Below are 330,964 nucleotides of genomic sequence, written 5' to 3'. Positions count from 1 at the left end.
GGTGGAGCGCTTAGAAGTGAGAATGCCGGTATGAGTAGCGAAAGACGGGTGAGAATCCCGTCCACCGTATGACTAAGGTTTCCTGAGGAAGGCTCGTCCGCTCAGGGTTAGTCGGGACCTAAGCCGAGGCCGATAGGCGTAGGCGATGGACAACAGGTTGATATTCCTGTACCACCTCCTCACCGTTTGAGAAATGGGGGGACGCAGTAGGATAGGGTAAGCGCGCCGTTGGTTGTGCGCGTCCAAGCAGTAAGGCGTGTGTGTAGGCAAATCCGCACACTGTAACGTTGAGCTGTGATGGCGAGTCCGTATGGACGAAGTTCCTGATTTCACACTGCCAAGAAAAGCCTCTATCGAGGTGAGAGGTGCCCGTACCGCAAACCGACACAGGTAGTCGAGGAGAGAATCCTAAGGTGTGCGAGAGAACTCTCGTTAAGGAACTCGGCAAAATGACCCCGTAACTTCGGGAGAAGGGGTGCTCTTGAGCGTGCAAGCGCATGAGAGCCGCAGTGAATAGGCCCAGGCGACTGTTTAGCAAAAACACAGGTCTCTGCAAAACCGTAAGGTGACGTATAGGGGCTGACGCCTGCCCGGTGCTGGAAGGTTAAGAGGAGTGGTTAGCGCAAGCGAAGCTGCGAATTGAAGCCCCAGTAAACGGCGGCCGTAACTATAACGGTCCTAAGGTAGCGAAATTCCTTGTCGGGTAAGTTCCGACCCGCACGAAAGGCGTAACGATCTGGGCACTGTCTCAACGAGAGACTCGGTGAAATTATAGTACCTGTGAAGATGCAGGTTACCCGCGACAGGACGGAAAGACCCCGTGGAGCTTTACTGTAGCCTGATATTGAATTTTGGTACAACTTGTACAGGATAGGTAGGAGCCAGAGATCTCGGAGCGCCAGCTTCGAAGGAGGCGTCGGTGGGATACTACCCTGGTTGTATTGAAATTCTAACCCATGCCCCTTAGCGGGGCAGGAGACAGTGTCAGGCGGACAGTTTGACTGGGGCGGTCGCCTCCTAAAAGGTAACGGAGGCGCCCAAAGGTTCCCTCAGAATGGTTGGAAATCATTCGTAGAGTGTAAAGGCACAAGGGAGCTTGACTGCGAGACCTACAAGTCGAGCAGGGTCGAAAGACGGGCTTAGTGATCCGGTGGTTCCGCATGGAAGGGCCATCGCTCAACGGATAAAAGCTACCCCGGGGATAACAGGCTTATCTCCCCCAAGAGTCCACATCGACGGGGAGGTTTGGCACCTCGATGTCGGCTCATCGCATCCTGGGGCTGTAGTCGGTCCCAAGGGTTGGGCTGTTCGCCCATTAAAGCGGTACGCGAGCTGGGTTCAGAACGTCGTGAGACAGTTCGGTCCCTATCCGTCGTGGGCGTAGGAAATTTGAGAGGAGCTGTCCTTAGTACGAGAGGACCGGGATGGACACACCGCTGGTGTACCAGTTGTCTTGCCAAAGGCATCGCTGGGTAGCTATGTGTGGACGGGATAAGTGCTGAAAGCATCTAAGCATGAAGCCCCCCTCAAGATGAGATTTCCCATTACGCAAGTAAGTAAGATCCCTCAAAGACGATGAGGTAGATAGGTTCGAGGTGGAAGTGTGGTGACACATGGAGCTGACGAATACTAATCGATCGAGGACTTAACCAAAACGTTTGAAACATTCAATGCACCGTTTATCCAGTTTTGAAAGAACAAATCTTTCAATTAAATACAAAGTCTAGTGATGATGGCAAAGAGGTCACACCCGTTCCCATACCGAACACGGAAGTTAAGCTCTTTAGCGCCGATGGTAGTTGGGGGCTTCCCCCTGTGAGAGTAGGACGTCGCTAGGCAATTATAAAGTCATGGATCTATTCCATGACTTTTTTTTATTTTGTGAACTATTCATAAAATGCTATAATATATTTAAGTGGATTTAAAGGAAAATTCTTTCACCTAGATACATTCTGGATTTAATAATGGAGGAATCAAAATGAGGCAGAACATTTTTTCTGCGATTTCGATCTCAAGTCTACTACTTATATTCTTTATGTTTGGCTATGATTCAACCAAATGGTATGGAAACTTTTTTACATTTCTCTATCGTGTAAATATGTTTATGCCGTTTATTTTAGGTGGTTTAGGCATCACCAGTGCCCTATTTGGCATCAAAGGATATCGTATGGTTCTTGTTGTCCTTCATTTGTTCCTACTGTTATTATTTTTTTGTATCTATTTAAAGGCATTTTATATTCTATGAGCATTCATCAAAACTGCGGAGAGAAATCTGCAGTTTTTTTCTATTTATTTAAGTTCTTACATACTTCTGTAAGCAACAAAAGGTATAATGAATTACAAATTGGTTGTGAATGAATATGTACAATGGAAAGGAAGAAAAAGTTGGGAAAAAAGCAAATTTGGTATGAGGTACTGGAAAACGAGTCAATCGAGGATTGCTTGGCAAGAATGCGGAAAGATGGCTTTATGGTCATAGGACGAAAAGAAGAGCCGCTTTTTCATATCGTAGATGGCGAGCCAGCTTATCTGCGTCAAAAAATTCAGTTTAAAGGTATACCTGCTCAAGATATCGAATGATTTTGACTAAAAACCGAACATTTTTTTTCGCCTAATAAAAAATGTTCGCATTTTTGGATTGACGATAAGACAATCCCTTGTTAAAATGTGAGAAGGAAAAACAAATAGATCCCACATATATGCTAGAGGATTGGCTCTAGTGTCTCTACCCGGCACCGTAAATGCTGGACTATGCGGGAAAGCACTTTTGGCGTATGGTGAGAAGGTCTTTGTACAGCTATGTACATGGAGACGATCTTGTCCGAATAATCCTCAAGTAAACTGCTTTCACGTGTACTGGTAGAGAGTAGTTTACTTGGGGATTTTCTTTGTAAATAAGAATTGCAGTAGCTATTTAAAATAGAGGCTAGCACAATAAATAATTGATCATTTTTCTATCGTTTAAAAGGAGCGACAATTTATGAATCCGAAAATCGGTGTCATTATGGGTAGTTCAAGTGACTGGGAAACAATGAAACATGCATGTGATATTTTAGATGAATTACAAGTACCGTACGAAAAGAAAGTTGTATCTGCACATCGTACACCTGATTTAATGTTTGAATATGCAGAGGCAGCTCGCGAGCGAGGAATACAAGTAATTATTGCTGGTGCAGGTGGTGCTGCACATTTGCCAGGAATGGTGGCAGCTAAAACAACATTACCTGTCATTGGTGTACCAGTTCAATCACGAGCACTTAATGGACTTGATTCACTATTATCCATCGTTCAAATGCCTGGTGGCGTACCTGTAGCTACTGTAGCGATTGGCAAAGCAGGAGCGACTAATGCAGGGTTACTTGCAGCTCAGATTTTGTCAACAACAGATGTGGAGCTTGCTAATAAATTAGATGCTAGACGTGAAGCAACAAAGCAGCAAGTATTAGAAAGTACAGGTGACTTAGTGTGACGAAGATTATTTATCCTGGACAAACGATAGGCATTATAGGCGGAGGACAACTTGGTCGAATGATGGCACTTGCTGCAAAAGAGTCAGGTTTTAAAGTGGCTGTTCTTGAACCAGCAATGGACTCACCTTGTGGGCAGGTAGCAGATATTCGCATTGTAGCTCCATATGATGATGAAGCTGCTTTAGAAGAACTTGCAGAAGTAAGTGATATTATCACATATGAATTTGAAAATATTGATTATGAAGGCTTAAAGCGTTTATCACAAATGGCTTATGTTCCTCAAGGAGCAGAGTTGGTACGTATTACACAAAACCGTATAACAGAGAAAGAAGCTATTGTGAAAGCTGGTTGCCCAGTAGCACCATATATTGTTGCAAAAACTTATGAAGAATTAGTAGCCAATATTGATTCGATTGGTTATCCTTGTATAGTCAAAACAGCAAGAGGTGGTTATGATGGCAAGGGACAGCAGCTTTTAAAATCAACTGAAGATTTGCCTTTAGCGAAAGAATTATTCACACATTCACAATGTATTGCAGAAGGGTTTGTTCCTTTCGTAAAGGAAGTATCGGTCATTGTTCAAAGAAATGGTCATGGTGAATCGTATTGTCAGCCAGTTGGAGAGAACATTCATGTTCATCATATTCTTCACGAGACAATAGTACCTGCTCGCATAACTGAAAGCACAGCTCAAGCTGCCGAACGAGAAGCTTTGAAAATTGCAGATTATTTACATTTAGTAGGAACGCTAGCAGTAGAAATGTTTGTATTAGAAGATGGTAGTATTGTTATCAATGAATTAGCACCAAGACCTCATAATTCTGGTCACTATTCAATTGAAGCATGTAATGTTTCACAATTCCATCAACATATTCGTGCTGTTTGTGGATGGCCGTTACGTAAGCCACAACTATGGGCACCGTCCATTATGGTCAATGTATTAGGGCAGCATGTCGTGCCACTCAGTAACTCAATTGCTAAATATCCTGAATGGTCCATACATCTTTATGGGAAAGCTGAAGCTAAGGTCAACCGTAAAATGGGCCATGTGACGATTATGACAAAAGACTTAGAAGCTACACTACAACAAATCGAAAGTTCTGGCATTTGGTCAGAATAGAAGGAGATACGCAATGATTGAACGTTACACAAGACCCGAAATGGGCGCAATTTGGACAGAACAAAATAAATACCAAGCTTGGCTAGAGGTTGAAATTTTAGCTTGTGAAGCATGGGCAGAGTTAGGGGATATCCCAAAAGAGGATGTTGCTAAAATTCGTGAAAATGCTTCATTTGATGTGAATCGTATATTAGAAATTGAACAAGAAACTCGTCATGACGTTGTAGCCTTTACTCGTGCTGTTTCTGAAACACTTGGAGAAGAGCGCAAATGGGTACATTATGGTTTAACTTCTACTGACGTAGTAGATACAGCACTTTCTTATTTAATCAAACAAGCAAATGATATTTTACGAAAAGATATCGTAAATTTCATTGATATTATTGCTGCTAAGGCAAAAGAACATAAACATACAGTTATGATGGGACGCACACATGGTGTTCATGCTGAACCAACAACTTTCGGTTTGAAACTTGGTTTATGGTACGAGGAAATGAAGCGTAACCTTGAACGTTTTGAAGCAGCTGCGAAAGTAATTGAAACAGGAAAATTGTCTGGGGCTGTTGGAACATATGCCAATATTGATCCTCGTGTTGAGCAATATGTTTGCGATAAATTAGGCCTTGCAGCATCACCGATTTCAACACAAACTTTACAGCGCGACCGCCATGCTCAGTATTTAGGTGCATTAGCTTTAATCGCTACTTCAATTGAAAAATTCGCAACAGAAATTCGTGGACTACAGAAATCTGAAACACGCGAAGTGGAGGAAGCTTTTGCAAAAGGTCAAAAAGGTTCGTCCGCAATGCCACATAAGCGTAATCCAATCGGTTCTGAAAACATGGTTGGTATGTCCCGTTTAATGCGAGGTTATATGGTGACTGCTTATGAAAATGTAGCTTTATGGCATGAGCGTGATATTTCACATTCATCTGCAGAGCGTGTTATTTTACCGGATGCAACAATTACTCTTAACTATATGCTAAATCGCTTCGGTAATATTGTGAAAAACTTAACAGTATTCCCTGAGAACATGAAACGTAATATGGATCGTACATTTGGTCTTATTTATTCTCAACGCATCTTACTAGCATTGATTGATAAAGGATTAGTACGAGAAGAAGCTTATGATACAGTACAACCTTTAGCAATGCAGGCTTGGGACGAGCAAGTTCAGTTCCGTACATTAGTCGATGGAAGTGAAAAAATCACATCTTATTTAACAAAAGAAGAGTTGGATGATTGTTTTGATTACAACTACCACTTACAGCATGTTGATATGATTTTTGAACGACTAGGACTTAACTAATATTTATTTAGCCATCTAATAATAAATGTTAGAGCCACCCGTAAAAGTTTCAGAGTTGAATCGTAGAGATACGGTTCAATTCTGAATATTATTACAAGCGTATCTCATAATATCAGGGGGAAAACGAAATGACTAAAGGTCAACTTTTGTATGAAGGTAAAGCAAAAAAATTGTTCACAACAGAGGAGCCAAATGTGCTACTTGTTGAGTACAAGGATAGTGCAACAGCATTCAATGGTGAAAAGAAAGAGGAAATTGAAGGTAAGGGCATTTTAAATAATCGCATTACTTCATTAATTTTCGAAAAATTACAAGCTAACGGAATTGCGTCACATTTCGTAAAACAATTATCCGATACACAACAACTTGTAAAAAAAGTAGAAATTATTCCGATTGAGGTAGTTGTTCGTAATATTGCTGCTGGAAGTTTAGCAAAGCGCCTAGGTCTTGAAGAGGGGACACCTTTAAAACGACCAATCGTTGAATTTTATTATAAAGACGATGATTTAGGCGACCCACTTATTACGACAGAACATATTGATGTTCTTGAACTTGCCACACCAACTGAAGTGACAGCTATTTATGATGGTGCATTAGCCGTTAACAAAGTGCTACAGCCGATCTTTGCAGATGTCAATGTGACATTGATTGATTTTAAATTAGAGTTTGGCCGTGATATGGATGGTCATGTATTATTGGCAGATGAAATTTCACCAGATACATGCCGACTTTGGGATGCAACAACGAAGCAAAAGTTAGACAAAGATGTTTTTCGTCGTGACCTTGGTAATTTAACTGAAGTTTATACTATTATACTTTCTAGACTCGGAGGCAAATAACAATGAAAAAAGTAAAAATCTATGTAACATTACGTGAGAGTATTCTTGATCCTCAAGGCTCTGCAGTACAAGGTTCTTTAGCTAAGATGGGCTACGGTGAAGTAGAAGATTTACGTATCGGTAAATATCTTGAACTATCAATTAAAGATTCAGAACGTGACATTGATACTCTAGTAAAAGAAATGTGTGAAAAGGTTTTAACGAACGTTGTAATTGAAGACTACCGTTACGAAGTCGAGGAGGCTATTTAATCATGAAATTCGCAGTACTCGTATTCCCTGGGTCAAACTGTGACATCGATATGTATCATGCGATTAAAGACGAGCTAGGTGAAGAAGTAGAATATGTATGGCATACAGCAACAGATCTAAGTGGTTTTGATGGTGTATTAGTACCTGGAGGATTCTCCTATGGGGATTATCTTCGTTGTGGTGCAATGGCTAATCAATCTAACATTATGACAGAAGTTAAGAAGGCAGCAGATGCTGGTAAACCTGTATTAGGTGTATGTAATGGCTTCCAAATCCTAACGGAAGCAGGTTTATTGCCAGGAGCTTTATTGCGCAATAAAAACTTAAAATTTATGTGCCGTACAGTGCAGCTTAAAGTTGAAAACAACAATACATTATTCACAAATCAATATGAGCAAGGTCAAATCATCAATATTCCAATCGCACATGGTGAAGGTAACTACTACTGTGACGAGGAAACTTTACAATCACTAAAAGATAATAATCAAATCGTATTCACATACTCAGGTGACAATCCAAACGGTTCTTTAGAAGATATCGCAGGGATTATAAACGAGCGCGGCAATGTATTAGGGATGATGCCACACCCAGAGCGAGCTGTTGATGCACTGGTGGGCGGCGCAGACGGTCTAGCAGTATTTAAATCAATCGTGAAGCAGTGGAGGGAAAATCATGTCAACAACTAAGTTTGAGCCAACAGCACAGCAGATTAAAGATGAGAAGCTATACGCTGGAATGGGGATGTCAGACGAAGAATTTGCAATGGTAGAAGGTATTTTAGGACGTCTACCTAATTGGACAGAGACAGGTCTTTTCTCAGTAATGTGGTCTGAACACTGCTCGTACAAAAATTCAAAGCCAGTACTACGTAAATTCCCTACTAAAGGGCCACAGGTACTACAAGGACCAGGTGAAGGTGCAGGTATTGTTGATATTGGTGACGAACAAGCAGTAGTGTTTAAAATGGAATCACATAACCATCCATCTGCAATAGAACCTTATCAAGGAGCTGCAACGGGTGTGGGTGGTATCATCCGTGACGTTTTCTCAATGGGTGCACGTCCAATTGCAATGTTAAACTCATTACGCTTTGGTGAATTAAAGTCAGCGCGTGGTAAATATCTATTTGAAGAAGTAGTAGCGGGAATCGCAGGATATGGTAACTGTATCGGAATCCCAACAGTAGGTGGCGAAATTCAATTTGATCCTTGCTATGAAGGTAATCCCCTAGTGAATGCTATGTGTGTCGGTTTAATTGATCATAAAGATATTCAACGAGGTATTGCTGCTGGTGTAGGTAATACAGTGATGTATGTTGGAGCGAAAACAGGCCGTGATGGTATTCATGGTGCAACATTCGCCTCTGAGGAATTAACTGAGGAATCAGAAAACCAACGTCCAGCGGTACAAGTTGGAGATCCATTTATGGAGAAGCTTTTACTTGAAGCTTGTTTAGAGGTTGTAAAATCGGATGCTCTAGTTGGTATTCAAGATATGGGTGCAGCTGGTCTTACTTCTTCTTCAGCAGAAATGGCTTCAAAGGCTGGTTCTGGTGTAGAAATGAACTTAGATTTAGTGCCTCAGCGTGAAACAGGAATGTCAGCGTATGAAATGATGTTGTCTGAGTCTCAAGAACGTATGCTTTTAGTTGTGAAAAAAGGTCGCGAAGATGAAATTAAAGCGATTTTCGATAAATATGATTTAGATGCTGTAGCAATTGGTCGTGTAACGGACGATAAAATGCTTCGTCTTTTACACAATGGACAAGTGGTGGCAGAGGTACCTGCTGATGCATTAGCAGAAGATGCACCTGTTTATCATAAACCATCTGCAGAACCTGCATACTATGCTCAGTTCCAAGCAATCGAAAACACTGAACCTGCTGTGACTGATTACAAAGAAACACTAATTGCTCTATTAAAAGCACCGACAATTGCTTCGAAAGAATGGGTATACGATCAGTACGATTATCAGGTTCGTACTTCAACTGTTGTTAAACCAGGCTCTGATGCGGCTGTTATTCGTGTACGTGGTACAAATAAAGGCTTAGCAATGACAACGGACTGTAACTCTCGCTACATTTATCTAGACCCAGAAGTGGGCGGTGCTATTGCAGTAGCTGAAGCAGCTCGTAATATTGTTGCAACTGGAGGTACGCCACTTGCAATTACAGACTGCTTAAACTTTGGTAATCCAGAGAAACCAGAAATCTTCTGGCAAATTGAAAAATCTGCAGATGGTATTTCGGCAGCTTGTACGGCATTAAATGCTCCAGTAATCGGAGGTAACGTTTCTCTTTATAATGAGCGTTCAGGCGAAGCGGTGTATCCAACGCCAACAATTGGTATGGTTGGTCTTATTGAAGACTTAGCACATGTAACGACACAGGATGTAAAGGCAGCAGGAGATCTTGTCTTTGTTATTGGTGAGACAAAAACAGAATTTGGTGGTTCAGAGCTTCAAAAACTTTTAAATAATGGTGTTATTTCAGGGAAAGCGCCAGCTATTGATTTAGAGGTTGAAGCGACACGTCAGCAAGCTTTATTAAAGGCGATTAAAGCAGGCCTTGTTCAATCTGCGCATGATGTAGCAGAGGGAGGTCTAGCTGTGGCGATTGCTGAAACAACATTTGGCGCTAACGGTCTTGGTGTGGATGTAACATTAACAGGCTCTGCAACAACTGCGCTATTCAGTGAGAGTCAATCTCGTTTTGTTGTCACAGTTAAAGAAGAAAATGCTGCAGCATTTGTAGAAATCATGAAAGATGCTCAAAAAATTGGTGTCGTAACAAACGATGCACTTGTGAAAATCAACGGGGACAAAGGTGTGCTTGTAGAAGGTACAGTGGAGGAATTCCGTTCTAATTGGAAAGGAGCAATCCCATGCTTGCTGAACTCAGAGGCTTAAACGAAGAATGTGGGGTGTTTGGTATTTGGGGTAACCCAAATCCAGCACACCTTAGCTATTACGGGCTTCATGCTCTTCAACACCGTGGACAAGAAGGCGCTGGAATTGTCGTTTCAGACGGACAGCATCTTCGCGCGGTGAAAGGCGAAGGACTAGTTAATGATGTTTTCAACGAAGATAAATTAAAAGCAGTGAACGGCAAAGCAGCTATTGCGCATGTTCGTTATACGACTGCTGGTGGTGGCGGTATCGAAAATGTACAGCCATTATTATTCCACTCCTCAACTGGTAGCCTTTCAATTGCCCATAACGGTAACTTAGTCAATGCGACACATTTAAAGCAATATCTAGAGCGACAAGGTAGCATTTTCCACTCTAGCTCTGATACAGAAGTGTTGGCGCATCTTATTAAGAAAAGTTCGCATTCACCATTCCGTGCGAAGGTGAAAAATGCCCTCTCTCTTTTAAAGGGTGCCTATTCTTTCTTAATTATGACAAAGGATGAAATGCTTGTTGCACGTGATCCACATGGTTTACGTCCACTATCTCTTGGAAAGCTAGGAGATGGCTGGGTGGTAGCTTCTGAAACTTGTGCATTCGATTTAATTGGTGCAGAATTTGTTCGTTCGGTAGAACCAGGTGAATTAATCATTATTAATGATGAGGGCGTAAAATCAGATCGTTTTGCTGATATGGATAAACGTTCGATGTGTGCGATGGAATATGTTTATTTAGCACGTCCTGATTCGGATATTGATGGTATTAACGTTCATATGGCACGAAAACGTATGGGTAAACAGCTTGCTCGTGAGTGTGCGCATATTGAAGCAGATGTTGTAACAGGTGTTCCTGATTCAAGTATTTCCGCAGCGATTGGTTTTGCAGAAGAAAGTGGAATCCCTTATGAATTAGGTCTTATTAAAAACCGTTATGTTGGTCGTACGTTTATTCAGCCGACACAGGAGCTACGTGAACGTGGTGTGAAAATGAAACTTTCACCTGTTGTTCAAGTCGTAAAAGGAAAAAAAGTAGTAATGGTTGATGATTCTATCGTTCGTGGTACAACATCTCGTCGCATTGTCAAAATGCTAAAAGATGCTGGCGCAGCGGAAGTTCATGTTGTGATTTCATCACCGCCGATGACAAACCCTTGTTATTATGGCATTGATACATCAACGCATGAAGAACTAATTGCTTCTAGTCATAATGTAGATGAAATTCGTGAAGCAATTGGTGCAGATTCTCTGACATTCCTTTCTGTTGAGGGGATGGTAGAAACAATTGCACGACCATACGAAGATGAAAACCGAGGACTTTGTCTTGCATGCTTTACAGGCAAATATCCAACAGAGATTTTCCCGGATACGATTTTGCCACATGAAAAAGAATTATTACGTTAAGAACAACATCGCAACAAATTAGTGTCTTACAGTCATTTCTATCTAGGAAACTTAGGCGACTTGGATGATAAGGAGGAACTCTGCGTGTCAAAGGCATATGAACAAGCAGGTGTAAATATTGAAGCGGGCTATGAAGCCGTAAAACGAATGAAGTCTCATGTTGAACGTACGAACCGTCTAGGTGTAATGGGGACATTTGGTGGTTTTGGTGGCATGTTTGACTTGTCAGAACTGAATCTTAAAGAACCTGTTCTTATTTCGGGGACAGATGGTGTTGGAACAAAGCTAAAGCTAGCCTTCATGGTAGACAAGCACGATACAATCGGTGTGGACTGTGTAGCAATGTGTGTAAATGATATTGTTGCTCAAGGAGCAGAACCGCTGTACTTTTTAGATTACGTAGCTCTTGGGAAAGCAGAGCCTGCAAAAATCGAACAAATTGTCAAAGGTGTTGCAGATGGCTGTGTGCAATCAGGTGCGGCTCTAATAGGTGGAGAAACTGCGGAAATGCCTGGTCTTTATGAAGAAGATGAATATGATCTAGCTGGCTTTGCAGTAGGCGCTTGTGAAAAGTCTGCTATCGTGACAGGTGAAGAAATCGTAGAAGGCGATGTACTTATTGGAATTGCATCAAGTGGTGTACATTCAAACGGTTATTCTTTAGTGCGTAAAATTGTCTTTGCAGATCATCAATATGCTGTGGATGCTATTGTAGAAGGCTATGAAGATCTAGGCCCAATCGGTGAGGCGCTTCTAGTGCCAACAAAGCTATATGCTAAACCTGTGCTAGCAGCTTTAAAGGCAGCAGATGTACATGGCTGTGCACATGTTACAGGTGGCGGTTTCTATGAAAATCTACCACGCATGATGCCAGAGGGACTAGCAACGGAAATCGACTTAGGTTCTTGGCCTGTATTACGTATCTTTGAATTCCTAAAAGATAAGGGTCAGCTAGAAGATAAGGATTTATATAATGTGTTTAACATGGGTATTGGCTTTGTAATAGCTGTGCCAGAAACTGAAGCTGATAAAGTAATCGCTGCAGTTGAAGCAAATGGTGAAAAGGCTTATACAATCGGACGTGTTATTAAAGGTGACGGAGTAGTATTTAATGGCTCACATGATGGGAGTTTAGCGTAATGACTGCACCAACAAAAATAGCCGTGTTCGCGTCAGGTAGCGGTAGCAATTTTCAAGCCATTCAAGAGGCCATTGAACGTGGTGAACTCCATGCAAAGGTTGCACTAGTGGTCACAGATAAGCCTGGAGCATTTGTAGTAACGCGTGCTGAAAACTTTGGGATTCCAGTGTTAGCATTGAATCCAAAAGAGTTTGTCTCAAAGTCAGCTTATGAGACAGCAATTATCGAAGCTTTACATGAGTGCGATGTGAAATGGATTGTGCTTGCTGGGTATATGCGTTTAATCAGTGACGTATTATTAGCAGCCTTTCCACAGCGAATTGTTAATATTCACCCGTCCCTATTGCCTGCCTTTCCTGGAAAGGACGCTATTGGACAAGCCATTAATCATGGTGTGAAAATAACAGGTGTCACAGTGCATTTTGTTGATGAAGGAATGGATACTGGACCAATTATCGCTCAGGCAGCGGTACCTGTCATTGAAGGAAATCGCGAGGCAACAGAAGCTGAAATTCATAAACAAGAGCATTTATTATATACAAAGGCATTACAGCAATTATTACAATAACTGAAGAAGGAGTTAGGTCGAGAATCCTACTCAACAAGTAAGACCTAACTCTATTAATCTATTGAAGCAAGTCAGTTCGTGGACAGCACGATAAAAATTAGGAGGATATTGTTGTGACAAAACGTGCATTAATCAGTGTTTCCAATAAAGATGGTATTTTAGAATTTGCAAAGGAATTAGTAGCATTAGGTTATGAAATTTTATCAACTGGCGGTACAAAAAAAATGTTACAGGATAATGCGGTAGCTGTAACAGCAGTAGATGAAGTAACGAAGTTTCCTGAAATTTTAGATGGTCGTGTAAAAACTTTAAATCCAATGATTCACGGTGGTCTATTAGGAAAGTTTGATGATGTCTCTCATCAAGCACAGATGAATGAGCATGGAATTGAACCAATTGAAATTGTTTGTGTGAATCTCTATCCGTTTGTTGAAACAATTTCAAAGCCTAATGTAACTTGGGATGATGCAATTGAAAACATTGATATCGGTGGTCCAACAATGTTACGTTCTGCTGCAAAAAACCATCAATATGTAACAGTAATCGTGGACAGCAATGACTATGCAACAGTATTAGAGGAACTTAAAGCAGACGGTGCCACAACAATTGAAACACGTCGTAAACTAGCTGCGAAAGTTTTCCGTCACACAGCCGCTTATGATTCTTATATTTCGAACTACCTGACTGAAGAAGAGTTCCCAGAGAGCTTAACGATGACATATGAATTAAAGCAAAATTTACGCTATGGCGAAAACCCTCACCAAAAAGCGGCCTTCTACCAAAAGCGTCTTGGCTCTGACTTTTCATTAGCTTATGCTACACAATTACATGGTAAAGAGTTATCCTACAATAATATTCAAGATGGTAATGCAGCATTGCAAATTGTAAAAGAATTTGAAATGCCAGCTGCTGTAGCGGTGAAACATATGAATCCATGTGGTGTTGGCACTGGTGTCACGTTAGAGGCAGCATTCGATAAAGCATATGAGGCCGATCCAACATCTATTTTTGGCGGTATTATCGCATTAAATATGGAAGTAGATGCAGCAACTGCTGAGAAGCTAAGTCATATTTTCCTAGAAATTATTATTGCACCTGCTTTCTCACAAGAAGCATTAGATATTTTAACGAAAAAGAAAAATATCCGCTTACTAACAATTCCTTTCGAGCAAGCGAAACAAGATTCATTCAATGTAGTATCAGTTGAGGGTGGCCTTCTTGTGCAGGAGCCAGATCGTTATGGCTTCGGCAATGCGGATATTAAAGTGATGACAGATCGTGAACCAACAGAGCAAGAATGGGAAGCATTGCAACTTGGTTGGTCTGTTGTCAAACATGTGAAATCCAATGCGATTGTTGTAACAGATTCCCAAATGACACTTGGGGTTGGCGCAGGTCAAATGAATCGTGTAGGTGCAGCTAAAATTGCCTTTGAACAAGCTGGAGAAAAAGCAAAAGGTGCCGCATTAGCATCAGACGCATTTTTCCCAATGAGCGATACTGTGGAGGCGGCGGCAGCTGCAGGGATTACAGCAATTATTCAACCAGGTGGTTCCATTAAAGATCAAGATTCCATTGATAAAGCAAATGAATACGGCATTGCGATGGTATTCACAGGTGTACGTCATTTTAAACATTAATTGTTGAATTGTATAGAAATCAAAACAGACCGAGATGTTGGTTCATCTCGGTCTTACTTACAAAGAGGAGGATTCTCTAAAATGAATGTATTAGTAATCGGAAGCGGTGGCCGTGAGCATGCAATCGCTAAACAATTTAGCATCTCTCCATCAGTGAAAAACGTATTCGTCGCGCCAGGAAATGATGGGATGCGAGGCGAAGTAGAAGTTGTTGCTATTGATACAATGGATTTCGCAGGTCTCGCTCAATTTGCCAAGGAAAATGATATTGCATTAACATTTGTTGGCCCAGAACAGCCGCTTGCTGAAGGCATTGTCGATTTCTTTACAGCTAGAGGTTTACGTATTTTTGGTCCTACAAAAGTTGCTGCTCAAATAGAAAGCAGTAAATCCTATGCGAAAGAAATTATGAATAAATACAATATTCCTACAGCAGCACATGAAACATTTACTGAAGCAGAAAAAGCAATAGCCTATATTAAAGAACAAGGAGCGCCTATTGTCATTAAGGCTGATGGTTTAGCGGCTGGTAAGGGAGTCGTTGTGGCAATGACAGAGGAAGAAGCGATTGAAGCTGTAGTGGATATGATTGGAAACCAACGTTTTGGTGAATCCTCTTCACGTGTTGTCGTTGAGGAATTTTTAGACGGTGAAGAATTCTCCTTTATGTCTTTTGTACACAAAGGACAAATTTATCCGATGGTTATTGCACAAGATCATAAACGAGCTTATGACGGTGATAAAGGACCAAACACAGGAGGTATGGGTGCTTATTCACCAGTACCACAAATCCCACAAGAGGTAGTAGATATTGCATTTCAAACTATTGTAGAACCAACTGTTAAAGGGATGGAGGCAGATGGTGCTTCCTTTACAGGTATTTTATACGCAGGGTTAATTTTAACGAAGAAAGGTCCTCAGGTCATAGAGTTTAATGCTCGTTTTGGTGATCCTGAAACGCAAGTTGTATTGCCACGTATGGTTTCAGATTTTGGTGCATTTATGATGGCGTTAATGGATGAACAGCCATTTGATTTACAATGGTCAGAAGAAGCAATGCTTGGTGTAGTCATTGCAGCAGAGGGTTACCCAGGAGACGTTGAAAAAGGTAAGGTATTACCGAATTTAGAGGCACTTTCGACATCACATGCAGTTTTCCATGCAGGTACAAAATTAGTAGACGGTCAATTCGTTGGTAACGGAGGACGTGTACTGTTAGTTGGTGCAAAAGCAGCTACTTTACAAGAAGCACAGGAAAAGGTTTATGAAGGTATTGCAACGGAAACATGGGATCACTTTTTCTTCCGTAAAGATATTGGCTGGCGTACATTTAAGTAATTATTATTTTCACTAAATATTTTTGAAACCTCTTGTTGTTTCAAAACGTAAGAGGTAAGAGCCGTCTCAATAATAGATTGGGACGGCTCCTTTGACTAAGAAGGATTTTGAGCTTTATTCGTTGAAGAATCGCTACTATTTGAGGAATTTTGAGTTGAAGTGCTGGTATCAGATTGTTTTGAAGCAGTAGCTTGTGAACCTGAAGAATTACCAGCTATAGCAGAGGAAAAATCCTTCATGAGCTTATCGATTTGTTCAGTAGACATAGAATTTTGCCCGCTGAACATACTTTGCATAGAGGTGTTCATGGCATTCTGCATATTGGAGCTTAAAACTGCTTTCGTTGGACAATATTTAAAAAGTCCCTCTGCCATTTTCATGGCACCTAATGCAATCATTAATCGACCTTTTGTACAATTAGGATTTCTAGAAACTTTAGCGATACCAAATGCGGTCAAACTCGTCCCCATGGCAAAACGACAAAATGCATTCTTTTCGCTTAAATTTGCTTGCTGCATCATCATACTTCCTCCTTTAGTCATTGTGGAAAAAATAAGCGAGGTGCACTTTGTTTTATGAAAGTGCTGTGTTACGATTGAAACAAGATGATTGCATAAAGCATAATTTTTATGAAAATATGCGATTATGCAGTAGTAGTATGTGATTTCAAGTTGGATTTACACAATGAAAAATTACGTAATTTAGGAAGGAGCGAATAGCATGGATCCAGTATGGAAAATAACAAAAATACGTCAACAATTAGCAGTAATTGATGGGAAAAAGGCACCAGATATCGTGCTGAAGAATGCACGTTATTTGCATAGTATGTTAAAACAATTCATAGTAGGGAACATTTGGATTTTGGGAGATCGCATTGTCTATGCTGGTGACAGAATGCCTCCTTTATTAGAAGGAACAGAAGTGGTGGATTGTACAGGAAAAACAATTGTACCTGGCTATATTGAGCCACATGTACACCCATTCCAGCTTTATCATCCACAGTCATTTGCAGATTTTTGTGGTCAGCTTGGGACAACAACTTTTATTTCGGATAATTTAAGCTTTGTTTTAAATTTAGAAAATAAGAAAGCGTTTTCAATTTTAGAGAGTTTGAAAAAGCTACCTTTTTCTTTTTATTGGTGGACTCGCTTTGACTCACAAACTGAATTGGAGCAAGAAGAAGAGGTTTTCTCTAATACTTCTATAGTAGAGTGGTTAGAGAGAAGTGATGTCTTACTTGGTGGAGAGTTGACAGGCTGGCCTAAGCTGTTGCATGGTGACGATCAAATGCTTTATCGTATGCAAATGGCTAAGGGACTGGGAAAAAAAATTGAAGGCCATTTCCCTGGAGCTTCAGAAAGAACATTGGCACGCATGAAACTGCTTGGTGCTGATGGTGATCATGAGGCAATGACAGTAGAAGAGGTAGAGCGTCGTATTATGCAGGGCTATGCTGTAACTTTACGTCATTCTTCCATACGACCAGATTTACCACATCTACTAAAAGGAATAGTAGAAAAAGAGCTTCCAATCTTTGATCATTTAATGATGACAACAGACGGTTCAACACCTTCATTCCATGAGGATGGTGTGATGGATAAATGCATTCAAGTAGCTTTAGATGCAGGAGTATCTCCTATTGATGCTTATCAAATGGCTTCCTATAATGTAGCACGTTATTACAATATGTCTAATTTACATGGTTTTATCGCAACAGGGCGATTTGCTTCACTCAATATTTTACAAGATGAATATCATCCTGTTCCAGAAAGTGTCTTATCAAAGGGTGTCTGGTTGAAGCGTGATGGGGATCGTGTGCATAGAATGGCGACAATTGATTATTCTGCCATCCCAGCTTTAGATTTAGATTTCTCATTAGATTCACAGGATTTCCAGTTTTCTATGCCGTTTGGGATTCAATTAGTTAATGATGTGATTACAAAGCCTTATAATTCTTTAATTACGAAAGAAGGGCAATTGGCAAATCATGATGAGTGCTATTTAATGCTCATTAACCGAAAAGGCAACTGGCATGTAAATACAATGATTAAAGGATTTGCAACAGATGTCCAAGGCTTTGCATCCTCTTATTCCAACACGGGTGACATATTGCTAATTGGAAAAAATAAAGACGATATGATTAAAGCCTTCGAAGAAATGAAGGCAATGAATGGTGGTATTGTTCTCGTTGAAAAAGGAGAAGTTATAGCGGATATCCCATTAACAATTGGTGGACTTTTATATGATGGAGATGTATTCACTTTAACGGAGAAAGAAAAGTCTTTAAAACAAGCTTTAGCAGATAGAGGCTATCAATTAGGAGATGCCATTTATACATTATTATTTTTACAATCTACTCATTTACCATATATTCGTATAACACCACAAGGAATTTTCGATGTGATGAAGAATAAGTTATTATTACCTGCTGTTATGCGCTAATTCATGAAAGTGTTTCAGTTGTTTAAACAATTACAAATATGTGTAATTGTTCAAAGGAGAGATATGCTTGTGTTCAAATCGAGAAAATTATGGATTGCTTTTGCATTTAGTGCTTTGGTGATCGGGGGATGTTCAAAGGATACGCCAAAAGTCAAAGAGAATGATGAACCAATTGTAGAGGAAGAAGCAGTAGTGGAGGAGCCTGTGCAACAACCAGCTTTTGTTGCACCACTTACTGGGGAGGCTGTACAAGAAGAAATTACACAGCGACCAATTATCGTAACCATTAATAATCATCCAGCGGCACGTCCACAATCAGGCTTAGCTGCGGCGGATATCATTTATGAAATGCTTGCAGAAGGTAATGTGACACGCTTTTTAGCAGTATACCAAAGTGAACTGCCTGAAAATATTGGGCCAGTTCGTAGTGCACGCTCTTATTTTATCGATATGGCCAAGGGATTTGATGCCTTTTATGTAGCACATGGCTATAGTCCAGAGGCGAAAACAATGCTTGATCATCGTATCGTCGACAATATCAACGGTATGGCTTATGATGGTATTCTGTTTAAACGTTCTAACGACCGCGTTGCCCCACATAATTCCTATATTACATCAGAAAACATTCTAAAGGGTGCTGAAATGGTAGGCGCTTCAATGAATTACAGTGAAAAAGTACTTCAGGCTTTTTATGAACCTGATGAACGTGGTAAAATAGGTATTGAAACAAGTCAAGTGGATATTTACTACGGAAATAATGAAGATTTCCATAACGCGTATGTGTATGAACATCAAACTAATCACTATGAACGACAATCGGCTAGCGTGGACACAAAAGATATGTTAACAGACGAAACAGTGTCATTGGCAAATGTTCTATTTTTCGAAATGGATCACCAAACAATTGATGATATTGGTCGCCAAGCAATTGATTTAACGTCTGGTGGAAATGCGTATGTATTTCAAAATGGCTATTTGAGGGAAGTCAAATGGGCTAATGTTAATGGAATACCAATGGCTGTAGAGCAAACAGGGGATCCTGTAAAGCTTGTACCAGGAAAGTCGTGGGTTCATTTCGTACCATCTTCGCCAGGGTTACAAGCAATGGTGAAAACGCAGCCTTAAAGGGAGGAAAATTGCATGCAAATCGAAAAAATTCGGGGGCATCAAACAGATCAATTATTTAAAGCAGTGTTAGAGTTGAAGGACATCGAGGAATGCTATAAGTTTTTTGATGATTTATGTACGATTAGTGAAATTCAATCGTTGGCACAACGCTTTGAGGTTGCACATTTATTACGATTAAAGAAAACCTACGAATCCATTAAAAAGGAAACAGGGGCAAGTACTGCAACTATTTCGCGCGTGCGTCGCTGCTTCGATTACGGGAATGATACATATGATGAAATGTTAGGTCGTTTGTATCCTGATGAAAAACCATTCCAAGCACCAAAAGAATAGTCAGAAAAAAGGCTGAGTAGAAGTTCTACTCGGTCTTTTTCATTTTTTTGTCGTGAATCATAAGCTATACTTGTAAACGAATAGATAGAAAATGATAGGTGGTAAACATAGATGGATTATTTAGAATGGAGACATGTGTTCAAGCTAGATCCAGCGAAGGACATTTCCGATGAAGCACTAGAAAAAATTTGCGAGTCTGGGACAGATGTTATTTTAGTTGGGGGAACAGATAATGTAACGTTGGATGGGGTATTAGATTTACTTGTTCGAGTACGTCGTTTTGAGGTGCCAATAGCCCTTGAAATTTCTACGATTGATGCGGTAACACCAGGTTACGACTATTATTTTATCCCAACGGTATTAAATAGTGATGATCCAAAGTGGATTAAAAATTTACATCACGAGGCTATTAAGGAATACGGCGATATTATGGTATGGGATGAATTAGTAGCGGAAGGATATTGTATTTTAAATCCTGATTGTAAAGTAGCCCACGTAACGGGGGCGAAAACAGATTTAACGATGGATGATGTGGTAGCTTATGCACGCATGGCAGAGAATTTCTTTAAACTGCCTGTTTTTTATTTAGAGTACAGTGGAATGTATGGGGATTTAGGGATAGTCAGTGCTGTGAAAAACGAACTGAAGCATACCAAGCTCTTTTATGGTGGTGGCATAACATCTGCAAAGCAAGCAGAGGAAATGGCACAGTTTGCAGATACGGTAGTAGTTGGAAATATTATTTACGAAGATTTAAAAGCTGCACTTGCGACTGTTAAGGCTGTTAAAAATACGTTATAATTTTAGAACAAATGTTTGTAAGGCGGTGCGAAATGGAACAGTTAACAAAAAATTTACTAGCAGGCATGAATCCTGAACAGGAAAGAGCAGTTAAAACAACTGAAGGACCATTACTCATTATGGCAGGTGCTGGGTCAGGAAAAACACGAGTTTTAACACATCGTATTGCTTACCTAGTGATTGAAAAGGAAGTATATCCTTCTAAAATTTTAGCGATTACATTTACAAATAAAGCAGCACGAGAAATGCGTGAACGTATTGATGGCATTCTTGGTAATGGTACGGGCGATAGTATGTGGGTATCTACTTTCCACTCTATGTGTGTAAGAATTTTACGTCGTAATATCGATCAACTAGGCATTTCCCGTAACTTCTCTATTTTAGATTCTACGGATCAGCTTTCAGTCATCAAAAATGTGATGAAGGAAGAAAATATTGACCCAAAACGTTTTGAGCCACGAGCAGTTTTAAATGCTATTAGTGCAGCAAAAAACGAGTGTATAGCAGCGGATGATTATGCAGGTCAAATGAACGATAAGAATCCTTATGAACAAACAGTTGCACGTGTCTATAAAGGCTATGAGAAAAGATTACGCCGCAACCAATCCCTTGATTTTGATGATTTGATTATGACGACGATTACGTTGTTTAAACGTGTACCAGAAGTGCTTGAATATTATCAAAATAAATTTCAATATATTCATGTCGATGAATATCAAGATACCAATAAATCTCAGTATTTACTTGTACAGTTACTAGCAAAGAAATTTAAAAATATTTGTGTTGTAGGTGATTCCGATCAGTCTATCTATCGTTGGCGTGGTGCAGATATTGGGAATATTCTATCCTTCGAAAAGGATTATCCAACTGCAAAGGTGATTATGCTAGAGCAAAATTATCGTTCAACTAAACGCATCCTACAGGCAGCTAATGACGTCATTCAAAATAATACAACACGTTACCCAAAAGAATTACGCACAGAAAATTCAGAAGGTGAAAAGATTGCGCTATATAAAGCTTATAACGAGCAAGAGGAAGCACAATTTGTTGTACAAACAATTCAACAGCTAATTGAAAAAGAAAATCGTTCATTTGATGACTTTGCTATTTTATATCGTACAAACGCTCAATCTCGCGTAATGGAGGAAGTACTTGTTAAGTCCAATATGGCCTATCAAATAGTAGGCGGAACAAAGTTCTATGATCGTAAAGAGATAAAGGACTTACTAGCATATTTACGACTTATTGCCAATAATGATGATGATTTATCACTAGCACGTATTATTAATGAGCCAAAGCGCAGTATAGGTGCAACTTCCTTTGAAAAAATGGCACGTTATGCAATAGATCAGGATCGTTCGATTTTTGACGCGATGAATGATCTTGTTTTCATGGGACTATCAGGGAAAGCAGCAAATTCGGCTGAGCAATTTTATGCCATGATTAAAGGCTTTACACAAATGCAGGAATATCTATCTGTCACTGAAATTGTGGAGCAAGTTATTGACAAATCGGGTTATCGAGCAATGTTACAAAACGAAAAAACAATTGAAGCAGAAAGCCGTTTAGAAAATATTGAAGAGTTTTTATCTGTCACAAAGGCTTTTGAAGAGCGCAGTGATGATAAAAGCTTAATTGCCTTTTTAACCGATTTAGCCCTTATAGCTGATATTGATGCACTCGACAAAGAGGATGCATCCAAGGGCAATATTATTTTAATGACGATGCATGCAGCTAAAGGCTTAGAGTTCCCAGTTGTCTTTATTATCGGTATGGAGGAAAACATCTTCCCACATTCCCGCTCACTTGACGATCAAGATGAAATGGAAGAGGAACGCCGCCTTATGTACGTAGGTGTGACCCGTGCTGAGGAACGTCTATATTTAACATGTGCCCAAAGCCGTACGATTTTTGGTCGTTCAAGCTTTAATAATGCCTCCCGATTTTTAGGTGAAATTTCTCAAGATATTACAGAGTCAATTTCTAAGGCAGGGACAACATCAACAGTACCATTTGCTACTAACAATCGTTCAACAGGTGGTCATCAAAAGCGTACACTTGGTGCTATTCAGCAAACACAACCTGCCACAGCACGTTTACAAGCAACGGGTGGAGATCAATTTGGATGGAAGGCTGGAGATAAGGCGATTCATAAAAAATGGGGAACAGGTATGGTTGTTAGTGTAAAAGGTGAAGGTGATAGTACAGAGCTCGATATCGCATTCCCACAACCAATTGGTATTAAACGATTACTTGCTCAATTTGCACCGATTGAAAAAGCGTAAGCGGAGGAACGTAAATGAACGAAATAGAACAGCGTATAGCGGAGTTAAATAAATTATTGCATGAATATGGTTATGCCTATTATGTTTTAGATAAACCTGTCGTAGCAGATAGTGTCTATGACCAGCTATTACAGGAACTGATTGCATTAGAAGAAGCGAACCCATCCCTTATTTACCCGGATTCTCCTACGCAGCGTGTTGGTGGAGCAGTGGTAGAGGGCTTTAAAAAAGTAACGCATGATTACCCGATGCTTAGTCTTTCAAATGCTTTTCATGAAGCGGATTTGCGAGAATTCGATCGTAAAGTGCGTCAGGCTATCGGAGATCAATTTTCTTATGTATGTGAGCTGAAAATAGATGGTTTGGCTATTTCATTAAAATATGAAAATGGCATGTTTGTACAAGGGGCTACAAGAGGAGATGGTGTGGTAGGAGAAGATATTACCGCCAATTTAAAGACCATCCGTGCGATTCCCCTTCGTTTAAAGGAACCCATTACGATTGAAGTACGTGGTGAGGCGTATATGCCGAAAAAATCCTTTGAAAACTTAAATGCCCAACGTGCTGACAATGGTGAGGAGTTGTTTGCTAATCCACGTAATGCGGCTGCTGGCTCATTACGTCAGTTAGACCCTAAAATTGCGGCCAGTCGCCAACTATCAACGTTTATCTATGCCATTGGCGGAGACGGTGAAGTATACGGTATCGACGGTCATGCTGAAATGCTTGATTATTTAGAAGGCTTAGGCTTCCCTTCCAATAAAGAACGCCAACGATGCTCTACTATTGAAGAGGTAATGGCCTTTATAGAACATTGGACAGAAAACCGTCCAAAATTGGCTTACGAGATTGACGGAATTGTTATTAAAGTTGACCGTTATGCTCAGCAAGATGAACTAGGTTATACAGCAAAGAGTCCACGCTGGGCGATTGCCTATAAATTTCCTGCAGAGGAAGTTGTTACTACGTTACTTGATATTGATTTAACAGTAGGTCGTACAGGTGTTGTTACTCCTACAGCGATTTTAACCCCCGTACAAGTAGCGGGGACGACGGTTCAGCGTGCTTCTTTACACAATGAGGATTTAATTCGAGATAAGGATATTCGTCTTGGAGATACAGTTATTATTCGAAAAGCTGGAGACATTATCCCTCAAGTTGTAGGTGTACTAATAGAACAACGTCCTGAGGATTCAGTCCCTTTTGTCATGCCAAAAAATTGCCCTGTTTGTGATAGTGAATTGATTCGTATTGAAGGCGAAGTTGCCCTGCGCTGTGTAAATCCTGCCTGCTTTGCTCAAATTGCAGAAAGCATAAAATATTTTGTTTCTCGGAACGCGATGAATATTGACGGTCTTGGGGATAAAGTAGTGGAGCAATTATTGCGTGCAGATTTAATACATGATGTTTCTGACTTGTATCATTTAACGGTGGAGCAACTTGTGGAATTGGAGCGTATGGGCGAAAAATCAGCAACTAATTTAGTAAATGCTATTCAAGAATCGAAGGAAAATTCGATGGAGCGTTTATTAATTGGACTAGGAATTCGTCATGTTGGTGAAAAAGCAGCCAAAATCGTATCAGAGGAATTTGGTTCAATGGAAGCGGTGATGGCTGCAACAGAGGAGCAGCTTGTGGCAATTTATGAAATTGGAGATAAAATGGCTTCATCGTTAGTGGAGTATTTCTCAAATGAAGATGCACGAGCAGTTATTGAGCGTCTTGCTGCTGCAGGCGTTAATATGACATACAAAGGTAAAAAAGTAGAAGTGGCGATTGGTGATAGTCCTTTTGCAGGTAAAACAATTGTCTTAACTGGTAAACTTGAGCAATTGACACGCAACGAAGCAAAAGCGAAAATAGAAGAGTTAGGTGGTACAGTCACGGGTAGTGTCAGCAAAAAAACAGATCTAGTGATCGCAGGTACGGATGCAGGCTCTAAACTAACAAAGGCTGAGCAATTGGGTATCGAAGTTTGGACTGAAGATAACTTAATTGAACAACTTAACCTCATCGAATAAGTGCATGATATCTTCCCTTTTATGAATAGGAAGCGATGTCGAGTGCACAACCGTTACATCAAGGCGTCGAGTAGTTTCGTCGACCTAAAATTGACTATTAGTAAAGGAGCACTAAATAATGAAGTCTTTTCGACTCATTCCAGCAATCGTAGCTGCTGCAATGCTAGTCGGCTGTGTGCCTTCTGACAAGAAGGAGACAGAGCTTACACAGGAAACGCAACAGAAAGAAAAAGCTGAAACAACAATTATCCCAAGCATACAAATTGATGAATCTTATTATAAGACGCTTATCCCTTATAAAGAGAGTGCAAGTAGAGGTCTAGTGGTATCTAATATTTATACGAAATATGATATGAAGGAAGTTGAATCAGGTTTAATGCGTTTATCTCAAAATGAGTTCGACACAGATAACTACTACTTCCAAGAAGGTCAATATTTAGCTGAAAGTACAGTAAGCTCTTGGCTTGCTCGTAGTTCACAAACAGAGGATGGATTAAATCCACCGACAACAGACACAATGACACCAGAGGAGCGAGCAACAAAGGCTCCAGTTTATTTATCTCATATTGTAGAGCAAAACTACTTAACAAAAACGAATGATAATAAAGTGAAACTAGGTGGGATTTCAATTGGTCTTGCCTTAAATTCTATCTATTATTATCAAAAAGAACAGTATGGCGAATATTACGAGAAACCAATTTCAGAGTCTACTCTTATTGAGCAAGGCAAAAAAATGGCTGCTGAAATCGTTTCCCGTTTACGTTCACGTGAAGAGTTAAAGGATGTACCGATTGTGGTCGGTTTGTTTAAGCAGCAAGCCCGTAATCAAATTATTCCAGGGACATACTTTAGCTATGGTGTAGCAAAAGCTGGACAGAACAGCATTGCTGATTGGGAAGGTATAGATGAAAATTACGTCTTGTTCCCAACAGATGATTCACAAGATGTATACCGAGATATCAACAATAACTTCAAGAACTTCAAACAAGATGTTGATAAATATTTTTCTAACTATACAAGTGTGATCGGTACTGGTTTCTATCGTAATAAACAAATTCAAAATCTTTCGATTGAAATTCCAATCCAATTTTTCGGTAAAGCAGAGATAATAGGATTTACGCAATATTTAACAGGGATTTTAATCAATCAATTTGATAATATTCATGTGGAAGTGAGTGTTACTTCAGTGAATGGTCCTGAGGCACTAATCATTAAAAAGGCCAATGACAAGGACCCTTACGTGCATGTCTATGATTAATATAGTCAGCCTTTGTGCTGACTATATTTTTTATGGTAATGGATTGAAATAGAGGAACACAACAGGATGATAGCGACAACACTTTGTTATAGTAGTGAAAGTTTCTATATTTTTAGTGAAAGTTGTGATTTTTAAAATGAAAAATGTTATGATTATTGGCATGGTTAACTTTATTCAACCCTATTGTTATCAATAAAAACAATGAATTGAACAAGTATTCGGAGGTGTGAAAAATGGCTAAATTAACAAAAGAAGAAGTAAAGCACGTGGCAAATTTAGCACGTCTTGCAATTACAGAAGAAGAAGCAGAGAAATTTGCTGAACAGCTTGGTAAAATTACAGACTTTGCGGAGCAGTTAAATGAACTGGATACAACAAATGTTGAACCAACAACGCACGTTTTACCATTAGTGAATGTAATGCGTGAAGATGTAGCAGTAAAAGGTTTAGACCGCGAAGTAATGATGTTAAACGTAAAAGAACAAGAAGATGGTCAAGTAAAAGTACCAGCTATCATGTAATACTAAAACATAGGAGGATTCCTCATGACGCTATTTGAACGTTCAGCTAAGGAGTTACAAGCAGAAATTAAAGCGGGTAACTTATCAATCGCTGACTTAACGAAAGAAGCATACGAGCGTATTGCAAAGCTTGATGGCGATGTACAAGCATTCCTTGCTTCAAACGAAGAAAAAGCAACTGCTCAAGCTGCTGAAATGGATAAAGTACCATTTGAAAAGCGTGGACCATTATTCGGTCTACCGATCGGTGTGAAAGACAACATCGTAACAGAAGGCTTAGAAACAACATGTGCCTCTAAAATTCTAGAAGGCTTTATGCCAATCTATGATGCAACTGTTGTCAACAAGCTACGTGAAGCTGGCATGATTACAGTTGGTAAATTAAACATGGATGAATTTGCAATGGGTTCTTCAAACGAAAACTCATACTATAAAACAACAAAAAATCCATGGAATTTAAACCACGTACCAGGAGGCTCTTCAGGTGCATCTGCAGCAGCTGTAGCAGCTGGTGAAGTACCATTCTCTCTTGGATCAGATACAGGTGGTTCAATCCGTCAACCTGCAGCTTACTGTGGTGTTGTAGGGATGAAACCTACATATGGTCGTGTATCTCGTTTTGGTCTCGTTGCATTCGCATCTTCTCTAGATCAAATTGGACCAATTACACGCAATGTTGAAGATAATGCGCTATTACTAGAAGCTATCGCTGGATTAGATCCAAATGATTCGACTTCCGCGAATGTTGAGGTGCCAAATTACGCTGCAGCTCTTACTGGTGATGTTAAGGGCTTACGTATCGCTGTGCCAAAAGAATTCCTTGGTGAAGGCGTTGGTGAAGCAGCTCGTCAATCAGTGCTTGCGGCATTAGAGGTATTAAAAGGCTTAGGCGCTACTGTAGAAGAGGTATCACTTCCTCACTCGAAATATGCACTAGCTGCGTACTATATCCTTTCTTCATCTGAAGCGTCTTCTAACTTATCTCGTTTCGATGGTATCCGCTATGGTTTCCGTGCAGAAAACGTAACAAATTTAATGGACCTTTATAAAGAAACGCGTGCACAAGGCTTTGGTGATGAAGTAAAACGACGTATCATGCTAGGTACTTACTCACTAAGTGCAGGTACGTATGATGCGTACTACAAAAAGGCACAACAAGCACGTACACTGATCAAAGCAGACTACGATAAAGTATTTGAAGACTTTGATGTTATCATTGGTCCAACAGCTCCAACACCAGCATTCAAGATTGGTGAAAATGTTGATGATCCAATGACAATGTATGCAAACGATATTTTAACAATCCCGATGAACTTAGCAGGTGTACCAGCGATTTCAATTCCTTGTGGCTTTGAAAACGATCTACCATTAGGTTTACAAATAATTGGTAAATATTTCGATGAAGCGACTATTTACCGTGTGGCTCATGCTTTTGAACAAGCAACTGAGTTCCATAAAGAAGTTCCTCAAATGTGGGAGGGAAAATAACATGAACTTTGAAACAGTCATTGGTTTAGAAGTACACGTTGAGTTGAAGACTAACTCAAAAATCTTCTCACCAGCACCAGCTCACTTTGGTGCTGAACCAAATACAAATACAACAGTAATCGATTTAGGCTATCCTGGGGTCCTACCAGTCCTGAACAAAAATGTAGTAGATTTCGCTATGCGTGCAGCACTTGCACTCAATATGGAAATCGAACAAGAAACAAAGTTTGACCGTAAAAACTACTTCTATCCAGATAATCCGAAAGCTTATCAAATTTCACAATTCGATAAACCAATCGGTAAAAATGGTTGGATTGATATTGAAGTAGACGGCTATACAAAACGTATCGGTATCACGCGTCTTCATATGGAAGAAGACGCTGGTAAGCTTTCACATGCTGGTGACCATTCACTAGTTGACTTTAACCGTCAAGGAACACCGCTTGTTGAAATCGTTTCTGAGCCAGATATTCGTACACCAAACGAAGCGTATGCATATCTCGAAAAATTAAAATCGATTATTCAATATACTGACGTATCTGATTGTAAGATGGAAGAAGGCTCATTACGTTGTGATGCCAATATTTCTATTCGTCCTTATGGTCAAGAAGAATTTGGTACAAAAACAGAGCTTAAAAACCTGAACTCCTTCAACTATGTTCGTCGTGGTTTAGAGCATGAAGAATTACGTCAAGCAGATGTATTATTATCTGGTGGCGTGATTGAGCAAGAAACACGTCGTTTTGATGAAAAAACAGGTAAAACAATTTTAATGCGTGTTAAAGAGGGAACAGATGATTACCGTTACTTCCCAGAGCCAGACTTAGTTCGTCTTTCAATTGATGATGCGTGGTTAGAGCGTGTGAAATCTGAAATTCCAGAGCTTCCAGATGCTCGTAAAAAACGCTATGTTGAAGAACTAGGCTTAACACCTTATGATGCTGGAGTTCTTGTTATCTCTAAAGAAATCTCAGACTTCTTTGAGGCAATGGTAGCAAATGGGGCAGATGCTAAGCTTTCTGCTAACTGGTTAATGGGTGATGTTTCTGCTTATTTAAACGCAGAGCAAAAAGATCTAAAAGATACTGCATTAACACCAGAAAACCTTGCTGAAATGGTAAAATTAATCACGGACGGTACAATTTCTTCTAAGATCGGTAAAAAAGTATTTGCTGAATTGGTAGAAAACGGTGGCTCTGCACAGGATATTGTGAAAGCAAAAGGCTTAGTGCAAATTTCCGATGAAGGTGCATTACTAGCAATCGTAACAGAAGTTTTAGATAACAATGCTCAATCTATCGAGGACTTCAAAAATGGTAAAGACCGTGCGATTGGCTTCTTAGTTGGTCAAATTATGAAGGCAACAAAAGGTCAAGCTAACCCACCAATGGTTAATAAATTATTACAACAAGAAATTGCCAAACGATAATACTCGTTGTAACATAATAGCCGAGAGAGCTTCATTGCTCCCTCGGCTATTACTATTCAAAAATGTAACAAATTTGCATTTTGTGAAACTTAATAGTTGTTTAAAAAGCGTATCCATAGCAAAATATAGAATAGACAGTAATAAGGGGGACGAGCCAATGAAAACAGAACAACAGTATTTTAATGAAGCTATATCAATACAGCAATATATGGAGAACATGACGACGTTAAAAGAAGAAAGCTTTCGTATTTATGATGGCTTTGAAGTACCAACAAACGATGGTTTTATTGCGTTATTAAAAGAAAAACAACCTAAAATTTTAACGATTACAGAGGATTGGTGCGGAGACGCAATGTTAAATAATCCAATTATTCGCCGTATTGCTGAAGCGGCAGGATTAGATATGCGTACCGTTTTCCGTGATGCTGATACAGAGCTAATTGATCGTTATTTAACAAACGGTGGTCGTGCAATTCCAATTTATCTATTATTAGATGATGCTGGAGAAGTGATTGGAAAATGGGGACCACGTGCACCTGAATTACAAGAGTTCGTCGTAACGAAACGAGCAAGCTTACCAGATAAAGAAGATCCAACCTTTGAAGAGGCTCAAAAGGCTCTGTATGCAGAAATTCGTGAGGAAAATATCTCCAATCAAACATATTGGATATATGTTTATGAGGACTTTAAGAAGCAAGTAACAGAAGCATTACAAAAATAACAAGAGCATTGCAACATTTCAACGTATAAATCGTTGAATGAAGTAGAATCTTATGAAGCAGGAAGGTATGTTATGAAACGAGCAAGAATCATTTATAATCCTACATCTGGACGCGAAGTGTTTAAGAAACATCTACCAGAGGTGTTGGAAAAACTAGAGGTAGCAGGCTATGAGACATCCTGTCACGCAACAACATGTGAAGGCGATGCAACGCTTGCAGCAAAAAATGCGGTAGAACGCGGTTTTGATATCATCATCGCAGTTGGTGGAGATGGCACATTAAATGAAGTTGTTTCAGGTGTAAGTCCATTTGAAAACCGTCCGAAAGTTGGTCTAATTCCAATGGGCACTACAAATGATTTTGCCCGTGCCGTGCATATCCCTCGAAATATTGAAGAGGCAGTAGACATTATTATTCAAGGCGACACATTGCCAGTGGATGTTGGTCTCTTAAATGGCGAACGCTATTTCATCAATATTGCTGCTGGCGGACGTATTACAGAGCTTACTTACGAAGTACCAAGCAAAATGAAAACAATGCTTGGTCAGCTAGCCTATTATGTAAAGGCAGTTGAGATGATTCCATCCATCAAAGCCTCACATATGCGCATTGAATATGATGGCGAAGTATTTGATGGCGACGCTATGATGTTCCTATGTGGGTTAACGAATTCAGTAGGCGGCTTTGAAAAACTAGCTCCTGATGCAAGCATTAATGATGGTTACTTTACTTTAATAGTGCTAAAGAAGGTAAGTCTTCCTGAATTTATTCAGCTAGCTGCCATGGCACTAAGAGGCGAACATTTAAATGATGATCGTGTCATCTACAAGAAAGCTAGTGTTGTCAAAGTGACTACAGAAAATGAGGTCCACCTTAACCTCGATGGCGAATATGGCGGAGACGCTCCTGCTACATTTGAAAACCTAAAGCGTCACATCGAAATCTTTGTTCCACTCGCAGATATTCGAGAGGAAGACCGTATTTAATGAACCCGAAAAGCTCATCCGATTTTATTGAGGATGAGCTTTATTTTGTATTTTTTGGTTGATTGCTTGAAGCGCTCTCAAAGGAGGTGAGGCCGCTCCAAATTAAAATTCCATCATTAGAATAAAACTGGCTAAATCCCATAAACTAAGCTTTAGAAGTAAGAATGTGAATGAAATTAGAAAAATGTTTGGCAAATGTGCGTATATTACTTGAACAAAATTTGAAACCTTAATAATAGACTGAAGTTTCGGTCCGTTATTAAGGTTTTTTTCGTTGGAATAGTGGAAAATGGGGGTATGGATAAGGGAAAGGAAGTGTTGCCTTTGTATAAGTCACAAGAAAAGAAGCTTATATGGCTAAGCTTTGGTGTTGCAATCATTATGCTACTTTCTATTCTTGGAAGAATATTTGGAAGTTAAGGGGGCAATGAGATGATTAATGAATCAGCGGTCTATTGGAGCCGAGCATTAACGGAGTTAACATTATCGTTCCATATTATTTATGCAACAATTGGTGTGGGTGTCCCGTTAATGATTATGATTGCTCAATGGACTGGGTATAAAAAGAATGATGAACATTATATCTTAATGGCAAGACGTTGGGCCCGTGGTTTTGTCATTACTGTAGCAGTCGGTGTGGTAACTGGAACCGCAATCGGCTTACAACTATCATTATTGTGGCCTAATTTTATGCAACTCGCTGGTCAAACAATTGCGTTACCACTTTTTATGGAAACGTTTGCATTTTTCTTTGAGGCGATATTCTTGGGCATCTATTTATATACTTGGGATCGCTTTGATAGTCAGAAAAAGCATATGCTTCTGTTAATCCCTGTTGCTGTCGGAGCATCCATGTCAGCAGTCTTTATCACAATCGTTAATGCTTTTATGAACGCACCAAGAGGATTTGATATCGTAGACGGAGAACTTGTTAATATTCAACCTTTTCTTGCAATGTTTAACCCCGCCATGCCAACGAAGGTTGCACATGTACTTGTGACAGCGTACATGACATCGGCTTTTGTGCTAGCAGCTATTGCAGGATTTAGAATGTTAAAAGGCTCGAAGCATGTATACCATAAAAAATCACTACTTTTACTAATGAAAATTGGCTTGATTTTCTCCATAGCAGCCGCTGTGATTGGAGATTTTTCAGGAAAATACTTAGCCGAATATCAACCCGAAAAACTAGCAGCAGCAGAATGGCATTTTGAAACAGAAGGTAAGGCGTCTCTTGTATTATTTGGTGTCTTAGATGGAGAAGAAGTTAAATATGCTATTAAAATTCCGTATGCTTTAAGCATTCTTGCACATTTTAATCCTAATGCAGAGGTAATCGGCTTAGATCAATTTGAGGAAGAGGATCTACCGCCACTCTATATTCACTATCTCTTTGATATCATGGTTTCCATTGGTATGTTTATGCTGCTAGTTTCATTACTTTATGTTGTAGGGAAAGCACGGGGCTGGCAGTTTATTCATTCAAGATGGTATAGATGGATTATCGTAGCGGGTGGACCACTATCAATTATCGCCATTGAAGCAGGTTGGTGGCTTGCCGAAGTTGGACGTCAACCATGGATACTTTATGGACTAATGCGTACACCTGAGGGAGCTACGACGAGCGACCATGTCGATTTAATGCTGCTTTTATTCGCAGGCGTCTATGCAGTATTAGCAGTGGGAAGTATTGTCGTATTGGTAAGAATGTTTAAAAAGAACCCAATCGAACGCGAGATTGAAGATCGCCACTCTGAAAAAGGCGGTGACATCCTATGACGTTAGAGATTTTAGGTATTTCAGTATTATGGATATTCCTATTTGGCTATGTCATTGTCGCATCAATCGATTTTGGTGCTGGCTTCTTTAATGCATACAGTCTACTTATTGGAAAAAATCATATTTTAACAAATATTATTAAACGTTATTTATCGCCTGTTTGGGAAGTTACCAATGTCTTTTTAGTATTCTTCTTTGTAGGAATCGTAGGATTTTTCCCGCAAACCGCTTTTTATTACGGAACGATTTTACTTGTGCCCGTTAGTATTTCGCTTGTACTATTGGCAATTCGAGGCTCCTATTATGCCTTTGAATCGTATGGTACACGAGGCCATATCGGATATACACTGACATATGGTGTAGCAGGTTTATTAATTCCCGCTTCTTTATCCGTTGTCTTTGCCATTGCTGGTGGAGGCTATGTTGATGTAATTGATGGGCAGCCTATGCTGAACTACTGGACTTTATATACAAGTCCATTTGCTTGGAGCATAGTGGTACTCAGTATCGCTGCTGTATTGTATATTTCAGCCGTATTTTTAACATGGTACGCGCATAAAGCAAATGATAGCGAAGCAACGAAACTGATGAGAAAATATGCTCTTGTGTGGGCAGCACCGCTAATGATTAGTGCGCTTGGCATTATGTATGAAATGAAATCCATCAACCCAGAGAGCTACAGTCATATGGTAAATTTATGGTGGATGTTTGCGATTTCAGCTGTCTTATTTATTGTCACAGTCGTACTCATTGCCATGCGTAAAAAGTACGGACTTGCAGTTGGGCTCCTGATTGCTCAATTTGCCGTAGCCTTCTTTGCTTATGGAATAGCTCAATATCCATACCTACTGTATCCGTATTTAACCATTTACGATAGCTTTACAAGCACACAAATGGCGATTGCTTTAGTTATCGCATTTATTTTAGGACTGTGTCTTCTTCTTCCTTCACTTTATTTATTGATGAAACTATTCTTATTCAATAAAAAATATGTGACAGGAAAAGAAGACAATCACGCATAGGAGGAAAGCACATATGCAAAGTTTTTTAATTTTTTATGCACCTTTTATTGTCGTCATACTTGGGATCTTGTGTGCATTTTGGTGGGCACCAAGGGATTATCATATTACAAAAGAGCAGGAAAAGAGTCGCGAATAGCGACTCTTTTTTCAAGTTAATTAGCAGAGACACGCAACAGCCAAGTCTTGTTCTTTTTTCATTCGCCAACACATGCTACAATAAGGAGATTGAAATGGAGGATGTACGAATGTCAGCACCCGTAAAAAAAAATGAACGACTTTCAGTTTATATAGAAGATCTAACGCATGATGGCAATGGTGTCGCAAAGGTTGAAGGTTATCCACTATTCATACAAGGCGCACTGCCAAACGAAACGGCCGAAATCCATGTGTTAAAAACATTAAAAAACTATGGCTTTGCAAAGGTAATAGATATTATCAAGCCATCTCCAGACCGTGTTGAAGCTCCATGTGATTACTTCAAGCAGTGTGGCGGCTGTCAATTACAGCATTTATCCTATGAGGGGCAGCTAAAATGGAAAGAAAATATGGTGCGCAATGTGATGCAGCGGATTGGTAAAATTCATGCACCTGTTCACCCAGTAAAAGGTATGAAAGAACCTTGGCACTACCGTAATAAAGCACAAATTCCTTTCTCTGAAAATGAAGCTGGACAAGCGATTGCAGGCTTTTATAAAACAAAAACGCATAGCATTGTGGATATGGATCGCTGTTTAATTCAAACAGGAGAAGCAGATGCTATTCTTGCAGGCTTGAAAAAGGAATTAGCAACGTTAGGTGTTCGCTCTTATAATGAGCATACACATGAAGGGATGTTGCGTCATGTCGTTATCCGTAAAGCACGAGCAACAGGCGAAGTCATGGTTGTCCTTGTAACGAAAAAGAAAAAGTTCCCACAAAAAGAGGCAGCTATTGCAGTAATCCAAAAGCTAGTGCCAAACGTTACATCAATTATGCAAAATGTGAATAGTGAGAAAACCAATGTTATTTTTGGTGATGACACAATCAACCTTTGGGGTAAAGACGTTATTATTGATACAATTGGTGACGTACGTTTTGAAATCTCTGCTCGCTCCTTCTATCAAGTCAATCCAGAGCAAACAGAGGTCCTCTACAAGCAAGCACTAGATTATGCTGACTTGCAGGGAGATGAACGTGTCATTGATGCGTATTGTGGAATTGGTACGATCTCTTTATTCCTTGCTCAAAAAGCAAAGGCTGTCATGGGCGTGGAAATTGTCCCACAAGCGATTGAAGATGCCAAACGCAACGCACTGCTTAATGGCTTTACAAATACTTATTTTGAAGCAGGCCCAGCAGAGGAAGTTATCCCAAGATGGTATAAAGAAGGCAAGGAAGCAGACGTACTAGTCGTCGATCCACCGCGCAAAGGCTGCGATGAAGCACTGCTAACTACGATACTAGAGCAACGACCAAAACGAGTGGTCTACGTATCCTGTAACCCAGCCACACTAGCACGTGATCTTCGCATTTTAGAGGATGGCGGCTATCAAACGCAGGAAATCCAGCCAGTGGATATGTTCCCGCATTCGACGCATTGTGAAGCCGTGGCATGGCTTAAGTTAAATGTGTAACACATTACTAAACTCATCTATACAATATAAAAATTACCGTTTTAGGACGGAATTTAGTTAAAATCAATAAAAACTCGGATTCGATCAAATACGAATCCGAGTTTTTTTCGATGTAATTTCTTCCATCTGAAACCTTCACTAATTGAGTCAATTCACATTGACAAAAACCATTCAGAACATCCCATCACTTATAAACTATATATAATTGTGTATCTCTAGTTTAATTGTTTTTTTCTCCAATATGACTTAAAAGAGACTCTGTCAATTCTCGTCTTATTTGCGTGATATGGTTTTCCATGAGTTGCTTAGCTTGGTTCGCATCTCCAGAAGCAATGGCTAAGTAAATTTTTTTATGTTCATCGATGGTTTCTTGCGTTCGTTCTGGATCTTCCAAGCGTTGTCTGCGGGTAGCTCGGATTGTGTCTTGCATATGCTCACTAAGGGTTTGAAATAATTGCAAAAATATAGAGTTATGTGAAGCGAGTACAATATTATGATGGAAACTTAGGTCTGCTTGAATTCCTAATTCTACATCATTTTTACCTTGATCCATCATGTCTAATGCTTTGCTTATTCGTTCTAAGTCTACAGAAGTAGCTCGTCGGGAAGCTAAAAAGGCACATTCTACTTCAAGTGCTTGGCGAAGCTCCAACATTTCATAAATTAATTTTTTTTCAGTATTTATAATTGTAGAGGAAAGCTCTTCACCTAAAGTATGGGATTCTACTGTTTTAATAAAGCTACCACTGCCTTGTTTAATTTCAATAAATCCCTTTATTTCAAGCTTTCGAAGTGCCTCTCTTACGGATGTCCGACTGACATTAAAACGACTCGCTAATTCTCTTTCTGTCGGGAGTTTATCCCCAGGCTGTAATTCACCATTTAAAAAATATTCCTTTATTTGATCAACGATTACCTGATACGCTTTTTTCTTTGGTTGAGGCATTACCTATCTCACCACCTTAAATACATAGTACTATAAACGCTTTAATCATACAGAAATACAGCATGTTTATCAATTTACGAAAAAAATTAATAGTTGATATTTTCTGAATATTTAGTACAATGTAAAAAGGTTGGACCAATTTTAAGAATACGGTGAATTGGTATGACATATAAATTTATCAATTAAACAATCCAAATACTATGAGAGCAAAAGGGGAAGGAAAAAATGATTATTACAAATGAAGAATTAGTGAGGGCCCTACGAAATGTTCTTCCAGAAATTGAAGTGACAATTAATCAAACGATTTTAGAACAGCATAGCAGTGATGAATCCTATCATAGTGCCTGTCTACCCGATATTGTGGTGTTTCCGACAAAGACAGAAGAAGTGAGTAAGATAATGAACATAGCAAATCAATACAAAGTACCAATAGTGCCATTTGGAAGAGGAACAAGCTTAGAAGGACATGTGATTCCTTATAATCATGGGATAACAATTGATTTTTCACTCATGAACAGAATAGTAGAAGTTAGAGAGAAGGACTTTCTTGTGAAAGTTCAACCAGGGGTGACACGTTCTCAATTGAATAAAGAGTTAAAGAAATATGGATTATTTTTCTCCGTAGACCCAGGAGCAGATGCGACAATTGGAGGAATGGCTGCAACAAATGCTAGTGGGACAACATCTGTTAAATATGGAACTATGCGCGATCAAGTTCGAGATTTAGAGGTTGTTCTGTCAGATGGAACCGTGATTCATACAGGGAATTTAGCAGAGAAATCTTCATCGGGCTATCATTTAAACGGTCTATTTGTTGGGTCAGAGGGAACACTTGGTTGTTTTACTGAGTTGACGTTAAGAGTTTATGGTATTCCTGAATGTGTCATGGCTGTTAGAGCGTCCTTCGAAACAGTGAATGATGCTGTGGAAGGAGTTGTGAGTATTCTACAAGCGGCAATTCCTATTGCAAGAGTTGAACTTGTAGATGAACCTTCAATGAAGCAAGTGAACTTGTATAGTCAAACAGCTTATGAGGAACAACCAACCTTATTTTTAGAGTTTGAGGGGAATGAGGCTGGCTTAAGGCAGGATGTAGAATTTATGAAAGAGATTGTAGCGGCTCATAATTGCAAAAATATTGAATTTGAGATGGATAATGCAGCCCGAAATCAGCTATGGGAAGCTCGCCATAATTTAGCTTATGCCTATGTCCATGGTCATCCAGGAAAAAAACTAATGGTAACCGATGTTTGCTTACCGATATCCGAGTTAGCAGGTGCTATTGAACATGCAAGAGAAGCACTTGATATGTTAGCGCTTACAGGTGGGGTTGTTGGACATGTTGGTGATGGCAATTTCCATGTACTATTAATGATTGATATGAATGATCCAAAGGAAATAAAGAAAGCTGATGAATTAAATGAGTTGATTGTGATGTATGCACTAGAACGAGGAGGAACTTGCACAGGAGAACATGGTGTGGGCATTGGTAAGCAGAAATATCAAGAGAAAGAACACGGTAAAGCACTTCTAGTGATGGAAAAGATTAAACAAGCACTTGACCCTGACACACTTTTCAATCCGAATAAAATATTGAAAATAAAAATATAGGGAGTGGAAATATGAAGATTTTAGAAACGATTAGTACCATTGCTGGTAAATACTTTGCTATATGGGTTATTTGTATTGCTGTTATTGCCTTTATAGCTCCAGAACCCTTTTTAATATTTGGGGGGTATATCACGATTTTGCTAGGCATTGTTATGTTTGGCATGGGTCTGACGCTAAAAGCAGTAGACTTTAAATTGGTTATAACGAATCCAGTACCAGTCATTATTGGTGTATGTGCTCAATATGTTATCATGCCACTTTCCGCTTTTTTAATTGCTTATATAATGAACTTGCCAGCAGAATTAGCTGCAGGGCTAGTCCTTCTTGGATCTGTACCAGGTGGAACTGCTTCAAACGTCATGGTGTATTTAGCTAAAGGAAATGTACCTTTGTCCATCACAATGACATCCTTTTCGACATTATTAGCTCCAATTGCCACACCATTCATCCTATTATTGCTTGCAGGTAAATGGATGCCAGTTGATCCCATAGCGATGTTTACTTCAATTATTCAAGTAATTATTATCCCTATTATCCTAGGGATTATTATCAGAAGAGTTGTTCCTCAAATCGTAGAAAAAAGTATTAATGTGATTCCTCTTATTTCAGTAGTTGCTATTATGATTATTGTATCTGCTGTTGTTGCTGGTAATGTCGATACCATCGCTTCGGCAGGCTCCATTATTTTTGCAGCTGTAGTGCTTCATAACGCATTCGGATTGTTATTTGGTTATATAACAGCTCGTGTATTAGGCCTCGATGAAAGCAATCGAAGAGCTATTTCAATTGAAGTTGGCATGCAGAACTCTGGTCTGGGTGTAGCGTTAGCTACTGCCCACTTCGGTCCCTTAGCGGCCCTACCTAGTGTACTTGGGGCTGTTTGGCATAATATTTCTGGTCCGATTCTCGCTACCTATTGGTCGAAAAAACCAGAGAAACCAGAGGTACAGTATAATAAACAGATGCAAGAAGATAACCGCAGAACTCAAATATAGAAAGTAAATATTTGAGTTCCACCCGATAGTAGTGCAGTCATATTATCTATTTTGTTTAAATCCACCTCACAAATGGATCCATTCGAAAAAATATAGAAATGAAAATTAGGTATAATAAAAGTAGATGAGGTAGAAACAATCTATACCATCTACTTTTTTGTTTGTTAAAATACCATTTAGGACTGATTTTCGTTAAAATAAACATTGTTGATTTTTGCATTAGCTAATGAGATAAATGTAACATTTGACTTTATAATTTTTAACTGAGAGCATGGAGTTTTATCCATAGTGAGAGGATTTGGAATTAACATGATAGATAATTTTTGGCGTGATTTACCACGACCATTTTTTGTATTGGCACCGATGGAAGATGTGACAGATGTTGTGTTTCGTCACGTTGTAAGTGAAGCAGGTCGACCAGATGTGTTTTTTACTGAGTTTACAAATTCGGATAGCTACTGTCATCCAGAGGGAAAGAAAAGTGTGCAAGGTCGTTTGCTCTTTACAGAAGATGAGCAGCCAATGGTGGCACATATTTGGGGAGATAATCCCGAGTATTTCCGTGAAATGAGTATTGGCATGGCTGAGCTGGGTTTTAAAGGCATTGATATTAACATGGGCTGCCCTGTACCGAATGTAGCATCAAGAGGGAAGGGGAGTGGCCTTATTCTCCGACCAGATGTGGCGGCAGAATTAATTCAAGCAGCAAAAGCGGGCGGACTGCCTGTTAGCGTGAAAACACGACTTGGCTACAAGGATGTAAATGAGTGGGAGGATTGGCTAACGCATATATTAAAACAGGATATTGCGAACCTTTCGATTCATCTACGAACAAGAAAGGAAATGAGCCTAGTAGATGCGCATTGGGAGCTTATTCCGGAAATCAAAAAACTACGTGACCGTATTGCACCTAATACGCTACTGACAATCAATGGAGATATTCCTGACCGTCAAACGGGACTCCAACTAGCTGAACAATACGGGATTGATGGCGTGATGATTGGACGAGGTATTTTTAAAAATCCTTTTGCTTTTGAAAAGGAGCCAAAAGAGCATAGCAGTAAAGAGTATCTTAATCTTTTAAGACTGCAGCTCGATCTTCAAGATCAATACGCGGAAGAACTACCACGTTCCATCACAGGGCTTCATCGCTTCTTCAAAATTTATGTCAAAGGATTCAGAGGAGCTGGTGAATTAAGAAGTCAATTGATGAACACAAAATCAACGGATGAAGTGCGTGTATTGCTAGACAACTTTGAATCAAACAATATTGAATGACAATGAAATGATGGAACCACTAATAAAGTCAAGTAAATAACAGTAGAAATAGGAGCAAAGATTTGAGGATGAGATTTCCCTTTCTTTGCTCCTTTCAATTTATCGCTATTGAGGTTTTGTCAGATGCTAGGGGGCTCTTGTTTTTATGTGTGAAAATAACAATATTGCCCCTGAATCATTTGTAGATTGGTAATCGAAAATAACATATTTTTGTAACGTAATTAAATTCTAAGAGTTATATAAGTGAAAGGGGTGAAAATAGGTGGACTTTGAGGAAATCTATCAGGAATACTTTAAAGAAGTTTATTTATATATCCTATCATTAAGTCACGATGAGCGCATAGCCGAGGAAATAACACAAGAAGCATTTTTTAAGGCATTAAAAGCAATAAAAAAATTTGATGGTTCTAAGGATATTCGAGCATGGCTTTTTACAATTGCGAAAAATACATATTTCTCACACTACAAAAGAAAGAAACGACAAGTAGATTCAGGTGCAGTAGAAGAATCAAGTATGGAAGTGCAAATTGTAAAGCATTTGATGAATGAAGAAGATGCCTTCATGGTTCATCAGTTTCTTCACTCGATGAATGAGCCATATAAGGAGGTCTTTTCATTACGTACTTTTGGAGAATTACCTTTTGAAAAGATAGGACGTCTTTTTGGAAAAAGTGCAGGGTGGGCAAGGGTTACCTTTTACAGAGCGAGAAAACAAATTATCGAGTATATGGAGGCGATGAATTATGAAAGAGATTAAATGCACAATTATTCAAGATGTTTTACCTCTGTATGTTGATGAGGTAGTTAGTGAAGATACAAAAGAAATGGTAGACGAACATTTACAGCATTGTGAAAAATGTCAAAAAGAATATGAAACCATGAAACAGGAACTTTATATCCCGGCAGAAAATAAGGCTTTTCAATTTAAAGAGATCAGTAAAAAATGGCGTAAGAAAAAAGTGATCATTTCCATTACTTCGGTTTTCATAACGGCACTTATTTTATTAGGGACCTATTTGTCTGTTTTCTATTATGAAACGGTTATTTCTTATTCGGAAGATTTGATCAAAATCGAAAGACAAAATGATCATCAGTTGGTTTCCCGATATTATGGCAAAAGCCGTGCAGGTGTTCACGGAACGTTTCCTATGGGAATTGAAATTGATGGAGAGAAAAAGATTGTGAGTTTTATTTATTATACAAAAACAGTAGCTGATTCGCCTTCGAGAAACCTGATTGATGATGAAAAGAGGCTTGGACAAGAAGATACCTTTGTTCTACCTGAAAGTGGAAATAACGATGCGGTATATTATGTGGAATTTGATTCAGAAGAGATGGTTCCTGGAGGAAAGGATTCTTGGGATTCAGTTTTAGAACGTGCAGTATTAATTTGGGAGAAATAATAATCTGATGGAAATCATATTTAGTTATTCCATTATCGGGTGCTTTTCCGTAATAAGGAAAAGTGTCATTCTTTATGAATAGGACCATATTGCTAAAGAAGACTCTTTAATGAAGAAGAAGAAAATTTCCTCGAGCAGATCATTGACAATAGTTGAAAGGCTATCTTGAATACAGAGACGAAGGTGTAAAATGAAACAAACCCGGGATTGGATTCCCGGGTTTGATTTTACTTATTGGCAATTATGACCAATTTACCTGTATCCAGTTCCTTTTCGAATTGAGCAGCTTCCGATTCACTTAATCCGACAGAAGCTAACTTGTTGCGGAGTTCATCTCCACGGGAATTCACCAGGTTCTTCAGAGAAGTCAGGAACCCTTGCTCGCTAATACCAGCTTCTTCAGTCCCGAGTGCTTCGTTAATATCATCTTCACGTTCTTCATAGTGCGCAAAGATGTAAATGTTATCTCGAAGATATCCTTGTGCTTCTAATTTCTCCACTTCTTGTTTCGCCTGTACTACGTTTTCTACTGTCAATTTGACTGTCATTATTGATCCCTCCTATATATGTTCACATTCAATCTATTCCACTAAATTGAATGGATAAAACATCTTTTTAGTTTTTAATTATGTTAGAGTGGCATTAACAACTAATGGAATACTAATGAACAACTAGAAAACATTGGGGGTTGTTATTCTAAATCTTTATTCCAAAGCTACGTCCAATTCTTTATAGAGTCGGGCTTTTTTGTTTGCATCAATAGAGGATTTAGAGAAACATCAGAGAATTGTATATAAGTACCATTATATGTAATGAAGAGCTTATAGGAGTTGTATGAAGATGATTGTGACAACTAGACCGTTAAAAATTAAATACAATAAATCAGCAAATACTTTTCAGGAGTTTATGCAAATTCATCACCACAAACATTCTCTTACGAAGGAAGTTGTTTTTCTACGATATATCGGTATACCTGATTCTGTAGATTTTTATAAAGATGAGATTCTAAAAATGGAGGAGTATTTCTCCAAGCAAAGCATTTTTTATTTACGGCTGCAGAAGCTTGAGGTCATTCGTAATAAGGAAGATGTAGATAGATTGACGGAAAGTTGGAGAAGGTGGCAGACTGCTGCTGAAAACAAGCAATTACTGTATAAGCTTTCTTTGTGTAGTAAATTAGCGAGTGATCAACTTGAATGGACAAAAAAGCTAAGCTTTACACAGATGATTCAACTATTTAAAGAAAATCAGCCTTATCCTAATGAAACGTTGTTAAAAAATTTTGCCGTTAAATTTTTGTATTGGATGGATTATTATTTACCACAAATTTTTTCTGAGGAAAATCCAACGTCCCCAAAAATTGTTTTTATAGGCGACATTACGCAGCATGAATTACTATTTTTATATTTCTTATCGTCACTGGGGTGCGATATTTGTTACATGAATCCCAAAGGAGATATTGCCAATTTGTACCCTATAATAGAAGCGTCATCTACCTTACATATGTGTCGTCATTTCTATGAAAAAGAAATAACATTGCCTATTAAAAGTACTTCAAGACAATTGAACATTCCTGCTCAAAAAACGAATGCGACAGAGGAGTGGAGCTATGAGCAATTAGCCTCCTTAGCCACATCTGTTGTGATGATAAAGACCTTCGGGGAAGATGACAAGGTTTTATGCTATGGCTCTGGTGTCATTCTCCACCAAGATGGATATATTTTAACAAACTTGCATGTTGTGGGTGGTGGAAAATATTATTCTGTGCTCTATGAAAATGATACCAATGAGTATATTACTCATCAATTTGTGAAATATCATGATATGCATGATTTGGCTATTTTGAAGGTAGACAGAAGAAGCCACCCTTTACCTGTTAAAATGGATGGACAATTAGTTCGAGGGCAAAAAATTGTGGCGATTGGCAGTCCGTTAGGATTGTTTAATTCGATTTCTGATGGAATTGTTTCTGGTTTTCGTGATATACGGCAAATGTCTATGATTCAATTTACAGCCGCTATATCAAATGGCAGTTCGGGGGGTGCTTTATTGGATATGCATGGGCGCTTGGTAGGTCTGATTACAGCAGGCTTCGATGATGGTCAAAACCTTAATTTGGCTGTACCTGCCAATTTAATTTATCAGTTTGCTCAAAACTTTATAGAATTACCGAGTTGAATTTCCACTATTCGACCATTGCTTTTTCTTTCTTAATCTTATAGAATGTAGAACGGTATAAATGAACGATATATAAATCCTTTAATACGGTCCAGAGAGGCTGAAAAGGGCTATGTGATATTTTTAAGCTAATATCTTTGCTTTGTCATGCCCTTTTGTCCTCTGTGACGGAAGGGCTTTTATTATTGTTCCATACTCCTCTTTTAAAGGAAGTCCTGTGAGGCTTCAAAAGAGAATGGACAAGACAGTTATAATCCATTCACTAAAAGAGATCGACAACTAGAAAATTGGAGGCTAACAAGAATGGATTATCGTAAAAAAACCGTGGTCGCTTCAGTGGCAGGGCTAACGTTAGAAGGAATGGATATTATGTTTATTTCCTTTGCTATGACAATGATTATTGCAGAATTTAATATTGATCTTGCAACAGGTGGATTGATTTCATCCATCACGAATATTGGGATGCTACTGGGTGGTATTGTTTTCGGTGTGTTAGCAGATAAATATGGTCGAGTAAAAGTATTTACGTATACGATTATTTTGTTTGCCATCGGAACGGCCTTAACAGGAGTAGCAACAAGTATTGAACAAGTTTATGTTTATAGATTTATCGCTGGTTTAGGTGCTGGCGGAGAATATGGTATTGGGATGGCGCTTGTGGCGGAGGCTTGGCCAAAGAATAAACAAGGCAGAGCATCCTCTTATGTCAGTGTAGGTGCACAATATGGAGTCATTTTAGCCGCTTTATTAAGTGCTATTATTTTACCAACTTTAGGGTGGCGTGCATTATTCTTTGTAGGATTACTACCAGTTATTTTTGCCTTTATCGTACGTAAAAATATTGATGAATCACCAGAATGGTTAGCAGCGCAGAAACAACAAAATAATAAGGAAGAGAACGGGAAATTAGCACAATTATTTGCTTCACCTCGTATCACCATGACAACACTCTCCCTAATTCTAATGGCTACTGTTCAAATTGCAGGCTATAATGGTCTAATGATTTGGCTACCTTCGATGTTACAGAAATCGCAAGGTTTATCGGTTTCAAGCTCAGCATTGTGGACCATTAGTACCGCAGTAGGCATGATCATTGGAATGCTAACGTTTGGCAGATTTATGGATCGTTTTGGTGCAAAGCGAACGTTCGGGATCTTTTTAGTAGCCTCTGCATGTGCTGTATTCCTTTACTCGTTTGCAACAGGTGCAGTAGCGATATTAGTAGGCGGTGCGGTTGTAGGATTCTTCTCTAATGGAATGTTTGCAGGGTATGGTGCATTAATTAGTAGCTTTTATCCAGTACAAATTCGCAGTACAGCAACAAACACCATTTTTAACTTTGGACGAGCTATAGGTGGGTTTTCACCAATCTTTGTCGGCTTTATTTTACAAAGCTACGATATGACTGTCGTGATGATTTACTTAGCAGCACTGTATTGTATTTCCTTTATCGTTATGCTAACGCTTAAGAGCTCAGGGAAGGAATTGCAAACAGCATAATTTTATAGAGCACGAAAGAACGAATTCCAATTATGTAAATGGGATTCGTTCTTTTCTTATTAGTATTTAATTATAATAAACCTTTTGAACGTTTTTCAGCGATTTCAACCAGGCGTTTTGTAATCTCTCCTCCAACGGAACCATTTGCACGAGAAGATGCTTCTGGTCCAAGCTGAACGCCAAACTCTTGTGCAATTTCATATTTCATTTGATTGACAGCCTCATGTACTCCAGGTACTAGAAGTTTATTTGAACTGCGGTTATTGTTAGCCATTGTTCTCACCTCCTTGACCTTAGAATGGTTGCGATGAAATTTTTCATACATTTAAAAAGTAGGAAATGCACACGCTATTTGCTAACAACAACAACTTGTGGAAAGCTAGCAATAATCAGCAAACTCTCTGTTATAATTAAGCCTGGCTCTTTACTATATAAGGTTAATTAAAGGAGGAACATATAATGACAAATAATGATATCTTAATTCGTTTACGCTATGCGTTCGATATAAAAAATGTAGATATGGTAGAAATTTTTAAACTTGGTGGCATGGATTATACAAAGGAAGAAGTATTAAATATGCTGATTAAGATTAATGATGAGGAAGAAGCGCCAAAGGAATACATCAAATGTAATAATAAAATGTTAGAGGCATTTTTAAATGGATTAATTACTTTTAAACGCGGGCCTCAGAAACCAAGGGAAGGACAGGCGGTTGGACCGTTACCTGTGTCAGGTAAAGAAAGCCCAAATAATATGCTACTAAAGAAAGTGAAAATTGCTTTAGCTTTAACAACCGAGGAGATGCTTGAGATTTTATATGACGGCGGTATTAAAGTCACAAAAGGTGAATTAGGTGCTATTTTAAGAAATCCAAGTCATCGTAATTATAAAGAGTGTGGCGATTCATTCGTACGAAATTTTTTAAGGGGCCTAACATATAAATATAGAGCATAATGCACAATGGATATCAATCATAAAGTGCCATTTTTTTCTTTAAAACTCGTTGACAATTTGTGACGAAATTGTGTACAATGAATTTATCACAAAATGTTCACAAAAAAGATGAAAAATGTTCACAAACAAAGGGGTGCTTGTATGATTTATTTTGACATCTTATTAGTAGCTATTGCATGTATTACAATGCCTTTTATTGTTGCAGTTATGTTAGATATTTTTTATGCAGAACGAAAAAAAGTGCGCTTTTCATTACGTCGTACTTCCGTATGGTATATCGCTATGTTTGCGTTATCCTTCATACCATCCGTATTACTTGTCACACAAAACGTATAATTTATTCAAACACTTAGGGGTAAGTGAATTGAAAGTTGACGGCTACAACGCTAATTGAGGTTGTAGCTGTTTTTATTTTGTCCCATAGATGAATAAAACCTTCATAATTAAGTAATTTATATAATTATTAATGAAGGAACAGCTAGTATAAAATATGTATGTTTTAAGTAGAGAGCATTGACTACTTTTACCTACTGTGTTAATTTTGGTAGGGAAATATAGGCAAATTTACTGAAAAGTAGAGACGCAAAGCTACAGGTCTAAGGCAATAAATGCTATGACGGCTGGGTTGCAAAAGAGTGCTAGTTGTATCATCTTCATTCTAGTTTTTGTTCTTTTATGCCTATTTCTTTTGAAATAGGCATTTTTTTTTGCAAGTAAAGTTCAAAGGAGGAAAAGGGGAAATGACGTTGTTAAAAAACACATCATTAAAAAATAAGCTTTTACTAACAGTCTCTATCGTTGTATTACTGCTTATCGCTATTATTACGACGCAAAGTATTAGTGAATTGAATAATCGGATGAATGTGGATTTGAAGCAAGAATTAAAAAGTGTTGGTTTATTAACAGCTATGAACTTAGACAGTGATGAAGTAAAAGATTTGCTGTCCGAAAAAGGGGAAACAAACGCAAAGTTTACAAAGATCCAAAAGCAACTTGATATGATTCAGGAACAGCAAGGTATTATGAGCTGGAGTTATATTTGGGATGTCAAGGATGAGGGTGGCGTCAATCCAATTGGTTATACCTCTAATCTAAATGAAGTCTATGAAGCTGGTGAAATTTTTACTGATTTAGCGGATGAACATGTAGAAACAGCAAAATTAGCTATTGAAAATAATAGTACAGAGGTAACTGATATTTTCGAGGATCCTTTTGGTTCTTGGAGAACGGTTTTTAGTCCTATTAAAGATGATAATGGCCAACTGATTGCCCTATTAGGGATTGATTACTCCGCTGATTATATCAATACGATTATTAAAACAAGTGTGATTAAGCAAATTGTCATTGCCATTATCGGCATTTTAATTTTATTAGTTTTAGTTTACATAATTATAGATCGACTATTAAAGCCACTGAAAAAAGTAGTGAACGTTGCCAATCAAGTGGCAAATGGTGAATTAATAGATGTTGATTTAGAGACATCGAAGGATGAGATTGGTAAATTATCTGAATCCATTCGTACAATGGTGGCTAATTTGCAACATATTATTTTAAACATACGCAATACATCCAATCACGTTTCTTCAGCAGCCAATCAATTAACGGTACATGCTGGTGAAACTTATAACAGCTCAACAAATATTGCACTAGACATGAATCAAATTACACAAAATGCTGAGGCCTCGATGACCATGACAGAGGAAACAGCTGCTGCTATGGAAGAAACGGCAACAGGTATTCAGCAAATTGCTGATTCTGCAAATGTAGCTGCGGAATCTTCTATTTCAGCATCACAGGCTTCTGAACGAGGCAATGAAGTTGTACAACAAGTTATTGCTCAAATGGAGTTAATTAATGATTCTGTTGAACAAATAGGGACAACCATTAATGGTCTACATGTTAATACGAAAAAAATAAGTGAAATTGTTAGCTTAATTACTGCTATTGCCGATCAAACAAATCTATTAGCATTAAATGCTGCCATCGAAGCGGCACGAGCAGGTGAACATGGAAAAGGCTTTGCCGTTGTTGCGGATGAGGTGAGACGCTTAGCAGAACAATCCTCTCAATCAGCAACAGAAATTTATAATTTAATTAGTTCTATTCAGTCTGATTCAAATGCTTCTATCACGGTTATGGAGAAAGGCAAAGAGGATGTTAAGGTAGGGATGGCATTTACCAATGAAGTAGGCGAAATCTTTAAAGAAATTCTTACTTCATCAGAAGAAGTAGCTAGCCAAATACGTGAAATTTCAGCAGCCTCACAACAAATTTCTGCATCCTCAGAGGAAGTGGCGGCATCTGTTAATAATATTAAACAATCTGCAGAGCAGTCAGCAGAATTCTCTTCAAATGTATCGAAATCTACACAAGAGCAATTATCTACCATGCAGGAAGTAAAGGATGCCTCTTCATCATTGGGCAAAACTGCAGAAGAGCTGCAAGGTCTTGTGGCAAAATTCAAATTGGAGAATGATCATAATGGACATTAATTTTACAGGAAAAAATGTTTTAATTACAGGCTCTAGTAAAGGAATTGGTAAAGCAATTGCATTAGGCTTTGCGCAACATGGAGCCAATATTTTAATTAATTATATTGGGGATGAGCAAGAGGCAGAAGCTGTACGTGCAGAAGCAGAAAAGTGGGGTGTGAAAGCTTTAATATTCCACGCAGATGTTGCTAACTCACAAGAAGTACAAGCGATGCATCAATTTATGGACGAGCATCTCGGGGATCTTGATATTCTTGTAAATAACGCTGGATTTGCACAGGGTTCCAGTATGACAGATTTAACGGATGAGCAGTGGGACCGCATGATTAAAGTTCATTTATATGGCTGTTTCTATAATTGCCGTGAAGCAGCTAAAAGAATGAAGGAACGTAATACAGGGAAAATCATCAATATTTCATCTGATATTGGTAGCTTGGGTTGTGAAGAATTCACACATTATTCAGCTGCGAAGGGTGCTATTAATGCATTTACAAAGGCTTTAGCAAGAGAATTAGCACCTTCTATACTTGTCAATGCAGTTGCTCCTAGTGGAACATTTACGGACATTCTACGAGAGTTTGGCGATAACTATGTGGAGGAAGAATCCGCAAAATATCCATTAAAACGTTTAGCGCAACCAGAGGAGATTGCGAAAAGTGTATTATTTTTAGCCTCTAATCATGCTGACTTCTATACAGGTCAAATATTAACGCCAAATGGTGGGGTCGTAATGAACGGTTAATGGAAAACGAAGGAGTAAATAATGTTAAATATTATTATCTTTTGCTTATACTTATTATTTATCTATTACATTGGCTATAAAGGCTATAAGCGTGTCAACACAGCCGAGGATTTAATTGTTGCTGGCTGGAGCATGCCTTTATCCGTTGTAACGGGTAGTTTAGTCGCTGCTTTATTAGCTGCTCCCTTCTTTTTTGCAGCGGTAGGCTCTGGCTATACAAGTGGTGGCTTTGAAGGTTCGGCAACAATGGGTGGTTTAGGGACTTGTATGATTCTTGGCGCACTCATTTGGACCAAGCCATTACGACGTTTAAAGGGCTGGACATTAGCAGATTACTACGGTTTACGCTATGGCAGTAAAAAGCTAGGAGCCTATACAGGGGTTGTTATGGCAATTGCTTTTGGTGTTTTTAATGCAGCGGCATTAACAGTTGGTGGAACTTATATTATTCAGCAATTGTTGCAAATTGATTTTATACCTGCGGCGCTTCTATTTGTATCGCTAACGGCTATTTATTCAGTTATTGGTGGTTTATGGGCAGTTGCCTATACTGAAATCGTACAAGGTGCGCTTGCAGTGGCAGGCATTTTGGGTATCACCATTTTTATTTTGTTTTACTATCCAGACGTTACATTTAATCCTGAGTGGTGGAATATCAGTACATTATTTGAGAAGGCAGGAGCAGAATTTTGGACTTTGTATCTTGTACTAGCACTTGGAGATATCCCAGCAGTTGACCTTGGGCAGCGGGTAGCTGCTGCGAAAAGTCCGCGAGTGGCACAACGAAGTATGATTATTGCTGGTATTATTGTCATTGCAATTAGCTGGATTCCAGGGATGCTAGGGGAAGCCTTTAAGTCTATTTATCCTGAGAGCACAAACCCAGAAACATTGATGCTTACCTTTGCACAAGGTTATTTTCCGCCTATATTAGCAGCTATTTTCTTAACAGCTATGGCAGCCATGGGGATGTCTACAGTAGCTGCATGTTATGTAGCGACTTCAGGGATTGTGACAAAGAATATTTATTTAGATTTTATTAATCGTAATCCTGATCCTAAGAAGCTATTAAGATTTTCACGATCTATTATTCTAGCTAGTGCTTTATTAGGTTTAGTGCTAGCTGTAAGCTTCCAAAAAGTAATTGATTTAGCTTATTTAGCTTGGGATATTATATTCGTAACAATATTCTGGCCAATCGTTTTAGGACCATTTTGGAAACGTGTCAGTACACCCGCAGTTTGGGCAAGTATTTCCGTTGGCTTAGTTTATTATATTGTGACATCACTAACATTCGTACCTAGTCTGACAATCCAATCAGAAGGCTTCATAGGCCTATTAAATGAATTATGGCAGGCTCCTGTATTTTCGGGTGTTGTTATAACTGGTATCACAATTGTCGTGGTGAGCTTACTCGTGCCGCCATCTGAGCATGTTCTTGAGATGCATAAAATAGAAAAAGATAAAACATTAGATGACGTAAGTAGTAAAGAAGAGCTAATTGGTCGTTAAAAGCAAAAGCACGGATTCATTGTAAAGTTCAATGAATTCGTGTTTTTTATTAGAATGAAAAGATAGAATCAAGAATACTATTGCTAGTACATCATCTGAATTTTTCTAGTGATTATCTTGATAAAGGCGGGAATTGAATGAAAAATATTTTCTTCATTTTATTAGGGATTGTCTATCTTTATCTAGCAAATGCTATTGAATTAGTCATTATTAAGCAACTATTTTTTTTAATTGGGCTCGCTTTAGTCGGTCTAGGGAGTATCCGTTATTTAAAAGAGCGTTATATGGCCATACAAACTTTGACAGCCATGACGGAAGCTAGTGAGGAGGAGATAATGGCTATTCCTCATACACAATGTACAGTTTCCCATGATGCTTTAAATGCTTTACTGTTAAATGAACAGACAAACATGCTTATTTTCGCCCGAAGAGAAGCTTTAGACGAAGAACTAAAAATTATAGAGGTTCCATTTAACAGAATATATGAGGTGGCCATCATGGAAGATGAAGTATTTACGGTTCGAACAAAGAATCATCTAATGAGTGGTTCCTTACTTGCTGAAGCAGATGAAATAGAAGAAGAGGAGGTAGAAGAAGATACAATTTCACAGCTATCGCTAAAGTTAGTTGTAGATCATTTATCAGAGCCTATTCAAGAATATATGTTCATGGATAATAGTGAAGATCCCATATCAAAAGAGGAGGATGACTATAAAGAAGCCATAGAGCTTTGTGAGAAATGGTTTCAAAAGATAAGTGTTATTATTAAACGTCATGAACTGGAACGAGTGCCAATAAGTCATTGGCAATAAGAGAGAAGGCTATCTCAAAATAGAAAAATTTGAGATAGCCATTGTTGTTTAGATGATTAAATTTTAAATTGCTGTAGCTGTGTATTTAATTCTTCGGCCATTCCAGCAAGCTGATTTGCACTTCTAGCGATTTCATCCATTGTAGCGGCGGTTTCCTCAACAGTTGCTGTTGTTTGCTCAACGCCAGCTGCGGATTCCTGTGAAATGGAGGCCATATCATCAATAGAAGCATTAATGGTTTCCGAATTTTGAGCCAGCTGATTTAAATTCGTTGAAATCGTTGAAATATTATCAATCATATCCCCAACAGCATCAGAAATTTTTTCAAATGTTTTATTTGTTTCATCGAGCTGAGTGGTTCCTCTTTTTACTTCCTCATAGCCAGTCTGAAGGGCAGATGTTACAGTGCCAGTTTCACCTTGAATACGCTGGACAATTGTTGCAATATCCGTGACAGAGAACTGTACTTGCTCAGCAAGCTTTCGGACTTCATCTGCCACAACAGCAAAGCCCTTGCCATGCTCACCTGCTCGTGCTGCTTCGATGGCTGCATTTAAGGCAAGTAAATTTGTTTGGTTTGAAATATCATCGATAACGGACACAAGCTTGGATATTTCAGCAGACTGTTCATTTAAATTTTCCACCTTTTTCACAGAGTCTAATACAATTTCATTTATTGTAGCCATTTGTTTGGTAGATTGAACCATTAAACTTTTCCCTGAAACCGTTAATTGTTGAACATGACTAGAATGTTCGCTTAATTCAATGCCCTCCTGTGTAGTTTCATGAATGCTACGCTTAAATGCTGTCATTGTTTCTGCCAAATCACCTGTGGTAGAAGCTTGTGTTTCTGTACCCGATGCAAGCTCTTGCATGGTTACTGTAATTTGCTCAGTACCTGCTTGTACCTCATTCGATGATTGAGCAAGTTCTTCACTACTAGCTGCTACTGTTTCAGAAACCGTGTAGATAGACTGGATCGTTTGTTTTAATTTTTCGTTCATGTCATTGGCTGCTACCATTAACGTTCCAATTTCATCTCGTGTTTTTACAGGTAGAGGCTCTAGTTGTAAATTTCCATCTGCTAATTCTTTCATTCGGTCGGCTACGACTGTAACAGGTTTAGAAATGGTACTTGCTGTGATAATAGCAATAAGAATACCCGCTATAGTTAGAATCAAGCTAAAGGCGATACCAATTGTTCGATTCTCAGAGCTAGTTGATACGACATCGTTACCGACATCTGTAATGGCTTTAGCGCGTTCATCTGCCAGTTTTTCGTAACCATATCGCACTTTCGTTACGAGTTCATGTGTATCCATTAAATTTTCTAAAGCTAATTCTTTATTGCCCTTTTGGTAGATATCAAATACCTCTGTATTGACAAGGGTACTCCAATCTCGGGCAATTGCTACAAGTTGATCGCGTTCATCTGATTTTTCATATTTGTCTAGAATAGCGTTATTTTCCTCAGCCATTTTGCGATACTCATTAAATGATTCTTTGTATTTTTCGTCACCTGTCAACACATAATTTAACGCTGCAGATAGGCGGACACTCATAGAGAGTGCTAAATTTTTACTTGCATCTAAAACAACTAAATCTTCTTTCACTAAATCTTTTGCTTGTTTTTCCATATTTGTATTGGAATTGTAAGTGTAGGTTGTAAAGCTAACTACTAAAACTAACAAAAGAATAAATGCACTTAAAATTCGAGTTTTAAGTGTTTTAAACTTGATAATGCCTTTCATTTTCCCATCCCTTTACTATCTCATTGAGAAATTTTTTCAACACAAGTATTATTTTATAACTAATTATGCGTATTAATAAGCCTTTCGGTAGAAATATTTAAAAATAGTTTCTTAGTACAATGATATAATTATTTTCCTTTTATTAATAGTTAAATATATATAGATGTCTAACGACTGATTTATATATTTATGTAGAATTTCCTATGTAGAAAGAAAATGCACCTGAAGCAACATGCTTCAAGTGCCATAAGTAAAGGATTCTCTATTGTTTTTGACTTTTCGCCTTGCGCTCCCACTGTAGAAGGGAAGGATAAGGGTCAAAAGCCCATTCGGTTCTTCCATTAAATTTATAAATACCATAATGAAGATGTGGAGGGAATTTGCCAGATGTACCTTCTTTTCCATATCCAGAGCTTCCAACATAGCCAAGAACAGTACCAGGTTTTACAATTGTACCTACTTCAATTTCCTTATGATAGCTACCAAGGTGGGCATAATAGTGGTAGGAATTATGATTGTCCCGAATACCAATACGCCAGCCACCAAATTGATTCCATCCTTTAACCTCCACTATTCCATAAGAGGTAGATAATACAGGCGTTCCATAGCTGGCAAAAATATCAGTTCCCTCATGAATACGGCGTCCACCCCAACCACGATTGGCGCCCCAAGTGCCCCTGTAACTGTAATCAGAGCGGATATTTAGCGGGAAGGTATGTGCATCAAGTTCTATAGTTTTAAAATGTCTGTACAATGTGGAGATGGTAAATATTTGATTGACTGCTTCTTCGCTTCCGTAATATTCCCATAATGCTAATTTAAAATCCTCATCTGTTGTTCCGAATTTCCCTAAATAACTAGCCATCGAAAAAATGACATCCTCATCATCCTTTGGACTAGCGATTCCATCATGATTACCGTCAAGGCCCATTCCTCCGAAATAGCTAATTGTCTCAGGAGAAGTGTCTTCCTTTACAGGATTTAATGCGCCTGACCAGTATTCATCAGAAAATTGAATAGCCAAATAGCCCTCTCGTTTAGGGATGTCTTTACGAACTGATTGTAGGTTTCTTTCATATTGATCGATAGCAGCTAAAAAATGCCATGGAATGAGTAATTCATCGAATTGTACATAATAGGACATACGCTGCTGTAAAATTTCTTCTTCTGTAAGATCCTCCTTTGCAAAAGAGACGGAAGGGTACAGCATAATCACTAAAAATAAACACGTGAAAAGAAATATAAAATGGCGATGCAATGATAGACCTCCTTTCTAACGTTAGAATAACCGAAATTTTTATCTTCATTCAGTAAGGTTCTATGTATGAAAACAGTTGATATCTCCGCTATTTTTTTGCAAAAAAAAATAGAAATAATAAGAAGAAACTTCATCAAAGAAAAAGTAATGGTATCATCATGCCATTAACTTCATACTATGTTATAAATCAAGCCCTGAATGGAGGGAAGGCTATTAACATTTTAGATAAAGTGAAAAACTATCGCGAAGAAGAAAACAGGCTGAAGTGGGAAGGGACATTTGCAGATTATTTAAACATCATTAGGGAAAGACCTGAAGTTGCTCAAACAGCCCATTCACGCGTCTACAATATGATAAAAAGTTCTGGTGTAGAGGAACGCGATGGGCAAAAAATGTACAAATTTTTCGGACAAGAAATTTTTGGGCTTGAAACAGCAATTGAAAGACTGGTGGAGGAATATTTCCATCCAGCAGCACGCAGGTTAGATGTTAGAAAACGTATTTTATTATTAATGGGACCAGTTAGTGGTGGTAAATCAACTATCGTTACCTTACTAAAACGCGGCTTAGAGCAATATTCGCGAACAGATGAAGGTGCAGTTTACGCAATTAAGGGATGTCCAATGCATGAAGATCCGCTCCATTTAATTCCACATCATTTGCGTAATGAGTTCTTTGAGGAATATGGGATTAGAATTGAAGGAAGTTTATCGCCTTTAAATACAATGCGTCTTGAAAAGGAATACGATGGACGCATTGAAAATGTAATGATTGAACGTATTACTTTTTCAGAAGATAAACGTGTGGGCATTGGGACATTTACTCCATCAGACCCTAAATCACAGGATATTGCAGATTTAACAGGAAGTATTGATTTTTCTACAATAGGTGAATTTGGCTCAGAGTCGGATCCTCGTGCTTACCGCTTTGATGGGGAGCTGAATAAGGCCAATAGAGGAATGATGGAATTCCAGGAGATGCTAAAACTAGATGAAAAATTCTTATGGAATTTATTATCGCTAACACAGGAAGGAAATTTCAAAGCAGGAAGATTTGCTTTAATTAGTGCAGATGAGTTAATCGTTGCCCATACAAATGAAACAGAGTATCGTTCATTTATTTCGAACAAAAAGAATGAGGCATTACATTCTCGAATTATCGTTATGCCAATTCCCTACAACCTCAAAGTTAGTCAGGAAGAGCATATTTATGAAAAGATGATAAAAGAGAGCGATATGTCCCATGTCCATATTGCACCGCATGCTTTAAAGGCCGCAGCAATCTTTTCGGTTCTTACTCGATTGGAAGTTCCGAAAAAACAAGGTGTGGATCTAATTAAAAAAATGCGCTTGTACGACGGAGAAAATGTGGAGGGATTTAATTCCGTTGACTTAGAGGAGCTGAAGAAAGAGTTCCCGAATGAAGGCATGAACGGTATTGATCCACGCTATATTATTAACCGTATTTCTTCCGCTATTATCCGCAAAGAGATACCATCTATAAATGCCTTAGACGTTTTACGAGCATTGAAGGATGGGCTAGATCAGCATGCATCTATTTCTCAAGAGGATCGTGAAAAATACATGAATTATATTGCGGTTGCTCGTAGAGAATATGATGAAATTGCTAAAAACGAAGTACAAAAGGCTTTTGTGTACTCCTATGAGGAATCGGCAAAAACATTGATGAACAACTACCTCGATAATGTAGAGGCATTTTGTAATAAAAATAAAATTTATGATCCACTTACTGGGGAAGAAATGAACCCAGATGAAAAATTAATGCGCTCGATTGAGGAGCAAATTGGCATTTCAGAAAATGCTAAAAAGGCATTCCGTGAAGAGATTCTCATTCGAATTTCAGCCTATGCACGAAAAGGTAAACGTTTTGATTACAATTCTCATGAAAGATTGCGAGAAGCCATTCAGAAGAAATTATTTGCAGATTTGAAAGATGTCGTGAAAATTACTACTTCTTCTAAGATGCCAGATGAATCGCAGCTGAAGAAGATTAATGAGGTTGTGGCAAGGCTTGTTGATGAACATGGCTATAATACAACATCAGCAAATGAGTTGTTACAGTATGTAGGAAGTTTGCTCAATCGATAACTTGATGTTCATTGTTCCAAGTCAGATAGGAGTGTCCCATTTTTAGGGCACTCCTTTTATTATCAGGAGGAGAGATTTATCAACAAAAAGCCCCAGAGGATGTCCGAGACTTTGAAGAGAAACTTTCGAGCATAATCGGAAAAAATCTGGACGCATTGAGGCGTGATTGATAGATTTACAATTGATTTTATGAAAAAAGTTCAAAAATTTGGCTCTCAAGCATAGTATAGAAAAAGCGAATTTGATAGATGGGTGAGGATAAAAATGACTGAACACAAAAATAAACGCTTTGTCATTTCTCAGGAAAATTGGTCCCTCCATCGTAAAGGGCACCAAGACCAACAACGCCATATGGAAAAAGTGAAAGATGCAATTAAAAATAATTTACCTGATTTAGTTAGCGAAGAAAGTATTGTGATGTCCAATGGTCGCGAGGTTATTAAGATACCAATTCGGTCACTTGATGAATATAAAATTCGATATAACTATGATAACTCTAAGCATGTAGGGCAGGGACAAGGGGATAGTAGTGTTGGAGATGTAGTAGCGCGCGATGGCAGTAAGGCCAATCAGGCTCCCGGTAAAGGTAAAGAAGCAGGTGACAAGCCTGGCCAAGATTATTATGAAGCGGAAGTCAGTATTGAGGAAATTCAAAATGTTTTATTTCATGAACTAGAGTTACCTAATTTACAGCAAAAAGAAAAGGCAGATATTAAAACAGAAAAAATAGAGTTTAATGATATTCGAAAAAAAGGACTCATGGGTAATGTCGATAAAAAGCGTACCATTTTGAATGCATTAAAGCGCAATGCGATGCATGGGAAAGCAGAAATAACGCCAATCCACAATGACGATTTACGTTTTAAAACATGGGATGAAGTGGAGAAACCAGAATCCAAAGCCGTAGTGCTCGCCATGATGGATACAAGTGGCTCAATGGGAGCATTTGAAAAATATTGTGCGAGAAGCTTCTTCTTTTGGATGACGAAGTTTTTACGGTCAAAATATGAAACAGTAGAAATTGAATTTATTGCTCATCATACTGAGGCAAAGGTTGTCACAGAAGAGGAGTTTTTTACAAAGGGCGAAAGTGGTGGAACCATTTGTTCTTCAGCTTATAAAAAGGCATTGGAATTAATTCAGGATAAATATCATCCGTCTCGCTACAATATTTATCCTGTCCATTTTTCAGATGGTGAAAATATATCGATGGACAATGAAAAGTGCTTGAAGCTAGTAGGAGAGTTAATGGATGTATCCAGCATGTTTGGCTATGGTGAGGTGAATCAGCATAACCGATTCTCAACGCTTATGTATACGTATAAAAAAATTGATGATCCTAAATTCAGATACCATATTTTGAGAAAAAAAGGCGATGTGTATGACGCTTTAAAGAGCTTTTTCAAGAAAAGTGAAGAGTAACATGGAAGTATCCTCAGCACCACGTTCAAAGGAGGGGGCGTAAAATGGACACAAAAGAGCTTCATCGTGCAATAGATGAAATTACCGAAATTGCCTCAAGCTTTGGCTTAGATTTTTATCCAATGCGTTATGAAATTTGTCCAGCAGATATTATTTATACATTTGGCGCCTACGGTATGCCCACGCGCTTTTCCCATTGGAGCTTTGGCAAACAATTTCATAAAATGAAGCTTCAATATGATTTAGGACTTAGTCAGATTTATGAGCTTGTCATTAATTCAAATCCTTGCTATGCATTTTTACTGGATACCAATACTTTAACCCAAAATAAATTGATTATTGCCCATGTTCTAGCACACTGCGATTTCTTCAAAAATAATATACGTTTTTCTAATACAAGAAGAGATATGGTAGAAAGTATGACCGCAACTGCGGAGCGAATAGCTGGCTATGAGAGAGAGTATGGCAAGGATGAGGTGGAGCAGTTTTTAGATGCTGTTTTAGCTATTCAAGAACATATTGATCCATCAATTTTAAGACCGAAGCTATCCTGGAGTGAAGAGGATGAGCTTGAGGAGGAAAAACCACCAACAAAATCACCGTATGATGATTTATGGAGTATAGAAGAAAAAGAAAAAGTTTATAAACCAATTCGACGCAGATTAAAGCAATTTCCTCCTCAGCCAGAAAAAGATCTGTTGTTATTCTTAGAGGAACATAGCCGTGAATTGGAAGACTGGCAACGAGATATATTAACAATGATGCGAGAGGAAATGCTTTATTTTTGGCCTCAATTAGAAACTAAAATAATGAACGAGGGCTGGGCCTCCTTCTGGCATCAACGAATCATGCGGGAGCTAAAGTTAACTACTGCTGAAACGATCGAATATGCCAAATTAAATGCGGGGGTTGTGCAGCCCTCCAAAACATCGATTAATCCATATTATCTTGGGATTAAAATTTTCGAGGATATTGAAAATCGCTATAATAATCCTACTGAGGAAATGAAACGGTTAGGTGTTTTGCCAAATACGGGACGTGAAAAGATTTTTGAGGTAAGAGAGGTAGAATCAGATATTTCCTTTATTCGAAACTATTTAACAAAGGATTTAGCGAAGCGTGAAGATTTGTACTTGTTCCAAAAGAAAGGGAATGAATACCGTATAACGGATAAGGATCACGAGATGGTTCGCGATCAACTCGTATCCATGCGTGTAAACGGCGGCTTCCCATATATTGTGGTGAAAAATGGTGATTATTTGCGGAATGGCGAGCTATATTTAGTTCATGGCTATGAAGGGATGGAGTTAGATCCACACTATTTAGAAAATGTATTACCTTATATTTACCAGCTATGGGGACGTCCTGTTCATTTAGAAACCTATGTGGATAAAAAGCCGATGCTCTATTCATATGACGGCACAAAAAATTATAAACGCAATGTATAATAAAAAAACTTCTATCTGTTGAGGGTACCATCAAGCAGATAGAAGTTTTTTCATCGCATTGAAAAACAAAACCATTAATAGTAGTTTTTAGAAAAGGTCAACAATCGGTTGCAAGCTACTAGCTTTCCTGTGGCAGAGCACAGAGCCTGTTCTTGCCAAAAGGACTTTTTTTGCGACTGATATGATCTTTTTGAAACCAATCTACTCGCCTTCTTCAGTTAATACATCAGTCTCTTCATTACTTTCACTATGGTTAGAGGATGAATGAATATCACTATCAATGACAAGACTATCTCGTACTTTAATGCCTTGTTGCCCACCAGCCTCGTCATTATGATTACCAGCAATACCGCTTCTTCCATTACCGTCAGCAAACTGTGAATTGACGTTGCGTGTATGACTACCGTTACTAGCGTTTTGTCCACCTTGGTTGGCATTTGTGCCTACATCATGATTGATTTGGCCTCCGCCTTCTGCACGCTGCTCAAAGTGAAAATCAGTATTTCCTATATTGAATGTAAAATTTATTGTTATATGATTTTTCCCTTGCTTGTTAGAGGATTCCTGCTCAGGTTCGTCAGGTCCATAAAATTTTTTAGAATTAAAACTAGACATCGTTTTTCCTCCCTTCCATTCCTATTACTATTAAGATATTAGCGCTTCTTGAACCCACCTGTACGTGTAGCCATGTTACCTAGAGAAAAGGTAGGAGTGGCCAGAGGGAAGCTCAACGATTTTTGCTATCTATCCAATAAATTTGTTAAAATGAATGAGATTTGATTATTTAGTGAATGGGAACGGAGAAGCAACATTGAGAACATTTAAAAAGGTTTATATAGAAATTACAAGCGTTTGTAATTTAGCATGCAGTTTTTGTCCACCTACAGCGCGTGCAAAGGGGCTTATTAAAGTCGAACAATTTAATAAAATATTAGATGAAATTCGTCCACATACAAAATATATTTATTTGCATGTGAAAGGAGAGCCATTACTACATCCAAGAATTGATCAGCTATTAGATGCTGCCCATGCAAAAGGATTCAAAGTCAATATTACAACGAATGGTACGCTAATCAAAAAGAATCGCGAGAAAATATTAGGAAAGCCAGCATTACGTCAAATTAATTTCTCGTTGCATAGCTTTGATGGGCATGAAGGCTCCGAAAATCGTGAAAAATATTTAGGAGATATTTTGGATTTTGTGCGAGATTCTAGGGAATACAATACGATTATTTCCTATCGTTTATGGAATCTACAACAGGATCATGTTTCAGATGTTGCAGCTCGTCGCAACCGCGAGACTTTAGAAATATTAGAAAATGAGTATCATCTTGATTATCGTATAGAAGAAAAAGTAGAACCTGGTAAAGGGGTAAAAATTGCCCCGCATGTGTATTTAAATCAAGATCATGAGTTTAGATGGCCAAGTCTCCTAGAGCCAGAGGATGAAGGCAAGGGCTTTTGTCATGCTCTGCGTAGTCAAGCAGCTATATTGGTGGATGGTACCGTTGTACCTTGCTGTTTGGATGGTGAAGGTGTCATTAATTTAGGGAATGTACATGAAAAATCCTTCTCCGACATTGTAGAAGGAGAGCGTGCCAATAAGATTGTTGAAGGCTTCTCAAGAAGAGAAGCTGTGGAAGAACTATGTAGAAAATGCGGCTATCGTCAAAAGTTTGGTATGTAGCTTCTAAAAAGTTACGTTGAAATAAAGAAGCAGCTCCAATGGTCATTGACCGTTAGAGCTGTTTTTCTTTGATTGAGAATCAATCGTATCTAAAAAATCCTTCGTTATACGAACTACATATTTTACCTCGTCTAAATTTCGTTCTCTTAATAATGAGCGATGAATGTCTAGCATGAGGTTTTTCTCCTCAATATCAGTAACGCCAGATAATTTTTGAAAATTAAATAGCTCCTCAGGGGTAATGTCTAATGCCTTCATGATTGTTTCCAAAGTACTTAAGGTAATATTAGATTGTCCATGCTCAATATTGGAAACTCTTCCTTTACTGAAACCCAACTTCCCTGTTCTTTCAGCCACTTCTTCTTGGCTAAGTCCTTTAGATAATCGAATAATCCGAAGTTGTTCACCTACTAGCTTTAAAAAATCTGACATATGATTCACCTCTATGTTAAAAGCTAGTGAAAAACAATGGAAATGACTATACTATTATAGTGGTATAATAGAGAAAAAGTTTCATTAAAATGGTACAATCTTTAGAGTAATACTTTTATCCAGACAAATGACCTAAATAAATAACTAGGCATGCGTTAATGAAGATTGAATTCAGGGTATTAATTGGGACAGAGGATTGGAGGGTTCATACATGGTGAAGCAGTTTTTTTTAGAAGAAATAGCAAAAGTCCAAATTGGTCATTTAATTGTGAACGATCAATATTTTACTAGGGAAGGTACTCCTTTTATCACCAAAGCAACACTCTTGAAATTAATGGTAGATGATGATGCTAGTCAAGTGCCAAAGATTGATCACACGGTTGATTCATTAAATTTGTCACTAGTACCTGCAAAAAGCATTCTTCTCAACAAATTAAATGTAAAGGAAACCATTATTTATCAATGTAAAAAAGCTGTGTGCATCGGTCATGATATCATTGCCATTATTCCAAATGAATCCATTGTTGTTAGTGACTATTTATTTCACTTTTTTAAATGGTATCAATTAAATAAAGAGAAGCGTCATATCCTTCGTTTAATAATCGAATTACCTCCTCTTGATATACAGCATAGAGCAGCTCAACTATTAAACGCTATTCAACATCTATTAATGAATAAAGATTCTTTAGTCACAGCGGTAGAAAAACTTCCACAGTATTTCGATAATGTGTCAAAACAAGTAAATCAGCATTCAAAAAACTTACATCATAGCTTTGACCAGCTCCAATCTTTATATGCGGATATGTTACATAAGATTTATAATGGAGATTTCTTAAATGATTCCTCCTTTCAAATGCTGAGCAATTAACATAAGTCGGTGCAAATGGATTGAGCAATCCTTGCACCGACTTGTTAAATTTCAATAATAATTGGTAAAATCATGGGCTTACGTTTTGTTTGGGTAAATAAATATTGTCCAACAGCTCTTTTAATTTCTCGGCGAAGGACATGTATTTGCTGTCTGCCCTCTTCTTGAAGCTCATTGACGATTTCTTTGGAAAGCACATTGACTTTAGTTAACAGTGCCTCGAAATCTTTAGCATAAACAAAACCACGTGAAATGGTATCGGGTTCTGAAATAAAACCACCGTCAGCTTTATTGAGTGTCAATACAATAACAAGCATTCCATCTTCTGAAAGTTGCTTGCGATCACGGAGGACAATTCCTTCGACCTCACCAATGCCAATCCCATCTACATAGGTATCCCCAGCTGGAATTTTCCGTGTTTGCCTTGCCTTTGAATCTTCAATATCAACAACATCCCCATTTTTCATAATAAATGTATGTCCCTTTTGAACGCCAATAGATTCTGCTAATAAACGATGTTGATGTAACATACGGTACTCACCATGAATAGGGATGAAGAATTTAGGCTTCATAAACGTCAGCATAAGTTTCAAGTCCTCTTGATGACCATGTCCTGATACATGCATACCTGTATGACTGGAAGAACCATAAATAACCTTAGCACCAAGCTGAAACAAATTGTCCACAATGCGAGAAACGCCCTTTTCATTACCAGGGATTGGTGAAGCGGCAAGAATGACTGTATCGTCTGGTAAAACTTTAATTTCACGATGATTACCATTTGCTATTCTTGCAAGTGCAGCTAGAGGCTCGCCTTGGCTACCTGTGCAGAGGACCACCACCTCTTCTGGTGGGAGGTATTTGACCTCTCGTGCATCAATTAACAGATCTTCTGGTACAAATAAATAACCTCGTTCAATTGCAACATCAACGACATTGACCATGCTACGCCCTACTAAAGCTAGCTTCCTATTGGTGGCAATTGCTGCATGTACGATTTGTTGAATACGATTAACATTTGAAGCAAAGGTAGAGATGATTACTTTTCGCTCAGCATGTAAAAAGGCTTCCTCAATATGATGCCCTACAAGTTGCTCTGAAGGTGTCAAACCTGGTCTTTCTGCATTTGTACTTTCCGAGATAAGAACTAGCACACCATTTGAACCGATTTCAGCCATTTTATGAATATCAGCAAATTGGTTGTTAACAGGCGTTAGGTCAAATTTAAAATCTCCAGTATGGACAACGTTTCCTTCTGGTGTGGCTAAAACGATTCCTAAACAATCGGGTATACTATGATTGGTTCTAAAGAAACTAACATCGATTTGTCCTAAATGTAGAGCTGAGTCTGCATGAATTTCAATTAAATCGGTTCCTCTTAAAAGTTTATGTTCCTTCAGCTTTAATTCAATAAGTCCAAGCGTGAATCGGGTAGCATACACAGGGACATTTAATTTTTTTAGTAAGTAAGGAATACCACCAATATGATCCTCATGACCATGCGTGACAATTAATGCCTTAATTTTCTCCTTATTATCAAGTAAATACGTAATATCTGGAATGATTAAATCAATTCCAAGCAGTGTTTCATCAGGAAATTTTGCTCCGCAATCAATAATAATTATGTCATCTGCATATTGTACTACATACATATTTTTACCAATTTCATTTATCCCACCTAGGGCGAATATGGATAATAGCTGTTTACTTGTTGACAACGTATTCCCTCCTATAGTTTTAAATAAAGCCTTCTAAATGCTTTTGCCATAGGTAGTATAGCTTTTAGCATTTCATCCTATACGAAATATACGACTAATTGTATAACGCAAAAATAGAATGGAGAGACAACAAAATCAAAGACAGCTCCGAGTAAATTTTTTAGTTATTTCTCTAAAATCAAGTTAAGAGGAGGTAAACCTTTGTCTAATTTTGTGCAACATGCTATTTTTGAGCATAGATTTTGGCTAGAAATTATGCAAAATCATGCTCAATTTATTCATGACGCTCTCTATTCCTCAGAAAAGGATGCTATTCAAAATGCCCATACGTATATTTATCAATTCTCGCAGCTACTTGCGTATATACCTTCGCTCGATGATTCAAATGCTGTATCTTTTTCAGTGTCCGTGGACGACAATGTTGAGCAATTTAAACAATTCAAGCTTCATCTACTTAGACACCAACTATTGGGGGATATTGGGATTCATTTAACGCCTACGTTTGTCAACCATATGGTCAATGAATTAGAGGAATACCAAAATGTGCTGAATTACTTGAAAAAAGGAGAAGCACCACCGATTTTCCATGAACTTCATCATCATTTAGTTTGGCTTTTAGATGCCTCTGGACATGCAGGCATTATTAATGATGATTTAGATGGTGTTGAGAAGCGTTTGAAGCAAAAGAGTCATGAGTTTGCTCAACACTTTGAACAATTTTACTTAAAGGCCGTAGAATTAACAGGCTATTTACGTACGAATATCGATTCCTTTCCAGCTTTAAAACGATTTAATAAAGATGTTGAGCTAGAAATGACATTATTTAAAACATTCTTAAGAGAATTAGAAGAAATGGAGCTAAGTGCAGAGGTGCTAGGTACATTTACAGCTCCGATGGCGGATCATATGTGGCGTGAAGAGCAATACTATTTAACAAAGCTTGCACAGGCTAGAGAACAAGATAATTAAATCTAAAGGCTATCTAAACTGACTAGATAGCCTTTTTAGTTAGGGATGAATCACTACCTCTGTACCTATTGGCACAATACTGGCTAGCTCTTCAACATCTCGATTTTGCATGCGGATACACCCATGTGAAACAGCATGCCCAATCGAGCTAGGATCATTTGTGCCATGAATTCCGTAATGTTCTTTAGAAAGACTCATCCACATCGTGCCAAAAGGACCGCCAGAGTTTGGCGCTTTATTGATGATAATAAAACTACCTACAGGTGTTTCGTGAAGCATGCGTCCGACTGCAATTGGGTATTGTTTTTGAAGGATATTGTTTTTATATAAACGGAGCCAGCGATTATTGGTGGATATCTCGATACGATAAGGAATTGCTTCAGGGTCGGGCAAGCCGGGGATGATAATTTGTTGACCCATGAAAAGATGGTCAGGCTGAATTCCTGGATTAGCAGCGATAATGGATGCCAAAGGTGTACGGTAATCTTGAGAAATTTGAGCAAGGGTTTCACCAGCTTTGACAGTATGAATCAATTATTATTCACTCCAATGCAAAGATTTATTGCTCTACTATATGCTTCAGATGTTTTAGGTAATGTTAGGAATGCAAAGTTTTTCAGTTTCTGGACAGAATAAACGGTGACATTGCAGGATTAAGGGGCATAAAGATGAAGGAATTTAAAATTACGTATTTTTTTGATGAGGTACATTATGTTCGAAGATTCATTTTTATTGAATCGCAACAAGAGGCAGAAAAATTAGTGAAAAATGAACGCGATCAATATATCTCCTTTACGGATAGTAGGGGAATATACCATGAACTGCACACAAAACATGTACGAGTTATTCAAATAGCTGAGTATCATCGAATAGATAAAAGTGCGAAAGAGAAAGACACATAATCTGTTCAGCATTACACACATTAAAGGTAAAGGAGTGTGACAGAATGGACATCGAAAAAATACCACATGAAAAGAAAATGTTCATGAATTTAAATAGTAAGGACAAGCCTGATATGGTTGAATCAGATACGATTAGTCTTTTCGATCTGCATGAGGATATGCAAACTGTAGATGCCATTCCAATAGAGGAACTCAATAAGCGTGTAAAAAGAGAAGGCGACGAATTAATTGAAATGCAGCCAGATGAATTATAGGAGGTAAAAATGATGAATCGTGAAAAAGACATCCAGTTTACATCTGCAGGTACAAATATTAACGAAGTGAAGCAAAAAAATGCAGATGCAGGATTATCCTATAATGAAGTGAAGGCCCTGTTAGCAAAAAGTGGTGGACGTGGAACGTCTATTTATAGCGACACTGACATTGAAGAAGTAAAACAAGATATACACAGGCATCAACAGTAAAAGTTTTGGGAGGAGCAAGGTATTGAGCGCTCTTCCCTTTTTATTTTACAATGGTGAAAAATAAAGGAGTTGTAAAAGCATGACAACTGGAGAAATGAAATGTCCATTATGCGGAGGCGAAAACCATTGTGGCGTGGCAAGAGGTGAAAAAGAGTGCTGGTGTATGACAGTTAGCATACCAGAAACCCTGTTAACTTCAGTTCAAAGAGAGCCAAATCTATGCATTTGTTCAACATGCATAGATACATATAAGAAAGAGCAAGTATAGTTTTTTACGATGATAAAGGTTGGTAAAAATTGAGCAATTGGTACAATTGTCTATCGCACAACAACCTAGCAGGCATACATTACTCTGAAAGGAGTGTGTCTAATGGCTAAACCAATTGAACTCAGTAATGTGACAAAGGCATATTTAGAGGAATATCAGCGAATCCTCAAAAAAATGATGCAGGGTATGACCTATGTAACCATTACTTGTAGTATCTCAGAAAATTTTATTAAGCAAATCATCCCTCATCAAGTTGCAGCAATCCAAATGTCTGAAAATGTTTTACGTTATACAACGAATATACCTGTGCAAAATCTCGCATTAGAAATCATTCGCACACATACAGAAATGGTTGAGAGTCTTGAAGCGATACAAAATCGATGTTGTGTCGTACAAAATTCAGAGTATGAATTATACGAGTATATGTGTGCTTACAAAGAAATTACAGAAGCTATGTTCAATGCAATGTGTGCTCCACCAGTCTCTAATAGCATTAATATCAATTATCTTCGGGAAATGATCGTCCATCATCAGGGTGGTATACGACTGGCACAAAATGTGCTTAGATTCTGCATCTGTCAAGAGTTAATTCCAATCCTACGTTGCATGATTCAAACGCTGTGTGAGCAACTAGAAGCCATGGAAAAGCTACTGGATAGCTTACAAAATTGCGATTGTGAGTGCTAGCACTAACGAGAAGTTTATATGGGAAGAAGGCGCTAAATCAATTGGGATTTTAGCGCTTTTTCTGCGTAAAGACAGTGTTTAACTAAGAAAATAAGAAATTGTCAATAAAGTGGACGAAAAAATAATAAAGTGTAAAGAATTAAATGAGAATCTATTTTTGTCATTCTATTGTTGGTAAAATATATATGTTTTATTAGTTGAAGGTAATGAAGAGAAATCTATAATTGGCTTTAAAATATTGGTAATTATATTTTACTTGAATACAACTAGGAGTGGGAGCTATGTTCAAAAGGAAGAAGATTAATCAAAGTTATGATTATTTTTCGGCTACGAAAAATTCAGACATCGAAACAAATGAACGTTTTAAAGAAAAATTGGATTTCCTTGCTTTATCTAGAATTAGAAGAGAATCTGTAGGGTTTTTACGTAAAATTTACGAGAATAATCGACAGCATATACTCGATAATTTTTATGCTCGTCTACTGGAAATTCCAGAGTTTAATCATGTCATCAATACACATTCGACAGTAGAGCGTTTAAAAGGATTGTTTGATACACATTTTATTAGCTTATTTGATGATGAATTAGATTTAGATTATGTCTTTAAGCGTCGTAAAATTGCGTATGTTCATGCAAGAATTGGTGTACTACCGAATTGGATGATTTCTGCCTATACACTGATTAATCAATTAATCATTCCGCTTATTGTCAAAGAACTATCTCGTGATGAAGAAAAAATGCTGGATGTTTTATTGTCTTACGATAGCTTAGTAACAATTGATCAACAAATTATTTTAGAGACCTATATTGAAATTCAAGCAGGATCCGTAGTAAATGGATTAGGTGAAATAATTACTTATAATACACAGTTAGATACCATTAAGGAACTGATTGAATTTCAGGAGATTCAACAACAGGAAATTGTAGCAGCAGATCAATTAATGCATGAGTTAGACGAAAGTATTGAAGAAATTGCCACATCAGTTGGTGATATTTCAGAGCAAACAAAGTATGCCTTTAAAAAATTAAATCAGGATTTGGAATCATTACAACAAGTATCATCTATTTTACAGACAACCGATGAAGGCCATAAATCAATGCAGGAAGATATTAGGCGTTTAGTTGAACGTGTAAATAGTGTAGCGAAATTAATGGAATTAATTAAAAAAATAGCAGATCAAACAAATTTGCTGGCTTTAAATGCATCAATAGAGGCCGCTCGTGCTGGAGAAGCAGGAAAAGGTTTTGCGGTTGTTGCAGAGGAAGTTCGGAAACTTGCTGATGATACAAGTACATCTGTCAAATCTATACATACAGATATACAGGAGCTACTTCATATTACCCATAATATTAGTTCATTGACGACTCAATTTTCCCAAGATTTACATCAAGGTGTTACAGATACCTTATATATATCACAGACGCTAGCTGAGCTAAATAAAAACTTACAGCAGCAGGGGGCGCGCTTTGAGGAAATAGCTACAACGACAAAGGTTCAGGCACAATCTGCTACTACTATTTCTGAACGTAACCATACTATTACAGAAAGCATGCAAAAAAGTAAGGTAATCGTTTTTGATATGGGCTCTGCCATTTATAAGTTAAGTAAAATGATTGATGGATACCGATCCACAACAATTTCTAAAAACTTTATTATTAGCCAAGAGGATATTATTGAATTAGCTATTACCGACCATCTATTGTGGAGATGGAAAATCTACAATTTGCTACTAGGCTTTGAAACGATGACGGAGCAGGATGTAGGGTCTCCAAAAGAATCACGCCTTGGCGAGTGGTATTACGGCACAGGAAAGAAACTGTTAGGTGATGAGCGTGTCTACGCAGAGTTAGAACAACCATTTATTTACGTGCATGATATAGCAAAAAAAGCAGTGCGTGAATACAATGTAGGCAATAAAACGGGCGCTGAAAAATACCTAAAAGAAATTACGGATGAATCGTATGCTGTAATTGAAAAGTTAAAAGAGTTAAAGGAAATTTTATTGAGCGGGAAAAAGCAATATATTCATTAAAAATTGGAAAGCAAGCTAGTCTACATACTAGCTTGCTCTTTTATAGATTAATAGGTGGAACACACATAAATGTCACTGTACGCTTTTGGCTATCATAAAGACACCATTCACGGTGATTGATAACAGAGCCTACATTCACACCATATTGTTTGTCTTGTAACGCAATTGGTTGCCCGTAGCGAATACGAATCGGCAGCTTTTTTTGTTGATGATAAAGACCTGATTCGTGACTATGCCCAAAGAAAAATAATGGTTTTTGAAAGGATGGGAAAGTCGGTTGCCAGCTTACATTCCACTTAAATTGATGTCCGTGCATAAGCGTGGCTCCATCAATCTCTATTGTCTCAGGTAAAGCTTTAAAACGTTCAATGCCAGTGACCTGAGTAATACGTTCTTCTTGATTGCCTCGAATAGAGGGGAAGGTTAGCAGTTTTTCAAATTCACTTTCTACTATGGCCGCCTTTTGCAAAGGTAAGCCAGATATGGTTTGTGCCTTTTTCTTACTAACAGTGCATTCATATAAATCCCCTAACCCAATGATTTTTGCTTCCTCTGCTGTTTGTTGAATATGAGCTAGAACAGCTTTAGTGTCTTCTATATTAGAATGTAAATCTCCTAAAAGTGCATAAAGCATTTAAACCCGGCCTTTCCTAATAATAATGGTACAAGTATCATACACCCAATAGAAATTGCTAGAAAAGTAAAATGTCTAAGAATATTTCGTTACTTCAGCTACATATTTTGAATGTGTGGAAAAATTGCCAAGAAATACATTGCCTGATAAAATATAATCGTAATTTTCAGAATTTTAAGAAGTTTAATAGTTTCCCATTCTTGTTTATTCAGTAATAATAAAATGAATGTATGGAGGGCTTATAATGACGAAGTTTATGACAGATATTCTTGAAGACTACGCAGGGCAGCAACCAAATGCAATTGCAACACTGTATGATGGAAAGGCATTAAGCTATCATGATTTTTACCAACGTGTAGAAAGATTTGCGGCTTACTTGCAGGAACAAGATTTTGAAAAAAATGATGTGATTGCCCTATATACGCTCAATTCAGATTTATTTTTAATCGCTTATTTAGGCGTCCAATTAGCTGGATTTATTGTAATGCCTATTAACACTAAATTAGCTGCTCCTGAGGTTGATTTTATTTTTAATCATTCACAAGCAAGGGGCTTAATTTTTGATGAAAGATTAACAGAGATATTAGAGGACGTCTCCTATTCATTCCAACATACAATCGGATTTCACGAAATGAAAAACATAATTGAATATGATAATCGTGTTAGAAAAATTGTGCAATTAGAGGCTGACGATACGGCAGTGGTCATGTATACATCAGGAACAACAGGTAAACCGAAAGGCGTCATGCTAACGCATCAGAATATCGTGGCTACAGCAGATATTTGGTCGTCTTCTATGAAAATGTCTAGCAAAGACAAAATGTTTATTTGTACGCCTTTGTTTCATTGTGCAGGTCTTCACGTATTTGCTATGCCTATGTTTTATCGTGGGGGAACAGTGGTCATTGAAGAAGCATTTTCACCAACTAAAACGTTAGCTCAAATTGTAGCGACTGAGGCAACAATTTTCTTTGGTGTTCCATCTATGTATACGATCATATTAAATACTCCAGGATTCAAGGAACATAGCTTTAATCATTTACGTTTATTATGTTACGGGGCTGCCCCGATGCCTTATGAGCTGGTAAAGCAAGTGAAAGAAGCATTTCCAAATGTAAAGGTTCAAAATCTTTATGGTCAAACTGAAAATTCACCTGCAGCTACCTCTCTGCTAGATACAGATGCATTGACGAAAATTGGCTCAGTGGGAAAACCATTAGCACAGACAGAGGTTTGTGTAGTTGATAGTGAAGGAAAGGTCGTACCAGCTGGAGAGGTGGGCGAAATTTGCGTAAGAGGGCCACAAGTAATGAAGGGCTATTTGCGCAATTCAGAGGAAACAGCAAGAGCGATTAGGGATGGCTGGCTGTACTCAGGCGATTTAGGTCGCTTTGATGAGGAAGGCTATTTATATATTGTAGATCGAAAAAAAGATATGATTATTCGTGGTGGAGAAAATATTTACCCAATCGAAATAGAAGAAGTTCTATATCAAATGCCAGAAATTTTAGAAGCTGCAGTGATTGGATTGCCACATGAAGTATATGGAGAAGTACCAAAAGCATTTGTGGTGTTAAAGGAGGGAAAGTCTCTTGATGAAAATTCGATACTATCCTATTGTCAAACACGACTTGCCAAATACAAAGTACCTTATGAAATTGAATTTTTAATAGAATTGCCACGAAATGCCTCTGGGAAGGTCCTAAAGCATACATTACGGCCGAAAGTGACAACGATTTAAGACAGTTCCATTATCCTTTGGCATAATTGCTATCCAGATTTTTGGGGTTTACGTCTTGGGTGTAACTCGCTATTAGTACAAAAAATAGTTACTAAATCAAGATAAAATAGGAACGGCTATGAAAGTATCGTATAATAGAGTCTACGACAAATTGAATAACAGAATGGCGAAGGGGCTGCTCTTCGCCTTAGAATAGGAGCGGAATTTGTCTTGTGGACGGGGTATAAACGCCTTTTACTTATTGGCATTTTGATTATTATGTTACTTTCAGGCTGTCAGCCATTTTCTCAGCAAGATGCTGAACAAAAAAATCAATTAACGGTTTTAACAGTAGAATTTAATAGCGGGGCACCTATTCCAAATCTCTTCCTTACGGTTACAGATGTACAAACAGGTGATGTAGTGGAAGAAGCGATTGGTTCAGAAGAGGGAGAGGCTATATTTTCGAAGCTAAAGGCAGGGAGAGAATATGCAATTGCGGCAACAACACTTGAAAATAGTACGACAAATAATGGGTATACAACAATCGAGAATTTCACTTACGATACAACAAAGCCCTATTATCGATTACAAACACACTTTTTAAGAGACGATCAGGAGTTAGATGTCCCTGTTGTCATGCAAAACCCTGAGCTGCCACATGGCTGTGAAATTACTTCACTTACAGCCGTATTAAATTATTTTGGGATGAATGTGTCAAAACTCGAAATGACTGACAAATACTTACCAAAGCAAGAAATACGAACAGTAGGCAATCAACGTTTTGGACCAAATCCCAATGAAGCTTTTGCAGGTAATCCTCGTGATAAAGCTCGTGGCATGTATGTTTTTGCTGCTCCAATTGTCAAAGCGGCTGAGGCAGTTATTACCGATAAACAAGCTAACCTACATGTCAAAAATATGAGTAACGCCTCGCAGGATGATATTTTACAGCTTGTGCGTGAAGGTATTCCTGTTGTGACATGGGTAACGCTAGATTTATCAAAGCCTAAACGAAAAGCAGAAAGAGGCTGGATTTATACAGGGGAAACGACTCCGCATGATGCTTTTATGAACTTACATGCAGTCGTCTTAACTGGACATTTAGGTGATAAGGTAGTCGTAATGGATCCTTTAAAAGGGTATGTTACTTACAATGTCGATCAATTTTTCAAAAGTTATCAGGAATTAGGCAAACAAGCTGTAGCTGTTCATAAATAAGCTATAAATCATTAGTATGTTACACTAATAAAAAAGTAAAAGTGAGTTGAGTAGAATGGCCATTGAGCACGTTTTTTTACCTGTTTTACTTGGAGATGAAATGAATGCTTATGGCATGGCTAGAGCATTTTATGAAGCCTATGGTGTGAAGCCACTGGCACTAAACCATACGAACATGGAAAAAATTCAACAAAGTGATTTATGGACTTTTCGTGAGATACCGCGACTTCATATCGAAGAAAGGTTTGTGACCGCCCTAAAAGCCATTGCGGAGGAGTTCCAAGACAAAAAATTACTGCTATTAGCCTGTGATGAATTTTATGTCAAAAGAATCGTAGAACACAAAGAGGAGTTAGCAGAGGATTTTCTAGTTCCTTATGTAGACGCCACACTTGCGCATCAACTTTTAACTCGTGAAAGCATGTATGAGCTATGTGCACAATTTGGTTTTCAATACCCTGCTACACATGTATGCACGGTGAATGATTATGAAGACTACAACATGCCTTTTGATTATCCAGTTGTCATTAAGCCCATGAATATGACAAAATATGCTACTTGTATTTTTCCTGGTAAGAAAAAAGTATATATTGCATATGATAAGGACGAAAAGGACAGTATACTACGTGCTATCTATAAAGAATCAGCTTATCGTGATGATCTGATGATTCAACAATATATACCAGGTGAAGACGCTAACATGCGTGTTGTTAATGCATATATAGGACAAGATGGGAAGGCAAAACTTCTTGCCGTAGGAAACCCTATTTTAGAAGAGCATTCTCCAGAAGGGATAGGACGTTATGTAGCGATTATGACAACCTATCATCAGGAATTAATGGATAATGTTAAGCTATTCCTTGAAGCGATACAATTCCAAGGCTTTGCCACATTTGATATGAAATATGATGATCGTGATGGTCAATATAAATTGTTGAGTATTGAATTACATAATGAACTTTCCAATTATTATGTGACGGCCAGTGGCTTTAATTTAATGCAGTATGTAGCGAACGATTATGTTCGAGGAAGTAAACAACAACTAACATATGTGAAGAACAAGCATCTTTGGACAATCGTACCGAATGGTGTATTGTTCAAATATGTTCAAAATGAACAACTAGTAATGGAAGCGAAAAGTTTAATTCGTCAAGGTATGGCTACAGATTCTATTTTTAATTATAAGGATATGAATGCAAAACGTTGGTTGAATGTTACGCTTGATAATTTAAGCTTTTATCGTAGCTATAAGAAATATTTTAATAACAAGGGTCTGTCTAACACATGAAAAAACACACTTTAGGTATTATTGGTGGCGTTGGTCCACTCGCAACAATGTTTATAGGAGAAATGATTGTAAGACGTACGAAGGCACAAAAAGATCAGGATCATTTACATACCATTATTGATAATGATACAAATATTCCTGACCGTACGGCTTTTATTTTAGATAATTCAAAGGAGAATCCAGTTCCAGTCATTATTGAGGATGCAAAAAAACTAGCTTCGGTAGGAGCAGACGTAATAGCTATCCCATGTAATACGGCACACACTTTTTATCAAGAAATTGAAGATGGTTCTCCTATACCTGTCTTGCATATGATTCGTGAAACAGCGAAGCGTGCTGCTGATTTAGGAGCAAAGCGAGTAGGTATTTTAGCAACAACAGGCACGTTAACATCACAGATGTATCAGGAGGCACTTGAGGAGTTTGGTATTACACCAGTTGTTCCAGATAATGAAATGAGATCCTATGTGATGTCGATTATTTATGATTACGTCAAGGCTGGGAAGGATGTTACGCTAGAAGATTGGCAACCGATAGAAGAGGCGATGCTAGCATTAAATTGTGATCGAATTGTATTAGGTTGTACTGAGCTTTCAGTTGTAAACAGAGATTTGAAGCTAAGTGACATTTATATTGATTCATTAATCGTTTTAGCTGAATGTGCCATTTTAGCATGTGGTTATGAATTAGTGGATTAATTGAAAAGAATCTGCTTGCTTTTCACGGGTAAGCTACAATTCTTGAAAGAGTTGTGGACAGGCTTACTTTTCCGTGTTGAGTGAAGCAGATTTTTTATGAAAGGAAGCAATGTTTTATTGAAACGATTAAATAATTGCTTCGTACATATAAAGTAGGAACCTACGGAGTGTGTTAAACTAGTGTCAAGTAGATAGAAGGTGGGAAATAACATGTCAGTCATTAATTTATTAAAAGAAGAACTACAAGCAAAATGGAACTTTGAAACACCCATGAAAATTCAAGATGAAATGATACCAGCTATGCTTGAAGGCAAAGATATTGTAGCGGAATCACCAACAGGATCAGGTAAAACGTTGGCATATGTCTTACCATTATTAAATAAAGTGAATGGGGCAAAAAAGCAAACACAAGGACTGATCGTCGCTCCCTCGCAAGAGCTCGCTATGCAAATCGTAGAAGTAATTCGTGAGTGGACAGCTGGAACAGACATTACTGTTCAACAGCTGATTGGTGGTGCCAATTCTGCTCGTCAAATTGAAAAGTTGAAGAAAAAGCCAACGATTGTTGTTGGCACACCTGGTCGTTTAAACGAATTAGCACGAGCAGGAAAATTAAAACTTAAAGAAGTCGAAACAGTTATTTTAGATGAATGTGATCAATTACTAAGTCGGGAATACCGTGTTGTTATCAAATCCTTTATCGAAGGTTCTGCCTATGGCCGACAAGTTGTTGTTGTATCGGCTACGATTACAGAGGAAATTGAATTAGTGGCAAGTCGTATGATGTTTGAGCCACTGCGTTTTAAAATTAAGCCTGAGGACATGTTAAAGGTTGGTAAAGTTGTCCATTCTTTTGTGAAGGTAGAAGAACGTGATAAAACGGATTTCCTGCGCCGACTTTCGCATACAGAGGGTTTAAGAGCGTTGGCTTTTGTTAATAATATCGATCAATTATTAATGAAGGAAACAAAACTACAATACCGTTCAGCACCGATTGTCACGCTCCATTCTGATATGAAGAAAGAAGAACGTAAAAAAGCGTTAGATGCATTCCGTAAAGGAGATGCACGTATTTTAATTGCAACAGATATTGCAGCTCGTGGTTTAGATATTGCTGGTTTAACACATGTTATTCATGTTGATGTCCCACGAACAATTGAACAGTATTTGCATCGTTCTGGTCGTACTGGGCGTGCTGGAGCAGATGGGGAAGTATTAACCTTATTATCTTATCGTGATGAAAAAACCTATAAAAAATGGACAAGGGAAATTCCAGGCAAGCCTGTGCAAAAAATATGGCATGATGGCGAGCTGATTGAAGGTAATTCTAAAACAATTGGACAGAAGCGAGGGAAATAGTATGACATTTGAAGAGAAATTACAGGCATATGCAGAGCTTGCAGTAAAAGTGGGTGTGAACATCCAACCAGGTCAGTACTTATTAGTCAATACATCTGTGGATGCTTTAGATTTTGCCCGTTTAGTTGTAAAAGAGGCTTATAAGGCTGGGGCAGGTCGTGTTCATGTAAACTTTTCCGATGATGAATTGGATCGTGCTTATTTTGAGCATGCTTCCGATGAGGAATTTAATCGCTTCCCTGAATGGGTTGTGAAAATGCGTGATGAACTGATTGAACGTAAAGGAGCTCTATTATGGATTGATGCAGCAGATCCTGATAAGCTAACAGGAATTCCTGCGGACAGACTAGCAACACATCAAAAAGTATCAGGGGCAGCATTAAAAAACTATCGCAATGCAGTCATGAAGGATTTAATTGCTTGGTCCATCGTAGCTGTTCCTTCAGCTAAATGGGCAGCAAAGGTTTTCCCACGATTAACAGAGGAGCAACAAGTACCTGCATTATGGGAAGCAATCTTTAAAACGGTTCATATTGGAGAAGGCAATGCAGTTGATAATTGGCGTCAGCATGTAGCTAATTTAGAATCTCGTGCACAGCTTTTAAATAATAAAAAGTATGCAAAGCTTCACTATACAGCTCCTGGTACAGATTTAACAATCGCTTTAGCACCACAACATAAATGGCTAACTGGTGGTAGTAAAACACCAGAAGATAATGTCTTTGTGGCCAATATGCCAACAGAAGAAGTTTATACACTTCCATTGAAACAAGGTGTAAACGGTTATGTTCGTAATACGAAGCCATTAGTCTATCAGGGCAATATCATCGATGGCTTTAAATTAACATTTGAAGAGGGCAAAATTATTAAGGCAGAGGCCGAAGTAGGACATGATTTATTACAAGAGCTTATTCAAGTAGATGAAGGCTCAAGCTATTTAGGTGAAGTAGCACTTGTCCCTCACGAATCACCCATTTCAGCGTCGGAGATTTTATATTTCAATACGCTGTTTGATGAAAATGCTTCAAACCATTTAGCTATTGGTGAGGCATATCCGACTTGCTTAGAGGGCGGTAGAGACCTAGAAAATGGTCAACTTGAAGCATTGGGTGCGAATATTTCTGTGACACACGAAGACTTCATGATTGGCAGTGGTGAAATGGACATTGATGGTATTTTACCAGACGGTACGGTTGAGCCAATTTTCCGCAAGGGTAGCTGGGCTTTTTAATTTTAGTCAAGAAAAGAGGGAAGCAGATGAAACGGTTATGTAGCTTGCTAGGTATGACAATATTATTCATGACAATTTGGGTTTCATCTGCTTTCGCTCAAACAGAAACCTATGTGGCTATTGGCGATTCCTTAGCAGCGGGTCAAACACCCTACAAAGAAATTGATGTAGGGTATAGTGATTTGATTGCCATGAAATTAAGTTCGATTGGTCAATTATCATTTTATACAAAAGAACTTGCTTTTCCTGGCTTTACTACGGCAGATGTATTAGAACGAATACGATCTGAGGAAGCGCAAAATTTATTAGCAAATGCGACACTTATTACAATTTCGGCAGGGGCTAATGATTTATTACGTCTTGTCCAGGTAAACCCAAATGCAGGGACCTTAGCTTTTTCACAGCTTCAGACAGATTACGCTTTAAATTTGGCTAGAAAAAATATGCTATCGATTTTGGATGAATTAGAAGAACGTGCGCCTAAAGCAAAAATCTATGTCATAGGGTATTATTTTGCTTATCCAACAGTTCATCCGACGCAAAAAGAAGGAACAAACGCCCAGCTAGTTAGATTAAATGCAATTTTACAACAACAAGCAGAGCAAGCTGGCGCAGCTTATATAAATGTCTATGATGCCTTTGGTTTGAATGCAACCAACTACTTACCAAATAGTGCCGATGTTCATCCAAATATTGAAGGCTATCGACAAATGGCTAACTCATTTTTACAGATTTATAGTGGGAGTGATGCTTTAAACATCTCTTCAGCAGAATTGCCAGAGCCAAATCCCAAATCATTTGAGGAAATCCTAAAGCAACAATCATCAGCGAAGCCTCGGAAGCAAAATGTGGCACAACATCAATCTCCTCGTATGACTTACGTAATTCAGGGATTCCCAGGATATAAGGCATTTATCAAATACATCTAAATAATCGATATCTAAGGCATCTTACCTATTAAGATGCTTTTTTCTATGAAAACCAATTTTGGCTAGAACTACTAAACCTTTAGTGTGCACTAGATGGGGAATAGTCATGCTAAAATATAGAGAAGACTAGGAGGTACTAGAATGAAAATATTTCATACAGCAGATTGGCATTTAGGAAAGCTTGTTCAAGGTGTCTATATGACAGAAGATCAACATTATATTCTTCAACAATTTATACAAGCGATAGATGAGGAAAAACCAGATGTAATTATCATCGCAGGTGATTTATATGACCGTTCGATGCCTCCTATTGAGGCAGTTAATTTACTAAATGATGTATTAGCGAAAATAGTATTAGAAAAGAAGATTCCTGTTCTAGCAGTGGCGGGAAATCATGATAGTGCAGGTCGTTTAAATTTTGGTAGTCGTTTAATGAGTGATAGTGGTTTATATATTAAGGGCCAATTTACAAAAAATCATGCACCTATTGTTTTGAATGATCAACATGGAGAAGTACATTTTCATTTAGTGCCCTATGCAGAGCCAGCAGCTATTCGCAACATCTTTGAAGATGAGTCAATCCGTTCTCATCAAGACGCCATGCGAAAAATTATTGAGCATATCACAGAAGACATGGACACAAGTAAGCGTCATGTTTTTGTTGGACATGCCTTTGTGACGAAGTATGGTGAGGAGGAAGCAAATACTAGTGATTCCGAGCGACCCCTTTCCATTGGAGGCTCAGATTGTGTGAATGCAGCTTTATTCAAACCTTTTCACTATACGGCGCTTGGGCACTTACATAAGGCACATTTTGTTTTAAACGAAACCATACGCTATGCAGGCTCTATCTTAAAATACTCGTTATCTGAGCATTTACATGAGAAAGGTTTTTTAATCATTGAATTAGACGAGCAAGGTAACACCACAGTAAGTAAAAGAAAGCTTGTGCCAAGAAGAGATCTACGAGTAATAGAAGGTCAATTAGAGGAGTTATTAACCCTCACACCAAGTGAGGATTATGTCTTTGTTAGATTGACGGATAAAATATCTGTGACTTCACCAATGGAACGCATTCGTAGTGTATTTCCGCACGCTATGCATGTGGAGCGGAAGGTACTAAGACAAGATATGCCACGTGAACTACAAGTAGTAGAAGCTGAAAAACTAGAAGATATTGATTTATTCCGTTCATTCTTCACCAATATTATTGGCATTCAGCCTGATGAAGATACGGAACGCCTATTCACAGAGATGTTACAGGAGTTATTAGATGAGGAGCGAGAGACTGTAAAATGAAGCCTTTAAAGTTAACAATTACAGCGTTTGGTCCCTATAAAGACACGGAAGTAATTGATTTTCAAGAGCTAGGGGAGCATCGATTGTTTGCCATTTCTGGAAAAACTGGTGCTGGTAAAACAACCATTTTCGATGCTATTTGCTATGCTCTTTACGGATCAGGTAGTGGGGAGGACCGGCAGGATACAGCTTTACTAAGAAGCGGCTTTGCACATGATGAAGTTTATACAGCTGTAGAACTCGTCTTTGAAATGCATGGAAAAGTCTATCAAATAGTACGACAGCCAGGTCATATTAAAGAAAAAAATAAAACGGTTACTGGAAAGAAAATAGAGCTAGCAGAAGTAAAAGAGGGAAAGCTGGATTATAGCATTGTAGAGAAACAGCAAACGCTTGAAGTCGATAAGAAATTGCAGGAAATTATAGGTCTCACAAAAGATCAATTTAGCCAGATTGTCATGCTACCTCAAGGTGAATTTAGAAAACTATTAACCTCTGATTCAACAAATAAAGAAGTAATTTTACGGAAAATCTTTAAAACTGATCGTTTCGGTGTCATGGCAAAAAAGCTTGATGCCAAGCGTAAAGAAGCAGAAAGTGATCTTGAACGTGCCAAACAATTAAAAGAACATTTACTTGGTCAAATTGTGGGCGCCTTACCACAACGTTCTTCCGCTTTATTCACATTGATTGCGGATAATACCGAAAATTTACATCAACTGACAGAGGCACTTGATGAGGAGCTTAGCTACTATAAGAAATGTGGAGAAGATGAACAGTCATACTATGAAGAAGCGTATAGCCTTCATCAAAAAGAGCAGGAATATTATCGCTTAGCAAAAACGCTAAATGAGCAATTTGATGAACAAGCTAATCGACAGCAACGGCTGCAAATGCTTTTACAACAGCAGGATGTATACCAAGCAAAGGAGAAGGAGATTGCTTTGGCAGAACAAGCAGAGCGACTTGTGCTCCTCGAACAACAATGCAAGGATTTACGTGCTGAACTGAATGTAAAAGAACTAGCTTTTCAACAAGCAAAAGTTACGCAACAGCAGTCACAAGAAAAGTTGCAAGAAGCACAAGAAAAATATGAGATAGAGCAGGCTAAAGAATCTGAACGACAGCAAATCTTACAGCAGGAAATGCAGATGCTAGCGCTTTTACCGAAATTTGAAGCCTATGAAAACAATATACAACAGCTGCAAATAGCGGAGCAATATGCTGAAAATGCAAAACGAGCAGTAAATGATAACATCAAACTTTTGGAAAATGAACAAAAGCAATTACAGCATTTTTCTCAATCAGTAGAAGGCTATGAAAAACAGGTTGAACCCTATGAAAGCTATTTAGAACAATTACCGAAACTACGGGAACAGGTTGCTTTAATCAAGCAAGCAGAGAAATATAAACATGTCGTAGAGTTAGCTAAGCAGGATGTAGTTGCTTCAGAAAGTCTCTATCAAGAAAGTAAAGAGGCTCTTCAACTTTTGCAGCAACGATGGCTGACGAGTCAAGCTAGTATTTTAGCAGAACAGCTGAAGGAAGGAGAACCCTGTCCTGTTTGTGGTAGTATGACACATCAGAAAGCACACAATGAGCAACTGGAAATTATTGAGCTTGCTCAAGTGGAAGCATTGAGAGCGAAGGCATCATCAGACGAGCGTAAGTATTTAGAGAAAGAGGCATTTTTAGCATCAGTGCAGCAGCTTCTTCAAGATACATGGCAACAACTTGAGGCGCAGCATATTAAACAAGAAGACCAACCACAGATCATCGCTACTTTACATGAAGTGGAACAAGAGATTGCAGCATTAAAAATTATTCAACATCAATTAGCTGATGTGCGATTAAAAATAAAGCATCAGCATGATCGAATAGAGCAGCTACGAAATAAGCATATGAAGCTAGAGCAATATTTAGCAGAGCAGATAAAAGAATGGACAAAATTACAAGCGGTTGTAGACGAACAACTTAAGCAGATGCCCCCTAATTTACCAACTTTACAGCAATTAAAGCAACAACTTAATGAAGTTAGTAAACAGAAAGAAGGGCTTCAAAAAAGTTGGCAAGTGAGTCAAGAAAATTTGCATGTAGCAAAGGAAGCAGCTAGCAATGCAACACTAACAGTAGAAATTGCCAAACAGTCCTTTGAGGAATTACAGCTTAAAATGAATGAAAAGCTTCAGCAATTTTCAGCAGATATGCAAGAAATAGGTTTCGAAAGCTATGAGGCTTATGCAACTGCTAAACGGAGTGCCATACAATTGGATGCACTTCGAAAAGCATGTAGCGACTATGCTTTACAAGTACACACGTTGCAAATTCAGATTACCGAAGGGGCTACATACCTTCAAGGAAAAGAGAAGCAAGATTTAGAGGCGATGGAAGCAAGAGTAGAACAGCATCGAGTTTCCTATGAGGAAGCATTTAAACGTTTACAACAGATCAATGGCTTTATACAAGCATGCCAAGGCTTTAGTGAAAAGGTGGAAGAAATAGCGAAAGAGCTTCATTTACTTGAACAAGAAGCAGGGCGAGTAAAGGAGCTCTATGGATTATTAAATGGACAAAACTCGAAAAAGCTATCCTTTGAGCGTTATATACAAATTAACTACTTAGATCAAATTACAGAAGCTGCCAATATACGTCTGTATCATTTATCAAACGGTCAATTTGAGCTTAGACGTTCAGATAGATTAGAAAAGCATGCGAAGCAAAGTGGCCTTGGTCTTGATGTTTATGATGCTTATACAGATCAATTACGAGATGTCAAAACTTTATCAGGTGGCGAAAAATTTAATGCTTCGTTGAGCCTTGCATTGGGGATGGCAGATGTGATTCAAAGCTACCAAGGTAATATTCATATTGAAACGATGTTTATTGATGAGGGCTTTGGCTCGCTCGATGAGGAATCACTAAATAAAGCAATCGATACATTAATTGATTTGCAGGATTCGGGTCGTATGATTGGCGTTATTTCGCATGTACCTGAATTGAAATCTGCAATGCCAGCAGTTTTACATGTAGAAAAAACATTGAATGGCCATAGTCAAACCCATTTTGAAGTGAAATAAAACGAAGGCGTATTTCCTCTAAAAGGAATACGCCTTCATTTTATTTTTTTCGAGTGGTGGTTGTAGGCGTTGTGCCCTTTTTTGCAGCCATTACTTTTTTTACGATAGGAATAACAATAGGTGCTAACTTAACGGCGGTTTTTACAACGTTTGATACTTTCATCCCAAAACAGCTCCTTTTACAATTACTACTACCTGTTTCACTTAAAAATAAAACATTAACGGATAACACGAACAGCCTGAATTATATTCCAAATCACAATACCTAGTGAGACGAGAGCATAGATGGCGAATGAAGCAAACCAAATAATCATCACCGTCTTGTTATTGGAGGTTGGATCTAAACTAAATGTAGAAAAAACAAAGACAATAAAGAATAGAATGCCAAAAACAAAAGGTATTAAATGAGAGACAAGTGCACGAATCGAATGGCTTTTTACATCACTGTCTTTTGTTACAAAATATACAATTAATGGAACGATAAAAGGGGCGAAGAAAATACTAAGATAACTAAAGGCAGCTAAAATTTTTTGATTCTCCATAGTTGTACCTCCTTTTTAAATATTTACGCATGAAAAACAGCAAAGTTTCAAAAAAATGATGTATGGAAGGTTGTAATCCTTTAATCCTTTGCGTACAATGAGAGTGTTCAAATAAATTCAGATGTAACGACCACAAGGGGAGCTGATGATGTCAGCTGAGACTGGGCACGTAATGCCTTGACTCTTCGAACCTGTAAGTTAACGCTTGCGTAGGGATGTGGATAGAAACCGACACTTGTACGATGTGAGGCTCTGTCCTGACATCGTTTTTTCGTCCTTAAAGGAAAAAAGGTGTCAGAAAGAGACATATCAGCGCTTTTCTATTCCTGCTCTTGTATCCTACATCGGAACAAAGGAGAGAATATGTATGGACAAAAAAAGACTATTAATGCTAGTGGAGATTGCGATTTTTGCAGCGATTGGTCTCGTACTGGATCAGGTTTCCTTTAAAGTATGGGCACAAGGCGGCTCAGTTAGTCTTGTTATGGTACCAATTATGTTAATAGCATTTCGCTGGGGCTTAATAGCTGGGCTAACAACTGGATTACTCGTAGGTGTAATGCAAACCATGTTTGGTGCTACGATTGTGCACTGGCTACAAGGATTCCTGGATTATGGAGTTGCTTTTACAGTTGTAGGATTAGCGGCGGTTGTACGTGGACCAGTGTTAGACGCTGCTAAACATATGAACAAAACAAAAATGGCACTTTATATAATCATAGGTACCGTTTTCGCAGGCCTCTTACGATACACAGCACATACAATTGCTGGTGCTGTATTTTTTGCCGAATATGCTGGTGACCAAAATGCATGGATCTATTCCATCATCTACAATGGTACATATATGCTACCAGCAACCATTTTAACGGCGGTCGTTGGTGTTCTTTTATTCACAGCCGCTCCACAATTAATGCAAAGAAAATTTTAATGCTAGTCCCTTCACATGAGTGGAGGGACTTTTTTGTCGTGAATAACTCTTTTAGCACTTTGCAAAGTAGGAAAGCATACAATATTTAAAGCGTTTATCGTTATACGCATAAAAAGTTATGTTATATTAAAGAATAGATATTAGATGAAAGGGACGTTATACATGATTGTAAAAACGCAAGAAGAGATTGAAGCTTTTAAAAAAATAGGACGCATTTGTGCTGAAATTCGCGAAGCAATGAAAGCTGCCACAAAACCAGGTGTTACAACACTTGAGCTTGATGAAATTGCTGGTCGCATGTTTGCAGAGGCAGGCGCTATTTCAGGACCAAAGGGAGAATATGATTTTCCAGGGTATACATGTATTAGCGTCAATGAAGAAGTAGCACATGGTATTCCAGGAAAGCGTGTTATTCAAGAGGGAGATATCGTAAATATTGATGTTTCAGGCTCTTTAAATGGCTATTTTGCTGACACAGGTATTTCATTTGTTGTGGGTGATGGCTATGAGGACAAAGAAAAGCTTTGCCGTGTTGCTAAAAGTGCCTTTGATCGAGCAATGACAAAGGTAAAGGCTGGATCTAAATTAAATCAAATTGGTAAAGCTGTTGAACGCGAGGCAAATGCTAATGGGTTAACTGTTATTATGAATTTAACAGGTCATGGCTTAGGTCAATCTTTACATGATGAACCAAACCATATTTTAAATTATTACGATGCATGGGATACTACTATTATGAAAGAAGGTATGGTCCTTGCGGTTGAGCCATTTATCTCAGCAAAGGCAGAGCATATCGTAGAAGCAGGTGATGGCTGGACATTCGTGACACCTGATAAATCACTTGTAGCTCAAATCGAACATTCAGTCATTGTAACAAAAGATAAACCAATTATCTTAACGTCATTAGACGAAGAATAAGATGTAATGAAAAATCCTGCTAACCAAATTATTTTTGGTTAGCAGGATTTTTTTTAATAAATAAAATGCCAACAAAGAGAACACCACATAAAAATAAAGCGGCTGTAGTGACAAGTAGCTCATCAAAACCATTATGTATGGCGATTCCAATATAAGCCCAAATAAAAACACTTGGATACATAACATCAAAGTGATGGAAACGGATATGTAGCGCAATGGCTCCACCTAAAGTAAGTAAAATCACTGCCCAAAGAGGTGTGCTAAGACCAAAGCCGTTCCAACCATAAGCCGTTAACGTAAAGCTTGTATTTGTGATAAAAATAAATGTCATCCATGCTAAATAAACAGAGAAAGGAATACGACCAAACAAGGATTTGTCCTGAAGAGGGTACGTATTATACAACATAAATAAATACAAGACTAAGAGTAATGTAATGCCAAGAGAAACAATAAATAACTCATGGTGCCAGACATATATCGTCAATGCTTGTAATATATTTATGCAGCTAAAAAGCGCAGACTGTTTCAAAGTTGTCTTTTTCATGTTCATAACTAACCAATAACCGAGTAAAAAATAAATGATAATCCAAATTACATGACTTACACTAACTGGTGCAAATACAACAGAAAAACGATTAGCGATTTCTAGCGAAGATTGACCGTTGATGTTCACGAAAAAGGATGAAAAGGTTAGGATGATTGAGACAAGATAAGAGATTGTCATCATGATAAACCGAGGCATGTTTTCCTCTCCCTTCGTGTTAGATTGTATAGGGAAAAGACAAATAAGTATAGTACTGTCACTTTTTTTATTATAACGGAAATTTCCAACAATGTATCGTGTTGTTTTACTATTAATACCTACAATTTACCATGTCTGATAGGCATCCACATATTTCTTTAGTACAATAAGAATAGTCAAATAAAAGGAGTGAAGTTTCATGACCCAAAATTTAAAAAATCTAGATCTAACTGTTGAACTAGACAAAAAGATGTATAAAAAGAAATTAAAAGTACTCCAATATGAAATGTTGAACGCACAACAATTTTTATTAAAAAACAAGATTGGCTTGATCTTGGTTTTCGAAGGAATGGATGCGGCTGGTAAAGGTGGCGCTATTAAACGATTAATCGAACGTGTCGATCCCCGCGGTTATGTTGTACATCCTATTTCTGCCCCTCAAGCTCATGAATTACGCTACAATTATTTACAACGATTTTGGAGAAAGTTGCCTCAGCATGGGCAAATCGCTATTTTTGATCGCTCGTGGTATGGCCGCGTATTAGTGGAACGCATCGAGGGATTCGCAACAAAAGATGAATGGTCTCGTGCTTATGAGGAAATTAATAATTTTGAGAAGATTTTAACTGCAGGAGATTACATAATTATTAAGTTCTGGCTTCATGTTTCAGATGAGGAGCAATTAAAACGCTTTAAAGAACGTGAACAAAACCCTTATAAATCTTGGAAGTTAACTGCCGAGGATTGGCGCAATCGAGATAAAACACCTCAGTATATTGAAGCAGCGAATGCAATGTTTGAAAAGACAGATAAAAAGGATGCACCATGGATCTTAGTCGCTGGAGATGACAAAAAGTATGCACGGGTTCAGGTGCTACAGGAAACTATTGCACACATTGAACGAGAGGCTCAAAGACGTGGTCTTCATTTAACAAATGTGTTAGACAATACACAACTAGAGGATGCTGATTCCTCCAGCTTAGAAATAGTAAATGAGAAAAAGAAAGAACAAAAAACTAAATAATTGAATTGTGCTGCTATGACAATAAGACATAAGCTGTTTTGGTTGTAGCAGCCTCTTTTTTTACATACAATGAAATATAAATAGGGTTTTGCAATTATGGCTTATAGCCAATGTAACAAAGAGAAATGGATTGATTTTTATTGGAAGGCTAGTGTGGAGAAATGGTGCTTAAAATTTGGAATCTATTAAGAAAAAAGGGTGGGAATGTGGTAACAATAAAGGGGGAAAAATGCTACATCCGCACATTCCAAGAAAAAGATGCACGAAGTTTAACGGGTCTCGTAAGCCGTAATAAATACTTTTGGTCTATATACGAGCCACTGCAAAGACCTGAATACTATACAGTCGATGCTCAATACAAAAAAATTCAAGAAAGTCTCTATTTAATGGAATCAAAGCGTGAATTTACTTTTGGTATTTTTGAGCATGGTACAAATAATCTAATAGGGCATATTGCACTTTATGCTGTCAAACGCTTACCGTACTCGAGTGCATTTGTTGGCTATGCGATGGATGAGATTTATGTTGGAAAGGGCATTGTCACAGAAGCTGTGAATATGGTGGTCCGATTTGCATTTGAACAAATTGGTTTACATCGTGTAGAGGCCTATGTATCGACACAAAATAATGCCTCCATGCGTGTATTAGAGAAGGCTGGATTCCAGCAGGAGGGTCTGCTAAGAAAGCTACTGTATATCAATGGTCATTGGGTAGATCACTATATGTACGCACGTTTAGAGGATGAATAGAATAATAAGTGCCTATCTTCTACATAGTGAGGATAGGCACTTGTTCTTTTATTAATGTATCAAAAAATAACTTTATTGCTTATTTCCATCTTCAATTAAATCTAGATGACCTGTATTTGGATCAATTATTAAACCATGAACAGGTACGTCTTTTACCATTAATGGATGATTACGAATTGTATCGACACTTTTCTTAACACTTGTTGCTACATCACCGAAACCTCGTAAAAATTCTTTCAAATCAAAACCAGAATATTCCAACATTTTGATTGTTTCTGGGTCGATGCCTCGTTGTACCATTTCGCTAAGCATGGCGTCAGGATCAACCGCACTCATACCACAGTCATAATGTCCAACAACATACACTTCATCAGCTTGTAGGCCGTAGACAGCAACTAATAAACTACGCATAACTGCACCGAAAGGATGGCTCACTAACGCACCAGCACTTTTCACTATTTTTACATCGCCATTACGCAAATTCATCGCTTTTGGTAAAAGCTCTACAAGACGAGTATCCATACAAGATAAAACAACAATACGTTTATCAGGATATTTCGTAGTGATGAATGGCTCATATTTTTTTTCTTGTACAAACTCTTTGTTAAATTCTAGAATATCTTGTAACATTGTCATGAATATTGCTCCCTTCCTTACAAAAAATATTGTAGAGCAAAATTTTCAATATGCAAACAATAAAGACTTTATTCAGATAATTTTTACAATAAAGGAGCAGTTTCATACGCTTTAGTAGATGAAATAAATAACTTGTAAGCTATAAAAAAACAGCTACCTATAATAGTAGCTGTTTTTTATACATTAAAATTTTTCGTTTGGCTTTGGATCTACAGTTACTGAAGACTTGCTATCTAAACCAACTTGTAGGTAGTGGATGAAGAATCCCGTTGAAATTAATAAAACTGCTGAAAAGCCAAGAACAGTTGTAATGAACATTATTAGAGCTCCTCTCTACTTAAATGATCTACTAAAATTCCCTAAAACAATTATACAATAGGTTACTAGGAAAATCTAAGGATAATTTATGACAACCTTAACATACTTAGCCTAGAATACTATTAGTAGGAATGGATTATTTAGAATGCCCAATTTCCATCACGGAATATTGGGTCTATTTGATCATCATGTGTTATTCCATCTATATTCATCTTGGTAGAGCCAATCATAAAGTCTACATGTGTTAAGCTTTGATTGAGACCATGCGCACTTAGTTCCTCAGAGGTCATTTCTTTGCCGCCCTCAATGCAAAAAGCATAGGCACTACCAATGGCAAAATGATTGGATGCATTTTCATCAAACAATGTATTGTAAAATAATAGGTCGGATTGTGAAATAGGTGATTGATGTGGTACTAATGCTATTTCACCAAGGTAATGAGCCCCTTCATCTGTTTCAATAAGAGAAGCTAAAATTTCTTGGCCTTGCTCCGCCTTGACGTCAATGATTCGACCATCTTTAAATGTTAATGTGAAATTATCTATAATATTGCCGCCATAGCTTAAAGGCTTAGTGCTTGATACATAACCATTAACACCTGTTTTTAACGGTGCTGTAAAAATCTCTTCAGTGGGCATATTGGCCATAAATGTTTGGCCTTGTGTACTTATACTACTACCCCCTGTCCACACATGGTGTGGAGGCAGCTCAATTGTTAGATCTGTGCCTGGTGCAGTATAGTGTAGTGACTTAAATTGCTTTGCATTTAAATAATCAGCTTTACTATGTAATTCCTGATCATGGGCATGCCAAGCTTCAACAGGATTTTCAACGTCTATACGTGTGGCTGCAAAGATAGCTTCCCATAATGCATTCATTTGCTGTTCTTCTGGAAGGTGAGGAAAGACCTTTGCTGCCCAAGCTTTAGATGGAGCAGCAATAACAGACCAGCTAAACTTATCTGCTTGTAACCATTGATAATAGTTGGCAAGTGCTTGGCCAGATGCTTTTTGGAATGCCATGATTCTATCACGTTCAATACCTTTTAATAAATCTGGATTTTGTGAGCTAATGCTTAAAAAAGCAGCGCCATGTTCAGCTAACCATTCACGTTCCTGCACTTTCCAAGGTGGGAAGAAATCAAATGAGTCTTTTGGTGCCCCCTCATAGCGAGCACGTACAAGTTCATCATCGGATATATCGACAAAAACTTGTTTTGCACCATTTTTATAGGCAATTTTAGTAATTATTTGTGCGAGTTTTAGGTTATCAGTCGAACAGCTTATATAAAGATACTGATCTTTTTGGATATTTACTCCTACTTTCACCGCTAACTCGGCATATTTTAGTAATTTTGTGTCAAACGATAATAACAAAATCATATCCCCTTTCAATTTAAGACAGTTAAGTGTAATATTCTTAATTCAATATAATCAAAAATGGTCGAAATGTGAATAAAAAGCATTAATTACATCGAAAAATATATGAAATACATTTATACTAGGAATATATATATTTAAAATATGGAAAAAAAGACGAAATAACATTAGATAGTAGATTTGGAGGTTCTAGAATGGATAAGTCGTCGATTATAGGGTTAATACTTGCTTTAGTAGCACTATTAACAGGGATGGTAATGAAGGGTGTAAGTTTATCTGCATTTTATAACCCTGCAGCTATCCTAATTATCATTTTTGGTACTATTTCCGCAGTAACAATTGCCTTTCCTATGCAGGAGTTAAAGCGAGTGCCGAAGCTATTTAAAATTCTTTTTAAAGAAACAAAATTAGCAAATGATATAGAGATTATTAAAATGTTTTCACAATGGGCTGACTTAGCTCGTCGCGAAGGGCTATTAGCACTTGAAAGTAAGGCCTCAGAGATTGAAGATCCATTTTTAAAAAATGGCCTTACATTAGCAATTGATGGTCAAAATGCTGACTACATACGTGATGTCTTAACAGAAGAAGTAGAAGCGATGGAAGAGCGACATACTAGTGGAGCAGCTATTTTTACACAAGCAGGTACATATGCACCTACTTTAGGGGTTCTTGGTGCAGTAGTAGGGTTAATCGCCGCATTGGCTGATATGAATGATATCGAAAAGCTAGGACATGCTATCTCAGCTGCCTTCATGGCTACATTACTCGGTATCTTTACAGGGTATGTTTTATGGCATCCATTTGCGAACAAGCTAAAACGTAAATCTGCTTTAGAGGTAAAACAAAAGAGAATGATGATTGAGGGTATCCTTTCAGTATTAGAAGGGGAGGCTCCACGTGTAATTGAACAGAAACTATCATCATACTTAACGATGGAAGAACGTCGTCAAATTTCTGGTGAAAGCGGGGCGGGTGGCCTTGGCAAAGAAAGCTAAGAAAAAAAAGCATGATGAACATATTGATGAATCCTGGTTAGTGCCATACGCAGATATTTTAACTTTGCTGCTAGCCGTGTTCATTATTTTATTTGCCTCAAGTTCAGTCGATCAAGAAAAGCTAGAAAGAATGTCGGCAGTTTTTAATCAAGTCTTTGATGGTGGAACTAGTTTTCTAGAGCAACCTGCACCAGTCCCTACTCCGAATGCGGATAGCGACCAAACGCCACAGCAAAACTCTGCCTATTTAAAGGATCAACAGGAGTTAGCTGAAATAAAAGATAGTGTGGATAATTTTATTGCAGTCAATGAAATGGAAGGTCAATTTGCCACAGAAATGACGGATGAAGGGTTGCTAGTGACAATCCGTGATAGTATTTTATTCGATCCAGGGCAGGCAACAGTTAAACCTGAGTATGTCCCTATTGCCAAAGAGCTATCAACTATGCTGGAATCTGATCCAGCTCGAAATATTGTCATCACAGGTCATACAGATAATGTGCCAGCAGGTCCGAATTTTACATCGAATTTTCAGTTATCTGTAATGCGTGCAACTAAATTTTTAGAACTGCTTATTGAAAGTAATGACAAATTAGATCCTACGCGCTTTAGTGCAAAAGGAAACGGTGAGTATCGTGCAATTGCACCAAATGACACAGCCGAAGGACGTGCGAAGAATCGTCGTGTGGAAGTATTAATTCAACCATTAGTTACTGAGGATGGTTCAGAAACTTAGAGTACACAGTAATAAAAAGCTATTAGCAGCAGACAAATGTCTTAGGCTAATAGCTTTTCATTTTACCTATTTACGCAAAGATCCTAATTCAGCAACAATCGCTTGCATTTCGCTTGGACTAAAAGTTTCTCTCTTCATAACCATTTCATATAGATACACTAAATCTTCATAATTTGCTTCATCGAAGTTTTCTGATTTCATTGCATCGACATTCACCATACGAAGCTTGTCCTTCATTTGATCAACCATATACACAACGTTTTCTTTAGATGGAACTGATAAATCCATTTTTTACCCTACCTTTCGTCATCCTCGCACATATCATTTCATTGAATAAAAAAAATGTCAACTCTGTATTTAGGCATTGCTTTAAAAATAGACGGTTATTGGGTAGAATAAGGGCAGAAGACTGTTTATTTATGAAATAATAGGGAATAGGCAACTATACAAGCAGGGGGTTTTATTATGGGTCAAAGTAAATTATTAGTATCTATTGTAGCAGGAGCAGCTGTAGGAGCAGCATTAAGTATGTTAGATCACGCTACACGAGAAAAAACAATTGCCTCAACAAAAAAGATGAAGGAAGCCATCTCATACTATGCTGCAAATCGAGAAGAATTGCAGGTTTTGGTAGAGGAAAAAGTACTAGCAGCAAAGGTGCTTTGTGAAAGTGTGTCAGATAATGTCAACACAATTGCTGAAAAGGTGGATGAATTTAAGGATTTACCTTCCACGATACAGGGAATGATTGAAGATACGAAATCAGCCTTTACTTTACCTCATAAGGAGTAAAGGTCGTTTTAGGAGGAAATGTATGGAAAAGAATAAAGCAACATTGCATAACGCTTTTGGGTTTGTAAAGTCGTTTGTCTCTCCAGAGGAGGGAGCGATTGATATTATGACATCCAAGGGTTTTATCCAAGATTTAATAGGTCGGCTCAAGCGAGTTGAAATATCTGCGCTTGCTGCACAATTGGCTTATTTCTTTTTACTATCGTTCTTCCCCTTACTTATTTTCTTGGTGACACTCCTACCATATCTTAACTTAGAAACAACTCAGGTTTATTCGTTTTTAGTGAATATCTTACCTGATGAAGTGTATAAGCTTATTGAAAATACACTGAATGAGATTTTAACAAATCGCAACAGTAGTTTACTATCGATTGGGGTTTTAGGTACAATTTGGTCTGCATCTAAAGGCATTAATGCACTGCTTCGTGCTTTAAATAAAGCCTATGATACAGAAGGGAGAGCAGGCATATTAGATAGGGGTTTATCACTAGTTTTTACAATCGCTCTCGTCATTGTTATTGCCGTTGCGCTCTTATTACCGGTCTTTGGTCAGCAAATTGGACATTTCCTATTCTCAATCGTCGGAATAGAGGAGCAATTTGAATCAGTTTGGCATAGATTAAGATGGTCAATCCCGCCATTATTGATTTTCATCGTATTAATGGGCATCTACTGGTTTGTGCCAAATACAAGTCCTCGTTTAAAAATAATGGGCGTATGGCCAGGAGCGTTATTTGCCACGCTTGCTTGGTTAGCAGTCACATATGGTTTCTCTTTTTATATTAATAATTTTGCAAATTATTCTGCTACATACGGTAGTATTGGTGGCGTCATTATTTTAATGCTCTGGTTATATTTTACGGGAATCATTTTAATCTTTGGTGGCGTATTAAATGCTACAATGCAGAAAAGAGCACTTCAAAAGGAAATTCGTCGATAAGGAAATGAATTCATTATAAAAAGCCTCGCTAAACTCCTAAAGAGTAGCGAGGCTTTTTTAACTTGATTTTAGCTGATTAAATGCATCAATTATTCAATAAAAGCCTCAACGGATGGCGCAGGAAGAGGAGCTTTTAAGCAAGCTGGACTCAATTATGCTGAGGCTTAATTGATGTTAAACATTTTTATTGAGCATACGTAAACCATTTAGAATAACTAGAATTGTACTACCTTCATGCCCGATTACGCCTAAAGGCAAGTCGACAACTTGTAAAAAGTTAGAGGCGATTAATAAGACAATAACCCCGATAGAAAAGAAAATATTTTGTTTCACAATACGTTGCATTTTACGTGATAAACGAACAGCATAGGCGATTTTTGATAAGTCATTTTTCATTAGCACGACATCCGCTGTTTCAAGCGCCACATCTGTACCTTCACCCATAGCGATGCCAGTAGTTGCGGTAGCCAATGCAGGGGCATCATTAATACCGTCGCCGACCATGCCAACAAATTGATGTTGTGTAAGTAGGCGTTTCATTTCAGTTACCTTCGTTTCTGGCAGACATTCTGCGACGTATTCAGTAACGCCAGCCTCCTTCGCGATAACTTTCGCTGTTTTTTCGTTGTCACCTGTAAGCATCACCACTTGAATACCAAGCTCTTTTAATAATGTAACAGCCTTTTTAGCTTCGGAGCGCACAGTATCCTTTAATGCTGTTAATGCAACAATACCATGTTGATCGCGAATGAAAATAACTGTTTTTCCCTCTTCTGTAAGTTTAGTTACAGCACTATTGGCAAAACTGTTAGCAAGTTGTACATCAACAAACTCTGGTTTGCCTACTTGATACTCCTTGTTTTGAATCGTTCCTTTAATACCCCAGCCAGGAATATCTTCAATTGTTGCTTGTGGCAGTATGTCGATTCCTTCAGCCTTAGCATAGGAGGTAATCGCTTGGGCAAGGGGATGATTGGATTGAGATTCAATTCCTGCAAGAATTGCTAGAGCCGTCTCACGTTCTACTCCATCACGGACAATAAAATCTGTAACAACTGGTTTTCCTTGCGTTAAAGTACCTGTTTTATCGACCGCCAATGCACGTAACACACTAAGATGCTCTAAATGTAAACCACCTTTAAATAGCACACCATTTTTTGCACCATTTGATATAGTAGCGAGTGTTGCAGGCATAATGGAGGCAACGAGTGCACAAGGTGAAGCAACCACTAATAACACCATTGCTCGGTAAAAGGTTGTTGTCCAGTCCCAGCCGAGTAAGAAGTGGGGAAGAACCATCATAATGGCAACACCAAGTAAAACAAATTTTACATAAGTCCCTTCAAACTTTTCGATGAATTGTTGAGAGGGAGATTTTTCACTTTGGGCACTTTGAACGAGCTGTATAATTTTTTGGAAAAGGGTCTCTGAATTCGCCTTTGTCATTTCCATAGTAATAGCACCATTTAAGTTGACTGTGCCTGCAAAAACTTCGTCTCCTTCGCTTTTTGAGATTGGCAGTGGCTCACCGCTAATAGCTGACTCATCAATAGAAGATTGGCCTTTAAAAATAATGCCGTCTGCTGGAATTCGTTCGCCCGGTTTAATCAATAAATGATCCCCGATTTGTAATGTGGAAACTGATACTTTCATAGGCTCAAATCCGCCACGCACTAACCAAGCTTCTTCTGGCTGTAAATTCATAAGTGCAGATATTTCGCGATGACTTTTATTCATCGCATAAGTTTCAAGTGCACCACTTACTGCAAAAATAAATATTAGGATGGCCCCCTCTGTCCAATAGCCAATTGCAGCTGAGCCAATTGCAGCTAATACCATCAACAGCTCAACATTTAGCTTTCGCTCTTCTATGGTTTCTTCAATGCCTTCTTTTGCTTTCGCGAAACCACCTACACAAAAGGCAATTAAATATAGTAGAACAGAAGCTGTTGTTTGTCCACTTGTGTCTAAACGCCATGCTAGTAAGATGAAAATTCCAGCCATTAATGCAGCAATTAATTCTGCATGTTCTTTTATTTTCTCAATTATGTTTATGTTTTCTCGATTAGAGTATTCCATCTTTATCCCTCCTGATAATGAAAATCAATATCAAAACCTTTATAAATTAGCGTTGTTTTGAGCTATTCAATTGAAAATGGATTTCAATTACCATCTCTTTTGTTTAGAATTATTATAACAAAGGAATTTATAAAAATAAAGTAGGAAGTTTGATGGAGATTTTTAAACAATTTGCGAAAGGATTGAAAAAGGCACAGTCTATTCACTAGGAATATTCTGTGCCTTACAAAATTGTGCAATAAAACGAGTTACTACTGCTACCTATTATTTAATTAGAAGACTCTTTCTGCATGCAAAGCTAGTTTTTCTAATGATGATTTATCCACATCTGCATGTAGTGAGTTACCATGTGAATCCATTGTTACAACTGCTGTAAATTTTTCAACATTTAAGTGCCACATAGCTTCAGGGATACCGAATTCCATTAAATCAACACCATCAACGCCTTTAATACAATCCGCATAGTATTGTGCTGCTCCACCGATTGCATTCAAGTAAACGCCACCATGCTCATTAAGCGCTTTTAATGTTTTTGGTCCCATTCCACCTTTACCAATAACAGCACGGATACCGAATTTTTTCATGATATCGCCTTGATAAGGCTCCTCACGAATTGAAGTAGTTGGACCAGCCGCTTTCACTGTCCAGTTGCCTTCTTCGTCTTTTGCCATTACAGGTCCACAGTGATAGATAACTTGTCCATTTAAATCAACTGGTGCATCGTGGCTCATTAAATGGTGGTGGATGGCGTCACGGCCAGTATACATACGACCAGTAATCGAAACGACATCTCCAACTTTTAATGAACGAATTTGTTCTTCAGTAATTGGCGCAGTAAGTTCTACTACATCTGTAGTTGTATCTTCTGTTGTAGCAGCAACTTCATTTTCTTTGAAGGTAATTTTTTCACCTTCTTGATAGTGCCAATTCAAAATTTCGCCAGTTTGAGGATCGATGTCCACAGCCATACGACGGTAAGCCCAACAATTATATGCTACTGATACATAGAAAGAGGCAGGAATACGGTGCATTACGCCAATTTTACAGCCTAATAATGTTGCTTCACCACCGAAGCCCATTGTACCGATACCAAATGTGTTAGCCGTTTTAACAACGTATTCTTCTAACTTAGCAAGATCTGCATTTGGATTTGTATCTTCAACATGGCGGAATAATTGCTCTTTTGCTAAATCATAGCCCGAAGAACGGTCTCCACCAATACCTACACCAATGAAACCAGCAGAACACCCTTGACCTTGTGCTTGGTATACAGAGTGTAAAATACATTTACGAATACCATCTAAGTCACGCCCTGCACGACCAAGACCTTCTAATTCACATGGTAGACTGTATTGAATGTTTTTATTTTCACAGCCGCCGCCTTTGAGAATTAACTTAATTGTAATGTAATCTTTTTCCCATTGTTCAAATTTCATTACTGGCAAACCATCACCAAGATTATTACCACTGTTTGCACCAGATAATGAATCCACCGCATTAGGACGTAATTTAGCATCTGCAGTTGTATCGCTGATTGCTTTTTTGATTGCAGCTTTAATTTCTAATTGGTTTACGCCAACAGGAGTATAAATTTTGAAAGTTGGTAGCCCTGTATCCTGACAAATTGGTGACACGTTATCTTCTGCCATAATAATATTATTTGCGATTGTGTCTAAGCTCATTGCTGCACGAGTACCAGCATTTTCAGCTTCTTTTGCTTTTTTAATAGCACGACGTACATCCTTAGGTAAATTCGTAGATGTTTCAGTAATTAAATCGTAAAGACTCTTCTCCAAATTTTGTAGATTCATTGGTATTGCCCCCCATAGAAAAATTGATTATTTCCACGTTACATTATACTCTTTTCAACTAATGAAAAAAAGAGTCCTTATCTGAGACTGCTAAATTAAAGCATATTTTAATAATATAGAAGGAGAGTATTGATTTTACAGAACATTTGTTCTAAAATAGAATAAATCCAATATTAGGAGGAACTTGCATGGCTGCTAAAACTTTACTTGAATTACCAGAAGCATTCGAGCAATATAGACCATTAATAGAGGGGACAATGAAGCCTGTTGTAATGGTTAATACGGAGATAAGCAAGACAACTTTATTTCAAAGTAAGTTTGCAGGAGATCCTTATTTCCCATTGGCGATGGAATATCCAAAAAACATGAAGGGACAACCGTTAAAGCTATTAGCTCAAATTAACTTTGCAGAGGTTCCTATGCATTTACCCAATTTCCCAGAAGAGGGAATATTGCAGTTTTATATTGATGGTTATGACGATGTTTTAGGAATGGATTTTGATAATGGACAAAAACAAGAAGGCTTTCGTGTAATATTTCATGAACAAGTTATGCAAGATGAAGCACAGCTTATACAAGACTTTTCTTTTATAGAAATAGATGATGAGGAATTATATTTTCCTGTCGAGCGTGAAATGGCATTATCCTTTACTACAGGCGTTGAGCCGATGTCGATTGATGATTTTAGAAGCAATGAAAAGTATGCTAGCATCTTAACAGCTTTGGAGGATGACGAAGCATTAGAAGACAGCTTCTATGATGCTATGACTGGTGATGGTTGTAAAATTGGAGGCTATCCATTCTTTACGCAAGAGGATCCTCGAGCATATGGAGATTATAAAGATTCAATCATTTTGCTGTTACAGATTGATAGTGTCGGCGACAATATTCTTTGGGGTGATTGTGGCGTTGGCAATTTCTTTATCACAGAGGAAGAGTTAATGAATAAAGATTTTAGCAAGGTACTTTATAATTGGGATTGCCATTAAAAAACAAGCGAGCACACGATGCTCGCTTGTTTTTTTATTCATTATTGTTCACGAGCATGAAATTGCTCCATTTTGTCCTCTAAATCATCCATCATTTGGATTAAGCGATCAATATCTTCTAACTCAGCTGTTTCAGGATCAAGGGCATCTAATACTTCTAAAAACATCTCCAGACGCTCTTTTAAATAGGTTACTTGTTGCTCTTTATTAGTGATTGGCTTTGACATTCGTACACCTCATTTCATCCCTTTCATCGTAGCCGATTTGAGCTTAAATTTCAATGTTTAGGGAAACACCTAGGACTAAGAGATTAATTTTAAAAAAACAATAGACAGAATATTTACAATATTAAGTATGTATGTTAAAGTTGTTTTAAGATAAAGTAAAGGAGCTGATTGAAAAAAGTCATCTGTAACGCTAACTCGAAAAGGAGGGAGTTTAAACAAGTAATCGGTAATATTCAAAAGCCGAAAATCGTGTTTATACAATTAAATGAGGATAAGTATTAGTTAAGCCTTAGCGTAAAATCACATGTGGTGAGCGCTAAGGCTTTTTGGTATGCTGTTCTTTGGAAGAATGACTAGATAGTGGAGGGAAAAATGACGTACTTCTCAGATTACAGCAAGAAAAGATTTACCATTTTAGTAATAATTGTATCCATATCAGGCTTTTCACAAGGGATGCTATTACCGCTTATTTCGATAATTTTTGAACGTGATGGGGTATCCTCTGCATTGAATGGCTTGAATGCAACAGGCTTATACATAGGAACATTATTGATTTCACCATTTATCGAGCAGCCCTTACGCAGGTGGGGCTATAAACCGATTATTTTAATTGGTGGAGCACTAGTTTTTGCGTCTTTACTTGCATTTCCTCTATGGAAAAGTGTGACCTTTTGGTTTGTCCTTCGTTTATTAATTGGCGTAGGCGATCATGCCTTGCATTATGCGACACAAACATGGATTACAAGTACAGCAGATCATAAAAGCTTAGGAAAGGGAATGGCCATCTATGGCTTATCATTTAGCATAGGTTTTGCTGTTGGACCACTTATGGTGAGGCTAATTGAAATTGCTGAGGCGCTACCGTTTATCGTATCTTCAATAATGTGCCTATTAGCATGGTCCTTTGTATTTCTCTTACAAAATGAAAAGCCTGAGCGTTTAACAGGTGACTTAAATGCCAGAGGGTGGCAACGGTACAAAATGGCTATTTTATTTGGGTGGATTGCCTTTTTAGGTCCATTTGTTTATGGCTTTCTGGAGTCTTCACTAAATGCCTTGTTTCCTGTCTATGCACTACGCAAGGGCTTTGAAGTCGGCATGATTCCTATCATTTTATCTGTTTTTACATTTGGTGGTATTTTAACGCAAGTGCCGCTTGGTGCACTAGGAGATAAAGTAGGGAGAAGGAATATTTTGATGATTGGGTCATTTGGTGGCGCAATTATTTTTGCGATTGCAAGTTTTTTAGAGCATTCACAATTCGCTGTGGCGGTCGCATTTTTCTTAACGGGTACGCTGGTTGGCTCGATGTTTTCTTTAGGAATTACATTTATGGCTGATTTGACACCAAAGGAGCTACTGCCTACGGGGAATTTACTATGCGGAATTGCTTTAAGTATTGGTAGCTTAACAGGTCCATTTTTAGGTGGAGTTTATTTAGAATATGTAAAAAATTATAGCTTCCTTTTACTTGTGGCTATGCTTTTGCTAGCCGTTGCAATCGTTTTATTTATATTTGGACGCCGCATGCATCAACAACCAACGATGGCAAAATAAAAAGAGCGGGGCTCATCTCCCGCTCAAAAAACAAAAAACGCCCAGCAAATCCGTGCTGTTATGGCGTTTTTTGCGTAACAAGGATGTTCCGTCCAAGTTACATAGGTTTGGCACCTAGAAAATTATTATACAGACATGTTCTAATGAAAGCAATAAAAAATAAAATGGGTATTTTTGGACATTATCTATCTTTCTATTTATAATAAAGGAACACTTGCTTAAAAAGGAGGTTTTTATCATGACAGAAATGAAAAAACTATCTATCCACCGTGCTTTAACAGAATTAAAAATGCTGACTCTACGAATTGAAGCAGCAACAAATGAGGTTAGCGCAGTCGTAGCTAATCGAAAAAGCAATCGTAAAATTAATGGTGTAGACATTCCTGAATATGAAAAACAAATGCAAGCATCCTATGATAAAGTGCTAGGTTTAATTTCCTATCGAAATAAAATAAAAGCACTAGTTGTGCAGTCCAATGCAAACACAAAGGTGTTGGTGGGCAAAGAGGAAATGACTGTAGCGGAGGCAATTGAACGGAAACAATCCATTCAATACGAAAAGAATTTGCTAGAAGTTATTCAGCATCAGCATCGTTCAGCTATCAATACGGTTGCCAAAGAAAATGATGCATTACCTGCAAAGCTGGAAACCTATTTAATTAACATATTGGGCAATAAAGATAAACAATCACCAGAGGAAGTTAAATTACATACCGAAACATTTATGAAAAGAAATGAGTTTGAAATCATTGATCCCCTAAATGTTAAACAACAAATTGAGAAATTGAGCAATCGGATTGAAGAATTTGAATCAGAGGTGGACGCTGTCTTATCAGAGTCGAATGCCACAACCTTTATTGAAGTACACGTTTAAAAAGATTTGCATGTCCTAGCGAAAATGGAAAACGAAAAGTCACTCGCGCTTCAAGGCATGTGTGCGAGTTAAAACGTAAAACATGCCTTACTCCAATGGTAACTTTCAACTAAACTGATTTGAAAGCTCAAAGGTAAAAGGTGAAAGTACAAAGCTTACGTTTTAAAGTTCTTTGGATAAAAGCTGAAAATTTAACATTTAATAATCATTTAAATCCTGGGTTATTGGTTAAGGTATCGACTTTTCTGGACCATCCATCATCCACCAGGCAGCTTGTGCTGTGCATTAGAAAAAGGACGTTTCTAAAAGAAACGTCCTTTTCATACTATTTGTTTTTTAAAACAAGTTTTGCAACGCATTCCACCTGAATAGACTGTTTTTGCAACATAGGAATGCACAGTTTAAAATGCCCAATCTATGATAATATTATCGTTAGAAACGATTATTTTATTGATTAGTTTGGCGACTATCAATCGTTTCTGATCCGTCTCCTCGTTATCCCAATCAAATGTGGCTAACTGGGAGACCGTTTTTTTTATTTCTTCAAAATTCTTGGGCGTATTTTCGTTTTCTAATTCAGTTATATGCTGAGTTACTTTTTCTTTTTCCTCATTTAAAGTCTCGATTTTTTTACTCATTATTTCTATAGGAACTTTGTTTAAACTGTATAAATCAATTAACTTAGAAATTTGGTTATCAATATTTTGAACTTCCGTTTTAAGTCTCTTTATTTTAATGGAAACATCACTTTTATCTCCAAGGCGATAATTTTCAACAACGCTTATGTTGATTTTTTTAATTTCATCAATTATATGCTGTTCAAGTATATCTTTTTGCTCGTGTGACTTTTTGCAATTTTCATCTCTAATCATATGAATGCGTGTTTTTTGTCTAGAGTAGCAAGAGTAATATCGTACATTTTCACCGTTTTTGAGTTTTCCACCTGTTCTACCAAACAGACGAGCGCCACAGTGACCACAATATAAAAGTCCAGTAAGTAAGTATTTCTTTCGAGAAGGGTCAGAGGTGCTAGCACGTTTCTTCATTAAATTTTGGGCTTGTTCATATTGCTCAAGCGTAATAATGGGTTTGTGTTCACCTTCGTAGAAGTCGTTCTTGTGCTTGATTTTACCTGCATAAATAGGATTAGTTAGAATGTTACGGACGGTGGTTTCTGTGTTGGTGACACCAGGGTACTTTTTAAGCACAAGATGAAAAATTTTATTAGTTCCATTTCCTCGAAGGTACTCTTCATATATCGTTTTTACGCATTCAGCTTCGTATTCATTTATAACAAGTTTACCGTCTATATAATCATAACCTTTAACGGTTTTTGATTTACCGCCACCGCCATGCCATTTACCTTCTTTTGCACGTTCCTCTTTACCCATCATAGTACGTTCCCTTATTTGCTCACGTTCTAATTGAGCAAACACTGATAAAATACCGATCATGGCTCGTCCAAAAGGAGTTGATGTGTCAAAAGATTCATTCATGCTAACAAAATCAACGGAATTTTTTAAGAATACATCTTCTATCAAGTACAAAGTGTCTTTTTGTGATCTACTTAATCTGTCGAGCTTATAAACCAACACAAGGTCAGTAGCGCCTAACTCAACTTGTTTAATCATTTCTTGTAAGGCAGGGCGATTCATATTAGATCCTGAATAAGCTGGATCAATAAAAGTTTTTACAACAGTATAATTTTTTGCTTTGGCATATGCACGCAAGCGTTCTTCCTGAGCGCCTACTGAATAGCCCTCTTTGGCTTGTTCTATAGTAGATACTCTGATGTAAAGAAATACTCTGATTGATGCTTTATCATCCACGAAAATCCTCCTAGATAATAGAAAAGAGCGAGACGTATGAGCCTGCTCTTTTTTGTAATTAATTTTTAGCGCTAAATATTAATTATAAATCTTGTGTGAAACGTATTGCTTTACCAATGATTCGAGCTGGATTATCTGGGCTAATTACGTAAGGCTCGTGTTTAGGGTTATCAGGCATTAAAAAAACGGTTTCACCTTGCCTTTTTACCCTTTTAAGAGTTGCCTCTGTATCACCATTAACCAGTACAGCAGCGATTTCTCCATTTTCAACCTCTGGCTGTTCCCTTATTAAAACGTAAGAACCATTAGGAATGGTTGGCTCCATGCTATCCCCTTTAGCTTGTAAGTATATGAGTTTTCCACTAGGTAAATTGTCAGGCGATTCATATCTATAGCCCAGTAAATTTTCTTCTGCTGTGATTGGATCACCGCAAGCTATTTTGCCTAAAATAGGGATTTTTATGGTTGCAGGAGATATTTCTATCAAATTAGTTGGCCGATCTAAGGTGTTAACTTTTCTTTTGTCATCCATAAGATCTCGCATAGTAATATTAAAATAGTCAGCTATTTTTTGTATTTTATCTATTCGAGGATATTTTTCACCTCGGGACCAATAAGATACTGAAGTTTCACTAACTCCTAAATGTTCTGCAAGAACCTTTTGGCTAACGTCACGACTGTTTAATAGTGCTTGTAAGTTATCTGCAAAAATTTCTCTTTGGGTTCGCAATATAGCACCTCCTTTCTATCAATATTATAAACTTTTAGTTATATTAGGTAAATACTTTTCTAACATTTTGTGAAAAAAATTAACTTTAAGTGTTGACTATTAACTTTAAGTTTATTATATTTGTGTTAATAGAATTGTGAGAGGAGTGAAAGTCAATGAAAAGATTTTCTTTAGCTGCACTTAGAGTCAATCGTAATATGACGCAACAAGATGTAGCAGATCGTCTTGGAGTATCTCGTCAAACAGTGGCACAATGGGAAAATAACTGTAATGCTAAGGAATTGGTTATTTATGCTTTAGCGAAGTTATACGATGTTGAATTAGACGAAATTCAAATTACTGCATAAATTTTTTTGACTGATAGTTAACTTTAAGTTAATTATCGGTCAGTACATAATCTAAGCGCTGTGGTACCGAGCCGATGACGGTATATGTATTCGAATTTATAGCTTATATGACGGTAGCAACGTTAAGAAATTTCTGGAAGGGGTGATGAAGGATGGATAGTGCTAAAAAAATTATTAATAGAGATAAAAACGGTAACGTCATCAAGGATTTATCCAAGGTGACGTTACCACAGGAACTAGAAATTAGTATTTTTAAAATTCTAAATCCTGATCTTCAAATTAAAGAAGTAAAATTTGTTTCCTAGTTTTTTGATAGAAAAGTGGAGGTTAAAAATTATGAAACTACAACCAGCGAGTGAAATGGCAAAAATAGCAGAAAAGAATTACGAAAAATTTAAACAAAACATTTTGGAAAGCGAAGGGTTTGAATCCTTGATAAACGGTATTGAAGAAACTGCTAATGAAGGGTGTAAAACACTTATATACAATGTTGATCCTTTATGTGATCCACGTACTAAGGGTTTTCTTAAATCGCTATTAATTGAAGCGGGTTATGGAGTTATCTCCTTAGATCAACACGCTATGCAAATTACATGGTGAAAAAAATTAAAGCAATGGAGGAAAGAGAATGTTAGAACAACTACAACACGCATACGAAAAATCATTACAAAACCTAGTATTTGTGGATTTTATGAATAAAAAAGTGATTTCAAGTGGTGGTCTTAGAGGTCTAGAAATAGAACTTTCAAAAGAAATAGCTTGCCGTAAGGACTTAATAACAGCGATTAATTATCACTTTAAAAATGGGGATTTTGATTTGGGGATAGGGCTGATTGATGCTCTTTCAAAAAGAGCCGATTACATCAAACGATTAGATGCTCAGGTTAAAGCGCACCGACGAAACAAATTATCCGAGATTGCTAGTCGGTTCGAGAAGATTTCAGTGGTGAGTCGCAATGCAAACCCAAGTTGAAGGCAAAAAAAAACTGCTTAATCGCTCCAACGATTAAACAGCATGTAAATCTTGAAAATTTGATCTCAATTACTAACTACTGGACATAGTTAGAAACCTTAAAACCTTTGCCGTACTTATGAGAGGTACGGCTTTATTTGACTATTGCCAAACACGTTAATGCTAGTATAGCAACCCTCATGGTAATTAGTCAATTAGCGTCCTTGTAATAGATATTAGGTTTACGACGATGCCTTAAACATGACAAGGATAATAGATTATTAACAACATGGGGAGAGAGATTCGCATGAAGAGAAAACACAACATTAAGCATGTACTAGCAGCATATGAGGATTCGTTTGCGATAGAGAAAAAGGATAGTAGAGAAGAACATATTGAGAGTTTACGTGCCAAGTCTTTAGCTGGGTATCGTGTGAAAACGATCAAGAGTGGAGAAATATTGGAAATTGAAGCCTACCCTTATTGGGAAGTACCACAGGGTTTACGTAAAAAGAAAAGTGAGAGTAGCCAAGCGCAAAAGAATCTGAATGATAAAAACACTAAGAAACATGTTACACGACTTATTAACGCAAATTTCAGAAATTATGTGGACATTTGGCTTACGTACACTTACCCACAAGGGAAAATGCCAGTAGATTTTGAGCAGGCAAAAAAAGATATGACCAATCTTATTAGACGGATGAGGGATTGGCTAAAAAAGCAGGAGCAGTACAAAGATTTTAAATTGAAGTATATCTATGTGACAGAGCATACACGAGACGGCAACAAGGTAAGGGCTCACCATCACATGGTTACAAATTTTCCTGATCGTGATATTGCTGAAAAGTTGTGGAATTGTGGGGGACGTACTCAGTCAAGACGATTGCAAAGTGATGATTTTGGTTTTGAGGGAATGGCTCGTTATATCACAAAAGAAAAAGGTAGCAAAACGATGAAACGTTATACACCATCTCGCAATCTAAAGCAACCAACTGTTACAGTAGCGGATAAAAAGTTGACTCGTAGACGTGCAGAGAAGATCGCTAAGGATGAAGTATCAGCACATGAAATTTTTGAAAAGTGGCACAAAGATTATCAATTCAAGGACATGCAAGTGAAGTTTTCTGATTTTGTTTCAGGGGCTTACTTGTATGTACGAATGAAGCGGATAGATAGCATAACTAAAGAAAGAAGGAAATTAGATGATGAAGACGATCAGCATTATTAATTTAAAAGGCGGGGTAGCTAAAACAATTTCGGCTATCAATATCGCTCACATATTAGTAAAGGTACATGGAAAAAAGGTGCTGCTTATTGATAATGACAAGCAGGGTAATACATCTAAATTTTTTGGGCTTTATGATCCTGATAGTGAGTATGGATTATCAGAGTTATTAACAGTAAGGGATATAGATGTGGATAACGTTATTCAGCAAACAGGCTATGAAGGGTTAGACATTATCACTGCCAACATGAGTTTATTACGTGCGAATAAAGAAATCTTGATGGATGTATCACGCCCACAGCAAACACGCCTACGTAAAAAACTAGAGTCAGTGAAAGATCGTTACGACTACGTAATTATTGACAATGCTCCAGATATCAACATGACAGTGGTAAATGCATTAGTAGCTTCAGATGATGTTTTAGTACCAATTAAGGTAGATCAATTTGCTTTTGATGGGTTGGAGCAGATTCTAGAGCAGATTGACCATGTAAGTGAGTTTAATAGCGACATTCATTTTGCAGGATGTTTTGTCACAATGTATCAGCGCAACAACGTGAATCAGCAAGGGGCAGAATTATTAGAACAGCAAGGTTACCCGATGTTTTCTACGCGAATTAGAAAAACAGTAAAGGTAGATGAAATGACGTTCACTGGAAAGCCGTTGTTAGAATATGCGAAGCGGTCAACAGCTTGTGTGGATTATGTAGCACTAGTAAATGAATATTTGAAATTGTAATTGTGATAGTTTCGGGCACATTTTTTCGAAAGGAGAACGCAAATGTCAAAATTCAATCTATCTCAGCTTATGAACACGGAATCAAAGAAGCAAAGTGTGGCTTTTAAGATTGAGCACATACAGTTAGAACGCATAAAGCCTTCACCAAAAAATAGTTACAGCGTAGATGATGTGTCAGAGCTTAAATCGAGTATTGAGCTGTTAGGACTTCAACAAAATCTAGTAGTGCGAATTAAAGATGATGGGGCATACGAGTTGATAAGTGGGCATAGACGCTTGAAAGCGATGCAGGAGTTACGTAGCGAAGGAAATAGTGATTTTGAAAAAGCCCCCTGTAAAATCATCAAATCAACTGATGACATACAAGCGGAATTACAGCTCATTTTAGCTAACTCAACGACTCGCGTATTAACAGATGCAGAAAAAACAAAACAGGCTGCACGGCTACATGAATTATTGCAAAAAATGCAAAGCGAGGGCTATCAACTGGAAGGGCGAAAACGTGAGATTGTAGCAAACCTTATGGGCGTATCATCTGCACAAGTGCAACGAATGGACAGTATTAACAAGAATCTAACACCTGAGCTAAAAGATGAATTTGTGAAAGAGAATATCAATATCACAACAGCTTACGAACTATCACGGTTGCCAGAAGAGGCACAAAAAGAAGCAGTGCAAGAGAGTGTGGAGCAAGGTAAACCATTAACGCCAGCAATAGCAAAAGCCAAACGACAGGAAATTATTGAGTCTGAACAAAAAGAAAAGCCAATGACGCATGAATTAGACAGCTACATTGAACAGTTTGAAGAAATTGTTAAAGGCTTGAAGACATTTATGTGTGGTTTTGACAATAGAAGCTTCCGAGTGGGCGACATTTTAAAAATAAATGAATTTGATCGTGATGAAATTCTGTACACAGGGAGATTTATTGAAGTGAAGGTTATTTACTTACAAAAAGGTGGAGAAAACGGTCTTCCAGAAGATTTTGTCATTATGAGTATTAAGAAAATCAGATAGGGGTGACTTATTTGATGCAAATGCATGAAGAAATATCAATGTATATCTGTAACGAACCACTAGTAATTAACATATGCGATAACATCTCTATTACTGGAAAAGAAGCGGTAGTAAAAGGTGGGTCTAAATGGCGTCGAGATGATAAGCAAAAGCGCGGTCTAAGTACCGTGCACTTGCTTAACTTATCAGGCAGAGTGGACGAAGAAATTTTATGGCTTGAACTGGACGAACAAGTTTTAGAAAAACATTTTCTTAAAATCTAAAATTATAGGAATTGCTTTTTAACATTCAAGGAGATGAAACGATATGAAGACACATTATTCAAGAAGTCACGCTAATAGAGGTGCAAAGCTAGAAATGCTCGTAGAAATGACAAATAACCAATATCGCAATGCTTGGTTAGCAGATATTAGAAAAGTGCCTACGCCAGTAAAAATCCTAAAAACTGAGGGAAACAAGGTATCAGGCCATCTTGATACAGCGACATGGGTTGACTATAACGGAATTTATGAAGGCCATTCAATTATTTTTGACGCAAAGGAAACTAAGCTTAAACGGTTCCCATTGAAAAACATCTCACTGCATCAATACCAGACGCTGAAATCGTGGCATAGACACCGAGCTGTAGCGTTTTTATTAGTGGCATTTTGGCTAGAAGGTAAAAATGAGCCTGAAATTTATGTGTTGCGCTTCGAGCAATTGGCAGAAGCATATGAAAATCAGGAAACTGGACGAGGTTCAAAGTCCATTTCACTAGACTTCTTTAGAGAAAATTGTATCCGTGTGAAATCAAGGAACGGATTTGTAATTGATTATTTAGCTGCACTCAACTTAGAAACAAAGGTAAAGGAAGGGTGATTACTTTGGGAAAAGCAAAAATGGGTGACGTCATTGAGTGGGAAGAGAAAAAAACTAATGTAACTCGCATGGGTATTGTCCGTAAGGTGTTAAGTAATTCAGTCATTGTAGATATTGATGGCACATATGACGTTACTGTAGTTTCACATAAGCGCTACAAAATAAAAAGTGAAGCGTAAGGAGTGTTAGGTGATGGTGGCTTCTCAACTGAGCATCTTCGATTGTGACATAAATATTCAGAGCAATGATTCTGTTTTTCAGCAACTCTTAAATTTGCAAGACGGACAATCATTTCAACTACAAGATTTGGATATTACTTGCGATTCGAAATTTTTCGTTGTCAAAAAAACAACGGAATTTGAAGAATTGTTTCATGACATACATTTTTGCTACAGATTTATAAATAACAATCTATTGAAAAAACAAGAAGCGGATAGGAAATAAAGGAGGTGCAGCATGTTAGAGAACATCAAAAAGAAAATGGTCAAGACTCGTAAAGAGCATGAATGCTTTGCTTGCTTAGAAGTCATCGAGAAAAGTACGAATGCCGTATATGTAACAGCAAAACAAGATGAAAAACACACCCGATTCCATTTGCATCAAGATTGCAATATAGCGATTAATAAAAATCAGTTGGTTATTTCTCATGGCTGCATTAAAGATATGCGCGTGACTGAAATGAAATGCTATATATGCTTGAAGGTTATACCTGAAGGCGTTAACATCACTGATGATCAAACAAGATCGCTTAAATTTTGTAGTGAGCCATGTAAAGAATTCGAGGGAAAAATACCGTTCTAAATACTAATTAATTTTGTTCAGAAGAAAGGGGTATGGTCATGAAAATTGAGGTAAACGGCCAATTTAAAAAGTTCTGGTTAGCTTATCCGCAACAGTGGGTTCCGTTCTATGGGCATGAAATAAAAATAGGGAAGTATAGATTTGGTGCTGGTAGCAACGAACAAGGTGTTATCGTTTTTGAAACAACAACAGGGAGTCGGGTATTAACATTACCGCACAACTTTCTCACTCATATTATGGCTGCTACAAGGGAAGGTACACTAGATTACTATGAAACTTTTGTTGCACCAATGCTAGTGAATGCAATTAAAAGAAATGACTTAGATAAGATGTTAGTAGAAATGAAAGAAAAAATTGCTACTTTTGGAATTGGTGAAATGCCACCAATCGAAATTGCAGATGACAGCATTATTAGAGAGCCGATAAGTGATGTTCTTAATTGAAAGATATTGTTCAGCAAAGGAGTGGCGCTATGGATAAGATAAAGTTTCGTGCAAAAATCATTGATGAGTCACATTTAAGTGCTGGAAAAATTGTTGATGTGGAATGGATTGACTTCAAAAACAAACAAATCACATTCAATAGCGTGGCATTTGAAATGGGATTTGGTGAGTTAGTTGAACATGCAAAAGAAAATCAATTTAAGCTCTTACAATATAGTGGCTATGAAGATATGAACGGTAAAGAGATTTATGACGGTCACATTATTCGTATATTCGATGATGTAGATTCGAACGATGGTTGGAATGAAGATGTAAGTATGCACATGGGTGCTTTTATGGCTGGAGATGAAAATTTTATCGGTAACGTGCATTTCAGATCAAGGATAATTGGCACTATTTTTGATTGAAAGATATTGATCAGTACCAGGAGGGATATGAATGGCTGTAGAAAACGTAATTGAGCTAACAAATATTAAAGCACATCTTATGTTCACTATTAACAATGAGCACAGTGAAGATGAAGTGTCAGTGGAAGTAGGATGTGCAGAGGATATTGAGAATACAATGCAACTATTTTTCAAAGAACGTTGGGAAGCGCTGTTTGGTGATCTTTATGACCGTTTGGAATTCGAGTGGGCGATATTTAACGGAATTTCGTTTGTAAATGATGATAATAACCGCATAGGTATGCAGATTTACGGTAATTACAAGCAGGGAAGTTGCTCACTAGATATTGATTCATTAGCAGATAAAAATGCTGAGAAATTAAAAAGGATTAGAGAAATAGCAATCGAGTAAATTAATTGCAATACGGTATTCGAAAGATTTTATACAGTAGGAGGAATTAATTTGGAACACGAAAAAACCTTAAAAATCACTGATTCATTAGTTGGTATGCTTGAGGATTATTCAAGAGAATTGGAAGAAGCGATTGAAAACAATCAACCAAGAGAACCCGAAATCAACGATGCTTATTTATTGGATGGATTATTAGAAGTACAAGAGGCTCTTCATGAAGATCTGATTTGTGAGGGTGCAACTTATGAAGCGTATACATTAATCACTGATAAACCAGTTACTTTATACAGCACGATGGAGTCAATAACGATGATAGGTGGTAGAAAGCTAAAGTTTAAAGTGATGAGTATCGTTGAAGTAAAACCTATGCCAGATGGACAAATGATGATTGAAATTTTAGGACAGGAATTGTAATAAGTATTTAGTTAATCGAAAGATTTTGTTTAGAAGGGTGGATGAAAATGTTCGCTATATTTTTAACATCAAATGACGAAAGACTAGATGAAATTTGTACAGTTAAGGTTGAAATGTTAAATGCAGATGGAAGTGTATTAGATTCTCAATATCATCAAAATAGCTCATTTAAAAGTGTTGGAGAATTAATTCATAATCGAAATAGGGATGGGGTTGAGATGTCCGTGTTGGATTACGGAGATGAACTTAGAGGTATCATTACACCACTCGGTGACTTAGTTACTCATAGTTATGTGATTACGAAATTCATTGATTAAACTATTACTTCAATTTTGGGTATGGGTATTAATCGAAAGAATTTGTGCAGCAAGAAAAAAGGTTAAATTCTTAATTACGGTAGTATTAGTCAATTTATATTCAAAAGATGCATTTGCCAGCGATGGATGATGAATTACTGAACGAAGCAATTGAAATTGTTCGTCATAGAAATGAATAATTCAAAAGTGAACATTGTTACGTTCAACGGAGTATTGACTATGTAAGTAAAGAAGAAATTGCCAGAAAAGATTGATAAAACCGTAGCAGAGATTAGTTGAAAAGAAAGAAACGAAAAAGGGTCACTAGGTTGGAAATGACCCTAAACAGAAGTTTTATATGAATTTTTTAGGATTAGCAACTTTGAGTGATGCAATCTCTCCGCAGTTTTTGCAAAAAGTCATAAGAATTGGTGAACCAAAAGCCATTTTTGAACCAATCGGTCTTATATTACCCGAACTACTATTACCACCAACTTGACCGCTTATAAAGGAATCCTTACCACAAGTCTTACAAACTAATTTATTATTTTCCATAATATCACCTCTTTATGTAATGTATGTAAATTATAGCATAAAAAACCTGATATATTTCACACGAATACAACAAACAACTGCACAATATGAGGAAATTACTTAGTAAATAAAAATAGAAAAGCCGCAACGTATTTACACGCTACAGCTCAGAATTGGTTATGCCCTTTGAGTATTCTCAAATGTATTATATCACAATTTACCACCAAATATGGTTCTTAGAGGAGTGAACATAAATGAACCAAGTAACAAGAGAGAAAATAAAAGAAATTCAAAATACAATTCTGCTTATTAATGTTGATGAAGGAGATAGACTGGATAAAGAGTCCAAGCGTAAAGCATTAGAAATGCTGAATGAAATAGCTGGCATCAAAGAAGACAGACGAATTTTTAACACTCGATTGTTATTAAGAAATTATCATAATTTCAAAAATCGTTGTGATGAACTAAAAGAAACAAATAAAGTGGAGACTGAAGAAGATCCATTCCTTGAAATTGCTGGTGAGTATCTATCTGTAGAGTCGCTTACTCGAAGTAGTGCAAGAACCATGAATATGATGAACTTTATTGATAAGATGCTTGATTTTTATAAAAATGATTGCGAGCGTCAGGGAAAAGAAGCGATGCGTAAATACAATACATTAATGCATTTCTATATCTATGAAGACAAAAAAACTTATGTAGAAATAGCAGAACTTCATGAATTAAATGAACGAACTGTTAGAAGGGATTTAAAAGAAGCGGTACATGCACTTGCAGTATTAATTTTTGGTATTGATGGACTGCGTATTCAGCTATAAGATGTCAAAAACGTGCCCTTTTTTATGTGTTTTAAATATAATATAGTGTATATGTAGAGTAATTGGATTTACTTTACATCAATAGTCTTCCAATTGATACAACTTAATAGACGTTTGCTAGGCGTCAACACTACATGAGCTACACCTAATAATGGGGTGTAGCTTTTTATTATCCTTCATATTTCAAATGGTGACATATCATTCCATTCGAATTATGATTAAATATAAAGGAGGTGAAAATTAATGTTATATACAATAGATATAGAAGACTTTAATCTGCTTTATAGGCTAGATGAAAATAATGTATTCATTGATGTTTCACACAGAGAAAACAAAGAGATTTTGCCAGGGGACAAGACTTTTGATAACTATCAGTCAGCTAAAATAAGTAAATTAAAATTAGGATTAACCATATTGGTTGAGGGCAAGGAAGTAAATTGCAATGAAGATTCCTATACGATGGGTGAACCATATGTGACAATCAATCTTCATAGAACAGATAAACCAAAGCAATTATACTTTACTAAAGAACAACTACAAAAAGTTTTGTATCTTGGGAACGATAACGAACATAATAGGTTAGTTATTGATTTTGATGGTTTTATACACTTGAATCCATTAAAGAAGAAATCTGAAGGGCTTTACGCAGTTAGTTATGAAGTGTTTGCTGCAGGGAATGGATATGTTGGCCAAACGTGGAGTGCTACAGAATTACAAGATTTATATGATTCTTTAATACAAGGTTGGCATAGACATTTACTTTATGGAGAGACTGTTTATGTAGATTGCAGTAATGGATCTAGTTCTGAAGATAATATTAAAGTAATTTTAGATATATTGAAATAAAGTAAACGGAGTCACATCTAACTAGGTGTGGCTTTTTTATTAGTATTATTATCAAAATTACATTACATACTTACTTTTCTAGTTCATTTACAATTGCAATTGTAGATGATAGGAGGTGAAAATTATGCAGAATCATTTGAGGGGTTCTTTTTCTGCTATAAATGAATATGTATCTGATAATCAAGAAGGAGTATTAGACACTAGAGTGGTAGTGTTGAAGAATGATAAAAGTTTATTAGATGATATATTCCGAGTTGCAATTACAAGGTCTAGCAATGAATATAAAGTCAGTATTCATTGGGAGGATAATGGAATAGAAAATTATAAAGCATTGGGGTTATATGGAGTTTATTGGGCTAGTTATGTCGATATGGAATATACATCAGGATGTTTAGAAATCTATAGTGATAACCTAACTATTCAAATATATTGATAAACAAAGTCACATCTAACAAGGTGTGGCTTTTTATTATGCAATTAACTATGAATTGTGGAGGGATGAACAATGATAGTTCTTATGTGTTATGAAAATAATAACCATTTATTTAAAGTGAAAAGTAATTGTATTGATGGAATCAGTTGTCCTATTTGTAAAGGTCCTGCAGGTCCTACTCAAGTAGATAAAAGTGACCTTAAAAAAATTCCGTTTTACGAGGAATTGAAACAATATCAGCACAAAGCAGAGTGCTTATCATGTGGACATAGTGAAACGATATTCTGTACTAAAAAGGAATACAGAGAAGTAAGTGTATGTCCAAAGTGTAACGGCGCATTGGTAGACGTGTGGAAGTTACACAAGTATCGGAACAACGTGAACAACCGAAATGAAAAGCCAAGTAAATCATTATCCATTTCAGTTGATATGAACATTGACAAAATGCAATTGAAGCTACGAGCAATCGCTAAACATACTGAAGCATTGGCTGATGAATTAGATAGTATCGACAATGGTATTGAGTGTCCTGTAACACGAGGTAGTTAGATGCTAAAGAGTTGTGCTTATTGTGGTGGTATTCATAAGCGCGGGCAACGGTGTGCATCTAAGCCAGTAGCCGCAAAGCAGACCACATACATTGATAGATTCAGATGGTCAAGGGCATGGAAGAATAAGCGAGCGCACATTGCTGATCGTGACAAACATCTATGCCAGGTATGTCTACGCAACTTATACAATACTCAGATGCAATATAACTTCACTGACTTAGAGGTGCATCACATAGAGCCTATAGCTAACGCATGGGACAAGAGGCTAGAGGATGACAACCTTATATCGTTGTGTCGTTATCATCATGAGCTGGCAGAGAAGGGATCAATACCTGCAAAAGAATTAAAAAATATTATTTTGGAGAGTACCCCCCAGGTATTCGGTGAAAAAATCTGAAATTCCTGTACACCGACTGCCCCCATTTGCTCTAAAAAAATTCCCTAAATGAAAATTTTTAAGGAGGTGAGGAAATTGGCTAGACCGTCAAAAAGTGTGAAAACAATGAGCAAGAATTTAACGAAAGAAGAAATCGCAATTCGTACTCAAACAGAAGACAAATTAAAAGGTGCTGCCGATGAAATCTTGCCTCCTACACACTTGAATGCAAGGCAAAAGAAAATTTTCAATTTCATCGTGAAGGAATTACAAGCAAGTGGGATTCTTGGGAATCTCGATATTTATATTCTAAGCACTTGTGCGGTAGCCATTGACCGAGTACAACAAATTGAACGAATCATTAACAGGGATATTGAAAGGCTTTTAGATCGTAACTTATTGAGTGCTAAAGATAAGTATTCAAAAGAGTTTTTCCGTTGCTGTAATGAATTAAGCCTGTCGCCACAAAGCCGAGCAAAGCTAGGTAATATTAATTTCCAAGTTCGAGTTGAAGAAGATGATCAACTGTTAAAAGTATTGCGTGGTGGTAAGAAATGATATACGAAAAGGCTGTAAAATACGCTGAAAGAGTTGTAAAAGGCAAAGAAATTACAACAAAAGAGGTCATTATCCAGTGTAATTGGTTTTTAAGAGACTTAGAAAAGCAATATGAAGATGAGTTTGATTACTATTTTGACATGGACGAAATAGAAAAAATCGAAGGACTATTGGAATTACTTAACTTTGCTACAGGTTTAGGCGTTGCAGGGAAAACAATATTAGAGGGCTCGGAAGGATTCCAGGCTTTTTTTCTTGTCAATATATTCGGTTGGCGCTTTAAAAACGATAAAGAAAAGTTTAGATACCGTGATATTACGCTGTTTATTCCTCGGAAGAATGCGAAGACATTCATTTGTGCCTTAATTATCATCATCTTAATGCTAACTGAGGATGATTATTCGGAGTTTTATTCTATTTGTTTGGACCGTGAGCTTGCAGGTGAAGTTAAAAAGGCTATGACTCAAATTATCATGGCCAGCCCAGGTGTTGCTAAATACTTTGTGATTCCAAAAACGTTAAGTGGAAAAATTGTATGTACTTTAACAAATAGTTTTTACCAGGCACGTACTGCAGAGGCGAATAGAAACAACTCGATCCGCCCAAGTGCTTTTATCGCTGATGAAGTGGGTGCATTTAAAGATTACAAAAATATAAATGCCATGAAATCGGGCCAATTAAACGTTAAAAACCCATTACGCTTTAAATTAACAACAGCCTATGCAGAAGATAAGTCAATCATGTTGGAAGAATTAGCGTACGCAAAGAAAGTATTTAATGGGTTTATTGAAGATGATCGCATGTTCGCGCTGCTTTATTATGCTGAGGACGAGCATTTATGGGACGATACAGGGCTATTACAAGCCAATCCGTTGAGAGTTGAGGAAAACTATAACGAGATACGAGACAGCCGTAAATCGGCCATAGAAAAGCCCTCAGAGCGCGAGGAATATCTTTGTAAACATATGAATCGCTTTTTACCTTCTAATAGTGGCGAAGCGTATGTAAATGTGGAAGACTTGCGGAAATGTAAAATAGATGATTTCGATTGGTCAGGGCGACAAGTTTGGGTAGGTTTAGACTTGGCCATGACGAATGATAACTGTTCATTCTCAATAGTGACAGAGGAAGACATGCAAATATATGCGGATTCTTACGCCTTTGTACCAACTGAGCGTATTCCTGATAAAAACCGCGTAGAGAAGATCAATTATTATGATCACATTAAGTCAGGTAAATGTTTTTCTTGTGGGGATATGACGGTGGATTACGGCTTTATTGAACAAAAGGTTCTGGAAATAGAAGAACAATTCAATGTCATTGTTATGGGTGTAGCGTATGACCGTTATAACTGCCTTTCTACAGCGCAGAAATTAGAAAAGGAAGGTTTAGTTACTGTAGAAGTGAAACAACATTCAAGCGTATTACATCCAGCTACAAAACTATTACGAGAGAAGATTATGAACAAAGAATTCCATTACACTGAAAATGAATTGCTAGAAGAAAACTTCCAAAATGCAAAAGTCACTGAGGATACTAACAAAAATATTTATGTTAATAAGAAAAAATCCACTGGCAAAGTTGATATGGTTGTAAGTCTAATCAATGCAATCTATTTACTGCAGCATGACGTCATCTTTAACCCTGATGCTGATTGGGGCGCACAAGTCATTTAAGGAGGTGAGATTGTGGGATTAATAAAAGAGTGGCGTGAATGGCGTGATTATAAACGTATTCAGGAGTTTCGCGAAAGTGGAATGGATGAATTGTTGCTGCAAGCAGGGTTAACGGATGCTGTTTTAACAAAGGAACAAGCGTTAAGTATACCTAGTGTTGGCACCTGTGTAGATTTAATTTCAGATATTATTGCAACTTTACCTATCAAATTGCACAAAGAAAGCAGTGGTAAAGTTGAAGAAATTGAAGAAGATAAACGTGTTTTTCTACTAAATGACGAGACACTTGATACGTTAGATGGCTTCCAGTTTAAAAAAGCTTTAGTAACTGATTATTTATTGGAAGGTGCAGGTTACGCATTTATCAACCGAAAAAGAAATAACGTTGAAAGTATTCACTATGTAGAAAATCGAAATGTATCTGTACTAGTTGGTGTTGATCCAATATTTAAAAGCTATGATATTTCCGTTAATGGAGTGAACTATCGTGAATTTGAATTTATAAAGATCGCTCGAAATTCAAAAGATGGTGTAACAGGCAACGGCATCATTAAGGATCACAATAAAATTTTATCAGTTGCTTACAATACGCTTGTTTTTGAGGAATCACTTGTTAAAACTGGCGGTAATAAAAAAGGTTTTTTAAAGTCATTGGGACGATTGTCAAAGGATGCGATTGCGGAATTAAAAACAGCCTGGAACAATTTATACAAGAACAATACAGAGAATATTGTTGTATTAAATAATGGCTTGGATTTCAAAGAGGCATCGAGTACATCGGTTGAAATGCAGATGAATGAAAATAAAAAGACCAATTCAAGTGAAATAAATAAACTTTTTAAAGTACCAGATAGCATTTTGGATGGCTCAGCCAACGAAGAAGTGTATAACAACTTTACTAAAAATTGCATATGGCCGATTATTCGAGCAATTGAAACGGCATTGAACAAAGACTTGCTTCTTCCATCGGAAAAAGAGCAGTCTTTTTATTTTGCATTCGATATGAAAGAGCTAGTCAAAGGTGATATTGAAAAGCGCTATAAAGCTTATGAAATCGCACTTAAAAATGGTTGGATGCAAATTGACGAGATTCGATATTTAGAAGATCATGAGCCACTTGGGCTAGATTTCATTAAATTAGGCTTGCAAGATGTCTTGTACGATCCAAAAACAAAGACAATTTACACACCTAACACAAATAAAACTGCTGATATTTCAGAGAATGGCCAAGTATCTGAGAAGGGAGGTGAAGAGATTGAGGATTGAAATTAGAGAAAATCAAGTGTTGCTAGATGGTTACGTGAATGCTGTTGAGCGTGAAAGTCGTATTTTACCTTCACCAAGAGGACGTTTTAAAGAAAAAATACGTGCTAAAACGTTTGAAAGAGCTTTGGATAAGGCTGAAAATGTTGATCTATTATTCAATCATGATAAAAACCGCAAGCTTGGATCATTACAAGAGGGGAACCTGCAGTTGTATGAGGATAACATCGGTTTACGTGCTATTGCTCATGTGTCTGATGAAGAAATCATTAAAAAGGCGAAAGACGGTAAGCTAAAAGGCTGGTCATTTGGTTTTGTCGATAACAAGCCATCGTGGGAAGACGGAGAAGATGGCATTCAGAAACGCACATTGGAGGACATCGAGTTATTAGAGGTGTCAATTTTAGATAAAACGCCAGCTTATGTTGCTACTTCAATTGAAGCTCGCGGAGAAGATCAGGCGATTTCAGAAATTCGCGGAGCAGATTTTAAAGCTGAGATTGAAGATCGCTCAGAAGAAACACGTTCTAAAAAAGATGTTGATTATTCATTGTATGAAAAACAAATTGAGCTTTTAAAGTTGAAAGGTGGAAACTAACATGAAAAAAGATATTAAGAAGTTTATTGAAACACGTTCTATGCCGTCACTGGTTGAACAGCGCAACAACTTATTAGATGAAATGGATAATTTACTAAAGGGTGCCAAAGAAGAAACACGCGCACTAACTGACCAAGAATCGACTCGATTTGATGAAATTAAAAGAGAAATTGCAGGACTTGATAAAACAATCGCTGCTTTGGATGAAGCACGTTCTTTGGACAAAAAACTACCTGCTAAACAAGCTGAACAACGTACGCAAGAAGAAGCTGAAACACGCGCTTTCGAAAATTACATTCGTGGTGTAGTCGAGGAACGAGCAGATGTTAATTTAACTGTAGGGGCAAACGGTGCCGTAATTCCTTCCAGTATTGCAAATAAGATCATTCAAAAGGTATATGATATTTCACCAATATATCAGTTAGCAACTCGTTATAACATTGCTGGATCATTAAGTATTCCTTACTATGATGAATCTGCAGGAACAATCGAAATGGCTTATGCTGATGAATTTGTTGAATTGGAATCTACAAGTGGACGATTCACTTCAATTGAGTTAAAAGGCTTCTTAGCAGGTGCATTAAGTAAAGTGTCTAAGTCACTCGTTAATAATTCACAATTCGATCTTGTTTCATTTGTTGTAGCGAAAATGGCTGAATCAATTGCAAAATGGATTGAAAACCAATTGTTAAACGGTACACCAAATAAGATTACGGGCCTTTCAACTGTAAAGCAATCTGTCACTGCTGCAGCTGCTACAGTATTAACAGCTGATGAATTGATTGATGTACAAGAAGAAGTACCTGATGCTTTCCAGGGCAATGCCATTTGGATCATGAATAAAACTACTCGTAAAGCCATTCGAAAATTGAAAGATGGACAAGGCAACTACCTACTGAACAAAGATGCCACAGCTCGTTGGGGCTATACTTTACTAGGGAAAGATGTCTATACATCGGATAATATGTCAGGCATGGAAGCTGGAAAAACAGCAATTTACTACGGTGACATGTCAGGCCTTGCAGTAAAACTTTCTGAGAATGTTTCGATTGAAATTCTACGTGAAAAATATGCTACTCAACATGCAATTGGTGTTGTTGGCTGGATTGAAATTGATTCAAAGGTTGAAAATGAACAAAAAATCTCTAAATTAGTTATGAAATCAGCGTAGGGGCTATACTCTACGCTACTTTTATTGGAGGTGACAGGATGAAAGTAAAAGCACTTGTAAGCTTTTCGGGTAGCGTCACGATGTCAAAAGGTGAAGTAAAAGTGCTACCAAAGAATGTGGCAGATGACTTGTTACAAGCTGGCCATGTAGAGGAAGTTGTCGTAAAAAAGCAGGTGAAAACAGATGCAGGTTAGTGCAATTACACCAGGAGAACTGGCAAAATATGCGCGAGAGGATGAAACTGATTCAGATGTCCTTTCAACTTTTACGCTTATCTTATCAGCTGTAAAAGCTTATATAAAAGGCTACACAGGTTTATCAGATGAACAACTAGACACCAAAGAAGATATTTCAATAGCTGTTTTTGTACTTTCAAATGAAATGTATGAAAATCGCATCTTCACAGTGAAGGATAATAACGTAAATAAGGTTGTTCAATCAATTTTAGATATGCACTCTATTAATTTACTTTGAGGTGAGAACATGAATCCTGGTGATTTAAAACACAGAATTGAAATCCTCACTAATCAAAAGACAAAAAATGAATTGAACGAAACTGTTTATGAATATCTACCTGATAAAAAAATATGGGCAGCGATCATTCCACAAACAGGCTCATTGCAAAAGCAAGTTGCTGACACGATTTTAACGAATGTCACGCATAAAATCATCGTGCGATATAACGCGGGCCGAGACATTACAAAAGATATGCGTATCTCGTATAAAGGGCATGAGTTTGAAATCAAATATATTCTCAATCCCTATTTTCGCAATGAGACACTTGAGATCTTTGTCCAGGAGGTGTTGAAGTGAGCATTCAAATGAACGGTTTAACTGATTTTCAAAGAGATTTATTTAATGTTGCCACTAGGGAAGTGCCAAAAGAGGCACCGAAATTGATGCGTAAAATTGGCTCAAAGGCAAGGTCAACTGTAGCTAAAAAATCTCGAAGTCTTGTAAAAAAGAAAACAGGAATGTATCACAAAAAGTGGAAACGAGGAAAAGTTTTTGTTGGTTATCATGGCGAACTTGTTGTCCGTGTTTATAATTCTTCACCACATGCACACTTAGTGGAAGATGGTCATTGGATGGTAGACCATGAGGGCAATAAAACAGGTGATTTTGTACCAGGTAAAAAACCAATGGACAAAGGTATGCGAGAATTTGAATCATCGGGTGACGTAGAGAAAGAGACAGTAAAATGGCTAGATGAATTGTTGAGGAAGAATAAATTATGATTACTTTTAAGCAAATCAAGGCGGCAATTAATGATAAATTACAGTCAAACTTTATTGATGTTGATGTTTTTAGTAAATCAGTTAATGAAGGATTTACACGGCCGTCTTTTAAAGTGGAATTAGATAATGTGAAGCGTGAGGGCTATTTAACACAAGTTGAAAAGTCTTGTACGGTTCGCATTTTTTATTTTCCTACAGATGAAAATGATAACGCGATTGAATTGTTAGATGTTCAAGAAGCATTAGCTGATTTATTCGATCTTAAATTTTCTGTAGATGATCGCCATTTGGATATAGTCGAACCTAATTTCGATGAAATAGATGGTGTGTTGCAGTTCGAATTTGATCTTCAATTCTTTGATGGCCGTGAACCTAGTTCGGGAATCAACATCGAAGATGAAATAAAAAATGGTAAAGATTTTTATGAAAAATATCCAATTGAGCTTATGGGCGAATTGGATGATGAGGAAGGGGATTAAAGAATGGGCCTACCACAAATTAATATTGAGTTTATTGGTAAAGCCGTTACAGCGATTAAGCGAAGCCAGCTCGGAATTGTTGCATTGGTTCTAAAAGATGATGTGCAAACAGCTGATACAGTAACGTACAAAAGCATTGAGGAAGTAAAAACTGATGCATGGTCTCCCGAAAACTTAGATTACATTCAGCTAGCGTTTATGGGTACACCTAGCAAAATCATTATTGAGCGTTTGCCAACAACGGCAATTGATTACAATACAGCATTAACACGCTTAAATAATAAACGATTCAATTACTTGGCCATTCCAGGTATTGAAGACAAGGACACAGCAACCATTGCAACTTGGATCAAAACAAAGCGTGACAATAATAAAAAAACGTTTAAGGCAGTTTTGCCAAATAACGAAGCAGATCATGAGGGAATTATTAATTTCACTACAACAGGAATTAAAGCTGGTGAAAAAGAGTACACGACTGCAGAATATACAGCACGAATTGCTGGCATCATGGCAGGGCTACCGTTTACTCGTTCATCTACTTATTACGAGTTAAACGAAGTTGATACGATCAATGAAATCGAAGATCCTGACAAGGCCGTTGATGATGGTGAATTAATCCTTATCAACGATGGTGAGAACATTAAAATCGGACGAGGTGTCAACAGTCTAACAACAACGACAGGGAAAAAGACCGAGGACTTTAAATCAATCCGAGTAATGGAAGTTCAGGATTTAATTAAAGACGATATTCGCACCGTATTTGATAAGAATTATATCGGTAAGCATAACAACATCTATGATAATCAGGTGTTATTTATCCGATCTATTAACGCTTATTATGACGGCTTAGAGGGTGAGGAAATTCTTGATCCAAACTTTGATAATAAAGCTGAAATAAATGTACAAAAACAACGTTTGGCCTGGGAATCAATCGGTGAGGACACTACTGATTGGGATGATCAAAAAGTAAAAGAAATGTCCTTTAAAAAGAACGTCTTTTTAGGTAGCAACATTAAGATTGTGGATGCAATCGAGGACTTAGATATGGATATTGCGATTTAAGGAGGATTGAAACATGAGTAAAAAAATAAAATCTAATCGCGTTATTAATGGATCATTTGGCAGCGCATGGATCAACAATGAAAAATGGCTTGATGTTGAAGAATTTGAGGCTAAAGTGACAATCGATTATGAAGATGTCAACATGGCCGAAGATTTGGCGACACATAAGAAAATGGTAGGTTGGACAGGCGAAGGGAATTTAAAGGTAAAGAAAGTGTATAGCCGAGGGGCGAATTTGTTAGCAGAAGCAGTTAAAAAAGGTGTTATTCCTGAGATAAATATTGTAGGTAAATTAGCTGATCCTGATGCGTTCGGAACAGAACGTATTGCTATTAATGAAGTTACATTTAGTGAATTTATGCTTATGCAATTTGCTCAAAAAACAATTGGCACAGAAGAATTACCATTTAGTTTTGCAGACTATGATCTTATTGATTCAATTACAGCCTAAAACGTACATCGGAGGGAAATGAATGAGTGAAACAACTAAAAAACGATTAACAGTTACAGATTTGATGAAAGAGAAAGAAAAATACCATGTGAAGGATGATGTTACAGAGGTTGTACTTGTAGAACGTTTAGGCGTTGAAGTAGTTTTGCGTAAACCTGAAAAATCCCTTTGTGTAGATACTATGAAAATGTCAAGAGATGAAAACAATGATACTGACGCTGACGAGTATATGGTATATAACACAATGGTAGAGCCGAATTTAAAAGATCCAGAATTAAAAAAGGCGTATGGTTGCACATTACCAACTGAAATCGTATCTAAAATCTTTGAACCAGGTGAAATTGCTTTACTATCTGAAATCGGCTTTGAACTTGCAGGATATAAAAAAAGCGGAGTTAAAGCTATAAAAAACTAATTGATAGTGATGATGATTTTTATTTTCTTCATCACTATATTCAACGCGGTTTTAAACCTGAATATCTTCTAAATCTTGAATATGATACTAAGTTAATAATGATGGCCAGCATAGAAAAATATTTAGAAGAAAAAGACGAGGAAATGAAAGCTAGAGCGCAAATGCTTTAGCTTTTTTTCTTGTGTGAAAAGGCGGTGAGAAATTGGCCAATAGAGTTATATCAGCAATTCTTACATTGCAGGATCGTGATTTTTCTAGCAACCTAAGACGTGCAAGTGACAGAGCTGACGACTTTGGACGAGGTATCACAAGAGTTGGTAATCAAATTCAACGCTTTGGACAAGGTGCAACAAGGATATTTAAAACTGTTGGAGCTGGCGCTGCTGCTTTGGGTGCTGCAGGTATTGCAGGGTTTGGGGCAAGTGTCGGTAAAACTATCTTGGACATGGGTAGCTCATTGGATATGTTGCAAGCCCAAACTGGCGCAACTGCAGAACAAATGGAAGTGTACGGAAGTGCCGCAAAAGAAGTATTCAGTAAAGGGTACGGCGAAAACATCGATGAAGTGACAAATGCTTTAGCGCGAGTAAAGCAAAATATGCACAACATCGATAATGGGGAACTTAGTAGAGTTACTTCCAACGCAATGTTATTGGCTAAAACGTTTGATTCTGATGTAAACGAAGTCACTCGAGGAACGAACAATATGATGGAAGCGTTCGGTATATCTGCCGATAAGGCAATGGATCTTTTTACTGCAGGTGGCCAACGAGGGCTTAATTTCAGTAATGAGATGTTTGACAATGTTGCGGAGTATTCTTCTCTATTTGGAACTATGGGGTATTCGGCAGAAGAATATTTCGGGATTATGGAGCGAGGCGCAAAAGCTGGTGTATACAATTTAGATTATGTAAACGATGTTATGAAAGAGTTTCAGATTCGGGTCAAAGATGGTTCAAAATCAACTGACGAAACATTTTCAGCTATGAGTAAATCAACATTTGATCTATGGGAATCTTTCAACCGAGGCGAGGCAACGGTAGCAGAAGTTGCGAGTGCTGTTACGAAAGAGCTTGAAGGTATGGACGACAAAGTTACGGCCAATCAATTAGCTGTTGCACTATTTGGTACAAAATTTGAAGATCTCGAAGCAAAAGGTGTTTATGCAATGCTCGGGGCCAAAGACGCCATGACGGATTTTGAGGGAGCTACAGATACCGCAGCCGCCAAAGTGGAAGGTAGCCTAAAAAATAGATTGATTTCCTCATGGCGTGAACTACAGGTCGGAATAGCTGATGTTGTAAATGGAGCTGGCGCACAGGAATTCTTGCAAGGTGTTGCTCAAAAAGCTGATGAATTGGTACCTAAGATTCAAGGTATCGTACAAAAAGCATTTGAGTTTGGAAATACAGTCCGCGAAAATTGGGGGCCAATTAAAGAGACTCTTATAGGTGTTGGAACAGCAGTTGGTGTTGTAGCTGTAGGAATGGGAACATTAAAAGTTATCACCACAGTAACAACTATGATCCAGGGCTTTAAAACAGCTATGGGGCTAGCTACAGCTGGACAATGGGCCATGAATGCTGCCATGCTTGCCAGTCCTTTGACTTGGGTAGTTGTCGGCATAGCCGCTGTAGTTGCTGCAGGTGTCTTATTGTATCGAAATTGGGATACAGTTAAGGCGAAAGCTGGCGAATTATGGGCCACGACTAAAGAAAAATTTGCTGGAATTAAATCAGCTGTATCTAATTTTGTACAACCTGCCATTGGGTGGTTTGAATCAATAGGCCAAAAATGGAATAGCTTTAAAAATTCCATTTCAAGTTTTAAAGTGCCAAAATGGGTTTCCTCAGTTGGTAGCACAATCGGAAAGGCTGCAGGTGCCGTCGGTAAATTCGTTTCAGGATCACACGCAGACGGTTTAAATCGTGTCCCTTATGATGGGTATATTGCAGAATTGCACAAAGACGAAATGGTTGTACCTGCCCGACAATCAGAAAAAATTCGTGCTGCAGGTGGATCAATCAATAATGTGGATCGAATGGTGCAACCAAAACGTCCGTACGGTGCGATAGGAAAAGCAGCTGAAATAGAAAGTAATTTTATATCGAAATCAAATAATGAAATGGCTATTCCAACACGACAATCTGAAAGGGTACGTAAAGTCGATGACTCAAACGGGAATTTCGAACAAATAGTACAGGCGAAACCTGTTACTGTAGCTGTACCTACACCTTTAGGAAGTACACCAGGGCCAACAACTTCAAATAATAATGGCGGTATACAAATAATTATTGAAAACTTAAATGCCAAAGGTATTACACCAATGGAAGTAATCAACGAATTAGTGCCACTACTAAAATTAAGGTTGGCGAATATGTAGGAGGTTGAATAGATGGATATTTTTCTAAGTACGATGGATCGTAAACAGATTATTCAACTTCCTATCGTGCCAGCTGAATTTAAAATACCTAGTCCTGTAAATAATGAAGTGTTCACAACAATTAATCAAGGTGACATTAAATTGCTCGGTCGTAGAGGATTGAAATCCCTTACGATTGATTCGTTTTTTCCTTCTAAGGTGTACCCATTTTCACGAAATACTTCATATTTTGGGTGGGAATATTACGAAATCATAGAGGGTTGGATTGACAAGCGAATGCCAATTAGATTAATCATGTCGAATACACCTATCAATATGCTAATGACAATCGAAAACTTTGAGGCTGGACTTCAAGACGGATCAGGCGATGTTTATTATTCACTGGCCCTATCAGAATTTAAAGAGATTATTTTAGAAACAAAGAAGGTGAAATGATGGCACATGAATTATGGCTAGTTAAAGGTGAAACCATGATGAATATTTCGCCTTTGCTTGGCACATTAACCTGGCGTAGCAACATGGAGGAATTAGGGGACGAAATTAATTTTAGTATCGCTTTTACTGATACAAATTACTTCCCTGTGAATCCATGTGATATTGGTGATATGGTGGCACTTTACAATAACGGCAAGGAAATTACACGCGCTATTATTGTGGACGAGCTGAAAAATGGAAGATCACCAATTGCATACGTTGCCTTTGATTATGCCTTTTATCTAAACAAATCCAATGCAGTTTATCAATTTAATAAACTATCTGCAGATGCTTGTATCAAGAAAATAGCGAAAGACTTCAATATTCAAATTGGTAAGATTGTATCTATTCCAAAAGCTATCGATCAAATATACAACGATAAAAAGGTAAGCGAAATTATCAAAGAAATATTAAAAATTGCAGAACAATCGTTAGGCGTGAAATATCTTATGGAAATGCGCCAGGGCAAACTATACATCGAAAAGCAAGGTGATGTAGTGGTAAAAGGCACGTTTCAATTGTTTGAAGGTGGTCCTAGTTACGACATTCATGCAGCCCTTATGAATCCATCTAAGAGACGTAGCATTAATGAAATGGCTAATACAATCCAAGTTGTTGGGAACAATGACAAAGTGGTTTTAACCAAGTCTGATAATAAAATGGCTGAAAAATATGGTCGTATTACTAAAGTGATAAAGCTAGATCAAAATGAAAAGAAAAGTGCTAAACAGGTAGCTGAAAATGAATTAAAGCAGTTATCAAAAGTGTCAGAAGAAAATAGCGTTGAATTGATGGGCCACGATGATTTTAGAGCAGGTCGTCTATTTGCACTCGAAGAACCAACCACAGGCATTAAAGGTACATTTTTAATTAAGGATGTATTGCACACGATTAGTAAAGGCATTCACACCATGAAGCCTACATTAGAGGTGAAGTAAAATGGATTCAATAACAACTTTAGCTAAGATACTTAAAGATAAAGAAAATCCTAAACCTGTATCAATGTCTACTGGAATTGTTATTTCACCACCGCCAAATGCTCAAATACGCTTAAATGATACAGTCATTCTTGGTAATAACCAATTAGTTTTTGCTGCTCATGTCTTGGAAGATTATGAACGTGAGATAGACTTGGAAGGTGACATTAAATTTTCTGATCCTTCTTTAGGAGAAACCACTTTCGAGGCTAAGAAAGTAAAATCCACAACAAAGGACACGCTCAAAGAGGGTGACGAAGTAATACTGTTACCAACTGCAGATGAACAGCTGTATTTTGTTGTAGGTAAGGCGGTGAGGTTCGAATAATGTTACCTAAGATCGCGCAACTAGAATTCGATACACAGGAAATCAAAACAGACTTGCCTCCACTGGGTAAGTCTTTTTTATATGACTTTGATAAAGGTGATTTCGTTTTACGTAATGGAAAGATGGTAGAGATTCATGGACTTGAAACATTGAAGCAATGGATCTTAAAAGTGCTTAAAACAGAGCGTTTTCGCTTTCGGATTTACAAAGATATTCCGTATGGTGTGACGTTAGAGGATCTGATAGGTTCTAGCCTACCACGCGCCTTTATTGAAGCAGAAATTAAACGCGAGGTTACAGCATCTCTAATGGAGCATACACACATTCAAGAAATTCAGGAATGGCAATTTAGCCATGATGGAAAATGGATGCGAATTAAATTTAGAGTCGTCACTGTAGAAGGAGCATTCGAAATGGACGAGCCAATAAAGAAGGTGGCAGCGTAGATGGAAGATGAAAAAATCATACATGATCGAATGATAGCTAATATTAGCGATGATTACGACAAGTCAAAAGGTGAATTTATTTATGACGTAACAAAGCCAGTGGCCGTTGAATTTGCCGAACAACAGAAAAAAATCGCAACGGTACAAGATAAGTTAGATGTTGAAAAATTAACAGGTGACGAGCTAACAAGGACAGTTTATCAGCGGACAGGCGTTAGCCGTAAACCTGCTACGCAAGCAACAACAACCGTCATTGTTTCGGGTACAGCTGGCACACTTGTTAAAGTTGGTGAATTAGTCGGTACAGATTCGATTTTATACACAGTCATTGAAGAAGCCGTTCTTAATGAAAGTGGGTTCGCACATGTTCGTATTCAATGTAATGAGTTTGGCCAAGTAGGAAACGTGCCAGCGAACACAATTACAAAGTTCCCTGTTTCAATCAATGGCCTTGTCAATGTCTATAATCCTGAGCCTGTTGTTGATGGCTACGATGAGGAAACAGATCGTGATTTACGTCAACGGTATTACAACAAGCTACGGTATCCAGGTAAGGCAGGCAACAAATTTCATTATCGTGAATGGGCTTTAAATGTTACAGGTGCAGGAGATGCAAAAGTATTCCCTCGTTATAATGGTCCTTTATCTATGAAGGTGGTTGTGATTGATGCGAATAAGATGCCTGCACCGATTGAACTAGTAGAAGATGTAAGAGAGCATATTGAAAATGAAATGCCGTTTGGTGTTGAGGATTTGCTTGTTATGTCTGCAATAGCACTGCTACTTAATTTATCAGTGGCCATTACAATGATACCTGGATATACAGAGGAAGTAGTCAAAGCAAATATTAAGAAGAATATTACAAAGCATTTAAAAGAAATAGCTTTTAAAACTTCATTTGTGAGCTACGCAAAGATTGGAGCGCTCATTATCGATAGTGAGGGCGTTTTAGATTATCAGAATCTATTAATTAATGGATCAACTGCTAACTTGGTTATTCCTGAGGATAGAGTGGTAGTAATGGGAGGAATCAACGAATGAATCACATGAGTGAATACTTAAAACATAAAGTGTTGATAGACAATTTAATAACAAATCAGGTATATGTAGCACTTTTTAATGAAACTACAGAAATTACTCAGCCTTCGTATGCTCGACAGCCAGTTTTATTTGCTACACCTGCTAATGGACAATCTTCTAATAATACAGACATACTTTTCCCAATAGCAGGAGAATCATGGGGGAATATCACTCATATAGGTATTTTTGATACACAAACGACAGGCAATTTACTTTTTAAATCAGCTGCAGAGTTCGTGAAAACAATCGAAATTTCATCTCAATATAAAATTCCGAAAAACTATTTAATTGTCCGTTTAAGGTAAAGGTAGGTGATGACATTTGCATGCCATTCCTAATCCAATATGGGAAGGTGTTACGTCCTATACGTGGGCCGACCTATCAGCGCACCGATGGGAATGTTTCCATTTAGCGTTATATGAGATTGAGACAGCAATTACTACAACAGGTGTAGTAATTCAATCAGCAAGTGATTTAAACCTAGTGATTACAGAGCAACAGGCTCAAGGCGTTTTAATTGTACAATCGCCTGTTATCATGCAGACAAGAACTGAAATGATTACAAGTATTGTTGTTTCCACAAAAGATTATTTTTCAGACATGATGAAGTATTTGCCTTTGTACGAACGCAAATCAAATGTATTTAGAATGCTCATCACAACAGACGATAGAGAGCTAAGGAATACAGAGCAACAGCTTGAAATTGTGAAGCGTAACATCTTTATCGATACAGCTATTGAAGCTTTGCCTATTTATGAACGTGATTTAGGTATTGAAAACCCTGCAGGATTAAATTATGCACAACGTCGTGAACAGGTGATCGCACGAAATATCGCCAGTTTTGAACAAACAACTGAGGAAACCATAAAACGTATAGCAGCTGCATTTAGTAATGGCGAAGTTGAAATAAACAAAACGAATGTGCCAGGGATTTATGAAATTAAATTCGTTGGCACAAAAGGTATCCCGAATAATATTGAAGGTTTAAAAGGGGCTATCGATATTGTAGCGCCTGCACATCTGCAATTTGACTATACGTTTACCTTCAATTCATGGGGAATGACTTCAAATAAAAAGTGGGGTGAAGTTAGTAGTATAACGTGGAACGAATTAAGAAATTGGGAGGGGGCTAGTTAATGAAATTTACACCTTTATTGAATTTGAAACTACCAGAATCCACAGACTTCGTGAACATTGAAGATATAAATGAAAATATGATTACGATTGACAACAATTTAGGTACTGCAGGTAAAGACATTAAGAATCATATGGATGATGCCATGCCACACAAATTCACTAATAACGGAAAGAACTATAAATATGGATTTAAAGCAAATACAGCGTTTGACGGCTTAGTATTTGTTTATCAGGAGGTGTAATAAATGCCAGAAATCATTTTACCAACTGCTGCAAAGCAGAATGATATTCAAACAAAAGTAACGGATGTACAAACCAAAGTTAACACGAATTTAGGTTCTAACGCTGATGCCTCCAGCGCAACAGGTAGCGTACATGCGAAGTTGAAAGACATTAAGACAGAGATAGTGACATCTGCAGACGCCATTTTCGGTATCTTGGACAAGAGTGTAGACGACTATACATTTATTAACACAACAAATCAGACGCTTCTGCAGACTGATAGTGTAGCTAGTACAACGGTATACACACCTTTAAAGAAACTAAAACTAGAAGTAATAACAGGGAAGGGTATTTTAGGTAACTTTTCTTTAAAATTTGAAGCGTATAATACTGCAGGAACCACAGGCGCGAAGGTGTCAACAACCTCTTATATGCGTTTAATTGTAGACGGACAAACATTGATAGAATTTGACAATCTTAATGGTAATTTAGGAACTTTATCAAATCCAACAGGTTTTACTTTAGCTGTTAAAACTAACTCAGAACAATTACTCGGAAATGAGTTCAACCAAGGTTATGTATATAAATTAACATCAACAGATGGGAGCAATACTCTTACATTATCTTTACCACTCCATATCAAATTCAATTCAAAAATTGAAATAGAAGCAGCTTTATCAGTTACAGGAATGAACGGTACTACAAACACTTCTGGACTTGCTAAATACTCTTACGCTGTCGCGCTGGAGGTGTAATTTATATGGCTCTTGAAATTTTACGTTCTTATGAACAAAACGGTCTATTTATAACTGAATATACCCCAAATGGCGTTGATGTGACTCATATTGAACGCAGACCGACTATTGTGCCACCTACAGGTTCTAATGTATCACCGCCAACAGTAGAAGAAATGCAGGCACAAACGCTTATCAATACAGAATACTTAATTGCCATGAATGAAATGGGCATCCAGGGAGGAAACGTATAATGAAGGTATATGACTTATGTAAATTTTTAATTGATCGCAACCGATACAGCTACGATGATATGTTGAAAAAGGTGAATGTCTTTTATGCCAACAATCAGCTGGCTGATGAAGAATATACGCAATTATTAACAGAAATGGACGCTCAACAAACGCAAGCATAGACTTAGCGTTATTTTTATTGTCTAAATGAATGGGTACGTTAAATTTTCTTAACCTTGTCGGAAACATATTGCTATACTTTATAACTGGAATTATGATGACGATAGGGGAAATAAGTATAAAGATCTACCGCTGACGGATCGCCGTATGCGATGAAAGTCGCCTGTACGGTGAAGGCTCGTTATAAAACCAATAGGTATAAGACGAGAATAGCATACCAACATCGTACCCAGCGCCTGTAATTGGAAATATCACGATAACACCGCTAGGGAATGGAAGCTATAAAATCTCAGGAAGCGCTGGAACGTTACCTGCAAACGCTGAAGAAGCACAAATTTTTACAACTTCTAATCGTGCCCCAGGTACTGTATTAGCATGGAAAGCTGTGAATCCTGATGGTTCATTTGAATTGACAATTAATACAAACTTAGCTGAAGTATGGATTTTTGGCGCTTATTTAGATCCAGGTTGGAAGTATAGTGATGAAGTAGAACTTACTATACCGCAATAAACGGAGTCTTTGTAGTAAGCTTTTGTGAAATGAGTTATGTAATCTGCAAACCTTACCTTATCATCGGATGAAGGTTCTGCTAAATTAATGCTAGTAAGATTAAAGGACGCGTCAATTCAGGCGTGTCCTTTTTTGGGCGTTACCTTCCCCAGATAATTGTGGAGGGCTATTTTTATACAACAAGACCTAAGCAATGCACTGTACCGAGCAGTGCTATTTTTATTGACGAGGTGATTCACATGGAGCAACGAATGGAAAGATTAGAAACTGATATGACAGATGTAAAAACACGTCTGGCTGTTGCTGAATCAAATATTAAAGAAATTCGCGAAGATATAGGTGGAATTAAAGACAACACAACTTGGATATTAAGATTGCTTATAGGCGGTCTTATAAGTGCAATATTTGCTTTTATTATTAAAGGGGGACTGATGTAATATGAAAATCAACTGGAAAGTACGTCTACAACATAAACAATTTTGGGTGTCATTAATCGCATTACTACTAGTGCTTGCTAATCAAATAGCAGGCATTTTTAATGTCGATATTACGATTTACAATGCACAAATTACAGCCATTTCAGAGACTGTTTTAAGCATTTTAGGATTGCTTGGTATTATTATCGACCCAACTACTGTTGGTACATCTGACAGTACCCAGGCGCTTAAATATGATGCACCTCGAAAGGAAGATGTGAAATGAGTACAAGCGTAACTCACACATGCCGAGATTTAAGCGAATTAACTGTAGCTGCTCAAACTGCATGTCGCCTATTGTTCCAGGAATGTTACAAAGCTGGAATCGTGGATATTTTTATAACAGAGACTTATCGCAGCCAAGCACGGCAAAATTATTTACATGAGCAAGGACGTACAAGGCTTTTTGATGATGCAGGAAATAAATTATATAAAGTTACATGGACTCTATTAAGTAATCACACATCACGTAGGGCGTGGGATATTGCCGTAGCTCCGCCTCGCGATCTATATGATAAATCTACATTGTCAAAGGTCGGTGCAATTGCCAAAAAGTTAGGGATCACATGGGGAGGGTATTGGCCTGCTGGACAATATGATGCCCCTCATTTCGAGGTTCCTACAACATGGAAAATACCTGCAGGTTATAAATTAGAAGGACAAGTAATTGTTCCATCCAACAGCAAATTAAAAGTACAACTATTTGTTGAAGATAAACCAAAAGAAAAGGATGATGATGTTATGAAATTTACAAATCCAACAACTGAAAATGCAGTACGTGATTACATTAAACAATCAGTTGATAAAAAACTGGTCGATAAATCTTGGTTGGAGAAATTCGATAATGGAAGCATGACAAGTGGTGATTTTGAAGGATTGAAGATTATCATTGCACAACGTAGTGCTTAACAGCAAATGCCCAGGCGCTCATTCAAAAGTGAGTACCTGGGCTTTTTTTGAGTTAAACATCTGCAATTTCAACACTTTCTATTGAGCTACCTTCAGTAACATCTACTACTACCAATTTAGAATTAACAATAATTAATGCAGCGCGGTCACTAAAGTGAACTGACCATTTATGACTACTTGAATCGTAGTAAGTTAATTCGTTCATTTGAGTTAAGATATTAAAATCTAAAGCCTCTAGCTCTAACTGTGACTGTAACCAATTCAACAAATTATCAGTTTGTTTTAATTCAGAAACTATTACTACTTCGCCATCCATACTAAGTCCCTCCTTGATTGTGTCTTATATCCCTAACAATTGCTTTTTCTTCGCATCAAATTCTTCCTGAGTGATTAATTCATCCTCTAATAGTTCCTTCAATTCACGGATCTCGTCAGCGACATCATACATATCCTTTTCCACTTTACCTGCAGGAGCAGAAGATGTTTTGGCCATTGATTTAAGGTTCTCAATAGCTGCTTTAATTTCTAAAGCAATATGAGCTGGCACATCATCAATGATAGCTACGTTTCCAGTAGATACGATTTCAATTTTTGAGTAAACAAGTTTATTTGAAATGTTAATGCTGCTAATCGATGCTAAAGGAATGCTTCTTTCATCGTTTGAAACAATGCCTTTGATTTCATGTAATAAAATACGTTGGTCAGTTACATAAAGCTGTTTGATGCCTTTAACGGATGCACATACAGCTAGTAGCGTTTCACCTTGTTCAGTCAGTCGATCATCAAACATTTGAATTTGTTTAGCCATTGCTTTCTTCTTACCAAAGCCAGCAAATTTAATTGTTTCTGCAATTGTATCCATGTCATGCACTCCTTACAGATATTTGTAATCTTATTTTATAGAAAATCCTACCAATATTACATAAAAAAACGAATAATCAGAACTAGTTATCCGTTTAATTTAATTTCAAAAATTTCGTTCATATCAGTGATCCCTAAGAAATTAATCACTTTTGCTACTTGTTCCCGATTAAAGGTTTTTCTTTGGTTATTCACCATTTCACTGATAACATTCTCCCTTAATCCAGTTCCTACGGCCACCTCTTTTTGGGTAATTCCCCTCTCAAATAGCACCATCTTCAATTTTAAGCGTACTTCCATAGATAAAATCCCCCTAATTAATAATAAATATTGCAAGTTAGGAATTTATTCTGAAATATCGACATAACAATGTATCAATATCACTTCTTGAATTAGTTCTCGATATAACACCTGATTTCCTTCTAGTGTACTTTTTAATCGAGAAGGTTGTCCTTATTAATGTATATGGGTTTGGAGCAGTTTATTTCGTTCCTGATCGATGCAACTCTTACTCCGTAAGATAACCGTGAAGTCTAGAAAGTTTAAAAGGGGGATCATGGATGCTTTTTGAATTAGTTACAAGTTCTATTTTTGGTGGAATTGCATTTCATGCGTTTATGAAGAAGAAGAATTTGTCTACAAATGAGAGTGGGAAAATTCAACGTATTATGTCACTGAGTGGACTAAATGTAAAAGATGGCAAAGACACACTGACTACACAATTGATAAAAAAGAAAAAGTATGAGTGGGGTTGGGAGTATAAGTACAAAATTCCATTGGGCCGTTGTTTTAATGACTATCTGTCTAAAGTAAATGTTTTAGAAGATGGTCTGAATAATAGACGAAAGCAGGTAAATTTCAATGATGTATTAGCATTGGACTGGAAAGGGGATGTGCTAAAAAACTTACAGCAATTATGGAAATCTAAATTAACAGAACAGAAAGAGATTGAGTTGAGTTTCGATGGATTATTAATTATAAGAGTTTACGATAATCCGATGCCGAAGAAGGTTGATTTTCACGCAGGAGAGAGCTGGAAAGTGCCTGTAGGAGTTGCTAGAACCTTAAATAGCTTTAGATACCATGACTTTGAAAAAGTGCCTCATATCATTCTAGGTGGTGCTACACGTTATGGTAAAAGCAATCTCATAAATTCGATAATTTGTAGCCTATTACATAGCAATTCAGGTGATGTTAAATTTTATCTTATTGATTTAAAGGGAGGAGTAGAGCTGTGTGACTATGAAAATATTAAGCAAACTGTATCAGTAGCATACGAACCAGAAGAAGCTTTAGAAACATTGCAACTAGCTTATAATCGTATGCGTTCTATTCAATCTGAATTAAAAAAAAGGGGAAAGAAGAGTGTGCAAGAAGCAGGGATGACATATCGCTATTTTATCATTGTGGATGAAGTAGGGGAATTAAACCCGTCAGAAGCGGTAACGAAAGAGGAAAAATTATTAAAGCAGCAATGTCAAACAATCATGAGCCAAATAGCAAGGATAGGAGCTGGATTGGGATTCAGACAAATTCTCGCAACTCAATATCCTACAGGAGACGTGATAAATAGGGCGTGTAAACAAAATTCAGATGCTAAGTTATCTTTTCGGGTTCAATCAGCAATAGCTTCCAGAGTTGTATTGGATACGGAAGGGGCAGAGTCACTTCCGCAAATTAAAGGTAGAGCAATTTACCAAACAGCAGATAAACGCGAAATACTACAAACGCCATTGATAACCCCAGATATTATAAATTCAATGATTCTTCCCAATTTGATAAATGAGGAGGAAAGCAATGAAAAAGAAACCATTATCCAGCAGAGAGGAACGGATATTGTTACTTTTACAGAAGTTTGATTTCTTAACAAGGGATCAAATAAATAAATGCCTCCGATTAGGATCAACACGAAATACAAATAGAGTGTTAAGCGATTTATCCAAGTATCTGCAATGCGTTAGAAATGGGTATCAAAGTATTTATTATTTAAGTCGTGAAGGTAGATTATATGTTGGTTGTGAAAAGATCAGAAAAAAGGGCAGCCATGTTGAACACACAGTAATGCGGAATGATATGTGGTTACATTATGGATGCCCTTCTGACTGGAAAAATGAATTAAAAATAGACAACAAAAAAACTGCTGTAATTGCTGATGCGATGTTTAATCAAGGTGGATTTTCTCATTTTCTTGAAGTGGATCACTTACAAACGATGCAAGAAAATCGTTTAAAGATAGCAAGGTACAAAGAGTTGATGCCTAACATTGCTTTGCAGTTGGGGCATTATCCTGTGTTAGTGTGGATGACCACAACTGAATTAAGGAAAAATCAATTAATAGAAGCTTGTAGTGGATTACCAAATTTTAAAATTTACACAATGGATGATATTCAATGAGGGAGGAATGTTAATGTTTAAAAAGGGTAGTAAAGCGAAGGTTGTTCCAACAAGTGAGTATACCGATTTTTCAGACCGATTTGCAGGTGATGAGAAGTATGCTACGTTAAGACATGTTGTAGTTGCTGGATCAGTACCCACTATTGCAGCAATTACAACAGGGTTATTTATGTATAACAATTTCAATGACTCATATACCTCTACGCTCCTTCCTGTTAATGTTCCAGTTCAGCAGCCTATTTTAGAGCCAGTGGCAGCACAAATACCTTCTGTAATACCTGTTAATGCCATTGCACAACCGACAGGTATCATTGCTGATAAATCCCTTGAAATGCTAGCTACAATTCTCGATCCAGTCGTCCAAGTATTAGTCGCAATTTCCTTCCCGATTGCAAGCGTGATTATGGTAGGAGCTTGCTTTTGGTTCATGATTGGAAATGGAGAAAAGGCATGGTCAATAATTATGAATGCAGGACTTGGATATGTATTAATACAAATGTCACCATTGTTCTTGGATATATTACGCACAATCGGTGAAGCGGTATAAAAAAGATGCAGCCTGTAAAATACAGACTACATCCCTTATAAGTCGCCAAACTATTTTTGATACTCAGGTTTTAAAACCATGTTGCAAATGCACTCAACCTGCGCCGTTTGTGCGAACATATCCACAGGCTGAATATACTCAACATGATAAAGCTTAGATAATTGTTGTAAGTCCTTTGCCAAAGTGGATGGGTTACAGGAGGTATAAACAAAACGTTTAGGTTTTAGTTTAAGGACTGTTCGAATAAATTCAGGTGCTAGTCCTGTACGTGGTGGATCTACCGTAATCACATCAGGAGTAAATCCTTCCTTGCGCCATTTTGCTAGGACACTTTCCGCTGTACCGACTGCATATTTCGTATGCTTGAAGCCATGGTTTCGAGCATTTTTACGAGCATCCTGAATGCTTTCAGGAATGACATCCATTCCACGAACTTCCTTCGCTTTATCCGCTAACCATAATCCAATTGTGCCAACGCCACAGTATGCATCAACCACTGTTTCTTTTCCCGTTAAAGCAGCAGCTTTTTTAATTTCATCATAAAGATGAACTGTTTGCGTTGGATTTAGTTGGAAGAAGGCGCGAGCGGATAAATCAAAAGCCAATTCACCAAGCTCTTCATGAATGGTTTCTTTGCCATCAAGTACAACAGTTTCATCACCGAAGATTAATGATGTTTTTTCACGGTTAATATTTTGCGCAATGGATACTATACTCGGATCAATTTTTTTAATACGTGTAATCAATTCAGCTAAATGAGGGATTTCTTTCCTTGTTGTGACAAGAACGACTTGTGTCTCCCCGGTACGAATACCTGTACGTACAACAATCGTACGCACTAAACCATCTAGCGTACGACCATCGTAAATAGTGATATTTAGCTTTTGCAAAATTTTTCGAGTGGCAACGGTGATTTTGGAAGTGATCGGATGTTGAACAAGGCAATCATTAATGTTTAACAGCTTATTACTTCCTTCAGCAAATAAACCTGCGTAAACACGCTTGCCTTCTTTACGTACTTGGAATTGGCTTTTATTACGATAATGCCAAGGATCATCCATGCCAAGTGTTTTTCGCACTTCAATTGTTTCGAGTAAAGGTTTGGCATAACGCTCTAATGCTTGTATAACTATGTCTCGCTTTTCTATTAGCTGTTTTTCATAGGTCATATGCTGAAGCTGGCAGCCGCCGCACTCATTGTACACTGGGCACGGTGCTTCCTGACGATGTTTTGAAGCTTTACGAATGGCTAAAATCTCTGCTTCAGCAAAATTACGTTGTGTTTTTGTTACTTGAGCTGTGATCTCTTCACCAGGAATGGCTCCTTTTACAAATATCACATTACGTTTATAAAAGCCTACACCTTCACCATTAATGCCTAGCCTTTTTATTGTTAGTGGGAATTTTTGTCCCACGGTCATTGTTGTTTGCTGCGTCAAACGTTCCACGTCCCTGCTCTATATTGTCATCTCCCCATTATAGCGAAGGAGCAGGCGATTGCAAAGCAACAGGGAAATCTTCGTATTCTAATACTAAATCATCAAGCGATAAGAACGTATAACCTTGCTTTTTAGCTTCTGCAATAAACATTGGTAATGCTTCGGCATTATCCTGTGCTACGGTATGCATTAAAATAACGGCACCAGGATGCAGTTGTTCCATAAGTGCATTATAAGCATAATCTGCCCCACGACGCTCATCCTTCATCCAATCCTTAAAGGCCACAGACCAGAAAATATGACGATAACCTTCAGCATTGCCCACCTCTAGCACTTTTGCATTAAAAATTCCTTCAGGTGGACGAGCGTATGTTGTACGATCGATGCCTGTCAATTCACGTAACTTGCCATCGAACTTTTGCCATTCTGCACGCATGCCATCTGGCGAAAGTCGAGCCATATTAGGGTGTCCATATGAGTGATTCCCAATAGTATGACCATCCTTCACCATACGTTTTACTAAATCGCTTGCACTGTCTAAGTAATGGCCTGTTAAAAAGAAAGTAGCAGGTACATTTTCTTTTTTCAATGTATCCAAAATACTTTCAGTAAAGCCGTTTTCATAGCCATTATCAAATGTTAAATAGGCAATTTTTTTATCTGCCTTCCCTTTATAAATCGCACCATATTTGTCGAGTAACTGATCGAGCTGTGCTCCTGCCTCTGCCTGCTCACCGTTTTTAGCACGTTTAAAACCCCAATGGTGTTCATCAGAACCAGCAGCAAAAAATGGATTAAAGCTAATTCCTGCGGCAATAATAAAAGTAGCAATTACCGCACCAACAATATGTTGTTTCCACATAAAAAACGCATCCTTTCTTTTTCATTAGAATGCGTAATTACTTAAAAAATTATCCAACTTAATTTTTTCTATTTTGAGCCTTTAACAAATTTTCAAGTGCTTGCTTTAAATAAGGGTATTTAAATATAAAATGTTGTTGTTCTAATAGGGTTGGTAGCACTTGTTGTCCTTCTAAAACAAGTATGCTTTGTTCACCGAGAGCTAAACGCATCGCAAAGCTAGGAACAGGCAGCCAATGACGTCTGCCCATGACTTCGGCAATCGTTTGACCAAATTCCTTCATTCTCATAGGATGCGGGGCTGTTATATTAAATGGTCCATGAATATTTTCATTTGTAATAGCAAAATAAATAGCACGTGCTACATCTTCAATATGTACCCATGAAAGCCATTGCTCCCCAGAGCCAATCGTTCCACCTATATGCATTTGATAGGGCAATAGCATGGGTGGAAGTGCGCCACTATTTCTACCTAAAATGACACCAAAGCGTGCAAGAGCCACACGAAAACCTAATGCTTCTGCTCGTTTCGCATGTCGCTCCCAATCGTGGACTGTAGTGCCTAAAAAATCAGTTGCGTAATTTGCAAAATCTTCATCATAGATGGCTTGTGTGGAAGTCGGGTATATACCAACTGCACTAGCATTGACAAGGACTTTTGGTTTTATCGTGAGCATGTCCATTATACGTATAATCTCTAGTGTGGCATTCATTCTGCTCCAATAGATAGCTTTCTTTTGCTTTTTTGTCCAACGACCATTATTTAATGAAACACCTGCTAAATTCACAAAGGCATCTACACCTTCAAAGATGGCCAAAGTTTGCTCCTGCTGATGTAGCCATTGAACATAGTGAACGCCATTTTCTAGTTTGGACTCATGACGCGTTAAGACAAAAATGTCATGTCCGTTGTCCTGCAATAGCTGTATAAGAGCTTTTCCAACAAAGCCAGTGCCACCTGCAATCACTATTTTCATAACAAGCACCTCTTTTCTCGAATAAAACGCTTACTAATAAGTTTATCATGTAAGCAAAAAGTAAACATCCTTAGGCATTAATTGCAGATCAGGAAGTTTACCCATGGAAGGAAGGGAATGCCCGCGAACAAAGGGAAATTAACCGTGCTAATTGTCAGATCCCCCATCAAGAAATGCTATAATGATAATAGTGAGGTGTTTGCTATGCGTATGATTACGAAAATTGCACGTCAAAAAAACAATCCTGAACGCTATAATATCTATTTAAATGAAGAGTATGCTTTTCCGGTTGATGAAGCCATTCTCATTCAATTTGGTTTAACAAAGGGAAAGGTGCTCGATGAATTCGAAATTCAAGAGATTGCCTATGAAGATGAGATACGTAAGGCATTTAATAAGGGGTTAAACTTCCTTTCATATCAAATGCGAAGTGAGCATGAGGTTAAGAAAAAACTGCTCAACTTAGAATTTGGAGAAGCTGTAGTGTTAGAGGCAATCCAAAAGTTAAAATCCTATGGCTTTATTAATGATGAAAACTATTCAAAGGCTCTTCTTGATACAAAGAAAGCTACTATGAAAAAAGGACCAAGAGCCATTAGACAAGACATGATCAAAAAAGGCATTGAGAAAAACTTGCAGGATGAGGTGCTTGCTACATATAGTTTTGAGGAACAAGTAAAACTGGCGAAGCAACTGGCAGAGAAAATTGTTCGAGCGGAGAGCAAGAAGACCCCAACACAGATTAAGACCAAAATTCAGGATTACTTATTAAGAAAAGGGTATGCTTTCTCGATTGTAGAAGAGGTGCTTAGCCAAGTTGAGATAGGGCAGGATGATGACAACTGGCAGCAGCTACTTGATGCTCAAGGCGAAAAAGTTTGGAAAAAGTACGTATCGAAGTATACTGGTTATGAGCTAAAAATGAAGGTTAAACAGGCGCTCTATCAAAAGGGTTTTCCTATAGAAGTAATAGATCGTTTTATAGAAGAGAAGGAGAATGAAGAATGAGTGAAAAAAATTATGCAGCTATGTCTGAACATGAATTGCGAGAGGAAATTGCTTTTCTAAAAGAGAAAGCTCGAAAGGCAGAACAGCTAGGGATTATCAATGAGTTTGCTGTTTATGAACGCAAAGCTTTAATGGCTGCGGCTTATTTAGTGGATCTTGATACAATCGTTCCAGGAGAAATGTATCGTATTGATGGTTCAGATAATGAGTTTTTCCAAGTAGATTATTTGAAGGGTCGCTTTGCTTGGGGTCATCGTTTAGGTGGAGACAAGTACCAAGAGGCACTACCAGTATCTATCCTTTCACCAGTAAAGGTGGGCAAATAAATGGATGAAAAAATTGAGAAACTAACACAAGAGTTACTTGCAAAGAATCCTCAGATGTCTGTTGGACGGGCACAGGTTTGGGTGGAGTTGTTATGGAGTGACTTTGAATCAACTGCCGCGAAAGCAGGGTATGATTATCGTGGGGCAGAGTATACAGAAAATCTTGTTCGTCAATTAATTGCAAGCTATGGTGATAAACTACATGCTTTTGCAGGGCGCAATCCGAAGTATATACATTTACTAGATGCTAGTGATGATATGGTACAATAATAAAAACCCTGACCAATATTGGTCAGGGTTTACTGCTTAATTACTCGCACCAATTTGTAGTTTTTTCTGGAGCTTATCTTCTGTAAAGATCCAGCCTGTGTAAGACGTAATAATGTCATTCGCATCATTTAAATGTGCTACGGCAACGAAAGGATAGCGATTGTCACTACGGTAACGCAAATCGATTAACCTTACTTCTATTAGGCCGTTTTCAAGCTCGGAAATCTCCCATCGATACATAGGAGAGAAAGACACAAATGCAGCTAAGTTAGGATCTTTCATTGCAGCATCTACAAGCGCAGTTTTAGGCAAAGGCTTAATTTCGAATTTATCGTAAATATTAACAGTCCTTCCATAAGCACGGCCAACATAATAATGAGTTTTGGACTTTGCTGCGATTCGCCAGTGGAAGAAGCGCATAGTAGGTGCTACAATGACATATTCTTCATCTTGAATAGTATGATGTACCGCGTTTTTTACTGCTTTTTGCACAGCAAAACGCAAAATATAGTAAATCACGATAACCACGTACATGATACTGAATGTCCATACTGGATTTGTGCCAAATGCCCATAACACAATACCTACACAATGTAAGGTAAAAATGATGGGATCGAAGGTATTAATGACACCTAACGCAACCCATTTTCGAGAGAAAGGTCGAATTGCTTGTGTACCATACGCGTTAAAAATATCGACAAAAACATGAAGTGCAACAGCTAAAAATGTCCAAAGCCATAAATGTAACACATTCACATCTTGCAAAATCAGTGATAAAACAATTGTAATTAAAATAGGCCATATAGCTACAGCTGGTAGTGAGTGTGTAATTCCACGATGATGTCTGATATAGATGGCGTTATTACGTAGTTTTAACACAGTGTCGACATCTGGAGCTTGTGAGCCAATAATTGTACCTGCCATTACTGCTGTAAAAGTCATTGAATGATTGGCTACTACAGGGTCAGCTAATGCAAGACCGCCAAGGGCAATACCCATAACGAAATGTGTACCTGAATCCAAAAATATCCACTCCTAGTATGCATTAAAATCGAGTACAATGTGCATACAACTTTATTTCGAACATAATAAAAGGTATATTGAAATATTCTGACACTCGTGCGAAAGCGACGATTATTGTCGATCTTCCACGAATATTCTTTTCTTCATTGTATACCCTTTTCATCATAAATTAAATCGTAAAAACAACGGAGGTCACTGTGAATTACCCATATGTAACAGAATTTCGACAATCATTAGTTGACTGGTTTAACACAGAGAAGCGTGATTTACCGTGGAGACACACAACAGATCCTTATAAAATTTGGGTATCTGAAGTGATGCTACAACAGACACGTGTCGACACAGTTATTCCTTATTACAATCGCTTTATGGAAAGTTTTCCAACATTAGATTTGCTTGCAGAAGCACCCCAAGAATACTTATTAAAGCATTGGGAAGGTCTTGGCTATTATTCTCGTGCTCGCAATTTACAAGCGGGTGCTCGTGAGGTTATAGAAAATTACGGTGGTATAGTACCTGACAATCGCCATGAAATATCTAAATTAAAAGGTGTTGGTCCCTATACTGCAGGTGCTATTTTAAGTATTGCCTATAATAAGCCTGAACATGCAGTTGACGGTAATGTTATGCGGGTTCTAAGTAGAGTGCTTGATATACATGAAGATATAGCTATTCCCAAAACGAAGAAAATTTTCGAAAGTGCGGTTGAGGAACTAATTGATCCTGATCATGCTTCATCGTTTAACCAGGGCTTAATGGAGCTGGGTGCACTTATTTGTACACCTACCTCTCCAAAATGTTTATTATGCCCAGTCAGAGAGTATTGCACAGCTTTTAATGAGGGAGAACCAGAAAAATTACCTGTCAAATCAAAAAAGATAAAAATGAAGCATCTCACATATGATGTTCTCGTATATGAAAATGACAAAGGACAATTTTTAATGCAACAACGTCCTGAGCAAGGCCTGCTAGCTAATCTATGGCAATTTCCAATGATTGATACAAGCCAATCTTCGGTAGAAAACTTTACAATGGAATATAAAGTAATTGTCCAAGCCAAACATGAATTACTTACATTTAAACATGTTTTTTCACATTTAACTTGGCATTTAAATAGCTATTATATAAAATGCGAATCGACTGAGCTAGGTGATTGGCTAAATCGTGAGCAAATAGAACTTTTACCGATGCCTGTGCCTATGCTAAAAATTTGGGATGAAGTAAAAAAGCAAACGGCAGGAAAATAAAACCTTCTTAAAATCATTGATACATGAGCATAAAAGTCATCACCTCCGTACACAATAACTAGCGTGGAGGTGAATGAATGATGAAAAAACAAAACAACCAAAATTTCCAACCGAATAAAAACATGCAACGTCAAAGTGAAGAGTTTGGTTATGAAACGGACGTAAATGAAGTGCAAAAGCAAAATGCGAAAGCAGAGCAAAAGAAAGCTCCAGCTTCTGGCCGTTTCTCAAAAACTAACCAAGATTTAGGTGAGTAACACTTTGTAACTGCATAATTGCATTTACCTCTAAGGGGCTGTCTTAAATCCGAAAAGATGAAAAAGACAGCCCCTTTCAAATTGTTTAGGTAAGTAAATCGTCAGCATAAAAGGAAATCCTCTATAGCATTAACTAAAAAATCCCATCAACGCTGACATTATAATAAAATTCGCTTATAATTGACTAAATTTTATACGAATTCAAAATAGCGTAGTGAAATTTGTGGTTTTCTAACTACACCTTTCGCGTACACATTGCTATAATATACTAGAGACTGCTAGATTTAGGTAGCATAGACGAAAAGGTGGGCTAACAAAATGGCATTACCGGTAGAAGGAGAAACGATACAAATACATAGTTATAAGCACAATGGCCGTATCCACCGTGTTTGGCAAGAAACGATGGTTTTAAAAGGAACGAAAAATATCGTAATCGGTGCGAATGAACGGACACTTGTGACAGAATCCGATGGTCGTACATGGCTAACGAGAGAGCCTTCGATTTGCTACTTCCATGCGGAACACTGGTTTAATATCATCTGTATGCTACGTGAAGACGGTGTGTATTATTATTGCAATCTAAGCTCACCATTTGTTTTCGATAATAATGCCATTAAATATATCGACTATGATTTAGATATTAAAGTTTTTCCTGACATGTCTTATACCCTTTTAGACGAGGATGAATATGAGCTCCATCGTAAGGAAATGTCTTATCCTGATGTCATAGATAAGATTTTAAAGCGCAATGTCGATAAATTAATAAGCTGGATTCAACAAAAAAGAGGACCATTTGCACCCGATTTCATCGATGTCTGGACAAATCGTTACAAGTTCCAGCTTGATATGCAGTCAGATGATCAATCATGACACCTATTAGTTTAACTAATAGGTGTTTTTTTATTGGAGGGGAACAGAGTGTTGTTAAGGCAAAGGTAAAATAGTCCGCTATAAAGTCATCATAACTGTATTTTAATCAAAATATTGCTATAATACATAGGGCATTCATCTTCGAATGTCTGTTTCTTTTGTAAGGATGTGATGATAAATTGGGAAGCATTAAGCGATATATGCGCTTTGTTAAACCCTATACATGGGAAATTATTTTAACGATTATCATTGGTATAGTAAAATTTGCTATTCCACTATTTATTCCACTGCTCATTAAGATTGTGCTAGACGATATTATTGCAGCAGATGACTTAACAGATGTAGAAAAAACAAAAGAACTATTTTATTGGCTAGGTGGCACTATTATTGTATTCTTTATTATCCGTCCACCTATTGAATATTATCGACAATATTTTGCACAACACGTAAGCAACAAGGTGCTATTTGATATTCGTAAGGAAATTTATGCACATTTACAGCGTTTAAGCTTAAGGTACTATGCCAATACACGAGCAGGAGATGTTATTTCAAGAGTAATTAATGATGTTGAACAAACAAAAACCTTTGTCATGACGGGTTTAATGAATGTTTGGTTAGATCTGGCGACAATTGTAATTGCGATTGCCATTATGCTAACCATGGATGTTAAGTTAACACTAGTAGCGTTAATCGCATTTCCATTTTATGCTTTCAGTGTGAAGTACTTTTTTGGCAAATTGAGAGATTTAACACGGAAACGATCTCAAGCTCTTGCAGGTGTACAAAGCTATCTACATGAACGTGTAGCTGGTATGAGCATTATTAAAAGCTTTACTTTAGAAAAGCATGAACAAAAATTGTTCGATTCAGCAAACGGTGAGTTTTTAGAAAAAGCGCTTGATCAAACAAAGTGGAATGCAAAATCATTTGCTGTCGTGAATACCATTACAGATGTAGCGCCATTACTAGTTATAGCCTATGCGGGCTATCAAGTAATAAATGGGTCACTTTCAGTTGGAACAATGGTTGCTTTTATTGCTTATATTGAACGTCTGTATGGCCCACTTCGTCGACTTGTTAGCTCGTCCACAACTTTAACGCAGTCAATCGCTTCAATGGATCGAATGTTCGATTTAATAGATGAGCCTTATGAAGTGAAGGATAAGGACTATGCTGGTGAACTCCCACGTGCAAATGGGCAGGTTCGCTTTCACAATGTATCCTTCCAATATGAAGAAACTGGCTCACCTATTATAGATGCTATCGATTTAACGATAAATCCTGGGGAGACTGTTGCCTTTGTAGGGATGAGTGGTGGTGGTAAGTCAACGATTATCAGTTTAATTCCTCGCTTTTATGATACAACAAGCGGGAAAGTGACCATTGATGGAAAAGATGTACGGGATGTTACTTTACATTCTTTACGATCTCAAATTGGTATTGTCCTGCAAGACAATATACTTTTTAGTGACTCTGTCAAAGAGAATATCTTAATGGGGAAACCAGATGCAACAGATGCACAGGTCATCGAAGCAGCGAAAGCGGCAAATGCCCATGACTTTATTATGAGTCTGCCTAATGGTTATGACACAAAGGTTGGGGAAAGAGGAGTAAAGCTCTCTGGCGGACAAAAACAACGAGTTGCCATTGCGCGTGTGTTTTTAAAAAATCCACCAATTTTAATCCTTGACGAGGCTACTTCTGCATTAGATCTAGAAAGTGAAGCACTGATTCAAGAATCATTAGACAAGCTTGCTCATGAACGAACAACTATTATTATTGCGCACCGTCTTTCTACAATTACCCATGCTGACAAGATATTCGTCATCGATCATGGTCAATTAATTGAAAGTGGAACACATGAACAGCTAATGGACAGTCAAGGGACATATTATAATTTATTCCAAGTACAGCATGTAGATTAAAATTTTCCGTAAAATACATGGTTTAAGAATTTTTTTCAAAAAAAGTCTTTCATTTATTCGAAAATGGAAGGCTATTTTTTTTTGAAAAATGTAAAAAATCATCTCTTTATAAGATTTTATTATTATCGAAGGCGATTATTGTAGAAATCTTATGTAATTTGCAGAATATTAATGATTGAAAGAGTAATGATTTTTAGTTAGAATTATCTGAAAATAAGGAATTTAACGAAAGTTATAGTATTCTATTAATATTATTATACATTTGAGTAAAATATAGGTAGGGTGGGGCGTTACACATGAGGAAAAAACTACTAGAAATAAAAGGTTTGAAAACAACCTTTTTCACAGATAATGGGCAAATTCCTGCTGTAGACGATATCGATTTTTCTGTCCATGAAGGAGAAATTTTAGGGATTGTAGGAGAATCGGGAAGTGGTAAAAGTGTTACGTCGCTGTCCATCATGGGATTAATTCCATCACCACCAGGTAAAATAACTGGTGGAGAAATTTTGCTAGATGGCAAAAATATTGCTAAATGTACGGACAAACAAATGCAAAAAATACGTGGTAAAGACATTGCAATGATTTTCCAAGAGCCGATGACTTCGCTAAACCCTTTGTTCACGATTGGTGATCAGTTAAAGGAAGCTATATTAATCCACAATCCAAAATGGTCAAAAAAGGAAGCGTTTGCAAGAGCGGTTGAAATTATGAAATTGGTAGGTCTACCACGTGCTGAGGAATTGCTAAAGGACTACCCACATCAGCTGTCTGGCGGTATGCGTCAACGTGTGATGATTGCTATGGCACTTGTCTGTGACCCTCAAGTATTGATTGCGGATGAGCCTACAACTGCATTGGATGTTACGATACAAGCCCAAATTTTACAGCTTATGAAAGACTTAAATAAACGATTGAATACAGCTGTGTTGTTAATTACACATGATCTGGGGGTTGTCGCGGAAACTTGTGAGCGAGTGATTGTTATGTATGCAGGACAAATAGTGGAAGAGGCGCCGATTCATGAAATTTTCACTAATCCTAAACATCCCTATACACAAGGACTCATTCAATCAGTACCTGACATGCGTTATAAAAAGGAAAATTTATACTCCATTCCTGGAAGTGTACCGAAACCAGGAAGTATTCAGGTAGGCTGTCGTTTTGCGGCACGCTGTGAATATGCAATGGAACGTTGTTTACAGGAAACACCACCTTTATTTGAAGCAGCAGAGAATCATAAATCGAGATGTTTTTTACTAGAGAAGCAGGAGGTGGAGCAACGTGTCGAAAGCGTTATTAAAGGTTGAGGGGTTAAAAAAATATTTTCCGATTCGAAAGGGAGTCCTTAATTCACATGCCGGGGATGTAAAGGCTGTAGATGATGTTTCCTTTGAAGTATTTGAAGGAGAAACATTAGGAATTGTTGGCGAATCAGGCTGTGGTAAATCCACAACGGGTCGCTTATTAATGCGTTTACTAGAACCAACTGGAGGTAAGATAGAATTCGCAGGTAAAATGATTTCAGAATTATCCAACAATGAAATGAGGAAGGCACGTAGAGATATTCAAATGATTTTTCAGGATCCCTATGCCTCACTAAATCCTCGCCATAACATTGGCAAAATTTTAGAGGAGCCCCTTATTGTTCATGGGATAGGTAATGCCAAAGAGCGAAAACAGAAAGTGTTGGAGCTACTTGAGATTGTTGGATTGAATGAGTATCATATCAAGCGCTATCCGCATCAATTTAGTGGAGGGCAAAGGCAACGTATCGGCATTGCTAGAGCCCTGATGACCAATCCACGCTTAATTATTGCGGACGAGCCAGTATCTGCACTTGATGTGTCCATTCAGGCACAGGTTTTGAATTTATTGCAAAAGCTGCAAAAGGATTTAAAGCTAACTTATATTTTTATTTCCCATGATTTAGGGGTTGTACGTCATATCAGTAATCGAGTTGGCGTTATGTATTTAGGTAAATTAGTTGAGCTGACAGCGAGTGAGGACTTATATGCTGAACCGCTTCATCCATATACACAAGCACTTTTATCTTCGGTTCCTGTTCCAGATCCTACGTTTGAACGGGAACAGATCATCATTTCTGGAGATATTCCAAGTGCATCAAACCCGCCAAGCGGTTGTACATTCCATACGAGATGTCCATTTAAAAAGGATCAGTGCTCACAGGTAGTGCCTAAAATGCAAGAAGTGAAACCAGGTCATTATGTTGCTTGCCATCTTTACGAGGCACTACAACATTAAATGATATAAAAACTCATAGGGGGAAATTCGATGAAGAAAAAGAAGTTTTGGACTTTAGGTGTAATGCTACTCCTTATTCTCTCGACAATCTTAGCAGCATGTGGCGGCTCAGATAACAAGGATACGGGTAGTAAAGATACTTCAACTGGTGGCGATACAGCTAGCAGTGGAGAACCAAAAATTTTAGTCTATGGTCGTGGTGGAGATTCTGTAGCACTTGACCCTGCTGTTGTTACAGACGGTGAATCCTTCACAGTGACAGCTAATATTTATGAAACACTTGTAAACTTTGGTGAACGAGATGTAACAATTCAACCAGGCTTAGCCAAATCATGGGAGGCATCAGAGGATGGTTTAACGTATACTTTCCAGCTACAAGAAGGTGTGAAATTCCATGATGGCACAGATTTCAATGCTGAGGCTGTTGTTAAGAATATTGAACGTTGGAAAACAGGTGCGGATAAACATCCTTACTTTAGTTCGCAATTTGTCGTTGGTGACAAGCAAGTAATTGAATCTGTAACTGCAGAGGGAGACTACACAGTTGTCTTTAAGTTAAGTCAACCTCAAGCACCATTTTTGAAAAATTTAGCAATGTCTCCATTTGCGATTGCTTCTCCAACAGCATTTGAAGCAGATGAAGAAGGTTTATCTGCAAATCCTGTAGGAACGGGTCCATTCAAGTTTGTTAGCTGGGTACGTAATGATTCAATCACAATTGAGAAAAACCCAGATTACTATATTGATGGCTATCCTAAATTAGATAAAGTAATTTATCGTTCTATTCCAGAAAACTCAGCACGTTTAAATGATTTATTAGCAGGCAATATTGATGTAGCTGATGGCTTAAGTCCTTCTGATAAAGGAACAATTGAAGGCGATGCAAATTTACAGTTAATCGAACGTCCATCTATGAACGTTGGTTACCTTGGTTTAACTGTTACACGTCCACCTTTTGATAATGTAAAAGTACGTCAAGCAGTCAACTATGCAATTGATAAACAAGCATTAGTGGATGCGTTTTATGAAGGGCTAGCTGAACCAGCGAAAAACCCAATGCCACCAGTAATTTCTGGTTATAACGATGAAGTGACAGGCTATACGTATGATCCTGAAAAAGCGAAAGCATTACTTGCTGAAGCAGGTTATGATGGCAAGGAAATTGAGCTATGGGCAATGCCAGTACCACGTCCATACATGCCAGACGGACAAAAAGTGGCTGAAGCGATTCAAAAGAACTTAGAAGACGTAGGTATTAAATCTAAAATTGTGTCATTTGAATGGGCTACGTATTTAGAAAAAGCTCAAAATGGTGAAGCGGATGCATTCCTACTTGGCTGGACAGGCGATAATGGGGATGCGGATAACTTCCTATACACGTTATTAGACGCCGATAATATTGGTTCTAATAACTATACGTTCTATGATAATCCAGAATTACACAAGATATTAACAGCTGCTCAAACTGAGATCGATGAAGACAAGCGTAATGAACTTTATAAGCAAGCTCAAGTAATTATTTCTGAGGATGCTCCATGGGTTCCACTTGCTCACTCTATTCCAATTTTAGCTGCTAACAAGAAAGTTACAAATTACATTGCGCATCCTACTGGCTCTGACCGTTTAGATGCAGTAGATATTCAATAGTAAATTTCATCATTTTTTAATTGAACAAAAAAATGTGAAGAATCTGCTTGCTTTTCTGCGGGTAAGCCGTGGAAATCTCGCAGATTCTTTTCAAGTAAAGATAATGATTATTTCCTGTATGAAAGAATTCAACTAAACATTCAAAACCGTTTAGTGAAGGCTCAACCTTTCAACAGTATATAAAGACTTCACAGTAGATTATGAAAATCATAGAGAGGTGATGAAAATGCTTCACTATATGGGGAGACGTTTACTTCAACTAATCCCAGTTTTGCTTGGAATGACTTTTATCGTCTTTATGTTGATACGAGCAATCCCTGGAAATCCAGCACAGGTTATTTTAGGACAACAGGCAACAAAAGAGGCGGTCGAGGCGTTAAACGCAAGTTTAGGATTAGATAAGCCGTGGTATACACAATATTTTAGTTACTTAGGGGGTATTTTTCAGGGAGATTTAGGAGTTTCCCTACGTACGAAACTACCTGTATCAGAAGAAATTTTCCCATACTTAGCAGCAACAGCCGAACTTGCATTATTTGCGATGATTATTGCGATCGTTATTGGTGTGAATGCTGGCATTATTTCTGCATGGTTCCAAAATTCTTGGTTTGATTATACAGCGATGATCATAGCGTTAATCGGTGTTTCTGTACCCGTGTTCTGGCTTGGATTGATGGAGCAATGGACATTTAGTAGTAAGCTTGGTTGGTTGCCTACATCTGGTCGAGAAGATGTGCGAAATCCAATTACCGCCATAACCCATTTTTATTTACTAGATACACTCATTCAAGGCCGCTTTGATCAATTCATCGAAGTCATAAAGCGATTAATATTACCAGGAGTAGCACTTGCAACGATTCCGATGGCTATCATTGCAAGAATCACAAGGTCCTCCATGCTGGAAGTTATGCGTTCAGATTATGTAAGGACGGCAAGAGCAAAAGGACAAAAAATGTTTATCGTTGTTTATAAGCATGCATTAAAGAATGCGGTTATTCCTGTGTTAACGGTAATTGGTCTACAAACTGGATTACTGCTAGGTGGTGCCATTCTAACAGAGACGATTTTTAGTTGGCCAGGAATTGGTCGTTATATTTATGATGCGATTGGCTTCAGGGATTATCCTGTTATTCAATCAGGTATTCTCATCGTTGCATTTATTTTCATCATGATTAACTTAATCGTGGATTTACTGTACACAGTAGTCGACCCACGGATTAAATACAAATAGAAGGGAGTTGCAATGATGACTGGAGCAATCGATATAAAAAAAGAAGTAGCACCAGCTCGAGAAAAGGCAGTAGGTCCATGGCTCGAAGGCTGGCGTAGTTTTAAAAAGAGTAAAGTATCCCTTGTGGGAGCAGGAATTGTTATATTTTTCATTTTACTGGCTGTCATTGGTCCGTTCATTGCACCGCAGGGCATCAATGAACAAGATTTAACGAAGCGCTTACTGGCACCATCCGCTGATCATTGGTTTGGAACGGATGATTTTGGACGGGATATTTTTTCGAGGATCATTCACGGTGCAAGGATATCGCTATGGGTAGGCTTTTTTTCTGTTATTTTGTCCGTGATAATTGGTAGTTTACTTGGCATCATTGCAGGTTATTATGGAAAATGGATCGATACGATAATTTCACGTATTTTTGATATTATGCTAGCTTTCCCTAGTATGCTACTAGCGATTGCAGTAGTATCAGTGCTGGGTCCATCTTTACAAAATGCATTAATCGCCATTGCTATTATTAACGTACCGAATTTTGGGCGCTTAATCCGTTCTAAAGTTTTAAGTGTCAAGGAAGAGGAATATATAGTAGCGGCAAAAGCAATTGGCATGCGTGATGCACGAATTCTATTTTCACATATTTTGCCGAATTCCATAACCCCAATAATTGTACAGGGAACACTAGCAATTGCGACAGCCATTATTGAAGCGGCAGCATTAGGTTTCCTTGGGCTAGGGGCTCAAGCTCCAGCACCAGAATGGGGCAAAATGTTAGCGGATGCACGGAAGTTTTTATTAAATGCTCCGTGGACGATGATTTTCCCTGGTTTAGCTATTATGTTAACAGTTTTAGGCTTTAATCTAATGGGGGATGGACTACGAGATGCACTTGATCCAAAAATGAAAAGTTAGTAATTAGGAACAATAGCCTTCTACAAGTTAGAAGGTTTTTTTAGCTGCGTGGACCAATGGATATAAAAGGAACATTTTTACTACAAAAACGTTCTATAGTATAGAAAAAGACATGAGGGGCTTTCAAAAATAAGAGAAAACACCTTTTCGGAGCCATTAATTGAATTTTTTGTCACGTTATTTTAGACTTAATTTAAGTAGAAATCTTTTAGCTTAGTAGATTATTGCTTACCATAAAATCTTTCGACTGAAATACATATTTTAGGAGGGTGTTAGAATTGGGGATTAATTTACAAAAAGGACAAAGAGTTGATTTAACAAAGGGTAACGCAGGATTAAATAAAATTAAAGTTGGTTTAGGGTGGGACCCTGTAGGCCAAGAGAAAAGTGGCGGCTTTTTAGGTGGTTTATTTTCTAGCAGAAATAGTGGCAGTGGCAGAAGTATCGACTGTGATGCTTCAGTATTAATGTTACAAGATGATAAGGTTGTAGCGGGTGACGATGTTGTTTATTTCGGGAAATTAACAAGTAGCTGCGGTTCTGTTCGACATTCAGGTGATAATTTGACAGGTGATGGCGATGGTGATGATGAGGTAATTACAATTGAACTATCGTCTGTACCTTCGCAATATAACAAGCTTGTGTTTGTTGTAAACATTTATGATGCGGCAGGTCGCAATCAACACTTCGGTATGATTCAAAATGCATATATTCGTGTATATGATGACAGGACAGGAAGCGAATTAATTCGCTATAATTTAACTGATAATTATTCGAATTTAACGACGTTAGTATGTGGAGAAATTTACCGTCATAATAACGAATGGAAATTTGCTGCGGTTGGTACGGGAACAAATGACATAAAGCTTGGCGACGTTGTTCGAAGATATCAATAAATAATTGACTAACTAGGAGGAATAAAAATTATGGGCATTTCACTACAAAAAGGTCAGAAGGTAGATTTAACTAAAACAAATCCAGGATTAACGAATGTTGTTGTAGGTTTAGGCTGGGATACAAATAAATATGATGGTGGTCATGATTTTGACTTAGACTCCTCTGTATTTTTACTTGCTGATACAGGTAAAGTTGCAGATCAAAATGATTTTATTTTCTATAACAACACTACAGGTGGCAATGGTTCAGTTGAGCATTCAGGCGATAATTTAACAGGTGTAGGCGAAGGTGACGATGAAGTGGTGAAAGTGGCATTAACTCAAGTACCTGCCCATGTTCAGCGACTAGCTTTCACAGTAACCATTCATGATGCAGAGTCTCGCAGTCAAAACTTCGGTATGGTGTCTAATGCCTATATTCGTATTATGAATGCTGCTTCCAACGAAGAAATTATTCGCTATGATTTAGGCGAGGATTTCAGTATCGAAACAGCTATTGTTGTAGGAGAATTATATCGTCATAACGGAGAATGGAAATTTAATGCGATTGGTGCAGGCTATCAAGGTGGCTTAGCTGCTTTATGTAATGATTATGGCTTAAGTGTAAACTAAAATTTCATCTTTGGACAGAAAGGGAGATTTTTGAATGGCTATACAATTAAGTAAAGGGCAACGTATTGATTTAACAAAGCAAGATCCAGGCTTAAATAGCATTGGCATTGGTTTAGGCTGGGATGTAAAGCAATTTGATGGTGGACAAGACTTTGACTTGGATGCATCTGTATTTTTACTAGATGCTTCAGGTAAATGTCGGAATGAACAGGACTTTATTTTCTATAATAATCTAGCGAGCCCAGACCAATCTGTTGTCCATACAGGAGATAATCGTACAGGTGCAGGGGATGGGGATGATGAAAAAATTCTTGTCAACTTAAAGCAAGTATCACCTCAAATTGAAAAAATTGTAGTGACGGTTACTATTTACGATGCTGAGGGACGTCATCAAAACTTCGGGCAAGTCTTAAATGCCTATGTACGATTGACGAACGAAGAGTCGGGGTCAGAGGTATTGCGCTACGATCTAGGTGAAGATTTCAGTATTGAAACGGCTGTAGTATTTTGTGAGCTTTACCGACATAATGGTGAGTGGAAATTTGCTGCAGTAGGTTCAGGTTACCAGGGTGGACTAGCTGCTTTAATCAATGCATATGGCCTACAGTAACTATGGGACATAGGGGCATGGTAAAGGAGCGGGTGTAGATGTATTAAATGAGATATTCAATACATATGCACAGTTTTAACACTAGCAGATGTAACAAGGGCTTATCGTAATGCACTGAAAATATGTGTTAGTATTTTGGGGCTACCATCCTTCGCATGAAATTTTCGTTATTATTTTAATAGCTAAATTCTTATTGACATTTGTGGTTTACAAGTTGAAAAAGAAAACAGCAGTGTAAACAAGGCACTGTATTAGTCTGTATGGAACAGGCTGATACAGTGCTTTTTTCACAAAAGGCATAGTTACTGGGGAGAGGATTAGATGCAACACTTTGCAACAGAAGCAGAGACGATTTTTTATAAGAAGCCACAGCCGTTTACAAAATGGGAAACGTCGGATATTTTGTCATATGCCTTAGGTGCGACTTTGTATATGCCAGCTTCCATGCCTACGATTGTGAGCTTGATCCGATCACAAAAATATAAGGAACTCACATCACTTGTCATTGATTTGGAGGATGCAGTTGGAGATGCAGAGTTAGTAGATTGTGAAGCTAAGCTGATAGAGGATATTAGTGAATTATATGCACTCTATCAGCAAAGACAGCTATTACTTCAGGAGCTCCCTTTACTTTTTGTTCGAGTACGTCATGTTGAGCAATTTCAAAAGCTAACAACTGTTTTAGGAAAAAAGCAGGAAATATTAACTGGCTATGTCTTTCCGAAATTTACAGCAGAACAGGGTGCTCGTTATTTCGAGTTGCTTGAACAAACCATTTTAGAAAATGATTTAATTTTATATGGTATGCCAATTTTAGAAAGTCGTGAGGTCCTATATAAGGAATCTCGCATGGAAGCGTTATTAGACATTAAAGCAGTTCTACATCAATACAAAGCCCGTGTGTTAAATGTACGAATTGGTGCTACCGATTTTTGTGGCATTTACGGAATTCGACGCCGTATGGATTCTACCATTTATGATATTAGTGTCATTCGCGATTGTATTGCAGATATTGTTAATATATTAGGCCGTGAGGAAGATGGTTTTATTATTTCTGGGCCTGTGTGGGAGTATTTTAATAATCAGCGTGTATTAAAGCCCGCACTTAGAGTGACACCATTCAGTGAGAAAGGTGCGCTTGATACAAGGAAAGCATTATTAGACGATTGTTTAGATGGATTAATGAAAGAAGTTTTAATGGATAAACAAAATGGCATAGTGGGAAAAACAATTATTCATCCGAGCCATATCCGTGTTGTGCATGCCCTCTATGCTATTTCGTATGAGGAATACTTAGATGCGCTAAGTATTATAGAAAATAATGATGGACAAAAAGGTGTTATGAAAAGTCACTATGCTAATAAAATGAATGAAATGAAGCCACATATGAGATGGGCACAACGGATTTTAAAACAGGCTCATGTCTATGGTGTTTATCATGAATCTGTCGATTTTGCTTCACTGTTATTACAGTCTGAAATAGGTGGTAGTGTATATGCAACAACAAATGAGTAAATTAAGCATTTTACCGAATTATTCAATTGATATTGAAATTACCTACAATCCACATAATTTTGCACTAACCGACTTGTTTAGAATGGCGGCTCGGATTAATAAGAAGAGACAATTTTTGTTTGTAAGCACGGTACTAGGCAAACATTTGGCTGTCCGTCCGCAAATCCCTTTACTGACAGGAACTCTTTTAGCTATGCTATATCAGCAGCACCTTACTGGACAAAAGGTAATGGCTTCGTCTGTCGTTACAGCTTTAAAAGATGAATCTAATTTGGATGAAGTACAAAAATCCATAGAAGGAACCCTAGAATTAACGGATGAAACATTATTTATTGGCTTTGCTGAGACGGCAACAGCACTTGGACACGCAGTATTTAATACCTTTCACTCGAATGCTATGTATATCCACACAACACGTGAAGTGCTGCTAGATTTTGAGCCATTTGTTACGTTTGAGGAAGAACATTCACATGCGACAAGCCATAGAATTTATACGGAGGAACCAGAACTTTTACTGCAAGCTAAGCGCATTGTGTTAATTGATGATGAGATTACTACTGGAAATACGGTCATTAATATGATTGAGACATTAAGACAGAAATTTCCTTTAGTGAGACAATATGCGGTACTATCTATTTTAGATTGGCGTTCCCAACAGCAGCAAACAATCTTTAAGCAGTTAGAAGTACAATGGGATATCTCTATAGAATTCATCTCCATTATGTGTGGGAATTTTTACTGTTCAGGCATTCCAAGCTTAACCAGTACACAACCTAACTTACTAACACAGATTGCACGAGATATGGATATTTGTCCGATTCAAGTATCTGCTGATCGCAAATCCTATCGATCTGTTGCGGAGAATGGATTAATAAATAAGCATCCCTATTTACTAGCAACAGGGAGATTTATGCTCACGTCAAAACAGCATGTTGACCAAAAGCAAACGATACAAGCTATTGCTATGCAAATACAAGAGCTAAGAACAAATGGGCCAGCGCTTGTTATTGGCACGGGTGAGTTCATGTATGTTCCTATGCAAATTGCCTCTTATTTAGGGAATGATGTTTATTTTCAGTCAACTACTCGTAGTCCAATCTATTGTACAGATGATTTAGGATATACGATTAACGATAAAATAGCCTTTGAAAGTCCAGAAAATAACGGGGTCACTAATTTTTTATATAATCTTCAAAGCCAGTCTTACACGGAACTTTTTTTCTTAGTGGAACGTATAGCAAGTAAAGAGGTAGTTGCTCGTGTGGTAAAGGCATTACAAGAAGCCACTAACGCCAAAGTATATGTAATTAGTATGCATGAATTGGAGGTAGAACGATGATATCGACTTTGCAGCCAGATAAAATGGGGAGTTATGCACCAGAGGACGTTATTTTTTTATTGCGTGATATTGGAAGTGCATTCCTTGAAATGGATAATGAGAAACGTGAACTACTCATTCAATCGGGTATACATTATTCGGAAATGCTGCCAGTGGAGAAGCAACCATCGGATACCTACATGAATCTTTTTTATAAAGCGCTAGATGTTCATGCAGAAAGAATAGCAATCGCCGTTGGAGTAGTGGCAGAACAAATCATTGAAAATAGAGGATTAAAAAATTTAATTCTTGTGAGTTTAGCTCGTGCAGGTACACCCATTGGTATTTTAATCAAACGGTATATAGCCATGCATTATCATGTGAATGTTCCACACTACTCCATCTCTATACTGCGAGGTCGTGGGTTTGATGAAATGGCAATTCGTTATATTTTGACACAGCATCCTCTAGGAAGTCTGCAATTTATTGATGGTTGGACAGGAAAAGGGGCAATTACCAATGAATTAATTCAATCCTGCCAAAAGTTTAATTTACAATACCAAGAACAGTTAAGTGCCGATTTAGCTGTTTTGGCTGATCCTGGCCATTGTGCAGCTATTTATGGAACTCGTGAGGATTTTTTAATACCATCTGCTTGTTTAAATTCCACTGTATCTGGATTAGTAAGTAGAACGGTATTAAATTTGCAGTTTATGGATGCAAACGATTTTCATGGTGCAAAATACTACAAAGAATTAGAGGCAATAGATGTCTCCAATCTGTACATAGAGCGTATCGTCACATGTTTTGAACAAGTACAGAGTAAAATTGTGCAACAAATTCAAGAGCAAGAAATCTCTCCAATTACTTGGGAGGGTATGAAGTCCGTGCAAACAATTCAACGAGATTTTGGTATTGATAATATTCATTTCATTAAGCCAGGTGTTGGGGAAACGACAAGAGTTTTGCTGAGAAGAATACCTTGGAAGATTTTAATTAACCCACAGTACATGCATGAATTGAAACATATTTTATTATTAGCCCAAGAAAAAAATGTATTGGTTGAAGAGTATTCGAATATGTCCTATGCATGTTGTGGTTTGATCAAAGAATTATAGAGGAGAATATGATGATATTATTTACATCTGATTTAGATAGAACCCTTATTTATTCTAAACGCATGATGGAGATGTTTCCGCCAGCAACAGAGACAATCGTCGTTGAACACAAGGTCGAAATAGCAATGAGTATGATGACACAGGCAACAGCACCCCTATTGCAACAGGTACACCAACAAAGTTTATTTGTACCTGTTACGACAAGAGCCTTACATCAATATAAAAGAATCCATTTTATTCATGATTTATGCCCTGCTTTTGCAATTACAAGCAATGGGGGTACAATAGTAGAAAAGGGTCAGCCATATGAGAAATGGACACAAACATTATCTAGACGTATTGAAGATTCCTCGATCCCTCGTATGGATATGCTAAAGCTTTTTCAGACGATTAAATCTGATACATGGCTACAACGATCTCTGTATATAGATGAACTTTTTTATGTACATCATGTAGATATTGATGTTTTACCATCCGATGAATTACAAGCGATGATTCAAGAGTTTGATATGCATGGTTGGCATGTTCTGCTACAAGGGAAAAAATTGTATTTTATGCCCAAGGTGCTGACAAAGGAAGCGGCTATAGAATATATAAAAGAGTTCTGTACATACGATGTGCATATAGCAGCAGGTGATTCTATTATGGATTATGGCATGCTTGCAATGGCTGATTTAGGTTTTACACCAAATCATGGCGACTTAAAGGATAAACAGCCAAAGTTTTTACAAAATACAACTTACTCGCCTCACAATGGTGAAGCATTTACAAAGAATTTATTGGAAACAGTTTTACAGATGGCATCACAACAAACGATCGTATAGATGTTCAAATATTTTTGTTGTCATTAGGTGAGACGTCCTATGACAAATGAATGCTTTAGCATAGGCTGAGGATGATTTTTAGGAGGTGCGTTTGTATGCAAACAATCACAATTAAATCAGTGTTGGAGCGTCATCCTGATGATTGGCTACAGGCGTTTCAAGATTCACCAAAGGATCGTGCATTTTATGAAACAACAGAGCAGCAAGTGAGCTTTAGTAGAATTGGTGTTCGTGTATTGGGCGTACCAATCGAAGAAGATGATTATTTCAATTCATTATTTACATTGTCACAGAACACTAACATCCATATTTTAAGTGAAGAATTAAATAAACATATTGAACCAAAAGACTTTCAGGCAATACAAACAATCCTTTCGCAGCATCAACAAACTCCACAAGGTCTATCTATAAATCGTTTAGTGGCAATGATGTATGGTTATCAATTAATTCCTAAGCATGATGACAGTGTAATGAATCGCCATTTACAGTTAGCAACCATTAAAGTAGTAGAGCTCTTTCAAAAACAGCAATCGTTAGGTTTGCTAGCAAATGACTTTCGCCGTTTTTTAATTGATATGGTGAAATGGTTGAAAAACCATTGGATTCTATGGACAAAATCCATGAAACCAACAGATGATTTTCCTAAAGTAGTTTGGTATGGGGAAGCAACTCTAAGTCAGCGCTATTTCTTATTGTTATTAATGGAGCTTGGTTGTGATGTGTTAATTTTTCATCCAGCTAAAATAGATGAATTTGCTGAGATTGATCCTAACGATACTTTCTCTATCACATATGCATATGCCAATCAAACAACTTTACAGCCATTTCCTGATAAGTTGCGTGACCGGCAGGCAACGGTTGGATATCGATCTAGTCAGCATTTTGAGCAATTAATGCATGATCAGCAATCAGGTGTCTATAAGCCTTGGCAGTTTAAAGATTTTATGCCACGCTCCTTAACATTACGGATGACATATGATGATATTTTTATTTATGCAAAAGAGAAAGCTTTGGTTCGACCACAGTTTGAAGTAATTGGGAATGAGATTGTCATTCCAGTCATATTTGCCAAAATTAGTGGGGTTTCGAGCAGACGGGAAGAATACTGGTATTATATGCATCAGTTATTAGCAAATCCGCAAACTGTTTTTGTCCAGAAATTCCCCTATGCACCAACGAGTAGAGCCAATTTTCACTTTCACTATAAGCACTGCCTAGTAAATGGAGAACTATCAGTAGAGCGTATTATGCAAAGTGATTGGTGGCAATACGGTGAGTTAACATTGGAGCTACAGCGTGCGATTGCACACACGATAAAAACTTCCTGTGAGCAGCCCATGTTGAAACAGCAGCCAAATGAGACCTTATATGATTTACAGTTATTTTTATTTAAACAAATGACGATGATTCCACAGGAGATCCTAAGATTACTACAAAGCTTTGACTATTCCCAAGAGGTACCGAAGCTGGTATTATACCAAGCACCTCAACAACCAGCTTTATCACGTGAGGATATAGCGTTATTGGCCTTTTTAAATCGGTTTGGTGTGGATATTGTTTTTTATAATCCGACAGGTCAACTAGATTTAGAAAAGTATTTGCAAGAGGATAGTTATGATGTACACCGTTTAGAGCATATGCTGTTTGACTTGCACTATGAAGAACCAAAGCCACAGAAAACTGCACCCGACAAAATCATAAAAAAACTCTTTAATCGTTTTTTCTGATGATAGGAAGGAGGCGGCACGAATGTCGAATAACTCGTTGATGCTGAAGCAGCTGACACTGGAAACAGCAGAAGCCTTCAAAGAACAGTTAAGGGATCATGCAGAGGTACGGCAAATTGCCAATCAAATCAATATAAAAAATCAGATAGAGCTATTAGCTTTGGGAAAAGAGCCGTCCACAAAATTAGCTACATTTGCAGATCAAATTTTAGCCATCATCACCCAGTCAACAACTTTCGAATCAAATGAATTATTTAAGCAGCTTGAAGCCCTTATGCAGACATTCGACAAACAAGATTTTACAGAGCAAAAGGGATTTTTTAAAAAGCTATTTGCACGTAAGATCAAAAATGATGGCGATTTATTTACGAAATACAATGGACTGGGGAGAGATATTGAGAAAATCCATTATCAATTTGTACTGATGGAAGAGGAATTAGCAAGGGATAATCGAGTACTTGCACGTTTATATCAAGAAGACCTCATGTACTATCTTGAGCTAGAAAAGTATATCGTAGCAACTGACATGAAACTTCATGAGGTCCAAACAACATTGATTCCGATGTATGAAAAACAGAGTGAAGCAGGTAATCAGCTGGCGAAAATGGAGCTAAATCGTTTGCAAGCTATTGCAGAGATGCTCCAGCAAAAAATAGATGATTTAGAAAAATCGCGTATGGTGGCTATTATCACAGCCCCTCAAATCGATATGCTACGTAATGGTAACAATGAATTGATTGAACAAATTAATGGGGCTTTTGTTAAAACCATTCCTGTTTTTAAAATGGGTTTGATGAATGCAGTTAATGAGAGACGTCAACAATTACAAAATCAATCAGCCGCTGCCTTTGAAGATCGTATGAAGCATTTTGGGGGAGCTAGCAAGGAAGCGGTGCAATTAAGTACTGCCATGGCTCAACAATCCAGCACTACCCAGACTCTTGAAGAAATGTGGGATACGATTGTATCAGGCATTGCCAATTATCAGCAATTACGTGATGAACAAACGGTTAAACGCCAACAAGCAGAGCAACAATTGCTAACATTGCGTTCTTAGCTTCTTTCCTCTAAGTAGATTACTACTTGGAGGTTTTTTGTATAAAAAAAGCGACAGAATTACCGCATTCAATGGGTGATCAAAGCCCCCTGAATCAAGGTAATCTGTCGCCAAAATGTTAGCTATATGAATTCCTCTTCAAATTCTACATTGATTTCATGTCCATGATAGCTTTGGTAAGAAACAATAAGTGTATCAAGATGTTCTAAGTTTTCCTCATAATCTAAAATACGCGATAAAATATAGAGTAGGTGATAGCTAGAAAACTCCGTATCGCCTTCTTCACGAGCAAAGTTGATTTGCTTAATGAAAATTTCCATCAGCTCATTACGTTGGACATAGTCAATGCTTTTACTCCACTCTGAATGCTCAGGCTTTAGTTTTCCTGTATATTTTAAGAGCAATTGCTCATGGTACGTTAGCAAGGAATCAAGTCTTTCCTGAATCATTAAATGAAATTGTGTAGGGAGCTGCGCTAATTCATTTTCGTGATTATGCAAACGCTGTAGCAACTCCAAGCTTTTCTTGGAAGTTAAAATCATTTGACGATAGACTACTAGTTTACGTGCTTTCACATATTTTTTATTTTTAAAATAATTACGCTCTTCCTTATATAAATCATACAGCGTATCCACTCGTAGCATACGGTTTTTAAACTTACTTAATGCTGTCTTTGTGGATGTGTGCTCAGAAGCTTGACGTACAGCCAGTCGTGTCCAACGAATAATATCATCTTGTAAAATATAAATTTTGCGAAATAGTTTTACCTCGTATTTAGGTGGTAAGAACACAAGGTTTACGACAAACGCTGCTAATACACCAACTAATATCGTAACAAAGCGTATTAAACCAAATGTTAAAAAGTCATCCCCTTGAAATTCCATAATAGCCACAACTGATACCAACGCTAGCGAAAGTGATTTTTCCAGTTTAAACTTTAACATTAAACCAATAGCTATTATGACAGCTATACCAATGGCAACGACATGATGGCCAAAAAGTAAGCCGAAAATGACAGCAATTGTCGCACCTATGATATTCGCTTGTACTTGCTCTACAATGGTTTGGTAAGAACGATAAATAGAAGGCTGAATAGCAAAAATAGCTGCAATTCCAGCAAAAACAGGTGAAGGTAATTTTAACAACTCTGCAATAAATAATGCAAATACGATAGCTACACCAGTTTTAAATACACGGGCACCTAATTTCATAAAGATGTCCTTTCTGTCTAATATTTTTTAGCTTCTTTACATTATAGAAGGAAGTGCTCATAAAATACATAGATTTGCATGGATGAATAAGAAAAAGGCGACTTCTACTTGCAAGTCGCCTTTTTCTTGTCAAGATTACAATTGAGAAAACGCAATATCTACTGCTTCAATTGTTTCCTGAATATCTGCTTCTGTATGCTCAGTTGTTAAGAACCATGCTTCATATTTAGAAGGAGCTAGATTAATGCCTTGCTCAAGCATAAGTTTAAAGAAGCGTCCGAATATTTCACCGTCAGAGTTTTCAGCTTGCTCATAGTTTTCTACTTTCACGTCTGTAAAGTAAATAGTCAGCGCCCCTTTGAGACGATTTAACGTGATGGTTACGTCATGTTTTTTAGCAGCAGCTAAAATTCCTTCTTCTAAAATTGCGCCCAATCTATCCATTTCATCATAAATGCCTGGCGTTTGTAGCACTTCTAGGCAAGCAATACCGGCTTGCATAGATGCAGGATTTCCAGCCATCGTACCCGCTTGGTATGCTGGACCGAGTGGTGCAACAGTATCCATAATCTCTTTACGCCCGCCATATGCACCGATTGGTAAACCACCACCAATAACTTTACCAAGTGCAGTTAAATCAGGTGTGAGGCCAAGTAAATTTTGAGCGCCACCGTAGTGGAAGCGGAAGGCCGTGATGACTTCATCATAAATCGTTAAGGCCCCTTTTTCTTTAGCAGTAGCGTGTACTAATTCAAGGAAGCCAGGATTCGGTTCAACAATACCAAAGTTTCCTACAATTGGTTCGATTAAAATAGCTGCAATCTCCTCGCCCCATTTATTCATGGCTTCTGTAAAGGCTTCAGGGTTATTAAAAGGTACAGTAATAACTTCTTCAGCAGTTGAAGTTGTTACACCTGCTGAGTCTGGTGTTCCTAATGTTGCTGGACCTGATCCTGCAGCCACTAATACTAAATCGAAGTGTCCGTGGTAGCAACCAGCAAATTTCATGATTTTTGTACGGCCTGTATAGGCACGTGCCACACGAATCGTTGTCATAACAGCTTCTGTACCAGAGTTGTTAAAACGTACTTTATCCATCGATGGAATGGCTTCCTTTAACATTTTTGCGAAAGTAACTTCATATTCAGTCGGCGTCCCAAATAATGTACCATTTTCAGCAGCATGCGTTATGGCCTTTGCAATATGAGGATGGCCATGACCAGTAACGATTGGACCATATGCTGCTAGATAGTCGATATAACGATTGCCATCTACATCCCAAAAATAAGCGCCTTTTCCTCGCGCCATGGCTACAGGAGAACCGCCACCTACTGCTTTATATGAACGAGAAGGGCTGTTTACACCACCAACAATATGCTGTAATGCCTCTGCATGTATTGCTTCAGATTTTGCATGATTCATAGAATTGCCTCCTAACTTTTTATACGTAATCTATTGTAGACCTATCAGTGTAAGAAATCCAAAGAAATTAAGGGATATGACTTGATTTGTTACTTAGAGTAAAATAGGACCTACAGAGGAGGAGATTGTATGACATTACTAGAAGGACAAAAGGCGCCAGATTTTTCTCTATTGAACGAAAAGGGCGAGATGGTGCATTTAGCTGATTTTAAAGGAAAAAATGTTATTTTATACTTTTATCCAAAGGATATGACACCAGGTTGCACGACGGAGGCATGTGATTTTCGTGATAAGTTTGAAGACTTCAGTCATTTAAATGCTGTTGTTCTGGGTGTTAGCCCAGATAACGCAAGCAAGCATACAAAATTTATTGATAAGCATGGTTTGCCATTTTCATTATTAGTGGATGAGGACCATGCTATTGCTGAAGCATATGGTGTATGGGTTTTAAAGAAAATGTATGGACGTGAATATATGGGCATAGAGCGTTCAACGTTTTTAATTGATGCTGAGGGGAAGCTTGTAAAAGCTTGGCGCAAAGTTCGAGTGAAAAATCATATTGAAGATGTATATGCTTATTTAGCAGAACAGGAGGCAAAACAATGAGAATCTATTTTACATTTGAACCTAGACCAGATTTACGAGAACCATTAGTAGCAGAATTTCCGCAGCTTGAATTTATCTTTGAAAAGAGCTTATCAATTGAAGAGCTTCAACAAGCGGATGTATTAGTTACATATGGTGAAGATTTAACAGAAGAGAGTGTTCAATCTGCGACTAAGCTAAAATGGATTTTTGTTGCATCAGCAGGTATAGAAAAAATGCCAGCTCAGGCTATTATTGAACGTGGAATTCTAGTTTCAAATGTTCGTGGCATTCATAAAACGCCTATGGCTGAATCCATGCTTGCTCATATTTTAGCCATTAAAAGAGCTTTGCCTTGGATGTATGAGCAGCAAAAGAAAAAAGAATGGTCGAAAAAAACACAACAAACGGAACTACGGGATAGTACGGCACTTATTTTAGGGCCAGGTGCCATTGGTTCGGAAGTTGGACGTTTATTGCAAGCTTTTGGTGTTACGACGATTGGCTGTAACCGCTCTGGTAAAGAAGCAGCCTATATGAATACGATGATTAGTTTTACCCAATTAAAAGAAGCTCTACCTCATGCAGATATCGTTATTTCTGTACTACCAAAAACAACAGAAACGACCCATTTATTAAAAGAAGAGCATTTTGTTGTGATGAAAAATAATGCGATCTTCATGAATTTTGGTCGAGGTAATTTAGTTGATGAAAAGGTACTCTTGCAAGCAATTGAAACCAAACAAATAGGACACGCAGTTTTAGATGTATTTGAAGAGGAGCCTCTGGCATCTGACAATCCATTATGGACATTACCAAATGTCATAGTATCACCTCATGTATCCAGTCATTCTTCTCGTTATGTTGAGCGTAGCTTAGAAATATTCAAGCCAAGCCTAACAAAATGGCTAAAGGGTGACAAGGATTTAGAAAATGTTATGGATTTATCGAGAGGCTATTAAGGAAAAAACATTGATTTATTGAGGATAGGCAATGTGTGATTGTTGACGAAGTAGTACGAATTGGATACACTATTTATAACAATTATAAATTAATAATACTTATGGAAGAGGTGCATGACGATGTCTGCAACGCATTTACAAGATGCACTGGACACGTTGAAAACAACTGGTGTACGTATTACTCCTCAGCGTCATGCTATTTTGGAATACCTAATTCAAACAATGGCACATCCTACTGCCGATGAAATTTATAAAGCTCTTGAGGGTAAGTTCCCTAATATGAGTGTAGCGACTGTTTATAACAACCTGCGTGTATTTCGTGAAGTAGGTCTTGTGAAAGAGCTAACTTACGGGGATGCTTCAAGTCGCTTTGATTTCGTGACAAACGATCATTACCATATGATTTGTGAATGCTGTGGTAAGATCGTCGATTTCCATTATCCTGGACTCGACGAAATAGAGCATTTTGCATCACAGGTAACAGGCTTTGATGTGCATTCGCATCGCTTAGAGATATACGGCACTTGTCCATCATGTAAAGTTGCTACTGCTAAAGTACAATAAAAATCCTAGCTCTTAAAAAGGGCTAGGATTTTTTTGTTTTATTATTATAGGATTGATCGAACTCTTTACCTTCTAGAGTAGGATCAAGTGTTAATGGCTCATTGCAGTACATGCACATATCTACTCGGCCTAAAACCTTTGTATGTTTATGGCAATTAGGACACTCTACCTGAATAGCTCTTGTTGACAGTAATCCGATCCACGCATATACAACTGTGCTACCGATAATACAAAGAACACCTAGTGACATGAAAATTAAAACTAATATCGGGCTGTTTTTAAAGAAAATGCCTCCGTACATGACAATAAAACCAAAAAAGATTAGTGCTAATGCGAATGAACGAATTTTATTAATTTTACTTTTATAAGGTTTCATATTTCATCTTGCCTCCCAATCTAAAATCTACTATAACATATAAGGGCAAAGTATTTTAGCTTTGAACTGAATGAAAGAAGGAATACTTTTAGAGTATGTCGAATTTTTAACGGAACAAAAGAACCTATATGAATAAAGGAGGGCTGAACATGGAGCAAGTACTGCGTCCAATATACCAAGAACGTGCGAGTCAGTCGAATACATTAGGCGTAATTTTAGTGGAAAAGCGTGAAGAACAAAGTAACGTTACAGATACATTTGATACGGTTTTACTTATTATCGTAAAAGAAGCAGAGCAACCAGTCTTTTCAAAACATTACTTATATGAAGGAAATAAAATCGCTCTACATACTGTTACGGAGAAAATAATTCGAAAATGGTTACTCATCGGTTCAAATAGAAAGGTTGTTGATTGGATATTCTTCGGTAGAGTATTATTTGATCGGAATGAATTTCTGCATAAACTAAAAATAGAATTGCAGGAATTTCCGTATAGTGGTCGTAAAATTAAAACAGGTATTCAATTTTCAAAGTTAATTCGCCGCTATTTGGAGGGGAAAGAATACTTCGATAAAGGAAGTTACTTGGATGCTTATAATCACGTTGTGGATTCCCTACATCATCTAGGCCGCCTTTCTATTATCGATAGTGGCCTGTATCCTGAAGTAACTGTTTGGGCACAGGTGAAAAAAATTGAGCCAGCCATCTATAAGTTGTATGAAGAGCTAGTGACAAGTAATGAGCCAATAGAAAAGCGCTTAGAATTGTTGTTTTTAGCAAGTGAGTTTTTAATCCACTCTCGTACACGAGATGGGGCACAACATATATTAGAAGTCATGCAAACAAAAGAAATGTGGACTATCCAGGAATTACATGATCATCATGAGCTCGTGAACTACTCCGTGGATTTAGAAGTGTTTGTTGAGTATCTAGTGGATAAAGGCTATATTCAAATTGAACCCATTGCAGCGAAAAATGATAGGATATTTCACCGTCATTACAAGGTAAATAAAGATGCTCTAGAAATGGGGCAATGACTGTAGTATGCTTGTAATCGAGGTATATAAAAAATACCTCGATATTTTTTTAGAAAAGTAGTTGACGAATAATATCTTAGTATTGTATTATATTAATTGTCGCTAAGACATAAACGAATAACTCAGAAAAACACAAACAACTTTTTAAAAAAGTTGTTGACATGTTTTGAATGAAATGTTAATATAAAGAAGTCGCTGAAAAACGACTTAAACAATGAACCTTGAAAACTGAACAAGCAAAACGTAATCAATAAAGTTTTAAGTAACTAGCTTCGGTTAGTGAACAAAACAAAAATTTTGGACATCAAACATGATGCCAGCAAAACAATTTGAGCTAATCAAATTTCTTTTATGGAGAGTTTGATCCTGGCTCAGGACGAACGCTGGCGGCGTGCCTAATACATGCAAGTCGAGCGAATTTAGGATTAACAAAAGAGTATAGCAGTCCAGATTTACGATTTGAAGTAGATGGTGCAAATGCTGCAAGAAGCTTTTTGCAACAATATCAAGTTCCAGAAGAGTCAATTCGTCTTGTCTGGGATGCAATAGCATTGCATACGACAATTGGAATAGCAGAACATAAAGAATCTGAAGTATCATTATTGTACTCAGGTGTAGGGTTAGACGTTATGGGGGATGGTTTTAAACAATTTCCAGCTGAATTGAGAGAAGAAATTGTACAAGCATTCCCACGTAATAATTTCAAACAAGACATTATTCCAGCTTTTTATGAAGGTTTTAAGCATAAACCAGAAACTACCTTTGGTAATATTAAATCTGATGTCGTTGAATTCTGTAAACCGAACTTTAAACCAAAGAATTTCTGTGAATGTATTTTACATTCACCTTGGAAAAGTTAATCAAAACATCAATCACAATTGTTTGTTCTAGGTGGGGTTTATACCATCAGCTTTAATCCAAGGGAGATATTTAGAGAATTTATTCATTTTATTTCGTTTTTATTTGATATAAGGGGATAATAAATAGTAAAACAACAAGAGTAGAACATGCTCTCAAGTATCTATAATAAAAAATGATAGGATAAAACAAAAAAGCCAACTACTTAAGAATAAGTAGTTAGCTTTTTTTCGTGTTAAACTTTATTCGGTTTACAATTTTGAGTAAGAGAACATTGTTCTCCATGTTCAATAATCGGGCCATATTGTAGAATAATTCTTTTAGTAATAAAATTACTTTATACCAGATTATTATCTGACCATAAAACATGTAAAAATAGATAAAGTTTAATTAGAAAGGATTGAAATAAGATGGAATTACGCCATTTAGAATATTTTTTAATGGTTAGTAAAGAACTACATTTTACAAAAGCAGCTGAAAAGTTAGGAATCTCTCAACCCACATTAAGTCATCAAATTAAGATTCTTGAAAAAGAGATTGGATATTCACTATTTAACCGTATTGGAAAGAAAATTGAACTTACACAAGTAGGGGAAATTGTACAAAAAGAAGCATTAAATATTCAAGGTTCCTTACAAAGTTTGTTTTCACAAATTACAGAATTTACGGAAGTAGAAATCGGGGAATTGAGAATCGCTGTGCTTCCAGGAGAAATAACTGATTTAGTATCTACTTTGTGTATTCTATTTAACCAGTTATATCCTAACATTAAAGTGTTCATTCAAACGACTGATCAAGTGGAAAAGGCTGTTTTAGAAAATCGAGCTGATTTCGGTATTGATTTCCAAATTAATACTAATGATTTATTGCAAGTGACTAAATTATATGATGAAGAATTTTATCTAATAGGTAATCAAAGTAATGATGAACAAAAAGTTTCATTTTCTTCTGTTTTAGATAGTCCTCTTATTTTATTTCCTAGTATGCATCAATGTAGAAAAATAATAGATAAAACTAGCTATGAGCTTGGAAAGCAAATAGAGCCTATTGTTGAAACGTCAAGTATTAAGTCTATCTTGAGTTTAGTTAGAAGTGGAGTTGGTTGTAGTATTGTATCCCGAACATTATATGAATTTTATGATACAGAGGATTTGTTTTTTCAAAAAATTGAAAACCCAACTTTAACCAGCACTGTTTATCTCGTAATGAAAAAGAACTGTTTTATTAATTATGCAGCACGTGAATATATAAAGTTATTAGTACGTGAAATCGAAAAGCTTTATTTTCACACATACAAAGATGACATTAATTCCTTGCGAAGTTTTATATTATAGTTTTTTTCTATCATTATCATAGAAAGGATATGATAGACGAATAATGGAATCCTTTTTACAATTAAGAACAATCATGAATGCAATAGTCATTTTTGATATTTTTACTATCAAATTAAATAACTATTTAGAGGTGATTGTTAATGGAAAAAGATTTAAGCCAATTTATCAGAAATAAAGTGTTTTTGGACAAAGTTGTTTCTGCGGAGGAGGCAGCTTCTTGGATTGAAGACGGAATGAACATTGGAATGAGTGGATTTACACTTTTTGGTGAACCGAAAGAATTTCCACTTGCACTTTCTAAGCGCGGTGAGACAGAAGACTTCAAAATCAATCTATATACTGGAGCTTCATTAGGACCTGCTGCTGACCAATCAATGGCTGAAGCTGGGATCATTAACTTACGTGTTCCGTATCAAGGTAACCCTGTAATGCGTAAGAAAATCAATACTGGTGAAATATACTATATTGATCAACATGTATCACATACTGCAGAAGAGATAAGAAAAGGGTCATTAGGAAAAATTGATTATGCAATTATTGAAGCAGCTGCAATCACTGAAGAAGGTTATATTATTCCAACTGGTTCTGTTGGAAATTCACCTATTTTTGTGGAAAAATCTGAAAATGTTATCATTGAATTAAACACAACTGCTCCTAAAGCGTACGAGGGACTTCATGATATCCTTGTACTAGGGAATCAAGGTGAGCGTAGAGAGATTCCTATGTACAAAGTTTCAGATCGAATTGGAGAAATTGGAATTAAGGTTGATCCAGATAAAGTGAAAGGAATTGTTTTATCAGAACAGCCAGATATTCCTTCACCATTATTCGAGCCAAATGAAGAAACACAGCAAATTGCAAATAATTTATTAGAGTTCTTAGCTGGTGAAGTAAAAGCAGGACGTTTAACTGAATCATTAGCTCCATTACAATCTGGAGTAGGTTCTGTTGCTAATGCAGTTCTAAATGGTATGAAAAATTCTCAATTTAAAGATATCGAGGTTTTTTCTGAAGTATTACAGGATGGGATCTTTGACTTAATAGATGCTGGTGTAGTTAAATTTGCAGCTGGTACATCATTCTCCCTTTCAAAGAAACGTGTTGATTCACTATCTGCAGATTTAGAGAAATACAAAGATAAAGTTTTGTTCAGACCTCAGGAAATTTCTAACCATCCAGAAATTATTCGTCGCCTAGGAGTTATTTCATTTAACACAGCAATTGAAGTAGATATTTACGGAAACGTAAATTCAACTCATGTTAGCGGAACAAAAGTAATGAATGGAATTGGTGGATCTGGGGACTTTGCACGTAACGCTAGAATTACAATTTTTGTAACTTCTTCCCTAGCAAAAGACGGAGCTATCTCAACAATCGTTCCTTTTGTATCTCATGTTGACCATACAGAGCACGATGTAGACGTAATTGTAACAGAACAAGGATATGCTGATCTTCGAGGACTTCCACCAGTGAAAAGAGCAGAAAAGCTTATCGAAATTGCACATCCTAAGTACAGACCACAATTACGTGATTACTTTTTAGAAGCAAAAGAGAAAGTTGGTGGTCATACTCCACACATTCTTGAAAAAGCTTTCTCTTTCCATACAAACCTAAAAGAAAAAGGTACAATGTTGATTGAGAGAGAAAAAGTGAAAAATAATTTATAAAATTAAAAAAGCGTTACGGTCACCTGTAACATTGACCATACGTACTAGCATATAAAGCCCTCATTTTTAAAGAGGGCTTCCCACTTTAAAAATAAGTTTTATTGTTCTTAGAAAGTAAAATTTTACTTCTAGGAAAGAAAATTAAGATTTTATTTTCTTGCTGGAAGGTAGAATTATGGTAAATATTAGCATGCTCATAGAAAACAAATTTCAGACACTAAAAAGCCAACTACTTGTACTTTATGTAGTTGGCTCTATTGTACTAGGCTTTCTTTTTTTATAACTTTTCTCGCAAGATAGGAAAACAGATCTATGTAGTTTCAAAACCGATAGATACTCGGCGACTTAACTACCGATTGGCACACCTAGCATTTGAGAAACAGCTAATCCTGTAGTGGCTATACCCATCTTTTGTATTTTGTTAGAGGGAATTAACTGGGGAATAGCATGCGTGATTAATTTGATTTTAATCTTTTCTATTTCACTTACGTGTAAATTGAACTGTAGGGACCGAAAATAAATACAGTAAAACGTTACCCTCTTCATTAAATACAGGTGATCCTAAGCCAGTTATTCAGAAGTTGGGACCTTAGGAATAATTAGTTTTAAAAGGAGAGCTTTGAAGATGTGTAGAAACTAATTGTAAACAACTGACCTAAGGATTGCGCCCTATTCTAAATGTGTGGATTATAAGTATAAAACTCTTCAAGATTTTCAGGTCCAAATTAAGAGTTATGTATACTTTGAAAAATTATTAAAATAGCTTTGATACCAAATTAAAATATGATAAAGGATGATTAATTCGATGAAACCTAGAATCGGAATGGTAGGACTGGGTGGCATCGCTCAGAAAGCATATTTGCCAATTCTTTCTAAAGAAATAGATTGGACATTTGCGGGTGCATTTTCACCCAGTAGAGAGAAGAGAAAGGTAATCTGTAATCAGTATCGTATAAAAGATTTCGATAGCTTACCAGCATTGGCTCAAGAGTGTGATGCCGTGTTTGTACACAGTTCCACTGAATCACATTTTAATGTGGTTTCGGAACTACTTTACAAAGGAATAGATGTATATGTTGATAAACCATTGGCAGCATCTATTTCGGAATCAGAAAAATTAGTCGAATTAAGTGGAAAATTGGGAAGAAAGCTTATGGTTGGATTCAATCGTCGTTTTGCTCCTATGTATGTAAAAGCAAAGGAAAAAGCAAATAATATAGCTTGGGTACGTGTTGAAAAGCACAGAACAGATAGTGTGGGTCCTTATTCTTATGGGTTCACAATGTTAGATGATTATCTCCACTTAGTCGATACAGTACGTTGGCTGGGTGATGGAGATCTTAATGTGTTGTATGGAACTGTTCATACGAACGATGAAAATCAACTTTTATATGCGCAGCATATGTATGAATCCTCTCAAAATATATCTTTCTCCACAGCTATGCATAGAAAAGCAGGAACGAATTTAGAACAAATAGAATTGATTACAGACGGAGCAATTATCCGTGTAAAAAACATGAATACAACAGAAATCGAAGAAGGAAATGTAATTTCTACAACCGTTTCTTCTTCATGGGATACAATATTAAAACAACGAGGCTTTGAAGATGCTGTAAAGCATTTCATTTATTGTATTCAAAATGATGAGCAACCACTCGTGGATGGGTTAGAAGGGTTAAAATCTCAACTACTTGTTGAACAATTAATAAAGCAAAAATAATTCAATTCATAAGATTATGGATATTAAATTAGTGCAAGTTTAGTAATGTCCCTTCTACATTCTACACATTGGGCCATTGGAAAAATTGAGGAGCTTCAACAGAAAGAGTGGTTAAAAAATAAAAAAACTACTCAGGAGAGCATCAAACTTTTTATAAAATCAACATAAATCAAAGGAATTTAAGCAAAGTGTTGACACAGCCAGTATGCCACAAAGTATATCAGGTGTTGGTCGATGTATTGTTAACGGAACCATTGAATCCTTTTAGGGCACTTTGGAGTGTAAGAATTATTATTTATATATACGAGTCGTATCAAGGGGGGAAAACTGGCGATTGAAGACAATATTCATTGTTTTAATCGCTATTGCTAACAGAAATGATTAAGCGGCTTGAGCCCTTTAGAATTCTAAGCTCAAGCCGCTTAATACATTTTTATTATTACAATGTTTTACTTGAGTGGATATATTGGAAATTAACCAATATGCTATTACTACAATAATTATTAGTATGTCTTGCCATTATGTCAAAAGCTAGACAAACTAAATAAAATGGTTATGCACTATTTCTAATTAAATTTTTTAAAATAACTTATTAAGAGGGGGCACATATAAATGAATTTTTATATCTCCCTGTGATTAAAAATGATATTATAAAGAGGTTCTAAACCTTTAAAATTAAATATTGATTTGCTAATTTTTCCAAGGTGAATGTAATATACATTCACAGAAATTTTTTTGTTTATAGTTCGGTTCAAAGAATTTAACGACATCAGCATTCATATTACCAAAGGTAGTTTCTGGTTTATGCTTAAAACCTTCATAAAAAGCTGGAATAATGTCTTGTTTGAAATTATTACGTGGGAATGCTTGTACAATTTCTTCTCTCAATTCAGCTGGAAATTGTTCAAAACCTTTCCCTATAACATCTAAAGATATACCTGAATTCAGTAATGATACTTCAGATTCTTTATGTTCTGCAATACCAACTGTTGTATGCAATGCTATTGCATCCCAGACAAGACGAATTGACTCTTCTGGAACTTGATATTGTTGCAAAAAGCTTCTTGCAGCATTTGCACCATCTACTTCAAATCGTAAATCTGGACTGCTATACTCTTTTGTTAATCCTAAAGGATGATCCTGCCGTTCGGGCCGTGTTCCGCAATGAGGCAGTGATCCGTCGTGCTGGTGGCGTGGAATGTCTTGAAAGCTGGTTACTTCGTGAAAAAGGCTGCCAGTGGCCTCATTCCGACTGGCACAGCGAGAACATGACAACAATGCGACACGCGCCGGGCGCAATCCGTCTGTGCTGGCACTGCGATAACCAGCTGCGCGATCAGTTCACGGAACGGCTGGAATCAATGGCAACGGATAACTGTGCCCGCTGGGTGTTGTCTGTTGTGCGTCGGGATCTCGGTTTTGATGATAGTCACGTTGTGACAATGCCGGAACTGTGCTGGTGGCTGATTCGTAATGACCTGGCGGATGCCTTACCGGAAAGTGCAGCCCGTAAGGCACTGAGATTACCGAAGCCTGTTGTGCCGTCTGTCACCCGGGAAAGTGACCTTGTGCCTTCGGTTCCTGCCACCAGCATCATCCAGGGTAAGGCGAAAAAGGTGCTGGTGCTGAAAGTGGATCCGGAGTCGCCGGAGTCTTTTATGTTACGCCCAAAACGTCGCCGCTGGGTTAATGAAAAGTACACACGTTGGGTTAAGACACAGCCGTGTGCATGTTGTGGAAAGCCTGCTGATGATCCCCACCACCTGATAGGCCACGGTCAGGGTGGAATGGGTACAAAAGCGCATGACCTCTTTGTGTTGCCTTTGTGCAGAAAGCATCACGACGAGCTGCATGCGGATACCGTGGCATTTGAAGAGAAATATGGCTCCCAGCTGGAGCTGATATTTCGTTTTATCGATCGTGCACTGGCAATAGGCGTGCTGGCCTGATTTTGTGGAGAAAGTTGATGCGTGATATGTATGAAGTATTGGACCGCTGGGGAGCATGGGCTGCAGCAGATAACAGTGGCGTGGACTGGCAGCCGATAGCAGCAGGCTTCAAGGGGCTTTTACCTCATGGCAAAAAGTCCCGGATTCAGTGTGATGATGACGAAGGCATTATGATAGACAGTTGTGTGGCTCGGTTGAGAAAGTATAAACCAGAGGAATATGAGCTAATCATAGCTCACTTTGTCATTGGTATCTCATTACGCACTATTGCCAAGAAGAGAAGATGTTCAGATGGCACAGTTAGGAAAAAATTGCAGACTGCCTTGGGGTTTGTTGAAGGATGTATTTGTTTGATTGAGTTCTAAAAAGAATGAGGCGTAAGCCTCATTCTTTATCTTTAATTATAAGTTTCGATTTTTCATCATGCATTTTGTCTATCATAAAATACATACCTAATGCCGTTGTGTATATAATGTTGCATATGGTACTTAAATAAATAAACAAAAGTAATGATTTCACTAGTGGATATGATGAAAGGTGTAACTCCTTGATGCTTGCGCTGGTTAGTTGAAGTGCGCCTCCAACGAAATACAGCGCGATACTCATAAACGCTAAATAACCAAATAGATAAGTGAGGAATTTACGCCTTGTAAGTTTTTTACCTTTTAATACCGGAGGTATGCCATGCATAACTTCATCCATACCATCCTTACTGAAGGTTGCAACTGCAGCCATAGATGCAATGTAAAAACCAGATAGTATTTGAAGTATCCCGTTTACTAAAGACACAAGACTATCCTTCCCGAGAAGTGAGATGGTTTTCGGTAAGTAATAGATGGATAAAGTAATAATTGCAGCAGTGAAAATGGGTAAAACCCAGTCAAAAAATCGCTTCTCAGGATGCTTTATGCGTAGGTAGTCTATAGGTGTAAAAACCTTAGATAAAACATACATATATGCCTCCTTTTGACAGGTTTTCCATGCCTTCACTTTAACATAAAGTTTTGCATTTTTGCGAGAAGTTCTTCGTGAAATGCTGTTTGGCAAACGGCAATTGTTGATGCCAACACTGCTTTTTCACGTTGTGCCAATTGTGCTGTTGCGAGTTCCTGTAAGCTCATTTCTTTTCCGATGGAAACAAGATCTGATGAAACGCGTTTATTTTTGTCTTTATAAGAAATTCTTAACATTGTATACTTTCTACCACGAAGTTTGTCATATGCAGACTTAATCGCCTTAATTGCACCCTCTCCGCGACGTATTTTTGTTGATAGCTTTAGTGTTTCTTCTTCAACCATTACTGTGCCATCATCATCTAAAGAGTTATCTTTAAAGCGACGAGTAGCAGTAAGTCCACATAAATAACCAGTGGATAGAGATTGCTCAAGTGTTGTTGCAGCCAAAAAATCAATGTCGAAAATAGGTCTGCACTTAAGTTCTTTTTTCCCTCCTGAACGGATAAAGGAAAAATTATTTTCTCGCAGGAAATAAGTTAAAGCTTGGGCTAATAAACCTCTGGTAATGCCCGGAACTTCTTCTAAAATTGCCTCATAACAATCTTGGAATGATGAGTCGCTCGGTCTTTTTTTGATAAGCACATGAGCAGAGTACCCCATACCTTCATCATTTTGCTTTTTCTCAATTCTGGTTTCACCAGTTTTTATGTTGGAAAAGGCGGGATCAGAAGCATCTTTATTTATATATTGAAAAAGCAATTTCAGGTAATTTTCATCGTCTTTTATGGATAGCAATCTTATGACAGAACGTCCTTTGTTTAATTCGTAAACAGCTTCTCCTTTGTTATAGCGATTTTTTAAAACAGGAATACAGTTTACTAAAGGCATGTCAGGTGCGTCATTAGGATACTTCTTTAAAGTAACCTGGCATTTGATCATGAAACGTTCATTATCTCCCAAGAGCATATCTGTTCCTTATACGAGCACTAATACTGATTGCTGTTTTTAGTTCAGCAGAACCAAAGGTTAACTGATGGTGCTTGATAGTATATATTTTTCACTAACGCGTACGCAAAAAGTATTGTATCGTGTTAAGAGTGGTTACTTCGCCACACAGCTTAAACCCGCCGTCGAGCGGGTTTTGTCGTTTCTGGGGCTGGGGATTCGTTGGTCCTAGTCTATTCCGCAGTTATCCATTGGTTCGGCTTCTTTGACGTTTCCGCTTCTAATTTGCTGTACATGATGTTCCCTCAATTTGCACCTGCTGTATCAGCGAGGTGAGAGATAACTACAAATGCCTCATAACCCAAATACCTGGCTGGACTTGCTCCAGAGCTGGTGGCGTGGAGACACACCGCTGGGCGCAGTGATTATGTCGATCGTTATGGCTGGCTTGCGCATTGCCTATTTTGGCGGTGGTGGTGGCTGGAAACGAAAAACGCTCGAGATTTTGCTCTGTGGTGCTCTGACGCTGACTTTTGCATCCGTTCTTGAGTATGTCGGATGGCCTAAATCTCTTTCTGTTGCCATTGGTGGCGGCGTTGGGCTGATCGGGGTCGATGCTATTCGTGGGGCTGCAATGAGAGTAATCGGTAATAAGTTTGGTGGCTCTAAGGAGTAATTTATGCAGGTACTAAATTCCCAGCGTAAAGCTTTCCTCGATATGGTGGCATGGTCAGAAGGAACGGATAACGGGCGACAACCGACACGTAACCACGGTTATGATGTTATTGTCGGTGGAGAACTCTTCACTGATTACTCCGATCACCCTCGCAAGCTTGTCACGCTAAACCCGAAACTCAAATCAACAGCTGCAGGCCGTTATCAACTTCTTTCGCGCTGGTGGGATGCTTACCGCAAGCAGTTAGGGCTGACAGACTTCTCTCCTAAAAGCCAGGATGCTGTTGCATTACAGCAGATTAAAGAGCGTGGCGCTTTACCGATGATTGATCGCGGCGATATTCGTCAGGCTATCGATCGTTGCAGCAATATCTGGGCGTCGTTACCTGGTGCAGGTTACGGTCAGTATGAACATAAAATCGGTGACCTGATTTCCCGGTTTAAAGAGGCTGGTGGGGTGGTAAATGAAGTTGAGCTATAAGCTGGCTATCTCTGCATTCATCTTTACTGTCATCGGTTCTTTCATCTGGTCTGCCAACCACTACTACAGCAAATATCAGCACGAAAAGAAACGTGCTGATGAGGCTGTACAAAATGCTGAATCTGCAACAGCCATTACCCGTAACGTCCTGCAATCACTGCAAGATAGTAGCCGACGGCTACGATAATCACGTCTTTTTGAAATTGTTTTCCTTTGAACTGAGTCATCTTCATTCCTCCAAGCTATCTTTTTCAATTATTTTACCTCAAAATGAGCTTATCGGAAACTTTGCAACAGAACCCTAAAAATAGACTAGCGGTTGAATCGCCAACCGCTTTTTTACTTGGTGGGCAACCAGGATCAGGTAAAACTAGTTTGCGATCGGCAATTTCCGAAGAGACACAAGGAAATGTTGTTATCATTGATAATGATACGTTCAAACAACAGCACCCTAATTTTGATGAACTAGTGAAACTTTATGAAAAAGACGTAGTAAAATACGTTACCCCTTATTCTAATCGCATGACAGAAGCGATCATAAGCCGTTTGAGAGATAAAGGGTATAATTTAGTGATTGAAGGTACAGGACGAACAACAGACGTTCCTATTCAAACCGCAACAATGCTTCAAGCCAAAGATTATGAAACAAAAATGTATGTCATGGCAGTACCTAAAATCAACTCATATTTAGGAACAATTGAACGGTATGAAACTATGTATGCAGATGATCCAATGACAGCCAGGGCAACACCAAAACAAGCGCATGATATTGTTGTCAAAAACTTACCGACCAATTTAGAAACCCTTCATAAAACGGGCTTATTTAGCGATATAAGGCTTTACAATAGAGAAGGAGTGAAACTCTATTCAAGCTTAGAAACGCCTTCCATTAGTCCGAAAGAGACCTTAGAAAGAGAATTAAATCGTAAAGTATCAGGGAAAGAAATTCAACCGACTTTGGAGAGAATAGAGCAAAAAATGGTTCAAAATCAACACCAAGAAACCCCTGAATTTAAAGCAATTCAACAAAAAATGGAAAGCTTGCAGCCACCTACACCACCAATACCCAAAACACCTAAACTTCCAGGTATTTAAACCTTAAAAAAGGAAAAGAGTAGTTACCAAAAAACGGTAACTACTCTTTTTTTATAAAAACATTTCCTCAAACGCCTAACAAAAATGGTTGTCAAAAAGCCAAAAATCAAAAAGAAAAGGAATGATAAAAATGAAATACATTAAAAACGTTGAAACATTGGAAGAATTGAAAAAAGCCTACAAAAAGTTAGCTTTGAAGTTACACCCCGATTGTGGAGGGAATGAAGAAGAAATGAAAACTTTGAACAATGAATATGACGAACTGTTTAGCAAACTTAAAAACACTCATAAGAATAAAGACGGTGAAACTTACACCAAAGAAACAACAGAAACACCCGAACAGTTTAAGGATATTATTAATAAATTGTTCAATCTAAAAATGGACGGCGTAGCAATCGAAGTAGTAGGAACATTTATATGACTAACAGGTAATACAAAACCATATAAAGAAGATATAAAAGCCCTAGAATTCCGATATTCACCTAAAAAATATGCTTGGTATAAAGCCCCTAAAGATTACAAAAAAAGAAGCCGACTACGATCAATCTGTGAGAAGCGGCTGTCTCTGAGACAATTGCATCACATTTTAGTTGTGAATATGTATCTCAAATACACCTAGCAGATGAATCGATTCTGATTTGTATGCATACATTTTATTTTTTTGTGGATTCGGCGAGTATTTCTTCTTTTGTTGTTCGTAAAACTATTGTCTCGGAGCGATTCCTTTTACCAACAGCTCAGTCCATTCCGCTGTATAAGGCAGGATTTTCTCATAAATCTGCGGATTAGAGATGCCTTCGATCATGGCTTGAAAATACAACATCAAAAATTCATCTGAATATTTTAAATCGACTTTTCCTTCTTTACGCCCGCGATGGAATAAATCCAACATAATGCCAAAACTTTGCTTTGTATAAGCTTCCATCATTCGGGTAAAGCCGCTGTCTTCTTTTTTAGTGTAATAGCTCATTAAATCTAGGTAAAATTGTTTATTGATTTTTTCGAGGTAATCGATTTTATTTTGACTCATGGCGATCAAAGTTTCTTCAAATGATGCATTTTTCTCCATGATTTTTTTAGCTTTTTCCCCCATTTCATCCATTGACCGGATAAAGACTTCATGAATGAGCTTTTCTTTGCTGCCAAAATATTTAAAAATAGAAGTTTTTCCTACATTGGCCTTTTTGGCTACGGCATCGATCGTTAAATTCTCGATTCCCGTATCTGTATTCATCAGATCAAAAGCAGCTCGTAAAACTTTTTTCTTTTTTTCTTCTGTTCTTCGTTCAAAACCATCCATTAAAAATACCTACTTTCTATAAAAAAGAACTTTTTGTTTATCATAGTTCAAAAATAGCTTCGTATATATTATATAGGAAATAATACGAACTAACAATGGAATCATAGGTTTAAATTTAAAATTATTTTTATTGACTGTTAAAATAAAAAAGAATATTATTGGAGCTGTAAAAGAACTTTGGTTTGAAACAAAGTATAAAGGGGTATTTTATGAACGATACGTATTGTATTGGTTCATAAAAAAGGTGCGTTTTGTTCAGACTGGAAAGCTCGTTATAAAATCATGTCAAAAGAAAAGGGAGTTATGTACCATGACAGAAATTGTAAAAGTACAAGGCTTGCAAAAAAAATTTGGTAAATTCCAGGCGTTGAAAGATGTCTCATTCACAGTAAACGCCGGTGAAGTTGTTGGTTTTATCGGACCAAATGGAGCAGGAAAGTCAACGACGATTCGTACACTGCTAGGAATCATCAACCGAGACGAAGGAGATGTCCAAATATTCGGAAAAGATGTTTGGAAAGATAGTCTAGAAATCCATAAACGAATTTCGTATGTTCCTGGGGATGTTGCTCTTTGGGGCAGCCTGACTGGTGGAGAGATCATTGATCTATTTATCAAACTTCATGGCGGCGGGAGCAAAGCAAAGCGTGATTATTTAATCAAACGATTTGAACTTGATCCAAAGAAAAAAGCCAAAGGTTACTCTAAAGGAAATCGTCAAAAAGTCGGTTTGATTGCTGCACTTTCAGTTGAATCTGATCTGTATATTTTAGATGAACCGACTTCAGGACTAGATCCATTGATGGAAGCAGTATTCCAAGAAGAAGTAGAAAAAATCAAAAATGATGGCAAAGCGATTCTATTATCTTCACATATTTTAAGTGAAGTTGAACGATTAGCAGATAAAGTAGCAATCATTCGACGTGGAGAAGTAGTTGAAACAGGTACATTAGATGAATTGCGTCATTTGACTCGCTCAACAGTTACATTGGTGACAAAAGGCGATATTGAGAAACTTGCGACGCTCTCTGGCGTGCATGATTTTGTTCAAAAAGACGGCAAAGCAACTTTTTCTGCTGACAATGAAGCGATGAATACGATTCTGACCGAGGCAACCAAATTAGGTGTGATAAAAATCGAATCTGTACCGCCAACGCTCGAAGATTTATTCATGCGTCACTACGAAGGCTGATTGTCGGAACGGAGGAAAAGAAAATGAATGAAAAATTTGCGCGTTGGAACGTATTGTTCATTCAATACGTGAAACGCGATTGGAAAAAAATAATTGTTTGGGTTTTAGGTTTGGGTTTGTTCTCAGGAGCATATGTACCAGCATTTGAAGAGATTGCTAAAGGACAAGGTCTTTTAGGGATGTTTGAAACGATGCAAAATCCAGCGATGATCTCGATGGTTGGACCTACACCAATCAAAATAGGTACGGATTATACTTTAGGAGCGATGTATGCTCAAGAGATGTTGCTGTTTTGCGGATTGTTCGCAATGATTATCTCAGCACTTCATGTGGTGAGCCACACGCGAAAAGAAGAAGAATTAGGTTTGACTGAATTGGTTCGCTCATTTCGAGTAGGACGACAAGCCAATTCATTAGCTGTTATCAGTGAGATGCTGTTGATCAATCTTTTATTAGGTCTTTTAATCGGCGGACTCATGATGAGTTTTGGTGTAAAAACGATTGATGCCGAAGGAGCTTTCTTGTTCGGAGGATCAATTGCATTGGCGGGAATTATCGGTGGTGTATTGGCACTTGTGATGTCGCAGATTATGGCGACTTCTACTGGAGCAACCGGCTCGACATTAAGTCTTATAGGACTTTTGTATATCGTGCGCGCTGGAACAGATGTGTCTAATCTTGATCTATCAATGTTCAATCCAATGGGATGGATTTACTTGACCTATCCTTTCACAAAAAATAACTGGCTACCATTATTATTTGCTTTGATTTTTAGTCTTGTTTTTACCGTACTTGCGTTTGTGTTGGAAGAACATCGCGACATGGGCGCAGGTTATCTTCCTGAACGAGAAGGACGTGCGACGGCGAAGAAATCACTACTTTCTGTACCTGGTTTGTTTTTCAAGATTAATAAAGGAGTAATGATTGGTTGGCTGATCGCATTTGTGGTTATGGGAGCTGCGTATGGCTCCATTTATGGAGACATGCAAGTCTTTCTTGGCGGAAATGAACTGATGAAACAAATGTTCACTCAATCTGGCGTTTCCATTGAAGAATCCTTTACGGCAACGATCATGATGGTAATGATTGGATTAGTCACAATCTTGCCAATCGCGGTGGTCAATAAATTATTTGCAGAAGAAACAAGACTGCATCTGAGTCAACTGTATGTAACGAAGATTACGCGAGGCCAATTATATTGGACAACGATATTTTTAGCTATTTTTGCTGGAGTCGTAGGCATTGGCTTAGCATCAGCGGGATTAGGTGGAACGGCGATTTCTGCGATGAAAAATGAATCGACTATGGATCTGACCGATTTCTTAGCTGCTGGATACAATTTTCTCCCTTCCATCTTATTTTATATTGGTTTGGCTGCTTTAGCGTTAGGCTGGTTGCCAAAATTTGGAAAAGTAATCTATGCTTATCTAGGCTATTCCTTTGCTTTGAATTATTTCGGCGGAATCTTAGATTTGCCGGATTGGTTCTCAAAAACGGCGATTCAAAGTTGGATTCCACGCTTACCGATGGAAGAATTTGATGGAACGATTTTTGCAGTAATTACTGTTATCAGTATCGTCTTCTTATTTGTCGGCTATTTAGGATACAAACGCCGTGATATGGTAGAAGGCGCTTAAAAATTGAATTTCTAAAAAACCGTTCAGATTTACGAAAGTCGATTTGAGCGGTTTTTTTATGGCTTCAATTGTCAAATTAAGTGCAACGATTCATTAAAAAATACTTCATAAGGGGTTTTCCAATTTAGACATTTCCGTGGTCGCGTGTTTAATTTATTCGCCCATTCTTGAATTTGACTATTGAAAATACCTGAAATATCTTCACCTTTGGGTGAATATTCTCGTAATAAACCATTAGTATTTTCGTTTGTACAACGTTGCCATGGGGCATGTGGATCTGGAAAATACACTTTAGTGCCATTTAATTCTAGCGTTATTCGACTATGTTGGGAGAATTCTTTTCCTCTATCGGGTGTAACGGTTTTACATTTATCTTCTCCTACATTTCTTATTGGGGTCCCGAGCGCCTACGAGGAATTTGTATCGATAAGAAATAGATTTAAAAATTTCGCTGTTATTTTGTACATTTAACTTGACGGTGACATCTCTCTATTGTGAGTTATTAGTGGTACAGTTTTCAACCGTTTTAATTATAAAAAAGTGGTGCATTTTTAAATTGGCACAAACAGGTAACGGTTATTGCAGGTGTATTTCTTATCTATGGGTTTAACATGGATTTTATCATTAAAATCATGAGTATTGTCCGAGAGTGATTGGTCTTGCGTATGGTTAACCCTAAAGTTATGGAAATAAGACTTAGAAGCAAACTTAAGAGTGTGTTGATAGTGCATTATCTTAAAATTTTGTATAATAGGAATTGAAGTTAAATTAGATGCTAAAAATTTGTAATTAAGAAGGAGGGATTCGTCATGTTGGTATTCCAAATGCGTAATGTAGATAAAACATCTACTGTTTTGAAACAGACTAAAAACAGTGATTACGCAGATAAATAAATACGTTAGATTAATTCCTACCAGTGACTAATCTTATGACTTTTTAAACAGATAACTAAAATTACAAACAAATCGTTTAACTTCTGTATTTATTTATAGATGTAATCACTTCAGGAGTGATTACATGAACAAAAATATAAAATATTCTCAAAACTTTTTAACGAGTGAAAAAGTACTCAACCAAATAATAAAACAATTGAATTTAAAAGAAACCGATACCGTTTACGAAATTGGAACAGGTAAAGGGCATTTAACGACGAAACTGGCTAAAATAAGTAAACAGGTAACGTCTATTGAATTAGACAGTCATCTATTCAACTTATCGTCAGAAAAATTAAAACTGAACATTCGTGTCACTTTAATTCACCAAGATATTCTACAGTTTCAATTCCCTAACAAACAGAGGTATAAAATTGTTGGGAATATTCCTTACCATTTAAGCACACAAATTATTAAAAAAGTGGTTTTTGAAAGCCATGCGTCTGACATCTATCTGATTGTTGAAGAAGGATTCTACAAGCGTACCTTGGATATTCACCGAACACTAGGGTTGCTCTTGCACACTCAAGTCTCGATTCAGCAATTGCTTAAGCTGCCAGCGGAATGCTTTCATCCTAAACCAAAAGTAAACAGTGTCTTAATAAAACTTACCCGCCATACCACAGATGTTCCAGATAAATATTGGAAGCTATATACGTACTTTGTTTCAAAATGGGTCAATCGAGAATATCGTCAACTGTTTACTAAAAATCAGTTTCATCAAGCAATGAAACACGCCAAAGTAAACAATTTAAGTACCGTTACTTATGAGCAAGTATTGTCTATTTTTAATAGTTATCTATTATTTAACGGGAGGAAATAATTCTATGAGTCGCTTTTGTAAATTTGGAAAGTTACACGTTACTAAAGGGAATGTAGATAAATTATTAGGTATACTACTGACAGCTTCCAAGGAGCTAAAGAGGTCCCTAGCGCCTACGGGGAATTTGTATCGATAAGGAATAGATTTAAAAATTTCGCTGTTATTTTGTACAATAAGGATAAATTTGAATGGTACCATAAACGACCGTTTATGGTACCTTTTCATTTTCCTGCTTTTTCTAAATGTTTTTTAAGTAAATCAAGTACCAAAATCCGTTCCTTTTTCATAGTTCCTATATAGTTATACTTAATGAGTTATGGTACATTTAAATTATAAAATTAAGGAGGTTTTTTTATGATTTTTGGCTATGCTCGAGTGAGTACGGATGATCAAAATCTTAGTTTACAAATTGATGCACTTACTCATTATGGAATTGATAAATTATTTCAAGAAAAAGTAACTGGTGCGAAAAAAGACCGACCGCAATTAGAAGAAATGATCAACCTACTACGTGAAGGAGATTCTGTTGTCATTTACAAGTTAGATCGAATTTCACGATCAACTAAACATTTGATTGAACTTTCTGAATTATTTGAAGAACTTAGTGTCAATTTTATATCTATTCAAGATAACGTAGATACTTCAACGTCTATGGGAAGATTCTTTTTCCGAGTTATGGCTAGTTTAGCAGAACTGGAACGGGATATTATTATTGAACGAACTAACTCTGGTCTTAAGGCAGCCAGAGTCCGAGGAAAAAAAGGGGGCCGTCCAAGTAAAGGTAAGCTATCAATTGATTTAGCTTTAAAAATGTATGACAGCAAAGAGTATTCTATTCGTCAAATTCTTGATGCCTCTAAATTAAGCAAAACAACCTTTTACCGTTACCTCAATAAAAGGAATGCTTAAGATATGGCTATGAAAAGAATTTTAACTACTTCACAGCGTGAACAACTTCTTTCTGTAGACCACTTATCAGAAGAGGATTTTAAAGCGTATTTTAGTTTTTCTGATTATGATCTGGAGGTTATTAATCAACACCGTGGAAAGGTCAATAAACTAGGATTTGCGATACAACTTTGTTTGGCCCGGTATCCTGGGTGTTCTTTAAGTAATTGGCCGATTAAATCAACCAGACTAACTTCTTATGTGAGTCGACAGCTCCATCTTGATGCAATTGATTTAAATTCATATGATCATAGAAATACACGTGCAAATCACTTCAACGAGATCTTAGAAGTATTCAACTATCATCGATTCGGTAGTGCTAATACACAAAAACAGTTAATAGAATATTTAATTGAACTAGCTTTAGAAAATGATGACTCTATCTATCTAATGAAAAAAACAATTGATTTCTTAACTCGAAAAAGAATTATTTTTCCATCTATAGCTACACTTGAAGACATTATAAGCCGCTGTCGAGATAAAGCAGAAAACAACTTATTTTCAATATTACTCTGTTCATTAACAGATATACAAATTGAAAAACTAGAGAGTTTGTTTCAAATTTATGAAGAGACGAAAATAACTAAACTCGCTTGGCTAAAAGACATTCCAGGTAAGGCAAATCCAGAAAGCTTTATGAGTATTTGTAAAAAAGTGGAAGTGATTGCTTCCATGGGACTCGGGACAATTAATGTCTCCCATATTAATCGGAACAGGTTTCTTCAGCTAGCTAGACTAGGGGAAAATTATGATGCATATGACTTCTCCCGTTTTGAGCTTGAAAAAAGATACTCTTTACTTATTGCTTTTTTAGTCAATCATCATCAATATCTGATCGATCAACTGATTGAGATTAATGACCGCATTTTAGCAAGTATTAAACGCAAAGGGACACGTGATTCACAAGAACAGTTAAAAGAAAAAGGAAAATTGGCTACTAAAAAATTGGAACATTATGCTTCTTTAATTGATGCTCTTCACTTTGCAAAAGATAATGATAGTAATCCTTTTGACGAAATTGAACGAATCATGCCTTGGGAAGATTTAGTACAAGATGGAGAAGAAGCTAAAAAAATTACAGGTAATAAAAATCATGGCTATTTAGAAATGGTTCGAAATAAAGCTAATTACCTCCGAAGATACACGCCAATGTTATTGAGGACCCTTTCGTTCAAAGCAACTCCGGCAGCAAATCCAGTCCTCATGGCCCTAACTCAACTAACTGATTTACACAATAGTGGTAAAAGAAAAATACCGGCAGATACTTCTACTGATTTTGTGAGTAAAAAATGGAAAAGCCTTGTTCGGCCAGAAGAGGGGAAAATAGATCGGTCTTACTATGAGTTAGTAGCTTTCACCGAGCTAAAGAACAATATTCGATCAGGAGATATTTCAGTTGAAGGAAGTATGATCCATCGAAATATTGATGATTACTTAGTTGATTTATCTGCTTGTATTGATTCAGAAACTATTCCAGACACGTTTGAGGACTATTTAAAGGATCGGGAAATAATTTTAGATTTACAGCTTCAATTTTATTCGACAGTTGATAAGAGAATTTCAAGAGCAAACCTTAAAAAGTTGGAAAAAGTTACACCTAGCGAAGCAGAAATATATAGAAAAAAACTTTATTCAATAATTCCTAAGATAAGGCTTAGTGATCTTTTAATTGAGGTGGACAGTTGGACCAACTTTTCACAAGAATTTAGTCATGATTCTACAGGGAAACCGCCGAGTGAACAAGAAAGAAAAATTATTTTTGCTGCTTTGCTGGGTTTAGGGATGAATATTGGTCTTGAAAAAATGGCCCAATCAACTCCTGGAATTTCTTATTCTCAGTTAGCCAATGCCAAACAATGGCGCTTTTATAAAGAAGCTCTGACTCGTGCTCAATCTGTTTTGGTTAATTATCAGTTAAAGCTTCCTGTTGCAGACTTTTGGGGTGAAGGAAAAACCACTGCTTCAGACGGAATGCGCGTCCCAGTGGGCGTCTCAGCTCTAAAATCCGATGTTAATCCACATTACAAAAGTATGGAAAAAGGAGCTACAATGATTCGATCAATAAATGATAGGCATACGACTCATCATATCGAGGTTGCTTCAACTAATACAAGGGAAGCTACTCATACCCTTGATGGCCTACTTTATCATGAAACAGATCTAGATATTGAGGAACATTTTACTGATACAAATGGGTATTCTGATCAGGTGTTTGGAATGACCGCATTACTAGGCTTTGATTTTGAACCTCGCATCAGAAATATAAAAAAATCACAATTATTTTCTATCAAATCACCTTCCTACTACCCTAACTTATCAGAAGATATAAGCGGAAAAATCAATGTAAAAATTATTGAAGAAAACTATGATGAAATTAAACGAATCGCCTATTCGATTCAAACAGGAAAAGTATCTAGTTCTTTACTATTAGGAAAGCTAGGCTCATACGCACGTAAGAATAGAGTAGCTCTTGCACTGAGAGAACTAGGTCGCATTGAAAAGAGCATTTTTATGATAGATTATATTACAGATAGTGAGCTACGGCGAAGGATCACTCATGGACTAAATAAGACAGAAGCGATTAATGCTTTAGCTAGAGAACTATTTTTTGGGCGACGCGGAAAATTTATGGAGCGCGATATTCGCCGACAACTTCAAAGTGCTAGTGCGCTTAATGTGTTAATAAATGCAATAAGTATATGGAACGCCGTCTACTTACAAGCAGCTTATAATTATCTCGTCAAAATAGATCCCGAAGTAACTAAGTATATGAAGCATGTATCTCCTATTAATTGGGAGCATATCACTTTTCTTGGAGAGTATAAATTTGACTTGTTATCTATTCCTAAACACTTAAGAGAATTGAATATAAAAAATAAATAGGCCTTGAAACATTGGTTTAGTGGGAATTTGTACCCCTTATCGATACAAATTCCCACTAAGCGCTCGGGACCCCTAGATAGAGTTCTATATTAGAGATGTAAAGAGTTTTGGTGAAGAGGTTTGTGAGTATGGCTTTTATAACCAGGGTGCAATGAGAAGCACTAACAGCAGCTAGCTTAAGAACGCATAGGATATACTTTTTATGGAAGTCACAGAGGAGGAATAAAATTTGAACAGGATTAACAGAGTAACCTCTATTCTTATTCAGCTGCAATCAAAAAAAATAATTCCTGCCAAAGAAATTGCACAGCGATTTAATATAAGCTTAAGGACAGTTTACAGAGATATCCGGACACTTGAAGAAGCCGGAATACCAATTGGATCTGAGGCCGGAAAAGGATATTTTCTTGTAGAGGGCTTCCTACTTCCGCCGGTAATGTTTACAGCGGCGGAAGTGGGTGCATTGATTACAGCAGGGAAATTTTTAAATTGCCATGGAGATGAATCATTTATAAAGGATTTTGATTCAGCTATGTATAAAATCAAAGGTTCTGTTGCAAAGTTTTAAATAAAGAATAAAATCCCTTACGGTATCTATGATTTAAGCTGGGATTCCCAATAATACCTTGATTTCAGTACAGACCGAAAACCCGAAGAGAGTGCCTTCTTTTCGGGTTTTCTTATATAATCCTCGAATGGCTTCCATGCCTTTAATCGTGGTATTTACATATTAAAAATGCAATATCTGATAAATTTAACATTGTTCTTGAGATTACCGAACGCAATCTGGTTGAAGATACTGATCTTGCACTACAGAAAATAAATGAATTAAGGATCCATGGCTGTGAATTTGCAGTTGATGATTTTGGCACGGGATATTGTTCCCTTGGCCTTCTGCAAAAGTTGTCTGTTGATTATCTTAAAATAGATAAAAGCTTTATAGACACACTCACTACAGCGGAAGACGAAACGCCAGTTTTAGATATTATTATTAAGCTGAGTAATCGACTTAATTTGATAACGATTGCAGAAGGTGTCAGTTCTCCTCACCAGGCGGAATATCTTATTCATAATAACGTGACATTAGTTCAGGGGTACTTATATGCAAAACCAATGAAAGCGACAGAGTTTTATCAGTGGTATGTAAACAGATAAATAATTAACCAATAATGGAATGTTTTTTATTGCCTTAAAATATAAACAAAGCCATCAGAAGGTTATTATCTGATGACAAGCGCAATGATCAACACTACTGTTAGTGGGAAATACATATGAAGCGTGGTGTCCTGCCTGTAGAGAATACGTAGTTGTAATCATTTTGACGTGTAACATAAAAATTAATTGAGGTGTCTACTTTTATGAAAAAATCAGAAGTGATATTTTCAAGGATTTCATCACTAATGTTATCATCTTTTTGTATTTTTTGTATTTTAACTGTGGTGAAATAAACGGTATCACGGAATTTCTTGTATGTAAAACTCACATATCGGCGGATGAAACCCATTTTTTTCCCATTTACCGTGTAAGCACCCGTGAGATACATATTCCCTGTATTATTTTCAGAAATCATATTTAACGAAAAGTATTGATCCATTTTCGTATGATCGGTGAAATTAATAACATGGGCATTACATGATATGTTTTGCTCTGCTGGTTCATTGGCATGATGAAACGCAATATGGCTAAGAATTGCTGCAATAAAAGCACATAAAATTATTCCCGCAAATAGAAAATATCTTTGAGTCATATGATTACTCCGCTTTATAATAGAGAGAATTACAATTATTTGGTGATTCAGAGTTTAACATCTGACTACAGGTGAAAGCATAAAACCCGCTCATGCTATCATTTGTTGCAATGTAAATGTAAGGATGTATTTTGCAGTTAATTTCCATTTTCTGCAATTTTTCAATAATCGGTGATAACATGTCTACGGAATTAAAATATATATTGTCATAGAAATAGCTACACCCTTCCTGAGTAGGATGTTGAGCATAATTTGAGAAAGCATCTGTTTTTTTTATAGTGTGAGCTTTGCTTTGAAAAGCCATATCGAAAAAATAAGAAGATATATACACTATCCCCCATGCCGCAAAAAAGTACACTATAAGTAATGTATTCTTTGTGGTGAAAATATCTTTTGCAACATGATTTTTATTTATATTTTCAATGTGGGTACCATCCTCTTCACTCTCAACACTTTCATTCTCAGTATGATTATTGTCGAGAACAGTTATGTTGATTTCTTCATTGATTTTAAAACCCTTACGCGGCACCGTTCTGATAATATCATTAAATATCGTCGATGAGCTGATTTCACGAAAGGAGCGTCTTATCATCGAAATGTTTTGATATAAAGTATTGGTTGCGACTTCAGCGCTGCTATCGCTCCAGACTTTTTCAAAGAATTGATTGTGCGATACGACACTATAAGCGTTATCTAAAAGTAATTTTAAGCATTTTCCCGCAGGATAAGTGAGTATCACTTCCTCTGATGTAAGGAGTGATGTTAACTTATTAGATGATGAGTTGAATCTTACTTCATCATTTATAATGTAGATCATTACATTTTATACCTTAGTTGTGTATTACAAATCCAGTATTACTTACAAAATAAAGGCAAGAACATTAATTGCACTATAGTATAATTTCCTAAAAATGCAAATGTGAATTATCTGATTTTTAAGAATAATCTTGATTTAATTGAAATTCTTAAACGATGTATATTTCTATTAAATGCTTTCTGCAGTGATGTGAATTAGGGGTTTTTCTGCATGTACTGATAAAAACTGCGTATCCCCGTTATTGGGAAAGAACGGGACGCATCCTCCACCCATGACACTAACCGTGTGATTGGTAGTTCCCTGCTGTGCACTTCTGGTGAAATAGAAGAAGCTCTATGCGCCGACATAGTTTTTGCATCTTGTTCGTGATGGTGGAGCAAGATGAATTAAAAGGAATGATGAAATGAAAACGCGTAAAGGTATTATTTTAGCGGGTGGTTCTGGTACACGTCTTTATCCTGTGACTATGGCTGTCAGTAAACAGCTATTACCTATTTATGATAAGCCGATGATCTATTACCCGCTTTCTACACTGATGTTAGCGGGTATTCGCGATATTCTGATTATCAGTACGCCGCAGGATACTCCTCGTTTTCAACAACTGCTGGGTGATGGTAGCCAGTGGGGGTTAAATCTTCAGTACAAAGTGCAACCGAGTCCAGATGGTCTTGCTCAGGCATTTATCATCGGTGAAGAGTTTATCGGTGGTGATGATTGTGCTTTGGTTCTAGGTGATAATATCTTTTACGGTCACGATCTGCCGAAGTTAATGGACGTACCTGTTAACAAAGAAAGTGGTGCAACGGTATTTGCCTATCACGTAAATGATCCTGAACGCTACGGTGTCGTTGAGTTTGATAAAAACGGTACGGCAATAAGCCTAGAAGAAAAACCGCTACAACCAAAAAGTAATTATGCGGTAACCGGGCTTTATTTCTATGATAACAACGTTGTCGAAATGGCGAAAAACCTTAAGCCTTCTGCCCGTGGTGAACTGGAAATTACCGATATTAACCGTATTTATATGGAACAGGGGCGTTTATCCGTTGCCATGATGGGGCGTGGTTATGCATGGCTGGATACGGGGACACATCAGAGTCTTATTGAAGCAAGCAACTTCATTGCCACCATTGAAGAGCGCCAGGGACTAAAGGTTTCCTGCCCAGAAGAAATTGCTTACCGTAAAGGGTTTATTGATGCTGAACAGGTGAAAGCATTAGCGGAGCCGCTGAAAAAAAATGCTTATGGTCAGTATCTGCTGAAAATGATTAAAGGTTATTAATAAAATGAACGTAATTAAAACAGAAATTCCTGATGTGTTAATTTTCGAGCCGAAAGTTTTTGGTGATGAGCGTGGTTTCTTTATGGAAAGCTTTAATCAGAAAGTATTCGAAGAAGCTGTAGGACGTAAGGTTGAATTTGTTCAGGATAACCATTCGAAGTCTAGTAAAGGTGTTTTACGCGGGCTGCATTATCAGTTAGAACCTTATGCGCAAGGGAAATTGGTACGTTGCGTTGTTGGTGAGGTTTTTGATGTTGCGGTTGATATTCGTAAATCGTCACCTACTTTTGGCAAGTGGGTTGGGGTGAATTTATCTGCTGAGAATAAGCGCCAGTTGTGGATCCCTGAGGGATTTGCACATGGTTTTTTGGTGCTGAGTGAGACTGCGGAGTTTGTTTATAAGACGACAAACTATTATTCAAGAGAATATGAGGGTGGCATCATTTGGAATGATAAACAAATCGGTATTGTTTGGCCAAAGAATGGGAAATATCTTCTTTCGGAGAAAGATGAGAATCAACCTGTTTTTGACGCGTTATAGTTAGCAAGATTTTGAATTTTGTGTTATGAGTCAAGAGGTAAAAGTTGATCGATATAGCAATGGCGACGTTTAATGGAAGTGATTTTTTAAAAAAACAAATTGCTTCTATTCAAAACCAAACATATACAAACTGGCGATTGATTATAAGTGATGATGGTTCAAGTGACGATACGCTGAAAATTATCTTAGATTGCATGAAAGATGATTGCCGAATAAAATTGGTTAATACATCAAAAAAAAATGGGGTTGTCAATAATTTTAATGAGGCGTTACTTCATACGACTGCACCTCATATTATTTTGTGTGATCAGGATGATGTTTGGCCAAATAATAAACTTGAGAAATTGTTATGTGAAATGAAATCAGCAGAGTTAGATAATGATTTGCCTGTTTTGATTTTTACTGACTTAACACTCATTGATGGGGATGATAATATCATTGCGGATAGTTATTATAATGTAAATAAATTTAACCCCAAGCACAATCTTAAATACAATAATTTACTATGGCATTCAACAATTTATGGTTGTTCCATTATATTAAATCGTAAATTATTAAATATAGCCCTTCCGATACCTTCCGATGTGTCGATGCATGACCATTGGCTATCGCTTATAGCAATGAAATATGGGAAATTAATATATTATGATTTCAAATCCACGTTTTATCGTCAGCATCAGAATAATCAAGTTGGTGGAAGGCCGAATAGTTTTTTATTCAAAATGAAAAAACTCCCTAATTATTATAGAAAAATAAAACTAGACGCTGTCCATATGAAAGCACATATAAAATATTTAGAGGAAGCAAAGTCTGAGAGGCGGAAAATATGGGGTGGAGTTATATTAAGTATACTCAAAAGTATTATTGTAGGTAATAAAAAAATGTATTCATTATGTTTGTTATTTCTTCTCGTAAAAATATGAAGTTATGTCCGGTACGAATTTATAATGTATTATGTCTCTTATGAAAAAGAAAATTATCGTCTCTGCTGTAAATCTAACTTTAGGTGGTACATTAACTGTTGTTAGAGATCTATTAAATGAATTGGATAGACGTACTGATGTTTCAGTTATAGCTTTAGTTCATGATAAGAAATTATTTGAATCTTTTAAGCATGTTAAGTTAATTGCCGTTCCAACAGTGAAAAAAAGTTGGATTAAGCGATTATGGTTTGAATTTTTTATTTCGAACATCCTGTCCAAAAGATTGCTCCCTGATTATTGGTTGTGCATGCATGATATTTCAGCGAAAATATCTCATGGAAAACAATTTGTATATTGTCATAACCCAAGTCCGTTCTACAAAAAACGAGTACGGGCGAAAGATTTATATTTTGATTGGAAGTTTTTTCTTTTTAATTTTTTTTATGATACCTTATATCGTATTAATATCAAATCAAACTATACGGTTTTTGTTCAACAAAGTTGGATTGCAGAACAATTTAAGGACAAATATAAAATCACTAATGTAAAAGTTGTTCGTCCTTATATCGATAAACAAGATAAAATTGATAATGTATGGCAGTTTACTTGTCCAGAAAATGGAAAAATAAAAGTTTTTTATCCATCAATACCAAGAGTATTTAAAAATTTCGAAGTTATTTTACAAGTGGCAAAAGATTTAGAATATACTGATCGTATTGAGTTCATATTAACATTTGACGGTAGTGAAAATAAATATTCAAAAAGCTTATATGAAAAATATAAGGATTTAAAAAATACAAAATTCATCGGGGTTCAAAGTAAGGATGAAATGGAAAAATTATATTCAGAAGTAGATATTGTTTGTTTTCCATCAAAGTTAGAAACATGGGGATTGCCTATTACTGAAGCTAAATCTTACAAACTGCCATTAATTCTAGCTGATTTACCTTATGCTTACGAAACTTTAGGCACATACAATAAAGTTGTATTCTTCCCTCCAGAAGATGCGATAGCACTAAAAGAAATTTTTATCAAAATAATCTCAAATCAATCAGTTTTTATCGAAAAAAAAGCGATATATAACGAATTAGCTATCGAAGGTTGGGCTTCATTCGTAAACGAAGTGCTTAAGGATTAATTATGTTATATATAATTGTTGTTTCTCACTTTCATGAGAAATATATTGCCAGATTGCTTGGGAATATTTCTGTAGATAGATTGGAAAATGTTAAGATCATAATAAAGGATAATGTTAAAAGCCCCGAGTTAAAAAAAATATGCGCAAGCTATGGCGTTGAGTATCTTTCATCGGAAAAAAAAATGGGGTTTGGTGAAAATAATAATTATGCTGTAAAAAATATAATGCATAAATACACTTTAAAAAAAGAAGATTATATTTTTTTTATTAACCCAGATGTGATTGTCAGTTGTGAAGTTATTCAAGATTTATATACGTATGTTATAGAAAGAAATATTCAATTATTCACTATCGATTTATATAAAGATTTTGAAATGAATATTCGTGATTGTTCTGTTAGACAATTCCCTAATTTAAAAGATTTTGTTTCTTCTTATTTATTCAAAAAGAATCCTACTATAATTCAACGCGACTCGATAACGTCACCTACTGTCGTGGACTGGTGTGCTGGATCGTTTATTGGAATAAGTTCCGGATTGTTTAAACAATTGAAAGGATTTGACGAAAAATACTATATGTATTGTGAAGATATTGATTTATGTTTTAGGGCTAAAAAAAACGGATCTCAGTTAGTATATTTGCCATATTTTAAAGCAATACATAGCACACATTTTAGTAACAGACAGTTTATGTCAAAACATTTTATATGGCATATTAAGAGTATCGTAAGATTTCTCTTGAAGAAGAATAATATTATTGGCAATTAATTATTAAAATAACAAGGTGATAGAAATGAGTTGTGACGAGAATGACAAGGTTAGTATTTATATTTCAACATATAATAGAGTCAATAAGTTAAAAAGAGCTATATTCTCTGTGCTTAACCAAGACTATACCAATATTGAAATAATTGTTTGTGATGATGCTTCAAACGATGGCACTGAAGAATTTATGAATGATTTGGTAAAGTTTGATAATAGGGTTTTGTATATTCGAAACACAAGCAATCTTGGTGCATGTGCTACCAGAAATAATGCTATTAACGTTGCAACTGGTAAATTTATCACAGGATTAGATGATGATGATGAGTTCATGGCAGATCGAGTTTCAGTATTTGTAAAATATTGGGATGATAATTACGCTTTTATATGTAGTGATTTTATTGAGAAATTTGATAACGGTCTTCGAAAAAATCATTACCATAATAAAAAACTTATCTCAGATTATACCGGCCTTTTATACTATAATAATGCATCCAATCAAATTTTTACTTTAACAAAGAATTTGCGTAGCATAAATGGCTTCAGAGAAAATGTTAAGAGATATCAAGATTGGGATACTTGGCTCAGATTGTCTTATAAATTTGGAGAATTTCTAAGGATTCCTAATGCAACTTATATCATGAATCATGATCATTCACATGCAGAGCCAAGAGTTTCTACAGGTTGCTCATCTATACAAGCAATCAAAGATCATAGAGATAGAAATTTAGATATTTATCAAGGAAAACAATTAGACTTTTTAAATTTTTTAATACTGCAGCTTGAAGGTAAAGAATCAATATTAGAATGTATCAAATGGTCATATGAACAAAGAAATATAAAATATTTCATAAAATATTTTTTCAGTAAGAATAAAAATTATTAAATAAACTAGTCATCTTATTTTAATATTATATACCTGGTGTTGAAAATGAAACTGAGCCAGTTTTTACTTTTCCCATTAAATGTTCTATTTATAATGCTTTTTGGGTTAGTTCTCGCTTTATTTAAATTTTCTGATTTTTATGAAATTCCAGATAGTTGGAATATTGTCATTTACATTATGTCTTTGACACCGTTGATGATATATTACCAATTTTATATAAGGAGAAAAAATTTTTACATCGCAATCGATGAAAATATAAAGCTAAGTAAACTCTATAAGTTATTCTTAACCTTAAGCGTAGGTTTTTTTTCTCTATCTTTCTTTAAAGTAGGGATTCCAATCTTCTCTCCTAGTGGAAGAGATATCGACACAATACTTATTGATGATAAATTTGCGAGTATTTGTAATATATTGGCATACTCTCTTATGATAGCTGCAGTGACATTTGCAGCAACTTTTTCCAGTAAAAAATCTATATTATTGTGTTTTTGCTTATCTGTGCTTTTTTCAATATTATTATTGTCAAGACAATTGGCAATGGTTTCATTTGTGATCGTCCTAATAACTTATTTTTGTAAAAACACTCTTAATATTAGTAAAGTAATTTATATACTTTCTTTCATGGTTTTCATTGGGTTCTTTTTTAGCTTTTTAGGAAATTATAGGCAACAAATTCATGGCGATTATGTTGCTGATTATGCTCATTTAATTGGTAACTCAACAAGAGAGGGCTTCATTTTAAATGACACGCTTTATTGGCTTTGGCTTTATATAGCAAGTCCTATCTATAATCTTTTTTATAATTTAGATGTTTTTAAGTATGTAAACTCTCCTTGTTTTAATGTGGATTTTGAGTGTGTTGGTTCATTCCTATCTTCAGAAGTACTACCTTTAACGATAAGTAAAGCATTAAATTTAACTCTTATAGAGGAAAAACTAGTAGTTGGGCATTTAAATGTTAGTACGGCATATGCGAAAGCAGTTGTTATTTTTGGCTCATACGGTATATTTCTGCATGTAATATTGCAAATTATATTCTTTCAATTTATTAATCTTTTTTGTCATCCTTCAATGAAGTTTGTTCTTAGAATATATTATTCTGCGATAATTTTTTTTTCTATATTTAGTAATTTATTTATAGCCCCACATTTCTTTTTTGTTATGATTATTATTTTAATAGTCGGTTGGTTAAATAGTGGTAGAATTAATAATTTACGTCGAAATAAAGAGTCAAGATTGGTTAAGTAACCACCAAATCTGATGAGTTAAGAAAAAATTATATTTATTTGACTATGACACTGAGGTCTCAATGAGCTTTAAAATTATATCTATTCTTGTTGTCAAAAATGAAGTTGATATTGTAGGCGATGTTATAAAGGAAGCTTCAAAATGGTCTGATAAAATCATCGTTCTGGATAATCATAGTAATGATGGTACTTGGGAGTTAATCAACTCACTTAAAAATGATAATGAAAAAATAATTATATGGGGGCAATATCATGGTAAATTTTATGACCAGATTCGACAGCGTGTCTTTCAGGATTATAAGTACTTGGCTAATAATGGAGATTGGTGGTGTAGATTAGATGCAGATGAAATTTATATTGATAATCCACGTGAGTTTATCAAGTTAATAGACAAAAAAATTGATCATATTGAAAGTGCATCGTTCCAGTTTTATTTAACTGAGAGAGATTATGTTGAAAATAAAACTGTTACTTACAAAGATTTAAAATGGTATTCTTGTAATCATAGTGAACTTAGATTTTTTAGACATAATGACTCTTTAATATGGCCACAAAAATCCAATTGGCCTATAAATCTAGTACTTAAATCAAGGAAAAAAATACGATTAAAACATTATCAATACAGAGATTTTTTACAAGTTAAGAAAAGAATTAATATCAGGAAAAATAATAGTAGTGATCTTGAGTTGTTTGGTCATGAAAGAACCACTGATGATCAATGGTATTTACGTCGTGGTTTTAAAAAGCCACTAGATGAAGACTTTGTAAGGCAACGTATCGTTTTATCATGCGATTTAAAATGCTCTGATAATTATGTCATTCCGTCTAAATTAAAAAATACTGAAGATTATTGGTTTGGAATATTAATAAGGAAAATTAAATTGTTTATTATTTTTATTCTTTCTCCTATATTTAGGATTGTGATTTAAAATCATTGAATTTTTTTCTTTTTTATGTGAGGCTTATGAGGCTTTAATTGAATAAAAAAATATTCTCAAATTCTGTCTGGATGATCAGTGAAAAGGTTATCAGTATCTTAGGTCTAGTTTTTGTAACTTCTTTTGTTGCGAAGTATGTTGGACCTGATATTTATGGGCAAATCGCATTTGCTAACTCATTATTCCAAATTATTCAAATAATTTCACTGCTGGGTAGTGATGTACTGATATTTAAGAGATTGAGCAAAAAAGAACGTTCAGGTGTAAACTTAATAGTTTCTACATATCCTATACGGTTGAAAGTTTACTTATTTTGTTCTTTCCCTATACTAACGTATTCTTATTTTACTACTGCAACGGACTCTTTTATATATATAGTTGCTGTATGCATAGCATGCTTGATATATTCTCTCGACGTGTATAATATTTTTTATGATGCAAAATTAAAATCAAAGGTTAATGTTTTTATTAATATTTTTGGATTGTGTGTCTCTTTGTTTATAAGATGGTGTATTGCTTATTTTGAAATGGATCCATTATATCTTTGTATTCCAATCGTTCTGACACCGTTAATTCCTTATTTTATTAGATTACTTCATTTTCGCATGCATAACGTATTTCCAACTTTACGACCAAAATATAAGTGGAAGTACAAGCGGTATTTGCTCCGCATAGGATTTAACTTTGTCATTACAAATATATCTGTAGCTTTATATACGAGATTTTCATTACTAGCTATTGGTTTATTTCTGAGTAAGAGTTATGTTGGAGTTTATTCTGTGGCTGTAACTTTAGCTACAGCATGGATATTTATTAATTCGGCTATTACTACATCTTGTCTCCCAATGATTTTTTCGGAAAAAGATGATAGGGTATGTATAAACAAAATTGCAGTAGTAAATAGATATATTATATTTGTTTCGCTTCCTATTATGTTGTTATTTATATTTTTTGGTAAGTGGTTTATAGCTTATTTCTATGGTGCTGATTATATTGACGCCTATATTCCACTGGTGATTTTAACATTCACAACAATGATTGGCTCATTAGGAACTCTATCTGCCAGATATATAGCTAAACATTCTGGTTATACTTATTTGTCTAGGAAGATGTTTATTGTCGCAATTTTTAGTATTATAGTAAGTTGTTTATTAATCAATTCAATAGGTATTATTGGTGCAGCAGTATCCTCCTTATTAACTGAGATTTTTTCATTAACCATATGTAATTATTTTTTTCGTAATCATGCTGTTCTATGCATTCATCTTAGAACTTTAGGAATATATAAAAACATAACAACTTGAAATTTTTAAATTTGTTAAACTTTAGCTACTTATTTATGGTTTTTTATTGTTTATTGTTAAATCTAGAATTTATAATTTGTATGTTCGTCAGACCTCAACAGGAGCGTTAAATGTCAAAGCAACAGATCGGCGTCGTCGGTATGGCAGTGATGGGGCGCAACCTTGCGCTCAACATCGAAAGCCGTGGTTATACCGTCTCTATTTTCAACCGTTCCCGTGAGAAGACGGAAGAAGTGATTGCCGAAAATCCAGGCAAAAAACTGGTTCCTTACTATACGGTGAAAGAGTTTGTTGAATCTCTGGAAACGCCTCGTCGCATCCTGTTAATGGTGAAAGCAGGTGCAGGCACGGATGCTGCTATTGATTCCCTTAAGCCATACCTCGATAAAGGTGACATCATCATCGATGGTGGTAATACCTTCTTCCAGGACACCATTCGTCGTAATCGTGAGCTTTCTGCTTACGTGCCGAAAGGCAAGGAGAAGCAGGCTATGAAGCAGCAAAAGGCGATGTTAATCGCCCTGATCGTCATCTGTTTAACCGTCATTGTGACGGCACTGGTAACGAGGAAAGACCTCTGCGAGGTACGAATCCGAACCGGCCAGACGGAGGTCGCTGTCTTCACAGCTTACGAACCTGAGGAGTAAGAGACCTGGCGGGGGAGAAATCCCTCGCCACCTCTGATGTGTCAGGCATCCTCAACGCACCCGCACTTAACCCGCTTCGGCGTTTTTTCCGTTGATTAACTCTAGTTATTAGAGAACCGAACTTTTATTGATGGGGCAGGGAGATGAAGAAACTTGTTTTAGTCGCAGGTGTAATGATTGCAACAGTAATGTTGGGAGGGTGTGCAGCAAAGGTCGATCCAGCGTTGAAAGCAGAAGCAATGAAGCCACTAACATGTAATGATGAAAAGCAATGTGACTTTTATTGGAAACGAGCGCAATTCTGGTTGGCTAATAATTCCTCATGGAAAATTCAAACGGCGACAGACACGCTAATTTCCACTTATAATCCCTCTCCAAATAGTCCATTCCTCGCTTATCAAGTGAGTAAAATGCCAAATGAAGATGGATCCTCAAGAATTTTCATCAAGCCTTTTTGCGATAATATGTTTGGCTGTCAACCAAACCCCTATCAGGCAGTTGTTTCCTTTAAAAACTTCGTTAAAACAGGGCAGTAGTGTATAGCTTGGACGATAAATTATTAGTGAAAACGCCGTAAACCCTCACCCAATGTGGACTAAGCCTATCAAACATGACTGTGATGATTAGTCCGTAGTTGTTGCCTATGAAATCTGGATTGAGTCAGGGTTTAATCCAATAATTATTCTATCGTTCCTTTACAAGTCCGGTATATTACTTTCAGTTTGTTTTAGCATACCCGCTTCGGCGGGTTTTGTTTTTTCCTGGCATTCTGGTTTACAATTCGCACGCCAGCCTGAACAACTGGCACCTGCTGCGCCAGCAGAGACAACCGATGGCGCACGATACCAAATTACACAATTCTGATGATTCTGCCGTCTTTGCCAGCAGGCGCGGGCGGCGTTCCCGCACTTTCAAATCTGACTGGTTCCAGCATGACCCATGTACTGAAGAACAGGCCGAATGGCTAATTCATAACTATCGCAGACGCGGATACGAGATTAAGAAAGCCCTCAGCCTCGATTATCGTCACTGGATAATCTATGTCAGGCTCCCTTATTCCGAACGCCCACCGCGCCCATCCCGCACATACCAGCATCGGATCTGGAGGTAACGTGCGGATATTACTTCGACCTGTTCTGGTACCGGAACTCGGGCTGGTGGTCCTTAATCCGGGCCGTGAATCCATGCCGGTATTTTACAATACCCGGGTGTTGGTGGAGCCGGAACCGAAAAACATGCGGGCGCTGCCATCAGGAGAGGTTCCCGCTGTTCGCCAGCCGCTGGCGCAAGACAAATCGTTACTGCCATTTTTCAGCGATGAGCGGGTGATCCGTGCTGTAGGTGGTGCTGGCGCACTGTCTGACTGGCTATTACGTCACGTGAAATCCTGCCAGTGGCCACACGGCGATTATCATCACAGCGAAACCGTCATACATCGTTATGGTACTGGCGCGATGGTGTTGTGCTGGCACTGCGACAACCAGCTGCGGGAGCAGACATCTGATTCACTGGAGCAACTTGCTCAGCAGAATCTGGCAGCCTGGATGATTGACGTCATACGTCACGCAATGAATGGCACACAAGAGTGGGAATTATCGCTGGCTGAATTATCCTGGTGGGCGGTCTGCAATCAGGTGGCGGACGCGCTACCGGAGGCAGTATTACGTCGCTCTCTGGGATTACGTGCGGAAAAAATCCACTCGGTGTATCGCGAAAGTGACATCGTACCGGGAGAGCAGAGCGCCACCAGTATACTGAAGCAGCGCACAAAAAATATTGCGCTACCGCCTCACGTCCACCAGCAACAGAACCCACCACAGGAAAAGGCGGTGGTAAGCATCGCCGTTGATCCTGAGTCCCCGGAATCTTTCATGAAGCGACCTAAACGTCGCCGTTGGGTAAATGAGAAATACACACGCTGGGTAAAGACACAGTCGTGTGCGTGCTGTGGTAAGCCAGCTGACGATCCCCATCACCTGATAGGTCATGGTCAGGGCGGAATGGGAACAAAGGCCCACGATATTTTCACGTTACCGTTGTGTCGTAAACATCATAACGAGCTTCATGCAGATCCGTTGGCGTTCGAAGAAAAGCATGGTTCTCAGGTTGATTTAATTTTTCGTTTTCTTGATCACGCCTTTGCAACCGGCGTGCTCGGATAAAAGAGGTTACTGATGGGGATAGAATTTGTTTTGCCTTACCCGCCGACGGTAAATACCTACTGGCGTCGTCGTGGCAGCACATATTTTGTATCAAAAGCAGGGGAGCGTTATCGCCGGGATGTGGCGCTTATTGTTCGCCAGCAGCGGCTGAAATTAAATCTGTCCGGAAGGCTGGCAATAAAAATTATTGCAGAGCCACCGGATAAGCGCCGTCGTGACCTGGACAATATTCTGAAAGCACCACTGGATGCACTGACACATGCGGGACTGCTTATCGACGACGAGCAGTTTGATGAAGTTAATATTATGCGCGGTCAGGTTGTTCCCGGTGGTCGGCTGGGGATAAAAATCACAGAACTGGAGTGCGCATGAATAACCAGTATTTACAGTTTGTGCGTGAGCAGCTCACGATCGCCACCGCTGATTTGAGTGGAGCAACAAAAGGTCAGCTTGAAGCCTGGCAGGAGAATGCCATGTTCAATACAGGGCGTTACAGACGTAAAAAAATCCGGTACTGCGATAAGGTCACTGGAAAAATAGTAACGCTGGATAATCCACCGATCCCGGGAAAGCAATCGCTGGCGAAAGGTTCATCAATTGCCCTGGTCAGTCCGGTTGAGTTTTCGACATCATCATGGCGACGCGCCGTTCTGTCTCTTGAAGAACATCATAAAGCCTGGCTGCTGTGGTGTTACAGCGGTAGCATTTGCTGGGAGCATCAGATCGCGATAACGCAGTGGGCGTGGATTGAATTTAATGCTCAATCCGGTACCAGAAAAATTGCAGGAAAAACTCTGGTGCGCCTGAAGACGTTGATCTGGTTGGCGGCGCAGGCGGTAAAAGCTGAGCTTTTTGGTGGGGAAGGTTACGAATACCAGGAACTGGCGTTACTGGTGGGAGTAACAACCAAAAACTGGTCCAAGACATTTACTGGTCACTGGGTTGCAATGAAACACATTTTTCATCGGCTGGATAGTGAAGCTTTATTGTTAGTGGAGAGAACACGTTCAAAACAAAAGGCGGCATTTTCATAGCAAAGTATTGCAAAAGTAGATTAAAACGCATATATTTCGTGTAAATCTGATATTTTGCCGTTTTTATACGTGATGGCAAAGCTAGTAAAACCCGCGACCGAGCGGGTTTTTTATCCCCCCAAAAAATGGCATAGACATTAAACGTGATGACGATTGTGCCAATACTTTCTCCATCAATGACGCCCCTTGACTGCATGGAATCCAATTTGTTATGTAATATGTGTTGATATTTTTGAGTTGTTAATGGTGTTACTATGAATGACAGTGCTCTGCTCAGAAACTCTTCACTTTTTGTTGCTTATATGGGCTGTCTAGGATGGGGAAGCGCTTATTTCTATGGATGGGGTACTTCATTTTACTATGGCTTTCCATGGTGGGTTGTCGGGGCTGGTGTCGATGATGTAGCACGAAGTTTGTTTTATGCTGTGACAGTTATCGTTATATTCCTTATTGGATGGGGAGTTGGTATTGTTTTCTTTTTGGGCATAAAACAAAAGCGCAATATACAAAATTTAAGTTTTATCCGGCTTTTTCTCGCGATATTGCTGCTTTTTATTCCACCTGTTCTGGAGTTTTCGGTAATTCATCAGCATGTTGAGCCAGATGTACTGATTTTCTGCATTCTTGCTGCCTTTACAATCACGCTTTTTGTCAGGTCTGGAAGAAGACTTGTTTCAGTCAAATGTTTTTCGGAAATGTCTTTTATTCGCCATCACCGAATTGAGTTCATGATGGCTGGGTTTATGATTTATTTCTGGGCATTCTCTCTTATTGCCGGTTGGTACAAACCACAGTTTAAGAGGGAATATCAGGCGATCCACTATGAGAATGTATGGTATTACATTATTGCGCGTTATGATGATCGTCTGGTGTTATCGAAATCATACAGGAGTGGGGGTAAGAAATTCGTTATATTTAATAGCGGAAATATTAATGATTTTGAAATTAATACAGTCAGAGTGCGTTAAAATTTCTTGAGTAACAAAGATTTTTACCGCCCGCCATTGAGAGGTTTTTTATGCCAGAAAAATGGTTCGGTACATAAAATGTGCAGGTGGTTATTAATACCGGTCTTTCAGCTTGCTGGCTTCTTCGACAAGAGTTATTGGTATGTCACGTTAACCAATAAAGAGAAAAAGACATGCTAAAACAGCAGGATATGACAGAAACAGCCAGAGTGGTGTTTAATGAATTAAGCGTCACTGAACCGGCAACAGTTGGGGAAATTGCGCAGAATACTTACCTTTCACGCGAACGCTGTCAGTTAATACTGACCCAGCTTGTTATGGCGGGTCTGGCAGATTATCAGTTCGGTTGTTACAGACGCCTTCCGCAGTGAAGGCTTTTTACTTTGTGGTAATGGGCGGCTGGTGGGTGTTAGCGGCACCTGCCAGCCATCTGCTCATGAATCGGGGTCACAAGCAAACCTCAGGCCCATCCGCTTTGCGCAAAAGCGGTATGAGCCTATCAGAGAAGTGCTTATTGATCTATGGTTGATACTGTAAAAATATCCAGTTGTGAGTTAATCAACACCGATTGCCTGGAATTTATCCAGACCTTATCGGAAAACTCTGTCGATCTTATAGTCACAGACCCGCCATATTTTAAAGTGAAGCCCGAGGGCTGGGATAACCAGTGGAAGGGAGACGATGATTACCTGAAATGGCTGGACCAGTGTCTGGCTCAGTTCTGGCGGGTACTGAAGCCTGCCGGAAGTCTTTACCTGTTTTGTGGTCATCGCCTGGCATCTGATATCGAAATCATGATGCGTGAGCGCTTTAATGTGCTGAACCACATTATCTGGGCGAAGCCGTCCGGACGCTGGAACGGGTGCAACAAAGAAAGCCTGCGGGCGTATTTCCCGGCAACAGAGCGCATTCTGTTTGCCGAACATTATCAGGGGCCATATCAGCCAAAAAATGACGGCTATGCGGCAAAGGAGCGCGAGCTTAAACAACACGTCATGGCCCCGCTGATTTTTTACTTTCGTGATGCGCGTGAATCACTGGGAATAACGTCCAAACAGATAGCGGAAGCCACCGGAAAGAAAAACATGGTGTCGCACTGGTTTGGTACCAGTCAGTGGCAGTTACCGAACGAAGCTGATTACAGAAAACTGCAGGCGCTGTTCGCGCGTGTTGCAGAAGAAAAACACCAGCGTGGGGAGCTGGCAACGCCACACCAACTGCTGGTCAGCACATACAGTGAACTGAACCGGCAATATGCCAGTCTGCTTGAGGAATACAAATCTCTGCGGCGTTATTTTTCTGTATCGGCCGCCGTTCCTTATACGGATGTCTGGACGCATAAGCCCGTACAGTATTATCCGGGTAAGCATCCCTGCGAAAAACCGGCGGATATGTTGCGTCAGATAATTTCTGCCAGCAGTCGTCCGGGGGATGTGGTTGCGGATTTTTTTATGGGATCGGGGGCAACAATAAAAGCAGCAATGGGATTGGGGCGTCGCACGATTGGGGTTGAACTTGAGTCCGGGCGTTTTGAACAAACAGTTGGTGAAATATTGGTGCTGAACGATAAATTGCGAAATGCACAATTAGATAAGAACAGGAGCTAATCCTCGATTAATATCTAAGCCAAGCAGGATGCTTGGAAGTTCTGATATATTCTTATCGTTTTTCGGTATTTAAAACTGATTTTCGCTGGTTGCGAAAGCACGTGGTCGGGCACTGCGTTCACACATGCAGGAGGGTGTGAAGCCAGCTTTTTTTCTGTGTATTCAGATGGCGTTCTGATTCTATAACGAGTTACGTGGACATCAGGGATGGAGAGAATAGGAACGCCATCTTAATACATTTTCCCCGTTTATTTGATATATCTTCCGGATAAGGGATTAGGTCTGGTTTTTTATGTCATTCAATAACGCTCTTCTATACTGTATACAATACTTTATCCTGGCAGTGTGTTTAAAACCTGAACTTATCCTTTGTTTCGTTTATAGACAGAAGGGTTAATATCGACTTATCATCAGCAGGATGGCAACAGATGTGTAAGCAGCTGGTCACCAGTTATACTTCAGTGGTACTTCTGAGTGCTTCTCTCCGTGAAATGATTATCATCCAGATGACAGGAGTAGAGTGAATATTGATGATATTTCCAGGTGCTCCAGCTTGTTGCAGCGTATTGAGGATGTTAATGCTGAACGAGCCAGGGCCTTTAGTCGTTTGACAGTTATATTTTCTACCCCTGATCGCCTTTCAGGAAAGAACATTGTTTTATTAAACAGTGATGCCATCCATAAGGTTTTTGAAGAGTTCATGGCTGCTAATTCAGAATTGCTGGCTCTTGTTGAGGAATACAACGAGATAGCCAGCCGTGTCGGTATGGATGAATTCAACGTCATACTTCGTGGATAAAAACATGCTTCATATTTTCTGTTAGCTCGCTACGGCGAGCTTTTTTTGTATCTGAGCCACACCTGGCGCACATCAAAAACACAGAGCCTTTCAGGAGGTGCTTACGGGATTGTCAGTGTGACTTTCACTGTGGGCTGGTAACCATCTGGCGCAGGCTCGTCTACGCAAAGGAAAAGTCACGATGTTAGGTATTTTCAAAAAGAAAACCCGCAAGGCCATCACAGAAGTGAAGAAGATGGAGAACCGTGATGCGGTGGAGGCGACCGTCTGGGGCGCATATTCCATTGCATATGCCGACGGCACCTGCGATGCGAAAGAAATCGCAGTACTGGAGAAAACTATTGCTGCGCTTCCTGCTTTTGCACCGTTCTCTGGTGAGATTGCCCAGATGAGCGCCAATATCCGCGCCCGTTATGAAGCGTCACCGCGTAGTGCGAATGCGCATGCATTGCGTGAGCTGGCTGATGTGGCGGGGACAACTGAGGCGGTTGACGTGCTTTGCCTCTGTCTGGATATCGCTGATCAGGATGGCATTGGTCCGGATGAAGAAGCGCAGCTCAAGAAAATTGCACAGGCGCTTCAGTTACCACTGGAGCAGTATCTGTGAAAAGTGCGGGCCTTGTGCTGGCTGCCATCCTGTTGTTTCTGGTAGTGGCAGTGGATTTCACTGGATGGCTGATGTCGGTACTGGCTGATGGTGTGCTGGTGGCGATGGTAACGGTCTTACTCTGGCCTTTACTTCGCAAATCTGAATAAACAGCCTACAAAAGGTATCTGCGGGTACCTTTGATAAAGTTTTTTAGGGCCGCTGATGGTCCTTTTTATTTACAGGAGAATAAATATGTCTGAACCCTTATCCGGTTCCGGCACTGCTGTGGCGCTCGGCGGGGCGACGGTATTCGGGCTGTTTACCGGGACGGATTTCGGGATTGTATTTGGTGCGTTCGCTGGTGCGTTATTTGTGGCAACAATGCCGCAGACACTTTCAGCCTGGCGTGTGGCTGCACATTTTCTGGTGTCCTTTATTGTTGGTGTGCTTGGGGCCCGTGGTGTGGCCGGTTACATGGCGGAACGTATTGGGTTTAACAGTGCTTCCGTTGATGCGTTGTGTGCGGTCCTGGTGTCGGTGCTCTCAGTAAAAGTCCTGTCATTCATCCACCAGCAGGAGATTACATCACTGGTATCCGGTCTGTTCTCCCGTCAGCGTGGAGGAGGTGGTGGTAATGACAAATAATCTTCCAGGATTACTGAATGCGGCGTTATGTACGGTTATCGTACTGACGCTTTTTTTCTACCGCAGAAAAGAGTCCCGACACAAACCGCTGATATCGTGGTGCGCCTGGTGTCTGATGCTGTTGTATGCGATAACGCCGTTAAGTTATCTCTGTGGTCATCCGTTGCCGGCAGACTGGCTGGTAGTGATGCTGAACCTGGTGTTTGGTGTCATGGTAGTGCGTGCGCGCGGTAATGTTTCAAAAATTTTTGCTTTCCTGAGTGGCTGATATGAAATCGAGAGATGAAATTTTTGATGAAATCCTCGGAAAAGAGGGGGGGTATGTCAGTCATCCTGACGATACAGGCGGAGCGACGAAGTGGGGAATTACTGAAAAAGTGGCGCGCGCGCATGGTTACCGTGGTGATATGCGTGATTTGAGCCGCGGGCAGGCTCTGGAAATCCTTGAGGCAGACTATTGGTATGGACCTCGTTTTGACCAGGTGGCAAACCTGTCTCCTGATATTGCTGCAGAACTGTGTGATACCGGGGTAAACATGGGGCCGTCGGTAGCCACAAAAATGCTTCAGCGCTGGCTGAATGTGTTTAATCAGAAGGGAATGCTGTATCCGGACATAGTTACAGACGGGGGGATCGGGCCGCGAACCATTAATGCGTTACGTTCTTATCTGAAAAATCGCGGCAGGGATGGCGAACTGGTACTGGTGAAAGCCCTGAACTGTACGCAGGGTGAGCGTTATCTGGCGCTGGCAGAGAAACGCGAGGCTAACGAGTCGTTTGTCTATGGCTGGATGAAAGAGCGCGTTGGTTTATAAACTCATCGAAAAGGTCACTTCGGTGGCTTTTTTATTGTTCAAAAAACGAAAGAACGGAGGTACGTATGTACGCACTGAAAAAGATTACGGTAACTGAAGATGGTCGTCAGGTTGAGGAAGTGCATGTCCTGGGGGGATATGTATCGTATGGAGTTTTACCCGCGTAATACCCATCTGGCAGCAAAAATTGAGTATTGCCGGAACGGGAATATTTCATGTTTGCAGGTAGAGAAAACGGATGAGGCTTATATCACTACGCTGAACGGCGATACGATGCGTTGCATCTGTCGCGGCGACAGTAAAGCCCGGAATGAAATGGCCAGATGTCGTACTCATACCTGTGAATAACAAGTAAAACCCCGGCGGCTGAAACAACCAAGGGGTTAACAGTGTAAATAAAACTGCCCATATTGATGGGCAGCGCATGTAATTATTGTGAGCAATAGACCCGAGCTTCAAGCGGAGTATAAATGCCTAAAGTAATAAAACCGAGCAATCCATTTACGAATGTTTGCTGGGTTTCAGTTTTAACAACTTTATCTGCGCCACCACAAATTTTGGCTGCATCGACAGTTTTCTTCTGACCAATTCCTGAAACGAAGAAATGATGAGTGATGGTTTCCTTCGGTGTTACTGTTGTAGGTTTGTTTTCAACTGTAAACGTCTGTTGAGCACATCCAGAGATAAGCAGCGCCAGTGTGAAAGTGAGTAGCGTTTTTTTCATCGTGTGATTCCCGTTGTGTTTTTAAGTTTGGTGCATCGTATTTGTGGAAATTTAAACAAAACCTAAACAATGAGTTGAAATCTCATATTGTTAATGTTTATTAAAGTATGCCAGATGTGCTGTATCTTTACTGTATACCCAGATTAACTATGGCCACAGCACCGACTGGTAACTCCTGTGTGGGAGTGCTGGCTACTGAGGCGGATCAAACCGGACGTTATGGTTTAGCGTGGAAAAATTTGAGTCGTGTTCTGGATGCTTTCGGTAAACAATAATGAGTTGTCAAAGGTATAGTAATATCTTTTGTGTTCGTGGATATTTGTAACCCATCGGAAAACTCCAGCTTTAGCCAGATTTACCCTGTATTCATGAAATGTGATTTCTCTTGATTTCAACTTATGAAGGTAAGTTTCTATAAGTCGCGTGTCTCTGCAAAAGCTAACATGAATAACATCATGGAAACCTTTTATTAACACCGTGTTATCGCTCTCAAATACAATGTGAATATTACCTGTGGCTAAATAGTAAATGTAATGTGAGACATTGTGGCGTTTTAGTTCAGAGTAAAACCGGTCACAGTTTAAATCTTTCCGCACTTGATCAAATATTTCTTTAAAAATGGCAACCTGAGCCATCAGTATCCCCTTGTATATGATATGAGGGGCGTAGTCTGCATGAGTGCTTTTAATACTGCAATCTGGTCAGATGTCTTTATCGTATATTGATGATTATTGTCGGATAGTATGAGGTTTTCTCAACTCATGGAAATACCGGAAGGTGCGAAAATTACTAAGTAAGAAGAGTTACATAAGCCCTTCATACAGTGAAGGGCTTATGTAATCTTAGAAATAAAAAACCGGTCATAGGGAGCTACACAGAACCGGTCGGCGAAGACCGCCAATACCACCCATGCATCGATGCAACATACTAATGACAATAGCTGCTATTGATGTAAATGCAATGTTATGCATCGACGAAAATAAAAAACCGGCAGGGGAAATCCATTGAAGACTTGCCGGTGGCAAAAGTTGCCAATGCTTTTATAACCGTAGTCACAGAGTTACGAAGTGCAACACCGACTGCTGCTGGTATATGGATGAATGGCGTTTCAATGATGTGCATCATTCAAATCACAAATAGTATTGATACTTATTCTCGGTTTTGCGGGTCCTTTCCGGTGATCCGGCAGGCTACGGGGCGGCGACCTCGCGGTTTTTCACTATTTATGAAAATTTTTCAGGGAAAATCGTGTCGGTACTTCTCGAATATAACTTTTTGTTTTTTTTTAATATTTCATCCGTAAAGGTCCGACATGAAAGTGTCCGAAAATGCCTTTTTCTGGCGTTTTCATGTCGGGCCTTGTATTTGATAATGGGTTGTTTTCATGAAGGTTAATAAAAAGAGGCTTGCCGAAATTTTCCGTGACTATTATGAACGTGCGTCAGGGCGAACCTTTAGGTTTAGGTCACTCCATTTTGTGTGCACGACCCGCCATTGGTGACAATCCATTTGTCGTGGTGCTGCCAGACGTTGTGATCGACGACGCCAGCGCCGACCCGCTGCGCTACAACCTTGCTGCCATGATTGCACGTTTCAATGAAACGGGCCGCAGTCAGGTGCTGGCAAAACGTATGCCGGGTGACCTCTCTGAATACTCTGTCATCCAGACCAAAGAACCACTGGATCGTGAAGGTAAAGTCAGCCGCATTGTTGAATTCATCGAAAAACCGGATCAGCCACAAACGCTGGACTCAGACATCATGGCCGTTGGTCGCTATGTGCTTTCTGCCGATATTTGGCCGGAACTAGAACGCACTCAGCCTGGTGCATGGGGGCGTATTCAGCTGACTGATGCTATTGCCGAACTGGCAAAAAAACAGTCCGTTGATGCAATGCTGATGACTGGTGACAGCTACGACTGCGGTAAAAAAATGGGTTATATGCAGGCGTTTGTAAAGTATGGATTGCGCAATCTGAAAGAAGGGGCGAAGTTCAGAGAAAGTATAGTGAAAATGATAGAGTAGATAATCAAAACAATATTAGTATCGCAATATTCAAGCGATATTAATATTGTTCATTTTCAAATTGGCTGACTAAGAATAAAACAGACCAATCAACGCCGAAAATTAATAAGGAATATAGTGCACTGGTAGCTTGTGAGCCAGGGGCGGTAGCGTGGAGTGTTAAATGAAAAAGAAGAAGGCTGCTAGTCATTTAATTATACTTACAGTTGGAACGTTGTTAACAGCATTTTTAAATTTTGCTACACAAATTATACTTGCACGACATATGATTCCAAGTGATTTTGGCTCATTTTCATCGGCATTTTATCTAGTAATGACATTGGCTCCATTATGTGGATTTGGGATTCCACAATTTTGGCTAAAGGTATTTGGAAGTGAAGGCTGGGCTGGAACAAGATTTATAGTACCGAGTTTGATATTTACAGCTATAACCACATCACTTATTATAATGTTGCTTTCGGGGTGGTTTTATTACACAGAATATAATAAGCATGAATTTTTATATTTATTATCATTTGTTGTGCTCTCTCAGGTTATAATTGAGTTGTTAGGTGCTGTATACCAATTGGAGGAAAATTATATTGCGGTTTCGTTGATTCAATTATCAGTAATCAGCTTGAGATTTATATCACTAATTTTTCTTTTCTTGATTTTTAAACATTTAACAACTGATTCGGTGTCTTTAATTTATGCGCTTGATTCTCTTATCATAATTATATTTACGTATGGTGTATTTAGACGCATTATTAAGAAAGAAATAAAATTAAAAGGACACATTAAAAACGATAATATACAATCATTAACTATCAATATAAAGGATATGATAAAAGAATCGGCAGTCTTTGGTATTGCTGGAGTATTTTACATGATATATTTCCAGGTAAATATAATACTTGTTAAATATTTTATCTCCCCAATAGATGCTGGATATTACAGTGTGGCTTTTCTATTTATTTCTGCTGCAATATTGTTGCCGACAGTAATATATCAAAAATATTTACTCCCGAAACTTCATAGGTGGGCATACCAAGACTTGAAAAAATTAAAAAATGTTTATAAATATGGGAATATATCTATGTTCTTATTCGGCGTAGTTGTTTCCATATTAATTTGGTTTCTTTGCCCAATGATTGTTTCTTCTTTGTTTGGGGAAAAGTATATGAGTTCTATAAAGTTGATTCGATTTTTATCATTAAGTATTCCTATTATTTATCTTGCAAGTAATTCAGGGGCCATTTTAGTCACTAAAAATAATATGCAAGCGAAAGTTAAAATTATGTTTGTAGCTAGCTTTATTAGTCTCTTGGTTTTTTTTGTAACTTTTAGAAATATGGGGGTCTATGCTGGTGTGTTAGCTACTATTTTGAGTAATTTATTTATTTGCATCGCATATAATTATAAAAGTATTGTCTTTTTTCGGGGGGAATAATGAGTATTCAAAAGGTAATAAAAAAAAACTATTGTATTGGATGCGGAGCATGTTCCTATAATAATAGTGATGTAACTATCGAATGGAATGAGCTAGGTTTACTTATAGCAAGAGGGGATATTGAAGCTTTAGACGACGATATCTGTCCATTTGCTAGTTCGAGAGATGAAACCTTTATAGCAAAGTTATTATATGGCAATATACCAGGTTTGGAATTTAATGAAAAAATTGGATATTATCACGGATTATTTGCTGGATATGCTAATGAAGGGACTTATAGAGATAATGGGAGTTCGGGAGGTCTTACAACATGGCTTCTTGTTGAACTTTTAAAAAATAACATGATCGATGGTGTTATCCATGTTGGAAAGTCTAAAAGTAGCGAACAGATTTATAGTTATACTATTTCTGAATCAATAAAAGAAGTACAAGATAATACACGTTCACAATATTACCCAACAAAGTTTGATTGTGCGTTGGAAAATATAGATATAAATAAAAAATATGCGATAGTAGGTATACCTTGTTATATCAAAGCTGTTCGGTTATTGTGTGATAAAAATGATCAACTGAAAAAATCGATTAAATATTTTATTGGTATTTTTTGCGGACACCTTAAGTCTAAGGCATTTGCAGAACTACTGTCTTGGCAACAAGGAATAGATCCTGAATATTTGAAAAATATAAACTTCCGAGTCAAAAATTCTACTGGAACAGCAAGTCGATATAATATAAGTGTTACATCATTTACAGGTGTTACTCGAATGGCTCAAACAGGGCATTTATATGGTACTGACTGGGGGCTAGGTTTATTTAAACCACAAGGGTGTGAGTGGTGTGATGATATTGCAGCAGAATTAGCCGATGTTGTTTTCGGAGATGCTTGGTTACCTAATTATGTTTCAGATCCAAAAGGCACAAATATTGTAATATCTCGGAATAAAGAGATAAGTAGTTTAATGAATAAAGCCTTAAGAGAGCAAAGATTACATTTAGATAATATACTTGTCGATGATATTGTTAAAGCACAAGCCGGTAATTATAGGCATCGACGTGAAGGATTAAAAGTTAGAATACAAGATGCGGACCTGAAAAATATTTGGCACCCTAAGAAAAGGGAATTTTTATTACCTAAAAAAATATCTGATGAAAGAAAACAAATATATAGAGTTAGAAATGCAATCTCAAATCTCTCACATGTTTATTTTTTAAAGGCAAAAAATAAAAAAAACTTAATGTTATTCTTTGTTAATATGGGGGCGCAAGAATTAAAATATCGGTTCTACACAAAAACATTATTAAAAAGTACTCTGAAATTTATGTATTATATAATGAAGTATTTGAAAGCTAAAGGTGCAAAATGAGTAAGAAGGTTGGTATTGTCACTTTACCATTAGTATCTAACTATGGTGGTATTTTACAATGTTTAGCATTGAACTTTGTACTAAGAAAACTAGGATATAAAGTTACTTTAATTGATATCAAGCCTCGGCCACCTGTTATAAAAGGTATTATCTTAAATATACTTTCAAGATGCCCTTTTCAAAATATAAAAGGTATTCGGGAGCAATATGTTAAAGAAAAGAAAAATGAAAACACCATTAGCAAATATATAAATAACAGGACAGGTAAAATTACAGATTCTTCTGGTTTAGAAAAAGCATTTAATAATCTTGATTTAGATGCAGTTATTGTGGGGAGTGACCAAGTTTGGCGATATGAGTATATAAATAATGACATGTATGCAGCTTATTTTTTGAATTTTGTTAAAGAAAAAAAATGCAAAAAAATATCTTATGCAGCTTCATTTGGTGTTGATAATTGGAATCATGAAAATAAAAGGAGTGTAACACAAAAGTTACTCAGTCAATTCGATGCAATTTCAGTGCGTGAAATTTCAGGTGTACAAATTTGTAATAACGAGTTTGCAGTAAAAAATGTAGAGCATGTTTTAGATCCAACAATGCTTGATCTAACTTTTTATGACGAACTTCTTGATGGGGTTAATGAAAAAAAAGAGTTTGATAAAAAGTATTTGCTCAAATATGTTTTAGACGAAAAAGATATAGCAGATAACATTAGTCTTCTAATAAACAAAAAATATGGTTTATCGAATGAAGTAAATATTTTAGGCAAAGGCAAGAACTATTCAATTGAAGAATGGGTTTTAGCATTTAAGAAAGCAACATATATTGTAACAGACTCCTTTCATGGCATGGTGTTTTCAATTTTATTTAATAAAAATTTTATTGTAATAGGGAATAAATCTCGTGGCTTGAGTCGTTTTGTATCGTTACTGGGAAAATTAGACTTGTTGGACAGGCTTTTTTATCCGGAAGAAATAATTAATAATAAAAGACTTATAGAGATTTTGCATAAGGATATTGATTACTGTAATGTAAATGAACTCATTAAAAATTGGAGGGGAAACTCTATACGTTTCTTAAAAACGAACCTAAACTAGATAAGTTATAATATATTCATTGATAATGATTAATAATGGGTGGTTTTTTAACATGTATGTCAATTATATATCTTATAAATTAATAGCTATATTAGGAGGAGCAGCATTTTTATTAATACCGTTCTCGCCAATACTTAGTTTTTCTATTTCAATATTTACTCTTCTTACTATGTCTAATTATCTCTTTGGATATATGAGGCAAAGTCTTATCATATTAGCTATGATTTCTATTGTTATTATAATAGCATCTAGAGAATATACAGATGAAATAGAACATGATTTAAGTCACTATTATATTGTATATAAAGCATTGGCTTCTGGACAGTTGAATGAGCTTTTTGGTTTTGCTGCAGGGGTAGAAATTGGTTGGCCATTATTGTACTTGATGGTATCTAAATTTAATGGTAATTTATCTCCTATAACCTTAGCTATAATTAATACATCTGTTTGCTTATTTCTATTATATGTTTGGATCAATAAACATGCATTTCATAATGAATATCTTAATAACTCAGGAGTGATAGCAGCATTAATTATACTATTTGCTTCTGTGCAAACTTTTGGATACTTACAGCGACAGGCTATATCTACAGTCATATTACTTTTTTCAATTTCAAATACTGGGAAAAAAAGTTTAGTATACTTATTGCTAGCAACCTTATTCCACCTAACGTCTCTACCATTAGGAATACTATATTTAACTTTAAGAAAATGGCATAGTAGAATAAAACTACATCATATGTTAATGATTTTTGGTATTCTTATATTTATTAAGTTAAACTTATTTGTTATATTAAATTATCTTTCAGTTGTTGGTACTGGTATTCCTGGGGTTAATAAGCTTAACTATTATCTATTGTATGCTTCAGAATTTAGTTTTACATCGAAACGATTTGCAATTTTGATTTTCCCTTTGGCTTTAGCAATGATATTATTTTGGAATAAGATTCCAAATGATAATTGGAAACTAATTTCAATATTCAGCTGCCTTTCGTACATTGTCTTTTTGGGTATACCTCTCGGCCCAGAAAGGTTGAACTTTTTATTACTATTTCTTTATGGTTACTTTGTGTATCTGTACTTGTATAAAGTATTGCCAAATGTAACTAAATATTTTATTTTAGTATATTTATTTATGTTTGCATTAGAAAAGATGAACTTTTTTGGAAACTATGCTGATCCATTTTGGTCTAGATATCCGGCATTTTCATTTGAGCCATTTTACTATCTTTACTAGCTAATATTAAGGGATTATGATGTTTTTAACAGTAGTTATTCCGCTTTATAATAAAAGTCAATCAATTGAGTCCACGATTAAATCTGTTCTAAATCAAACGCATACTGATTTCGAATTAATTGTAGTAAATGATGGTTCAACGGACGGAAGTGAAAATGTAATAAAACAGTTTACTGATGAACGTATAAAACTTTTGAATATTACAAACTCTGGAGTATCAGTTGCTAGAAATACCGGTATAAGATCAGCGAAATCAAGCTATGTGTGTTTATTAGATGCAGATGACTATTGGTTACCTAATCACCTTGAGAAAATAAATAATTTAGTTGAAAGATATCCTGATTGTTCCATGTATTCATCGTGTTTTTATGAGATTTTAGAAGATGGTTCTAAATTTCAAGCTAAAAATAGATATCCTAGTGATTACATCGGTATTTTGGATGATTTTTTTCTTGAGTACTCTCGTTCTAGATCCTTGGTTCACTCATCTTGTGTATGTTTGAATAAAAAAATGTTTGCTGAATGTGGTGGTTTTCCTGTAGGAGTTAAACTTGGTGAAGATATTTATTTATGGTTAAAAATGGCAATGCTAGGACAGGTTGCATATTCAGGGTCTCCGCAGGTTATCATTAGGCGGAATGCAGAAAATAGAACTGCAACGAGAGTTGATAATGATATTTTATATCATATAAAATATTTTCATGAAAATCCAAGTGAAAAAAATAAACTTCCAACTAAAATGCATCATTCACTTGATGTTTTTTTGAAGAAAAATATCTTTGTTAACGCACTCTTTACATTATCCATTAAAGATGAAATTACATTCAATAAATACTTAACGGCAATGCGCGAAATTAGTTGTATGTATTATATTATTCTTGGCTCGTTGAGCTTTGTTCTTACTCCATATATGTTAAAACTATTGAGAAAAATTAGGAATTTACTTCAGAATTCATAGAAGCTAAAACTGGTGAATTAATTAATAATTGGTGAAGTCATGTCTATTTTAGTTACTGGTGGTTGTGGGTATATTGGAATTCATACGGTTTATACTCTGATTTCTCAAGGATATTCAGTTGTTGTCTTGGATAACTTAACGAATTCTACAATGGAACCTCTGCGGAGGGTTGAGTTTATGACAAATAGAAGTATCCCTTTTTACGAGGGAGATGTTGGTAGTGAAAGGTTATTAGAAGAAATATTTATTGAACATCACATAACCTCCATCATTCATTTTGCTGGACTGAAATCAGTAAGTGAATCTATACTTAATCCTGTTGAATATTATTTAAATAATGTAGCACAAACATTGTCATTGCTAAATGCAATGATAAAAAATAATATTAAAGATTTGATTTTTAGTTCATCTGCAACTGTCTATGGTAAACCTGAAAACTGCCCTATTACTGAATCGGAAAATACTGGTGGTACAACGAACCCATATGGTACTTCAAAATATATAATGGAATTGATCCTTTCCGATGTATGCAAGGCATATCATGATCTCAATATAACTGTTTTACGATACTTTAATCCAATCGGTGCACATGAGTCGGGGAATATTGGTGAACACCCAAATGGGGTTCCTAATAACTTATTTCCTTATTTGACTCAAGTTGCAATTGGTGCTCATCCATACTTAAATGTACTGGGAAGCGATTATCCAACTCCTGACGGTACAGGTGTTCGTGATTATATCCATGTAATGGATCTGGCAGAAGCTCACGTCAAAGCTTTATTGAGAAATACATCTTGTCCTGGTTTAAAAACGTATAATTTAGGAACGGGTAAAGGATATTCTGTATTTGATATTATTCGAGAATTTGAAGTTGTTACGGGAGTTAAAATACCATATAAAGTTATGCCGCGAAGAAATGGTGATGTTGCTGAATGTTGGTCCGATAGTTCGAAAGCTAATAAAGAATTGCAATGGACTGCCAAAAGAGACTTAAAAGATATGATTCGGGATGCTTGGCATTGGCAGTCAAAAAATCCTCATGGTTATGATAGTTAAATAAGAGATTAGTGGCAATTATATGAAAACGGATAATAGAAAAAGACTAGTTTTTATAATCACTAAATCTGAGGTTGGTGGAGCTCAAAAATGGGTAAGTGAGCAAAAATTACTTCTTGAAGATAAATATGACACATTTTTGATTACGTCATGTACTGGATGGCTCACAGATAATTTTTCACCTGATAAAGTTTTTTTTGTTCCAGCACTGACTAATATAAAAAAAATATCAAACCTTTTCTCTATTGCAAAGATACTAAGGATGCTTAAGGCTGATATTGTTGTAAGCAATTCAGCAAATGCGGGTTTATATGCTCGTTTAGCTAAGATAATATGGAAGCATCGATCGATATATGTCTCGCATGGTTGGTCATGCATATATAATGGTGGACGAGCAAAAAAAATACTTTGTTTTATCGAAAGATTTTTATCCTTTTTCTCAGATGCAATATTGTGTGTATCAGAAAATGACAAGGATAATGCCTTAAATATTATTGGTATAAAAGAATCAAAACTGAAACTTATAAAAAATGCAACCTTCCCTACAAATAAAGAAAAAAAATTTTGGCATATTATGCCAAAAGTGTTAAGGCTAGTTTTTGTAGGCCGAATGACTCACCCGAAACGCCCTGATTTATTAGCTGAGACTCTGAGTAGAAAAAAAGATGTTGAGCTCTTTCTTGTAGGTGGTGGGGAGTATCTTGAACGTCTTAAAAATATTTATAAAAATTATGATAATATTCATTTTGTCGGTGAGATTAAAGATTTCAATAATTATGATGATTACGATGCATTTATTTTGGTTTCTGAAAGCGAAGGTTTACCAATGTCTGCGATAGAAGCAGGTGTAACGGGTTTGCCACTTTTGTTAAGCGATGTTGGTGGATGTCATGAATTAATTGGCGAGTATGAAGGAAAATATAACGGAGTTTTATTTAACAATAATATCAATGATATATCTAGAGCCATTGATGAGGTGAGGAATAATTACGAACAATATTGTAAGGTCGCCAATAAAATTTCATGTCAATTTAACTTAAATAGTTTTAAAGAAGATTATATTGTATTGTATGAAGGTTAGGCTACTTGCCATTTCTATTATCACTTTTTTGAAACTATATAATTGTTGTTAGATTTAAATATTTTCAAGCCGCTACAGGCGGTAACCCCCTGACAGGAGTAAACAATGTCAAAGCAACAGATCGGCGTAGTCGGTATGGCAGTGATGGGACGCAACCTCGCGCTCAACATCGAAAGCCGTGGTTATACCGTCTCTATTTTCAACCGTTCCCGTGAAAAGACGGAAGAAGTGATTGCCGAAAATCCAGGCAAGAAACTGGTTCCTTACTATACGGTGAAAGAGTTCGTTGAATCTCTGGAAACGCCTCGTCGCATCCTGTTAATGGTGAAAGCAGGTGCAGGCACGGATGCTGCTATTGATTCCCTCAAGCCATACCTCGATAAAGGTGACATCATCATTGATGGTGGTAACACCTTCTTCCAGGACAATTATCAATAACTACAATCAAATGATGAAAGAAAATGCTGTTAGAACGTTCTCAGAAAGCGAGTTAGAACAAAAAGTCATACTTGAACGTATGAAAGAAAATGCATCTAAAGTATCCGCAGAACAAGCAGCAGAAGTAGTGAAAAATGCCGTTAAACAAAAAGAAGAAGTCATTAAAGAAGCTAATGATACCTATGACCAAAAATACAAACTTATTATAAAAATGAGAGATGAAACAGGGGATATATCTGCTGAAGAAGCAGATAAAATGATAGCTGAAGCAAAAAAATCCCGCGATCAAACAATAAAATTAGCAGAAGAACGCCATGAAAAGATTATCTCTGAAGCCCAAAAACAAGCGGACGAACATGTCGGAAAAGTAAACTGGGAAACTGGAGAAATCGTTTCTAAGTGGGATATGATGAAATCTGCTGTTGGAAGAAAAGCCCGAGAGATAGTTGACGATACAAAAAACAAATGGGAAGAAGCTAAGAAAGTTACTGCTGAAAAATGGGAAGCTATTAAATCTTGGCCAGGTAAAAAGATTGATGAAATGAAATCTGCTGTCTCTACAAAGATGGGTGAAGTTAAGACGACAATCCAAACAAAGTGGAATGAAGCAGAATCCTTTTTAAAAAATGTCAACTTACTTCAGGTTGGTAAGGACATTATTAACGGTCTAGTCAAAGGTATTGGCAGCATGGCTGAATCTGTATGGAAAAAAGTCGAAGGTATTGCTGATGGTATCACTTCAACTGCTAAGAAAATTTTAGGCATAAAATCACCATCAAGAGTATTTCGTCAGATCGGATTATGGACTGGTGAAGGGATGGCAATAGGTCTAGATGAATCTAGTCCACGTGTTAACAAAGCTATGTCAAATATTGGTGATGGCATCTTAGCAGTATCTAAAAATTATCAAAAAGAATATACAAATTTGATCGATGAATTTAATCGAAAAAATGAGGATAAAAACGATAAGACACTAGAAAAAATCTACAAGATTCAAAATAAAGCTGCTAAGAAGAAGCGTGATTTAACTCAAAAAGAATTGCAAGACATAGCTTTACTTCAGGCATCTTATAGAGATAACAAGCTTAAAGCTGATCAAGATTTTAACAAGAAATACAAAGCTCTTGTTGAAAAGTCTGAGAAGGAATATTTAGAAGTAATCAAAAGCTACATTGCTGATAAAAAATCTTTGGAAGAGCTGACATTAATCGATGAAGCCAAGGTCTGGGAACAGTCGATGGAACTGTTTGCTGAAGGTACAGCAGAACGTATTAAAGCTCAACAGGAGTACAAAAAAGCTGTAGAAGCTGTGAACAAAGAAATCACAGCTATTAATAATGATTATTCCAACCAGATTTTAAAAATTAACGAGGACTTAGCTAAACAAGAAGAAACATTAACAAAAGCTTATACGGATGCAGTAGATAAACGAGCACAGTCCCTAGTATCGTTTAAAAGCTTATTTGATGAATTTAAAGTTGAAATTGACGTTACTGGTGGCGAGCTATTAGCAAACTTAAAATCACAAGTTGACGGTTTCATATTATGGCAAAAAGAAATCGAAAAATTATCTGAACGAGCTATTGATCAGGGGCTACTTGCCGAATTACGAGAGATGGGACCGAAGGCTCTTGGAGAGTTAAAAGCGCTAAATGGCTTAACAGATGACCAATTAAAACAATACAGTGAATTGTATAAAGAAAAATCTGCATTGGCACGTAAGCAGGCTGAGACAGAGCTGATCGGTATGAAGAATGATACTGATAAGCAAATTACAAATTTACGTAGAGCAGCTTCAGCGCAATTAGATACTCTCAATACTGAATGGCAACAAAAAATTAAAGCTTTAACTCAAACTACATCTTCAGAACTTTCGAGTTTAGAACAGATTGGTAAAGATGCAGGACAAGGCTTGCTTAATGGCCTCGGGAGTATGCAAGGACCACTTGAGAAAAAAGCTCGTGAAATTGCCGATTCTATCACAAAAACAATGAAGTCTGCTTTAGACATCCACTCGCCATCTAGGGTTATGAAACAGATTGGTATTTGGACTGTGGAAGGCCTAGCGTTAGGTATTGAAGATTCTTCAAATATGGTACTAAGTGCATCACAAAATATAGTCAAAAAAGTAGCACAAACATTTGAAGAACTGCCTGATTTAATAGATGGATACGAAAAAAGATATTTCAAAGATTCGCAATCGATAATGGATAAATTTCTTGAAATTTATACAACAAAAGATGCTTATGGTGTTGAGGCATTAAAATTCCTAAAAACTGCTTTAGAAATGGAACATTTAAGCTATTACGATAGGTTAGCGATCTTAAAAGAATATGAGAATCAAAAAGAGCTAGCTTCATACAGACTTGTTCAAATGGAGAAAGATTACAGTAAAAAAGTAATCGAAATTGAAGAAGAGAGAACAAGAAAACAATCTGAATTATTAGCTCAATATGAAACAGAAGTTACAAAAAGAACGGAAGAAATTTATAAGCAATTCGGACTGTTGGATAAAGTTGAGCTAAAATCCATTACTGGTGATGAAATGCTCACCTCTCTCGATTCGCAAATCATCGCTATGGAAACATACACTACAAGCATTGAAAAATTAGTGGCCAGAGGTATAGGCGGTAAGTTGCTTGAAGAAATCAGTGCATTAGGACCGAAAGCTGCAGGACAAGTTGCTTCTTTTGCGGACATGACAGAAGAAGAATTAAATAAATATGTTGAACTATGGACTCGTAAAAATGAATTAGCTAAAGAAACAGCAATATCTCAATTAACATCGATGAAAGAAGACATCGATAAACAAATGATCGAAATCAATGAAGATGCTGAAAAACAGTTAGCAAAATATAAAGACGAATATGAATTTATGTTTAAAGAGCTGAATGGTGTTGCATCAAGTGAAATGGATGTTTTGCAAAACAACTTAAACACTGATGGACGTAATGCCATGCAAGGACTTATCGATGGTATGGAGTCAATGAAAAATAATGTAATAGCAACAGCACAATCCATCGCAAGCGCTGTGTCGTCCACAATTCAGTCTGCTCTTGACATCCACAGTCCATCACGATTGATGCGTGGATTTGGGGTCAATATCGGACAAGGGCTAGTGTTAGGTATGGATGATATGTTAAGTAAAGTAACAGAAGCATCTAAACGCCTTGCCTCCTCTGTGGAGGACAATACATCATATACTCAAGGAACTCAAAGTAATATTGATAACTCTAAACACTTTAAACCATCTGTGGTCATCCACACTAATGACAGTGGGGCTCGCGAGATGGAACGTACATTACGTCGTATGCAATTTGGATTTTAGGAGGTGACGACTTGATAATTAAAGACATGACGATTACAAATAATCGTGGCGACTCGTTAGTTTTCGGTCGTCACTTTTTTATTCGTGAAGATTTTGCAATAAGTGGATTGGGTGCGAAAGTAAATATGGCAGAGACCACATCTGACGGAGCACATTATCAATCTACAACATTGGAAACTCGTGATATTGAAGTACCCTTTTATATTCAAAAAACAAATCAAGACCCTTGGTGGATTGAGGAAAAAAGACAAGAAGTATATCGAGTATGTAATCCGAAATTCAATCCTATGCGAATTGATTTTTCTACAAATTCAGGAGATCAGTTTTACGTTAATGCGAATTTAACTACTGCACCTTTATTTGGACAAGGCAGAGAAAATGACAATCGTAGATGGGTAACAGGATTACTTCAATTTATTTCAAGTGACCCTTTTATTTATGAGGCTGCATCTAGAAAAGTTGATATAGCTCTTTGGGAATCCAATTTAGAGTTTCCGTTAGAAGTTGTAGAAGAAGGGATTGAAATTGGCTATCGTAACCCTTCCTTAATCGTTAATGTTTTAAATGAGGGTAGTGAATCTACTGGCATGTCAATACGCTTCTTAGCACTTTCTGAAGTGGTAAATCCGAAGCTACTTAATGTAAATACGTATGAAGCTTTTAATCTTAATTACACAATGCTTCCTGGTGATGTAATAGAAGTTTCAACTTACAAAGGGAAACGATCCATCATTTTGATTCGAAATAATGAGCAGTCTAATATCTTTAATGCTCTGGATTTTAATACTTCTAAGTTTCTTCAATTGGAGCCTGGTGACAATTTGTTAAGATATGATGCAAGCAGTGGATTAGATTTTTTGGAAGTGTCTGTTGAGTTTACGCCAAAAAGGATTGGGGTGTAAAAATGATTGAATTGTATGTATTTGATTTAGAATTTAATTTATTAGGCGAAATTAGTGAATACAAGGAGCTGCAAATCGAGCGTAATTACGACAAAGTAAGCCAGTTGATTTTACGTATATCAAGTTCGCCAGAAGCAATTGAATTGTTGAAACATGACAACATTTTAACTACACAAGATGATGCTAAATATGGCTATATAATTGAACACTTTGATTATACAGATGAAGCAGAAACTGAAATTGAAATCCATGCTTATTCACTTAATTTCATGTTGTCCTGGAGAGTTATAGAAAGGCAACAAAAATTCAGCGGCAATGTGGAGGACCTAATAAAATATTTTGTCAAAAACAATGCTATTAATCCTAGTAATCCAAATAAAGTAATTCCTAACCTTAGACTGGGTACTAATAGTGGCGTAAGCATTAATGACGAATCAACTAAAACAGGTGGCGAATTACTAGAACATTGCTTTGAAGTATGCAATAAGCATGAAATGAGTATGGATATTTTACTGAACCATCAAGACAAGAAGTTTGATTTTGTTACGTGGCAAGGAGTAGATCGAAGCACTCAACAAATGATTAATCCACATGTCATTTTCAGCAAAGAGTTCGATAATATCATTAATCAAAAATATGTACACAACAGGGTTGATTATAAGACAACGGCCATTGTAGCTGGTGAAGGCGAAGGAACTGCTCGAAAGTATAAGGTAACAAACGATCAATTTAGTGGATTTAATCGTAGAGAGGTATTTGTTGATGCACGTGATTTGCAAAGTACGTACACAAACGATAATGGTGATGAAATAACCATGTCTACAGCAGAATACAATGCTGCTCTAATTAAACGTGGGGATGAAAAACTTTCTGAATATGAAATTATAGAAACATTTGAAAGCGAAGTTGATATGAATAGTCAGTTTGTGTATGGAATTGATTATTATCTTGGAGATCGAGTAAGCATTAGAAACGATGATATTCAAAGAGTTATGCATCCACGTGTGATTTCGTCTACATTCATTAGCAAGAAAGAAGGAATAATGTTTAGCATTAATTTTGGCAGTAATATTCCCACGTTATTTGAAAAGATAAAAAAGAAGGTGAATAAGTAATGACAATCTATAGTGGGATTTTTAACAGTGTTAACGGTGACCGAAAATATAACGCATGGTGGTTTGCCAAATATTTCGCAACTTTTATTGGGAATGGAGTATTTCCAAACCCAAGTACAAATCTACAAGTTGTATCAAATGAAAATATGAAAGTAGTCGTTAAACCAGGAAGTGGCTGGATTGACGGCTATTTTATTTTTAGTGATGGTGACCATGTGTTGTCATTAGATGTCGCAGACGGTGTTTTAAAACGCATTGATCGTATTGTAATGCGACTTGATCATTTAACCAGAAAAATTGAATTAGTTGTTAAAAAAGGAACTTTTGCAAGTAATCCAGTTGCTCCTTCATTACAACGTAATACAGACGCTTATGAACTAGCACTTGCTGATGTACTAATAAATAACGGTGCAACACAAGTTACACAAGCAAACATCACAGACCAACGGTTAAATACAGCTCTATGTGGCATTGTACATGGTACAGTCAATCAAGTTGATACAACAACATTATTTAATCAATATCAATCATGGATTAATCAGCAAAAAGCTCTATATACCCAAGAATTAGAACTGTGGACGGCAGACCAGCGTCAATCATTTGAACAATGGATGGCAACTCAACATGGTGATTTAGAGGCGTGGAAAGAGTTAGAGGAACAAGAATTTGCAGATTGGATGTTATTACAGCAAACATCATTTACAAATTGGATGCAGCAAGAACAAACAGATTTCGAAGCTTGGGTTGCGACATTACAAGATTTATTGGATGAAAATATTGCAGCTACATTGACGGCAAAAGTTGCAACTTTAGAGCAAAATTTCAGTACTCATGAAAGCACGGCGGCTTCAACTTCTAAGGCTGGTCATGTACAACTAAACAATACGGTAACGAGTACAAGTACAGCACAAGCAGCCACAGCAAATGCTGTAAAAACAGTCAACGATAAAGCCGTTAGTGCAGAAAACAAAACGAAAGATTTAGAAATAATGTACTGGATGGGAGTGAATTAAATGCCTACAGTAGCAAAACGTTTATACAAAGGTACGGCAGGGACAACATCAACAACTGCTTATACAGCACCAGCAGGCACAACTACGATTGTTAAAAATATTGTCTTAACCAACAAAACAACATCTAGTGCAACTATTACTGTAATAATTGCAGGGACAGAGGTCATTTATCAATATAATGTAACAGCAAAAGACACAATCACAATTGACTTATCAACAGTGATGAATGCTACAGAAACGATTACACTCATAGCTGGTGCGGCAAGTGCGGTCAATGTTTATATATCTGGTGTGGAGGTGAGTTAAGGATGGGTATTAATCATTTATTAAAACAGATTAGTGAAGGAGTAAAAAAGGAAATACCTATTTTTGATAATATAGCGATAGATGATACCGAATATTACAACTTTCCACGTAACGGTTGGACAACTGTTAAGACTATAAATGGTAAGGGGAAAATAAAGTCTTTCAGCTCTCATTGCACTGCTAGTAATTCTTCATGTGCTACTTTTAGAATCTTAGTGGATGGCGTACCTGTGGGGTTTATGTCACCTGTATCACCAACACAAAATGGTATTACGAACGGACTAAGAGTAAGCGAAAGTTTATTGGATAACGCTATATATGGATCCTATACTTCTTCTGTAGGTCAAAGAACGTATATTCTTATGTTTCCTGGTACCCCTGTTGAGGTGAACTTTTATGCTGGTACTAAGTCCACTCCGAAAGGTATTGGCGAATATACGTTTGAATCAATTGGAGACGTTAGTACTAAGTATCTTTTAGTAAGTGGATTCTTGGAGTTCTCAGAAAAAATAGAATTTCAGTTATGTAGAATAGGACCAGGTTCAGGAGGAGATGCTGTATTTACCTACGAAGGAGTGATGTACGTTGATTAAGGTAATTAATGAATACGTGGAAGACGGGTATTTGATTAAAGAATTTTCTGTTGATGGTGTAAATGTTTTGTATACTGATAAAACACTAATAGTTGCAAATATTGAACCTTCACCGCCAGTGGAGGAGGAGAAGGAATTAACTGTTGAAGAAATGCAAGCAAAAATATTATTGAACACTGAATTATTATTAATACAAAAAGAGTTAGGACTATAAGGAGGAAATAAATATGATCTATAAAGCAGCTAAACTTGTTATTAATTCAAAGAATTATAATTACGAATCACTGGAATCGGATCTGAGCTTATTCTTAATGATGACGAAAATTACACAAGAACAATATGTAGAGTTAATCGGACTAATGGATGCTCAACAAACAACGTAAACGCAGCATAAGCTAGCGTTATTTTTTATGTCAAAAATGAGGTGAAGAAATGCAACTTGTATATGAGCATCCAATTTTAACGCTACTCTTTATTAGTGCAATCGGTTTTTGGTTAACAGTAGCTTTAAGTCAATTGAAATTAGCTGAAAAATAATAATTAAAATGTTGCCTTCCACAGATTATTGTGGAGGGCTATTTTTATACAACAAGACCTAAGCAATGCACTGTACCGAGCAGTGCTATTTTTATTTGTGAGGTGTTGACATGGAGCAACGAATGGGAAGATTAGAAAATGACATGACCGATGTGAAAACACGGCTTGCTGTTGCTGAATCAAATATTAAGGAAATTCGCGAAGATATAGGTGGAATTAAAGACAACACAACTTGGATATTAAGATTGCTTATTGGCGGTCTTGTAAGTGCGTTATTGGCTTTTATTATTAAAGGGGGACTGATGTAATATGAAAATCAACTGGAAAGTACGTATATATCATAAACAATTTTGGGTGTCATTAATCGCATTACTACTAGTGCTTGCTAATCAAATAGCAGGCATTTTTAATGTCGATATTACGATTTACAATGCTCAAATCACAGCCATTTCAGAGACTGTATTAAGCATTTTAGGATTGCTTGGTATTATTATCGACCCAACTACTGTTGGCACTTCTGACAGCAAGCAGGCGCTTAAATATGACAAGCCAAAGGATGATGCAAAATGACAAGTCTAACTACTACATGTAGAGACATTTCAGAACTATTGCCAGCTGCACAAACTGCCTGTCGTTTGTTATTCCAAGAGTGTTTTAAAGCAGGGATTAAGAACATCTTTATCACTGAAACATATCGCTCACAGGAACGACAGAAGTACCTTTATGCACAGGGTAGAACTCGACCAGGGCAGATTGTTACTTGGACATTAGATAGCAATCACAAGTCACGATTAGCATGGGATATTGCTGTTGGTCCTCCACAGACTTTATATGATGTGGCAACACTAAGTAGAGTAGGTGCTATTGCACGGAAGCTTGGTATTACATGGGGTGGAGATTGGACAGCGAATATTGATCGTCCACACTTTGAAGTTAAACCAACTTGGATTATGCCAAAGGGATACAAAATTGAAGGACAGGTAATTGTTCCAACCAATAGCAAATACCAAGTGCAATTAATTGTGGAAGGTAATACAACGAAACCAATTGCAAAGGATGATGATAAAATGCAATTTACAAATGAAACACTTAAAGCAGCAGTACGTGACTACCTAAAGCAAGCAGTAGACAAAAAGCTTATTGATAAATCACATCTTGAAAAATTTGATGCTGGCACTCTAACAAACGGAGATTTAAAAGGTTTAGAAATTATCATTGCACAACGTAGCATTTAACAACAATGGCCCGTTACCTTAATTGGTAATGGGCTTTTTTTATTTCCAAAAATTTTATCTTGTCAAAACACAAACGTCTGTTCTAATATGTATACAAACAGATGTTCTTGTATAGATTAAGAAATGGGGAGTTTCATTGTGCCAATAATAACTAACAATAATACGCAGCTAATATTTGGAGTAGGAGATATTTTGATTCAAACTGGATATAAAAGATTTAAAAGCCCAGGGATTGTTCAATTCCTAGAGGTTGATCCATTACCTATAGGCACATCTTTAAAAATTGGCACAAATGAAAAAGTAAAAATGGATGAAGCTCCTGTTACTTTTATTTTCAATCAAGTGGAAAGCTTAGATGTCGTTATTAACCAGCTACTAAAATTACGTGAGATTATGGGAGGAAATCGAGATGCGAGATCAATTAGTTAAAGCAATGCAACGTAATCAAATTATGAATATGATGTATATGGCTAAATCTGGTGAAGTAACAAAAAGACGTATCAAGATTATTAAAATTGTTGGTCATACGTTCCAAGCTTACTGTTTTACCAAACAAGCAAAACGTACTTTCTTAATTGGAAGTATACTCGCAGTTACTCCTGTTATTCGAAAAGAGCGTGATGTTGTATGAACTATGAGAATATGCCGAATCGACCAATCATTTGTATAGACATGAAAAGCTTCTATGCCAGCTGCATCGCCATGCTTGAAGGGTTGGATATACTGAAGGATCCAATAGCGGTTGTCGGTAATTTTAATCAGCCAGGCAGTGTGGTGTTGGCTGCCTCACCAGTCATGAAAGAACGATTCAAAATTAAAACAGGGAATCGTCGTTATGAAATTCCTAAACATCCTGATATAAAATTGTTTGAACCTAAAATGGCTTTCTTTATTCAGATGTCCATGTCAATTACAAAGTTGATTTCCAACTATGTTCCTCCAGAAGCTATCCATGTTTATAGTGTGGACGAAAGCTTTGTTGATTTAACAGGTACCGAAAAGTTATGGGGCTCAGCAGAAGATACAGCCAAAGAAATTCAGCGAGCGATACTTGATCAATTTAATATACAAAGCGCTATTGGTATGGGTCCGAACATGCTTATTGCAAAATTAGCATTGGACATTTCGGCAAAGAAAACGGGCTTTGCTAGATGGACGTATGAAGACATTCCTGAAAAACTTTGGCCTGTACGCCCCTTGTCAGAGATGTGGGGCATAGGTAAGCAGATGGAAGCTAACCTAAATAAGATGGGTATTCAAACGGTCGGTGGATTAGCAAATGCTGATTTAGATGAATTAGAAAAGCAGTTTGGTGTTATGGGCAATCAATTGTATCACCATGCATGGGGAATAGATTTATCAAAATTGGGTGAACCTTTAGTTAAAAATCCTTCTTTAAGTTTTGGTAAAGGTCAAATGTTGATGAGGGACTATCACACTCGAAAAGAAATATCAGTAGTACTTTTAGAGATGTGCGAAGATGTAATGAAACGTGCAAGGGATGCAGGTTTTGTTGGCCGCACCATCAGTCTTGGCCTATCATACAGCCGTAATGCTATGACTAAAGGATTTCATCGTTCAAGGACTATCTTGCATCCAACCAATGAAACGCTTGTGATGTACAAAACGTGTCTTGAGTTGTTGGATGAACACTTTGCTGGAGAACCAGCGCGCCAGTTATCGGTTTTAAACGTTTTGCTTTTGGTATATGTCATCGCGGTGAACGTACCGTCCTGGTTGGGGAACACGCCACATACCAGAGATTCGCTGTTGCCAAGATCGATAGTATCCATGCTGACCTCATTTCCCCTTAACGCCGGGGTGGCGGAACAAAAACCTGCTGCATAGTTAAAGTTGAACCCTGCCGTCATGTTCTTACGCCTCGGGCTGGCTACTTAACCCCTGACCACTGCCTGGTAACTCGAAGTATTGCCCTGCGTTCTGTGGGGCGGGGTGGTATACTATAAAACTAAATCTATTTAGTTTTATAGTCAAGCGCGATCTAGATATATTTAAAAAAGGTCGACAAAGCCGACCTCTGATTGAAAAACAAAGTGGAAGCTATAGGCTGAACTGCACACCTTTTGCTACAGCAACAATTTTACATTCAGGTGTCAGTAAGGACGATTGATAGCGAGGATTGAGGGGGCTTAAATACACGAGTTTTCCGTCGATGACTAATTTTTTTATAGTCATAGATGGTTCGTTTGTAAGCGGATCTGGGACTATTACAGCGACGATACTACCATTTTTATATTTTTCCCTAGGCCTCATGATCACTGTGGCACCAACCGGAATGCTTGGCGACCCTGATGGGTTGTGCATAGTGTCATCAGGCATTGAAACGGCAAAATCCCCCTCCTTGACGTCAAAGAATGTGGTGATTCTGTCGGCATTTCCCATAGTTTTCTCTCCTTCTAAAATTAGGAAAGAAATTGCTTCCCCCCATGAAAGATAGGGGATTTGGGTGCCTGAATTGTTCTGCACAAGGGTAGGTTCAGTAGACGATACTCCATATAGGAGATAGGACTCAGTAGTTCCTAGTGCTTGGGCTAATTTACTAAGAGCTTTGCTACCGGGTTCGTTTAGGTCTTTCTCCCAGTACCCTATAGTTACCCCTGTTACGCCAGAAAGCTTGCCCAGTTCGACTTGGGTCAGTCCCTTGTCTTTTCTGAGTCTCTTAAGCCTAATGCCAAGGCTTTCCATCATCATCTCCCGTGAATTGAATATAAATTATTTTAGATTGCATTGACCTAAAAAAAATTATCCTTTAATCTAAAAATACTTAGTTTTAGGAGGGTGAAATGCGAGTTGATGAACTTGTCCAGTTTTTTGGCTCTGTTCAGAGAGTTGCCGATTTTTATGGGATAACCCGTGAAGCTATATACATGTGGCGCAAACGTCCTGGTGAAATAGTTCCCAAGGGGAGGGCCGCGGAAGCTGCCGCATACTCCAAGGGAAAATTATCTTTGAACCCAGAACTTTACAAAAAGAAGGATAACACCTTGAACGAAGGAAAGAATGATTCATGAAAATCAAGCATGAACACATCCGCATGGCTATGAATGCCTGGGCGCATCCGGATGGTGAAAAAGTTCCGGCGGCCAAGATAACCAGGGCTTATTTCGAACTGGGAATGACGTCCCCGGAACTGTACGACGACAGCCATCCAGAAGCCCTGGCTCGTAATACCCAGAAAATTTTCCGCTGGGTGGAGAAAGACACCACTGATGCGGTTGAAAAAATTCAGGCGTTGTTACCAGCGATCGAAAAAGCAATGCCACCTCTGCTGGTGGCCCGGATGCGCAGCCACAGTTCAGTCTATTTTCGGGAGTTGGTGGAGACGCGGGAACGACTGGTGAGAGACGCTGATGATTTTGTCGCAGTGGCAATCGCCGGTTTCAATCAGATGAATCGTGGTGGCCCGGCAGGAAATGCTGTGGTGATGCACTAATAGCACGGTGTTCGGGGTTTTTTATGAGCAGCAAGCTTCATGGTCTTGTCTGGGAAGGGTGCGCCTTCACCGGCATGATCTTATCCAGGGTGGCAGTAATGGCTCGCCTTGCAGACTACAGCAATGACGAAGGTGTGTCATGGCCTGCAGTGGAGACCATTCGTCGTCAGATTGGGGCAAAGAGTGAATCAACGGTTAAAGCGGCGATAGCGGAACTGGAAAAGAACGGCTGGCTGACGAAGGAGGAGCGTAAGGTCGGTGGGCGTAATGAAAGCAATATCTACCGCCTTAATGTGGAAAAACTCGAAGCAGCAGCTGAGGCGGCGCGTGAGGCATATAAACCGAAAAGAAAAATTAGCCCGGCAAAAAATGACCCGTTAACAGTTGACCAGTCAAATATTGCCCCCCCAACGATTGACCCGTCAAATTTTGATGGATCAACCGTTGGTAAAAAACAGCCGGTTAGGGGGGCGATGGTTGGCCCCGATCCGTCAGTATTAAAACCTGATCCGTCAGATAAAAGATCTTTTCGTCCGGAAGCTTCGCAACCGGACCCGCAGACGGCTGAACAGGACTTTTTAACCCGACATCCTGATGCGATTGTGTTTAGTGCAAAAAAACGTCAGTGGGGAAATCAGGAGGATTTGGCATGCGCACAGTGGATCTGGGGGCGAATCGTGAGTCTTTACGAACAGGCCGCCAGCGATGATGGCGAGATCACCCGACCGAAAGAACCCAACTGGACAGCATGGGCCAATGACGTGCGCATAATGCGGATGCTGGATGGCAGAACTCACAGACAAATCTGCGAAATGTTTGGTCGGGTACAGCGGGATCCATTCTGGGTAAAAAACATCATGAGTCCGTCAAAACTTCGCGATAAATGGGATGAGCTGGTTATCCGTCTGGGGCGTTCGCCTGTACAGCGTTGTGTGAATCACATTTCTGAACCGGACACCGAAATTCCACCAGGGTTCAGGGGATAAGTTTTGTTTGAGATTGGTAAATAATTTTTAACGGGAGAAATTTTGATGGAAACGTTGATTGATACGTTAAAAGCGATGCAAAAGGTGACGTGCACCGAGCTTGCTGCCAGTTTGGGCATTGAACCTGCAGAGGCGATTAAAATGCTGAGGGAGTACGAAGAGCTGGGAGAAGTTGTGTCGGTTAATGGTTACTGGTCTGCTTCAGAACGACAAACTGGCGTGAAAGAAAAAAAAGTAACGGTGTGTAAAGTGGAAAGAAAATCCCGTCCGGTGGTCAGCAGAAAAGAGCGTGAGCCACTGAATCGCTGCGACATCCTGTCCACACTTGCTCATGGTGGGGCAATGACCACCGCTGAGATTGCAATTGCTGTGGGGCGTGCTGATTGCGTCAGGTCGCTGGTTTCTGCGATGGAAAAGCTTTGCCGCGATGGCATGGTGATTAAGCTGGGACAGGGGAAGGGGTGTAAGTGGATGCGGGTAAAAGAAACCGGGGAAAATTTACCAGCAGAGCCGAAAGTTGTATCGGTAGAGAAAACACCTGGTAAAGCCTTTTCTCAGCCAGCCGGTGTTGCGTTACCAGTACAGGAAGCGGCAACACAGGAAGAAATTAAAACAGATACTGTGGGGGACATTGTGCAGTCGTTGCCATCGTTCACTGAAACGCGAGCCAATGGCCTGATTTTACCATCGCTGCATATGGCAAACCGCGAACTGCGCCGGGCGAAAAGTCATGTCCAGAGGTGGGAGCGAGTCTGCGCCGCGCTGCGGGAGCTGAACAAGCACCAGGATATTGTCCGACAGATTGTCGATTCCTCCAGTCGTATTGTGTCGGAAAAGTGATTCCTGGGGAGGGCTTATGGCAAAAGTATTTACACAGGAAGAGCGGGAAAAAATTAAAGGGCAGATCGTTGATCTCGTACGCCAGAGTGGGCGCGAGACGTTACGACAACTGGAAGCTAAAACGGGGGCGACAAGATATCAGATAAGTGTTCTTGCCAGGGAGTTGGTTGCGAATGGTGACGTATACAACTCTGGCTACGGGTTATTCCCGTCTGAGCAGGCACGTAAAGACTGGCAAAACGCCCGCAAAAAACTATCGAGGGCAAAGGTGAAGAAACCAGTTGTGGTTGATCCAGACCTTATTTGGTCATTACCAGACGGAGAAATACGTCGTTACGACAGGCGTCATAATATAATTTGTAGTGAGTGCCGTAAAAGCGAAGTTATGAAGCGCATATTGTCGTTTTATCAGGGAGATGTTCGGTATTTATTGTAGTGATGATATTTAAGAGCATTAATTAATATGTGAATTGACATTTTCATGGCATAGGGTAGAGCTAGCGTGGTTGTCCGCTTTGTGCCAAGAGCGGACAGTATAGATGGTATATGTAGAAAGTGAACTTGCGTCGATTTTATGATCTAGCAGTCACTTAATTATTGGATAACTCACACATGTATGGCCGTTGCTTATAGCATACATTTGGTTTCCCTTAAGATTTACAAATGGAAATGTCGTATACTCATAATTTACAGATGTCATGTTAAATGTAAGGAATTTATCTTTAAGTTCTAATTTTGTTGAGTGGGCAGGGTATATTCCTTCATTTTTAATTGTGATAATAAAACCGATAGAAAAAAAATGTAAAGCACAAATAAATGCTACATGTCCTTCGTTCATAAATGCTACACTTTGAGCTGATATGTGCATTCTGTGTGGGTAAAACCAGTAGTAAATATCATGAGTCTCCTCAAAACTTGGATTCTTACCCAAAACATAATCCTTTAAAGGTGTATAGAAGGGGCTATCTACGGGTTCTTTTTTACAATCTTCAACTGAAGTTGCCGATAGCACGTGTCCAATCATAGCCTTAGTGAAAGATATGCTATCAAAAGGTATTCTAATGAATGGATATACATTCATACCATTCATATATTGACTCAACTGTTCTTTAAATGAATTTGCTACATTTTCAATTGCAACGTCGAGTCCACCTAATACCTTATTGTTACAGTGGCTGCAAATGGTTTTGAAATAAGAGCCGTTTTTAGCATTTAATGGTTTAACTGGTTCCTGAACACCAAAAAATTCGCTAACTGTTTTCTGAAGAACAGGACCTAAGGTTATGGCGCACTTTGGAGGAACATGATCTTTTGTGAGGAAATCATATTTTCCACAAATATTGCAATAACCTTTAGTAATGCCGTTGTGCTTCCATCGTTCACTAATTTGCGTCATTTTTTGTTCCCTCAGTAGTATAAGCTATCTATACATTTTTTAATCCTATCAAAGATACAACTTAACGTCAGGAAAATTATAGTGTTTACCTAAGAAATACAATTAACTTCAACGCGTAACAGTCTGCTTTTCGCTCACAGCGGACCTTCAGCTCCGGTAACTTATCCGCTTCGTGCAAATTTCGCTCATAAGGGACAACCATACTCAAATCTCCCACATTTCAGGAGGTATGAGCACGTCACCGTGGAACAAAGACCAGATGGTCCGTTTAAGCGGGGTACTTACAATCTAACTTCTGCTGGGTCAAGCCCTGAAAGCCGCTTAACATGAACTGTCCAACTTTATGGGGGCAGTCCAGTTGTAGCGGCTTTTTAGTATATCGTTAGAGGGGAGGGTTAATACTATACTGGTAATTGCTTTGTGTCAGGCATTGGCTCGGAAAATCTTTCAAAATCGCTGTACGTGCTTTCATCAAAGAGCGAGATCGCTTCAATTTGTTCGATAGGAATGACGTGTCGAAAATGTTGTAAATTTAATGGTTCGGACTCAAATGTGATTTCTTTGGATAGATAGAGATCATAGTATCGGTGTTGTTCTATGTAGCGTAGTGAATCCTTATCTCTGTAACCACTAATGAATGGTATGATCTCAAGATGCGCACTGTTGTGGAATTCAACACGTGGTGCTGCCACATACCCGATATATACTTTTCTGGATTTTAGTGTTACAAAAATCAGCATCTCTGTGTCAATGGCTTGGATCAATAGGTTTTCTAGTGAATCTTTTGATGCCATCTCCCTGTAAGCCTTTTGGCGCGCTTCTTCATTCTCCATTTCTTTTCGCGCATCCACCCCTTCAGAGTAAGCAATACAACAAGCGAAAATGATGGTGATGACAGCAAAAAGTGGTAATTCCATCACTTTGGTTTCAAGTAACCAATTAAAAAAATGCCATTCTATAGGTTTGTCTCGGAAAATATTGATTATGTGTGGGATAGAGTTCAGTAGCCAGAAAAGCATGTAGATCCCGAGCGTCAAAAGAAATCCTTGAGCAACAAAACGACACCCATGCATTGCAACGTAGAAATAGGATGACCACCCATTTGTTCTTGCGTGATGAATTCTCGATTGATAGTGATTCTCGGTGTACCAAAAACCACACACGAGAATCACAGTTATAATCAATGGACCCATTAAGCAACTTCCTTGTCTGTAGGGTTATGTAGTTTTCGCAATTGTTTCATTTTCTTGATGATGTCTGCTTGAACTTCTGGGTTTTCTATGTTCAGGGTGGCATTACCGTTCGCATCAACTGTAAGACGATATTTTGTCGTTTGCTCAAGATGGGTGTCAACATGGGTTGCTACAGCACTTGTGTATCGACGAAGCACTTTTCCGATAAGTGTGGGCATATGCATCTCTCCATTGTCAGTGACTAACTTTTATTACATGTTATTTACTATATAGACAACGAAAAGAAAATAAAGTTGTAGTATCGAATGAACTAGAGGGGAGGGTAAGTAAAATCGCTGCGGGTGCTTGAGGCTATCTGTCTCATGCATGAACATCAAAAGGCAGATAAAGAAAAGCCCAGTTAACATTACGCGTCCTGCAAGACGCTTAACATTAATCTGAGGCTCAATCTATGAACGGCAAATCTAGGTTAGCCTCTTACGTGCCGAAAGGCAAGGAGAAGCAGGCTATGAAGCAGCAAAAGGCGATGTTAATCGACGGATGACAGGGTGACGCGGGGTTCCCATTTCAGCACTGCCATGTAACAGGCGACCTTAATCTGCAACTCAAGCGCCGGAGTCTGCGGCTGGTCAATCATTGACGCCAGCAGCGAGCCGTAATCACGACGCATCACCCGTGAGCCAACCGGTGTGCGCAGGATATCGCCGATACTCTGGCTGATATGCTCAAGGTCAGTGACAGTCAGGCCATCACTGCGATTCATTCCGAGATAACGCGCAGTCATAGAGGTCCCCCTGTTGTGCCGCCACTATCGCCGGGGTGTTTATGGGTATGCAGTACCTTACCGTTTGATGAGAGTTCACCACCGGTATGCTCGATGTTGCCGTGCATCTTCCCGCCCTTCTGCACTTCCAGCGAGCCAGTAGTCAGCTTGTTGGTGCAGACCACCTCCGGTGTGTCCAGGGTGACGCGGGTTGATGCTTTCACCGTGACCACCGGCACCGTGGTAGTAACAGAATCAGAAGCCGTCACGCTGGCCGTTTTAATTCCGCTTACCGTGAGTGCACTGGTTTCGGGTTCATACTCAATCACCGCCCCGTCAGGGAAACGGATATGCAGGGCATCCGCCGACGTAGACGGTGCGGGGTTATCGCCGGAATAAATCCCCGGCAGAACGAACGCCGTGTCGAGTTCACCGCCCACGGCCAGAATCAGCACCTGTTCCCCCACGGAAGGTGCCCACCATGTGCGCGAACGTCCGGCGCGATGGGTCAGCCACTGAAGCCAGTCGGTGCACATGCCGCCGGTCTGCACACGGCAGCGACCGGCATTAAGGTCGGTTTCGACGACAAGGCCGGTACGAATCATGTTGCGCAGTGCGCGCGCGAGTTCCTGAATATTTGCGAGAGTGTTCATAACGGGAAGGATGCCGCCGGGTCATACCGGCGGCAATGTGACGATGAGGTGTCGGGAATGGCACAACTAACGGTCGAGGTGAGCCAGAATAATCTCTTCAATCATCTGCACATCCTCACCGGTAAAGCCGAGCAGAGGACGCGCCGGATAATCAATTTTCTTACCGTCTTTCCGGGTTTCTTCCGACAGACCGAACTGATGCACACTTGCGATTTTCGGTGACTTCCCGCCGTAAAACTCCATTGATGCCTGTTCAGGGCTGGCGCGGATATGCAAAAAACGACTGGTGATAAGTTTCGCAAACATTTTTCGCTTAACGCGACCGGTCTTTTTTCTGGCGCTCTGCTGCTGGCGTGGTGCGTAGGGTGTGCCGTCCGGGGCTTTCTGTGCCATCACCCGACGCTGCTGACTCTGCCGCAGACGTTTCGCCAGTTCTGCACTCAGTCGCCGACGCCCAGACGGTGACAGCGATTCAATCAGTCCGGTCAGCCGGTCTTCAAAACGCTTAAAATCATTCATCCCACTTGCTCACCAGTTCACCATTGATATAAAGCTCCATCGGGCGATTGACTGGCTCCGGCGGCGGAGGTTCCGGGATATTCTTCACATGCAGCGCACCGTCAACCTCACTGACCAGCGTTCGCTCGGTCAGCATCAGGCTGATGCTGATATCAAAGCTGCTGTCATTGTTGATGTCTGCATAAAACGTGAAACCTTTTTTCTGACCTTCGCCGGTGGTCATGATGTCGGGCTGATTTTCCCGCAGCCACGCCAGCACCGGCACGATGAGCAGGTCAAAATCACCGGTAAAGTCGGTCACAATCACATTGAGCGTGTAACGCTTTTCGAACGACAGCGACGTCGCCAGCGTGGAGGCAATACTCCCGTTATCCACGAATATCCGCAGCATCTCTGGACTGGTTTTCAGCACCGTGACGGCATCAGTCAGCGCCCTGCGCAGGCTGTCGGGTTTGAGCATCGTTTTCGTCCTGACAGTGTTTAATCATTTTTACCTGGCTGGCACAACGTGCCAGCGCGTTCTCAAGCTGCCGGATATCGGCACTTAAATCGCCGTTCGTCTCCGGGTCACTGCCCGGCATCGGGCAAAGGCTCACTTTCGGGCAGGCGTTGGCGACAATCACTGGCGTCGGTGCAGGCGGGGCGCTGGTGCAACCGGCGCACAGCATCAGGCAGGTCAGCACCATACCAGCGGCGAAAATCTTCGTTTTCATTAAGTAACCTCGTGATGGTTTTCTCGCGCTGTGCTTCACGCTTCGTGGCGTTCTCCAGTTCCTGACGCAGTGCCACCTGCGCCAGCTCGTTTTTGTCTGCCCTGGTGAGCGCAACATGAAGCTGATTTTTCAGCATGGTGATGGTCGTCTGCTGCCCGCTGGCGACGTTGTTCGCCCTGTCCAGCGAGGCGCGCAGGCTGGCATTTTTGTGTTTCACCAGAAACAGACCGGCCACCGCCAGTGATAACAACACAACCAGCACAGTCATCAGCCTTGACATGGTTCCCGCCCCTCAAAACGCTGACAGCAGGCCGTACGTATCAGCCGGAAGAACACCGATGCCACAAGATAAATCAGCGCGGTAAAAATCCACCCGGCAGCGACCAGCGAGATAAACGTCGCCACCACCACTACCAGAGCCACTGCCCGTCTGCGCCACGGCACCGGCTGCAAAAACAGCGACGTGACAATCTTCACGGCCGATAACTGGCGCGCTGGTTCTCCAGCAAAGTGTTCATCCAACAACTCAAGACACGTTTTGTACATCACAAGCGTTTCATTGGTTGGATGCAAGATAGTCCTTGAACGATGAAATCCTTTAGTCATAGCATTACGGCTGTATAATAGGCCAAGACTGATAGTGCGGCCAACAAACCCTGCATCTCGCGCTCGTTTCATGACATCTTCACACATTTCAAGAAGCACTACTGATATTTCTTTTCGTGTGTGATAGTCCCTCATCAACATTTGACCTTTACCGAAACTTAAAGAAGGATTTTTAACCAAAGGCTCACCCAATTTCGATAAATCTATTCCCCATGCATGGTGATACAATTGATTGCCCATAATGCCAAACTGCTTTTCTAATTCCTCAAGATTAGCATTTGCTAATCCACCAACCGTTTGAATGCCCATCTTATTTAGGTTAGCTTCCATCTGCTTACCTATGCCCCACATCTCAGATAGTGGTCGTACAGGCCACAATTTTGTTGGTACATCCTCATAAGTCCATTTTGCAAAGCCTGTTTTCTTTGCATCTAAGTCCAATGCTAATTTCGCCATAAGCATGTTAGGACCCATACCAACTGCTGAAGGTACATTAAATTGATCAAGTATAGCTCGCTGGATTTCTTTTGCGGTTTCCTCTGCTGAACCCCACAATTTTTCAGTGCCAGTCAGATCAACGAAGCTTTCATCTACACTATAAACATGTATGGCATCCACAGGTACATAGTTAGCTATTAACTTTGTGATCGTCATGGACATTTGTAAAAAGAAACTCATCTTTGGTTCGAAAAGTTTTATATCTGGATGCTTAGGAATTTCGTAACGACGATTCCCTGTCTTAATTTTGAATCGTTCTTTCATGACTGGAGAAGCAGCCAACACTACACTGCCGGGTTGATTAAAATTGCCGACAACTGCTATTGGGTCCTTTAGTATATCCAACCCTTCTAACATGGCGATGCAGCTGGCATAGAAGCTTTTCATATCGATACAAATGATTGGTCGATTCGGCATATTCTCGTAGTTCATACAACGCCACGCTCCTTATAAACAACTGGAACAACAGCAAGAACACTACTGATTAAAAATGTACGCTTTGTTTGTCTCATGAAACAGAATGCCTGAAATGAATCACCAACGATTTTAATGACCTTTACTCGCCTTTTTGTTACAGACCCATTTTTAGATACATACATCATGTTTACTAATTGATTACGCTGCATAGCTTTAATCAGTTGTTCTCTCATCACAGTTCCTCCTAATACGTGAAATGTTCCTCATTTATAATTTATACAAGAACACTTGTTTGTATACATAATAGAACAGATGTTTGTATTTTGACAAGATAAAATTTTTGGAAATAAAATAAATTATTTTCCGAATAATCGTTGACGATTATTTTTAGATGAGTTATATTGTTAATAACAAATAACCGATAACGATTTTTTCAAAAGGAGGAAAACACAATGAACGTAATGACAATGGCTTGGGAAATCGCTCGTAATGGTGCTACTCAATTTGGAGGTAAAGTAAAAGAATATTTTTCAGAGGCTCTTAAAATGGCTTGGACAATTATTAAAAAATCTCATAAAGTCACTGTAGAATCACTTAAAGCTGAAATTAAGGCAGCGTATGGTTCTGGTTATGCTCATCGTGATGTTTCTATCCTTTTCAATGAATGGAAAAGAGGTGACGATAAATTGCATCGTCTTTATATCAATATTGAGGACAATCGTGCTGGTGCTTTAAACACTGTATACATCACATTAAAAGACAACAAAGTTCATTCCAATGGTAAAAACGCTACTTTTAAAGCCTTTGGTTCTAAGGTTGCGGATATTGTTACTAAACACCAACAATTCATCATTGCTAATTTTGTAGCATAAAAGGAGATTATTTAAAAAATGAATATTCTAGATAATATTATTGATTCTAAAGAAGCTGCTGAATTATGGGACCTATCACAAAGCCATGTGAAATTACTATGTAATCAAGGGCTAATTAAAGCAAAGAAGATTGGTAATAGCTGGGCAATCGACGCTACACAACCAAATCCAAAAAAATACCGTTTAGAAGGACTGGAGGAAAAGAAAATGTATATGAAGAATAAAGATACCGGTGCAGTTAAAACTATGGCCGAATGGACAGAAATAGCTATTCGTGAATTCACGGAAGTCTTTAATGAGGATGAATCACTTCAAGAAGAATTCGAAAGCTTACAGGCATATTTGAAGTGGGCTGAACAACGAGGACAATTGTATGTTGATTTAGCTGAATGTGATAAAAATGGCAATCTAATTGATTATTTGGAGGGTTAAACTATGCCTCGAAAAATCGAAGTAAAGCAAGGTGATCCTTTCGGGCGCTTGGTTATTATCCAAGAAGTGAAAAGCAAAAAGCGACGTAGTTTTCTTTGTAAGTGTGAATGCGGAGAGGAAAAAGTTGTACAACTTAATCATTTACGTTCTGGTATGACAACTTCATGTGGATGTTATCAATCTGAAAAAGCTCATGAATCTAATGTGATCGATTTAACAAAAAAACGTTTTGGTCAGTTATTAGTTTTAAGAAAATCAGGTAGTATCAAGAACCAGAGTGTTGAATGGGAATGTCAATGTGATTGCGGAAATAAAAAAACTTTATCTGCAAGAGAATTGATACAAATTGGCACACAGTCTTGTGGGTGTTTATTGAATAAAACTATCCAGAATGCTCGCAATGTTTTATACAATGATTTTAGCATAGATGATGTTCAAATACCACTTTTGAAGAAAAAAGTGCGCAAAGATAGTGGTACAGAACAAAAAGGTATTTATTATGATAAAAGGTTTGATACGTATAGAGTGAGTATAGCTGTAAAAGGAAAGAGGATTCATCTTGGAACTAGAAAAATTTTAGAGGATGCTATAGAGCTAAGAAAATTAGGAGAAGAAAAGTATCACCAACCTTTTGTTGACAAATGGAAAGAAGAAAATTGTAAAAAATAATGCCCAGGCTCAAATTAATGAGTACCTGGGCATTTATCATTTTACTTCATACAATTTTGTTGTTTTACTTTCGTTGTTATAAACAAGCTTAAGCCCTAATAGATCAGCAATCTCGCGCACTTGCACATACGTCCTACCATCTATAATCACAGCTGGAATAGTTTTTGTATCATTAAGCATGACTTTAGCTTCTGTAAATTGAGCCCCCTTCACTTGTTCCAAACCATTCAAAATATCCAACTTGAATTGCGCCTCAGAGATTCCCATACTTGCTAAATACGAATATGGATCAACATGGGTTGTACCACCTAGATTATTTGTAATCCAACGGTGTGATTTGATGCCGTTACCTGCGCCATCTAATACAACAGGTATACCCGCCTCTTTAGCAAGTTCGCGTAACAACCAAATATAAGCAGCATAGTCCTTTTTAAATTGTTCCTTATCAGCCGTCCTTGCCAATTCCACCTGGGCATAGCTATACGGATTTCCTTTTGGTCCACAGCCATATTGCACGCGATTGACTGGGGCTACTTGTACGATTCTTCCTCCACCGCCTACCCAGTGAGAGACAAAGGCATTGGCTTTATTTCGATTCATAAATGCAATTTCATTCTCTAAAGCATTTGGTCCACAGTTTTTGGGATTGCCTGATTCATGAGCAATTACATATTTAGCGCTATCTAAACGTACATTCGGTAATCCAGACATTAAGCGTTTTTCAATTGGATAAGTCATTACTGCTCACCTTCTTTTTTAGCAGCCTTGAGCAAATCAAAGGTGCCTGATGCTGTCAGTCCTGCGATAAAGCCAGCGATCAACATGATATACACTGGATAGTCAGTTAACGGCCACAAACCCAAACCAATAAAAATACCAATCACTACTGATGTGATTGGCATGTATTGTGCATTGAGTTTAAACGTCTTTTTAAGCACCTCTGCAACTGCTAAGACAATTGCGACCATCATCATTGCAATCATAAAAATGTTTGTTAAATCCATTTTATGCACTCTCCTTGTTATAAGTATGTTTTTCAATACGGTCAACTCGACCCTCTAATGTCGAAAGACTTGAATGAATTCCTTCTAATGCATTTGCTGTCCTTTCTTGTGATTCATTAGAACGTTCTAAGTGTGTCATTAACGCTTTTTCCCGTTCTTTTGATTCATCACGATGCGATTGATCTAACTGTATTAAGTAATTAAAAATGTAACGTCCAGCAATCAAAACCGCGATTATTAATATAATTGATAAGTAAATCCATGGATTTGAACTATTGGCCACTTTTTCAGCTATACCTGCCCCTGTTATTACTAAAAGCTCCACTGCCCTCACCTCTACATAAAAAAATAGCACTGCTCAGCACAGTGCATTGCTTAAGTCTTGTTGTATAAAAATAGCCCTCCACTATATTTGTGGGAGGCAATATAAAAAACACTCTCTTGTGAAAGTGCAAAAAGAATCCTCACCTAAAAAGGTGAGGATTAAGGTATTTCAAGTTCTTTTGAATTTCAATCAATTAAAAATAAAGGTCCAAGTTATAGTGCCAGATGCCCCATTGCTACCAGTGTAAGTAAAAGTAATATCGACCGTTCCAGTTGATACTTTGTTCACATCCAAATACACATGTCCAGAAGGATTTGGTCCCCAAATGGATACCGTAGCAACGCCAGGGTCACTACTAACAGGATTTGAATAAGTTGCTGTTGTTCCATTAGAACCAGGTAATGCAACTGTTAAATTCACATTCGTATAGGATGCAAATGGCCCATGTACAGATTCGTCTTCGAATGGTGGTGAGATAATTACATTTGGTACGCTATTCTCGTCTTATACCCTCTCTTTATTTGGCTTTATAACGAGCCTTCACCGCACGGGCGACTTTCATCGCATACGGCGATCCGTCAGCAGTAGATCTTCAAAATTTATTTCCCCAATTCTAGTATATTCTATCAACATTAAATTTAGGTTAAATATTTTAGACAAAATGTTAATGTACCATGAGAAGCATTGAGATTAAGTAACATTGCCCATCTTGATTGGTCTCACAGCGCATAATAAAAGCCTTCTACACATGTAATTGTAGAAGGCTTATTTCAAAATACTTAAGTAATTAAAATTAAGATTATTCTATATTAAATTCTATTCGTCCGAAAAAGGTCTTAAATTTGGTGTATTTACCGTTGGCTTTAGAGAAATTTTGTTGAACACTCCATATACATGGCCACATTCATCACAAAATACAACATCAAACCAGTGGTCTCCACCTTTAGATTTCTCTTCGCTACCTTAAGAAATAATATGTTCTAATCCTTTTACACTACACTCAGGACACTTTGGCTCTGCCATACCAATCCCTCCTTTCATTTACTACATTTCGACAAAAGGAAGGGATTTCCTGCTAAAAATGACAATAAAAAAACACTAAGCCTGTGCTTACGTTTACTTTGTTACTGAACAATATGGGACAAATGTTTATCATTATAGTAAAAGCACCCTCAATAGAGAGTGCAATAAAACTAATTAATACTAAATTAACTCACCATTATAGGCCTGAAATAACCGTGACAATTGTATCTGGGTACCCTGTAGCTTTAATAGTTATTATCCAAGTTCCATCTTGAAGGAACCTACGATTTAGAAACTCAAGTTGTCCGTTGGTAAATTTAGCCTCATTTGTGTAATCAAAGACATTAGATCCATACATATTATGAGTAAACGTGAAGCTCGTAAATGCAGCTCTCCAAGCCAAATCATCATTAAAACTAAATACAAAAGGTGTAGACCTTACTACCTGGTGGATACTAGAACTAGAACCTATAGTTAATGGAACCGCGTTTACATTTACGTTGCTATTCTCGTCTTATACCTTCTCTATATATCGGTTTTATAACGAGCCTTCACCGTACAGGCGACTTTCATCGCATACGGCGATCCGTCAGCGATAGATCATTAAAATTTATTTCCCCAATTCTAGTATATTCTTTCAACGTTAAATTTAGGTTAAAAATATTTTTTTCATGACAAAACTGTAGCCACGAGAAGCATTGAGATTAAGTAACATTGCCCATCTTGATTGGTCTCATAGCGTATAATAAAAACACTCTCAATTGAGAGTGTAAAAATTCTTAGTTTTAACTAGATAATACTATTCTAACAAACTCATTATCAACTCTATCAAAATTCAATTGATTTCCTTTCGGTTTATTGTAATAATTTAAATGCGAGCAATCTTTTATCACTTTTTTTAGAACTTTTCTTACTATTTCATCTAAATCTGTACTAACCTCAATCACTTTTGAAACGTCAGTAAACTTTATATGTGATCCATGAACATACTTTGACCGAAAATCATATGCTTTTTTCACTCTGAGGAAAATATTTAATTTATCTTCCGAATTCACCCCTAATAATGCAGCGACCCTTTCAGATACTTTATAAGTATTTTCACCCTTTACTGCACAGATTATTTCTAAAATAGTAATATAACCAGCGATTTTTGCAGGTAAAAACGTTTCTCTTCTAGCAATATCTAAATATAAAAACGCTCTACTAAAACTAGTAGTGTCGTCATAAGGTATCAAAGCTCGATTAATAGCCTTATCAGGCATGATTTCTTCCATTTCACTCTTTTTTATTGAATGCTCTTTTAACCTTTGTAGCCAATAAGTTGATTCCTTAAGTTCTTCCTCAGTAAATAAAACTCTTTTTAAGTCTCCATCAGAACAGGTATAGTACTCATTAGCATAAATAATATAAGGCATAATTTCTTCTTTACTAGATATTGTTGTGTTTAGTGGTGACACTGAATTATCTCTTATAAACCATAAAGCATTTGAGAAATATTTATTTTTAGTATTAAAACCTTCTGTTATATTATATCTTTCATTTGTAGGAACATGTTTATAAGGAAAAATATCAGCAACGTTATTTGAAAAGTTTTTTACATGAATTCCCCCAAACTGTTCCTTATAGCCATAACTGTTTATAATCATGGATTTTGTATCACAAACTTTGTGTAAAAGATTAAATAAGGTTTCCCCTGTTTCGTTCAAAAGTTCGATATTTTTCTCAATTTCTAAGTATTTTAAAATAGTTACTACATAGTCCATTTCATTACCCACCTTTCTATCTAGTTTTTCATTTCGATAAAAGGTGATAATTTCCTTCTTTTACAGATAAATTACTTAGTTATTTGAGCCTATTTCTTCAACTCATACTTCAACGCATCGATTTCACGCCTCATCTTGCTGATAAAGGTAGGCTTATCATTATCAAACACGAGCTCAACCTTTCGCTTGCCGTACTCACAAATCACTTTCGCTGCGGTAATTCTGGTATCCAAGGTAACGCCCCACCCAACGTCACGAACCGTCACCATATCGCCTACGCTGTAATCTTCATCAAACACTAATCGAGATGTAGTCAGTACCTGACCACCTAAGTAAACTTCTTGAGCGTGTTCGGCCAGCTTTTCGTTACCTCGCTTTTGTAAATCCGCAATAACTTTAGTAGCTGGTCGTGGATTTCTGTCATCGTCGTCCTCGGATACATCCCTGGCATCGACAAACATCTCGTATCGATCAGCACCCACAGCATCACCAATGGAGATAATTCTGCGCTCTATACCTTCACCCTGCCCTGCTACAACTGCGAAATTCTTGTATTCTAGATCACTCTCTGTGTACTCAAGTGACTCAATCGTTTCAAACTCTGTAGAAAAGATGGCTTGTGGCAATCCTGTCTGATTGGCTACTAGGTTTCTACCTTCTTTTATCACGAATACGAACTGTTTATTATGCAGATCCAGTTCTATATTCCACCCTAAACCATGAAGCTCTGATAGCTCTAGTAACTTTTCGTTTAATGGATCATATCGGGACTTTTCTTCAATCGTAACCCCTCGATTTTGGTTTGGTGCTAAAACTAAACGAGGAAAGATTCGAGCTGGATCAGCTGGATTAATCATCTGAGTATATACAAAATGCCGCATAACTGTTTCCACATCACCAGAAATACTTTCGTGAGTTTTACCTGCTGCTGGGTAGATAAGACGCTGCGATGTAAAAGTTTTAAGTGATAAAGCTTTTATTCTCCAGTTCTCCGTTTGTTTGCCGTTCTCATCCAACTCGATTTCCCGATGTCTGATGATGTAGGCTTGGTCTAATCGGTTGTATGGAAAGATAATATTACCTTTAACCAATTTGTCAGCATGCTGCAGGTACCGATTAATCTGAAGTTCTAGCTCTCCAATATCAGACCAGGAGATACCTATCTGTACTGACGAGTATCGATCTATTTCGCCTAGTAAGTTAAAATCATCATCAATAACTCTTAGTGGGATGTTCTGCAATGTGATCACCTTCTTTTGCATAATAAAAAGCACCCTCATGTGAGAGTGCTTAATCGTTTTTGACTGGTTCTTTTCCAACAAACATAAACGTTTTTACTGTCCGTCCTGTATTAACAAAAATTTCATTTGCTAATTTACTAGCGATGACATTAGGGTTTGTGAAATTCTGACTGACTTTCGGTGAAATGTAAGTTGCTGATTTTTCTTTTCCTTTTTTCATATAAGTGTAGCCACACTTAAAATGAACTTTTTCATCATTCATCTACATCACTCCTTTATCATCTTTCGACAAAAACAATGATTACCCTACCAACAATTGCAAAATAAATGCCCTCCACAAATGAAGTGGAAGGAAAAAACAAACCTTTAAAATATAAATGCGCGCCTCTATTGGGAGAGATTAATAATATTATTATTTATTTACGTGTTCATTTTCCGATAAACTAACCCTTTGCTCATATTTTAATAATTTATTTTCTAAATCATCTATCCTTCGCTTTAATTTAAATTCATCTTTACTTTTCACAAACCCTATATAAAAGATATTAGCAATCTCAATCAATGCTATGAGCAAAGTGAATAATAAAACATTAGATTCAAAAAAATCTATAAGATTAGCTAAATTTTCAGCTTTCCCATCAGCAGGCTCTATAGAGTTAGCTTTCATATTCCAGCCTATAAACATAGCAAGAAAAATATAAAAAAACAATTTAGATAGTGTTAATAATAATTCAAAAAGAATTTTCAATATTTCTTCCCTCCTTTCACCTTATAAAATAGATATTCGACAAAAGGTAATAATTTCCTCCTCTTTTTGACATAAAAAATAACGCTAGCTTATGCTGCGTTTAATTAGTTACTGCACAATATGGAGCTGATGAGCAAAAAGAAACCCCACCAAATTGGTGAGGTTTAAAGCGATTAGTAATTAATAATACTTAACGTAAGCAGTAAATACCATATCTACTGTATTTCCGTGCCCATCATCTGCAGTTAAAGTAATAGTAGTATATTCATTATCAGCACTTTGAGGAGCATTAATTTGAAGCCATCCATTAGAAATAACAGCAGTAATATTTGGATTGCTAGATGTGGCAGTAAAGGACATTGTATCTCCTTCTGGATCAATAAATATTGGTTCCGTAATGCTATGACTAAAGGATTTCATCGTTCAAGGACTATCTTGCATCCAACCAATGAAACGCTTGTGATGTACAAAACGTGTCTTGAGTTGTTGGATGAACACTTTGCTGGAGAACCAGCGCGCCAGTTATCTGTCCGGATATCCAACTTAGATCGGGAGCACAGTATCCAATTAGATTTATTCGATGAGCGAAAGCCACAACGTCAACTTATTGGGCCAACGATGGATGCGATTCGTAATAAGTTTGGAGCAACTGCATTATTACGTGCTGTGTCATTTACTGGAGCAGGGACAGCTATAAACCGTGATCGTTTAGTTGGTGGACATTTAGCATAGGAGTGATTGGATGATAAAAGACCGTGGAAACATTAAATGGGCATCCATGATGATGCCTGAACATTTGGATGTTCTCAGGGAATACAAACAAGATACTACAATACAACGTCGAGACTTAAACGAATGGGAACTAGAAGAAATACAACAAACGATTGACCAAGCTTATAATCAACAGATAGATGTAAAATTAGAAGTGTGGACGGCAGGTAAATCTACTCAATGGACTGGGATAATTAAATCAATTAATACTACAGAACTCATACTTGAAACATTACTTAAAACAAAGATTATTCCCCTCCATAGTGTTCAATCTGCTCAACTGGACACTGATTATTATGATTAAAGCCGACGAAAGACAGTTGCTTCATAAGTATCTTTTGTTAGAGCTAGCAGTTAAATCATTACAGGTTGATTATTGTAAATTAGAGCAGTTTAAAATGAAAACGGTATTTCTTCCAATGATGGATTCATTGCTAAAGGATCTAAGACAAGAATATTTTAACCTCAAACGAGAACTTGCACAAAAACGTATACGAGTAGTAGGTTGGCAACCAGTAGATGAATACTTTAGTGATGTGCAAGTCGCTACCGCTGGCAATGACGTTGTATTACGTTATGCCAACCAAGCTTTAAAGACTCAAGTAGAAAAGTTATTGATTAGTCATATAAGTAACAAGCAGCAGGTTCTCGAATGAGGCCTGTTTTTTTGTATAAAAAAAGCCACTCGATTGAGTGACTAGTTTATTGTATCTGTCCATTTACACTAACTTGCGTAGCATTCATAGCGCCTGTCATTCCTACTACATTACTAACTCCTAAATCAGATGCTGCATATCCATCACCTGATAATGGTCCTGATGCTTCCACAGTATCGCCTATATTCACATCTATTTCATATGGAGGAAAAACTGGAAGAACATAACCTTGATCATTCTTAATTAATAGAGTATCTTCCATGTTTCCAAATAAACCTTCTAATGATTTAACACCAACTACTTCACCTTTGAAATAATACTCCATGCCTTTAAATTTCGATTCGGTTTTATCATAAAGCATTGATCCAGCTTTTGCAGGATATTGTTCAGCATTTCTTTCGCCTTCACTCATAGTTGTGGAATTGTTTGATTTAGTTTCAATTTTATTTGTAACAGAAGTAACGACTTTTTCATCCTTTTGAGTATTTTCAGTATTTGAAGTTTCTTCTTTTGGTTTAGTAACAGTTTCATTTTTTACTATATCTTTAGTTTCGTCTGCGGATTCAGTTTTATTTACTGGGACCATTATAAATCCAATAACAAAGGCAGCTATTGATATGCCTAAAACAAGACCACCTTTTAATTTTTTCTTTTTAATGAGTCCGATTACTAATAAAATAACCCCAACTAAAATTCCTATCATTCCTAAATAAACTAAAAGAAAACTCATTTAGATCAACTCCCTTCAATTTAACTATAAAGGAAACAGTAGGTAAATGCACATATAAAAAAACAGACAACCTAGTTAGTTATCTGTTATCAATAAGTTCTATTATTTCTTCAATACGTTTAATGTCGAGTGCTTCACAAATTTTTGTGATGTGCTCTTTTTTTAAGCTCATTCTTTGGTTATGAACTAATTCACTTACAACAGCTTGTCGCAATCCAGTCATTTTTACAAGTTCACCTTGAGTCATATTTCGTTCTTCTAATACCTCTTTAAGTTTTACACGCATTTCCATTATATGCACCTTCCTTCGTTTATTATTCCTAATTGTATTATAAAACATTTCCGTTTAAACGTAAATAAAATAGTTGACTTTCCGTTTAAACGTATATAATATAATAATCAATAAAACGTTTATACGGAAAAACGGATGATAGAAAAGAGGTGAAAAACAAATGGCATTCGAATACCTAGCTCAATACATAACATTCAACTCAGTAGCAGATATGGATAAGAGTGTGGAGGGCCACATGGCGGTACACTATTATGATTTGACTGATTCAGAACGAGCAATCATTTTTGCATTAGCTAGTCGCTCATTAGCTTATCCTGGTGCATGTCACTTAAAAGCTGAAACGATTGCCGAGCAAACTGGCACATCCAGAAGCACAGTAATGCGAGCAATAAAGAAATTAGTTAGCTTAAACATCATCGAAAAAGTGAAGCAGACAAAGTTGAATGGAATCAAAGGAGCTAGCATTTATCGCATTTTACCCTATGATGATACATCGAGTTTGAAACATCGAGAAACAGTCGTTGAAGTGAGTAATGACGCGGTTTGCCCTCCACAATCTGAAAACCAAGCATCTAAATCTTTTAATCTTTTAAGTTCTAAACAAGCAAATAATATTATGAGTCTTGGCAATGAATTAGCTTTGCAAGCTGAAAAGAAAAAGGAGTACATGAACGAGTACCAAGTGATGCTTTACGATTTCATGCACTCGTTGCCTTTACAAGATGAATTGAAGGACCAACTTCACAAATGTATCTTAGCTACAAAAATGAACGATATACGCGATTTTGTGAACGCTAAGGACGTTTTAGTTAACATTATCCGTGATATTGTGAACGGTACATTAACTGTAGCAAGTACATTAAGAGCCGTATTTGTTGGGGCGTTTAACAAGGCTGTAGAGCGTTCTAATAAGAAGGTGACTAATTCATCATCTATAGAAGAAACAGCAGATAGAGAACGTCCTGTGCCTTTCTATAACTGGCTAGAGGATAGAGATAGTCGAGCAGAAATATGTAGTAGACCAAACTTAGAAAACTGGCTGGAATGGTGAAAGGGGAAATAGAAGATGACTCATTTTGAATATATGGAGCAACAAGGACAATTATCGATTTTTGATTTAGAGGATCAATATGAAGAAATGAAATTTAAAAAGGCATCCACAAGTGTTAGTAAACCTGTTGATAAAAAGATGTATATAGAGCCTCGTATGAGAGTGTATATTGTGAGTAGATGAAAAGAAAAGACCACCCTAAAAAGGTGGTCACAATTATATGTCTTAAATGGGCAGAAGTGTACCACCACCAACCCAAATCGCTGTGATTTGCCCTAAAGCTGTTAAAGTTGCAGTTCCTTCACCAATAGCATTACCGAACAAACTGCCAACAGAGCCAGCAAGAGAAATTCCTGAAAAGCCAGAACCATCTAATCCTGTAATAGCGCCAACAACTGCTAGCGTGACAACAGCAATTTCCTTTGTTAACGGAACTATTGCTGCAAGACCGACACCCAGATCATTGACAATCCCGTGTGAAGTAGCGGGGAGGTGATCTCCAAGAATTTGTGTAAAGCCAGCATCTCCAAGATAGAAGAAAGCAGCAATTGGAATTACGGGTCCGAAGACTTTAAAGCCGAATTGAAATCCTTGAATCAAATAACTTGTTGTCTTTTCTAACCCCGCTGATTTATGAGCAACCATACTAAGCAACAATAAAATAAAAACAGAGGTTCCACCGATTAAAGCCGTTGCATCGCCGCCCGTTAAATTGAATACCGACATAGCGATAACGTCTAAGATAAAGGCAATAGGAATAAGTACGGCGAAGAATCGTTTTTGCCCATTTGACAGTAAGTTTTCCGCAGTTTCTTGTTCACTATCCTCTTCCTCATGGTTGCCAGTATTTAAAAGTAGTGTTCCTCGTTTCATATCACGTCGTAAAAAAATATAAGCAACAATTGTCGTTACAACGCCCATGGTGATAACCAGTGGAATACTGGCTGAAACAACATCTCCAACAGGGATACCAGCAGCATCAGCCGTTAATTTTGGAGCCCCTTGAATGACAAAATCACTCGATAACGCAATACCATGCCCAAATAAGTTCATCGCCATGGCAACCCCCAGTGCTGGGAGGCCCGCCCGAATCGCAACAGGCAAGAGCACTGCTCCTAATAGCGCTACTGCAGGTGATGGCCAGAAAAACCAAGAAATAAACATCATTAAGAGTCCAATCGTCCAATAAGCGAGTGCGGGTGTTTTAATGATCTTTGTGAAAGGGGCTATCATAACCTCATTAATACCGGAAGACATCATGACCCGACTCATCGCCACGATAATCGAAATAATAAGAATCGTTGATAGCAGCTCAGTTATGGCATAAATAAAGCTGTTAAACACACCACTTATGGACGAGGTAAAATCACCAGTTGCAACAATCGCTAGCATAAAGATGCCTACTACACAAATGAGGGTGGTATCGCGACGTTTAACCATAAATCCGATGATGAGCACAATAAAAACCACGTAAATCCAATGGAGAGCTGTGAATTCAATCCCCATACGTTTCCCCCTCAATATTCTGATTCTATAGAATATGAAGAGAAAAAAAGAAGGTGATGATTTTAAAAAATTTTAATCTAGGTGAAAAGCAGTCTGAATTAATTGGTAATTTAAAAATTTTCTGATGTAGAACAACTAATCATGAAAGGAGAGGAATTAGAGTTAATGTACTAACTATTAAACGAGTAAAGGGAAAGCTATAATCAGTTCTATTGACTTTATAATCTCAACAATTTACTATATAGACCAGTCATTATAAATTTGGAGGGGAAAATGCCTAGAAATCAAGAAAGTAAAATGAAAATTTTATCGACCGCGTCAACACTGTTTCAAAAACAAGGGTACCATGCTACTGGATTAAATCAAATTATTAAAGAGTCGGGTTGTCCAAAAGGTTCGCTTTATTATTATTTTCCTGAAGGCAAGGAGCAATTAGCGACAGAGGCAATTAACAGAACAAAAGATTTTGCTGCTCAAGCGTTGAGAAATTTATTTTCACAGCAGGATGATGTAATAAAAGCTTTAGAGTGTTTTTTTGGTCAATGTTTAAGCTTTAATCCAAAAATTGCACATGATGGAATTCCACTAGCACTTATTTCTTTGGAAACTTGGCATATGAGTGAGCAACTTCGTTTAGCATGCAAGAATGCTTATGAAGAACTTATCATGATAGTAAGAGAAAAGTTTATCCAGTCAAATTGGCCCCCTGAGGAAGCTACAGAAATGGCGTATTTAGTCTTTAGCATGATAGAAGGTGGTAGTATTATCTCACTCACTTACAAATCAAATGAGTCACTTAAAAGAATCTGTAAAAGTATCATAGAATTAATAAAGTTAAAGCAAAAGGAAATTCGCACGAATCTTAGAAATGAGCTTTAATCTCTCGTAAAGTTCGAAAGGAGGAAGTAGGTAAATGCCATTGGATAACATTTCAAGTAACTTATAGTACAAAATAAGGAGTGCTTGAAATTTGCTAAAATCATATATTCATTCATTTTTAAACTCAAAAGACGAGGGATTTAGTGGAAATATCATAGTGGTTGAACAAGGAGAAACAATATATAAAGAATCATTTGGAAAAGCCAATTATGAATGGGATATACCAAATACTGCTATTACAAAGTTTCGTATTGGATCTGTAACTAAAATCTTTACTGCCATTGCAATTTTAATACTAGTTGAAGAGCAAAAGTTGCAGTTGCATAATACTGTAGATAATTTTATTCCTAATTTTCCAAAGGGTGACCAAATTATGATCGAACATCTATTAACTCATACATCTGGCATTGGTAATATTACTGAACAACCTGATTTTTTATTAAAATCTTATCAGTTACAATCACCAGATGATTTAATAAATTGGATTATTTCTTGTTCATTCAAATCTATACCAGGGAAAGAGTTTAATTATTCTAATTCAGGATACATTGTATTAGGTAAGATTATAGAAATGATAAGTGGTTTAAGGTATGAAGAATTCCTTAAACAAAAGATTTTTCAGCCTTTATCGATGTTAAACACTGGTCTTGATTATAACGTGGCTATTCAAAAGTATAAAGCAAGCGGTTATGAGTTAGAAAAAAATAATATTTATCATGCTAGTTTCATCAATATGTCTAACACCTATTCAGCTGGAGGGTTAGTTTCTACAGTAGAAGATTTACAATTACTTGATGATGCAATTAAAAATAATTGTTTATTATCGAAAACTATAACAACTCAGATGCTTTCACCAGGTCGTTTTGGCAACGGATATGGATGGAACATTACTAAGACAAAAAAGAATAATACGCTCATTTTTCATCATGGAGGGATTAATGGTTTTACTTCCTCCTATTTAAGATTGATAGAAAGTGACGCAACAATTATTGTTTTAAGTAATATATCAACATTGTTAACATCAACTGTTGCCAATGAAATTGTTAGTTATATAGAGAATAGAGGCTAGGGGCACAGACCCTTTTTCATTTAAAGCTATTAAACTAGTACATCATCATATGAGAAGAAACACAATAACTTCTTAGGAGCTATGCCTAAGTCTTTTTGAAATAGTGTTAATGAAAGAAAAGTTATATATGTTCCTTTGGTTGCATTCGGTATGCAAAGTGTTGGTAAGCCCATGAATTGCAACAGATAAGCTTAGTGGCTCACAAAGCGCGACAGCCGTTAATGACCCAAAAACCTAGAAATATACATCATTAATAGACAAATCGCCCCAAACTTTATGGTCTAATCAATACCCAGAACAATCGAATCAAATCACTATAAAATGAATGGCACACAAATTGTTAGACAATAACTAGCAATTTGTGTGCATTTTTTATGGGTTAGTGTTGAGTAACTCATATCGCAAATTATCTCCATATACCAATCTGATCAACTTAACACCACCTTTTTTGCATTTATAAATTTTCTCTTAAAAGGTACTTGATATTATTTAGTTACCTACCCAAAACAAGATATTTGAAAGAAATGAGTTTATAGATTAAAATACTTTTATAGATTATCGATAATCTATAATCCATAATATATAACGCTTTTAGCTAATCACCCTATACACTGAACTATGTTAAAATAAAAGGATATAAATTTATTGGAGTGGTTTAATGGGGTTTGATGAAAATTCAATTTCAAAAAAAACAATTTCTGAGCAAATAGCTGAACGATTATTATTCCGCATATTTTCTGGTTACTATGAACAAGGTCAGCGCTTAATAGAGGCAGAAATTGCAAAGGAGTTACAAGTAAGTCATGCACCTGTCCGTGAGGCCCTTTATCTTTTACAAAAAGATGGGGTAGTTGAAAAAGTACAACATAAAGGTGTAAGAGTGAAGATTATAACGGATCAGGAATTAAAGGATTATTTGGAAGCGCTTTATCATCTATTGGATATTGCACTCACTAAGTGTGAATCTAAATGGACTGCCGATTTGCAAAATGAGCTATTATTTCGATTTGAAGCTATGAAACAAAGAAAGTCTGCTGAAAATATTTATGAATATGTTGTTTCGTTTGCCCACTTGTTACAATTGTTTTTTGATGTTACAGGAAATATTGCTATGCTACGATTCTTTAAAGAAACAATATTTGTTACAAATGTAGCTGCACAAACCAAATGGAAGATGAATCTAGTTGAATCCTATCATATGTCCATCAATACTTTTATCAAGTGTATAGAAGTGTCGGATTTTGATCATGCACGAGTAGCTATTAAGGATGTTATTTTATGGTACCAATTTAAATAATTTTATGGGGGTAACATAAATGAAAGCTGCAGTTTGGCATGGTGTGAAAGATATTAGAGTTGAAGAGGTTGAATTACGCGCTTTAAGAGAAGAAGAAGTGAAAGTAAAAGTAGCGTGGGCTGGTATTTGTGGAAGTGATTTGCATGAATACGAAGAAGGTCCGGTTTTCGTACCAGTTGATGAAAAAGCTGAATTAACAGGTGAAGTGGCCCCACTTACAATGGGACATGAATTTGCTGGTATCATCGAAGAAGTTGGCGCTAAGGTTACTGACTTTAAGGCTGGGGACCGAGTTGTCATCAATCCTACATTAACATATAGAAATAAACATGAAGAAGTCGATCGTTATGATGGATTTAACTTCATCGGTTTACATGGAAACGGTGGATTTGCAGAATATGTTAATGTCCCTGTAACGAATATACATCGTTTAGCAGATAACTTAACATTACAAGATGGTGCACTAGTAGAACCAATGGCTGTTGCTGTACAAGCTGTCAAAGATGCAGGGGTTACATTAGGTGATTCTGTTGCTGTATTTGGAGCTGGACCAATTGGATTATTAACAGTAATCGCTGCAAAAGCATCAGGTGCTAGTAAAGTTATCGTATTAGATTTATCCGATGATCGATTAGAAAAGGCAAAAGAATTAGGTGCAACCCATGCTATTAATTCAGGTAAAGAAAATCCTGTACAAGCAGTTCGTGCGATTGTTGCAGATGGGGTTGATGTATCCTTTGAGGTGGCAGGAGTTGCTCCTACCTTTAAACAAGCAATTGATGTAACAAAACCTCGTGGTAACATGATGATTGTGTCGATTTTTGCAAGACCAATCGAATGGAATCCAATGCAACTTACAAACACAGGTGTTAATGTATTATCATCCATTGTTTATACACCGTCAATTTTCCAAAGAACAATTGATGCAATGAGCGCTGGTCAACTAAATCCACAAGGAATCATCACAAGTCAAATTGAACTAGATGAGATTGTTGAAAAAGGATTCAAAACGTTAACAAATGACAAAACACAATCTAAAATTTTAGTCGAAATAAGCGGAGAAAAATAAAATTGAGAGGAGTATGGCTGATGACAGCCATGCTCTTTTTTTATAGTCTGGAGGCGTATGGAGCTTAAGAAAAAATGACAAAAGGAATCGAGAATGAACTTCTCGACTCTTTCAGTAACTTAATCTCTTTCCCTAGCTCTCTGTGTGTCTCTAATATTCTTTTGAACCGTGATGGATGCAAATAAACTTAGAACAAATGACATACCATAGAACCCTTTTTCGCTTAAAACAATACTTCCAGCATTATATAACCCAATGCCCATTAATGAAATAGATACAATAAGTGCAACCCAGCTAATACCATAATAAATACTAGTAACTGGTATTCCCTCTTCTTTATCTCTTACTGCTTTTTGTAAGGATATTGCTGAATAGAGTCCAAATATTAAAACAGCTAGGTAATATCCTTTTTCGTTTAGTTGCATCGTTGCATTAAACAAGCCTATAAAATATGCCGTAACACCTACTAACAATGCGCCCCAGGAAGCCCCCTTGAAAGCAGCAGTTGGTTCCCCCTCTTTTCTTTCTACTTTAACTTTCGGATCAGGCTGCTTTTCCTTATCTAATGAAGACTCATTTTGATTAGACAATATCTTTCTCCTCCTTCTATCACTGTATAAAAACATTCTATCATTCTACAGGGAGGTTATGAGAATAGAAATTTTTCTAAATCTCGCTCTTCAATAATAATTTGGCTGTTATTTTTACTGGAATATAGAGTTAATATGGCTTTCTTAAATCTGAAAGCACTCTTATCATTCCTTGGTCAAATTTTGTTCTACACCGAGAACAAATTTTTCCTGTGATTTGCTGCAATTCTTTTGAACAGATAAGAGCTAGGTGTATAACTTTTTTTCATATTATTCAAATAGACAGCTGAATATGTTAGGTGTATATGTCTGCCTGTTGTTGCTATGTCTACCGCTTATTACGATTCGTGCCACCGATGAAAAAATAATTGAAATGGTTGATAAAGCTGTGAATACCACCGTTTATAGATTTAATTAAATCGCTAGTCCGATCACTTAGAAAGCGATTGCGCCACTGTAACCAACTTTTTTACTCCTTCTCTTAGCTGTTTTTCGTTTGCATAGGAATAGCTTAAACGTATCCAGGAGGATTGTTGTTTTAATGGATCACAAACTTGACCTGGCACAAAGGAGATCGATTGTTCGATGCTTCTAGATAATAATAATTCAGTTGGAAGATCGTCTGGGAGCTGTACCCATAAATTGAGACCGCCTTTTGGACTGTTCCATCGCCAGCCTGTTACAGCTAGCTCTTCCTCCATAATTTCCTTTCGAATCTGTAGGGCAATCCGGATTTTCTCCAAATGTTGTTGCAATCTTAGTGAGGAGAAGTAATGGAGAAAAATTTTTTGATTGAGAAGTGGTGAGCCATTATCAGCTAGCGATTTTTCTGTTAATAGTGATTTCATTAATGATGATGGACAAATAACAGTTGCAATTCTCAAACCAGGAGAGATGTATTTGCAAAAGCTTCGGATATAAATGACTGTCCCAACACTATCAAATGTATAAATTGGAGGTGGTGGGGCTTGGTCAAAATAAATGTCGTGATAGGCATCGTCTTCTATTATTAGAAACCGATAGTGCTCAGCTAATTCCACTAATCTTTTGCGCTGCTCGACAGAAATCGTATAACCAGTTGGATTATGGAAGGTAGGGTTGAGATAAAAAAGGCGTGGCTTGTATTTTTTAATATAGTATTCGACCTGTTCTAAATCGTAGCCCTCAGGGTGGATATCAACCGTAACTATCTGTGCTCCTTGTGCTTTAAAAATATCAATTGCAGCACTATAGCTTGGACGTTCAAATAAAACGACGTCTCTTGGCTTAATAAAAGCTTGAGCAATTAAGTGAATGGCTTGCTGTGAGCCAGACGTTATTAACAGTTCATCTGCACTCAAATGTGTTTTATAGTGGTTGATAAAATATTGGGTCAGTGTCTCACGTAGCTCTAAATCACCCTGCACCGTTGAGTAGGTTGCCAGTACTTTCGGATATAGGTCAAACACTTCCTTCACGTAATTTGAAAAATAGTGATTAGGCAAAAGATTGGGATCAATCAATGCCTGAGAAAAATGATAGGAAACAGATGGCTGATGGATTTCGGATAAATGATTTTTTTTTACGTATGCTGAAACAATGGGATTGTCCTGATCTAAACATTCAATATATTTTGTTACAATTGATTGGACAAAATAGCCTGATTTATCTTTTACATAAACTTTGTCATGCTGTTTTAATAGTTGATAAGCTTTTAATACCGTTAGCCGATGGACATTCATTTCAGATGCTAATTGCCGGACGGAGGGAAGCTTTTCATGTTCTTTCCATTCTTTACGCTCTATTCGGTCCAGTACATCATCATAGACTTTCTTAAAAAGATAATCTTCATTTTGATTTACTTTGCCCACATCGATTCCTCCTATTCAAACCGATTGTACCACGAACCAAATTGATCTGTTCTATCCTTTTTAATCTGTTCTATCCTACTTCTTTTATGATAGAAAAAGAGGAGGAGTTTGATATGGTAATGATTAATTATTTCTTTATGTGTTTGATTTTTGGGACAACATTTTTAGCAATTAAAGTTGGTGTTGATGCAGGAGTTCCTCCGTTTTTATCAGCTGGTCTTCGTTTTTTCATTGCCGGTTTACTACTATTTAGTTTTATGGTTTGGCGCGAAAAAACGACAATCCGGTTATTATTTCGAAAAGAAATGTTTTTTACAGGAGTGGCCTTAACCTTTGGAACGTTTGCCACATTATATTGGGCAGAACAGTATGTGACATCTGGAATCGCAGCTGTCTTATCTGCTACAGGTCCAATGATGATTATTGTTATTCAGACATTTATATTGAAGCAAAAAGGAGACCGAAAATCATTTATTGGTTGTGTTGTCGGAGTCATTGGTGTTACGTTCTTAATTTTACCTAGTTTTGCAATGGAGATTAGTCCCTTCTGGATGGTTGGTTGTTTCGCTATTATTTTAGGTGAAGTTTTCTATGCATCTGGAACAATTTATACGAAGCATGTCATCCAAAAATTTGGAACAACATCTCCAATTGCTTTAAATGCAGCACAAATGATGCATGGAGGTATTTTATTAATCATTTTGTCACTTTTTACTGAGAACATTCAGCTTCATTATCTTTTAAGTCCAGCTTCAATTGGTTCTCTTTTTTATTTAATTATTTTTGGTTCAATGATTGGTCACAGCATTTATTATTGGCTTGTGTCACGAACAAATCCTGTTTTTCCGTCCACATGGCTGTATATCTCACCAGTAATTGCCGTTATATTAGGTGTTACCTTCTATCATGAATATATTTCGTGGTTAACAGGAATAGGTACTCTGACGATTATTGTTGGAACGATTCTAGTCAATTTTGAAACATTGAGAGAGTTGCTTTGGCGGAAGAGGACTGTTCTTCAGGATATAAAAGAATAATAAAATCTAATCATAAAGGGGAAGAAATGATGAAAATTTCTAGGGGAGTAGAGATTCTGGAGCTTAAATTTAACGGAGCCTTCATTCATCCAACGCTTTTATGGGATCAGGAGATGGCTGTTTTAATTGATACTGGATGTTCAGGCCAAATGGGAGATTTACGTAAGGCAATGGAAGATGTAGGCGTGTCGTTCAACCAATTAAAAGTTGTGATTTTGACACATCAGGATATCGATCATATAGGCAGTCTTCCTGAAATATTGCAAAATTGCGGTAGTCATATAAAAATTTATGCGCACGAACTAGATAAGCCTTATATTCAGGGGGATTTACCGCTTTTGAAAGACGGGCACATAGAGAATCCACCCAAGGGGAAAGTGGATGAGACCTTGAAAGACGGTCAAGAACTACCATATTGTGGGGGAATACGAGTTATCCATACGCCAGGACATACGCCTGGCCATATTAGTTTATATTTGAAGCAAAGTAAAACGCTTGTTGCCGGCGATTCGATGTATAGTGTAAATGGTATATTGGGAGGGATTCATGTTCCAACCACTTTAGATATAGAGGTTGCTCAACAATCTTTAAAAAAATATGTAGACCTAGACATTGAATCGGTGATTTGTTATCACGGAGGATTATGCACGGTGGATATTAAAGAGCAGATACAAAAGCTTTGAATCTTAAAAATATTGATTAAAGATGAAGGTTCCTTAGAATTCCAAGTATTGGGAGGCAGCATGCAAGAGTATCACCACTAACACTAGTCAAAGGCTTGTCAAACATCTATTTTATTGTGAGCCAGGTCATGTTATAATGAGGCACTTAAGATACTTAAGCTCTTTTTATAACGGATGCCAAGAAAAGCCTCCGCGGAACGATTAAATATGGAGGTGTAAGGAAATGAATAAACGTTGGACGATTGGTGAAATTCAGAAATTTGTTGAGAACAATTCAGAAAGTAAGTTGCTAACGACTGAATACCATGGTTTTTCTCAAAAGCTACTATTTAAATGTGCATGTGGTACTAACTTTGAAAAAACATTTACGAAATTTAAAAATAAAAACCAACGAAAATGCGATATATGCCAACCGCCAAAAGAGTCACGTTAAACGTTTGCGGCCATTCTAATAATAGTAGTAAACAGTAAAAACATCTCACTTCTATGTTCTTTATAGAGGGGGATGTTTTTTTGATTGGATTATTACAGTATAAGATTTATGCTGAAGGAAATTGAGATAAAACATTCAATTTAACATTCTTTATTAATGAAATACAAAGATAAAAGCCAAACCCTTGAAACATGTGGGTTTTGGCTTTTTTATCATTTGTTAAAATTAGGTTTTCCTCTACGAGAGGATTCATTATTAACGAAAAAAAGATTGTAAAATAACAATCTGTGATATATATTGGAGATTATGATTTTTTTCGACATCTCAAAATCATAAACAAAATTTCATCAAGACAAGTTTTGAGAGGGAAGTGAATAATCAAGATGTATCTTTATCCCCTATTAGTAGTGATTGCAGCTAGTAGTTTTGGTATCGTTTCAACTATTATAAAACTGGCAATGCGTAGTGGCTTTTCTGTATCTGAGGCAGTTACAAGTCAGTTTTTTATCGGCTTTTGTATAGCAGTATGTATTTCCTTAGTTACAAATAGATCAAATTTTAGCTTTAAAGGCGTTAAAATCCTTCTGTTTGCAGGCATGTTAACAGGGTTAACAAATATTTTATATGGTCATTCTTTAAACTTTTTGCCTGCTTCCTTGGCAGTAGTATTACTGTTCCAATTTACATGGATTGGTATGCTGATTTCTTGTATCACAAAACGGCAATTTCCAAGTAGAATTGAATTCATCTCTTTAATTATATTAGTAGCTGGAACCATACCAGCTGCAGGCATAATTGATGTTGATTTGTCTCAAATACCTTTTCAAGGGTGGTTATGGGGTTTAGCAGCTGCTCTTTGTTACTCCTTATTTTTATATGTAAACGGAAAGACAACCGCAAGTATGACAACCTCTAATCGCTTAGTATTGGTTTCTTTCTTCGCTTTCATGACGACTGCGGCTTTTCAGTCTCCAGAAATTATTTGGAATGGCACTTTGTTTAACGAAGGACTGTGGATTTATGGTTTAGCATTGGGGTTATTTGGCATGATTATACCAGTTTTCTTATTCACAATTGCAGTGCCTAAAGTGGGATTAGGTATGTCATCCATATTGAGTGCTGTTGAATTGCCAATCGCGGTGATGGTATCAGTTATCCTCTTAAGCGAAACGGTTACAACTTTGCAAATAGCAGGTATTGTCATAATCGTTATCGGTATCAGTTTACCAACTTTGCTTGATAGAGATGGATTGTTAGGAAACGTTAAGACTAAATATAAAAAATCCGACAAAGTAGCAAAAGGATCTTCGATTTGAAGATCCTTTTTTTCATGTCAATTAAGCAATGTCATAGCAAAAGAATTATTGGGTCCTTTCTGTATTTATTTAATGACGTACTATTTTTTTGTTCATACGCTGTTCATATTGTTGTCATAGGCAGTACACCTTCATTGTATAAGCTAACCTTAGCGGTTTATAAAAGTAGCCGAGATAGATTGATAGGGTGAAGAGTATGAAAGGGAGGTGTGGCACGAGAAGAAAGGAAAATACAGTTATCGCTTGCTGTTCTATACCCTCGTGCCAATATAATGAAAAAAACGATAACCTTTATAAGTAAAATAGTAGTAGGTTTAATTATAGCCATATTACTTTTATTAGCGGTTGTTTTCCTTGTTCATATTGTTTGTAGCAAAATGGAGCAAGGAAAACTAGAAACTTATGGTCAGTCTGTCACCGTAGATGGGAAAAAAATGAATGTTCTTATCCAGGGAGAAGGAGAAGAAACTGTCGTACTCTTACCTGGTTATGGAACAGCAGCACCAGCACTTGATTTTCAACTACTAGTAGATGAACTATCTCCATTTTACAAGGTTGTAGTCATTGAGCCTTTTGGTTATGGATTAAGTGCTCTTACGGAAAAAGAAAGAAGCACTGAGAATATTGTTAGTGAAATCCATGAAGCATTACAGCGTCTTCAAATTGAGCGTTATATTCTAATGGGTCACTCCATTTCAGGCCTTTACGGATTGGATTATGTGAACAAATATCCAAACGAAGTAAGTGCATTTGTCGGGCTGGATAGTAGTGTTCCAACGATAAGTGAAAGAAAGATTGAATCTTCAGTAATAACTACTTTAAAACTACTAAAAAAATCAGGTTTAGCTAGATTGCAGGTGAAGCTTAGCGATGACCCATATGCTGAACTACCCTATGATGAGAAAACAAAAGAACAAATGAAAATTCTTAAGCACAAAAATATGTATAATCTCAGCCAGTTAAATGAAGCTGAAATGATGTATGCTAACTTTAAAGCGGCTGAAAGTTTAACATTCCCCAAAAATCTTCCAGTTATTTTCTTTATACAAGAGAAGCATCCAGTAACGGACAGATGGATACCAGAGCATAAAAAACAAATAGCTAATTCTGTCCATGGGAAAGTAATGACATTTGAAGGGGATCATTACTTATATCGTACAAAAGCAAAAGAAATCGTTGAAGACTTTAGAGAATTTATGAAAGAGATAAAGTGAATGTTCTAAGAAAGATTTTTCATTTCTAAATGGAAAAAAACAGATTTCATTATTGTATTGCTTAATAGTGAAGTATTTTGTGCATATGAGCAGCAAGCATATTATTATAGACCTAATTATTAACAAATAACCAGGCACTCAAATGAGAACCTGGTCTTTTTTTGTGAACCATATGTTTTAATCCCGATGTTTAGATCTCAGAGCGGAAGTTATTTCCAAGGTTGCTACCCAAACCAAAATAATGACGAAAATTATAAATTAGTGGACTCCATTTATTTGGATCAATATGATTTTCGTCAATAATTATTTCTTCGTGGGCATGTACTTGTGTCGTTTGGGTCTCGACGATAGCAAAATTAGGAGAATAATCTGGAATGCGAATATGTTTTACCTTTGCTTCGATTTGAATAGGACACTCCATAATTCGAGTAGGAATAACCGTTGTGGACTCAATAGGTGTTAAGCAACTAAGATCATATTTCTCTTTTCTAAATGTAAAACCGATCTGTTTTTTAAAATCTGGAACTGGATTTTTTCCTGTGTAAGGAGCTAACTGTTCCACGTTTTCCCAGAGAGAGGGGTCTGGGATATTTATGACACATGCAGGATGATGTTCTAAGTTTTCAATTGCCTTTCCTCCAAGACCAATCCCTAAAATAATGCAGTCTCCTAATACCCAAGAAGAAGATAAAGGGCTAATATTTACTGTTCCATCCTCATTTAACGTACTTAGTAAAATTACAGGAAATCCATAATATAAAATTTTAGGATTTATTTTTTTTGTATTTGGCATTTGTTTTATTATTTTCATTTTTAGTTCCTCCCATAAATGTTTTCACTGTCAGACTCATTGTAAAATATAAACATTTCGACGTTCATCGAAGTGTTGATTACAAAATTGATACTTCAATCTATAATGTTGAGCAAAGGTATAGTTTCAAGTCTCCCTATTGCGAAAGTCCTGAAAGTAACCAGTCCGACGCTTGATCATTTTGTACAAACTTATGAAGAAAAATTGTTACAAGTAGTAGCTTTATCTGAGAATCAAAGGCTTTCAGAAGCCTTCCAAATAAAATCTTTCTCACAAGAAATAGAGATAATTTGCAAGAAATTGCTTTTAGGAAGAGGACAAAAGATAGAGAAATGAAATGAGTGAGGTTGATGGATCTTTGGGTATAAGAGGGAGGCTTCAACTTAATTGACAATGATAATCGTTATCGATAAGGTAGGGGTAGGCGAGAGCCGTCATCCCTACCTTTTTATATTTTTAGTAATGAATAAGATGAAAACTATAATTCAATCCAACTACCGAGGACTACACCTTGAAAAAGCAGTAACTTATTGTGGTACGTGCAGTTTGCTGTATGACAAATATTGGTTTTCCAAACGAATGATTATTGAAATGAGGTATATAAGTATGAAAATCGACGTAAATCAGCTTGCAGAGCATTTAGCAAACACTCCTTTCCAAGTAAAGGGAATCTATCGATATTCTAGAAATACAGGTGTACCTTCCGCTGATTATACAGATTCTTTTCCAGGATTTGTTTTTCCCCTTTCTGGAAAAATAGAATTTCAATTTAATGGGACCCCTTACATCTTTTCGCCAGGAAAAGTTGTACATGGGGGAGCGAAGATGAAATTAAATCAAAAAAATTTTGATGATGCAAATTGGGAATATATTCTGGTTTTGTACAGGATATGTACGGAGAATTTAGCAGAGACAAGCTTTTCACATCAGCATTTTGAATTACCGATAGGACAATCTCCTCGTCTAATCGAGTTAATTATGCGTCTATGGCATGTATATAATCAGCGTGGAGGTATATCAATGTTTCAGACAGAAATGCTATTTCGTGATGTACTGAATGAAGCATTATTATGTGTGGCTAATCGACAGAATAGCTGTGCGTCACACACTCTATTCGAACGAATAACTACTTATATTCATGAAAACTATCATCAAAGCCTTTCCATTACCTCTCTTGCCGAACAATATAACGTTAATCGAAATCGATTATCTTATATATTTAGAAAGCATGCAGGGTTGGGTCCAGCAGAATATGTATTAAACTATCGTATAAACATGGCTCAAAAAATGCTATTTACAAGTGATGTGCCTGTACAACAAATTGCAGAAACGGTGGGAATTACTGACCCCTTTTATTTTAGTAGAGTATTCAAGAAGCAATATGGTATCTCTCCTACTGAATATCGAGATAAGTTCATCAATAATCCATGCTAAGTTCACCAAGCATCCATTCTCCGCCAAACATGACTTTACTATACTAAGTGTATATCAGAGATTTTATGTTGGAGGAATTTCAATGCAAAAGATTAATGGACTGCTATTTTTAATGCTACTACTAGCAGGTATATTGGGAGGTTGTCATAAATCGCCTGCTGAAAGTAAGGGGTTAACTACACAAGACATATCTTCATCAGCAGCTAATGTAGAAGAAACTGCGTGGCCTAGAACAATTAAAGATGCCCTAGGTAAGGAATTTGTCATCGAGAAAGAACCAGAAAAAATTGTTTCATTATGGTATTTTTACCCTGAAATTTTAGTTGCATTAGGTGAGCCACCTACAGCTTCTACTGATAAAGAATATTTATCCACTTTGTCTTATTTAAACGGTAAGCTAGATTCAACAGAGGAATTAGGCGATAAATTGTCTCCTAGTATTGAAAAAACGCTATCGATTGGTCCTGATTATATTTTAGCAACAGAACATCATGAAAAATTGTATGAATCCCTAGAAAAAATCGCCCCAGTCATTACGTTGCAATCACAGGACATCTACGAAGACTGGCAATACGGACTTCGTACAGTAGCCGAGATTATCGGAAAAGACGATGAGGCGGAAAAAGTAATTGATAAAATGATGAAAGATATCTCAGCAGGACGTGAAGCATTAAAGTCAATTCAAGGGGAGTCTGTAGCACTTATTTTGTCTTGGGACGGAAAAACGTTTAATGTTCTTGGTGAAGATAACCCTGTTTATACACTTGCTTTTGATAAAGAAAAGGGCTTGGGTCTAACACCAGATCATACATTTAAGGGGAACAATAATCAATTTGCTGCATTTGAAGGCATCTCAACTATTCAAGCAGACCATATTTTCCTTATCGGTGATATTACAAAAAAGGAAGCACTAATGAGTGAGTTAAATCAAAGCAATGTCTGGAAGAATATGAATGCCGTAAAAAAAGGGAATATTCATCTAATGGATACTTCTGCTATTACTGGAGGTCCATTAGCTATCGAGTACGCTTTGCAAAATATAACAGAAGCCTTACAAAAGGACGAATAATAGGAAAAACCTTTTCCAAAAGTAAATAAGGAGAGATGAATATGCAAGATCAAGCTATCAATATAAATGAGAAATTAGCCGAATTAAAGGAGCTTTGGTCACCGAAAATTATTGGTGAGATACACGATTTTCAATTCAAAGTGGTGAAGATTGCTGGGGATTTTATATGGCATGAACATCAAGGGGCTGATAAGGTATTTATTGTGCTCGAAGGGGAGATGTTTATTGCTTTTCGGGATGGTCAGGTGAAAATATCCAAAGGTGAGATGTTTATTGTTCCTGGAGGAGCGGAACACATGCCCTTTGCTGAAAAGGAATGTCATATTATGCTTGTAGAGCCTAAAGTTGCAGTAATGGCAACTGATATAGAGCCCGAATAACCAATGGCGGAAGAGACTAGTATTTTGTTTTTCCAACCAATAAAACAAAGGAGATCGTTTAGGAGATGTAAACGATCTTCTTTTGCTGTTCCTAAACTGGGATCTGTGTTATGCATTAATATTTTCTTCTATGCTATTATTTAATCTAATTTCCTTTAAGATGTAGTTCGTCTATAAAATTAATTGCTTTATCAGAGTGCTAGATGAAACTTTATAGGAAAAAAATATTATTATATCAAAAAAACAACAGAAGAAGATTTGAATAAAAATGTTGTTGTTTGTAAAACGCATCCAAATGGGTAGTTTTGTCGCTCTTCGTACTATTATTTCCTTATTTTAGAATTTTTTTATGAAAAGATTCCCTATATAACCAATGCAGTATTAAAATTACCTTATTTTTAGCGTTTATTTATTGGTAATGAAGTTATATTATTGTCTTGTAAAGCAAATTACAGTTTGATTGGGATATTTAATCATGGAAAATTTAGAAGATTGCTTTACATATAATTGGTTGAATTATTATTTGTGGGAACGATTTATACATATTTTTATAATTTTATAATTAAATAGCGCGATAATATTGTTCTCACAGAATAATATAATTTATTAAAATTCTGGAGGAATATACTATGACAAAACAAAACAAAGGTCGTAAATTTTTCGCAACTACAGCTACAGCAGCGCTTGTAGCATCAGCAATCGTACCAGTAGCATCAGCTGCAGAATTTCAAGATGCAGCTAGCATTTCATCTTGGGCAAAAGAAGCTGTACAATTTTTAACTGATAAAGGCTACATCCAAGGCGATGAAAAAGGAAACTTCAATCCAGCTGGTACACTTACTCGTGCAGAAGCGGCTGAAATTTTATCAAAAGCATTAGATTTAAAAGCTACTGGCACTGAAGATTTTTCTGATGTTAGTGAAAATGATTGGTTCTATAATGCAGTACTTGCAACTTCACCAGAATTATTTGATGGTATGGGCAATGGTAAATTTGAGCCTAAAGCTCAATTAACAAGAGAACAAGCTGCTAAAGTTATCGTTCAAGGCTACCAATTAACAGGTAAAGCAGATCTTAGCCAATTTGCAGATGCTTCTAAAGCTTCTAAATGGGCTGTATCTTACTTAGAAACAGCTGTAGAAAATGGTGTAATCAATGGTAAAGGCTCATTATTAGCACCACAAGATAAAATTAGCCGCGAAGAATTCGCTACAATGGTAAAACGTACGATTGATGCAGTTCAAGAAGTAACACCAGCTGTAGAAGCTGTAAAAGGGCTTAATGCAAAAGAACTTGAAGTGAAATTTAACACAGCTGTTGATGCAAAAGATGCAGCAATCACAACAAAATATGCTGTTGAAGGTGTAGCAATCACGAACGCAGTAGTATCTGAAGACGGTATGACAGTTACGTTAACAACTGACAAAGAAGTAAAATTAACAAATGGTAAAGTAACTGTAAAACCAATTAAAACAAAAGCGGATGCTAAAGTTCTAACTGAAGAGTTCAACAAATTAATCACATTTGCAGATACGACTCCTGTAAGCGTTAATTCTGTAGAAGCTAAAGGTACTACAGCTGTTATCACTTTCGACGAGCCTGTACAAAGTGAAGGAACAATCAGCTTAAATGGTACAGAACTATCAAAAGATCGCTATACTTTATCTGGTAAGAAATTAACAATTACTGGATTAACAGCAGAACAATCTTACAAAGTAGACATTGTTGGTGCAACTGACTTCGCTAATAATATCGCAAATCCTATCGCAGTTAACTTCACAGTTTTGAAAGCAGACGTTGATAATTCAAAACCAACTGTTTCTACAGCAGTGAATGGTACAGAAATTACGTTTGATTTCTCTGAAGAATTAATGAAACAAAATCTTAATGCAGATGCAGAAACTAAAGAATATGCAAAAGTAACAGTAGGATCAACTGTATTCTATTTAACTGATGCTGATATTAAAGATACAGAGGATAAAACTGTATTCACGATTGATGCTAAATCTGCTTTGGGTACAGCTACATTCATTAATACAAACATTAAAGTAGAAGGACAAAAAGATTTAGCTGGTAATGCAGGTGATGCATTTGAGTTCAATGCTATTCTTTCAAAAGATTTAACACCTGCTACACTTGTTTCTACTGCTACTAAAATGTTAGTAGCTGATGATGTAAATGCTACTACAGATGTTGATGCATTATACCTTACTTTTAGTGAGCCAGTAAAAGTAGAAGGGAAATTAACTGTTAAAACACAAAATGGTATTGCTTACACTACTGGAAAAGAAACAGCAGTAAAAGCAGATGCTGGTTTCGATGTAGATGGTAACGGTAAAATCGAGGGTGCAGAGAAAAACACTGTAAAAGTTGACATTGATCTAGATAGCAATTCAACATATACTTTCGAGTTATCTGCTAAAGCAGTAACAGATTTAGCTGGCAATGTAACTGCTGATACTGTTACTTTCAATGTAACAACAGGCGTATTTGAAGCTACACCTGAAACACCAACAGATTCATTAGTATTCGGAGCTACTCCAGTTGTTGTAATTGACAATAACGTATTTACAGTTGAGTATGCTAAAGATGTGACGGCAACAGCAACAAATGCTGCTAACTACACACTTGGAGGAAAAGAACTTCCTGCAGGTACACAACTTCAGTTTGTAGATGGTACGAAGAAAGTAAGATTCACTTTACCAGAAGGTTCTATCACAGCTAATGGTAATTATGTACTTGAAGCTAGCAATGTAGTAGATACAAAAGGTAACACGCTTAAAGGTGGAAAAGTGACGGCTCAAGTAGCACTTAAAGAAAATATTGTTCCTGTTGCTACTAAAGTAACTGCAGTAGATAGCAAAACATTTACAGTAGATTTCTCTGAAAATATTGCTGATCAAGCTGCTCCAACAGGTGTTACTGTTAAAATTGCAGGATCAACTGTAGAACTTGCTTCTATTACAGTAGCTGGTGGTAAACTTACTGCGACAACTAAAGCTGACTATGCATTAACAGACAGCATTGTAGTTGAATTCAAATCAACAAACCTAGTTGATGCTAATAACAATAAAGTAAAAGACGGTTCTATTGCAAAATAATTAAATCGTTCATTGAAAAGCCCTGTGGAGAGTTCTCTACAGGGCTTTTTTATTAGTATCTTCTTATTTAATGATATACCCCTGAAGAAACCTAAATTTTTTAAACAATTGAGCAAAGGTAAATACGCAAATAAATACACAGCCAGTTGACGGAAACAAATCGACGACTGGCTGTGCATATTGAACGGCTATTTGTAAGGGAATTTGCTCGGGATAGGTCCAAAGGCAATCCAATGGTACTTAAGGAATCTGCCCATCAATAGCACGACCATCCATGGAACGAAGAGGGCAAAGATAAAGCCCCCAATGCTCCAAAGATGATACAGAATACTATTACCGCCAGTACTTAATTGTCTATAAAGGAAAAGGAAAAATGGATGTAGTAGATAGATGCCAAACGATACTGTTCCCAGATTGATCAAGCGATTTACAACAGTTTGGTTCCATTTATCATAGATCCAGAAAGAAAGCTGTAATAAGACAATACAGGCTGTTAAAGATTGTAGCTGAAAAACTAGCTCAAATATTGTGCTGTTCACTATATAGGTTTGTGATGTATAAACAAAGTAATATAAATAAACATTATATATAGTAGAAATTAGCCATATACACCACACAAAAAGTATCTTGATAGGAAAATTTTCTTTTTTTAGTTGTAGCCATCCTTTGTATTTTTCAAAATAAATTCCTAAAAATGCCCCTGCTAAGAAATAAAAGAGATAGGAAAAAGCGATACTCCCTCTATAGGGATACTGCCATAACTCAGCGTTTAATAAAATAAAGACCCATTGAAGAACGAACCCAATCCAAATTAAATAAGGAGATAGTGCTGGTTTTTTCTTTAAAATATATAGGAATAATGGGAACATAAGATAGAATTGAACAATAATAAAAATATAGTATAGATGCGTATACGCTTTGCCTAATAAAAGTTTTTCTAGAAATTCGATACTAAATAGAGAACGCCATGTGTCTACTAAATCATGTGTCACATAAAATTGCATTGCTGCATAATAAAAAATAGAAAAAAAGAGATAAGGAATGAGTATTTGGGTCACTCTTTTTTTATAAAAATGAATGATAAGCTCCTTTGTTAAATCCTTTTGTATATAATTGTAAAATAATACAAAGCCACTTAAAAAAATAAAAGCAGGGACAGCGAATTTAGGGGAGATATTGAAAAATACATAAAATGGATATAATTTTGAGTCACTAGATAAAGCCGTTACAGGTGTACTAGTAGAATGAATAAGAAGAACAGCTAGAATGGCTAAAGCCCGTGTAATAGCTAATTCATTAATATGTGCTCGCTTCATACGATCATCTCCAAAGTATTAATTATAGTATTGAATTCCCAGAATACGGCCTACATACTCTATTGGTATGCTTGTTAGTACAAATTTAGACAAGCTTTGTTGCCTAAATTTGTCTAAAGGAAACAAGTGGGTTGTTCATGAGCTACTATAAAGCGCTTATATGTCAGGGAGATGTCAACAATAAAAAAGCTACCACGCTCGCTTTGCGTAGTAGCTGTATGTTGTTATTTGCCAACTAGAATTATTTTCTGGGAAATAGAATAAAGAAGGAAGCTTAATTAAACTCCTTATAATGCAACAAGGATTCTACCTCTTGCTTGACCCTTCAGTAAAATAGGTAAAACATCAGGAAGTTGTTGTAGTGTTACCTCTTGCTGAATAAAATCATTAAGGTTTGCTGGTTTGAAATCAGTCGCTAGTCGATGCCAAATGTTCAATCGAATGTCCATTGGGCAATAAACAGAATCAACTCCAAGTAAACTCACGCCTCTTAAAATGAAGGGAAATACACTTGTAGGAAGCTGTGTACCTGCCGTTAAACCACTACATGCAACAGCCCCACCATATTGAATTTGGCTTAATAATGAGGCAAGTGTCTCTCCACCAACAGAATCAACAGCACCAGCCCATTTTTGTTTGCCTAATGCTTTAATTTTTCCATCATAAACCTCTTCACGATTTACTATTGTAGTAGCCCCGAGTGATTGTAAATATTCATGTTCAGATTCTTTTCCTGTGCTCGCTTCAACTTGATAACCCAGTGTTGAAAGAATAGATACGGCAAAGCTACCTACACCTCCTGTAGCCCCTGTCACAAGAATTTTCCCCTTTTCAGGATGAATACCATTTTCCTCTAACTTTTGAACAGATAATGCAGCTGTAAATCCTGCAGTACCAATTACCATAGCCTCTTTGAGGGAAAGCCCTTTTGGAAGCGGTACAATCCATTGTGCTGGGATGCGGGCATATTCACTAAAGCCACCAAAATGGGAAACACCTATTTCATAGCTAGTCGCAATGACCTCGTCACCAATTTTAAAGTGAGAATCCTCAGAAGAAACAACAGTCCCCGCTAAATCAATGCCAGGAACAAAAGGATAAGACGTAACGATTTTACCATCAGGAATAGAGGCAAGACTATCTTTATAATTAATACCTGAATAACTAACTTTAATTAATACCTCACCCTTTGGTAGATCTTCTAAAGTTAACGTGTTCACTTTCACTGTAAATGCATCATCTTTATTGACTACTAACGCACTAAAATTTTCTGCCGTCATCGTAAACGTCCCCCTACAATTTTATTCCATTAAACAGTATCAAAATTATTCTGACCGGTCAATATAAAATTGGATTGTTGCTACTCTTCATGTATAATAACTTCTATCAAGTCATCGGAGGCTCCTATGAAAAAGAAAGAGGAAGAACGTAAAAAACAGATTATGAAAGCAGCCTTTAACGCTGTTTCACAATTAGGTTATGATAAGGTTACACTACAAGACATAGCCAATCATGCCAGTGTCTCAAAAGGGGTAGTTCACTACTACTTTACAAGCAAACAAAACATTTTATTAGAATTACTTGAATCCACTACGAACAAAATCTACAGCTATGAAATACAAGAAATAGGCAAGCATCAAACAGCTATAGACAAGCTTCATGCCTACTTAAATGCTGTATTTGTATCGCCTATAGAAAATAAAAAATTTTACAGGGTTTATTTAGATTTTTTAGCTCAGGCAAATAGCAATGAAGAATACAAAAGAATTAACTTAAAATTTTATGAGAATTGCTGGGGAATTGGGCAAGAAATTATTGAATTAGGAAAAAGAGAAGGTGTCTTTAGTTCAGACATTGATTCCTTAACCTATGCAAAAATGATGCGGGCAATGATTGATGGTTCATTAATTCAGTGGTTAACCTGCGATTTAGAAGAACAACATAAATTTTATAAAGAAACCTGTTTGACTAGTATTGTGCGATTATTAAAATAGGTATTTGAAAAGCCTTATTTACTATTGTAGTAAGGCTTTTTTTTGCCGTTAAAAAGAAGAATAATTGAATGATTTTGGAAAATATTTATTAACATATTGCATTTATAGATAAAATTACCGTCAAAATTTTCGGAAAAAACTATAAAAAAAGAACAGTTTTAATATTTTGTTTAGTAATTTTTTACAAAAATACACACTTAAAAGGGAAAAAATGTTTTGTTATGCAGTGAAATAGCGTTTATGCATTCGTTTATACAAGAAAAAATCTATGTTTTTAATAATTTAAACTGTATAAAAATTTAAAATAATGTCGAGTTGAGTCAATGTTGCAATTTCTTTATACTGTGAAAGTAATTATTGGAGAGGAGAAAACATCATGAATAAAGAAGTGACAATTATTGGGGTGCCCATGGATTTAGGTCAAACAAGAAGAGGCGTAGACATGGGACCAAGTGCTATCAGATATGCAGGGGTAACAGAACGACTTGAGAGCCTTGGTTATTCGATTTACGACGAAGGGGATTTAACTATTGACTTCGTACACGAAGATAAAGACGCAGAAGGAAAGACAAACTTAAAAAATTTAAAAACTGTCACAGAAAGTAACGAGAAGCTAGGCCAAAAAGTAGACCATGAAATTTCTTTAAACCGTTTTCCTTTAGTATTAGGTGGAGACCATAGTATTGCTATTGGAACATTAGCAGGAGTTTCCAAGCATTATGAGAAACTAGGTGTCATTTGGTATGATGCCCATGGCGATTTAAATACTGGTGAAACATCTCCTTCAGGAAATATCCATGGCATGTCTTTAGCTGTAAGCTTGGGCCTTGGACATCCAGCACTTACAAATATCGGAGGCTATGCGCCAAAGGTAAAGCCTGAAAACGTTGTTATCATTGGTGCGCGTGATTTAGATCCAGGAGAAAAAAAGCTTATTAAGGAAATTGGTATGAAGGTATACACGATGCATGAAATTGATCGTTTAGGAATGACGAAAGTAATGTCAGAAACGATTGACTATTTAAAGGAGCGCACAGACGGTGTTCACCTATCATTAGATTTAGATGGACTGGATCCAAATGATGCACCAGGTGTAGGCACGCCAGTAGCAGGTGGTATTAGCTATCGTGAAAGTCATTTAGCTATGGAAATGCTGTCAGAAGCAAATATTATTACTTCAGCAGAATTTGTTGAGACAAACCCTGTATTAGATCAATACAATAAAACGGCTATTGCTGCGGTAGCTTTAATCAGCTCACTATTTGGCGATACATTACTTTAAGCCATGAATAGAAGTCATTTTGTATCCCAGAAGGAAGAACTTTTCTTAAAAAATTAGGTCGCGACAACCAACTATAAGAAAGTAGCTCTCCCTATAGTAAGTTTACAATACAATTTAGCTATTCAATAGCCTTTATTTTGTCAGAAAATTGACAGTTCATAAAATATATAAAACAGTTTATCTATTAACATTCAAATTTTAGATTGTTATCTGTTTTGTACGAAAAAAAGAAAGTGCTTACACAGATAATGAATGTAAGGAGTTTTTTATGGCAGCAGAACAATATGAATTAAAAAGAAGTATGAAAGCAAGACACTTATTTATGATTTCACTTGGTGGATGTATTGGAACTGGTTTCTTTCTTGGATCAGGCTACACGATTAACCAAGCTGGGCCAACTGGTGCCATCCTAGCTTACTTAGTAGGCGGAGCAGTTATGTATTTAACAATGCTATGTTTGGGTGAATTGTCTGTTGCTATGCCGGTATCAGGTTCATTCCAAACGTACACAACGAAATTTATCGGTCCTGCTACTGGTTTTGCCGTTGGATGGCTATACTGGCTAGGTTGGGCAGTAACTGTTGCTCTTGAGTTTTTAGGGGCTGGACAACTAATGCAAAGATGGTTTCCTGATTCACCAGTATGGATGTGGTGCCTAATATTTGCAGCACTACTCTTTGTATTGAATGGTTTATCAGCAAAAGCATTTGGTGAAGCAGAATTTGTCTTCTCCAGCATTAAGATATTGGCAATTATTATGTTCCTTGCGGTTGGTGGAGCAGCTATGTTTGGGCTAATCGATATGAAAGATGGAACAAATGCCCCATTCCTTACTCATTTTTATGAGGGTGGATTGTTTCCTAATGGTGTAACAGCACTGCTTATTACAATGATTACCGTGAATTTTTCATTCCAGGGTACAGAATTGATTGGTATTGCTGCTGGGGAGAGTGAAAATCCTGAAAAGACTATCCCTAAATCTATTAAGCAAACTGTTTGGCGTACGCTGTTCTTCTTTGTGTTATCCGTATTTGTACTTGCAGCAATGATACCAATGGATAAAGCAGGGGTGGTGGAAAGTCCATTTGTAGTCGTATTAGATAGCATAGGTATTCCATATGCAGCAGATATTATGAATTTTGTTATCCTAACAGCCTTATTATCTGTCGCAAACTCGGGTCTTTATGCTGCAACACGTATGCTGTTCTCACTATCTGTCGAAAAGATGGCAAGTCCCGTTTTAGGGAAAGTTAATAAAAGAGGTATCCCAATGAATGCATTACTAATCACACTCGCTGTAGCAGGTCTGTCTTTACTGTCAAGTGTATTTGCTGCTAATACAGTCTTTGTGTGGTTATTATCTCTAGCAGGCTTAGGTGCACAAATTGGTTGGATTGCGATTACAGCATCTCAAATTGCATTTAGACGCTCCTATATACGCCAAGGAGGAAAAGTAGAGGATTTAAAATTCAAAGCGCCACTGTATCCAGTGATCCCTATTTTAGGTTTATTAGCGAACTGTATTGTTATGGCAAGCTTGGCTTTTGATCCAGCTCAACGTTTAGCACTCTACTGTGGTGGAGCATTCTTCATTGGTTGTTATATCGTTTATTATTTAAAAGTGAAAAAAGTGACGAACTTAGAAATAAACCAACAAGAAGTCCAATTAAAATTAAATCAAAAAATATATCTTTAATATCAAAGAGTAGCTACTTACATGGCTACTCTTTTCTTCATAGATAAGCAACAACAAAGACGTATTTAACAAAGAATAGTTCCAGTAATAAGAGAAAATATTTATTGTTTTTCGATAAATAAATATTGAAATATGATAATTTATCGTTTATTCTTCATACAAGAAGCAATTTAATTATGAACAAGTTCATTTGAGGTGGATTCATGTTGAAGAATTTTTTAAAGGACTTAGGAGTCTTTACGTATCAACAATCATTATCTTGTATTTTTCCTGTTGTGATATTTGCTACACTTGCACTCTCTAAAGCCATTCAAATACCTGGGGTAGGAAGATATGACTTTATTCTGGTAATCTGTCTATTGACTCAGTACTTGATGTATAAATTTGGTTTAGAAACAAAGGATGAAATAAAAGTCATTTGCTTGTTTCACATTATTGGGCTCGTGCTTGAACTATATAAAGTGAATTTCAATTCATGGTCATATCCTGAAGAGGCGTGGACAAAAATAGGGGGTGTGCCTTTATATAGCGGATTTATGTATGCGAGTGTAGCAAGTTATATTTGCCAAGCCTGGCGTAGGTTTGATTTAAAAATTGTAAGCTGGCCAAAAAGTTATGTAGCTATTCCACTTGGAGCCATTATCTACTTGAATTTTTTCACACACCATTTTATTTATGATTTTAGATGGCTGTTAATGGCACTACTATTTATTGTGTTTTATCGTACTGTTGTAAAATTTACAGTACGGAACAAAGTCTTTAACATGCCCATCGTTGTATCGTTCTTTTTGATTGGCTTTTTCATTTGGATTGCTGAAAATATTGCAACGTTCTTTGGAGCATGGTCCTATCCGAATCAAGAGGTGTCTTGGTCAATTGTTCATTTTGGTAAAATCAGTTCATGGTTTTTACTTGTAGTCATTAGCATTATGATTGTTGCGCAACTTAAACTATTCTATCGTGATGTAGGTGAAAATTTGGAGAAGAAATCATTCAATATATGACATTCATTTGTAGAACTAGAGAACTTCTAAGAAAATAGTATGGGCTTTTGATAAACTAGTATTTTTACCTTGTACCCATGCCCTTTCATCGAACTGTCCCTTTTTTAACGTGCAATACTGCTGTAGACTCCTTTTTAGAAGAGGATAGGGGGAATGATAATGGTAACAGATATTCGGATGATAAATAGAGCTTGTACAGATGAAAAACAAATTAAACAATTATTAGAAGGCGCACAAACTGCATTTCTTGGTATGGTAGATCAACATATGCCATATGTTATTCCGCTAAATTATGTTTACAAAGACGGAAGTTTTTATTTTCATGGTGCCAACGAAGGAAGAAAAATAGATATTCTAACAAATAATCGGAATGCATGTATCACAATAAGTGAAAATTATGGAACAATGGTAGACCCTATTCCTGCTGAGACTGATACGGCTTATATAAGTGTAGTAGCAAATGGGTTGGTGGAATTTGTTACGGATTTAAATGAAGCTACTGCTGCTATGCAGGCAATGCTTGATAAATATGTACCAGATTATTACCAAGCACCCTTATCAAAAAAGCATATCGAAAAATATCAATCTTCTTTAGGGAGCAAAACCCTTGTGCTGAAAGTGAAACCGACCAGTATAACTGCAAAAGAGAATAAATTAAATAAACAAATGCTATATTACGCAGGTAGAGTGGTAACATAGGATATGAGTCGAAAATCTACTACTACAGCAATCAATCCAACAAATTAATTACCAGAAAATGTGAGGCTTGGGATATAACCTAAGCCTATTTTTGATGTAGTAATAGTTCATTATGAAGCTATCTATGATTTTGTTAATATAAACCTATTAAAAGTAGAGCTGGAAAGATGTTTTCATCTAACTACCCTAATAATAGATATAGTCATGCGTAAGTGCTATAATGCCTGTGAAAAATCATTGGAAAACAAGCGGGGAGAAGGAGAGGGCAATACAGTTGAATATATTAGTTGTTGACGATGAAAAGGAAATTGCAGATTTAATAGAACTTTACTTAAAAAATGAAAACTATCATGTATTTAAGTTTTATACGGCTCAAGAGGCTTTGGCATGTATTGAGCATGAGAAAGTAGATTTAGCTGTTCTGGATATTATGATGCCTGATATAGATGGGTTTACTATTTTACGAAAAATCCGAGAAACACTAAATTTTCCAGTGATAATGCTTACGGCAAAGGAAGAAGAAATCGATAAAATAAATGGATTTTCTCTGGGAGCAGATGATTATATAACAAAGCCATTTCGTCCATTAGAGTTGGTTGCTCGTGTAAAGGCACAAATACGAAGGTTTACTTTCTACAACCAAGGTTCGAAGCAACAGGAAGATATCATTGATTTTGCTGGCTTGGTGATTAATAAAAACACACGACAAGTCTTTTTAAATGAAAGGTCCATATCCCTTACACCTACGGAGTTCGCTATTCTTTGGTATTTATGTGCAAATCGAGGGACAGTTATTAGCTCAGAGCAATTATTCCAAGAAATTTGGGGGGAAAAGTACTTTAGCAGCAATAACACGGTAATGGTTCACATTCGACATTTACGGGAAAAAATGAAGGATGCTGCGGAGAACCCAAAGTATATTAAAACGGTTTGGGGAGTGGGGTATACCATTGAAAAATGAGTTTGGCAAACTGAAAAGGAAAATGGTTCTACAAATTATTTCGATACTTGTCATCGCTAGCATCATAGGCTTTTTTATTAATTTTGCATTTATTGATGGGGTCTTACAAGCTCCCTTTGCAGATGCTTTTATTGCTTTTTGTGAAAATGTCTTGCAACTTGATTATTATGCTGCAAGCAATGCCTATCATGTGTTATTTCGACAAAATAAATCGCTTTGGCTTGCGATAGGATTTATTTTATTATTATTGATTATTTTCTATATCGCCTTGTCTCGATTTACCCGATATTTTCATCAAATTAGTTCAAGTATTACCATGCTTGCTGATGAGTCAGGGAAGGAAATTGAGCTCCCAGCTGAACTCGATTTTTTGGAAAAAAAATTAAATAACGTGAAATATAAATTAGAAAAGCGTGCAAGGGATGCACAAGAAGCTGAGCAACGAAAGAATGATTTAGTTGTCTATTTAGCGCATGATATTAAAACACCTTTAACATCCATTATTGGCTACTTAAGTCTTTTAGATGAAGCGAGGGATATGCCGGTAGAGCAGAAAGAAAAATATGTGACGATTACATTAGATAAATCTTATAGACTGGAACAACTAATCAATGAATTTTTTGAAATAACCAGGTTTAATTTACAATCCATCATTTTAGAGAAAGATTCTATTCCTTTACAACATATGCTAATGCAAGTGGCCGACGAGTTTTATCCATTGCTGGCACCAAAGGGTCAAAAAGCCATCGTCAAATTAGATGAAGATATTACTATCTATGCAGACGGTAATAAGATAGCAAGGGTATTTAATAATATTTTAAAAAATGCAATTGCCTACAGTGATCCAAATAGTACAATTGAAATTAGTGCGCAAAGCGAAAATAATCAGACATTTATTTCGTTTACGAATACAGGGAAGACGATCCCTCCTGAAAAATTAAAAATGATATTTGAAAAGTTTTACCGCTTAGATAGTGCAAGGTCTACCCAAACAGGAGGTGCTGGGCTTGGTTTAGCCATTTCTAATGAAATTGTACAGGCCCATGGCGGAACCATTACCGCAACTTCTAGTAATGATACAACCGTATTCACCGTGATGATTCCAACCAATTCTTAAGAAACCTTAAGAATTCACTAATAGTAAATTAAAAATAAGCTCCTTTTTTTATGGTTGAATAAAAGCATAAAGAGAAGGAGTTGTTTTTATGTTCAAGAGAAAAGGTATATTGAGTTTATTGTTCTTATCCATACTGATTTTCGTTTATTTACTATTGAAAGAATCGCCAATGACTTTACGTCAGGAAATAGATCATGCACCAAAAGTAGTACAAACAGCCAGTCAGCATATGCTCGATCTTGATATGTACAGTTCGAATGCAATTTTAGTGAATTTGGATGAAAATCAAATTGTTTTAGATAAAAAAAGTGAGGAAAAGATTTATCCTGCTTCTTTGACAAAAATGATGACGGTTCTAGTCGCGATAGAGCAGATCTCCAATTTACAAGAAGAAATCATTTTACCTAAACATATCTTTCGGGATTTATTAGAGGAAAATGCGTCAGTGGCGGGCTTTCTCCCAAATGAAAAGCTGACAGTAGAAGATTTGTTGTATGGCTCTATGCTGCCATCAGGTGCAGAGGCATCACTAGGTTTAGCTGAATATGTTGCGGGGTCAGAACGTGGATTTGTGAAACTGATGAACGAAAAGGCGCAGCAGCTAGGCATGAAAAATACGCACTTTGTGAATACAACTGGACTCCACCATTCAGATCATTATACAACTGTAAAGGATATGTCTTTACTTTTACAATACGCCTTAACAAACGATGATTTTCGAAATGTTTATACAGCAGAAAGATATTCTATAAAATCAACAAACCTTCATCCGGAAGGCATTACTTTTACCAGTCGCATGTTTCAGCATATGACGTCAAGTGCATTGCCAGGAGGGGAAATTTTAGGTGGAAAAACAGGCTATACAGAAGATGCAGGCTTATGTTTAGCAAGCTTAGCCCTTATAAATGGACAAGAATATGTGCTAGTGACAGTAGGAGCGGACGGCAGCCCTAGAACGGAGCAATATAATATTACCGATGCCATTTCGGTATATAGTCAATTATAACTAGCCCTAATAGTGTGTGATTAGAGAATAATTCATTTTCTAGTCACACTTTTTTGTAGTTGTAAAAATAATAGAATTGAATAATAGATGGGAGATTCCATATAAGTCTCTATAAACCAACGTGTTGTTGGTATGGCAGAAATAATTTATTAATTTTAATCTTCAGAAAAATGATCTATAGTAAATATGATCAAATACATTCATCTTTAAGGAGGATACTATGGGGAGATTAGTTCATTTTGAAATTCATGTAAGTAATATGGATCGGGCTAAGGATTTTTATGGGGAAGTTTTTGGATGGTCATTTCAGGACTGGAGTGAATATGCAGGCATGCCTTACTTCGGTGCCGTGACAGGTGAAGATGATGAACTTGGCATTAATGGTGCTTTAATGCAACGCCAAGGGCCTCCACCAGAAACAAACCAAGCGTTGAATGGCTTTGCTTGTACAATGGGTGTTGAAAGTTATGATGTAACGGAAGCAAAAATTCTTGAAAACGGGGGCAAAGTAGCCATGCCAAAGTACGCATTACCAGGAATGGCATGGCAAGGCTATTATATTGATACGGAAGGCAATGTATTTGGTATTCACCAGCCCGATAAAAATGCCAAATAGTATTGAGGATAAATCGCTCTAAGAAGGTGGGAACCCGCCCCTAAAGAAGCGAAAACCCGCTCTTAAAAGTGTGAGAGCCGCTCCAATGTAGTGAAAAACCCACTCATTAGCAGTTGAAAGCAGTAAGACCTATGTTCGAGAAAACGAGCATAGGTCTTTTTTGATTATCTGATAGGTAAATGGGGAGATTTGTAAATATATAATGTTTTATTTTGGTAAATTTGGTATCGTTGAATGAGGTAATTTATCAAATGATACATAGTATGCAAGGAGAAATAGCAATGAAAAAAAGAAGCTTTATGTTATTTTTATTCGCACCAATATTGATTTTAGCATCTTGTAGTAGTGAGGACGAAAGTGTTACTGCTAATGAGAAAAAGTATATTTCATCGATACAGAAAAAGGAGGTCTATGAGATTCAACAGCCTGCAAAAGTCAATATTGCTAGAGGTTCAATCATCAATAATATGAATAATGCTTTAAATATTAATGAAATTGAAAGAGGACTCATGAATTTATCGGTGAATCATTTCTCAACTGACAAGTTTTATATGCAGGAAGGTCAATATCTGGAAGAGAAAATGATCAGCCAATGGTTAAGTAGAAAAACAGATGAAGGTATTGGGTTAAATCCAGCCATTGAAACTAGAAGTGACAATGTGCTAGAGGATGAAAAAAAGTATCCTTTGATTCTCTCACATGTGTTAGAACAAAATTTTATTAATAAAGAAAATAACAAAGTAGAGGGACTATCGATCGCGATCTCGTTAAATGAATTTTATGATATACGAGTTTCCGATGCCAATGGTTTAATTTACACAGGCCAAGTGAAAGTAGACCAAAATGATGATGATATCAACGATGTTAAAAATTATGGGAAGGAAGTAGCTAAAAGGATTCTTGAGGATATTAGAAAAAATGAAAAATATCCGAGAGTCCCTATTTATTTAACTTTATATCAAGAATCTAATATCAACGATATTATTCCAGGCATATTTTTAGCTGAAACCTTTATTCCTAAAGATGCAGATACCATAACAAAATGGTTTGATATAGATAAAAAGCATTATATATTCCCATCAGATGCTTTATATAGTTTGGACCAAAATATGTATAATAAATTATTAATTTTTAAAGAGGATATTCAAGGTGGATTTAAACATTTAAATCCTAAAATCATGGGAAAACTTCGTTATGAAGATGGCAAATTAACAGATATTAATCTAGAAATACATGTACCACTGGTTAATGATATTGAATTAATTGGCTTGTTACAGCTCACTAGTACAAAAATAAATACAATTTTATTTGACTATATCCCCATCACCATTCGGGTAATCGATCAGAAGCAGGATGTTGGAATTGTTCTCTGGGACCCAACGGAAAAACAAATTTTTGCATCACCTATTTGAATAGAAAAAAGCTAAAGGGTGAAGCTCCATATTAAATTTCGTAACTTGTATTTATATCTACTGTAATTGAAGAACCATCATTATTATCAAATTTCATGAACCATTGACCAGCTTGGCTTGCATCCAACTCGTAAGTTGAAGTAAATGATTGTCCAGATTTAATGATTTCTCCGTCTATCCAAACCGTTCCATTAGGTGCAGTCAATATAAATCTAATAGATTGTGAGCTGTTATTTTTCACATAAATTTGAATTGTATCAGTGCCATTACTAGGTGCTTTAAAATTAAAGCTCATCGAACCCTGACCAGTTGGAAAGGTAGAAGACGTTGTAAGAAGGGAATCATCACTTTTTTCAGCTGTGGGGGTAGAATAAGATTCCTCAGCAGAAGCACCTAGGTTCGGCGGAATAGATGGTTGGAGTATAGGATCTTCTATAAAAGATGCTCCACCAATTGGAAATATAAAAAGAGTAACTATAAATAAAGAGGGAAATTTTCTCATGATTCCTCCGCTTAAATATATTTGAATTATCTCAATGATACCTTTATTTAACTTTATAGTAAATATTAGTTTGGTTGCTTATTTTTCATTTGTAGAGGACCTTCAAAAACTTAATAGTATTTCATTGCAATCTCTGCCATGAATGATTATTATGAAAATGATAATCGTTATCAATTAAAAAGAAGGAGAGTAGCCATGAAAAGACACCTTATTATTGGAATGCATTTAGCTGTTTACGGTAATCATGGCAAACAGGGTGCCTTGATAGAAGAACATATTGCATTTGCGCAGCGTGCTGAAGCAGCGAAATTAGATTTTGTATTTAAGGCGGATTATTTAACAGCTCATCCAGAATTAATGGCTAAAATGAAAGGAACAGTTGGCTTAGACCCTAACTTTTTAATGGCGATGGTGGCAAGAGAAACGAAACAGATTGGCTTAGTAACAACGATTTCCACATCCTTTACGCCACCTTATCTGATTGCGCGTCAATTGCAGTCCTTAAATTGGATTAGCGAAGGACGAGTTGGATGGAATATCGTAACCTCTATAGATGGCGCTCATAATTTCAGCAATGAGCCCATGCCTTCTTCCGAGGAGCGTTATGCTAAAGCTGCAGAATGTACAGCGGTGGTCAAGCAATTATGGCATAGTTATCCCTATGAAACATTAGAAATGGATGGGAATTTAGAGAAAATAAAAGAGCTTGTTAAGCCAATGGAGCATAAAGGCGAATTTTTCCATATAAAAGGTCCCTTAAATCTCCCAATGCATCCAGCAGGAGAGATTCCACTCTTCCAAGCAGGAGCGTCGGATGTTGGGCGGCAATTTGCGGCTACTGTTTCCAATGCGATTTTTGCGGCTACACCAGCCATGGAGGTGGGTATTGAGATGCGTAATGATTTGCGTCAGCAGGCTATAGAAGTAGGTCGTTCAGCCGACGATATTCGCTTATTACCTGGACTCTATTTCTTTATAGGGGATACATATGAAGAAGCACTCGAAATGCACCGACAAGCACATGCACATTTAACACTTGAGCGGCGCTACAGTGCTTTAGAATCTGTGATTGGCATGGATGTTCGTCATTTGGCACTTGAAGATCAGGTAACGGTTGATATGCTGCCATCAAAAGATCAACAAGTACGTAGTAAAACACATGCAGATTTGGTACGTCGTTATATTGTAAACAATGAACCAACTGTCGCAGTATTGTTAGCACGTCCAGAGGTAATTGGCTCAGCTCACCTTGTAGCAATCGGTACACCACAGGATATTGTCGATCAAATCGTTACTTTTTATGAAGAGGGTGCATTGGATGGCTTTATTGCCATACCAGGCGGACCTGCGAAATCTTTGGATTTGTTCTTTAGCGACGTTATTCCCATGTTAGTAGAGCGGGGTTTATTCAGAGCTGAATATGAAGGCAGCACATTACGTTCCCATTTAGGCTTAGATGTGCGATCCCCCATTAATAGCTGAAAAAGGGCAAGCCATAAGCTTTGCCCTTTTATTGCTAGAAGCTCATTCGAATATTAATAGGATAAAGATAAGGTGATTCAGGTTGTTCGATTGTTACCCAATCATCAATATGGATAACAGGTAAGCTTGTACCCTCATATGTTGTTTGACTAATTGTACCGACCACTTCAATCCATGTATCTTCTGTGAGTGTAGGGACCTCAGGAAACTCTGTCAGAAAGCCGACGATACTGGCATCGGCGACGCAATGCGTAATAAGAAATCTTGAAATCACTAGTTGCTTTTCTGTAAAACTTTCTTCTTTTAAAACAAAGCCCTTCAACTGTATTTTCTTCCCCAAATAGTTAGCCAAATTTTGATTAATTTCTTCATAATAAATCGTGTAGTCCTCATCGGTCATTTTTAGCATGGATTGTTGGGATAGCTGTTGCTTTAATTGCTCATATTGTTTTTTTGTCATTTCCTGTTTTTCCTCCGTCAGTCGGGGATCAGCTTCATGTTCATCATAGATGTTTTCATCAATCGTTTCATTTGAAGTGAGGTAATCCTCTATTTTAGATGATTGATTTTGCTGGGTGAGAATAAATGCACCACCTTTTTTATCAGCGATGGATGCATCTAAAATTTTTGCTGGCACGAAGAAGCCTGTCATTATTGGTGTCATGATAATGAGGTAGGCTATCATTTTTTTTCGGGTAAAGGCTGTGTGACCATGGTCGTGATGGGAGCAGCATGCTTGTCCCGTTTGATCACATGAATGGGGAACCTTTGAAAAAGGTATAATTCTTGTCACTTGAACAAGAAATAGTATAAAAAATAAAATGGCGGCTGTTTTACTCAGCCCTTCATATTTAGGGTTGATAAATTTTGTTAGTTCTCCGGTCCAATGCAGGTTGGCAATCATAGCCGAAAAGGCGAGTAACATGAAGGCTCTTAGCGCTTGTTGAACGTGAAATTTCATGGTTTTCCCCCTTAGAGATACGCTGAAAGAATCCATATACTAATGTAGACAACTGTAGCCACTAAGGCGATTAACCAAAAAACAAATTTTAAACGAAATACGCTCATCAACATAATGGTATTTTTCAAATCGATCATAGGGCCAAAAATAAGAAAGGCCAGAATGGATGGAGTGGAGAAAATAGCACTAAAGGATGCGCCAATAAAGGCATCTGCCTCAGAGCAAAGTGACAGAATGAAGGCTAAGCCCATCATAACTAGAATGGAGGAGGGTTCACCTTCTCCAATGGCTACGAGTGTTTTGGTAGATATATAGGTTTGTACAAAGGCAGCTAAAAATGCTCCGATAATTAAGTATTTACCCATATCAAAAAATTCATCGATGGCATGTTTGACCATATTTAATAATTTGGTGAAGAAGGATGTTTGTTGACTAGGGATTGTTAATGAGTAGGGCTGTAAAGAGCTCTTAAATTGGGAGCCTTTAAAAAATAAGCTGATAAGTAATGCTACTCCAATAGCGATGACAAAGCCAACAAGCATTCGAAGGCTCGCTATTCTTAAATCATTTCCAAATGCCATATAAGTAGAAAGAATAACAACGGGATTAATAAGTGGACCAGTTAACATAAAGCCTATAGCTGCATGTATAGGTACGCCTTTGACAATCAATCTTCTAACAATCGGAACAATCCCACATTCACAGGCTGGAAATAATGCACCTACAAGACAACTCATGATAACTGCCATCACAGGGTTTCGAGGAATCCACCTTTGGATATGTTCCTCTGTTATAAAAATCTGAATAAAGCCAGCAATCAGTATTCCAATTAAGACAAATGGTAATGCTTCAATTAAAATACTTAAAAATATCGTATTTAAATTGAGTAGAGAGGAACTAAGGTCGTTTAGAGCTGAGACGTTGAATAACAGTAGTGGTAGCATGCCTAGGAATAAAATGAAGAGCAACCAAAAATTCAATACATATTTAGAAAAATGGAGACGTTCCACATAGACCTCCCTAAAGTGTAATGGTTACGTTTTAATTTAAGATATGACATAGATGATATTGTTAGTACTTCAAAAAAGGAAAGAGAAAGTAAAAATTGATTTCTACCATCCTTTTACTTTCCCTCTATATCGAATTATTTATGAGAATACTTAGTTCTATATTGTTTAGGGGTAATCCCTGTAAATTTTTTGAAAACTTTAATGAAATAGCTTTGATCTGTGAAATTAAGTAATGAACCGATGTCTAGGATTGGATAGTTGGTAAATGTTAAGAGTTTTTTCGCCTCATCAATCCTTTGCTGCTGAATATATTCACTAAAGGAAGTACCTACTTCCTTTTTAAATAAGGAGGAAAGATAATTGGGGCTTAGGTGGCAAATTGCTGAAAGTTGGTCGAGTGTTAGATCCCCATACAACTCATTTTCAATAAAATGGATACAGGTAGTAATGGGTCCAGAATACTTCCTTGTATTTGCCTGTGATACACGGCTTGTATAGTCGTAAATAGCTTCCTCCATTAACGAAAGAATTTCGATTAAACTGTTTTGATCCTCTAGCTTTTGAATGTAAAAATCATTTAATGTAAAGGCTGTTTCTTCATTTAAACCACCCTCAATTGCTGCACGGCAAATAAGTGCAATTCCTGTAATCATCAAATATTGAACACTTCTTAAATTATTGCGTTTTGATAGTATTCCAAGTTCTGCTTGCTCAACAATGGAATAATTCAAAACTTCATTTAGTTTCTCTATACGCCCATTTTTCACATTGTCTAACAATATTTTTTCATAGTAAAGATTTGTATGAACAATATCATTTCTTCTTGCATAGGAGAGTTCAAGCGTAGTATTTTCCTCATGACGAATGAGAGGTCTTAATGCTTGGTTGTGATAAATGACAGCAGATTTATTTAATGTCTTTTGATAGATGGCGTAATACACAAATAAACTAATGGCTAAACTTTGTTGATAATGAAGAATAGGAATCAGCTCTTGATTAACACTTGTCTTTATGTCTTCCACTTCTGGCGAAAGGGAAGGGCCAACTACAATTGCACCTAAATATTGATCCTCTTGCTGCACATTAATATAGAAAAAATTAAACTCAGCATAAGAGAAAAAAATTGGATAGGCATTAGAATCTTTATGGTAAGGATGTGTTTTCAACTGTTCCTTTAAAGAAATGTAAGATGGATTATTTGTTGATGAATAGTCAAAGATTATTTTTCCTAATGAATTAATATAAGTGACTGGAAGATGATGTGTTTCATAGATTAATTGGCTGATGTATTGAAGATCAATAGTGTTAATTTTCATGTTCCTACACTCCAGTTCGTAATAATTCTATTAAAATGAAAGCATTTACATTTTTATTGGATAGACATTGAGAAAGTACTATTTTGTGTAGAATAATACAATAAATAAAGGAGAAGTAGCAATAAAATAGACAGTGACTTTAAAATGTTAGGGAGGAATAGAAGATGGATCTTTTGAATAAAATTGCAGTTGTAACAGGCGCAGGAAGCGGAATTGGAAGAGCTAGCAGCTTGAAACTTGCTAGCAATGGTGCAAAAGTGGTAGTAGTGGATTTCAACAAAGAAACAGGGGAAGAAACAGTAAGCTTGATTAGAGAACAAGGCGGGGAAGGTATTTTCGTTCAGGCAGACGTTTCAAAAAGTGAAGACGTTCAGAAATATGTCAATACTGCTGTTGATACGTACGGACGTATTGATGTATTTTTCAATAATGCTGGGGTTATTCAGAAAATTTCTCCACTAACAGAGATTGAAGATGCAGAATATGACCGTATTATGTCGATCAATGTGAAGGGTGTATTCCTTGGCTTAAAATATGTTTTAAAAGTAATGGAGGGACAAGGAAGCGGTTCAATTATAAATACAGCTTCTACAGCAGGAGTTCGCAGTGAGCACAGTATGGCTGTCTATTCTGCAAGTAAGCATGCAGTAGTGGGTTTAACAAAATCAGCTTCTTTGGAGTATGTAAAAAAAGGTATTCGGATCAATGGTATCTGTCCAGGGGGAGTAGAAACGGCATTAACAAACAGTGTAACTGCGATGTTTGAAACAGGTGGCTATGTGCCAGAGGAGATTCCAAATATGAGAATGGGACGCTATGCAAAACCAGAGGAATTAGCAGAAATGGTTGTGTTCCTAGCATCGGACAAAGCAAGCTATATGACAGGCTCTATTGTGTTAGTAGATGGCGGTTTAACTTTATAATAAAAGAAGAAATCCAGTGAATCATTTCACTGGATTTCTTCTTGTTGTTGAAAAAGATGATGTCAAAGGTAGAAAAAGGAACTTTGCAAGGTGAGAGGTTGATTTCCGTTCCGCCAGCGTCCTTTCCAGGGGGCGTCTGATGAGCCGCTTCACTCACTTGCGTTCGCTCCAGGGTCTCACCTGTGACGCTAAATCCCCTAGGCGTGACGCTGGCTCCAATCCAATCAACTAGTAGCATAGCGATCAAATAGCCTATTATCTGTATTCTTAGAGGGGATAAGCTCATATTTTCAATTCAACGTGGAGAAGCGATGAGTGACAACACCTCTTCATAAAGAGTAGAGAACCTTCGCGAAAAAGGTAACACTTTTGGAGGTTCAAATGGAAGGCTACTTGACTCCCTTGTGATAGCGAAACAGGGGAGCCACTAATCGGAGCGGTAGCGGAGAAAAACGGCTCGGCGCTCGCCCAAAAGAAAGCAAGTAGCCTGCAACGGAAAACCATTTCTACCTTTAAATTGACTGTTTTGTTTTTCAACCCTAAGAAAAAATCCAGTAAATCATTTCACTGGATTTTTTGCGGTAATGAATCGAATCACTATAGGGTGAATTTTTTGAGCTCATTCATCAACGTATTAGTCATAGCTTCAAGATCGTCTATCTTAGCACTAATTTTTTGGAAGGAAAGTAGCTGTTCTTGCGTTGATGCCGATATTTCTTCTGTGCCAGCAGCCGTTTCTTCTGTAATAGCAGAAATATTTTCAATGGTACTATTTACTTGCTGGCTCATTTGATTCGTTTGTGCCATTTCTCTTGTGAGGTTTTGTAAATCGCGATGGATATTTGTTATGTGCATGGTAATAACAGAGAATGATTGTTCTGTCTCTACCATGGATTGAGATTGCTCATTTGACAGCAGATAACCTCGTTCAGCCGTAGTAAGGATGTGCGTAATGCCATCTTGAATATGCGAGACCATTGAAGTGATTAAATTCGTAGCATTCTCCGTTTCAGAAGAGAGCTTTTTAACCTCCTCGGCAACAATGGCAAACCCTTTGCCTGCTTCTCCAGCTCTTGCAGCCTCGATAGCAGCATTTAGGGCTAATAAATTTGTTTGGCTAGCAATCGTATGGACAGCATTGGCTGCGCCTTCAATTTCCGAAGTGAATTGAGAAAATTGAGCTACAGCTTCCTTAATATCAAGTGATGTGGTTGATATATCCTTTGCAATGGAAGATTGTTTTTCTAATGAATATTGACCATTTTGAACAGCCTCCAGAGCTTGTTTACCAGTGTCAGCCGATTGCTCACTTGTACGCATTACATCCCTAAATTGATCTGCCATATTATTCATTTGGAGTGCCACTGATTGAATGTCTTCTGACATCGTATAGCTGCCTTTTGCTAATTCGTCGGTTGAGGTAGCGACTTGATTACTACTTTCATGAATATTGTTCATATGGCTCGTCACTTCTTGTGTAAACAAATTAACATCCTTTCCAATAGTATCAATGGATTGTACAGTACTTTTTAAATTATTCATCATGTCTGCAAAGCTTTTTGTTAATTGATCAATCTCATATCGACTGTTTGCTTGATAGGAAAGGGTAGAAGTATCCATTGTTAAGTTTCCTGTTGCTGCAGCCTGTGCGCAATCTACAATCTGATTAATGGGTTTGGTAATTCTTTTCGCAGCTACATAGGAATAAAGTATCGTAGCAATAATTAATAGCACACTACCTATGATGGTAGAGGTTGTAATGAAACCTATTTTTTGCTTCGTTAATTGGATCATTTCTTGATACCATTCGTTCGTTTCTTTTTTGAGCAAATACATATCGTTTAAAATTCCTTTAATTCTGATGGACTGCTTTTTAATTTCAGAGCGATTGTTTTCTTGAAACCCGCTTTCAGTCGCCTTTTCTAGATTTTCAAATTTACTAGCTATTTTTTCGACGATTGTCTGATGTTCAGGTATTCTCGTTAGAGAGGCTAATGCCTCTAAATTACCTTTTGTTTCTTGTAAAATAGCGAGCGCTTCGTTTTTATTGGCTTCACTATCCAGGTAGGTAAAATTATTTAAAGATTGGCTGGCAACAACTAAACTTTGCTCTAGTTCTTTCACTGTAAGTAAAAGTTTCGTATCATCCTGTGCTGTTGTTTGGATCGTGAATGTTTGTAGGATAATAAAGCCAATCATAGCCATAGCCAATACGATTGGAATCAATGTGTTCATAAATAATTTCTTACGTAGTGTCACTGGTCATTCCTCTTTTCCGCAGTAACTTTTATCGTACCTGAAATAATGGCTTCTTTGGCTTTTTCGATAGCAGTCTGTTGCTCAGCTGTCAGTTGAATTACACGAATATCTGCTAGTCCCACACCCTGATCCGCTAAACCTAATGCAAAGGATTTTTTGGAAATTTTTTCATTTTCTACTAATGTCTTAGCGAGTTGATAGACGGCTAGATCAACATTTTTAAGCATGGATGTGACAACTGTTTTTTCGGCAACAAAAAACTGATCGATATCAACACCTGCTGCATAGATCCCCATTTCCTCTGCCTTTTTTATCGCCCCAAAGCCAGTAAAGCCTGCTGCATGGTAAATAAAATCAACGTTATTTTTGATATACCTTTCTGCTATTGCTGCACCAGCCTGGGTATCGTCAAAGGTACCAGCATAGTCACTCATAATTTCAATCGATGGCTGTACATAACGTGCCCCTTCGATAAAACCATTTTCAAAGTGATGGATAACAGGAGCATCTGCTCCACCAATAAAGCCAACTTTTCCTGTTTTACTTGTCATAGCGGCAATCATGCCAACTAAAAAGCTACCTTCTTGTTCTTTAAAGGTAATCGAAATGATGTTGTTAATATCAGATTGCCCGTCAATCAGTATAAATTGCTGAGAGGGATTTTGTTTTGCAGTCTTTTCTAGTGCTTCTTGTACAGAGAACCCGAGACCAATGATGATATCATATTTTTCTGCTACAAGTTCATTCAGCTTTTCCTCGTATTTACCATCAGGAGCCTCTTTGTAATCAAACAAAATGCCTAGCTCATCGCGTGCTTTTTCTAAGCCTTTAAAAGCGGAATCATTAAATGATTCATCGCCTAGTCCTGCATCTGATAGTAAAATGCCTATCTTATATCCTTCAGTTGATGTTTCTGTCGGTGCTGAGGAACAGCCTGCTATCAACAGAGTGATCAAAAGAAAACTAGTGAATAATTTCTTCAAATTTTGTGTACCTCCTGTTGTGTATAAAATATATATCGGCAAAAACTTAATATTTTTAGTCTGATGTCAGACATCCTTGCAAAAAAATTTTAGGATGTCTAAGAATAATGAATCATTTCTATATACATAATAAGTTAATAATATAAAGCTAGATTACTAATAAAGTAATTGATTTATAAAAGTTTTCGTAGCACTTCTTGTATGTACAGCACTATAAAGCCTAACGCAAATAGCGTCAGGCTTTATATGTTCTAAACAGCGCCGAATAATTTTAATAAATTAATAATAATAATGCCGATTACACCAAAGTCTGAATCTCCGAAGGTTGTACCTTCATAACCAATATCCCCCATAAAGATAAGGAGTATGGCTGGAATAAAGCTAATTAATAAACCATTGGCAAAGGCTCCGGACATCGCACCAATTCTACCGCCAGTAGCATTTCCAAAGACACCCGCCGCAGCACCTGTGAAGAAATGTGGAACAAGACCTGGCACGATGACTTTTAGTCCGATGAAGGGGAGTATAAACATGGAAACCAGCCCTGCTATAAAACTAAAAATGAAACCAATAATAACGGCATTTGGTGCAAAAGGAAAGATGGTTGGGCAATCAAGTGCTGGTTTTGTATTTGGTACAAGCTTATCTGCAATGCCTTTGAAGGCTGGAATAATTTCAGCAATTAACATCCGTACACCTGCTAAAATAATATAAACACCCGCTGCGAATGTAATCGCTTGCATAATAGCGAAAATAATAAAATTTGAGCCAGCTGATAATTGTGACTCAATATAGGAAGGGCCAGCAAAAAGGGCAACAATTACAAAGAACACACTCATTGTTAAAGAAATAGCAACTGAGGTATCTCGTAAAAAGCCTAATGCTTTCGGAACCTGTATATCTTCTGTGGATTTCATTTTATTACCGAAGAGCTTACCAATCTTTGCAGAAACATAATAGCCAACACTGCCAAAGTGACCAACAGCAAAGTCATCACTCCCTGTTATTTGTCGAACTGTCGGCTGTAAAATGGCAGGGAACACGACCATACAAAGTCCAAGAATGATAGACCCAACAAGAATAAGAGGTGTACCACTCATCCCTCCAACTGATAATGAAGCGGCGATTAAACAAGCCATAAATAATGTATGATGTCCAGTTAAAAAGATATATTTTAATGGCGTAAATCGCGCAAATAGTAGATTCATAATCATACCAAATACCATGATTAGTGCAGTAGCTGTACCAAAATTAGTCTGAGCAGCTGCCACGATGGCCTCATTGTTGGGAATGACTCCCTGTACTTGAAAGGCATGATCGAACATTTTACTAAAATGATCTAAAGAGCCAATTAAGACAGTGGCACCAGCTCCGAGGATGACAAAGCCCATTATCGTTTTTAAAGTACCTGACAGAACAGTGGAACTTGATTTTTTTTGAATAAGTAAACCAATAAAAGCGAATAGGCCGACTAATATAGCTGGTGTTCCTAAAATGTCATGCATGATAACATCTAACATACCAACACCTCATCCTATCCAAATTTTTAATGCTTAAAGCAACGGTTCAAGCTTTTCTTTTATTTCTGAAATACTCATCATATTTACGATGCTCACAATGATTCCTTTGTCTTTCGCTAATTCATTCACGATATCTGCTGCCCCTAAATAAATATCTGCTTTCTCCGCCTTGGCAGACGCTAAATCTGTATGCGTTACCTCTGCATCTTTCCCCAATACTTCTAATGCTTTTTTAACATTCAATTCTAAAATAAAGCTACTTCCTAAACCGCTTCCACACACGACTAAAATTTTCATTCTGTTGACTCCTTTGTCGTATATTGTTTGATTTTCTCCCATATCATGTCCGCATGTTGACAGGCGATTAGGTCATCAATCTGATCGGGTTCTTGTAAGACTAATGCCAAATCAGCCAACACCTGTAGATGTGAAGCATTGTCAATGGCAGCTAGCACAATCAGTAGGTAGACAGGCTGATTAGGGCTAAAAAAAACAGGCTTTTGTAATCGTAGCAAGCTTATGGCTAGTTCAAGAACCCCATCAGATGGCCGTGCATGAGGAATGGCTACTTTAGGTGTGATGACAACATAAGGACCATAGTGTTCAATCGATCGAATCATGGCTTCGACATAGTGCTGTTCAATTTTGTGTTGTTGTACTAATGGGCTAGCCGCTAAATGAATTGCTTCTTGCCATGATCGGACAAAGTTTGCAAGCTGTATACAATCTTTTGTCAACAGCTTGGTTAGCAAGGACAACCCTCCTTTCATAAAAATATCTTCCCATTCCATGTTATTACGACTGTATGTGGAATTATGTCATCGTAGAAGACATTTTTAATTGCTTTGCTATTTCATAAACCGACATTTTGACAAATTCATCCATTTTATGATCTAAGCGCGTTTTCGGATAAATCAATTGAATTTTTCTATTTAGTGTTACATCATGTAGATCTTTCTTCAGCAGTACACCTGATTTTAATTCTTCTTCTATTAAGGAAACAGATAGAAACGCCAAGTTTTTGCCAAAGGTCAGCATCTTTTTAATCGTGCTCACAGAATCCAGCTCAATTGTGTAAATAGAAGGCTGAAATGGGTCCATCCACTTTTCAATGAAGTGATTCGTGGAGCTAGAGGATGTATGCAACAATAGCTTGTATTTAAGAATATCTTCTTTGGTGATGTCTTTTTGAGCTGCTAGCTCGTGAGATGGGCTGAATGCCAATACAAGTGCATCTTCACCGATTGTTTCGTAATGAAGTAAAGGATTTTCCTGCTTAGTCTCCATGATGAGCCCAAAATCTAATTCTTGTAGTGCTACCTTTTTTTCAATTTCAGGTGCTGTTTTTACTTCTAATGAAATGCGAATCTCAGGATAGGTCGTTGAAACTTGATGAATTAAATCTGCCATAAAAATATGGGCAGGTAAGCCACTCGCCCCTAGTCGTAATGAACCGATATGGCCTGCTAAAAGATTTTCAATAAAACGATCCATATCCTTTTGAAGTTGAACCATTTGACGAGCGTAATGATACACACCTTCGCCCGCTTCTGTTAAACGGTATCCTCCAGCATTTGTTCGAAATAAATGAATACCGTATTCCTCCTCTATAGAGCGAATATGAAAGGATACGGTGGGGGCTGTAATGCCAAGTGCTTTGGCGACAGGGGCTAATTTTTTTAATTCTACAAGTAAGCAAAATGCCTGTAATTTACTATTGTTCATTTTATCCTCCTAAAGGAAATTAGAAAAAATCTTGTATTTGCTTTAGTTTATTAGATTTTTTTTAACGTGTTATTAATAGTAGATTAATATTTTCTAAATATCTGGAATTTATAGTTGTAAGTAACGAGGAGGATACTTATGAAAATCTCATTAAAAAATATCGAGAAAAAATATGGGCAGTCTCAAGCATTGTGGCCGATTGATGTGGAGTTAGATCAGCAATTTATTACGATTCTCGGACAATCAGGCTGTGGCAAAACAACCTTATTAAAGTTGATAGCTGGCCTTGAACAGCCATCAAAAGGAGAAATACGATTTGATGACACCCTCATTTATTCTTCGGTGTCTCGTAAAAATGTCAAGCCAAATAAGCGTAATATTGCCATGGTTTTTCAAGATTTTGCTCTATGGCCACATATGACCATCTTCCAAAATATTGCCTTTGGCTTAAAGGGCATTATTCCTAAATCAGCTATTCCTGAACGAGTCGAGCATGTGATGCGATTGGTAAAAATGCAAGGCTATGAGAAACGGAAGCCAGGTGAATTATCGGGTGGACAACAGCAGCGAGTGGCATTAGCTAGAGCTTTAGCGACCAAACCGCAATTAATTTTATTTGATGAACCTTTATCCGCTCTCGATGCTGTTTTAAGAGAGCAAATGCAAGATGAAATCATGCACCTCATTCATGAGCTTAATTGCCAAGCCATTTTCGTAACACATGATCAAACAGAGGCCATGACAATGTCTGATCAAATTATCGTTATGGAGGCAGGGAGGATTGCTCAAATTGGCTCGCCTGAGGAAATTTATCGTGCACCAGCAACGCCCTATGTGGCAGATTTTATTGGCAAAGTGAATTGGCTTCACAATCGACAATCAATTGTGCGACCTGAGGGTGTTTCGAGAATATCGCGTCCTGGTACGATTGCCAAACAAGCGCAGATTGTGAAAAGTACATTTGTTGGCGATCGTTATCTCGTACAAGCACAGGTAGAAGGACAGTATTGGAGCTTTTATGAAAAGCAGCCATTAGAGCATGGAGAAAGATTGCAAGTTTTTATTGATGAAAAACAAATCTATCAATTGGAGGGTTTACATTGAAGAAACGACATTTTAAATTATGGGCAACTGCTGGCATTTTATTGGCCTTAGCATTAGCTGGCTGTGGTAATAAAGAGGCAAAAGAGACGAATGAAGCAAGTGCAAAGTCACAGGAGGAGAAAGTTCTGACAGTGTATTCTGCTGGGCCAGATGGTTTAGCTGCAAATATTCAGCAAGCATTTGAAGAAAAAACAGGGATTAAAGTGGAAATGTTTCAAGGAACTACGGGTAAAATTCTCTCTCGTTTAGAAGCGGAAAAAAATAATCCTGTAGCTGACATTGTTGTGCTTGCCTCTGTTGCCTCAATGGATGGGTTAAAAGCAACAGATCAATTGCAAAGCTACGAAGCGGCTAAAAACAAGGACAAAATTAACAGTGATTGGTCGGATCAAGATGGATATTTTTATGGCTACAGTGCCTCTGCTTTAGGTATTGCCTATAATACGAAAAATACGACACAGGCGCCTACGGATTGGTCTGATTTAGCAAAAGCTGATTGGCAAAATAAAATGAATATACCAGATCCAAGTCTGTCAGGCTCTGCTGTTGATTTCTTATTTGGCTACACAGCAGCAGAAAAAACAGCTTGGAGTACGATTGATAGTTGGAAGAAAAATGGCTTACAAGTCAATGGTGCGAATAAAGAAGCCTTGGATGCGGTTATTACAGGCGAGAAAAATGCCACGATTGCAGGTGTAGATTATATGGCTTATAAAGCAAAAGCAGACGGTGAGCCAGTGGAAATTATCTATCCGACGAGTGGGACAGTAGTTAGTCCAAGAGCAGTGGGTATTTTAAAGGATGCACAACATGTAGAATCTGCACAAGCCTATGTTGATTTTTTATTGTCAGATGAAGGGCAAAAGCTAGTAGCAGATGCTTACTTATTACCAGGGAATAAAGATATTGCTGTGAAAAATCGTGCAGCATTAGATGACATTCCACAGTTAACAGTTGATTGGATGGGTGCGGAAGCGAAACAGCTGGAAGTACTAACAAAGTTTACGGATTTAATTCGCTAAATAAAGGGAGGTTGATATACCTCCTTCTAGTTTTCATAGAGAAGGGTTGACATCGTCATGATAATGGAAGGAAGACGAGCTTTTGGATTTTTACTGACAATTGTCATCATATTTGCTATCGCACCGTTGATGGCCATTTTATTTTATACCTTTATAAAAGAGGGACATGTTGATATATCACAGTTTAGTCGAATGTTTGCACACGATAGAATATGGAAAATACTTGGAAATTCGATGATTTTAGGAGTTTTCGTGATTATTGGGACAACAATTATCGCATTACCTATGGCTCTCATTCGCACGAAAACAAGTTTATATCAATATGAATGGCTCGATATAGTGTTAACGATTCCATTTATGACACCTCCCTATATTGGTTCAATGGGCTGGATTTTGTTTATGCAGCACAATGGTTTTTTACAGCAGCTTATTCCAAGTGCTGCTTGGATGACAGATTCCTTCTTTTCCTTATTTGGCATGGTAGTGATCATGAGCCTACACCTGTTTCCATTTTTGTATTTAATGCTGAAAAATACATTGCTTCGCATAAATGGCTCATTTTTAGATGCAGCGCTGATTTTTGGGCGAAGTTCTTCGCAAAATTGGCTAAAGGTTGTGTTACCTCTTTTGCTTTCGAGCTATGTTTTGGGAAGTCTCCTTATTTTTATTAAGACGCTTGCTGAATTTGGAACGCCAGCTACATTCGGCAGTCGGATTGGGTTTCAAGTGTTTACAACCGAAATTCATTCCTATTTATCAAGATGGCCAGTTGATATTCGCATGGCAACCTCGCTATCCTTATTCTTATTGTCAGTTTGCTTAGTCATTTGGTATTTCCAAAATCTCATTGGACGCAAATATACATATGGTGTGCTATCAGGAAAAACACCTGCTAGACGTGAGATCAAGGACAAGTGGTATATAAGAACAGCTTCGTGGACTTTTGTAGGGCTTGTTTTATTGCTATCTATCGGCATTCCTTATTTCTCTATTATCGTGACCTCTTTGCAAAAGGTACGGGGAGATGGTTTACAGGCAGGGAATTTCAGTTTGGCTTCTTATCAAGAGGTCTTCACTAGTGGAAGTGCAGGATTGACAGCATTTTTAAATAGCATTGTTTTTTCTATCATGACGGCCTTGATAACCGCCATAATAGGTTTATTCATCGCTCTTTATATTAAAAAAGGAGAAACCAGAAAGCAGCAAATATTAGACTTCTTTAGTTTAATGCCTAATATTATTCCGGGGATTGTCTTTGTTGTAGGTTTAATTATGTTTTGGAATGCTCCCTGGCTTCCTGCAACAATTTATAACACAAAGGCAATGGTAGTAGTCACATACTGTGTACTGTTTTTACCTTATTCGGTGCAGTATATAAAGTCTTCGTTTTCACAATTAGATGCCTCTATTTTTCAATCAGCTGCTATTTTTGGACGTAGTAACATTGCGGTTTATCGTCGCATCATCCTACCACTTTTGATGCAGGGTATTTTAACAGGAATGATGATGACTTTTATTATTTCAATGCGAGAGCTTGTAGCTGGCCTTTTAATTTTGCCACCATCCGTAGAGACAGGGGCAACCTTTATCTATAGCCAATTTGAGCAAGGCAATGTAGGGGTTGGAATGGCAGTAGCTGTTATAACCGTCCTTATAACTGTTATTTTTATGTTCCTATTGGGTTGGCTACAAAAACGAGGAGGGCAGGCCAATGCTTAGTGTTGAAATTTTAGGTGGTGTAGGCGAATATGGGCGCAATTGTTTTTATATTGAAAATCAGACGCAGGCCATTTTATTGGATTGTGGCATTATGAAAAATACACAAAAAACGCCACCAAATATGACATCTAATCATATTGAAAAGCTAGCTGCTGTCTTTATTTCTCATTCGCATATTGATCATGTAGGGGCATTGCCAATACTACAGAACATGGGCTATACGGGACCGATACTAATGAGTCATACAACTGCTCAGCAGCTTCCACTGCTTATCCCACAAGTCCAAACTTTCTATCCAGATACGATTGGAAAATGGATAGAGGTCAATGAATATCTTGCCTTTCAATGGGGATATAGTGGGCATTTAATTGGAAGCGTGTGGTACAAAATTCGTTTTTTTGATGAAATGATTTTTTTCTCTGGTGATTATGTAGTCGATTCGTATTTATTAAAGGCGACCTTGCCAGAGGAGGATGGAACGGTTTATGATGTAGCGTTTATTGATAGTGGACATGCGGAAAAATGCATTCGAAATCTTGAGGTGTTACAGCAGATGGCTATGTATGTAAAGGCTCATCCCAATCATTCATTTATATTCCCCTCCTCTTTTTCGGGCAAAACAGTCGATATTATGACGTATCTTTCCGAACATACAACTCGAGCGATTAGGGTAGATGCCAAGCTACAACCTTTATTGGCGCATTATGATAAAGAACATGAAAATATTTGGCCAAATAAAGTGATGCTTTTAGAACGACTCAAGCAAAAACAGGACAGTGACCATGTACTGTATTTTGTCTCAGAACAGGATGAGGCTCAAGTGGAGGAGCTTGCAAAGGATTATCCGACGGCAATTTTTGTTCATACAGGCTATTCTCGTCATGCTTACAATCCAGCTGGTTTAAAGCATTTCTCTGAGGAGTTCTTCTATAAAACACATCCAGACTATTGGGATTTAGTGGCACTGTCGCAGAGACTTCGTGCACGACAAACGATCTATTTTCACAGTACACATACAAATTTAACCACAACATTTCTGAAGGAGGAATTAAAGCGTGACTAAATTAAAAACATGGGCATTTTATCTGTGTGTCGTGGGCTTGATAGTGATTAGTATGATTAGTGTGAATACAACACAAGCGAAAGCAGCCATTGAGCCAGGCCATGAAATTAAATTCAATATTAAACCTGAGATTTTTAATGAATCAATTATTCTCCAGGCTTTTCAAGCAACTAAAAAGAATGACGTAAAAGTTTATTTTTATGATACACTTGACCAATCGTTTCTACGTGATGACTATATACACCGCTTACGTGTATATAAGGGTAGTAATAAAATGGATGTAACCTACAAAAAGCGTTTTTTAAACACACCTTTAAGTGAAGCAATGGCAGAAACAATGAATCATGGTTTTACTGGTTCTGAGTCAAATTATAAGTTTGAGCTAGATATTAAGGGAGATCATCGTACATTTACGATAAGCCGAAAGGAATCCTTGAAGACTTCTGCTGAGGTCTCTTATGATTCGGTTGCTACAAATGTTGCGAAAAAACTCATTCTTGAAAATGCGCCAAAGAAAATTGTCAATTGGAATTCCGAAGCATGGTATAAAAATACGTTGTCTCAAGTTGTGGTATATGGGCCTGCTAATGCTACGACCTTTAAAGGAAGCTTTTTAGGACATGAAGCGGATATAGAGGTATGGCAGTACAAAGGAGACATTATGGTTGAACTTTCTACGAAGGTAGATGATGCGGCTCAAGCAGCTACTATAGAAAGGCAATGGTATGAGCAGCTATTATCCACTGGCTATCTAAGCGGGGATCAACGTGGTAAAACGGCATTTGTTATGGATAAATGAATAGGACGATAATGATTTCGCCTCATATAGAAATGAGGCGAAATTTTTCTTTGGCAACAGAGAGATTAAAAAAGTAGGTCCATGTTTGTTCTAACTTTGATAATTTCGCTTACACTTACTATAGGACGAACTTTGGGTGATATGAGGGGGAAATAACATAGCAAAAAAAATGGGCATTGTTACACTGCTACTTTTCGGTGTTTATGTGCTTTGTATGTACTGGTATATATTCCACAGCGGTGGTGGTAAAATACCAAGTGCCTTACAAGGAACGGCGGCAGATCCAGTGATGTTTATGTCTGGCAAGGAGCTTTTTTTAAGTGGTGAATATTCAAAAATAAGGAACTTTGTATTCTTTGTAGCCACACCTTTAGAATGGCTTATTTACTTCTTGATTTTACTATTGGGCGTATCTCGTTATTTTGAAAAAGTGACGACCTCCCAAACGAAGTGGAAGCTATTGCAAAATGCGGGTTACTTATTCCTATTATCTTTATTGCTCTATATTGTGCTATTCCCACTTGATTATTATCGCTATCATCTAAGCAAAAGCTATGGCATTAGTACACAAGCATTTACATCTTGGATGAAGGATGGTGTCATTGATTTTTGGGTGAATTTTGGCACTAGCTTGATTATTGTTACGGTGATTTATTGGCTCATTAAAAAGAGCGAAAAAAGATGGTGGCTCTATGCTTGGCTTTTAACCATCCCTTTTACAATCTTTGTGATGTTCATTCAGCCTGTTGTCATTGATCCTTTATACAATGATTTTTATCCACTAAAAAATAAAGAGCTAGAAACAAAGATACTTACACTTGCTACACAGGCGAATATTCCTGCAGAGCATGTTTATGAGGTCAACATGGCAGAAAAGACTAATGCCTTAAACGCTTATGTGACAGGGATTGGGAGTAATTCGAGAATTGTGCTATGGGATACTACATTAAATAGACTAACAGACAATGAAATTTTATTTATCATGGCACATGAAATGGGACATTATGTAGAAAAGCATATTTATTTTGGCATTGCAGGCTATTTATTCTTAATGTTAATAGGGCTATGGCTAACAGCGAAAATTATGCGTCGCCTGATTTCACGATATGGACAGGTTTTAAAAATTAATAAAATCAGTAGCATTCGTTCCTATCCATTATTTTTACTCATTACTTCTATTTTACTATTTGCTTCCAATCCAGTATCCAATTTTATATCGAGATATCAAGAAACGAGAGCCGATCAATATGCGATTAGCCTTATGAATGATCGAGAAGCGGCTGTAACAGCATTTCAAAAGCTAACGATTTCAGGCTTAAGTGAAGTGAACCCGCCACTCTTAGTGAAGTGGTTCCGTTATACACATCCACCGATGCTTGAGCGAATCTATAAAGTTGCGGATACAGGGGAACATAAACAAAATATGCCTTTAAAGGAAGAACAGAAGAAAAAGTAAGAGGATAGGTTTTTCAGGAGCGTAAATTGGGTAGTCTATGACAAAGATGTATCAAAAATTGGTCGTTGATTGATAGGGGATAGTATTATGCGAAATGTGATTATAATTACACTTTCTTCCATTTTAGTGGCCTTTGCCTATAATTATTTATTGATTCCCCATGAAATCTTGAGTGGTGGGTTGAGTGGTATTGCCATCATGCTTGGGATTATTACCCCTTTAAATACAGGCGTGTTAAATTTACTGCTTAACCTGCCTTTACTGATTTTAGGTGTGATGAAGCTCGGCAAGCGATTTATTAGCTACACCATTCTTTCGGTGGCTGTGTTGTCAGTGAGTTTATATATTATTCCAATACACAAAGCGACACAAGAGCCAATCCTCGCGTCCTTATTTGGTGGTGTTATTGTAGGGTTTGCAATGGGCATGATTTTTCGAGCAGCTGGCTCCTCAGGGGGCTTTGATATAATTGCTATGCTACTTAGTCGGAAACGTGATTTTCCGCTCGGTACGTTAATTGCCGCTATGAATGGAATCGTAGTGGCTGCTTCTGGCTTTGTCTTTAGCTGGGATGCGGCGTTGTTAACCCTTGTGTCCATTTATGCAACTGGAAAAGTAGTGGATACAATTCATACGAGCCATATTAAATTAACGCTGATGATTATTACGAGTAAAGGGGACGAGGTCAAACAGCAACTATTAGAAAAGCTACATCGTGGGGTAACGATTATCGATGCAAAGGGAGCATATTCAGGCGAGGGTCGGAAAGTATTAATTACTGTTATTACGCGTTACCAACTAGCTGATGTGAAAAGCACGATTAAGGAGACTGATCCAAAGTCGTTTGTGAATATTTTACAGACGACGGAAGTAATTGGGATGTTTGATCGTGGTACAACTAAATAATGCTATTCTCTACACACGTTTTAGGTGATACTTACCATAATCGAACGTGTGTTTTTATTTGAGGGGACGGGGATTGTAAAGATGGAAAAAGAAATAATTCATGCTTACTGTATACAGCTTCATGGAACAACGTATGACTATCAAGAGGAGTGGCAAGCAGATCGCTATCATATCGGTGGAAAAATGTATGCCATGCTTGGGGGAAATAGAACAGGTAAGCCTGTTCTTACATTGAAATGTGAGCCTGCTCGAGCGGAGGAATTACGAGAAGCCTATGCAAGCATTATACCTGGTTACTATATGAATAAAACCCATTGGAATTCCATTTATATGGGTGCTGAGGATGTCCCAAGGGATTTGGTAGAGAATCTTATCCAACATTCCTATGAGCTTGTTTTCAATAAACTAACGAAGAAAGCACAGCAGGAAATTCAATTAATTGGCAACTCATCAAACAAGTAATGAATAGCGCATTTACCTTTTTGGCAAATGCGCGAATGACTAATTATAACCACGCTCACCATAAGGCTTTAGTGTGTCAAGCCATTTTTGCTCCAGCTTTTCGAGCTCTTTTTTTTCATCGAAATAGCCTTCTTCTTTTTTCTTTAAATATTCAACGATTTCTACGTCAAAAGCTTCTTGACCATATAAATTGTAATCTGCCTGAAGCTTCTTGTTCGTATGTGTATTGGTTTTTAGCATAAATTGAAAGCCATTTAAACGCTTTAAATTATTAAAGCTCCCCACAAATACTTTGCCTGTTTGTGTATTGGTCATTGTAAAAACACCAACTTCAATTTTCATCTCTTTATACATTTCTTTTAACTCTTTTTTATGATCCATTTTTATTAACCTACTTTCTTATTTTTTTACCCAATAGGCACTGCCATCTGCTTTGCGGTCAAGAAAACCGTATTCAATTAAGTAACGACGTATATGAACATAGTCCTCATATATCGGTTTAATCACTTCATTTAATTCTTTTTCAGTATAGTGCTTTTCTTGGTCAAAAAGATTTGCAATTGCACGCAGCACTACAATTTTCTGTTTTTCGCGCTTTGGAAAGCGAACCAGTTCCTTGCCAACACCGTTTGGAAATAGCTTCTCTAATAATTGCTGTTCTTCCGTGAGGGTTACGTTATAGCGATCGTCAACCATAGTAGCTGTTTTATGAATAGGCACAAATGGTTCCTCCTTCTGATCTTGTTCTTTTAGTAACTCCATCATCACCATCAATGTTTTGGCTTGGCGTTCCTTTTCTTTCAAAGCAAAACGGTGATGGCGAATCGTTGTGGCACTGCCAATCTCTAATTCTTCTTTTATCTCCTGATCTGATTTTCCCTCATAAAATAAGCGTAAAATATGACTTTGATGTTCTGTTAAGCCTGTCATTTTTTTATTGAGACCGTTTAAATAATGAAAAACAGAATGGTGAGCCGATGTAATATGATGTTGCATCATTTTCTCTGCTTCATATAATAAGCCCTCTTGAGGATAAATAATGCCTTTTTCTACTTTTTCACCGCATAGTAGGCAGGTGAAGTGTGCCGCTTGATCGATATATCCCTTTTTTAGATCATCGATAGGAGCTTGCCAAAATAATTCATTTACATCCATTGCAACCCCTCCTTGATAAAACAAACGAATTTATGATTTGTTTGCTATTTAATATTTAAAATAACAAAATGTTTGTTTTAATGCAATAAAAAACACATCGTATTCTAAACGGTGTGTAAAATTGCTGGCTCATATTTAGTTATACTTTCTCTTAAATAAGATCATAGATGCTAGAGAAAGAACTACAATTGTACAGACAATCACAATTAGACTTGTTGTGGAGCTAAGTATATGTCCATTTAGTTCATAAACAATGCCATAATTCATTTTATAATCTTCCACATAAGAAGCGGGCACACCATCAAAGACATTTGCAATAGAGCTCTCCATAAATGCATTGCGTAATAATAGTGTTGTATGGCTAATTGGAAAGTACATGATTATATGTTGTGCAAAGCTTGGTAGAGCTCCAAGAGGTACATAAACACCACATAAAAATCCAAGTAATGTACCAACAATTGTGCCGAGTGTTGAGAAAGCATTTTGGGTCGACACAAATAACGAAAGAAATAAATTAAAAACACTCGCAAGCAAGACAGATAAAAACAGTATGCTCAATACCTGAATAAAATCCCCAAAACTTAGAAGCTTACCTCCCGTTGTGACAATAAAGATTTCACAGCCAAGGAGCGCAATAAAGGAAAAAATATAGCCGATAATAAATGCATTGAGCACATAGCTCAACTGAATAGTTGCACGAGAAAGGGGAGCTGTTAAAAAGTCGGCTTGTACTTTGGATTCTTGGTCTTTAACAGCGATACCATAGGCACCAAGTGTTGTCGAAACAGCAATCATGGATAGTAAACCTGCTACTAGCCACTCATTGACCATGGTGATCAATTCAGGTGTAGCTTCTGTTAGTTGTTCAATGGCATCTACCTGCATTTTTTGGAGAAAGACAGCGTACAACACAATGACAATAATGACTGACAGCAGGGAGAAGAACACCTGTGTTTTATCCCGTCTAAATATTTTGTTATTACGCAGAATTAAGCTAATTAATGCTTCCACTACGCAACCTCCTCCTCTGCGATAATATGAAGAAAGACATCATCCATTGATCCTTTAATGACTTCGAAGGAGGCGATAAGTGGCTCAGCTTTTTTTAAAAGGGGAAGTGCTTGTAAGGTAGACGTTAAACGGATGGTGTATATCCCTTGATTCTCCGTGTAGGAGATCGCATTTTCCTCAAGAAACTTTACACCCTCCTGTGCATTTTGAAAAACGAGAGCCATTGAATCATAGGCATATTTTGTTTTTAGTGCATCGGGCGTTCCCTGTGCGATAATTTTACCTTGCTTTAAGACAGTGACTTGGTGAGCGACTGCCGCTTCCTCCATATAATGGGTCGTTAAAAAAACTGTCATATTGGTTTCCAGTTGAAGTTGCTTAATCGCCTGCCAAACAAATTGACGTGTTTGTGGATCTAAACCCGTTGTAGGCTCATCCAAAAATAAAATACTTGGACGATGAATGAGTGCACGAGCAATATCTGCTCGCCTTTTTTGTCCCCCTGATAATGTGCCATATTTTTTCTTTTCAATATCCTCTAGATGCAAATAGGTGGAAACAAATTGATAGTTATCGGTAAGCTGTGTTTTCGATAAACCATATGTTTTCCCTCGATGTAGGATATTTTCACGTACAGTTAAGCGCTCATCTAATAGACTTTGCTGGAAAACGACACCAATAGATTTACGGATATCCGCGTTATCATTGCTTGCGTCGAGTGTGAAACCATTAATAGTTACTTGACCACTCGATTTTTTTAGTAAAGTACAAAGTATTTCAATCGTTGTAGATTTACCTGCACCGTTTTCACCTAAAAAAGCGAATAGGGTGCCTTGTTCGACTGTAAAAGAAATGCCTTTGACAGCTTGCTGTTTTCCATATTGTTTACATAAATTTTCAACTTTTATCGCAAAAGTCATAGGTGGTTAATCCCTTCTCTTTTGAATTTCTTTATTGATTTTTTCAATATCATTTAATTGAAAAACATATAGAATACACCAAACAATCAAGTAAATAATGGCTTCCGCAATAAGTACGTACCATATACCTGAATCAAACCAATTACCAAAATAGCCTGCGGTTAGCACACATGCTGTCACCGCTACTAAGTGTAGAAGAAGCTGAACTGTAAAAGGCAATTGCTCCAAATCAAAAATGACGGATAGCAAACCAATGGCAATACCAAGAATGCTCGCGATCACAATTTGCTCCAATAATTCTGTTCCTGACGCCACCGCATTATTTGATAGGACGCTAAGTGTCACTAAGACATAAGAGGAGCTAAGGGAAATGAGTAGACCGATAATCATCATGCGTACATACTTCATGCTATGAATCCCTCCCAATACCTAGGTGTCTCTTTAATTCTTTTAAATATTTTCGGCTGACATGAATGGCTACGTCATTTTCAAGTAATAGCTGTGTAGTGCCGATTTTGCCCATTTGAATAGAGGATATTTTATGGATATTGACGAGTGTAGACTTACTTACGCGCACAAAATCTTTGGCTAGCTGAGCCTCAAGCTCATATAATTTTCGCTTGGACTCAAACTCTTGCTCATCTGTCTGTAAAAAAACCTTGGCATCCTCTGCGTAAATGGAATAAATATCCGAAATTTTTAAGAGATGAATTTCTTGTTGGTCATACCCATCTAGCATCGTAGTTTGCGATGCTTGAAGCTGTCTCATCAATCTTTCAATTTGCTCATTATAGTCCTTGGCATGAATATGAACCTCAGTTTCCTCAAGCTCATGATTGATGGTTAAATGAATTTTCATAGGAGGCCTCCTTTAAAAACGCTGAATCAGGTATTACTAATGTAGCATAGAAAATTTTCACAGGGATAAATTGTTCGATAAGAGGTTTTATTTGTTGGATAACAGGTTCTTTTTCAGCGATAGCAAACAGCTCAAAAGTCGGTCCAGTAGAAAAAGCGGTTTATAAAGGTCATAATAGGCTTATCGAGTTGAAGGGGTTGCTACCATGTTTATTTTTGATAAGCATATGTTCATCACATTATGCATTGGTTTAATAGGTGCTGTAGTTTTTCAATTTTTCCATATACCGATGCCTTGGCTGTTAGGAGCGATTACAGCGGTGCTCATCGTGCAGCTATCCACCAATGTCCAATTAAAATGGCATCATGCTTTCCGCAATTTTGGTTTAGTCGTAGCAGGTTATTCTATCGGCTATGCCTTTACACCAGAAGCTGTACAGGACATCAAGCTTTTTTTAGGAAGCATGGTCGTGTTAAATATCATATTTATTTTGTTGTTTTTTGCGGTAAGTTTCCTTGTTGCCAAGCGTACAGATTTAGATTTTGCGACTGCCTTAACGTGCTGTGTTCCTGGGGGCATGTCGCAGGTTGTGGCATTTGCGGAAGAGCAACAAGAGATGGATATGGTGGTCATCACATTCTTTCAAATCCTTCGCGTTCTTTTAATCGTTGGCTTTGTTCCTTTAATGGTGGCAGGGGCAGGTGGCAATAGTTCTATGATTGATGGAACATACACATGGAACCTTGTTAGCATACTTGTGGTATGTGGTGGCGCAGGGTGGCTAGCACAAAAGCTAAAAATTCCAACAGGCTATATGCTAGGCCCAGTGTTTTTACTAATGGGCGTTAATATGGCAGGGATAGATGTACCAAAATTACCATTATCACTTCTGCATATTGCCCAACTCATGCTAGGAATTTATATCGGATTATTATTGAAAAAAGAGGATTTACATTTATCGAAGAAGCATATCTTTTATGCGTTTGTTTCAGCGGGCATTTTTATTGGGGCAGCCTATGGTTTAACATTTGTGATGGCAGCGTTGTACAGCCTTGATTTTAGGACGAGCTTTTTAAGTATTGTTCCTGGTGGTCTTGATCAAATGGGGATTATTGCCGCTTCGGTCCATGCAAATGTCACGATTGTCACGGCCTTTCAGCTTTTTCGTGTACTAGTTGTCTCGATTTTTCTTGTGCCTGTGGTAAAAATATTTGTGAAAAAAGTGAAAACATGAGGGGGCTATGAATCAACCTCTCATGTTTTTCTTTGTGCAAATTTCGATCAAATAGAACTTTTGAATAATGATAAATGAACGTTAAATTTTCCCTTTCCAAATAATCCGAAAAATGTTATGATAGCCATAACTACTATGAACGGAGGTGAGAAGGAATGAATAAAAACGCTACGAAAACATGTGTAAAAGTGGATACGGCTATGTATTTTGCACGTGTAATTACTTTCGATTTTGCGAACAACGGGATAGGTCTGTCCATTTTTAAGCAAAATCAAATAACAAACGTAGCGAATTAACCATTCTTTTTCACACATTTAATTGAGAAGAGGACTGCTTGTTAATGAGCAGTCTTTTTTGTGTTCAAAAGATGTTTTCGCACGTTTCATTGGAGGAAAAAACGATGCAAATGAAAGCTGAACAAATCCAAAAAATTATGGGTGGCAATATATTATTCGAGAACTTACAGCTAGAGGTAAATAGTGGTGAACATGTGGCGATTGTTGGGGTAAATGGCAGTGGAAAAACGACTTTATTACAACTGCTTGCAGGGGTAGAGATACCTGACAAGGGACGAATAATTAAAAGTAAAGAAGCAACGATTGGCTATTTACATCAGATTCCACATTATCCACTCCATGCTGTAAAAGAAGTGCTAGAGGAAGCATTTGCGGATATTTATGCAATAAAGGCAAAAATGACAGCACTTGAGCAAGAGATGCAGTCGACGGTCACGGATAAAATATTACTGCAATATGGGCAATTGCAGGAGCAATTTATGCTATTAGGGGGCTATGAAGTAGATGCACAGCTAGCAATGATTGCAAATGGACTGGGTATTTCAGATATGCTAGAGCAGCCATTTAGTAGTTTAAGTGGTGGTGAAAAAACAAAGGTTATGCTTGGACAAATTTTATTGAAAAAGCCCTCTATTTTGTTATTGGATGAACCAACGAACCATCTGGATATGCAAGCTATTGAGTGGCTTGAACATTATGTGCGAAACTTTGAGGGGATTGTCATTGTCGTATCTCATGATCGTCAATTCATGAATCAAGTAGCCCAAAAGATTATTGAAATTGAGGATGGGGAGGCTTTTACGTATAACGGCCATTATGATGCTTTTATAGCACAAAAAGAAGCAAAAATTGAGCAACAGTTTGCAAATTATGAAGAGCAGCAAAAGAAAATTAAAAAGATGCAAGAAACAATTAAACGATTAAAGCAGTGGGCAAATGAGGCGAATCCACCAAACGCATCGATGCATCGACGTGCTAAGAGTATGGAAAAAGCATTAGCACGTATCGAGCGAGTAAAGAAGCCCCTTACTAAAAAGAAAATGAATTTAGCGTTAACGATGGCTGAACGCAGTGGTAAAGAGGTCGTGCTATTGCAAGCCATTGATCATAGCTTTGATAAGCCTTTATTGAAGGACAGCAATCTAGCTATTTATTTTGGCGAAAGATTAGCGATTGTTGGGAGCAATGGTAGTGGAAAATCAACATTATTAAAAATGATGTTAGGTGAAATCATTCCTAATCAGGGAGTGTGTCAAATTGGAAGCAATGTGAAATTTGGCTACCTTTCCCAGCAATTTGAACATCCAAATCCTGCTATACGATTAATTGATGCCTTTCGTGAAAGTGTCGCCGTGTCAGAGGCGGAAGCTCGCCATATACTCGCACGATTTTTGTTCTATGGCTATGATGTCTTTAAAAAAGTGAAGGACCTAAGTGGTGGAGAAAAAATGCGTCTTCGTTTAGCACAATTAATGCATGAGGATATCAATGTTTTAATCTTAGATGAGCCAACAAACCATTTAGATATTGAAGCAAGGGAAGTATTGGAAGAGACACTAGAATCCTTTGAAGGTACGATTATTGGGGTGTCACATGACCGTTATTTCTTACAGAAAATTTTTACGAAAACGGCGTGGATTGAAAACCAGGCTATTCAGGTTTTTGAGGGAGATTATGAGTGGGCTAGAGGAAAACGACAGGAACTTGCAATGAAAACGATTGATAAACAACCAGTAAATAAAACGCAGTCACCTAAAAAGGAATTACCGATTGAACAGCAAATTGAAAAATTAGAGACAAAACTACAACAACCATCGCTTGCTAAAGAACAACGGCAGAAGCTTGAACTTCAATTAGAAAATTTATATGAAAGATGGTTAGAAGGGGGCACAGAGCATGTTTAATTTAGAACGCATTATGCAGCTTGATATAGAGTATGTGAAGAGTTTCAGTGAAGTGGAGGTTTGTAAGGAGGGGGTCCTATTTTACAATCAGGCTATCCCAACCTATTATGATGCAAATCATGCACAGATTTGGCGAAAGATTGAACAACCTGATTTATTTTTACAAGACATCAAAGACTTCTACCAATCAAAGTCTCTGATCCCGCGGATTTATTTATATAATCTAGAAGAAAATCAGCTATGTATAGAGGCATTAGAGACGCACGGCTTTCAATATGAGCATTTTGTTAATGAAATTCAGTACTGGGACGGTGAATATGCGATACTTCCACCTAATCCTGCCATTCAAATTGAGCGTGTAACGGATGCAAATAAGGAGGAAGCATTAGCAGTAGAAATGAGCATTTCTGCATTTGGGGAGCCTTCATTAATAAAAAAGGCATTTGAGGAAACCTATCATTCTTCACATTTTACGTATTATCTATTAAGACTAGATGGGGTGGCGTGCTGCTCAGCAACTATTTTTGTGTCAGGAAATCAAGGAAGGATTGAAAGTGTTGCAACAACTGAAAGCTATCGTGGTCGTGGTTTAATCGGCTATATGCTGCAGCATATCCAACAGCAATCAGTCAAGCTGGGATTGAACGATCTTTGGATATTACCAATTAGTGAACAGGTTGCCAAAGTCTATGAGAAGGCAAATTTTAAATCGGTGGGCTCCATTGCATCGATTCATGCGTTTACTGAAGGGAAGAGCATTCAAGACATCCGCCAACAGGCTTAAATAGCTACACATAAAGGTCGCCAAATTCCTGTAGTGCTTACAAGGAATTTGGCAATTTTTTAGAACTGTACTTGGCAATTTTGATTACAAGTGCTTTGATGAAGGGGTGCTTTAAAATATAATCAGCAAAAATTATTTCCTGCTCCTGTAGCAAGATAGCTGCTCATTACGACATCAAATTCCTCAGGCCTCAGTTAACAGTATCCATTGTCAGCTATCGCTTTGATATGAATTTGCGAGATGGAACTATACCTGCTTAGCAGGAGCTGGTGGACCATTCATTTTTGCGATGAATGCCTATAAATGGAGGTGGGAGCTGTTTTATTGGAGCTTCTGTTACTTATTTTAATCGTGTAGTATATGTCTAATCGTTTGCGAATGAAACTTGTTAAAGGATAAGTAGGAAAGAATGGAAACTAGTAAAATCCTGAATAGTATCGACTATTCGCGTTTTTTGTTTTATTGTTAAAAAGAAGGATTTTCAATTATTAAAAGTTTTTTACTTGAAAAAATGTCGTATTCGATTTATTGTCTTTAGAGATACTTGTTTAATGGACTTGGAGGATATGAAATGCACGGAATTTATATACGCTATAATGTCTCAGATGAAACCCAAGCAGCACAATGGCCCAAAAAAATGGATGCATTTGCGTATGTTCAACGAGAAAAACCACAACAAGACAATGATAACTTGCTGTCAAAAGAAGAGCTAAAAAACCATGCCATTCGCTATATTAAAAGCTTGAAAGACAATGCAAGTGTCCATTTAGTAGAGCAGCGCAACGGTGAAATTGAACATTTTGATCGACGCTACATGGAGTCATTAAAGTTAAAGGAAAGCATCGATTCCCAACTTATTAATCTAGAAGAAATACGCTTATTATTGCAATTAATGAATGTCTTGAATTTATCCCATGCTTTTGGAGAAAATGCTGGCAAGCTACTTCGTCAAATAACGCCATATGCCAAAGAGGTAGAGCATCCAACATTCCAAACAACACGCGTTGAGCGCCATTTTTATTCGGAACTAATAGAACAAATAGAAATGGTTTATGCACGAATTATGCGTCAGCACAACCCATCGACAACGGAAATGCAGCAATCAGAAAAGCTCTGGACAACAGTCTGTGAGCAAGCAATAGAAAAAGCAGAAGCACGAATCGAACGTCTATCTTCTATCAAGTTAAAGCATGAGAAAAATTTACTAGAGTTTGGTCACTTAAAACAGCAAAATATCGAAGCAAAGGAACGCTTAGATCTAGCTGTCCATGAACTGGACGCCATTTTAAATGTATTAGAATCATAAGAAAAGCATGTCTCCGTCAAAATCGGAGACATGCTTTTGTTGTTGTCGTCGGATAGAAGGACAAAAGTGACGGTTAGCAGTGCGAAAGTGGTAGATAGCTTCGTAAGATTGACAGATAGCTGTGCTTTACTTCGCTTTCTCCTCTGTTTGATCCCGCTTAGTTTGGCGTGAAAGGCGCAGTAAATCCAATCCAAGCAGCACAACAATGATATAGAATAGAGGACTTGTGAACGATAGGCCAATTTGTGACTGACCGCCAAGCAATGTTAAAACAATCCATAATCCAACTGTATACAAAGTTAATCCGATATAAGCCTTTTTTGATAATCTTTTATATCTACCCTTGTCGAAGGCTAGCTGAATGATGACAAGCCCAACTAATATAAGCAATATTATTTTTTTAGTCAGCATCGCAGCAATAGCTGTATCAGGGAAGAAATCATTAACGAATAATAACGTGAAAAATATTAAAATAACAAAATTTAAGATTGTCGAAAGCTTCATGCCATTTCTCCTTAGTTGTCAGAATACTTTTCTATTGTAACATGGTTCTAATGAAAGCAAAAAATAATACTTTAAAGAAGAGTTTGAAAAATTTTGAAACTTTTCCTGAGGTACATCCGTATAGTAGGTAATATGATGAAAAGGGGTGAGCAACTTGACGCTATTTGGCTATTCACTCGAGCAGATCTTTTTGGTGGTTTTGATTTTCGCTGGCCTTGCCACAGTATTGGTTATGTTTTTTGGTGATGCAGTCGAAGGTATTGGGGAAGGACTGCCCATTTTTAATCCGAGTGTCATTCTATCTTTCATTACGTTGATGTCAGCAGCAGGTTTTATTTTAGAAAAACTAGCCTGGTTCTCTAGCGTTTGGAACATCATTGCTGCATGTATCATCGGTGCTATTTTAAGTTCCATCTTTTATTTATTTGTTCTCGTTCCGCTACGTTCCGCTGATGTTTCTTTAGCTTACACAGAGGAATCGCTAGGTGGGCAATTAGGAAGAGTTATTGTGCCAATTCCAGTAGATGGTTTTGGCGAGGTTGTTATCGAAACGACAAGTGGCATGATTTCAAAACGGGCAACGGGCTATGATAATGAAGCCATTGACTATGATGAAACCGTACTTGTTGTGGATGTGAAGGACGGAACACTTTTTGTTAGAACGTACGAGAAAAAATTTGTTTAAAGGAGAGATATGTCTATGTCAACCGATATCTTAATTGTTTTAGGAATTGTAGCATTTGTATTAATTGCCCTAGTCGGCTTATATGTGACAAAGTATCGTACGGCGGGTCCTGATGAAGCACTGATTGTGACAGGTAGCTATCTCGGCTCCAAAAATGTACATAAGGATGAGTCGGGGAATCGCATTAAAATCATTCGTGGGGGCGGTACATTTGTATTCCCTATTTTCCAGCAAGCACAGCCGTTAAGCTTACTTTCTAGTAAACTAGAAGTGACAACGCCTGAGGTGTATACAGAGCAAGGTGTTCCTGTTATGGCAGATGGTACGGCTATTATTAAAATTGGTGGCTCCATTTCAGAAATTGCGACAGCAGCAGAGCAGTTTTTAGGCAAGCAAAAAGCAGAGCGCGAAGGGGAAGCACGTGAAGTATTAGAAGGTCATTTACGTTCCATTTTAGGGTCTATGACGGTTGAAGAAATCTACAAAAACCGCGATAAATTCTCACAGGAAGTTCAACGTGTTGCTTCACAAGATTTAGCAAAGATGGGTCTTGTCATTGTATCCTTCACGATCAAGGATGTACGAGATAAAAATGGCTATTTAGACTCACTAGGGAAACCGAGAATCGCACAGGTAAAACGAGATGCTGATATTGCGACAGCAGATGCAGAAAAAGAAACACGTATTAAACGTGCAGAAGCGTCTAAGGAAGCACAAAAGGCAGAACTAGAGCGTGCGACGGAAATTGCAGAAGCAGAAAAAGAAAATCAATTAAAAGTAGCTGAGTTCCGACGTGAGCAGGATATTGCCAAAGCGCGTGCTGACCAAGCGTATGAGCTTGAAACGGCTCGTGCTAAGCAGGAAGTAACGGAGCAAGAAATGCAAATTCGCATTATCGAGCGTCAAAAGCAAATTGAATTAGAAGAAAAAGAGATTTTACGTAGAGAAAAGCAATATGACTCTGAGGTTAAAAAGAAAGCAGATGCAGATCGCTATGCAGTGGAGCAAAATGCCGCAGCCGAAAAAATGCGTGAGCTTGCACAGGCTGATGCGGAAAAATATCGTATTGAATCATTAGCAAAAGCAGAGGCAGAGAAAATTCGTTTGGATGGTCTTGCCAAAGCTGATGCAGAGCGAGCACAAGGGGAGACGGAGGCTGATATCATTCGTCTACGTGGTCTGGCTGAAGCTGAAGCTAAACGTAAGATTGCCGAAGCCTTTGAATACTATGGTCAAGCAGCTGTACTGGATATGGTTGTACGCATGATGCCAGAGTATGCAAAAGAGCTTGCAAGTCCACTTGGCAATATCGATAAGATTACAGTAGTCGATACTGGTGGTGGAGAGGGAAGTGGTGCGAATAAGGTGACATCTTACGCAACCAATTTAATGTCTACACTGCAAGAAACATTAAAAGAAACTTCTGGTCTCGATGTAAAAGAGCTGATCGAGAGCTATGCTGGGAAGCACACATTGCGTCCAGAATTAGAGCAGATTGCTTTAGGGCTTGAAAAAAAGCAAGCACCTGAAGAAACAAAAGAAGCAGTAGAACAATCCTAACAAAAAACGACCTGATGATCTCATCAGGTCGTTTTTTTTATGGTTATTGCTGCCACTCACTTACAAGCATGCCATAAATAACATGATTTACATAATGATCGTAGAGCCATTCTGCAGCTCGAATGGTTCCTTCTTGCATAAAACCAAGACGTTCTGGGATTGCGCGACTTTTGTGATTCGCTTCAGCAACACGAATTTCAACTTTATGAAGCTTCAATGTTTCAAAGGCATATTGCAATAAAGCTTTTACTGTTTTCGTCATGATGCCATGCCCTTGTGCTCCTTCGCTCAACCAATAGCCAATAGTGCCGATTTTATTGCTCGGGTTAATCGCGTTAAAGCCTGCAATGCCAACAATCTCATTTTTAAAGAGAATGACTAGGGAGAGGCTACTGTTCGCTTCATGTCCCTTAATACAGCTCTCAATATAGACTTTTGTATCCGCCAGTTCTTTTGTAAAATCTAGCCATGGTAGCCATTCTTTCAGATATTCCCTCGAGGCATCCGTTAATGCAAAAACCTTCTCTGCATCCTCAGGTGTAATCATCCGTAGAACTAAATCATGGTTAATGGTAATTTGCATTATTGTTCACCTCATGATTATTTTAATGCATTGTGCATAAAGTCTTTCATTTCTCGGCTAAGTAAAGTTAATTCTTCTATAATTTCGCTGAAATCCTGTACGAGCTGTGCTTGCTCATTTGTTGCATCATTGATTTGTCCCATATTTTGCTTTAGATTATCTAGATTTCTATTGATATTTCGTAATGACGATTCTATATTTTCGGTAGCACTAGATGTCTCAAAGGACAGTTTTCGAACTTCCTGTGCCACAATATTAAAGCCAGCGCCGTGCTGTCCAGCACGTGCAGCCTCGATGGATGCATTTAAGCCTAATAAATTCGTTTGGCGAGATATACTTTTAATTAAATCTGTCACGGCATTTGTTTTTTCAGAGTCCTCTAGGGCATGCTGTGCCTGCTTATTAATTTCCTCACTAGTGGCCGCTAATTCCTCAGAATGGGAAGCGATTGTATGTACTTTATCCTGTAGACTGTTGACGATCTTATCCATCGTAGCCATATAATCTTCAAGTTTGAGCTCATTATCTATTGGTAAGCCAAAAGCTAATGCACCTACTACTTGACCATTTTCACGAATGGGGAATGAAAAAGCATTGATTGCTACACCATAAACATCCTCTGGTATCACCACATCTGCATTTTGTCCATTAAAGGCGATGAAAACATTTTGGTCATTGGCGTTAACTTTTTGTCCATCATGGTAGCCAGAATCCACACGTTTACCTGCTAAATATTTAACGACTGTTTCACTTTCCTTTTCAACAACAGCTACAATGGCTTCTTGCTTTAATGCTAAATGAATATAAGGTGTTGCAAGGGTTAAAGCTTCAATAATTTTCATAAAAATTCCTCCAAGTCTCGTCAATGAAAATGGTTGTGTCATCTGTCTGCATTGTGACAATGGTTCTAGATGATTACTTTTACTGTAGCACAATATTTGCCAAGTCAAAATAGCTATTTATTTTTTATGAAAAGAAGATCATCCAAATCTGAAAGGCTTTTTATTTGTCAATTATTATTTTTTTTTACCTGTGAAAGCGAAGGTCTTTATGTCTATTTTTTGACAAAGGGACGTGTGTTTTGCGAAATATTGTATTAGAATAATAGTAGCATGTGAAGGAGAGAGTTTTATGGACTATATACAAAAGGGTACGAGGGCGTTTCATAAAGCGAATTGGGCGTTATTTTTAGCAGGCTTTATTACCTTTGCTAACCTTTATGTAACGCAGCCATTACTACCAACATTTTCAGAAGCATTTCACGTCTCACCAGCTGTAGCAAGTTTATCTCTTTCAGTAACCACCTTTGCATTAGCGGTGAGTTTAATAATTGTCAGTTCGTTATCAGAAGCATGGGGAAGAAAATCATTGATGACGATTTCTATTTTTGCAGCTTCTGTCCTGACCCTAGCTCTTGCATTTTCACCTAACTTTGAAACAATTTTAGTGTTGCGTGTTGTACAAGGCATCGTTTTTGCGGGTTTACCTGCCATCGCTATGGCTTATTTGGGAGAAGAGATGGAACCAGCAAGCTTAGGGGTTGCCATGGGCTTATATATTAGCGGTAATTCAGTAGGGGGACTGAGTGGACGAGTTATTATTGGCACCTTAACGGACCATTATAACTGGCATACAGGCATGATGGTGCTAGGAGGAATCAGCCTGCTAGTTAGTTTAGTGTTTGTCTGGATGTTACCAAGCTCCAAACATTTCAGCGCGCGACCTTTACAATTAAAAGCATTGACCAAAACCCTACTGCAACATTTAAGAGATCCTTCTATGCTGTGTCTTTATGGGATGGGGTTTCTTTTAATGGGAAGCTTTGTCACCCTTTATAATTATATTGGCTTTAAACTAATGGCTCCTCCCTATAATTTAAGTGCTACAATTGTAGGTTGGATATTTGTCATTTATTTAGTTGGAACATTTAGCTCGGCATGGTTTGGCAGTTTAGCTGATCGTTATGGTCGCCAACGAATGCTCTTACTGGCTATTGCCATTATGTTAGCTGGAGCTATAGTAACGCTTAACGGGCTCCTTACCTTAAAGATTATAGGAATAACAGTTTTTACCTTTGGCTTTTTTGCAGCTCATTCAATCGCAAGTGGCTGGGTGAGCAAACGAGCATCCCACGATAAAGCACAAGCATCTTCTCTCTATTTATTTTTCTATTATTTTGGTTCAAGTGTTGGAGGAACAGTAGGAGGCGTTTTTTGGATGAAATATGGGTGGATGGGTGTTATCGTGATGATCGCTCTGTTTTTATTCATTGCTTGTATCCTATCATTTTTGTTAAAAAGATTGATTGTTAGACAACGTATCACAACATGATGTGAGGTGTCATTTTGCAGGAATTACTTTTCTATTTTTTCATTATCCTAGCAGCTTCTATTTTACAAACCAGTACAGGATTTGGTTTTTCCGTTATGGCTACGCCTTTTTTACTGTTGCTTTTTACACCACAAGAGGCAATGCAAATAAATATAATACTGTCCCTTGTTATTTCGTTTTCTCTCATATGGAAGGTGAGACATGATATTGATGTAGCGTTGCTTAAAAAGGTGATGATCGGTAGTGTTGTGGGTGCTCCTTTTGGTAGTATACTCTTTGCCTTAGTCGATGTGACGACATTTAAGCTGCTCATCGCCATCCTGCTTATAGGGCTTACGATTCTGTTGATTAAAAATCTCTCTATTCAACAAACAAGGAGTAGAGATTATGGCGTTGGCTTTATATCAGGTATGTTTACAACGAGTATTGGGATGGCTGGACCACCACTGTTACTCTATTTTGCAAGCACACATAGAAATAAAGAAACCATTAGAGCTGTTTCACTAGCCTACTATATATTTATCTATCTTATTAGCTTACTTTCTCAAGTCATTTTTGAGGGTACAAGTAAAATGGTTTGGGTATATAGTATATATTCCTTGCCAATTGTTTTCTTAGGACTTATTTTTGGACAAATGCTATTTACTCGATTAAATCAAAAATTGTTTAAAATCTTAATTTATTTTCTATTAGTAGCAGCAGGCTTAATTTTGTTGATCCAAAGTTTATGGACAATGCTATAAACAACAAAAAGAAGTATGGAAGGATAATACATCCTCCCATACTTCTTTATTGTTAACCCATAATATTGTAGCCAGCGTCGATGTAGATCGTCTCACCAGTCACACCCCGTGATAGGTGAGATAGCATAACAATCGTCATATCTGCTACTTCGTCTTGTTGAACATTACGTTTTAAAGGAGCTGTTTCTTCAATCTTGTGTAAAATTGTGTTAAAGGAAGGGACACCTTTTGCAGCAAGTGTGCGAATAGCACCAGCTGAGATAGCATTGACGCGAATATTATCTTGGCCAATATCAGCAGCAAGATAGCGCATAGAAGCCTCTAATGCAGCTTTTGCTACGCCCATCACATTGTAGCCATCAAGTACTCGTTCTGCACCTAAGTAACTCATCGTAACGATAGAGCCGCCCTCTGTCATGTACGGATGAGCTGCTTTTGCTGTGGAAATAAGTGAATAGGCACTTGTATCTTGTGCGAATGCATAGCCTTCTCGAGTTGTTTCAAGGAAGCGGTTGTGTAAATCTTCTGCATGCGCAAAAGCCACTGAATGTACAATCCCATGAATAACGCCAACTTTTGAGCCGATTTCTTCAAAAGCTGCTTTTGTGCTGTCATCACTATTCACATCACATTGAACGACAAGAGAATCGGATTGTCCGATATTTTCTAATTGTTTTTGTAATTTTTTTAATGAACGTTCTTGACGATACGTGAAGATAACATTTGCACCAACATCAAATAAACGTTTTGCAATGCCCCAAGCAATACTGCGATCATTCGCTACGCCCATGACAACAATGTTCTTATCTTTTAATTGTAATAAATTATCCATCATTATGAAGAACTCCTTTGTGAGATAATATCTGTTATTAGTACCAACTACTAAAATCTTATCATACATAAAATATCGTTGCAATAACAAGATGAAAAGAGAAGTAGTTGAGAGAGCAAAAAAATTCATCTCTTTACAGTAGAGACGAATTGAAAAGTGTGCTATTTTATTTTGTTACATAATGATCATACATATCTACTGCTCGATTAACAGCACTACTGATAGTGATTCTAAAGCAATTTTGTGACCGAATGACCTGTGCCAATATTTTGATTGCTCTTGTTTGATTTTTATGGAATAAAGCATTGTCTGTTTGAAAATCATCGTCTAAAAAGGCAAGATAATAAGGTATACGATTTTGTGGTTGTAACAAATCAGATTCTGCACTTTTTTCAAGTGTATTGTACACCCATAAATCGATGGCATTTCCTAAGTGGAAGGCCGCAAAATACTGAAAATCATCATTCTCACACTCTTTTATTTTTTGAATTATCTGAATTTTTTGGAGCTCATCTAATAAAAATGTATTGATGGAATAATAGATCGCTTTAGAAGGATTGAGAATGAGCTCATCGGTCTGCTGCGATTTTAAGAAAACCCAGTTATTTAACACGTTTGCCCATGCGTCCACAGTATTCAAACATTTCGCACAAACATCTGGAAATATTGATTGCCACTTTGCAGCAAGATTTTTAAAACTATTCATATGGTCTTGATCAATATAAAATAAACTATGCTCAACTTGTAACTGCTCAAACATTCACATTCCTCCAATAGATTGGTATGTATAGCAATGGACCATATGCCTATTATCTTGATGCAAAAGATAGCCAATATTTTAATCAATAAGAAGGCATCCCCTGAAGGATGCCTTTTAAGATATACATCAACGGAAGCCTATTCAAATTTTAATGAGTCACCATCGAATGTTTCATCTGCTACTTTGATAGAGTCTGTTGGACAACCTTCAAAAGCGTCTTGCATATCTTCCAATAGATCCTCTGGAACTTCAGCAGTTCCCATGTTATCATCTAAAATAACGAAGGCAATGCCTTCATCATCATAATCATAAATGTCTGGCGCTGCGGCTCCACATGCGCCACAAGCGATGCATGTATCTTTATCAACTATTGTGTATTTAGCCATTTTATTCTCTCCTTTAACGATGTTCCTACAAAGCTTCATACTCATTTTAAAGATGTTTATCTTACATTTCAACTTAAATACTATTAAATTGGAGGAATTTGCGTCAATGTTTCATCAAATTTTATTGCAAATCTTTCAAAAACTCAATAAAGAGCGGACGATTTCGGCTGCCTATCATGTCCTAAGAGGGAAGCGTTCAGGCCAGACGATTCAAGATATTGGTCTTTTTCAACTACATCAATATTTTGGCCTCTTGCCAAAATTATCTCGTACTACATTTGATGAGGCTGTAAACTTATTTGTGCAGAATAGTTGGTTAAATGTGCAGGAATCTGGTCATTTTTACATGGAAACGCTAGGATTACAACGCGCACAACAAACGCCAACCTTTTTCTTTGATGGTTGGCACTATCGGGGAAATGAGCATGTGTTTTTTGCGAGGCTTTCTCTCATTGTACAAAGTTTGTCACATCAAGCCGCAGCCGTTCGTACCTTTTCACCGATTAGTAGAGATACAATGATTCAAGCGTGGGTGCGAACTTTTTTACAGGCACGTCATTATAAGGAAGGTCATTTACAGCAGCAATTATTGACAGAATGTAATCATGTGCTAACTATTCTCCCTGTGTCAGATGCAAGCAAACAGCTTGTTCTGTATCGTTTAAGTGGTTATCAATTACCAGGATGGACGTGGCAACAGCTTGCAGATGAACGGAAGGAAACTGTACTGGATAGTCAATTAGCTTTTATTGAAACCCTACATATATTATTAAATGAAGTGCATCAAAAAATAGATGATTACCCATTACTAGGGCACGTGGCAGAAGGATTAAAAGTTAAAATATTGCTAACAGATTCTGCACAACAAACCGCACAATTATATGAACAAGGTTATTCGATGGAGCAAATTGTTCAAATGAGAAAACTAAAACAAAGTACAATTGAGGATCATTTTGTGGAATTAGCTATGTATGAACCGAACTTTTCTATTGGCCCATTCGTCTCCTATGATGAAGCTCAAAAAGTGTGGCAGGCATCGAAGCAGTATCAAACAAAAAAATTGAAAATATTACATGAAGCTTTAAACGATATGAGTTATTTTCAATTAAGGCTTGTCCTTGCGAAAGGAGAAGTATAAATGGAACTTGAACAATTATTGCATAAGCATTTTGGTTATTCATCATTTCGACCAGGACAGAAAGAAGTCATTGAGGCATTACTACAAGAACAAGATGTGATTGCCTTATTGCCAACAGGAATGGGAAAATCACTCTGCTACCAGCTACCAGCCTATACATTAGAGAAACCTGTACTAATTGTTTCACCATTACTCTCATTAATGCAGGATCAAGTAGAAGAGCTGAAGCGTTTTGGGGAAAAGAGGGTGGTAGCTTTAAATTCCTTTTTATCACTAACAGAGAAACGTTATGTATTACATTATTTAGAGCAATATCGTTTTATTTTTACTTCCCCAGAGATGCTGCTCCAGCAACAGGTACAAGAGAAACTGGCGCAGATGAAGCTAGGTTTAATCGTAGTAGATGAAGCGCATTGTATCTCACAATGGGGCTTTGATTTTCGACCAGATTATTTACGAATAGGTGACTGGCTATCGAGGGAAAATCGTCCGCCCATTTTGGCATTATCTGCTACGGCAACAAAGAAGGTTGTACGAGATATACAGGAAACTTTATCTCTCAAAGCGCCATTCGAGTTTATGTATAATGTTGACCGCCCGAATATTCATTTAGGTCGTGTAGTAGTGGAGGATAAGGCTGATAAAGCTAGATGGCTCATGCATCACGTTACGCAAACGGCAGGACCTGGTATTTTGTATGTTTCCTCACGTAAACGTGCGCAACAATATAGCGAAGCCTTATTACAAGAGGGCGTTCGTGTTGCTGCCTATCATGCT

Annotated in this window: 363 protein-coding genes, 2 rRNA genes, 10 pseudogenes and 3 riboswitches (2 of these 378 only partly in view); of the genes and pseudogenes, 279 read left to right on the top strand and 96 right to left on the bottom strand. The window is 37.5% G+C overall.

Annotated elements, in window-relative coordinates; genetic code table 11:
* The 16 genes from QH639_RS21555 to purD all read left to right on the top strand — a co-directional run.
* A 23S ribosomal RNA gene (locus QH639_RS21555) occupies positions 1 to 1,653 on the top strand (it extends 1,275 nt beyond the left edge of the window).
* Between the two features lie 69 nt (positions 1,654 to 1,722).
* Positions 1,723 to 1,838, top strand: a 5S ribosomal RNA gene (rrf, locus tag QH639_RS21550).
* 140 nt (positions 1,839 to 1,978) lie between these two features.
* On the top strand, positions 1,979 to 2,245 hold the full coding sequence (locus QH639_RS21545) for a hypothetical protein (protein WP_237898751.1): 267 nt from the start codon (positions 1,979 to 1,981) through the stop codon (positions 2,243 to 2,245).
* A 140-nt stretch (positions 2,246 to 2,385) separates the two neighbouring features.
* The gene (locus QH639_RS21540) at positions 2,386 to 2,580 is read left to right on the top strand and encodes an NETI motif-containing protein (protein ID WP_237898749.1); all 195 of its coding nucleotides are present in this window, start codon (positions 2,386 to 2,388) and stop codon (positions 2,578 to 2,580) included.
* 93 nt (positions 2,581 to 2,673) lie between these two features.
* Positions 2,674 to 2,772: riboswitch (purine riboswitch) on the top strand.
* A 208-nt stretch (positions 2,773 to 2,980) separates the two neighbouring features.
* The gene (gene purE, locus QH639_RS21535) at positions 2,981 to 3,469 is read left to right on the top strand and encodes a 5-(carboxyamino)imidazole ribonucleotide mutase (protein WP_131522010.1); all 489 of its coding nucleotides are present in this window, start codon (positions 2,981 to 2,983) and stop codon (positions 3,467 to 3,469) included.
* Positions 3,466 to 4,590, top strand: coding sequence for a 5-(carboxyamino)imidazole ribonucleotide synthase (gene purK / locus QH639_RS21530; protein ID WP_004225748.1), 1,125 nt, complete (start codon positions 3,466 to 3,468; stop codon positions 4,588 to 4,590). Before purE ends, purK begins: the two co-directional genes overlap by 4 nt.
* 13 nt (positions 4,591 to 4,603) lie before the next feature.
* Entirely contained in the window at positions 4,604 to 5,899 is a 1,296-nt protein-coding gene (gene purB, locus QH639_RS21525) for an adenylosuccinate lyase (RefSeq protein ID WP_281115235.1), read from the top strand.
* A gap of 128 nt (positions 5,900 to 6,027) precedes the next feature.
* Complete coding sequence (purC, locus tag QH639_RS21520) at positions 6,028 to 6,738, top strand: phosphoribosylaminoimidazolesuccinocarboxamide synthase (protein WP_131522008.1); 711 nt, start codon at positions 6,028 to 6,030, stop codon at positions 6,736 to 6,738.
* A 2-nt stretch (positions 6,739 to 6,740) separates the two neighbouring features.
* On the top strand, positions 6,741 to 6,989 hold the full coding sequence (gene purS / locus QH639_RS21515; RefSeq protein ID WP_004225741.1) for a phosphoribosylformylglycinamidine synthase subunit PurS: 249 nt from the start codon (positions 6,741 to 6,743) through the stop codon (positions 6,987 to 6,989).
* A gap of 2 nt (positions 6,990 to 6,991) precedes the next feature.
* A complete protein-coding gene (purQ, locus tag QH639_RS21510; RefSeq protein ID WP_048394895.1) occupies positions 6,992 to 7,675 on the top strand; it encodes a phosphoribosylformylglycinamidine synthase subunit PurQ in 684 nt (227 codons plus the stop codon).
* Positions 7,662 to 9,896, top strand: coding sequence for a phosphoribosylformylglycinamidine synthase subunit PurL (gene purL, locus QH639_RS21505; protein WP_131522007.1), 2,235 nt, complete (start codon positions 7,662 to 7,664; stop codon positions 9,894 to 9,896). Before purQ ends, purL begins: the two co-directional genes overlap by 14 nt.
* Entirely contained in the window at positions 9,872 to 11,296 is a 1,425-nt protein-coding gene (gene purF, locus QH639_RS21500) for an amidophosphoribosyltransferase (protein WP_004225733.1), read from the top strand. The genes purL and purF overlap by 25 nt, the downstream gene beginning before the upstream one ends.
* Positions 11,297 to 11,380: 84 nt before the next feature.
* Positions 11,381 to 12,436 (top strand): phosphoribosylformylglycinamidine cyclo-ligase, encoded by a 1,056-nt coding sequence (gene purM / locus QH639_RS21495; RefSeq protein ID WP_131522006.1) that lies wholly within the window; start codon positions 11,381 to 11,383, stop codon positions 12,434 to 12,436.
* Entirely contained in the window at positions 12,436 to 13,005 is a 570-nt protein-coding gene (gene purN / locus QH639_RS21490) for a phosphoribosylglycinamide formyltransferase (protein WP_004225729.1), read from the top strand. The genes purM and purN overlap by 1 nt, the downstream gene beginning before the upstream one ends.
* A gap of 113 nt (positions 13,006 to 13,118) precedes the next feature.
* On the top strand, positions 13,119 to 14,645 hold the full coding sequence (purH, locus tag QH639_RS21485; protein ID WP_131522005.1) for a bifunctional phosphoribosylaminoimidazolecarboxamide formyltransferase/IMP cyclohydrolase: 1,527 nt from the start codon (positions 13,119 to 13,121) through the stop codon (positions 14,643 to 14,645).
* Positions 14,646 to 14,726: 81 nt separating this feature from the next.
* The gene (gene purD / locus QH639_RS21480; protein WP_131522004.1) at positions 14,727 to 15,983 is read left to right on the top strand and encodes a phosphoribosylamine--glycine ligase; all 1,257 of its coding nucleotides are present in this window, start codon (positions 14,727 to 14,729) and stop codon (positions 15,981 to 15,983) included.
* A 95-nt stretch (positions 15,984 to 16,078) separates the two neighbouring features.
* Here the strand turns inward: purD and QH639_RS21475 are convergent, their stop codons facing one another.
* Entirely contained in the window at positions 16,079 to 16,507 is a 429-nt protein-coding gene (locus tag QH639_RS21475) for a YgaP-like transmembrane domain (protein WP_281115234.1), read from the bottom strand.
* A gap of 196 nt (positions 16,508 to 16,703) precedes the next feature.
* Here QH639_RS21475 and QH639_RS21470 point away from each other — a divergent pair, with 196 nt between their 5' ends.
* From QH639_RS21470 to rlmD (QH639_RS21395), 16 genes are all read left to right on the top strand, one after another.
* Positions 16,704 to 18,425: an adenine deaminase C-terminal domain-containing protein gene (locus QH639_RS21470; protein WP_281115233.1), complete on the top strand. Its 1,722-nt coding sequence runs from the start codon at positions 16,704 to 16,706 to the stop codon at positions 18,423 to 18,425.
* A 69-nt stretch (positions 18,426 to 18,494) separates the two neighbouring features.
* Positions 18,495 to 19,550, top strand: coding sequence for a DUF3048 domain-containing protein (locus tag QH639_RS21465; protein WP_131522001.1), 1,056 nt, complete (start codon positions 18,495 to 18,497; stop codon positions 19,548 to 19,550).
* Between the two features lie 15 nt (positions 19,551 to 19,565).
* On the top strand, positions 19,566 to 19,886 hold the full coding sequence (locus QH639_RS21460; RefSeq protein ID WP_004225717.1) for a YerC/YecD family TrpR-related protein: 321 nt from the start codon (positions 19,566 to 19,568) through the stop codon (positions 19,884 to 19,886).
* A gap of 111 nt (positions 19,887 to 19,997) precedes the next feature.
* Positions 19,998 to 20,687, top strand: coding sequence for a heptaprenylglyceryl phosphate synthase (pcrB, locus tag QH639_RS21455; RefSeq protein ID WP_131522000.1), 690 nt, complete (start codon positions 19,998 to 20,000; stop codon positions 20,685 to 20,687).
* A gap of 32 nt (positions 20,688 to 20,719) precedes the next feature.
* Positions 20,720 to 22,972 carry a DNA helicase PcrA gene (pcrA, locus tag QH639_RS21450; RefSeq protein WP_131521999.1) on the top strand — a complete coding sequence of 751 codons (2,253 nt, stop codon included), beginning with the start codon at positions 20,720 to 20,722 and terminating at the stop codon, positions 22,970 to 22,972.
* A gap of 14 nt (positions 22,973 to 22,986) precedes the next feature.
* A complete protein-coding gene (gene ligA, locus QH639_RS21445) occupies positions 22,987 to 24,993 on the top strand; it encodes an NAD-dependent DNA ligase LigA (protein ID WP_131521998.1) in 2,007 nt (668 codons plus the stop codon).
* 118 nt (positions 24,994 to 25,111) lie between these two features.
* A complete protein-coding gene (locus tag QH639_RS21440; RefSeq protein WP_131521997.1) occupies positions 25,112 to 26,251 on the top strand; it encodes a CamS family sex pheromone protein in 1,140 nt (379 codons plus the stop codon).
* Between the two features lie 233 nt (positions 26,252 to 26,484).
* The gene (gatC, locus tag QH639_RS21435) at positions 26,485 to 26,772 is read left to right on the top strand and encodes an Asp-tRNA(Asn)/Glu-tRNA(Gln) amidotransferase subunit GatC (protein WP_004225708.1); all 288 of its coding nucleotides are present in this window, start codon (positions 26,485 to 26,487) and stop codon (positions 26,770 to 26,772) included.
* Between the two features lie 24 nt (positions 26,773 to 26,796).
* Positions 26,797 to 28,260 (top strand): Asp-tRNA(Asn)/Glu-tRNA(Gln) amidotransferase subunit GatA, encoded by a 1,464-nt coding sequence (gatA, locus tag QH639_RS21430; protein WP_131521996.1) that lies wholly within the window; start codon positions 26,797 to 26,799, stop codon positions 28,258 to 28,260.
* A gap of 1 nt (position 28,261) precedes the next feature.
* A complete protein-coding gene (gatB, locus tag QH639_RS21425; protein WP_048394874.1) occupies positions 28,262 to 29,689 on the top strand; it encodes an Asp-tRNA(Asn)/Glu-tRNA(Gln) amidotransferase subunit GatB in 1,428 nt (475 codons plus the stop codon).
* A 157-nt stretch (positions 29,690 to 29,846) separates the two neighbouring features.
* Positions 29,847 to 30,410 carry a thioredoxin family protein gene (locus tag QH639_RS21420; RefSeq protein WP_131521995.1) on the top strand — a complete coding sequence of 188 codons (564 nt, stop codon included), beginning with the start codon at positions 29,847 to 29,849 and terminating at the stop codon, positions 30,408 to 30,410.
* Between the two features lie 72 nt (positions 30,411 to 30,482).
* Positions 30,483 to 31,397 (top strand): diacylglycerol kinase, encoded by a 915-nt coding sequence (locus QH639_RS21415; RefSeq protein ID WP_004225701.1) that lies wholly within the window; start codon positions 30,483 to 30,485, stop codon positions 31,395 to 31,397.
* Positions 31,398 to 31,829: 432 nt separating this feature from the next.
* Positions 31,830 to 33,176, top strand: coding sequence for a cytochrome ubiquinol oxidase subunit I (locus tag QH639_RS21410; RefSeq protein ID WP_131521994.1), 1,347 nt, complete (start codon positions 31,830 to 31,832; stop codon positions 33,174 to 33,176).
* Positions 33,173 to 34,198, top strand: a complete 1,026-nt coding sequence (locus QH639_RS21405) for a cytochrome d ubiquinol oxidase subunit II (RefSeq protein ID WP_131521993.1) — start codon at positions 33,173 to 33,175, stop codon at positions 34,196 to 34,198. The genes QH639_RS21410 and QH639_RS21405 overlap by 4 nt, the downstream gene beginning before the upstream one ends.
* Before the next feature lie 13 nt (positions 34,199 to 34,211).
* Positions 34,212 to 34,334 (top strand): cytochrome bd oxidase small subunit CydS family protein, encoded by a 123-nt coding sequence (gene cydS / locus QH639_RS21400; RefSeq protein WP_004225690.1) that lies wholly within the window; start codon positions 34,212 to 34,214, stop codon positions 34,332 to 34,334.
* A gap of 109 nt (positions 34,335 to 34,443) precedes the next feature.
* Positions 34,444 to 35,811, top strand: coding sequence for a 23S rRNA (uracil(1939)-C(5))-methyltransferase RlmD (gene rlmD / locus QH639_RS21395; RefSeq protein ID WP_237898748.1), 1,368 nt, complete (start codon positions 34,444 to 34,446; stop codon positions 35,809 to 35,811).
* Positions 35,812 to 36,031: 220 nt separating this feature from the next.
* On the opposite strand, the gene QH639_RS21390 is transcribed toward rlmD (QH639_RS21395), so the two are convergent.
* On the bottom strand, positions 36,032 to 36,757 hold the full coding sequence (locus QH639_RS21390; protein ID WP_237898746.1) for a FadR/GntR family transcriptional regulator: 726 nt from the start codon (positions 36,755 to 36,757) through the stop codon (positions 36,032 to 36,034).
* A 225-nt stretch (positions 36,758 to 36,982) separates the two neighbouring features.
* On the opposite strand from QH639_RS21390, the gene QH639_RS21385 reads away from it, so the two are divergent.
* The 5 genes from QH639_RS21385 to QH639_RS21365 all read left to right on the top strand — a co-directional run bounded on the left by QH639_RS21385 (position 36,983) and on the right by QH639_RS21365 (position 42,044).
* Positions 36,983 to 38,368, top strand: a complete 1,386-nt coding sequence (locus QH639_RS21385) for an FAD-binding oxidoreductase (protein WP_237898745.1) — start codon at positions 36,983 to 36,985, stop codon at positions 38,366 to 38,368.
* An 11-nt stretch (positions 38,369 to 38,379) separates the two neighbouring features.
* Complete coding sequence (locus tag QH639_RS21380; protein ID WP_237898743.1) at positions 38,380 to 39,363, top strand: bile acid:sodium symporter family protein; 984 nt, start codon at positions 38,380 to 38,382, stop codon at positions 39,361 to 39,363.
* 309 nt (positions 39,364 to 39,672) lie between these two features.
* Positions 39,673 to 40,641: a tRNA dihydrouridine synthase gene (locus QH639_RS21375; protein WP_237898742.1), complete on the top strand. Its 969-nt coding sequence runs from the start codon at positions 39,673 to 39,675 to the stop codon at positions 40,639 to 40,641.
* Between the two features lie 262 nt (positions 40,642 to 40,903).
* Entirely contained in the window at positions 40,904 to 41,398 is a 495-nt protein-coding gene (locus QH639_RS21370; RefSeq protein ID WP_054548990.1) for an RNA polymerase sigma factor, read from the top strand.
* The gene (locus QH639_RS21365) at positions 41,385 to 42,044 is read left to right on the top strand and encodes a zf-HC2 domain-containing protein (protein WP_131521980.1); all 660 of its coding nucleotides are present in this window, start codon (positions 41,385 to 41,387) and stop codon (positions 42,042 to 42,044) included. The genes QH639_RS21370 and QH639_RS21365 overlap by 14 nt, the downstream gene beginning before the upstream one ends.
* A 227-nt stretch (positions 42,045 to 42,271) precedes the next feature.
* Here the strand turns inward: QH639_RS21365 and QH639_RS21360 are convergent, their stop codons facing one another.
* Positions 42,272 to 42,592 carry a YflT domain-containing protein gene (locus QH639_RS21360; protein ID WP_054548992.1) on the bottom strand — a complete coding sequence of 107 codons (321 nt, stop codon included), beginning with the start codon at positions 42,590 to 42,592 and terminating at the stop codon, positions 42,272 to 42,274.
* A gap of 292 nt (positions 42,593 to 42,884) precedes the next feature.
* On the opposite strand from QH639_RS21360, the gene QH639_RS21355 reads away from it, so the two are divergent.
* Both QH639_RS21355 and QH639_RS21350 read left to right on the top strand, forming a co-directional pair.
* Positions 42,885 to 44,222, top strand: a complete 1,338-nt coding sequence (locus QH639_RS21355; RefSeq protein ID WP_281115232.1) for a trypsin-like peptidase domain-containing protein — start codon at positions 42,885 to 42,887, stop codon at positions 44,220 to 44,222.
* A gap of 303 nt (positions 44,223 to 44,525) precedes the next feature.
* Complete coding sequence (locus QH639_RS21350; protein WP_131521977.1) at positions 44,526 to 45,722, top strand: MFS transporter; 1,197 nt, start codon at positions 44,526 to 44,528, stop codon at positions 45,720 to 45,722.
* A 70-nt stretch (positions 45,723 to 45,792) separates the two neighbouring features.
* Here the strand turns inward: QH639_RS21350 and QH639_RS21345 are convergent, their stop codons facing one another.
* Complete coding sequence (locus QH639_RS21345) at positions 45,793 to 45,996, bottom strand: alpha/beta-type small acid-soluble spore protein (protein ID WP_004225662.1); 204 nt, start codon at positions 45,994 to 45,996, stop codon at positions 45,793 to 45,795.
* A gap of 185 nt (positions 45,997 to 46,181) precedes the next feature.
* Between QH639_RS21345 and QH639_RS21340 the strand changes: the two genes are divergently transcribed.
* From QH639_RS21340 to QH639_RS21315, 6 genes are all read left to right on the top strand, one after another.
* Positions 46,182 to 46,676, top strand: a complete 495-nt coding sequence (locus tag QH639_RS21340) for a YehS family protein (RefSeq protein ID WP_281115231.1) — start codon at positions 46,182 to 46,184, stop codon at positions 46,674 to 46,676.
* A gap of 141 nt (positions 46,677 to 46,817) precedes the next feature.
* Entirely contained in the window at positions 46,818 to 47,012 is a 195-nt protein-coding gene (locus QH639_RS21335) for a hypothetical protein (RefSeq protein WP_004225659.1), read from the top strand.
* 211 nt (positions 47,013 to 47,223) lie between these two features.
* A riboswitch (cyclic di-GMP riboswitch) is annotated at positions 47,224 to 47,309 on the top strand.
* Between the two features lie 107 nt (positions 47,310 to 47,416).
* Positions 47,417 to 49,168, top strand: a complete 1,752-nt coding sequence (locus tag QH639_RS21330) for a methyl-accepting chemotaxis protein (RefSeq protein WP_259420320.1) — start codon at positions 47,417 to 47,419, stop codon at positions 49,166 to 49,168.
* A complete protein-coding gene (locus tag QH639_RS21325; RefSeq protein WP_259420321.1) occupies positions 49,158 to 49,910 on the top strand; it encodes an SDR family NAD(P)-dependent oxidoreductase in 753 nt (250 codons plus the stop codon). The genes QH639_RS21330 and QH639_RS21325 overlap by 11 nt, the downstream gene beginning before the upstream one ends.
* Positions 49,911 to 49,931: 21 nt before the next feature.
* The gene (locus QH639_RS21320; protein WP_131521974.1) at positions 49,932 to 51,422 is read left to right on the top strand and encodes a sodium:solute symporter family protein; all 1,491 of its coding nucleotides are present in this window, start codon (positions 49,932 to 49,934) and stop codon (positions 51,420 to 51,422) included.
* A gap of 137 nt (positions 51,423 to 51,559) precedes the next feature.
* Positions 51,560 to 52,234 (top strand): hypothetical protein, encoded by a 675-nt coding sequence (locus tag QH639_RS21315; RefSeq protein ID WP_131521973.1) that lies wholly within the window; start codon positions 51,560 to 51,562, stop codon positions 52,232 to 52,234.
* A gap of 56 nt (positions 52,235 to 52,290) precedes the next feature.
* On the opposite strand, the gene QH639_RS21310 is transcribed toward QH639_RS21315, so the two are convergent.
* Both QH639_RS21310 and QH639_RS21305 read right to left on the bottom strand, forming a co-directional pair.
* On the bottom strand, positions 52,291 to 53,985 hold the full coding sequence (locus tag QH639_RS21310) for a methyl-accepting chemotaxis protein (protein WP_131521972.1): 1,695 nt from the start codon (positions 53,983 to 53,985) through the stop codon (positions 52,291 to 52,293).
* Positions 53,986 to 54,247: 262 nt separating this feature from the next.
* Positions 54,248 to 55,243, bottom strand: a complete 996-nt coding sequence (locus QH639_RS21305; protein WP_131521971.1) for a M23 family metallopeptidase — start codon at positions 55,241 to 55,243, stop codon at positions 54,248 to 54,250.
* 212 nt (positions 55,244 to 55,455) lie between these two features.
* Here QH639_RS21305 and QH639_RS21300 point away from each other — a divergent pair, with 212 nt between their 5' ends.
* The 3 genes from QH639_RS21300 to QH639_RS21290 all read left to right on the top strand — a co-directional run bounded on the left by QH639_RS21300 (position 55,456) and on the right by QH639_RS21290 (position 60,221).
* On the top strand, positions 55,456 to 57,351 hold the full coding sequence (locus tag QH639_RS21300) for a PrkA family serine protein kinase (protein WP_066038234.1): 1,896 nt from the start codon (positions 55,456 to 55,458) through the stop codon (positions 57,349 to 57,351).
* 264 nt (positions 57,352 to 57,615) lie between these two features.
* Complete coding sequence (gene yhbH, locus QH639_RS21295; protein ID WP_131521970.1) at positions 57,616 to 58,773, top strand: sporulation protein YhbH; 1,158 nt, start codon at positions 57,616 to 57,618, stop codon at positions 58,771 to 58,773.
* Between the two features lie 44 nt (positions 58,774 to 58,817).
* A complete protein-coding gene (locus tag QH639_RS21290; protein WP_131521969.1) occupies positions 58,818 to 60,221 on the top strand; it encodes a SpoVR family protein in 1,404 nt (467 codons plus the stop codon).
* 201 nt (positions 60,222 to 60,422) lie between these two features.
* Here QH639_RS21290 and QH639_RS21285 read toward each other — a convergent pair whose 3' ends face one another.
* Positions 60,423 to 60,836 (bottom strand): hypothetical protein, encoded by a 414-nt coding sequence (locus QH639_RS21285; RefSeq protein ID WP_131521968.1) that lies wholly within the window; start codon positions 60,834 to 60,836, stop codon positions 60,423 to 60,425.
* A gap of 196 nt (positions 60,837 to 61,032) precedes the next feature.
* On the opposite strand from QH639_RS21285, the gene QH639_RS21280 reads away from it, so the two are divergent.
* A complete protein-coding gene (locus QH639_RS21280) occupies positions 61,033 to 61,908 on the top strand; it encodes a radical SAM/SPASM domain-containing protein (protein ID WP_131521967.1) in 876 nt (291 codons plus the stop codon).
* A 42-nt stretch (positions 61,909 to 61,950) separates the two neighbouring features.
* Here the strand turns inward: QH639_RS21280 and QH639_RS21275 are convergent, their stop codons facing one another.
* A complete protein-coding gene (locus QH639_RS21275; protein WP_004225641.1) occupies positions 61,951 to 62,340 on the bottom strand; it encodes a helix-turn-helix domain-containing protein in 390 nt (129 codons plus the stop codon).
* A 211-nt stretch (positions 62,341 to 62,551) separates the two neighbouring features.
* On the opposite strand from QH639_RS21275, the gene QH639_RS21270 reads away from it, so the two are divergent.
* On the top strand, positions 62,552 to 63,208 hold the full coding sequence (locus tag QH639_RS21270) for a restriction endonuclease subunit S domain-containing protein (protein ID WP_131521966.1): 657 nt from the start codon (positions 62,552 to 62,554) through the stop codon (positions 63,206 to 63,208).
* A gap of 44 nt (positions 63,209 to 63,252) precedes the next feature.
* Here QH639_RS21270 and QH639_RS21265 read toward each other — a convergent pair whose 3' ends face one another.
* Positions 63,253 to 64,926 (bottom strand): ribonuclease J, encoded by a 1,674-nt coding sequence (locus tag QH639_RS21265; protein WP_131521965.1) that lies wholly within the window; start codon positions 64,924 to 64,926, stop codon positions 63,253 to 63,255.
* A 201-nt stretch (positions 64,927 to 65,127) separates the two neighbouring features.
* Here QH639_RS21265 and QH639_RS21260 point away from each other — a divergent pair, with 201 nt between their 5' ends.
* Positions 65,128 to 65,895: a DUF2935 domain-containing protein gene (locus tag QH639_RS21260; RefSeq protein ID WP_131521964.1), complete on the top strand. Its 768-nt coding sequence runs from the start codon at positions 65,128 to 65,130 to the stop codon at positions 65,893 to 65,895.
* Between the two features lie 39 nt (positions 65,896 to 65,934).
* Here QH639_RS21260 and QH639_RS21255 read toward each other — a convergent pair whose 3' ends face one another.
* The gene (locus QH639_RS21255) at positions 65,935 to 66,429 is read right to left on the bottom strand and encodes a L,D-transpeptidase family protein (RefSeq protein ID WP_281115229.1); all 495 of its coding nucleotides are present in this window, start codon (positions 66,427 to 66,429) and stop codon (positions 65,935 to 65,937) included.
* A 134-nt stretch (positions 66,430 to 66,563) separates the two neighbouring features.
* On the opposite strand from QH639_RS21255, the gene QH639_RS21250 reads away from it, so the two are divergent.
* The 6 genes from QH639_RS21250 (at position 66,564) to QH639_RS21225 (ending at position 70,249) form a co-directional block, all read left to right on the top strand.
* Positions 66,564 to 66,797 (top strand): hypothetical protein, encoded by a 234-nt coding sequence (locus QH639_RS21250; RefSeq protein ID WP_016993469.1) that lies wholly within the window; start codon positions 66,564 to 66,566, stop codon positions 66,795 to 66,797.
* A 44-nt stretch (positions 66,798 to 66,841) separates the two neighbouring features.
* The gene (locus QH639_RS21245; RefSeq protein WP_004225632.1) at positions 66,842 to 67,051 is read left to right on the top strand and encodes a hypothetical protein; all 210 of its coding nucleotides are present in this window, start codon (positions 66,842 to 66,844) and stop codon (positions 67,049 to 67,051) included.
* 12 nt (positions 67,052 to 67,063) lie between these two features.
* Positions 67,064 to 67,261, top strand: a complete 198-nt coding sequence (locus QH639_RS21240) for a gamma-type small acid-soluble spore protein (RefSeq protein ID WP_131521962.1) — start codon at positions 67,064 to 67,066, stop codon at positions 67,259 to 67,261.
* Positions 67,262 to 67,340: 79 nt separating this feature from the next.
* Complete coding sequence (locus QH639_RS21235) at positions 67,341 to 67,529, top strand: cysteine-rich CWC family protein (RefSeq protein ID WP_131521961.1); 189 nt, start codon at positions 67,341 to 67,343, stop codon at positions 67,527 to 67,529.
* A gap of 102 nt (positions 67,530 to 67,631) precedes the next feature.
* The gene (locus QH639_RS21230; RefSeq protein ID WP_004225628.1) at positions 67,632 to 68,216 is read left to right on the top strand and encodes a DUF305 domain-containing protein; all 585 of its coding nucleotides are present in this window, start codon (positions 67,632 to 67,634) and stop codon (positions 68,214 to 68,216) included.
* Positions 68,217 to 68,497: 281 nt separating this feature from the next.
* Complete coding sequence (locus tag QH639_RS21225; protein WP_237898734.1) at positions 68,498 to 70,249, top strand: methyl-accepting chemotaxis protein; 1,752 nt, start codon at positions 68,498 to 68,500, stop codon at positions 70,247 to 70,249.
* A gap of 40 nt (positions 70,250 to 70,289) precedes the next feature.
* Here QH639_RS21225 and QH639_RS21220 read toward each other — a convergent pair whose 3' ends face one another.
* Positions 70,290 to 70,883, bottom strand: coding sequence for a metallophosphoesterase family protein (locus QH639_RS21220; protein ID WP_131521959.1), 594 nt, complete (start codon positions 70,881 to 70,883; stop codon positions 70,290 to 70,292).
* 244 nt (positions 70,884 to 71,127) lie between these two features.
* On the opposite strand from QH639_RS21220, the gene QH639_RS21215 reads away from it, so the two are divergent.
* The 9 genes from QH639_RS21215 (at position 71,128) to QH639_RS21175 (ending at position 83,705) form a co-directional block, all read left to right on the top strand.
* On the top strand, positions 71,128 to 72,624 hold the full coding sequence (locus QH639_RS21215; RefSeq protein WP_131521958.1) for a class I adenylate-forming enzyme family protein: 1,497 nt from the start codon (positions 71,128 to 71,130) through the stop codon (positions 72,622 to 72,624).
* Between the two features lie 210 nt (positions 72,625 to 72,834).
* A complete protein-coding gene (locus QH639_RS21210; RefSeq protein WP_131521957.1) occupies positions 72,835 to 73,824 on the top strand; it encodes a C39 family peptidase in 990 nt (329 codons plus the stop codon).
* Positions 73,825 to 73,879: 55 nt separating this feature from the next.
* Positions 73,880 to 75,112: a carboxylate--amine ligase gene (locus tag QH639_RS21205; RefSeq protein WP_131521956.1), complete on the top strand. Its 1,233-nt coding sequence runs from the start codon at positions 73,880 to 73,882 to the stop codon at positions 75,110 to 75,112.
* The gene (gene cuyB / locus QH639_RS21200) at positions 75,109 to 75,810 is read left to right on the top strand and encodes a cysteate racemase (protein ID WP_131521955.1); all 702 of its coding nucleotides are present in this window, start codon (positions 75,109 to 75,111) and stop codon (positions 75,808 to 75,810) included. Before QH639_RS21205 ends, cuyB begins: the two co-directional genes overlap by 4 nt.
* Positions 75,811 to 76,020: 210 nt before the next feature.
* On the top strand, positions 76,021 to 77,169 hold the full coding sequence (locus QH639_RS21195) for a DEAD/DEAH box helicase (RefSeq protein WP_004225614.1): 1,149 nt from the start codon (positions 76,021 to 76,023) through the stop codon (positions 77,167 to 77,169).
* Between the two features lies 1 nt (position 77,170).
* Positions 77,171 to 78,400 carry an aminopeptidase gene (locus tag QH639_RS21190; RefSeq protein ID WP_131521954.1) on the top strand — a complete coding sequence of 410 codons (1,230 nt, stop codon included), beginning with the start codon at positions 77,171 to 77,173 and terminating at the stop codon, positions 78,398 to 78,400.
* A gap of 26 nt (positions 78,401 to 78,426) precedes the next feature.
* On the top strand, positions 78,427 to 79,329 hold the full coding sequence (locus tag QH639_RS21185; protein ID WP_281115228.1) for an SGNH/GDSL hydrolase family protein: 903 nt from the start codon (positions 78,427 to 78,429) through the stop codon (positions 79,327 to 79,329).
* A gap of 141 nt (positions 79,330 to 79,470) precedes the next feature.
* Positions 79,471 to 80,628, top strand: coding sequence for an exonuclease SbcCD subunit D (locus tag QH639_RS21180; protein ID WP_259420322.1), 1,158 nt, complete (start codon positions 79,471 to 79,473; stop codon positions 80,626 to 80,628).
* Complete coding sequence (locus QH639_RS21175) at positions 80,625 to 83,705, top strand: AAA family ATPase (protein ID WP_237898731.1); 3,081 nt, start codon at positions 80,625 to 80,627, stop codon at positions 83,703 to 83,705. The genes QH639_RS21180 and QH639_RS21175 overlap by 4 nt, the downstream gene beginning before the upstream one ends.
* Positions 83,706 to 83,745: 40 nt before the next feature.
* Here the strand turns inward: QH639_RS21175 and QH639_RS21170 are convergent, their stop codons facing one another.
* On the bottom strand, positions 83,746 to 83,868 hold the full coding sequence (locus QH639_RS21170; protein WP_004225603.1) for a hypothetical protein: 123 nt from the start codon (positions 83,866 to 83,868) through the stop codon (positions 83,746 to 83,748).
* Between the two features lie 55 nt (positions 83,869 to 83,923).
* Positions 83,924 to 84,247: a magnetosome magnetite crystal formation protein family gene (locus QH639_RS21165; RefSeq protein ID WP_009371560.1), complete on the bottom strand. Its 324-nt coding sequence runs from the start codon at positions 84,245 to 84,247 to the stop codon at positions 83,924 to 83,926.
* A 125-nt stretch (positions 84,248 to 84,372) separates the two neighbouring features.
* Positions 84,373 to 84,480: riboswitch (TPP riboswitch) on the top strand.
* Positions 84,481 to 84,614: 134 nt separating this feature from the next.
* Here QH639_RS21165 and thiT point away from each other — a divergent pair.
* Positions 84,615 to 85,175, top strand: a complete 561-nt coding sequence (gene thiT, locus QH639_RS21160) for an energy-coupled thiamine transporter ThiT (RefSeq protein WP_237898729.1) — start codon at positions 84,615 to 84,617, stop codon at positions 85,173 to 85,175.
* 162 nt (positions 85,176 to 85,337) lie between these two features.
* Positions 85,338 to 86,093 (top strand): type I methionyl aminopeptidase, encoded by a 756-nt coding sequence (gene map / locus QH639_RS21155; protein ID WP_103118838.1) that lies wholly within the window; start codon positions 85,338 to 85,340, stop codon positions 86,091 to 86,093.
* 28 nt (positions 86,094 to 86,121) lie between these two features.
* Here the strand turns inward: map and QH639_RS21150 are convergent, their stop codons facing one another.
* Positions 86,122 to 86,835 (bottom strand): hypothetical protein, encoded by a 714-nt coding sequence (locus QH639_RS21150; protein ID WP_131521948.1) that lies wholly within the window; start codon positions 86,833 to 86,835, stop codon positions 86,122 to 86,124.
* A gap of 199 nt (positions 86,836 to 87,034) precedes the next feature.
* Here QH639_RS21150 and QH639_RS21145 point away from each other — a divergent pair, with 199 nt between their 5' ends.
* On the top strand, positions 87,035 to 87,859 hold the full coding sequence (locus QH639_RS21145; RefSeq protein ID WP_131521947.1) for a polyphosphate kinase 2 family protein: 825 nt from the start codon (positions 87,035 to 87,037) through the stop codon (positions 87,857 to 87,859).
* Between the two features lie 161 nt (positions 87,860 to 88,020).
* Complete coding sequence (locus tag QH639_RS21140; RefSeq protein WP_016995361.1) at positions 88,021 to 88,608, top strand: GNAT family N-acetyltransferase; 588 nt, start codon at positions 88,021 to 88,023, stop codon at positions 88,606 to 88,608.
* 72 nt (positions 88,609 to 88,680) lie between these two features.
* On the opposite strand, the gene QH639_RS21135 is transcribed toward QH639_RS21140, so the two are convergent.
* The 3 genes from QH639_RS21135 to QH639_RS21125 form a co-directional block, all read right to left on the bottom strand.
* Positions 88,681 to 89,244, bottom strand: a complete 564-nt coding sequence (locus tag QH639_RS21135; RefSeq protein WP_004225593.1) for a beta-class carbonic anhydrase — start codon at positions 89,242 to 89,244, stop codon at positions 88,681 to 88,683.
* Between the two features lie 183 nt (positions 89,245 to 89,427).
* Positions 89,428 to 89,562, bottom strand: coding sequence for a hypothetical protein (locus QH639_RS21130; RefSeq protein WP_004225590.1), 135 nt, complete (start codon positions 89,560 to 89,562; stop codon positions 89,428 to 89,430).
* A gap of 140 nt (positions 89,563 to 89,702) precedes the next feature.
* On the bottom strand, positions 89,703 to 90,944 hold the full coding sequence (locus QH639_RS21125; RefSeq protein WP_193767403.1) for an aminopeptidase: 1,242 nt from the start codon (positions 90,942 to 90,944) through the stop codon (positions 89,703 to 89,705).
* Positions 90,945 to 91,135: 191 nt separating this feature from the next.
* On the opposite strand from QH639_RS21125, the gene motA reads away from it, so the two are divergent.
* The gene (gene motA / locus QH639_RS21120; RefSeq protein ID WP_004225583.1) at positions 91,136 to 91,939 is read left to right on the top strand and encodes a flagellar motor stator protein MotA; all 804 of its coding nucleotides are present in this window, start codon (positions 91,136 to 91,138) and stop codon (positions 91,937 to 91,939) included.
* On the top strand, positions 91,923 to 92,675 hold the full coding sequence (motB, locus tag QH639_RS21115) for a flagellar motor protein MotB (RefSeq protein ID WP_131521945.1): 753 nt from the start codon (positions 91,923 to 91,925) through the stop codon (positions 92,673 to 92,675). The genes motA and motB overlap by 17 nt, the downstream gene beginning before the upstream one ends.
* 66 nt (positions 92,676 to 92,741) lie before the next feature.
* On the opposite strand, the gene QH639_RS21110 is transcribed toward motB, so the two are convergent.
* Positions 92,742 to 92,963 carry a DUF1128 domain-containing protein gene (locus tag QH639_RS21110; RefSeq protein WP_016995366.1) on the bottom strand — a complete coding sequence of 74 codons (222 nt, stop codon included), beginning with the start codon at positions 92,961 to 92,963 and terminating at the stop codon, positions 92,742 to 92,744.
* Between the two features lie 177 nt (positions 92,964 to 93,140).
* On the opposite strand from QH639_RS21110, the gene QH639_RS21105 reads away from it, so the two are divergent.
* Positions 93,141 to 93,467: a YtxH domain-containing protein gene (locus tag QH639_RS21105; RefSeq protein WP_131521944.1), complete on the top strand. Its 327-nt coding sequence runs from the start codon at positions 93,141 to 93,143 to the stop codon at positions 93,465 to 93,467.
* A gap of 22 nt (positions 93,468 to 93,489) precedes the next feature.
* Positions 93,490 to 94,407: a YihY/virulence factor BrkB family protein gene (locus QH639_RS21100; protein WP_004225576.1), complete on the top strand. Its 918-nt coding sequence runs from the start codon at positions 93,490 to 93,492 to the stop codon at positions 94,405 to 94,407.
* A gap of 174 nt (positions 94,408 to 94,581) precedes the next feature.
* On the opposite strand, the gene QH639_RS21095 is transcribed toward QH639_RS21100, so the two are convergent.
* Both QH639_RS21095 and QH639_RS21090 read right to left on the bottom strand, forming a co-directional pair.
* Positions 94,582 to 96,486: a heavy metal translocating P-type ATPase gene (locus QH639_RS21095; RefSeq protein ID WP_281115227.1), complete on the bottom strand. Its 1,905-nt coding sequence runs from the start codon at positions 96,484 to 96,486 to the stop codon at positions 94,582 to 94,584.
* A 272-nt stretch (positions 96,487 to 96,758) separates the two neighbouring features.
* A complete protein-coding gene (locus QH639_RS21090; RefSeq protein ID WP_131521942.1) occupies positions 96,759 to 98,297 on the bottom strand; it encodes a fumarate hydratase in 1,539 nt (512 codons plus the stop codon).
* A gap of 188 nt (positions 98,298 to 98,485) precedes the next feature.
* Between QH639_RS21090 and QH639_RS21085 the strand changes: the two genes are divergently transcribed.
* Entirely contained in the window at positions 98,486 to 99,286 is an 801-nt protein-coding gene (locus QH639_RS21085; protein WP_131521941.1) for a YwqG family protein, read from the top strand.
* A gap of 41 nt (positions 99,287 to 99,327) precedes the next feature.
* Here QH639_RS21085 and QH639_RS21080 read toward each other — a convergent pair whose 3' ends face one another.
* On the bottom strand, positions 99,328 to 99,513 hold the full coding sequence (locus QH639_RS21080; protein ID WP_237898727.1) for an SE1561 family protein: 186 nt from the start codon (positions 99,511 to 99,513) through the stop codon (positions 99,328 to 99,330).
* A gap of 372 nt (positions 99,514 to 99,885) precedes the next feature.
* On the opposite strand from QH639_RS21080, the gene QH639_RS21075 reads away from it, so the two are divergent.
* Positions 99,886 to 101,070, top strand: a complete 1,185-nt coding sequence (locus QH639_RS21075) for an MFS transporter (RefSeq protein ID WP_131521939.1) — start codon at positions 99,886 to 99,888, stop codon at positions 101,068 to 101,070.
* A 238-nt stretch (positions 101,071 to 101,308) separates the two neighbouring features.
* Entirely contained in the window at positions 101,309 to 101,944 is a 636-nt protein-coding gene (locus QH639_RS21070) for a hypothetical protein (RefSeq protein WP_131521938.1), read from the top strand.
* A 401-nt stretch (positions 101,945 to 102,345) separates the two neighbouring features.
* Here QH639_RS21070 and QH639_RS21065 read toward each other — a convergent pair whose 3' ends face one another.
* Positions 102,346 to 103,773 (bottom strand): recombinase family protein, encoded by a 1,428-nt coding sequence (locus QH639_RS21065; RefSeq protein ID WP_281115226.1) that lies wholly within the window; start codon positions 103,771 to 103,773, stop codon positions 102,346 to 102,348.
* Between the two features lie 82 nt (positions 103,774 to 103,855).
* Positions 103,856 to 104,506 carry a LexA family protein gene (locus tag QH639_RS21060; protein WP_257522554.1) on the bottom strand — a complete coding sequence of 217 codons (651 nt, stop codon included), beginning with the start codon at positions 104,504 to 104,506 and terminating at the stop codon, positions 103,856 to 103,858.
* A 152-nt stretch (positions 104,507 to 104,658) separates the two neighbouring features.
* Here QH639_RS21060 and QH639_RS21055 point away from each other — a divergent pair, with 152 nt between their 5' ends.
* The 16 genes from QH639_RS21055 to QH639_RS20980 all read left to right on the top strand — a co-directional run bounded on the left by QH639_RS21055 (position 104,659) and on the right by QH639_RS20980 (position 112,414).
* A complete protein-coding gene (locus QH639_RS21055) occupies positions 104,659 to 104,850 on the top strand; it encodes a helix-turn-helix transcriptional regulator (protein WP_257520597.1) in 192 nt (63 codons plus the stop codon).
* 152 nt (positions 104,851 to 105,002) lie between these two features.
* Positions 105,003 to 105,155: a hypothetical protein gene (locus QH639_RS21050; RefSeq protein WP_281115225.1), complete on the top strand. Its 153-nt coding sequence runs from the start codon at positions 105,003 to 105,005 to the stop codon at positions 105,153 to 105,155.
* A 31-nt stretch (positions 105,156 to 105,186) separates the two neighbouring features.
* Complete coding sequence (locus QH639_RS21045) at positions 105,187 to 105,450, top strand: hypothetical protein (RefSeq protein WP_281115224.1); 264 nt, start codon at positions 105,187 to 105,189, stop codon at positions 105,448 to 105,450.
* 28 nt (positions 105,451 to 105,478) lie between these two features.
* A complete protein-coding gene (locus tag QH639_RS21040) occupies positions 105,479 to 105,823 on the top strand; it encodes a hypothetical protein (RefSeq protein WP_281115223.1) in 345 nt (114 codons plus the stop codon).
* A gap of 286 nt (positions 105,824 to 106,109) precedes the next feature.
* Positions 106,110 to 107,030 (top strand): rolling circle replication-associated protein, encoded by a 921-nt coding sequence (locus tag QH639_RS21035; RefSeq protein WP_281115222.1) that lies wholly within the window; start codon positions 106,110 to 106,112, stop codon positions 107,028 to 107,030.
* On the top strand, positions 107,005 to 107,766 hold the full coding sequence (locus QH639_RS21030) for a ParA family protein (protein WP_281115221.1): 762 nt from the start codon (positions 107,005 to 107,007) through the stop codon (positions 107,764 to 107,766). Before QH639_RS21035 ends, QH639_RS21030 begins: the two co-directional genes overlap by 26 nt.
* Positions 107,767 to 107,808: 42 nt before the next feature.
* Positions 107,809 to 108,783 (top strand): ParB/RepB/Spo0J family partition protein, encoded by a 975-nt coding sequence (locus QH639_RS21025; protein ID WP_281115220.1) that lies wholly within the window; start codon positions 107,809 to 107,811, stop codon positions 108,781 to 108,783.
* 14 nt (positions 108,784 to 108,797) lie between these two features.
* Entirely contained in the window at positions 108,798 to 109,046 is a 249-nt protein-coding gene (locus QH639_RS21020; protein ID WP_281115219.1) for a hypothetical protein, read from the top strand.
* A gap of 43 nt (positions 109,047 to 109,089) precedes the next feature.
* Complete coding sequence (locus tag QH639_RS21015; protein WP_281115218.1) at positions 109,090 to 109,641, top strand: Holliday junction resolvase RecU; 552 nt, start codon at positions 109,090 to 109,092, stop codon at positions 109,639 to 109,641.
* 5 nt (positions 109,642 to 109,646) lie between these two features.
* Entirely contained in the window at positions 109,647 to 109,820 is a 174-nt protein-coding gene (locus QH639_RS21010; RefSeq protein WP_281115217.1) for a DUF2187 family protein, read from the top strand.
* A gap of 277 nt (positions 109,821 to 110,097) precedes the next feature.
* Complete coding sequence (locus tag QH639_RS21005; protein ID WP_281115216.1) at positions 110,098 to 110,442, top strand: hypothetical protein; 345 nt, start codon at positions 110,098 to 110,100, stop codon at positions 110,440 to 110,442.
* 38 nt (positions 110,443 to 110,480) lie between these two features.
* The gene (locus QH639_RS21000; RefSeq protein WP_281115215.1) at positions 110,481 to 110,885 is read left to right on the top strand and encodes a hypothetical protein; all 405 of its coding nucleotides are present in this window, start codon (positions 110,481 to 110,483) and stop codon (positions 110,883 to 110,885) included.
* Between the two features lie 29 nt (positions 110,886 to 110,914).
* Entirely contained in the window at positions 110,915 to 111,292 is a 378-nt protein-coding gene (locus QH639_RS20995) for a YopX family protein (protein ID WP_281115214.1), read from the top strand.
* A 31-nt stretch (positions 111,293 to 111,323) separates the two neighbouring features.
* Positions 111,324 to 111,683, top strand: a complete 360-nt coding sequence (locus QH639_RS20990) for a hypothetical protein (RefSeq protein WP_281115213.1) — start codon at positions 111,324 to 111,326, stop codon at positions 111,681 to 111,683.
* 51 nt (positions 111,684 to 111,734) lie between these two features.
* Positions 111,735 to 112,097, top strand: coding sequence for a hypothetical protein (locus QH639_RS20985; protein WP_131522223.1), 363 nt, complete (start codon positions 111,735 to 111,737; stop codon positions 112,095 to 112,097).
* A 47-nt stretch (positions 112,098 to 112,144) separates the two neighbouring features.
* Positions 112,145 to 112,414, top strand: coding sequence for a hypothetical protein (locus QH639_RS20980; protein WP_131522224.1), 270 nt, complete (start codon positions 112,145 to 112,147; stop codon positions 112,412 to 112,414).
* Between the two features lie 333 nt (positions 112,415 to 112,747).
* On the opposite strand, the gene QH639_RS20975 is transcribed toward QH639_RS20980, so the two are convergent.
* Positions 112,748 to 112,948, bottom strand: coding sequence for a hypothetical protein (locus QH639_RS20975; protein ID WP_004225113.1), 201 nt, complete (start codon positions 112,946 to 112,948; stop codon positions 112,748 to 112,750).
* 233 nt (positions 112,949 to 113,181) lie between these two features.
* Here QH639_RS20975 and QH639_RS20970 point away from each other — a divergent pair, with 233 nt between their 5' ends.
* The 33 genes from QH639_RS20970 to QH639_RS20810 all read left to right on the top strand — a co-directional run bounded on the left by QH639_RS20970 (position 113,182) and on the right by QH639_RS20810 (position 134,952).
* On the top strand, positions 113,182 to 113,745 hold the full coding sequence (locus QH639_RS20970) for a hypothetical protein (RefSeq protein ID WP_281115212.1): 564 nt from the start codon (positions 113,182 to 113,184) through the stop codon (positions 113,743 to 113,745).
* A gap of 243 nt (positions 113,746 to 113,988) precedes the next feature.
* Positions 113,989 to 114,591 (top strand): hypothetical protein, encoded by a 603-nt coding sequence (locus tag QH639_RS20965; protein WP_281115211.1) that lies wholly within the window; start codon positions 113,989 to 113,991, stop codon positions 114,589 to 114,591.
* Positions 114,592 to 114,715: 124 nt separating this feature from the next.
* Entirely contained in the window at positions 114,716 to 115,024 is a 309-nt protein-coding gene (locus QH639_RS20960; protein WP_281115210.1) for a hypothetical protein, read from the top strand.
* Positions 115,025 to 115,096: 72 nt separating this feature from the next.
* Entirely contained in the window at positions 115,097 to 115,573 is a 477-nt protein-coding gene (locus QH639_RS20955; RefSeq protein WP_281115209.1) for a hypothetical protein, read from the top strand.
* Positions 115,574 to 115,972, top strand: coding sequence for an HNH endonuclease (locus tag QH639_RS20950; RefSeq protein WP_281115208.1), 399 nt, complete (start codon positions 115,574 to 115,576; stop codon positions 115,970 to 115,972).
* A 75-nt stretch (positions 115,973 to 116,047) separates the two neighbouring features.
* Complete coding sequence (locus QH639_RS20945; RefSeq protein WP_107921682.1) at positions 116,048 to 116,509, top strand: P27 family phage terminase small subunit; 462 nt, start codon at positions 116,048 to 116,050, stop codon at positions 116,507 to 116,509.
* On the top strand, positions 116,506 to 118,185 hold the full coding sequence (locus QH639_RS20940; RefSeq protein WP_281115207.1) for a terminase large subunit: 1,680 nt from the start codon (positions 116,506 to 116,508) through the stop codon (positions 118,183 to 118,185). Before QH639_RS20945 ends, QH639_RS20940 begins: the two co-directional genes overlap by 4 nt.
* Positions 118,186 to 118,197: 12 nt before the next feature.
* Complete coding sequence (locus QH639_RS20935) at positions 118,198 to 119,451, top strand: phage portal protein (RefSeq protein ID WP_281115206.1); 1,254 nt, start codon at positions 118,198 to 118,200, stop codon at positions 119,449 to 119,451.
* Entirely contained in the window at positions 119,441 to 120,046 is a 606-nt protein-coding gene (locus QH639_RS20930; RefSeq protein ID WP_281115205.1) for an HK97 family phage prohead protease, read from the top strand. The genes QH639_RS20935 and QH639_RS20930 overlap by 11 nt, the downstream gene beginning before the upstream one ends.
* Before the next feature lies 1 nt (position 120,047).
* Positions 120,048 to 121,217, top strand: coding sequence for a phage major capsid protein (locus QH639_RS20925; protein ID WP_281115204.1), 1,170 nt, complete (start codon positions 120,048 to 120,050; stop codon positions 121,215 to 121,217).
* A gap of 38 nt (positions 121,218 to 121,255) precedes the next feature.
* Positions 121,256 to 121,411 (top strand): hypothetical protein, encoded by a 156-nt coding sequence (locus QH639_RS20920; RefSeq protein WP_281115203.1) that lies wholly within the window; start codon positions 121,256 to 121,258, stop codon positions 121,409 to 121,411.
* The gene (locus QH639_RS20915; RefSeq protein ID WP_281115202.1) at positions 121,401 to 121,691 is read left to right on the top strand and encodes a head-tail connector protein; all 291 of its coding nucleotides are present in this window, start codon (positions 121,401 to 121,403) and stop codon (positions 121,689 to 121,691) included. Before QH639_RS20920 ends, QH639_RS20915 begins: the two co-directional genes overlap by 11 nt.
* 9 nt (positions 121,692 to 121,700) lie before the next feature.
* Positions 121,701 to 122,030 (top strand): phage head closure protein, encoded by a 330-nt coding sequence (locus QH639_RS20910; RefSeq protein WP_281115201.1) that lies wholly within the window; start codon positions 121,701 to 121,703, stop codon positions 122,028 to 122,030.
* On the top strand, positions 122,027 to 122,455 hold the full coding sequence (locus QH639_RS20905; protein WP_281115200.1) for an HK97 gp10 family phage protein: 429 nt from the start codon (positions 122,027 to 122,029) through the stop codon (positions 122,453 to 122,455). The genes QH639_RS20910 and QH639_RS20905 overlap by 4 nt, the downstream gene beginning before the upstream one ends.
* A complete protein-coding gene (locus QH639_RS20900) occupies positions 122,452 to 122,934 on the top strand; it encodes a phage tail terminator family protein (protein ID WP_281115199.1) in 483 nt (160 codons plus the stop codon). Before QH639_RS20905 ends, QH639_RS20900 begins: the two co-directional genes overlap by 4 nt.
* 3 nt (positions 122,935 to 122,937) lie before the next feature.
* On the top strand, positions 122,938 to 123,996 hold the full coding sequence (locus QH639_RS20895) for a phage tail sheath subtilisin-like domain-containing protein (RefSeq protein ID WP_281115198.1): 1,059 nt from the start codon (positions 122,938 to 122,940) through the stop codon (positions 123,994 to 123,996).
* Between the two features lie 13 nt (positions 123,997 to 124,009).
* The gene (locus tag QH639_RS20890; RefSeq protein WP_281115197.1) at positions 124,010 to 124,447 is read left to right on the top strand and encodes a phage tail tube protein; all 438 of its coding nucleotides are present in this window, start codon (positions 124,010 to 124,012) and stop codon (positions 124,445 to 124,447) included.
* Positions 124,448 to 124,469: 22 nt separating this feature from the next.
* Positions 124,470 to 124,862 (top strand): phage tail assembly chaperone, encoded by a 393-nt coding sequence (locus tag QH639_RS20885; RefSeq protein ID WP_281115196.1) that lies wholly within the window; start codon positions 124,470 to 124,472, stop codon positions 124,860 to 124,862.
* A gap of 202 nt (positions 124,863 to 125,064) precedes the next feature.
* Positions 125,065 to 127,245, top strand: coding sequence for a phage tail tape measure protein (locus QH639_RS20880; protein WP_281115195.1), 2,181 nt, complete (start codon positions 125,065 to 125,067; stop codon positions 127,243 to 127,245).
* 12 nt (positions 127,246 to 127,257) lie between these two features.
* A complete protein-coding gene (locus tag QH639_RS20875) occupies positions 127,258 to 127,680 on the top strand; it encodes a hypothetical protein (RefSeq protein ID WP_281115194.1) in 423 nt (140 codons plus the stop codon).
* Positions 127,677 to 128,657 carry an XkdQ/YqbQ family protein gene (locus QH639_RS20870; RefSeq protein WP_281115193.1) on the top strand — a complete coding sequence of 327 codons (981 nt, stop codon included), beginning with the start codon at positions 127,677 to 127,679 and terminating at the stop codon, positions 128,655 to 128,657. The genes QH639_RS20875 and QH639_RS20870 overlap by 4 nt, the downstream gene beginning before the upstream one ends.
* A 1-nt stretch (position 128,658) precedes the next feature.
* The gene (locus QH639_RS20865) at positions 128,659 to 129,024 is read left to right on the top strand and encodes a DUF2577 domain-containing protein (protein ID WP_281115192.1); all 366 of its coding nucleotides are present in this window, start codon (positions 128,659 to 128,661) and stop codon (positions 129,022 to 129,024) included.
* Entirely contained in the window at positions 129,024 to 129,470 is a 447-nt protein-coding gene (locus tag QH639_RS20860; protein ID WP_281115191.1) for a DUF2634 domain-containing protein, read from the top strand. The genes QH639_RS20865 and QH639_RS20860 overlap by 1 nt, the downstream gene beginning before the upstream one ends.
* Positions 129,471 to 130,511 carry a baseplate J/gp47 family protein gene (locus QH639_RS20855; RefSeq protein WP_281115190.1) on the top strand — a complete coding sequence of 347 codons (1,041 nt, stop codon included), beginning with the start codon at positions 129,471 to 129,473 and terminating at the stop codon, positions 130,509 to 130,511. It abuts the gene before it with no gap.
* A complete protein-coding gene (locus QH639_RS20850; protein WP_281115189.1) occupies positions 130,508 to 130,855 on the top strand; it encodes a phage tail fiber protein in 348 nt (115 codons plus the stop codon). Before QH639_RS20855 ends, QH639_RS20850 begins: the two co-directional genes overlap by 4 nt.
* 16 nt (positions 130,856 to 130,871) lie before the next feature.
* Positions 130,872 to 131,687 carry a putative phage tail protein gene (locus QH639_RS20845; RefSeq protein ID WP_281115188.1) on the top strand — a complete coding sequence of 272 codons (816 nt, stop codon included), beginning with the start codon at positions 130,872 to 130,874 and terminating at the stop codon, positions 131,685 to 131,687.
* A complete protein-coding gene (locus tag QH639_RS20840; protein WP_281115187.1) occupies positions 131,687 to 131,929 on the top strand; it encodes a hypothetical protein in 243 nt (80 codons plus the stop codon). Before QH639_RS20845 ends, QH639_RS20840 begins: the two co-directional genes overlap by 1 nt.
* Positions 131,930 to 131,932: 3 nt before the next feature.
* Complete coding sequence (locus QH639_RS20835) at positions 131,933 to 132,664, top strand: hypothetical protein (RefSeq protein WP_281115186.1); 732 nt, start codon at positions 131,933 to 131,935, stop codon at positions 132,662 to 132,664.
* A 5-nt stretch (positions 132,665 to 132,669) separates the two neighbouring features.
* A complete protein-coding gene (locus QH639_RS20830; protein ID WP_281115185.1) occupies positions 132,670 to 132,897 on the top strand; it encodes a hypothetical protein in 228 nt (75 codons plus the stop codon).
* Positions 132,897 to 133,058 (top strand): hypothetical protein, encoded by a 162-nt coding sequence (locus QH639_RS20825; RefSeq protein ID WP_281115184.1) that lies wholly within the window; start codon positions 132,897 to 132,899, stop codon positions 133,056 to 133,058. Before QH639_RS20830 ends, QH639_RS20825 begins: the two co-directional genes overlap by 1 nt.
* A gap of 748 nt (positions 133,059 to 133,806) precedes the next feature.
* Positions 133,807 to 134,004, top strand: coding sequence for a hemolysin XhlA family protein (locus tag QH639_RS20820; RefSeq protein WP_281115183.1), 198 nt, complete (start codon positions 133,807 to 133,809; stop codon positions 134,002 to 134,004).
* Position 134,005: 1 nt separating this feature from the next.
* Positions 134,006 to 134,269: a phage holin gene (locus tag QH639_RS20815; RefSeq protein WP_281115182.1), complete on the top strand. Its 264-nt coding sequence runs from the start codon at positions 134,006 to 134,008 to the stop codon at positions 134,267 to 134,269.
* A complete protein-coding gene (locus QH639_RS20810) occupies positions 134,266 to 134,952 on the top strand; it encodes a M15 family metallopeptidase (RefSeq protein ID WP_281115181.1) in 687 nt (228 codons plus the stop codon). The genes QH639_RS20815 and QH639_RS20810 overlap by 4 nt, the downstream gene beginning before the upstream one ends.
* Positions 134,953 to 135,004: 52 nt before the next feature.
* On the opposite strand, the gene QH639_RS20805 is transcribed toward QH639_RS20810, so the two are convergent.
* From QH639_RS20805 to QH639_RS20795, 3 genes are all read right to left on the bottom strand, one after another.
* The gene (locus QH639_RS20805) at positions 135,005 to 135,268 is read right to left on the bottom strand and encodes a hypothetical protein (RefSeq protein ID WP_281115180.1); all 264 of its coding nucleotides are present in this window, start codon (positions 135,266 to 135,268) and stop codon (positions 135,005 to 135,007) included.
* Between the two features lie 24 nt (positions 135,269 to 135,292).
* Positions 135,293 to 135,814 carry a PH domain-containing protein gene (locus QH639_RS20800; RefSeq protein WP_281115179.1) on the bottom strand — a complete coding sequence of 174 codons (522 nt, stop codon included), beginning with the start codon at positions 135,812 to 135,814 and terminating at the stop codon, positions 135,293 to 135,295.
* An 86-nt stretch (positions 135,815 to 135,900) separates the two neighbouring features.
* Positions 135,901 to 136,113: a helix-turn-helix domain-containing protein gene (locus QH639_RS20795; protein ID WP_281115178.1), complete on the bottom strand. Its 213-nt coding sequence runs from the start codon at positions 136,111 to 136,113 to the stop codon at positions 135,901 to 135,903.
* A 260-nt stretch (positions 136,114 to 136,373) separates the two neighbouring features.
* Here QH639_RS20795 and QH639_RS20790 point away from each other — a divergent pair, with 260 nt between their 5' ends.
* Genes QH639_RS20790 through QH639_RS20780 form a run of 3 tightly spaced genes read left to right on the top strand, consistent with a single transcriptional unit; the run spans position 136,374 to position 138,754 of the window.
* Positions 136,374 to 137,672, top strand: coding sequence for an FtsK/SpoIIIE domain-containing protein (locus QH639_RS20790; RefSeq protein ID WP_281115177.1), 1,299 nt, complete (start codon positions 136,374 to 136,376; stop codon positions 137,670 to 137,672).
* Positions 137,611 to 138,207 carry a replication-relaxation family protein gene (locus QH639_RS20785; protein WP_281115176.1) on the top strand — a complete coding sequence of 199 codons (597 nt, stop codon included), beginning with the start codon at positions 137,611 to 137,613 and terminating at the stop codon, positions 138,205 to 138,207. Before QH639_RS20790 ends, QH639_RS20785 begins: the two co-directional genes overlap by 62 nt.
* Positions 138,208 to 138,220: 13 nt before the next feature.
* Positions 138,221 to 138,754, top strand: coding sequence for a hypothetical protein (locus QH639_RS20780; protein WP_281115175.1), 534 nt, complete (start codon positions 138,221 to 138,223; stop codon positions 138,752 to 138,754).
* Positions 138,755 to 138,804: 50 nt separating this feature from the next.
* Here the strand turns inward: QH639_RS20780 and rlmD (QH639_RS20775) are convergent, their stop codons facing one another.
* From rlmD (QH639_RS20775) to QH639_RS20765, 3 genes are read right to left on the bottom strand one after another with little or no spacing between them, the layout of a single operon-like run.
* Positions 138,805 to 140,193, bottom strand: a complete 1,389-nt coding sequence (rlmD, locus tag QH639_RS20775; RefSeq protein WP_281115174.1) for a 23S rRNA (uracil(1939)-C(5))-methyltransferase RlmD — start codon at positions 140,191 to 140,193, stop codon at positions 138,805 to 138,807.
* A 37-nt stretch (positions 140,194 to 140,230) separates the two neighbouring features.
* Positions 140,231 to 141,055, bottom strand: a complete 825-nt coding sequence (locus QH639_RS20770; protein WP_009371550.1) for a polysaccharide deacetylase family protein — start codon at positions 141,053 to 141,055, stop codon at positions 140,231 to 140,233.
* Positions 141,056 to 141,113: 58 nt separating this feature from the next.
* A complete protein-coding gene (locus QH639_RS20765; protein WP_131521936.1) occupies positions 141,114 to 142,031 on the bottom strand; it encodes a TIGR01777 family oxidoreductase in 918 nt (305 codons plus the stop codon).
* Positions 142,032 to 142,235: 204 nt separating this feature from the next.
* On the opposite strand from QH639_RS20765, the gene recX reads away from it, so the two are divergent.
* The 3 genes from recX to QH639_RS20750 are packed head-to-tail and all read left to right on the top strand — an operon-like array spanning position 142,236 to position 143,635.
* Positions 142,236 to 143,039, top strand: a complete 804-nt coding sequence (gene recX, locus QH639_RS20760; protein WP_036219262.1) for a recombination regulator RecX — start codon at positions 142,236 to 142,238, stop codon at positions 143,037 to 143,039.
* A complete protein-coding gene (locus tag QH639_RS20755; protein ID WP_036076977.1) occupies positions 143,036 to 143,365 on the top strand; it encodes a YfhH family protein in 330 nt (109 codons plus the stop codon). The genes recX and QH639_RS20755 overlap by 4 nt, the downstream gene beginning before the upstream one ends.
* Complete coding sequence (locus QH639_RS20750) at positions 143,366 to 143,635, top strand: YfhJ family protein (protein ID WP_048394780.1); 270 nt, start codon at positions 143,366 to 143,368, stop codon at positions 143,633 to 143,635. It abuts the gene before it with no gap.
* Positions 143,636 to 143,671: 36 nt separating this feature from the next.
* Here QH639_RS20750 and QH639_RS20745 read toward each other — a convergent pair whose 3' ends face one another.
* The gene (locus tag QH639_RS20745; RefSeq protein ID WP_054549020.1) at positions 143,672 to 144,658 is read right to left on the bottom strand and encodes a metal-dependent hydrolase; all 987 of its coding nucleotides are present in this window, start codon (positions 144,656 to 144,658) and stop codon (positions 143,672 to 143,674) included.
* A gap of 197 nt (positions 144,659 to 144,855) precedes the next feature.
* On the opposite strand from QH639_RS20745, the gene mutY reads away from it, so the two are divergent.
* The 18 genes from mutY (at position 144,856) to QH639_RS20655 (ending at position 164,686) form a co-directional block, all read left to right on the top strand.
* Positions 144,856 to 145,905 carry an A/G-specific adenine glycosylase gene (gene mutY, locus QH639_RS20740; protein ID WP_048394777.1) on the top strand — a complete coding sequence of 350 codons (1,050 nt, stop codon included), beginning with the start codon at positions 144,856 to 144,858 and terminating at the stop codon, positions 145,903 to 145,905.
* 77 nt (positions 145,906 to 145,982) lie between these two features.
* Entirely contained in the window at positions 145,983 to 146,162 is a 180-nt protein-coding gene (locus QH639_RS20735; protein ID WP_004230485.1) for a gamma-type small acid-soluble spore protein, read from the top strand.
* A 318-nt stretch (positions 146,163 to 146,480) separates the two neighbouring features.
* Positions 146,481 to 147,032, top strand: a complete 552-nt coding sequence (ntdP, locus tag QH639_RS20730) for a nucleoside tri-diphosphate phosphatase (protein WP_004230486.1) — start codon at positions 146,481 to 146,483, stop codon at positions 147,030 to 147,032.
* A gap of 179 nt (positions 147,033 to 147,211) precedes the next feature.
* Positions 147,212 to 148,957, top strand: coding sequence for an ABC transporter ATP-binding protein (locus QH639_RS20725; protein ID WP_281115173.1), 1,746 nt, complete (start codon positions 147,212 to 147,214; stop codon positions 148,955 to 148,957).
* Positions 148,958 to 149,253: 296 nt separating this feature from the next.
* Positions 149,254 to 150,267, top strand: a complete 1,014-nt coding sequence (locus QH639_RS20720; protein WP_009371539.1) for an ABC transporter ATP-binding protein — start codon at positions 149,254 to 149,256, stop codon at positions 150,265 to 150,267.
* Complete coding sequence (locus QH639_RS20715) at positions 150,242 to 151,222, top strand: ABC transporter ATP-binding protein (RefSeq protein WP_131521934.1); 981 nt, start codon at positions 150,242 to 150,244, stop codon at positions 151,220 to 151,222. The genes QH639_RS20720 and QH639_RS20715 overlap by 26 nt, the downstream gene beginning before the upstream one ends.
* 30 nt (positions 151,223 to 151,252) lie before the next feature.
* Positions 151,253 to 152,869 carry an ABC transporter substrate-binding protein gene (locus QH639_RS20710; protein WP_131521933.1) on the top strand — a complete coding sequence of 539 codons (1,617 nt, stop codon included), beginning with the start codon at positions 151,253 to 151,255 and terminating at the stop codon, positions 152,867 to 152,869.
* Positions 152,870 to 153,095: 226 nt separating this feature from the next.
* Positions 153,096 to 154,100, top strand: coding sequence for an ABC transporter permease (locus QH639_RS20705; RefSeq protein ID WP_131521932.1), 1,005 nt, complete (start codon positions 153,096 to 153,098; stop codon positions 154,098 to 154,100).
* A 12-nt stretch (positions 154,101 to 154,112) separates the two neighbouring features.
* Positions 154,113 to 155,009, top strand: coding sequence for a nickel transporter permease (gene nikC, locus QH639_RS20700; RefSeq protein ID WP_131521931.1), 897 nt, complete (start codon positions 154,113 to 154,115; stop codon positions 155,007 to 155,009).
* A 278-nt stretch (positions 155,010 to 155,287) separates the two neighbouring features.
* Positions 155,288 to 155,905, top strand: a complete 618-nt coding sequence (locus QH639_RS20695) for a TerD family protein (protein WP_131521930.1) — start codon at positions 155,288 to 155,290, stop codon at positions 155,903 to 155,905.
* 30 nt (positions 155,906 to 155,935) lie between these two features.
* The gene (locus tag QH639_RS20690) at positions 155,936 to 156,517 is read left to right on the top strand and encodes a TerD family protein (protein ID WP_048394760.1); all 582 of its coding nucleotides are present in this window, start codon (positions 155,936 to 155,938) and stop codon (positions 156,515 to 156,517) included.
* Positions 156,518 to 156,551: 34 nt separating this feature from the next.
* Positions 156,552 to 157,127: a TerD family protein gene (locus QH639_RS20685; RefSeq protein WP_016994007.1), complete on the top strand. Its 576-nt coding sequence runs from the start codon at positions 156,552 to 156,554 to the stop codon at positions 157,125 to 157,127.
* A gap of 321 nt (positions 157,128 to 157,448) precedes the next feature.
* Positions 157,449 to 158,642 carry an HpcH/HpaI aldolase/citrate lyase family protein gene (locus QH639_RS20680; RefSeq protein ID WP_281115172.1) on the top strand — a complete coding sequence of 398 codons (1,194 nt, stop codon included), beginning with the start codon at positions 157,449 to 157,451 and terminating at the stop codon, positions 158,640 to 158,642.
* Positions 158,623 to 159,981, top strand: coding sequence for a phosphoribosyltransferase family protein (locus QH639_RS20675; RefSeq protein WP_131521928.1), 1,359 nt, complete (start codon positions 158,623 to 158,625; stop codon positions 159,979 to 159,981). Before QH639_RS20680 ends, QH639_RS20675 begins: the two co-directional genes overlap by 20 nt.
* Positions 159,978 to 161,078, top strand: coding sequence for a cysteine protease StiP family protein (locus QH639_RS20670; RefSeq protein ID WP_131521927.1), 1,101 nt, complete (start codon positions 159,978 to 159,980; stop codon positions 161,076 to 161,078). Before QH639_RS20675 ends, QH639_RS20670 begins: the two co-directional genes overlap by 4 nt.
* Positions 161,079 to 161,086: 8 nt before the next feature.
* Positions 161,087 to 161,902 carry an HAD family hydrolase gene (locus QH639_RS20665; RefSeq protein ID WP_237898719.1) on the top strand — a complete coding sequence of 272 codons (816 nt, stop codon included), beginning with the start codon at positions 161,087 to 161,089 and terminating at the stop codon, positions 161,900 to 161,902.
* A 95-nt stretch (positions 161,903 to 161,997) separates the two neighbouring features.
* Positions 161,998 to 163,629, top strand: coding sequence for a YceG family protein (locus QH639_RS20660; protein WP_131521925.1), 1,632 nt, complete (start codon positions 161,998 to 162,000; stop codon positions 163,627 to 163,629).
* A 22-nt stretch (positions 163,630 to 163,651) separates the two neighbouring features.
* Positions 163,652 to 164,686 carry a toxic anion resistance protein gene (locus QH639_RS20655; RefSeq protein WP_281115171.1) on the top strand — a complete coding sequence of 345 codons (1,035 nt, stop codon included), beginning with the start codon at positions 163,652 to 163,654 and terminating at the stop codon, positions 164,684 to 164,686.
* A gap of 122 nt (positions 164,687 to 164,808) precedes the next feature.
* Here the strand turns inward: QH639_RS20655 and QH639_RS20650 are convergent, their stop codons facing one another.
* Positions 164,809 to 165,897, bottom strand: coding sequence for an FUSC family protein (locus tag QH639_RS20650; protein ID WP_004230503.1), 1,089 nt, complete (start codon positions 165,895 to 165,897; stop codon positions 164,809 to 164,811).
* Between the two features lie 135 nt (positions 165,898 to 166,032).
* A complete protein-coding gene (locus QH639_RS20645) occupies positions 166,033 to 167,319 on the bottom strand; it encodes a glutamate-1-semialdehyde 2,1-aminomutase (RefSeq protein WP_281115170.1) in 1,287 nt (428 codons plus the stop codon).
* A gap of 129 nt (positions 167,320 to 167,448) precedes the next feature.
* Here QH639_RS20645 and bcp point away from each other — a divergent pair, with 129 nt between their 5' ends.
* The 3 genes from bcp (at position 167,449) to perR (ending at position 169,430) form a co-directional block, all read left to right on the top strand.
* Positions 167,449 to 167,925 carry a thioredoxin-dependent thiol peroxidase gene (gene bcp, locus QH639_RS20640; RefSeq protein ID WP_237898717.1) on the top strand — a complete coding sequence of 159 codons (477 nt, stop codon included), beginning with the start codon at positions 167,449 to 167,451 and terminating at the stop codon, positions 167,923 to 167,925.
* Positions 167,922 to 168,866 (top strand): D-2-hydroxyacid dehydrogenase, encoded by a 945-nt coding sequence (locus tag QH639_RS20635; RefSeq protein ID WP_281115169.1) that lies wholly within the window; start codon positions 167,922 to 167,924, stop codon positions 168,864 to 168,866. Before bcp ends, QH639_RS20635 begins: the two co-directional genes overlap by 4 nt.
* A 120-nt stretch (positions 168,867 to 168,986) precedes the next feature.
* Complete coding sequence (gene perR, locus QH639_RS20630) at positions 168,987 to 169,430, top strand: peroxide-responsive transcriptional repressor PerR (protein WP_131521920.1); 444 nt, start codon at positions 168,987 to 168,989, stop codon at positions 169,428 to 169,430.
* A 22-nt stretch (positions 169,431 to 169,452) separates the two neighbouring features.
* Here the strand turns inward: perR and QH639_RS20625 are convergent, their stop codons facing one another.
* A complete protein-coding gene (locus QH639_RS20625; protein ID WP_004230509.1) occupies positions 169,453 to 169,806 on the bottom strand; it encodes a YgzB family protein in 354 nt (117 codons plus the stop codon).
* Positions 169,807 to 169,955: 149 nt separating this feature from the next.
* Between QH639_RS20625 and QH639_RS20620 the strand changes: the two genes are divergently transcribed.
* From QH639_RS20620 to QH639_RS20600, 5 genes and pseudogenes are all read left to right on the top strand, one after another.
* Positions 169,956 to 170,843, top strand: coding sequence for a nucleotidyltransferase-like protein (locus tag QH639_RS20620; protein WP_237898716.1), 888 nt, complete (start codon positions 169,956 to 169,958; stop codon positions 170,841 to 170,843).
* 416 nt (positions 170,844 to 171,259) lie between these two features.
* Positions 171,260 to 171,703, top strand: a pseudogene (locus QH639_RS20615) (phosphohydrolase); the annotation flags it as partial.
* A gap of 408 nt (positions 171,704 to 172,111) precedes the next feature.
* The gene (locus tag QH639_RS20610) at positions 172,112 to 173,035 is read left to right on the top strand and encodes a LysR family transcriptional regulator (RefSeq protein WP_281115168.1); all 924 of its coding nucleotides are present in this window, start codon (positions 172,112 to 172,114) and stop codon (positions 173,033 to 173,035) included.
* Between the two features lie 140 nt (positions 173,036 to 173,175).
* Entirely contained in the window at positions 173,176 to 174,702 is a 1,527-nt protein-coding gene (locus tag QH639_RS20605; protein WP_131521448.1) for a succinyl-CoA:acetate CoA-transferase ScpC, read from the top strand.
* An 805-nt stretch (positions 174,703 to 175,507) separates the two neighbouring features.
* Entirely contained in the window at positions 175,508 to 176,422 is a 915-nt protein-coding gene (locus QH639_RS20600; RefSeq protein ID WP_131521447.1) for a Gfo/Idh/MocA family protein, read from the top strand.
* 690 nt (positions 176,423 to 177,112) lie between these two features.
* Here the strand turns inward: QH639_RS20600 and QH639_RS20595 are convergent.
* Positions 177,113 to 177,559: pseudogene (locus QH639_RS20595) on the bottom strand (phosphohydrolase); the annotation flags it as partial.
* A gap of 131 nt (positions 177,560 to 177,690) precedes the next feature.
* Between QH639_RS20595 and QH639_RS20590 the strand changes: the two are divergent.
* Positions 177,691 to 178,371, top strand: coding sequence for a DUF968 domain-containing protein (locus tag QH639_RS20590; RefSeq protein WP_348638164.1), 681 nt, complete (start codon positions 177,691 to 177,693; stop codon positions 178,369 to 178,371).
* Between the two features lie 17 nt (positions 178,372 to 178,388).
* Complete coding sequence (locus QH639_RS20585; RefSeq protein WP_047653676.1) at positions 178,389 to 178,736, top strand: antiterminator Q family protein; 348 nt, start codon at positions 178,389 to 178,391, stop codon at positions 178,734 to 178,736.
* A 19-nt stretch (positions 178,737 to 178,755) separates the two neighbouring features.
* Here the strand turns inward: QH639_RS20585 and QH639_RS20580 are convergent, their stop codons facing one another.
* Both QH639_RS20580 and QH639_RS20575 read right to left on the bottom strand, forming a co-directional pair.
* Positions 178,756 to 179,325 (bottom strand): hypothetical protein, encoded by a 570-nt coding sequence (locus QH639_RS20580; RefSeq protein ID WP_198406512.1) that lies wholly within the window; start codon positions 179,323 to 179,325, stop codon positions 178,756 to 178,758.
* A 32-nt stretch (positions 179,326 to 179,357) separates the two neighbouring features.
* Positions 179,358 to 180,287 carry a hypothetical protein gene (locus tag QH639_RS20575; RefSeq protein ID WP_281115165.1) on the bottom strand — a complete coding sequence of 310 codons (930 nt, stop codon included), beginning with the start codon at positions 180,285 to 180,287 and terminating at the stop codon, positions 179,358 to 179,360.
* Positions 180,288 to 180,621: 334 nt separating this feature from the next.
* Here QH639_RS20575 and QH639_RS20570 point away from each other — a divergent pair, with 334 nt between their 5' ends.
* From QH639_RS20570 to QH639_RS20545, 5 genes are all read left to right on the top strand, one after another.
* Complete coding sequence (locus tag QH639_RS20570) at positions 180,622 to 180,948, top strand: phage holin, lambda family (protein WP_281115164.1); 327 nt, start codon at positions 180,622 to 180,624, stop codon at positions 180,946 to 180,948.
* Between the two features lie 3 nt (positions 180,949 to 180,951).
* Positions 180,952 to 181,428 carry a glycoside hydrolase family 24 protein gene (locus tag QH639_RS20565; protein ID WP_001197773.1) on the top strand — a complete coding sequence of 159 codons (477 nt, stop codon included), beginning with the start codon at positions 180,952 to 180,954 and terminating at the stop codon, positions 181,426 to 181,428.
* On the top strand, positions 181,412 to 181,615 hold the full coding sequence (locus QH639_RS20560; RefSeq protein ID WP_281116232.1) for a hypothetical protein: 204 nt from the start codon (positions 181,412 to 181,414) through the stop codon (positions 181,613 to 181,615). Before QH639_RS20565 ends, QH639_RS20560 begins: the two co-directional genes overlap by 17 nt.
* A 101-nt stretch (positions 181,616 to 181,716) precedes the next feature.
* The gene (locus QH639_RS20550; protein ID WP_104775490.1) at positions 181,717 to 182,523 is read left to right on the top strand and encodes a zeta toxin family protein; all 807 of its coding nucleotides are present in this window, start codon (positions 181,717 to 181,719) and stop codon (positions 182,521 to 182,523) included.
* A gap of 130 nt (positions 182,524 to 182,653) precedes the next feature.
* On the top strand, positions 182,654 to 182,944 hold the full coding sequence (locus QH639_RS20545; protein WP_002326772.1) for a DnaJ domain-containing protein: 291 nt from the start codon (positions 182,654 to 182,656) through the stop codon (positions 182,942 to 182,944).
* Between the two features lie 282 nt (positions 182,945 to 183,226).
* Here the strand turns inward: QH639_RS20545 and QH639_RS20540 are convergent, their stop codons facing one another.
* On the bottom strand, positions 183,227 to 183,823 hold the full coding sequence (locus tag QH639_RS20540; RefSeq protein WP_002326773.1) for a TetR/AcrR family transcriptional regulator: 597 nt from the start codon (positions 183,821 to 183,823) through the stop codon (positions 183,227 to 183,229).
* A 310-nt stretch (positions 183,824 to 184,133) separates the two neighbouring features.
* Here QH639_RS20540 and narA point away from each other — a divergent pair, with 310 nt between their 5' ends.
* The gene (gene narA / locus QH639_RS20535) at positions 184,134 to 185,015 is read left to right on the top strand and encodes an ionophore ABC transporter ATP-binding subunit NarA (protein ID WP_002326774.1); all 882 of its coding nucleotides are present in this window, start codon (positions 184,134 to 184,136) and stop codon (positions 185,013 to 185,015) included.
* A 23-nt stretch (positions 185,016 to 185,038) separates the two neighbouring features.
* Positions 185,039 to 186,652 (top strand): ionophore ABC transporter permease subunit NarB, encoded by a 1,614-nt coding sequence (narB, locus tag QH639_RS20530; RefSeq protein ID WP_002333004.1) that lies wholly within the window; start codon positions 185,039 to 185,041, stop codon positions 186,650 to 186,652.
* A gap of 71 nt (positions 186,653 to 186,723) precedes the next feature.
* On the opposite strand, the pseudogene QH639_RS20525 reads toward narB, so the two are convergent.
* Positions 186,724 to 187,029 (bottom strand): annotated as a pseudogene (locus QH639_RS20525) (IS30 family transposase); the annotation flags it as partial.
* 300 nt (positions 187,030 to 187,329) lie between these two features.
* On the opposite strand from QH639_RS20525, the pseudogene QH639_RS20520 reads away from it, so the two are divergent.
* The 7 genes and pseudogenes from QH639_RS20520 to QH639_RS26565 all read left to right on the top strand — a co-directional run.
* Positions 187,330 to 187,413 (top strand): annotated as a pseudogene (locus tag QH639_RS20520) (MLS leader peptide); the annotation flags it as partial.
* A gap of 48 nt (positions 187,414 to 187,461) precedes the next feature.
* Positions 187,462 to 187,545 (top strand): 23S rRNA methyltransferase attenuation leader peptide, encoded by an 84-nt coding sequence (locus QH639_RS20515; RefSeq protein ID WP_001814874.1) that lies wholly within the window; start codon positions 187,462 to 187,464, stop codon positions 187,543 to 187,545.
* A 124-nt stretch (positions 187,546 to 187,669) separates the two neighbouring features.
* Positions 187,670 to 188,407 (top strand): 23S rRNA (adenine(2058)-N(6))-methyltransferase Erm(B), encoded by a 738-nt coding sequence (gene erm(B) / locus QH639_RS20510; RefSeq protein ID WP_001038790.1) that lies wholly within the window; start codon positions 187,670 to 187,672, stop codon positions 188,405 to 188,407.
* A gap of 354 nt (positions 188,408 to 188,761) precedes the next feature.
* Entirely contained in the window at positions 188,762 to 189,316 is a 555-nt protein-coding gene (locus QH639_RS20505) for a recombinase family protein (protein WP_000576156.1), read from the top strand.
* A gap of 3 nt (positions 189,317 to 189,319) precedes the next feature.
* Entirely contained in the window at positions 189,320 to 192,238 is a 2,919-nt protein-coding gene (locus QH639_RS20500) for a Tn3 family transposase (RefSeq protein WP_001240982.1), read from the top strand.
* Positions 192,239 to 192,467: 229 nt separating this feature from the next.
* Positions 192,468 to 192,785: pseudogene (locus tag QH639_RS20495) on the top strand (helix-turn-helix transcriptional regulator); the annotation flags it as partial.
* Between the two features lie 182 nt (positions 192,786 to 192,967).
* Positions 192,968 to 193,393, top strand: a complete 426-nt coding sequence (locus tag QH639_RS26565) for an EAL domain-containing protein (protein ID WP_481817331.1) — start codon at positions 192,968 to 192,970, stop codon at positions 193,391 to 193,393.
* A 100-nt stretch (positions 193,394 to 193,493) separates the two neighbouring features.
* Here QH639_RS26565 and QH639_RS20485 read toward each other — a convergent pair whose 3' ends face one another.
* Together QH639_RS20485 and QH639_RS20480 are read right to left on the bottom strand one after the other, a co-directional pair.
* On the bottom strand, positions 193,494 to 193,985 hold the full coding sequence (locus tag QH639_RS20485; protein ID WP_000194264.1) for a hypothetical protein: 492 nt from the start codon (positions 193,983 to 193,985) through the stop codon (positions 193,494 to 193,496).
* Positions 193,986 to 193,989: 4 nt separating this feature from the next.
* On the bottom strand, positions 193,990 to 194,802 hold the full coding sequence (locus QH639_RS20480) for a winged helix-turn-helix domain-containing protein (RefSeq protein ID WP_052953460.1): 813 nt from the start codon (positions 194,800 to 194,802) through the stop codon (positions 193,990 to 193,992).
* 403 nt (positions 194,803 to 195,205) lie between these two features.
* On the opposite strand from QH639_RS20480, the gene rfbA reads away from it, so the two are divergent.
* From rfbA to QH639_RS20360, 24 genes and pseudogenes are all read left to right on the top strand, one after another.
* Positions 195,206 to 196,084 (top strand): glucose-1-phosphate thymidylyltransferase RfbA, encoded by an 879-nt coding sequence (gene rfbA / locus QH639_RS20475; RefSeq protein ID WP_096149116.1) that lies wholly within the window; start codon positions 195,206 to 195,208, stop codon positions 196,082 to 196,084.
* 4 nt (positions 196,085 to 196,088) lie between these two features.
* On the top strand, positions 196,089 to 196,625 hold the full coding sequence (rfbC, locus tag QH639_RS20470; RefSeq protein WP_096149117.1) for a dTDP-4-dehydrorhamnose 3,5-epimerase: 537 nt from the start codon (positions 196,089 to 196,091) through the stop codon (positions 196,623 to 196,625).
* Between the two features lie 44 nt (positions 196,626 to 196,669).
* A complete protein-coding gene (locus QH639_RS20465) occupies positions 196,670 to 197,548 on the top strand; it encodes a glycosyltransferase family 2 protein (RefSeq protein WP_096149118.1) in 879 nt (292 codons plus the stop codon).
* A 40-nt stretch (positions 197,549 to 197,588) separates the two neighbouring features.
* A complete protein-coding gene (locus tag QH639_RS20460; protein ID WP_281115163.1) occupies positions 197,589 to 198,686 on the top strand; it encodes a glycosyltransferase in 1,098 nt (365 codons plus the stop codon).
* Between the two features lie 2 nt (positions 198,687 to 198,688).
* Positions 198,689 to 199,453, top strand: a complete 765-nt coding sequence (locus QH639_RS20455) for a glycosyltransferase (RefSeq protein WP_096149157.1) — start codon at positions 198,689 to 198,691, stop codon at positions 199,451 to 199,453.
* A 25-nt stretch (positions 199,454 to 199,478) separates the two neighbouring features.
* On the top strand, positions 199,479 to 200,333 hold the full coding sequence (locus tag QH639_RS20450) for a glycosyltransferase (protein WP_096149158.1): 855 nt from the start codon (positions 199,479 to 199,481) through the stop codon (positions 200,331 to 200,333).
* Positions 200,334 to 200,378: 45 nt separating this feature from the next.
* Entirely contained in the window at positions 200,379 to 201,581 is a 1,203-nt protein-coding gene (locus tag QH639_RS20445) for an O-antigen polymerase (RefSeq protein ID WP_281115162.1), read from the top strand.
* A 61-nt stretch (positions 201,582 to 201,642) separates the two neighbouring features.
* On the top strand, positions 201,643 to 202,509 hold the full coding sequence (locus QH639_RS20440) for a glycosyltransferase family 2 protein (RefSeq protein ID WP_281115161.1): 867 nt from the start codon (positions 201,643 to 201,645) through the stop codon (positions 202,507 to 202,509).
* A 47-nt stretch (positions 202,510 to 202,556) separates the two neighbouring features.
* Positions 202,557 to 203,822, top strand: coding sequence for an oligosaccharide flippase family protein (locus QH639_RS20435; RefSeq protein WP_096149008.1), 1,266 nt, complete (start codon positions 202,557 to 202,559; stop codon positions 203,820 to 203,822).
* 110 nt (positions 203,823 to 203,932) lie between these two features.
* Positions 203,933 to 204,283: pseudogene (locus tag QH639_RS20430) on the top strand (NAD(P)-binding domain-containing protein); the annotation flags it as partial.
* Between the two features lie 30 nt (positions 204,284 to 204,313).
* Positions 204,314 to 204,469 carry a type I toxin-antitoxin system toxin HokD gene (gene hokD, locus QH639_RS20425; protein ID WP_000813254.1) on the top strand — a complete coding sequence of 52 codons (156 nt, stop codon included), beginning with the start codon at positions 204,314 to 204,316 and terminating at the stop codon, positions 204,467 to 204,469.
* A 143-nt stretch (positions 204,470 to 204,612) separates the two neighbouring features.
* Complete coding sequence (locus QH639_RS20420) at positions 204,613 to 205,005, top strand: hypothetical protein (RefSeq protein ID WP_000737636.1); 393 nt, start codon at positions 204,613 to 204,615, stop codon at positions 205,003 to 205,005.
* 576 nt (positions 205,006 to 205,581) lie between these two features.
* Entirely contained in the window at positions 205,582 to 206,631 is a 1,050-nt protein-coding gene (locus tag QH639_RS20415) for a DUF968 domain-containing protein (protein WP_281115160.1), read from the top strand.
* Positions 206,632 to 206,643: 12 nt separating this feature from the next.
* A complete protein-coding gene (locus QH639_RS20410) occupies positions 206,644 to 207,003 on the top strand; it encodes a RusA family crossover junction endodeoxyribonuclease (protein ID WP_000510632.1) in 360 nt (119 codons plus the stop codon).
* Complete coding sequence (locus tag QH639_RS20405) at positions 207,000 to 207,665, top strand: bacteriophage antitermination protein Q (RefSeq protein WP_059340299.1); 666 nt, start codon at positions 207,000 to 207,002, stop codon at positions 207,663 to 207,665. The genes QH639_RS20410 and QH639_RS20405 overlap by 4 nt, the downstream gene beginning before the upstream one ends.
* Positions 207,666 to 207,919: 254 nt before the next feature.
* Positions 207,920 to 208,633: a hypothetical protein gene (locus QH639_RS20400; protein WP_057108854.1), complete on the top strand. Its 714-nt coding sequence runs from the start codon at positions 207,920 to 207,922 to the stop codon at positions 208,631 to 208,633.
* Between the two features lie 173 nt (positions 208,634 to 208,806).
* Entirely contained in the window at positions 208,807 to 209,004 is a 198-nt protein-coding gene (locus QH639_RS20395) for a hypothetical protein (protein WP_000917767.1), read from the top strand.
* A gap of 150 nt (positions 209,005 to 209,154) precedes the next feature.
* Positions 209,155 to 210,240 carry a DNA-methyltransferase gene (locus tag QH639_RS20390; protein WP_042973563.1) on the top strand — a complete coding sequence of 362 codons (1,086 nt, stop codon included), beginning with the start codon at positions 209,155 to 209,157 and terminating at the stop codon, positions 210,238 to 210,240.
* A 556-nt stretch (positions 210,241 to 210,796) separates the two neighbouring features.
* On the top strand, positions 210,797 to 211,039 hold the full coding sequence (locus QH639_RS20385; RefSeq protein ID WP_235754220.1) for a hypothetical protein: 243 nt from the start codon (positions 210,797 to 210,799) through the stop codon (positions 211,037 to 211,039).
* Positions 211,040 to 211,220: 181 nt separating this feature from the next.
* Positions 211,221 to 211,646, top strand: a complete 426-nt coding sequence (locus QH639_RS20380) for a tellurite resistance TerB family protein (protein ID WP_000900603.1) — start codon at positions 211,221 to 211,223, stop codon at positions 211,644 to 211,646.
* On the top strand, positions 211,643 to 211,795 hold the full coding sequence (locus tag QH639_RS20375; protein WP_000833498.1) for a DUF3927 family protein: 153 nt from the start codon (positions 211,643 to 211,645) through the stop codon (positions 211,793 to 211,795). The genes QH639_RS20380 and QH639_RS20375 overlap by 4 nt, the downstream gene beginning before the upstream one ends.
* Before the next feature lie 85 nt (positions 211,796 to 211,880).
* Positions 211,881 to 212,273: a putative holin gene (locus tag QH639_RS20370; RefSeq protein ID WP_001294588.1), complete on the top strand. Its 393-nt coding sequence runs from the start codon at positions 211,881 to 211,883 to the stop codon at positions 212,271 to 212,273.
* Entirely contained in the window at positions 212,263 to 212,541 is a 279-nt protein-coding gene (locus QH639_RS20365; protein ID WP_000183782.1) for a phage holin family protein, read from the top strand. The genes QH639_RS20370 and QH639_RS20365 overlap by 11 nt, the downstream gene beginning before the upstream one ends.
* 1 nt (position 212,542) lies before the next feature.
* Complete coding sequence (locus QH639_RS20360; RefSeq protein WP_000842164.1) at positions 212,543 to 213,088, top strand: glycoside hydrolase family 108 protein; 546 nt, start codon at positions 212,543 to 212,545, stop codon at positions 213,086 to 213,088.
* Positions 213,089 to 213,518: 430 nt separating this feature from the next.
* Here QH639_RS20360 and QH639_RS20355 read toward each other — a convergent pair whose 3' ends face one another.
* Both QH639_RS20355 and QH639_RS20350 read right to left on the bottom strand, forming a co-directional pair.
* On the bottom strand, positions 213,519 to 213,812 hold the full coding sequence (locus QH639_RS20355) for a Bor family protein (RefSeq protein WP_000753188.1): 294 nt from the start codon (positions 213,810 to 213,812) through the stop codon (positions 213,519 to 213,521).
* A 224-nt stretch (positions 213,813 to 214,036) separates the two neighbouring features.
* Positions 214,037 to 214,447: a DUF1398 family protein gene (locus tag QH639_RS20350; RefSeq protein ID WP_000079499.1), complete on the bottom strand. Its 411-nt coding sequence runs from the start codon at positions 214,445 to 214,447 to the stop codon at positions 214,037 to 214,039.
* Between the two features lie 786 nt (positions 214,448 to 215,233).
* On the opposite strand from QH639_RS20350, the pseudogene galF reads away from it, so the two are divergent.
* The 23 genes and pseudogenes from galF to QH639_RS20235 form a co-directional block, all read left to right on the top strand.
* A pseudogene (gene galF, locus QH639_RS20345) lies at positions 215,234 to 215,836 on the top strand (UTP--glucose-1-phosphate uridylyltransferase GalF); the annotation flags it as partial.
* Positions 215,837 to 215,999: 163 nt separating this feature from the next.
* Positions 216,000 to 217,265 (top strand): oligosaccharide flippase family protein, encoded by a 1,266-nt coding sequence (locus QH639_RS20340; protein ID WP_000727315.1) that lies wholly within the window; start codon positions 216,000 to 216,002, stop codon positions 217,263 to 217,265.
* Positions 217,265 to 218,629: a Coenzyme F420 hydrogenase/dehydrogenase, beta subunit C-terminal domain gene (locus QH639_RS20335; protein WP_000027145.1), complete on the top strand. Its 1,365-nt coding sequence runs from the start codon at positions 217,265 to 217,267 to the stop codon at positions 218,627 to 218,629. Before QH639_RS20340 ends, QH639_RS20335 begins: the two co-directional genes overlap by 1 nt.
* Positions 218,626 to 219,729, top strand: a complete 1,104-nt coding sequence (locus QH639_RS20330; RefSeq protein WP_000039579.1) for a polysaccharide pyruvyl transferase family protein — start codon at positions 218,626 to 218,628, stop codon at positions 219,727 to 219,729. The genes QH639_RS20335 and QH639_RS20330 overlap by 4 nt, the downstream gene beginning before the upstream one ends.
* Before the next feature lie 52 nt (positions 219,730 to 219,781).
* Entirely contained in the window at positions 219,782 to 220,966 is a 1,185-nt protein-coding gene (locus QH639_RS20325; RefSeq protein ID WP_000289445.1) for an EpsG family protein, read from the top strand.
* A gap of 16 nt (positions 220,967 to 220,982) precedes the next feature.
* Positions 220,983 to 221,924, top strand: coding sequence for a glycosyltransferase family 2 protein (locus QH639_RS20320; protein WP_015953182.1), 942 nt, complete (start codon positions 220,983 to 220,985; stop codon positions 221,922 to 221,924).
* Between the two features lie 39 nt (positions 221,925 to 221,963).
* Positions 221,964 to 222,980: a UDP-glucose 4-epimerase GalE gene (galE, locus tag QH639_RS20315; RefSeq protein ID WP_001365893.1), complete on the top strand. Its 1,017-nt coding sequence runs from the start codon at positions 221,964 to 221,966 to the stop codon at positions 222,978 to 222,980.
* Between the two features lie 22 nt (positions 222,981 to 223,002).
* Positions 223,003 to 224,061 (top strand): glycosyltransferase, encoded by a 1,059-nt coding sequence (locus tag QH639_RS20310; protein ID WP_000845364.1) that lies wholly within the window; start codon positions 223,003 to 223,005, stop codon positions 224,059 to 224,061.
* A 105-nt stretch (positions 224,062 to 224,166) separates the two neighbouring features.
* Positions 224,167 to 224,487: pseudogene (locus QH639_RS20305) on the top strand (NAD(P)-binding domain-containing protein); the annotation flags it as partial.
* The gene (locus QH639_RS20300; protein ID WP_281115159.1) at positions 224,459 to 227,827 is read left to right on the top strand and encodes a hypothetical protein; all 3,369 of its coding nucleotides are present in this window, start codon (positions 224,459 to 224,461) and stop codon (positions 227,825 to 227,827) included. The pseudogene QH639_RS20305 and the gene QH639_RS20300, both read left to right, overlap by 29 nt.
* An 11-nt stretch (positions 227,828 to 227,838) precedes the next feature.
* Entirely contained in the window at positions 227,839 to 228,729 is an 891-nt protein-coding gene (locus tag QH639_RS20295) for a phage tail family protein (protein ID WP_281115158.1), read from the top strand.
* Positions 228,730 to 228,731: 2 nt separating this feature from the next.
* Positions 228,732 to 229,844 (top strand): siphovirus ReqiPepy6 Gp37-like family protein, encoded by a 1,113-nt coding sequence (locus QH639_RS20290; protein WP_281115157.1) that lies wholly within the window; start codon positions 228,732 to 228,734, stop codon positions 229,842 to 229,844.
* Entirely contained in the window at positions 229,844 to 230,857 is a 1,014-nt protein-coding gene (locus QH639_RS20285; RefSeq protein ID WP_281115156.1) for a phage tail protein, read from the top strand. Before QH639_RS20290 ends, QH639_RS20285 begins: the two co-directional genes overlap by 1 nt.
* A complete protein-coding gene (locus QH639_RS20280; RefSeq protein WP_281115155.1) occupies positions 230,858 to 231,163 on the top strand; it encodes a hypothetical protein in 306 nt (101 codons plus the stop codon).
* Positions 231,164 to 231,165: 2 nt separating this feature from the next.
* Positions 231,166 to 231,756 (top strand): hypothetical protein, encoded by a 591-nt coding sequence (locus QH639_RS20275; protein WP_281115154.1) that lies wholly within the window; start codon positions 231,166 to 231,168, stop codon positions 231,754 to 231,756.
* Positions 231,749 to 231,970 (top strand): hypothetical protein, encoded by a 222-nt coding sequence (locus tag QH639_RS20270; RefSeq protein WP_281115153.1) that lies wholly within the window; start codon positions 231,749 to 231,751, stop codon positions 231,968 to 231,970. The genes QH639_RS20275 and QH639_RS20270 overlap by 8 nt, the downstream gene beginning before the upstream one ends.
* A gap of 13 nt (positions 231,971 to 231,983) precedes the next feature.
* On the top strand, positions 231,984 to 232,139 hold the full coding sequence (locus tag QH639_RS20265; RefSeq protein WP_281115152.1) for a hypothetical protein: 156 nt from the start codon (positions 231,984 to 231,986) through the stop codon (positions 232,137 to 232,139).
* A 264-nt stretch (positions 232,140 to 232,403) separates the two neighbouring features.
* On the top strand, positions 232,404 to 232,601 hold the full coding sequence (locus tag QH639_RS20260) for a hemolysin XhlA family protein (protein WP_281115151.1): 198 nt from the start codon (positions 232,404 to 232,406) through the stop codon (positions 232,599 to 232,601).
* Position 232,602: 1 nt separating this feature from the next.
* Positions 232,603 to 232,863: a phage holin gene (locus QH639_RS20255; protein ID WP_281115150.1), complete on the top strand. Its 261-nt coding sequence runs from the start codon at positions 232,603 to 232,605 to the stop codon at positions 232,861 to 232,863.
* A complete protein-coding gene (locus QH639_RS20250) occupies positions 232,860 to 233,528 on the top strand; it encodes a M15 family metallopeptidase (RefSeq protein ID WP_281115149.1) in 669 nt (222 codons plus the stop codon). Before QH639_RS20255 ends, QH639_RS20250 begins: the two co-directional genes overlap by 4 nt.
* Positions 233,529 to 233,666: 138 nt before the next feature.
* Positions 233,667 to 233,957 carry a hypothetical protein gene (locus tag QH639_RS20245; RefSeq protein WP_259419004.1) on the top strand — a complete coding sequence of 97 codons (291 nt, stop codon included), beginning with the start codon at positions 233,667 to 233,669 and terminating at the stop codon, positions 233,955 to 233,957.
* On the top strand, positions 233,938 to 234,159 hold the full coding sequence (locus tag QH639_RS20240; protein ID WP_281115148.1) for a WYL domain-containing protein: 222 nt from the start codon (positions 233,938 to 233,940) through the stop codon (positions 234,157 to 234,159). Before QH639_RS20245 ends, QH639_RS20240 begins: the two co-directional genes overlap by 20 nt.
* Positions 234,156 to 235,214: pseudogene (locus QH639_RS20235) on the top strand (Y-family DNA polymerase); the annotation flags it as partial. The gene QH639_RS20240 and the pseudogene QH639_RS20235, both read left to right, overlap by 4 nt.
* Here QH639_RS20235 and QH639_RS26400 read toward each other — a convergent pair.
* Together QH639_RS26400 and QH639_RS20225 are read right to left on the bottom strand one after the other, a co-directional pair.
* Positions 235,100 to 235,399 (bottom strand): DUF1391 family protein, encoded by a 300-nt coding sequence (locus QH639_RS26400; protein ID WP_348638183.1) that lies wholly within the window; start codon positions 235,397 to 235,399, stop codon positions 235,100 to 235,102. The pseudogene QH639_RS20235 and the gene QH639_RS26400 overlap by 115 nt on opposite strands.
* A 190-nt stretch (positions 235,400 to 235,589) precedes the next feature.
* Positions 235,590 to 236,240, bottom strand: coding sequence for a LexA family protein (locus tag QH639_RS20225; RefSeq protein WP_001349597.1), 651 nt, complete (start codon positions 236,238 to 236,240; stop codon positions 235,590 to 235,592).
* Between the two features lie 92 nt (positions 236,241 to 236,332).
* Between QH639_RS20225 and QH639_RS20220 the strand changes: the two genes are divergently transcribed.
* From QH639_RS20220 to QH639_RS20200, 5 genes are read left to right on the top strand one after another with little or no spacing between them, the layout of a single operon-like run.
* Entirely contained in the window at positions 236,333 to 236,560 is a 228-nt protein-coding gene (locus QH639_RS20220; protein WP_001261751.1) for a Cro/CI family transcriptional regulator, read from the top strand.
* Positions 236,557 to 236,982: a toxin YdaT family protein gene (locus tag QH639_RS20215; protein ID WP_281115147.1), complete on the top strand. Its 426-nt coding sequence runs from the start codon at positions 236,557 to 236,559 to the stop codon at positions 236,980 to 236,982. The genes QH639_RS20220 and QH639_RS20215 overlap by 4 nt, the downstream gene beginning before the upstream one ends.
* Positions 236,983 to 237,005: 23 nt before the next feature.
* On the top strand, positions 237,006 to 237,968 hold the full coding sequence (locus tag QH639_RS20210; RefSeq protein ID WP_137579178.1) for a helix-turn-helix domain-containing protein: 963 nt from the start codon (positions 237,006 to 237,008) through the stop codon (positions 237,966 to 237,968).
* 45 nt (positions 237,969 to 238,013) lie between these two features.
* The gene (locus tag QH639_RS20205) at positions 238,014 to 238,808 is read left to right on the top strand and encodes a DUF1627 domain-containing protein (protein WP_047649207.1); all 795 of its coding nucleotides are present in this window, start codon (positions 238,014 to 238,016) and stop codon (positions 238,806 to 238,808) included.
* Positions 238,809 to 238,824: 16 nt separating this feature from the next.
* A complete protein-coding gene (locus QH639_RS20200) occupies positions 238,825 to 239,244 on the top strand; it encodes a DUF977 family protein (RefSeq protein ID WP_021534151.1) in 420 nt (139 codons plus the stop codon).
* Positions 239,245 to 239,394: 150 nt separating this feature from the next.
* Here QH639_RS20200 and QH639_RS20195 read toward each other — a convergent pair whose 3' ends face one another.
* The 11 genes from QH639_RS20195 to QH639_RS20150 all read right to left on the bottom strand — a co-directional run bounded on the left by QH639_RS20195 (position 239,395) and on the right by QH639_RS20150 (position 245,799).
* Positions 239,395 to 240,204, bottom strand: coding sequence for a hypothetical protein (locus QH639_RS20195; protein WP_281115146.1), 810 nt, complete (start codon positions 240,202 to 240,204; stop codon positions 239,395 to 239,397).
* A 401-nt stretch (positions 240,205 to 240,605) separates the two neighbouring features.
* Complete coding sequence (locus tag QH639_RS20190; RefSeq protein ID WP_281115145.1) at positions 240,606 to 241,121, bottom strand: hypothetical protein; 516 nt, start codon at positions 241,119 to 241,121, stop codon at positions 240,606 to 240,608.
* Between the two features lie 275 nt (positions 241,122 to 241,396).
* A complete protein-coding gene (locus QH639_RS20185; protein WP_059340255.1) occupies positions 241,397 to 241,615 on the bottom strand; it encodes a hypothetical protein in 219 nt (72 codons plus the stop codon).
* 311 nt (positions 241,616 to 241,926) lie between these two features.
* Complete coding sequence (locus QH639_RS20180; protein ID WP_281115144.1) at positions 241,927 to 242,181, bottom strand: GPW/gp25 family protein; 255 nt, start codon at positions 242,179 to 242,181, stop codon at positions 241,927 to 241,929.
* A complete protein-coding gene (locus QH639_RS20175; RefSeq protein WP_281115143.1) occupies positions 242,178 to 242,813 on the bottom strand; it encodes a phage baseplate assembly protein V in 636 nt (211 codons plus the stop codon). The genes QH639_RS20180 and QH639_RS20175 overlap by 4 nt, the downstream gene beginning before the upstream one ends.
* Before the next feature lie 66 nt (positions 242,814 to 242,879).
* Positions 242,880 to 243,332 carry a phage virion morphogenesis protein gene (locus tag QH639_RS20170; RefSeq protein WP_281115142.1) on the bottom strand — a complete coding sequence of 151 codons (453 nt, stop codon included), beginning with the start codon at positions 243,330 to 243,332 and terminating at the stop codon, positions 242,880 to 242,882.
* Positions 243,325 to 243,792: a phage tail protein gene (locus QH639_RS20165; RefSeq protein ID WP_281115141.1), complete on the bottom strand. Its 468-nt coding sequence runs from the start codon at positions 243,790 to 243,792 to the stop codon at positions 243,325 to 243,327. The genes QH639_RS20170 and QH639_RS20165 overlap by 8 nt, the downstream gene beginning before the upstream one ends.
* Positions 243,755 to 244,000 carry an Rz1-like lysis system protein LysC gene (gene lysC, locus QH639_RS26560; protein ID WP_237901548.1) on the bottom strand — a complete coding sequence of 82 codons (246 nt, stop codon included), beginning with the start codon at positions 243,998 to 244,000 and terminating at the stop codon, positions 243,755 to 243,757. The genes QH639_RS20165 and lysC overlap by 38 nt, the downstream gene beginning before the upstream one ends.
* Complete coding sequence (gene lysB, locus QH639_RS20160; protein ID WP_281115140.1) at positions 243,900 to 244,325, bottom strand: Rz-like lysis system protein LysB; 426 nt, start codon at positions 244,323 to 244,325, stop codon at positions 243,900 to 243,902. Before lysB ends, lysC begins: the two co-directional genes overlap by 101 nt.
* Positions 244,313 to 245,581, bottom strand: coding sequence for a DNZ54_00345 family protein (locus QH639_RS20155; RefSeq protein ID WP_281115139.1), 1,269 nt, complete (start codon positions 245,579 to 245,581; stop codon positions 244,313 to 244,315). The genes lysB and QH639_RS20155 overlap by 13 nt, the downstream gene beginning before the upstream one ends.
* The gene (locus tag QH639_RS20150) at positions 245,578 to 245,799 is read right to left on the bottom strand and encodes a transcriptional regulator (RefSeq protein ID WP_281115138.1); all 222 of its coding nucleotides are present in this window, start codon (positions 245,797 to 245,799) and stop codon (positions 245,578 to 245,580) included. Before QH639_RS20150 ends, QH639_RS20155 begins: the two co-directional genes overlap by 4 nt.
* Positions 245,800 to 246,018: 219 nt before the next feature.
* Between QH639_RS20150 and QH639_RS20145 the strand changes: the two genes are divergently transcribed.
* The 3 genes from QH639_RS20145 to QH639_RS20135 are packed head-to-tail and all read left to right on the top strand — an operon-like array spanning position 246,019 to position 247,539.
* Positions 246,019 to 246,438 carry a hypothetical protein gene (locus tag QH639_RS20145; RefSeq protein ID WP_281115137.1) on the top strand — a complete coding sequence of 140 codons (420 nt, stop codon included), beginning with the start codon at positions 246,019 to 246,021 and terminating at the stop codon, positions 246,436 to 246,438.
* 18 nt (positions 246,439 to 246,456) lie between these two features.
* A complete protein-coding gene (locus tag QH639_RS20140; protein ID WP_281115136.1) occupies positions 246,457 to 246,870 on the top strand; it encodes a helix-turn-helix domain-containing protein in 414 nt (137 codons plus the stop codon).
* Positions 246,871 to 246,873: 3 nt separating this feature from the next.
* A complete protein-coding gene (locus tag QH639_RS20135; RefSeq protein WP_281115135.1) occupies positions 246,874 to 247,539 on the top strand; it encodes a hypothetical protein in 666 nt (221 codons plus the stop codon).
* 36 nt (positions 247,540 to 247,575) lie between these two features.
* On the opposite strand, the gene QH639_RS20130 is transcribed toward QH639_RS20135, so the two are convergent.
* The 10 genes from QH639_RS20130 to QH639_RS20090 form a co-directional block, all read right to left on the bottom strand.
* Positions 247,576 to 248,277: an N-acetylmuramoyl-L-alanine amidase gene (locus QH639_RS20130; RefSeq protein ID WP_281115134.1), complete on the bottom strand. Its 702-nt coding sequence runs from the start codon at positions 248,275 to 248,277 to the stop codon at positions 247,576 to 247,578.
* Complete coding sequence (locus QH639_RS20125) at positions 248,277 to 248,543, bottom strand: hypothetical protein (RefSeq protein ID WP_281115133.1); 267 nt, start codon at positions 248,541 to 248,543, stop codon at positions 248,277 to 248,279. Before QH639_RS20125 ends, QH639_RS20130 begins: the two co-directional genes overlap by 1 nt.
* A gap of 1 nt (position 248,544) precedes the next feature.
* Positions 248,545 to 248,868 carry a hypothetical protein gene (locus tag QH639_RS20120; RefSeq protein WP_004227828.1) on the bottom strand — a complete coding sequence of 108 codons (324 nt, stop codon included), beginning with the start codon at positions 248,866 to 248,868 and terminating at the stop codon, positions 248,545 to 248,547.
* 189 nt (positions 248,869 to 249,057) lie between these two features.
* Positions 249,058 to 249,288, bottom strand: coding sequence for a hypothetical protein (locus tag QH639_RS20115; protein ID WP_140423002.1), 231 nt, complete (start codon positions 249,286 to 249,288; stop codon positions 249,058 to 249,060).
* 799 nt (positions 249,289 to 250,087) lie between these two features.
* The gene (locus QH639_RS26555; RefSeq protein ID WP_445669074.1) at positions 250,088 to 250,345 is read right to left on the bottom strand and encodes a hemoblobin-interacting domain-containing protein; all 258 of its coding nucleotides are present in this window, start codon (positions 250,343 to 250,345) and stop codon (positions 250,088 to 250,090) included.
* Between the two features lie 331 nt (positions 250,346 to 250,676).
* Positions 250,677 to 251,654 carry a HEPN domain-containing protein gene (locus QH639_RS20110; protein WP_281115132.1) on the bottom strand — a complete coding sequence of 326 codons (978 nt, stop codon included), beginning with the start codon at positions 251,652 to 251,654 and terminating at the stop codon, positions 250,677 to 250,679.
* Positions 251,655 to 251,743: 89 nt separating this feature from the next.
* Positions 251,744 to 252,916 carry a siphovirus ReqiPepy6 Gp37-like family protein gene (locus QH639_RS20105; protein ID WP_281115131.1) on the bottom strand — a complete coding sequence of 391 codons (1,173 nt, stop codon included), beginning with the start codon at positions 252,914 to 252,916 and terminating at the stop codon, positions 251,744 to 251,746.
* Between the two features lie 28 nt (positions 252,917 to 252,944).
* The gene (locus QH639_RS20100) at positions 252,945 to 253,157 is read right to left on the bottom strand and encodes a hypothetical protein (RefSeq protein WP_281115130.1); all 213 of its coding nucleotides are present in this window, start codon (positions 253,155 to 253,157) and stop codon (positions 252,945 to 252,947) included.
* A 150-nt stretch (positions 253,158 to 253,307) separates the two neighbouring features.
* Positions 253,308 to 253,643: a hypothetical protein gene (locus QH639_RS20095; protein ID WP_281115129.1), complete on the bottom strand. Its 336-nt coding sequence runs from the start codon at positions 253,641 to 253,643 to the stop codon at positions 253,308 to 253,310.
* Between the two features lie 180 nt (positions 253,644 to 253,823).
* Positions 253,824 to 254,003: a hypothetical protein gene (locus QH639_RS20090; protein ID WP_281115128.1), complete on the bottom strand. Its 180-nt coding sequence runs from the start codon at positions 254,001 to 254,003 to the stop codon at positions 253,824 to 253,826.
* Between QH639_RS20090 and QH639_RS20085 the strand changes: the two genes are divergently transcribed.
* Genes QH639_RS20085 through QH639_RS20075 form a run of 3 tightly spaced genes read left to right on the top strand, consistent with a single transcriptional unit; the run spans position 253,923 to position 255,070 of the window.
* A complete protein-coding gene (locus tag QH639_RS20085) occupies positions 253,923 to 254,375 on the top strand; it encodes a DinB/UmuC family translesion DNA polymerase (RefSeq protein ID WP_348638163.1) in 453 nt (150 codons plus the stop codon). The genes QH639_RS20090 and QH639_RS20085 overlap by 81 nt on opposite strands.
* Positions 254,376 to 254,385: 10 nt before the next feature.
* Complete coding sequence (locus QH639_RS20080) at positions 254,386 to 254,718, top strand: YolD-like family protein (protein WP_281115126.1); 333 nt, start codon at positions 254,386 to 254,388, stop codon at positions 254,716 to 254,718.
* Positions 254,711 to 255,070, top strand: a complete 360-nt coding sequence (locus QH639_RS20075; protein WP_281115125.1) for a YhjD family protein — start codon at positions 254,711 to 254,713, stop codon at positions 255,068 to 255,070. The genes QH639_RS20080 and QH639_RS20075 overlap by 8 nt, the downstream gene beginning before the upstream one ends.
* A gap of 46 nt (positions 255,071 to 255,116) precedes the next feature.
* On the opposite strand, the gene QH639_RS20070 is transcribed toward QH639_RS20075, so the two are convergent.
* Positions 255,117 to 255,800 (bottom strand): hypothetical protein, encoded by a 684-nt coding sequence (locus QH639_RS20070; protein WP_281115124.1) that lies wholly within the window; start codon positions 255,798 to 255,800, stop codon positions 255,117 to 255,119.
* Positions 255,801 to 255,879: 79 nt separating this feature from the next.
* Positions 255,880 to 256,092, bottom strand: a complete 213-nt coding sequence (locus QH639_RS20065) for a helix-turn-helix domain-containing protein (RefSeq protein WP_281115123.1) — start codon at positions 256,090 to 256,092, stop codon at positions 255,880 to 255,882.
* Between the two features lie 160 nt (positions 256,093 to 256,252).
* Here QH639_RS20065 and QH639_RS20060 point away from each other — a divergent pair, with 160 nt between their 5' ends.
* Positions 256,253 to 257,143 carry a helix-turn-helix domain-containing protein gene (locus tag QH639_RS20060; protein WP_281115122.1) on the top strand — a complete coding sequence of 297 codons (891 nt, stop codon included), beginning with the start codon at positions 256,253 to 256,255 and terminating at the stop codon, positions 257,141 to 257,143.
* Between the two features lie 15 nt (positions 257,144 to 257,158).
* Entirely contained in the window at positions 257,159 to 257,326 is a 168-nt protein-coding gene (locus QH639_RS20055) for a hypothetical protein (protein ID WP_281115121.1), read from the top strand.
* A 48-nt stretch (positions 257,327 to 257,374) separates the two neighbouring features.
* Here the strand turns inward: QH639_RS20055 and QH639_RS20050 are convergent.
* A pseudogene (locus QH639_RS20050) lies at positions 257,375 to 258,649 on the bottom strand (hypothetical protein); the annotation flags it as partial.
* A gap of 273 nt (positions 258,650 to 258,922) precedes the next feature.
* Between QH639_RS20050 and QH639_RS20045 the strand changes: the two are divergent.
* From QH639_RS20045 to QH639_RS20030, 4 genes are all read left to right on the top strand, one after another.
* Positions 258,923 to 259,528, top strand: a complete 606-nt coding sequence (locus QH639_RS20045; RefSeq protein WP_259419216.1) for a TetR/AcrR family transcriptional regulator — start codon at positions 258,923 to 258,925, stop codon at positions 259,526 to 259,528.
* Between the two features lie 91 nt (positions 259,529 to 259,619).
* The gene (locus tag QH639_RS20040) at positions 259,620 to 260,597 is read left to right on the top strand and encodes a serine hydrolase domain-containing protein (RefSeq protein ID WP_131519603.1); all 978 of its coding nucleotides are present in this window, start codon (positions 259,620 to 259,622) and stop codon (positions 260,595 to 260,597) included.
* A gap of 658 nt (positions 260,598 to 261,255) precedes the next feature.
* Positions 261,256 to 261,894 carry a GntR family transcriptional regulator gene (locus QH639_RS20035; RefSeq protein ID WP_048391171.1) on the top strand — a complete coding sequence of 213 codons (639 nt, stop codon included), beginning with the start codon at positions 261,256 to 261,258 and terminating at the stop codon, positions 261,892 to 261,894.
* A 19-nt stretch (positions 261,895 to 261,913) separates the two neighbouring features.
* Positions 261,914 to 262,963 carry a 2,3-butanediol dehydrogenase gene (locus tag QH639_RS20030; protein ID WP_131519604.1) on the top strand — a complete coding sequence of 350 codons (1,050 nt, stop codon included), beginning with the start codon at positions 261,914 to 261,916 and terminating at the stop codon, positions 262,961 to 262,963.
* Between the two features lie 119 nt (positions 262,964 to 263,082).
* Here the strand turns inward: QH639_RS20030 and yiaA are convergent, their stop codons facing one another.
* Positions 263,083 to 263,553: an inner membrane protein YiaA gene (gene yiaA, locus QH639_RS20025; protein WP_237899902.1), complete on the bottom strand. Its 471-nt coding sequence runs from the start codon at positions 263,551 to 263,553 to the stop codon at positions 263,083 to 263,085.
* A 431-nt stretch (positions 263,554 to 263,984) separates the two neighbouring features.
* Positions 263,985 to 265,403, bottom strand: a complete 1,419-nt coding sequence (locus QH639_RS20020; protein WP_237899904.1) for an aminotransferase-like domain-containing protein — start codon at positions 265,401 to 265,403, stop codon at positions 263,985 to 263,987.
* Positions 265,404 to 265,516: 113 nt separating this feature from the next.
* Here QH639_RS20020 and QH639_RS20015 point away from each other — a divergent pair, with 113 nt between their 5' ends.
* The 5 genes from QH639_RS20015 (at position 265,517) to QH639_RS19995 (ending at position 270,086) form a co-directional block, all read left to right on the top strand.
* Positions 265,517 to 266,440, top strand: a complete 924-nt coding sequence (locus QH639_RS20015) for a DMT family transporter (RefSeq protein ID WP_259419215.1) — start codon at positions 265,517 to 265,519, stop codon at positions 266,438 to 266,440.
* A gap of 29 nt (positions 266,441 to 266,469) precedes the next feature.
* The gene (locus tag QH639_RS20010; RefSeq protein WP_131520013.1) at positions 266,470 to 267,123 is read left to right on the top strand and encodes an MBL fold metallo-hydrolase; all 654 of its coding nucleotides are present in this window, start codon (positions 266,470 to 266,472) and stop codon (positions 267,121 to 267,123) included.
* A 223-nt stretch (positions 267,124 to 267,346) separates the two neighbouring features.
* Positions 267,347 to 267,556 carry a hypothetical protein gene (locus QH639_RS20005; protein ID WP_131519608.1) on the top strand — a complete coding sequence of 70 codons (210 nt, stop codon included), beginning with the start codon at positions 267,347 to 267,349 and terminating at the stop codon, positions 267,554 to 267,556.
* Between the two features lie 383 nt (positions 267,557 to 267,939).
* A complete protein-coding gene (locus tag QH639_RS20000; RefSeq protein ID WP_131519609.1) occupies positions 267,940 to 268,872 on the top strand; it encodes an EamA family transporter in 933 nt (310 codons plus the stop codon).
* A 209-nt stretch (positions 268,873 to 269,081) separates the two neighbouring features.
* Entirely contained in the window at positions 269,082 to 270,086 is a 1,005-nt protein-coding gene (locus tag QH639_RS19995; protein ID WP_237899908.1) for an alpha/beta fold hydrolase, read from the top strand.
* A gap of 190 nt (positions 270,087 to 270,276) precedes the next feature.
* Here the strand turns inward: QH639_RS19995 and QH639_RS19990 are convergent, their stop codons facing one another.
* The gene (locus tag QH639_RS19990) at positions 270,277 to 270,897 is read right to left on the bottom strand and encodes a flavin reductase family protein (protein WP_131519611.1); all 621 of its coding nucleotides are present in this window, start codon (positions 270,895 to 270,897) and stop codon (positions 270,277 to 270,279) included.
* Positions 270,898 to 271,002: 105 nt separating this feature from the next.
* Here QH639_RS19990 and QH639_RS19985 point away from each other — a divergent pair, with 105 nt between their 5' ends.
* From QH639_RS19985 to QH639_RS19965, 5 genes are all read left to right on the top strand, one after another.
* Positions 271,003 to 271,233 carry an opine metallophore biosynthesis dehydrogenase gene (locus QH639_RS19985; RefSeq protein ID WP_131520014.1) on the top strand — a complete coding sequence of 77 codons (231 nt, stop codon included), beginning with the start codon at positions 271,003 to 271,005 and terminating at the stop codon, positions 271,231 to 271,233.
* 270 nt (positions 271,234 to 271,503) lie between these two features.
* Positions 271,504 to 272,331, top strand: a complete 828-nt coding sequence (locus QH639_RS19980) for a helix-turn-helix transcriptional regulator (RefSeq protein ID WP_131519612.1) — start codon at positions 271,504 to 271,506, stop codon at positions 272,329 to 272,331.
* A gap of 82 nt (positions 272,332 to 272,413) precedes the next feature.
* Entirely contained in the window at positions 272,414 to 273,400 is a 987-nt protein-coding gene (locus QH639_RS19975) for an ABC transporter substrate-binding protein (RefSeq protein WP_281115119.1), read from the top strand.
* A gap of 41 nt (positions 273,401 to 273,441) precedes the next feature.
* Complete coding sequence (locus tag QH639_RS19970; RefSeq protein ID WP_131519614.1) at positions 273,442 to 273,780, top strand: cupin domain-containing protein; 339 nt, start codon at positions 273,442 to 273,444, stop codon at positions 273,778 to 273,780.
* Between the two features lie 629 nt (positions 273,781 to 274,409).
* Positions 274,410 to 276,881 carry an S-layer homology domain-containing protein gene (locus tag QH639_RS19965; RefSeq protein ID WP_131519615.1) on the top strand — a complete coding sequence of 824 codons (2,472 nt, stop codon included), beginning with the start codon at positions 274,410 to 274,412 and terminating at the stop codon, positions 276,879 to 276,881.
* A 188-nt stretch (positions 276,882 to 277,069) separates the two neighbouring features.
* On the opposite strand, the gene QH639_RS19960 is transcribed toward QH639_RS19965, so the two are convergent.
* Both QH639_RS19960 and QH639_RS19955 read right to left on the bottom strand, forming a co-directional pair.
* Positions 277,070 to 278,197, bottom strand: a complete 1,128-nt coding sequence (locus QH639_RS19960) for an acyltransferase (RefSeq protein WP_131519616.1) — start codon at positions 278,195 to 278,197, stop codon at positions 277,070 to 277,072.
* Between the two features lie 287 nt (positions 278,198 to 278,484).
* Positions 278,485 to 279,477: an NADPH:quinone oxidoreductase family protein gene (locus tag QH639_RS19955; protein ID WP_281115118.1), complete on the bottom strand. Its 993-nt coding sequence runs from the start codon at positions 279,475 to 279,477 to the stop codon at positions 278,485 to 278,487.
* 126 nt (positions 279,478 to 279,603) lie between these two features.
* On the opposite strand from QH639_RS19955, the gene QH639_RS19950 reads away from it, so the two are divergent.
* From QH639_RS19950 to QH639_RS19905, 10 genes are all read left to right on the top strand, one after another.
* Positions 279,604 to 280,191 (top strand): TetR/AcrR family transcriptional regulator, encoded by a 588-nt coding sequence (locus QH639_RS19950; RefSeq protein WP_131519618.1) that lies wholly within the window; start codon positions 279,604 to 279,606, stop codon positions 280,189 to 280,191.
* A gap of 376 nt (positions 280,192 to 280,567) precedes the next feature.
* Complete coding sequence (gene rocF, locus QH639_RS19945) at positions 280,568 to 281,473, top strand: arginase (RefSeq protein ID WP_237899926.1); 906 nt, start codon at positions 280,568 to 280,570, stop codon at positions 281,471 to 281,473.
* 268 nt (positions 281,474 to 281,741) lie between these two features.
* A complete protein-coding gene (locus QH639_RS19940; RefSeq protein ID WP_004232450.1) occupies positions 281,742 to 283,169 on the top strand; it encodes an amino acid permease in 1,428 nt (475 codons plus the stop codon).
* A 203-nt stretch (positions 283,170 to 283,372) separates the two neighbouring features.
* Complete coding sequence (locus tag QH639_RS19935; RefSeq protein ID WP_281115117.1) at positions 283,373 to 284,173, top strand: DUF817 domain-containing protein; 801 nt, start codon at positions 283,373 to 283,375, stop codon at positions 284,171 to 284,173.
* Between the two features lie 159 nt (positions 284,174 to 284,332).
* The gene (locus QH639_RS19930; RefSeq protein WP_281115116.1) at positions 284,333 to 284,872 is read left to right on the top strand and encodes a pyridoxamine 5'-phosphate oxidase family protein; all 540 of its coding nucleotides are present in this window, start codon (positions 284,333 to 284,335) and stop codon (positions 284,870 to 284,872) included.
* Positions 284,873 to 285,140: 268 nt separating this feature from the next.
* The gene (vanR, locus tag QH639_RS19925) at positions 285,141 to 285,833 is read left to right on the top strand and encodes a VanR-ABDEGLN family response regulator transcription factor (RefSeq protein ID WP_199768326.1); all 693 of its coding nucleotides are present in this window, start codon (positions 285,141 to 285,143) and stop codon (positions 285,831 to 285,833) included.
* 22 nt (positions 285,834 to 285,855) lie between these two features.
* Entirely contained in the window at positions 285,856 to 286,950 is a 1,095-nt protein-coding gene (locus tag QH639_RS19920) for a sensor histidine kinase (RefSeq protein WP_244205601.1), read from the top strand.
* 88 nt (positions 286,951 to 287,038) lie between these two features.
* Positions 287,039 to 287,956, top strand: coding sequence for a D-alanyl-D-alanine carboxypeptidase family protein (locus QH639_RS19915; protein WP_131519623.1), 918 nt, complete (start codon positions 287,039 to 287,041; stop codon positions 287,954 to 287,956).
* Positions 287,957 to 288,176: 220 nt separating this feature from the next.
* Positions 288,177 to 288,572 (top strand): VOC family protein, encoded by a 396-nt coding sequence (locus QH639_RS19910; RefSeq protein WP_281115115.1) that lies wholly within the window; start codon positions 288,177 to 288,179, stop codon positions 288,570 to 288,572.
* Positions 288,573 to 288,853: 281 nt separating this feature from the next.
* Positions 288,854 to 289,984, top strand: coding sequence for a CamS family sex pheromone protein (locus tag QH639_RS19905; RefSeq protein ID WP_131519625.1), 1,131 nt, complete (start codon positions 288,854 to 288,856; stop codon positions 289,982 to 289,984).
* A 31-nt stretch (positions 289,985 to 290,015) separates the two neighbouring features.
* Here the strand turns inward: QH639_RS19905 and QH639_RS19900 are convergent, their stop codons facing one another.
* Positions 290,016 to 290,486: a hypothetical protein gene (locus QH639_RS19900; protein ID WP_112117637.1), complete on the bottom strand. Its 471-nt coding sequence runs from the start codon at positions 290,484 to 290,486 to the stop codon at positions 290,016 to 290,018.
* Between the two features lie 219 nt (positions 290,487 to 290,705).
* Between QH639_RS19900 and QH639_RS19895 the strand changes: the two genes are divergently transcribed.
* Complete coding sequence (locus tag QH639_RS19895; RefSeq protein ID WP_259419284.1) at positions 290,706 to 291,968, top strand: NtaA/DmoA family FMN-dependent monooxygenase; 1,263 nt, start codon at positions 290,706 to 290,708, stop codon at positions 291,966 to 291,968.
* Positions 291,969 to 292,002: 34 nt separating this feature from the next.
* Here QH639_RS19895 and QH639_RS19890 read toward each other — a convergent pair whose 3' ends face one another.
* The 3 genes from QH639_RS19890 to QH639_RS19880 form a co-directional block, all read right to left on the bottom strand.
* A complete protein-coding gene (locus QH639_RS19890; RefSeq protein ID WP_237899932.1) occupies positions 292,003 to 292,929 on the bottom strand; it encodes a TIGR03943 family putative permease subunit in 927 nt (308 codons plus the stop codon).
* Positions 292,930 to 292,940: 11 nt separating this feature from the next.
* A complete protein-coding gene (locus tag QH639_RS19885; protein ID WP_237899934.1) occupies positions 292,941 to 293,939 on the bottom strand; it encodes a permease in 999 nt (332 codons plus the stop codon).
* A gap of 134 nt (positions 293,940 to 294,073) precedes the next feature.
* A complete protein-coding gene (locus QH639_RS19880; protein WP_048389681.1) occupies positions 294,074 to 295,255 on the bottom strand; it encodes an AraC family transcriptional regulator in 1,182 nt (393 codons plus the stop codon).
* A 164-nt stretch (positions 295,256 to 295,419) separates the two neighbouring features.
* Between QH639_RS19880 and QH639_RS19875 the strand changes: the two genes are divergently transcribed.
* The gene (locus QH639_RS19875) at positions 295,420 to 296,178 is read left to right on the top strand and encodes an SDR family NAD(P)-dependent oxidoreductase (protein ID WP_103117696.1); all 759 of its coding nucleotides are present in this window, start codon (positions 295,420 to 295,422) and stop codon (positions 296,176 to 296,178) included.
* A 597-nt stretch (positions 296,179 to 296,775) separates the two neighbouring features.
* Here the strand turns inward: QH639_RS19875 and QH639_RS19870 are convergent.
* From QH639_RS19870 to QH639_RS19845, 6 genes are all read right to left on the bottom strand, one after another.
* Positions 296,776 to 298,437, bottom strand: coding sequence for a methyl-accepting chemotaxis protein (locus tag QH639_RS19870; RefSeq protein WP_281115114.1), 1,662 nt, complete (start codon positions 298,435 to 298,437; stop codon positions 296,776 to 296,778).
* Positions 298,434 to 299,420, bottom strand: a complete 987-nt coding sequence (locus QH639_RS19865) for a BMP family lipoprotein (RefSeq protein WP_281115113.1) — start codon at positions 299,418 to 299,420, stop codon at positions 298,434 to 298,436. Before QH639_RS19865 ends, QH639_RS19870 begins: the two co-directional genes overlap by 4 nt.
* 251 nt (positions 299,421 to 299,671) lie before the next feature.
* Positions 299,672 to 300,940, bottom strand: a complete 1,269-nt coding sequence (locus QH639_RS19860; protein ID WP_066037585.1) for a PTS ascorbate transporter subunit IIC — start codon at positions 300,938 to 300,940, stop codon at positions 299,672 to 299,674.
* 33 nt (positions 300,941 to 300,973) lie between these two features.
* Positions 300,974 to 301,237 (bottom strand): PTS sugar transporter subunit IIB, encoded by a 264-nt coding sequence (locus QH639_RS19855; protein ID WP_004232490.1) that lies wholly within the window; start codon positions 301,235 to 301,237, stop codon positions 300,974 to 300,976.
* A complete protein-coding gene (locus QH639_RS19850) occupies positions 301,234 to 301,692 on the bottom strand; it encodes a PTS sugar transporter subunit IIA (RefSeq protein ID WP_131519632.1) in 459 nt (152 codons plus the stop codon). The genes QH639_RS19855 and QH639_RS19850 overlap by 4 nt, the downstream gene beginning before the upstream one ends.
* A 61-nt stretch (positions 301,693 to 301,753) precedes the next feature.
* Entirely contained in the window at positions 301,754 to 302,665 is a 912-nt protein-coding gene (locus QH639_RS19845) for a LysR family transcriptional regulator (protein WP_131519633.1), read from the bottom strand.
* A gap of 138 nt (positions 302,666 to 302,803) precedes the next feature.
* Between QH639_RS19845 and QH639_RS19840 the strand changes: the two genes are divergently transcribed.
* From QH639_RS19840 to QH639_RS19805, 8 genes are all read left to right on the top strand, one after another.
* A complete protein-coding gene (locus tag QH639_RS19840; RefSeq protein WP_131519634.1) occupies positions 302,804 to 303,769 on the top strand; it encodes an ABC transporter ATP-binding protein in 966 nt (321 codons plus the stop codon).
* Positions 303,766 to 304,791, top strand: a complete 1,026-nt coding sequence (locus QH639_RS19835; protein ID WP_131519635.1) for an ABC transporter substrate-binding protein — start codon at positions 303,766 to 303,768, stop codon at positions 304,789 to 304,791. The genes QH639_RS19840 and QH639_RS19835 overlap by 4 nt, the downstream gene beginning before the upstream one ends.
* 57 nt (positions 304,792 to 304,848) lie before the next feature.
* Positions 304,849 to 306,510 (top strand): ABC transporter permease, encoded by a 1,662-nt coding sequence (locus QH639_RS19830; RefSeq protein ID WP_131519636.1) that lies wholly within the window; start codon positions 304,849 to 304,851, stop codon positions 306,508 to 306,510.
* Positions 306,503 to 307,573, top strand: a complete 1,071-nt coding sequence (locus QH639_RS19825) for an MBL fold metallo-hydrolase (protein WP_281115112.1) — start codon at positions 306,503 to 306,505, stop codon at positions 307,571 to 307,573. The genes QH639_RS19830 and QH639_RS19825 overlap by 8 nt, the downstream gene beginning before the upstream one ends.
* On the top strand, positions 307,566 to 308,372 hold the full coding sequence (locus QH639_RS19820; protein ID WP_281115111.1) for a hypothetical protein: 807 nt from the start codon (positions 307,566 to 307,568) through the stop codon (positions 308,370 to 308,372). The genes QH639_RS19825 and QH639_RS19820 overlap by 8 nt, the downstream gene beginning before the upstream one ends.
* A gap of 157 nt (positions 308,373 to 308,529) precedes the next feature.
* Positions 308,530 to 309,828, top strand: a complete 1,299-nt coding sequence (locus QH639_RS19815; RefSeq protein ID WP_281116217.1) for a M48 family metallopeptidase — start codon at positions 308,530 to 308,532, stop codon at positions 309,826 to 309,828.
* A gap of 87 nt (positions 309,829 to 309,915) precedes the next feature.
* Positions 309,916 to 310,734 carry a YitT family protein gene (locus QH639_RS19810; RefSeq protein WP_004232517.1) on the top strand — a complete coding sequence of 273 codons (819 nt, stop codon included), beginning with the start codon at positions 309,916 to 309,918 and terminating at the stop codon, positions 310,732 to 310,734.
* Positions 310,735 to 310,815: 81 nt separating this feature from the next.
* A complete protein-coding gene (locus QH639_RS19805) occupies positions 310,816 to 311,196 on the top strand; it encodes an MmcQ/YjbR family DNA-binding protein (protein ID WP_237899948.1) in 381 nt (126 codons plus the stop codon).
* 39 nt (positions 311,197 to 311,235) lie between these two features.
* Here QH639_RS19805 and QH639_RS19800 read toward each other — a convergent pair whose 3' ends face one another.
* The 6 genes from QH639_RS19800 to QH639_RS19775 form a co-directional block, all read right to left on the bottom strand.
* Positions 311,236 to 311,577 (bottom strand): GIY-YIG nuclease family protein, encoded by a 342-nt coding sequence (locus QH639_RS19800; protein ID WP_281115110.1) that lies wholly within the window; start codon positions 311,575 to 311,577, stop codon positions 311,236 to 311,238.
* An 18-nt stretch (positions 311,578 to 311,595) separates the two neighbouring features.
* Positions 311,596 to 312,351: a DUF2087 domain-containing protein gene (locus tag QH639_RS19795; protein WP_281115109.1), complete on the bottom strand. Its 756-nt coding sequence runs from the start codon at positions 312,349 to 312,351 to the stop codon at positions 311,596 to 311,598.
* 135 nt (positions 312,352 to 312,486) lie between these two features.
* On the bottom strand, positions 312,487 to 313,362 hold the full coding sequence (locus QH639_RS19790) for an ABC transporter permease (protein ID WP_281115108.1): 876 nt from the start codon (positions 313,360 to 313,362) through the stop codon (positions 312,487 to 312,489).
* On the bottom strand, positions 313,362 to 314,282 hold the full coding sequence (locus tag QH639_RS19785; RefSeq protein ID WP_281115107.1) for an ABC transporter ATP-binding protein: 921 nt from the start codon (positions 314,280 to 314,282) through the stop codon (positions 313,362 to 313,364). Before QH639_RS19785 ends, QH639_RS19790 begins: the two co-directional genes overlap by 1 nt.
* A gap of 6 nt (positions 314,283 to 314,288) precedes the next feature.
* Positions 314,289 to 314,690, bottom strand: a complete 402-nt coding sequence (locus QH639_RS19780) for a DUF3021 domain-containing protein (protein WP_131519645.1) — start codon at positions 314,688 to 314,690, stop codon at positions 314,289 to 314,291.
* Between the two features lies 1 nt (position 314,691).
* The gene (locus QH639_RS19775) at positions 314,692 to 315,141 is read right to left on the bottom strand and encodes a LytTR family DNA-binding domain-containing protein (protein WP_131519646.1); all 450 of its coding nucleotides are present in this window, start codon (positions 315,139 to 315,141) and stop codon (positions 314,692 to 314,694) included.
* Between the two features lie 205 nt (positions 315,142 to 315,346).
* Here QH639_RS19775 and QH639_RS19770 point away from each other — a divergent pair, with 205 nt between their 5' ends.
* From QH639_RS19770 to QH639_RS19750, 5 genes are all read left to right on the top strand, one after another.
* Positions 315,347 to 316,375 carry an AbrB family transcriptional regulator gene (locus tag QH639_RS19770; protein WP_131519647.1) on the top strand — a complete coding sequence of 343 codons (1,029 nt, stop codon included), beginning with the start codon at positions 315,347 to 315,349 and terminating at the stop codon, positions 316,373 to 316,375.
* A gap of 155 nt (positions 316,376 to 316,530) precedes the next feature.
* Positions 316,531 to 316,671, top strand: coding sequence for an RAxF-45 family protein (locus tag QH639_RS19765; protein WP_004232534.1), 141 nt, complete (start codon positions 316,531 to 316,533; stop codon positions 316,669 to 316,671).
* Between the two features lie 104 nt (positions 316,672 to 316,775).
* A complete protein-coding gene (gene abc-f / locus QH639_RS19760) occupies positions 316,776 to 318,575 on the top strand; it encodes a ribosomal protection-like ABC-F family protein (protein WP_131519648.1) in 1,800 nt (599 codons plus the stop codon).
* Positions 318,568 to 319,359 carry a GNAT family N-acetyltransferase gene (locus QH639_RS19755; protein WP_131519649.1) on the top strand — a complete coding sequence of 264 codons (792 nt, stop codon included), beginning with the start codon at positions 318,568 to 318,570 and terminating at the stop codon, positions 319,357 to 319,359. Before abc-f ends, QH639_RS19755 begins: the two co-directional genes overlap by 8 nt.
* 571 nt (positions 319,360 to 319,930) lie before the next feature.
* Positions 319,931 to 320,665: a hypothetical protein gene (locus QH639_RS19750; RefSeq protein ID WP_131519650.1), complete on the top strand. Its 735-nt coding sequence runs from the start codon at positions 319,931 to 319,933 to the stop codon at positions 320,663 to 320,665.
* Between the two features lie 126 nt (positions 320,666 to 320,791).
* Here the strand turns inward: QH639_RS19750 and QH639_RS19745 are convergent, their stop codons facing one another.
* Entirely contained in the window at positions 320,792 to 321,169 is a 378-nt protein-coding gene (locus tag QH639_RS19745) for a hypothetical protein (RefSeq protein ID WP_131519651.1), read from the bottom strand.
* A 154-nt stretch (positions 321,170 to 321,323) separates the two neighbouring features.
* Between QH639_RS19745 and QH639_RS19740 the strand changes: the two genes are divergently transcribed.
* Positions 321,324 to 321,854 (top strand): NfeD family membrane protein, encoded by a 531-nt coding sequence (locus QH639_RS19740; protein WP_004232545.1) that lies wholly within the window; start codon positions 321,324 to 321,326, stop codon positions 321,852 to 321,854.
* A gap of 15 nt (positions 321,855 to 321,869) precedes the next feature.
* Positions 321,870 to 323,414 (top strand): flotillin lipid rafts scaffold protein FloT, encoded by a 1,545-nt coding sequence (locus QH639_RS19735; protein ID WP_004232547.1) that lies wholly within the window; start codon positions 321,870 to 321,872, stop codon positions 323,412 to 323,414.
* Between the two features lie 43 nt (positions 323,415 to 323,457).
* On the opposite strand, the gene QH639_RS19730 is transcribed toward QH639_RS19735, so the two are convergent.
* Positions 323,458 to 323,997, bottom strand: coding sequence for a GNAT family N-acetyltransferase (locus tag QH639_RS19730; RefSeq protein WP_281115106.1), 540 nt, complete (start codon positions 323,995 to 323,997; stop codon positions 323,458 to 323,460).
* Positions 323,998 to 324,014: 17 nt separating this feature from the next.
* Complete coding sequence (locus QH639_RS19725) at positions 324,015 to 324,839, bottom strand: methyl-accepting chemotaxis protein (protein WP_237899964.1); 825 nt, start codon at positions 324,837 to 324,839, stop codon at positions 324,015 to 324,017.
* Between the two features lie 289 nt (positions 324,840 to 325,128).
* On the opposite strand from QH639_RS19725, the gene QH639_RS19720 reads away from it, so the two are divergent.
* Both QH639_RS19720 and QH639_RS19715 read left to right on the top strand, forming a co-directional pair.
* On the top strand, positions 325,129 to 326,328 hold the full coding sequence (locus tag QH639_RS19720) for an MFS transporter (RefSeq protein WP_281115105.1): 1,200 nt from the start codon (positions 325,129 to 325,131) through the stop codon (positions 326,326 to 326,328).
* A 14-nt stretch (positions 326,329 to 326,342) separates the two neighbouring features.
* On the top strand, positions 326,343 to 327,071 hold the full coding sequence (locus QH639_RS19715; RefSeq protein ID WP_281115104.1) for a sulfite exporter TauE/SafE family protein: 729 nt from the start codon (positions 326,343 to 326,345) through the stop codon (positions 327,069 to 327,071).
* A gap of 52 nt (positions 327,072 to 327,123) precedes the next feature.
* Here the strand turns inward: QH639_RS19715 and QH639_RS19710 are convergent, their stop codons facing one another.
* The 3 genes from QH639_RS19710 to QH639_RS19700 all read right to left on the bottom strand — a co-directional run bounded on the left by QH639_RS19710 (position 327,124) and on the right by QH639_RS19700 (position 329,049).
* The gene (locus QH639_RS19710; RefSeq protein WP_004232559.1) at positions 327,124 to 327,906 is read right to left on the bottom strand and encodes an enoyl-ACP reductase FabI; all 783 of its coding nucleotides are present in this window, start codon (positions 327,904 to 327,906) and stop codon (positions 327,124 to 327,126) included.
* A 163-nt stretch (positions 327,907 to 328,069) separates the two neighbouring features.
* Positions 328,070 to 328,663 (bottom strand): hypothetical protein, encoded by a 594-nt coding sequence (locus tag QH639_RS19705; RefSeq protein ID WP_237899970.1) that lies wholly within the window; start codon positions 328,661 to 328,663, stop codon positions 328,070 to 328,072.
* A gap of 137 nt (positions 328,664 to 328,800) precedes the next feature.
* On the bottom strand, positions 328,801 to 329,049 hold the full coding sequence (locus tag QH639_RS19700) for a ferredoxin (RefSeq protein WP_004232564.1): 249 nt from the start codon (positions 329,047 to 329,049) through the stop codon (positions 328,801 to 328,803).
* A gap of 106 nt (positions 329,050 to 329,155) precedes the next feature.
* On the opposite strand from QH639_RS19700, the gene QH639_RS19695 reads away from it, so the two are divergent.
* Together QH639_RS19695 and QH639_RS19690 are read left to right on the top strand one after the other, a co-directional pair.
* Complete coding sequence (locus tag QH639_RS19695) at positions 329,156 to 330,187, top strand: YpbB family protein (protein WP_237899978.1); 1,032 nt, start codon at positions 329,156 to 329,158, stop codon at positions 330,185 to 330,187.
* Positions 330,188 to 330,964: the 5' portion of a RecQ family ATP-dependent DNA helicase gene (locus QH639_RS19690; RefSeq protein WP_281115103.1), read on the top strand. It continues 666 nt past the right edge of the window; only the first 777 of its 1,443 coding nucleotides appear in the window; its start codon is at positions 330,188 to 330,190; its stop codon lies off the right edge, out of view.

Origin of the sequence: Lysinibacillus sp. 1 U-2021, assembly GCF_029916965.1 — a bacterium.
GTDB lineage: Bacteria > Bacillota > Bacilli > Bacillales_A > Planococcaceae > Lysinibacillus > Lysinibacillus capsici.
The sequence above is the reverse complement of the archived record's forward strand: the minus strand, read 5'-3'. Positions and strand labels throughout refer to the sequence as shown.

What these genes read in the sequence shown, in the direction of transcription:
- QH639_RS21545 (WP_237898751.1), top strand. Translation starts at nt 1,979, where the DNA reads ATGAGGCAGAACATTTTTTCTGCGATTTCGATCTCAAGTCTACTACTT.
- purE (WP_131522010.1), top strand. Translation starts at nt 2,981, where the DNA reads ATGAATCCGAAAATCGGTGTCATTATGGGTAGTTCAAGTGACTGGGAA.
- purB (WP_281115235.1), top strand. Translation starts at nt 4,604, where the DNA reads ATGATTGAACGTTACACAAGACCCGAAATGGGCGCAATTTGGACAGAA.
- purC (WP_131522008.1), top strand. Translation starts at nt 6,028, where the DNA reads ATGACTAAAGGTCAACTTTTGTATGAAGGTAAAGCAAAAAAATTGTTC.
- purS (WP_004225741.1), top strand. Translation starts at nt 6,741, where the DNA reads ATGAAAAAAGTAAAAATCTATGTAACATTACGTGAGAGTATTCTTGAT.
- purQ (WP_048394895.1), top strand. Translation starts at nt 6,992, where the DNA reads ATGAAATTCGCAGTACTCGTATTCCCTGGGTCAAACTGTGACATCGAT.
- purL (WP_131522007.1), top strand. Translation starts at nt 7,662, where the DNA reads ATGTCAACAACTAAGTTTGAGCCAACAGCACAGCAGATTAAAGATGAG.
- purF (WP_004225733.1), top strand. Translation starts at nt 9,872, where the DNA reads ATGCTTGCTGAACTCAGAGGCTTAAACGAAGAATGTGGGGTGTTTGGT.
- purN (WP_004225729.1), top strand. Translation starts at nt 12,436, where the DNA reads ATGACTGCACCAACAAAAATAGCCGTGTTCGCGTCAGGTAGCGGTAGC.
- purD (WP_131522004.1), top strand. Translation starts at nt 14,727, where the DNA reads ATGAATGTATTAGTAATCGGAAGCGGTGGCCGTGAGCATGCAATCGCT.
- QH639_RS21475 (WP_281115234.1), bottom strand. Translation starts at nt 16,507, where the DNA reads ATGATGATGCAGCAAGCAAATTTAAGCGAAAAGAATGCATTTTGTCGT.
- QH639_RS21470 (WP_281115233.1), top strand. Translation starts at nt 16,704, where the DNA reads ATGGATCCAGTATGGAAAATAACAAAAATACGTCAACAATTAGCAGTA.
- QH639_RS21460 (WP_004225717.1), top strand. Translation starts at nt 19,566, where the DNA reads ATGCAAATCGAAAAAATTCGGGGGCATCAAACAGATCAATTATTTAAA.
- pcrB (WP_131522000.1), top strand. Translation starts at nt 19,998, where the DNA reads ATGGATTATTTAGAATGGAGACATGTGTTCAAGCTAGATCCAGCGAAG.
- pcrA (WP_131521999.1), top strand. Translation starts at nt 20,720, where the DNA reads ATGGAACAGTTAACAAAAAATTTACTAGCAGGCATGAATCCTGAACAG.
- ligA (WP_131521998.1), top strand. Translation starts at nt 22,987, where the DNA reads ATGAACGAAATAGAACAGCGTATAGCGGAGTTAAATAAATTATTGCAT.
- QH639_RS21440 (WP_131521997.1), top strand. Translation starts at nt 25,112, where the DNA reads ATGAAGTCTTTTCGACTCATTCCAGCAATCGTAGCTGCTGCAATGCTA.
- gatC (WP_004225708.1), top strand. Translation starts at nt 26,485, where the DNA reads ATGGCTAAATTAACAAAAGAAGAAGTAAAGCACGTGGCAAATTTAGCA.
- gatA (WP_131521996.1), top strand. Translation starts at nt 26,797, where the DNA reads ATGACGCTATTTGAACGTTCAGCTAAGGAGTTACAAGCAGAAATTAAA.
- gatB (WP_048394874.1), top strand. Translation starts at nt 28,262, where the DNA reads ATGAACTTTGAAACAGTCATTGGTTTAGAAGTACACGTTGAGTTGAAG.
- QH639_RS21420 (WP_131521995.1), top strand. Translation starts at nt 29,847, where the DNA reads ATGAAAACAGAACAACAGTATTTTAATGAAGCTATATCAATACAGCAA.
- QH639_RS21415 (WP_004225701.1), top strand. Translation starts at nt 30,483, where the DNA reads ATGAAACGAGCAAGAATCATTTATAATCCTACATCTGGACGCGAAGTG.
- QH639_RS21410 (WP_131521994.1), top strand. Translation starts at nt 31,830, where the DNA reads ATGATTAATGAATCAGCGGTCTATTGGAGCCGAGCATTAACGGAGTTA.
- QH639_RS21405 (WP_131521993.1), top strand. Translation starts at nt 33,173, where the DNA reads ATGACGTTAGAGATTTTAGGTATTTCAGTATTATGGATATTCCTATTT.
- cydS (WP_004225690.1), top strand. Translation starts at nt 34,212, where the DNA reads ATGCAAAGTTTTTTAATTTTTTATGCACCTTTTATTGTCGTCATACTT.
- rlmD (WP_237898748.1), top strand. Translation starts at nt 34,444, where the DNA reads ATGTCAGCACCCGTAAAAAAAAATGAACGACTTTCAGTTTATATAGAA.
- QH639_RS21390 (WP_237898746.1), bottom strand. Translation starts at nt 36,757, where the DNA reads ATGCCTCAACCAAAGAAAAAAGCGTATCAGGTAATCGTTGATCAAATA.
- QH639_RS21385 (WP_237898745.1), top strand. Translation starts at nt 36,983, where the DNA reads ATGATTATTACAAATGAAGAATTAGTGAGGGCCCTACGAAATGTTCTT.
- QH639_RS21380 (WP_237898743.1), top strand. Translation starts at nt 38,380, where the DNA reads ATGAAGATTTTAGAAACGATTAGTACCATTGCTGGTAAATACTTTGCT.
- QH639_RS21375 (WP_237898742.1), top strand. Translation starts at nt 39,673, where the DNA reads ATGATAGATAATTTTTGGCGTGATTTACCACGACCATTTTTTGTATTG.
- QH639_RS21365 (WP_131521980.1), top strand. Translation starts at nt 41,385, where the DNA reads ATGAAAGAGATTAAATGCACAATTATTCAAGATGTTTTACCTCTGTAT.
- QH639_RS21360 (WP_054548992.1), bottom strand. Translation starts at nt 42,592, where the DNA reads ATGACAGTCAAATTGACAGTAGAAAACGTAGTACAGGCGAAACAAGAA.
- QH639_RS21355 (WP_281115232.1), top strand. Translation starts at nt 42,885, where the DNA reads ATGATTGTGACAACTAGACCGTTAAAAATTAAATACAATAAATCAGCA.
- QH639_RS21350 (WP_131521977.1), top strand. Translation starts at nt 44,526, where the DNA reads ATGGATTATCGTAAAAAAACCGTGGTCGCTTCAGTGGCAGGGCTAACG.
- QH639_RS21345 (WP_004225662.1), bottom strand. Translation starts at nt 45,996, where the DNA reads ATGGCTAACAATAACCGCAGTTCAAATAAACTTCTAGTACCTGGAGTA.
- QH639_RS21340 (WP_281115231.1), top strand. Translation starts at nt 46,182, where the DNA reads ATGACAAATAATGATATCTTAATTCGTTTACGCTATGCGTTCGATATA.
- QH639_RS21335 (WP_004225659.1), top strand. Translation starts at nt 46,818, where the DNA reads ATGATTTATTTTGACATCTTATTAGTAGCTATTGCATGTATTACAATG.
- QH639_RS21330 (WP_259420320.1), top strand. Translation starts at nt 47,417, where the DNA reads ATGACGTTGTTAAAAAACACATCATTAAAAAATAAGCTTTTACTAACA.
- QH639_RS21325 (WP_259420321.1), top strand. Translation starts at nt 49,158, where the DNA reads ATGGACATTAATTTTACAGGAAAAAATGTTTTAATTACAGGCTCTAGT.
- QH639_RS21320 (WP_131521974.1), top strand. Translation starts at nt 49,932, where the DNA reads ATGTTAAATATTATTATCTTTTGCTTATACTTATTATTTATCTATTAC.
- QH639_RS21315 (WP_131521973.1), top strand. Translation starts at nt 51,560, where the DNA reads ATGAAAAATATTTTCTTCATTTTATTAGGGATTGTCTATCTTTATCTA.
- QH639_RS21310 (WP_131521972.1), bottom strand. Translation starts at nt 53,985, where the DNA reads ATGAAAGGCATTATCAAGTTTAAAACACTTAAAACTCGAATTTTAAGT.
- yhbH (WP_131521970.1), top strand. Translation starts at nt 57,616, where the DNA reads ATGACTGAACACAAAAATAAACGCTTTGTCATTTCTCAGGAAAATTGG.
- QH639_RS21290 (WP_131521969.1), top strand. Translation starts at nt 58,818, where the DNA reads ATGGACACAAAAGAGCTTCATCGTGCAATAGATGAAATTACCGAAATT.
- QH639_RS21285 (WP_131521968.1), bottom strand. Translation starts at nt 60,836, where the DNA reads ATGTCTAGTTTTAATTCTAAAAAATTTTATGGACCTGACGAACCTGAG.
- QH639_RS21275 (WP_004225641.1), bottom strand. Translation starts at nt 62,340, where the DNA reads ATGTCAGATTTTTTAAAGCTAGTAGGTGAACAACTTCGGATTATTCGA.
- QH639_RS21270 (WP_131521966.1), top strand. Translation starts at nt 62,552, where the DNA reads ATGGTGAAGCAGTTTTTTTTAGAAGAAATAGCAAAAGTCCAAATTGGT.
- QH639_RS21250 (WP_016993469.1), top strand. Translation starts at nt 66,564, where the DNA reads ATGAAGGAATTTAAAATTACGTATTTTTTTGATGAGGTACATTATGTT.
- QH639_RS21245 (WP_004225632.1), top strand. Translation starts at nt 66,842, where the DNA reads ATGGACATCGAAAAAATACCACATGAAAAGAAAATGTTCATGAATTTA.
- QH639_RS21240 (WP_131521962.1), top strand. Translation starts at nt 67,064, where the DNA reads ATGAATCGTGAAAAAGACATCCAGTTTACATCTGCAGGTACAAATATT.
- QH639_RS21235 (WP_131521961.1), top strand. Translation starts at nt 67,341, where the DNA reads ATGACAACTGGAGAAATGAAATGTCCATTATGCGGAGGCGAAAACCAT.
- QH639_RS21230 (WP_004225628.1), top strand. Translation starts at nt 67,632, where the DNA reads ATGGCTAAACCAATTGAACTCAGTAATGTGACAAAGGCATATTTAGAG.
- QH639_RS21225 (WP_237898734.1), top strand. Translation starts at nt 68,498, where the DNA reads ATGTTCAAAAGGAAGAAGATTAATCAAAGTTATGATTATTTTTCGGCT.
- QH639_RS21220 (WP_131521959.1), bottom strand. Translation starts at nt 70,883, where the DNA reads ATGCTTTATGCACTTTTAGGAGATTTACATTCTAATATAGAAGACACT.
- QH639_RS21215 (WP_131521958.1), top strand. Translation starts at nt 71,128, where the DNA reads ATGACGAAGTTTATGACAGATATTCTTGAAGACTACGCAGGGCAGCAA.
- QH639_RS21205 (WP_131521956.1), top strand. Translation starts at nt 73,880, where the DNA reads ATGGCCATTGAGCACGTTTTTTTACCTGTTTTACTTGGAGATGAAATG.
- cuyB (WP_131521955.1), top strand. Translation starts at nt 75,109, where the DNA reads ATGAAAAAACACACTTTAGGTATTATTGGTGGCGTTGGTCCACTCGCA.
- QH639_RS21195 (WP_004225614.1), top strand. Translation starts at nt 76,021, where the DNA reads ATGTCAGTCATTAATTTATTAAAAGAAGAACTACAAGCAAAATGGAAC.
- QH639_RS21190 (WP_131521954.1), top strand. Translation starts at nt 77,171, where the DNA reads ATGACATTTGAAGAGAAATTACAGGCATATGCAGAGCTTGCAGTAAAA.
- QH639_RS21185 (WP_281115228.1), top strand. Translation starts at nt 78,427, where the DNA reads ATGAAACGGTTATGTAGCTTGCTAGGTATGACAATATTATTCATGACA.
- QH639_RS21180 (WP_259420322.1), top strand. Translation starts at nt 79,471, where the DNA reads ATGAAAATATTTCATACAGCAGATTGGCATTTAGGAAAGCTTGTTCAA.
- QH639_RS21175 (WP_237898731.1), top strand. Translation starts at nt 80,625, where the DNA reads ATGAAGCCTTTAAAGTTAACAATTACAGCGTTTGGTCCCTATAAAGAC.
- QH639_RS21170 (WP_004225603.1), bottom strand. Translation starts at nt 83,868, where the DNA reads ATGAAAGTATCAAACGTTGTAAAAACCGCCGTTAAGTTAGCACCTATT.
- QH639_RS21165 (WP_009371560.1), bottom strand. Translation starts at nt 84,247, where the DNA reads ATGGAGAATCAAAAAATTTTAGCTGCCTTTAGTTATCTTAGTATTTTC.
- thiT (WP_237898729.1), top strand. Translation starts at nt 84,615, where the DNA reads ATGGACAAAAAAAGACTATTAATGCTAGTGGAGATTGCGATTTTTGCA.
- map (WP_103118838.1), top strand. Translation starts at nt 85,338, where the DNA reads ATGATTGTAAAAACGCAAGAAGAGATTGAAGCTTTTAAAAAAATAGGA.
- QH639_RS21150 (WP_131521948.1), bottom strand. Translation starts at nt 86,835, where the DNA reads ATGCCTCGGTTTATCATGATGACAATCTCTTATCTTGTCTCAATCATC.
- QH639_RS21145 (WP_131521947.1), top strand. Translation starts at nt 87,035, where the DNA reads ATGACCCAAAATTTAAAAAATCTAGATCTAACTGTTGAACTAGACAAA.
- QH639_RS21140 (WP_016995361.1), top strand. Translation starts at nt 88,021, where the DNA reads ATGGTGCTTAAAATTTGGAATCTATTAAGAAAAAAGGGTGGGAATGTG.
- QH639_RS21135 (WP_004225593.1), bottom strand. Translation starts at nt 89,244, where the DNA reads ATGACAATGTTACAAGATATTCTAGAATTTAACAAAGAGTTTGTACAA.
- QH639_RS21130 (WP_004225590.1), bottom strand. Translation starts at nt 89,562, where the DNA reads ATGTTCATTACAACTGTTCTTGGCTTTTCAGCAGTTTTATTAATTTCA.
- QH639_RS21125 (WP_193767403.1), bottom strand. Translation starts at nt 90,944, where the DNA reads ATGATTTTGTTATTATCGTTTGACACAAAATTACTAAAATATGCCGAG.
- motA (WP_004225583.1), top strand. Translation starts at nt 91,136, where the DNA reads ATGGATAAGTCGTCGATTATAGGGTTAATACTTGCTTTAGTAGCACTA.
- QH639_RS21110 (WP_016995366.1), bottom strand. Translation starts at nt 92,963, where the DNA reads ATGGATTTATCAGTTCCATCTAAAGAAAACGTTGTGTATATGGTTGAT.
- QH639_RS21105 (WP_131521944.1), top strand. Translation starts at nt 93,141, where the DNA reads ATGGGTCAAAGTAAATTATTAGTATCTATTGTAGCAGGAGCAGCTGTA.
- QH639_RS21100 (WP_004225576.1), top strand. Translation starts at nt 93,490, where the DNA reads ATGGAAAAGAATAAAGCAACATTGCATAACGCTTTTGGGTTTGTAAAG.
- QH639_RS21095 (WP_281115227.1), bottom strand. Translation starts at nt 96,486, where the DNA reads ATGGAATACTCTAATCGAGAAAACATAAACATAATTGAGAAAATAAAA.
- QH639_RS21090 (WP_131521942.1), bottom strand. Translation starts at nt 98,297, where the DNA reads ATGAATCTACAAAATTTGGAGAAGAGTCTTTACGATTTAATTACTGAA.
- QH639_RS21085 (WP_131521941.1), top strand. Translation starts at nt 98,486, where the DNA reads ATGGCTGCTAAAACTTTACTTGAATTACCAGAAGCATTCGAGCAATAT.
- QH639_RS21080 (WP_237898727.1), bottom strand. Translation starts at nt 99,513, where the DNA reads ATGTCAAAGCCAATCACTAATAAAGAGCAACAAGTAACCTATTTAAAA.
- QH639_RS21075 (WP_131521939.1), top strand. Translation starts at nt 99,886, where the DNA reads ATGACGTACTTCTCAGATTACAGCAAGAAAAGATTTACCATTTTAGTA.
- QH639_RS21070 (WP_131521938.1), top strand. Translation starts at nt 101,309, where the DNA reads ATGACAGAAATGAAAAAACTATCTATCCACCGTGCTTTAACAGAATTA.
- QH639_RS21055 (WP_257520597.1), top strand. Translation starts at nt 104,659, where the DNA reads ATGAAAAGATTTTCTTTAGCTGCACTTAGAGTCAATCGTAATATGACG.
- QH639_RS21050 (WP_281115225.1), top strand. Translation starts at nt 105,003, where the DNA reads ATGGATAGTGCTAAAAAAATTATTAATAGAGATAAAAACGGTAACGTC.
- QH639_RS21045 (WP_281115224.1), top strand. Translation starts at nt 105,187, where the DNA reads ATGAAACTACAACCAGCGAGTGAAATGGCAAAAATAGCAGAAAAGAAT.
- QH639_RS21040 (WP_281115223.1), top strand. Translation starts at nt 105,479, where the DNA reads ATGTTAGAACAACTACAACACGCATACGAAAAATCATTACAAAACCTA.
- QH639_RS21035 (WP_281115222.1), top strand. Translation starts at nt 106,110, where the DNA reads ATGAAGAGAAAACACAACATTAAGCATGTACTAGCAGCATATGAGGAT.
- QH639_RS21030 (WP_281115221.1), top strand. Translation starts at nt 107,005, where the DNA reads ATGATGAAGACGATCAGCATTATTAATTTAAAAGGCGGGGTAGCTAAA.
- QH639_RS21025 (WP_281115220.1), top strand. Translation starts at nt 107,809, where the DNA reads ATGTCAAAATTCAATCTATCTCAGCTTATGAACACGGAATCAAAGAAG.
- QH639_RS21020 (WP_281115219.1), top strand. Translation starts at nt 108,798, where the DNA reads ATGCAAATGCATGAAGAAATATCAATGTATATCTGTAACGAACCACTA.
- QH639_RS21015 (WP_281115218.1), top strand. Translation starts at nt 109,090, where the DNA reads ATGAAGACACATTATTCAAGAAGTCACGCTAATAGAGGTGCAAAGCTA.
- QH639_RS21005 (WP_281115216.1), top strand. Translation starts at nt 110,098, where the DNA reads ATGTTAGAGAACATCAAAAAGAAAATGGTCAAGACTCGTAAAGAGCAT.
- QH639_RS21000 (WP_281115215.1), top strand. Translation starts at nt 110,481, where the DNA reads ATGAAAATTGAGGTAAACGGCCAATTTAAAAAGTTCTGGTTAGCTTAT.
- QH639_RS20995 (WP_281115214.1), top strand. Translation starts at nt 110,915, where the DNA reads ATGGATAAGATAAAGTTTCGTGCAAAAATCATTGATGAGTCACATTTA.
- QH639_RS20990 (WP_281115213.1), top strand. Translation starts at nt 111,324, where the DNA reads ATGGCTGTAGAAAACGTAATTGAGCTAACAAATATTAAAGCACATCTT.
- QH639_RS20980 (WP_131522224.1), top strand. Translation starts at nt 112,145, where the DNA reads ATGTTCGCTATATTTTTAACATCAAATGACGAAAGACTAGATGAAATT.
- QH639_RS20975 (WP_004225113.1), bottom strand. Translation starts at nt 112,948, where the DNA reads ATGGAAAATAATAAATTAGTTTGTAAGACTTGTGGTAAGGATTCCTTT.
- QH639_RS20970 (WP_281115212.1), top strand. Translation starts at nt 113,182, where the DNA reads ATGAACCAAGTAACAAGAGAGAAAATAAAAGAAATTCAAAATACAATT.
- QH639_RS20965 (WP_281115211.1), top strand. Translation starts at nt 113,989, where the DNA reads ATGTTATATACAATAGATATAGAAGACTTTAATCTGCTTTATAGGCTA.
- QH639_RS20960 (WP_281115210.1), top strand. Translation starts at nt 114,716, where the DNA reads ATGCAGAATCATTTGAGGGGTTCTTTTTCTGCTATAAATGAATATGTA.
- QH639_RS20955 (WP_281115209.1), top strand. Translation starts at nt 115,097, where the DNA reads ATGATAGTTCTTATGTGTTATGAAAATAATAACCATTTATTTAAAGTG.
- QH639_RS20950 (WP_281115208.1), top strand. Translation starts at nt 115,574, where the DNA reads ATGCTAAAGAGTTGTGCTTATTGTGGTGGTATTCATAAGCGCGGGCAA.
- QH639_RS20940 (WP_281115207.1), top strand. Translation starts at nt 116,506, where the DNA reads ATGATATACGAAAAGGCTGTAAAATACGCTGAAAGAGTTGTAAAAGGC.
- QH639_RS20925 (WP_281115204.1), top strand. Translation starts at nt 120,048, where the DNA reads ATGAAAAAAGATATTAAGAAGTTTATTGAAACACGTTCTATGCCGTCA.
- QH639_RS20920 (WP_281115203.1), top strand. Translation starts at nt 121,256, where the DNA reads ATGAAAGTAAAAGCACTTGTAAGCTTTTCGGGTAGCGTCACGATGTCA.
- QH639_RS20915 (WP_281115202.1), top strand. Translation starts at nt 121,401, where the DNA reads ATGCAGGTTAGTGCAATTACACCAGGAGAACTGGCAAAATATGCGCGA.
- QH639_RS20910 (WP_281115201.1), top strand. Translation starts at nt 121,701, where the DNA reads ATGAATCCTGGTGATTTAAAACACAGAATTGAAATCCTCACTAATCAA.
- QH639_RS20900 (WP_281115199.1), top strand. Translation starts at nt 122,452, where the DNA reads ATGATTACTTTTAAGCAAATCAAGGCGGCAATTAATGATAAATTACAG.
- QH639_RS20895 (WP_281115198.1), top strand. Translation starts at nt 122,938, where the DNA reads ATGGGCCTACCACAAATTAATATTGAGTTTATTGGTAAAGCCGTTACA.
- QH639_RS20890 (WP_281115197.1), top strand. Translation starts at nt 124,010, where the DNA reads ATGAGTAAAAAAATAAAATCTAATCGCGTTATTAATGGATCATTTGGC.
- QH639_RS20885 (WP_281115196.1), top strand. Translation starts at nt 124,470, where the DNA reads ATGAGTGAAACAACTAAAAAACGATTAACAGTTACAGATTTGATGAAA.
- QH639_RS20875 (WP_281115194.1), top strand. Translation starts at nt 127,258, where the DNA reads ATGGATATTTTTCTAAGTACGATGGATCGTAAACAGATTATTCAACTT.
- QH639_RS20870 (WP_281115193.1), top strand. Translation starts at nt 127,677, where the DNA reads ATGATGGCACATGAATTATGGCTAGTTAAAGGTGAAACCATGATGAAT.
- QH639_RS20865 (WP_281115192.1), top strand. Translation starts at nt 128,659, where the DNA reads ATGGATTCAATAACAACTTTAGCTAAGATACTTAAAGATAAAGAAAAT.
- QH639_RS20860 (WP_281115191.1), top strand. Translation starts at nt 129,024, where the DNA reads ATGTTACCTAAGATCGCGCAACTAGAATTCGATACACAGGAAATCAAA.
- QH639_RS20855 (WP_281115190.1), top strand. Translation starts at nt 129,471, where the DNA reads ATGGAAGATGAAAAAATCATACATGATCGAATGATAGCTAATATTAGC.
- QH639_RS20850 (WP_281115189.1), top strand. Translation starts at nt 130,508, where the DNA reads ATGAATCACATGAGTGAATACTTAAAACATAAAGTGTTGATAGACAAT.
- QH639_RS20840 (WP_281115187.1), top strand. Translation starts at nt 131,687, where the DNA reads ATGAAATTTACACCTTTATTGAATTTGAAACTACCAGAATCCACAGAC.
- QH639_RS20835 (WP_281115186.1), top strand. Translation starts at nt 131,933, where the DNA reads ATGCCAGAAATCATTTTACCAACTGCTGCAAAGCAGAATGATATTCAA.
- QH639_RS20830 (WP_281115185.1), top strand. Translation starts at nt 132,670, where the DNA reads ATGGCTCTTGAAATTTTACGTTCTTATGAACAAAACGGTCTATTTATA.
- QH639_RS20825 (WP_281115184.1), top strand. Translation starts at nt 132,897, where the DNA reads ATGAAGGTATATGACTTATGTAAATTTTTAATTGATCGCAACCGATAC.
- QH639_RS20820 (WP_281115183.1), top strand. Translation starts at nt 133,807, where the DNA reads ATGGAGCAACGAATGGAAAGATTAGAAACTGATATGACAGATGTAAAA.
- QH639_RS20815 (WP_281115182.1), top strand. Translation starts at nt 134,006, where the DNA reads ATGAAAATCAACTGGAAAGTACGTCTACAACATAAACAATTTTGGGTG.
- QH639_RS20810 (WP_281115181.1), top strand. Translation starts at nt 134,266, where the DNA reads ATGAGTACAAGCGTAACTCACACATGCCGAGATTTAAGCGAATTAACT.
- QH639_RS20805 (WP_281115180.1), bottom strand. Translation starts at nt 135,268, where the DNA reads ATGGATGGCGAAGTAGTAATAGTTTCTGAATTAAAACAAACTGATAAT.
- QH639_RS20800 (WP_281115179.1), bottom strand. Translation starts at nt 135,814, where the DNA reads ATGGATACAATTGCAGAAACAATTAAATTTGCTGGCTTTGGTAAGAAG.
- QH639_RS20795 (WP_281115178.1), bottom strand. Translation starts at nt 136,113, where the DNA reads ATGGAAGTACGCTTAAAATTGAAGATGGTGCTATTTGAGAGGGGAATT.
- QH639_RS20790 (WP_281115177.1), top strand. Translation starts at nt 136,374, where the DNA reads ATGCTTTTTGAATTAGTTACAAGTTCTATTTTTGGTGGAATTGCATTT.
- QH639_RS20785 (WP_281115176.1), top strand. Translation starts at nt 137,611, where the DNA reads ATGAAAAAGAAACCATTATCCAGCAGAGAGGAACGGATATTGTTACTT.
- QH639_RS20780 (WP_281115175.1), top strand. Translation starts at nt 138,221, where the DNA reads ATGTTTAAAAAGGGTAGTAAAGCGAAGGTTGTTCCAACAAGTGAGTAT.
- QH639_RS20770 (WP_009371550.1), bottom strand. Translation starts at nt 141,055, where the DNA reads ATGTGGAAACAACATATTGTTGGTGCGGTAATTGCTACTTTTATTATT.
- QH639_RS20765 (WP_131521936.1), bottom strand. Translation starts at nt 142,031, where the DNA reads ATGAAAATAGTGATTGCAGGTGGCACTGGCTTTGTTGGAAAAGCTCTT.
- recX (WP_036219262.1), top strand. Translation starts at nt 142,236, where the DNA reads ATGCGTATGATTACGAAAATTGCACGTCAAAAAAACAATCCTGAACGC.
- QH639_RS20755 (WP_036076977.1), top strand. Translation starts at nt 143,036, where the DNA reads ATGAGTGAAAAAAATTATGCAGCTATGTCTGAACATGAATTGCGAGAG.
- QH639_RS20750 (WP_048394780.1), top strand. Translation starts at nt 143,366, where the DNA reads ATGGATGAAAAAATTGAGAAACTAACACAAGAGTTACTTGCAAAGAAT.
- QH639_RS20735 (WP_004230485.1), top strand. Translation starts at nt 145,983, where the DNA reads ATGATGAAAAAACAAAACAACCAAAATTTCCAACCGAATAAAAACATG.
- ntdP (WP_004230486.1), top strand. Translation starts at nt 146,481, where the DNA reads ATGGCATTACCGGTAGAAGGAGAAACGATACAAATACATAGTTATAAG.
- QH639_RS20720 (WP_009371539.1), top strand. Translation starts at nt 149,254, where the DNA reads ATGAGGAAAAAACTACTAGAAATAAAAGGTTTGAAAACAACCTTTTTC.
- QH639_RS20710 (WP_131521933.1), top strand. Translation starts at nt 151,253, where the DNA reads ATGAAGAAAAAGAAGTTTTGGACTTTAGGTGTAATGCTACTCCTTATT.
- QH639_RS20705 (WP_131521932.1), top strand. Translation starts at nt 153,096, where the DNA reads ATGCTTCACTATATGGGGAGACGTTTACTTCAACTAATCCCAGTTTTG.
- nikC (WP_131521931.1), top strand. Translation starts at nt 154,113, where the DNA reads ATGATGACTGGAGCAATCGATATAAAAAAAGAAGTAGCACCAGCTCGA.
- QH639_RS20690 (WP_048394760.1), top strand. Translation starts at nt 155,936, where the DNA reads ATGGGCATTTCACTACAAAAAGGTCAGAAGGTAGATTTAACTAAAACA.
- QH639_RS20685 (WP_016994007.1), top strand. Translation starts at nt 156,552, where the DNA reads ATGGCTATACAATTAAGTAAAGGGCAACGTATTGATTTAACAAAGCAA.
- QH639_RS20680 (WP_281115172.1), top strand. Translation starts at nt 157,449, where the DNA reads ATGCAACACTTTGCAACAGAAGCAGAGACGATTTTTTATAAGAAGCCA.
- QH639_RS20675 (WP_131521928.1), top strand. Translation starts at nt 158,623, where the DNA reads ATGCAACAACAAATGAGTAAATTAAGCATTTTACCGAATTATTCAATT.
- QH639_RS20670 (WP_131521927.1), top strand. Translation starts at nt 159,978, where the DNA reads ATGATATCGACTTTGCAGCCAGATAAAATGGGGAGTTATGCACCAGAG.
- QH639_RS20665 (WP_237898719.1), top strand. Translation starts at nt 161,087, where the DNA reads ATGATGATATTATTTACATCTGATTTAGATAGAACCCTTATTTATTCT.
- QH639_RS20660 (WP_131521925.1), top strand. Translation starts at nt 161,998, where the DNA reads ATGCAAACAATCACAATTAAATCAGTGTTGGAGCGTCATCCTGATGAT.
- QH639_RS20655 (WP_281115171.1), top strand. Translation starts at nt 163,652, where the DNA reads ATGTCGAATAACTCGTTGATGCTGAAGCAGCTGACACTGGAAACAGCA.
- QH639_RS20650 (WP_004230503.1), bottom strand. Translation starts at nt 165,897, where the DNA reads ATGAAATTAGGTGCCCGTGTATTTAAAACTGGTGTAGCTATCGTATTT.
- QH639_RS20645 (WP_281115170.1), bottom strand. Translation starts at nt 167,319, where the DNA reads ATGAATCATGCAAAATCTGAAGCAATACATGCAGAGGCATTACAGCAT.
- bcp (WP_237898717.1), top strand. Translation starts at nt 167,449, where the DNA reads ATGACATTACTAGAAGGACAAAAGGCGCCAGATTTTTCTCTATTGAAC.
- QH639_RS20635 (WP_281115169.1), top strand. Translation starts at nt 167,922, where the DNA reads ATGAGAATCTATTTTACATTTGAACCTAGACCAGATTTACGAGAACCA.
- perR (WP_131521920.1), top strand. Translation starts at nt 168,987, where the DNA reads ATGTCTGCAACGCATTTACAAGATGCACTGGACACGTTGAAAACAACT.
- QH639_RS20625 (WP_004230509.1), bottom strand. Translation starts at nt 169,806, where the DNA reads ATGAAACCTTATAAAAGTAAAATTAATAAAATTCGTTCATTCGCATTA.
- QH639_RS20620 (WP_237898716.1), top strand. Translation starts at nt 169,956, where the DNA reads ATGGAGCAAGTACTGCGTCCAATATACCAAGAACGTGCGAGTCAGTCG.
- QH639_RS20610 (WP_281115168.1), top strand. Translation starts at nt 172,112, where the DNA reads ATGGAATTACGCCATTTAGAATATTTTTTAATGGTTAGTAAAGAACTA.
- QH639_RS20605 (WP_131521448.1), top strand. Translation starts at nt 173,176, where the DNA reads ATGGAAAAAGATTTAAGCCAATTTATCAGAAATAAAGTGTTTTTGGAC.
- QH639_RS20600 (WP_131521447.1), top strand. Translation starts at nt 175,508, where the DNA reads ATGAAACCTAGAATCGGAATGGTAGGACTGGGTGGCATCGCTCAGAAA.
- QH639_RS20590 (WP_348638164.1), top strand. Translation starts at nt 177,691, where the DNA reads ATGACAACAATGCGACACGCGCCGGGCGCAATCCGTCTGTGCTGGCAC.
- QH639_RS20585 (WP_047653676.1), top strand. Translation starts at nt 178,389, where the DNA reads ATGCGTGATATGTATGAAGTATTGGACCGCTGGGGAGCATGGGCTGCA.
- QH639_RS20580 (WP_198406512.1), bottom strand. Translation starts at nt 179,325, where the DNA reads ATGTATGTTTTATCTAAGGTTTTTACACCTATAGACTACCTACGCATA.
- QH639_RS20570 (WP_281115164.1), top strand. Translation starts at nt 180,622, where the DNA reads ATGCCTCATAACCCAAATACCTGGCTGGACTTGCTCCAGAGCTGGTGG.
- QH639_RS20565 (WP_001197773.1), top strand. Translation starts at nt 180,952, where the DNA reads ATGCAGGTACTAAATTCCCAGCGTAAAGCTTTCCTCGATATGGTGGCA.
- QH639_RS20560 (WP_281116232.1), top strand. Translation starts at nt 181,412, where the DNA reads ATGAAGTTGAGCTATAAGCTGGCTATCTCTGCATTCATCTTTACTGTC.
- QH639_RS20545 (WP_002326772.1), top strand. Translation starts at nt 182,654, where the DNA reads ATGAAATACATTAAAAACGTTGAAACATTGGAAGAATTGAAAAAAGCC.
- QH639_RS20540 (WP_002326773.1), bottom strand. Translation starts at nt 183,823, where the DNA reads ATGGATGGTTTTGAACGAAGAACAGAAGAAAAAAAGAAAAAAGTTTTA.
- narA (WP_002326774.1), top strand. Translation starts at nt 184,134, where the DNA reads ATGACAGAAATTGTAAAAGTACAAGGCTTGCAAAAAAAATTTGGTAAA.
- narB (WP_002333004.1), top strand. Translation starts at nt 185,039, where the DNA reads ATGAATGAAAAATTTGCGCGTTGGAACGTATTGTTCATTCAATACGTG.
- QH639_RS20515 (WP_001814874.1), top strand. Translation starts at nt 187,462, where the DNA reads ATGTTGGTATTCCAAATGCGTAATGTAGATAAAACATCTACTGTTTTG.
- QH639_RS20505 (WP_000576156.1), top strand. Translation starts at nt 188,762, where the DNA reads ATGATTTTTGGCTATGCTCGAGTGAGTACGGATGATCAAAATCTTAGT.
- QH639_RS20500 (WP_001240982.1), top strand. Translation starts at nt 189,320, where the DNA reads ATGGCTATGAAAAGAATTTTAACTACTTCACAGCGTGAACAACTTCTT.
- QH639_RS20485 (WP_000194264.1), bottom strand. Translation starts at nt 193,985, where the DNA reads ATGACTCAAAGATATTTTCTATTTGCGGGAATAATTTTATGTGCTTTT.
- QH639_RS20480 (WP_052953460.1), bottom strand. Translation starts at nt 194,802, where the DNA reads ATGATCTACATTATAAATGATGAAGTAAGATTCAACTCATCATCTAAT.
- rfbA (WP_096149116.1), top strand. Translation starts at nt 195,206, where the DNA reads ATGAAAACGCGTAAAGGTATTATTTTAGCGGGTGGTTCTGGTACACGT.
- rfbC (WP_096149117.1), top strand. Translation starts at nt 196,089, where the DNA reads ATGAACGTAATTAAAACAGAAATTCCTGATGTGTTAATTTTCGAGCCG.
- QH639_RS20460 (WP_281115163.1), top strand. Translation starts at nt 197,589, where the DNA reads ATGAAAAAGAAAATTATCGTCTCTGCTGTAAATCTAACTTTAGGTGGT.
- QH639_RS20455 (WP_096149157.1), top strand. Translation starts at nt 198,689, where the DNA reads ATGTTATATATAATTGTTGTTTCTCACTTTCATGAGAAATATATTGCC.
- QH639_RS20450 (WP_096149158.1), top strand. Translation starts at nt 199,479, where the DNA reads ATGAGTTGTGACGAGAATGACAAGGTTAGTATTTATATTTCAACATAT.
- QH639_RS20445 (WP_281115162.1), top strand. Translation starts at nt 200,379, where the DNA reads ATGAAACTGAGCCAGTTTTTACTTTTCCCATTAAATGTTCTATTTATA.
- QH639_RS20440 (WP_281115161.1), top strand. Translation starts at nt 201,643, where the DNA reads ATGAGCTTTAAAATTATATCTATTCTTGTTGTCAAAAATGAAGTTGAT.
- hokD (WP_000813254.1), top strand. Translation starts at nt 204,314, where the DNA reads ATGAAGCAGCAAAAGGCGATGTTAATCGCCCTGATCGTCATCTGTTTA.
- QH639_RS20420 (WP_000737636.1), top strand. Translation starts at nt 204,613, where the DNA reads ATGAAGAAACTTGTTTTAGTCGCAGGTGTAATGATTGCAACAGTAATG.
- QH639_RS20410 (WP_000510632.1), top strand. Translation starts at nt 206,644, where the DNA reads ATGGGGATAGAATTTGTTTTGCCTTACCCGCCGACGGTAAATACCTAC.
- QH639_RS20405 (WP_059340299.1), top strand. Translation starts at nt 207,000, where the DNA reads ATGAATAACCAGTATTTACAGTTTGTGCGTGAGCAGCTCACGATCGCC.
- QH639_RS20400 (WP_057108854.1), top strand. Translation starts at nt 207,920, where the DNA reads ATGAATGACAGTGCTCTGCTCAGAAACTCTTCACTTTTTGTTGCTTAT.
- QH639_RS20395 (WP_000917767.1), top strand. Translation starts at nt 208,807, where the DNA reads ATGCTAAAACAGCAGGATATGACAGAAACAGCCAGAGTGGTGTTTAAT.
- QH639_RS20390 (WP_042973563.1), top strand. Translation starts at nt 209,155, where the DNA reads ATGGTTGATACTGTAAAAATATCCAGTTGTGAGTTAATCAACACCGAT.
- QH639_RS20380 (WP_000900603.1), top strand. Translation starts at nt 211,221, where the DNA reads ATGTTAGGTATTTTCAAAAAGAAAACCCGCAAGGCCATCACAGAAGTG.
- QH639_RS20370 (WP_001294588.1), top strand. Translation starts at nt 211,881, where the DNA reads ATGTCTGAACCCTTATCCGGTTCCGGCACTGCTGTGGCGCTCGGCGGG.
- QH639_RS20365 (WP_000183782.1), top strand. Translation starts at nt 212,263, where the DNA reads ATGACAAATAATCTTCCAGGATTACTGAATGCGGCGTTATGTACGGTT.
- QH639_RS20360 (WP_000842164.1), top strand. Translation starts at nt 212,543, where the DNA reads ATGAAATCGAGAGATGAAATTTTTGATGAAATCCTCGGAAAAGAGGGG.
- QH639_RS20355 (WP_000753188.1), bottom strand. Translation starts at nt 213,812, where the DNA reads ATGAAAAAAACGCTACTCACTTTCACACTGGCGCTGCTTATCTCTGGA.
- QH639_RS20350 (WP_000079499.1), bottom strand. Translation starts at nt 214,447, where the DNA reads ATGGCTCAGGTTGCCATTTTTAAAGAAATATTTGATCAAGTGCGGAAA.
- QH639_RS20340 (WP_000727315.1), top strand. Translation starts at nt 216,000, where the DNA reads ATGAAAAAGAAGAAGGCTGCTAGTCATTTAATTATACTTACAGTTGGA.
- QH639_RS20335 (WP_000027145.1), top strand. Translation starts at nt 217,265, where the DNA reads ATGAGTATTCAAAAGGTAATAAAAAAAAACTATTGTATTGGATGCGGA.
- QH639_RS20330 (WP_000039579.1), top strand. Translation starts at nt 218,626, where the DNA reads ATGAGTAAGAAGGTTGGTATTGTCACTTTACCATTAGTATCTAACTAT.
- QH639_RS20325 (WP_000289445.1), top strand. Translation starts at nt 219,782, where the DNA reads ATGTATGTCAATTATATATCTTATAAATTAATAGCTATATTAGGAGGA.
- QH639_RS20320 (WP_015953182.1), top strand. Translation starts at nt 220,983, where the DNA reads ATGATGTTTTTAACAGTAGTTATTCCGCTTTATAATAAAAGTCAATCA.
- galE (WP_001365893.1), top strand. Translation starts at nt 221,964, where the DNA reads ATGTCTATTTTAGTTACTGGTGGTTGTGGGTATATTGGAATTCATACG.
- QH639_RS20310 (WP_000845364.1), top strand. Translation starts at nt 223,003, where the DNA reads ATGAAAACGGATAATAGAAAAAGACTAGTTTTTATAATCACTAAATCT.
- QH639_RS20290 (WP_281115157.1), top strand. Translation starts at nt 228,732, where the DNA reads ATGATTGAATTGTATGTATTTGATTTAGAATTTAATTTATTAGGCGAA.
- QH639_RS20285 (WP_281115156.1), top strand. Translation starts at nt 229,844, where the DNA reads ATGACAATCTATAGTGGGATTTTTAACAGTGTTAACGGTGACCGAAAA.
- QH639_RS20280 (WP_281115155.1), top strand. Translation starts at nt 230,858, where the DNA reads ATGCCTACAGTAGCAAAACGTTTATACAAAGGTACGGCAGGGACAACA.
- QH639_RS20275 (WP_281115154.1), top strand. Translation starts at nt 231,166, where the DNA reads ATGGGTATTAATCATTTATTAAAACAGATTAGTGAAGGAGTAAAAAAG.
- QH639_RS20265 (WP_281115152.1), top strand. Translation starts at nt 231,984, where the DNA reads ATGATCTATAAAGCAGCTAAACTTGTTATTAATTCAAAGAATTATAAT.
- QH639_RS20260 (WP_281115151.1), top strand. Translation starts at nt 232,404, where the DNA reads ATGGAGCAACGAATGGGAAGATTAGAAAATGACATGACCGATGTGAAA.
- QH639_RS20255 (WP_281115150.1), top strand. Translation starts at nt 232,603, where the DNA reads ATGAAAATCAACTGGAAAGTACGTATATATCATAAACAATTTTGGGTG.
- QH639_RS20250 (WP_281115149.1), top strand. Translation starts at nt 232,860, where the DNA reads ATGACAAGTCTAACTACTACATGTAGAGACATTTCAGAACTATTGCCA.
- QH639_RS20240 (WP_281115148.1), top strand. Translation starts at nt 233,938, where the DNA reads ATGCGAGATCAATTAGTTAAAGCAATGCAACGTAATCAAATTATGAAT.
- QH639_RS26400 (WP_348638183.1), bottom strand. Translation starts at nt 235,399, where the DNA reads ATGACGGCAGGGTTCAACTTTAACTATGCAGCAGGTTTTTGTTCCGCC.
- QH639_RS20225 (WP_001349597.1), bottom strand. Translation starts at nt 236,240, where the DNA reads ATGATGATGGAAAGCCTTGGCATTAGGCTTAAGAGACTCAGAAAAGAC.
- QH639_RS20220 (WP_001261751.1), top strand. Translation starts at nt 236,333, where the DNA reads ATGCGAGTTGATGAACTTGTCCAGTTTTTTGGCTCTGTTCAGAGAGTT.
- QH639_RS20215 (WP_281115147.1), top strand. Translation starts at nt 236,557, where the DNA reads ATGAAAATCAAGCATGAACACATCCGCATGGCTATGAATGCCTGGGCG.
- QH639_RS20210 (WP_137579178.1), top strand. Translation starts at nt 237,006, where the DNA reads ATGAGCAGCAAGCTTCATGGTCTTGTCTGGGAAGGGTGCGCCTTCACC.
- QH639_RS20205 (WP_047649207.1), top strand. Translation starts at nt 238,014, where the DNA reads ATGGAAACGTTGATTGATACGTTAAAAGCGATGCAAAAGGTGACGTGC.
- QH639_RS20200 (WP_021534151.1), top strand. Translation starts at nt 238,825, where the DNA reads ATGGCAAAAGTATTTACACAGGAAGAGCGGGAAAAAATTAAAGGGCAG.
- QH639_RS20195 (WP_281115146.1), bottom strand. Translation starts at nt 240,204, where the DNA reads ATGACGCAAATTAGTGAACGATGGAAGCACAACGGCATTACTAAAGGT.
- QH639_RS20190 (WP_281115145.1), bottom strand. Translation starts at nt 241,121, where the DNA reads ATGGAATTACCACTTTTTGCTGTCATCACCATCATTTTCGCTTGTTGT.
- QH639_RS20185 (WP_059340255.1), bottom strand. Translation starts at nt 241,615, where the DNA reads ATGCCCACACTTATCGGAAAAGTGCTTCGTCGATACACAAGTGCTGTA.
- QH639_RS20180 (WP_281115144.1), bottom strand. Translation starts at nt 242,181, where the DNA reads ATGACTGCGCGTTATCTCGGAATGAATCGCAGTGATGGCCTGACTGTC.
- QH639_RS20175 (WP_281115143.1), bottom strand. Translation starts at nt 242,813, where the DNA reads ATGAACACTCTCGCAAATATTCAGGAACTCGCGCGCGCACTGCGCAAC.
- QH639_RS20170 (WP_281115142.1), bottom strand. Translation starts at nt 243,332, where the DNA reads ATGAATGATTTTAAGCGTTTTGAAGACCGGCTGACCGGACTGATTGAA.
- QH639_RS20165 (WP_281115141.1), bottom strand. Translation starts at nt 243,792, where the DNA reads ATGCTCAAACCCGACAGCCTGCGCAGGGCGCTGACTGATGCCGTCACG.
- lysC (WP_237901548.1), bottom strand. Translation starts at nt 244,000, where the DNA reads ATGCTGTGCGCCGGTTGCACCAGCGCCCCGCCTGCACCGACGCCAGTG.
- lysB (WP_281115140.1), bottom strand. Translation starts at nt 244,325, where the DNA reads ATGTCAAGGCTGATGACTGTGCTGGTTGTGTTGTTATCACTGGCGGTG.
- QH639_RS20155 (WP_281115139.1), bottom strand. Translation starts at nt 245,581, where the DNA reads ATGAACTACGAGAATATGCCGAATCGACCAATCATTTGTATCGATATG.
- QH639_RS20150 (WP_281115138.1), bottom strand. Translation starts at nt 245,799, where the DNA reads ATGAGAGAACAACTGATTAAAGCTATGCAGCGTAATCAATTAGTAAAC.
- QH639_RS20145 (WP_281115137.1), top strand. Translation starts at nt 246,019, where the DNA reads ATGAACGTAATGACAATGGCTTGGGAAATCGCTCGTAATGGTGCTACT.
- QH639_RS20140 (WP_281115136.1), top strand. Translation starts at nt 246,457, where the DNA reads ATGAATATTCTAGATAATATTATTGATTCTAAAGAAGCTGCTGAATTA.
- QH639_RS20135 (WP_281115135.1), top strand. Translation starts at nt 246,874, where the DNA reads ATGCCTCGAAAAATCGAAGTAAAGCAAGGTGATCCTTTCGGGCGCTTG.
- QH639_RS20130 (WP_281115134.1), bottom strand. Translation starts at nt 248,277, where the DNA reads ATGACTTATCCAATTGAAAAACGCTTAATGTCTGGATTACCGAATGTA.
- QH639_RS20125 (WP_281115133.1), bottom strand. Translation starts at nt 248,543, where the DNA reads ATGGATTTAACAAACATTTTTATGATTGCAATGATGATGGTCGCAATT.
- QH639_RS20110 (WP_281115132.1), bottom strand. Translation starts at nt 251,654, where the DNA reads ATGGACTATGTAGTAACTATTTTAAAATACTTAGAAATTGAGAAAAAT.
- QH639_RS20105 (WP_281115131.1), bottom strand. Translation starts at nt 252,916, where the DNA reads ATGCAAAAGAAGGTGATCACATTGCAGAACATCCCACTAAGAGTTATT.
- QH639_RS20100 (WP_281115130.1), bottom strand. Translation starts at nt 253,157, where the DNA reads ATGAATGATGAAAAAGTTCATTTTAAGTGTGGCTACACTTATATGAAA.
- QH639_RS20090 (WP_281115128.1), bottom strand. Translation starts at nt 254,003, where the DNA reads ATGTCCTTTACTGCCACATCTAGCAATCCAAATATTACTGCTGTTATT.
- QH639_RS20080 (WP_281115126.1), top strand. Translation starts at nt 254,386, where the DNA reads ATGATAAAAGACCGTGGAAACATTAAATGGGCATCCATGATGATGCCT.
- QH639_RS20075 (WP_281115125.1), top strand. Translation starts at nt 254,711, where the DNA reads ATGATTAAAGCCGACGAAAGACAGTTGCTTCATAAGTATCTTTTGTTA.
- QH639_RS20070 (WP_281115124.1), bottom strand. Translation starts at nt 255,800, where the DNA reads ATGAGTTTTCTTTTAGTTTATTTAGGAATGATAGGAATTTTAGTTGGG.
- QH639_RS20065 (WP_281115123.1), bottom strand. Translation starts at nt 256,092, where the DNA reads ATGGAAATGCGTGTAAAACTTAAAGAGGTATTAGAAGAACGAAATATG.
- QH639_RS20060 (WP_281115122.1), top strand. Translation starts at nt 256,253, where the DNA reads ATGGCATTCGAATACCTAGCTCAATACATAACATTCAACTCAGTAGCA.
- QH639_RS20055 (WP_281115121.1), top strand. Translation starts at nt 257,159, where the DNA reads ATGACTCATTTTGAATATATGGAGCAACAAGGACAATTATCGATTTTT.
- QH639_RS20045 (WP_259419216.1), top strand. Translation starts at nt 258,923, where the DNA reads ATGCCTAGAAATCAAGAAAGTAAAATGAAAATTTTATCGACCGCGTCA.
- QH639_RS20035 (WP_048391171.1), top strand. Translation starts at nt 261,256, where the DNA reads ATGGGGTTTGATGAAAATTCAATTTCAAAAAAAACAATTTCTGAGCAA.
- QH639_RS20030 (WP_131519604.1), top strand. Translation starts at nt 261,914, where the DNA reads ATGAAAGCTGCAGTTTGGCATGGTGTGAAAGATATTAGAGTTGAAGAG.
- QH639_RS20015 (WP_259419215.1), top strand. Translation starts at nt 265,517, where the DNA reads ATGGTAATGATTAATTATTTCTTTATGTGTTTGATTTTTGGGACAACA.
- QH639_RS20010 (WP_131520013.1), top strand. Translation starts at nt 266,470, where the DNA reads ATGAAAATTTCTAGGGGAGTAGAGATTCTGGAGCTTAAATTTAACGGA.
- QH639_RS20005 (WP_131519608.1), top strand. Translation starts at nt 267,347, where the DNA reads ATGAATAAACGTTGGACGATTGGTGAAATTCAGAAATTTGTTGAGAAC.
- QH639_RS20000 (WP_131519609.1), top strand. Translation starts at nt 267,940, where the DNA reads ATGTATCTTTATCCCCTATTAGTAGTGATTGCAGCTAGTAGTTTTGGT.
- QH639_RS19990 (WP_131519611.1), bottom strand. Translation starts at nt 270,897, where the DNA reads ATGAAAATAATAAAACAAATGCCAAATACAAAAAAAATAAATCCTAAA.
- QH639_RS19985 (WP_131520014.1), top strand. Translation starts at nt 271,003, where the DNA reads ATGTTGAGCAAAGGTATAGTTTCAAGTCTCCCTATTGCGAAAGTCCTG.
- QH639_RS19980 (WP_131519612.1), top strand. Translation starts at nt 271,504, where the DNA reads ATGAAAATCGACGTAAATCAGCTTGCAGAGCATTTAGCAAACACTCCT.
- QH639_RS19975 (WP_281115119.1), top strand. Translation starts at nt 272,414, where the DNA reads ATGCAAAAGATTAATGGACTGCTATTTTTAATGCTACTACTAGCAGGT.
- QH639_RS19970 (WP_131519614.1), top strand. Translation starts at nt 273,442, where the DNA reads ATGCAAGATCAAGCTATCAATATAAATGAGAAATTAGCCGAATTAAAG.
- QH639_RS19965 (WP_131519615.1), top strand. Translation starts at nt 274,410, where the DNA reads ATGACAAAACAAAACAAAGGTCGTAAATTTTTCGCAACTACAGCTACA.
- QH639_RS19960 (WP_131519616.1), bottom strand. Translation starts at nt 278,197, where the DNA reads ATGAAGCGAGCACATATTAATGAATTAGCTATTACACGGGCTTTAGCC.
- QH639_RS19955 (WP_281115118.1), bottom strand. Translation starts at nt 279,477, where the DNA reads ATGACGGCAGAAAATTTTAGTGCGTTAGTAGTCAATAAAGATGATGCA.
- QH639_RS19950 (WP_131519618.1), top strand. Translation starts at nt 279,604, where the DNA reads ATGAAAAAGAAAGAGGAAGAACGTAAAAAACAGATTATGAAAGCAGCC.
- rocF (WP_237899926.1), top strand. Translation starts at nt 280,568, where the DNA reads ATGAATAAAGAAGTGACAATTATTGGGGTGCCCATGGATTTAGGTCAA.
- QH639_RS19940 (WP_004232450.1), top strand. Translation starts at nt 281,742, where the DNA reads ATGGCAGCAGAACAATATGAATTAAAAAGAAGTATGAAAGCAAGACAC.
- QH639_RS19935 (WP_281115117.1), top strand. Translation starts at nt 283,373, where the DNA reads ATGTTGAAGAATTTTTTAAAGGACTTAGGAGTCTTTACGTATCAACAA.
- QH639_RS19930 (WP_281115116.1), top strand. Translation starts at nt 284,333, where the DNA reads ATGGTAACAGATATTCGGATGATAAATAGAGCTTGTACAGATGAAAAA.
- QH639_RS19920 (WP_244205601.1), top strand. Translation starts at nt 285,856, where the DNA reads ATGGTTCTACAAATTATTTCGATACTTGTCATCGCTAGCATCATAGGC.
- QH639_RS19915 (WP_131519623.1), top strand. Translation starts at nt 287,039, where the DNA reads ATGTTCAAGAGAAAAGGTATATTGAGTTTATTGTTCTTATCCATACTG.
- QH639_RS19910 (WP_281115115.1), top strand. Translation starts at nt 288,177, where the DNA reads ATGGGGAGATTAGTTCATTTTGAAATTCATGTAAGTAATATGGATCGG.
- QH639_RS19905 (WP_131519625.1), top strand. Translation starts at nt 288,854, where the DNA reads ATGAAAAAAAGAAGCTTTATGTTATTTTTATTCGCACCAATATTGATT.
- QH639_RS19900 (WP_112117637.1), bottom strand. Translation starts at nt 290,486, where the DNA reads ATGAGAAAATTTCCCTCTTTATTTATAGTTACTCTTTTTATATTTCCA.
- QH639_RS19895 (WP_259419284.1), top strand. Translation starts at nt 290,706, where the DNA reads ATGCATTTAGCTGTTTACGGTAATCATGGCAAACAGGGTGCCTTGATA.
- QH639_RS19890 (WP_237899932.1), bottom strand. Translation starts at nt 292,929, where the DNA reads ATGAAATTTCACGTTCAACAAGCGCTAAGAGCCTTCATGTTACTCGCC.
- QH639_RS19880 (WP_048389681.1), bottom strand. Translation starts at nt 295,255, where the DNA reads ATGAAAATTAACACTATTGATCTTCAATACATCAGCCAATTAATCTAT.
- QH639_RS19875 (WP_103117696.1), top strand. Translation starts at nt 295,420, where the DNA reads ATGGATCTTTTGAATAAAATTGCAGTTGTAACAGGCGCAGGAAGCGGA.
- QH639_RS19860 (WP_066037585.1), bottom strand. Translation starts at nt 300,940, where the DNA reads ATGTTAGATGTTATCATGCATGACATTTTAGGAACACCAGCTATATTA.
- QH639_RS19855 (WP_004232490.1), bottom strand. Translation starts at nt 301,237, where the DNA reads ATGAAAATTTTAGTCGTGTGTGGAAGCGGTTTAGGAAGTAGCTTTATT.
- QH639_RS19845 (WP_131519633.1), bottom strand. Translation starts at nt 302,665, where the DNA reads ATGAACAATAGTAAATTACAGGCATTTTGCTTACTTGTAGAATTAAAA.
- QH639_RS19840 (WP_131519634.1), top strand. Translation starts at nt 302,804, where the DNA reads ATGAAAATCTCATTAAAAAATATCGAGAAAAAATATGGGCAGTCTCAA.
- QH639_RS19830 (WP_131519636.1), top strand. Translation starts at nt 304,849, where the DNA reads ATGATAATGGAAGGAAGACGAGCTTTTGGATTTTTACTGACAATTGTC.
- QH639_RS19825 (WP_281115112.1), top strand. Translation starts at nt 306,503, where the DNA reads ATGCTTAGTGTTGAAATTTTAGGTGGTGTAGGCGAATATGGGCGCAAT.
- QH639_RS19810 (WP_004232517.1), top strand. Translation starts at nt 309,916, where the DNA reads ATGCGAAATGTGATTATAATTACACTTTCTTCCATTTTAGTGGCCTTT.
- QH639_RS19805 (WP_237899948.1), top strand. Translation starts at nt 310,816, where the DNA reads ATGGAAAAAGAAATAATTCATGCTTACTGTATACAGCTTCATGGAACA.
- QH639_RS19800 (WP_281115110.1), bottom strand. Translation starts at nt 311,577, where the DNA reads ATGGATCATAAAAAAGAGTTAAAAGAAATGTATAAAGAGATGAAAATT.
- QH639_RS19795 (WP_281115109.1), bottom strand. Translation starts at nt 312,351, where the DNA reads ATGGATGTAAATGAATTATTTTGGCAAGCTCCTATCGATGATCTAAAA.
- QH639_RS19785 (WP_281115107.1), bottom strand. Translation starts at nt 314,282, where the DNA reads ATGACTTTTGCGATAAAAGTTGAAAATTTATGTAAACAATATGGAAAA.
- QH639_RS19780 (WP_131519645.1), bottom strand. Translation starts at nt 314,690, where the DNA reads ATGAAGTATGTACGCATGATGATTATCGGTCTACTCATTTCCCTTAGC.
- QH639_RS19775 (WP_131519646.1), bottom strand. Translation starts at nt 315,141, where the DNA reads ATGAAAATTCATTTAACCATCAATCATGAGCTTGAGGAAACTGAGGTT.
- QH639_RS19770 (WP_131519647.1), top strand. Translation starts at nt 315,347, where the DNA reads ATGTTTATTTTTGATAAGCATATGTTCATCACATTATGCATTGGTTTA.
- QH639_RS19765 (WP_004232534.1), top strand. Translation starts at nt 316,531, where the DNA reads ATGAATAAAAACGCTACGAAAACATGTGTAAAAGTGGATACGGCTATG.
- abc-f (WP_131519648.1), top strand. Translation starts at nt 316,776, where the DNA reads ATGCAAATGAAAGCTGAACAAATCCAAAAAATTATGGGTGGCAATATA.
- QH639_RS19755 (WP_131519649.1), top strand. Translation starts at nt 318,568, where the DNA reads ATGTTTAATTTAGAACGCATTATGCAGCTTGATATAGAGTATGTGAAG.
- QH639_RS19750 (WP_131519650.1), top strand. Translation starts at nt 319,931, where the DNA reads ATGCACGGAATTTATATACGCTATAATGTCTCAGATGAAACCCAAGCA.
- QH639_RS19745 (WP_131519651.1), bottom strand. Translation starts at nt 321,169, where the DNA reads ATGAAGCTTTCGACAATCTTAAATTTTGTTATTTTAATATTTTTCACG.
- QH639_RS19735 (WP_004232547.1), top strand. Translation starts at nt 321,870, where the DNA reads ATGTCAACCGATATCTTAATTGTTTTAGGAATTGTAGCATTTGTATTA.
- QH639_RS19730 (WP_281115106.1), bottom strand. Translation starts at nt 323,997, where the DNA reads ATGCAAATTACCATTAACCATGATTTAGTTCTACGGATGATTACACCT.
- QH639_RS19725 (WP_237899964.1), bottom strand. Translation starts at nt 324,839, where the DNA reads ATGAAAATTATTGAAGCTTTAACCCTTGCAACACCTTATATTCATTTA.
- QH639_RS19720 (WP_281115105.1), top strand. Translation starts at nt 325,129, where the DNA reads ATGGACTATATACAAAAGGGTACGAGGGCGTTTCATAAAGCGAATTGG.
- QH639_RS19710 (WP_004232559.1), bottom strand. Translation starts at nt 327,906, where the DNA reads ATGATGGATAATTTATTACAATTAAAAGATAAGAACATTGTTGTCATG.
- QH639_RS19705 (WP_237899970.1), bottom strand. Translation starts at nt 328,663, where the DNA reads ATGTTTGAGCAGTTACAAGTTGAGCATAGTTTATTTTATATTGATCAA.
- QH639_RS19700 (WP_004232564.1), bottom strand. Translation starts at nt 329,049, where the DNA reads ATGGCTAAATACACAATAGTTGATAAAGATACATGCATCGCTTGTGGC.
- QH639_RS19695 (WP_237899978.1), top strand. Translation starts at nt 329,156, where the DNA reads ATGTTTCATCAAATTTTATTGCAAATCTTTCAAAAACTCAATAAAGAG.